The sequence below is a fragment of the Streptosporangium sp. NPDC049376 genome, from assembly GCF_044466505.1.
Taxonomy (GTDB): Bacteria; Actinomycetota; Actinomycetes; order Streptosporangiales; family Streptosporangiaceae; genus Streptosporangium.
In genome coordinates this window covers 57,301-509,773 of record NZ_JBITMT010000001.1, presented here as the reverse complement: position 1 = coordinate 509,773, position 452,473 = coordinate 57,301, and the positions used below count along the sequence as shown (strand labels likewise).

Genomic DNA, 452,473 nt, shown 5'->3' with positions numbered 1-452,473 from the left:
ACGAGGTCGGGACGCTCCAGCCGGTCGCCGAGGTGGCGGCGGCGTGCGCGGAGGCGGGCGTGCCGCTGCTGGTCGACGCCGCGCAGACCGCGGGCCGGATGCCGCCGCCCGGCGGCTGGTCGGTGCTGACGGCCAGCGCGCACAAGTGGGGCGGCCCCGCGGGGGTCGGTGTGCTTGCGGTCCGCAAGGGCACCCGCTGGCGCAGCCCACTGCCCGAGGACGAGCGTGAGCGGCGCAGGGTCCCCGGGTTCGAGAACGTGCCCGCGATCGTGGCCGCCGCCGCCGCGCTGCGCGCCGTGGCCGCCGAATCCGCCAGGGAGTCGGCGCGCCTGTCCGCGCTGGTCGACCGGATCAGGGCCGAGGTCCCCCGGCTCGTCCCGGACGTCGAGGTGATCGGCGACCCGGTCTCCCGGGCACCGCATATCATCACCTTTTCCTGTCTTTACGTCGAAGGTGAAGCGTTACTGACAGAATTGGACAAGGCAGGGTTCGCCGTATCATCTGGCAGCTCCTGCACGGCCAGTACGCTTCGTCCGTCGCATGTTTTGGAGGCCATGGGCGTGCTTACGCACGGGAACGTACGGGTATCGCTGCCCCAGGGCGCGTCCGCGACGGATGTCGACCGTTTCCTCACCGTCCTGCCGGACGCGGTGAGGAGGATTCGTGAGGACGCGGGAGTCAAGTCGTGACCAAGATGTGGGGAGTGAGCGCTCCATGACGTCCATCCAGGCGGCTGAGGCGGAGGCGGGCCAGCCTCCCGCGCTGACCATCGACGCGCTGGGCAAGAAATGCCCGATTCCCATCATCATGCTCGCCGAGCAGATCAACTACGTGCCGCGCAACGCGATCGTCTCGGTCCTGGCCGACGATCCCGCCGCCTTCACCGACATCCCGGCCTGGTGCAGGCTGAAGTCGCACCACCACGTGGCGAGCTACGAGCTTCCCGACGGAGGCTGGGCCATCCACGTGCGGCGCAACTACTGACCGGCCCCTCCCGGCGCGCGGGAGGGGCGGTGCGCGACCTCAGGCGTGGTGGCACCGTACGAAACGGCCCGCCTCCTCGGCGGCCTCGGCGCCGTAGGCGGCGGCGAGGCGCTTGAGGAACTCCTCCTGGCCGAGTTCGTACTCCTGGCCGCCGACACGCTCAAGGACGTGGGTCGCGGTGAGGTTGCCGAGCTGGCCGCAGCGCTCCAGCGACAGGCCCCAGGCCAGGGCCGACAGGAATCCGGCCCGGAAGGCGTCGCCGACGCCGGTCGGGTCGGCCTTGCCGTTCTCCGGGGCGGGCGAGACGTGCAGGGACGGCTCGCCCTTGCGGTCGATCACCACGCCCTTGGGGCCGAGCGTGGTGACGCGGACGCCGACCCGCTCCAGGATCTCCTCGTCCGACCAGCCGGTCTTCTGCTCGATCAGGCCGCGCTCGTAGTCGTTGCCGAACAGGTAGGCGGCGCCGTCCACGAGCCTCCTGATGTCCTCACCGGGCATGCGCGCGAGCTGCTGGGAGGGGTCGGCGGCGAACGGGATGCCCCGATCCCGGGCCTCGTCGGTGTGCCTGAGCATCGCCTCGGGGTCGTTGGGGCTGATCAGGACGAGATCGAGGCCGCCGAGCCGTTCGGCGATGGGGCCCAGCTCGATGAGCCTGGCCTCGGCCATCGCGCCGGTGTAGAACGAGGCGATCTGGTTGTGGTCGTCATCGGTCGTGCACAGGAACCGGGCCGTGTGGTGGACCTCGGAGGTGTGCACGGAGTCGCAGTCGACACCGTGCCGTTCGAGCCAGGAGCGGTAGTCGGCGAAGTCCGTGCCGACCGCGCCGACCAGGACGGGCCGCAGCCCCAGGCTGCCCATGCCGAAGGCGATGTTGGCCGCGCAGCCTCCGCGGCGGACCTGCAGGTCGTCCACGAGGAACGACAGGGAGACCCGGTCGAGCTGGTCGGCGATGAGCTGGTCGCCGAAGCGCCCCGGGAAGGTCATCAGGTGGTCGGTCGCGATGGAGCCGGTGACGGCGATGCGCACGGGGTCATTCTCCTCGTTGTCAGCATCTTCTGGATGGACGGGGTTTGGAGCCCCGCAAGAATACGTGACCACATGGACGCACGGCGGCCCCGCGAGGTGAGAGATCTCACCCCGCGGGGCCGCCGTATGTCACTTGCCGCGGACTGTCCGCGTGCGTCCGTTAGTTGAACGAGTCGCCGCAGGCACAGGAACCGGTGGCGTTCGGGTTGTCGATCGTGAAGCCCTGCTTCTCGATCGTGTCGACGAAGTCGATGGTCGCGCCACCGAGGTACGGCGCGCTCATCCGATCGGTGACAACGCTGACACCGTCGAAGTCCGAGACGACGTCGCCGTCCATCGAACGGTCGTCGAAGAAGAGCTGGTAGCGCAGGCCCGAGCAGCCACCGGGCTGCACGGCCACGCGCAGCTTGAGGCCTTCCTCGCCCTGCTGCTCCAGCAGGCTCTTGACCTTGGCCGCGGCCGCGTCACTGAGGACCAGGCCCTGCGTCTTGGTCTCGCTGCTCTCAACCGACATGTGGTGACTCCCGCGTCTGCGTCAGCCGCCCGGACGGGTCGGCTGTCTGTGTGTGACGTCCTTCTTAGACGCTACCAACACGTGCAGACCGCTACACATTCCTGGGGCTTCGGCCCTTCCCCACCCCGGAATAAAACCCCCGGAGGCGTGTGTCATCATTAGTCGTCAGTTCGACGATAAGGGGGTGTGGTCGTGACGACCACCGAGACCGGCCTTCCGCTTTTCGTCCTCGGCAGGGGGACAGACCCGCACAGCGAGCGCGGTGTCGACTGTCCCGGGGAGCTGCCGACCGCCTCGGACCCGGCGCTCGTCGAGCGTGCCAGGCGGGCCAAGGCGGCGCTCGGGGAGCGGGTCTTCGTCCTCGGCCACCACTACCAGCGTGACGAGGTCATCCAGTTCGCCGACGTGACCGGCGACTCCTTCAAACTGGCCCGCGACGCCGCGGCCAGGCCGCAGGCCGAGTACATCGTCTTCTGCGGCGTGCACTTCATGGCCGAGTCCGCCGACATCCTCACCAACGACGACCAGAAGGTCGTGCTGCCCGACATGGCCGCCGGGTGCTCGATGGCGGACATGGCCACCTTCGACCAGGTCGAGGAGTGCTGGGAGGCGTTGCAGGACGCCGGGATCGCCGAGACGACCGTCCCGGTCACCTACATGAACTCAAGCGCCGACATCAAGGCCTTCTGCGGGCGCAACGGCGGCGCCGTGTGCACCTCCTCCAACGCCAGGCGCGCCCTCGAATGGGCCTTCTCCCGTGGGGAGAAGGTGCTGTTCCTGCCCGACCAGCACCTGGGGCGCAACACCGCGGTGCTGGAGATGGGCCTGTCCCTCGACGACTGCGTCGTCTACAACCCGCACCGGCCCAACGGCGGCCTGACCGCCGAGCAGCTCCAGAACGCCAAGATGATCCTGTGGAAGGGGCACTGCTCGGTCCACGGCCGTTTCACCGCCGAGTGCGTCGACGAGGTGCGTGAGCGCATCCCCGGCGTCAACGTGCTGGTCCACCCCGAGTGCAGGCACGAGGTCGTCACCAAGGCCGATTACGTCGGATCGACCGAGTACATCATCAACAGGCTGAAGGAGGCCCCCGCCGGGTCGTCCTGGGCGGTCGGCACCGAGCTGAACCTGGTCAAGCGGCTGGGGCAGATGTTCCCCGACAAGAACGTGACGTTCCTCGACAAGACCGTCTGCTACTGCTCGACGATGAACCGGATCGACCTGCCGCACCTGGTGTGGGCGCTGGAGTCGCTGGCGGCGGGCCAGACGGTCAACCAGATCACCGTGGACCCGGAGACCACCCGCTGGGCCAAGGTCGCCCTGGACCGCATGCTCGCCCTGCCCTGACCCTCTTTCGCCGGGGCCCCCGCTGTGGGGCCCCGGGCGGGGCTCAGCGGGGCTCAGTCGAGCCCGTAGACCACCCTGACGCTGACGGAGACGGTCTGCTGGCCGGGGCTGACGGAGGCCTTCTCCGCGGCGAACCCCGCCCCGTAGGACACCGGCCTGGGCGGGGTGACGTTCTCCTCGGCGATCGCCACGACCCGGCCCAGCCGGCGGCCCGCCAGCCTCGCGTACTGCTCGGCGCGGGCCCTGGCGTCGGCGAAGGCCAGGTCGCGTGCCGCCCCGAGCGCGCCACGGCTGTCGGAGACCTCGAAGGACAGGCCGTTCAGGCGCACCTCCTCACCCACGGCCACCGCGGCCTCGATGACCCTGTCGGCGCTCTCCAGGTCACGCACCACGGCCTCGACGCCCTGGGCCGCCCGGTAGGCGGAGACCTTGGGGTAGGTCTCGTACTCGGGCCCCAGGGACAACTCGTTCGTGCGCAGGTCCTCGGCGGCGACGCCCACCCCCCTCAGCGCCGTGGTCAGCCTGGCCGCGGCGGCCCTGGCCTCGGCGAAGGCCTGGCTCGCGCTCGCGTGGCGCACCTCGACACCGGTGTTCAGGCGCATGACGTCGGGAGCCGAGGAGACGCTGCCCTCCCCCACGACCGTCACCTGGTCTCGGTTCTCCTCCATGACCGTCCTCCCGGTGTCGAAAGCGGTGCCGAAAGCGGTGTCTGCGGACGCGGCCCCGCCGAGCGGCCCCGCGGTGACGAACACCGCGGCGGCCACGGCGGCCCCCGCGGCCGTGATGTGAGACAACTTGATCATAGGCTCATGGCACCACGGCGGAGCGGTGGCGCCGGGGAGAAGCCCGGCGCCGTCCGCCGTGTCTTGCGGAGACTTGGGGATCGGGCCGTCAGTCGGCGCGGGTGAAGCGCATGTACTGCTTCTTGTACTCCTCGGCGTTGGTCGTGGTGGCCAGGACCCGCTTGACGCGTCCCTCGAAGTCGATCACCACGGCCTCGTAGCCGCTCCCCTTGCGCCGCCAGCCCGCGATGTGCGTGTCGTCGTACCAGCCGATGAGCCGGTCGGTCTCGAACGGGACCCGGTGCTGGGCGTCCGCGTCGGCGACGGTGGACCAGACGCAGACCTTCTTGTCGTCCTGCTTGCAGTAGGTCATGATCAACGTGCCCGAGGGGGAGACGTCGTCGCCCTCGACGGTGAGCGGGGTGCCCACGTCGAGCAGGGTCTGCAGGACCGTGCCCTGCAGGTCGTAGAAGCGGATGCGCTTGGTCTTGCCGGTGAGCGCCCAGGTGCCGACCGCCTTGCCGTCCCCCCGCCAGAAGTAGCTCCACTTCCCGGCGTCCTTCTCCTTGACCCGGACGGTCCTGACCTTCTTCTTGGCTATGTCGATGATCGCGTAGCCGTACTCCTTGCTGGTCTTGCCCGCCGACTCGTACAGCGTCACCAGGCCACGGGTGCCGTCCGGGGACCACTGGGGGACGGTCGCGTAGACCGGCGTCTTGGCGATCCTGAGCGGCGTCACGGAGTTGTCGCTCCGGTCGACGAGGGAGACGACGGCGTAGTTGCCCGAGTCGTACTGCCTGTCGACCCCCAGTGCCTTGGTGCCCTCGGTGTTGACCACGTACTGGAAGTACTTGTCGTTCTTGCTGAAGGCGCCGGCCCGGGAACGCGTGTAGAGGGTCTTGTCCCAGTCGAGGCTGTAGGCGGTGAGCTTGATCGGGTCGTCCGGGTTCTCGTGGAGCGTGATCGAACTGCCCGGCAGCTTGATCTTGTTCGTCTGCCGCGGCGGGTCGGCGACCGTGGGGTCCTGCGTCGGCGGCGCGTCGCTCCGGTCCGGCTTCACCGGGTCACCGGTCTCCGCGACGTCGATCACGCCCGTCTCGCTGCCCGTCTCCGGCTCCCCGTTCACCAGCGTCAGCGCGAGGCCGCCCCCGGCCAGCAGGACGACGAGGCCCGCCGCGAGCGCGATCCAGACCCCCCGCCGCCCCTTGTTCCCGTACGGCGCCGCCCCGTGGGGCGGGTAGCCCGGCGCGGGCGACTGCGGGTAACCGGGCCCGGGAACCGGGTAGGACGGCCGTCCCGCCGGGACCGTTCCCAGCGCGCCGGGCCCCGTCTGGTCGGGGCGGCCGTAGAACGGAGCCTGCGGGTAGGCCTCCTGGACGGGCGGTCCGGGCTGCTGGTGGTGCTGCTGGGGGAACTGGGGCTGCTGAGGGGGCGCCTGGCCGTACCCGCCGGGGCCCGTCCGCTGGGCGGCGGCGGCCGACCCCTCGGCGAGGATGCCCCCGGGCGCCGCCGGTGCCGCGGTGCCTGGGACGGTTCCCGCCGCGGTGCCCGGCATGCCGCCCGGTACGGTGCCCGCGTGACCGAGCAGCCGCAGCAGGGCGTCCCCCGCGCTCGGCCGTACGGCGGGGTCCTTGGCCAGGCACTGGCCGACCAGTTCGCGCAGCGCCGGGTCGGCGATGGCCCGCAGGTCGGGCTCAAGGTTCATGATGCGGTTGAAGATCGCGGGCAGGCTGTCCGTGCCGAACGGAGGACTGCCGGTGGCCGCGAAGACCATCGTGCATCCCCAGGCGAACATGTCCGCGGGCGACCCCGCCGTCTCCCCGGCGAGTTGCTCGGGCGTCATGTAGGAGGGGGTGCCGATCGCCGTGGCGGTCAGCGTCGAGGTCCGGTCCAGCGCCTTGGCGATGCCGAAGTCGATCACCCGGGGCCCGTCGGGGGCCAGCAGCACGTTGGACGGCTTGAAGTCCCGGTGCACGATCCCCGCCTGGTGGATCGCGACGAGCGCGGTCACCGTGCCGATCGCCAGGCGGTGCAGCGCCGAGCCCTCACGCGGCCCCTCGGCGGCCACGACCTCCGCCAGCGTCGGGCCGTCGATGTACTCGCTGACGATGTAGGGGCGGTTACGGTCCATCCCGGTGTCGATGACCGCGGCGGTGCAGAACGGCGCGACCCGTCTGGCCGTGCTGACCTCGCGGACGAAGCGCTCCATCGCCTCGACGTCCTGTGCCAGATCGGCCCGCAGCAGTTTGACCGCGACCTGGGCACCCGTCGGGGAGACGCCGAGGTAGACCGTTCCCTGCCCGCCCTCGCCGAGCCGCGCGGTGAGCCGGTACTCCCGGACCTGCTCGGGATCTCCAGACCGCAAGGACGCAAGGTCCGGCATACCTACCCTCCCTTTAGGGGCCTTTTAGGCTCCATTGTGACGGCAAATAGTCACGGTCAGTGCATCAGTGCCCGGCCACGGGAGGTGTGTCGCGCGGGACGTCGAGTGTCCTGACCGCCTCGGCGACCGCCTCCGGCCGGTCGAGCTGTACCTCGTGCCCGCTGTCCGCCAGCGGGACCAGCCGGGCGCCGAGCAGCCGGGCCAGGTCGCGGTGGCAGGCGTCGCCGGATCCCGCGCTGAGCACGACGACCGGGACCGGGGGCAGGGGGCGGGCGCGGCGTAGTTCGTCGAGCTCCGCGGCCATCTCCGGGTAGGCGAGCCACTCGGCCAGTGCCGCGGCCAGCACCCGGCCCCTGCCGTACACGAGCCCGGCCTCCTCGTGCGGCCCCATGAGGAGGCGGTGCGCCGGAGGCAGGACCAGACGGGCGAGCGCGGTCGCGCCGAACGTCCCGCCCAACGCGGGCAGTGCCCTCTGCACGGCACCGCGCACGGCCCCCCGTGCGGCCCCCTGTGCGGCCCGTGTCCCGTCCCCGTGCCCGGCCGGCCGTTCGCAGCTCGGATCGACCAGGACCAGGCCCGCGACCCCGCCGGGGTTGAGTCTGGCGAAGGCCTCGGCGTGGAAGGCCGCGACGGAGTGACCGACCACGATCGGCCTGCGCGCCAGCGCGGCGATCCGTCCCGCCTCCTCGGCCAGGGACGGCGGCCCCGGGTGGCCCGAGCTGAGCCCGAGGCCGGGACGGTCGAAACGGATCACCAGGTGGTCGGAGCGAAGGTCCTCGGCGACCCGGTCCCAGTGGAACCACGCCCCGGCCATTCCCGCGCAGATCACCACCGGCGGCGTTCCCGTCCCCTGGAGCAGGACGTGCGACCTCTGCGGGACCACGCGTGTCCTGTCGCGCCACAGCGCGGCCCCGGCCAGCAGCAGCCAGAGCGCCACGACCCCGACCTGCAGACGCTGGGCGAGACCGACGGGGACACCGGGCACGCCTTCCTCCGTCTCGGCGACCAGGGTGAGTGTCCACGCCGTCGCGGCGGCCATCAGAACGGCCAGTACGGCACCGCCGTACCCCAGCGGGAGCAGGCGGCGGCGCCGCAGCGCGCTCACCGGCAGCGCGACGAGGCTGAGCCCGGCCCCCGCGAGGGCCAGGGAGCTGACCGCCGCGTGGACGGTGTGGGAGACGGACAGACGGCCCGCCGCCTCCGCCGCGGCACACGAGGGGTCGCTCAGCACCGCGCAGTCCAGCGGGAAGACACCCGCGTCCAGCACCGTCATCGTCCCGAACAGCGCCAGGCCGAGCCAGCCGGCCGCGCCCGCCCCACCGGGACGCTCGTCGGGCGCCAGGGCGACCCCCGCCAGACAGGCGGCCCCGGCCAGCACGTCGGCGCAGCGCACCAGCCACGACCACGGCTGGTCCACGGCGGCCAGTTCGCTGAGATAGGAGAGGGAACGGTCCACCCGCGGGTTGAGGAACTGCAGCGGCGCCCAGGCCGTGTAACACAGGCCCGCCAGGAGGAACGCCAGGGCGGCGGCCTTCGTCACACCTCGCCTGGAGCGCACCGGTCACAGCCCGGGGGCGCCCCAGAGGGGGAACCAGCGGCCGAGGTCGGGCTCGATCTTCAGCTCCCCGGCGAGCGCGCCGCGCACCTGAAGCTCCAGCGGGTTGTCCCTGCGCTGGCCGGGCATCGGCGCGAACGGGTAGAAGGTGCCCCGTTTGTAGAGGTAGACCAACGCGATCCCCCCTCCCGGGGAGGCCGAGCCGGTGAAGGTGACCAGCGAGCAGAGCAGGGACGGGCCGAAGCCCGCCACCTCCAGGGAGGAGTTGACCGCGTGCAGGTCGGTGACCAGGCCGCCGAGCGCGCCGGGGTCGCGGCGCACCACCAGCCAGGTGTAGCCGTAGGAGTCCCTGACCTCCTCGACCGGCGGTCCCTCGCCTGTGGCGAGCAGTTCCACGACGTCGTGTTCCAGCGCGCTGAACGCCCCGCCCTCCGCGGGGCGGAAGCAGACGGACCCCACCCCGTTCGGCTCAAGGCCGGTCGCGGCCTGCAGGGTCACCGCGGCCGAGGGCAGCGCGAACAGCGCGTCCAGGTCGGGCTTGACGGGGTCGGTACGGCCGAGCAGCGCGTCCCACCATCTGGCCACCGGCTCACCCCCCCTGGCCGAGCTGGCCGGAGATCCTCCGCAGCTGCTCAAGACGCCGGTCGAGCGGGGGGTGGGTGGCCAGCAGCGAGGCCAGGGAGGCTCCCGCGCGACCCGCGAGCGCGGGGACGAAGAAGAACGCGTTGAACGGCTCCGCCTCGCGCAGGTCCCTGGTCGGGATACGGGCCATGTCACCGGAGACCTTGACCAGCGCGCTGGCCAGGGCCGACGGCCGCTGGGTCAGCAGCGCCCCCGCGCGGTCGGCGGCCAGCTCGCGGTAGCGCGACAGGGCACGGGTGAGCAGGAAGCTGACCGCGTAGACCAGGACGGAGACCAGCATCACGATCAGGCCGATCGGCGGCCCGTTCTGGTTGTCCCTGCGCCCACCGAGACCGCTGTAGAGCGCGACCCTGGTCATCAGCCCGGCGACGATGCCCAGGAACGAGGCGATCGTCATCACCGCGACGTCACGGTGGGCCACGTGGGACATCTCGTGGGCGAGCACGCCTTCGAGCTCGGCGCGGTCCAGGCGCCGCAGCAGGCCCGTGGTCGCGCAGACCACGGCGTTCTTCTGGTTGCGGCCGGTGGCGAACGCGTTCGGGACGTCCGAGTCGGCGATCGCCACCCGCGGCTTGGGCATGTCGGCCATGGCGCAGAGCCGGTCGATCACGCCGTGCAGCTCCGGCGCCTCCTGGGGGCCGACGACACGCCCGTGCATCGCGAACAACGCGATGCGGTCGGACATGAAGTACTGCACCAGGAGCATGGCACCCGCGATGAGCAGCACCACGACGGCTTGGACGCCCAGCGCCACCAGTACGCCGACGAACACGACGTAGAGCAGGCCCAGCAGGAACATGGTCAGGACCATGCGGTTGGTCAGGCCCCGGTCCGGGGCGAACCGGGTATGTGCCATATGCCCAAACTATCCGGGAATCAGGCCCTCATCACCGAGCATCTCCCGCACTTCGTCCATGGAAGCGTCTGCCGGAGGCAAAATCAGCTCGGACGGCTCCAGACTGTCGTCGGGAAGCGCCTTGCCGACGTGGCGGACCTTGTCGAGCAGGTCGTGCAGCCTGCTCCGGAAGGCGGCCTCGTCCTCGGCGGCGATGGCGGCCTCAAGCTCGCCGTCGAGGGTGTTGAGAACGTCGAGGTCGGCCTCGTCGATGGCGATCTGCCCCTCGCCCATGATTCGTACGATCACAGCCCCTCCCCCGGCTGGCGGAACTGCTGGGTGCCCTGGGGCTGCTGCTGCGGCTGCTGGTGAGGCTGCTGCTGGTAGCCCTGCTGGGACGGGCCCTGCTCGATCGCGCTCTTCGGTGCGGGGCCCTGGCCGAGCTCGGCCTTCATCCGGGCGATCTCCAGCTCCACGTCGTGCCCGCCGCCCATGCGGTCGAGCTCGGCCTGGATGTCGTCGCCGCGCTGGCCGCTGAAGTCGTCGAGCGCGCCGCTGGCGAGCAGTTCGTCGATGGCGCCCGCGCGGGCCTGCATCGAGGCGGTCTTGTCCTCGGCCCGCTGGATCGCCAGGCCGACGTCGCCCATCTCCTCGGAGATGCCGGAGAAGGCCTCGTTGATGCGGGTCTGCGCCTCGGCGGCGGTGTAGGTCGCCTTGATCGTCTCCTTGCGCGTACGGAAGGAGTCGACCTTGGCCTGCAGGCGGTGCGAGGCGGTGGTGAGCTTCTCCTCCTCGCCCTGGAGGTTGTCGTGCTGCACCCGGAGCTCGGCGATCTGGGTCTGCAGGCTCGACCGGCGGGTCAGCGCCTCACGGGCCAGGTCCTCACGGCCGACCCCCAGCGCCTTACGGCCCTGCTCCTCAAGCTTGCGTGCCTGAGCCTCGATCTGGTTGATCTGCAGTTCCACCCGCTTGCGCGAGGTGGCGACATCGGCCACACCACGGCGCACCTTCTGCAACAACTCCAACTGACGCTGGTAGGAGTAGTCGAGGGTCTCGCGCGGATCCTCCATCTTGTCCAAGGCGTTGTTCGCCTTGGACTTGAAGATCATTGAAAGTCTCTTCATCACGCTCATGCGCGTCGGCCGTCCCCTTCTTCAAATGCGCTTCGGGTCACCCCAGTGATTCCAGCCCCCCAAGCTAAGCACCGGAGCCACCTAGGTTCACCCTACGCATAACGCACGAGGGCGTCACTAAGTTGCACTCCCGGTAGGCTGACGATGTGTTCCGACGTACCCAGACCACCGCGGACGACTCCCCCGTCTCCGTCAACGATCCTAAGCCTGCGGGCAAGGGGCGTCCCACACCCAAGCGCCGCGACGCCGAGGGGCGCCGCCGTCAGCCGGTGAACGCCCCCCAGAACCGCAAGGAGGCCTACCGGCAGCTCCGTGAGCGCCAGGCCACCGAGCGCGTCAAGGCCCGCGAGGGCATGCTGCGTGGCGACGAGCGATACTTCCCCGCGCGTGACCGGGGCCCGGCCCGCAAGTTCGCCCGGGACTGGGTCGACTCCCGGCGCCTGCCCAGTCAGTACTTCCTGCCCTTCTCCCTGTTCATCCTGCTGGTGACCTGGGTTCCCTTCCCCGAGCAGATCCGCGGCCAGATCTACGTCGCCGTCATCACGATCGGCTGGCCGCTCATGATGATCGGCGTGCTGATGACCTCGATCTGGGTGGGCTGGAAGATCAAGCGGCTGGCCGAGGAGAAGTTCCCCTCGGACAACCTCAAGGGCATCGGCTTCTACGCCGCGATGCGCGCGCTGCAGATCCGCAAGCTGCGCTTCCCGCCGCCGACCCTCCTGCCCGGCGGCAAGCCGGTCCCGCCCAAGAAGTAGAACGCGGAACGGGCCCCGTCCACACGGACCGGGGCCCGTGGCATGTCACGGCATGTCACGGATCGGCGTACTCGGCCTCGGCTCCGGCGTCGACGATCTCCCAGTCCAGCGCGCCACCGGCCGCCCTCGGCCTCCAGTAACCGATCCTCCCGCCGGTCTCCAGCGCGTCGGCGGTCGCCTTCAGCAGCGCGTAGTAGGACCTCAGGCGAACCCCGCCCGGCGTGAAGCCGATCGGCTCGTCCTCGCACTTTCCTCCCACGTCGCGCGCGACCGAGTCGATGAGCAGATGGCAACCGGTGCCGTCCGCGGTGAACGGGATCATCCGCCCGTCCCACCACTCCGACCTCTCTCCGATCTCCTCACCCGTGTATCCGTCGACGCCGTCGACCTGGCACAGCGTCCGCCAGGTGTCGCGGATCCCTCTGACGTCCAGCGGGCTCTCCCCCATCAGGAGAGGCGCCCCGCCGTTGTGCCGCAGCAGGGAGGCGCGCAGGTCGTCGGGCAGGCGCAGGCCCATCTGAGCCTCGGCGACGGCGATGGTCCCGGACCTGGCGGGGGCGCTGAGCGCGCGGTAGGTCCGCGGGGTGTTGGCCCTCAGCCACCTCTCTATCCTGTTCCACTGCCGGTCGACCGCCCTGGTCACCCTGGGGCTGACCGGCCTGCGGTGCGGGGTACGCGCCGCCGGGTCGCAGTCGGCGTCCGGGACGGCCGGCGCGGGCGTCTCCAGGATCTCCGTCACCGGCGCCGCGGCCCTCTGGCAGACCGTCTCCCCCGCGCACGGCTCCCCCGCGTGCCTCCTGCCGGAGAAGACCGCGTCGTCCAGGACCTGGGCGCCCACGGCCAGCAGGCCCAGCGCGCACGCGGCCGCGGCCCAGCGGGTCAGCATGCGCCTGGCGGCCCCGTCGAGCGGCGTGCGCGGTACGGCCTGCCGGGTGAGGAAGGCGGGAGGCCTGGTGACGGTCGCGTACCCCTTGAGGATCTCGGCGTTCGGCGTGCCGAGGATCGGGGCGGGAGGCCACGCCCTCGGTTCGGGGGCCGCCCACACGCCGGGGGCCGCGGCGGTCTCGGCGCGGGACGGTTCGGGAAGGCCCTCCTGACGCCGGACCGCCGGAGGACGGCGCAGGCGCAGGACCGCCACGACGACCGCCGTCACCACGGCGGCCACCAGTGCGAGCCGTACCCATCTAGAAGTGATCAACCGCGACACGCCGGGCAGAGTATCCCGAATCCCTCTGTTCTATGACGCCTACTAGGGTCAGGGCATGGAATTCCGTCACCTCGGCCGTAGCGGCCTCAAGGTCAGTGAGATCAGCTACGGCAACTGGATCACCCATGGCTCCCAGGTCGAGGAGGACGCCGCCAAGGAGTGCGTGCGGGCGGCCCTCGACGAGGGGATCACCACCTTCGACACCGCGGACGTCTACGCGGGCACCAAGGCAGAGGAGGTGCTCGGCCGGGCGCTGAAGGGTGTGCGCCGCGAGTCCCTGGAGATCTTCACCAAGGTCTACTGGCCGACCGGAAGCGGCCCCAACGACCGCGGCCTGTCGCGCAAGCACATCACCGAGTCGATCCACGGCTCGCTGCGCCGCCTGCAGACCGACTACGTGGACCTCTACCAGGCCCACCGGTTCGACTACGAGACTCCGCTCGAAGAGACCCTCAAGACCTTCGACGACCTCGTACGGCAGGGCAAGGTCCTCTACGTCGGCGTCAGCGAGTGGACCGCGGACCAGATCGCCGCGGCGCTGCGGATCGCCGACGACATGGGCTTCGACCGCCTGGTCTCCAACCAGCCGCAGTACTCGATGCTGTGGCGGGTCATCGAGGCCGAGGTCGTGCCGCTGTGCGAGAAGGAGGGCCTCGGCCAGGTCGTCTGGTCCCCGATCGCCCAGGGCGTGCTCACCGGCAAGTATCTCCCGGGTCAGCCCCCGCCCGCCGGATCCAGGGCCACCGACCCCACCGGAGGCGGCTTCATCTCCCGGATGATGGACGACGACCTGCTCACCCGGGTCCAGCAGCTCAAGCCGATCGCCTCCGACCTCGGCCTGACCATGGCCCAGCTCGCGGTCGCGTGGGTGCTGCAGAACCCGAACGTGTCCTCGGCGATCGTCGGCGCGACCAGGCCCGAGCAGGTCCGCGACAACGTCGGGGCCTCCGGGGTCAAGCTGGGTGAGGACGTGCTCGCCAGGATCGACGAGATCATCGGCGCCGTGGCCGAACGCGACCCGGCCAAGACCGTGAGCCCGCAGAAGCGCCCCTAGCTCACCCCTCTCCCGTGGCCCCGGCAGGAGCCACGGGAGAGCACGGCTCACTCGGGGCGCAGCGACATGTTCGCGTACTCGACCCGGCCGTCCTCAAGGAGCGTGACGCTCTCGACACCCGCGTCGAGCAGCTCACGCCAGCTCTCGCCGAGCCACGACTCCGCGTCCGCCTGGCTGGGGAACGCGTCGGACGGCGTGACCCCCTCGGTCACCTCGCCGCCGTTCGCGTCTTCGTAACGCCAGTGCCACGTCATGCCACGCGCTCCTTCTCAGAGGTCCGGCTGTGCCTTCCGGTGTCTTCCCGACGTCTTTCCGGCGGCTCAGCGAACCCTACATCGCCCGAGGCCGCCCCGGGGGTTGGCCGTACGCTGGGCCCGTGAAGGTCCTGTTCTCCGGTACGGCGGGCGCCGAGGGATGGCCGGTTCCCGGATGCGGATGCGCCTCGTGCTCCCGCCTCTCCCCCGGCGACCGGCGCCCCGCCGAGATCCTCCTCGACGGAGCGGTACGGCTCCCGCACGACCTGTCCGGCGGCCCCCTCCCGGCGGGGCACCGGGTCTTCGCCGACCCGGGCGGCCTGCTGCTCACCTGCCCCGGCGGCCACCGCGTCCTGTACGCCGTCCCGCCCCATGTCCGGTCCTTGGACGGTCCCGCCGGGCGGGCGTGCGACCTGGTGCTGGTCGACGTGCTCGACCGGCCCGAGCTGCTCGGCGGCCTGCGCCGCCGGGGCCTGGTCACCGACGCGACCCACGTGGTCGCCGCACACCTGGACCACCGGGTGCCCTCCGAGGCGGAGCTGTCCAGGCGGACCGCGCTGTGGGGCGTGCGGACCGTACCCGACGGGACGGTCCTCGACCTGGACGAGCCCGCGCCCGCCCCCTGCGCACCTCCCCGGCGGACGCTGCTGCTCGGCGGGTCCCGCTCGGGCAAGTCGGCCGAGGCGGAGCTGAGGCTGGCGGCCGAACCCGAGGTCCGCTACGTGGCGACCGGCCCGAGCGGCGACGGGGACGACGAGTGGGCCCGCCGGGTCAGGGCGCACCGGGAACGCAGGCCCGCCCGCTGGGAGACGGTCGAGAGCACCGACCTGGCCGGGCTGCTGCGTGACTCACCGGTTCCGCTGCTCGTCGACGGGCTCGGGACCTGGGTCGCCGCGGTCTTCGACGAGTGCGGGGCCTGGTCCGGTGATCACGGCCTTCCCGCGGTCGAGGCCCGCTTCGACGAGCTGGTCGAGGCCTGGCGGCGGGTCCGCCGCCGGGTGGTCGCGGTCTCCGACGAGGTCGGGCTCGGCGTGGTGCCCGCGACGGCGAGCGGCCGGATGTTCCGCGACGCCCTCGGCGCGCTGAACCGACGGCTGGCCGCCGAGTCCGAGGACGTCGCCCTGGTCGTCGCGGGCCGCCCGATGCCCCTGCCCGTCTGATGAGGACCGCCTGATGAGGACCGACGACCGTGCCCGGTGACCCGCCGCCGGAGGGGCGGCCCTCGACGTTCGCCGACGGCCTGCGCCTGGCGGCCGGGACGCTGAGCGTCCTGCCCGCCGGGATCGGGGTCGTCGACCGCCGGGCCGGGGGCGTCGCGATGACGGTCGCCCCCTTCGCCGGGGCGCTGCTCGGCGGTGCCTGCGCGGCCGTGCTCGCCGTGGCGGTGTGGCTCGGCCTGGCTCCCCCGCTCGCCTCGGCGCTGGCCGTCGCGGCCCTGGCGCTGCTCACCCGGGGCCTGCACCTGGACGGGCTGGCCGACCTGGCCGACGGGCTGGGCAGCGCCAAACCCGCCGAACAGGCGCTCGACATCATGAAAAAATCCGACATCGGGCCGTTCGGTGTGGTGACGCTGGTCCTCACCCTGCTGATCCAGGTGACGGCTCTGGCGCAGGTGACGGCCTCGGGAACGGGCCCCGCCGCGCTGGTGACCGCGTGCGCCACGGGCAGACTCGCCCTCACCTGGGCCTGCCGTTCCGGAGTGCCCGCCGCCCGCCCCGGCGGACTCGGCAGCCTGGTGGCCGGCACCGTACGGCCCGGCCCCGCGCTCACGGTGACGGCGCTGACGCTCCTGGGAGCCGCCCTGGCCGGTCCGCGAGCCGTCCTCGCCGTCCTGGTGGGCCTGTTGGCGGCCTGGGCCCTGCGGCGGCGGGCCGTACGACGGCTCGGCGGCGTCACCGGGGACGTGCTCGGCGCGCTCGTCGAGACCGCGACCGCCGCGGCGCTCGTGGTGTGCGCGACGGGCGGCTGACTCAGTTCGGCGCCGGTACGGCGGGCCGCACCGGGGCGCGGGTGAACAGCAGGAGCGAGAGCACGGCCACCAGCGCCGAACCCACCAGGCCGGTGATCCCGGCGACGACCAGGTTCGGCGGGTGCGCCGCGTCGGCGACCAGCAGGATCAGGGTTCCGGAGGCGTTCAGGGCGCCGTGGCCGACGGCGGCGGGCCAGACGCTGCCCGAGCGAAGGCGCAGCCAGCCGAGCAGGGCGCCGAAGGCGACGCAGAACACCACGAAGAAGGGGGCCGCCCAGGCGCCGAGTTCCGGGTAGTTGTAGCCGCGCAGGGTGAGCGGGGCGTGCCAGGCCCCCCAGATCACCCCGGAGACCAGGATCGCCCGCCAGGTGCCCAGCGGCATCAGCCTCGGCAGCAGCCACCCCCGCCAGCCCCACTCCTCGCCGAAGGCCGGAATGACGTTGACCAGCGGCGCGAGGAAGACCGCGAGCGCGATCTGGACGGCGACCAGCGCCTCCGGCGACGACGGCAGGGGCCGTCCCGGGGCAGCCTGCTCCAGGCCCTGCCTGAACAGGCTGAACCCGTCGAGATCGAGACCGAACAGCCCCAGGGCGGCGCTGAGCACGATCGCCACGACCACGAGCAGCGGCACGCCGAACCAGGCCAGCGCGAAGAGAGCCGCCGTACGGCCCCGCCGCTCCCCCAGCGTCAGGCCGGTGCGCCCGGCCCACTCACGCCAGGTGGTGCCCGGCTCGCCCCGGTGCCTGCCGTACATCCGGACGGCCAGGACGCCGAGCGTGGGGGTGAACATCATCACGGCGGCCGTCACCACCAGCGACGGGGAGCCGAGCGGGGAACCGGTCAGCCAGACCGGCAGGGCGAAAAGCCAGGACAGGCCGAACGTGACGATCAGGAACAACCACAGATCCGTGGAACGACGGGGCATGACACCACTTCCTTGGAGGGTTCGCAGACGTGTCCCGCGAGTCAGTGGGCGGCTTCGGCGACGTAGGCGTTCAGCAGGGCGGCGCCGTGGCTCGCGTCGTCGACGGAGACCGCGAACTCGCCCCCGGTGACGCGCCGGATGACCAGGCACTCGCCACCGCGCAGCATGAACGTGACCCGGCCCGTGCCGGGCAGGCCCCGTATCCCCCAGCCGCCGACCTCGGCCGGGCTGCGCGTCTCGACCCAGGCGGACTCGATCCTGTCGATGGGCGTACGGCGCGCGAGGCCGCCGAACGGGCCGAGGCCGACGCGCAGGCCGTTCTCGTCGACCCGGACACGGGTCGAGCAGGTGGCCAGCCCGAGCAGCGCCGCCAGGGACAGCCCGGCCAGGGCGACCAGGCCGGGCCCGGACAGCAGCCCGATCACGGCGAGCCCCGCGCAGACCAGGGCTCCGGCCAGGGCCACCAGGGAAAGCCCGACCAGCCAGCCGTTGCTCGCGCGGCTCACCCAGACCGAGCGCCGCCCAGGACGCAGTCGCACGGCCGGCAGGGCGTCCGGGTCACGGCGCGGGTCGGGACCGCCCCTGCCCAGCGCCCCCGCCAGCACGCCGGCCGCGAGCGCGGCGAAGACGACCACGGCCACCTGCCAAGGGGGCAACCCGGCCTGGCGCCAGTCGGCGACGTCGAGGTTGGCGGCGACGGTCGAGACCTGCACGCCGATGGCCAGCACGGCCCAGCCGAACAGGAAGCCCGACCAGCTCGCACGCCCGAGGCGGGTGTCGAGCGCCGGTCCCCACAGGGCGAGGGCGGTCAGGACGACCCAGGCGACCCCCCACAGGGCCAGGCCCGCCCACAGGGAGGCGGTGAAGGAGAGGTGCCCGTCCGGGGTGCCCGCGCCGCTCCAGTGGGTGGCGAGCGGGTCGGGCAGACGGTCCCGCAGGGCGAGCGGGACGCCGGCGACGGCGGCGGTGACGAGGGTGCCCCAGCCGAGGGCGAGGGCGGCGCGGCCCTTGGAGGTCATCGCGCCTCCTTCCGTAGAGACGAGCGGGTCGGGAGCCGTGGCGCGAGGGGTCATGTCAGCTCCCTGATGATGTGGATCACTTCCTCGGGGCCGTAGCCGTACCGGTCGGCCTCGGCGAGCAGTTCACGCGCCGCCTCCGCCAGCACGGCCCTGGCGTCCGGCCTGCTGAGCACGCTGACCCCCCGGCCCCTGCGGAACTCCAGCAGCCCCTCGTCCCGCAGGTCGCGCAGCGCGCGCAGCACGGTGTTGGCGTTGATGCCCAGCGCGTCCGCCAGATCCCGGGCGGGCGGCAGCCGGTCGCCCGGCCGGTAGGAGCCATCCGCGATGGCGCGGCGGACCGCCCCCGCGACCTGGTCGTGCAGCGGCCGCGGATCGTTGAGGTCCAAAGAGAGCAACATAGTGATAGCGACACTAGCACCATCGCCCGAATGGTGCTAATTCGAGTAGCTTCATCGCCGTCCAGTCAATTCATAGGACGAACCCTCGTTTATGCGTACGGCGCAAGCACGGCTAGCATCGGGCGCGTGACCACTGTGCGGGTGAATTCAACTGACAACGTCGTCTCGTTCGAAACCGATGCGCTGGTCGTCGGCGTCCACTCCGGTGAGGACGGTCCCCGTCTCGCCCCCGGCGCCGAGGGACTGGACGATGCGCTGAACGGCAAGCTGGCCGCGACACTCGACGCCATAGGCGTCAAGGGCAGATCCGGCGAGGTCGCCAAGGTTCCGACCTTCGGCGCGCTGGCCGCCCCGCTCCTGGTGGTCGTCGGCCTCGGCGACGCCCCCGCCGACGGTGCGGGCTACGACGCCGAGGCGCTGCGCCGTACGGCCGGCGTGGCCGTACGCGCCCTGGCGGGCACGGCCCGCGTCGCGCTCGCCCTGCCCGCGGCGGACGCCCGGCAGGTCGGAGCTCTCGCGCTGGGCGGCCTGCTCGGCGCCTACTCCTTCACCAAGTACCGCACCGACGGCGAGCAGCCCGCCCCGGTCGGGGAGCTGACCGTGCTGAGCGGCGCCGAGGACGCCCAGGCGGCGGTCGAGCGGGCCGTCACCGTCTCGGAGTCGGTCTCTCTCGTGCGCGACCTGGTCAACACCCCGCCCTCCGACCTGTGGCCCGCCCGCTTCGCCGAGATCGCCGAGCAGACCGGCTCCGCGGCAGGCCTCTCGGTCGAGGTGCTGGACGAGAAGGCCCTCAAGGAGGGCGGCTACGGCGGCATCGTGGCCGTCGGCCAGGGCTCGGCCAACCCGCCCCGCCTGGTCCGCCTCGCCTACAGCCACCCCGAGGCCGCCAAGACGGTCGCGTTCGTCGGCAAGGGCATCACCTTCGACTCCGGCGGCCTGTCGCTCAAGCCGTCGGCCTCGATGGACTGGATGAAGTCAGACATGGGCGGCGCGGGCGCGGTCTTCGGCGCGCTCGTCGCCATCGCCAAGCTGGGCCTCAAGGTCAACGCCGTCGGCTACCTCTGCCTGGCGGAGAACATGCCCAGCGGCACCGCCCAGCGCCCCTCCGACGTGTTCACCAGCTTCGCGGGCAAGACCGTCGAGGTGCTCGACACCGACGCCGAGGGCCGCCTGGTGCTGATCGACGGCATCGCCAGGGCCGCGCAGGACTCCCCCGACGTGATCGTGGACGTCGCCACCCTCACCGGCGCGCAGCTCGTCGCGCTCGGCTGGCGCACCTCCGGGGTCATGTCCAACGACGACGCGCTGCGCGAGGAGGTCGTCGAGGTCGCGGGCGAGCAGGGCGAGGGCGCCTGGGGCATGCCCCTGCCCGAGGAACTCCGCAAGGGTCTCGACTCCCCTGTGGCCGACATCGCCAACCTGCACCCCGAGCGCTGGGGCGGCATGCTGACCGCGGCGATCTTCCTGCGGGAGTTCGTGCCCGACGGCGTCCGCTGGGCCCACATCGACATGGCGGGCCCCGCCTTCAACAAGGGCGAGGCGCACGGCTACACCCCCAAGGGCGGCACCGGTGCGATCACCCGCACCCTCGTCGGCCTCGCGGAGCGTTACGCGGGCTGACCCGTGCGGGTCACGAGCGGCACAGACAGATGAAAAGATGCGGTTGCCGAGGCCAGGCCACGGGCGGCAGAGCCAGGGGCGGGCAGCGGCGCGGCGGCGAACCGAGCGCCCCGGGACACGGCCGCGGACACCGACGGGTGTCCGCGGCCCCCGGGACACGGAGCGGGCGCGACCGCGAGAAGGTATTTCGATCCGACAAGGAGCTTTCCTGTGGCTGATGGCAGCGGCCCGTACGACATCGTCGTCCTGGGGGGCGGTAGCGGTGGGTACGCCTGCGCTCTGCGGGCGGCCGAGCTTGGCAAGACGGTCGTCCTCATCGAGAAGGACAAGATCGGCGGCACGTGCCTGCACCGGGGTTGCATCCCCACCAAGGCCCTCCTGCACTCGGCGGAGGTGGCCGACGAGACGCGGGAGAGCGAGACCTACGGCGTCAAGGCCCGCTTCGAGGGCATCGACGTGCCCGCGGTCCACGCATTCAAGGACAAGATCGTCACGCGTGCCTGGAAGGGCGTGCAGGGCCTGCTGAAGAGCAAGGGCATCACGATCGTCGAGGGTGAGGGCCGCCTGGTCGGCCCGAACCGGATCGCCGTCGGCTCCGACGTCTACGAGGGCCGCAACGTCGTGCTGGCGACGGGCTCCGCGCCCAGGTCGCTGCCCGGCCTTGAGATCGACGGTGAGCGGATCATCACCAGCGAGCACGCGCTCAAGCTCGACCGGGTGCCCGCCTCGGTGATCGTCCTTGGCGGTGGCGTCATCGGCGTCGAGTTCGCCAGCGTCTGGCGTTCCTTCGGCGCCGAGGTGACGATCGTCGAGGGCCTGCCGCACCTGCTTCCCCTTGAGGAGGAGTCCAGCTCCAAGCTGCTGGAGCGCGCCTTCCGCCGCAGGGGCATCAAGCAGGAGCTCGGCGTCTTCTTCGAAGGTGTCAAGACCACCGACACCGGTGTCGTCGTCACCCTCGCCAACGGCAAGACCCTTGAGGCCGAGCTCCTGCTCGTCGCCGTCGGCCGTGGCGCCGTCGTGACGGGCATGGGCTTCGAGGAGGCGGGCGTCGCCGTCGAGCGGGGCACCGTCGTGGTGAACGAGTACTGCCAGACCAGTGTCCCCGGCGTCTACGCCGTCGGAGACCTGATCCCCACCCTGCAGCTGGCCCACGCGGGCTTCGCCGAGGGCATCCTGGTCGCCGAGCACATCGCCGGGCTCAACCCGGTGCCGATCGACTACGCCGGTGTCCCCAGGATCACCTACTCCGACCCCGAGGTCGCCTCGGTCGGCATCACCTCCGCCCAGGCCAGGGAGCGGGGTCACGAGATCGTCGAGTTCACCTACGACCTCGCGGGCAACCCCAAGAGCCAGATCCTGCAGACGCAGGGCGCTGTCAAGATCATCTCGGAGAAGGACGGGCCCGTTCTCGGCGTGCACATGGTCGGCCGCCGTATAGGCGAGCTCGTGACCGAGGGTCAGCTGATCTACAACTGGGAGGCGCTGCCCGCCGAGGTCGCGCAGCTCATCCACGCGCATCCGACCCAGTCCGAAGCCGTCGGTGAGGCGATGCTGGCCCTGGCCGGCAAGCCTCTGCACGTTCACAGCTAGTTCGAAGCCCTCACTCGGAACACGAGAGAAGTCATCATGCCGAAGTCCGTACAGATGCCCCAGCTCGGCGAGAGCGTAACCGAGGGCACCGTCACCCGCTGGCTGAAGAAGGAGGGCGAGCGCGTCGAGGCCGACGAGCCGCTCCTGGAGGTCTCGACCGACAAGGTCGACACCGAGATCCCCTCCCCGGCCGCGGGCATCCTCACCAAGATCGTTGTCGGCGAGGACGAGACCGTCGAGGTCGGCGCCGAGCTGGCGATCATCGACGAGAACGCCACCGAGGGCGCCGTGCAGACCGAGGCGCCCGCCCCGGCCCCGGCCCCCGAGCCCGAGCCTGCTCCGGCGCCCGCCCCGGCTCAGCCGATCTCCTCGATCCCGCAGCCCGCGCCCGTCGCGGCCCCGGCTCCCGCCCCGGCCCCGGCTCCCGCGCCTGCCCCCGCTCCTGCTCCGCAGGCCGCTCCGGCTCCGCAGGCTCCCGCCCCGGCCGCCGAGCCGGTCTCCGGTGAGAGCCCGTACGTCACCCCGCTGGTCCGCAAGCTCGCCGGCGAGCACAACGTCGACCTGGAGACGCTGACCGGCACCGGTGTCGGCGGTCGCATCCGCAAGCAGGACGTGCTTGAGGCGGCCCGCAGCCAGCGTGAGCGCGCCGCCGCGGCCCAGGCCCAGGCCGTTCCGGCCCCGCAGGCCCCCGCCCCGCAGGCCGCCGCCCCCGCTCAGGCGCCCGCCGCCGCCCCGGCCCCCGAGCCGGTCGCGGTGGACACCACGCTGCGTGGCCGTACCGAGAAGATGTCGCGGCTGCGGCAGACCATCGCCAAGCGCATGGTCGAGTCGCTGCAGGTCTCGGCCCAGCTCACCACCGTGGTCGAGGTCGACGTCACCAAGGTCGCCCAGCTGCGCGACCGCGCGAAGGCGGAGTTCCAGCGGCGCGAGGGCGTCAAGCTCTCGTTCATGCCGTTCTTCGCGCTGGCCACGATCGAGGCGCTCAAGCAGCACCCCAAGCTCAACGCCACGATCAACAGCGAGACCAACGAGGTCACCTACTTCGACGCCGAGCACCTGGCCTTCGCGACGGACACCGAGCGCGGCCTGATCGTCCCGGTGATCAAGGACGCGGGCGACCTCAACATCGCCGGCCTCGCCCGTAAGATCGCCGACCTGGCCGAGCGCACCCGCACCAACAAGGTGAGCCCCGACGAGCTCGGCGGCGGCACGTTCACGCTGACCAACACCGGCAGCCGTGGCGCGCTGTTCGACACGCCGATCCTCAACCAGCCGCAGGTCGGCATGCTGGGCACCGGCGCGGTCGTCAAGCGGCCCGTCGTCCTGGACACCCCCGAGGGCGAGGTCATCGCCGTCCGCTCGATGGTGTACCTCGCGCTCAGCTACGACCACCGCCTGGTCGACGGCGCCGACGCCGCCCGCTTCCTGACGACGATCAAGCGTCGTCTTGAGGAGGGCCGCTTCGAGAACCAGCTGGGCCTCAACGTCTAGCCTCCGCTTCGCGTTTCCGGGCCGGTCCGCGTTCTCGCGGGCCGGCCCGGCCTTTTTCCTCCCCCGGAGAGACATCTGCGTCCGCGGACCGCCCGGTTCCCGAAAACCTCGGGGGAGGTTGTTTAGATTGAACGACATGACGATCATCGTGACCGGCTCCTCCGGCCTGCTCGGCTCGGCCCTGACCGAGGCCCTGCGGGCCGAGGGCGCGCGGGTGGTCCGACTGGTACGGCGTGAGCCTCACGGGCCTGATGAGGCGTTCTGGAACCCGGCGGAGGGGATCCTGGACCCGGCGGCCGTCAACGGGGCGCGGGCCGTGGTGCACCTGGCCGGGGCGGGTATCGGCGACCGGCGGTGGAACGCCGACGTCAAGCGTGAGATCGCCCGCAGCCGCATCGAGGGCACCAGAACCCTGGTCAACGCGCTGACCAGGGCGGACGCCAGGCCCGAGGCGCTGCTCTCCGGTTCCGCGATCGGTTTCTACGGCGACACCGGCGACAGGGAGGTCGACGAGACCTCCCCGCCTGGCGAGGGGTTCCTGGCCCGGGAGGTGGTCGTGCCCTGGGAGGCGGAGACCGAACCCGCGCGGCAGGCTGGCATCCGGGTCGCGTTGCTGCGCACCGGCCTGGTGCTGAGCCGCGAGGGCGGCATGCTGCCCAGGATCCTGCCGATCTTCAAGATGGGGCTGGGCGCGCCGCTCGGGTCCGGCCGCCAGTACTGGTCGTGGATCACGGCCGACGACTGGGTCGGGGCCGTGCTGCGCGTCATGCGCGACCCCGGCCTCTCCGGGCCGGTGAACCTGACCGCGCCGCACCCGGTCACCAACGCGGAGTTCACCAAGACGCTCGCCCAGGCCGTACGGCGGCCCGCCATGCCACTGGCCGTACCGGGGTTCGCGCTGCGTGCCGTCGTCGGCGGGTTCGCCGAGGAGGGGGTGCTCACCGGGCAGCGGGTGATCCCCCGGCGCCTGACCGAGGTGGGGCACACGTTCCGGCATATCCGTCTCGGCGACGCACTGTCCGCCGTACTCTAGGGTCCCTGTTTCCACCACATCAGCTGGGAGATCACCTATGGGCAGGTCCGGGCAGTCTCACATCCTCGCCATCGGGGGCGGTTCCTTCCGCGCCTCACGACGGCAAGGGGTCATTGAGGCGAGCGCCCTGCTGCGGTACGCCCTCGACCTGACCGGCCAGGACCGGCCAAGACTCGGTCTGCTCGCCACCGCGACGGGTGACGACTCCCAGTGGTTGCTGAGCATGTACGGCGCGTTCCGGGCCTGGGACGTCGAGATCAGCCACCTGACCGTCTTCCCGATGCCCAACGTCGACGATCCGCGCGAGTGGATGCTGAGCCAGGACGTCATCTACGTCAGCGGCGGCAGCGTTGCCAACCTCGCGGCGCTGTGGCGGCTGCACGGCCTCGACGAGGCCTTCGAGGAGGCGTGGCGGGCGGGTGTGGTGCTGGCCGGGCAGAGCGCGGGGGCGCTGTGCTGGCACGTGGGCGGCAACACCGACTCCTTCGGGCCCGAGCTGCGGGTGTGGGCCGACGGCCTCGGGCTGCTGCCGTACTCGTGCGGCGTGCACTACAACTCCGAGCCGCAGCGTCGTGCGCTGCTGCACGAGTCGGTCGCCTCCGGTGAGCTGCCCGGTGGTTACGCCGCCGACGAGGGGGTGGCGCTGCACTACGTCGGCACCGAGTTCATCCAGGCCGTGAGCGTCGACCCGAAGGGTTACGCCTACCGGATCGAGCACGACGGGCAGGGCGGGGTCAAGGAGTTCCGCATCGAGCCTCGGCTTCTCACGACTTGAGCATGAGCGGGTCAACTACTCTTTAAGCGTGACTGAGCTGGCGATCGTTCGTCTTGGCGTTGACTTCCCCTATGAGCAGGCTTGGGATCTTCAGCGGCGCATTCACGCCCGGCGCGTGGCCGACGAGATTCCCGACACCTGTCTTCTCCTCGAACACGCTCCGGTCTACACGGCCGGCAAGCGCACCGCCGCGCACGAGCGGCCGACGGACGGCACCCCGGTCATCGACGTCGACCGGGGAGGCCGCATCACCTGGCACGGTCCAGGCCAGCTCGTCGGTTATCCGATCATCAAGCTCGGTGACCGGCTGGACGTCACCGCATACATGGGACTGCTGGAGGAGACCCTCATCCGGGTCTGCGCCGACTTCGGCGTGCAGGCGGGGCGGGTCGGGGGGCGCAGCGGCGTCTGGGCCGCCGGAGACCCCTCCCACGGCCTCCCCGACCGCCAGCTCGGCGCGATCGGCATCCGCGTCACCCGGGGGGTGACGATGCACGGCTTCGCGCTCAACTGCTCCAACGACCCGAGCTGGTACAACCGCATCGTCCCGTGCGGCATCAGCGACGCCGGGGTCTCCTCGCTGTCAGCGGAGACGGGCCGCAGGATCGTGGTCGACGAGGTCACGCCGTACGCCGAGAAACGCCTGGTGGAAGCCCTGGACGCCCAGGCCTTCGACCTCCCGGAGGAAGACCTCTTCCGCCGCTGATCCCCGGGAGCCCTCGACGCCCCACCCAGGGGTTCGCCCGAGCCTTCCCCACCAAGCATGAGAACCGTCTCCTCCCGCTTCCGCGAGAAGCATCGGCTTGTGCCTTACCGGTGCCGTGCGCGGAGAGTGTCCGGCTTGGGCGCGTCGGTGCTTGGACCGAGGAACGCAGGAGCGCAGCGACGAGGGAAAGCGTCGGCTCGAAGCGCCCGGACTCGCGACGCCGCCAGGCGGAGCAAAGAGACACGGCTTGGGCGCGTCGGTGTCTGGACTGAGGAGTAAGGGAGCGCAGCGGACGAACGACGAGGGAAGACACCGACGCGCCCAAGCCCGCGACGCCGCCAGGCGTCGCAAAGGGACAGGGACACAACCCCGCGCGCGGCTCCCTTCCCGCTGGACATAAGCTGAACGATGTGACCGTTGCTCCTGAAGGCCGAAAGCTCCTCCGCCTGGAGGTGCGCAACAGCCAGACCCCCATCGAGCGTAAGCCCCCGTGGATCAAGACCCGGCTGAAGACCGGGCCGGAATACACCGAGCTCAAGTCACTGGTGAAACGCGAGGGGCTGCACACGGTTTGCGAGGAGGCAGGCTGTCCCAACATCTACGAGTGCTGGGAGGACCGGGAGGCCACCTTCCTGATCGGTGGCGACCAGTGCACCCGGCGCTGTGACTTCTGCCAGATCGACACCGGCAAACCCGCCGAGTACGACACCGACGAGCCTCGCAGGGTGGCCGAGTCGGTTCAGCAGATGGGCCTGCGGTACGCCACGGTGACCGGGGTGGCCCGTGACGACCTGCCGGACGGCGGTGCCTGGCTGTACGCCGAGACCGCGCGGCAGATCCACGCGCTGCTGCCGGGGTGCGGTGTCGAGCTGCTGGTGCCGGACTTCAACGGCGACCGGGGGCAGCTTGAGGAGGTCTTCTCCGCCAAGCCCGAGGTCTTCGCGCACAACATCGAGACCGTGCCGCGGATCTTCAAGCGGATCCGTCCCGCGTTCCGTTACGAGCGTTCCCTCGAAGTGATCACCAGGGGTCGTGAGGCCGGTCTGGTGACCAAGTCCAACCTGATCCTCGGCATGGGCGAGGAGCGGGAGGAGGTCGTGCAGGCCATGCGTGACCTGCACGAGGCCGGTTGTGACCTGCTGACCATCACTCAGTATCTCCGCCCGACCCCCCGCCACCACCCGGTGGACCGCTGGGTCAAGCCCCAGGAGTTCGTCGAGCTCCAGAAGGAGGCCGAGGAGATCGGCTTCGCCGGGGTCATGTCGGGTCCGCTGGTCCGCTCCTCCTACCGGGCGGGCCGTCTGTACCAGCAGGCCATCGAGGCCCGCAGGTACGCCTGACCGTCGTCGTCCGCGGGGCCCGGTGATCCTTCCCGGTCATCGGGGCTCCCGTGGGACGGCAGGTCACGTTTTCATTTCTTGACCCCGGAATTTGTATCCTCAAGTCATGGCGAAGAAGCCCGAAGACCAAGAGCGCCCGGGGCGCATCAAGCAGCTCCGTATGATCGCGGGGATCATCAAGCAGGCGAACCCGAAGGGTATGCCGATCGTCTACGCGTCAGCGCTCGGCACGTTCGCGCTGTGCGTCGTGATCGGCCTGGTCACGGGCTCGATCTGGTATCTGATCTTCATCGGATTGATGCTGTCGCTGACCGTCGGCCTGGTGGTCTTCGGCCAGCTCGCCCAGCGCGCGCAGTACTCCATGTTGCACGGCCAGCCCGGCGCGGCCGCCGCGATCCTGCAGGGCATGCGTGGCACGTGGGAGGTCGCTCCCGCCGTCGCGGTCAACCGTGATCAGGACATCGTGCACCGCGTGGTCGGTTTTCCCGGTGTGATCCTCGTCTCCGAGGGGCCGGGTTCCCGGGTGCAGAAGATGCTGGTCGCGGAGAAGAAGCGTGTCCAGCGTGTCGCCCTGGACGTCCCCGTCTACGACATCCAGTCCGGTGACGGCGAGGGTCAGGTGCCCATCGCCAAGCTGCAGCGGCACCTGATGAAGCTGCCGAGGAACCTCAAGAAGCCCGCGGTCTACGAGGTCAACAACAGGCTCAAGGCCCTGCCGCAGACGCTGCCGATGCCCAAGGGCCCGCTGCCGCGCGGTGCGAAGATGCCCCGCCCCAAGATGCGCTGATGGACGTGGCGGGGATCGACCGGCGCCGGGTGGGCGCCGAGGAAACCTCGCGGGCCAACCGCGGCTGGTGGGACGGCGCCGCGGACGAGTACCAGGCCGAGCACGGCGGTTTCCTGCGTGACTGCGGGTTCGTCTGGTGCCCGGAGGGTCTGGACGAGGCCGACGCCCGGCTGCTGGGCGACGTCGCGGGCAGGGACGTGCTGGAGATCGGCTGTGGCGCGGGCCAGTGCGGGCGGTGGCTGACCGGGCAGGGGGCGCGGGTCGTCGCCTTCGACCTGTCGTTCCGGCAGCTTCAGCACTCTCACCGGATCGATCTGGACAGTGGTTCCGGGCTGCCGGTCGTCCAGGCCGACGCCGAGGCGCTGCCGTTCGCCGGTGAGTCGTTCGACCTCGCCTGTTCGGCCTTCGGCGCCCTGCCGTTCGTGGCCGATCCCGGTGCCGTCCTGTCCGAGGTCCGCCGGGTGCTGCGTCCGGGGGGCCTCCTGGTCTTCTCGGTGAGTCATCCGATCCGCTGGGCCTTCCCCGACGATCCGGGCCCCGCCGGACTGACCTCCGACCGGTCCTACTTCGACCGCTCGCCGTACGTGGAGGTCGGTGCGGACGGGAAGGCCTCCTACGTCGAGCATCACCGTACGATGGCCGACTGGGTGGGGCACATCGTCGCCTCCGGCCTGGTGCTGCGCGGGCTGACCGAGCCGGAGTGGCCGGTCGGTCACGAGCGTGAGTGGGGAGGCTGGAGCCCGCTGCGTGGCCGTCTGCTGCCGGGGACGGCCATCTTCACCTGCGTGCGGCCGTAACTCACATACGGACGACCACGGTCGCGGCGGCGCGGTCGTGCAGGCCCCGCTGGTCGCGGTCCCAGATCAGGGCGGGTACGGCCAGGCACAGCAGCACGGTTCGCACGAGGATCGAGGGGAACGGGGCGCGCCCGCCGTTGAGCGCGGCGATCCTGATGCCGGTCAGGCGCATGCCGAAGGTCATGCCCATGGTGCCCGCGAGCAGGAGGTATTCGGCGGCGAGCACCGCGACCGGAACCCAGCTCTGGTGGGTCGGGTCGATCCGCAGGAGTCCCTGGGTGATGGCCCAGGTGCAGATCAGCCAGTCGATCACCAGGGCGCCGATCCTGCGCCCGAATCCGGCGACCGATCCGCTGCCCTCCTGGGGCAGTCCGAGCCTTTCCCCCGGGTAGCCCAGGTCGACTCCGGCGGATCTGACGCCGCCGAGCCAGGTCTGGGTCCAACGGGGCTGCTGCCTGCTGTTCATGGTTCAACGGTATCCGCCCCCGTGGTCGCCCTCGAACTCCCCCAAACGACCGCATCGGCCATGCGATCGGTACATCATGGTCATGATCTTTTTCGCCCTCCCCTCCCGGAGCACCCCCAATGACTGACAACGACGACATCAACCGGCGCTTCGAGGCCCTGACCTCGCAGATCGAGCGCAAGGAGCGGCGGAGGATGGAGAAGGCGTGGTCTCACCTGCCGCGTTACAGGCGTCGCCGCAGACGGCGGATCACCTTACTCGCGGCGTTCGTCCTCGTCGTGGCCGCCGGGCTGGTCGCCGTCTACCGGCCCGGGTGGGTCGCCCCGGTGGGCGAGGCCCTCTCCGCCCGTTTCCTTCAGGCGCGGGAGAACCACGGTGGCCCGGTTCCCGAGGAGACCGAGCCCGTCCCCGTCACCCCCGAGCCGGTCTCCCCGTTCGAGGGGTCTCCCGCCAAGGACTACGCCGAGGGTGTCAAGGGACTGACGTCGCCGAAGGCCCGGGCGACGGGCGGCCTGAGCCGCAAGGACGTCGCCACCGCCTTGAAGAGCGCCCGGGACATGCTCGCGGCGACCCATCTCGACCGTAAGACTCTCGCGGGTGGCAGGCCGACGGCGCTGGCGAGGCTCCTCCCTGCGGAGCAGCGCGAGTGGTTCCTGAAGGACCTGGACAACAGGAAGCCGAAGAAGGGTCACTTCAACACCAGATACTGGGTCACCAGCCTGGCTCCCAAGGCCGCCGAACTGGCCACCGACGTGATCAAGGTCAACGGGCGGACGAAGTACGCCTCGTTCCATGAGGATGGCCGCACCGGGGCGAAGATCACCGTGAACTATCTGTTCGTCTACGCCGTACGACGGCCGGGGGAGACCGGGCAGGGTGAGCGGATCATCGTGCACAGCGTCGGCGAGGTGATCGCCTACCGGGAGAACGGCCGGCTGGTGGTGTGGCCCGTCAAGTGGAACGGCGGGGCCGTCACGGGTGCCCGCTGCGACGTCGACGACGGCTTCGTCCACCCGTATTACGAGGACTCCGTCCCCGACAAGGAGCTCTCCAAGGCCACCGGCGCCCCGGTCGACCCCTACGAGCTCGACCGGGAACCGCGCGAGGAGGAGTGCACGCTCGCCTCCCGCACGTGAAAAGTCCGGCAAAGGAAGCGTTCATCCGCCCGGTACGGCCGCATTCCAGGACTAACGTGGGGCGATTCTCCTTAACACGGGTGAAACAAATGAGACACGGGGCGGTAACGGCTCAAGCCTACTTTCGAGCTGAAAGCTCGTCCCCCTTGGGAGGTTCGCGTGTTCAACTCCGCCGACGACGTCCTCAAGTTCATCAAGGACGAGGGGGTGCAGTTCGTCGATGTCAGGTTCACGGACCTGCCCGGGACGACTCACCACTTCACATTCCCCACGGAGAACTTCGGGGCGAACGTCTTCACCGACGGCCTCATGTTCGACGGCTCCTCGATCCGCGGCTTCCAGGCCATCCACGAGTCGGACATGCTGTTGCTGCCCGACCCCTCGACGGCCGTGCTCGACCCCTTCCGCCGGCACAAGACGCTCAACATCAACTTCTTCGTGCACGACCCGCTGACGGGTGAGGCCTACAGTCGCGACCCGCGCAACGTCGCCCGCAAGGCGGAGGAGTATCTCAAGGGGACCGGCATCGCCGACACGGTCTTCTTCGGCCCGGAGGCCGAGTTCTACATCTTCGACGACGTCCGCTTCGAGACCAGCGCGCACGCCAGCTACTACCACATCGACTCCATCGAGGGCGCCTGGAACACCGGCAAGGCCCAGGAGGGCGGCAACCTCGGCTACAAGCCGCGTTACAAGGGCGGCTACTTCCCGGTCCCGCCGATGGACCACTTCACCGACCTGCGTTCGGAGATGGTGCGCCGCCTCATCGAGGCGGGCATCCCGGTGGAGATGCAGCACCACGAGGTCGGCACCGCCGGGCAGGCCGAGATCGACTTCCGGTTCAACACGCTGCTCAAGGCCGCCGACACGATGATGCTCTACAAGTACATCGTCAAGAGCACGGCCATCGAGTACGGCCACACCGTCACCTTCATGCCCAAGCCGATCTTCGGCGACAACGGTTCCGGCATGCACTGCCACCAGTCGCTCTGGAAGGACGGCGCGCCGCTGTTCTACGACGAGGTCGGCTACGCGGGCCTGTCGGACACCGCCCGTTACTACATCGGCGGCCTGCTCAGGCACGCCCCGTCGCTGCTGGCCTTCACCAACCCGACGGTGAACTCCTACCACCGTCTGGTCCCCGGCTACGAGGCTCCGGTCAACCTGGTCTACTCCCAGCGCAACCGCTCGGCGTGCATCCGCATCCCGATCACGGGGTCCAACCCGAAGGCCAAGCGCATCGAGTTCCGGGTGCCCGACCCGTCCTGCAACCCGTACTTCGCCTTCGCCGCGCAGCTCATGGCCGGGATCGACGGCATCCGCAACAAGATCGAGCCGGTGGAGCCGGTGGACAAGGACCTCTACGAGCTTCCTCCGGAGGAGGCCCGCAGCATTCCGCAGGTTCCCGGTTCGCTCAGTGAGGTGCTCGACGCGCTGGAGGCCGACCACGACTACCTTCTCGAAGGCGGTGTGTTCACCCCGGACCTGATCGAGACCTGGATCTCCTACAAGCGTGAGAACGAGATCGACCCCATCCGCCTGCGTCCCCACCCCCACGAGTTCGAGCTTTACTACGATGTGTAGATAAGTGCCATGACCTGCGAAAACGCTGCTGTTTAAGGTCGCCGGGCGGCCTTTCACAGGTGTTCCTCCCCGCACGGCGGGGAGGAACGTGTCATGCCCGCATGATCCGGGCGTGCAGGGCGTCGGGGTCGGGCACCAGGTCGCGGGCGGCCAGCCACGCGGCGGCGCACGCCGCGTCGCCCGCCGTCGTCACCGGGGTGTTCCAGCGCCGGGTCAGCCGGTCCCGTACGGCGTGGCCGAGCGGACCGTTTCCGGTCAGCACGCTGCCCGCCAGGACGATCGGGCCGGTGTCCCCCGGCGCGCGTACCTTGGCGACGGTGTCGACCAGGTGGACGGCCGCCCGCGTGATCAGGTTCGTGGCGGTGGTGTCCCCGGCTTCGGCCGCGGCGGTGACGAGTGGCGCCAGCTCGGCGAGTGCCAGGGGCGCGCGGGCATGGACCGCCCGTATCACCTCGTTCACCCGATCGGGGCCGGGTGGTGTCCCCACGGCTCCCAGCAGCCGTTCGACCACGGCCTCCGCCAGTGTTCCGTACGGGGGCGCGCCGTGGCGCAGGGTGTCGAGCACGCTGCCGACCGCCTGTCGGCCGAGCCAGAACCCGGAGCCGGTGTCGCCGAGCAGCCAGCCGTAGCCGTCGGAGACGGCCGTGACCGACCGGTCCGCGATGTGCGCGGCGATCGCCCCCGTCCCTGAGATCAGCACCGTTCCCGAGGGGGCCGCGGTTCCGGCGCTGAAAGCGATCTCGACGTCTCCCACCACGTGGGGTGAGACACCGAGTCCCAGCGCGGCCCAGAGTTCGGTCAGGTCATCGGGAGAGGCGGAGGATCCGGCCACACCGGCGACCGCCGCGCGCACCGACGCCGGATCGTGGGCGCCCAGCGCCTGACGCACCGCCGAGGCGAGGTTCGAGCGGGCTACGGCCGCTCCGTGCGCGGTGGGGTTGCCGCCCCCGGAGCGGCCGTAGCCGACGGGGTCTCCATGGAGGGTGCGAACCGCACAGCGGGACGACGTGCCGCCCGCGTCGATGCCGAGAACCAGGTCCATGGCTCGACATCCTGGGGCTTGACGCGACCTTGGGGCGGTACCGACTCTCACCGACGTCCGCCCGAGGTGAAAGTCCGTCGGATCCAGGCGGAACCGAACCGCTCGCCCGAGGCGTTTCGCCGCTCCCGAAGGCCGTCGCGTCGAGAGAAACCGATCCATTGCCGGGCGGCGGCCTGACCGTCCGAGCCTGATGCGCACGGCTCTCCACCGGCCAGGGCATCCGCCTCGCCCGGTTCGTCTGTTCCCGCGACGCCTCGCGGATTCCGCTGCCACATGCCGCCGGGTGTCGCGTAGAGTGCGATCTTGTCGTGCGCGCTTCGCCGTATTCGCGGCGGTTGCCGGGGTTCGCTCAATCAGGGGGACACGGTGTTCCGGTGGATGACCAGGACGGCCACGCCGGTGCCGTCCGATCCCGAGACCCGTGCGCGCGCGCACGGCAGCCGGATGCTCGCCGAGGCCCGTGAGGAGCTCAACCGGGCCGACGCCAAGGCACAGGTGCTGCTGGGTGTCGCGGGGGTGGGCATCGGCGCGGTCGCCGGCGGCCTGCTCGCGGGGAACTGGTCACCGCTGAGGCTGCACACGGCCCTGCAGTGGCTGTGGTGGGCGGGGGCGGGGTGCGCGTTGGCCGCCCTGTTCTGCCTGGCGAAAGCGGTGTACCCGCGCATCACCAGACGACCCCTCGGCATCAACTACTTCGGGGACGTCCGGCGCTACCGTTCCGCCGAGGAGATCGCCAAGGCGTTGCGCGACCGTACCGACGGCGACCTGATCGAACTGGCCGAGCAGATCAGGGCGGTCAGCGTGATCGTCCTGAGAAAGTATCTGCTCATCCGCTGGGGCTTCTGGCTGCTGCTGGCCTCCGTCGGGGCGACGGTCGGCTCCGCGGTTCTCCAGCTCGCCTTCTGACAGGTTCGTGCGACTGCCAAAGGAGCGCGTCCGACATACGCGTCGCGCCAACGGCTTCAACGGGTGGATCACTCGGACAGAAGTGGCGGTACCGTAACGGAATGCCCCGGAAGCAGCCTGACGACCGCGATGGGCGGGAACGCCGGAGGGCCTCTCCACGATGGCCGATGCTCGCGATCGTGCTCGTGGGGACCCTGCTGGTCTGCGGGGGGTCGGTGCCGGTTCTGCCCGCCCTGTTGAAGCGGGTGACCACCATCGCCTACGCGATCAAGGCCGGGCAGGAACAGCCCGGCTGGCGGGGTGGGCGGATCCCGTACTCCTGGGGCGGCGGCCACGACGAGGTTCCCGGGCCCTCCTTCGGCACCTGTACGGGCTACCGGGGATCGATCAGGCCGTGCCCGGCGACGACCACGCGGGGGCTCGACTGCTCGGGACTCGTCAGGTGGGTCTACTCGCTCGCCTACGGCGGGGACGTGCTCGGGCCCGGCAACACCGACGACCACATCCGGCGGCTGAGCAGGATTCCCGCTTCCGCGGCGCGCCCCGGTGACCTGGTGTTCTACGGCAGGCTCGGTGACCGGGTGAAGACCCACCACGTGGGCGTCTACGTCGGCGACGGCAAGATGATCAACGCGCTGCGAACCGGGACGAGGATCAGGATCGACCCGATCACCACCGTCAAGGATTTCGCCGGATATTTCCGCTATATGTAGAAATGCTCGCTCAAGCTCAAAGCTCCAGCAGGGCCGGGGCCAGCTCGCGCCACTGCCGGACGGGCAGGCCCTCCCCCGCCGACAGGACCTGGACGCAGACGTGGTCCGCGCCCGCGTCGAGATGCTCACGCACCCGTCCGGCGATGTCCCCGGCGTCCCCCCACGCCACCAGGGCCTCGACCAGCCGGTCACTGCCGCCCCCGGCCAGGTCGTCCTCCCCGAAGCCGAGCCGTTCGAGGTTCTCGACCTGGTGGCGCGCCTGGCCGTACCCGGCGACGAAGCCGCGGGCGATCTCGCGGGCGCACTCGGGCCGGTCGAGGACGACCGTCTGCTCGACCGCGAGCAGCGCTCCCGGCCCCATGACCTGCCTGGCTCTGGCGGTGTGCTCGACCGGCACGAAGTAGGTGTGGGCACCTCGGGTGCGTTCGGCGGCGAGTTTGAGCATCCCGGGGCCGAGGGCGGCCAGGGCGCGGGGCGAGGGCTCGGCCGGCGCCGGGCTCTGCAGGGGCACCTGGTCCATCGCGTCCAGGTAGGCCCGCATGGTGGGCACAGGACGGCCGTGGTGCGGCAGGAGACCGGCGGGCTGGTCAACGGTGCGGTGCCCGCCGAGGCCCAGCAGGAAGCGGTCCGGGAAGGCCTCGGCGAGGGTGCGCTCCGCCGCGGCCATGGCGATCGGGTCCCGGAGGAAGACGTTGGCGATGCCGGTGGCGACGGCCAGCCGCCCGGTCGCCCCGAGCAGCAGCGCCGCCTGGGTGAGCGCCTCCCTGCCGAAGGCCTCACCGAACCAGATCGCGCCGTAGCCCAGCTCGTCCAGCTCGGCCGCGGCCTCCCGCACCTCGGTCGCGGGCCTGCCGTCGAAGGCGAAGGTCCACACGCCGATACGCCCGAGATCCACACTCATGGGTCGCGCTCCCCCGAAGGATTTTTACCGGATGCACTCTCCGGTTCACCCAACCATACGGAGGCACCCTCCATTTATCAACTCGAACGGCTGCCGCGGATGCCGGTGAGCCTGCGCAGGATGTCCCACCAGAAGGAGGCTCCGAACAGCAGGGCGAACACCGTGATCAGATAACCGGGCCAGTGGCCGATCGTGGTCAGACGGCTCCACCAGGCGCCGGCGTCGAAGGTGAAGGAGGGACCGGAGTCGCCCGCGGGGATCGTCACGCTCATCACCGCGTGGTCGAAGATCTTGACCAGCGCCGGAGAGCTGAAGACCTCGGTCACACAGGAGTACGGCTCGACGGACCCCGCGACGGCGCACCTGTCCCTCAGGGAGTCCTTCAGCTCGGCCGTGCTCTCCCCGCCGCCCGCGATGGCCGCGACCGCGGCCCGGTAGGCGTTGTCCCGCAGCAGGGTCTTGCCGTACTCCAGCGAGTCCATGCTGAACAGCAGGGTCAGCGCCACGGCCAGGGTGAAGACCACCCACTTGACGTAACGACGGTAGAGCCGCGACAGCCGCTGCATCTCCCCGTCGAACCAGTCCTCCACACCCTTGCGGAACCTGCCCATGTCGCGCTGGGCACCCTCCCAGACACCCCTCAGATGTCCGGCGAGCGGGCTGCGTACGGCCTCCAGCTTGGCGATCAGCCCCTCGACGCCCTCCTTCTCCGCGGCGACCAGTTCGAGCAGCGCCCAGGCGAACCGCTCGGGCGGGATGTCGGCGATGCTGGTCCTGGCGCCCTCGGGACGGTCGATCTCCTGCAGGCGTTCGTAGAGCCGCTTGGTCATGTCGACCGCGGGCGCGGGCGCCTCCGTGGCGAGCACCACCTCGGGATCGACCGGCACGGGCTCCACCACCGGCGGCGCGGGCTCGGGATCGTGCACGGGCCTCGGATCGTGCCTGGAGAAGGGGAGCCGCGCGAAGACGTCGAGGACCTTCGACGGAATCCACGAGACGCCCTTGCCCCGCCCGCCGTCGAGCGTGTCACGAAGATAGGCCCACAGGAACTTGCTGCGGATGCCGAGCAGTCTCACGATGGCCTCGTTGACACCGCTCACCAGGAGCGACAGCAGCAGGAAGGCCAGCACCAGGCCGATGGCCAGGTCAACGTATACCGATATCACAGTAGATCACCCGCACCGTTGATACACGTCCGTCCCTGGAGGCGCAACAACATCACCGGAAACCGGTAAAACGCTCACTCGCCGTAGAACACGCGTTCCATGACCAGACGGGCGCGGCGGGTGACCCGGCGGTAGTCCTCGACGAGGTCCCCGCTGTCGTCGGGCGGATAGCCGAGAGTACGGGAGATGAGGGCGCGTTCACGGACGTCGACCGGGATGGAGTCCGCGGCCCTGCCCCTGACCAGCATGATCGCGTCCCGGACGCGGGAGGCGAGCCGCCATGCCCCGGCGAGCGCGGCCTCGTCCGCCTCGGAGAGCAGCCCTTCGGCGAGCGCGGCGCGCAGCGTCTCCAGGGTCCGGGTGGTCCGCAGCGACGGCAGCGGCCCCGCGTGGCGCAGCTGCAGCAGCTGCGCGACCCACTCGACGTCCGACAGGCCTCCCCTGCCCAGTTTGGTGTGCAGGGCGGGATCGGCTCCCCGGGGCAGCCGTTCCGCCTCCATCCTGGCCTTCAGTTTGCGGATCTGCAGCACCGCCGCGTCGGGGATGCCCCCTGCCGGATAGCGCACCGGGTCGGCCAGGGCGAGGAACTCCGCGCCGAGCGCGGCGTCCCCGGCGGAGAGGCGGGCGCGCAGCAGCGCCTGGGACTCCCAGGGGGACGACCAGCGCCCGTAGTAGGCGGCGTAGGAGGCCAGTGTGCGCACCAGCGGCCCCTGACGGCCCTCGGGACGCAGGTCGGGGTCGATGAGCAGCGGCGGGTCGGGGGCGGGCAGCGCCAGCAGGCGGCGCAGCTCGTTGGCGACCGCGAAGGCCGCCTCCGTCGCCTCCCGCTCCGCCGCCCCCTCCAGGGGCGAGTGCACGAACATCACGTCGGCGTCGCTGCCGTAGGAACATTCGAGGCCGCCGAGACGGCCCATCGCGATCACCGCGAACCTGGTGGGGAGCGGGGTTCGCCGCTCCATCTCGACCTTGCCGATCGCGGCGTCGAGCGCGGCCTGGACGGTCACGTCGTTCAGCGCCGACAACGCCTGCCCCACCCGCTCCACGTCGAGGAGCCCCGACAGGTCGGCGGCGGCCGTACGGACGAGTTCCCTGCGCCGCAGCCCGCGGGCGGCGGCGACCGCGCTCTCCGCCTCACCCGGGTAGCGCCCGACGGTGGCCCGCGCCTCGGCCAGCAGCGCCTCCGGGGACCGGGGGGCCAGGTCGGCGTCCGAGCCGAACATCGCGACCGCCTCCGGGGCGTGCAGCAGCAGGCCCGTCACGTAGCGGCTGGTGCCCAGCAGCCTGGCCAGGCGTGAGGCGACGGCGGTCTCGTCGCGCAGCAGCCGCAGGTACCACGGGGTCGCGCCGAGCCTGTCGGAGACCTGGCGGAAGCCGAGCAGGCCCGCGTCCGGGTCGGGAGCGTCGGCGAACCAGCCGAGCATGACCGGCAGCAGGGTCCGCTGGATCGCGGCCCGCCGGGAGACCCCGCTGGTCAGCGCGCTGATGTGGCGCAGCGCCCCGGCCGGGTCCGCGTAGCCGAGCGCCTCAAGACGGGCCTGCGCCGCGGAGGCCGAGAGCCGGTCCTCCGACTCGGGCAGCCGGGCCACGGCCTGCAGCAACGGCCGGTAGAACAGCTTCTCGTGCAGGCGCCTGACCTCCATCGCGTGCCGCCGCCACCGGACGGTGAACTCCCCGACCGGATCGACGGTCATGCCCAGCCCGCGCCCGAGCCGCCGCAGGTCGCCCTCCCCCTCCGGCACCACGTGGGTACGGCGCAGCCGGTAGAGCTGGATCAGGTGCTCGACCCGGCGCAGGAAGGTGTAGGCCTCGGCCAGCGCCCTGGCGTCGTCCCTGCCGACGTAGCCTCCCCTGGACAGCGCGGCCAGCGCGGGGAGCGTGGCGCGGCGGCGCAGCAGCGGGTCGAGGCGGCCGTGGACGAGCTGCAGCAGCTGCACCGCGAACTCGATGTCGCGCAGCCCGCCGGGCCCGAGCTTGATCTGACGATCCGCCTCGTCACCGCGCACGTGGGCCTCGACCCTGCGGCGCATCGCCTGCACGTCCTCGACGAACCGGTCCCTGGTGGCCGCCTGCCAGACCATCTCGTTCGTCATCGAGACGTACTGCTCGCCCAGTTCGAGGTCTCCCGCGACGGGGCGGGCCTTCAGCAGCGCCTGGAACTCCCACGTCTTGGCCCAGCGGCGGTAGTAGGCGCGGTGGCTGGCGAGGGTGCGCACCAGCGGCCCGGACCTGCCCTCCGGACGCAGCGCGGCGTCCACCTCCCACAGCGCCCCCTCGGGGGTGCCCGCCGAGCAGACGTGCATCATGCCCTGGGCCAGGCGGGTGGCCAGCCGGATGGCCTCGGTCTCCTCCGCGCCCTGGCGGGGTTCGGCCACGAAGACGACGTCCACGTCGCTGATGTAGTTGAGCTCCCGCGCCCCGCACTTGCCCATGCCGATGACGGCGAGCCGTACGGTTCCCGGGTCGGCGTGTTCGGCCCGGGCCACGGCCAGCGCCGCCTCAAGCGCGGCTCCCGCCAGGTCGGACAGCTCGGCGGCGACCTCCGCGAGCGAGGCCTGGCCCAGGACGTCACGGGCGGCCAGGCACAGCAGGCGGGCCCGGTAGGCGACCCGCAGCGCGACCAGGGTCTCGGTGCCGGTGGCCGCCGCCCTGGGTTCGGGGTCCGCCGGGTCGGCGCCGACCGCCCGCAGCAGGCAGGCGCGGAGTTCGGGTGCGGCGGGACGCCTCAGGTCCCGCGCGCCGTCCAGCAGGTGCCGGTGTTCCGGGTGCCTGACCACGTGGTCGCCGAGCGCGGCGCTGACCCCGAAGACGCCCAGCAGGCGCGCCCGCAGGACGGGGTCGGCGGTGAGCGCCTCGACGGCCTCCTCGTCCCGTTCGGCCAGCCGGTTGAGCGAGGTCAGCGCCAGGTCGGGGTCGGCGGTCGCCACGAGGGAGTCGAGCAGCGGGTCGAGCAGGCCCGCCTCGCGCGCCGCCCGCGTGCCCAGTTCGCCGAACAGCCGGTCCGCCCTGGCCGCGTCGGCGAAACCGAGCCTGGCCATCCGTCCCGCGGTCGTCTCCATCCGGGGCACGGCGCTCACCCTCCCTCGTCCACGGTCACCGGGCACGGGTGTGGCCTTCCCCGATCACCGCCCCGTCATCCCCGCCCGGTACGGCCGCGCCGATCAGCCGGCGGCGTCCGTGCCTTCCCCGGCGGACTCCACGACGGCCGCGAAACGCCGGGCGAAGGTCCGCCAGGTTCGGGTCAGGTCCTCCTCGGCCGCCTTGACCCCCGCGTTGAGCTCCTCGACCGAGTGGCCGAGCCCGGTCAGGTGGTCGGCGGAGTGGCCGGTCCAGTCGGTGAAGACCTCGACGTCCGCCTCCGGGTGGAACTGCACCCCCCAGGCCCTCTCGCCCAGGCGGTAGGCCTGGTTGGGGTAGGGGTCGCCGACGGCGAGCGGCACGGCTCCCTCGGGCAGCCGGGTCACCGCGTCACCGTGGTACTGCACGGCGGGCACCGGGCCGAACCCGGTGAACAGGGGATCGTCGACGGCGGCGGGGAGGGGGACGACCTCGGTGACGCCGACCTCAAGGCCGTGCTCACCGCGTTCGACGGAGCCGCCGCAGGCGAGCGCCATCAGCTGGGCGCCCAGGCAGACTCCCAGGGTCGGCACGCCGTTCTCGACGGAGGACCTGATCAGGGCGCGGGTCTCGGGCAGCCAGGGGAAGCGCTCGTCCTCCCAGGCCGCCGCCGTCCCGCCGAGCACGATCAGGCCGTCCCGCGCCCGCCGCGGGATCGGCTCTCCAAGGTGGGGGCGGACGACCTCGCACTCGGCGCCGCTGTCGGCCAGCCATCCGGCGAAGGCGCCCAGGCCCGCTCCGGCTTCGTTCTCGACGACGGTGATTCTCATGCCGCAATTATCGGCGAAAGCCGTACCAGACCCCATATCGGTCTTCAATGGGATACGGGGGGTGCGGCCCCCGGTCCCGTACGACCTCAGGCGGAGGTGATCCAGACGGCCTTGGCGGCGGCGACCAGGGTGCCGTCGACCTCGTAGACGGCGCTCTCGCCGAAGAGCTTGCGGCCTTCGCGGCCCGTGGCGCGGGCGACGACGGAGTAGGTGCCGCCGGGGTAGACGCGCCGCTCGACCTTGGCGGTCAGCCTGCCGAGCAGGGCCGACTCACCGGGTCCGAAGTGGGCCCAGCCGGTAGCGCAGTCGAGGGCAGCCCAGACGAGCGCGTCGGGGACGACGCCGTCCTCGTCGGTGACGGTCATCGGCACCCGCCAGCCCGCGGCGACCAGCTCGCCGCCGGACACGGCGCCGGGGAAGATCCGCAGGCCGTCCCCCGGGTCGCGCAGGCCGCAGACGAAGCAGCCGGGGAAGGGGTGGCCGGTGATCCCGGCGAAACCGCTCTCAGCGCGGGCGGCCTCGTTGAAGGGCACGAAGTCGGGGGCGTTGAGCCGCTCGGCGACCGGGATGGCCTCGACGAGCAGGGTCTCCCCGTCGGTGAGGGTCGCGCTGTTGGCCAGGTGCCGCAGGGAGAGCTCGGTCTCCAGCGGTGTGGGGGCATGCAGTGTGACCTCGACGGCCGAGTCGTGCCGGGCGCCGTGCGACGCCTGGGAGACCGTACCCGCGATCCATCCGCCGTTCGCTGAGCCCTCGGGCCCACGGAAACGCGCCGGGACGGTCACCACGGTCTGCAGCTCGGCAGCCGTTGTCATACGGCACCTCCTAATCGCCCTTTACGGCGATTTGTCCTCGAAAATCCCTATAAATGGACCGACTGATTTTACCGGAGCCGCCACGGGACCGGCGAACCAGGTGACGGTGACGAGCGGATCAACGGCGCCTTGCCACCCGCCGTCCTGAGGGGAACCGCGGGGGGCGCGTCCTTGCCGACGAGTCTTTCGGGGACGGCCCGCCGGTCGTCGCCGCGAAACCTCGCCCGGCCCGCGCCCCGCGGACCGGCCGGTCGCGGGCACGCCGAAGCAGCCCGCATGATCGGGGGTCACAGGGTACGGGCGCCGGAACCGCCCGCGCGCTTGAACCCTACCGCGCCCGGGACGCCCCCGCGTGAGGCAGGTGGGGTACGGCCCCCTGCCGCGCCCCGGAGACCGTCACAGCACCGGAAGGTAGCGGCCGAGTTCGAACTCGGTGACCTGGCGGCGGTACTCGCTCCACTCGGCGCGCTTGTTGCGCAGGAAGTAGTCGAAGACGTGCTCGCCCAGGGTCTCGGCGACCAGTTCGCTGCGCTCCATCACGGCGATGGCCTCGTCGAGCGACTGCGGCAGCGGCTGGATGCCCAGCGCCCGGCGCTCGGCCGAGGTCAGCGCCCAGACGTCGTCCTCGGCGCCGGGAGGCATCTCATATCCCTGCTCGATGCCCTTCAGGCCCGCCGCGAGGATCACCGCGAAGGCGAGGTAGGGGTTGCAGGCCGAGTCGAGCGAGCGGAACTCGATGCGGGTCGAGCCGCTCTTGTGGGGCTTGTACATCGGCACCCTGACCAGGGCGGAGCGGTTGTTGTGCCCCCAGGAGATGTAGCTCGGCGCCTCGCCGCCCGCCCCGGCGATGGCCTCGGCGCCGCCCCACAGCCGCTTGTAGGAGTTGACCCACTGGTTGCAGACGGCGGTGATCTCGGCGGCGTGTGCGAGCAGCCCGCCGATGAAGGACCGGCCGACCTTGGAGAGCTGGTAGTCGGCCCCCGGCTCGTAGAAGGCGTTGCGGTCTCCCTCGAACAGCGACATGTGGGTGTGCATACCGGAGCCGGGGTGCTCGGTGAACGGCTTGGGCATGAAGCTCGCCCAGATGCCCTGCTCCAGCGCGACCTCCTTCATGACCAGCCGGAAGGTCATGATGTTGTCGGCCGTGGTGAGCGCGTCGGCGTAGCGCAGGTCGATCTCCTGCTGACCGGGGGCGCCCTCGTGGTGACTGTACTCGACCGAGATGCCCATCGACTCCAGCATCATGATCGCGCTGCGCCGGAAGTCGTGTCCCGAGCTGTGCGGGGTGTGGTCGAAGTAGCCGCCGTCGTCGATCGGCTCTGGCCGCCTGCCCGCCTCCGGCCTGTCCTTCAGCAGGAAGAACTCGACCTCGGGATGGGTGTAGAAGCTGAAGCCCATGTCGGAGGCCTTCGCCAGGGTCCGCTTGAGCACCCAGCGTGGGTCGGCGTGCGACGGCGAGCCGTCCGGCATGAGGATGTCGCAGAACATCCTGGCCACACCGGGTGTCTCGCTGCGCCAGGGCAGGATCTGGAAGGTCGAGGGGTCGGGCTTGGCGAGCATGTCCGACTCGTAGACGCGGGCGAAGCCCTCGATCGCCGAGCCGTCGAAGCCGATGCCCTCCGCGAAGGCCCCCTCAAGCTCGGCGGGGGCGATGGCGACCGACTTCAGGAACCCGAGCACGTCGGTGAACCACAACCGGATGAACCGGATGTCGCGCTCCTCAAGGGTACGGAGAACGAACTCCTGCTGGCGGTCCAAAGCCTCTCTCCTCCACTGCCGAGGCCGACACGGTGCACGTCTGCGGGCACACGCCTGGCCTTCTACCAGTCTGCCCGCTCAGTGTTTCGGACACGTTACGGAGAAGGCGGCGAGACGCCGTTTCGCCCCTTTCCTGCCCTTCCTGTGTCACCCGTTGTGTCCCTTCGTGTCCCCGCCCCCGCCGTACGGCCCCGCGGAGGCGGCGAGAGGTCGCCGCGAGAGCGGGACACGCCCGGCGCGAGAGGTACTGGAACCTGCGGTGACCAGGCGAAACAATGCGGGCCACCGGCCCGCGCGCACCGGCGGGCCGGGATCGGGGGCACCGTACGGCCGATCATCCGAACGGCCGTCCCGATGGCCCGCGGCGGCCGCGCCACGGCGAGGTGGGACACCCCGGGCCGTGACGGTCTCCCGGCTCCGCCCTCCGGCGGCCCTGCCCTCGCACACCACGTCCCGCCGACGTCCTTCTGGGGGAGAACGATGCGTACCCGGCTCAACGCGCCACGGGGGGCGGTCCCGCCCGGAGTCCCGCTCAGAGAACGGCTGGCGGCGCTGTCCGCGCCCTGCCCCATGCACCCGTCCGCGCACCGGATCGAGGCGGCGGTCATCGACTGGGCGCGCAGGACCGGCCTGGACGCCGACCCCGCGGAGGAGGTCCACCGGCTGGCCGGGCGGGCGTTCGCCCGGCACGACACCGGCACGGCCACGCTGTTCGCCCGCTGGCTGACCCTGCTGACCCGGCTGCGCCGCCAACCCGCGGCTCTTCCCGGGGTGCTCGCGGTCGCCGGGGGCGGCGAGCCGGGGCACGCTCCGGTCGAACGGGCCTTCGCCGACCTGTGGGGGGCCTGCGCTCCCGGGATGAGCCGGAGGTGGCGCGAGCGGTTCGTCTCGGGGCTCGCCGTACCGGCCGGGGCGGGGTTCGGGCGGCAGCTGCTGGACCTGGCCGAACCGTGTCTCGGGGTCGAGGTGCCCGCCACGCTCCAGGAGAGCCGCCGATGGCGCGCGGCGACCGAGGCGGGCGGTGACGTGGTGACCTGGTGTGACGCCCTGCTGACTGGCCGCCTGCCGGTCGTGGCCGCCCCGTCCTCCCCGCCCGTTCCTCCGGTTCCCGCCGCACGGGCTGAGGCCTTCCCGCAGGGCGCCCAGGCCCGGGCGGTCGACCGCGTGGTCGAGCGCATGGAGGAGTTGTGGGCCGCCGCCCGCGTCCTGCCCCCGCTCGTCGGACGCCACGGCCTCGGCCTGGACGCCTCCCGTGAGGTGATCCAGGTGGCCTGTGCCTTCTTGACGATTCCAAGGGCTTACCTGGAGGGACTTCTGGAATCCCGTCGCTATCGTCACCTAGAGTAACCGCCTGTGTCCCACAAGTAACGTGGAGGTGTAGGATGAGCACAGAGCTTCTCAAGAGCAGGTTGGATCATGCCTTCGGGCAACTGGACGCCGATGGCAACGGGCGGGTCGAGCGTGACGACCTACTCGGCCTGGGTGCCCTGATCCTGGTCGGTTTCGGCGAGTCGCCGACCTCGGCCGCAGGCAGCAAACTGGTCGACGGGTTCGAGTCGGTCTGGCGAGCCCTCTCCGGTGAGGTCGGCGACGGCGCCATCTCCCCGGAGGAGTTCAGAACCGGCATGTCCTCGGTCCTCTCCGAGGACGCGCGGTTCGACGCGGTGCTCCGCCCCGCCGCGGAGGCGGTCGCGGAGATGTGCGACACCGACGGCGACGGTGTCGTCGAGGCAGCCGAGCTCCGGCTTCTGCTGAGCGCGTTCGGCGCCCCGTGCGGTGAGGCGGAAACCGCCTTCGAGCGGCTGGAGCACGAGCGCGGGGTCTCGGTCGGCGAGCTGGTCGAGGCGACCAGGGCCTACTACACGCTCCCCTCCCGGCCCGGCGGTTCACTGTAGTGTCCGTCATCGACACGGCGACCAGGACCGGTGGACGGGCCTCCTCGGTCGCCGCGGCTCTGCTGCTGCCCCTCGTCGACCGGGTTCCGGTCATGGCCGCCCCGTGCCGCATGCACGCCTCGATCGACCGGATCACGGCCTCACTGGCGGACTGGACCCGCGAGATCGGGCTTGAGACTCCCGTGCTCGCGCGCTTCGACCGGATGGCGGGCCGCGCCTTCGCCGGGTTCGGCACCGATTCGACACTCCTGTTCGCCAAATGGCTGACCTGGCTGTTCCACTTCGACGACGAGTGGGACGAGAAACCCGCCGGGCGGGCGGCCGGGATCGTGGAGGCCACCTTCTCCCGTCTGGTCCGCCACACCGCGGAGGCCGTTCACGGTGAGACGCAGGCGGCCAGAACGGCCATGACGGCGTCGCTCACCGCCGCACGGCCGAGGCCTTCGGCACCGGTCATGACGCGGATCCCGTCCCCGCTCCCGGTCAGGACGCCGAGGCCGGAGGGGGTCTCCCCGGTCGAGGCGGCCTTCCGCGACCTGTGGGGAGCGACCGCCCCCAGGATGAGCCGCCGCTGGCGGGAACGTTTCGCCCACGGGCTGGCGGCCCAGGGAGTGGCGTGCCGTACCGAGGCGGAGAACCGGTGCGCGGGGCGGGTGCCCTCGATCACGGAGTACCCCGTGCTGCGCAGGGGAACGGTCGGCCCCTACCTGTTCGACCTGGTCGAACCGTGCCTGGGGGTCGAGGTCCCGGCCGAGCTGCGGGAGTGCCGGACCTGGCGGACGCTGGTCGACGCCTGCAACGACGTCACCGCCTGGTGCAACGACGTCGCCTCGCACCACAAGGAGCGGGCCAACGGTGACGTGCACAACTACGTGATGGTCGCCGCGCACGCCTTCGGCCTGTCCGACGCCGAGGCCGTGGCCTGGGTGAACGACCGGATCGCCGAGCGCTCCGAGGACCTGCGGGCCGCCGCGCGCCGGCTGCCCGGACTGTTCGACGAGTTCGGGCTCACACCCGTCGAGGCGAGGAACGCCAGCAAGGTCGCCTGCGCCTTCCTCATCGCGCCCAGGGCCCAGCTCGAATGGCTCCTTGAGTCAGAGAGATACGACGTCACGGCGTGAGGTTCGCGCCGCCCTCGCCCGCGTCCGCACCCGCGTGGCGAAAGGCGGCCTTCCCCTCACCCGGCGCGCCGGGGCGTGAAGGTGAGGTTCTCACGTTGATCATTGGTTGATTCTTTTGTGGTTCGTGCCGGTTAAGGTCCTTTTGAGCACGACATGGAAGGGCCGAGGCGATGCGCGGGCTGAGCCGGGTTTTCCCGACGGTGACGCCCGTCAGGGCGCGGATCTCGGCGGTACTGATCGCCGCCGTCTCCGTGGCCATGGAATGGGGCAACATCTGGGTGACGGCGCAACTGCCGCAGCCCTCCTACACGCCACTGCCGTTCGCGCCCGAGGACGTCACAGGCAGTGCCTTCCCGATCTTCGGGGCGCTGCTGGTGTTCCAGCGGCCCCGGCTGATGATCGGCTGGCTGCTGTGCCTGGGCGGGCTGTGCTCGGCGCTGAACAGCCTGACGACGAACCTCGCGCTGCTGAACGCTGTCGGGCACCTCGGCCTTCCCGAGCAGATCTGGACGGTCGCCGGTGTGAGCGGGAAGCTCACGATCCTGCAGCTGGGTGTGCTGCTGCCGCTGCTGTACCCGGACGGGCGTCTGCCCTCCCGCCGCTGGCGGCCGCTGATCTGGTTCACCGTCGTCGTGCTGACCGTCGACACGCTGCGCGCCGAGTTCCTGATCCCTCAGACACGGGACCGTTCCACCTTCCCCTGGCAGGCCCATCTGCTGATGGAGTACCTCGGCAACGTGGCGATGGTCCTGGCCTTCGTCTCGCTGGCCGTACGGTTCCGGCGGGCGGGGCTGGAGGAGCGCAGGCAGATCCTGTGGCCGCTGCTGGCGATGGCCACCGTGATCATCCCCTGGGTGGTCGGCAACCCCCTGTGGTGGCTGACCTCGTTCACGGTCCTGCTCATCCCCGCCGCGATCACCTTCTCCGTGCTGCGCCACCGGCTCTACGGCATCGACACACTGGTCACCCGGACGCTGGTCGGCGCGGGACTGGTCGGTGTGATCGGCGGCGTCTACATGGCGGCGGGCGCGGCCTCCAGCCTGTTCCTGTCCGACGTCTACCCGGTCGGCGGACTGCTCGCCGCGCTCTGCGCCGGGGCGTTCTTCCATCCGCTGCGCCGTCTGCTGCAACGCGGCGCGGACAACCTGCTCTACGGCAGCAGGGGCGACCCGGTGGCGCTGGCCGAGGGGCTACGGCGGCGCCTGCAGCGTGTCGATCCCGCCGGCGGGCTGGTCGCCGCGCTGGAGGTGCTCCGGGAGGGCCTGGCGGTGACCGGGGTCGCGGTGCGCTTCCCGGGCGGCGGGCCCGCGGAGGTGACGGTCGGCGAACTGCGGGAGGTGGTGCGCGACGTCGAGCTGGTCTGGCACGGCGGGCACGTCGGCGACCTGCTGATCGGACCGCCCGGGGCCAGGCGGCTGCCCGCCGCGCACAACGGACGGGTGATCGCCGCGCTCACGCCGTACGTGGCCGACGCCGCCCACGCGGTCAGGCTGGTCGGCGCGCTGCGGCGCTCCCGCGAGCGGATCGTCGCCACCCGGGAGGAGGAGCGCCGCCGCCTGCGGCGGGACCTGCACGACGGGCTCGGCCAGTCGCTCAGCGGGATGGCCATGTCCATCACCATGGCCAGGCATTCACTGCGCACCTTCCCCGAGACCGCCGAACGCGTGCTCAGCGACCTTCGCTCCGGCATGGACGCGGTGACCAGCGACATCAGGCACCTGGTCTACGGCCTGCGCCCGCCCGCCCTGGACGACCTCGGGCTCGCCGGGGCCGTCAGGCAGATGGCGGGCCCCGGAGTCGAGGTGAGCGGGGAACCGGCCGGGCTGCCCGCCGCGGTCGAGGTCGCCGCCTACCGGATCGTCCAGGAGGCGCTCACCAACGTCACCAGGCACGCCGGGGCCCAGGTGGTGCGGGTCGTCCTCGAACGGGTCGCACCGGACCGGGACGGGCAAGAGCACCTGAACGTCAGGGTGAGCGACGACGGCATCGGCCTGCCCGCGAGCAGGCGCTCCGGGGTCGGGCTCTCGTCGATGCGGGAGAGGGCCGCCGAACTCGGCGGCACCTGCGTGATCACCTCACCGCCGGAGGGCGGGACGGTGGTCGAGGCGGTGCTCCCGTTGAGCGCGAACGCGGAGACCTGATCTTTGGTGATTTCTCACAGGATGCGAACGATGGTGGGTATTACCGTATGACGTTAGCCCTGCTAGCCCTACGCTTACCCTGCGATGCTGATATTTCGTGCTCTCGGACCGTTCCAGGCTCGCCACGGCGACACGGTGATCGATCTAGGCGGCCAACGCCAGATGGCCGTGCTGGCCCGCCTCCTCGTCGCGGGCGGTCGCGCCGTGCCCGTAAGCATGCTCATCGACGAGCTCTGGCCGGGCGAACCCCCCACGCAGGCCCTGTCAACCGTACAGGGATACGTCTCGCGGCTGCGGCGCGCCCTCGAACCGGGCCGCGCCCCCAGGGAGGAGGCGGAGGTGCTGGTCTCGGCGCCGCCGGGGTACGCGCTGCGCGCCGACGCCCAGCAGGTGGACGCCTGGATGTTCGAGGACGCCGTCAAGACCGAGGGCGACCCCGCGACGGTGTGGAAACGGCTGGGAGAGGCTCTGTCGCTGTGGCGGGGACCGGCGCTGGCCGAGTTCTCCGACCTGCCCTGGGCGATGACCGAGGCGGGCCGCCTTGAGGAACTGCGGCTGATCGCGTTCGAACGCCGCGCGGACGCGGGGCTGGCGCTCGGCCGCTCCGGCGCGCTGGTCGCCGACCTGGAGGCGCACGTCTCGGCGCACCCGCTGCGGGAGGAGGCCTGGCGGCTGCTGGCGCTCGCGCTCTACCGGGGCGGCAGGCAGGGCGACGCCCTGGGAGCGCTCCGGCGCGCCAGGACGACGCTCCGCGAGGAGCTCGGCCTCGATCTCGGCGCGACCTTGCAACGGCTCGAATCGGACATGCTCTCGCAGGCCGCCCACCTGGACCCGCACGGGGACGCGCCGTCCGTCAGGGAGACCGTCACCGTACGGCCCGCCGCCCCCACGCTGCGCGTGGTCGTGGCCGACGACCAGGCCCTGGTCCGCACGGGTCTGCGCGTCGTGCTCGACAGCGAGCCCGGTTTCCACCTCGTCGGTGAGGCGGAGAACGGCGAACAGGCCATCACGGTCGTCCGTGAGACCCACCCGGACCTGGTGCTGATGGACATCCAGATGCCCCGTCTCGACGGCCTGACCGCCGCGCGGCGCATCCTGTCCGACGAGGCCCCGCCGAAGGTGATCATGATGACCACGTTCGGCACGGACGACAACCTCTACGCGGCGCTGCGGGCCGGGGTGAGCGGGTTCGTGCTCAAGACCTCCGCGCCGGAGCAGCTCATCAGCGCGATGCGTGCCGCGCAGGCCGGTGACGCGCTGATCGACCCCGCCGTCACGACCCGCCTGATCGCGGGCTTCGCCGGGCGGGCCAACCCCTCGGCTCCCCCCGGCCTCGCCGGTCTCGGCGACGCCGACCTCGACCTGATGAAACTGATCGCCAGGGGGCTCACCAACCGGCAGATCGCGGCGACCCTGGCCGTCCAGGAACGGTCGGTCGCCCAGTCGGTGGCCAGGCTCCTCGACCACCTGGGACTGTTCGACCGCGCCCAGCTCGTCGTCGCCGCATACGAGTCGGGCCTGGTCAACCCGGGTGACGTGGGCAGGTGACGATGCCGGTCGAGACACCTCCCGGCCGCCCCCCCGACGTCCCCGGAGCGGCCCCCGCCGTGGACGTGCCCGGGCGGGCGGCGCGGGGGCGGCGGGCGATCTCCCGGCCGCGCCTGGTGGTCATCGCACTCTCGGCCGCCGCCTCCGCACTGACGGTGGCCGCGCTGGTGGTCACCTGGGACCTGCCGTCCGAGTGGGGCGTCGGGCTGCTCGTCTCCCCCGACCTGTCGTGTGCCCTGACCTTCCCGCTGGTCGGCGCCTTCCTGCTGGCCCACCGGTCCCGCCCGCCCGCGGCGTGGCTGATGTGCGTAGGCGGGATCGCCTGCGCCGTCAACGTCCTGGGCACCGCCCTGATGCTGCGCTCGGGGGCCCAGGGCGACCTGATGGCGGCCGGGACATACCGCTACGCCGCCGGGATCGGCTGGGCCGTCGGCGGGCTGACGCTGGCGGTCCTGCTGCCGCTCTACTCCCCCGACGGCAGGCTGCCCTCCCGTCGCTGGCGTCCTGTCGTGGTCCTGACGGGCGTGGTGATGGCCGTCGAGGCGTTCCGCCTGGTCGTACGGCCCACACCGCCCCTGGACGGCTACCCGCTGCCCGCCCGGCTGCCCAACCCGCTGGCGATCGAGGCGCTGAGGCCGTACAACGCGGCGCTGCAGAACGTCATGCTGGGGATGATCATGGGCATGGCGGTGCTGGCGATGCTCTCCCTGGTACTGCGCCTGCGCCGGGCCGACCCGGTGATGCGCCGCCAGATCGCCTGGCCGCTGGGCGCGTTCGCCGTCTACATCGTCTGCATGCTCGCCGGGAAGGACTGGGTCCTGACGGCCACCGTGTGGACCGGGCTGATCCCGATCGCCATCACCTTCTCCGTGCTGCGCCACCGCCTGTACGGCATCGACACCGTGATCAGCCGTGCCTTCGTGGCCGCCGGGCTGATCGCCGCGGTCAGCGTGGTCTACTTCGGGGCCGGGGCCATCGCCGGGTTCGCCCTGTCCGGCTACGACCGGATCGGCGGCCTAGCCGCCGCCCTGCTCGCCGGGGTGTTCTTCCACCCGCTGCGCGGGATGCTCAGGCGCTGGGCCGACCGTCTCATGTACGGCACGCACGGAGATCCGGCGGCCCTGGCCGCCCGGCTGACCAGGGAGGTCGGCCAGGCCGAGCCCGCCAACGCGCTGGCCGCCGTGGCCGCGGCCGTCAAGGACGGCCTGAGCGTCACCGGTGTGGCGGTCGAGGCGCGGGCCCCGGGAAGCAGGAGGGTCGAGATCGGCCTGCTGGGACCCGCCCCCCGCGTGGTACCGCTGGTCTGGCACGGCGAGCCCGTCGGACGGCTGCTGCTGGGCGCGCCCGGCCCCCGCAGGTTCGCCGCGGCCCACAACGACCGGCTGATCGCCGTGGTCACGCCGTACGTGGCGGACGTGGTGCACGCCGTGACGATGACCGCCGACCTGCGGCGCTCCCGCGAGCGCATCCTCACCGCCCGTGAGGAGGAGCGCAGGCGCCTGCGGCGGGACCTGCACGACGGGCTCGGCCACGCGCTGACCGACATGGCGATGTCGATCAACATGGCCAGGATCAGCCTGCGCTCCGCCCCGGCCTCGGCCGACCGGCTTCTGGCCGAGTTGCGCGAGGGCATGGACACGGTCGGTCAGGAGATCAGGGAGCTGGTCTACGGCCTGCGCCCGCCGACCCTCGACGAGCTCGGCCTGGCCGGGGCCGTACGGGCGCTGGCCGCCGACGGCGGGCCCGAGGTGGCCGTGGAGACCGAGGGCGACCTGTCCGACCTGCCCGCGGCCACCGAGGTCGCCGCCTACCGGATCGCGCAGGAGGGGCTCACCAACGTCCGCAAGCACGCGGGCGCCAGCTCCGCCGTGGTCTCGCTGCGCCGGGGCGAGTCGCTGGTCGTCCGCGTCCAGGACGACGGAGGCGGGCTGCCCGAGGGGCGCCGTGCGGGCGTCGGCCTGCTGTCGATGCGTGAGCGCGCCGCGGAGCTGGGCGGGACGTGCGTGATCGGCGCCGCGCCGGGAGGCGGTACGGTCGTCGAGGCCGTGCTGCCGATCTCCGCCGCCTGAGTGTGAACTTTCCGGTGCTCCCGCGTGTCTGACATGGCGTTGCTGAAATTATCCGAGGAGTTTCGCGTGAAGCACCTGGCCCTGGCCGTCGGCGCCGTACTCGCCGCGTCCACCGTCGTGTCCGTCGCCGCCGTCCCCGCCCCCGCCCGGGCCGCCACCACTCCGGGGGCCGTCTTCTTCGGCTACAAGGGCGCGGGGGTCGAGGTGGTCACCCAGCAGGGGGGCCTGAGTAAGCTGGCCGTCGGCGGCTCCTCCTTCGCCGGGCAGTTCGCCGCGGCGCCCGGCGGCGGGAAGGTCGCCTGGATCGACGGCAAGGGGCGCCTGCACGTCAAGAGCGCGGCCGGCGACAAGGTGGTCGCCACGAACGCCGCCTACGTGGGGCCGTGCCTGACCCCCGCCTGGAGCGCGGACGGCAAGCGGATCGCCTACGTGACCAGGGGCGGTTCGGACAAGGCGACCGTCGCGCTGGTCGGCGCCGGCGGCGGCAGGCCGGTGATCGCGGGCAAGACCGCGGGTGTGTGCCACCTGGCCTGGTCGGCCGACGGCAGGACGCTCGCCGGATACGCCGGGAACACCGACGGCGTCTACCTGCTGAACACCGTCTCGCACGTCTCGACCAGGGTCCCCGGGATCCGGCTCGCCAACCACGTCGACGGTCTGTCCCCCAACGGCGACCGGGTCGTGGTGAACACGATCGGCAAGAACGCCCCCGGCGGGGACGGCTCCTGGCCGCTGTCCTACACCCCGTCGCTCTACGACACCAGGACCGGCAGGAAGATCCCCATCCCGGTGCGGGGCACGCTGATCGGCGCCAGGTTCCTGACCGACGGCACCCTCGTGGTCCGGGTCAAGGGCAAGAGCGCCAACACCTGGGTCGTGCTCGACCCCGACACCTACAAGGTGAGCCAGCGCGTGGGCGAGATCCCGCAGGCCAAGAACCTCGGCCTGCTCAGCGTCATCGGCTGACCCACCCGTACGGCCCCCGCCGCGCCGGAGGGCGAGGCCCCAATAGGGTGGGACACGTGGCTCAACTGCGCATCGCCCTTGCCCAGACCAACCCCGAGGTCGGCGACCTGGCGGCCAACGCCGACAGGATCGTCGAGTGGACCAGGCGCGCCACCGAGCGTGGCGCGCATCTGACGGTCTTCACCGAGATGTCCCTGGTCGGATACCCGGTCGAGGACCTGGTGCTGCGGGCGTCCTTCGTCGACGCCTCGCTCGCCGCCGTCGAGGCCCTCGCGACGCGGCTGGCCGAGGAGGGGCTCGGCGAGATGCCGGTCGTGGTCGGCTACGTGGACCGGGCGAACCTCTCCCCGAGGCTCGGCCTGCCGAAGGGGGCCCCGCTGGACGCCGCGGCCCTCATCCACCGGGGCCGGGTCGTGGTCAGGACCGCCAAGCACCACCTGCCCAACTACGGGGTCTTCGACGAGTACCGCTACTTCGTGCGCGGTGACCGGCTGCCGATCTTCCGGCTGCACGGGGTGGACGTGGCCATCGCCGTCTGTGAGGACCTGTGGCAGGAGGGCGGGCCGGTCGCCGTGGTCGCCGAGGCGGGCGCCGGGCTGCTGATCACGCCGAACGCCTCGCCGTACGAGCGGGAGAAGGACGACGTGCGGCTTGAGCTCGTCGCGCGGCGGGCCAGGGAGGCGGGCTGCGCCCTCCTCTACGTCAACCAGGTCGGCGGCCAGGACGAGCTGGTCTTCGACGGTGACTCGCTGGTCGTCTCGGCCTCGGGTGAGCTGGTCGCGCGGGGCGCGAAGTTCGCCGAGGAGCTGCTGGTCGTCGATCTCGACCTGCCCGAGGCGCGGTTCGGCGGCCTGGGGACCTTCGAGACCGAGGCGGGCGACGGGACGGTCATCACGGTCGAGCGGATCGAGCTGTCCGCCCGCTCGCTCGAACCGTACGAGCCTCTGGCGCCCTCGGTCGCCGAGCCCATGGAGGACACCGCGGAGGTCTACTCGGCACTGGTTCTCGCGGTGCGCGACTACGTGCGCAAGAACGGCTTCCAGTCGGTCATCCTCGGCCTGTCCGGGGGGATCGACTCGGCGCTGACCGCGACGATCGCCTCGGACGCGATCGGCCCCGAGCGGGTGCACGCGGTGCTGATGCCCTCCCGCTACTCCTCGGACCACTCCCTGAGCGACGCCAGGGAGCTGGTCGAACGGCAGGGCATCAACTCCAGGGTCGTCCCGATCTCCGGTGTGGTCGACGCCTTCGAGAAGGAGATCGAGCTGTCCGGGCTGGCCGCGGAGAACCTCCAGGCCAGGGTGCGCGGCATGATCCTGATGGGCCTGTCCAACCAGCACGGTCACCTGGTGCTGACGACCGGCAACAAGAGCGAGCTCGCGGTCGGATACTCCACCCTCTACGGCGACTCCGCCGGTGGCTTCGCGCCCATCAAGGACGTGCTCAAGACCCTGGTCTGGGAGCTGTCGCGCTGGCGGAACGCCCAGGCGGGCAGGTCGGGCGAGTTCCTGTACGGCTTCGCGCGCCCGCCCATCCCGGAGAACTCCATCGAGAAGGAGCCGAGCGCGGAGCTGCGCCCCGGCCAGCGTGACACCGACTCCCTGCCCGAGTACGACGTGCTCGACCCCCTCCTGCACGACTACGTCGAGGAGGACATGGGATCGGCCGAGCTGGTCGCCGCCGGTCACGACCCCGCTCTGGTCGCCAGGATCATCCGCCTGGTCGACCTGGCCGAGTACAAGCGCCGCCAGTATCCCCCGGGCCCCAAGATCACGGCCAAGAACTTCGGCCGCGACCGTCGTCTGCCGATCACCAACCGCTGGCGCGAGACTCCCCTCTGACCTGCCTGAACGAATCCGGTGGGGCCGTGCATGAGCTTTGCGGGGTGGGTATCACCGCAGGGAGGGTCACCGGCGGCCGGGGAGAGGGCTGAGATCGGCCGCGGTGGTCCGGCGGGCGGCAAGCGGGCGCCGTCGACTCCCCTCCACCCGTCCGCCCGCGCTCGGCGGCCCGCCGGAATCCAGGAGACAGGGGGAGATCAGATGAAGGCAAAGGTAGGTGACAGGCTCGTCGTCGAGGGCACCCGGCACGGGGAGACCCGGCGGATCGGTGTGGTCGTGGGGCTTGTCCACGAGGACGGCTCCCCGCCCTACATGGTGCACTGGGAGCACGACGAGCACGAGACCATGGTGTTCCCCGGCCCGGACGCCCACGTGGTCTCCGAGGACCGGAAGGAGACCCCGCTCACCACCTCGTGACGTGAGGCGGGTCGTTCGCCGTCGTCCCGGCCCGGGGCGGCGGCGAACTCGTTTCCGCATCCCGGGCAGCAACTCTTTACGGCATAAGCTATTCTTGCGCCCATCAACTCCTTACGGCGTACGGAATTCCCGCCGCCGCTGCAAGAACCGGAGAGACGCCCATGCCCACGGTGACCCTGCACGACGCGAGTCCCATCGAGGTGGAGATCCACGGCGAGGGACCCGTCCTGCTGCTGCCCGTCAACCCCCTCCCTGCCGAGGGGCCCCAGGCCGAGGCGATGCGCGCCTGGGGCACGGACCCCGCACTCGGCCGCTCCCTCATCGAGGGCCTGCGCGACGCCTTCACGGTGGTCGCCTTCGACTACGAGAACCATGTCCTGGCCAACCCCAAGCCCGGCACCCTGACCCCCGCCAACGTCGCCCGCGACCTGCTCGCCGTCGCCGACGCCGCAGGGGCCGACCGCTTCGCCTACTACGGCTACTCCTGGCTGGCGTTGAGCGGACTCCAGCTCGCGCTCAGGACCGACCGGCTGTCCGCCCTGGTCATGGGTGGTTTCCCGCCACTCGGCGGGCCGTACGCGGAGATGCTGCGGGTGACCACGGCGACCCACGAGATGGCGCTCGCCGGGGCCTCGAAAAAAGCCGTGGAAAAAGCCACCGGAGAGGCCGCCGAGAAGCCCTCCGGGCCGCCGGAGAAGGACGACTGGTCGTCGGTCGAGGTGACGTTGTCGCCGGACCAGACCAGGCAGTTCGTCACGCTGTACGAGGAACTGCGGGGGTTCGACGACCTGGCCGCCCAGGCCCGGATCACCTGCCCCAGGCTCTGTTTCGTCGGATCGGCCGACGACATCGAGTACGGCGAGCGCTGGGGCGGGGTGCGTGTGGGCATCGCGAGCGCGGTCGTCGGGCGGCGGGCCGAGATCGAGGCCCTCGGCTGGGACGTGACGGTCCTGGACGGCCTCGACCACATGGGGGCCATGCAGCCTCCCACGGTCCTGCCCCTGGTGCGCCCGTGGCTGCGGGCACGGATCGGCGCCCTGCCCGCCGGGTGAGGCCTGAGCGGTGAGGCGGGGATCAGCGAGGGGACATGCCGACGAGCAGATGGTCGATGACCCGCTCGGCGGTCCCCTCGGGAAGATCCTCCTGATCGGGGCCGAAGCCCCTGACGTACCAGACCACGGTCCCGATCAGCGAGGCGATGGAGACCGGCACGTCGAGGTCGGCCCTCAGCTCGCCGGTCGCGATGCCACGCTGCAGCAGCGCGGTCAGCACGGCCCTGCGCGGCGCGATGGTCGCCTGGTGGATGCGCTGCACGAGGCGGGGATGCCGTTCGGTCTCGTTCATCGCGATGTTCATCACGCACCGCGACCGCGCGTTGCGCGCCTCCTGCAGGAAGACCTCGGCGCAGGCGACCAGGTCCTCGCGCAGCGACCTGCCCGCCAGCGCGGGCAGTGGCGCCTTGAGGGCGGCGAGGGCGTCGACGAGCAGATCTTCCTTGTTGGACCATCGGCGGTAGATCGTCGTCTTGCCGACGCCCGCGCGGGCGGCGATCGCCTCGATCGACAGCTCACCGAGGCCGCTGCTCTCGCTGATCAGATCGAGGGTCGCCTCAATGATCGCCTTCTCTGCCCTGGCGCTGCGGGGGCGGCCCGCGGGACGGGCCGCCTGAGTCTCATCCGTCGTGGTCATCGTATGTCCACATTACCTACACGCCGGCCGGTTCCTTATCGAGATCGTGCTGTTCCGCGACCGTCACCGGGGCGTTCTTTCCCGGCAGCCACCTGAGCACCACCAGAGCGCCGAGGAGCGCGATGGCGGCGGAGACCAGCGAGGTGACGTGCATGCCGTCGAGGAAGGCGTGCTTGGCGGGCTCTATCAGCGCGGCACCGCGCTCGCCGAGGGCCTTGGCCGCGCCGATCGTGGCCGTCAGGGACTCACCCGCCACGTGCTGGAGCTCGGCGGGCAGACCGGTCAGGCTGGGGGCGATCTCGTCGCGGTAGGTCGCCGAGAGCAGCGAGCCGAGCAGGGCGACGCCGAGCGCGCCCGCGACCTGGCGGATGGTGTTGCTCATGGCCGAGCCGACGCCCGCCTTCTCCCTGGGCAGCGCCTCCATGATCGTGGTGGTCGCGGGCGGCATGATGTTGGCCATCGCCGCGCCCTGGACGAAGAAGACGATCTCGATCAGCAGGACGGGGGTGTTCTGGTCCATCAGCGCGTACGAACCGAGGGCCGCGGCCACCACGACCATGCTCACGGTCGCGCTCACCTTGCTGCCGAAGCGCCTGACCATCTGCTGGCTGAGCGGGGCGAAGATGATCTGCGCCGCGGCGAACGGGATCATCAGCGCGCCCGACTCCATCGGGGTGAAGCCGAGGACGATCTGCAGGTAGAAGATCAGGAAGAACATCGCGCCCATCATCGCGAAGAACACGATGCCGATCATGCCGACCGCGGTGGAGAAACGGACGTTGGAGAAGTAGCGGACGTCGAAGGCCGGGTGGTCGATGCGGCGCTCGTACCAGACGAAAGCCGCGAGCACGGCCACACCGAGGATCGTCGGGACCAGCACCTCGGCGCTGGCGACCGTGGCCAGCTCACCGCCCCTGATGATGCCGTAGGTGATCGCCACGAGGCCGATGATGGACAGCAGCACGCCGACCGGGTCGAGCCTGGAGGGCTTGGGGTCACGCGACTCGGGCACGACGAGGGCGATGAGCACCATGCTGACCAGCACGATCGGCAGGTTGACCAGGAAGACCGAACCCCACCAGAAGTGCTCGATGAGCAGACCGCCGGTGATCGGGCCGATCGCCACGGCGATGCCGACGCCTCCCGCCCAGACGCCGATCGCCTTGCCGCGTTCCTGCGGGGGGAAGACGTTGGAGATGATCGCGAGGGTGGCCGGCATGATCGCGGCGCCCCCGACGCCCATGAAGGCGCGCGCGACGATCAGCTGGGTCGGGTCCTGGGCGTAGGCGCTGGCCAGCGACGCCAGGCCGAAGAGCACCATGCCGATGAACAGCATGCGCTTACGGCCGGTACGGTCGCCGATCACACCGAAGGTGAACAGCAGACCGGCGAAGACGAGCGTGTAGGAGTTGATCGCCCACTCAAGCTGGCTCTGCGTGGCCCCCAGACCCTCCTGAGGGTCGGCGATCGTCTTCAGCGCGACGTTGAGGATCGTGTTGTCCAGCACGACCGCCAGGAGGCTGAAGACCAGCACCCCCAGGATCTGCCACCGTCTCGGGTGGCCGGTTTGGTGTTCCATGGATGCCCCGTTTCGATACACAAAAGTTTCGAAACAGTACCGTATCGGTAGATCATACGATACGCAACCGTTGCGTTTCGTATTTGCCGGATATTTCCGGCAGATTCACGTGGAAACCGGCACAGATTCCTCAACCCGGACACCGGTTCGTCGCCAGAACGGCAAGGCGAGCAGCACCATCGCCACCCCCACGAGGCCCGCCACGGCGAAGGCCCAGCCCGGCCCCCAGGAGTCGATGAGCGCCCCGCCCATCGGCGCCGACACGGCGCCGCCGATCAGCAGTGCCGTACCGTGCAGGCCCATCGCCTCACCGCGCGCCCCCGCGGGAACCCAGCGGCTCAAGGTATCGACCGTGGCCGACAATCCCGGCGCACACAGCACCCCGGCCGGGACGAGCGCCACCATCAGCCAGCGCCAGTCGTCGCCGACCAGCCCGACGGGAATGGTGAGCGCGCCCATGGCGCCGATCAGCAGCAGCGGGGAGAAACCTCGCGGCAGGCCACCGTACACGAAGCCACCGAGCAGGGAGTAAGCGCACCAGACGCCGATCGCCAGGCCCGTCCAGGCGGTGTCGCCCGCCTGCTTCATGACCGCGACCAGCGAGAGCTCGGTCGTGGTGAGCACGAAGGTCGCGGCGCACACGGTGCCGAGCAGGCCGACGAACGCCGGGGTCAGCCAGGCTCGCCTGGACACCCGCTCCCCGGCCTCAGCCATCTCCCGCGCCTCCTCCGCCGAGCGGACGGGCGGGTTCAGCGCGAACAACGTCGCACCCGCCCCGACGAGCCCGACACCGACCACGCACATCGTCCACGTGCTGCCGATCAGGGTGACGCCGAGGACGCCGAGCGCGGGGCCCGTCATGTAGGACAGTTCGATGATCATCGAGTCGAGGGAGAAGCCGAGCCTGCGCTGTTCGAGAGGGACCATCGCCGCGACGCACTGCCTGATCACGCTGAACAGCGGCAGGCTGAGCAGCCCGGCCAGCACCGTCGCGGCCAGCAGCGCGGGGAACGGCAGCGCCCAGGCCGTCGCCCAGAACGCCAGCTGCGCCAGCGAGGTCACCAGGATCACGGGCCGCAGCCCCCTGCGGTCGATGAACCGCCCCGCGAGCGGCGAGCCGACGGCCGTGCCGACGGCGCTCGCCATCGCGGCCAGTCCCGCCTGGGCGAATCCGAGACCCAGCCCGTTGACCACGTGCAGGGTCAGGGTGATCCCGGTCGCGGTCGCCGGAATCCGGGCGACCATCCCCACCAGCAACAACGACCGCACACCGGGAACGGACAGCAGACGACGGTAAGGCTCCAATGCCATTTGATTGCTTACCTCCCCACGTATTGTGTCGTATGGCACTGACACGCTCCGCACCGGATTACGGTCGGGGCCGGGGGTGTTTATCAAGACGTCCGCGTGCAATCATCGGAAGCAGTCCGGGGACGTCACAGGGACGCCTCGAGACTTCACTGGAGGCTTTCCATGCCCTCTTCTGTGTCTTCGTCCATGCCCTCCTCCGGGCCCTCCACGGCCGGCCAGCCGACCGCCCTCTACGGCGGCAAGGCCGGGCGAAGGGTCACCGTCCGCGACATCGCCGCGGCCAAGGAACGGGGCGAGAGGTGGCCGATGGTCACCGCCTACGACGCCATGACGGCGAGGGTCTTCGACGAGGCAGGCATCCCGGTGCTGCTCGTCGGCGACTCGGCCGCCATGGTCGTCTACGGCCACGACTCCACGTTGCCGGTCTCGGTCGACGAGCTCCTCCCGCTCACCTCGGCCGTGGTGCGCGGCTCCTCCCGCGCGATGGTGGTCGCCGACCTGCCGTTCGGCTCCTACCAGGCCTCTCCCCAGCAGGCGCTGGAGACGGCCGCCCGCTTCATGAAGGAGGCCGGCGCCCACGCGATCAAGCTCGAAGGCGGGCGCCGGGTCCTCCCCCAGGTCGAGACCCTGGTCTCGGCGGGCATCCCGGTGATGGCCCACCTGGGCCTGACCCCGCAGTCGGTCAACGCCTTCGGCGGCTACCGGGTGCAGGGGCGCGGCCAGTCGGGTGACGAGCTGATGGCCGACGCCAAGGACCTGGAGTACGCCGGGGCCTTCGCCGTGGTCCTGGAGTGCGTCCCCGGCGACCTCGCCGAGCGGGTCACCGCCTCCCTGTCGATCCCGACGGTCGGCATCGGCGCCGGTCCCGCGACCGACGCCCAGGTCCTCGTCTGGCAGGACCTGATGGGGCTGACCCCCAACCCGCCGAAGTTCGTCAAGCGGTACGCCGACCTCGCGGGCGAGATGGACCGGGCGGTACGCGCCTTCGCCGACGAGGTGACCGGCGGCGCCTTCCCCACCGTCGAGCACAGCTACCGCTGAACCACCGCTGACCCACCGCTGAACCACTGTGTACGGCCCGGTGTTCGCCGGGCCGTACACCCCTCAGCGGATCGTCATGAGAGCGCCTGGGAGAAGTCGTCCCACAGGTCCTCGATGTGCTCGATGCCGACCGCGACCCGGACCGTGCCCTCGCCGATCCCGTGCCGGGCCAGTTCCTCCGGCGTCAGCGACCGGTGCGAGGTGGTCGCCGGGTGCAGGACGAGGGTCTCGACGCCGCCGAGTGACGGGGCCAGCAGCGCCAGCCGTACCGAGCTCATGAACTTCTCGCCCGCCGCCCGCCCGCCGACGAGGTCGAAGGAGAAGACCCCGCCGAAGTCGGGCAGCAGCTTCCTGGCCAGGGCGTGCGAGGGGTGGGAGGGCAGGCCGGGCCAGTGCACCGCGACGACCGCGGGGTGGTTGTCCAGGCGCAGGGCCAGCTCCCGGGTGTTGGCGCAGTGGCGTTCCATGCGCAGCGGCAGCGTCTGCATGCCGCGCAGGGTGAGCCAGGCCGCGAACGGGTCGGCGGTTGCGCCCAGTTCGACCGCGAAGTGCCACACCTTGCGGTACAGCTCCTCCGAGGCGAAGACCGCGACGCCGCCGAGCACGTCGGTGTGCCCGCTCAGGTACTTGGTCGTCGAGTGGACCACGATGTCGGCCCCGTGCTCGATCGGACGGCACAGCACCGGTGAGGCGAAGGTGTTGTCCACCACGGAGACCAGCCCCGCCTCACGGGCGGCGGCGCACATCCCCGGCAGGTCGGCCACCTGGGTCACCGGGTTGGCGATGGTCTCCAGATAGACCAGCCTGCTCTCCGGCCGTACGGCGGCGCGCAACGCCTGCGGGTCGTCCTCCGAGACGTAGGAGACCTCGATGCCGAAGCGCGAGGCCAGGTCGTTGAGCATCGCCGCGGTGCCGCCGTACAGGGGCTTCTGCGCGATCAGGTGGTCGCCGGGCTTGAGCAGCCCGAGCAGCACCGAGTTGATCGCCCCCATGCCCGAGGCGGTCGCGACCGCCCCGACGCCGCCTTCCAGCCCGGCGACGGCCTCCTCTAGGGAGCGGACGGTCGGGTTGGACAGCCTGCCGTACACGAAGGCCCCGTCGGGACGGTTCATCCCGTCGGCGAAGACGGCCGGGTCCTCAAAGGAGAAGCCCGAGGTCTGGTAGATCGGCACGGCGATGGGGCGGCTGCCGTTCAGCGACGGCCTGGGCAGGTGGACGGTGCGCGTCTCCGGGCGAAGTTCAGTCATGTGTCAAGGATGTCCACCACGCCGTGGACCTAGTCGAGGAGGGTCCGAGGACTTTGCCCTGATGCGCCAGACATGTGAATTCCTCACTGCCGCGGCGGCAGCCGGAACCGCATGCTTTGAGCTGTGACAGCGATTCAGGTGGACGGGCTCAGGAAGAGCTACGGGGACTTCACGGCCGTCAGGGACGTCTCGTTCGATGTGGCGCAGGGAGAGATCTTCGCCCTGCTCGGGCGCAACGGCGCCGGGAAGACCACCACGGTCGAGGTGCTGGCCGGGTTCCAGGAGGCCGACGAGGGCACGGTCCGGGTGCTCGGCCTCGACCCGGTCAAGGACCGGGTCAAGATGCGCCGCAGCAGCGGCATCATGCTCCAGGAGGCGGGGTTCTTCCCCGACCTGACCGTGGCGCAGACGGTGGACGCCTGGCGGGACTTCGTGGCCGCCCCGAGGCCCAGGGACGAGGCGCTCGGGCTGGCGGGGCTCGACGCGAAGGCGGGCACCAGGGTGCGCCAGCTCTCCGGCGGGGAGAAGCGCCGTCTCGACCTCGCTCTGGCCATTCTGAGCAGGCCGGACGTGCTCTTCCTCGACGAGCCGACCACCGGGATGGATCCGAGGGCCCGCCGGGACACCTGGGAGATCATCCTGGAGCTGGCCGGGCAGGGCACGACCATCCTGCTCACCACGCACTACCTGGAGGAGGCGCAGCGCCTGGCCTCCAGCATGGTGATCATGGACCGTGGGACGGTCGTCGCGGGCGGCGGGATGGCCGAGACCCTGGCCGCCCAGACGGGCCGGGTCGCCTTCGAGCTGCCCCCCTCGACCCGCCTGGAGGACCTGCCCGTCCCCGGCGCGACGGCGGAGGGCGACCTCGCCGTCTACCGCGTCCCCGACCCCGACCTCACCGCCCACGCCCTGCTGAACTGGGCGGCCGGTCACGGCCTGCGCCTGCGCGGCTTCGAGGTCCGTACGGCGACGCTCGAAGACCTGTTCCTCGACCTCGCGACCGGCGAGAAGACCGACGAGACGAAGAAGAAGAAGAAGAAGGAGGTGGTGTGACCGTGTCCGCACGCGACCTGGCGGTCGTCACCCGCTTCGACGGCCGCCTGTTCTGGCGGGACCGTACGGCGCTGAGCACGTCCGTGGCGTTGTTCCTCCTGCTCGGCACCGGGATGCCGCTGCTGATGGACCGGCTGGGGGCCGGCAGCCAGGAGCTCCTGGTCAACATGCACCTGGGGATGCTGACCACGGTCCTCGTCATCTCGACGTTCCAGCAGACCACGGTCACCCTGTGCGTCCGGCGCGACCAGCTCCTGCTCAAGCGCCTGCGGGCCACCGGCCTCAGCGACCGCGACATCCTCGGCGGAGAGATCGCCAACCTCGTCCTGCAGAGCACGGCGCTGACCGTGCTGGTCTCGGTCGCGCTGTACGGGCTGACGAGCCTGCCGGTGCCGCGTGACCCGCTGCTGTACCTGTTCGCCGTGGTCGCGGGCGCCCTCGTGCTGTGCCTGCTGGGCGCGGCCTTCACCGTGGCCGTGCCGCGCAGCGAGCTGGCCGCCCCGATGGCGATGCCGTTCTTCCTGCTGGCGGGACTCGGCGCGGGCGGCTTCGGCCCCATCATGCAGGTGCTGCCCGGCTGGGTGGGCACGGTCCTCGGCCTGTTGCCGACCGACGCCATCGTGGACATGGCCCGCACCGCCTACGCGGCGCACGGCAGCCTGGGCGGCGACCTGCGGGCGGCCGCCGTACCGACGCTGAAGCTGGCGGTCTGGGCGGCGATCGGGGCGCTCGTCATCGTCCGCAGGTTCCGCTGGGAGAGCAGGAAATCGTAGGTTGGTAGGTTCCTGACATGCGGATCACCCCCCAGCACGTGGCCGTGGGCACCGTCTACGTCATCGCCGTCGGCTTCACCCTGGTCATCTTCTCTCTGGTCACGACCCCCCTGGAGGCCGTGATCCTGACGGTGGCCGCCCTCGCCTTCCTGGTTCCGCATCACCTGGTGGTACGGCGGGCACTGCGGGGGCGGGAGCCGCGCGGCGTGCCGGTCGCCCTGATCGTCGAGATCGCCGTCACCTACGGGACGATCCCGGTGCTGTTCTCGCTCTCGCCCTTCCTCGGCTACAACTGGGCGTCGAGCATGCAGACGATCCTGGCCTCCGCGGTGCTCCTCAGGCTGCGGCTCGGAGCGGCGATCCCCGTGATGGCCGTGATCGGGGTGATCGACCTGGGGATGGGGTTCGTCGTCTCCGGCGGCAGCGTGCCGCTCGCCCTGTACAACCTGGTCACCGTCGTCGTGACGAGCGGGGTGACCTACGGGGCGGTGCGGCTGGCCGTCGTCAGCGAGCAGCTCGCCAAGGCCAGGACGGAGCTGGCCGAGGCCGCGGTGCTGCGGGAACGGCTGCGGATCTCCCGTGACCTGCACGACGGCCTGGGCAGCAGCCTGACCGCCATCGCCCTCAAGGGCGACCTCGCCCACCGGCTCGTGGACGCCGACCCCGGGGCGGCCAAGACGGAGCTGGCCGAGCTGGCGGCCGTGGCCAGGGACGCCGCGCAGGAGGTGCGGCAGGTGGCCAGGGGATACCGGGAGATGTCACTGGCGCAGGAGGTCCACCGGGCGGTCGCGCTGCTTGAGGCCTCCGGCGTGAGCTGCCGGACCGACCTGGCCGAACTGGCGGTCCCCCGCCCGGTGGACGAGGCCCTCGCCTGGGCCGTGCGCGAGGGGGTCACCAACGTCGTACGGCACAGCCAGGCCACGACCTGTTCGATCAGCACCTCGGCGGACGAGGGCGCGGTGCGCCTTGAACTGGTCAACGACCGCGCCCGCAGAGGGGCCGGGCGCGGCAACGGGCTGACCGGCCTGCGGGAGCGGGCGGAGGGACTCGGCGGCTCGGTCAGCGCAGGCCGGACCGAGGGCGGCGGGTTCCGGCTCGCGATGGAGGTGCCCGCGTGATCAGGGTGCTGCTGGCCGAGGACATGCACATGATCAGGGCGGCGCTGGTCGCGCTGCTGCGGCTCGAACCGGACATCGAGGTGGTCGCCGAGGTCACCGGGGGCGACGAGATCGTGCCCGCCGCGCTGCGGACCCGTCCTGACGTCGCGGTGCTGGACATCGAGCTTCCCGTCGTCGACGGCATCACCGCCTCCGTCGAGTTGCGGGAACGGCTGCCCGGCTGCCGGGTGCTCGTCCTCACCGCGATGGGTCAGCCGGGGCAGGTGCGCAGGGCGCTGGCCGAGGGCATCGAGGCGTTCCTGGTCAAGGACGCCCCCGGCGACCGGCTGGCGGACGCGATCCGCCGGACCGCCCAGGGCCTGCGGGTACTCGACCCCGAACTGGTCGCCACCGCCCTCGCCTACGGCGCCAGCCCGCTGACCCCGCGGGAGACGACCGTGCTGAGGGAGGCCGCGCTCGGCGCCCCCGCCGAGGAGATCGCCGCGAGGCTGCACCTGTCGGCGGGGACGGTCCGCAACTATCTGACCGGGGCGATCGCCAAGACCGGCGCCAGGAACAAGGTCGAGGCCATCAGGATCGCCCAGGACGTCGGCTGGATCTGAAGCCTGTCCGTGGATCTCCACGCCTGCCGCGGTCGCCCGGGGGCGCCCCCGGGCGACAGGACCCGGCCGGTGACGAGACTCAGACGTCGGTGACGCGCAACCCGGCGTGGGCCTTGTAGCGGCGGTTGATCGAGATGAGGTTGGCGGTCAGCGCCTCGATCTGGTGCGCGTTGCGCAGGCGGCCGCCGTACACGCCGCGCACACCGTTGATCCGGGAGGCCAGCGCCTGCACGGTGTCGGTCGCCTCGCGGTCGTCACCCAGGACGAGCACGTCCAGGTCGATCTCCTCGACCTCCGGGTCGAGCAGCAGGACGGCGGAGACGTGGTGGAAGGCGGCGACGACCCGGCTGTCGGGGAGCACGGCGGCGGCCTGCTGGGCGGCGCTGCCCTCCTCCACGGGCAGCGCGTAGGCCCCCTGCTTGTCGAAGCCGAGCGGGTTGACGCAGTCGACGACGATCTTCCCCGCCAGCTCGGCGCGCAGGGACTCAAGGGTGGAACGGTGGCCGTCCCAGGGGATGGCCACGATCACCACGTCGGCCTGGGCCGCCACGGTCGCGTTGTCCGCGCCGCTCACCTGGCCGCCGAGACCCGCCGCGGCCTCCTGGGCGCGTTCGGCGCTGCGCGAGCCGATCAGCACCGGATTGCCCGCCAGGGCGAACCGCCTGGCCAGTCCCTTGCCCTGGTCACCGGTGCCGCCAAGGATTCCGATGGAGATGCCGCTCACGTCTGGAAGATCGGTGCTCACTGGTCGCTCCCCGCTCACTGTCTGCCCTCACGGCAGCCCTGCCCGGCGTTGTCTGTCCAGATCATGCCAGGGTCGTGTTCCTCGGGCCGTACCGGGGCGACGGGGGGCACCATGGAGGGATGGACTCTCGGTCAGCGGAAATCCTACGTGAGATCCTTTCCTCCTCCGGCTGGGTCGAGCGCACCCGCGAGTTCGGTCTCACGCTGCGCGCGACGCGCTCACCCGGCGGACTGCTGGTCGTCGGCACGCCCGGCGAGGAGCCCTGGCACCTGGCCGCGCACCTGGGTGACGAGGCCAGGCTCGCCGGGCTTCCCCAGCTCGCTCCGACCCTGGTGCGCTGGGCCCCCGCCCCCGACGCCCCCGAGCACCTGCGTGTGGGGCTCGACCGGATCGAGCGGGCGAGGCGGGGCGAGACGCTGTTCGTCGTGGCCGAGGAGCGGGCCCCGGCGCCCCTGCTCGAACGGGTCAGCGACGCCCGGCGTGTCGGGGCGACCGTCCTGGCGCTCGACGGCGGCGACCCCGAACTTGAGGGCCTCGCCCACGACGCGCTGGCCGTCACCGAGCGGGCACCGCTCTCCTTCGACGGCGCCCAGCACCTCATCAGCCTGGCCGCGGGTGAGACCGGGAGACGGCCCGGCCTGCGCGACAGGCTGGCCAGGCTGCTCGAACGGGTCAGCGGCCCCCGGGTCCCCTCCTACTGACCGCCCCTGCCTGTCCACCGTCCGTGCCCCAGGTGAAGCGCCGTCGTCGCGGCGTCCCGTAGCGCTTGCCGACCCGGGCGCCGAGAGCCTGCGCCGCCTCCCTGAGCGCGGCGATGACCACCGCCTGCACCGGTCCCGGCTCTCCCGAGCGGGCACGGCTGATCCGGGTCACGACGCTGAGACTGCGGGCTCCCACGTTGGAGATGCCGGTCACCACGACCTCCCCCGCGGGGACCTCCAGCAGGGCCAGCGAGGGGACGATCGCCACCCCGTGCCCCGCCGCGACCATGGAGAGGGTGGGCGGGAACTCCTCGATGACGTGCGCCCTGCGCGGGGTGAACCCGTGCAGGGCCGCCAGCCGTTCGAGCGCCTGCCCGCAGGCCTGGTCGGCCGGTCCGGCGATCCACGGCATCCCGCCCAGGTCCGTGACGGCACGGGGGATCTCCGCCCAGCCGGGAGGCGCCACGATGCGGTACTCGTCCACGTAGAGCGGGTGCGAGACGAGCGCGGAGTGCGTGGGGACGGGCTCGTCGGCGTCCTGCTCGGTGATGGCCAGGTCGATCCCGCCGAGCCTGAGCTCCCGCAGGGCGGGCGCGCCGTACAGCTCGTGGACGCGGGGGGCGACCTGGGGGTGGCGCTCGGCGAGGGTGACCAGGGCGGGCAGCACCAGGTGCCGGATGACCGTGGGGAAGGCGGCGATCGAGACGGGACCGGCCAGCAGTTCGGTGAAGCGGGTCAGCTCCCGCCTGGCCTCGCTGAGCTCCTCCTCGATCCGCCCGGCGTATCCGGCCAGCACCCGGCCCGCGGGGGTGAGGGCGACCCGGCGCTGCGAACGGTCGATGAGCGCGAGACCGACCTCCCGTTCGAGCTGGGCGAGTTGCTGGGAGACCGCGGAGGCGGTCAGGTGCAGTGCCTCGGCCGCCCGCATGACGCCGCCGCGGACCGCCACCTCGTGGAGCACCAGCAGCCGCCGCGGATCGATTTCCATGCAGCTCAGCTTACGCTCCTGTTTAGAAGACTTTATTTGCGCTTCAACAAGGGAGGCCGGGACCATGGAGGCATGAGCACCCTCCCCACCGGGGCGTGATCCTGTGCCCCTCCTCGTCGACGTCCTCGGCTGGTCCGGCGCCGCCGTCATGCTGTACGGCTACGCCATGGTGTCCTCGTCCCGGATGGCCGGGGACGGCCTGCCGTACCAGGTGATCAACCTCGCCGGATCGGCCGCCCTGATGGTCAACGCGGCCTGGCACTCCGCGTGGCCCTCGGCGATCCTCAACGTCGTCTGGGCCGCGATCGGGCTGACCGCCGTGCTCAGAAACGCCCGGAACGACAGAAAGACGATGGGTCTCCCATGACACGGCTGATCGAGCTGAGCCACCGCATCACCGACGGCATGCTCACCTACCCGGGCGTCCCCGGACCCCGGCTCGGTGTGCACCTGAGCAGGGAGGCCTCACGCGAGGTCTACGCCCCGGGCACCGAGTTCCACATCGGCACCGTCGAGCTGGCCGCCAACACCGGCACCTACCTCGACACCCCCTACCACCGTTACCCGGACGGCCCCGACCTGTCGGGGGTGCCGCTGGAGGCGGTCGCCGACCTTCCCGGACTGGTCGTCAGGGCCGAGGGGGAACGGTCCGTCGGAGCCGACCGGTTCACCGGTCTTGAGGTGCGCGGCAGGGCCGTGCTCGTCCACACCGGCTGGGACCGGCACTTCGGCACCGAGGCCTACTTCCACGGCCACCCCTACCTCGAACCGGAGGCGGCGCGGTGGCTGCAGGAGCAGGGGGCGGCCCTCGTCGGGATCGACTCGCTGAACATCGACGACACCCCGCCGAGGGGCGAGCGCCCGGCTCACACGCTTCTGCTCGGCGCGGGCGTCCCGATCGTCGAGCACATGACCGGCCTGTCCGCGCTTCCCGACACCGGGTTCCGCCTCCACGCCGCTCCCCCGATGGTCGTGGGCCTGGGCACCTTCCCGGTCCGCGCCTACGCCGTCGTCGAGGAGCGGTAGCGTCCGCTCAGTCGTCGTCCCAGGCCTTGTCCTGCGCGCGCCAGGACTCGTTGCGCTCGGCCGCGGTCTTCAGGGCGTTGGCCGCGGCCTCCCGGGTCTCGTAGGGACCCATGCGGTCCTTGTTCGGGCAGCCCTCGTCGGGCTCGACCGCCATGTGCGTGAGACAGAACCACCATCGATCGCTCATACGATCAATCCTGCCCAGTGAGAACCGCAACTAGACTGGGGGACCATGACGACACTGCTCCAGCCCGGGCGGATCTCGCCCACCCGAAAGGTTCCCGCCCACATCGAACGGCCGGAGTACGTAGGGAAGAAATCCCCCAAGACCGGGGAGCCCGATGTCAAGACCCCCGAGATCATCGAGCGGATGCGGGTCGCGGGCAAGCTGGCCGCCCAGGCGCTCGAAGAGGTCGGCAGGCACGTGGCGCCCGGCGTCACGACCGACGAGCTCGACCGGATCGGCCACGAGTTCCTCTGCGACCACGGCGCCTACCCCAGCACTCTCGGCTACCGCGGCTACCCCAAGTCGCTGTGCACCTCGATCAACGAGGTGATCTGCCACGGCATCCCCGACGACACCGTGCTGCGCGACGGCGACATCGTCAACGTCGACATCACCGCGTTCATCGGCGGCGTGCACGGCGACACCGACGCGACCTTCCTGGTCGGCGAGGTCGACGAGGAGTCCCGGCTGCTGGTCGAGCGCACCCGCGAGGCGACCAACCGGGCCATCAAGGCCGTCGCCCCCGGACGCCAGCTCAACGTGGCGGGCCGTGTGATCGAGGCCTACGCCAAGCGGTTCGGCTACGGCGTGGTGCGCGACTTCACCGGGCACGGCATCGGCACGACCTTCCACTCCGGGCTGATCGTCCCGCACTACGACGACCCGTCGCTGGCGGTCACCCTCGAACCCGGCATGACGTTCACCATCGAGCCCATGCTGACGCTCGGCACGATCGACTACGAGATCTGGCCCGACGGGTGGACCGCGGTGACCCGGGACCGTAAGCGGACCGCCCAGTTCGAGCACACCATCCTGGTCACCGAGAGCGGCCACGAGATCCTCACGCTTCCCTGACGGCCGCGCCCGGCGTCTCCCGGGCGGCCCGCTCAGCGTCCCAGGCGTCCGATGGGAACGGTCCCGGTGACGGTGGTTCCCCCGCCCGGGACGCCCTTGACGCTGAGCGTCCCGCCGACGCCGGCGAAGTGCCCGCGCATGGCGGCGACCCCCCTGCCTACGGCGGAGCCGTACACTCCGGCCCCGTTGTCGCTGACCGTCATGCGCAGGCCCGACTGTCCCAGGGTCACCGCGACGGAGACGACGTCGGCCCCGCTGTGCCGCAGGACGTTGGACAACGCCTCCTCAAGGGTGGCCAGGAGGGCGCCGGTGACCTCGGCCGGCACGTCGCGGGCGGGCAGCGCCCAGATCTCGACGGTGACGTCGTTGTCGCGCGCCCACCCGGTCAGGTGTTCCTCAAGGGCCCGGGCAAGGGTTCGGTCCGCGTGCATGCTCAGTTCCTTGGCCACTGCTCACCCCTTCCGCCGCGTACGGCGGTCACCGGCCTCCCTGTCCGGACACGTGGACCCCCGTATGTGTCCGGGTACGGCGCGTGGCGATCGGTGTGCCGTCGCGGTGGTGCTGATCCCCGTTTTCTCCAGGTTACTTGCCGGAGCCGCCAATGGCCTTGGTGGACAGGATCACCTGACGTCCGGGCGACCGGACTCGGCCGCCGTGAGGCATATCGCGGAGCGGGCCGTGGAGACGGCCGCGGTTCACTGGGAGCTGTCGCGCTGGTTGAGCTTGGCCAGATAGTCGTTGTAGGCGTCGAGCTGCGCGTCGCCGGTACCCCCGGTGCGGGCCGCGGCCGCGTCGGCCCTGCGGTCGGCTCTGCGGGCCTTGCGGTCGTCGTCGCGCCACCACTGGAAGGCCAGCGCGATCAGCACGATCAGCGTCGGGATCTCCCCGAAGCCCCAGGCGATGGCGCCGCCGGTCTGCTGGTCGGCCACCGAGGAGGCGCCCCACGTACGGCCGAGCTGGTCGTACCACTCGGCGGCGATGACCGTCCCCATGCTCATCAGCGCGATACCGAAGAACGCGTGGAACGGCATCGTGACGAACAGGACGATCAGCCGGGCCACGTGGGGCAGCGTGTGGGGTGAGGGATCGACCCCGATGATCACCCAGAAGAACAGGCAGCCGCTCAGCAGGAAGTGCGCCGTCATGGCCATGTGGCCGAGGTGCTCCTCCATCGCGGCGGTGAACAGCGGGGTGAAGTACAGCGCGTAGGTCGAGACCACGAAGATCGCGGTGGCGATCGCCGGATGGGTGACGAACCGGACGAACCTACTGTGCAGGATCGTGGTCAGCCACTCGCGGGGACCCCGGTCGCCCCTGCGGGCGGCGGGCTTGAGGGCCCGCAGCGCCAGCGTGACGGGAGCCCCGAGGACGAGGAAGATCGGCACCAGCATGGCCAGCGTCATGTGCTCGGCCATGTGCGCGCTGAACAGCACCTTGGCGTAGCGGGCGACCCCGGTCTGGGTGGCCAGGACCAGGATCAGCAGGCCGACGAACCAGGCGGCCGTACGGCCCGCGGGCCAGTGGTCGCCGCGCCTGGACAGCCGTACGACCCCGGCCAGGTAGAAGCCGCCGAGCAGGGCGATCATGGTGCCGGTGAACAGGTCGAACCACCACAGCGACGCCAGGTTCGCCACCGAGATCTCCGGCGGCAGGGGGTAGCCGAGCAGGTCGACGACCGGGTCGGTCCGCAGGACCTCCTCGGGCGGGGCGGTGCGGGCGAGCACGACGGCCACGCCGACGGTCGCGAACATGATGAGCAGTTCGACGGAGGCGAACCGGGCGAACACCCTGGGCGTCCCCGCGGAGAGCTGCGGCAGCGTGTGCTTCCTGTGCCACCAGCCGAACACGCCGAGCACCGCGAACGCCGCGGTCTTGGCCAGCAGCATCAGGCCGTAGGCGGAGGTGAACAGCTCCTCGACCGAGGTGAGCCTGGCCACCGTGCTGAACAGGCCGGACAGGCCGACGGCGACGAAGCACCACAGTGCCAGCGTGGAGAAGCGCGTGGCCGCGGTCTCCAGGAGCGGCTGCCGCCGCAGCGCGTGCAAGCACAGCACCGCCAGGCCGCCGACCCACAGGGCCAGGGCGAGCAGGTGCGCGGCCACCCCGGTGGTCGCGAGGTCATGGTTGGGGGCCGAGGAGGAGTGCCCGGTCAGCGCCGGGGGCAGCAGCGTGGCCATGGCCAGCACCAGCAGCCCTCCGCAGGCCCCCACGGTGATCGTCCCCCGGGCGAACAGCGCGATCGCTATCGAGAACAGCACCACGAGGGTGAGCGCGATGCCCTGGGAGATCTGGCTGGCGTAGCTGGTCAGCTCGTCGCCGCCGAGCACGTCGGCGACGGGGACCCTGAGCGCCTCGGACAGGCTGAAGATCATCGTCGCGGCGGCCGAGGCCGCCCAGGCGAGCGCGAGCCACGAGGCGCCCTTGACGTAGGCGAGGGCCGGCTTGCCGAGCAGTCCCTTGTCGCTGGGCAGGAAGACCGTCGCGGCCAGCAGCACGCCGACGGTGAGCACCCCCGACACGTCCATCAGCATCTTCGACAGCGGCAGGCCCCAGCGGGTGAACGCGCCCTCGTCCGGCAGACCGGGGATGACGCGCGGGGTCGCGGCGCCTCCGGCGATCATGGCGATCACCAGTGCGACGACGGCGACAGCCGCGCTCGCGAGGGCGATCCTGACGACCTTCCCGTTGTCCGCCGTCTCCTCCACGGCGGGCACGGCCCGCTCCCGCCTGCTCATGACCGCCTCTTCCCGCGCAGGCTGAACATCAGCCCGATGCCGATTCCGACGAGACCGCCGACGACGATCCACACCCAGCCGGGGATGCCCCTCGAAGGTTCCTGCGCCGCCTGGGCGACGGGGGCGGCCTCCTGTGACGAGGGAGCGGCCTCGGCGGCCGGCGCGGCACTCGGCTCGGTGCCGGGGTCGGCGGCCGGGGCGCTCCGCGAGGGAGACGGATCACCGGAGCCGCTCAGCGTGAAGGGGATCTCCCCGTCGATCGGGTGCCCGTCCGAGGAGACCACCTGGTAGGCGATGACGTACTCCCCGGGCGGCAGGCCCGGCTTGAGCCGCTGGGTGACGACCGGCCCGTCGATGACGGGCTTGCCCTCCTGGTAGGCGGCGCCTTCCTTGGCGTGCACCACGACGATCGGGAAGTTGACCTTGGAGGTGAAGGTCAGCTTCACCCGGTCCAGGCCGTCCACCGTGGCGCCCTTGGCGGGGTCGCTGCTCTTCAGCGAGTCGTGCGCCAGGGCGGGTGAGGCGAGAGCCGTACCGAGGAGGAGAGCGGCCAGGAGCGTGAGGGCTGCCGCGGCAGGGGAAGTCTTCATGGCACCCCCAAGGCTACCGACGCCCTCATGCGGTCCCTACCTCCGTGTCTGCACGCGCCGGCGACCCGCCTCTGCGGCCGTCCGTAAAACGTCCGAGGCCATGCCCGGCAATCCCCGGGCATGGCCTTTCGGATGTCACCTTTTCCATTCCGCTCCGCCGAACCCGTGAGCCCGGCGGAACGGAGCGGTTCCTACAGCCCCACGCAGGCCAGCGCCCTCTTGTAGGCGTCCACGCTGCGGACGGGCTCGTCGATGCGCTCCAGGACCCGCGCCGCCGTCAGCCAGGCGTGGGCGGTGTAGCGGGTCGCGGGCAGCTTGTCGAGCGCCTCGGCCGCGGCCTGCAGCTCGTGCAGGGCCCGCTGCTGACCGTCCAGCTCGGCGGAGGTCTGGCCGTGCAGCAGGCGTGCCTCCATCTGCAGCGGCCTGGGCATCCCGTCGAGCATGTCGCAGACGGCCTTGATGTGCTCTCCGGCCCGCTGGGGGTTGGCGAGCAGCAGCTCGGCGCGGGCGAGGTTCATCGCGCAGCGCATCTTGTCCATGGGGTTGGCCGAGCTCTCCGAGAGCTCCTTCTCGACCTTGGCCAGCAGCTCACGCCAGGCGCCCGCCTGCATGGGCCGTACGGTCAGCATGACCTGGGCGTAGTCGTTGCGGAGACGGGCCAGTCTGCGGGGGTCGCCGTACTCGGACTGGATGGCCAGGGCGCGCTCGACGTGGGTGACGGCCTCGTCGCCGCGCCCGCTCTCGACCGCGACGATGGCCGCGCCCCAGTGCGCCAGGGTGAGCGCCTGCGGGGTGCCGAGGACCTCGGCCGCGGCGAGCACCTCGGCGGAGAACTGCCTGGCCCGCAGCAGGTCGCCCCGCTCGACGTAGGCGGCCAGCAGCTGGCCGCCCAGTCTCATCAGGCCGTCGGTCCAGGCGGGCCTGACCGCGCCGCCGAGGATCTCCTCGACGACGTTCACCGCCTGGGCCAGGTCTCCCTGCTCGCGGTAGCAGCGCGACAGGGCGACGGCCACGGCGATGTGGCGTTCGGGGCTCATCGTGGCGGGGTCGTTCTCGCGCAGGCCGTTGAGCAGGGCGATCGCGCCGTCGAGGTCGCCGCAGGCCTCCGTGGCCAGGGCCAGGCCGTACTCGGCGTCCTGTCTGTGCTGGGGCAGGCCCGCCAGGCCGCTGTCGGCGAGAAGCTCGGCGTAACGCGTGCGCGCCTCGCCGACCTCGCCGTTCTCCATGGCCAGCCGGGCGTAGCCGAGGCCCAGCTCGATCTCCTGCATCTGCTCGGCGGTCACGCCGTTGATCAGGTAGGTGAGGGAGCAGTCGAGCTTCTCGGCCAGCAGCTCAAGGACCGCCGGAGTGGGCGTACGCTTGCCGCTCTCGATCAGCGACACATAACTGTCGGATAGTTCCGGATGGGCGAGTTGCGCCTGGGAAAGACCACGTTGACGTCGGACGGTCTTGATGCGTTGCCCCACCAAGTCTTGACCAGCCACGTTACCCCTTGAAAGATATCGTTCGAGCAGCAGAACCCACGACAGGAGCCTCCCCCGTGCGCCGACGCCTCGCTTTGTCTGCCCTCGCCGTCCTATTTACGGCCACATTTGCAGCCATGAGCAATGCTACGACTGCAAGTGCTGATTCGTCTTCCCCCTCGCAGAGCACCAGTCAGTATTCTTTGCAGCTCAACCAGGAGAACAAGACGAGCTGGAGCTATCCCGACTAGCAGCGGGTCAGCCCGCCTGTAAAGCCGGTACCAGACCGGCACGGCCCGTCACCGTGGAGAGATCCCGACCGGTGAGCATCGCGATCCGGCGGATACGGCGGCGGGCCGTTCCGGTTCCCGGAAGGGGAACGCCCGGCCGAGGCCCCGTCGGATGTCGCGCGGCGAAGGAACGCTCCAGAGCCTGGAATCGGTGCGCCGATCCTAACCCACCCGAACCCCCCTGCACAGGGCGAATCATCTCCGCACGTCACCTTCCTCCCATCCCCGCTTCCCGCCCGGACCGTACCGCTCCACGATGGAATGGAACGGTCCAGGCCGTAGCCCCTGACATCGCGCCGGAACCGCGGGGGTAGGAACCCGATCGTCCTTCAGGGCGATGGGAGGCTCATGGACCGGTTCTTCGAACTGTCGGCGCGTGGTTCGACGGTCGGCCGCGAGGTCAGGAGTGGGATCACCACCTTCATGGCCATGGCCTACATCATCCTGCTCAACCCGATCATCCTGGGCGGGGCGACGGACGTCACCGGCGCGAAGCTGACGATCACGCAGCTGACCACCTCGACGGTCCTCGCGGCGGCGGTGAGCACGCTGCTGATGGGAGTGGTCGGCAACGCCCCCTTCGGCCTGGCGGCCGGGCTCGGGCTGAACGCCGTCGTCGCCTACCAGGCCGCCCCGCACATGACCTGGGCCCAGGCGATGGGTCTGGTCGTACTGGAGGGCCTGGTCATCGTGCTCCTCGCGGTCTCCGGGTTGCGCAGGCTCATCATGAACTCCATCCCGCTGGCCCTGAAGCACGCGATCAGCGTGGGCATCGGAATGTTCATCGCGCTGATCGGGCTGGTCGATGCCGGGTTCGTGGCACGCGGCACGGGAACGCCGGTGCAGCTGGGCAGGACGGGACACCTGACGGGCTGGCCGGTCACGGTCTTCTGCTTCGGCCTGCTGCTGATGATCGTGCTCTACGTGCGCAGGACCAGGGGCGCCATCCTGATCGGCATCGCGATCACCGCCGTGCTGGCGATCGTCGTCAACTCCGTCGCCAGGATCGACCCGGCGAGCTGGGGCGTCGTGGTGCCCCGGGTGCCCGAGGGCGTGGTCGCGGCGCCGGACTTCGGACTGGTCGGGCAGTTCGACCTCTTCGGTGGCTTCTCCCAGGCGGGGCCGGTGACCGCGACGGTCGTGCTGTTCACTCTGGTCCTGTCCGGGTTCTTCGACGCGATGGGCACGATCATCGGGGTGAGCGACGAGGCGGGACTGGTCGACGAGCAGGGCCGGGTGCCCCGCCTCGGCGCGATCCTGACCGTGGACGGCGTGGCCGGGGCCGTCGGCGGCCTGTCCAGCGCCTCGGCCAACACGGTGTTCGTCGAGTCGGCGGCCGGGGTCGGCGAGGGCGCGAAGACCGGCCTGGCGGCGCTGGTGACCGGCGCCCTGTTCACGCTGAGCCTGTTCTTCACCCCGATCGCCTCCGTCGTGCCCGCCGCGGCGGCGGCCCCGGCGCTGGTGCTCGTCGGCGCGCTGATGATGACCCAGGCCAGGAACATCCCCTGGGAGGACCTGACGCTGGCCGTACCGGCGTTCCTGACGATCGCGCTGATGCCCTTCACCTACAGCATCACCAACGGCGTGGGCGCCGGGGTGATCTCCTACACGGTCGTCCAGGCGGCCGTCGGGCGGGCCGGGCGGATTCCGTGGCTGCTGTGGGCGGTCACCCTGGTCTTCGCCCTCTACTTCGCGATAGAGGCCGTCCAGGGATTGCTCTAGCGGGCCTGGAGGTATCCCTCCTCACAGGCCACGCCGTCGCCGTCCTTGTCGGGGTACCAGTGGTACTCCTTGTGGGTCTCCTTGAAGTAGGGGCCGCGTCCCGCCCTGGCCACGCTCGCGCAGTCCGGATAGCGGGGATCGGTCCCCCGCGCCCCGGCGGCGGGCGCGGCGGCTCCCGTCGTGGGCCCCGTCGTGGGCCCGGTGGTGGTTCCCGTGGTGGCGGCCGGGGTCTGTGGTGCCTGACCGGTGGGCGCGTTCGTGGCCGGTGGGGTGATGGGCGCCGTCGTGGGAGGCGTCGTGGTTCCCGGGGTCGCCGAGGGCTGCGCGTTCGCGGCACCGAGCAGCCGGGCGACCATGGCGTCGGCCTGTTCCTTGGTGAAGGAGCCCGCGATGCTCAGACTGTCCTCGGTGATCACCTGGGCGACCCTGGGGGCCGCGACCACCCGTTCCCCGACGACGATCGCCATCTGCTGCGTGACCGTCTCCTGGGTCAGGTCGTTGATCTGGTCGCGGAAGGTGGGCGCGAACACGATCTTCACCGAGTAGGAGCCGCCCCGGTCCTGGACCGCCTCGATCCTGCGCACCGCGTCCACGCTGACCCCGGCGGCCAGTGTGTAGCAGACCTGCCCGAGGTCGTCGGGCCTGGCGTCGGGGTCGGTGCACGGCCCCTGCTGGGCGCCCGTCACCGGCGCGAAGTGGATGGGTACGGCCAGCCGCCGGGGCGGCGTCGCGCCCAGCGGCAGGTCGGGGTTGCGGGTCATCAGCACCGCGAGGGTACCGAGCACGCCCGCGGTCAGCACGACGATGACCAGGGCGACGACCAGGGCGATCGTGGTGATCCTGGTGGCGCGGGGCGGCTGCGGGGCGTATCCGGCCGCTCGGGGGTCGCGGGGGTCCCGTGGGTCGCGGGGCCCTCCGGGGGGCGTGGGACGGCCTCGGCCGCCCGGCGGGCCGGACCTGTCCCCGCTCCCGCGCCCCGGTCCCGTCGGGTCAGGCCGGACGCCCTGGTGACGGCCCTGGTGATGGCCGTGACGGGCGGGTGGAGGCCCCTGCGGCACCGGCGGGTCGTCCGTGCCGCCAGGACCGGTGCGCATCTCCATCGTCTTCGTCCCCGTATCGTCGCGTCCCTCGCGAACGAGCCTACCGATCACTCAAAATCCCCGGTAATCGGACGGTCAATCGGGCATCCAGAAAGATGACGACTTCCGCAGTTTGACAGCGTGTTATCAACGATGAGCGATTCATTGCACCTTGCGCGTAGTGCCCTCTTTCTCGGGAACGCAGAGTGAAGGTGACATAGGTGCACGAATCTGGAGGAGCCGTGAAGATCGCTGTTCCCCGCGAGGTCAAGAACCACGAGTACCGTGTGGCCCTGACCCCAGCCGGCGCCCAGGAGCTGGTCCGGCATGGTCATCAGGTGTTCATCGAGAAGGACGCCGGAGCGGGGTCGTCGATTCCCGACTCCGACTTCCAGAGCGTCGGCGCCGTCATCATCGACTCGGCCGACGACGTGTGGGCCGAGGGGGACCTCGTCCTGAAGGTCAAGGAGCCCGTCGCCGAGGAGTACCACCGGATGAGCAAGGGGCAGGTGCTCTTCACCTACCTGCACCTGGCCGCCTCCGAGGCCTGCACCCGGGCCATGCTGGAGTCCGGGGTCACCGGCATCGCCTACGAGACCGTGCAGAACGCCAACGGCTCCCTGCCGCTGCTCGCCCCGATGTCCGAGGTCGCCGGGCGTCTCGCCCCCCAGGTCGGGGCCTACCACCTGATGCGGCCCGAGGGCGGCCGCGGGGTGCTGATGGGCGGCGTCTCCGGTGTGCACGCCGCGAGCGTGGTCGTGATCGGTGCCGGGGTCTCCGGCATGAACGCTGCGGTGATCGCGCTCGGCATGCAGGCCGAGGTGGTCCTGCTGGACAAGAACATCGACAGGCTCCGCCAGGCCGACGTCATCTACCAGGGCCACTGCCAGACGGTCGCCTCCAACAGCTTCGAGGTCGAGCGCGCGGTCCTCAACGCCGACCTGGTCATCGGCGCGGTGCTGGTGCCGGGCGCCAAGGCCCCGAAACTGGTCAGCAACGAACTGGTCTCACGGATGAGGCCGGGCTCGGTCCTGGTGGACATCGCCATCGACCAGGGCGGCTGCTTCGAGGACTCCCGGCCGACGACCCACGCCGACCCGACCTACCGGGTGCACGACTCGATCTTCTACTGCGTGGCCAACATGCCGGGCGCCGTCCCGCACACCTCGACCTACGCGCTGACCAACGTGACCCTGCCCTACGTCCTGGCCATCGCCGACCTCGGCTGGCGCCAGGCGCTGCGCGAGGACCCCGTGCTGGCTCCCGGCCTCAACACACACGCGGGGCACCTGACCAACCAGCCGGTGGCCGAGGCCCACGGCCTGGAGGCGGTTCCGCTGGAGCGGGTACTCCGATAGTCCGGTGGTTCAGGACCACCCCCGGCACGCCGTGCGGGGCTGTTCGGCGCCCTGTCAGCCCCGCCGTCCCGGAAACCGGCACCGCGTTACCCCCTCCCAAAGCAGTCAATCTGTGAACCATTTCACATTGCACAAATGCTTGACCGACCCGCCCATTCATCGGACAATGCGCTCACATAAAGTAATGGTTTCCATACGGAAATGCTTTCCAAGCCATTCACGGAAACGTCACAGAAATGGCACGGCCGGTGACACTCCGCCCATCCGTCAAACGGGCAGAGAAAACAGCAGGAAGTGATACCCCAAAAGGGCGGAACAGCCCGAACCGGCGGGCCGAAAAGCTGGAAAAACGCGACCGGTTCGAACAGGCGGGTCGCACCCCGGGGAGGGCGGGAGCCCGTCATGACACAGAAAGGCCGTGCTCGCCACGCGGGACGCCCCGGGAGGCGAGCGAATATTCGCAGCTCACGACCCCCGGCCAGACCGGACGAAGGCCTCCTGCGGGCCCCCGGCGGCCCCGGGGCTCACGTCCGCCCAGGTTACCCGACAGGAGAGTCGGGAATTCGAAACCAAATCCTTCCAAATCAATGAATAACCGGCCTCCCGGAATTGCAATTGCCATTCCTCGGCAAGGATCTATTGTTTTGCCGATAAGCGGCGGTTAGCGTGAACAACGTGCCGCCCCGGAGACCACTCCGGCCGCATATTAATCTCTCACGCGCGGAACCGGCGGCCGGAGGAAGGGTCTGCGACATGCTTAACAAATTGGGAGTTCTGGGGGACCGGCTGCTGAGCCGGTTCGTGCCCGCGTCGAGCGCGGCCGCGAGCTGCCCCTGTGGCTCCTACCCCTACACGGGGCCGTGTCTCTACGAGATTCCCTGCGGAGGTGGCCTGACCAAGCTGTGCCTCTGCGAGGACAGCGCCCGCCGTATCACGTGCAGCGTCTGCTCCTAGTCCCCGCCTAAACGACCAATGGCACTCGTCACCCTGGGCTGCCAGGTGCTCGTGGCGAGCACTTTCGCCGTAGCGGCGATCAGCAAACGGCCCGGTAAGGCGTTTGCCGAATTCACGAGATCGACCGGCCTGCTGTTGCCTCCCCGCGTGGGCAGGTGGCGGCGGCCGGTCGCCCTCGGAGTGTTCGTCGCCGAACCGGCCGTCGTCGTCCTGACCCTCCTTCCCGCAACCGCCGCGGTGGGATTCGCCCTCGCCACCGTGACGACCACCGGGTTCACGATCGCGATCGCCGCGGCGCTGCGCCGGGGTGAACGCGCCCCGTGCCGCTGTTTCGGGGCCGGAGGCACACCGCTGGGACCGGTGCACCTGGCGCGCAACCTCATCCTGATCGTGGTGGCGGTGGCCGGCCTGCTGACGGCCCTGCTCTCCCCCGCCGGGCCGACGGAGCCGGCCCTCGCCGTGGTCACGGTGATCGCCGCCCTCACCGTCGCGTCCCTGGTGATCCGCCTGGACGATCTGGTCGCCCTGTTCGCCCCGTCTCCGTACCACCCGAACAAATCGAAGTGAAGAAAGCAGTGGACATGTTTGTTGCCGCAGCCGTGATTCTCTGTGTCGTCGTCACCGTCTTGAATCTCGTCCTCACGCTGGGCGTGATCCGCCGGCTACGGGACCACACAGAACGTCTCGACGGCCTGACCCATCCGAAGTCCATGATCGAGCCGATCACCGGTCCCGGGACCCGCCCCGGTCCCTTCACCGCCCGCACCGTGGACGCCGAGGCGGTCACCGGGGCACAGCTGGCCGGTGGGCTGGTGGGGTTCTTCTCCCCGACCTGCGACGCGTGCCACGAGTGGCTTCCCAGGTTCGCCGCGGCGGCGCGGGCGCTGCCCGAGGGCCGTCGGCAGGCGCTGGCCGTGATCGTGACGCCGACGGACGAGGTCGCCGCCGACATGGTGTCGCAGCTCCGGGAGAACGTCATGGTCGTCATCGAACGGGATCGCGGGCCGCTGGCCGCCGCCTTCAAGACCTCCGCCTACCCCGCCATGTGCCGTCTCGGCGCGGACGGCGCGGTGACCCACACCGGGCGAGGTGCCGTGGCCGTACCGGCGGAGATGTGAGGCAGGCCGGAGCGACGGCCGGGCTCACCCCCAGAGCGGCGTTCGGCCACACCCTCATGGCGGCGCGGCTGACGCTGGCGGCCGCTCCGGGGGTGCTGGGCGTGTTGGTGCTGCTCTCGGCCGCCGCGGGGCTCGCGCCGGTGGTGGTCGCCTGGCTCACCCGGCTGACGTTGGACGGCCTGGTCGGCGGCGTCTCCGGAACGGCCCTGGTCTGGGCCGCCGTGGCGCTCGCTCTCGCGGGGGTCTGCGCCGTGGTCGTGCCACGGCTGTCCCAGTACACCGAGGCCGAGGTGGGGAGGCGGGTGCGGACGGTCGCGGTCGACCGGCTCTACACCGCGATGAACGACCGGTTGCGGGGGCTGGCGACCCTGGAGAACCCGGACTTCCACAATCGGATCAGCCTGGCGCAGCAGGCGGGCAGCACCGGCCCCGTGCACCTGCTGAACAGCGCCACCGGCATCGGAAGGAGTCTGCTGACCCTGACCGGTTTCCTGGTCACCCTGCTGTTGATCAACCCCTGGCTGGTGCTGGCCGTCTCGGTCACCGCGATCCCCACCACGCGGGCGGAGGTCCTGCTGGGCCGGCGCCGGGTGGGGGCGATGTGGCGGACCGGCTACGCCGAGCGGCGGCAGTACTTCTACGCGAACCTGCTCAGCTCCCCGCGGGAGGCCAAGGAGGTCCGTCTCTTCGGGCTGGGGGACTTCTTCAGGAACCGGATGCTCTCCGAGCTGCGCTCGACCAACGCCGTCAACCGCGCCCTGGACCGGCGCGAGCTGGGAGTGCAGATTCTCCTGGCCCTCCTGGGGGCCGGAGTCGCGGGCGGCGGGCTGATCTGGGCCGTCCTGGCCTGCCGGGCCGGACGACTCACCGTGGGTGACGTGACGGTGCTCGTGGCCGCGGTCGCCGGGGTCCAGAGCTCCCTGTCCGCGATCATCAGTCAGCTGGGAGCCTCCTACCAGGCGCTGCTCATGCTGGACCACTACCACGTGGCGACCACGGTCGAACCCGACCTGCCGGTCCCGGCCTCTCCCCGCCCGGTACCGGCGCTGACGGGAGGGGTCGAGTTCCGGGACGTCTGGTTCCGCTACGGTCCCGACCAGCCGTGGGTGCTGCGTGGTGTGAACCTCACCATTCCCGCGGGCCGGGCCACCGCGCTGGTCGGGCTGAACGGCGCGGGCAAGAGCACACTGGTGAAGCTGCTCTGCAGGCTCTACGACCCCACCCGCGGCCAGGTCCGCTGGGACGGAGTCGACCTGCGGGACACCGACCCCGCCCAGCTGCGGGAACGGATCGGCACGGTGTTCCAGGACTACGTGGAGTACGAGCTCTCCGCGGCGGAGAACATCGGCCTCGGTGACCTCGCCCGGCTGGAGGACCGAGATCGGATCGAGGCCGCCGCGCGGCGCGCCGGGGTGCACGAGGTGCTGGCCGCGCTGCCGAACGGCTACGACACCATGCTGACCCGGATGTTCCTGGCAGGGATCGACGAGGAGCATCCCGAGATGGGCATGCTGCTGTCCGGCGGGCAGGGGCAGCGGCTGGCGCTTGCGAGGGCGCTGCTTCGGGACGACCGGGACATGCTCGTCCTCGACGAGCCCAGCTCCGGTCTCGACGCGGAGGCCGAGGCCGAGGTTCACGCCCGGCTCCGCGAGCACCGCGGCGGCCGTACCAGCCTGCTGATCTCCCATCGCCTCAACACGGTCCGCGACGCGGACCAGATCGCGGTCCTCTCCGACGGGGAGATCATCGAGTGCGGCGACCACGCCCGGCTCGTCGCCGAGGGCGGCGTCTACTCCCGGCTCTTCTCCCTGCAGGCCCGCGGCTACGAGACGACGCTCACATGATCCAGACCGCGCTGGCCCTTGTCGCGCTGGCCTGCCTCGCGGGCTGGCTGAACCGGCTTCGCCGGGGATACCTGGTGGTCACGGTGCGGGGCCCCAGCATGACGCCCACCTACCGTCACGGCGACCGGCTACTGGTACGGCGCCGCCGGGGAGGCCGGATCCGGGCGGGTGAGGTGGCCGTCGTCGACCTGCCTGAGTGGATACGGCCCGTTCCCGGAGAGCTGGGTCCCCGGGAGGCACTGCGCGCCCGGCGGGTCATCAAACGGGTCGCGGCGATCCCCGGAGATCCGGTGCCCTTTCCCTTCGAAGGGGCCGGGGCGGTGGTCCCCCCGGCCAGTCTGGTGCTCCTGGGAGACAATCCCGACGGCAGCGGAGACTCGCGACAGTACGGTTACGTACCCGCCGACGCCGTGGTGGGAGTGGTCCTGCGCCCCCTGAGAGACCGCTCGTGACCCTCGGCGCCCGCGTGGCGGAGGGCGGCGAGGTCGCCGCCCTCCCTGTCGTCAGGAGGCGCTTGAGGAGGGAGCGGGCGTGGCGTCGGGAATGGGGTTCTGCGACGCGGGCTTGTCGACGCTGTTCGGACCCTCGCAGGAGGCGCCGAGCTCGGGGGTCTCAGGACTGTTCTTGTACTTCGCGACGAACTTGGCCAGTCGCGGATCGTCCGCGCTGTCGAGCTGCAGCTGCTTGTTCCAGGAGCTCAGCACGACGGGCTTGGGGAGACCCGGGTAGGGGCTGAGCAGCATGTAGTCGCTCGATGCGGCCTTCTTCAACGTCTCGACCTGGTCCTTGGGAAGGTCGGGCCGATAGGTGATCCACACGGCGCCGTGCTCCAGGGAGTGCACGGCGTTCTCGTTGTTCACGGGCTCGTCGTAGATGCCACAGCGCTGCCATACGGAGTTGTGCTCCCCGCCCATCGGGGGGTTCTCCGCATATTTGATCTTGGTTTCCTTGTGCGATCCGCCCGCGTATTTGGCGCTTGTCACCGAATCCAGTGAGGTCTGCGCCCGCTCGTTGACGAGGTAGAAGCCGACCACTCCGACGAGCAGCAGAACGACCAGGCCTCCGGCCCCCCACATGATGATCCCGGCACGGCGCTCACGGCGCTTCTGCTGTTCACGCATCTGGTTGAGACGCTCACGTCTCGACCGTGCCTCTTCCTTGATCATCAATCCTCCAGGGGGCAAACCATGTCCGAGTCACCTTATGCGCTACCTACGTATAGCGGGAATAAGTACCGCACTCCCTCCCCACAGCTGGTAACCGGTAGGCTGACTAGGCGATGGAGACCCCCGTAGAACGCCCCAGATCACGTCGGCCGTGGACGATCCTTGCGATAGTCATCGTTTTCGCGCTCGTCGGCTCCGTGCTGTTCCTGGGGGGTAGGCAGTCCCCCACCGACTCCTCTGCCGAAGCCGGCTATGCCCGTGACATGGCCACGCACCACTCGCAGGCCGTCGAGATGGCCTTCATCATGCGGGACGACACGACGAACGATCCCCTGCGGGTGCTCACCTACGACATCATCGTCACGCAGACCGCCCAGCGCGGGATGTTCGGCGGCTGGCTCCAGCAGTGGGGGCTCAACCAGTCGACCGAGCGCCCGCCGATGGCCTGGATGTCCGGTCACGGCCACGGCGTAACGGCGGCGGCCCCGGGTGCGATGCCCGGTATGGCCAGCCAGGAGGAGCTCAAGAGGCTCCGCGAGGCCACGGGCAAGGAGCAGGAGATCCTCTTCCTTCAGCTCATGATCCGCCACCACGAGGGCGGCGTGCAGATGAGCGAGGGGCTGCTGAAACTGTCGGACCGCGACGAGGTGGCCACCCTGGCGCGGCACATCGTCGCGGGCCAGACGGGAGAGATCAAGCTGATGACCGACATGCTGGCCCAGCGCGGGGCCAGGCCACTGCCCTCGATCCTCTAGCTCTCCCCGGTCGTTCCCGGGCCCACCCCCTGTACGGCGTCCGCCTCGACGAGGTCGGCGCGCCCCTGCGCCGCCCGTTCCCCCGGCCAGGGCAGCATTGAGCAACCTGGCCGGAGGAGATAGAACAGAAATGGTGAACGACGAACCGGAGAACCGCCTGGAGGTGAGCATCTCCGCCGAGGTCGAGGCCGGGCAGTACGCCAACTTCGCATCGGTGTGGCACACCGAGGATGGCTTCGTCCTGGACTTCGCGGTGATCACCAGGCCGCCCCAGCTCGCCAACGACCCCTCGTCGGGCCAGCACTTCGTCAGTGTGCCGACCAGGATCGTCAGCCGGATCCGCATCCCCCCGAGCCAGGTGTTCGAACTCATGAAGGCTCTGGAACAGCAGCTGACCGCATACGAGAAGGAGACGGGCAGGAAGTCCTGACCCGTCCCCGCGCGGCTCTCCCCCCGGCGTCAGCCGTACGGGACCGGGCCGCGTGTCCTCACGCCTGCGCGCGCATCTCCTCGGCCACGGCGGCGGCGAAGGCGTCCACATCCGCCTCCGTGGTGTCGAAGGCGGTCATCCAGCGGACCTCCCCGGCGGCCTCGTTCCAGGTGTAGAAGCGGAAGCGCTTCTGCAGCCGCTGCGTCACCTCAGCGGGCAGGACCGCGAAGACGGCGTTGGCCTGCACGGGCCTGGGCACCTCGACCCCGGGGATCTCCCGTACGGCGTCGGCCAGTCTGCGGGCCATGGCGTTGGCGTTGCGCGCGTTGCGCAGCCACAGGTCACCGGCGAGCAGCGCCTCGAACTGCACCGAGACGAATCTCATCTTGGAGGCGAGCTGCATCGCGCTCTTGCGCAGGTAGCGCAGCCCCCTGACGGCGTCGGGGTTGAGGACCACGATCGCCTCGCCGAACATCAGCCCGGCCTTGGTGCCGCCGAAGGACAGCACGTCCACCCCGGCGTCCGTGGTGAAGGCGCGCAGCGGCACCCCGAGCGCGGCGGCCGCGTTGGCCGCGCGGGCGCCGTCGAGGTGGACGAGCATGCCGAGCTGGTGGGCGTGCTCGCAGATCGCCCTGACCTCGTCGGGGGTGTAGAGGGTGCCCAGCTCCGTCGCCTGGGTGATCGAGACGACCCTGGGCTGGGCGCGGTGCTCGTCGCCGAAACCCCAGGCCTGGGTGTCGACCAGCTCGGGGGTGAGCTTGCCGTCCGGGGTGGCGACGGTGAGCAGCTTGAGGCCGGCCGACCGTTCCGGGGCCCCGCCCTCGTCGGTGTGGATGTGCGCGGACTCCGCGCAGACGACCGCCTCCCAGGGGGCGGTCATCGCGCGCAGCGCGACCACGTTGGCCCCGGTGCCGTTGAAGACCGGCCACGCCTGTGCCAGGGGGCCGAAGTGGCCGCGGAAGACCTCCTGGAGGGCCTCGGTGTAGACGTCCTCGCCGTAGGAGATCTGGTGCCCCTCGTTGGCCAGGGCGAGGGCCTGGAGGATCTCCGGGTGCACTCCGGCGTAGTTGTCGCTGGCGAATCCCTTGACCAGCGGGTCGTGTCTGCGGATGGCGTCTGTCACTTCTTCCCCTTGGTCGGGCGGCCGCCTTTCGGTGTCCGGCCGCCCGCGTCGTTCTCGCCGTCCCGCCTCACGGGGCCAGGACGATCCTTTCGCCGTTCCTGTCGGTGTCCCACAGGCCGTCGATCGCCTCGGCGAGGTCGTCGACGTCGGTGAACCCGGGGAAGGTCCGCTCGGGGGCGGCCTCCCGCATGGCCTGGTTCACCAGGGCCTTGACGACCAGGACGTTCGCCGTCGAGCCCGAGCCCTCAAGGGCGTCGGCGAAGGCCAGGGTCCAGGCCTCGGCCGCGGCCTTGGCGGCGCCGTAGGCGGCGTTGCCCTGGGTCGGCCGTTCGGCGGCCAGCGCGGAGACGATGGCGAACCTGCCCCGTCCGCTCGCCCTCAGCAGCGGCTCGAAGGCGAGGGTGACGTGCTGCAGGGTGCGGACCAGCAGGTCGTGCAGCAGGTCCCAGTCCTCAAGCCTGGTCTCGGCGAAGGTCTTCGAGCCGCGCCAGCCGCCGACCAGGTGCACGACGCCGTCCAGCCGGCCGTGCTCGGCCTGGACGTCGGCGGCCAGCCGCCTGACCGCCTCGGCGTCGAGCAGGTCGACCGGGAGGGTGCCCTCCGCGCCTGACCTGTCGACACCGATGACGGTGTGTCCCTTGTCCGTGAAGCGGCGTACGACCGCCCTGCCCGCGGGCCCGGCCGCGCCCGTCACCAGAATGATCATGCCCGGATTCCCCTCGTGGACTCGACGACATCGCCGAGCTTACGGCGCAGGGCCTCGTAGAACATGCTCAGGGGGAACTCGTCGGGCAGCACCGCGTCCACCACGGCCTTGGGGAAGCCCTCGACCGGCAGCGCGTCCACCCCCCGGTGCCAGACGGAGGCCGGGTGCGGCTCCACGTAGGCGGCGACGAGCTGGTGGGCGGCCAGCCAGTGGGCGAGCTTGGAGCGGTCGATTCCGTCCCGGTAGAGCTTCTCCACCTCGCCCCGCAGGTCGGCGACGCCGTCGGCGACCCGGTCCCAGGCGACGCTGAGCCGGTTGTCCGTCCACCTGACGATGTCGTTGCGGTGCAGGTAGGCGAAGAGCAGCTGCCCGCCGAGACCGTCGTAGTTGCGGATCCGGTCACCGGTGATCGGGAAGCGGAACAGCCGGTCGAACAGGATGGCGATCTGGACGTAGCGGGCGTGCGGGACGCCCTCCCGCTCCAGCTTCACGGCCTCGCCGAACGCGGTCAGGTCGCAGCGCAGCTCCTCAAGGGAGTAGAGCCAGTACGGCATGCGCTGCTTGATCATGAACGGGTCGAACGGCAGGTCGCCGTGGCTGTGCGTGCGGTCGTGGATCAGGTCCCAGAGCACGAAGGTGTCCTGGGCCAGTTCCTGCGAGGCGACCAGCCGCGCCGCGTCCGGCGGCAGCGCGAGTTTGAGCGTCTCGGCGGCGGCCCCGCTGACCGCGCGGAAGCGAGCGGCCTCCCGGTCGCAGAAGATGCCGCCCCAGGTGAAACGGGCCGGGGTCTGGCGCACCGCGACGGTCTCGGGGAACAGGACGGCGGAGTTGGTGTCGTAGCCGGAGGTGAAGTCCTCGAAGGCGATCGGCACGAAGAGCGGGTTGTCGTAGCGCTCGTTCTCCAGGTTCGCCAGCCACTCGGGCCAGACCGTGCGGATCAGCACGGCCTCCAGGTGGCGGCGGACGCTTCCGTTCTGGGTGTACATCGGGAAGACGACCAGGTGTTCGAGGCCGTCGATCCGCTGGGTGTCGGGGTGGAAGGCGTCGAGGGAGTCCAGGAAGTCGGGGACGCCCAGGCCCTGCTCGACCCACTTGCGCAGGTCGGCGACCACCGCGGTGAGGTAGGCCTCGTCGTGGGGGAAGCACGGGGCGAGCCGTGCGACGTGTTCGACGATCTCGGCGATCAGCTCGACCGCCCTGTCCCGGTCGCCCTCGACGGAGCCGTCCTTGGCCTGCAGCGGCTGGAGCGCCTCGACGGCCGCCTTGAGTGCCTGGAAGGACTCGCGGACCACGGAGACTTCCTGGACCTCCTGGATCTCCCGGCGCCCGGCGGGGACGGGCACCCGGGCGGCCCAGGTGACGAGGTTGCCCCAGAGCACGGCGTGGTCGTAGTCGCCGATCGAGTCGTCACCGAACAGGTCGGAGTCGGCGACGACCACGACCCTGCCCTCGCCGTGCCGTACGGCCAGCGCCAGGGGCGCGTCGGCGGGGTCGGCGGTCCGCGAGGTCCGGAACAGCACGTTCGCGTGCTCGGGGCCGGTCAGGACACCCGCCCGGTAGAAGCACGCCCTGCGCGCCCCGGCCAGCGGGTCCTCCCGCTGCGAGGGGTCGCCGGGGACGCCGAGGACCCAGGAGGCCACGCCGTTGTGGGAGTTCCCGGGGTCCTGGACGGTGGTGTGCTCGACGGTGACGCCGAAGCGGCCGAGCAGTTCGGCGAGGTTGCTGCCGTACTTCTCCTGCTCGCACTCGGCGAGCACGACCAGGCCGCCTCCGGCCGTGACGTGGTCCTCGATCGCGTCGAGTTCCTCGACCGGCAGGACGGGGCTGCCCAGGCCCGTGGTGCGCTCCCAGCGGTCGGCGGAGGGGTGGGCGATCACGAGAACGTCCTGCCCGGCGAGGAGGGCCGGGGTGATCGGTCCGCCGGTGTGCGCGGCCACGGTGTGCCCGAGGCGGCGCAGCGTCTCGGCGGCGCGGGCGTAGCTGTTGTCGTCGGGATGCCCCGGATTCATCGTTTCGGCCACGTCCCTGCGGATGGTCCATGACTCGTTGTGTGCCTCGTCGAAGAGCACCCGTGGGAACGCTCGCACGATAAATCCTCCCTCAGATGTGAGCCAACGACGGAAAATATACACAAGATGCCCGAATATTGACACACCTCTTACGGCAGGAGCGGTGTGGATCACCCGGGCAAGGGCACGGCAACGCCCCCGGGGAGGAGGTTTCGGACGGACCAATACACGTGGCCGTACGGGATGGGGGGCGGGCCCGACGCGGCGGGCCCGCCCCGGGAGGTCACCTAGCGGCGAAGTAGTCCGCCACGACCCTGGTGTGCAGCGGGAAGGCCAGCTCGCGTGGGCCGTCGATCGTCAGCCACTCCGTCGTCTCATCGGTCGGCACGACCGGCGGGAGCGCGGCGGAGGAGGTCTCCGGCCCCATGGCGAAGATCAGCACGGTGCCGTCGGGGGCGCTGAGCACGTCGAGGAGCCGGACGTCGTCCGCGCCGACGACGACCCCCGTCTCCTCGCGGAGCTCCCTGACCGCCGCCTGCTGCCAGGACTCCCCCACGTCGACGAAGCCGCCCGGCAGGGCGAGGCCGCCCCGGTGCGGTTCGACGCCGCGGCGGATCACCAGCACACCGTCGTCGACGGGCAGCAGCATCACGGCGACCGGCAGCGGGTTGAGGTAGGCGGTGTTGCCGCAGAAGGAGCAGGTGCGCGGCCACGCCTGGTCGAGGGCGTATGCACTGCCACAGAAGGAGCAGTGCGAGTTCCTGGTCATCACGCCGCGAGACTACGGCTCACAACCGCTTCAGCGGCCCGTGCCTTTCCAGCCAGTTCCGGTAGGCGGGAGCCCGTTGCGACTCCGTCCAGTAGGTGGTGGTCAGCGCCCGCACCAGGGCGTCGGCGTGCGCGGTGATCGGCCCGGGAGCGGTCCATCCGATGAGGTGCCGGAAGCGCAGGGGCGAGCCGGCCAGCGGGCGGATCGCGATGCCCTCCCTGGCCGGGACGGTCGCCTGGAACAGGCTGACGCAGCGCCCCTCCGCGACCAGGTCGACCCCGACCTCCAGGTTGACGCCGTAGGCCACGCGCGGGGCGAAGCCGTGCGCGGCGCAGGTGTTCCAGAAGTACTCCCTGGGCCCCGACTCAAGCGGGGTCGGCAGCGCCCAGTCCTCCTCGGCGAGGTCGCGCAGCTCGACCTCCTCGTGCCCGGCCAGCGGGTGGCCCGCGGGCAGGCCGACGAAGAGCGGCTCCACCGCGATGGCGGTGTACACCGCGCCGGGCGGCGCGCAGAGCCGGTGGTCCGGATAGTCGTCGAGGGTCGCCAGCTCGATCCGCTCCGATTCGAGCAGGCCGGGCAACGTGTCGATCGTCTGCTCGGTGAGCAGCCTGATCTCCGCGCCGGGCAGCAGCCTGCGGAGGGTCTTGGCCAGGTAGATCCGCAGCCGGGTCGGGGCGCAGCCGACCCGGATCGGCGCCGTCTCCACCTGCGGGGGCGCGTAACGCCTGGCCGTCCGCTCCAACTCGTCGACGGCCGAGACCAGGGAGCGGGAGCGGACGAGCAGCCACTCGCCGAGCATGGTCGGGCGGGCACCCTCGGGGCCCCTGTCGAACAGGGGGTCGCCGAACATCTGCTCGATACGGCGCAGCTGAGCGGTGAGCGCGGGCTGGGACATCTTCAGGGTCACGGCCGCCCTGGAGATGCTCCCGCTGTCCGCGATCGCACACAGCACCCTCAGATGACGAACCTGGAGATCCACGCATCGAGAGTAAAAGCAAAGAAGCTTTCCAGTAAGACCTAATCGGCGAAGAGCCCGGGGCACGCGCGGTTGACACCCTCCCGCTCCGCGCCCCATCATGAACATACGTTCATGAACGTTCGTTCATATCAGTTCGGGAGGAAGCATGGGCTCCGTCGTCAACGTCCACCAGTCCGAGGCCTGGAACGGCTACGAGGGCAACCACTGGGCCGACCACCAGGACCGCTACGACGCCGTGAACGACGCCTTCAACGAACCCCTGCTCGCGGCGGCGGCCGTCGGGGAGCGGGACACGGTGCTGGACGTCGGCTGCGGCAACGGGCGGGTGACCAGGCTGGCCGCCCTGCTGGCCCGGCACGGCCACGCGACCGGCCTCGACCTGTCGGCCCCCATGCTCGCGCGGGCCCGCGCGAGCGCGGACGCCGAGGGCGTCGCCAACGTGACCTTCGAGCGGGGCGACGCCCAGGTCCACCCGCTGCCCTCCGGCCGGTTCGACGTGGCGACGAGCCGGTTCGGGATCATGTTCTTCGCCGACCCTGTCGCCGCGTTCGCCAACATCGGCCGCGCGCTGCGCCCCGGCGGGCGCCTGGCCATGCTGTCGCTGCGGAACCTGGACGACCAGGACCTGGGCCGCGTCCTCGCCGCGATGACCCCGCACCTGCCACGTCGCCCCGCCACGACAGAACCCGGCGGGCCCGGCCCCGAGTCACTGGCCGACCCCGTCCGCGTCCACGAGGTGCTCACCGCCGCGGGCTTCGAGAACGTGGCCGCGACCCCCGTGGACGCTCCCCAGACATGGGGGGCGGACACCGAGGACGCGGCGGCCTTCCTGGGAGCCTGGGGTCCCATCCGTTTCATGCTCGGCCAGGTCGATCAGGAGTCGGCCTCCCGCGCCCTCGACGCCCTCACCGAGGCGATGCGCCCCTTCGAACGGGCCGGTGCCGTACGGCTGCGCGGCGCCGCCTGGCTGATCACCGCCACCCGGCCGTGACCCACCCGGCTCACTAGGATGCGGGGTGATGTCACCGAGAAAAGCGGCCGCCCTGCGTGACGGCACCGACGGCCTGAGCCTGCGCGAACACCTCGTCGCCACCGCCGGACGGCTCATCGCCGAACGCGGCACCACCGGACTCACCGTCCGCGACATCGCCCGTGCGGCACGGGTCGCGGACGGCGTGCTGTACAACCACTTCGAGGGCAAGGAGGAGTTGCTGGCGCTGGCGCTGCACGCCCACGTCCGCTCGGTCGAGCGCGACCTCGGCCCGCTGCCCGCCAGGCCGGGTGAGGGCACCGTCGCCGGCAACCTGCGCGCCTGCCTCACCTACGGTCTCGCCCTGCACAAGGCCTTCCTGCCCGCCTTCGCGGGCCTGCTCCCCCAGCCCGAGGTGCTCGCCCGCTTCGACGCGCTGCCCAACCCCCTCGGCGAGGGCAGGGGGCTGCAGGCGATGCTCGCCGGCTATCTGCGCGCGGAACGCGACCTCGGCCGCCTGACCCCCTCGGCCGACCCCGAGGCCGCCGCCACGCTACTCGTCGGCGTCTGCCACGAACTGGTCCTCCCCCGCCTCCTGCGCGGTGCCCCCGTCCCCGCCGACGTTCCCCCCGCCACGGCCGACGCCCTGATAGCCACCCTGATGAACGGCCTCGCATGCACGTCGTGAACGAGGCCAGGAGCGGCGCCCCGGCCCTTCCTCCGCTCCCTCCGGCCGGCAACACCGGCTCGGGCAACGCGGGATATGTCATCCGGGCACGTTCCGGACAGGTGAGCGACGGAGGCGGGAACCAGGGCCCCTGTCTGCCGGGCAGCGCTCCGACCTGTTTCTAAGGAACGGCGTCGCGGGATGATACGCCGCCGGGTGGAGAGTGGGTCCCTCCCCCGGCGGACGACCCGGCGGCGGGGACGGGCCTACCTTCCTTGCATTGGTTCCGCACAGCAAGGCACAGCAAGGAATTCCCGATGTTCAAGGACTCAGCCGACTTCAGGCGTATCGCGTCCGGCACACTGCTGATCGTCGCGCCCCTCCTGCAGACGATCGCCGTCATCATCGACCCCGGCACCTGGGGCGACGACCGGGAGGCCGTCAGCTACGGCGACAACCCGGCCCTGGCCCAGGCCCAGTCGGCTCTGTACCACTGGTCCTACCTGCTCATGGCCCTGGCCGCCATCGCCCTGTTGCATGTGATGCGCCGCAGGGCCGTGCTCTTCGGCCACGTCGTGGGCCCACTCACCGCGCTCGGCTACATCAACCTGTCGGGCATGCTCATGATCGATCCGGTGGAGTGGTGGCTGGGGCAGCGCAACACCCCCGAGCAGGCCGCCAAGATCCTCGACGAGATGCTGAACCTGCCCGGCGTCGTCTTCGGCTTCCAGATGCCCTGGCTCTTCTTCGCCATCTTCGGCATGCCGGTCCTGCTCGCCGGCGTGTGGCGGGCCGGGTTCGCGCACTGGTGGGTGCCGCTCGTCGTCGCGATCGGTTACGGCACCTCCCTGGTCGTTCCGTACGGCCCCGCCTCGGTCGCGCTGTGGGGCGCCAGCGCGGTCGCGATCGGCTCACTCGGCGTCAAGATGCTCAGGATGAGCCGCACGGAGTGGGTCTCCCACTACCCCACGGACGCGCCCGGCCGTACCACGCCCGACTCGTACGCGAACACCACGGCCTGAGCCCGATCCCGCAGATGAAGCTTCATGAGCACCCGCGCGACGTGCGTCTTGACCGTGGCCTCACCGACGAAGAGCTCCCCGGCGATCTCGGCGTTGGTCATGCCTCTGGCCAGGAAGCGCAGCACCTCAAGTTCGCGCGGGGTCAGCTCGGCCAGCTGCGGCGGGGGCGCCGGGTCGTGGCGGCCCGCGAAGGAGGCGATGACCCGGGTGGTGACCGCCGGATCGAGCAGCGCGTCACCGCCGACGACGACCCGGATGGCCTCGACGAGCTGCTCGGGGGGCGAGACCTTCAGCAGGAACCCGCTGGTCCCGGCGCGCAGCGCGGCGTAGAGGTTCTCGTCGGTGTCGAAGGTGGTCAGCATCACCACCTTCGGCGGGGCGGGCTGGCCGAGGAGCTGCCGGGCCGCGGTGAGGCCGTCCATGCGCGGCATGGAGATGTCCATCAGCACGATGTCAGGCCGGGTACGGCGGGCGACGGAGACGGCTTCGAGCCCGTCCGCCGCCTCCCCGACGACCTCCATGCCCGCCTCGCTCTCCACGACGAGCTTCAGCCCGGCGCGGACCATGGCCTGGTCGTCGGCGATCACGACACGAATGCTCGTCTCAGTTGATCCGTTCATCGGCGAACACCTCCTGGTGGGAGATAGGCAGGGATGCGTGGACACGGAAACCGCCCTCCGGGCGGGGGCCCGCTTCGAAGCGGCCGCCGAAGAGCGCGGCGCGCTCGCGCATGCCGACGAGGCCGTTGCCCGTCGACAGCTCGGACGGGGCTCCGCCGCCGCCGTCCAGGACCTCAAGTTCGATGTGGTCACCGTGGTAGGTGATGGTGATCGTGATCTCGGACTCGCCGCCGTGCTTGACCGCGTTGGTCAGGGCCTCCTGCGCGATGCGGTAGGCCGACAGGTCGAGGCCGGGGGGCAGCCGTACCGGATCGCCGACGACGTCGAGGCTGATCCGCAACCCGGAGGAGGCCAGCGAGGTGACCGTGCCGGCCAGCAGGTCGAGTCCCGGCTGCGGGATGGCCTCGTCGAGCGGCATGCGCAGCGCGCCGAGCATGACGCGCAGTTCGTCCACCGCCTCCCGGCCCATCCGCTCGATGCCGAGCAGCATGTCCTCGTGCGGGCTTCCCATCCGGCGCATCACCCCGGCCTGCATGACCATCATGCTGACGCTGTGGGCGACCACGTCGTGCAGCTCGCGGGCGATGCGGGTGCGTTCCTGGGCGACGGCCTCGGCGGCCTGGCGTTCCCTGTCACGTTCCAGTTGTACGGCGTGGGCGGCCAGACGGTGCGCCCTGGTGGCGTAGGCGCGCACGGCCAGGCCGGTGAGGTAGGCGGCGCCGAAGACGACGGTGAGGAAGATGACCTCGTCGAAGGGCAGCAGGCGGTGGTCGACGGCACCGGAGTCGAAGACCAGGATGCCGGTCACGGCCCAGGCCAGGCCCGGCTTGACGGGCAGCTCGGCGGCGACCGTGTGGAAGACGATCAGCAGGGAGGCCAGCTGCCAGGTCTGGCAGCCTTCGTAGCCCTGCCGGTGCCAGGCGTACTGGGCGAGGATCATCAGGATGAAGACCGCGACCGGCGCCTTGCGCCGGAACCACACCAGTACCCCGGTGACGAGCGCCTGACCGATCCACCACAGTTCGGGGGTCTCCGCCGCGCCGTGGTCGGCGGCGACGGTGAAGGCCTCCAGCGTGCCGAGTGCGATGACGGCCAGGCCGATCAGCAGATCAGCCCTGGGCACCGTGCGGAGGTGCCGGGCGAGGAAAGCGGCGCCGGAGCGTCGCAGGAGGGGAGAGGGAACCGCCATGCGGGGAGACTAATCCCTTCCGCCCTCCGCGCATACAGGACAAAACGCCCAGGCAAGTGGCTTACAAGTGGGCCACAAGTCAGGAGGTCCCGAAGGACACGCTCCGCACGAACCGATTGGCCAGCGAGCCGTCACAGGTGCCAGGCGCGCAGAAGTAAATCATGAGGGCGGGTTTGCCCGGTCGTTCCACGGCCCATCCGGTGAAGTCCAGTCTGCCACCGCGCTGCGGGTCGGTGATCGAGCCTTCGAGCCGTACGGCCGGCTTGCCGCCCACCAGCACCTGGACGACCTCGGAGGAGACGTTGACCGTGCCCGGCAGCGAGGACTGCAGGGTCTCCTGGAGCTGCTGGGCCCCGCTCCGCGGGTCGAGGGTGTCGAGGGTCTGCGCGTAGATCCCGGTCGCCTCCGCCGGGGAGGCCTTGATGATCTCGTTGACCGCCGCCCAGTCGGCGGTGACCGGCGTGCCGAACAGCGCGTCGAACTCCCCGGCCTTCGGGGAGGCGACCACGAACACGTCGGCGTGCTCGCGGGGGGACCAGCTCGGCGGATGCTCGAAGGCGACCGGCACCGCGGACGATCCCGCGTACGGCGTCCACTCGCCACCGCCCCTCAGGACCGTGGCGAGCACCGCGACCAGCGCGACGACGGCCGCCACGGCGACGCCCGCGCCGACGACGATCCCCCGCCTCTTCCCGCGTTTGCGCGGGGAGGCCTTCCGCGAGGCTTCCGGCGCGGGCCTCCTCGTGGGTGCCTCCGGCTCGGCCTGGGAGGTCCGGGAGGCCTGAAGGTCCTGGGGGGCCGCCTCCGCGAGCCGGTAGGACTGGCCGCTGATCGCGTCCCGCAGTTCGGTGACGAACCGCGTGCAGGTGTCGTAGCGCTGCTCGGGTGACTTGGCCAGCGCCCGCGCCATGACGCCGTCCACCTCCATCGGCAGCTCGGGCCGCAGCGAGCTGAGCGGGGTCGGCGTCTCGGCCAGATGCGCCCACAGCAGCGCGATCTCGTTGTCCCGCCGGAACGGCAGCCGCCCGGCCAGCGCCTCGTAGACCACGCACGCCAGGCCGTACTGGTCGCAGCGTCCGTCGACGCGCTCCTTGTTGATCTGCTCGGGGGACATGTAGCGGGGCGTGCCGATGAACTGGTCGGCCTGGGTCAGCCCGGAGAGCGAGGTGAGGTGCTTGGTGATGCCGAAGTCGGTGAGGTAGGCGTGGTCGCCCTCGGTGTGGCCCGCGATCAGGATGTTGGCCGGTTTGACGTCGCGGTGGATGAGGTCATGCGCGTGCGCGGTGTCCAGCGCCGCCGCCACCTGGGCGAAGATCCTGTTGGCCTGGCCGACCGGCATCAGCCCCCGGTCGTAGAACAGGCGCCGCAGGTCGGGGCCGTCCACGTAGCGCATCGCGATGTAGAGCGTGCCGTCCTCGGCCGCATCGGCCTCGTAGACCGGGATGATGTTGGGGTGGTCGATGCTCGCGACCGTCCGCGACTCCAGCACGAAGCGCTGGCGGAAGCGCTCGTCCTCGCCCAGCAGCGGGTTGAGGACCTTCAGCGCCACCTTGCGGTTCAGCCGGGAGTCGATGGCGAGGTAGACCACCGCCATGCCGCCCTTGCCGATCAGGTCCTCGACGCGGTATCCGGCCACCTCCTGACCGATCAGGGCTCTGTCGTTCTGGGCCATCACGCCTCCGTGGGGTGGCCGCAGTAGCCACAGAAGCGGTGCGCGGGCCCCAGCCGCATCCCGCAGGCGGTGCAGTACTTCTGTTTGACGGTGACGGCGTCCGGCCTGGTCTCGGTCTCCCTGGTGCCGGGCCCGCCGCCCGGGTCCCGCGCGACCAGCACGGGAGTGCCCGGCGCGGTGGTCGTCCTGGGCAGCGCGGGGAAGGAACGGCCGACCACGACGGTGACGTCGGCCGTCTCGTCCGGCGCCCCGTGCCTGGCCGACTGTGCCTCGGGGCGGGGTACCGGCCGAGGTCCGGGAGACGGTGGCGCGTTCCGTACCGGCTCCTCCTCGGCCTCCTCCTCTTCGTTCCCCCTCCGGCGCCACAGCAGGAAGGCCCCGGCCAGTACGGTCAGCACCAGCCCGCCTCCCGCGACGAGGAAGGGCCACAGGGGAGGCCCGGCGGCGCTGTCACCGGCGGCGGCCGCGGCCCGTCTGGCCCCCTCGTCCTCGGCGGTCCCGCGTTTCTGCTGGGACGTCTTCAGGTGCGCCGCCGCCAGGACGTGCCCCGGGTAGAGGTCGAGGACACGCTGGAAGGCGGGGACCGCGTCACCGTAGTAGTGGGTGTGGAAGCGGGTCAGCGCCTGCTCGAAGGCCGCGTCGATCGGCCCTCTCCTGGGAATGACCCTGGCCTCGGCCAGGGCCTTGGTGACCTCCCGGACCCCGATCATGCGGCCGTCCTCGCCTCCTCCGACGAGCAGGCCGACGACCTCCCCCTTCTTGTCCTCGATCACCGGGCCGCCGCGCAGGCCCCGGTCGACGAGCGCCCCCAGTTTGCGTGGCTCGTCCACCTTGTTCTCCGGGTCCCGGAACCCTCTGCCGCCCTCGCCCGCGCCTCCGGCGCTCAGGTGGGCGATGTCCACGGTCTCCGGCAGGCCCGCCGCGGGCCGTCTGGTGAATCCGGCGACCGCGACCGGCCAGGATTCCTTGTCCGGCACCTGGGCCGCGAGCGGCGCCGTCGGCAGGCCCGCGCTGGCGTCCGCTCGTCCGACCGGCACGAGCACGGCGGGACTGTCCGGCTTGTCCCCCACACGGGTGATCTCGGCCTTGAAGCCCTCGTCGTCCGGCCGGGAGATGTTGGGGAAGACACGGATCTCGGTGGTGACGTCGACGATGCAGGTGGCCGTCGGCAGCTTCGGCGGGTAGCACTCCTGCAGGTGGTGGTTGAGCAGTTTGTCCTTCAGGGTGTGCCGCTTGAAGTCGTCAGGGATCTTGACCTTGTGGTGCTCGGCGAAGATCTTGTTGGCGGCGTGGACCGCCACGTCCTTGTCCGTCCTGACCACCCTGGTGAGGGTGACGACGGCGCCCTCGGGGTTGACCACGGTGCCGGTGCCCTCACCGATCGGCACGTCGTAGGAGCGTTCGACGTGAACCAGTTCGCCGATGTGGTCGAGCAGGGTGATGTCGACGCGTGCCTTGGCCTCGACCCTGACGACCGCCGGGGTCACCAGGTCGGTGATGCCACTCGGATGTTCGTGCGCGAACGCGGGGACCGTCGCGGCGGCCACGGGGACGACGACGCCGAGGAGCGCGAGAGCCAAGACGAATCGCCGCATAGCCACTCCATAGGGGGGATTAGGACAAGCGTGGCAACCGTAGTGCAGAAGTCAATAGAACATCACCCGGATAAGTATTCAGTAGACAAACAATCACCGTTCGACCAGGACACATCCCACCAGACCCCGAAAACAGCGCCTAGATCAACTACCAATCCCTACATTTCGGACAGCCCTGAAGATGGTTCCCGAGCCGCCTGGCCGTTCCTGCCCATCCAGTCACGGGCGCCCTGCCGTACGGCGGCGTGCACCGCGCGGGCGACGCGGGCGCCCCAGGTCGAGCGCGGGCCGCCGAACAGCTCGGCCCGCCCCTCTTCCCGTACGGCGACGCAGACCGCGTCCGAGGCGGTGCCCGTACCCGGGAAGCCCTCCTCGGCCAGCGCCTGGGACTTGGCCTCGGTGACCGTCATGACGGCGTTGACCAGGGCGGCGTCGGTCATCGCCACCGGGACGGCGACGACGATGTTGATCGTCCCCGGCAGGTACATCGGCGCCAGCTCGGGGTCGGGGGTTCCCTCGGGGGCCGCCGCCCAGGTCGGCACGCGCAGGCCGACGGTCGCCGCGACCTCGACTCCCCCGTCTGCGGCCGTGGTGAACCGGTCCACGGCCGCCGCGGTCAGCATGCCGACCCCGGGCCCCGGCGGGGCCATCTCCAGCAGGTGCGCCACCGGGTCCATCCGCGAGTAGCCCCCGGCCACCTGGGCGTTGAGCACCCACCCGACCGGCCCGATGCCGCCGCCCAGCATCGCCGAGGAGATCGCCCGCCAGCCGGGGCCGCACTCCCACAGCAGCGAGGCCAGCCTGGCCCCGTCCTCCTCACGACGGCTCAGTCCGAGTCTCACGGACGCTCCAGGTGGACCTGTGGTCTGCCGCCCGCGTCGGCCACCACACGGACCCGGGCGTCGAAGTGCTCACCGATCAGCTCCTCGGTGAGGACGTGCGCGGGAGTGCCCGCCGCTGCGGCCCCACCGCCGGCGACCAGCGTCATCGTGTCGGCGTACTGCCCGGCGACGCTCAGGTCGTGCAGCGTCGTGACCACGGTCAGGCCGTCGGCCAGCCTGAGCCGGTCGAGGAGTTCGAGGACCTGCTGCTGGTGCCCCAGGTCCAGGGCCGTGGTCGGCTCGTCGAGCAGCAGCACCGACGCCCGCTGGGTCAGCGCCCTGGCGAGCACGACCCGCTGGCGCTCCCCGCCCGACAGGTGGCCGAGCGCGCGGGCGGCCAGCGGGGACAGGTCGAGCCGGTCGAGCACCGAGGCGGTCACCTCCCGGTCCTCCCGGCTCTCCCTGCCCAGGTGCGGGATGTACGGCGTGCGGCCGAGCATCGCGTAGTCGAAGACCGTCATGTCCCCGGGGAGCGCCGGGGTCTGCGGGGCGTAGGCCAGCAGTCGCGCCCGTTCCCTCGGCTTGAGCCCGCGCACCGGCGCGCCGTCCACGAGCACCTCACCCGAGTGGGGCAGCAGCCCGGCCAACGCCCTGAGCAGGGTGGACTTGCCCGCGCCGTTGGCCCCGATGACGGCGAGCCACTCCCCCGCGCCCGCCCGCAGGTCCACACCGGACAGCACGGCCCGCCCGCCGAGGACGACGCCGAGCCCCCTGGCCTCGACGCGGCTCATGTCTCCACCCGCCGGGTGAGGCGGAGCACGGCCACGAAGAACGGCGCCCCCGCGAAGGCGGTGACCACCCCGATGGGCAGCTCGGCCGGGGCGATCACGGTCCTGGCGGCCAGGTCGGCCAGGACCAGGAAGACGGCCCCGCCGACCAGGGACAACGGCAGCACCACCCGGTAGGACCCCCCGGCCAGGCGACGGACCACATGTGGGACGACGATGCCGACGAAGCCGATGAGCCCGCTGACCGCCACGGCGGAGGCGGTGGCCAGCGAGGCGGTCAGCAGCACCACGAGCCTGACCCTGGCGACGTTCACGCCGAGGCTGGCCGCCTCGTCGTCGCCGACCGACAGTACGTCGAGCAGCCTGCCGTACAGCAGCATGACCACGACGGAGACCGCCGCGTACGGCAGGATCAGCCTGACCTGCTCCCAACCGCCGCCGACGTTGCCGAGGATCCAGCCGTAGACGCGCTGGAGCTCCTCCACGTCGAGCTGCTGGAGGAACGTCTGGACCGCGGTGAGGAAGGAGGTCACGGCGACCCCGGCCAGGACCAGCGTCGCGGTGCCGCCGCCCCTCCCCGCGACGTTGCCCAGCGCGTAGGCGAGCAGGACACCGCCGATCGCCCCGGCGAACGCCGCGCCGGGCACCAGGAGCGTGTCCCCCTCGCCGGTCGTGAACACGATCACCGCCGTCGTCGTCAGGCCCGCCCCGGCGGCGGCCCCCAGCAGGTAGGGGTCGGCCAGTGGATTGCGGAACACACCCTGGTATCCGGCGCCCGCACAGGCCAGCAGTCCGCCGACGATCGCGGCGAGCAGGACCCTGGGCAGCCTGAGTTCCAGCAGCAACGCCCGCTCGACCGGCGCGAGCCCGGAGTCGGCGGAGACGAACGGCAGCCAGTCGAGCAACTGCAGCGCGGCGCCGCGCGGCGCGATGTCCGCCGCGCCGACCAGCAGGGCGGCGAGCATGCTCGCCAGCAGCAGCAGGCAGGCCGCCAGTGTGACGAACGGGCGCGGTCCCGCGGTCCGGTGGGGAAGCCGCTTGCCCGCCGTCCGGAGAAGGCCGGGGGCCACCTCGGGCGAGGACGAGCCCGTTGAGGGACGGGAGAGATCGGTCACCTAACTGGTCGCGGTCTTCCGGACGGCCTCGCCGACCTGCTTGACGAGGTCGACGACGCGGGGACCCCAGCGGGAGGCGAGGTCGTCGTCGAGGGCGACGACCCGGTCCTTCTTGATCGCCGAGAGCCCGGACCAGCCGGGACGCTTGGCGAGGGTCTCCCGTGACTGGCCGCAGCACTTGGTGTCGGCGAGGAAGACGATGTCCGGGTCGGCCTTGACGACGAACTCGGCGGAGAGCTTGGGGTAGCCGCCCGCCGCGTCGGGGGCCTTGTCCGCGATGTTGGTCAGCCCGAACAGCCCGTAGATCTGGCCGATGAAGGTGGTCGAGGTCGCCGAGTACGGCGTGCTGTCCAGTTCGTGGTAGTAGGTCAGTTTCTTGTCCTTGGGAGCCTCGGCGGCGAGGGCCTCGATCTGCTTCCTCATGCCGTCGGCGACCTCCTCGGCCCGGTCCACGTTGCCGGTGGCCAGGCCCAGGTCGGTGATCTGGTCGTAGGCGTCGTCGAGTTTGGCCGCCGCGGGCTCGACCAGCACGGGGACGCCGAGCGCGCCCAGCTTGCCGACGACGCCGTCGATGTCGTTGGCGAGCACGACCAGGTCGGGCTTCTTGGCGACGATCGCCTCGACGTTCGGCTTGAACCCGGACAAGGTGGTCTTCGGCGCCTGCGCGGGGTGGTTCGACTGGTCGTCCACCGCGACGACCTGGGGGCCGGCGCCGACGGCGAAGAGGTTCTCGGTCGCGGTCGGCGACAGCGAGACGATGCGCTCCGGGCGCTTCTGGACGACGACCGGGCCGTTGCCCGCCTGAACGGTGACGGGGAAGGCCGCCCCCTGCGGCGACTGCGCCGTCGTCGCGGACGGGTCGGCCGTGCTCCCGGTGTTTCCGGCGCCTTCGGTGTTCCCGGCGCATCCGGACAGGGCAAGCACACCGGACAGCGCGCCGACGAGGGCGATACGTACGGGCCTCACTCGGGGGGGATCCTTTCGGTCATCGGAACAGGAGAGACCCGTGAAGGGACGGGGTCACCCTTTCCACGAGGGCAGACAGCGTCGGCACAGCGGAAGGCGACCTGGCTCGATCAGGGAGAACGCTCCCCTGACCATGACAGTTGCGGGACAGCGCCGGGCTCGCACCGGACTTCGCTACACGCTGTGCAACAAACCAACGCTATCAATCCCCCCGATCCTCTCCTCCGTCAAGCCCGCCCTCCCAACCTCCGCGAACCCGGTGCCGTGCGTGAGGGGTGTCGGCTTGGGCGCGTCGGTGTCTGGACTGAGGAACGCAGGAGCGAAGCGACGGAGTGACGAGGGAAGACGCCGACGCGCCCAAGCCCGCGACGCCGCCAGGCGGAGCAAAGAGACACAGCTTGGACGCGTCGGTGCTTGGACCGAGGAGCGAAGGAGCGCAGCGGATGAGTGACGAGGGAAGACACCGACCCGAAGCGCCCGAGCCCGCGACGCCGCCAGGCGGAGCAAAGAGACACAGTCAAGCCTGGTCCTCCAGCTCCCGTTCGGCCTCGGCGATCACCTCCTGGAGGCGTAGGCCGTGTGCCGCGTCAAGGGGATGGCCGCCGCCGCGGGCGACGGTCTCGGCGAACTCGGAGAGCATGACGGTGAACGAGTCGGAGCCGAGGCGGTTCCCGTCGAGGTGCTCGCTGCCGAGCCTGCCGTACACGTCGACCCTGGAGGGCGGCGTCTCGCCGGGGACGCTCATGCACAGCGACGCCTCGCTGACCGCGCCCGTCTCGTGTTCGAGCAGCAGGCCGACCCAGCCGCGCGGGTTGCCGTGGGCGCGCACGCCGGTGATCCGGCCGAGCGCGGCGTCCAACATGTCGATCATGTGCGGGCCGATGTCGAGGATCGCGCCTCGTTCGAGTCGCCAGGGGGTGGCGAAGTCACCGCCCAGCATGGAGCCGGAGACGCTGACCGCGTTGCCGCCGAAGGGCTCGATGGCCGAGACCCTGGCCAGGAAGGCCCTGGTCGCCGCGGAGTAACGCCAGGTCAGGACCATCTGGGAGGGCACGCCTGCCTCGGCGACCGCCTCGGCGAGCCGTCTGGCCCCGTCGAGGTCGGCGGCGAGTGGCTTCTCCAGCAGCAGCGCCTTGCCCGCCCGCGCGGCGAGCACCCCCAGCTCGGCCTGTACGGCGGGCGGCACGGAGAAGGCGACCGCCTCGCAGTTGTCGAACAGTTCCTCGATCCGCTCGTAGACCGGGACCCCGAACCGGGCCGCGGCCTCGGGGCGCCGCGCCCACACACCGACCAGGCGCGTGTCCGGTCCGGCCGCGAGAACCGGTGCGTGCACCATCTCCGCCCACGGCCCCGCGCCCACCAAACCCACAGATATCGTCACGGCCCCAGCTTCTCACGACCCCTTCCGCCGGTCGCGCGCTCATCAGGGACCCACCCCACCAGAACCAGGAGGCCGTACCGGCATGATGGATCACATATGGACGAGATGATTCTGCTGCGGCACGGTGAGACCGAGTGGAGCAGGGACGGGCGTCACACGGGACGTACCGACCTGCCGCTGACCCCCAGAGGTGAGGAGCAGGCGCGGGCGCTCGCGCCGCTGGTCGGGGGCAGGTCCTTCGGGCTGACCCTGGTCAGCCCCGCGTCGCGGGCCCGCCGTACGGCGGAGCTGGCCGGACTGACGGATTACGAGGTCGACCCGGACCTGTGGGAGTGGGACTACGGCGGCTACGAGGGCATCACGACCGTGGACATCCGGCGCACGCGCCCCGGCTGGTACCTGTGGCGTGACGGGGTCGTCCCCGGGGACGCCGAGCATCCCGGTGAGAGCGCGCAGGAGGTCGCGGAGCGCGCCGACCGGGTGATCTCCCGGGCCCGCGCCGCGGACGGCACGGTCGCCGTGGTGGCGCACGGTCACCTGCTGCGGGTGCTGTGCGCCCGCTGGCTGGGACTTCCCGCGCGGGACGGCCGCCTGTTCCGCCTGGACACCGGGACCTACTCCCGGCTGGGCTTCGAACACGGCGAACCGGTGGCGCTCACCTGGAACGCCCCCGTCTGAGAGCCGGGCCGCGGTCCGCGGCCCGTCAACCACATCAGCACTTCCTGGTGGCCCTCGCGGGCCTCCTCGCAGTGCCTCCATCTCCAGTGGCAGGGCTGGTCGCGTACTCCGGTGACCCATGTGCGGTAGGACACCGGAGTGGTCGCACCGTCGCCTGTGGCCTGCGAGGCGACACCATATGTGCGGATCACGACGCGACCGCCTGGTGCGAACAGCACGTCGTCGGCCACGGGATACAGGGTCATCCGGTCGAGCATGGCTTGAGCCCCCATTCGCTGTTGGCTCACACTCTTCCCCGCCGACCCGCTCCCCGGGTTACGTCATCGACACGGCGAGGTTAACCACTCGCCCCGATGTGAAAACGGCGTTACACCGTAAGGCTGTCGAACTCCCCGTCTTTCACCCCGAGCACCAGCGCACGGATCTCGTCGCGGGTGTAAATCAGTGCCGGACCCCCGGGAAAGCGGGAGTTCCGGACCGCGATACTGCCGTCGGGCAGTTCCGCCAGCTCGACGCAGTTGCCCGTCGAGTTGCTGTGACGACTCTTACGCCAACTCGCCCCGGCCAGGTCCGTGGCGGGCATGCCGTTGTAGGTGTGGTTCATTTAGATCTCTCTGAGAAGGTCGCCGAGGATCTCGGCGGTGCCCCCAGGCGTGGTGCTTTCCACGCACAGCTGCTCCATGGCCGTGAGGTATGGATCAATGTCCTCACGTTTGTCCAGGTAGAGGGCACCCCAGAGCTGCTCGACATAAACGACGTCCGACAGGTCGGACTCGGGAAACCGCAAGATGCTGAACGCACCACCCTCGGCCGCGTGCATGCCGAAGCGGAAGGGCATCACCTGGATGGTGATGTTGGTCAGCGCGGCCACCTCCAGCAGGTGCTGGAGCTGTTCGCGCATGATCTCCCGTCCTCCGATAGGGCGCTTCAGGGCCGCCTCGTCGATGACGGCCCACAGGCGGGGGCCGTCCTTCTTCGTCAGGCGCTCCTGACGCTGCATGCGCATATGCACACGACGCTCGATCTCCGCCTCCGGCACGTCCGGGTAGCCCAACCGGATCACGGTGCGCGCGTAGGCCGCCGTCTGCAGCAGGCCGGGAACGAACTGCACCTCGTAGGTGCGGATCACGTTCGCCGCCTCCTCCAGCCCCACGTAGGTGGTGAACCAGTTCGGCAGGAGATCGCCGTACTTGTGCCACCAGCCGGGGGTGTTCGCCTCGCGGACCATCTCCAGCAGGCCGCGCCGTTCTGCGTCGTCGAGCACGCCGTACAGGGTGAGCAGGTCTTCCACGTCTCGTGTCTTGAAACCGACGCGACCCAGTTCCATCCGGCTGATCTTGGACTCCGAGGCCCGGATGTGGAATCCGGCCACCTCACGGGGAAGCCCCTTCTCCTCACGCAGGCGACGCAGGCTTGCGCCGAGCATGATGCGCCGAACGGTGGAACCGGTACCGGGCGGGTCCATGGACACGTGGTTGCTCCTCGCTCGCTTTCCTGATCGACAGTCTGTCACTTCGCGGCCCAAGATTTCCCAGCCGCGGACAAGATCCCCTTTCTGTCCGATTGCCGATTTCATGGGTAACCGTAGCGGTTGCACGCACCTTATGCACGTGCATTCGCTCTTGCACCTGCACGGGAGTTTGCACCATGATGATCGCTGTGCAGTCCGCCCACACCGCGCTCTCCCGGACCTCCTGGACGGCGCTCGACTGGTGGCCCCCCGTCGGCTGGTGGCCCGATACGGCACGCGATCTCCTCTCCGGATCAGCGGCCATGGCGAGCGCCACCTTCGTGCTTCCCCCGCAGGCGGAGTCGGTGCACTCCGCCCGCAGCTTCGCCACGGGGACACTCACCGGCTGGAAGCTCACCGACCTGGTCGAGAACATGGAGCTCATCGTCTCCGAACTGGCCACCAACGCCTTCAGACACGGCCTGCGCCTGGCCGAGTCACGCGCCAAGGAACCCATCAGGCTCTCGTTGCTACGCCGGGGAGGTCTGGTCACCTGCGCGCTCAACGACCCGGGATCGGGTTTTCCCGCGCTGCGCGATCCGTCACCCCTGGACATCGGCGGGCTCGGACTGCACATCGTCGAGTCGCTGAGCGTGCGCTGGGGCTGGGCTCCCCTGGCCCCCTACGGCAAGATCGTCTGGGCCGTCCTCGGCTGACGCCCCCGTCGTACCCCCGCCAAGACCATCCCGGACGGCGCCGCCTCTTCCCTCATTGGCGCCGGCCGGTCCCGGGCCCGTGACGCACCCCCGCGAGCGGCCCCGGGACCGGCCAAACCCGTGCCGATCCCGGCCTCCCGCCCGTCGCCGATCCACCGCCGGCCCGACGGTGACCTGGCGGTGACCATGTGCTGACCTGGCGGTGACACGGTGAACATCCTGTGAACCTGTCGCATTCTGCGCGGTGCGTCCCCTGGCGACGCCCTCTGCATTACCGTGGATGTTCATGGCTCACGGAGAGTCCCCGTGTGAGATTCCTGCAGAGAGCTGCGAGATGGACGATCACCTGCTCGGCTGGTTGAAGACCCTCGACGAAGAACGGCTCACCCGAATCCTGGCCAACCGGCCGGACGCCATCGCCGCACCGTGGCCGCGGCGCCTCGACACCCTGGCGCAGCGGCTGGGCAACGGATCCGCGATCTCCGCGGTCATGCGCGCTCTTCCACTGCCCTCCTTCGAGGTCGCGCAGGCGGCCCTGGCCCTGGGCGACCGCGTCGACCTTGAGACACTGGCCGGGTTCATGGGTGTCTCGGAGGCCGAGACCGCCCCCTGGATCGACCTGCTGTCCGACCACGCCCTGGCCTGGCCCGACGACGAGGGACGCATCCGGCTCGCCGGGGGCCTGGCCCGTTGCTGGACGGCCCCATGTGGCCTCGGCGAATCGCTGGCCCACTACCTGAACTCGTGGACCGTCAGCGCCGACGCCCTGCGCGCGCTGGCCAGGGCCCTCGGCCTGCCCAACGGCCAGAAGCGCCAGACGGTCATCAAGATCATCGAGGTGCTCTCCGACCCGGGCCGCCTCGCCGCCCTGCTGGAACGGGCTCCCGAGGGAGCCAGGAGACTGCTCGACGAGTTCGCCTGGGATGGCCCGTCCCGTGGCGTCGACGGCGGCCGGTTCGTGGTCCCCGGCTCCCCGGAGAAGTGGGCGGGCGACCACGGCCTGCTCTTCCGGCCGAGCTGGAACACCGCCGAGATGCCCAGGGAGGTGGCGCTCGCGCTGCGCGGGGCCGACTACCACCCCCCGTTCACCCCCGTCCCGCCCGACCTGGCGACCGTCCCCGTCGACCCCGAGGCCGTCGACCACCTGATGACCCTGGCGGCGCCCCACGTGGTCGAACGCTGTGCCGCGATGCTGGAGAACACCGCGAAGATCCCGTTGCCGCTGCTGAAGGCGGGCGGGGTCGGCGTGCGCGAGGTGCGCAGGCTGGCCAAGGACATCGGCTGCGACGAGGACGAGACCCGGCTGCTGCTGGAGATCTGCGCGGTCGCCCGGCTGCTGGCCTGGGACGACACGGCGGGTGGCCTGGTGCCGACCGAGAAGTTCGACCGCTGGCGGCTGGACGACGCGGCGGCCAGGCTCCGGGTGCTGCTCGCCGCCTGGTGGCGCATGGAACGCTCATCGCTGCGCCGGATCGACGGCAGATACGGCACGGTGCTCGGCGACGACCCCGCGGGGGTCATGGTCGCCCGCGCCAGACGGGCGGTGCTGGGCGTGCTGGCCCGCCTGCCCGCCAGTACGGCGTGCGCCGACCAGGCCGGGCTCGTCGAGGCGGCCCACTGGCACGCCCCGCTGCTCGAACGCCCGCTGCTGGGCGAGTGCGCCCCCGCCGCACTTGAGGAGGCCAGGATGCTCGGCCTGGTCGCCTACGACACGATCACCGACCTGGGGCGCGCGCTGGCCGCGTTGCAGACGGCCGGTGACGAGAACGACGACTCGGTGCCGCTCGTCGAGAACGACCCGCTCCTGGTCGAGTGCTCGATCAGGGCCCTGGCCAGCGTACGGCGCAGCGCGCTGTTCGGCGCCGACCTGACCGCCGTGGTGACGGGTCCCCCCTCCGCCGAACTGGCCGAACTGCTCGACCGGACCGCCGACCGCGAGTCCAGGGGCGCCGCCTCCGTGTGGCGCTTCAGCCCGGCGAGCATACGGCGGGCGATGGACGCCGGATGTTCCGCCGACGACCTGCTGGCCGATCTCGCCGAGGTCGGCACGGTGCCGCAGCCGCTCGACTATCTCGTGCGCGACATCGCCAGGCGGCACGGCGAGGTCACCGTGACCACGGTCGCCTGCATCGTCCAGGCCTCCGACCCGGTGCTGCTGGCCGAGATCGCCGGTCACCGGCGGCTGGGCAGGCTGGGGCTCAGGCTGCTCGCGCCGACCGTGCTCGCCAGCTCCGTGCCCGCGGCCAAGACCCTGGCCGCGCTGCGGGAGAACGGTTACGCCCCGGTCCCGGTCGAGGACACCGGGGAGATCACCGTCCGCCGTGCCCGGATCGAGGAGCCCCAGGGCGGGCGGCTGATCCTGCTGCCCGGGGGGCGGGTGGCCGAGTTCGAGCAACCGCCCTACCCGGTCCTCGACACCCCGCCGGACCCGGGTGAGCACGCCAGACGGCTGCTGGCCACCGGGGACGGCGCCCGGGGCAACGGCAGGACGTGGGCGGTGATCGGCCGCATGGCCTCCCGCCTGCCCACCGCCCAGCAGTCGCTGCTCGGTTTCGTGGTCGACCGGGGCGTGCGGGCCGCGATCACGCTGGCCGACGGACTGACCGCGACCATCAGCCACGGTGAGCTGCGCGGCGGGACACTGGACGCCTGGTGCGAGGAGGCCGGCGACTATCTGGAGTTCCCGCTCGCCGACATCGTCGAGGTCCGCGGCACCTACGTCTGACACCGCTTCTCCGACAGTCCAGGGCGAATCGGGCATCTGCACGTTCGCCTGCACGTTCGGCTGCACGATTCTCACCCCGTGACGAGCGCGCGCACGGCCTTTCTGGCGCGCGCCGGGCCGTACTCGGCGACCAGGGCCGTCATGTGCTCGGCGGCCAGCGGCGCGAGCAGGGCGTGGGCCAGGGGGTCGGCGTCGCAGCCGGGACGGGCCTCGGCGAGCAGGATCGCCACGTGCCGGTGCCAGAACCGGTAGGCGCCGATGCGGTAGCGGGCGCCGGGACTCGCGGTCTCCGACATCCTGACCAGGTCGAGGTGGGCCAGCAGATAGTCGAGGTAGGCCTCGACGAACGCGGCCAGCCGTTCGGCGGCCTGCGCGCCGGGCCCGAGGGGTGCGGGACCGGCCAGGATCGCCTCCTGCAGTTCGCGTTCCCGTTCGTCGAGGAGCGCGACGGCCAGGCCCGACCTGTCGCCGAACCTGCGGAACAGCGTCCCCTTGCCCACGCCCGCCTCGGCCGCGACCGCGTCCATCGAGACGCCGTCCACACCTCGTTCGCGGAACAGCCGCGCCGCGGCGGCCAGCACCTTCGTACGGTTGCGCGCGGCGTCGGCGCGTTCCCTTGGCGGCTCGCCCATCAGCACGCGCAGCGGCTCGGTTGACGAAGCGGACTGCGGTCCGTTAAGTTCTCTCCCGTTCACACAAACGGACTATAGTCCATTTATCCTTCGGGAGGCCGGTCATGACCCAGTTGATCACCCGCGACGAGCTGAGGACCGCGATCGAGGCGGGCTCCGTAATCGTCCTGGACACCCTCGGCGGCGAGTACTACGCGCAGCAGCACCTGCCGGGGGCGATCGCCCTGGTCGAGAGCGAGGTCGCCGAGCGCGCCGCCGGGCTGCTCCCCGACAAGGACGCCGCCATCGTCACCTACTGCTCCAACCCTTCCTGCGGCAACAGCGAGGCGGTGGCCAGGCGACTGACCGCGCTCGGCTACACCCACGTCCGCAAGTACCGCGAGGGCATCCAGGACTGGGCCGAGGCGGGCCTGCCCATCGAGTCCGGCCTGCCCGCCTGACACCCACGTCGGCCGGATCCCCTGCCTCGCCGAGGACCCGGCCGACGTCCTACCCCTCCAGGGCGACCCTGCGGGCCAGGCCGAGGGGGAGGCCGCCGGAACCCGCCAGCCTGTCGTGGAAGGCGCGCAGGTCACCCCGTCCCGCGGCCAGGTAGTCGTCCCGGATGCGGTCGATCTCCAGGGCGCCCGTCAGGTAGGACGGCGCCTGGGTGGGCCAGGCGCAGTAGCGGTCCACCTCGCCCTTGGCGGTCCCCGGGGTGAGCGTGGACCTCGTCGTCATGAACTCCTCGGCCTCCTCGACGGTCATGTCACCGCAGTGCAGCGAGGTGTCCACGATGATGCGGGCCGCCCTGAAGAGCCGGAAGTCCAGATGGGCGAGCTCCTGGGCCGCCGTGGTGAAGTAGCCCTGCTCCCGCATGACCTTCTCCACGTACAGGCCCCAGCCCTCGACGAAGTACGGCGTGCGGAACAGCTTGCGGACCCGGCGGGGGCTGCCCGCCACCCAGGACAGGTGCCAGTGGTGACCGGGGTAGGCCTCGTGGACGGCGATGGAGGGCATCTGCGCCCTGGCGTTCGTGCGCAGCCGCTGGCGGACCTGCTCCCCGGTGAAGGAGTCGGGGGTGAAGGGCACGAAGAAGTGCCCGATCCGGGAGGTGGACAGCGGCGGGGGCTGCAGATAGGAGGCGACGGCGAGGATGGGCCGCTGGAACTCCGGAGAGGGCACGACGCGGCACTCCTCCCCCTCCGCGAACGTCACCAGGCCGCGTTCGCGCACGAACCGCCTGGCCCGCTCGGTCTCGGCCTCGTACTCGGCCCGCATGTCCTCAAGGGTCGGCGCGTGGTCGTCCTGGAGCGCGGTGACGGCCGCGTGCCAGTCTTCGGTGCCGCCGGGCAGCCGAAGCGCGACCTCCCGCATCTGCGCGTCCAGTTCCTCGTAGGCCTCCTGGCCGCGCTTGAGCAGTTCGGCCGCGCCGTACCCCAGTGTCTCCCGCTCGTACAGCAGCCTGGAGTACAGCTCCTCCCCCATCCGCCAGGTGCCGCCCGCCCGGAAGCCCTCAAGGAAGACGACCAGGTCGTCGAAGGCCGCGGCGGCGGGCTCCGCCGCCTCGGCCAGGCGGGCGCGCAGCCGTTCGTCCTCGACCAGGCCGGGGACCGTCACGGTGAGGAAGTTACGCGCGGTGCGCGCCTGACCGAGCCCCCGCCTGACCAGCAGCTCGGAGGCCAGCGCCGGGTCGAGGTTGGCCCGGCAGGCGGCCAGGACGCCGGGGACCTCGGCCAGCCGGGCCACCGCCGCCTCGACCAGCTCGGCCTCGGGCGCCAGGCGCTGCAGGAACGGGCTGAACATCGAGCCGAAGACCGTGCCCACGTAGACCGCGGGGTCACGCCGCCAGGTCGGCCAGTCCTCGTACGCCAGGGCGCCCCGCAGCGTCGAGACGACGAGTTCGCGGTCGATCTCCTCCTCGAACCCCTCCCCCTGGGGGGCGCCGGCGAGGCGTTCGAGCCAGCGCCGGGACTCGCCCTCCCTGGCCAGGAAGCCCGCCTCGGAGAGGTCGCCGAGGGTCCGGTCGTAGCCCTCGGCCCCCAGCAGGGTGGCCTGGACGGGGTTGCTCTCCAGGTGCCAGGCGACGAAGTCGTTCACGAGCTCAGAGGACGTCATAGCGGAAAATCCTACTTTCGGCCCCTCGGGGAACTTCAAGGCTCGCCTGGGCCCTGCGCCTGACGGGTCCGCCGGATCACCGGTGGCCCGGGGGCGCCGTTCCCATAAGCTTCTACTGTGGGTGACCCGAAATTCGAGATTCAGATGCTCCACGACCGTGTCATGGTCAAGATCGAGCAGGAGTCAGAGGAGCGCCGCAGCACCGCGGGCATCGTCATTCCCGCGACGGTGAAGATGGCCAACCGGCTGGTCTGGGGTGAGGTCTGCGGCGCGGGGGCGAACGCCCGTTCCGTCAAGGTCGGCGACAAGGTCCTGTTCAACCCCGAGGAGCAGTACGAGGTCGAGGTGCACGGGCAGCTCTATCTCGTCATGCGCGAGCGTGACCTGCACGCCATCGCCACTCCGCAGACCGACAACGGCACCGGCCTGTACCTCTGAGCCATCAGGCGCGCCGCGCCGCCAGGACTCGCCGGACGGCGCCCATGCGTCCCGGGACGGTCCCGTACGGCCGGGCACCGCGAGGCGGCGCCCGGCGGAGCGGTCAGCTACGGGTGTAGCTCAGATAGATCTTCCTGTTCCAGTCGCGCGCCGAGACGTCGGCCAGGACCCGCAGGCCCTTGCCCTTGACGTCCACGACCACGACCTTGTAGACGCCGGAGCCGGGCAGGACGGCCACGAAGCTGCGCTCGTCCCACCAGCCGAGCAGGGCCTTCGGCTTGACGCCCTTCACCTTGACCGCGATCTTGCCCGAGCTGCGGTCCCAGACGCAGACGTCCTCGGCGTAGCTCGCCGGGCACCAGGTCATCAGCCCCTTGCCTGAGGGGGAGAAGACGTCCTCTCCTCCGCCCGGGGCGCCGGTCTTGGCCAGGGTGCGCCTGGCCGTGCCGTCCTGGCCGTAGAAGCGGACGCCACCCTGGTGGGCGGCGACCAGCTGGGCGTTGTCCGGGGTCCAGCGGAACGTGGCGGCGGGGTCGACCCCGGAGACGGTCACGGTGCGGGCGGTCTTCGCGGCCACGTCGACGATCACGAACCCGGTCGTCGTCCAGCCTCCGGCCGCCTTGCGCTGGACGGTCAGGACCACCTTGCGGCCGTCGCGGGACCAGTGGGCGAAGTGGGCGACGAACGGCTTCTGCACCGTCTGGATCTTGACGGCCTTCTCCGAGACCAGGTCGGCCAGCAGCACCGAGTCGTGCCCCGAGCTGTAGGAGCTGGGCACCGCGAGCGCCTTGGTCCCGCCCGGCGCCACCGTGATCTCCTGGTACCCCTTCTGCTTGGCGAACGCCTCACCTCTGCGCAGGTAGGCGAGATTGCCGAGGGTGTAGGAGGAAACCGTTAGCGGGTCCGCGGAGCTCTCCCTGACGGTCACCCCGGTGTCGGGAAGGGTGACGTCCGCCGGCAGGGCGGCGTGGGCCGCGGACGGGGCGAGCACGGTCAGGCAGGCCGCGATGACAGCGCCACCGAGCGTTTTGTTGATTCCAGGAGTCACAGGCACGGGCGCAGCCTAGGGCGGGAGCTACTCATAGTTTGTGATCTATACCGAATCGGTTTCCCTGACAAGGGCGGCCTTCGGGAACGGACTGCTGGGATTCGCCCAAAGAGGACCGAGAAGGGGATGGTTGGGGGTGATTCCAATGGGGAACGGGAGAAATCGGAGACACGCGGGCCGGGCGGGGCTGATCGTCGCCATCCCCCGTCCGGCCGGGCGTGTACCGCGAGCGCGACCGGAGGTCAGCGGCTCAGGAAGGCGCGCGCCTCGGCGATCAGGTCGATGTGGAGGCTGAGCCTCAGACCGTAGTAGACGATCACCGTCGCGGTCGCGGCGGCGGCCAGGACCACCAGGATCTTGACCGTCCAGCCCTGGCGCCCGAGCCAGGCGGTCCAGGCGGCCAGCGTCCGCCTGCCGAACTGCAGCAGGCGGTGCGCCCAGTGGAACTCCGTCGCCAGCACGGCCAGGCCCGCGAAGACGACCAGCCAGCCGGGCCCGGGGAAGGGCACCATGATGAGGCCGGCGACGACCAGCACCGATCCGATGACCCCGATGACGATCTTGAGGGTGAGGCGGCCGGTTCTGGTGGACCTGACACCGTCGAGCCAGCCGTGAATGCCCGAACGCCGGGCCGCCTCGTCCTTCAGGACGTCGGCGTCTCCGGTCTCGGACGGACGCCCGGAGGCGTCACGTTCGTCATGCATCCCGTTGGAAGTGGCCACTCGATCCCCTGGACGTTGGTTTCGTCAAAGAATAGGCGCCTTCGAGTGGATCGCGCTCAATCCTCAGCCCTTGAGCTCGGCGACGATCAGCGTGTTGCCGTCAGGATCGGCCAGGTGCAGCGAACGACTCTCGGCGTCCTCCCGCTCGTTCCACACCCGCACGCCGTACTCATCCAGACGCCGGGAGAGGCGGCCGAGGTCGGTGGTGTAGAGCACGAGCGACGGCCTGCCGCCGGATGCCCGCTCCCGGCCTGCGGCGGGCATGAGCCACACCCCGACCGGCTCCTGCCCCGGCAGCCCGACGTGCAGGTAGCGGTAGCCGTCGTCGGTCCGGTCGTGGAGCACGGCGAAGCCAAGGACGTCGCGGTAGAAGGAGAGCGCCACGTCGAGGTCGCCGACGGGCAGGACCATCCGGCCGACGGCGGAGAGCGGGGTTTCCGGTGAGGTCGCGATCACGGGAGGGACCCTAGCCGGGGTGACCGACGTTTTCCGGCCGCGACCGGGCGTTACGCGCCCTTGGGGATGACGAGACCTCGAAACAGCCCCGACAAGTCAAAGGTAAAAACCCTGGTGAATTGGGTGATTTTAGCCCCAAAAGTGGGTTAATGTCCGTCCATGTCTGAGGCTCCCCTTGTCAAGACCGTCAGTGTGAGGACCGTGAGCGGCCCCTGCGCCGTGTCCGCCATCACCGGTTCGGTCCTGCCCCGCGAGCGCCTTCGTGCCGACCTGCGTTGGGCGGCGGGTGTCCCGTCCGACCCGCACCGCTGGCTGGACGAGGAGGACGCGGCCTCCGTGGAACTGCGCGAACTGCGCAGGTCCGACGGGCTCGGCCTGGTGGTCGAGCTCAGTTCCATCGGAACCGGTCGCGACGCCGCGACCCTGTCCAGGATCTCGGCGTGCAGCCGGGTGTCCGTGATCGCCGGAACCGGCTTCTTCGCCGGGCCGTTCAGCCCGCCGTGGGCGTTGACCGCCGACGTGGACACGCTCACCGCCCACCTGATGGACGAGATCGACAACGGCCTCGACGGGACCAGTTCCCGTCCCGGGGTGATCGGCGAGATCGGCTCCTGGGACGAGGAGCCGACCCCCGCCGAGGAGCGGTTCGCGGTCGCCGCCGCCAGGGCCTCCCTGGCCTCCGGCCTGCCCCTCGCCGTCTCCGAGCGCGGTGGCCTGCCCCTGCTGGAGATCCTCCTGTCCGAGGGGGTCCCCGCGCACCGGATCAGCGTCGCCGACGCGGGCACCGACCCCATGACCGCGCACAAGGTCGTCGAGTCGGGCGGTTACGTCTGTCTCACCTCCATGGGCGGCGACCGGCTGCGGGACGCCCTCGACCTCATCGAGGACGGCTACGCCTCCAGGCTGCTGCTCAGCAGCGGCCTGTCCAGGGTCTCCGAGATCGAGCGGTACGGCGGCGCCGGCTACAGCCACCTGTTCCGCACCCTCCTGCCCAGGCTCCGCGAGGCGGGCATCGGTGAGGGCGCCATCCGCATGATCACCCATGACAACCCCCTCCGCTGGCTGACCTGCACGACATAGGCCATGTCGATCAAGGTCGCGAACGCGCCCGTCAACTTCGGGATCAACCGGGCAGGGGGCGGTACACCGAGCCCCGACCTCCTGCTCGACGGGCTGGCTGAGGCCGGTTACGAGGGAATCGACTCGGGGCCGATCGGCTACCTGGGCACCGGCGGCGGACTGCTCGACCGGCTGGCCAGGACCGGGATGGGCCTGGCGGGCGGCCAGGTGGACCTGCGTTACGACGACGAGGACGCCTTCGCCGCCGGACTGGCCGGGCTGTACACGGCGCTGGCGATCTTCGCGAGCGTTCCGGTGGCCGACCCGCGCTTCGCCCCCCGCCTGACCCTGGCCTGTCCGCCGCACCGCAGGCGGTTCGCCCAGGGTGTCGCCCCCGGCCTGCCCGGCGAGGCGTGGGCCGACTTCGCCTCACGGGTGCAGGAGGCCGCCGACCGCTGCCGGGACCGCGGTCTCGAACCCGTCTTCCACCACCACCTGGGCACTCTCGTGGAGACCCCCGAGGAGGTCGAGAGGCTGCTCGACCTCACCGACGTCTCGATCTGCCTGGACACCGGCCACTTCTGGCTCGCCGGAGGTGACCCCGTGACCGCGCTGCGGCTGTGGGGCGACCGGATCAGGCAGGTCCACCTGAAGGACGCCAGCAGGCGGGCCCGTGACCGGGCGCGGGCCACGGGCGGCGACCTGGCCGCGGTCATCGCGGGCGACGCCTTCCCCCCGCTCGGGGCGGGCGAGGTCGACCTCGCGGGTGTCCTGCGCGAGCTGCGCGACTACGAGGGCTGGCTGGTCGTCGAGCAGGACGCGCCCGGCCCCGGCCAGGACGTCGGGCGCGCCATGGCCGACCAGCGCGCCAACCGGCTCTGGCTGAGCGCGCACGGCCTCTGAGGACGGTCCTCAGGCGACCCCGGCCTTCGGCGGGTCGCAGTCCACCGGGCACTCCCGTGGGCGCAGCATCAGCCGTGAGCCGGGGCCGCCGGCCGCCGCCTTGTCGTCGGGGTTGATCAGCGCGCAGCGGTCGAGGGACAGGCAGCCGCAGCCGATGCAGTCGGTCAGACCGTCCCTGAGCAACTGCAGCTGCCTGATGCGGTCGTCCAGCTCGCTCTGCCAGGCCGCCGAGAGCCTGGCCCAGTCGTCGCGGGTCGGGGTGCGCTCGTCCGGCAGAGCCGACAACGCGTCCTGGATCGTCCTCAGCGGGATGCCGACCCGCTGCGAGACCCGGATGAAGGCGATCCTGCGCAGCGTGTCACGGCTGAAACGGCGCTGGTTGCCGGCCGTACGGCGGCTGCTGATCAGGCCTCTGGCCTCGTAGAAGTGAAGGGCGGAGACGGCGACCCCGCTGCGCGAGGCGAGCTGGCCGACGGTGAGCTCCATATTCGCGGACACATTCCACTCTAACGCGACCTTCACCTTGATTGAGGTTGCGCGCTGGAATCACGACCTTTCCCCATCCGGCGTGGATCGTCCTCCCGGGGGCTCGAACCGGCCGGGGATGCGCGACACAGGCGGACACTCCCCGCGACCGCGACAATGGGGACATGACGAGAGCACTGGTGCTTGGCGGCGGAGGAATCGCGGGAATCGCGTGGGAGGCGGGCATCGTGACCGGCCTGCGGCGGGCGGGCCTTGACCTGGGTGAGGCCGATCTCGTGATCGGCACGTCCGCCGGATCGGTCGTGGGGACCCTCATGACCACCGGCGTCGACCTGGAGGAGGCGGTCGTCGCGCAGGCGGAGGCCGAGCCCGCCGCGTCCCCGCAGGTCGACCCCGAGGCGGTGATGACCGTCTTCGGCCTGCTCCACGACTCCTCCCTCGACCCGGAGGAGGCCAGGCGGCGGGTCGGCGCGCTCGCCCTCGGCACCGGGGACACCGGGGCCAGGACCGAGGAGATCGGCAGGCGGCTGCCCGTGCAGGAGTGGCCGGAGCGCCGGCTGCTGGTCACCGCGGTCGACACCGCGACCGGCGGGTTCGTGGTCTGGGACCGTCACTCGGGTGTCCCGCTGCCCTCGGCCGTCGCGTCGAGTTGCGCCGTGCCGTGCGTGTTCCCGCCCGTGGAGATCGGCGGGCGCCACTACATGGACGGCGGAGTCCGCTCGGTGACCAACGCCGACCTGGCCGCGGGCAGCTCCGCGGTGGTCGTCGTCGAGCCGCTGGCGCATCTGGAGACCAGGGAGCGCTTCGAGGCGGAGGTCACCACGCTCGGGGACGCGGCGGTCGCCCACGTGGCGCCCGACCAGGCGGCGATCTCCGTCTTCGGGATCGACATCCTCAACCCCACCCTGTGGCGGCCGGCCTTCGCCGCGGGCCTCGCCCAGGCCCCCGACGTCGCCGAGGTCGTGGCCAAGGTCTGGCGGTTCTGACCGTACGGCCCGGCGGGCGCGGACCCGTCGGGGAGGTCAGCGCTCGACGCTCCAGTCGTGACGGCCGATGGCGTAGGACCCGCCGTCGGCCGTCAGCCAGCCCGCCTTGGTGAGGGTCTCGACGCTGTGCCGTACGGCCTGCTCCGGCAGGCCGGTGGCGTGGACGATCTCCTCGACGTTCGCGGTCCTGGTGTCGACCGCGAGCACGGCCACCGCCTCGTAGACGCGGGTGTCGGTCGTGGACAGCGCCTGGACGTCCGCCTGTCGTTCCTCGCTCATGCTCCGCTCTCCTTCCCGGATCGGCTTACGGCCCCAGGACCTTGTCTCACCCCTTTCGGGCGTGTTACTCCGGGTGATCCCCGAAAGCCTTTCCACGGCCCCCTGTGGCCCCCTGTGGGCCCCCTGCGGGCCTTCCAGGAGCCCTGGCCGGGACCCGCGGCGTCGTGTACGGCCTACGCCCCGGTCCGTATGGCGACGGAGATATTCATGTTCGTGTTTCTCTGGTGTGATCTATCGACACTTCGCCCGATGCGTGCATAAACGTCCCATTGCGAGTAACGTGCGGATGACAGGGCTCTCGGAGCAGGTCTTCCCCGGTGGGACCGCGTGGATCGGCTCCCGTTGTCACGGGCCTCCACCTGCCCCGTCCCGCCTGCGCCGCGCCTCTCGGCATTCCTTGTTCCCTTCCATTGGAGCGCTTTCACGAAATTGAGTCAGATTTCGTGACACGGTTTGCATTGCGGCCATAACGTCTTAGCCTTACCTTCCCGGTATGGATCTCGAGCTCCGACACCTCAGGATCGTGCGCGCGGTCGCAGAGGCCGGGAGCGTCACCAAAGCTGCCAGCCATCTCGGGCTGGCACAGCCCGCGCTGACCGCGCAGCTCAAACGGATTGAGCGAGTGCTCGGGGGAGCTCTTTTCGAACGCGACCACAACGGTGCGCGGCCCACACCTCTCGGGGAACTGGTGTTGTCCAGGGCGATGGTCTTGTTGCCGGCCGCCAGGGAACTCCAGGAGGAGGCGGTCCGCTTCGCCAACGCCACCGGTGACATCCCCCGTTACCGGCTGGGAGCCACCAACGGTCCCATTCTCGGCGGGCTGGTCGACCGGCTCGCCAGGGCGTGGCCGTCGACACCGGTCAGCACGTACACGTCGTGGTCGGCCAGGGAGCTGACCACGATGGTGATGCTCGGCCGGATCGACTTCGCGCTCATCGGCGCCTGCGGGGAGAGCGCCCCGCCGGTCGAGGGACCGGTGGTGTGGCTGACCGTGGGCATGGACCCGGTCTTCGTCCTGCTCAACGAGGACCATCCCCTCGTGGATCGGAAGGAGGTGACACTGGCCGAACTGGCAGGCGAGAGCTGGGCGGTCACCCCGGGTGACAGTTGCTTCGGGGACTGCTTCGCCACGGCGTGCGCCCGCGCGGGCTTCACGCCGCAGACCATCTACGAGACGGACGTGGCGACATGCATGCACCTGGCCAAGGTCGGCCGCGCGGTCGTGCTGTGCCAGGCGACCTTCCAGCCGACACCGGGAGTGGCGCTGGTACCGCTTGTGGACGCGCCGCTGCGGTGGCGGCAACTGCTCGGCTGGCATCCGGAAGGCCCGGGTGCGCGAGCCGCCGCCTCGATCGTCGAGCACGCCAAGGCGGCCCACGCCGACGCGGTACGGCAGAGCGTCCGCTACGCCGCGTGGCTCGCCGACAACCCGCGTTTCGGCACCTCTCCGTGACGCGACGATGAGACATCCGGCGCGGAGCCCGCGGAGAACCCGTACCCCCCGCGTTCACCACCCGCCCGGCCAGAACGGCCGGGTCCCGACCCCCCGTCCCCGAACGCCGCCGCCCCTTTCCGAAGGGACGGCGGCGTCCTGACGTTCCGGCCCCGGCCGGGGCCCGGTGCGGCGGAGCGGGAACGTCGAGAACAATGGACGGGTGAGTGAGCTTCTTACGCTGAGCGAGGGCGCGGTGCTGACGCACCTGGCCACCAGGGCCGAGCTGACGGACGGCACGCTGCGGGCCGTGGACGACCTGCGGCTGTGGGCCCGTCTCGCCGACGGCGACGGGCTGCCGCTCGCGGGGGGCGGCACGGTGCGCACCGTGGTCGAGGCCGGCGAGCCGTACCTCACCGGGCCTGAGGGCTGGCTCTCGGCGGTGCGGCCGGAGGAGGTGGTCGCGCTGCGCCTGCGCGGGGGCGGGTTCGAGCTGTCCACCACGACGCTGGCCGGGTTCTCCGCCGAGCGGGCGGTCCGGGTCGCCGAGGAGTTCGCCCAGCGGGCCTTCGAGGCGCTGCGCGCCTTCGCCGAGGGGCTTGAGCCGAGTCCCGGGGTCTCGATCGACGTCGCGGTCCTCGGTCTGCTGGCCAAGGACCCCGAGACGTTCGCCGATCCGCTGCCGCCGCTCGCCCCGCTGCTGAACGGCGCCTCGCTGGAGGTCCGGGGCGGCCGGGTCGGCATCGTGGGCGCGCCGTGGGAGCCGGACTCCGTCGCCGACCTCGCCCCGCTCGACGTCGTCAGGCTGGCCCTGGTGCGCAGCGCGCTGCGCACCTACGGGGAGGGCGCCGACCTGTCGCGGGCGCTGACCTACCTGGGCCGCTCGGCGGCGGTGCTCACCAGGATCGCCGACGAGGTCGAGCGGGAGCCGCTGCCCGCGCGGCTCGTCGAGGCCCTGCCGCGCACCGACCCCGCGGCGCTGCTGCTGGCCGCCAGGTCGGCCGAGGGTGAGGGCCGCTCGTTCGAGGCGTCCGGGATCATCGCCGAGGTGCTGGCGCTGTCGCCGGGGCTGGCTCCCGCCGAGCGGGACGCGGCCGAGTACGCCGCGTGCCGTACCGACCCGGGTGATCCGCTGCCCGCGCGGGCAGCGCACCTGTTCCGCGGCCTGCTGGCCTACGGAGACCGCCCGGCCAGGCGCCGCCTGATCGACGACCTGGTCGGGTTGAGCGTCCGGGTCGCCGAGCCCGCCCTGGCCGACCTGGCGCTGTTCGAGAACGACGTCGTCGGCGAGTTCCTCGACGCGCGGGGCGAGTGGCTGCGCGAGGACGAGGTCCGGCTGCTCGATTCGTGGCGCGGGACGCCGCTGCGCCTGTGGGAGGTGCTGGGTGTCCACGACGACCGGATCACCCTGCGCGACGCGGCGGACGAGGCCGGGCGGCCGGTCACGCTGGCCGACGAGCTGCTGCCCTCCCAGGCGCGTCCGGGCGACCTGATGCTGACCAGGCTGCTGGACGACGGGACCGGGCCGCACGTGTTCGGCCATCCCTTCAAGGTGGACCCGGCCCGCCGGGAGGAGATGCTCGCCCTGCTCACCGACCCGGTCGACCCCTACGCGATCGCGGCCTTCTTCCGGCGCGCCGCCCGTCCCGCGCCGCCCCGGTGACCCCGGCCGGGACCGCCCGCCGGGGTGTCAGCCGCCGTTCTGCGGGACGATCGGGCCCTCGCTCGCCTGGACCAGGACGAACCCCTGCCCCTGGAAGGCGAGCTGGACCGCCTCGCCGCTGCCGCGCCCGATGAGCGCCGAGGCCTTGAAGGTGCGGTTGACGCCGACGCGCAGACCCGTGCTCCAGCACACCGCGGACTGGCTGTCGGCGTAGGTGGGCATACGGGAGGCGTCGAGCAGGACCGGAGCCCCGTGCGCGGTCACGGCCACCCACCCGGTGCCCTGGACGGTGGTGTTGAACAGACCGCCGGTGGCGATGCCCGCGCCCTGCACCCGCTGGATGTCCCAGGTGAGCTGCGGATCGAAGGCCAGCAGGTTCCTGCCGTTGACGGTGATCGCCTCATTCTCCAGGTAGAACAGGTGGACGTCGTCGGCGTTGTCGGCCAGGAAGAGCAGGCCCTGGCCCCGCACGCGCATCAGGGGCGCGCCCTCCCCGGTGACCATCTTCTTCAGCAGGCGGCCCACGCCGCCGCCCTCGTAGTCGAAGTCCATCTGCCCCTGGAAGGCGACCATCGACCCCTGCCGGGCCAGAACCTCCCCGTTCAGGTGCACCCGCAGCATCTTGGCGTTCTGCAGGGCGAAGTGACCGGGAACCTGCCCCTGGTCGAGGTTTCCGAAGAACGAGCTACGCACAGGCGATGCCTCTCGGTGTCGGGGGATTCACACCGGAATGACGCGTGGGACGACAGAGGAGTTCCCCCCGAGCCCAAAATGCCCAACCATCAGGCGAATCACCGAAAAATCACTACATCTGGTCGTTACGCTACCGCCTCGTGAGCGAGTCCGGACGGGCGGGTGGCGAAGACCGGCCATCGGCCCGTCCCGCCGGGCCCGTCCTGCCGTGACGGTGGGCGACCCGCCCCCTGTCGACAGGACCGGAATTGCGATTAATGATCGTAAATAATCGCGACTGCCGCCGGGGCAGCGCATGTCCAAGGAGATGACGTGACCGCCGAGATCGCGGGCTGGCTGTTCCACACCATCAGGCGCGAGGTCGCCGGAGCCGAAGCCCTCGCCGCGGAGACCGACCTCGTCGCCACCCTCGGGGAGAGGACCCTCGGCCCGGGAAGCGGCCGAGGGTTCATCGACCACATCCGCTCGAACAGCGAGGCGAAGATCAGGATCGTCGAGATGTTCACCAGGAACCGGGCCGTCCTCGACGGGCTCGAAGGCCGCATCCGCGAGGGCGAGAGCCTCACCGCGGGTGAGGCGCACGCCCTGGCCGTCGCCGCCATCCGCGACGAGGTGCTCACCGAGGCGCTCACCGAGACGGCGTACGGCTACCGCCTGCGTCCCGGCTGGAAGGAGGAGTGGAAGCCCTGACCGGGGCCCCGGCCGCCCGTCAGGTGAACGCGTAGCACTCGACCTCGGCGCGGCGGTAGGTCAACCCCTTGGCGACCGAGTCCCGCACGCACGCCCGCTCGGCGGGGCTCAGCCGCAGCCTGCCGCACACGGAGACCCCGGAGTACTCACGGCAGTCCAGGTCCGGGTTCTCCTCGCCGCCCGCCCGGTAGTCCTGCCTGACCGTGTCCCGGCACTCGGCCCTGCGCCGCGCCGTCGCGGCGTAGGAGCACTGGTTGAGGAGCGTCTCGTACTGTGACCGGCTCACCGGTGTCCTGCCGTTGTCCTTCGGCAGCGCCCGCGCCGCGGTCCCGGTGCCGGTCCCGGTGACGACGAGCCCGACCGTGGTGACCATGACAAGAGCCGTGACGGCGATGATGCGTTTCATGGCGCCCCCCTGTGACCAGTCATGACATCCCTCTGTGACCAGCTCTCAATCCACAGTAACGGGCGCATGGCAAAGAACACTTCCGGGGCGTGAGACACCGGCTGGGGCCGCCGTGAACCGCCGTCCGGTCAGCCGGCTCCGACGGCTCCGGCGGCCCTGCCGCTCCCGGTGACGGCGTTCCTCGGGGAGCGCCTCCCCCGGCCGCCGACGACGACCAGGATCGAGGCCAGGACGAGCGGCCCCATCACGATCAGGTCGGTCGCCGAGCCGCCGAACCGCGCGCCCTCCTTCCCCAGCAACATGCCGACCAGCAGGAACAGGACCATGTTGTTGCCCGCGTGCGCCAGGCTCGACGGCCAGATGCTGCCGCTGCGCTGGCGGAGCCAGCCGAGAAGGATCTCCTGGAACTGGAAGGAGACGGTCCAGATCAGCAGCCCGGCCACGACGTCGGCGTACTCGACGTACCCGAGGAAGGCCAGGGGGTAGTGCCAGGCGCCCCAGATGAGGCCGGTCACGACGGAGGCCAGCACCGGGCGGCCGGGAAAAAGGCGCAGCCGCAGGTAGCCGGTCCAGCCGAACTCCTCCCCCCAGTAGAGGGGGGACAGCAGGGGGATCAGGCCGACCAGCAGCAGCAGGAAGGCCCACCCCGGCAGGCCGGGAAGCACGTCGTCGAACGACGCCAGGCTCGGGTCGGCCAGTCCCGTGGCCGCGGCGATCCCGGCGGACATGACCACCAGCGCGGGCGGGCCGAACCAGGCGGCCAGGTAGTAGGGCCAGGCACTTCGCAGCCGGAGCGCCAGGCCCGCGTCGCCGAACCCCTCCCCTGTCACCCAGCGGCGTACGACGAACGCCGCGATCGCCGGGACGAAGGCCATCGACAACTGCGCCAGCGGGTCTGCCAGGGACATCCCCAGCAGCAGCCGTACGGCGAACATCCCCGCCCAGGAGACCCCGAAGGTGATGAGCAGGTAGGCGAGCACGCCCCTGTCCTTCCACGCCACCGCCGTTCCGCCTTTCTCTCGTTTCCGTTCACATCCGGGACCGTCCCGGACGCCGCGTCAGCACATCACCCGCCCCGAGCCACGGTCACTACGCCGGAACACCCGATCCGGGGGTGGCCGGCCGTACCCGGGAACTACCGCCAGACGGATGGGACGGGACGAGCGGGCGGGCTAGCGTGGGGCGCGTGCCGTCCCGAGAACCGAGAACCCCGCTTGAGGCGGTCACCGACCGCCGTTTCCTGGCCACGGGCTGGCCGTGGCGCTCCGCGGGCTACCTGCTGACCGGGATCCCGCTGACGGCGGGGGCCGTGCTGGCGCTGGGGGCGCTCGCGTGGCCGTGGGGCCTGGTGCTGCTGCGGCAGGCGCGCGGGCGGCCGCTGTCCCCCGGCTCCGCCGTCGCGCTCATCCTGCTCGGCGCCGGGCTCGTGGCCCTCTGGCCGGTCGTGGCGACCGCCCTGGCCAGGGTCGAACGGCTGCGCACACGCATGGTCGGCTCCCCGCCGCTGGTCTCCGGGCACCGCGCGCCGCCCGCGCCGGGGGCGTGGCCGTGGCTGCGGACCCGTTACACCGAGGCGGCGACCTGGCGCGAGCTGGGTTACGCCCTCCTGCTCGCCACGGCCGGGCCCGTGGTCTACGCCGTCGTGCTGCTGCTGGCGCTGCTGACGGTCTCGTTCCTGACCGCCCCCTTCCTGGTGGCCGGGGAGATGGACCCGGTCTCCCTGGGCTTCACCGAGGTCGGCGGCCTCGGTGAGGCGCTGCCGTACGCGTTGGCCGGCCTGCTGCTGCTGCCGCTGCTGCCCTACCCGATCGCGGTGCTCGCGGGCGCGCAGGCGGCCCTCGCGCGGGCGCTGCTCCAGGGCGGCCCCGGCGAACGGCTGCGCGCCCAGCTGGTACAGGTCTCACGCTCCCGCGCGCGGCTGGTCGACGCCTTCGAGGCCGAACGGCGGCGCATCGAGCGCGACCTGCACGACGGCGCCCAGCAACGGCTCGTCGGCCTCACCCTGCAGATCGGCATGGCCAGGCTCGACGTCCCGCCCGGCTCCCCCGCCGCCGAGGCCATGGCGCAGGCCCACGGCCAGGCGAAACAGTTCATGGCCGAGCTGCGGGAGCTCATCCACGGCATCCACCCCCGGGTACTGTCCGGCCAGGGGCTCGCCGCCGCCTTCGACGAACTCGCCGACCGCTGCCCGGTGCCGGTGACCGTCCGCGCCGACCTGCCGGAACGGCTGCCCGCCCACGTCGAGGGGACGGCCTACTTCGTGGCGGCGGAGGCGCTGACCAACATCGCCAGGCACAGCGGCGCCACGCGCGCCGCCCTCACCGCGAGCGCGCCGGGCGGCCTCCTCGTGGTCGAGATCTCCGACGACGGCCGGGGCGGGGCGGACCCACAGGAGGGAACCGGTCTGACCGGCCTGGCGGACCGGGTCTCCGTCGCCGGCGGCAGAATGCTGATGTCCAGCCCGCCCGGCGGACCGACCCTGCTACGTGTGGAGATCCCTTGCGGTCAGAACGACCCGTCCGAGTAGTCGTCGCCGAGGACGCCGTGCTCCTGCGGGAGGGGCTCGCCGGGCTGCTCGCCAGGTTCGGCTTCGAGGTCGTCGCCGGGGTCGGCGACGCCGAGGCGCTCGTGGCCGCCGTCGCCGAGCACTCCCCCGACCTGGTGGTGACCGACATCCGGATGCCTCCCGGCTTCACCGACGAGGGGCTGCGCGCCGCCGTCGAGCTGCGCCGCGCCCGCCCCGGGCTGGCGGTGGTCGCGCTCAGCCAGTACGTCGAGCAGAGTTACGCCTACGAGCTCATCGACTCCGGGGAGGGCAGGGGGATCGGCTACCTGCTGAAGGACCGGATCGTCGACGTCGAGGAGTTCGCCGCCGTACTGCGCCAGGTGGCCGACGGCGGCACCGTGGTCGACCCGTACGTCGTGCGCAGGCTGTTGCGCCGCCACCACGACCCGCTCTCGGCACTGTCCGAGCGTGAGCGCGAGGTCCTGGCGCTCGTCGCGGAGGGCCACTCGAACACCGCGATCGCCAGGATGATGTCCATCTCGGAGACGGGCGTGGGCAAACATGTCGGCAACATCCTCGCCAAGCTCTCACTCCCGCCGGACGAGGGGACCAACCGCAGGGTCCTCGCGGTGCTGGCCTACCTCAGGAGCCAGGAGGACCACCCGGGAACCTGAGCACCACGGACAGGGCCGGTAGCGTTGCGGGGACGGGTTCCACCGGAGGGGGAGAGTTGGACGACCACGAGTGGCTGCGGCTCGCGTGTGACCTGGCCGGGCTCTGCCCGCCCTCCTCGACCGCCTTCTCGGTCGGCGCCGTGGTGGTCGGCGCGGACGGCGTGGAGATCGCCAGGGGGCACTCCCGGGAGACCGGCCCCCACCTGCACGCCGAGGAGGTCGCGCTCTCCAGGGTCTCCCCCGGTGACCCCCGGTTGCCCGGCGCGACCGTCTACAGCAGCCTGGAGCCGTGCAGCGTGCGCCACTCCCGCCCGGTGCCCTGCAGCACGCTGATCATCGGCAGCGGGGTGCGGCGGGTCGTGCTGGCCTGGCGGGAGCCCCTGCTGTTCGTCGACTGCCGCGGCGCCGAGGAACTCACCGCGGCGGGCGTCACGGTGCTGGAGATCCCGGGGCTGGCCGAGGCCGCGCGCAGGCCGAACGCGCACCTCCTGGCGTCCTGAGGACGGGCGAGCCGTACGGCCTGCGAGGGGTCGCGGGGTCAGGCCAGGCAGCGCAGGGCGGCTCTGACCTTGCGGTCGATCGGGTAGTCGTCGGGGAGCCTGCCGACGGTCGCCTCGACGAAGATCGGTACGGGCAGCTGGGTGGCCGTGTCGTAGGCGTACACCCAGATCCGTTCCGCGGTCGGCTCGACCTGGGCCTGCGAGCCCTGCTCGGCGAGCACGAAGACCGCGACCCTGGCCCGCCACCAGGCCCGGTCGTCGGCCTCCTCCTCCGAGACGGGCGCCCCGACGTCGTCGGCGTGGGTGGCGTACTCGGAGTCGTAGTGGAAGGTCTGCAGCCCGACGGGGTACGGCCCGGCCAGGGTCGGCAGCGACGCCTCCCGGCCGAGTGCCCGCATGCGCGCGCGGGTCTCGCCGTTGGCCTCGCGCCACTCCTGGAGCACCTCCTCGACGGGCAGGTCCCTGCGGCGGCGCACGCACCAGTCGTTGAAGGCGTTGAACCCGCCCTCGACCCCCTCGCGCCTGAGCATCGCCGAGAACCCGTCGAGGTCGTCGTCGAGGCAGGCGTGGTTGTACAGCTCCTCCCCCGCCAGGTGCCCGAGGACGTCGCGCACCGACCAGCCCGCCGCGCGGGAGGGGCGGTTCCAGCCCTCCTCGTCGAGCCCGGAGAAGTACCGGTCGAGACGGGCCGCCTCGGTGTCGAAGATGTCGAAGGGGTCGAGATCCGGCAGGGGATCCTTGGGTGATGAGCTCATGTCATGAGCGATACCCCGCCCGGCGCGAGGGGCAACAGGCGGCATCACCGCAGGTCAGCACCTGTGATGATGCCTGTGGTCACGCCGCTCACGGCCGGGTGCCCGGTTCCGTGCCAGGGCTTCGGACCCCGTCGCGACCCGGACCGCGCCGCCGGGCCCGTGGGGTTCGGCGCCCTCAGCCGGACGCTCCCCGATCCGGCCCTCGGCGGTGACACGGCCCGGCTCGCCGACGCTCCGGTCGCGGGCCCGATGGCGTGGTCTACGACCGGGGAGCCGGGGAGGTGAGGTGGGCGAGACCGGCTCGGGCCAGTTCGTCGCGCAGGTGCGCCGCCGACTTCGGCAGCCCCGGCCCGCCGCCGAGGTCGTAGGCGGTCAGGAAGCTGCTCAGGCACATGTGGAAGACCGTCAGCAGGGCCGCCTCCGGGTCTTCGTGCCTGATCTCGTCCTCGTGGCGCAGCACCGCCAGCCTGAAGGAGGCGAACATGCGCTCACGGGCGCGGAGTTTGCGCGCCCTGAGCGGCTCGTCGTCCGTCGAGTGCTCGGCGAGGGGGTGCACGGCCTGGGAGGCGACGTCCTCGGACAGGCAGGTGACGAACGCGAGCACCACGTCCGCCAGGGTCGTCTCGGCCCGCCCCAGCCGTTCGGTGAGGTCGTCCTCAAGGCGGGTGAGGATCATGTCCCCGACCGCCCGCATCAGGCCCTGCTTGCCGTCGAAGCGGCCGTAGATCCCGCCGATGGAGATGCCCGAGGCCTCGGAGACCGCGGCCATCGTGAAGCCGTCGACGCCGTCGCGTGCCAGCACCGTTCTGGCGGCGTCGAGGATCTGCAGGGCGGAGCGGCGGCTGCGGCGCTGCTGGGGCTCCTCAAGCAGACCCTCGTGCAGGCCGGGCAGCCAGCTGCCCCCCGCGTGGTCCTCGGGGCCGCCCTTCCCGGGGGCGGTCGCCGGGCCTCCCGACATGCCATTCCCTCCGCCCAGCGTGGACGCGCGAGGGGCCCCGTCAGTGCTGCCGTCAGTGCTGCCGACGGTGTCGCCGTCAGCGGTGCCGTCGCCCCTCGGTCCGGTTGTCAGCGCGTTCCCACCGTAGCAGTATCCGAAGATCCGTTCTGATGTGCGCCGCGTACCCCCCGCGGCGGGGGGACGACGCCGCGCCCGCAGACCTCGAATCCCACGGTGCGCAGCTGGGTGAGCACCCGCTCGTCGGGCCTCCAGCCGCGCCCGTCACGACCCTCGGCGACGTTGAGGGCCGCGCCGAGGGGGGTGGGCCAGCCCCGCAGCGCGTGCACGATGGTGCGCAGTGCCTGCAGCGTCGTGACGGCCGCCTGCCAGCCGTACGCGGTGGTGACGCAGCCGACCGCGCGGCCCGTCAGGTAGGGACGGGCGTCGTCCCTGAGGTCCTCGGCGTAGTCGAGGGCGTTCTTGACCAGACCGGAGACCGACCCGTGGTAGCCGGGAGAGCAGACGATCACACCGTCCGCCGAGCGCAGCGCCTCGACCAGGCGCCTCCCCGGGCCTCCCGGTGGGCGCGCCGGGTCGTACATCGGCAGGCCGGACAGGTAGTCGGCGCCGAACAGCTCGGTCCTGGCCCCGGCGGAGGCCGCGGCGTCGAGGGCGAGGCGCAGGGCGTTCTCGCTGCTTGAGGAGGCGCGTGTCGTGCCCCCGAGTCCGACGACGAAGGGCTGCATTCCACTGTCTCCTCTGTGGGGAGGGGGTTCGGCCGGTCGTGCGGCGGGGACCCGGACCGACGACATCGGTCAATCCGAATCAGTATTCTTTTTCGAGTATCCGGCGCTCTCCTCGCTCCGTCAATACCGCGCAACCGACAGCCCGGGCACTTCGGTCAAGCCTTGACTTAGAATCCGAATACGGATTTTACTTAATTCGAAGCGCGGGTACGGCTCTCGCGCGGCAGGTCCGGCGGACGGTCGCCTCGACGTCCGGTCCGGACCCCACCGGGCGGCGCGGCCCGGCCGGTTGACGGACGTCCCGGCGCGGCGGTGCGCGCAGGTCGAAGGCCCGGGTTCCAGCTGCTCGTCGGGTACACGACCGCAAGACGGGAGAGGTCATGACTTTTCAGGAAAACGGGGCGACTTCCGCTATGAATGGTGAGGACACCGTCAGACAACGGATAACCGACCTCACCCGCAGAGCCGCGCTCCTGCGCAAGGAGCTGCCGGAGAGCGCCGCCGAGGTGGACGCGGCCAACGTCGACACCACGTTCGCAATGCGGCGGATCTGGGAGGAGGGCCTGTTCGCCTTCTGCCTGCCCCACAGGTTCGGCGGGATCAACGACGCCAGGCCCGAGCTGTACACCGAGGACTTCTTCAGGATCGCCCTGGACATCATGGCGGGCGACTCCTCGGCCGGGATGAACTTCGTGGTCCAGGCGCTCGTGACCTTCGAGATCTTCCGGGAGGGCAACACGCTGCCCGAGTCGACGAAGGTGGAGATGGCCCGCCTGATCCGCGACGAGGGCGTCAGGCTCTGCGCCTCGAACTCCGAGGCGGGGGCGCCGGGACCCGTGACGGCCAGGCGCGTCGAGGGCGGTCTCGTCGTCAACGGCACGAAGGCGTTCAACACCAACAGCGGCGGGGGCGGGTGGGCCTCCGTCGGCCTCACCCTTGAGGGAAGGAGGGGCCGCTACAACGCGCTGCTCCCCCTCGACCAGCCGGGCGTGACCATGAAGCACGACTGGGACACCATGGGCCAGCGGGGCACCCACAGCCAGACCGTCGTCTACGACGAGGTGTTCGTCCCCGACGGCTACCACTTCAACGGCAACGGCGCCTCCCCGTCCTTCCTGTCCTACGTCTTCCTGATGCACGCGGCGATCATGCTCGGGCCCGGTCTCGGCGCGTTCGACGCCGCCCTCGACTACGTGCGCAAGCTGGACCGTCCGAGCTTCCCCGAGTTCGAGAGCGCGACGGAGGACGTCCTCGTCCGCCGCCGTATCGGCGGTTGCGCGGTCGACCTGCGCGCCGCCCGCGCCTTCCTCCTGGACACCGCCCGCAGGATCGAGCGGTGCGACCTCGACGAGGATCCGACGGAACTGTTCGTGGAGGCGTTCGGCGTCAAGGTCGCCTGCATCCGGGCGGCGCTGAGCGTGACCCAGGAGATCTTCGATCTCACGGGCGCGCGCAGCACGGCCAACAAGTACCGCTTCGACCGTTTCTGGCGTAACGCCCGCACCTTCGCCACCCACGACCCGACCGACGCCAAGGAAGTCTGGATCGGCGACTGGTACCTCACCGGCAAGGAACCGCCGATGGCGGCGATGCTGCGAGTCTGAGCCCGCAGGCCGTACCGCCGTGCTCTGTGAACTATGTTTGGCGGGAGCGAACAAGGCGGAGGAGGAGAGCCGGTGGCCGTGCCGGAGCACCAGGGCGACGCGAGAGCGGGGGTCCACGGCGACGTCGGCGCCAGGATGCGGCGCTTCCGCAAGGAGCGCGGCCTGACGCTGCGCGGGCTCGCCGCCGCCTCCGGTCTCTCGATCGGGTTCCTGTCCCAGGTCGAACGGGGCATCTCCGCCATCGGCCTGACCGCCCTGAACGGCGTCGCGGCGGCGCTCGGCCGCAGCGTCGGGGACTTCTTCGGCGAGGAGCCCCGGCAGGAGGAGCCGCAGGCCCCGCAGCCGCCCGGCCACTTCACCCTGACCCGGGCGCAGGCCGGGGCCACCGAGTACATCTCGGGACAGCAGACCTACCGCATGCTCTCCGCCCGTGGCCGGAACCTCGTCCTCGAACCGCTGCTGGTGCGCATCGCCCCCGGCGGGCGGCGCGAGGACGCCTACGGCCACCCGGGTGAGGAGTTCGCCTTCGTGCTGGAGGGCGAGCTGATCTACGAGGTCGACGGCGTCGAGCACCGCCTGTACCCGGGTGACAGCGTGCACCTGAGGTCCGCGGTCCCGCACAGCATGTACAACGACACCGACCGGGTCACCACCGTGGTCTCGGTGGTCACCCCCCGGCTCTTCTGAACCGCTACATCGCCGTCCTGGCCGACCACAGCTCGGGGAAGACCTCCCGGCGCAGGCTGCGCTCAAGCCAGCTCAGCCCGCTCGAACCGCCCGAGCCCGGCTTGGCCCCCATGGACCTGCGCACCGCCATGAGGTGACGGTAACGCCAGTCGGAGAAGCGCTCGGACAGGTCGGTGAGCGCCTCGCCCAGGGCCCACAGCTCATCGCCCGGCCCCCGCTCGGCGTAGACCCTGACCCAGGCCGCCTCGACCAGCGGGCTGGGGACGTACTCCGCGGTGAGGTCGTGCCGCACGGGGATGTCGAAGCCCCTCCTGGCCAGCAGGGCCAGCGTGCTGTCGTAGAGGCTCGGGGCCCGCAGGGCGTCGAGCAGCTCCTGGTGGACCTTCGGGTCCCGGCGGTGCGGGCGGATCAGCGACTCCGACTTGTTGCCCAGCAGGAACTCCAGGTGCCGGTACATCGCCGACTGGAATCCCGAGGCCTCGCCGAGCTCGTCGCGGAAGGAGTTGAACTGGGCGGGGGTCATCCAGCCGAGTGCCGTCCAGGCCGCGTTGAGCGCCTCGAAGTGGCGCACGCTCCTGACGATCACCGTGGTGGCCCCGGTCACGTCGTCCTCGTCGAGCAGCCCCCTGGCCAGGGTCCACTCCGCGCGCAGCAGGCCGAAGTAGAGCTCCATGACCTGGGTGGTCACCAGGAACGCCAGTTCCTCGGGCACGTCGGTGACCGTCCGCTGCAGGCCGTGCAGGACCTCGGTGCCGACGTACTCGTCGTAGGGGGTCCGTGCCGTGAACTCCAGTGTGGGCGCGCCCGCGTTGGCCGCCGCCCGGTCGGCGCGCCCGCGTTTGTCCATCACCCCGACCCGGCCTGCCCCCGGGCCTCTGGTGCGCCTCGTCGTCATGTGGCCTCCTTCGTTCAGCTATATGTTCACGCTTGCTGAACGTTCCTGAAATCAGGACTGTGAGGTGATTAGCGCCTTTCGCCTTATGCACCGAAGGTTATCGGCGGATTGGGTTTCGACATGACGGAACGTGACTCCCTCGTGCTCAACCGGCCACGACACGCGGGGAACGGTCGAGCAGCGCAAGCACCGCGCCGCCGAGCAGATCGACGCCGCCGTCGTCGGTGAGGCCGTGCGGGGTGCCGAACTCCACGCGCCGCACCCCGGCGTCGATGAGCGCCTGCGCCTGCGCGGCGACGTGCTCGGGATCGCCGGAGAAGGCGAACAGGTCGAGCAGGTCGCCGGGGATCAGCCGCCCGGCCTCCTCGTGCCGTCCGGCGTCGACCAGTTCCTTGACCCGGGCCAGCAGGTCGGCGGGGACGTTCGCGGTCGGGTCGAGGTCCGCGACGACCGCGAGGTACATGGCGACCTCGGTGCGGGCCCTGGCCCTGGCCGCCGCCCCGTCCCGGTCGACGACGGTCACCGCGCCGAACACCAGCCCGACGTCGGCGGGGTCGCGCCCCGTCTCCGCCGCGCCGCGCGCGACCCGTTCGCGCATCACCGGGACCATCGCCGGGTTGGCACTGCCGCCGACCTTCAGCTCGTCGGCGATCCGCCCGGCCAGGGCGGCCCCCTTCGGCCCCCACGCGCCCAGCAGCAGGGGCGGGCGTGGCCTGTGCACGGCGTAGCGCAGCGCGGTGCCCGGGGCCAGGCGGAACATCTCCCCCTCGAACCCCTCCCGGTCGCCCGCGAGCAGCAGGTGGACCACCTTCACCGCCTCGTCGAGCGCGGTCAGCGGTCTGGGCTGGGCGATGCCGACGGCACCGAGCCAGGTGCCCCTGGCCAGTCCCAGGTAGGCCCGGCCGTGCGAGGCCAGGTCGAGCGCCGCCACCTGCCCCGCGATCTCGTACGGCGCCGCCGAGTAGGGGTTGAGGCAGGCCGGGCCGAGCCGTACCCGGCGGGTGGCGGCGGCCATCTCAAGCAGCGGGAAGATCGGGGGCTGGTACATCAGGTCGCCGAACACGCTCAGTACGTCGAAGCCGTGCTCCTCCGCGCGGCGGGCGAGCCTGGCGTAGTCGCCCGCCCTCTTGTCGCTCTGCAGGCCGAGGCCGATCTCGGCGACGGTCATGGGGGCTCCTTCAGGTCAGGTCGGCGGAGTTCATCCTGCGGCGGCCGGTGCGCTCGACCCGCATCACCAGCCGTTCCTCGGGGTCGGGGCAGGCGAACAGGGAGTCCTGGGCCAGCCAGTCCCCCGAGGCGAGGTCACGCTGCTTGGCCGCGAGGAAGGGCAGCACCGAGGCGAGCGCGTACACGCAGAAGTGCCCTCCGTCGGGCAGCCGCAGGTGCGCGCTGTTCTCCAGGGTGAAACAGTCGCCGACCTCCATCCCGCAGACGGACCTGCCCTCGATGCGGTCGACCACGACCCGCAGGTCGTAGAGCTCCATGTCGCCGTCTTCCGTGTTCTCCACGGGGTTCTCCACGGTGACGTCTCCTTTCAGGGCCTCAGGGTCCGAGCAGTTCGGCGTGGTGGTGGACGATGAGCCACGTGTCACCGGTACGGCGCAGCACGTCGGTCACCCTGCTGTACTCGGCGGGGGCGCCCGGCGGTTCGGCGACGAGCACGTAGCGGGCGACGCCGGTGTCCCCCCACACGTCGATCCGTCTGTCCTGCGCGCGCAGCCCGTCGAGGACGGGCCGGGCGCCCGATTGGTCCCTTTCTTCACGATATGCATCCAGCTCGGCGCGGGTGCGCAGCGGCCCCGGCAGATGGGTCTCCCAGACGGTGACCTCGGCGTGCAGATGGGCGTCGAAGCGCGCCCGGTCGCCCCGCAGGAACGCCTCGTACATGTCGTCGATGCCCGTCGAGATCGCCTCGACGTCGGCGCTCGCGGTCCCGGACGCGCTCTCAGACATGGTTCGCCTCTCCGGCCCGGTCGTCGCGGACGACCCGGCCTCCCTTCATCACCCAGCGGATCGTGCGGAAGGCCGATGCCGAGTCCAGCGGGTCGGCGTCCATGGCGACGAGGTCGGCGTAGCGGCCCTCCTCGACGGTGCCGATGTCCTGCGCGGCGCCGAGCCAGCGGGCGGGGCCCAGCGTGGCCGCGTGCAGCGCGCGGGCCGGGCCGAGGCCGCCCTCCGACATGTGCTCAAGCTCCCGCACCGTCGCGTTGGTGCCCTCGAAGTCCCAGAAGGGCGGCATGTCGCTGCCCAGCAGCATCTCGACGCCCGCCTCCAGGGCCATGGCGTAGCTCTCCAGGTGGCGCGGGCCGGCCCCCAGGGAGCGGCACTGCATCCACTCGGGCACGCCGAGTTCGTCGAAGAACTCCTCGCACCTGGTGACGATGAGGGTCGGCACCAGGGCGGTGCCGCGCGCCGCCATCGCCGCCGCGACCTCCGGAGTGAGCTGGTAGCCGTGTTCGACGCAGTCGAGGCCGAGTTCCACGGCCTCGGCGATCACCGGGGCGGGGCCGGCGTGCGCGGTGACCTTGCGCCCCCAGGCGTGGGCGGTGGCGAGCACCGCGGCCATCTCGTCGGAGAACAGCTGCGGGGTGTCGATGCGCTCGTGCTCCCCGGCGATCCCGCCGGAGATCATCACCTTGATCAGGTCGGCGCCCGCCCTGAGCTGCGTGCGGACGCCACGCCTGAACCCGTCGGCGCCGTCGCACTCCAGGGTGTCCGAGCCCTCGTGGCCGTGTCCGCCGGTGCAGACCAGCGCCTGCCCCGCGGTGAAGATGCGCGGTCCCGTCGCGGTGCCCGCCTCGATGGCGCGGCGCAGGGCGAAGTCGGCGTGGTCCTTCTCCGCCACGCACCGCACGGTGGTGACGCCGCAGCGCAGGGTGCGCCGGGCCCCGTCGGCCATGTGCAGGGCCAGTTCGTGGGGGTTGAGGTTCTTGACGCCCTCCCCGGCGCCGCCGGGCAGCGACAGCGAGAAGTGGGTGTGCATGTTGACCAGGCCCGGCGTGAGGTGGGCGCCGTCCAGGTCGATCACCCTCGCCCCCTCGGCGTGGGGCAGGACCTCCTCCCGGGGGCCGGTGAGCACGATGCGCTCTCCCCTGACCAGCACGGCCGCGTCGGTGAGCACTCGCGCGCCCTCGGCGGTCGTGCCGTCCGCCCTGCTGTCGACCACGGTGCAGTTGACGATGACGAGGTCGCCCATCGGCCGTCCTTTCCGTCGCCGGGCCTTCCTGGCCACGGCCCGTCCGTTCTATCAGGCATAAGTTTCATGAACAAGGGATGGCATGTCGTTCACGGGTAAAGCCCGATCCGAGGTGAGCCTTGCCGGACGACGTTCACCGTTTTTCACACGGGCGTTACGCCCCTCCGACGCTTGACGCCGCGTGTGGCGGGCAGGGCCGATAGGGCGGGATTCACCACCGGAGGAGGCCGGACATGGGCAAGCGGCAACGGATCGTCGTGGTGGGAGGGGGCTTCGCGGGCTTCAGCGCGGCCCGGACCCTCTCCCGGATGGCGCGCGGCGCGATCGAGATCGTCCTGATCAACCCGACCGACTACTTCCTCTATCTCCCGCTGCTGCCGGAGGTCGCGGCCGGGATCCTCGACCCACGCAAGATCGCGATTCCCCTGACGAGCGTCTGCCCCGGGGTACGGCACCTGCTCGCCTCGGTCGAGACGATCGACGTGGCGGGCAGGCGGGTGCGGTGCGTCGACCCCGAGGGGCGAAGCCGTGAGATCGGCTACGACCGCCTGGTGCTCTCGGTCGGCAGCGTCAACAAGCTGCTGCCCGTTCCCGGGGTGGCCGAGCACGCCCACGGTTTCCGCAGCCTCGCCGAGGCCCTCTACCTGCGTGACCATCTCATCCGGCAGATCGAGCTCGCCGACGCCTCCGACGACCGGGAGGAGCGCCGGGCGCGGTGCACGTTCGTCGTCGTCGGCGCCGGATACACCGGGACCGAGGTCGCCGCCCAGGGGCAGTTGCTGGCCCTGGACACCTGGCGGCGCCGCCCCGGCCTGCGAGAACAGCCGGTCCGCTGGATCCTGGCCGACCTCGCCCCGCGCATCCTGCCCGACCTGGACGAGCGGCTCTCCCGGGTCGCCCACCGCACCCTGGCCGAACGCGGCGTCGAGATCCGCACCGGCACCAGCGTGGCCGAGGCGACCTCGGACGGGGTCAGGCTCTCCGACGGGGAGTTCGTGCCGACCCGCTCGCTGATCTGGTGCGTCGGCGTCCGGCCGGACCCGCTGGTCGAGTCGCTCGGGCTGCCGACGGAGCGGGGCAGGTTGCTGGTCGACGAGTATCTCGGCGTCCCCGGCCATCCCGAGATCCTCGCCTGCGGGGACGCGGCGGCCGTACCCGATCTGACCAGGCCGGGCGAGTACACCGCGATGACCGCCCAGCACGCCGTACGGCAGGGCGCGCGGGCCGCGCTCAACCTGGCCGCCTCCTACGGCAGGGCGGAGCGGGAGCCGTACCGGCACCACGACCTCGGGTTCGTCGTCGATCTCGGCGGGGTCAAGGCCGCCGCCGACCCACTGGGGGTGCCCCTTTCCGGGCTGCCCGCAAAGGTGGTCACCAGGGGGTATCACCTGCTGGCGATCCCCGGGGGCAGGACGCGCATCGCGGGCGACTGGCTGCTGGACGCGCTGCTGCCGCGCCAGACGGTCCAGCTCGACCTGGTACGCGGACAGCAGGTCCCGCTGGACTCCGCCTCACCGCTTCCCACGCTCTCCGGGCAGCGGCCGAGGGAACACGTCCGATAGCCGGTTCCGGGAGGGGGTTCACGGTCGGCCGAAACTACTGTGCCGTCGGCCCTTGACTCATCTTCCCAGGCAAGTATCTTCCTATTTAGGAAACTTTCCTAAAGGAAAGGCCCGATCGGCGCTTCCGACACTCCAAGTCCCCCCGCGGAGGAAGAAGACGTGAAAGCCAGAACATGGGCGATCGCTCCCCTGAAGCCCGCCGGGCGGATCTCCTCCATCACGAACTCCAGCACGGCCGTCTCCGTCGGCGCGCCCGCGCGCTGACCCTCCAGCCTCCGTTCCCTGGTGTGTGCCACCCCAGGAGAGCGGACACCGGAGCACACGCTCCGGCCGCCACGCGGGCGGCTCCGCCGTACCCGCGAATCACCCCCCACCTCTCCACCCCCTCGGAGGAAACGCTCTTGAAACCCCGTATCCGGGCACTGTCCCTGTCCGCGGCGACCCTGCTCACCGGCGCGCTCCTGATCGGCGGGGCCTCCGGCGCCAGCGCGGCCCCCGAGAGCTGCAACGTCTCCACCTCGGGGTCCTACGCCTCCAGCTACTGCGCCTCGGGCACCGGTCAGCACCGGGTCGGCGTCACCGTCCTGCACGCCAACCCCTCCGTCGGTTACGTCTACAGCGTGGGGCCGTGGGTCTCCGCGGGCGCCACCTCGACGGCCTACCTCCCGCCGGGGACCATCGTCTCTCTCAGGACCGAGAAGCGCTGACCCGCTGTCCGTACGGCTGACGCACCCCCTGGACCATCACGATCCCGCCAGCCGGGACACCACATAGAGAAAGGGACGGCCACCCACGGCCGCCCGGCACCCGCCGGACGGCCACCGGGTGGCCGTTCTGTCGCCCTAGGCGTCCTCGTCCGCCAGCCAGAGGTCGGGACCGAAGACCTCGTAGTGGACGTCACGCGCCGCCACCCCGGCGTGGATGAGCTGGGTACGCGCCCGGCGCATGAAGGGCAGCGGCCCGCACAGGTAGGCGACCGCGCCCTCGGGCACCTCGACTCCGGCCAGGTCCATCAGCCCGGTCCTGGCCCCCTCCGGTGCCCCGTCCTCGTACCACAGGAGGCTCTCGGCGCGGGACAGCGACCCGAGGTGCTCGGCCGTCTCCTCGCGCAGCGCGTGGTTGGCCGGGGAGCGGTCGGCGTGCAGCAGCATGATCTGACGCTCGGAACCGGTCTCGGCCAGGTGCCCCAGCATCGCGGCGATCGGGGTGCACCCGATGCCCGCCGAGGCGAGCACGAGCGGGCGGTCGCCGTCCTCAAGCGTGACCTCCCCGAACGGCGCGGACAGCGTCAGCTCGTCACCGGCTCGCACCGTCTCGTGCAGCAGACCGGACACCTCGCCCGCGGGCGAGCCGTCACCGCGCACCCGCTTGACCGTGATCCGCCGCAGGCCGTCCCGCCCACCGGACAGGGTGTACTGACGGAGCTGACGGACGCCGTCCGGCATCAGCACCCGGACGCTGACGTACTGTCCCGGCCGCGCGGGCGGCACCGGCTCCCCGTCGAGCGGCCTCAGCAGGAAGGAGGCCACGTCGGGTGTCTCCTCGCGGCGTTCGACGACGCTCCAGCGCCGCCAGGTCCTCTCCCCCTCGCCGGCTCCGGCCTCGGCGTACAGGCGTGCCTCCATGGCGATCAACGCGCCCGCCATCAACCAGTAGACCTCGTCCCACGCCTGCGCGACCTCGGGGGTCACCGCGTCGCCGAGCACGTCGGCGATCGCCCCGAAGAGGTATTTGTGCACGATGACGTACTGGTCCTGGGTCACCCCGACCGCGGCGTGCTTGTGCGCGATCCTGGCGAGCAGCCGGTCGGGGCGCTCGTCGGGGTGGTCGAGCAGCGCGGTCGCGAAGGAGGCGATGGACCCGGCCAGTGCCCTTCGCTGCTCACCGCTGGCCTGGTTGCCGCGGTTGAAAAGACCGTCGAGCAACTCGGGACGGTCGGCGAACATCGTGGCGTAGAACCGCGTGGTGATCGCGTCGAGCGAGGCTCCGATGACGGGAAGCGTGGCGCGGACGGTCTCGGCGGACTCCGGGGAAAGCACGTGGCCTCCAGGGGAGGGGATGGGAGAGAACGGGAGGAAGTTAAATATTCATCTGACATGCAAATTAAAGCCCGTGATCTCCACCGGCCACCGGGGCCGAAAGCCATCTCCTCTAGGGACGAAGGTCCCCCTCCCGCCCTTCCTGCCCCGGACCCCGTCCGAGCAGGACGAGCGCGGGGCCGGTCGGGGAGGCCACCAGGGACTCGACGGTGATCCGGTCGAGCGAGGCGAAGAACGCCTCCCTGGCCTCGGCCAGCGCCGTACGGAGCCTGCACGCCGCCCGCAGCGGGCACGGCGGGTCGTCCTCGCATCCGGCCAGGTCTCCCCCGCTCTCCAGCGCGCGGGCGATGCCGCCGATCGAGGCGTCCCGGCCCGCGCCGGTGAGCCGGAGCCCGCCTCCGCGTCCCCGCCTGGTCTCGACCAGGCCGAGCTCGACCAGGCGCGCCACCGCCTTCGCCGCGTGTGAGTACGGCACCGCCAGCCCCAGCGCGACCGTACGGGTGGTGAGCAGGTCCTCTTCCCGTGCCACGGCCAACCGCATCACGATACGAAGTGATATGTCGGTGAAGGCGGTCAGGCGCATGTCCTCACCGTAGGCCTTCGGGAGGCCTGCGGACCCGTTCCCCGGACACGACCGGGGAACGGCGGGGACGGGGGAGAATCGGGGTGTGGAACGCACCAGAGGCCGCATTCCCGGACGCACCGGATGCTGAGGCTGGACCGGCTGGTCAACGTGCTCGGCGGGTACGGCGCCCGGCTGTGCTGCGCCCCTGCCTCCCGGGACGTCGAACTGCGCAGTGTGGTCGTGCACGACCCGACCGACGCCCGTCCCGCGACGGGTGAGGTGTTCCTGGCCGTCGGCGTGGACTCGGCGGCCGAGGCGGTCCGCCTGGCGCGGGCGGCGCGCGCCGTCGCGATGCTGGTGCGGGTGAGCCCGCCGCTCGACGAGGCCGTGCTCGCCGAGGCCGTGGGCGCCGGCATCGCCGTGCTGCTGGTCGAGCCCGAGGTCTCCTGGAGCCAGCTGTCCGGGGTGGTCTACGGCCTGGTGCTCGAAGGGCGCGAGACCGACGCCGGGCGGGGGCCCACCGACCTGTTCGCCTTCGCCGACACCCTCGCCGACGAGGTCGGCTCCGCGGTGACGATCGAGGACCAGATGTCCCGCGTCCTGGCCTACTCGGGCTCGCAGCAGACCGCGGACCCGGCCCGGCTTGAGACCATCCTGGGCAGGCGGGTGCCGGATGCCGTACGACGGCTGTTCGAGGGCAAGGGGGTCTTCGCGCACCTGGCGACCTCCGACGAGCCCCTGTTCGTCGGCCCCTCCCCCGAGCACGGCCTCAGGGGCCGCATGGTGGTCGCCGTGCGGGCGGGGCGTGAGCTGCTGGGGTCGATCTGGGTCGAGTGCGAACGGCCCCTGCCGGAACGGCACAGGACGGTCCTCGGTGACGGGGCCCGGGCGGTGGCGCTGCACCTGCTGCGCTCCCGGGTCAGCGCCGACCTGGAGCGCCAGGTGGAGTCCGACCTGGTCATCCGCCTGCTGGAGGGTACGGCCGACGCCCACGCGGTGATCACCAGGCTCGGCCTGCCGAGGGGACGGTTCCGGGTGATCGCGCTCCAGGCGCACATCGCCGAGGAGCGGCACGCCGCGGTGCTGCTGGCGTTCGAGCGGGCCACCACCGGTTTCGGCTGGTCACGGCCCGGGCGCAGCACGCTGTTCGGCAACACCCTGTACACGCTGCTGCCCTGCGGCAACGACGTGACCCCCGCCCTGGACTGGCTGGCCGCGATGGTGCGGGTGCTGCCCCGGCAGGTCACCGTGCTCGCGGGCGTCGGCGGCGCCGCGGACCCGGCGCAGCTGCCCTCCTGCAGGCAGGAGGCCGACGAGAGCCTCGCCCTGCGGGCGGCCCGGCCCGGCGGCGGCGTCGCGGTCGTCTACGACGAGTCGTGGGATGAGATCCTGCTGCAGCGGCTACGGGCCGCGGCCTCGGCGGGGCGCGTCCCCTCCCGGGGCCCCGTCGCCGACCTGACCAGGCACGACGCCGAGCACGGCACCCGCCACATCGCGACGCTGCGCGCCTGGCTTGAGGCGCAGGGGGACCTGGCCGCCGCCGCCGAACGTCTCGGCGTGCACCCGAACACGGTGAGATACCGGCTCAGGAGGATGGCCGAGATCACCGATCTGCGGCTCGACGTGCCGGAGAAGCGGCTGGCGATGATCATCGCCCTGGCCGTCGGCCGCCCCTGATCTTCGGTCTTTGTCGTTGTCCGTCAAACCTCCCCGATCCACTTGTCCGCGGCATACAGTTCATTTCCCCTCTGTTCCGACGATGCTCGAATGGTAGGAACCCCTCAAGAAGCGAAAGAAGTGGTCATGGGTGTCGACGGTGGGCCGCGCTCGGTCGTGGTGATCGGTGCCGGTGTGGTGGGCCTGTCCACCGCGTGGTTCCTGCGGGAGCACGGGGTCGAGGTCACCGTGGTCGACCGCGACGGCGTCGCGGCGGGCGCCTCGTGGGGCAACGCGGGCTGGCTCTCCCCCGGTCTGGCGATCCCGTTGAACGAGCCCGGCGTCCTGAAGTACGGCCTGCGCTCCCTGCTCGACCCCGGCGCGCCGCTGCACGTGCCCGCCACCCCCGACGTCAGGCTGTGGACCTTCCTCACCCGGTTCGCGGCGAACTGCACCTGGAGGTCGTGGAACCGCGCCGTTCGCGCCAACCTCGCCTTCAACGAGGAGTGCCTCGCGGCGTTCGACACCCTGACCTCCAACGGTGTCGAGGCCCCGACCATCAAGGCCCCCATCACCGCGGCCTTCGAGAACGTACGGCAGGCCACCGGCCTGCTGCACGAGCTCAGGCGTATCGACGGCTCCGGCCTGAAGATCGACTACACCGCGCTCGACGGCGACGCCCTGCGCGAGCAGATGCCGCAGCTGTCCTCCAAGGTGCGGGCGGGCATCCGGCTCGACGACCAGCGTTACGTCGACCCGGGACGGTTCACCCACTCGCTGGCCGAGTCGGTCGTCGCCAAGGGCGCCGTCATCCGCTCCGGCTTCCGGGTGACCGGGGTGCACGAGGAGGCGGGCGGCCTGGCCGTACGGTCGGGGGCCGGGGAGACGGTCGTCGCGGACGCCGTTGTCCTGGCGACCGGCGCCTGGCTGAACGATCTCGGCGCCGCCTGGGGGGTCCGGGTCCCGGTGCGCGCGGGACGCGGCTACTCCTTCACCGTCCCCACCGACAAGCCCGTCCCCGGGCCGGTCTACCTGCCCGCCGTCCGGGTGGCGTGCACGCCGTACCAGGACAAGCTGCGGGTCGCGGGGACGATGGAGTTCCGTGACGCGGACGCCCCGCTCGACCGGGCACGCATCGACGCGATCATCGCCTCGGCCAAGCCGCTGCTGTCCGGCGTCTCGTGGGACGGGCTCACCGACGCGTGGGTCGGCCCGCGTCCCGTCACCCCCGACGGCCGTCCCCTCGTCGGGGCGACGAACGCGCCCGGCAGGTTCGTCGCGGGCGGGCACGGCATGTGGGGGCTCACCCACGGCCCGGTCACCGGGCGCCTGCTCGCCGAGCAGATCGTCACGGGCAGGCAGCCCGCCGCCCTGCGGGACTTCGACCCTGTCCGCTGAAGGTCCGCTGAAGGGTCCGCTGCAGGACCCACTCCGTGAGGCCCGGTGGATCCGGGCCTCACGGAGTGGTCGTCAGGCCAGGGTGACCGTGACCGGCAGGGTCTTGATGCCGTTGACGAAGTTCGAGCGGACGCGGCGCGACTCGCCGGCCGGCCTGATGTCGGAGATCCGGGGCAGCAGTTCCTCGAACATGACCCGCATCTCCAGCCTGGCGAGCGCGTTGCCCAGGCAGAAGTGCGGGCTGCCCTTGCCGAAGGTGATGTGGTCGTTGTCGGCGCGGGTGACGTCGAACCGGTAGGGGTCGTCGAAGACCCGCTCGTCCCGGTTACCCGAGGCGAACCACATGACGACCTTGTCCCCCTCGCGAATCCGCCTGCCGTGCATCTCCACCTCACGCGTGGCCGTACGGCGGAAGTGGTAGACCGGGGAGGCCCAGCGCAGGAACTCCTCGACGGCGCCCGGCATCAGCGACGGGTCCCGGCGGAGCCGCTCGGCCTCGCCCGGGTTGTCGATCAGCGCGCGCATGGAGTGCGTGATCGCGTGCCTGGTGGTCTCGTTGCCCGCGACCACCAGCAGCAGGAAGTAGTTGTCGAAGTCGCGCTCCGACAGCGGGACCCCGTCCGCGGTCGGCTCGTTGACGAGCTTGCTGACCAGGTCGGTGCCGTCGCCGCCCCGGCGCTTGCGGGCCAGCTCCCGGCCGTACTCGAAGACCTCAAGGGAGGCGGGGCTGCGGAAGGGCAGGTCGCGGTACTTCTCGCTCTCCTGGCTGTGCAGCAGCACGTCGGCGTAGTCGGGATCGGTGTTGCCGATGATGCGGTTGCCCCAGTCGATGAGTTGCTGGGTGTCGTCCTCGGGGACGTCGAGCATCTTGGCGAGCACGTTGATCGGGAAGTCCGCCGAGACCTCCTTCACGAAGTCGAAGGTGCCCTTGGCCAGGGCGGCGTCCAGGGTCCTGGCGGTCAGGCCACGCAGGAACACCTCGTATCCGGCGATCGCGCGGGGCGTGAACTGGCGCTGCAGGATCCGGCGGAGCACGCCGTGCCGGGGGCCGTCGGTCTCCAGCAGGGAGCGCCGGATGGTCGCCTGGCGCTCGTCCACCTCTTCGAGGTTGGTGAACTTCGTCGAAGTGAAGGTCTCGGCGTCGCGGTCGACGGCCACGATGTCGGCGTGCCGGGTCACCGACCAGAAGCCGCTGCCGTACTCGCCCTCGTCCTGCCAGTGCACCGGCGCCTCGGCCCTGAGCACGTCGAACATGCGCCAGGGGGTGTCGCCGTCCAGGAACTTGTCGTTGTCCGCCAGGTCGACCTCGTCGAGGCGCATGGATCTCCTCCGGATGGTGTTCGGATGACGTCCCGTCACTCCTGGACGGGGTCGGTTTCGAGCAGGTAGTAGGGACCGGCGCCGAGCAGGTAGCTGTCGAGCTCGGCGCCGGTCGGGAAGCTGTTGAGGACGGCGGCGTCCCGCTCCCCCGGATGGCCGGCGGCGCCTTCCACGGAATCCATGCTCATGGTGTCTCCCTCGACTCGCCTCATTTGGCCTCGAACCATATGTTCGACGTCAGTCCCGAAAAGGACGCAAAGGCCAGGAAAAAACCACCTCTGAGCGGACTTTTCGCAGCTCAGGATGGATCGTACGGGTCCGAACAAGTATAGGTCACCCTTGCCGGAGCCCCGATCCCCCGATCGGCGCCGCCGCACACGGCCGTCAGTCCCGCACGGGCGCCCCCTGCCCGATCCGCGCGTAGGCCCGCGGATCGGCGGACCTCAGGTAGGCGCCGTAGACCAGGCCGACGACGCCGACCAGCACCACGACTGCGGGCAGCGCCCAGTTGAGCGCCGAGTCCGGCGGGGTGCCGAGCAGGGCGGAGAAGTTGGTGAACGCGACGTACAGGACGGCGAACAGCGCCAGCCCGGCCAGCACCGGGGCGATCGCCACGTTCCAGGCGCTCTCCCCCCGTCGTTCCCTGCGGAAGAAGCCGACGACCGCGACCGAGGTGGCGACCAGCAGCAGGATCACGCCCAGCGCGCCGAGGTTGGTGAACCAGTTGAACAGCGTGCCCATCGGGTCCCCGCCGAACAGGCCGAAGGCGAGCACGACGACGGCCGCGAAGACGGTCTGGCTGACCGACCCCATGTACGGCGAGCCGTGCCTGGGGTGCGACAGTCCCAGCTTCTGCGGCAGCACGCCCTCACGGCCGAGCGCGAAGAAGTACCGCGCGACCGCGTTGTGGAAGGAGAGCGTGGCGGCGAACACCGCCGTGATCAGGAAGACCTGGCCGAGGGTCGAGAAGGCCGGGCCGAGCGCCCGTTCACCGAGCACGAAGACCAGTTCGGGGCCGTGTTCGCGGGAGGCGGCGATGACGTCGCCCGGCCCGGCCCCCATCGCGGTCGCCCAGGCGGTGAAGGCGTAGAAGACACCGATCACGGCGACGGCGATGTAGGTGGCCCGGCTGACGGTCCTGCGCGGGTCCCGGCACTCCTCGCTGTAGATCGCCCCGGACTCGAAACCCATGAAGGCCGCCATCGTCCACAGGAACGCGGCGCCGACCGCTCCCGTGGTCAGCGCGCTCCAGCCGAACGGCTCCAGCGACAGCCCCTGTGGGGCGGTGGAGATCTGGGAGATGTCGAAGACCAGGACGAGCAGGCCCTCGCACACCAGCAGGACGGCGAGCACCCTGGCGTTGAGGTCGATCCTGCGGTAGCCGAGGAGGGCGATGACCGCCAGGAAGACGAGCGAGACGATCCACCAGGGCACCTCGACACCCAGGGTGCCGGAGAGGAATCCCGAGGTGCTGAAGCCGAGCAGGCCGTACAGCCCGACCTGCATGGCGTTGTAGGCCACCAGCGCCACGAAGGCGGCGCCGACACCGGGGACACGGCCGAGGCCGTGGGTGATGTAGGCGTAGAAGGCGCCCGCGTTGGAGATGTGACGGCTCATCGCGGCGTATCCCGCCGAGAAGAGGGCGAGCACGGCGGCCAGGATGAGGAACATCAACGGCACGCCGAGCACACCGGTGGTCGCGAAGTTCTGTGGGGTTCCACCCGCCGCGACGGTCAGCGGGGAGGACGCGGCGACCACGAAGAACACGATGTCCGGCACGCCGATCCGTCGGCGTGACAGCGTGGCCGGGGTGGCTGCCGATTCGTTGACGGCCATGGCGACCCTCCATTGGGACAGAACAGAAGCATGGGGCGGCACGGAGACATGTTTCGTTCGTACCCGTACGAACCACGTGGCCGGGATCGTATGTGCTCAAATGAAGTTGACGCAAGAGCCCATTCCCACGGATCGAAAATCCGGCCCGCATGTCGTCGGTGAAACCAGGGCGAACGGCGGAACCTCCCCCAACCCATCCCGCCGACCTGCGAGTTCACCGACATACCACGAAAAATCGCGACATTGTTCGAGCGATTCGTTTGACTCCAAACGAACTGTCACCGGCCTTGACCGTCACCATTGGCAGGTCCTAGTTTGTTTGGAGTCAAACGGTTAGGAGAAGCGGATGGCCACTGTCGCCGGTATCCCCGTCCGCAACGACCACCGGATCGGCGGCGAGCGGGTCGGTGCCCGCCCGACGGCGGGGACGGTGTGGGCGAGCCACCTCTCCATGCGGGGTCTCAAGGCGCCGATCGGCGGAGCCCGGGGCCTGCCGTGCGGGCGGTTTCCCGGCGCCGCACCGACCCCTGTCCCTCCCCGTATCACCAGGAGTAGTGAAATGAAGGTCATCGTCGACATGGGCGTCTGCAAGGACCACGGGCAGTGCGTCTTCTCCGCGCCCGAGGTCTTCCGGCTCGACGAGAACGGCCGGCTGGCCTACGAGCCCGACGTGGACGAGGCGCTGCGCGACGCCGTCGAGGAGGCCGCCGACGTGTGCCCGCTGCAGGCCATCACGGTCGAGGGGTGACGGTGGCAGCGAGCCGGATCGTGATCGCGGGCGCCTCCATGGGCGGCCTGCGAGCGGCGGAACGACTGCGGGCGGGCGGTTTCACCGGGGAGATCGTCGCGGTCGGCGACGAGCGGCACCTGCCGTACAACCGGCCGCCGCTGTCGAAGGAGGCGCTGGCCTCGGAGGTCACGCACGAGGCGGTCGCCTTCAGGCTCCGCCCGGCGGTGGCCGACGTGATATGGCGGCTCGGCGTCCCGATCGCCTCGGCCGACCTGGCCGCGCGCGCCGTACGGCTCGCCGACGGCACCGAGATCGGCTACGACGGGCTGGTGGTGGCGACCGGGATGCGTCCGAGGCGGCTGCCCGTACCCGGCCCCGAGGGGCGGCACGTGGTGCGGACGCTTGAGGACGCGGCGGCGCTGCGCGCGCGGCTGCTGCCGGGGACCAGGGTGCTGGTCGTCGGAGCCGGGTTCATCGGCTGTGAGGTCGCGGCGACCGCCCGCGTGCTCGGCTGCCGGGTCACCGTGGTCGCCCCCGAGACCGAGCCGATGCTCCGCCCGCTCGGCGCCGGGTTGGGGGCCGCGCTCCGGCGCCGTCACGAGGAGGAGGGGGTGCGGTTCCTGCTGGGCCGTACGGTCAGGCGCTTCCTCGGGGAGGGTTCCCCCGCGGGGGCCGAGTTGTCCGACGGGACCGTGGCCGAGGCCGACGTGGTCGTCGAGGCGGTCGGCTCCACGGCCAACACCGAGTGGCTCGGGGGCAACGGCCTGGACCTGTCCGACGGTGTGCTCTGTGACAACGCGCTGCGGGTCGAGGGCCGTCCCGGCGTGGTCGCGGTCGGCGACGTGGCGCGCTTCCCCAACCCCCGCTACGACGACGTCGCCCGGCGGGTCGAGCACTGGAGCGTTCCTACGGACACGGCCAAGCGCGCGGTGCCGACCCTGCTGGCCGACCTCGGGCAGGCCGGGCACGATCCGGCCCCGTTCACGCCGCTGCCGACCTTCTGGAGCGACCAGTACGACCTGCGCATCCAGTCCTTCGGCGCCCCGGGGCTCGGCGGCGACGACATCCGGGTGCTGGAAGGCGATCTCGGCGGGGAGGTCGCGGTCGGTTACCACGACGGCGGCGGACTCGTCGGTGTGGTCATGATCGGCCTGCCCTCGGCCCTGGCCCGCTACCGCGCCGAGCTGATGCGGGCGCCCGCGGCGGTCTGACCCCGCGTCCCGCGGGACGCTCACCCGTGCGTCGGCACCGCTGTGCGGCCGTGCCTTCCGGAGGCCGGGAACACACGGATGCCCGGCGGGGCACGGCTGGCGCCGGGCGGCGTGACGTTGTTCAGTGAGGGCATGAGCGCGGGCAGGGGCCGGGTCGCCGTCGTCGTGATGACGCCGGGCGGTACCCGGCCGCCCGTGGACGGCGACGTCTCATGGAGGCCTCAATGAGTGACACCCCCGTCCTGGCCGACTCCGTCAGGATCACCGACGACGCGGTGGAGATCCTCGACCGGCGCGTCTACCCGTTCGAGGTGCGCTGGGTGCGCTGCACGACCAGCGAGGAGGTCGCGACGGCCATCGAACGGATGGTCACGCAGAGCTCGGGACCGTTGTTCGCGGCGACCGCCGGACTCGTCCTGGCCGCCCGCGAGGCCCGGCGGGAACCGCCCGAGGAGGCCGTCGCCCACCTGCGCCGGGCGGGTGCCAGGCTCATCGCGACGCGGCCGACGAACAACCACATCCGCGACGCCGTGCAGGGAGTGCTCGGGGTGGTGCTCGACGGGCCGGAGGCGGCCTCGGGCACGGAGCTGGTCGAGGCGGTCACCCGGGCCGCCCACGCGCACGACGCCGCCTACCGGGAGCGCAGCGCCGCCCTGGGCCGTCACGCGGCGAGCCTGCTCGGTGACGGCGCGCGGGTGCTCACCCACTGCTGGGCCGACGCCTTCCTCATCGCGACCGTGCGGGCGGCGCGGTCCGCGGGCAAGCACCTGGAGTTCGTCTGCACCGAGACCCGCCCCTACCTGCAGGGGGCCAGGCTCACCGCGGCCACGCTCGTCGAGATGGGCTACCGGCCGACCCTGATCACCGACGGGATGGTCGCGGCCGCGCTGGCCGACGGGCTCGCCGACGTGACGCTGACCGCGGCCGACCGGGTCACGCTCGACGGTCACGTGGTCAACAAGGTCGGCACACTGGGGGTCGCCCTGGCCGCGAACGCCTTCGGCGTGCCGTACCACGCGCTGATCGACGCGCCGGACCCGCAGGCGCGCACGATCGACGACGTCGTGATCGAACGGCGTGACGGCGACGAGGTGCTGCACGTGCTGGGGCGGCGCACCGCGGCGGAGGGGGTCGTCGGCTACTACCCGGCCTTCGACGCCACCCCGCCGCGCCTGGTGACCAGAATCGTGACCGAGCACGGCGTCTACGAGCCGTCCCGTGTCCGCGACCACTTCGCCGTTTCCGGCCGCACCGAGGAGAGCTGATGGTTCACGGCATCGAAACCGACGCCCCGTCGCACGCCCCCGACCTCGTGGAGGTGCTCGCCCGATGACCGGATGGACCGTGCTCGACATCGAGGGGACGACGAGTTCCACCGAGTCCGTACACGTGGGGCTCTACGCCTTCGCCAGGCCCAGGCTCGGGCCGTGGATCGAGGCGAACCGGGACGACCCCGAGGTCCGTGCCGCCGTCGAGGAGATCGGCGGCGCCACGACCGAGGAGGTCGTGAAGGTGCTGCACGACTGGATGGACCACGACGTCAAGGCGACGCCGTTGAAGACGCTGCAGGGGCGGATCTGGGCGGAGGGGTTCGCGGCGGGCGAGCTGACCGCGCACTTCTTCCCCGACGTGGCCCCGGCCCTGCGCGCCTGGCACGCCGAGGGGAGGCGTCTGGCGGTCTTCTCCTCCGGCTCGGTCTCCGCCCAGCGCCCGTGGTTCGCGCACACCGGGGACGGGGACCTGTCCGTCCTCATCGAGGGGTGGTTCGACACGGTGAACGCGGGGCCGAAACGGGAGGCGTCGTCCTACCGGCGCATCGCCGCCGAACTCGGCGGGACGGACCTGCTCTTCCTGTCCGACGTGCCCGCCGAACTGGACGCGGCCGCCACCGCGGGCTGGCGGACCACGGGCCTGCGCCGTCCTGGCGAGCCAAGTGAGAACGCCGACTTCGGCCCGCACCCGGTCGTGGCGTCCTTCGGGGAGCTGAGTTCCGGGGAGCCGGGCTTCGGGGGGCCGCGATGAGCGCCGGGCGGGACTTCCGTACGGCGGAGCTGGTCCTCGGGGCCGGTGCCCGGCTGGCGGCCGAGTCGGCGCGTTTCGCCGGGCTCGGCTGGATGCGCGGCACCTCGGGCAACCTCTCCGAGGTCGTCAGCCGTGACCCGCTGCGGCTGGCGGTCACCGCCAGCGGCCTGGACAAGGGTGAGCTGACCGCCGCCGACGTCTCGGTCGTCGGCCCCTCGGGTGAGATGGTGCCGGTCGAGGGCGTCGAACCGCGCAGGCCCTCGGCCGAGGCGGGCCTGCACGCTCGGGTCGCGGCGCTGACCGGCGCGGGCGCGGTCGTGCACGTCCACACCGTCAACGCCGTCGTCGCCGGGCACCACTGGCCCGCAGGCGTGCCGCTGCGCGACATCGAGATGCTCAAGGGCATCGGACGGCTGGCGCACGACGACGAGGTGGTCGTCCCGGTGATCGCCAACAGCCAGGACATGGCCGAGCTCGGAGACCGTTTCGAGGAGGCCCACGACGCGGCCGTCCCGGCGGTGATCGTGGCCCGGCACGGCCTGTACGCCTGGGGCCGGGACCTGACGCACGCCAGGCACGTCACCGAGTGCGTCGAGTGGCTGCTCGCCTACGCCGTCGCCGTACGCTGAGGCACCGCGCCGGCCCTCGGCGTACGGGGCCTGCGGCCGTGACACGGCGCGGCACGGGCGGAGGCCGTCGCCCTACCCGGCCGGTCGCCCCGCGCGGATAACCGCTGGCCGCGTGCCGACCCTGCGTGGCAGGGTGTGACGGTGCCCGACCTGACCGGACTGCCGCGTTCCGTCGCCGAGGCCGTCGCCGCCGAGCGTGACGGCGGACGGCTGCGTTACCTGTTCTTCTGGGGTCACCGGCCGCCGCGCGGGGGCGGCGCCGGTGCCGGATGCCTCAGCCAGTGGTGGCGGGCGCCCTTCCCTGCGGAGAACGCCTTCGGCGGCGGCGAGCACCTCTTCCCCTCGGCGGAGCACCACATGATGGCGCACAAGGCGTGGCTGTTCGGCGACGACGAGACGGCGGCGGCGATCCTCACGGCCACGCACCCCGGCGAGGCCAAACGACTCGGCCGCGAGGTCCGCGGCTTCGACGAGGCCGTGTGGGCGGAGCACCGGTACGCGACCGTCGTGCGCGGCAACACCGCCAAGTTCGGCGCGCACCCGGAGCTGGGGGACTTCCTGCTCGGCACCCGGGACCGGGTTCTGGTCGAGGCCAGTCCCGTCGACCCGATCTGGGGCATCGGACTGACCGCCGACGACGAACGCGCCGCCTCCCCGGCCACCTGGCGGGGTCTGAACCTGCTCGGCTTCGCCCTCATGGACGTCCGCGACGTCCTTGCGGGAACCCGCTGAGGGCGAGTCCGTGAAAGCGATCCGGTGGATCGGGTGAGAAGGGGTGACCGCCGACCGCGTTGGAAACGGGAGACCTTCGTGACCTCGATCTCATGGGCCGTCCGTACGGGGAGCCCCGAGGCCGTGCCTCACTCCCTCGACGAGGCCGAGTGGTTCGGCGCGATCTTCGACGCCCACTTCGCCGAGATCCACCGCTACGCCGCCCAGCGGCTGGGCGACGACGTCGCGGAGGACATCGTCTCGGAGACCTTCCTCACGGCGTTCCGCAAACGGTCGCGTTACGACCCGTCCCGCGCCGGGGTCCGCGCCTGGCTGTACGGCATCGCGACCAACCTCATCGGCAGGCAGCGCCGCGTCGAGGTGCGCACGCTGCGCGCGCTCGGCCGGCACGGCCCCGCCCCCGACGCCCCCGGGCACGAGGATCGCGTCGCGGCGCGGGTCAGCGCGGAGAGCCTGCGGCCGAGTCTCGCCGCCGCCGTCGCCGAACTCCACCAGCGTGACCGCGACGTGCTGCTCCTGGTCGCCCTCGCCGACCTCAGCCACGAGGAGGTCGCGGCGGCCCTGGGCATCCCCTACGGAACCGTGGGATCACGCCTGAACCGGGCCAGGCGGAAGCTGCGCGCCGTCCTGGGTGAGACCAATCCGATGCTCGACCCCGAGGAGACCCGCCGTGGATGAGCTGGAGACGCTCCGCGAGCTGTACGGCGAGCCACGGCCCGACCCGATCCTCAAGGCCAAAGTGCGCCAGGCCCTGGACGCCGAGGCCAGGCGGCCACGCCTGAGGTTCGTCAAGGGGATCACCGGGGTGCTCGCCGCCACGGCGACGGTGGGCACGGTGGTGGCCACGGCGGTGGCGGTGGCGGTCGTGGTCACGGGGGCCACGACCGCCGGACCGGGGCGGGCGCCCTCCTCGGCGGCGTCGCCGTACGTCACGGAGAGCGCGACCGGCTCCGGGCGGTCGATCCTGCTGGCCGCCGCGGTGACCGCCGAGGCGGACGTCGCCGCCGACGGCCCATACTGGCACGTCAGCAAGCTGAACCGGCGGACCTACCCGGAGTCGTTCGGCGACGAGGGCGACCGTTACCGGGTCGTCGAGTCACGGCTCACCGAGCAGTGGGTCGCCGAGGACGGCGACGGGATCTGGGTCGGGACCCGCTCCCTGGGCGCGCGTCCGGCGGGCGAGGCCGACGAGGAGGCCTGGCGTCGTGACGGCTCCCCCGCCACGTGGCCGGTGCCCGGCGGGACGTTGTCCGCCGCACCCGACCGGGGCCGGCTCAGGGCCGTGACCGACGGGACGGCGTTCAGCATGGCGGGAAAGCCGATGACCCTCGAACAGATCAGGGCGCTGCCCACCGACCCCGGCGCCCTGCGGGAACAGGTCGCCGAACTGGTCAGGGACGCGCCGGGCGGCTCTCTCGACGGCGTCGTCGCGGACGCGCTCAGCGGCCTGCTGTGGAGCAAGCCGTCGCCGCCGAAGGTGCGCGCCGCCGCCTACCGGGCGCTCGCCGACCTGCCCGAGGTGCGTTATCTCGGTGAGACGAAGGACGAACGGGGCAGAGCCGGGGCGGCCTTCTCCTTCACCCTGCAGACCGCAGGCGCCACACGGCTCCCGGTGGCCGTGCGGCGGACCCTCGTCATCGACCCCGTCTCCTCACAGGTGCTGTCCTCGACCGTGACCGGCAAGCCGGGCAACGGGGACGACCAGGTCGAGGTGGTCCTTGAGGCGGGCTGGACGACCGGAAGACCGGCCGTCCCCGCCCTCCCGGTCAGCTGAGACAGGCGGGCTCGGTCGCCAGGTCGCGGAGCAGGTCGGCGAAGGCGAGCGCCTGCTCGGCCGTCATGCGGGGCTCGGGGCCGACGTAGAAGACCACGATGTCGCCGTTGAGCGACGTCGTGGCGGTGAACGGAAGCGTTGGGGAGATAACCATGATGCTCCGCATTCTTGCCTGCCCCACCGACAGTTCGCACATGGTTTACGCCCGCGGAGCCCGGCGGAGGCCGTGACGGGAGAGGGCGGCGCCCCACCGGCCGAAGCCCCGTCGGGCGGTGGGGACGCCGTCCGTACGGCGCGGTCCTCACGCCAGGCCCGCGATGTCCTCCGCCCAGTGGCAGGCCACGCGGTGCCCCGGAACGACCTCCCTGACCTGCGGGACCTCCTCAGCGCAGCGGGTCTGCCTGCGGAAGGGGCAGCGGGTGTGGAAGGGGCAGCCGCTCGGCGGGGCGGCCGGGCTCGGCAGGTCCCCGCTGAGGATGATCCGCTCCCGCCGCGCCTCGGCCACCGGGTCGGGCAGCGGGACCGCCGACATCAGCGACACGGTGTAGGGGTGCAGCGGGCGTTCGAACAGCTCCCCCGAGTCCGCCTCCTCGACCAGCCTGCCGAGGTACATCACACCGACCGTGTCGCTCATGTGCCGCACCACGGCCAGGTCGTGGGCGATCAGCAGCGTCGTCAGCGACAGCGTCCGCTTGACCTCCTGGAGCAGGTTGACGATCTGCGCCTGGACCGAGACGTCGAGCGCGGAGACCGGTTCGTCGGCGATCAGCAGGTCGGGTTCGAGGATGATCGCCCTGGCGATGCCGACCCGCTGGCGCTGGCCGCCGGAGAACTCGTGCGGGTAGCGGTGCTCGGCCGTGCGTGGCAGCCCGACCTGGTCCAGCGTGTTCAGCACCTTGGCGCGCCGCTCCCCGCGCCCGCCGGGCACGCCGTGCACACGCAGCGACAGCTCCAGGATGTCGCCGACGCTCTGGCGCGGGTTGAGGCTGGCCATCGGATCCTGGAAGACCATCTGCATCCGGCGGCGCATCGGGCGCAGCGCGCGTTCCCGCATCCCGGCCAGGTCGACGCCGTCGAAGAGCACGCTGCCCGAGGCGACCGGTTCGAGGCGCAGCAGCGCGCGGCCGAGGCTTGACTTGCCGCAGCCCGACTCCCCGACCAGCCCGTACGTCCGCCCCTTCGGCAGGTCCAGGCTGACCCCGTCCACGGCGCGGACGTACTCGACGGGGCGGTTGGTGACCGCGGCGCGCCTGGCCGGGTAGCGCACCCGCAGGTCGCTGATCCGCACCAGCGGCTCGGGGCTCTCCCCCTCGGCGGGAGCGGCGGACTCCCGCGCCGTGACAGCGGCGGAGACGGGGACGGGGGCGTCGCCCGCCGGGTGGACGCACCGGAACCGGTGGCCGGGAGAGTCTTCGGTCATGGGCAGGCCGGGGACCATGCAGGCCTCGTCGGCCACCGCGCACCGGGACGCGAACGAGCACCCCGACTCCCAGGGCAGCCGGTCGAACGGCGAGCCGGGGATCGGGGTGAGCGGCGTGTCCCGCGGGGAGTCGAGGGCCGGGATCGAGGCGAGCAGGCCACGGGTGTAGCGGTGCATGGGCCTGCGGAACAACTCCTCCGCCGAGGCCGTCTCGACGACCCGCCCGCCGTACATCACGCTGACCCGGTCTGCCAGGCCCGCGACGACGCCCAGGTCGTGGGTGATCATCAGCAGGGCCGCGCCGTGGTCCCGGGCCAGCCTGGCCAGCAGTTCGAGGACCTGGGCCTGGATCGTGACGTCGAGCGCCGTGGTCGGCTCGTCGGCGATGAGCAGCTTGGGGCCGCACGCGATCGCTGTGGCGATCATGACGCGCTGGCGCATGCCGCCGGAGAGCTGGTGCGGGTACTGCCGCATCCTGCGGCGCGGGTCGGGGATGCCGACCTCGCGCAGCAGCTCCTCCGCGCGGGCCCCGGCCGCCGCCTTCGACAGGTCGGTGTGCCGCAGCAGGACCTCGGTGATCTGCACGCCGATCGGCACGACCGGGTTGAGCGAGGTCATCGGGTCCTGGAAGACCATCGCCAGGTCACGGCCGCGCCTGGCCGACAGCTGCCGGTCGTTCAGCGTGGTCAGGTCCTCGCCGTCGAACACGATCTCGCCCTCGACCCGCGCCGAGGCGGGCAGCAGCCCGAGCAGCGCCAGCGCGGTCGCGGACTTGCCGCAGCCGGACTCGCCGACCAGCGCCACGACCTCCCCGGCCTCGACGGTGAGGCTGACGCCGTCCACGGCGGCGATCGCGGGCTGGGCGGAGGCGAACCGTACCCGGAGGTTCCGTACGTCGAGCAGGGACATGGTCACCTCGTGGTCTTCGGGTCGAGGACTTCGCGCAGGGCCTCACCGACGAGGGTGAAGCCGAGCGCCGTGACGGCGATGCAGGCGCCGGGCAGCAGCGCCAGATGGGGGGCGCTCTCCAGCCTGGCCTGTGCCTTGACCAGCATGCGGCCCCACTCGGCGACCGTCGGGTCGGCCTGCCCGAGGCCGAGGAACGACAGCGCGGCCACCTCGATCGTCGCCGTCGCCAGGACGAGGGTGGCCTGCACGATCACCGGACCGACCGAGTTGGGCAGCATCTGGCCGAACACGATCCGGCTCGTCGGCACGCCCACCGAACGGGCCGCGACCACGTAGTCCAGGCCTCGCTGGGCCAGCATCGACCCTCTGAGCAGGCGGGCGAAGACCGGCACCTGCGCCGCCGCGATGGCGATCATCACGGCGACCGGACTGCGGCCCATCACGGCGGCGACGCTCACCGCCAGCAGCAGCGCGGGGATCGACAGCATCACGTCGGTCACCCGCATCGCCAGCGTGTCGACCCAGCCGCCGAGCCCTCCGGCGAGCAGGCCGACCAGCGCCCCGACGAGCAGGCCGAGCCCGGTCGCGGTGACACCGATCACCAGCGACTGCCGCGCGCCGTACACGAGCTGGGTGAACAGGTCGGAGCCGAAGCTGTCGAGGCCGAGCAGGTGGCCGGGGCCCGGCCCCGGCACCGACGACGGGGTGATCCTCCCCGCCCACTCGGCGCTGCCCGGCTCGTACGGCGTCAGCAGCGGCGCGGCGAGCGCGATCACCGTGAACAACAACACGATGACGCCTCCGGCGACCGCGGACCTGCGTCGGAGCAGGCGGCGCAGCGCGACCCCCCACGTCCCGCCGGCCCGCGCCGGGACGGCTGCGGCGGTCGGGGCGCTCATCGCTGCCTCGCCCTGGGGTCGATGACCGCGTACGACACGTCGACCAGCAGGTTGACGATCGCGTAGATGACCGCGATGAACAGCACGAATCCTTGGAGCACCGGATAGTCCAGATGGTTGACGGCGGTGAACAGGAACTCCCCGACCCCGTTGAGCGCGAACACCGTCTCGGTGAGCACCGCCCCGGCCAGCAGGGCACCGGCCTGCAGGCCGATCGTGGTGGAGACGGGCAGCAGCGCGTTGCGCATGACGTGCCTGCGCCGGATCACGGCCCGGGTCAGGCCCTTGGCGCGCGCGGTGCGGACGAAGTCCTCGTTCATCACTTCCAGCACCGAGGCCCTGGTGATCCGCACGATGATCGCCAGCGGGATCGCCCCGAGGGCCATCGCGGGCAGGATCAGGTGGCGCAGAGCGTCCCAGGCGGCGTCCCACTCCCCGGTCAGCACCCCGTCCAGCACGTACAGGCCGGTCGGGTGGGTCGCGTCGAGCCTGACGTCCTGGCGTCCCGCCGTCGGCAGCCAGCCGAGCCGGATCGCGAAGACGTACTTCAGGAGGTAGGCCAGGAAGAACACCGGGACCACGACCCCCAGCAGGGACGCCCCGACGGACAGGTGGTCCAGCGGACCGCCCCTGCGGCGGGCGGCGAGGTAGCCGAGCGGGATGCCGGCCACGACCGCGAGGCCGAGCCCGGCGACCGCCAGCTCGACGGTCGCCGGGAAACGCTCAAGGAAGCTGTCCACCACGCTCTGGCCCGTCCTGATGGAGGAACCGAGGTCGCCCCGCGCGAGCCGCCCGAGGAAGAGCAGGAACTGCTCGGGAAGCGACCGGTCGAACCCGTACAGGTGGTTGACCCGGTCGATCCCCTCCTGGGTGGCCCGCTCGCCGAGCAGTGCCCGCGCCGGGTCCCCGGGCAGCAGCCGCAGCCACACGAACAGCAGCAGGCTGAGGCCCAACAGCACCGGCACGACCAGGGCCAGGCGCCGGGCGACGAAGGCGATCATGTCGTCTGTTCCCTAGCCCTTGATCTGGAGGTTGTTCCACACCTCGGCCGCGAGCGGGCTGGTGACGTAACCGGAGATCCTGGGCGAGAGCGCGAGCGAGGGGACCGGGTGGGCCACCGGGATGCCCGGCAGCAGGTCCATGAGCTCCTTGCTCACCGTGGCGTACTTCTCGCCCTGCTCGGTGAGGTTGCGCGCGCTGCGCGCCGCGGCGACCGACTCGAACAGCTTCTTGTCCTCGAAGCCCCACTCGACGGTCTTGCGGCCGAAGAAGATGCCGAGGAAGGTGTCGGCGCTGTTCATGATGCCCGTCCCGCCGAGGAGGTACAGGCCGTGGTCGGTCTTGGCCTTGATCCTCTCCAGGTACTCGGGACTCCACTTCTCCGGTACGGCGTTGACCTTCAGCCCGACGGCCTCAAGCTGGGTGCGGATCGCCACGAAGGTGTCCTCCGGACTCGGCATGTACGGCCTCGACGTACCGGTCGGGTAGTTGAAGGTGACCGTCTTGCCGACCGCGCCCGCCTCTTCGAGGAGCTTCTTCGCCTTGGCCGGGTCGTGGTCGTAGGTGGCGACGCTGTCGGCGTAGCCGTTGACCGGCGGCGGGATGAACTGCTCGGCGGGCTTGGTTCCCGCGGGCAGCGTCTGGGAGACGATCGCCTGCTTGTCCAGGGCGTGGGCGATCGCCTTGCGGACCCTGATGTCGGCCAGCAGCGGGTCGGCCTGGTTCATGCCGAGGTAGAGGATGTTGAGCGGTTCCCTGGGCAGGACCTGGAAGCCCGCGCCGGACAGCCCCTGCACGTCCGCGGGCGCGACCAGGTCGTAGCCGTCGATCTCACCGCTCTGCAGCGCCTGCAGCCGGGCGGTGCCGTCCGGGATGATCCGTACGACGATCTTGTCGATCTTCGGCTTCCCGCCCCAGTAGCCGGGGTTGGCGCGCAGCGTCAGCCGCTGTCCCTTCTCCCATGACTCGAACAGGTACGGTCCCGTGCCGGTGGGGTGGGCGGATGAGTACTCGTTGCGCCGGACGTCGCCGGAGGCGCCGGGGTCGTCGGCCTTGTACTGCTTCAGGGCGGCCGGGCTCTGCATGGCGAACGACGAGATGGCCAGCGCGGGGATGAGGCTGCCGTAGGGGCGGGTCAGCGTGATGGTGACCGCGTCGCCCTCGGCGGCGCAGCTCTTGTAGATGCTCTTGGTGAGCGCCGGGTTGTCGCTGGTCTTGAAGCCGGCGAAGACCAGTTGGTACAGGTTGCTGATGTTCTCGGCCTGCAAAGGACCGTTCCAGTTGTACCAGCGCTCGAAGTTGAAGCAGACGGCCTCGGCGTCGAAGGGTGTGCCGTCGGAGAACTTCACACCCTTGCGGAGCTGGAAGGTGTAGTTCAGGCCGTCGTCGGTCTGCGACCAGGAGGTCGCCAGGCCCGGCGCGGGCTCGGCCGTGCCGGGCTTGATCGACACCAGACCTTCGAAGATCTGGTTGGCGACCCGTGTGCTCTCGCTGTCGGCGACGAACGCCGGGTCCAGCGCGACCGGCTCTGAGGCGGCGGCGAAGACGAACGTCCCCGCCTTGTCGCCGCCCGCGGCCGTCTTCTGCGTGCCGCGTTCGCTGGAACAGGAGGTGATCGCCAGCGCGAGACCGGTGGCACCGGCGACTGCGATCAGGCGTCGGATGCGCGTGGTGGTTGGGCTCACGGGTCGGCCTTTCTTCAAAACAGATGGTTGGAGCTTGTCCCCCGACGGGTGCGCTCGCGCGCGGGTCAGCCCACGGCGGGCTCGGTGTCGATCTCTCCGACCCGCAGCTCGTCCGGGTTCTGGGGCAGGTCGGCGACGGCGGCGCGCACGCCCTCCGTGCCCAGCCTGTTCACCAGGTCGAGCGCGCCGAGGTTGGCCTTGAGCTGTCCGACGCTGCTGGCTCCGAAGAGCACCGAGGCCGTACGCGGGTGGGTGAGGGCGAAGGCGATCGCGAGCTGCGCGGCGGTCGCGCCCAACGCCTCCGCCCGTGCGGCGAACGCGTCGCGGACCTTCTCGGCGTGCCTGGTCATGCCCGTGGGGCCGAGCGGGCGCTCGCTGCCGGCGGCGCGCCGCCCCGCCAGCACACCGACGGCCAGCACGTTCGTCGTCTGGATGACCAGGTCCCAGCGCTCCATGACCTCGGCCAGCTCACTGTCCTCGCCCATCTTCCTGGCTATGGCCGAGTACGGCAGCTGCAGCACGCTGGGCAGCGGCATGCCCTCCTGGTGCGCGTAGGCGCAGGCCTCGTCGATCTCGGCGGGGGTCGCGTGGTTGATGCCCCAGTACCTGGTCAGCCCTGCCTCCACCAGCCCGGCCATCTGACGGACGATGTCCTTCATGTCCACGACGGTCTGGAAGTAGTAGGCCGTGTCCGGGTTGTAGATGACGCAGTCGGCCGCGTCCACCCTGGCCCGGGGCAGGGACTCCGCGAGCTGGTCGCGGAAGGAGGGGCGCGGCCCGCCGTACCAGAGCTTCTCGGTGTGGAAGTAGTCCTCCCTGGCGATGCCCGCCGCGTCCCGCGCCGCCGCGAACCGCATGTCGGTCTCGGAGACCGGATCGTCCGGCCGGGCGGCCGAGGTGTAGTGGCCCACGTCGAACCACGTCACCCCCGCGTTCCTCGCGGTCGTCAGGAACTCGACGATGTCCTCGTGACGCATCCGGTCGTAGGTGTGGTAGGAGCCGATGCTCAGCGCGGACACCTTGGGACCGTTAACGCCCAGGGAGTGATACCTCATCATGCGGCGGTGTCTCCGTACTCTCGGTTGGGTTCGACCAGCGTGGGCAGCGCCGCAAAATTTGTCAATAGATTGACCGTCAATACATTGGCAGTCATCATGATGGTTGAATGTCCTGATCGTTCCCACCACCCAGACAAGCGGAGCCGTGCCGTTGCCCAGTGACCGCGCACCGAACGCCGAGACCGCGCCCGACGCCGTGGAGGACACCACCATGTGGTCCCTGATCGGCCAGGCGGTCGAGTCCGTCCCCCCGCAGATCCCCGGGGTCGACGACGAGGCCATGCGGCTGTGCATGACGCTGCACTGCGCGACGAGCCTCGTGTTCTACGACCTGTCCGCCACCCTCAGGCGCGCCGACGCCGTCGCCGCCCCCACGCTCAAACTGCTGCTGATCCTCTACATGTACGGGGAGATGGAGTCCCGGGACCTGATCAGGCTCTCCGGGATGAGCAGGGCCGCGGCCTCCGCCCTGCTCGACAGGATCGTCGGCCAGGAGATGATCGAGCGCCGCCTGTCGGAACGCGACCGCAGGACCCACGTCGTCACCCTGTCGGAGAAGGGCAGGACCGCCTTCGTCGAGGCGTTCACCGTGTACAACGCCAGGGAGCGTTACTGGGCGGAGACGCTGACCCGCGCCGAGCGCGACCAGCTCATCGGTCTTATCGGCAAACTGGTCAACGCCCGCCTCGACGACGGCAACCTCCGCCGCAGGCAGTGACACCCCACCGGCGGGAACCTCGGGGGTCTTGAAGCCTCGGGGTCCTCGGGACTTTGGGATCTTGGAGCCCCGAGGGTCCCGAAGCCTGGAGGCCTGGGCCCTGAGAGCCCTGGAGTCCTTGGGGTGCCTGGGGTCCTCCGAGGCCTGGGGTCCTCGGAGACCCTGGAGCACGACATGATCACGACGTGTCCGTGCGGGATCACCGCTCCCTACGATCATGATCTATGACAACTCGCCGTGTTTTGACGGTCTCCGCCGGAGTCCTGGCTCTGCTGTTCTCCACCCCGGTCGCCGCGGGCGCGTACCCCGTCGTCGGCGCGCCCGAGCTGACCCAGAACCCGCTCTACACGGTGCCCGCCCTGCCCTCGATCTCCTGCAAGGCGGTCAAGGGCACCACCAAGGCCTCAACGACGGCCTACCTCAAGAAGGTCGTCGGTTGCCTGAACACCGCCTGGGGCAAGCGGGTGAAGGACTTCGTCCCGGCCGAGGTGACGATCAAGGACACCTACGAGCACAGCCCCTGCTACACCGGCATCAAGGTGTCCGGCTCCCTCGCCGCCGGCTGCAACCGCTCCGTCGAGGTGCAACTGCGCTCCGACTGGATCAAGGCCAAGTCCGAACTGCCCGTCCTCGTCGGGGTCGCCCGCGCCTACGCCGGGTTCGTCCAGACGCAGACGGGCATCAGCGAGGCCTGGTGGGCACTGCGCTACGACGGCGAGGAGGCCGAGATGAACGAGCAGACCCACCGCTTCTACCAGCAGGCCGACTGCCTGGCCGGAGTGTCCGTCAGGAGCCTCGGCCGTACGGCCCGCGACTGGGGGCGTCTGCTCTCCGCAGGAACGCCCAAGGAGTACGGCAGGTTCATCCCCAGGTGGTACGGCAAGCCCGCCAACCGTCTCGCCTGGTTCAAGACCGGCTACGGATCGGGGAAGCCCGGCGCCTGCAACACCTGGAAGGCTCCCTCCCCCAAGGTCGCCTGACCTCCGAGCGGCGCGTCCCCTGGGACGCGCCGCACCCGGGGAACGTCAGAGGCCGCCATCAGGGAAGGGGTGAAATATCGGTATGTTGCTCCACAACGCCTCCCCCACCGCGGTCAGCGCCCACCACACACCCCCCGCCACCAGCAATCCGAGCAACACCGCCACCACGACCAACCGCCCAAGAGAACCCCAGGACCCCATACCGACTAAGACTCCGGCACAGGGCACGGAGTTCGACGCTTCCGGGAGATCACGGCCTTCCCAGCAGAAGCCGTTCGACGTCTCAAGAAGCCTGGGACCGAGAGCGGCCGGACAGTCGTCATCTGAGTCGATCAGCAGTAGGATCCCTCCCGCACCGGTGAGCTGGTAGGACGCCTGGAGGACCGCGTTCTCGACCCCGCCACGGGCGACAAGTCCGCTGCGGGGGACACGGCGGGGCGGAGAGATCCGTACCTCCCAGCGCGAAAGCGCCCCGGCGATCCTGCGAAGCAGGACAGGAAGCGCGGACACCTCACCGTCGCCCTCCACGATGGAGGCGATCGTGACCGGGCCGCTCATGCGCCTGTCTCCGGCCGGAGCTGACCGTCGCGCAACGGTTCGCCAAGGGTGGCGTGCCCTCTTCGAGAAGGGCGCGGCTGACCCCGTCGATCTCGCCGACCACGGTCACCCCGTTCCCCATCGCCACGACCCGGACGGAGGCCGGATCGATGCCGTCCCGGTCGAGCAGTTCGGCGCTCTGAGTAGCGATCACGACCTGGACGAACTCACTCGCCTCCGTCAACGCGTCGAACAACGCCCCCGCCGCGGCGGGGTGGAGCGCGGTCTCCGGTTCCTCGCGGCCACCAGTTCCGCCTGCCCGTCGAGTACGGCCGGCTGGAACAACGCGGCCGGCACACCGGCCGCGTGCAGGATCCCCACGGAGATGGCCTCCGGCCCGAACGGCCGCTCCGCGTCCCGGGTACGGAGTTCCACGGCCGAGTACTTGTCGACGAGCCGCTCGTCCACGCCCAGCGCCTCCGGGACCATCGCGCCGAGATAGTCGTCGATTCGGGCCTTGAACACGGGATACCGGAACGCCGGCTCTCCCGGCGTCGGCCCGATGTGCTTTCCCGAGTAGCCGACCCTCCCGGTTCGCCGGCTCGGATGGAACCGCCGCATCTGGTCGACGTCCCACCGTACCCGCGGACCACCCGGCTCCGCCGTACCATCCGCCGGGACACAGCCTGGCTCCCGCGGCTCGGATGTCACGGCCATCCGCTTTCCGGCCAGAGGCCATGGCCGAGACGACGCGAAAGCACGTCAAGCAGGCCTCGGCGGGCAAGGTTGTCCGTTCACACCTACGAACCGGGAAGTTCGCCTGGTTTGCCCACAATGCCTTTGGCGAGTTCGGCGGTGGCGTAGAAGCTGCCCGCCGGGAAGGCGATCTCACCGTTGATGAGTTCGTCCCGTACGTAGTCCACCCGCGTGCCGAGAAACTCGTACGTCGTGGCGTCAAGGACGAGGTACGACCTGGAGATCACCTGACCGTCCGTGTCGTGCTCGGTGCCGACTCCCGGGGCGCCCCGCTCGTAGGCGATCCCGATGCCCGCCCTGCCCGCCGCGTCGCGCACGCCGGAGTCCACCCGCACACCCGGGATCCTGGCGAGGGCCCGGAAGATCGCCCCACGCAGCCTGGGCGGCACCGGCACCTCCTGGTCGAGGTAGACCGACAGCACCCGGAAGGCCCGCGCGTCCGGGGGCTCGCCGGTGTCCCACCTGGGCTTGGTCTCCCAATGCCGGTCACCCCTGACATGTGCCAGCAGCCGGTCGGGGTCGGTGGGCAGTCCGGCCAGCCTGGCCGCGTACTCACGCGGGGTCAGGTCGTCGTCGTCCGGGTCCGGCGTGGAGCCGAACTGCTCCAGTGGTCCCCGCCCCCACCGTACGGCCCGCCGCGTGCCGTCGTAACGGATCCAGGACTCCTGCGTCTCGGGCGCCGCGTCGTTCGGCTGTTTGACCATGTTCTTCCGGTACAGCCACTGGTCGGCGCGTGGTTCCGGGGTGAGCGCGCGCCGTTCGGACACCTGGGCGGCCCGTACCAGCACGACCGCCGCGTTCATGGGCCTCGTCTCGACGGCGACCGAGGGGCGTGCTTCCTGAGGCGGCGGGACGGCGCCGTTCACCACCACCGCGACGGCCACCGCACCGGCCGCCGCACTGACCGTCACGAGCAGGGACGGTACGAGCCGGAACCGGCGGCGAGGCCTCAGCACGCGGGCGCGCAGGGCGTTCAGCCGGTCCGCGCCGGGCTCGGGCGCGTCCGCTCGCATGCCGTTCAGCAACTTCAGGTCATCCACGGGTGTCCTCCTCAACGACGGCTGACGGATCGGCACCCAGCGCCGCACGGGTCTTCCTCCTGGCTCGGTGCAGCCGCGAACGCACCGTGCCGACGGGTACGCCGAGCGCCAACGCCACCTCCTGGTAACTGAAGTCGGCCCAGGCCACCATCAACAGCACCTCGCGGTCCTGCGGTGAGAGCACCGCGAGCGCCTCGGCCAGCTCCCGGTGTGCCGCCGAGGCCGAGACGCGAGCCTCCACCCGGTCCGCGTAGCTCTCCGCCACCGTGTCCGTCCCGGTCCTGGCCAGCGCCCGGTACGCCCTGACCTCGGCGCGGCGGTGTTTACCGATGAGGTTGGCGGCGATCCCGTACAGCCACGGGCGGGCGTCGCGGTGGGCGGTGTCGTAACGCCCAAGCCTGCGGAAGGCCGCGAGGAAGGTGTCGGCCACGACGTCGTCGGCCAGCGACTCGCCCAGCCTGCGGGTCACGTATCGATGGAGCGCGGGAGCGTGCCTGTCGAACAACACGGAGAACGCTGCGGGATCACGCCGGGCGCGGGCGATCACCTCCGCGTCGTCCGGTTCGGTTTGGGCGATCAAACGTGGGCTCCGTTCGTGAGAACTGGTCACCCTCCTTCACCCGATCCCGGGCTCCGGGTTCTCGCCCGCTCTCAATGACGAGAGGCCGCCCCCCGGGTTCCCGTTGGACGGCCCCTCATCATGGCCGGTCACGCGTGCTCCGGTGTCCGGAGGTCAGGGGGAGGTGAGCAGGGTCAGTCCGTACCGCCGCAGGATCTCGTTGATGGGCACGTAGTAGGAACGGCCTCCCGCGCTGCAGTTGCCGGAGAAGCCGAGCAGGATTCCCTGCAGCTGGCCGTTCGCGTAGAGGGGAGATCCCGGCGGGGTGCCGGGCTCGAAGCAGATGCTGGTCACGAGCAGGCCGGTCACCGTTCCCTGGGGCAGGCTCAGCGAGGCGTTCCTGCCGAGCAGGGTGCCGCACCGCCACCCGGTCGTACCGCCGAAGCCGCAGACCTGGGAGCCGACGGGAACCGGGGTGCTGCCACGAACCGGCAGGTCACGACCGCCGGGGACTCTGAGTACGCCGACCGGTTCCCAGGCGGAGGTCACGCTGACCCAGGCGCTGGAGGGGATGGGGTGGGTCGAGGCACGGATGGTCCCCACGACCGCCCCGTTCGCCGCACGCACGGTCTCGCCCGGAGAGCCGCAGGTCCCGGAGGTGACGAACCCGCCGGGAACGGCCGCTCCGACCGTGCAGCGGCCGTTGGTCCCGAAGGAGTCGCCGACGTAGATGGGGGTGCCCGTCTCGGCGAAGGCCACTCCAGGAGTGGACAGAAGAAGGCCGAAGATCAACAGAAGAGATATCCGTCGCATCATGAACTGACGGTAATTTTCACAAAGACAACTGCCAATAGTCATCCCTCCTGATCCGTCACATATCGCCGTCCCACACCACGGCGAGGACACGGGTATCCACGCGAACCGTCCGAGGCCGTCCGGTCTCGGACCCCGCCGCTCCCGTTCTCACGAGAGAGCCGGAAGGCCAGGTCAGGGATCGCCGATCCGGCCCCGCGGAGAAAACCGTTCAGCAGGCCGGGTCATTCGAGCCGGCCCTTGACCATCCCGACGATTTCGTGGGCGGCGAAGTCAAAACGGATTGTCAGAAACGACAAGGCGTCACCGCAGGGCGTTCTCGGCCTGGTGAAGGCACAGAAAGCGCTTGCCTGACTCCTCCTGGTCCGTATTGTCCATTTAGGACAATTTCATACCGGAAGTGGCTTTGCCGTTGAAACCGGAGGAAGCACACATGAGAAGTCGATTTACGGCCATGTCCGCCACCGCCTTGCTCACCGCGTCGCTGCTGGTGGGCACCGCGTCCCCCGCCCACGCCACCCTGACGGGCTGCACCACCTGGCAGGAGGGGTACGTCGTCCACAGCAAGTGCACGGGCGGCACAGGCACACAAGCGGTTTACGTGAGCGGCGTGCACGTGAACCCCGCGGTGGGATGGGTCGCCATGACCGGCCCCCGGGTGGGGGTGGGCGAGGTGTCCTCGGTCAACTTCCCGGGCACGGTGTGGTACCGAAGCACCACCCTGTACGACTGATGCGACCCCGAGCGGCATAGATCTCTGCGGAGGACCGGCACAACCGGAAGGTCGGCGAAGCCCCTGGCCGTGGAACACCAGGCCAGGGGCTCTTTCCCGGTGGTCGTGAGAGGCAGGAGAGGTGGACTCGAACCCACGGTCCGGAGACCATGAGGCACCCGCGCCCCTGTGACACGGCGTGCCGTCTGCCCCTGGGTTTGCGGTTGGCGACCTGCTTCCCGCGCTCAAGGACGACCGCCTCCATACCGTGCCGCCGGATCTTCCTGGAGGAGTGGCCCTTGTCGCCCGGCACACGATCCGGGCGGGTGCGGGGCCGGTCGACGCGGCGCAGCCGGAAGGCGGCCGCGACCGCGTCGAAGACGGTGCCGTCGGCGATGTCACCGCCGGTCAGGTGGGGCCTGGTGGTCAGTCCTCCGCGGGAGCGTCCGAGGGCTTGTCGTCTTTGCGATTGTTCCGCGTCTTCCCCCTCTCTGGCTCCGACGGCGTGCTGGTGAGGCAGGCGATGGTCGATCCGATGCCGCCCTTGACCTGCGGTTCTTCCAGTCCCCTGGCCCAGGCGCCGTCCTCGTCCCAGCGCTTGAATCGTTCGTAACGGATCTGCCAGGGACCGTAGCGCTCCGGGATGTCTTCACCAGGGGCTCCGGTGCGTAGCCGCGCAGGATCCCGTTGACGACCTCACGGTAGGTCACGCCAGGGGGCGTCTCCCCTGGCGTCCGTCGCGGCCAGCGGGAGCTCGATCCGTTGCCAGGCCCTGTCGGTCAGCTCACCCCGTCGCACCACGGACGATCACCCAGCCGCGTCCGAGGCGATCGTTTACAGGCATTGCCTAGAGTTGGTGGCCGACGCCACCTCTGCCCCGGAGGCACGATGAGTGTGAATGAGCGGCCGACCGGTTCCCGCCCGGCCTGGCGGGACGTACGTGGCTACATGAACGGTCGCCGCCACGACCTCGTTCGCGTCGCCGGCCGATTCCATGACGGCTACCGGCGGGTGGGGGCGACGCCCCTGCTGACCCGTGAGGACTGGCTGCTGAACGAGCCGCTCCCCCTCGACCGGGTCACCCTGAAGTGGAGCGATCAGGCTTCTTCCCCGGTGGTGACGGGCGAGGAGCCGGAAGCCCGTCCGGCCCTTCCTGAGGACAGCGCGAACTACTCCGAGGCCATCGCCCGTCACGACAGACCCGCCCTGTTCGAGAACCGGCCGTGCTACCGGTTGCTTGACGTGTCGTGGCCGACGTTGAGCTTCACCGGCGGTTCCTACTTCGACGGTGTCAACGTCGGGGAGACCGCGGCGCACGAACTGGCGTCGGCCCGGCTTCTCCATGAAGAACGGCTCCCTTTCCGGTCCCTCGTCGGAGACCCCACCGACCTGAGTAGACGTGTCGTGCTCCCCGCCGTCTCAATGCTGACCTTGCGGCAGGACCGGACCGGAGACATGACATTCGTCCTGCACTGGCGCGACCCCGCCAAGGTCGCGCACGCGGGTGGCCTCTACCAGGTCATGCCGGTGGGCGTCTTCCAGCCGATCAGCGCCGCGTCGTCCAGCCAGGACTTCGACCTCTGGAAAGGCATGGCGCGGGAGTACAGCGAGGAGTTCCTGGGGCGCTCCGAGGTGTACGGCGAGGCCTTCTCCTACGGGTCCTGGCCCTTCTACCGGCGGATGGAGCAGGCGAAGGCCGACGGCCGCCTCCGCTCCTTCGTCCTTGGCCTGGGGATCGACCCGCTGACGTTCGCGGCGGACATCCTGGCCGTCACCGTGATCGAGGCGGAGGTGTTCGACGAGCTCTTCGAGGACATCGTCAACGACAACGACGAGGGGCGGGTCGTCGAGGTCGCCGGCATCCCGTTCCAGGCCGACCAGGTGAGCCGATACGTCCACCACGAGCCGATGCAGGCCGCGGGCGCGGCCGTACTGGACCTCGCCTGGCAGCACCGGCAGAACCTCACGCCATAAACCGGGCCACCGTGTGAACTGACGGCTTCCTAGAAACTCCGGCACGTATTGCACGACCGAGAACCCTGGCAGGGAAACACCACGTCAGAGGCGCTTTCCTGATGGTCGCAAGAGGTAGGGCGGGCGGGACTCGAACCCGCGACCCAGGGATTATGAGTCCCCTGCTCTAACCGGCTGAGCTACCGCCCCTCGCGCACGCCGTACTGCCGCATTCAACCAAAGGTCGGCGCCGTTCGCACATCGGCCGAGCGGGACGGGGCCAAGATGTGACCTTGAACGGCGACGCCGGGTTTCGGTGGAGTCGCTACCCTACGGGGGGACCTTGTTGGAGGATGTTCGATCATGCGCGTTGTTGAGGCTTTTCGTGAGACCTTCCAGGCGGAGCCCGAGGGGGTGTGGCATGCCCCGGGGCGGGTGAACCTCATCGGTGAGCACACCGACTACAACGACGGGTTCGTACTGCCGTTCGCCGTCCCGTGGGGGGTCACCGCGGCGGTCTCCCCCAGACGGGACGACCTCATCAGGCTCCGCTCGCTGCAGGCCGACGGGGTCGTGACCCTCGGGAGTCCGGACGAGGCCGAGGGGTGGGCGCGTTACGTCGCGGGGGTGTTCTGGGCGCTGCGCGAGGCCGGGCATCCGGTGCGGGGGGCGGACCTGGTCGTCGACGGGAACGTGCCACAGGGCGCGGGGCTCTCGTCGAGCGCGGCGCTGGAGGTGGCCGTCTGCGTGGCCCTCAACGACCTGTACGGCCTCGGCCTGGAGGGGATGCGGGTGGCGCTGGCCGCGCGGCGGGCGGAGAACGACTTCGTCGGCATGCCGTGCGGGATCATGGACCAGGCCGCCTCCGCGCTCGCGCAGGAGGGCCGGGCGCTGTTCATGGACTGCCGGAGCCTGGCCATCAGGAACGTCCCCTTCGACCCTGCCGGGCACGGCCTGCGGCTGCTGATCGTCAACACCGGGGTGCGTCACGCGCTGGCCGACGGCCAGTACGCCCGCCGCCGCCAGGAGTGTGAGAACGCCGCCAAGCGCCTCGGGGTGGCCTCCCTGCGCGACGTCACGGATCTGGCGGGCGCGCTCGGCAGGCTCGACGGCGACGAACGCAGGCGGGTCCAGCACGTCGTGACGGAGAACCACCGGGTCGAGGCGCTGATCGGGTTGCTGAGGGCCGGGGCGGTGCGGGAGATCGGCGCGCTGCTGAACGCCTCCCACCTGTCGTTGCGCGACCAGTTCCAGGTCTCGTGCCCGGAGCTGGACGTGGCCGTCGAGGCGTCGGTCAGGGGCGGGGCCAGGGGTGCCAGGATGACCGGTGGCGGCTTCGGCGGCTCGGTCATCGCACTGGTCCCCGACGAGCGGGTGGAGGCCGTACGGGAGTCGGTGAGCGCCGCCTACGCCGAGCGCGGCTGGGCCGCCCCCGGGATCCACCCGGCGGTCCCGTCGGCGGGTGCCCGCCGCCTGGCCTGAGGACGACCGGTCCGGGAACCGGAACGGCGCTCTCGAAGCGTCCCAAAACCCCGCGGACATCAAAAGACGACACGGCCGCCTCCGAGAACATAAGCAAGACGGCCACCCGAGAAACGCCAGAAAACGACGTGGGCACCTGAGAACCACGACAGCGACCAGGAAGCGAGACGGCCGCCGGTAGACCGACGAAGGACAGCCGGTGGACCGACGGAGGACAACGTGGCGCTTCGAGAACGCGACAGCGCCGAAACGTCTCAGGAGGTGGTCGCGAGTTTGGGCACCGCGCCGAGCAGCTCCCTCGTGTAGTCGTGCCTGGGCAGGAAGAACACCTCGTCCACGTGCCCGTCCTCGACGACCCGTCCCTCGCGCATGACCACGACCCGGTCGCTGATGTGGTGGACGACCCCCAGGTCGTGCGAGATGAAGATCAGGGCGGTCCCGTCGGCCGCCTGGATCTCGCCGAGCAGGTCGAGCACCTGGGCCTGTACGGAGACGTCCAGCGCGGAGACCGGTTCGTCGCAGACGAGCACCCGTGGCCGGGGGGCCAGGGCTCTGGCGATGGCGACCCGCTGCCGCTGGCCGCCGGACAGCGCCCGAGGGTGACGTCCCGCGATGTCCGCGGGCAGCCCGACCCGTTCGAGCAGTTCGGCGACCCCGGCGGCGCGTTCCCGTCCCGGCCCGCCGAGAGGCTCGGCGACGAGACGGCCGACGGTGTAGCGGGGGTCGAAGGAGTCCAGCGGGTTCTGCGAGATCACCTGGATGACGGAGCGGCGGGGGCGGCGTTCCCGTTCGGACAGCTCCGACCAGGGGGAGCCGTCCAGCCGTACCCGCCCGGCGACGGGCCTCATCAGGCCCATCACGAGCCGGGCGACGGTCGTCTTGCCCGACCCCGACTCCCCCACGACACCGACGGTCTCTCCCGCGTGGACCTCGAAGGAGACGTCGTCGACCACCCGGCGGGAGCCGTACTCGGCCGACAGGCCTCTGACCTCGACGACCGGTGAGCCGTGGTCGACCTTCCGTTCCGGCAGCGGGGTGCGCAGCGGGACGCCGCCGGTGGCGATGGCCGACAGGCGGGTTCCCCTTGAGGCGGCGGACGGTACGGCGGCCAGCAGCAGTCTGGTGTAGTCCCGCTCCGGGGCGGAGAGCACCCGGCCGGTCGGTCCCTCCTCGACGACCACGCCGTCCTTCATGACGAGCACCCGGTCGGCGATGGAGGAGACGACTGCCAGGTCGTGGCTGATCATCAGCAGCGCGGTGCCCTCGGCCCTGCGCGCGGCCAGCAGGCGCAGGATCTGGGCCTGTACGGTGACGTCGAGGGCGGTGGTCGGCTCGTCCGCGATGAGCAGCGGCGGGCCCGCCGCGATGGCCGAGGCGATCAGCGCTCGCTGGCGCAGCCCGCCGGACAGCTGGTGGGGGTACTGCCCGGCCCGCAGCCCAGGTTCCGGGACGCCGACCGCGTCGAGCAGTTCGAGCACCCTTTCCTTACGGCCCGCCCGGGGCACGACGTCGTGGGCGGCGAGCACCTCGGCGATCTCGGCTCCGACGGTGCGCAGCGGGTCGAGGGAGACGAGGGCGTCCTGGAGTACGAGCCCGGCGAAGCGCCCGCGCAGCCTGCGCCAGTCACGTGGCCCGAACCGGCGGGCGTCCCTTCCCCTGACGTCGAACCTTCCCGCCGTCACGGTCGCGCCCTGTCCGGTCAGCCCGACCAGGGTCCTGGCGGTCACGCTCTTGCCCGATCCGGACTCCCCCACGATCGCCACGCACTCGCCTTCGGCGATCGACAGGTTCACTCCCCTGACGGCCTCGACCCCCGCCCTGGGGAAGGTCACACGCAGGTCCTCGATCTCGATGAGGTTCACGGGAGTCTCCCCTCGAAACGGCGTTGGAGGCGTCGTCCGACCACGGTCAGGCTGACGACGGTCAGCGTGACGGACAGGCCGGGGAAGAGCACGGTCCACCAGGCCACACGCAGGTAGTTGCGTGCCTCGGCCAGCATCGAGCCCCATTCGGGGTCGGGTGGCTGCGGGCCCATGCCGAGGAAGCTGAGTCCCGAGGTGGCGATGATGGCGGTGCCCATGCCGATGGTGGCGAGTACCGGCAGCGGCCCCAGGATGTTGGGCAGCACGTGTCGTGCGACCAGGACCGGCCGGCGCAGTCCGAGGGTGACGGCCTGTTCCACGTAGCCGGAGCGGCGCACGACGAAGGTCTGCCCTCTGATGACGCGGGCGTAGTTGGGCAGCTGGACCAGTCCGATCGCGATGATCACGTTGCCCGCGCCGGGGCCGGTGACGCTGATGACGAGCATGGCGAGCAGCAGTTCGGGGAAGCTGGCCAGCACGTCGAACAGCCGGCTGAGCGGCTCGTCGACGTAGCGGGGGGACAGCCCGGCCAGCGCGCCGAGGACGGTGCCCAGGACGGTGGCGAACAGGATGGCCGCGGCGCCGATGCCGAGCGAGTACCCCGCGCCGTGGACGACCCGGGAGAACACGTCACGGCCGAGGTGGTCGGTGCCGAACCAGTGCGGCGCGCTCGGCGGGGCGAGCGCGTGCAGTGGGTCGGCGGCCAGCGGGTCGGCGTCGCTCAGCAGGCCCGGGGCCAGGGCGGCGACCGCGACGACGGCGAGGATGAGCAGTGAGACCGCCTGTCCGGGGCGCACGCCGTACCGGCGTGGGACGACGGCGGGAACCGGCCCGTCGCCGGTCAGCGGCGGCGCCGTGGCCTGTTCCCTGTCGGAGACGGTCATCGGCCCTTCCTCAACCGGGGGTCGATCACGAGGTAGGCGAGGTCCACGAGGGTGCTGACCGTCACGTAGACCGCGGCGGCCAGCATGATGACCGCCATGACCACCGGCATGTCCTTGCCGGTGACCGCGACGAGGGTGATCTGGCCCAGGCCGGGCCTGCCGAAGACGGCCTCGACGACGATCGCCCCACCGAGCAGGACGCCGACGAACCAGCCGGTGAGGGTCACGGCGGGCAGCAGCGCGTGCCGCAGGGCGTGCCTGGCGACGAGTCGCCACTCGGTGATGCCGCGCGAGCGGGCGGTCACCGCGAACGGTTCCTCAAGCGCCCGTTCCAGGCCTTCGCGCAGCACCTGGCCGAGTGTTCCGGCGATCTGCAGGCCGAGGGCCAGGGCGGGCAGCACGAGGGAGGCGAAGCCGCGGTCGCCGGAGACGGGGAACCAGCCGAGGGTGAAGGAGAAGACGGCCAGGAGCAGGAGACCGGCCAGGAACGGCGGGACCGAGGCGGCGGTCAGCTCGGAGAGTCCGGCGAGCCCGCCGGCCCAGGAGCGGCGCCCCGCGGTGGTCAGCGCGAGTACCAGGGCGATCGCGACGCCGAAGGCCGCCGCGGTGAGCGCGAGCCTGACGGTCGGCCAGACCTGCGAGGACAGGATCTCGGCGACGTCGCGCTGCAGGACGTAGGAGCGGCCGAGGTCGCCGTGCAGCAGCCGCAGCAGGTAGTCGGCGTACTGCTGCGGGACGGGGCGGTCGAGCCCCCATTCGGCGACGATCGCGGCCCGCCGCTGCGGGGTGTCGAGGCCGTCGGCGATGAGGACGTCCACGGTGTCGCCGGGGACGAGCAACAGCGCGGCGTAGGCCGCGGTGGCGGCGACCCAGAGCACGACGAGTCCTGCTCCGAGCCGCCTGACCACCGGGCCGGTCCACCCGGCGGCGGCCAGCCCCCGCCGCCGGGTGAGTGTGAGGGTGCTCACGTGCCTGTCCGGACGTCGTAAGCACTGTTGGGGGTGCCGGAGACCGGCTCGAAGGTGATCCCGGTGACCCCGGCGCCGTAGGCGACCTGGTCCGCCGGGACGTAGAGCGGCAGCAGCAGCGCCTCCTCCGCGACGACGGTCCGCTGTGCCCTCGCGTAGAGCTCCTTGCGTCTGGCCTGGTCGGAGGTGGTCGAGGCCTCGGCGAGCAGCTTGTCCAGGTCCGCGTCCTCGAAGTGGGTGCGGTTGATCGCGGCGCCCTTCGGCAGGATCAGGTTGAGCGCGGCCCCCGCGTCGGTGTCGCCGCGCGAGTTCTGGAACAGTTCGTACTGGTCGTCCTCCAGGGCCTTCTGCTGGGTGCCCTGGTCGACCACCTTGGGCTGGAAGTCGATGCCCGCGCTCTGTTTGACCGCGGCCTGTACGGCCTGCGCGAGGACGTCGCGGCGGTCCCTGACGTAGGGGGCCGACTCGACGGATCGGACGGTCAGCCGCTTGCCGTCCTTGACCCGGAAGCCCTCGGCGTCGCGTTCGGTCCAGCCCGCCTCGTCGAGCAGTTCGTTGGCCCGTCGCGTGTCGTTGCCGTAGGTGTTCTCCAGGGAGGCGTCGTAGAACTGCGGGCTGCCCTGGCCGACGATGCTCCAGGCTCGCCTGGCCGTGCCCTGGTAGACCGAGTTGAGCACGGTGTCCACGTCCACGGCGTCCCTGAAGGCCTCTCGCACCCGTTTGTCGTCGAAGGGCGGGTGCGAGACGTTGAAGTAGTAGGAGAACGCGCTGCCCGAGTTGAGGCTGGTCTCCACCCTCACGCCGGGGTCGGCCTTGAGCAGGCCGAGTTCGGTGGCGGGCACTCCCTCGATCACCTGGACCTGTCCCGAGGTGAGCGCGCCGACCCGGACCGCCGCCTCCGGCAGGAACCGGTAGGTGATCTCCGCCAGGTAGGCGGGTCCCTGGTGCGCGGCGTTGGGCGGTGCCCAGTTGTAGGCGGGGTTGCGCCGGTAGTGGGCCTCCTGGCCGGGGGTGAACCGGTCGAGGATGAACGGTCCCGTGCCGACGAGGTCGGGACCGCCCGCCTTGAGGTCCTTGGCGTTCCTCAGCGACTTCGGGGAGACCTGTCCGGCGTACGGCGAGGCCAGGAAGTCCAGGAACAGGGCGTCGGGCGCCTTGAGTGTGATCTTCAGCGTGTAGGGGTCCGTCACCTCGGCCGAGGAGTACTCACGCAGCTGGATGCCGGCGACGGCGGGGTTGTACCCGGGCGCGACGAGCTGGTCGAGGTTGGCCTTGACCGAGGCCGCGTCGAACTTCTCCCCGTCGTGGAAGGTCACGTCCCTTCTGAGCTTGAAGGTGTAGGTGAGGCCGTCCTTGGAGACCTCCCACGAGGTGGCCAGCCACGGCAGGAACTCACCGTCCCTGCCCCTGGCGACGAGCGCGTCGAACTGGTTGTGCACCAGCAGCCTGGCCTTGTTCTGGCCCCACTGCTGGGGGTTGAACGTGATGGGCTGCGTCTCGATCGCCCACACCAGCGAGTCCCCCTCGGTGCCGCCGCCTGAGGCCGGGTTCGCGGCCCCGGTCTCGGTTCCGCACGCGGCGAGCGTCAGCATCCCGGCCAGAGCCAGGACGCCCCGTTGCGCTTTCACTTACCTTCTCCTCGGGGAGTCGTGCGCCGCCTCAGGCGACATGTCTGATCTCGGTGGTGACGGCCTCGGACAGCACGATCCGGGCCAGGGCGTCGGCGTGGCGGAAGAGCGGGGCGTCGAGGCCGGGTCTGGCGAAGCCGCCGGTGACCCGTCCGCCGACGACCCAGGGGCCGAAGGCGAACCTGCGGGGGTGCGGGGTGTCGAGGCGGTCGAGCAGGCGGCGGTCGGCGGGCCGTACCCTCAGCAGGCCCGACGACTCGTCGATCTCGCCGCGGTCGCGCAGCGCGGAGATCAGCGGGTCGGTCGAGCGGCTCACGCTGGGTGCGGGCAGCCTGGCCTCGACGAGGGACCTGGCGGTGACGGCGCCGGGCAGGGTGGGGCTCTGCGCGACCCATCGCCCGCCGCGGTGCTCGACCCTGACGTCGGCGCCGAGGAAGGTGACCACGCCCGCCCTGGCCAGGGCCTTGAGCTCCTCAAGCCGGGGGCCGGGCGGGCCGCTGGCGACGTAGCTGAAGAAGCCCTCGAACCACCGGTCGGAGATTCCCCGTTCGGCGAGGACGCCGTTGACGGACAGTAATCCGAGGATCAGGGCGTGGTCGGCACTGTACGCGGAGTCGGAGCGTCGTTGCAGGTCGGCGGCCATGTAGCCGTCCATCCACCGCCGCAGTCCCGCCTGGTCGCCGAAGCGGATCCGCTCCAGCGGCCGGTCGAGCCGGTCCAGGTCGAGCCGGTCGGCGTGCCGGGGTACGGCCTTGCGGATCAGCAGCCGCATCCCGGGGCTGCGCCATTCCTCTGCGGCGAACCGTTCGGCGAACTCCGGCCAACCGGTCCTGACCCGTTTCGGATGGCTGTTGAGGAGTTCGTGGTAGTAGGCGAAGGCGAGTTCCTTGGCGGCCAGGGGCCACACGTCCCGCCGGAAGTTCCACGGCCCCTCCCCCAGCGCCCCCGCCGTCAGGAAGCGCGGCGCGGGCGGCCGGAGCCCCTGGAAGCGGTAGGCGGTCTTGGCGTGGTATGGCACACCGCGCCGAGACCCCACGTGCAGCAGCGGTTCCCGCCCGCTGGGCAGGTAGACGAGCTCCCCGTCGTGTTCCCTGACGAACCGGCCGCCCCTTCCTGAGGTGAGCAGCACCATCAGGTCGACGAAGGCCAGTCCCAGGCCGCGCACGATCACCGGTTCACCGGCGGGCAGCCGGTCCAGGCCGAGGTCGAGGTCCGCGGTGTAGCCGGTCGGCAGGTAGCGCAGGCCGCTCTCCCTTGCCAGGGCCGTCAGCCCGCGTTCCTCCGCCGCCGGGGTGACGTCGCCGTGTCCCTGCGCGAGGATCACGGCGCCCACCTCAAGGGTCGTCCCGTCCTCAAGCAGTACGGCCTGGCCTCCCGGGACGTCGGTCAGGTCGAGTGCCCGGGTCCGGTGCACGTGCACCCGGACACCGCGGGGGGCGGTGTCCACGGCTCGCCGGAAGGCGTGGGTGAGGTAGGCGTTCTGCACGGGCCGGGGGACGAAGCGTCCGGGGTCGCAGCCGAGCCACTCGGCCAGCGAGGGGCCGGGGCGGATCGGGCCGACGCACCGGACGGACTCGTCGGTGAAGAGCGTCACGTCGGCGGCGGCGGAGTTCATCCAGAGCAGGTCGGGTTGCCGCTCGCGCCAGACCCTGCCGCCGCCCGGCGGGTAGGGGTCGATCACGTGGACGTCGAGCGACGGCCAGCTGAGCAGTTCGGCGGCGTTGGCGCAGATCCGCTCGACCAGGCAGGTGCCGGTCGGCCCGGCGCCGACGATCGCGATGGAGGCGCTCACGCCGACCACTCCCCTCTCGTACGGTCCGTCACAGCGCTGCTCTTCGATGGGGCAGGTCCCAGTCGGGGGTGGCGGGCTCGACCGGCACCCGCCACGGGTCGGTCTCCCCCGTGGGGGAGGCGAGCACGGTGAGGTCGGTGTTCTCGCGGAAGGCGGGGTGCTGGTAGAGGTCCCTGGCGTAGTCCCACAGGTTGGGGAAGGCGGTCAGCGGGCGCTCGCTGATCCTGGCCGACGGGTTGTCGCTCACGTCGAACCTGACCAGGGTGGGCCAGAGCCGTACGTCGGACTCGGTGACGGCGGAGCCGAACAGGAACCTGCGGCCGGCGAGCCTGGCGTCGAGTTCGTCGAGGAAGCCGATCACGGCCTTCCTCGCCCGGTGGTACTCCGGTTCGGTCGTGGCGGCGGAGACCCGGCCCGCGGCGGTGTTGGCGTACTCGTAGATGCGCGCGTTGAGCGCGTCGATCTCGGTCCGCAGTTCCTCGGGGTAGAGGTCGGCCTCGGGGTCGCCGCCGAAGCGTGTGCCCAGGTCGATGGTGATGTCCGGGAAGTTGTTGCTGACGATGCGCCCCCCGTGCCGGTCCCACAGCACCGGCACGGAGACGTGTCCGTCGAATCCGGGTTCGGTCGCCTCGTAGGCCTGCCTGAGGGTCGCGAAGCCGTTGACCGGGTCGGCGCCGCGCCGCTCGCGGAACGCCCACCCCCTGCCGTCCCGCTCGTCGTCCACGTAGGACAGCGAGACGACGTCCTGCAGCCCTTTGAGGGAACGCACGATCGCCGTACGCTGCGCGTAGGGGCAGACCGCCGCAACGTAGAGGTGGTAGCGCCCGGCCTCGGCGGGGAACTCCCCGGTGCCGTCGTCGGTGATCCGTCCCTGGAAGGGGTAGCGGGGGCCGGGCCTGCCACCGGGCCGGTAGCGGCCGTGGGTGTCCAGGTCCACTGGGCTGGCGTAGTTGAGTGTGATCTCGGACATGTGACACTCCCAGGGCATGCCTCGGTGACCCGTGCGGGTCCGCGCTTGCGGCACGCCGACCGTGCCACCCGGTCCTCCCCGGGGGCACCCCGCCGCGGTGCGAGGGTTGCCGGTCAGCGAGCCGGGGCTTTGCACTGACACTCTTAACCTAGTTAGACGGTAGGAAATACATAGATCTCTGTCAACCCTTAAAGTCGGGGGATGTCTCATGAGATCGTCCGCGTGGTCTACCGCAAGTACGACGGCTCGCTGCACTGGAACCACCCGGCCCTGCTCCTCGGCGAGGACGAACACGGCGTGTGGGTCGGCTGCCCGCCCGGCAGCAGCGGCAGGCGGGGGCAGGAGCCGCCCGTCGTCTGGGACGAGCCGTTCGTGATCCTCTTCCCCCGTGACGCCTGGTGGACGGCCACCTTCAACGCGGCGCCGTACAAGGCCGAGATCTACTGTGACGTCTCGACCGTGCCGCGCTGGGACGGCGACGAGGTGACCATGGTCGACCTCGACCTCGACGTGATCCGCATGCGCAAGGACGGCCGGGTGCTCCTGGACGACGAGGACGAGTTCGAGGAGCACCAGGTCCGCTACGCCTACCCCAGGGAGATCGTGGAGGGCGCCCGCGCCTCGGCCGCCGCGCTGATGGAGGCCGTCACCGCCAGGACGGCCCCCTTCGCCTCACCTCCGCACTGGCTCTCCCTGGTCTCCGGGAACCGCTGAGAAGGACGTCACCGCCCCGGGCTCCACCGGCCCGCCGACCGCTCCCTGGAGTCGGGGTGGGTGACGAAGTTCGGCGAGAGCCGCTCCTGGTCGTAGTACCGGTGGAAGACCGGGGTCGCGGCCCCCGAGATGGGCGGGACGATCCAGCTCCAGTCGGCCGGGCAGATCCTGCCCGCGCTCTCCTCCCGCGCCACGTGCGTCAGGAAGCGCCTGGACTCGGCGTGGTGGTCGGTTATGGTGACCCCCGCCCTGTCGAAGGAGTACAGGACCGCCACGTTCAGCTCGACCAGCGCGTGGTCGCGCCACAGCGAACGCTCGTTACGGGTGTCCAGGCCGAGCCGCGCGGCGACCAGGGGCACCAGGTTGTAGCGGTCGGGGTCCGCGAGATTGCGCGCCCCGATCTCGGTCCCCATGTACCAGCCGTTGAACGGCGCGGCCCGGTAGCAGACCCCGCCGATCTCCAGGCACATGTTCGAGATCGCCGGTACGGCGTGCCAGCGCAGCCCCAGCCGCTCGAACCACGGATAGGCCGGGTGGGACAGCGGCACCTCTAGCACCGCGTCCCCGGGGATCGTGGACAGCACAGGCGGCCCGTCGCCCATCGAGACCGCCAGGGGAAGCACGTCGAAGGGCGTGCCCCGGCCGCCCGGCCAGCCGAGTTTACGGGCCATCGTGGTGAACCCGGCGTTGCGCGGATCGCCGACGACCGAACCGTCGTCCATCGCGTACCCCGCGTAACGGATGAGCTGCTCGTTCCAGATCCTCGGCCCCGGCGCCCCCGGCCGGTCCTGGGCGAAGATCGTGATCATCGGCCGGATCCGGCCGTCGGAGACGGCCTCACGGAGATGGTCGACGCACTCGACGGCGACCCCCTCGACCGTGTTCACCCGGCGCCGGTCGCGTACCCGCAGTGACTTCCAGTACAACCGCCCGATACACCTGTCGCTGTTGCGCCAGGCCACCCGGGCGCCGAAGACGAGTTCCTTCGGCGTGTGGGTGTAGGTCCCCGTCGCGGCGATCTCGGCGCGCACCTCGCGCAGCCTGGGCTTCACAGGGCCCGCGTCCGGGTTCTCCTCGTGGAACAGCGTCAGGAACTCCTCGGCGGCCGTCACGTCCACCGGCGGGGCCACCGGTTGGGAAGGCGGCTGCCACGGCGCCCTCCCGTCGTCCCGGTGGGCCCCCGCATAGCCCTGCGCGCGTGCTCCCTGTTCCCTCGCCGGCGTCTGGCGCCGGGGTTTCGGCCAAGTCGGCACAGAAAAACCACCTGTATACGTCTAACGGGTACGGCATGCCGTTCCGGGCGGCACGGTTCCCTCGGCGTGATGTCCCGCGTGATGTCTCCGGCCCGGCGGTGATCCCACTGCGGTACGGCGCCCACGACCCGGTCACCGAGTGCGAGCGGAAGGACACGAGGCGATGCGCCCCCTATTTTCCGTGATTCACCGGGATTTGTCCGCGAAATAGGACACGAAACGGCGAAGGCCCCGGGAGCTGTGCTCCCGGGGCCTTCCTGATGGCTCCCGCGATAGGACTCGAACCTATAACCTGCCGGTTAACAGCCGGCTGCTCTGCCGATTGAGCTACACGGGATCGTGCTTCGCGCTGTTCGGACCTGGGGTTTTCCCCCGCTCCTTGCGGCGCAGGAATAGATTAGCGCACTCCGGGAGTGTGTGTCGCATCGATGCTCCGGGGTAGGGCCGAGACAACTCACGATCCGCGGGTAGGGTCCCGCCCAGGACGCTTGTGGAGGTGGAGATGCGTTACCGACTGATGTTCGGTGTAGGCCTCGCGGTCGGCTACATCCTTGGGAGCCGCGCAGGCCGGGAGCGCTATGAGCAGCTCAAGCGGATGGCGCGCCGGGTCTCGGACAACCCCGCCGTCCAGGAGGCCGCGGGGCTGGTCGGCGCCCAGGTTTCCAGGGCCACCGACGTGGCCAGGACGAAGGTGAGTGACGTGGCCAGGGACAAACTGCCGTTCCTGCAGCCGCGCGACGGCAGGGGGCCGGAAGAGCACGACGAAACGGGCACCGGATGGCCACGGGAGGAGAAGGCCGTCACCCCCCACTGATCCCGCCGCCCGCGCGGGTCACGGCGCCCACCGGACCCGCGCGGGCTCCTTTCGCGTTCCGTACCGAGAAAAGCCGGTCGTGGGACGCCCTCAGACGCCGAAACTGCGGCGCGTCTCCTCCAGGGCCTGCTCGGCGAGAGCGCGCAGACCGGGGTCCTGCGGGTCCATCCCGGCGTCGAAGACGAACTCCCAGATCATCTGGTCGTCGTCGGTCCTCCTCGCCACCAGCCGCACTCCCCCTCTGGCGTCCAGCGGGGCGTACTGACTGACCACGATCGAGGCCATGACCCGCTCCCGCACGGCCTCCGGCACCCGCCCCGGCTCGGGCAGCGGCGCCCGGAGCGTCCGACCCTCCGTGGTGACGACCGTCAGCCCCTCCTCGTCCCACACCCCCCGGTCGATCCGGAACCACGACAGCCTGGTCTCGCCCAGATAGAGCGCCTTGTCGGTCGCGACCACGTAGCCTTCGGGCCCCTCGGCGTAGGTGAGCACCCGGTCGGTCGGCGCCACGGCCGCGCGGACCCCCGCGGGCGTCCGATTGAAGAGCTTCATCCCTCCACGTTATCGGCGAGCAGATCGAGGGTGAGCGCGGCGGACCAGGAGAAGTCCCTGCTGCCCCTGCCGCTGCCGTCGAAGGGGTCGAAGCACTCCCTGAAGCCCGCCTGCCGTACTAGGCGCAGGGTGCAGACGCCGAGCAGCCGCGCCAGGCCGTCCAGCCCGTGCACGGCCGCCGCCCGCCGCAGCAGCCAGTTGGTGTTCACCCAGGACGGCCCTCGCCAGTAGCGCGACCGGTCGAACTGGGTGGCGCGGATCTCACAGCTGGGCACGGGATATCCGGCGGCCCCCATGAACCGGGCCGATTCGAGCACCCCGACCAGCTTGGCCACCCGGTCGGCGGGCAGGCCGGGGTCGAGCATCGGCCCGAAGGCGCCCACGGTGCACATCGGGCTGAGCCGTCCCGAGCGCAGGTCGAGGGCGTGGAAGGCCTCACCGCCCCAGAGCCGTTCGAGCAGCCCGGCGCGGATCCGCTCGGCCGCCTCCCGGTGCGGCGCGGGATCGGCCCCGGCCAGCGGGGCCAGCTCGGCGAGCGCCTGGCAGGAGGCCAGCCAGATCCCGTTGAACAGCGGGTCCTCGACCGCGAAGGGATGCTCCGCGCGCAGGTAGGCCGGGTCATAGCCGGAGTCGCGGTAACGCTGGGCCAGCCAGACGTAGCGGTCGGGGAACGGTTCCTCCCCGTGGGCGCCGGAGGCCTGGGTCACGGCGTCCAGCGGGGCGTCCCACACCGGGCTGTCGTCCATCCCCGACTCCCAGGGGTGGACGATCGCGGCCAGTCCTCCCCCTCCCAGGTCCCTGGCCGTGGCGAGGTAGTCGTGCTGGGCCACAAGCATGGGGTACAGCCTGCGGACCAGGCCGCGCGCCTCCTCGCGGTTCCTCGCGTGCCGCCACATCCACCAGGTGGCCAGGGCGTGCAGGGGCGGCTGGGTCAGCCCGGAGGTCGGCACCCCGTTGGGGGCGGCGGGATGCTCCCCGGACCGCCAGACGGAGGGGCCGGGGAAGTAGGCGTCGGCGAGACCCCGGTTGAAGACGATGTGGGGCACCATCCCGGTGTGCCACTGCCCGGCCAGGAGGCTGAGCAGTTCCGTGCCCGCCCGGCGGGTGTCGCAGCGGGAGACGCCGATCGCGACGAAGGTCGAGTCCCAGTTCCACTGGTGCGGATAGAGGCCGGGCGCGGGCACGGTCACGGCGCCCGCGCGATTGGCGTCGAGTACGGACCACGCCTCGCGTCCGAGTGCGACATCGTCCACCGCTGTCCGCCCCTCCATTCGCCCAGTCTGGGCCAGTATTCGCCGGGAGAACAGCCCTTCGCCCCTTCTGCATGCTTCTGGCATGTCTCTACCCGACCGTCCACGCGTCCCCGAGGACCGTTTCCCATCGGCCTGTCCTATCGGCCATTCGGCGTACGACACACATCTATCGGGCAGAAGACTAAAAAGGGGTCATTTATGGATATAAAGCGGAAAATCATGATCGGGAGGTTGTCTTTGGCGGTCACCGGCGCCGCAGGCGTGCTCTCCCCGGCGTTCCTCCAGCCGTCGTCCGCCCTCGCCGACGTCTCCCCTTCCGGAACACCAGGGACACCGGGGGCACCGGCGGTACCGGAAGCACCCGGGACGCCCGGGATGTCGGGGACGCCCGGCACCGGACGCGCGACCACCCCGCCCGGCGAGGCGCCACACAGCGGCCAGAACGGCCGGGACGGCCAGGATGGACGAGAGGGCCGGGGCGGGGGCGGTGACGGCGGCTCAGGGGGCTCAGGAGGCGCCGGAGGCCAGGGCGGCGCGGGGGGAACCGGCGGGGACGGGATGGGGGAGACAGAGGGGACGGTGGCCCCTGAAGGCCCCTGAAAGGCCACCGAAAGGACGCTGAGACCGGGTTCGGCTCAGCCCGCGATCACCGCGGCCAGATTGGACAACGGCTCGGCCAGTGCGTTGAGCCCGTCGGAGAGCTCCTTGATCTGCTCCTTCGACAGGTCGTTGTAGGCGGCGAACCCGTCGCCCCTGGCGTGCTTGGCGAGCAGGGCCCGCATGTCGGCGAACTCGGTGTCCAGGGTGGCCGAGAGCTTGGGGTCACGCCGGAACACCATCGGCCGCAGCAGCCGGTAGACCTCGAAGGCGCCGTCCACGTTGGCCTTGAAGTCCCACAGGTCGGTGTGCGAGAAGGTCTCCTCCTCACCGGTCACCTTGCCGATCGCCACCTCGTCGAGCAGTTCCTTCGCCCCCGCCGCCATGGAGGCCACGGTGATCTCCGCCTGCGGCAGCAGTGCCCTGAGCCTGCTGAGATCGGCCAGCAGGGTGTCGCCGTACGCGGCCTCCCTGCTGAGGGTCTGCGGTGCCCGCCACAGCGCCTTCTCCAGCCGGTGCCAGCCCGTCCACTCCTCGCCCTGGCTGAGGTCGGCCTCCCGCGAGTCCACCCTGGTGTCGATCTCGGGGAAGGCCCCCACGACCGGCTCGACGCTCTCCCAGCCGACCCTGCTCGGCGCGTAGAGGGCCTTCGCCTTCTCCACGTCGCCCTTCTTGACCGCGTTGACGAACTTGGCGGTCTTGGCGATGGCGTCGTAGATCCGCTTCTCCGCGTAGGTCCGGTACTCCCCGACCACGCGCGCGGCCTCCAGCACCTCCTGGCCGGCGTGTTCGCCCGGCGGCGCGGCGGCGGGAACGGCCGGGACGACCGGGGCGCCGCCGGTGCCGGTGCCGGCCGTGCCGCACGCGGTCAGGACGAGGGCGAGCAGGCCGCAGGCCGCGGCCGGACGAAGGACAACGGACATGGACGGCTCCCCGAAGATCTTTCCCGAAGCATCCATAATCCTGTAACCGCACGTCACAGCCTCGGCGACGTGCCGAAGCACCCGGCGATCCTCATCAGGAACGGCAGGGAGGAACCCCTCGAACCCGCTCGTTTCCCGGCAAAGGATCAACGCCTCACGAGGTACGGCGGAGGCCCCCGGAACGGGTTCCCCGGGGGCCTCCGCCGTACGGGACGTTCAGTCCAGGTAGTCGCGCAACATCTGGGCGCGGGTCGGGTGACGCAGCTTCGCCAGCGTCTTCGACTCGATCTGCCGGATGCGCTCCCGCGTCACGCCGAACTCCCTGCCGACCTCCTCCAGCGTCCTGGGGTGCCCGTCCGCCAGGCCGAAGCGCAGCTGGATGATGCGCTGCTCCCGTTCGGACAGCGTCGCGAGAATGTCGTCGAGCTGGTCCTGGAGCATGATGAAGGCCGCGGCCTCCATCGGCACGACGGCGTCGGCGTCCTCGATGAAGTCGCCGAGGTCGGAGTCCTCCTCGCCGATGGGCGACTGCAGTGAGACCGGTTCCTGCGCGATGCGCTGGATCTCGATCACACGCTCGATCGGCAGGTCCATCTCCAGCGCGATCTCCTCGGGCGCGGGCTCCCGGCCGAGGTCCTGGTGGAGCTGGCGCTGAACACGGACCAGTTTGTTGATGGTCTCGACCATGTGCACCGGAATGCGAATGGTGCGCGCCTGGTCGGCGATGGCCCGTGTGATCGCCTGGCGAATCCACCACGTGGCGTACGTGGAGAACTTGTATCCCTTGGTGTAGTCGAATTTCTCGACCGCTCTGATGAGCCCGAGGTTGCCCTCCTGGATGAGGTCCAGGAACAACATCCCGCGCCCGACGTACCTTTTGGCGATCGAGACGACAAGCCGCAGATTGGCCTCGATCAACCGTTGCTTGGCCCGTGTGCCCTCCCACACGAGCTCCCTGAACTCGGGGAAGGACATTCTTGAGACGAGATTGGTCAGCTTGTCCTCGGCGAACAGTCCCGCCTCGATGGACTTGGCGAGCTCCACCTCCTCCTCCGCCGTGAGCAGGGGCACCCGGCCGATCTCCCGCAGGTAGATGCGGACCAGATCGCTGGTCGGGGCTCTCTTACCGACATCCTCCTCATCGGACCGGACGGCGTCCTCGTCGCCCTGTGGTTCGAGGACCTCCACTCCGTGTTCGGCGAGCATGCGCACGACGCGTTCAAGCGCGTCCGACGGCAGCTCGGATTTGTCGAGGGCGGCGGCTACGTCATCGACCGTGACGCTTCCGCGCTCTCTTCCCTTCGCGACGAGGTCGGCCACCTGGTCTACCGATGGCGGCCCACTTGGCAGCACCGATGCACCCACGGGAGACAGTCTGCTGTATTCGGTCCCCTAAATGGCAGACCTATTTTTGTCACCGAAGGTAAGGCGGCGATCATTATCGAACCGAGACCTTATTGGGGTTTGGTCGAATCGCCGTATGGAAATCAAAGCACATTACGTGATCAGCTGCCCGAGGCACGATCCTTCAGCACCCGGCGCTGCTGTTCGAGCGCGACGAGCTCGGCGAACAGCCGGTTGAACCCCTCCTGCTCCTCGACGGGATTGGTCCGCTGCATCTGCGACTTGAGCTGCTCGACGGCTCGCTCGACCGAGATCAGTTCGAGCGCGGTGAGCATCCCCGAGGCGTATCTCTCCTCGTCGTCCAGGTCGACGCGCAGCCCCTCGACCGCGAGCCGGGTGACCAGCGGGCGCAGCGCCTCGGTGGCCAGGCCGAGCAGCCGGTCGACCCACTCCCGCCCGCCGGGGCCCGCCGTGGCCGTACCGCCCGCCTCCAGGATCAGCTTGTGCAGGGCGACGTGCTCGGGCAACGTGAACGCCTCGGCGCCGATCGTGTCGTAACCGGGCCCCAGCAACGCGGGCCGCTGCACGGCCAGCTTCAGCACCTCGGCCTCGGTCCGCACCGCGGGGTCGGTCAGCTCGGCGACCTTGCGCGGCCCGGCGGGCCGTTGCGGGCGCTGCGGCGCCCCCTGGGCGGCGACGGAGATCTCGGCGATGCGGTCCACGACGAACTGCTCGTTGTTGAAGCCCAGCCAGCGGTCGAGGTCGACGGCGTACAGCTGGCGCAGCGCCCTGTCCTTGATGCCGGCCACGATCGGGGCCGCGGCGTCCAGCGCGGACAGCCTCCCCTCGTTCGTGCTCACGTCGTGGCGGAGGATCACGCTGCGGATGGCGAAGGCGAACAGCGGCTCCCGGCTGGCGACCAGGTCGCGGACAGCGGCCTCGCCACGGGTGACGCGCAGGTCGCACGGGTCGAGCCCGTCGCCCTGGACCGCGACGAAGGTCTGCGTGACGAACTTCTGCTCGTCGGCGAAGGCCCGCAGCGCCGCCTTCTGCCCCGCGGCGTCGCCGTCGAAGGTGAAGATCACCTCGCCCTGCGAGCCCGACTGGTCGAGCAGCAGCCGCCGCAGCACCTTGATGTGCTCCTGGCCGAAGGCGGTGCCGCAGGTGGCGACCGCCGTCGGCACCCCCGACAGGTGGCAGGCCATCACGTCGGTGTATCCCTCGACGATCACCGCCTGGGACCGCTTGGAGATCTCCCGTTTGGCCAGGTCGACGCCGTAGAGGACCTCACTCTTCTTGTAGAGCGGGCTCTCGGGGGTGTTGAGGTATTTCGGGCCGTCCTCGGCGTCGTTCAGCTTGCGGGCGCCGAATCCGATGACGTCGCCGGTGATGTCGCGGATCGGCCAGACGAGCCTGCCGCGGAAGCGGTCCATCGGCCCTCGCCGTCCCTCCTTCGCCAGGCCGCCCTTGATCAGCTCCGCGGCGGTGAAGCCCCTGGCCATCAGGTGCCGGGAGAGGGCCTCCCACTCGGCGGGCGCGTAACCGACCCCGAAGTGCTCCGCGTCGGCCCGCTCGAACCCGCGCTCGGACAGGAACCTGCGCCCGGCCGCGGCCTCCGGGGACGAGAGCCGCTCGGCGTAGAACTCCGCCGCCGCCCGATGCGCCTCGATGAGGCGGCTGCGTTCCCCCTGCTCGCGCCCAGGCACGTAGCCGCCCTGCTCGTAGCGCAGCTGGATGCCGGCCCGGTTGGCCAGCCGTTCGACGGCCTCGCCGAACGACAGGTGCTCAAGACGGCGGACGAAGGTGATGACGTCGCCGCCCTCGGCGCAGCCGAAGCAGTACCAGTAGCCGCGGGCGGGGGTGACGTTGAAGGAGGGACTCTTCTCGTCGTGGAAGGGACACAGTCCCTTCATGTTGCCGCCGCCCGCGTTGCGGAGCTGGATGTGCTCACCCACGATGTCCGCGATCGGCGAGCGCTCCCGCACGAGCGCGATGTCCTCGTCACTGATCCGGCCTGCCACGCCGTGAGTCTAGTGCGGTCCTCCGACATCCCGGGGCGCCCTGGAGCGGCCTCGGCTGGGACGCCGACTTTCCCGAACAGGTCGTGACCAAACGGAAGGTCGGCTACAAAGGTAAAGGCTGGTTATCGATAACGTTAGCCTGGTGGAGATCATGCGATCGGGGCACATAGCTCGACTGAGTGTGACGGTGGGCGTTCTGCTCGCCACCGGGGCCTGCGCGTCCCCGGGAGGGGTCGCGGGTGTCAGCACCCTTCCCCCCGCGGCGGAGGTCGCGGCCACGGGGCCGGGCAAGGTCACGGCGACGATTCCCACCCCGTCCCCGACGCCCGCCGCGCAGGCGAGCGTGACCCGGCCGGCGGGCGACGACCCGGTGCGGGTCCCACCGCCGAAGCTGTCGAACTTCAGCTACGTCTTCCCGGTCAAGGACTGCAGGGTGAGCTACGAGAGCAGGCTTCTCGTGCTGCCGAAGACCACGATCTGGACCGGGAAGGGCTGCTCGTTCGTCTCCCCGGTGAACGGGGTGGTCGACGAGGTCAACGCCAAGAACCGGTGGAAGCCCTCGACCGACCGGGGCCCCGACCGGGAGGGCCGTTTCGTCACGGTCATCGGCGACGACGGCGTGCGCTACCTCGGCGGCCACCTGGACAGGATCACCCCGGGGATCAAGCCCGGCGTCAGGGTCTCCGCGGGTCAGGTCCTCGGCCAGGTCGGCAACTCGGGCAACGCCCGCTCGACCGCGAGCAACCTCTACTTCGCGATCTCCTGGAAGACCGACCACTCCCTCTGGTGGGTACGGCGCGGCATGGTCCCGCCGTGGAACTACCTGGACGCCTGGCTGGACGGCAACCGCACGCTCTCGCCCGCCGAGGAGTCGCGGGCCGTGATGAACCGGGTCGGCGCCTCCCCCAAGTGCTCGACCCTGTGCGCCGCCAAGCCCGGTTCGACGGACAAGCCGGAGAAGCCGTCCCCGACGCCCGAAGAGAAGATTCCCCTGGGCAACTGACCCCGTTCCTGCGGATCCTCTCCGCCGGGGACGGGGTTTCCGGCGCCTTTCACCGTTCGCACGGCCGGCGCGGACCGCAAGAGCCGCGCCGGGATATCACGGTTTCCATGAGTACGGCGACCCGCCGGGGCCTTCCGGCATTCAGGAACGGCCTTCCATTGAGCGGAATGACCCCTGTGACCGGCTCATTCACCGCGCCGCCGACCGATTGATCATCACCCTCATCCCCAAATCCGAAAAATCACTCTAATAAATAAATATCATCTTTTCGGCCACCCAAAAGCGACACCTTGACAGACAGGTAACTTTTGCTACGTTCTCCGAAAAGAACAAATGTGGCGGACCTTTGGGAGCAAGATCAAATGACGACAGATTTCCCAATTTCTCGCACTTGTCCTTTTTCTCCGCCGGACGAGTACGAACGGCTCCGCGAACAGGCCCCACTCGTCAGAGCCAGGATCGCCAGAGGCGAGGTCTGGCTGGTGACCCGGCACGCCGAGGCGCAGCAGGTGCTCAGCGATCCCACGGTCAGCACCGATCCGGCGTCCCCCGGCCATCCGATGCCCGCGATGCGGCCCGACGACCCCTCCGAGGAGGAGCTGGAGATCCGCAGGAGGTTCCAGGCCGGCCAGTTCATCGACATGGATCCGCCGGAGCACAGTCTCTACCGGCGAATGCTGATCCCCGAGTTCACCGTGCGACGGGTCAAGGAGATGCGCCCGGCCATCCAGGAGGCCACCGACCTGCTCATCGACGACATGCTGAAGGCGGGCTCTCCGGCCGACCTCGTCGACGCCTTCGGCTTCGCCCTGCCGTCCATGGTGACCTGCGCGCTCCTCGGCGTCCCCTACGCCGACCGCGACTTCTTCCGGGCCAGGACCCGCAAGATGATGGACACCGGCGTCGGCTCCTCCGCCGACGGGATCGCCGCCGCCATCGAGGTCTGGCACTACCTCGACAAGCTGATCACCGAGGCGGAGAGCGAGCCGGGCGACGACCTCATCGGACGCCTGGTCACCGCGCGGCGGGAGACCGGCGAGCTGACCCACGACGCCATGGTCGGCATGGTCTTCCTGCTGCTCATCGCCGGGCACGAGACGACCGCGAACATGATCCCGCTGGGCGTGCACACCCTGCTGCGTCACCCGGACCAGCTCGCCGCCCTGCGCGCCGACCCCACCGGCTGGCCCCTGGCCGTCGAGGAGTTGCTGCGCTACCACTCGATCGTCGACTGGGTGGGTTTCGACCGGGTCGCCACCCGGGACATGGAGATCGGGGGCCAGGCCGTACGGGCCGGGGAGGGCATGTTCGTGCTCGGCGCATCGGCCAACCGCGACCCCCGGGTCTTCGACCGGCCCGACGACTTCGACATCCGCCGGGGCGCCCGCAACCACCTGGCCTTCGGCTACGGCGTCCACCAGTGCCTCGGCCAGAACCTCGCCCGCGCCGAACTGGAGATCGCCTACCGCGCCCTCTTCGACCGCCTTCCCGCTCTCCACGTCATCGGAGACGACGACGACCTGCCCTTCAACTACGACGGGGTGGTCTTCGGCACCCGCGCCTTCCCCGTGAGCTGGTAACCCGTACGGGGCGGCCTCGGGAACGCCGTTCAGGCACCGGTTCGCTCCAGCCACTCCTTGGCCGCGGCCGGTTCGGCGGGCACCTCACGCCGCAGCCACCGGGTGATGTCGGCACGTTCGTCCCCGGTACGGGTCATCCGGTGACTGGTCAGGGGTCCGGGGGTTCGGGCCCTGAACCTGAGTCATCCTCCTGGCGAACCCGCCGGACGGCTCCGATCCTGTCGTCGATGACGGCGCAGGCGCGAGGGTCCGGAACCTCTCCCGCCGCCCGGCGGACGAGAGCGCGGGCCTCACCGTATGCCAACGCGGTGTCCTGCGGCATGTGCGCGAAGATACGCGATCAACGGACCCCGGAGCCGTCCTCGTCCCCCGGCCGTCCCGGTCGGGGAGCCACGGCGTGGGAGGTTCCGGGCCTCGACGGCGGTCACCGGAAACCGCCTTTACAAAGTATGGTGAGCACGTTCCGGGGAGGGTTCTCTTCCCGGTCTGACGAGCGCCTCTCCCAGGCCCGCTCCACCGGTCTCATCCGGATGAGATCCGGGCGCGCGCCTTCCCGGCCTGTGGGTCCGTTTCGGTCCACAGGCCGGGTTACAGGCCGGGCTTCCGCGTTCGCCCTGTCAGCAGGGTGCCGCCGCGTAGAGGGTCCCCGCCTGGGTGGTGATGCGGGAGGCGGCGTCGGCCCAGGTGGTGCCCAGGGGGTTGAGGGTCAGCACCACCATGATCTTCCGGTCGTTCGCACAGAGGGTCCCGGAGGTGTGCATCGCGGGGCTGGCCAGGTCGACGCTCGCCGTACGGGCGGACGGGCTCCGCGTACCGGCCGCCACCGGGCACCGCGGGTCCTCGTCGAAGGCGGACCAGCCCTGCTTGACGGCCCAGGGGGCGGAGACGGCGCTCGGGATGCCGAAGTACTGGTCCCAGCCGTCGTCCGCGCACCGGGTGGCCTGGCGCAGGTGTCCCATGATGAGGTTCCTGAAGGACGGGTCCGCTCTCTCCAGGATGTAGCGGTAGATCTTCACCACGTCGGCGGCGCTGATCTCGGTGTAGCCCCACATCCCCCGGTCGGCCGGTGGCGCCGTGTCGGTCAGGCCGATCTTGGTCACCATCCGGCTCACGATCGTCTCCCAGCCGCCACGCTCCCACAGGGCGCTCGCGGCGTTGTCCTTACTCGAACGCAGCATGCTCTGCAGCAGCTGGGCGTCGGCGGTGGGCACCGCCGTACCCGGGCCGAGGGTTTCGAGGTAGTCGAGGGCGATGAGCAGTTTCACCAGCGAGGCGGAGCGGAACCTCTTGTGCTCCTCGCTGCGCACGGACGTGCCGGTGACGCGGTCGTAGACCATGTAGGCGGTCGAGCGATCGGCGGGCAGCGACGGGCACTGGGCGAGCCTGGCGTCGTCCGGGTCCAGTGAGGTGTTCAGGTAGAGCGCGGGCACGAAGCCGTAGCCGTGCCGCTCCGGGTTGCTCACCACCCGGTCTCCCTGGGTGTAGTACCACACGTTGTTGCCACCGCCGTGCTGCTGGCCGCGCGTCCAGCACAGGAACCAGCTCTGGGCGGTGTCCATGACCCCCACCTGCGGCGACGAGCCGTCCGGGGTGGCGTGGACCGGGGCTCCCGTCTGGTTACCGCAGACGGAGTCCTCGGTGAACGTGTTCGGGAAGATTCCGCCGCCATGGCTGACACCCGTACGGTGCTGACACACCTGGGCCTGCGCGGCGGAGGTGGGTAACAGGGCCAGGGCTGTGGCGACGAGCACACCGACGAGCAGCCCGCTGAAGACTCGCATGGGTTCCCCTCACTGGTTGAAGGGCGTCGCGTCCCGTGCGCGTCACCGGAACGCGCGCCCGTCCCCGATGGGTTCACGTAATCATGACCGGGAAACCCCGACAATCCTTGATCCAGCCATAAACCACAGGTTTCCCGACATATCGGAACGCCAGCCGCGAACGAGTGCCGCAACCCCTCTTGGACCTTTCGTGAATTTCGTCGGACTTTGTGGCGTTTGCCGGTCGGGTAGGTAGCCGATGGACCCCGGCACCGTACCGCCGACCGGGCCTGACCCGGCGAACAGGAGATCCACATGCCCCTGCACAAGGTCACCTCCTGGGACGACGTGTACACCTCGCCGCTGAGCGAACGGCCGCTGCCGAAACGCCGCCTTCCCGACTCCCCCGCCGAACCACGCGCGGTCTACGACCTCGTCAGTTCGGAACTCCTGCTCGACGGGAACTCCGCGCAGAACCTGGCGACGTTCTGCACCACCTGGAGCGACGAGGAGACCCATCGTCTGATGGATCTCTGCCTCGGCAAGAACATGATCGACAAGGACGAGTACCCGCAGACGGCCGAGATCGAGTCCCGGTGCGTGCACATCCTGGCCGACCTGTGGAACTCCCCCGACGGCATGGGCACGATGGGCTGCTCGACGACCGGGTCGAGTGAGGCGGCGATGCTCGGGGGGCTGGCGCTCAAGTGGAGATGGCGCCGTCGCCGCCAGGAGGACGGCAAGCCGGCCGACCGCCCCAACCTGGTCTGCGGCCCGGTGCAGGTCTGCTGGGAGAAGTTCGCCCGCTACTTCGACGTCGAGCTGCGGCAGGTGCCGCTCGAACGTGACGCGACCGGTCTGCGCCCGCACCAGCTACGCGACTACGTCGACGAGAACACGATCGGCGTCGTGGCGATCCTCGGCGTCACCTACACCTGCGACTTCGAACCGGTCGCCGGCATCGCCGGGGAACTCGACGCGATCCACACCGAGACGGGCCTGGACGTGCCGATCCACGTGGACGCCGCCAGCGGCGGGTTCGTCGCCCCGTTCGTCCAGCCCGACCTGCCGTGGGACTTCCGGCTCGAACGGGTCGCCTCCATCAACGCCTCCGGCCACAAGTACGGCCTGGCGCCGCTCGGCGTCGGATGGATCGTGTGGCGCTCCGCCGACCTGCTGCCGAAGGACCTGATCTTCGACGTCAGCTATCTGGGCGGTGAGATGCCGACGTTCGCCCTCAACTTCTCCCGTCCCGGCGGCGAGATCGTCGCCCAGTACTACACGATGCTGCGGCTGGGCCGGGAGGGATACCGCAGGGTCCAGCAGGCGTGCCTGGACACCGCGCGGTTCCTGGCCGACCGGATCGCCAAGATGGGGCCGTTCGAACTGCTCTACGACGGCCGGGGCGCCCTGCCCGCGGTCTCCTACACCCTGGCCGACCCCGACCCCGGCTTCACCCTCTACGACCTGTCCGAACAGCTGCGCGCCAGGGGCTGGCAGGTTCCCTCGTACCCGCTGCCGCCCGACCGGCAGGAGACGGTCGTCCAGCGGGTGCTGATCAGGCACGGCATCGGCCGTGACGAGGCCTCCCTGCTCGCCGAGGACATCCGGCGCTGCCTGGACCGGCTCCACCGGGGCGGCGAGGCGGAGCACAGGCCGGGGTTCCACCACTGAACCACGGGCCGGGACTCAGCCGCCGGACAGGCGCCGGTGCCAGGTGAGCGCGGAGGTGTCGGTGAGCGAGGCGATCTGGTCGACGACCACCCGCAGCCGCCCGGCGTCGGTCTCCGCCCTGGTGAAGGCGGGACGCAGCGCGGGCTCCAGGGTGAGCGGCGCGCCGAGCATGATCAGGTGGGCGAGATCACGGACGATCTCACGCTGCCTGGCCTGGTTGGCGCTGTGCGCGTCGCTGGTCATCACGTAGTGCGCGGTCAGCCCCTTCAGCAGGGCGCATTCGAGGCGGGTGCGCCGGGGGACGACCAGGTTGGCGCCGTGGCGCCCCGCGGCCTCGCCGTACGCCTCGCGGGTCGCCTCCTGCGCGGAGCGGCACAGGTGGCCGATGAGGGAGCTGGTGAGCGCCTTGGTCGCGACGAGGTCGGCGAGTGTGCCGTCGAAGTGCCGGGGCCACAGCGGCAGGGCGAACAGCCCGCCGAGGACGTCGTCGAGCTCCGCGGGCTCGGCGTCGGGAGCGTACCAGGCACGGGTCGTCGCGCAGACGCCCCCGCGCTCCGCCGGGTCGCGCAGCACCTGCGGTATGACGGCGCCGGAGTGCAGGGCGTCCTCCAGGTCGTGCACCGAGTAGGCGACGTCGTCGGCCCAGTCCATGATCTGGGCCTCGAAGCTGACGCTGCCCTCGGGGGCGCCCCGCCTGATCCACTCGAAGACCGCCATGTCCTCGGGGTAGGCGCAGTACTTGGGACTTCGCTCCCTGGTCCAGGGATACTTGGTCGCGGCGTCCAGGCAGGCTCGGGTGAGGTTGAGCCCGGCGCTGCGGCCGTCCTCGGTGAGGACCTTGGCCTCAAGACGGGTCAGCAGGCGCAGGCTCTGCGCGTTCCCCTCGAACCCGCCGCACCCGGCGGCCAGTTCGTTGAGGGCGGTCTCCCCGTTGTGCCCGAACGGCGGATGCCCCAGGTCGTGGGCCAGGCACGCGGTCTCGACCAGGTCGGGGTCCCTGCGCAGGGCCTGGCCCATCTCCCTGCCGATCTGCGCGCACTCCAGGGAGTGGGTCAGCCGGGTGCGCGGGATGTGCTGCCCGCTGCCGAGCGTCTCCGCCGGTCCGACCACCTGGGTCTTGGCGGCGAGCCTGCGCAGCCCCGCACTGTGCAGCACCCGCGCCCGATCGCGTTCGAACGGGCTTCGTTCGGGGTTGCCGGGCGGTTCCGGCACCCATCTGGCCTGGTCATGCTCGTCATAAGCGTGCATAAGTGCAGTGATTTTATCCAGGAAAGGTGCCACCTATGCGAAACGTCGTGGAAACACCTGGTGACTCCTGGAAACCCCGGCCTCCTCCAGGGAGGCCGGGGCGCACGATCCGTCAGCGGGTGTCCGAACCCGTGCTCACCAGGGCCGCGCGGCCCGCCTCAAGACGGGCGACGGGGATGCGGAACGGCGAGCAGGACACGTAGTCGAGCCCCACCTGGTGGCAGAAGTGGATGGAGTCCGGGTCGCCGCCGTGCTCGCCGCAGATGCCGAGCTTGAGGTCGGGCCTGGTCGCGCGTCCCTCCTCCGCCGCGATCCGCACGAGCCTGCCGACTCCGTCGCGGTCCAGCGACTCGAACGGCGAGACGCCGAAGACGCCGAGCTCCAGGTACTTGGAGAAGAACGCCGCCTCCACGTCGTCCCGGGAGAAGGCCCAGGTCATCTGGGTCAGGTCGTTGGTGCCGAAGGAGAAGAACTCCGCGGCCTCGGCGATCTGCGCCGCGGTCAGCGCCGCCCTGGGCACCTCGATCATCGTGCCGACCAGCGCCTCGACACCGACCTCGGCCAGGATCCGCCGCGCCTCGTCCCTGACGTGCTCCAGCTCCTGGACCGCGCCGACCAGCGGGATCATGATCTCGGCGCGGGCGCCCTCCACGGCCTTGGCGGCCTCGGCGATCGCCCTGACCTGCATGGCGAACAGGCCGGGGATGACCAGGCCGAGCCGTACACCGCGCAGGCCGAGCATGGGGTTCTGCTCGTGCAGGCGCTTGACGGCGGCCAGCACCCTGCGGTCCTTCTCCTCGGCCTGGTCCCCGGCGAGGGCCACCTTGACCGACAGCTCGGTGTAGTCGGGCAGGAACTCGTGCAGCGGCGGGTCGATCAGCCGGATCGTGACGGGCAGGCCCGCCATCGCCTGGAAGATCTCCACGAAGTCCGCCTTCTGCAGCGGTTCGAGGGCCGCCAGCGCCCGGTCACGCTCCTCCTCCGAGGAGGCCAGGACGAGGTCCTCGACCAGCTGCCTGCGGTCCCCGAGGAACATGTGCTCGGTACGGCACAGCCCGATGCCCTCGGCTCCGAACCTGCGGGCACGGGAGGCGTCCTCGGCGTTGTCGGCGTTGGCCCGCACCTTCAGCCGCCTGGCGGCGTCGGCGTGGGTCATGATGCGGTGCACCGCCGCGACCAGCTCGTCGTCCTGGTCGGTCGCGCCCTCGAAGTACTCGACGACCGGGGAGGGGACGACGGGCACCTCGCCGAGGTAGACCGCGCCGCTCGACCCGTCGATGGAGATGACGTCCCCCTCGGAGACCACGACGCCGCCGGGGGCGGTGAACCTGCGCTCCTTGGTGGAGACCTCAAGCTCCTCCGCGCCGCACACGCAGGTCTTGCCCATGCCCCGGGCGACGACCGCGGCGTGGGAGGTCTTGCCTCCCCGGCTGGTGAGCACGCCCTGGGCGGCGATCATGCCCGCCAGGTCGTCGGGGTTGGTCTCGCGGCGGACCAGGATGACGGCCTCTCCCGCCGCGGCCAGCTCGACGGCCCGCGCGGAGGAGAAGACGGCCTTGCCGACGGCGGCGCCGGGCGAGGCGTTCATCCCGGTGGTGATCCTGGCGCTCTTCGCGTCGCCGTCGAAGCGCGGGAACATCAGCTGGGCCAGCTGGGCGCCGTTCACCCGGGTCACGGCCTCGTCAAGGTCGATCAGGCCCTGGTCGACCAGCTGTACGGCGATGCGGAAGGCCGCCCCCGCCGTCCGCTTGCCCACCCGGGTCTGCAGCATCCACAGCTTGCCGCGCTCGACCGTGAACTCGATGTCGCACAGGTCGCGGTAGTGGTTCTCCAGCGTCTCCATGATCTTCATGAGCTCGTCGTAGACGGACTTGTCGATGCGCTCCAGATCCTGCAGCGGCATGGTGTTGCGGATGCCCGCGACCACGTCCTCACCCTGGGCGTTCTGCAGGTAGTCGCCGTAGACGCCCTGGTGGCCGCTGCCGGGGTCGCGGGTGAAGGCGACGCCGGTGCCCGAGTCCATGCCGCAGTTGCCGAACACCATCGAGCACACGTTGACGGCCGTGCCCAGGTCGGCGGGGATGCGCTCCTGACGGCGGTAGAGGACGGCGCGCGGGGCGTTCCACGACTCGAAAACCGCCATCACGGCCATGCGCATCTGCTCGTGTGGGTCGGCGGGGAAGTCCTGGCCGGTCTGCTCGCGGACGATGCCCTTGTAGGTCTCGACCAGGCGCTGGAAGTCGGCGGCCTCAAGCTCCAGGTCGTCACGGCCGTTCTTGAGCTCCTCCAGGGCCTCGTCGAACAGTTCACCGTCGATGCCCTGGACGGTCTTGCCGAACATCTGGATGAGGCGCCGGTAGGAGTCCCAGGCGAAACGCTCATTGCCCCCCGCCTGCTTGACCAGGCCGTGCACGGACTGGTCGTTGAGCCCGATGTTCAGGACGGTCTCCATCATGCCCGGCATGGAGAACTTGGCCCCGGAGCGCACGCTGACCAGCAGGGGGTCGTCGGCCTGGCCGAGACGCCTGCCCATCCGGCCCTCCAGCGCGGCCAGGTGCCGGGAGATCTCCTCCTCCAGCCCCTCGGGGAGCCCGCCGTCCTCAAGGAAACGGCGGCACGCGTCGGTGGTGATGGTGAAGCCGGGGGGCACCGGCAACCCGAGATTGGTCATCTCGGCCAGATTGGCCCCCTTACCGCCGAGCAGATCCTTGAGATCTTTGTTGCCCTCGGTGAAGTCGTAAACGTACTTGGGCACGGTTGCTCCTTCTGCGACTTCAAATGACGTGTGGTCCCGCCTTGGTTGGACTCTACCGACGCAGAAGAAGACGAAACGCCACCCACCCCACGAAAGAGCGTTTGCCCAGGTAGAAGGCTACATGGCGGTCTAATCCAATTTAAATGAGCAGCAAAGCCGCAGTGATATGGACCACCCCAAGAATTGGTATAAACCAATTGGTATAAACCAATTGTCTCAGCATTCAAACGCGTTCACGGAGGGTTCAACCCATGCTGTATGGGGTACGGAACGGCCTTCCCGCGCATCCGATGTAACGCGCGTCACACACGCTCCCGGGGTCACACGGGAAACGACCGGGTCCCGATTGTCGAAGATCTCCTGGCTCACCCCGGCTTCGCATGGGATTGTCACCTTTGTGATGAGTAGTGGCGAAGCGAGGAACGACCACCCCTGGGCCAGGCCGGACAGCCGCGAGGAGGAACGACAGACGGCCAGGCCGCCGTGGGAGGCGGGACGGCCCGGCTGGGCGGCCCGCGCCGGGGAGCAGGCCGGCCCTCCGAAGCGGGCCGTGCGGACGGGACGCCGTACGAGAAGGGTCCTCGCCTGGGTCCTGACGGGAACGCTCGCGCTGGCCGCCCTGCTCGCCGGCCTGGCCGTTCTCGTGCCGCGTCTGCTGTCACGCCCCGGGCCGGGCGTCCTGGCCTCCTCAGGCCCGGCCTCCGCCGAACGGTCACAGGAGCCCGGCGCCGTCACCTACATCGACGACGTCCGGCTCGGCACCTGCGTCAACGAGGTCTCCGACAGCACGACCTCCGACAAGAACAGCGGAATCCTGCCCCTGGTGAGCTGTTCGGCACCGCACGACGGCGAGGTGCTGGCCAGGTTCCTGTTACCCCCCGGGATCTGGCCGGGCGAGGCGAAGGTGCGGGAGACGGCCGCGCGGGGGTGCCGGGGACGGCTTGAGCCGCTCTTCGAGAACAGTCCCGCCGGAGACCGGCTGGCCACGCTGGCCTTCGTCCCGTTACGGGAGGAGTGGCCGGAGGACCGGCTCGTGGTCTGCGTCGCCGTGCATCAGGGGGTCGCGCCTCTGGTCGGGCCGGTCGTCCCGGGCGGCTCCGGGCCTCATGACGCCGACCCCCCGCGGACACAGACGGCCCCCGCTCCCGTGGTCGCCGGGGCGGGGGCCGGGTGGGTCAGTCGTTGAGGTGCTGACGGAGGTAGGCGTCGACCTTGTCGAGGGCCACGCGCTCCTGGGTCATCGAGTCGCGCTCGCGGATGGTCACCGCGTGGTCCTCAAGGGTGTCGAAGTCGACCGTGACGCAGAACGGCGTGCCGATCTCGTCCTGACGACGGTAGCGACGGCCGATGGCGCCCGCGTCGTCGAACTCGACGTTCCACCGGCGGCGCAGCTGGGCGGCCAGGTCCTTCGCCTTCGGCGACAGGTCGGCGTTGCGCGACAGCGGCAGCACCGCGACCTTGACCGGCGCGAGGCGGTGGTCGAGCCGCATGACCGTGCGCTTCTCCATGACGCCCTTGGCGTTGGGCGCCTCGTCCTCGGTGTAGGCGTCGATCAGGAAGGTGAGCGTGGCGCGGTCGACACCGGCGGCGGGCTCGATCACGTAGGGGACGTAGCGCTCGCCGGTCTCCTGCTCGAAGAAGCTCAGGTCCGTGCCGGAGGCCTTGCCGTGGGCCGTCAGGTCGAAGTCGGTGCGGTTGGCGATGCCCTCCAGCTCACCCCACTCGCCACCGGTGAAGTTGAAGCGGTACTCGATGTCGACGGTCCGCTTGGAGTAGTGGGAGAGCTTCTCCTTGGGGTGCTCGTACAGACGCAGGTTCTCCGGGGTGATGCCCAGGTCGGTGTACCAGCGGAAACGCTCGTCGATCCAGTACTGGTGCCACTCCTCGTCGCTGCCCGGCTTGACGAAGAACTCCATCTCCATCTGCTCGAACTCGCGGGTGCGGAAGATGAAGTTGCCGGGAGTGATCTCGTTGCGGAACGACTTGCCGATCTGGCCGATGCCGAACGGGATCTTCCTGCGCGCCGACTGCTGCACGTTGAGGTAGTTGATGAAGATGCCCTGCGCGGTCTCCGGGCGCAGGTAGGCCAGGCCGGACTCGTCCTCGACGGCGCCGAGGTAGGTCTTCAGCAGGCCGCTGAACTGCTTGGGCTGGGTGAAGGCGCCCTTGTTGCCGCAGTTGGGGCAGGTGATGTCGGCCAGGCCCTCGGCGGGCTGCTTGCCGTGCTTGTCGGCGTAGGCCTCCTCAAGGTGGTCGGCCCGGTAGCGCTTGTGGCACGACTGGCACTCGGTCAGCGGGTCGGTGAAGGTCTCCACGTGGCCGCTGGCCTGCCACACCTCGCGGGCGAGGATCACGCAGGAGTCAAGACCGACGACGTCGTCGCGGCCCTGCACCATGGTCTTCCACCACTGCCGCTTCACGTTGTTCTTGAGCTCCACCCCCAGTGGGCCGTAGTCCCAGGAGGCCCGGAGGCCACCGTAGATCTCGCTGGAGGGGTAGACGAGCCCACGTCGCTTGGCGAGGCTGACGATGGTGTCCATGATGTCCGTACGGCGTGCCATAAGGGAAAATCTCCATCCGGCTGGAGGTCGGCGAGGAATTGGTCGAGACCCCAGCTTAGGGGAGCCGCACCTGCGCCAGACGCGCATTGCCCCCACGCCGCCCGTGCGGCGGGTCCTACGGACGTTCGGCGTCCTCGAAGGCGCTGGGCTCGTTGAGCATCAGGGGCATCAGCGGGTACATCGCCATCCTGGCCGCGCCGAGCGCGCGCCGGTAGAACCCCGCCCCCTCCCACTCGCTGACCAGCGCCCACAACTCGGGCTCGTCCACCGACCTGACCACGCGCCCGCGCACGTATCCCGGCTGCCCCGCCAGGGTGTCGACGATGTCGTGCGCCTGGGCGAGGAACTCCCCGGTACGGCCTGCGGGCACCGAGTAGCGGATGAGAGCGAGCATCCGCCCAGAATGCCAGAGCCCGGCCCGCCGCCGCGCACCGGTGCGGGAGCTGCCGCCGGGAGGGGTCACGGCGTTAGGCTCGGGCCGTGGCCGAAAAACGCCGTGAGCGCCCCGCACACCCGATGGCCAGGCCCCGCCCCACCCGGGGCGCGGCGAGAGGCCCCCGTCCGCTGCCGCCCGGCGAGCAGTTCTTCACGCCCGGAGCCACGGGGCTGCGGCGCGAGGTCGAACGGCGCAGCGCGGCCCCGCTCGTCTTCCTCTTCCAGCTTCCCCGCTGGATCCTGCCGGTGGTCCTGGTGGCGTTGCTGCTGGCCGGGTTCGCCGTGCCGTCCTTCCTCGGCGGGATCGCGGTGCTGCCGGTGATCGGGTTCGTCGGCTGGCTGGCCTACATGTCGTGGCCCTCGCTCGGCGTCAGGGGGCGTGTCCTGCGCGTCGCCCTGCTGACCTTCCTGCTCCTGCTGGTCGCCGACAGATTCGGGGCGTTCTAGACGATTTTGACAACCATTTTCATTTACGCGCATACTGGTGAGCATGATGTCCGGCTCCTCCCGACGTATGCACATGCGCACAGCAAGTCTGCTCGCCGCTCTCACCGCCGTCCTCACCGTCACCACCGCCTGCGGCTCCGGCCAGGCAGGACCGGCCGGAGCACAGGGAGGCAAGACCGACATCACCGCGGCCATGTACCCCCTGCAGTGGCTGGCGGAGCGGATCGGCGGCCCCGACGCCACCGTCACCACCCTGACCAAACCCGGAGTCGAACCGCACGACCTCGAACTGTCCCCCGCCCAGGTCGCCGGCATCGAGGCGACCGGTCTCGTCGTCTACGTCAAGGACGTGCAGCCCGCGGTGGACGAGGCCGTCGAACAGCACGCGGCCGGGCGGGGCCTCGACGTCGCCTCCCTGGTCAAGACCATCCCCTCCTCGGCCGGGGAGCAGGGCGAGGGTGAGACGGGCGACGCCGCCCACGACCCGCACGTCTGGCTCGACCCCTCCCGGATGGCCGTGATCGCCACCAAGCTCGGCGACAGGCTCGCCGAGGCCGACCCGGCCCACGCCAAGGGCTACCGGGACCGGGCCGCCGCGACCGTCGCCGACCTCACCACCCTGGACGGTGAGATGTCACGGGGCCTGAGCGGGTGCTCCTCGACGGCGATCGTCACCAGTCACGCCGCGTTCGGCTACCTCGCCGACCGCTACAAGCTCCGCCAGATCGGGATCAACGGCATCGACCCGGAGGCCGAGCCCTCCCCCGCCCGGCTCGCCGAGGTGGCGAAAGTGGCCAAGCAGGAGAAAGTGACTACGATTTTCAGTGAGGCCCTCGTCAGCCCGAAGGTCGCCGAGGTCCTCTCCACGGAGATCGGCGCCAAGACGGCCGTCCTGGACCCGGTCGAAAGCCAGCCGGCGAACGGCGACTACCTGTCCGCCATGCGCCAGAACCTCAGTGCGCTCCAGACGGCGCTCGGCTGCTCGTAAAGGCGACACGTGACATCCATCGAAACGGTTTTCAGCATGAGCGGCGGCCAGGTCAGCCTGGACCGCCGCCCGGTGCTCCGGGGCGTCGACCTGACCATCGGAGCCGGTGAGGTGGTGGCCGTGCTGGGCGCGAACGGCTCGGGCAAGTCCACCCTCATCCGCGCCCTGCTCGGCCTCGTCCCCCTGTCCGGCGGCACCACCCTGCTGTACGGCACGCCGCCCGCCCGGTTCAGGCAGTGGTGGCGGATCGGGTACGTGCCCCAGCGGCTCTCGGTCGGCGGCGGCGTGCCCACCACCATCCGCGAGGTCGTCGCCTCCGGCAGGATCGCCAGGCAGCGGCGCCTGCGCCTGACCGGCGCCGCCGACAAAGAGGCGACCTCCAGGGCGCTACAGGCCGTCGGCATGGCCGACAGGGCGGGCGACCCGGTCCAGGCGCTGTCCGGCGGGCAGCAGCAGCGGGTGCTCATCGCCCGCGCCCTGGCGGGCGAGCCCGACACCTTCGTCATGGACGAGCCGACCGCGGGCGTCGACGCCCAGAGCCAGCAGCTGCTGGCCGACACCCTGACCTCCCTGGTCGCCCAGGGCAAGACGGTCCTGCTCGTCGCCCACGAACTCGGCCCGCTCGAACCGCTCATCACCCGGGCCGTCGTGCTCAGGAACGGATTCGTGTGCCACGACGGCGCGCCGCCCCACGCGGTCGGCGCGCACGCGCTGCCCGGCCACGACCACGTCCACCCGCATGAGGCGGGCAAACCGCTGAGCTCGCTCGACTGGAGACCGACGTCGTGATGGACCTTCTGCAGTACGAGTTCATGCAGCGGGCACTGATCGCCGCGCTGCTGGTCGGCCTCGCCGCCCCGGCCATCGGCACCTTCATCGTGCAGCGCAGGCTGGCCCTGCTCGGCGACGGCATCGGGCACGTCGCCCTCACCGGTGTCGCGCTCGGCTTCCTGACCGGCACCGCCCCCGTGCTGACCGCCGTCGTGGTCTCGGTGCTCGGCGCGGTGGCCATCGAGCTGGTCCGTGAGCGCGGCAGGACAGGCGGCGACGTGGCGCTCGCCCTGCTGTTCTACGGCGGCATCGCCGGAGGCGTGCTGCTCATCTCACTCGCCCCGGGAGGCAGCAACTCCAGCCTGCTGTACTACCTGTTCGGCTCGATCAGCAGCGTCAGCGTCGAGGACGTCTGGGTGATCGCCCTGCTCGCGGTCGCCGTCCTGGGCGTCGTCGTCTTCTTCGGCCGCGAGCTGTACGTGCTCTGCCAGGACGAGGAGGTCGCCAGGACGTCGGGCCTGCCGGTGCGTTTCCTGAGCCTGCTGATCGCCGTCACCGCGGCGCTGACCGTGGTCATCGCGATGCGCGTGGTCGGCCTGCTCCTGGTCAGCGCCCTGATGGTGGTCCCGGTCGCCACCAGCCAGCAACTCACCCGGGGCTTCAGGAGCACGATGCTGTTGTCCATGGTCTTCGGGATGGTTTCCACGGTCAGCGGGCTTACTTCCTCCTTTTATGTCAAGGTGCCATCGGGCGCCATCATTGTTGTCATAGCGCTCGGAGGGTTCGTCCTGGCCCTCGCGCTCGGTAGATTCGTACGCCGAAGCCGACCACAGGAGTCCAATCCATGAGCAGCAGACGCGATGCCGTCCATGACGTCCTCCGCCACAGCGAGGGCTTCCGAAGCGCGCAGGACGTCTACGCCGAGATGCGCGCCGAGGGCGCCAAGATAGGCCTGACGACCGTCTACCGGGCGTTGCAGGCCCTGGCCGACAGCGGCCACGTCGACATGCTCAGGACCGACGACGGTGAGTCCGTCTACCGCGCCTGCGCCAGCGGCGACCACCACCACCACCTCGTCTGCCGCCGCTGCGGCAGGACCGTCGAGGTCGCCGGGCCCGCGGTCGAGCGCTGGGCCGAGACGGTCGGGGCCGAGCACGGCTTCACCGACGTCACGCACACGGTCGAGGTCTTCGGCACCTGTGCCTCCTGCTCGACCGCCGCCAGGACGCACGCGGCGGTGAGTCACTCCTGACGACCGCCCCGGCCACGGCGTGGCTGACGTACCGTGAAAAGCCCCTCACGCCCGCGTTACGGGGGATAATCATCCGAGACGGCGAGTCGCCGGACGCGCCCTCCCACGCCGAAACCGCCATCCTCAGGAGTCAACATGCCATTCGGACATGACATGGTGCACTCACTCGCGACCGTGGTCGACCTCATCAACACCTCCCCCGCCACCGGAGGCCCCGACAGGCTGACCGACCTGCGGGAGCTCGGTGAGTTCGTGGAGCGCCACCAGGTCAGCGGTGTCGGTGAGCTCTGCTCCTCCGACCTGAACCAGGTGCGCGCGGCACGCGAGGCCTTCCACAAGGTCTTCACCGCCCCCGACCAGGCGACGGCGGTCATCCGGCTGAACACGCTGCTGAGCGGGACCCGCATCACCCCGCGGCTGACCGAGCATGACGGACACCCCCTGCACGTCCACTACTTCGCCCCCGGCGCCTCCGTCGGCGAACACCTGTCGGCCGACCTGGGGGTCGCGCTGGCCCACCTGCTCGTCGAAGGCGAGTGGGAACGGCTGCGCACCTGCTCCGCGCCCGACTGCGACAACGTCTTCGTGGACGAGTCACGCAACCGCTCCCGCGTGTACTGCGACAGCCGCACCTGCGGGAACCGGATGCATGTGGCGGCCTACCGGGCGCGCCGGCGGGCGTAGTTTTTTGCGACGCCTTCGGCGTCGCGGGCTTGGGCGCCTCCGGGTCGGTGCTTTCCCTCGTCACTGCGTCGCTGCGCTCCTGCGTTCCTCAGTCCAAGCACCGACGCGCCCAAGCCGAAACTCCTCACACTTGGGGCCGGTAAGGCACAAACCCGAACCCTTCACATGTGGCACCGGGGAAATTCGGGCCGGAGCTCTTCGCGGTCGGCGCCGGGTAGGTCCGGGGCGGAATTTCCGGGCGGCACTCTCCGGAATTACCCATTGACCAGGTAGGCAATAGGGGTAGTTTGGGTGTGGCGTTGCCGTGAAAACCGACAGGAGAGTTCATGAGTGTCACCGACGAGCTTCTCGCCAACGCGGAGCGTTATGCCGCGGCGTTCGACAAGGGAGACCTGCCGTTGCCTCCGGCGCGCCGTGTCGCCGTGCTGGCCTGCATGGACGCCAGGCTGAACCCCTACGGCCTGCTGGGGCTCACCGAGGGCGACGCGCACGTCATCCGCAACGCGGGCGGTGTGGTGACCGCGGACGAGCGGCGCAGCCTGGCCATCAGCCAGCGCCTGCTCGGCACGCGGGAGATCATCCTCATCCACCACACCGACTGCGGCATGCTCACCTTCACCGACGACGAGTTCAAGCGGCAGATCCAGGCCGAGGTCGGGACGAAGCCCGACTGGGCGCCCGAGGCCTTCCCCGACCTGGAGGAGGACGTCCTGCAGTCCGTCAACCGGATCAAGAACGACCCGTTCATCCCGCACACCGACTCGGTCCGCGGCTTCGTCTACGAGGTCGAGACGGGACGGCTGCGCGAGGTCAAGGCCTGACAGGACCGGGTCGCCCGCCCCTGACCCGGAAGGGGGCGGCCCCGGAACGCCGGTCTCAGGGGAGTGGGGCCTGCGCCACGGGGTTCGGCACGGCTCCGCCGTACCTTCTGTCACGCTTGGCGAACAGCTCGCACGCCTCCCAGAGGTCGCGACGGTCGAAGTCGGGCCACAGGCGGTTCAGGAAGACCATCTCCGCGTAGGCCATCTGCCAGATCAGGTAGTTGGAGGTGCGCTGCTCGCCGGAGGAACGCACGAACAGGTCGACGTCGGGGATGTCCGGCTCGTCGAGATATCTGGCGAAGGTCTCTTCTTTGACCTTGCCCGGCTTGACCCTGCCCGCGGCGATGTCCTCCGCCAGGCGCAGCGCCGCGTCCACGATCTCAGCCCGGCCCCCGTAGTTGACGCAGAACTGCAGGGTCAGCGTCGAGTTGCCCTCGGTCATCCGCTCGGCGTCCTGCAACTCCTTGATGACGCTCTTCCAGAGCCGTCCCGGACGACCCGCCCAGCGCACCCGCACCCCCATCGCGTTGAGCTCGTCCCTGCGGCGGCGGATCACGTCGCGGTTGAAGCCCATCAGGAACCGGATCTCGTCCGGCGAGCGCTTCCAGTTCTCCGTGGAGAAGGCGTAGGCGGACAGGTAGGGGATGCCCAGCTCGATCGCGCCCTCGATCACGTCGAACAGCGACGACTCACCGGCCTTGTGCCCCTCGGTGCGCGGCAGGCCGCGCTGCTTGGCCCACCTGCCGTTGCCGTCCATCACGATCGCCACGTGCCGGGGCACGAGGTCGCGGGGGATGGGCGGCGGGGTCGCTCCGGACGGATGAGGCACCGGGGGACGGACGTTCACGTGGCGGGTTCCCTTTCTGCGCGCTCCCGCTCCACATGCCGGAGCGAGCGTATGCCGTGTTCGAGGTGCCATTGAAGGTAGGCGGCGACCAGGCCGCTGCACTCGGTGCGGTGCCTGCTCTCCGAGGCGTCCGCGCTCCGCCAGTCGCCCTTGAGCAGGGCGACCATCAACGCGATGGTCTCCCCCGCCGGTACGGCGGCGCCCGCCGGGCGGCAGGCCCCGCACACCACGCCCCCGGCCACGATGGCGAACGCCCTGACCGAGGTCGTCCTGCACCGGGCGCACTCCTCCAGGGCGGGAGCGTAGCCCGCGACGGCCAGTGAGCGCAGGAAGTAGGCGTCGAGCACGAGCCTGGCCTCGTGCTCTCCGGAGCCCAGCGTGCGCAGGCCCCCGACCAGCAGCAGGAACTGCCGCAGGGCCGGTTCCTTCTCCGCCATGATCAGCCGGTCGGCGGTCTCCAGCATCGCGCTACCCGCCGTGTAGCGCGGATAGTCGGCCACGAAGGCCTCGCCGTACGGGCGGATGGTCTCGGCCTGGGTGATCACGTCGAGCGTGCGGCCGGTGTGGAGCTGGAGGTCCACGTGGGTGAAGGGCTCAAGGCGGGCGCCGAAGCGCGACATGGTCCGCCGCACACCCTTGGCGACGCCCCGGATCTTTCCGGTTCGCCTGGTCAGGACGGTGACGATGCGGTCTGCCTCGCCCAGCTTGTGCGTGCGCAGCACGATGCCCTCGTCACGGTACAGGCTCACCGGATCAGTCTAGATGGCACGGCGGCATGCCGGTCCAACCATGATCAACGGGAACGGAAGGATCACGAGTGCGTGTTGTTCACCTAAAACTCATTAAACTTTGGCCCCTGGCGAGTTCCCCATGCCATGTTTCACCCCATCCCTGTACGAAAGGGTGCCATGCCCCGCGTGGTCCTGCTGGGTTCTTCACCCGGCACCTCAACCGCTTTCGGCCAGCCGACGCCGCCCGCCGCGCTGACCCTGCCCGCGCTCCCCGGCTCCCCCACGGTGATCGGCAAGCTGCACGGACAGATCGCCTCCCTTGATCCCGCGCCGGTGACGATCGTCCGTTCCGGCGAGGCCGCGGTCCACCGGGGTCTTCCCGGCCGCCTCGTCGAGACCGCGAATCTCGCGGACGACCTGCGCGCCGTCGCCGACGCGGTCGAGGACGCGACGGAGAACCTGCTCATCCTCCCCGCGAACTCGCTGATCCACGACGAGCTGATCTACCAGATCACCAAGTCGAAACGCGGCGCGCTCGCTCTGATCACCAAGGAGCCCCGTGAGGAGGACGAGAACGGCGACTTCATCGTCCCCGACGTCCCGATCGACGAGGCGCTGCCGGAGATCGGCGACCGGAGCCTGGAGGGCCTGCCGGTCAGGGTGCGGGCGAGCAAGTCCCGGGTGATCTCGGTCGGCTCCGCCTTCCACGCGGTGACCCGTCCGAACTCCGTCCTGCTCGGCCCGCTGCACCTGCACCACAAACACGCGGCCACGCTGGCCGAGGCGGCCCGTGAGCTGGCCGACATGGCCCACCTGTTCGGCCCCGAGGACGACCTGGTCCAGCTCCTCGTCCTCGGCCTGGTACGGCGTGGCGTCTCGGTCGGCATCCGGGGCAGGCGCGACCTGTTCTTCCGCCGGCTGAACACCCCGGAGGAGGCCGTGCAGGCGGTCGCCGAGATGGCGGGGTTCGACGAGGACAGAGCCCGCCTGAACAACGCGGTCAAGGGCGCCGACGGCTTCTTCACCACCTACTTCGTCAGCACCTACTCGCGCTTCATCGCCCGCTGGGCGGCCAGGCGCGGGCTCACCCCGAACCAGGTCACACTGATCTCGATCGCGCTCGGCGTCGCGTCCGCGGCGTGTTTCGCGACCGGCGCGCGGCCCGGCATGATCGCGGGTGCCATCCTGATCTACTTCGCGTTCGTCTTCGACTGCGTGGACGGCCAGGTCGCGCGTTACGCCCGCAAGTTCGGCGTGCTCGGCGCCTGGCTCGACGCCACCTTCGACCGGTTCAAGGAGTACGTGGTCTTCGCCGGGCTCGCGATCGGCGCGGCCGTCTCCGGGGTCGGCGACGTGTGGACGCTGGCGCTGACCGCGATCGCCCTGCAGTCCGTCAAGCACCTGCTCGACTTCTCCTTCGGCGCGGCCAACCGGCGCAGGCCTCCCGCCCCGCTGCCCTCGATGCCGCTGTCGATCAGCCCGGACACCGAGCTGCGCGCGGCGCTGGAGCAGCGCAAGATCGCCCGTAGCGGCGGCATCCGCGGCCTGCTGAAGATGTGGAGCAAGGCCGGCAGGAACAGGGCCGTCTACTGGGCCCGCAAAATGGTCGTCTTCCCGATCGGCGAGCGCTTCGCCGCCATCGCGCTCGTCAGCGCCTTCTTCGACGCCAGGATCACCTTCATCACCCTGATCATCTGGGGCGGCGTCGCCACCGCCTACACGCTCACCGGACGCCTGATGAGGTCGCTCGCATGATCACCCAGCCGCAGACAACCCCCGCCCCCGACCCCTATCTGGAGCGGCTGCGCGTCCAGACCGCCCGGCTGCTCGCCTACCGCGACGACGGCCCGCTCGTCGCCGCGCTGCGCGGCCGGATCGGGCCCGGGCTGCCCCCGGTGCCCGGGGCGCTCGCCGCGCTCGTGGTGATCGTCGCGGTCGCGGTCGCCGGGGTGCTGACCCAGGGGCCGATCCTGCTCCTGCCCGCCCTGGTCATGCTGGTCCTGGTGCTGCCGACGGCCGCCCGTGACCACCTGGGCAAGCTCGACTGGCTGGTTCCCCCGCTGATCAGGGCGGCCGAGTTCCTGACGATCATCCTCGTCGGCCTGGCCGCCGACGTGCCCAAGTGGCTGCTGTTCGTGCTGCTCTACGTGGTCGGCTACCACACCTACGACACGGTCTACCGGACGCGGCAGAGCATCTGGCCGCCCGACTGGGTGTTCAAGGCCGGTCTCGGCTGGGAGCTGCGGCTGCTGGCGATCGGCGCGGGTGCCGCGTTCGGCGCCGCCACCTGGGTCGTCGCCGTGCTCACGCTGTACCTCGGCGTGCTGTTCGCCGTGGAGAGCGTGACGAGCTGGGTGCGTCTGGACAAGGCCTCCGCGCTGGCCCAGGCCTCCGACGACCTTGAGGCCTCCCCTGAGGAGGCCCTTGAGCAGACGACGGGCGAGGCCGAACCCGCCTGATCCCGCTTCTCCAGCGAGGGCCGCGACGCGCGTCGCGGCCCTCGTGCTGTGTTAGAAAGCAGCGTGGAACTGGACCGGTTGGATCGTGACATCATCGGGGCTCTCGTCGAGGACGCCCGCGCAACCTATGCCGAGATCGGGCAGCGGGTGGGCCTGTCCGCCTCGGCGGTCAAGCGCCGGGTCGACCGGTTGCGCGAGGTGGGGGCGATCACCGGGTTCACCGCCAGGGTCGAGCCCACGGCGCTCGGCTGGACCACCGAGGCCTATGTCGAACTGTTCTGCGCGGGCAAGACCTCGCCGTCGGAGATCGGGGTCGCCGTCACCCGGCATCCCGAGGTCGTCTCGGCGTGCACCATCACCGGTGAGGCGGACGCGCTGCTGCACATCAGGGCCACCGACGTGCGCCATGTGGAGCAGGTGATCGAGCGCATCGCCGCCGAGCCCTTCGTGGTCCGTACGAAGAGTTCCATCGTGCTCTCCCGGCTGATCGACGCCCCTCTGCTGACATCGCGCAACGAATCGCCGTTCCTCGCCTGAATCACGCAAGAGACCTGCGGCAACGCGCAAGATCAGGCTATTGGCCCCGAATATGCCCCGTTTCTAGGCTGGTGCCGTCTCCCACCACAACATCCTTTACGGGGTTCTCAATGACGAGGCGCTACCTCATGTGTCGGCCCGACCACTTCGCCGTCGAGTACGCGATCAACCCGTGGATGGACCCGGAGGCGGGCGCGGACCGTGAGGTCGCGATCCGCCAGTGGGAGGGGCTCAGGGGCGTCTACGAGGAGCTCGGCCACCGGGTCAGCCTGATCGACCCGGTGGAGGGCCTGCCCGACATGGTCTTCGCCGCCAACGGCGCCCTGGTCGTGGGCGGCCGGGTGTACGGCGCGCGTTTCACGCATCCCGAGCGGGCCGCGGAGGGCCCCGCCTATCTGGAGTGGTTCACCTCCAACGGCTACACCGCCGCGCGTGAGGCCGAGTTCACCAACGAGGGTGAGGGCGACTTCCTCACCCTCGACCATCTGGTGCTCGCGGGGACCGGGTTCCGCACGGAGGTGGCGGCGCACGGGGAGGCGCAGGAGTTCCTCGGCCGCCCGGTGGTCTCGCTGCGGCTGGTCGATCCCCGCTTCTACCACCTCGACACCGCGCTCTTCCCGCTGAACGGGCACAACGTGGCGTACTTCCCCGAGGCCTTCTCCCCGGGGAGCCAGGAGGTGCTCAGGAACCTGTTCCCCGACGCCGTCGTCGCCACCGAGGACGACGCCGTGGTGCTCGGCCTCAACGCGGTCAGCGACGGCACCCACGTGGTGATCAACGCCGAGGCGACCGGCCTGCAGCTGGAACTCAAGCGGCGCGGCTTCGAGGTCGTGCCGGTCGAGCTGGCCGAACTGCGCAAGGCGGGCGGAGGACCCAAGTGCTGCACCCTGGAAATTCGGGGATAAAGCAGACAGAAGGCAACAAAAGGCAAGGAACGGCGAACGGACCGATGACGAGCACAGAAGAGTTCATCGAGCTCAGCGAGCGCCGCAGCGCGCACAACTACCACCCCCTCCCCGTCGTGATCCACGAGGCTCAGGGCGCCTGGGTCACCGACGTCGAGGGCAGGCGCTACCTGGACTGCCTGTCCGGCTACTCCTCACTGAACTTCGGCCACGGCAACCCGAGGATCATCGAAGCGGCCCAGGAGCAGCTGGCCAGGCTCACCCTGACCAGCCGTGCCTTCTTCCACGACCAGTTCGCCGCCTTCGCCGCCGGTCTCGGCGACCTCACCGGCAAGGACATGGTCCTGCCGATGAACACCGGCGCGGAGGCCGTGGAGACCGCGATCAAGGTGGCCCGCAAGTGGGGCTACGAGGTCAAGGGCGTGCCGGACGGCCAGGCCGAGATCATCGTGATGGAGGACAACTTCCACGGCCGTACCACCACGATCGTCAGCTTCTCCACCGACCCCGACGCCCACGACGGCTTCGGCCCGTACACCCCCGGCTTCAGGATCGTGAAGTACGGCTCGATCGAGGCGATCCGCGAGGCCGTGGGCCCCAACACGGTCGCGGTGCTGCTCGAACCCATCCAGGGGGAGGCGGGCGTGCTCGTCCCGCCGGACGGCTACCTCACCCAGGTCCGCGAGCTCTGCTCGGCGGAGAACATCCTGATGATCGCCGACGAGATCCAGTCGGGGCTCGGCCGTACCGGTGAGACCTTCGCCTGTGAGCACGAGGGCGTCGTGCCCGACGTCTACGTGCTGGGCAAGGCCCTGGGCGGCGGTGTCGTCCCGGTCTCGGCGATCACCGCCGACCAGGACGTGCTCGGCGTCATCAAGCCCGGCCAGCACGGCTCGACCTTCGGCGGCAACCCGCTGGCCTGCGCGGTCGCGAACGCGGTCGTCGAGATGCTCCGCACCGGCGAGTACCAGGCGCGGGCCAGGGAACTCGGCGCGGTGCTGCACGAGAGGCTGCGCGCCCTCGTCGGCCGGGGCGTGGTCACCGTACGTGGCCGTGGCCTGTGGGCGGGCGTCGACATCGACCCCTCCCTGGCCACCGGCAGGCAGGTCTCCGAGGCGCTGATGCGCCTGGGGGTGCTGGCCAAGGACACCCATGGCTCGACGATCCGTCTCGCCCCGCCCATCGTCGTCTCCGAGGAGGACCTCCTGTGGGCCGTCGACCGGCTCGCCGAGGCCCTGACGGAGTTCGCGAAGTAGGAGATCACCGGCCTCGGTTACGTTCCAGGCGATCTAGGCTGGAGTGGACATCACGCCGCCGCCGTGGAAGCCGCCGTACGGGCCGCCCCGGCGGACGCGGCGCGGGCGGTGACTCGGGGGGGTCGGCAGGTGGCGGCGTCGGGTGGGCTTGGTCGGCGTTCTCTCCTGACCGGGCCGGGCCCCGGCGTCAGGCCGCCCCTGCGCGCGCGGCTCACCGGCCCCGCGGGGCTTCTCATGGTCGCGATCTCCGTCGCGGCCATGCTCGCCGTCTCCCTGCTCGGGCCGTCCGCGGCGGTTCCCGAGTTGGGCGCCGGTGCGCCGCCCTGGTCCCTGCGCCTGGACCCGCCGCAGACGCCGGTGATCCAGCTCGGCTGGGTGGCCCTGCTCATCGGGGGCCTGGGGACGTGCGCCGCGCTGTACGCGCTGCGCCGCGGGTGGCTCCCCGTGCGGGGCCTGTTCGCGGCCGGCACGCCGCTCGTCGTCGTCCTCCTGACGCTCGTACCGCCCGCCGGGTCGACGGACGTGCTCAACTACGCGGTCTACGGACGGATCGCCGCCCTGGGACACGACCCGTACGTGACTCCTCCGGCCTGGCTGCACGGGATCGGCGACCCGGTCGGCGACCTGACCCCGCTCGCCTGGCGGAACACCCCCTCGGTTTACGGCCCGCTGGCCACCTGGGCGCAGCTCGCGGCCTCCCGGCTCGGCGGAGACTCCATGGCGGCGACCGTTTTCGCCTTCAAGGTCATCCTCGCCCTGGCGTTCCTGCTGTCGGCGGTCATGCTCGACCGGCTCGCCGGTCCGGAACGCGACCGGCGAGTCAGGGCGCACCTGCTGTGGAGCCTCAACCCGCTGATGCTGTGGCACGTGGTGCTCGGCGGCCACATGGACGGTCTGGGCGCGTTCCTGCTGGTGGCCGCCCTGTTCGCGCTGCGCAGGCCGGGGATGGGCTCCGGCCTGGTCTCCGGGGCGCTGCTGGGCGCCGCGGCGGCCGTCAAGGCGCCGTTCGTGCTGGCCGGGGCCGGGCTCGCCTGGGCCGCCCGCCACCGGGCGGGACCGTTCCTGACCCTGGGGATGGGCGCGTTCACCGCGCTGGTCACGCTGTACGCGACGCAGGGTCCCGAGGCGCTGGCGAACGTGGCGGGCAAGGTCGGCGACCGTTCGCTGGCCGACCCGTGGCAGGTGCTCGTCAAGAACCTGGGGCCCGAGGCCGTGGAGCTCGAAGGGCGGCTCGCCCTGGGCGCGGCGTTGATCGCCGCGCTCCTGCTGTGCTGGCGGCTGCCGCAGGGTCCGCCCGGCCTGCCCGCCGTACGGCCCGCGCTGGCGTGGTGCCTGGGCTGGCTGCTCACCTCGCCGGTGCAGCACCCCTGGTACGACGCGATGCTGTTCCCGCTGCTCGCCCTGATGCCCGCCTCCCGGCTCGACGGGCCGTTGCTCGTCAGGGGCGTCGTCACCGGGCTGGTCTACCTGCCGGGCGCGACCGCCCTGCTGCGGTTGCAGCCGACACCGTTGACCCGGTGGATCGCCGAGGTCTACCGGCCGTGGATCGCCCCGCTGGTCTCGGACGCCGTCATCCTGTACGTCGTTGTGCTCGCCCTGGCCGGTGCCCTGGGCCTGCGTGCCCTGCCCGTGGTACGGCGGGCCGCCGTACCCGAACGGGAGCCGGTCCACACCGGGTGAGCCGTCAGGTGAGGCGCACGGTGGTGATCTCGGAGACGTCGTCCCCGGAGATGGTCGCGGTGTCCCAGCGGGCCGAGGGCGGCGTGGTGTCCAGGGACAGGGTGGCCAGCGCGTTGGAGAACCACGGACCGTTGGTCACCCGCCAGGCGAACGGCGGCCTGGGAATGCGCGCCAGGCGTGCGAGCCAGCCGCCGACCAGGGTGGCCAGGCCGAACTGCGCGACGATGTTGGCCAGTCTGAGCGTACGGCTCAGCGGGTTGCGGATCGGCGAGCAGACGAGCTGGTGGACGGGCAGCCCGTCCACCTTGGCCACGTAGGAGTAGTGCACGTCACCGGAGAGCAGGATGACCGGTTTGCCGACCTTCGCCAGCAGCCGGGACAGGTCCTCGAAGGAACGGCGGAAGGCCGCCCAGTGTTCGAGGTCGAAGGCCTGGCGCAGGGCCTCCGACCAGCGGGCGACCGATCTTCCCCAGGCTCCCTGGGCGAGGGCCTCGTTCCAGTTCTGGACGTGGTGGATGCCCGCGGGCAGCAGGAACGGCACCGAGGTGCCGATCACGAAGCGCTCCGCGCCGTCCCTGTCGAGCTGCTCGACGAGCCACTCCCACTCGACCGGGTCGATCATGCGCCGGTCTCCGGGGGTGAGCTGCCTGGCGCAGCGGGAGTCGAGCATGATCAGACGGGTGTCGCCGAGGTCGCGGCAGTAGCTCCACCTGCTGTCCACCGGGACCTCGTAGGCGTGCTCGGCGAAGGCGTCGAGCAGCTTTCCCCCGTCGCCCTCGGCCGCGCGCAGCTCGCGGAACAGCCCGTCGGCGGCGCGCTCGGCCGGTGACATGTTGCCCAGGTGCTGGTAGATCCAGTAGGCGCCGAGGCCGGAGACCACCCGCCTGTGCCACCAGGGGACCCCGGCCATCTTCTCCCGCCAGTCGGCGGAGGTGTTGAAGTCGTCCCGCAGGTCGTGGTCGTCGAAGATCATCGCGGTGGGCACGGATGAGAGGATCCAGCGGATCTCCGGATCGGTCCAGGCGATCCGGTACAGCTCGGCGTACTCCTCGAAGTCGGCGATCTCGGTCCTGGGCTCGCTGTCCCTGCGCGCGGCGATGAACTTGAGCATCTCGGCGGACGGCTCGTCGGCGTAGACCTGGTCACCGAGCAGCAGGAGCAGGTCGGGCCACTCCCCTGGGGGCCTGCCGGCCAGGACGCGGGCGTAGGCGCGCAGCACGTCCACGCCGTGGGAGAGGGTGTGCGGGGCGTCGTGCGGCACACTGGTCCGGCACGAGCCGAACATCACCCTTTTCGGGCCGCCCGGATCCAGGAACCGGATGTGACCGGCCGGGCGGCCGGGCGGCGGCCACACGACCTCCCCGTCGAGACGGACCCGGTAGTCCCCCTCGCCCTCGACGTCCACGACGGCGTAGTGGTGGCCGTGGACGGAGAAGGTCGGCGAACTCGCCCGGGCCCCGTCCGCCTCGACGGTCACCTCGCACGGCACGCTGGTCTCGACCCAGATCGAGGCGCTCGTCGCGTCCACATGACGCAGCAGCGGACCGACCACAAGTTCCGGCACGTTCATCCCCTCAGGCCATCGCGGAACGGTTGGTTCCCGCCGTTTCGAGGTGTGCCTCTGCCCGGCGGACCGTTCGGATAACGACTGTCCCATCCCATTGGGGAAACGCACAAAAAACGGCCATCAGTCCGCAACATATCCATCATGACATGGCAAAGAACCCATAAATAGTGTGATCACCACAAACCATCAAGAGTGGAGCAATGGCGCTCCGCTCACCGCATGGAGGCCTGACCCTCATGACCCTCATGGTGCCGTCAAAGACGCCGGCGACCGCCCTCACCGACCACGATCCCCTCGAAGCCGCCCTGCGCCGTCTCGACGAGACGGCGCTCCTGCTCGGGCTGGACGACGGCCTGCGCGCGATGCTCGCCTCCCCCCGCCGCTCCCTGACCGTCTCGGTACCGGTCCGCCGCGAGGACGGCCGGATGGACGTCGTCCAGGGCTTCCGGGTGCAGCACAGCACCGTCCTCGGCCCGGCCAGGGGCGGCACGCGCTTCGCGCCCTCAGCAGGCCTCCAGGAGGTCACCGCGCTGGCCATGGTCACGACCTGGAAGCACGCGCTCGCGGGCGTGCCGTACGGCGGGGCCAGGGGAGGTGTCCGCGTCGACCCCGCGAGGCTGGACGCCCGGGAGCTGGAGCGGGTGACCAGGCGATACGTCAACGAGATCATGACGATCGCCGGTTCCGACGGGGAGGTCCCCACGCCCGACCCGGACGCCGACGAGCGGATCGCCGCCTGGATGGCCGACGGCCGTTCGGCACCCGGCACAACGGTCGGCACAGTGACCGGCACGGTGACCGGCACAGCGGCCGGCGAGGCCGTGGCGGCAGCCGTGCTGGGGGTCCTGGGAGAAGGCGTCCGTACGGTCGCGGTGCACGGCCCGGGCGAAACCGCCCGGCTGGCCGCGTTGCGCCTGGCCGAGGAGGGCTTCCGGGTGGTCACGCCCTCCGGCGGTGAGCCTCTCGGGCTCGGGGTGGACGCGCTCGTCCTGGCCGCCCCGGTCACCGCGGATCTGGCCCGCGACGTCAGGGCCTCTGTCGTGGTCGAGGCGGCCGACGGCCTGCTGTCCCCCGGGGCCGACGCGGTCCTCGCCGAGGCGGGGACCGTCGTGGTCCCCGACGTCCTGACGGGTGCGGGCGAAGTGCTCGCCGCCCGCCCCGACCTGGCCCGGCGGTGCTTCGACACGGTCGCGGCGACGGCCGCCGAGCGCGGGATCACCCTGCGTCAGGCCGCCTGGGCCGTCGCCGTCGGGCGGGTCTCCCGAGCGCACGGGGCACGGCTCCAAGACCCCCTGCCGTAAGCCTTCCGTGTCCCGCCCCGAGGCAGGGCGAAGGCCCGGTCCCCCTCGGGGCCGGGCCGTGAGACCTCCCGCCGCCCTCGGGGCGGCGGGGGAACGCTCAGGAGCGCAGCGCGGGAACGGCGGTGCCGTCTCGCTCGGCGAGCCTGCCCGCAGGCCGCTCGGCGAGCCGGTCCGACGGCCGCTCCGCGGGGGCCTCGTTCAGGGCCCTGACCAGTCGTTCGAGCTCGCTCATGAGTTGTTCGGTGCGTTCGGTGCCGTAGGCGGCCTCGATCTCCCTGTGGTGCTCCGCGATCGATCCCTCGACGCGGTTGAGCAGTTCGGCGCCACGGTCGGCGAGGAACACCGCGACCTTGCGGCGGTCGGCGGGGTCGTGACCGCGATAGACGAACGCGCGGTCGATGAGCCGGTCGATCGCCTTGGTGAGCGTCGGATGCGGCATCAGAACCGTCTCGGCCAGATCCCCCATCGAGTGACCACAATCGTCGGCGAGGGCACGAAGTATGCGCCACTGCTCGACGCTGACGTCCTCAGCGGTGAGCGCGGCGGCGAGACCCCGGTTGACACTACGCTCAGCTCGGCTGAGCAGGTAGGCCAGCGAGGATCCCAGCCCGGTCGTCACCATGTGAAGCTCCCGTCTGTATCCCGGGTGAGTAACGGGCCTCCCATACCCGTCCTTTCAGGAGGATACTCTGCAATGTGGCAGAAGCCATCACACCCGTGATCGAACCCCTGGAAGCTCAGCTCCTCCAAGGGGTCGCCCTACGTGTCGGGCTCGTGGTTCCCATCTCCGGGGTCCTCGGGCTTGTAGGTCCATGCGCGATCAACTGCGCCGTCCTCGCCTCCGACGAGGTGAACCTCACAGGCGGCATTCTCGGCAGACCGGTCGAGCTGGTCCTCATCGACGGAGGGAGACCCGCGGAGGAGGTGGCCGCCGAGGTCGGGGAACTGGCGCGCGGCAAGGTGATCGACGCGGTCGTCGGCACCTGTGGCAGTGACGTCCGGATCTCGATCGTGCGGGCGCTCGCCGGGCGCCTGCCGTTCGTCTACGCCCCTCCCTACGAGGGAGGCGGCCACTCCCCCGGCGTCTACTTCCTCGGGGAGACACCGGAACGGCAGCTCAAGCCGGGGCTCGACTGGCTGATCGAGCTGCGGCGGGCCAAGCGGTGGTTCCTGCTGGGCAACGACTACATCTGGCCGCGCCTGGTTCACGGGGCCACCCGGCGCTACCTCGCCTCGCGCGGGGCGTCGGTGGTCGGCGAACGCTACGTCCCGTACGGCAAGCCCGACCTGAGCAGGATTCTGGACCACCTGGTGGCCAGCAGGCCGGATGCCGTGCTTCTCAGTCTGATCGGCAGTGACCTGGTCGACTTCAACCGCGCCTTCACCGCGGCAGGCCTCGGCTTCCCCCGTCTCTGCGGGGCGCTGGAGGAGCACGGCCTGCTCGGCATCGGCGGCGACGACACCGGCGAGCTATACGGCGCTATGGGGTATTTCTCCAGTCTCGTCACCGATGACAGCTTGAGTCTGGGAGAGCGTTACACTCGCCGTTTCGGATCAAATGCGCCGTTGCTCAACGGGCACGGCCAGGGCTGCTATGAGGCGGTGCTGATGCTCGCGGCACTCGCGAGACGCGCGGGAACCCTCCACGTGCCCGCGCTTGACGAGGTCGCCGACGGCACCTCGATCATCACCGCGCGGGGACGCCTGACCCTCCAGGACCACGGGGTACGGCGTGGCGCCCACATCGGCAGAGCGGACGGTCTCGATTTCGACATCGTTCGATAAAAAGTTGCCTCTGCAAACTTTTCCTTTTCAAGGATTCGTCCTAAAGTGACGCTTGCAACATCTCTTTTAGGAGTAGTTCCATGACTACTGACCCCTCCCTGGAACAGTTCGGTTACCGGCAGGAGCTCCGAAGGACGCTGAGCTTCAACGACCTGCTGATCTACGGACTGATCTTCATGGTCCCGATCGCGCCCTTCGGGATCTTCGGAAGCGTCTTCCAGGCGTCCGGTGGCATGGTCGCACTCGCGTACATCATCGGTATGGTCGCCATGGCCTTCACCGCGTTCTCCTACGCGCAGATGGCCAAGGCCTTCCCGATGGCCGGTTCGGTCTACACCTACGCGGGCCGGGGAATCGTCGGTCCCGTCGGATTCATCGCCGGCTGGGCGATGCTGCTCGACTACGTGCTGGTGCCCGCGCTGCTGTACCTCATCGCCAGCCTGGCGATGGCGTCGTTCGTACCGCTGCCGGTATGGGCCTGGCTGCTGGTGTTCGTCGTCCTCAACACGGTCGTCAACTACACCGGCATCCAGATGACCGCGCGGATCACGAGGTACATGCTGATCGCCGAGCTCGTCGTGCTCGCGATCTTCATCGTCATCGGTCTGTTCGCGCTCCTTCAGGGCAAGGCGCAGACCGGCGCGTTGACTCCGTTGTTCAACCCCGACACCTTCTCCTGGCCGCTGGCCTTCGGTGCGGTCTCCGTCGCGGTGCTCTCCTTCCTCGGTTTCGACGGTATCTCCATGCTGGCCGAGGAGAGCAAGGTCGACAGCGCCAAGATCGGCCGCTCGATGATCGCCGCCCTGGGCCTGGCCGGTGCCCTGTTCATCGTGCAGACCTGGATCGGCGCGCTGCTCACCCCCAACCGCAGCCAGCTGCTGAGCGGTGGCGACCCCAACGGCACCGCCTTCTACGACATGGCCGAGTTCGCCGGTGGCCACTGGCTGAGCATCCTGACCGCGATCTCCACCGCCATCGCCTGGGGCTTCGCCAACTCCCTGGTCGCCCAGGCCGCCACCTCGCGTCTGCTGTACGCCATGGCCCGTGACCGCCAGCTGCCCGCCTTCCTCTCCAAGATCCACCCCAAGACCAAGGTGCCGGTCAACGCCACCATCCTGGTGGCTCTGGTCTCCCTGGCGGTCGGCATCTTCCTGGCCAACCGCGAGGACGGCGTCGCCCTGATCAGCGGCCTGGTGAACTTCGGCGCGATGACCGCCTTCCTGGCGCTGCACCTGTCGGTGATCGTGCACTACTTCTTCAAGAAGCGCAGCCGTGACCTGTGGCGGCACCTGCTCGCCCCGCTGATCGGCTTCGGCATCCTGGTCTACGTGGTGATCAACGCCAGCATCGCCGCGCAGGTCGTGGGCATCGTCTGGCTCGCCATCGGCCTGCTGGTGCTCGCCACCTTCTTCGCCTACGGCCGCCGCCCCCTGCTGGCCGCCCTCGGCGAGTCGCACGACGCCCCCCTGAAGTAGGTCCCCCGCGACGTCGCCGCACACCCCCCGCGTCACGCCCCCTTCCGATTCACACAAGGACAGTAGATGCACGAGATCTTTCTTGAGGTGGAGGAGGGTTCCACCTGTGCCCTCCCCGGTTCGGTGACGCGCCTCAGCCAGGCGGGTGTGCGGTGAACGTCGTCTCCTACCGTCCCTCCCCCGAGGAACTCAGCTACACCTTCGGCGGCAGGCCCGCCGTCGGCACGGTCAAGCCCGGCACGATCCTTGAGCTCTACACCGAGGACTGCTTCGGCGGCCGGGTCCGCTCCGTCGACGACCTGCCCTCGCAGGTCTGCGAGTTCCCCTACCTGAACCCGGTGACCGGCCCCTTCCACGTCGAGGGCGCCGAGCCCGGAGACACGCTGGCGCTGCACTTCGTCTCCATCGAGCCCGCCAGAGACTGGGCCGTGTCGGCGACGTTCCCGCACTTCGGGGCGCTGACCGGCACGCACACCACCGCCATGCTGACCCCGCCGCTCGACGAGGTCGTCTGGCGTTACGACATCGACGTGGCCGCGGGTGTGGCGCGTTACCACGCCCGCAACAGCGACTTCACCGTGGACCTGCCGCTCGACCCGATGCACGGCACGGTCGGCGTCGCGCCCGGCGCGTCCGAGGCCCGGATGACCATCACCCCGGACGCCCACGGCGGCAACATGGACACCCCGGAGCTGCGTGCCGGGGTGACCGTCTACCTCGGCGTCAACGTGCCGGGCGGCCTGTTCGCCGTCGGCGACGGGCACGCCCGCCAGGGCCACGGCGAGGTGTGCGGCACGGCCATCGAGTCGGCGATGAACACCGTGGTCGCAGTCGAGCTGATCAAGGGCGTCACCACCCCGTGGCCGCGCCTGGAGGACGACCACAGCCTGATGTCGACCGGTTCGGCCCGTCCGCTTGAGGACGCCTACCGGATCAGTCAGCACGACCTGGTCACCTGGACCTCGGAGGTCACCGGCCTGGAGACGCTGGACGCCTACCAGCTGGTCAGCCAGATCGGCGAGGCTCCGGTCGGCAACGTCTGCGACAGCAACTACACGATGGTCGCCAAGCTCCCCAAGGCCTACCTCGGCGGGGGCGGCGTCTACGAGTCGGCCCACGAGCGTCTGCGCGACCTGGGCCGGCAGTACCTCGCCCAGCGCTGACGGCGCGGGCCCGCGGGGAAGAGACGTCCCGCGCCGCGTACCGCCGGGGTACGGGGCGCGGGGCCTCCCGGAAAAGACCGGAAAAAACCGGAGAACGCCACGGGGCCGGTCCTCTCGGATCTGAGAGGACCGGCCCCGTCGTCGTTCCGCCCCGGCTCAGCCCGCGCCCGGGACCGTGACGTTCTTCTCCTTGAAGCCGAAGCCGCTGCCGGTGGCCTGCCGCTGCAGTTCGCCGAAGACGTCCTTGCTCGCGTCGAGGTCCTTCTCGGTCGCCGTCCCGCCCTTCAGTTTGCTGGTCAGGGCGGCGAAGCTGTTGGTCACGCTCTGCACCGCGTGGCACAGCGCCGGGTTGGCCTCGGCGAACCTCTTGGCCACCTTGAGCTCGTGGAGGGCGAACAGCCCGGCTATGGCGGCCTTGACGAAGGTGCGCTTGCGCTTGTCCGCACCCTCCTTGAACCCGCCTGCCCGCAGCGGCTTGTAGATGTAGCGGTGGAAGGCGCCCAGCGCGAGCCCGGCGTGCAGGGCGAAGCGTGTCTTGGCGAACCGCTTGGTGTTGCCCGTCGTCGGGCAGGGTGAGTTGTCGCCGGAGACCGTCGGCGACGGCGCGACCCCCGCCCCCTGCGCGCCGACCGGCCCGTTGGCCTGCCCGCCCGCCGCCGGCGCCCCGGCCGCCGGAGCCTTACTCGCCGGAGGCGCCATGGCCGAGGGTGCGCCGGTGCCGCAGCCGCCGAGCAACATCACCGCCAGGAACACCGCGGTCAGCGCGGCGCCCGATCGAGCACTCCGCTCAGTCACTTCTCCCCCTCGCTGGAAATCCGTGACGTCACGGCCGGTTTCCGCATGGGGGGATCATGGATGCCCGGCAACCGCCACAGACAGGATGAGACGGCTTTTCACCGCCCATGGCATCGTCTCCCACCTTCGGCCAGAAAACCGGCATCGACACACCCAGGGGACGACTCACCCCACGCAGGCGGCCACGATCTCCTCGCACAGGGCGTGGGTGGCCAGGGCGTCCCGCGCGTCCACCGGCGTGCCGGCGCGGACCGCGCCGAGGAACTCCAGGCAGGAGCGTTCGATGCCACGCTGGCGGGAGACGGGGGTCCAGTCTCCGCGCCGGGTCAGGGTCTCCGCGCCGGCGTGGTCGATCACGTCGGCGAGATTGACCACCCGCCGCTTGACTCCCCCGCCCATCACCTCGACCGTCTCCTCGGCGGCGCCGCTCACCCTGCTCATGATCCCGAAGGCCGTGAAGCCGTCCCCGGACAGTTCGAGCGTCACGTGTTCGAGCAGGCCGTCCCTGACCCTGGTCCTGATCCCGGTGTGGTCGACCCGTCCGGGCACCAGGAACCTGAGGGTGTCCACGACGTGGATGAAGTCGTCGAGGACGACCACCCGGGGGTCCTCGGCGAGGTCGGCCCGGTTCTTCTGCATCACGACCAGCTGGCGGGGCAGGCCGAGCAGGTCCGTGTACGGCGGCGCCCAGCGGCGGTTGAACCCCACGAAGAGCGAAACCCCCCGGTCGCGCGCGAGCCGTACCAGGCGCTCGGACTCGGCCAGCGTGTAGGCGATCGGCTTGTCCAGGTAGACGTGCACCCCGGCCTCGATCAGCGGTTCGGCGATCTCCACATGGGCCTCGGTCGCCGCGTGCACGAAGGCCGCCTCGACCCCGGCGTCGATCACCTCGCCGACCGAGGTGAGGCGGCCTCCGATCCGGTGGGCGTCGCCGAGGCGGTCGAGGGTGGCGCGGTCACGGGTGCACAGGTGCAGGTCGAGGCCGGGGAGCGCGGTCAGCACCGGAAGGTAGGCCTTGCGCGCGATGTCCCCGAGGCCGATCATGGCGATCTTCATGCTCAGAGCGTACGGCTCACGCCGCCCTGGCCGGCCGGTCGCGCCACCAGGCGATCGTCGCGGCCAGCGCCTCGTCCATCGGGGTCGGCGTCACGCCGAAGGTCGTCTGGAAGTCGGCCGAGTCCATGACGAAGGGCCGGACGAACTGGTAGCGCAGTTCCTCAAGCTCGGCGAGCATGGGGGACACGAGCCCTCCTGCGCGGATCATCCAGTGGGGCATGGACCTGACGCCGGGGTTCCTGACGCCCGCGATCTCGCACATCCGCTCGGCGACCTGGCGCGCCGTGATCGGCTCCGTCGTCGGGACGTGCCAGGCGCGGCCCCAGGAGCGGTCGTCGGTGGCGGCCGTCACCAGGGCGGCGGCCACGTCGGGCACGTAGGTCCAGCTGTGCGGCTGGTCGGGGTCGCCGATCATACGCACCGTCTTCCCGCCGAGCAGCCGAGGCACCAGCCGTTCCCCCAGGTGTGACTGGTCGAGGCAGCCGGGTCCGAAGTAGTCCGAACCCCGCACCTCGGTCACCCGGACCTGGCCCGCCCGGTGGGCCTCCAGCGCCTGCCGCCACATCCGCGCCCTGATCTCCCCCTTGGCGCTGGGCGGGGTGAGCGGGTCGTCCTCCCGCATGGGCCGTCCGGGAGCGGCGTAGACGTAGAGGTTGCCGAGGATGACGTATCCCGCCCCGCTCTCCCGTGCCGCGCAGAGCAACGACTCCGCCAGCGGCGGCCAGTCCTGCGCCCAGCGGTGATAGGGCGGGTTGACGCAGTTGTAGAGGGCGTCGGCGCCCCTGGCCAGGCCGGTCATCCGCCTCCCGTCGGCCGCGTCGGCGGCGACCCGGGTGACGCCCGGCAGGTCGGGACCCGATCCCGAGCGGCTGACGAGGACGACCTCGTGTCCCTGCCCGGCCAGGAGTCCGGCGACCTGCGAGCCGACCTGTCCGGCTCCCGCGACGACGTGCTTGCCCATGTCCGTTCCCTTTCCCTCGTTGTGCGCGGTCACTGGTTCCACACCAGCCGCAGCACGGCGTTGACGACGTAGACGGCGGCGAAGACGGCGCCGGGGGCCACGCGGCCCGCCATGACCAGCGCCGCGGCGCCGCCACCGAACCACAGGACCTCAAGGGCCACCCTGGCGAACCCGGTGAGCGGAATCATCGCGCCGTTGGCGGCGCCGAAGACCGCCCAGACCGCAATGAACAGGGCGGGCGCGCCGAGTCCGAGCAGCAGCCGCAGCGGCCAGTTCGACCCCACGGTGAAGCCCCAGTAGGCGGTCGAACCGAGAACGCCCAGTTCAAGCAGGAACATGACGAGGAGGTTGACGTTCTTGGCCAGGGACAGCATCGGGGGACTCCTTGCAGATTGCCATTCCGTTTCGAGAGCAATGCTCTCTCAGATCGGTCGCGCCGGTCAAGAGCAGTGCTCTCTTTTTCTTGCATCGCTCTGATATGGTCCGGACATGAGCTCAAGCCGCACGGCGCGCGAACGTGTCCGCGCCGAACTGACCAGGGAGATCACCGACATCGCACGAGGCCAGCTGGCCACGGATGGGGCGACGGGCCTGTCACTGCGCGCCGTCGCCCGGGAGATGGGGATGGTCTCCTCCGCGATCTACCGCTACTTCCCGTCCCGGGACGACCTGCTCACGGCTCTGATCATCGACGGCTACAACGCCCTCGGAGAGGCCGTGGAGCGGGCGGACGCCGCCGTCCCGCGCGAGGACCACACCGGCCGGTGGCTGGCGGTCTGCCACGCCGTACGGGACTGGGCGCTGGCCCACCCGCACGAGTACGCGCTGCTGTACGGCTCGCCGGTGCCCGGTTACAAGGCGCCGGTCGACACCGTCGCCGCGGCGATCCGCGACACCGTGGTCTACGGGCGGATCGTCTCCGACGCCCACGGCGCCGGGGTCCTGAACCCGCCGGGCGGCCTTCCCGCCCCGCCCGCGTCCTTCGGCGACGACGCGGGCCGGGTGCGGGACGTCATCCCCGAGGTCCCCGACGACGTCATCTCCCGCGCCCTGCTCGCCTGGACCGGGCTGTTCGGCTGGGTCAGCTTCGAGATCTTCGGCCAGTTCAACAACGCGGTCCTGGACCCCGCGACGGCCTTCGAACACACCATGCGCTGCCACGCGGCCCTACTCGGACTGCCCGTCTGAGTCACCGGCCGGTGAGCAGTGTCCGATACTCGTCGGGCAGGCCCGCCATGACGTCGAGGAAGCCCCGCTCCGTGGTGGCCTCGCGCAGCGTGGTGAAGACGGCCCTGGCGTGCCCCCGCACGTCCTGACCGTCCGCCCGCTGCCGCTCGGCCACCCGCAGCACGAAGTCCTCAAGCGGCATCCGCACGCTCTCCGCGCGTCCCTCCGCCGCCCCCCGCTTGAGCGGCTCGTGCAGCGGCACGGCCAGTTCGCCGATCAGGTTCTCCGCCCTGCCCTCGGCGACGCACTCGGCGAGCGTCTCCAGCACCGCCTCGGTCGCGCGGTGGGCGTCGGCGGCCTCAAGCCCGGCGCGGCTCGCGACCCTGGCGAGAAACTCCTCCGCGGGCATCACCCGGACGCCGCGCCGCCGGGCCTCGGCCACCAGGGAGTCGAAGTCCTCCGGCAGGCAGGCGGCCACGCCGTCGATCGCCCCGGGCGCGGTCACCTCGCCGAGCAGCCAGAAGACCTCCCGCGCGTGCCGCGCCGCCACCTCGACGTCGACCCCCTCACGCTCGGCGACCCGGCGCAGGAACTCGTCCACGTCGAAGGGCTCGGGAGCCCTGCCGGTGCGCATCCACGCGCGCACCCGCTCCGGTAACCGCCCGAGCAGCCCCTCGCCGACCGAGAGCCGCTCACCCAGCGTCCCGAGTGTCGCGCGCACCGCGCGTTCGGCCTCGTCCTCGCCCAGACCGGCGTACCGCCTCAGGGTGCCGATGAACTCCTCGTACTCCACGGCTCACTCCTCCCCCGGCTCCTCCGGCCCCTCCTATGGTCAGCTACCCCGAATCCCGAATCGGCCACCAACCGCCCCGGTCAACTCGGCGTAGAGGGGGAACGCCCCTCCTCCCGACCCCGCGGTACGGCCCGCGCGACCCCCGGGGAGGGCGGCGGATGCGCACTATGCGGAACTTTGCGTCCTACCTATTGACGCAAGAATTCAAATTCCTGTTAATTGTCGTCAATCCCGCGACGGCGACCTCCTGTGGAGCCCGTCCGCGGTGTCACCGTCCACCCCGGGGCCGGTCTCTTGTCGTTTCGTGCTCGTTTTTTCCGTCATGCAAGGAAGTGAAAGAATGCCGAGAAACCGCCTCACGTCATCCCTTTTCTCAATGGCGGTCGCCGGCGTGCTGGCCGCCGTTCCCCTGGCCTCCCCCGCCTCGGCCTCCACCGCCTCCGCCGCGCCCATCTGCGCGAGTGATTGGGATTCCGCCAAGGGCTACGCCGGTGGCCTGACCGCCTCCTACCAGGGCCACAACTGGCGGGCGAAGTGGTGGACGCGCGGCAACACCCCCGGCGGACCGTCGGGCATCTGGACCGACCAGGGCGCCTGTGAGGCGAGCGAGGGCAACTTCGTCGTCACCGAGGCGCAGTTCAACGAGATGTTCCCCAAGCGCAACCCCTTCTACACCTACAACGGCCTGGTCACGGCACTGAGCGCCTACCCCGCATTCGCGGGCACCGGCGGTGACACGGTCAAGAAGCAGGAGGCCGCGGCCTTCCTGGCCAACATCAACCACGAGACCGGCGGCCTGGTCCACATCGTCGAGGTGAACACCGCCAACTACCCCCACTACTGCGACACCGACCAGCCCTTCGGCTGCCCCGCGGGCATCTCCTCCTACTACGGCCGGGGCCCGATCCAGCTGAGCTGGAACTTCAACTACAAGGCCGCCGGCGACGCCCTGGGCATCGACCTGCTCAACAACCCCAACCTGGTGCAGACCGAGGCCTCCGTCGCCTGGATGACCGGCATCTGGTACTGGATGACCCAGAACGGCCCCGGCACGATGACCCCGCACAACGCCATGGTCAACGGCGCCGGATTCGGTGAGACGATCCGCAGCATCAACGGCCGCCTGGAGTGCGACGGCGGCAACCCCAGGCAGGTGCAGAGCCGCATCGACGCCTACAAGCGCTTCGCCGCGATCCTCGGGGTCGACCCGGGTGACAAACTGAGCTGCTAGCGGTCACGACGGGCGGGGGCGCGCACCCCCGCCTGTGAGGGCCGCCCGGACAGGCGTCCGGGCGGCCCTCACAACCATGTCACTCCTGGATCAGGCAGATCAGGTAGTGGCCGGGCAGACCCTCCTTGGCCCCGACGACCACCTTGGTGGGGTGGCTGTACCGGCAGGCGGCGACCGGGTCACCCGACCCCTTGTAGACGAGCCGCCCATTCCTGTCGGTGGAGTAACACCTGATGGAGCCGTACTCGTAGAAGCCCAGTTCTGAGCCGTAGCTGACCTTCGCGGCGCAGTACTCACCGGTGTTCATGGGCCCCTGCCCCTGCTCGACGACGGCGGCCTGCGCGGGGGCGGCCACCGACAACGCCGCCGAGGCGGCCAGCACGGCACCGGAGAGCAAAGTGAGAACACGTCGGGACATAGCTGTCTCCAATCAGAAAGGAAATGGCTGGTGTTTCCCGTTCTCCGCTGATCCCGAAGGACCGCCGGAAAGACTTCAGACCTCGACCAGGCAGATCAGGTAGTGGGACGGCAGGCCTTCCTTGACACCGACGATCACCCGGCCCGGGTTGCTCGACCGGCAGGCGTCGTAGGCGTTTCCCGTCCCCAGGTAGGCGAACCGCCCCCCGACGTAGCCGTAGCAGTTGAGGGAGCCGCGTTCGTAGAGACCGACGACGGAGCGGGAGTCGATCCGGGCGATGCAGTACTCACCCGTGGTGATCGGGCTCTCGCCGCGCTCGACGACGGCGGCCTGTGCGGGGGCGGCGACCGTGAGCGCCGCCGAGGCGGCCAGCACGGCACCGGAAAGCAACGTGAGAACACGTCCAGGCATGACTGTCTCCATAGGGAAAAGGCCTTCGGCTTTTCGTTCCCAGCTGTGCCGATATTCCCGCAGGACCATTTGACCTCAACGGTCCGCCACCGATAGCGGGACTCGCGTCGACGACAGAGCATCTAGACGAAGTATTGGATAGGAAACTTTCCTACGCAATACCATGGGGCCCGCCAAATTCCCGGTTCTGCGAGGTCCTCATAGCCCTCGGCGGTAAACAGCGCTTCACCCGCAAAGCGGGAAGGGACCCGCCCCCGCAGGCCCCTTCCCGGGTCAACCTTGGAAACGCCGTCCGGCTTACAGGTCCGGCAGCCAGGAGCCGTGGAAACCCGCCGGGACGCGGCGGGGAAGCCGGACCGAGGCGACGAACTCCAGATCCGCCGCGTCCAGGACGAGCAGCCGGGAGCCCTCCCCCGAGTGGTCGGTGACGATCGACATCAGCCAGCCGCCGTCCTCGGCCGCCGTGTCCGCCGCGGGCACGAAGATCGCCTCACCGGGGCGCCCCTCGGTGTCCCTGACCAGGGTCGCACCGGTCTCGGTGTCGTACTTCACGACCGCGTCGTCGGAGACGGTGTACAGCAGGCGGCTGTCACGGCCCAGCAGGTCCTCGTTGAACGTGGGGAACTCCACCGCGCGGTCGTCGCGCTGTTCCTCGGTCACCCCGCCGGTCGCCGGGTCGAGCACCCAGCGGTGCAGCACCGCTCCCCCGGTCTCGGCCGCGGGGTTGGCGGCGCCGCCGATCCTGCCCCAGATGGAGGTGAAGGACTCACGCGTGTAGCGGATCGCGTCGAGCACCACCCGCCCCGAGGCGTCCTCACGGGCGTTGCCCACGTGGAAGACGTAGCACGGGTCGACGTCGAACCACGTCACCTTCCCCGCGCGGTCCATCACGCCGATCCTGGCCCCGTAGGAGTCGCTCCACTGGAACGGCAGGCTCTTCCCGATCAGTTCCATGTCGAAGACGACCGGCAGGTCGAGCCAGATCACATGGTTCTCGGTGATCGCGAAGTCGTGGATCATCGTCGGCCCGGGCACCTCGACCTCACGGCTCTCCACCAGTTCCCCGGCCGCCGACAGGCGGTGGTAGGTCAGGTAGGGCGGCATGAAGCCGTACCCGAAGAAGTGCAGCTCACCGGTCACCGGGTCCAGCTTGGGGTGGGCGGTCATCCCCGTGGTCAGCCGCCCGCCGAAGTCGCACGGCCCGACCGTGTCGAGTTCGGGCGTCATCTCGTACGGGAAGCCGCTCTCGACCAGCGCGAGGATCCTGTCCGCGTGCCGGATGACCGAGGTGTTGGCGCTGACGGCGGTCCTGTCGAGGCCGTCCGGGCCGAGGAGCCTGGCGCCCTCGGTGAAGGAGCGGGTACGGACCCAGCGGTTGCGGTACCACTCCGCGCGGCCGTCGCGCAGCCTGACACCGTGGATCATGCCCGCCCCGGCGAACCAGTGCCCCGAGTCCTGGCCGGGCAGCGGGTTGGGCCCGTTGCGGAGGTAACGGCCCGTCAGCTCGGGAGGCAGGGTGCCGGTGACCGGCAGGTCGAAGGCGCCGATCTCGTCGGGGACCGGGGCGAGGTCACCGCTGAGGTAGGCGGGGGTTCCGGAGATCCCGGGAGTGGTGGTCACGTTCTGCTCCAGATGACTCGGTGGGAATCGCGAGGACGGTCAGGCCGCCTGGCCCCGGAACCGGGCCGCGGCGATCTTGGGATAACGGGCGGTGAAGACCATGGGCACCACGAAGGTGACGATCTTGACGGCGATGACGGCGGTGGTGGCGTGCGGAGCGACGCTCAGCAGGACGGCCAGCAGCACCGCGGCGACGACGAAGGCGGCACCCCACACCGCGGTGATGACCGCGTTGACCCGGTAGAACTGGGGAGTCCGCCAGATCTCCTCAGGGGCCATGCTCCTGGCGATGCCGAGGGTGAAGGGCTTGCGGACGGCCAGCGACCCCCAGGCGGTGAGCGCCAGCCAGGCGTTGACGAGGGCCGGGCCGTACGGGATGAGCGAGGAGGAGGGACTGGCGAAGGAGACGGCCGCGCTCAGGACGAAGAAGATCGCAGCACTGGTCTCGATCACCATCTGGTCCCAGTCCTTGCCGGAACGGCGGTCCACGACGATGAGCCCGAGCGCGATCACCAGCCCGGCCAGGGCCCCCCAACGCCACTCGTCACCGGTGGCGATCACGGCGTAGACGATCCACGGGAGGAACCCAAGGAAACTGCGGACCATGACTTGCTCTCTTCGCGCTCGACATTCCTGTGCAGACAGGTCAAAGGTAGAACTTCCTGTAATGACATGTCAACACAGGAATGTAGGATCGAGGCATGAGCCTCCGACACGCACTGCTCGGCCTGCTGAGCCAGGGACCCGCGAGCGGCTACGACCTGCTGAAGACCTTCGACATCTCCCTCGCCAACGTGTGGCCCGCCACGCAGAGCCAGGTCTACGCCGAGCTCGGCCGTCTGGCGAGCACAGGCCTGGTCGAGGTGACCTCGGAAGGCCCGCGGGGCCGCAAGGAGTACGCCGTCACCGAGGCGGGGCGCGCCGAGCTGCGGCGCTGGCTGACGGAGACCGACCCCGGCCCCCTGGCCAGGCGCAGCGAGATGCTCCTGCGTGTCTTCTTCCTCGGCGAGGTCTCCCACGAACAGGCCGGCGCCTACCTGCGACGGCAGGCGGAACTCGGTGAGGAGCGAATCGGCAAACTGGCCCCCCTGCGGGAGATGATCAGCGCGATGGACGACGGCCTGTCGGTGTACGGCAGGCTCGCGCTCGAATGGGGGATGCGCTTCAGTGCCATGCAGCGGGACTGGGCGCTGTGGGCGGAGCAGGAGATCGAACGGCTGCCCGGTGACCGGGGCTGCGAGCGGAGGCCGGAACCCGGAGCCGGGCAGGAGACGGACCGGACATGACTCGGCCGCGCCACGGGCGGATCTCGCCGTGGACGCGGCCAGGTTGAGGACACCGGGAACAACGGGGGCGCGACCGCCCGATCGGCGGCCTCCCGGGTGCGCCGCCCGGCGGATCACGCCGGGCGGGCGTCCTTCTTCGAACGGGAAACCCCGGGACAGAGGTCCTAACGACCGGCGCGGTTGACCGCGGAGATGATGGCCTTCAGGGACGCGGTCGTGGTGTTGGCGTCGATGCCGACACCCCACAGGGCCTGTCCATCGACCTCACACTCGATGTAGGAGGCCGCCTTGGCGTCGGTTCCCGCGCTCATCGCGTGCTCGGCGTAGTCCAGGACACGGACCTGGACCCCGATCCCGCTCAGGGCGTCGCAGAAGGCCGAGATGGGGCCGTTGCCGACGCCCTCGACCTCACGGATCTCACCGTCGACGCGCAGGTCGGCACCGATGGCGTCCTTGTCGTCCCCCCTGGAGACCGTACGGTGGGCCAGCAGGCCCAGGCGCCCCCACGGGCTGGCCGGGTTGGGGAGGTACTCGTCGGTGAAGACCTCCCACATCTGGGCCGGGCTCACCTCTCCCCCCATCTCGTCGGTACGGCCCTGCACGACGCGGGAGAACTCGATCTGCAGGCGGCGCGGCAGGTCCAGATGGTGGTCGGCCTTCATGATGTAGGCGACCCCGCCCTTGCCCGACTGGCTGTTGACCCGGATGACCGCCTCGTAGGTCCGGCCGATGTCCTTGGGGTCGATCGGCAGGTACGGCACCGCCCAGGTGAAGTCGTCCACCGGCACGCCCGCGGCGGCGGCGTCGCGCTCCATGTGCTCCAGGCCCTTCTTGATGGCGTCCTGGTGGGAGCCGGAGAAGGCGGTGTAGACCAGCTCGCCGCCCCAGGGGTGGCGCGGGTGGACAGGCAGCTGGTTGCAGTACTCGGTGACCCGGCGGACCTCGTCGATGTCGGAGAAGTCGATCTGCGGGTCAACGCCCTGCGAGAACAGGTTCATGCCCAGCGTGACCAGGCACACGTTGCCGGTGCGCTCGCCGTTGCCGAACAAGCAGCCCTCGATGCGGTCGGCCCCGGCCATGTAGCCCAGCTCGGCGGCGGCCACGGCGGTGCCCCGGTCGTTGTGCGGGTGCAGCGACAGCACGATCGAGTCGCGGTAGGCCAGGTTGCGGTGCATCCACTCGATCTGGTCGGCGTAGACGTTCGGCGTGGCCATCTCCACCGTCGCGGGCAGGTTGACGATGACCTTGCGCTCCGGGGTCGGCTGCCAGACGTCGTTGACGGCGTTGCAGACCTCGACGGCGTACTCCAGCTCGGTCCCGGTGAAGGACTCGGGCGAGTACTGGAAGTAGATCTCGGTGCCCTCCAGCTCGGCGGCGAGCTTCTTGCACAGCTTGGCGCCCTCGACCGCGATCGCGGTGATGCCCTCCCTGTCCTGGCCGAAGACGACCCTGCGCTGCAGCGTCGAGGTCGAGTTGTACAGGTGGACGATGGCCTGCTTGGCGCCGCGCAGCGACTCGAAGGTCCGCTCGATCAGCTCGGCCCTGGCCTGGGTGAGGACCTGGATCACCACGTCGTCGGGGATCCGGCCCTCTTCGATGATCTGCCGGACGAAGTCGAAGTCGGTCTGCGAGGCGGAGGGGAAGCCGACCTCGATCTCCTTGTAGCCCATTCCCACCAGCAGCTCGAACATCTTGAGCTTGCGGTGGGAGTCCATCGGGTCGATCAGCGCCTGGTTGCCGTCACGCAGGTCCACGGCGCACCACTGGGGGGCGCGCTCGATGACCTTCCCCGGCCAGGTGCGGTCGTCCAGTCGTACGGCGTCGAAGGGCTGATAGCGCGCGAAGGGCATGGAACTGGGCTGCTGCTGCGGATACATGAGGCTCCTCGGCTGGAAAGACGATCACGGCCGACACGCATGGCTCGCTCCGCGACGAGGGAGCCGGCCTGTTACAGGCCCTCGTCGCGGCAGCTAAGAAGCAGCCCGCGCAGCATGCCTAGCACGTTAGCAGACGGTTGCGAATACCTGAGACGCGGTCTCACATCGCGGGACGTGTGGGGCGTGAGCGGCGCGTGTGCCGTGCCCGTCCCCTGGGCGGCGCCCGGCGGGAGGCCCGCGGAGGGTCGCGGGTTACAGTGGCGTTACCGTGGCGCTGCTGTCGACGACAGGGGGATCGACCATGAAGGACGACGACATCCTCGCCCACATCCACGAGCTGATCGCGGAGGAACACGGCCTGCGGCGGCGGCTGGCCTCCGGCGGCATCTCCTCACACGAGGAGAACAACCGGATCAGGGAGCTTGAGGAGGCGCTCGACCAGGCGTGGGACCTGCTCAGGCAGCGCAGGGCGCACAGGGAGTTCGGCGAGGACCCCGACTCGGCGGCGCCGCGCCCGGTGCGGGAGGTCGAGGAGTACCGCCAGTAGCGCGGACCGGCCCGAGGGTCCTCAGCCGAGTGGCCTTCCCTGGCAGCGGGAGTCGACGGGGAGCATGGGCCGGGACGGGGCGATCCAGGAGGCCATGTTCTGCTCCACGTACCAGCCGTACAGGTTGACCTGGGTCCTGGGCACCTCGCCCGGATCGGGGCACAGCACCCTGGACTTGAGCTCGTCGTTGCGGACGAAGCTCACGGCGCCCTCCCGCCCGAGGACGGTGAACATCCGGTCGTCGCCCGCGACCAGGTAGCCGACGAGCACCCGGGGCTTGCCCTCCTCCTCGATCTGCAGCGCGGTCAGCGGCAGGATCGGCGCCCGCATCACGACCACCCCGATCAGGAACGGCGCGAAGACCGCGATGGCGATGGCGATGCCGTGGGTGAGCGTCCGCGCGGCGATCAGGGGGACGGGCCCGGTGAGCAGCACCGAGACCCCCGGCGGAAGCGTCAGCAGGATCGCGGTCGGCACGTCGTGGATGGTGAAGGCCGTGACGATCGCGGGCCACAGCACCACGTAGGACAGCAGCGCGATCATCAGCGGCAGCGCGTAGCAGAAGGCGGTGCGCAACCCCTCGTGGTGCGGGAACCGGTCGCGGACCGTGAGACCCGCCGCGGCCAGCGCCAGCATCACCAGCGTCGGCAGGAAGCGCAGCTGCCAGGAGAACAGGCCGACCACGACGGCCAGGACGACCACCCAGCTGGGAAGCCGCTGCGCGGTGCGCACCAGCCACGAGGAACGGCGCGCGCTGATCCAGTAGAGGGTGCCCAGCACCCTGCCGCCCAGGATGAGCGCGGGCAGCACCCACACGCTCGTGAGCAGGACGGCGGTCAGCATGCCCAGTGGACTGATGCTCTGCACGAGGAGGAGCAGCGTCTGGGTGTCCTGCCTGCTGGCGTACCACAGCCGCAGCACCAGCAGGACGACGGGGAAGACCGGCAGCAGCGCGAGCAGCCATTCCTGGTTCCTCGGCGTGGCCATGACTCGCCGGGGGCGTTTCACCGGGAGAGACACTCCTGGGCCGCGGCCAGGCCCCGCTCCCACGGCCACCTGCGGATCGGCGGGGGAAGTACACACGGCTGCTCGGACTGGGCCACGTTGACGTCGCGGCTGGCGGCGAGCATCGGTTCGATGTTGTCCTTGTAGGCGTCCTCCCAGCCGTGGTTCTGCGGGTCGGCGTAGGACCGGTAGAGGGCGAGGTTGACCAGGTCGCGCAGCGCGGCGTTCGGGCCCGCGTTGACCGCCCACATCTCGGTCTTCTCCAGCGCGATGTCGTGGTGGACCAGCTCTCCGGCCGACTCCTTGACGAACCCCGCCAGGATGGCCGCGTCGGTCGTCACCGCGTCGTACTCCCCGTTCTTCAGTCCCTCGATGCAGTCGCTGATCCGGTTCTTCGCGGTGACGTCCGCCCTGGTCGCCCGCTCCAGTTCGACCTCCGAGGTAGAGGTGCCGAGCGTGCAGACCTTCTTGCCCCTCAACTGCCCCAGCGAGGTGACCTTCCCCTCGTAGTCGGACCTGGTCACCACGGACTGCTCGGTGTAGAGGTAGGGGGTGGAGAAGCCGACTGAGGGGTCCCTCTGCCGCTCGGGCGTCACGCTGAAGGTGGCGACCACGAGGTCGACCCTGACGAACAGGCCGTCCTTGTCACGAGCCTGCATACGGGCCCTGTCCTCGGTCTCGATGGCCATGAAGGCGACCCTGTCCTTCGGATAGCCCAGATCCGCGGCGATCATGTACGCGATGTCGATGTCGAAGCCCCTGAAGACGCGTGCGCCGCTCCTGTCCTGCAGCGCGATGCCCGGGGTGTCGTCCTTGACGCCGATCCGCAGGGTCTCCTTGCCGAACAGGCCCGCCTTCTCCCGCAGCTCGGCCTCCGTCGGCGGTCCGTTGACCCACAGGACCGAGGCGCCGACCACGACGGCCGCCAGGACCAGCGCGATCCAGGCGGTCAGCCGGAAGCGCCGCACCCTGCGCCCTCTGCCCGTCGAGCCGCCGAGCTCCGGCGGGACGGGCTGGGGAACGTAGCGCTCCGTGGCGGGGGGCGGTTCCTCGAACGGCTCGGGCGTCCCGGGCGGTTCGGGCTCCGCCGGCCGTTCCGGCTCGGGCCGATCGGGCTCGGGCTCGGGTGGCTCCTGCCCCCGCGCGGGTTTCTCGGTCACTGCGCCCTTGACCTCCTCTTTACCCCGAAGGCTACGCCGGGGTTCCCGGATTCAGGAGGGCCTTCACCAAGACGAGATCGAACGGAGTACCGGGAAAACACCGGCGAAAACCTCCGGCAATGCCCCCCGGTTTCAGGAAGGCCCGCCGACCGGTCAGGATCACCGAATCAGTGGTCCCGAAAAAACACCACAAGACCAGGTCATCGGCCGTGGAAAACCCTTTTTGGCTCTCCCGGCCGCCCTTTCGCCCGCAGGCGTTTCCGACGGCGTCCGGCGCACGGCGAAACCCGGGAGAGGCCCGCGGGCCGGGAAAACCGGCCGTACTCCGGACCGTGAAGAAGACGCTCAGTCGTAGAAGCCGAGGCGGCGCAGCTGTTTGGGGTCGCGCTGCCAGTCCTTGGCGACGCTGATGCGCAGGTCGAGGTAGACCCGGCTGCCGAGCAACGCCTCGATCTGCTTACGGGCCCGGCTGCCGACCTCCTTCAGGCGCGTCCCCTTGTGTCCGATCACGATGGCCTTCTGCGACGGGCGCTCGACGAACATGTGCGCGTAGATGTCGAGCAGGTCGTCACGGCCCTCACGGGGCAGCATCTCGTCGACGACGACCGCGATCGAGTGCGGCAGCTCGTCCCTGACCCCCTCAAGCGCGGCCTCCCGGATCAGCTCGCCCACGAGCACCTGCTCCGGCTCGTCGGTGAGCTGCCCCCCCTCGTACAGCGGCGGGCTCTCGGGAAGCCGGTCGATCAGCACGTCCGCGACCACGTCCAGCTGCTCGCCCGACGCCGCGGAGACCGGGACGATCTCCGCGAACTCGGCGAGCTGGGAGACCGCGAGCAGCTGGGCGGCGATCTGCTCGCGGGTGGCCAGGTCGCACTTGGTCACCACGGCGACGACCGGGGTCTTCCTGACGGCGGCGAGCTTCTCGGCGATGAACCGGTCTCCCTTGCCGACGGGCTCGTTGGCGGGCACACAGAAGCCGATCACGTCGACCTCGGTGAGGGTGGACAGCACCAGGCTGTCCAGCCGCTCGCCCAGCAGCGTCCTGGGCCGGTGCAGGCCGGGGGTGTCCACGATGACGAGCTGGGCGTCGGGCCGGTGCACGATGCCCCTGATGGCCCTGCGAGTGGTCTGCGGCTTGGAGGAGGTGATCGCCACCTTCGTGCCGACCAACGCGTTCATCAGCGTGGATTTGCCGACATTGGGCCTGCCGACGAAGCAGGCGAAACCGGCACGGAAATCAGCAGCTGAGGAACTCACGCCAACCATTGTCCCCGATGGAACGGTCAGCTCTGACGCAGCGTTCCGTCGGGACCGGCGACCAGGAGCCGTTCCCCGCCCAGATCGCGGACCACGAGCACGTCCGCCTCCGCCGGGCCGTCCGCCGCCGTGACCAGAGCCGCCGCCTCCAGGGCCTCGGCCCCGCTGGAGACGGCCATCGCCACGGCCACCTGGAGCGCCGACAACCGCAGTGACGGCAGCGCCACGTTGGTCGCCGAGTAGGTCCGTCCCGTCTCGTCGCGTACGGCCGCCCCCTCGGCCGCGCCGTTACGGGCGCGGATGGAGCGGGCCAGCACGATGATCTTGTTGTCCTCTGGGTCGAGGGTCGTGTCACTCACGGCACAAGGGTATTCAGCCCCGGGAGGCGAGGCACGACCGGCCCGCGCGCCCGGCGGGACCGTTCACGAGGCCGCGCCGCCGACGAGCGACCGGGTGAGCTGCCCGGTACGGCCCGCGTCGACGCCTGCGACGCCGGTGTGCACCAGGGAGACCAGGGTGTCTCCCGTGAGGGCGAAGACGACGTGCATCTCGTAGGGGTAGCCGTTGAGCCTGCCCCGCAGCCGCCTGGCCTGGACCTCGGCCCCGGTGTCGCCCAGCCGCAACCGGGAGACCCGGAGCACGGTTCCTCTGCCCGCCAGGGAGTTCCTGGCCACCCGGCAGCCGTCCAGTGCCCGGGTCAGCTCCGCGAAGCGCAGTTCGGCGTCCTGCCCGGCGTAGGAGGCCATGCTGACCCCCGCCAGCTCGCCCAGCCTGTCGCCCGGGTAGGTCGCGGCCACCCGTGCTCCGCCGGGACCGGCTCCTGCGCCTGCTGCCGTGTCGAGCAGGAGTCTGCAGTCCTGGTTGACCGCCCTGAACGGCGGCACCCACCCGTCGCGTGGCTTGGCGGAGAAGCCGTCGGGAAGGTGCGACGCTCCTTCCCGCAGCAGTCCCCGCAGCCTTGTGAGCTCGGCCCGGGAGTCGCCCCCCGCTGGGGCGTCCCGCGCCGCCCCGCCACCGCACGCGGCCGCCCCCACGGCCAGCGCTCCGCAGATAGTGACCGCAATAACAACCTGAATCCCCCGCGTCATGACTCATCCCCCGATGTCACATGCGAGATGTCTTGTCCCCGCCGATCCGCTTTCTTCCCTGTCACCAAAAGCGGCAATCGCCAAGAAACGCCTAAGGGTGCCCTCAACCACCCCATGCGGTTGAGAACACCCTTCAGCGAGCGACGAGAGGCTGTCTGCCGGAGCCTCTCGTGCCTTTCCCCCGTGTTTTTCGTTCCGGCCCCGCGAACCCCTCACGGTGCCGGCCCCCATCGGCTCCGCGTGAGCGGCGCCGTGAGAACACAGTGCCCGGCCCCGGTTGCAGGACGCTTGCGACCCGCTTGAAAGCCGCTTTCCGCGGGGTCAGTCGTGTCCCGCCGAGGCCTCCACGGAGCCGGGCTCGGCGGGGGCGACCCGCCGGACGAGGACCGTGCCGATCCGGTTGCGACGGCCCGCGAGGCTCTCGGCCGTCAGGCTGAGCCCCTCAACCACGGCCTCCGAGCCCGCGATCGGCACCCGGCCGAGGGCGTGCGCCAGCAGGCCGCCCACGGTCTCGACGTCGTCCACCTCAAGTTCGACGTCGAACAGGTCGGCCAGGTCACCCACGGGCAGCCGGGCGGTCACCCGCACGGAGCCGTCGTCCAGTGACTCGATCCTGGGCGCCTCCTGGTCGTACTCGTCGGTTATCTCGCCGACGATCTCCTCCAGGATGTCCTCGATGGTGACCAGACCGGCCGTCCCGCCGTACTCGTCGATGACGATGGCCTGGTGGATCTGGCGGGCCTGCATCTCGCGCAGGAGCTCGTCGATCGGCTTGCTCTCCGGCACGTAGGAGGCCGGGCGCATGATCGTGTCGATCTGCTCCGAGCGGCTCTGCTCCCCGGTCTCCTGCAGGCGGCGCACGACGTCCTTGAGGTAGGCGATCCCGATGACGTCGTCCTCGTTCTCCCCGACGACGGGGATGCGGGAGAAACCGCTGCGCAGGGCGAGCGAAAGCGCCTGGTTCAGGGTCTTGGCGCGCTCGATGAAGACCATGTCGGTACGGGGCACCATGACCTCGCGCACCAGGGTGTCGCCGAGCTCGAAGACCGAGTGGATCATCTCCCGCTCGTCCGGCTCGATGACCCTGCGCTCCTCGGCCAGGTCGACCAGGTCGCGCAGCTCGGCCTCTGAGGTGAACGGCCCCTCCCTGAAGCCCTTGCCGGGCGTCACGGCGTTGCCGATCAGGATGAGCAGCTTGGGCAGGGGACCGAAGATCCTGGTCAGGCCGTACACGAGAGGGGCGCTGGCCAGGGCGATCGGTTCGGCGTGCTGACGGCCGAGGGTGCGCGGGGAGACCCCGACGATCACGTAGCTGATCACGATCATGACGGCCGCCGCGGCGGCGTACGCCCCGCCCTCGTCGCCGAGCAGATCGATGAAGAGCAGCGTGGCGATCACCGTGGCGACCAGTTCGCAGCTCAGGCGCAGCAGGAGCAGCAGGTTGAGGTAGCGCGGCGGGTCGGCGACGATCGCCTGCAGGCGCTTCGCGCCCCGGCGGCCCTCACGCACGAACTCCTCGGCCCGCACCCGCGAGATGCGGGTGAGAGCCGTCTCCGCACTGGCGATCAGGCCGCCGACCACGACGAGGACGACGGCCGAGAGCAACCACCCGTTGGCGAAGTTCACCGCTGGGGGCGCACCTTCCGCCACGATTCGAGAAGCTCGCCCTGCAGGCCGAACATCTCCTTGTGCTCCTCGGGCTCGGCGTGGTCGTAACCGAGCAGGTGGAGGATGCCGTGCGTGCACAGCAGCTCAAGCTCGGCCTCCGTGCTGTGCCCCGCCTCGGCGGCCTGCTTGGCCGCCACCTGCGGGCACAGCACCACATCGCCCAGGAGCGCCGGGTCGGCCGGGGCGTCGCCCTCCTGGCGGGCGCCGCTGCCGGGACCGGGACGCAGCTCGTCCATCGGGAAGGCGAGCACGTCCGTCGGCCCGGGCTCGCCCATCCACTGCTCGTGCAGCACCGACATGGCCTCCTCGTCCACGACGAGGATGGACAGCTCGGCGAGCGGGTTGATGTCCATCCGCTCCAGCACGTGCCCGGCCAGCGAGACGATGAGCCCCTCGTCGATCTCGACGCCGGACTCGTTGTTGACCTCGATGCTCATCGGTCGCTCACCGTTCTTCCCCTGGGACGCTTCACCACGCCCTTGATCGGCTGCGGCTCGTCACGTCGCAGCTCGTCGTAACGCCCGTAGGCGTCGACGATGTCGCTGACCAGCCTGTGCCGTACGACGTCGGAGCTGGTCAGACGGCTGAAGTGGATGTCGGGGATGCCGTCGAGGATCTCCTGGACCACCTTCAGGCCGCTCTGCGTGCCGCCGGGCAGGTCGACCTGGGTGACGTCACCCGTGACGACGATCTTCGAGTTGAACCCCAGACGCGTCAGGAACATCTTCATCTGCTCGGGCGAGGTGTTCTGCGCCTCGTCGAGGATGATGAAGGCGTCGTTGAGCGTACGGCCGCGCATGTAGGCCAGCGGGGCGACCTCGATCGTGCCCGCGGCCATCAGCCGGGGGATCGAGTCGGGGTCGACCATGTCGTGCAGCGCGTCGTAGAGCGGGCGCAGGTAGGGGTCGATCTTCTCGTAGAGCGTGCCGGGCAGGAAGCCGAGCCGTTCGCCCGCCTCGACCGCCGGACGGGTGAGGATGATCCGGTTGACCTTCTTCTCCTGCAGCGCCCTGACCGCCTTGGCCATCGCCAGGTAGGTCTTGCCGGTGCCGGCGGGGCCGATGCCGAAGACGATGGTGTGCCGGTCGATCGCGTCGACGTAGCGCTTCTGGTTCACCGTCTTGGGACGGATCGTCCGGCCCCGCGAGGAGATGATGTCGAGGGAGAGCACCTCCGCCGGGCGGTCCGAGCTCATGCGCAGCATCGCGATGCTGCGCTCGACCGCGTCGGGTGTGAGTTCCGCGCCCCCTCGGACGAGTTCGGCCAGCTCCTCGAACAGGCGCACCACGACGCTGCTCTCCTCGGGGCTGCCGGTGATGGTGATCTCGTTGCCCCGGACGTGGATGTCGGCTCGGAAGGCGCCCTCGACGACCCGTAGCAGCTCGTCACGCGAGCCCAGCAGGCTCACCATCGAATGGTCGTCCGGAATCACCACCTTTGCCTGGGTCCTACTGGGGCCCTTGGCCTTGGGCTGGGACGTTCTGCTGGAATCGTTTGTCTCGGACATAGGCGGGCCTTTCGGCCTGTTCGCCTCCAGATATCGGGTTCAGACTTCCCCGCCATCGTATCCGTGTTCGACCCGATCGCGCTTTCCCGTTTTCACCCGGGCGGCCAGGTCAGGCCGCGTCCGCCGAGCACGTGCCCGTGTACGTGGAAAACGGTCTGTCCCGCCCCGGGACCGGTGTTGAACACGATGCGGTATCCGGGCTCCGCGACCCCCTCCTGCTCGGCCACCGTGTGCGCCGTCCTGAGCACCTCGTCGGCGAGCCCGTGGTCGGCCGCGGCCAGCGCCGCCGCGTCCTGGTAGTGGTCCTTGGGAACCACCAGGACATGGGTCGGCGCCTGGGGGTTGACGTCTCTGAAGGCCAGGGTCCGCTCGGTCTCGTGGACGACGTCCGCGGGAATCTCCCCGGCCACGATCCTGCAGAACAGGCAGTCGGCTTCACTCACCATGCGGGCACCCTATCCCCCTGCCGTCCCGTGAGGCCCCTTCCCCACTCCCCGCGCCGTTGTCAATCGGTGATGGCACATCGTCAGCGAACAAAGATCCGCCCAGCTAAGGTAAGTGTGCAAAACTTCAACAACGACAGCCCATGCGATTAGCACGATGTGGCCGCCTGGCGAGGACACGACTGGGTCATGCCCCCTAATGAACCGGCAGAGCGTAAACCCTCTGGGAAGGCCGAGCGTCCCACTGATGTGACCACCGAGACCCTCGTGGCCGACAGGTCGCTGGGGGCGGTGCCCGTCGGTTGGGACGCCGACATGGCCGTGACCGCGCTCTACAGCGCGCACTATCGGTCTCTTGTGCGTCTCGCAGTTTTGCTCGTCCGCGACATGGCAACCGCGGAGGAAGTCGTGCAGGACGCGTTCGTCGCCATCCACGGCGCCTGGCGCCGCCTGCGTGACACCGACAAGGCACTCGCCTACCTGCGCCAATCGGTCGTCAACAGATCACGCTCCGTGCTGCGGCACCGGGCGGTCGTTGAGAAGTACGCCCCGAAGGGCCTGCCCGACGCGCCGAGCGCCGAGAACGGCGCCATCGGCGAACTGGAGAGGTCCGCCGTCATCGAGGCGCTTCGCGGCCTGCCCGCCCGGCAGCGGGAGGCCCTGGTCCTGCGGTACTACGGTGACCTGTCGGAAGCGCAGATCGCCCACGCGATGGGCATCAGCAAAGGCGCGGTCAAGAGTCACACGGCTCGCGGCATGGCCGCCCTACGAACCTCACTGGAGCAACTGTCATGACCGACTCCCCCGACGACGAGTACGGCGAGCTTCTCCGCCGTGCCCTGAGCGCGGAGGCGAACTCGGTCGTTCCCTCCCCGGACGGTCTGGAGATCATCCGCGCCCGCATAGAGCGACGCGGGCTCCGCGGGCTGATGTGGTGGCGCGCCGGAGCCTCCGTCGCCGGGGCCGTCCTCGTCGCGGCGGCGGTCGTGGTGGTCGTGCCGCAGTTCCGTCACGACACGAAGCAGGTCCACAGCAACGAGGTCAACTTCACCGTGCCGACGAGCCCGGAGATGTCCGCGACGTCGCGGCCTCCGCTGCGGACCGCCGGGCCGTCCCCCGCCCCGGCCAGGCCCGGCGTCACGCCTTCCGCGCCTCCGGTGGCCTCGAAGTCGGGGACGCCGAGCCCGAAGCCGTCGGCGAAGCCGTCCAGGACTCCCAAGCCGTCACCGTCGCCGACCTGCGGGACGACCTCTCCCGGCACCACGGTCGAACCCGAGGAGACGCAGAAGGGGTGTGGGGAGCCGACCGAGACCCCGGCCCCGCCGGAGCCCTCGGAGACGGGTGGCCCCTCCGAGGCTCCCTGCGCGGCCGGCGAGTGCCCTCAGGACCCCCAGCGGACCCCGGTGCAGACGGACTCCTCTCCCGCCCCCGCGGCCCGTCCCTGAGGCGTTCGCGCCCCGGCGAGCCCCGTCACCAGCGGCCGGTACGGGCCTGTAGCACTGCCGCGGCGACGACGCCCGCCGTCGAGGTGCGCAGCACCGTGGGCCCGAGCAGCGCGGCCACCGCCCCCGCCTCACGGAAGGCGGCGATCTCCTCCTCGGTGACGCCGCCCTCGGGACCGACGACCACGACGATGTCTCCGATGTCGCCGTCGTCCCCTGCGGGCAGGGGAAGGGTGGACAGCGGCGTGGCGGCCTCCTCGTGCAGCACGACGCCGAGCGCGGCCTCCGCCAGCAGGGCGGCGACCCGGGAGGTCGTCGCGGGTTCGGTCACCTCGGGCAGCAGGAAGCGCCGGGACTGCTTGCCCGCCTCCCGCGCGGTCGAGCGCCAGCGGGCCAGGGACTTGGCCGCGCGCTCGCCCTTCCACTGGGTGACGCACCTGGCGGCGGACCAGGGGACGATCACGTCGACCCCGGCCTCGGTCATCATCTCGACGGCCAGCTCTCCCCTGTCGCCCTTGGGCAGGCCCTGCACGACGACCAGGCGGGGGCGCGGCGGCACGACCTCGTAGCGGCGCAGCACCTCCACCCGGAGCGAGTCCTTGCCCGCGTCGAGCACGACGCACTCGGCGACCGCCCCCGCGCCGTCGGTGAGGTCGAGCCGCTCCCCCGCCCGCAGCCGCCGTACGGCAGCCGCGTGGCGGCCCTCGGGGCCGCCGAAGACGAACTCCCGCCGGGCCAGGTCACCCGGCTCCGCCAGGAAGACCGGAACCGTCATCGACCCTCACAGGCCCCGCGGGCGCCCGCCGGATCAGCGGCCATTGAAGGCGTCCCGCAGGCGGGAGAAGAAGCCCTGCTGGCCGGGGGCGAACTTGCCGGGCGGGCGTTCCTCGCCGCGGAGCCTGGCCAGCTCGCGCAGGAGCTCCTCCTGAGCCTGGTCGAGACGGGCGGGAGTCTCGACGTTGACGTGGATCAGCAGGTCTCCCCTGCCGGTCTCGTTGAGGCGCTGGATGCCCTTGCCGTACAGCGGGATGGTCTGCCCGGACTGGGTGCCGGGGCGGACGTCCAGCTCCTCGGCGCCGTCGAGTGTCTCCAGCGTCAGGATCGTGCCGAGCGCGGCGGCGGTCATCGGGATCTGCACGGTGCAGTGCAGGTCGTCGCCGCGGCGCTCGAACGTCTCGTGGGGGCGCTCGACGATCTCCAGGAACAGGTCACCGGGCGGGCCGCCGCCGGGACCGATCTCGCCCTCGCCGGCGAGCTGGATGTGGGTGCCGTCCTCGACGCCCGCGGGGATGCGGACCTTGATGGTCCGCCGGGTGCGGACCCGGCCGTCGCCGGAGCACTCCTGGCAGGGGTTGCGGATGATCGAACCGAACCCGCCGCACTGCGGGCAGGGACGGGAGGTCATGACCTGGCCGAGGAAGGACCGGGTGACCTGGGAGACCTCGCCGCGCCCGTGGCAGACGTCACAGGTGTCGGGGTGGGTGCCCGCCGCCGCGCCGGAGCCGGTGCAGACCTCGCACAGGATCGCGGTGTCGACCACCAGCTCGCGGGTCGTGCCGAAGGCCGCCTCCCGCAGGTCGAGCTCGACCCTGATGGTGGCGTTGCGGCCCCTGCGGGCCCGCGAGCGGGGACCGCGCCCCGCGCCGCCGCCCGCCGCGCCGAAGAAGGCGTCCATGATGTCGCTGAAGGGGAAGCCGGCGCCGAAGCCTCCGGCGCCCGCGCCGCCCGAGGAGAACGGGTCGGCGCCCATGTCGTACATCTGACGCTTGTTGGGGTCGGACAGCACCTCGTAGGCCTGGGTGATGTCCTTGAACCGCTCCTGGGTCTCAGGGTCGGGGTTCACATCGGGATGCAGCTCCCTGGCCAGGCGGCGGTAGGCCTTCTTGATCTCCTCCGCGCTGGCGTCGCGCCGCACCCCCAGGGTGCCGTAGTAGTCACTCTTAGTAGCCACTTAGTTGACCTCTTAGGATGCAGCCAGGATCTGGCTGACGTAGCGTGCCACCGCGCGCACCGCGCCCATCGTGACCGGGTAGTCCATACGTGTCGGACCCAGCACACCGAGCCGGGCCAGTTGCTTGCCACCCGAACCGTATCCGGCGGCGACGATGGATGTGCCCTGGAGACCCGTGTAGGGGTTCTCCGAGCCGATGCGCACCGTCAGCGCCGACAGGTCCGAGGTCTCACCGAGCAGGCGCATGAGCACCACCTGCTCCTCCAGGGCCTCCAGCACGTCGCGGAGCCCGACGGTGAAGTCGGCCCCCGCGAGATTGGCGGCCCCGGCGAAAACGATCTTCTCATCATGCCGGTCCACAAGGGACTCAAGCAGGACCGAAAGGATGGTGGCCGCGACGGGCCTGTCCTCGGCGGGCAGCCGTTCTGGCAGGTCGGCGACCATGTCGGGAACACTGGCCAGCCCGCAGCCGTCCAGGCAGGCGTTGAGCACCGCGCGCAGGTGCGCCACGCGGTTGTCGTCGATGACCTCCTGCAGCTCCACCACGCGCTGCTCGACCCGCCCGGTGTTGGTGATGAGCACGAACATCAGGCGGTGCTCGTTCAGCGGGACCAGCTCGACGTGGCGGACCTTGGAGTTGGAGATCGTGGGGTACTGGACCACGGCGACCTGACGGGTCAGCTGGGCCAGCAGCCGTACCGTGCGCATCACGACGTCGTCGAGGTCGACGGCGCCCGCGAGGAAGCTCTCGATGGCCCTCCTCTCCGCGCCGGACAGCGGCTTCACCTGGGAGAGGCGGTCGACGAACAGCCGGTAGCCCTTGTCCGTCGGCACCCGGCCCGCGCTGGTGTGGGGCTGGGCGATGTAGCCCTGCTCCTCCAGCACCGCCATGTCGTTGCGGATGGTCGCGGGGGACACACCCAGGTTGTGACGCTCCGCGAGAGCCTTCGAGCCGACCGGCTCATTGGTGGACACGTAGTCCTCGACGATGGCGCGTAGGACCGCCAGCTTGCGGTCGTCAACCAACGTGCTCACCTCCTACCTGCGCTCGGACGGGAAACGCCAGGTCTGGCACTCGGTGTTCCCGAGTGCCAAGTGTACGGCTCCAGCCCGGGGGGTGCGATAACACGGCACCAGGATGGGCGGGAGCGGGTCCTGGAGCAAGCCATTGTCAAGTCAGCTGCTATCGCTATCCAAGTGGTAAGGGCCACAATTAGGTATATGTCCAATGATTTCGGATCTCCTTCGGGTTACGGCACCCCCCAGCAGCCGTACGGCCAGCCCCACCAGCAGCAACAGCAGTACCAGCAGGGCGGCCCCTCCTTCGGCTACCCGCCCCCGGGATACGGCGCCCCCCAGGGCCCGCCGCCGAAGGTGAAGCCCAGCGTCGGCTGGATCGTCGGCGTGTGGCTGCTCTTCGTGCTGAGCGTGATCATTGGCTTCGTCGGTTTCGCGGGCGGTCTCTTCAACGCGGTCACCGAAGCCGCCCCGACCTCCTCCTTCGGCCCCGACCAGAAGACGACCGTCAGCATCGACCCGGCGAACAAGCCCGCCATCTACGTCGCCGCGGCCAAGGGCACGAACTTCGAGTGCCAGATCGAGGGCGCCCCGGGAACCGTCAAGCTCCAGCGGCCGAGCTTCCAGCAGACCGTCACCGCCGACGGGCAGCTGTGGGAGCTCGCCCTGCGGATCGGGGTGGACAAGGCGGGCGACTACCCGATCACCTGCACCACCTCGGGCGGGGTCGACGCCAAGTTCGGCGTGGGCAAGGAGATCGTGGCCGACTCGGTGATCGGCGGCACGCTGATGCTGTTCGGCGTGCCGGGGATCGGGTTCCTGCTGGCCGTCATCGTGACGATCGTCGTGCTGGTCAAGCGCAGCGGCGCCCGCAAGCGCCAGGCCGCGGCCGCGGCGGCCCAGTGGGGACAGCCCGGAGCCTACGGCAGGTGATGCCCGCTCTTTGCTACCGTCCCACGTGATCCCCTGCGAGAGGTGGCTGACGGCCGGTGATGTACGAGCGTGACGTGCTGGCGGGAAACTGGCGTCGTCCCCTCAAGGGGAAGATCCCCCAGGTCCCCGCCGAGCCCGACCTGGTCGTCGAGGACGCCGAGAGCGGCTTCTGCGGCGCCGTGGTCGCCTGCGACAAGGAGGCCGTCACCCTGGAGGACCGCTTCGGGCGGCGGCGCCTGTTCCCGCTCGACCCGGCCGCGTTCCTCCTCGAAGGCAGGACGGTGACCCTGGTACGGCCCGCCGCCGCGTCTCCGGGCTCCCGGGGACCCCAGGGGCCACGGCGCAGCGCCTCCGGCTCCATCGCGGTCGAGGGCCTGCGGGCCCGGGTCGCCAGGGAGAGCCGGATCTACGTGGAGGGCGTGCACGACGCCGCGCTGGTCGAGAAGGTCTGGGGACACGACCTGCGCGTCGAGGGCGTCGTGGTCGAGTACCTTGAGGGCGTCGACCACCTCCCCGAGATCGTCGCGGAGTTCGGGCCCGGCCCTGAGCGTCGTCTCGGTGTGCTCGTCGACCATCTGGTCGCCGGGTCCAAGGAGAGCCGGATAGCGGCCGAGGTCTCCTCGCCCCACGTGCTGGTCGCCGGGCACCCGTTCGTGGACGTCTGGCAGGCCGTCAAACCGTCGGCGCTGAGGATCGCCGCCTGGCCCCGGGTGCCGCGCGGCCTGCCGTGGAAGGAGGGCGTCATCGCCGCCCTCGGATGGGGCGTCGATCCCGCGGAGGCCTGGCGCCGCATCCTCGGATCGGTCACCACCTACGCCGATCTCGAACCGGAGCTCCTCGGCCCGGTCGAGCGGCTGATCGACTTCGTGACCGACCCCGCCCAGGACGACTGACCCACCCCATCGAGGAGATGGCCATGAGCGACAATCCCGAGCGGTTCCCGCACGAGGAGCACCCCCGGCCGGGGTACGGAGCGTGGCCCGGCCCTCAGCCCGGCCCCCCTCCAGGCCCTCCCCCCGGGTCCTACCCCGGGCCTCCTCCCGGGCAGGGATACCAGGGGTACCCGCCCCAGGGAGGCTGGCCGTACGGTCACCAGGGGTACGGTGTGCCCGGTTACGGCGGTTACGGCGGGCAGGGCCCGCGTCCGGGCACCGACGACACGACCATGGCGATGCTCGCCCACCTGCTGGGCCTGCTGACCTCGTTCGTCGGTCCGCTGGTGCTCTACCTCGCCAAGCGGGACGAGGCCCCCTACGTGCGGGCCCAGGCGGCCGAGGCGCTGAACTTCCAGCTCACCCTGATGATCGCCTATCTGGTCTCCTGGGTGCTGGCCTTCGTGCTGATCGGCTTCCTGCTGATGCCGCTGGTCTGGATCGGCTCACTCATCCTGATGATCATCGCCGCCGTCGCGGCCAACCGCGGAGAGAGCTACCGTTACCCGCTGAACATCCGGTTCGTGAGCTGAGTCCCGTACCGGTCAGGTCAGGTCGCGCACCAGGGCGTCGGCCAGCAGGCGGCCCCGCAGCGTGAGCACCGCCCGCCCGGTCTTGAACGGCTCCACTTCGAGCAGGCCGTCCGCCAGGGCTCTGGCGACGACCCTCGGCCTGTCCAGCTCGCGAAGCGGGAAGCCCGCGGAGAGTCTCAGCTCCAGCATCAGGCGCTCGACCGCCCTGTCCTGCGAGGTGAGCACCTCGCGGGCGTGCGCGGGCGAGGCACCGGAGGTCAGGCGCTGGGCGTAGGCCGCCGGATGCTTGACGTTCCACCACCGGGTGCCCCCGACGTGGCTGTGCGCTCCGGGACCGACCCCCCACCAGTCGCCGCCGGTCCAGTACAGCAGGTTGTGCCTGCAGCGCGCCGCCTCCGAGGTGGCCCAGTTGGACACCTCGTACCACTCGAACCCGGCCTCGGCGAGCATGCCGTCGGCGATGAGATAGCGGTCGGCGGCCACGTCGTCGTCCGGCATCGGCAGCTCGCCTCGCCGGATCCTGGCCGCCAGCCTGGTGCCGTCCTCCACGATCAGCGAGTAGGCCGACACATGATCGGGCCCCGCCTCGATCGCGGCGGCCAGGGAGGCCCGCCAGTCGTCGTCGCTCTCCCCCGGCGTGCTGTAGATCAGATCCAGGTTGACGTGCTCGAACCCCGCCGCACGGGCCTCCGCGACGGCCTGGGCCGGGCGGCCGGGGGTGTGCGCCCGTTCGAGGACCCGCAGCACGTGCTCGCGGGCGCTCTGCATGCCGAAGCTCATCCGGGTGAACCCGCCGTCGCGCAGCTCCTCAAGGTAGGCCGGGCCGACCGACTCGGGATTGGCCTCGGTGGTCACCTCGGCGCCCGGCGCGAGGCCGAACTCCTCCCCGATCACCTTCAGGATCGCGACCAGGTCGGCCGCGGGCAGCAGGGTGGGGGTGCCCCCGCCGAAGAAGACGGTCTGGACCGGCAGGTCGGCCTCGCCGAGGTTGGCGCGTGCTCGCCGTACCTCCCTGATCGCGGTGCGCGCGTAGTCCTCGCGGGAGGCGCCGGGGCCCAGCTCCGAGGCGGTGTAGGTGTTGAAGTCGCAGTAGCCGCACCGGGTCACGCAGAAGGGGACGTGGACGTAGAAGCCGAAGGGCCGCTCCCCCAGGCCGTGGAGCGCGCTCTCCGGCAGGTCACCCGAGGGGGGTACCGGATCGCCGTCGGGAAGTGTGGATGGCACGTGACCAAGTCTGCCGCCCCGGACGCGGTGCCCGGTACGCCGGATCCGGCCAGACCGTTGACGGGTAGATCGCCCAGGTCTACGATCCGGGAAAACTTAAAGGAAAGTTTCCTATAAGTTCCACCCCCCAAGGCCCCCCAGGCAACGTGGAGAAGCCCGTGCAGAGACTCCTCCGGAACACGCTCGCCGCGGCCCTGGCCGCCGGTCTCGCGGCCACCGCCGCCCCGGCGCCCGCCCAGGCCCAGACCAACACCGGCCACGGTGACCGCTTCAAGCGGGTCGCCTACTTCATCCAGTGGGGCGTCTACGGACGCAACTACCACGTCAAGGACATGGAGACCAGCGGCGCGGCGGCGAAACTGACCCACATCAACTACGCCTTCGGGTCCGTCAGCGCCGAGGGTACGTGCGTCTCCTCGGACGCCTGGGCCGACTGGCAGCGACCGGTACCCGCCGAGCAGAGCGTGGACGGCGTCGCCGACGCCCCAGGCCAGGCCCTGAACGGCAACCTGAACCAGCTCAAGAAGCTCAAGGCCAAGCACCCCGGCCTCAAGGCGCTGATCTCCCTCGGCGGCTGGAGCGGCTCGAAGTACTTCTCCGACGCCGTCCTCACCGAGGAGAGCCGCGCCAAGCTGGCCGCCTCCTGCATCGACCTGTGGCTTCGCGGCAACCTGCCCGACACCGCGGCCGGCACCGGGGCGGGCGTGTTCGACGGCATCGACCTCGACTGGGAGTGGCCCGGCAGCGAGGGCAACGAGGGCAACGTCGTCAGGCCCGAGGACAAGCACAACTTCACGTTGTTCACCACCGAGCTGCGCCGCCAGCTCAACCAGTACGACCGGCGCAGTGAGCTGACGGCCTTCCTGCCCGCGGGCGGACCGAAGATCGACGCGGGCTTCGAGGTCCGCGACGTCTTCAAGAACCTCACCTTCGCCACCATCCAGGGCTACGACCTGCGCGGCTCGTGGGACCCGATCACCGGTCACAACGGCAACCTGTTCACCGACCGGCGCGACCCCAACACGGTGAAGTACAGCGTCGAGCAGACCGTGCGCGACTACCTGAACCGCGGCGCCTCGGCGAAGAAGATCGTGGTCGGCATCCCGGCGTACGGCCAGGGCTGGACCGGTGTGACCGCGGGCGGCAACGGCCTGTTCAAGCCCGCGACCGGCCCCGCGCAGGGCACCTGGGCGGCGGGCACCGACGACTACAAGAACCTGGTCAAGAAGCCCGGAAAGCGCTACCGCGACGTGCTGACCGGCGCCAACTGGCTCTACGACGGCAACGAGTTCTGGTCCTACGACGACCCGGCCACGGTGCTCCAGAAGGCGGCCTACATCCGCCTGCGGGGCCTGGGCGGCTCGATGATGTGGTCCATCGACCAGGACGACGACAAGGCGTCCCTCACCTCGGCGCTCTACAAGGTCCTGCGCTGAGTCTCCCCTGAGACCGGGCGGGGCCGGCGATCCTGGGTCATCGGCCGCCCCGCCCGCACCACCCCGCGACGCCCCCGTCCGCGCTCCTCGCGGGCGGGGGCGTCGCATCTCACTTCTTCGGCTTGTCCGCCGAGGAGGACTCGGTGGACAGCGCGGCGACGAAGGCCTCCTGGGGGACCTCGACACGGCCGACCATCTTCATCCGCTTCTTGCCCTCCTTCTGCTTCTCCAGCAGCTTGCGCTTACGGGAGATGTCGCCGCCGTAGCACTTGGCGAGCACGTCCTTGCGGATGGCGCGGATGTTCTCCCTGGCGATGACCCGGGCGCCGATGGCGGCCTGGATCGGCACCTCGAACTGCTGCCTCGGGATGAGCTCGCGAAGCTTCTTGGCCATCTCGACGCCGTAGGAGTAGGCCTTGTCCTTGTGGACGATGGCGCTGAAGGCGTCGACCGCCTCGCCCTGGAGCAGGATGTCGACCTTGACCAGCTCGGACTCCTGCTCGCCGGAGGGCTCGTAGTCGAGCGAGGCGTAGCCGCGCGTGCGGGACTTGAGCTGGTCGAAGAAGTCGAAGATGATCTCGCCGAGCGGCATGGTGTAACGGATCTCGACCCGGTCCTCGGACAGGTAGTCCATGCCCTGCAGATTGCCTCTGCGGTTCTGGCACAGCTCCATGATGGCGCCGATGAACTCGGAGGGGACCAGCACGGTCGCCTTGACCATCGGCTCGAAGACCTTGTCCACCTTGCCCGTGGGGAACTCCGAGGGGTTGGTGACCGTGAACTCCTTGGCGTCCTCCATGATCACCCGGTAGATCACGTTGGGCGCGGTGGAGATGAGGGAGAGGTTGAACTCCCGCTCAAGACGCTCCCTGACGATCTCCATGTGGAGCAGGCCGAGGAAGCCGCAGCGGAAGCCGAAGCCGAGCGCCGCCGAGGTCTCCGGCTCGTAGACCAGGGCCGCGTCGTTGAGCTGCAGCTTGTCCAGGGCCTCGCGGAGCTCGGGGTAGTCGTCGCCGTCGATCGGGTAGAGGCCGGAGAACACCATCGGCTTGGGGTGCTCGTAACCGCTGAGCGGCTTCGCGGCGGGCTGCGCGCCCGAGGTGACGGTGTCACCCACCCGCGACTGGCGCACGTCCTTCACGCCGGTGATCAGGTAGCCCACCTCACCGACGCCGAGGCCCTTGTCCGCGATCTTGGGCTCGGGGGAGATGACGCCGATCTCCAGGGTCTCGTGGGTGGCGCCGCTGGACATCATCAGGATGCGCTCACGCTTGCCCAGGTGGCCGTCCATGACCCGGACGTAGGTGACCACGCCGCGGTAGGTGTCGTAGACGGAGTCGAAGATCAGCGCGCGGGCGGGGGCGGCGGCCTCGCCGACCGGGGCGGGGACCCGCTCGACGACGTGGTCGAGCAGCTCCCTGACGCCGACGCCGGTCTTGCCGGACACCTTCAGGACGTCCTCGGGCTCGCAGCCGATGAGGTGGGCGATCTCCGCGGCGTACTTCTCCGGCTGGGCGGCCGGGAGGTCGATCTTGTTGAGCACCGGGATGATCGTCATGTCGTTGTTCATGGCCAGGTAGAGGTTGGCCAGCGTCTGCGCCTCGATGCCCTGCGCGGCGTCGACCAGCAGGATCGCGCCCTCGCACGCCTGCAGGGAGCGGGAGACCTCGTAGGTGAAGTCGACGTGCCCGGGGGTGTCGATCATGTTGAGGACGTAGTCGGCGCCGTCGACCTGCCACGGCAGCCTGACCGCCTGTGACTTGATCGTGATGCCGCGCTCGCGCTCGATGTCCATCCGGTCGAGATACTGGGCGCGCATGGAGCGGTCGTCGACCACGCCGGTGATCTGCAACATGCGGTCGGCAAGCGTTGACTTGCCATGGTCGATGTGCGCGATGATGCAGAAGTTGCGGATCACCGCGGGATCGGTCTGGCCAGGCTGAATGCGCACCGGTGTCCGTTTCGACGGGATTGACGACGATCTACGGCTGGCATACCAGCCGTTCTCCATGGTGACATGTCCGGGTGATTACCCGGACCAGAGCACGACGCGGCCTGCGCCTTCTCGTGGCGGTCGCGGCCGTGCTCCTTGTGCTGCCCGGGGTGGCAGCGGCCACCCTCACGATCCAGTTTACCGGGACGCCCGCCCCGTGGGCGAAGAGCACGGGCCATGACGCCCTGTGGCTCGGTCACATGTGGGTGGACGGCCGCAAGGACGCCGCCGACGTCAAGGCCCTGGCCGTACGGCTGCGCGGCACCGGGATCAAGGACCTGTACGTCCATTCGGGCCCGTTCGGCCTCGACGGCGCGCTTTCCCCCGAGAAGTACTCCGGGGCCGCCGCCTTCCTCAAGGAGATCCACGCGCGGCTTCCCGGCGTCCGGGTCTCGGCGTGGCTGGGGCAGAAGGTGAACGGCCGCCTCAGCCTCGGCGACGCGGCCGCGCGCCAGCGGGTGCTCGACGGCGCCCGCGCGGTCATGGCCGTGGGCTACGACGGCGTGCACTACGACTTCGAACCGGTCGGAGACGGCGACGCCGGCTTCCTCGACCTGCTCGACCGGACCCGCCAGATCGTCGGCAAGGACCTGCTCTCCGTCTCGACGCCCCAGATCGAGCCGTTCCCGCTCACCCGGCCCCTCGCGCGTCTGGCCATCGGCCACGACAAGTACTGGTCCCCGGACTACTTCAGGGATGTGGCCTCCCGTACCGACCAGGTGGCCATCATGACCTACGACTCCTACTACCCCTCCACGATCCTCTACGGCGGCCACGTCGTACGGCAGGGCACCCTGGCGCTCGGCCTCGTGCCGGACGACAAGACGGTGCTGATCGGCGCACCCGCCTACCACGACCACGGCGTGGTCTGGGGGGACGCGGCGGAGAGCGTCGCGACGGCGGCCGAGGGCGCCAGACTGGCGCTGACCTCGCACGGGACCCGCCGGGAGCTGTTCGGGCTGGCGCTCTATGTGGACTTCGCCGCCACGCCCGAGGACTGGAAGGAGTATGAGGACTCCTGGTTCAACCCCTGACGCCACCGAAGCCCTCCTTCCAGACCGGCGGCCCCCTGACGGCTCTCCGGCGGCGATGCGCGCACGCGGCCGGAGGCGGACACGGTAAGCTGGGTGAACACTCCTACGCCCAGGTTGTCGATTTGAGCGACCACCCGGGTGATTGGTAGCCTATTCAACTGCGTGTGGCGCGCCCTCTCTGCCCGCGCGCCCCACTCCGACGACATTCACCGAGGCTTCTTCGTGGCGAACATCAAGTCCCAGATCAAGCGCAACCGGCAGAACGAGAAGGCCCGGCTGCGTAACAAGGCTGTCAAGTCTTCCCTGAAGACGGCCGTCCGCAAGTTCCGCGAGGCCGCCGACCAGGGCAACGTCGACGAGGCCGTCGTGCTCATGCGCGCCGCTTCCCGCCAGCTGGACAAGGCCGCCAGCAAGGGCGTCATCCACAAGAACCAGGCTGCCAACCGCAAGTCGGCGATCGCCCAGCGCGCCGCCGCCCTCGCGGCCGCCAAGTAATCCAGGGTTCTTCGGAACGCCGCGCCCTACGGGGCGCGGCGTTCTTGTTTTGTTCCCTTTGGGCGGCTCGGAGGGGTTCGCGCGATCACATAGCTTGATGTCGATTAACTCAATGCTAAGTTAATCGACGTCGAGGCTTCTGAAGGAGATCCCGTGCCCTCCCCCCGTGCCGCCCTGGTGGCCGTCACCGCACTCGCCCCGGCGGTCTGGGGCACGACCTACGTCGTGACCACCGTGCTGCTCCCTCCGGAGCGCCCGCTGTTCACCGCCCTGATGCGCGCGCTCCCCGCCGGGCTGCTCCTGGTGGCCGTGACACGCACGCTGCCCCGCGGCGACTGGTGGTGGCGAGCGGCGGTGCTCGGCGGGCTCAACATCGGCCTGTTCTTCCCGCTGCTGTTCCTGTCCGCCTACCGGCTGCCCGGCGGGGTCGCGGCCGTCCTCGGCTCCATCCAGCCGCTCATCGTCGCCGGGCTCACCCGCGCCGTACTCCGCGAGACCGTCTCGCTCCACCGTGTCGCCGCCGCGATCGCGGCCACCGTGGGCGTCTCCCTCGTGGTGCTGAGGGCCAACGCCGCCCTCGACGTCACGGGAGTCGCCGCGGGTCTGCTCGGCGCGACCGGCATGGCCGCCGGGGTCGTCCTCACCCGTGCGTGGGGCAAACCACCCGGCGTCGGCGACCTGACCCTCACCGGCTGGCAGCTCACCGCGGGCGGCCTCATGATCGCCCCGGTCGCCTTCGCCGTCGAGGGGCCGCCTCCCACGCTGGACGGCGCCGCCGTCGCCGGCTACGCCTGGCTGGGCCTCGTCGGTACGGCCGCCGCCTACAGTCTGTGGTTTCGCGGGGTCGGCCGTCTGGCGCCCCCGCAGGTCTCCCTGCTGGGCACCCTCAGCCCGCTCACCGCCGCCCTGGCCGGTTGGATCGTCTTGAACCAGTCGCTGAGCCCGCTCCAGCTGACCGGTTTCTTCCTGGCGCTGGCCGCGACGGTCGCGGGCCAGCTCCCGGCGTTCCGCCGCGCCCGCCTCTCCTCGACCCCCGACGCGGGCTAACGGCCGGTACGGCTGGCGACGACGATCTGCACCATGTGCTCAAGCGCGTAGGCGGGATCGGCGCCGCCACCCTTGACCTGTTCGTCGGCCGTCGCGGTCGCCTGAAGGGCGCGGGCGATCCCCTCAGGACCCCAGCCGTTCAGCTGCCGCTGTACCCGGTCGACCTTCCAGGGAGGCATGCCGAGGTGACTGGCGAGCTGCCCGCCACGCATGTTGCGCGGCGCCCCGCCGACCTTCGCCAGCGAACGCAGGCCTCCGGCGAGCGCGCTCACCAGCAGAACGGGCGCCGTGCCGGTGGCCAGCGCCCAGCGCAACTGCTCAAGGGCGTCACCCAGGCGCCCCTCGACGGCGGAGTCCGCGACGGTGAATCCGCTGACCTCGGCCCGCCCCCGGTGATAGCGGGCGACGGCCGCCTCGTCGATGGTCTTGCCCGGCGTGTCGAAGGCGAGCTGGTTGCAGGCTGCGGCGAGTTCCCGCAGATCGTTCCCCACCGCGTCGAGCAGCGCGGCCGCCGCGTCGCCGCCGATGGTGCGCCCCGCCCGCCTCAGCTCCGCCTTGACGAAGGCGAGCCGTTCCGCCGGCTTGGTGACCTTGGCCACGGTGACCACGTGGGCACCGGCCTTCTTGACGCCGTCGACCAGTGCCTTGCCCTTGACCCCGCCGGGGTGGACCAGGACCAGCACGGTGTCCTCAGACGGGTTCGCGGTGTAGGAGACGATCTCCGCGATCACCTCCTTGACGAGGTCCTGCGCGGAGCGGATCACCACCACCGACCTGTCGCCGAACAGTGACGGCGAGGTCAGCTGGGTCAGCTCCCCCGGCTGTACCTTCCCGCCGACCAGGTCGTGGACCTCGGCCCCCGCGTCGGACGCCCGCGCCGCGGCGACCACCTCGCCGACCGCGCGGTCCGCGAGGAGTTCCTCGTCTCCGACTACCAGGGTCACCGGTGCTGGGTTGGTCGCCGCCATGTCCAGCAGCATGCCACGTGCGGCCAGTCGATTGACGCGCTCCCCGGCATGAGTGCCGGAGATTCGGCCTGTGCCACGTGTGCGGCGCCTCGGCCCCCTCTCCGGCGACCCGCGCCGCCCGAGGCGAACAAACCCGAGTATCGATCGACAAGCGATTCGCAACCGATCCGCAGGCGACGTACGGCACACTCCAGGTGAACAGAGGAGAGATTCCCAATGAATTCCACCGTCAGCCGTCACACCTGTCCGCACTGCGGCACGGCCCTCGACGAGGGGCCGATCATGTATCGCTGCTCCCCCTGCGGCCGTTCCCTCTACGCCGCCGACATCGACACCGAGTTCCACCGTCCCCTTGAGACCGCGGTCCCGGTCTGACCCGGAGACCCGGCGGGCTCAACGGTAGGCGGACAGGCCGTCCGCCAGTTCTTCCTCGTCCTCGTCCCGGAAGGCGGACAGGGCCTGCTGCAGGGCGAAGGTCCGGCCGATCACGGTGACACGGGCCGCCGTGTCACCGGACCAGCCGCCGAGGGCGAACACCCGTCTCAGGAAGGCCCCGCCGTGACCGGCGCCGATCGCCGCCAGGTCCTCGGCCTGGTCTCCGATCGTGACCTCGTCCCAGTCGACCACCCCGCCGAGCCGGGGCCGTCCATCGACGATCTCCCACAGGACGTTCTCCACACCGAGGTCGCCGTGCACCAGCGCGTCGGTGAGATGCGGAAGGTCGTCGAGGGCCACGAGTTCCCGGTCTGCCCGCCGCCTCCCGTCCTGCGACATGAGCCCGAACAGCTCACTCCTGACATCCTGCGCGAAACACCGCCAGCGGTCCCGGGGCGCCGTCAGGGCGGCCCGCGCCCTCTCGTCCGAACCCGCCCCGGCCAGTGAGGCCAGCAGCGTGACGTACCGTGCCGCCACGGCCTCGGCCACGGCGGGGTCTTTGAGCGTGTTCACCTCGAGCGGAGCCCCGGGAACACGGCTGAGGACGAGAAAGGGCCATCCGTCCACGTCTCCGGTGCCGTGTCCGAGAAGCGCGTCCCCGGCGTCACCCCCGGGGGCCGATCGCCCGTCCGTGTACCGGGTGCCGTGTTCGAACAGGGGCGAGGGCGTGGCGAACCCGAGGTCGAGTTCCGCGAGCAGCCGCAGCACCTCCACGCGCCGGGGCAGCCGGGAGGCCGCCGCCCTGGTGCGCGGCAGGCACACGACCCGGTCCGCGCCGACGATCACCCGGTGGAACTGCCCTTCGTGAACGACAAGGTCCTCAGGCGCGTCCGGTAGCGGCCAGGCCGGAAGACCGTCGTTTCCCGTCGTCATGGGAATCGGGCCACGTAGCGGCGCTGCCAGGGCGTCTCGACGGCCCCTGCGGCGTAGTGCTCACGAACGTAGGCGACCGCCTCCGGGGCCGGAACCCCGTCCAGCACCGCGACACAGGCCAGAGCCGTGCCCGTACGGCCACGCCCACCGCCGCAGGCGACCTCGACCCGCTCACTTCCGGCACGTTCCCAGACCTCGCGCAGCGCCTCGACGGCCTCCGTCCGGTCGGACGGAAGCCAGAAGTCGGGCCAGCGGAGCCAGCGGTGCTCCCAGCTGACGGCGGGAGGCCGTCGTCCCAGAAGGTAGAGCGCGAAGACGGGTCTTTCCCCCTCGGGAAGCGGGTACCGAAGGCCCCGGCCCCGGACGAGCCGCCCCGACGGCAGTCTCATCACCCCCGGTGCCGTGGCGTCCCATGTTTTGATCATGAAGCAAAGCCTAACTCTCCGCCGGGCACGTCGATCGGCGTCCATGGACACCGAGAGCACTCAAGCCGCCCAAGACGCCGGGCCGCCCGACGGCGTCCAGGCCGTCCCAGGGCGGCCGAGGCCTCGGGGAACGTCCCAGAGCACCGGGATTCCTCGAAGACGTCGGCATCCGCCCGAAGGCGCCCGACTCCTCCGGGAGTATCCGGGCCGAAGGTCGTCCAGAGACGTCACCTCTCTCTGACGACGGCCAGTCCCGCCTCCCGTGCGACCACGGTCAGCGTGCCTGACAGGTCCGTCCGATAGACCCGCATACCGAGCGCCAGCAGCCCGGTGACGGTGGAGGGAGCCGGGTGGCCGTAGTCGTTGCCCGCACCCACGCTGATCAGTGCCGCGCGAGCACCGGTGGCCGCGAGAAAGCCGGGGTCATATCTCGCCGAACCATGGTGGGGGACCTTGAGGATGTCAGCCCGCGGCAGGCCTCTCCTGAGCAGCTCGGCCTGCGCCTCGGTCTCGACGTCCCCGCTGAGCAACGCGGTACCGGCCGCCCAGCGCACGTGCAGCACGACGCTGGCGTTGTTTATGGTCGTGCCCTCCCCTCCCCCTGGCGGGGACGTCCCGTCCCACGGTGCGAGGACCGTGAGCTCCGAGGGGCCGAAGCGCCACCGCGTCCCCGGCTGCACCGTCCACTCGGCGACTCCCCGGCGGGTCAGGTCCGCGCTCAGCCGGACGCTCTCGCGCTCGGCCACATCGCGCGGGGTGACCACGACCGCTCCGACCGGCCGGCCGCGGAAGACCCCGTCCAGGCCGCCGACGTGGTCGAAGTGCGGGTGGGTGAGGACGACGAGCGGGACCTGCCTGACCCCCATGGACCTCAGGCAGCGGTCCATCCGCACGGGATCCGGCCCCGTGTCGACCACCACGGCGCGACCGGGACCCGCGGCGACCAGCAGCGCGTCACCCTGGCCCACATCGCACGCGACCAGCAGCCAGCCTCCGGAGGAACGACGGGTCACGACCGATCCGGCCACGACGACGGCGAGGAGCACCCCGACGGCCACCGCGGCGACCACCCGGCGTGACCACCGGCGCCGCAGCGCCAGCACGGCGAGCGACGCGGCCACCAGCAGCGCGGCCAGTCCGGCGAGGCCACCGGGCCATGGGAACACCGCCAGGGGAAGGCCCGCCGCGCGTTCCGCCACACCGACGATCCACCCGGTGGCCAGACCCGCGGGGCGGGCCAGTAACCGCGCGGCGCCCATGTGCAGCGGCGCGGTCAGCGAGGCGGCGAACCCGAGCAGCGTCGCGGGTGCCACGGCGGGCCCCGCGAGCAGGTTCGCGGGGACGGCGACCGGGGCGATCTGCCCTGACATCAGGACCAGCACCGGGGTGACCGCTGCCTGTGCCGCCGCGGGCACGGCGACCGCCTCCGCGGCCCAGCGGGGCAGTCGCCCGGCGAGCCGGTCCCGCCAGCGCGGCGCGAGCACCAGGATGCCGCCGGTCGCGAAGACCGACAGGGCGAAGCCGTAGGAGCGCGCGAGGCCGGGGTCGAAGAGGATCAGCCCCAGAACGGTCACCGACAGGGCCGCGAAGCCGTCGCGTGCGCGGCCCGTACCGAGTGCCAGGGCGGTGACGCCGCCCATGAGCAGCGCACGGAGCACACTGGGCGAAGGCCGGGCGACGACGGCGAAGAAGACCATGGCGAGAACGGCGAGCGCCGCCCTGAGCGGAAGACGCAGGCCCATGATCCTGGCCAGCGCGACGGCCGCCCCGGCCACGACTGCGAGGTTGGCCCCGGACACGGCCGTCAGATGGCTGAGGCCGGCCTGCTTGAAGTCGGCCTTCACCTGTTCGTCCATCTGGGACATGTCACCGACGACCAGTGCGGGCAGCAGGCCGCGCTGGCCCTGAGGAAGCACCGCGGAGGCCTCACGCAACCCCGCACGGAGCGCTCCGGCGACGCGCTGGACCCACGACGGCCCGCTCAGCACCCGGGGCGGCCCCCGCACCAGCACCACCGCGGCGAGCAGTTCTCCGGGCTCCGCGGGCCCGAACCGCCCTTGTACGGCTACGCGCTGGCTGGGCAACAGGGAACGCCACTCCTCTCCCGTGGCCAGCAAGATGACCGAGGCTCGCAGCCTCACCGCACCTCCCGGTTCTCCCGCCGTGCCGGACGTCTGCCTGACCACCTCGACACGTGCGGGCACCACGAAGCCGCTCCTGCGGGAGAGGCCGCCACGCTGGGCGCGTTCCCGGGGGTCGTCCGTCACCACCGCCTCGAACGTCGCCGAGACCCGCCGCCGGGCCAGCTCGGCCACCGGCCCCGTATCGGCCGCGTGCACGTGGAAGGCGACCACACCGGCTGCTGCCGCCACGCACACCAGCACGGCGAGTGCCACCCCACGCCAGGCCGTACGGCCCCGGGCGCGGATCGCCACCGCCGTCAGGAGCGCGCCGCCGAGGGCGGTCAGAGCCGCGCAGGCCCCGATGGACGCGGGGCAGCCCACGAGCACGAGAGCGGCCATCCACGAGGCGAGGGCGGGCAGGACCAGATGCAGGGTGTGCGCCCGCGCGGGTGTGTCCTGGCCTGTGTCCTGACCGAGGTTCGCGGCCTGCCCGGTCAACCAGGTCATACGTGGACCCTGTCCTTCAGGTCGGCGTACTTCCGATCGCCGATGCCGCTGATCTCGCGTAGTTGCTCGACCCCCCGGAAACCCCCGTGGCCGTCGCGGTACTCGACGATGCGCTGGGCCAGCACCTCACCGACCCCGGGTAGCTGTTCCAGTTGCTGCGGGGTCGCGGAGTTGAGGTCGAGGACGACGGCCGCCGGGTCGGCGGGGACGGGCGCGATCGCGCCGACGGCCCCCGGAGCCCTGGGCGCTCCGACGACGATCTGCTCTCCGTCGACCAGCCTGCGCGCGAGGTTGAGGGAGCCCGAGGAAGCGCCTCCGCGCACGCCTCCCACAGCCCGGAGCGCGTCGGTGACGCGGGAGCCGCCGGGCAGGGTGACCACTCCTGGGCGACGGACCTTGCCGGTGACATGAACGGTGACCTCGGGGACCCCCGGAGGGCCGGTCCCGGCCCGGACCGCCGTCGTGAGCGGTGCGGAGGGCGGACGGGACACCGTTTCCTGAGAGGCCGGGGACGGACCGGCGATCGGTGTGGGCGGCGCGAGGGGCTCCGACTCCGGCCGGGACAGCCACAGGTGGACGCCCGCGACCGCGGCGGCGACGATCGCGACGAGCACGAGGGCTCGCAGCCCGGAACGGCTGAGCCCGAGCACCGGCCCCTGGGCTGCGACGGCCGTACGGAGGGCCTCGAAGGAGGGTGGGAACGGCGGCACCGGGGCCGACCGCAACCAGTTCGCAGGACCGCCTCCGCCCCTGGGACCGCCGTCCGGAGCGGCTTCGCCGTCTCCGCCCGCGGAAGGCGGGTCGTCCCCGAAGGCCACCCCGGCGTATGACGGCCCCGTCCCGCCCCCGGCTTCGGGGAACAGGGCCTCACGGCTCCCGGGACGCCCCGCAAGCGAGGGGAAGGTGGCCGGTTCGCGAGGGCCCGAGACCGTCAGAAGCCGTAGCCGTGCCCCTGCCGTGAACCGCTCGGTGGCCTGATCTGTTGTCCGCACGCCCAGGACGGTACGGCGGCGCCGTGGCCCCTCCGGCCACCGAACGCGGTTCTGGGGAAAACCCCACGTCTCACGAACCGCCTGTGGAAAACCCTTGAGTCGCGCGACGCCGTCCCCCCGTGGGGGTCTACGGGGGGGAGCACGGGAAACACGCCCCATGGGAAGAGGCGCGGGAGGTCACCGGTGACCCCGGCCGCCCGGCAGGTGCCGGGGGCCGGGGGAAGACCTACTGGACGGGGGTGCCGCCGCGTCAGACCCGGCGCGGCTTGAGGCCGAACGCCCAGGCGAAGGCACCCTCGTGGTCGGCGTCCCACTGGACGATGTCGGCCAGTCTGCCGGGGGCGAGGACGCCGCGGTCGGGGACGCCGAGCACGGTCGCGCCACCGAGCGTCGCCGCGCGCAGCGCGTCGTTGACGCTCATCCCGAAGGCCGCCACCGCGAGACTGATGACCAGGGCCATCGAGGTGATCCCGCAGTGCCCGGGGTTGTGGTCGCTGCCGAGCGCGACGGTGACGCCCTGGGCGAGCATGCGCCTGACCGGCGGCAGACTGCCGCGCTGGAGCGCGGTTCCCGGGCAGACCACGGCGGGGACACCGTAGCGGGACAGGATCGAGATGTCCTCGTCGGAGGTGTGGTGCAGCAGGTCGGCCGAGGCGCAGCCGAGTTCGGCGGCGAGCTGGACCGCGCCGCGACGGCTGTAGGCCCCGGCGTGCACGCGCGGCAGCAGACCGACGTTGCGGCCGGACGCCAGGACCCAGCGGGCCTCGTCGGTGGTGAAGTGCCCCTCGTCGCAGTAGACGTCGACGCTGTCGGCACCGGCCGCCGCCGCGTCGGCGCACCAGGCGCCCACCGCTTCGACGTAGTCACGCTGACGGCCGAAGTACTCCGGCGGGACGACGTGCGCGGCGAGGAAGGTGACGTGCACGCGCGGCATCATCGGTTCCTTCTCAAGCTCGCGCAGCAGCCGCACGTCGGCGAGCTCGCCGTCGCGGGTGAGGTGGTAACCGGTCTTGGCCTCGACGGTCGTGGTGCCGGCGAGCAGCCACTCGCGCAGGCGTTCGCGGACGCCGTTGCACAGGGTCCAGGGGTCGGTGCCGCGGGTCACCGTGACGGTCGAGCCGATGCCGCCGCCGGCCGCGGTGATCGCCGAGGAGCTGGAGCCGCCGGAGCGCATGGCCATCTCGGCGTAGCGGTTGCCCGCGTACACCGGGTGGGTGTGGGCGTCGATCAAGCCGGGTGTGACCAGCGCACCGCCAAGGTTCTCGACGTGGTCGACGTCGACGATGTCGTCGACCACCCCGGGAACGCTCTGTGGCAGGTCCGCGGCTCGCCCGACCCAGGCGATCCGGTCGTTGTGCACCAGGATCGCGGCATTGCTGCACACATCGTTACCGGTCCAGAGCCGGCCGATGTTGGTCAGAAGGCGGACCGTCATCGCATCACAGCCTTGCACGCAGGGAAGGACATCGGGAGGGACGCCGTTTCCGGAGACGGCAAACCGGCCTGGCGGACGCGGAGCGTCATGCCTGCTGGGTTCGCTGTGAGTCCGGACGACATCGGGGGTCTCCTGCTCTCATCCGCATATCGTTGTGCGGCGACAGTATCGCCGAGATCATGATCAGGCGATTTCAGTTCAGTTACGTTATTTCACAAGTGAGCTCGCTGTACAGGCTAATTGGGAAGAACCACCGCTTCACCGTGGCCACACCCGAACCACCGGCTGCACGGCCCCGTGCGACCTGAACGCATCTGCGCAGCTCAAGCCACTTCTCATCCATCCGTAACAGCGGTCACCGAGGCAACTTGCACCCCAGCTCTCCGCTGGATTTGCCTTATGGTAGCAATCCAAACCTTGCCCGACCACTGTCGCCTTTGGGGCTTTTGTACGATTTTCAGAGACCAATAGTGCACCCCACAAAGCCCCATCAAGGCAAGCTTTTCCATTGAAATAGGACAAGCCATCTATCTAGGCTGTTGGAACCAGGTCTCGGTATCACACCTCTCGAACGTCCGCGAGTCACGCACCGGCGCGAAGCCCCTCGCCGGACCGGCGGACCATGCCGGGGGAACCTCTGCCCGGCTTCCAAAACGGACATGCCATGTAGCCTTTCGTGCGAGCCGTCTGTCAGCCGTACGCATGGGAGTCATCTTGTCCGTCTCCGCAGACGCCGGTCGGCGTCGCATAGAACAGCTGCTGCAGGACAACGAGGAGGACGTTCTCCGGCGCTGGCAGGAAATAGCGGGTTCCTCCTCGGCGGGCAACGTGGACCGTGCCGCCCTGAGGGGACAGCTGCACGAGTTGCTCCAGGCGCTACGGCGGTCACTCGGTGAGGAGGGCGGCTCCAGCGACCTGCACGGCCTGCTCGCCGAGCTGTCCCGCAGCCGCGCCCGCCAGGGCTTCACGCCCTCGGAGACCGCCGTCGTGGTGTTCGGCCTGAAGGAGGCGGTCTACGAGAGCGTGGAGGCGGACGGTTCCCCCGAGGCCCTGCGGGGGTTCATCTGGTTCTCCCGGCTCATCGACGACCTGGGGCTGTTCACCATAGAGAACTACGCCGCCGCCAGGGAGAAGGTGATCGTCGACCAGGCGGAGCAGCTCCTCGAACTGTCCACCCCGGTGGTCAAGCTCTGGGAGGGCATCGTCGCGGTGCCGCTGGTCGGCACGCTCGACTCGGCCAGGACCCAGGTGGTGATGGAGAAGCTGCTGCAGACGCTGGTCGACACCGGCTCCGAACACGCCGTCATCGACATCACCGGTGTGCCCGCGGTGGACACCCAGGTCGCCCAGCACCTCCTCAAGACCGTGGTCGCGGCGCGGTTGATGGGCGCGGAGTGTGTGATCTCCGGCATCCGCCCGCAGATCGCCCACACCATCGTCACCCTGGGCATCGAGTTCGGTGACATCGTGACCAAGGCCTCCCTCGCCGACGCCCTGGCGCACGCGCTGCGGCGCAGTGGCGTGGAGTTCGCCAGCAGGAAGACCCGCGTCGCCGTACGGACCGAGGAGGGATGATGGACCGCGTCCCCATCCTCAAGCTCGGAGACATCCTGATCGTCTCCATCCAGATCGACCTGCAGGACCAGGGCGTCCTGGCCCTGCAGGAGGACCTGGCCGACAAGGTCGTCGCGACGGGGGCCCGAGGAGTGATCATCGACATCACCGCCGTCGAGATCGTCGACTCGTTCATCGGGCGCATGCTGGCGACCATCGCGGCGATCTCCCGCATGCTCGACGCCGAGACGGTGGTCGTCGGGATGCGTCCCGCGGTGGCGATCACCCTCGTGGAGCTCGGGCTTTCCCTCGGTGGCGTGCGCACCGCGCTGAACCTTGAGAAGGGTGTCGCGCTGCTGAACCATCTCGAAGGCGCCCAGATCGCCACGGCTGCCCGGTGACCACCCCCGCAGAACTGCCCGTCAACGGCAACAGCGACGTCGTCCTGGTACGCCAGCACGTCAGGACCGTGGCCGTGGACGTGGGGTTGTCCCTCGTCGACCAGACCAAGGTCGTGACCGCGGCCAGCGAGCTGGCCCGCAACGCGCTGGTCTACGCGGGCGGCGGCCGGGTCCGCGTCGAGATCGTGCACAACGGTCTACGCAAGGGGCTGCGCCTGACCTTCAGCGACGAGGGTCCCGGCATTCCGGACATCGAGCAGGCCCTCACCGACGGATGGACCACCGGCGGCGGCCTCGGGCTCGGGCTCAGCGGCTCCCGCAGGCTGGTCGACGAGTTCGACCTGAAGTCGGCTCCAGGAGAGGGCACGCTCATCACGGTGACGAAATGGGCGAGGTGATCGTCTCCCAAGACGACGTGTGGGCCAGGGCCGAGGACGCCAGCGCCATCGGTTCCCTGCGCCGCGCCGCGGTCGTGCTCGCCGAGAACCGGGGGTTCGACGAGGAGGACACCGGACGGGTCGCCGTGGCTGTGAGCGAGGCGGCCTCCAACCTGGTCAAGCACGCGGTCGAGGGCACCATGCTGATCCGTCCCCACCCCGAGCTCGGCTCGGCGGTCGAGGTCGTCGCCGTGGACCGGGGGCCGGGGATGCGCGACGTCGCCCGCGCCCTGCGCGACGGCTACTCGACGGCGGGAACCCTCGGCATCGGCATGGGCGGCATCGCGCGGATGGCCACCGGCTACGAGGTTCACTCGGTACCGGGACGGGGCACTGTGCTCGGCATGTACTTCACCGCACGTCAGAGCCCCAAGCCTGCCTGCCGGGTCAGCGGCGTGACGCGCCCGATCGGCGAGGAGAGCGTCTGCGGTGACGCGTTCGCGGCCTCGGACTCGGGCACCTCGGTGACCGTGATGCTCTGCGACGGCCTCGGCCACGGCCCCGCCGCCGCCCACGCCTCGCGGAAGGCCGTACGGCTGTTCACGGAACACGCCGCCCTGGCGCCCGGGGACATCCTGGAACGCCTCCACCGGGGGCTCGGCCAGACCAGGGGCGGCGCCGTCGCCGTCGCCCGCGTCGACCGGGTCACGGGCACGGTCGGCTTCGCGGGCCTGGGCAACGTCTCCGCCTGGATCGCGGGCCACGACGGCAGGCAGGGCATGATCTCGGTGCCGGGGATCGCGGGCCACCAGGCCAGGACCCTGCGCCAGTACGAGTACACCGCGCCGCCGCACAGCGTGGTCGTGCTCCACTCGGACGGCCTGTCCGACCGCTGGGACATCTCCGCCTACCCGGGGCTCGCCACCCGGGCCCCCTCGGTGGTCGCCGCCACGCTGCTGAGGGACGCGGGCACGCGCAGGGACGACGCCTGCGTGGTGGCCGTGAGGCCCGCTCTGTGAACCGCGGGGGCTCGGTACCCGACGGCGAGGAGCTGATCAGCGTCCCCGTCCGCGACGAGCGGGACGTGTTCGCCATGCGCAAGCTCGGCCGCGACGTCGCCGAGGCCGTGGGCCTTGAGACCCAGGACCAGATCCGCATGGCCACGGCGCTGAGTGAGATCGGCCGCGAGGTGCTGGGCGAGACGACGGAGACGTTCGCCACCTTCCTTCTGGGGCAGGACAGCCTGGTCGTCAGGATCGGCCTGCCCGAGCAGGCCGCCGTCCAGACGGCGGACGGTGTGACGCTGGCGGGGCGTCTCGTCGACGCGATCGAGCTGAGTCCCGCCAGGGGAACGATAAGCATGCTCAAACGGCTTCCTCCGGGCCGGCCGAGGCCGTCGGTCGAGGAGATACGCGCCAGGCTCGCGAAGCTGACCCCCACGACCGCCCTGGACGAGCTGCGCCAGCAGAACCACGAGCTGGCCGCGACCCTGGAGGAGGTCATCCAGCTCAACGCCGAGCTGCAGGAGACCAACCAGGGTGTGCTCGCGCTGTACAACCAGCTCTCCGAGGAGCTTGAGGAGACCAACCGCGGCGTCGTCGCGCTCTACGCCGAGCTGGATGAGAAGTCCGCCCAGCTCAGGGAGGCGAGCACCGCCAAGGACCGGTTCTGGGCCACGGTCAGCCACGAACTGCGCACCCCGCTCAACTCGATCATCGGCCTGGTACGGCTCCTGGTCGGCCCCGGCGGGGAGCCGCTGGCCGACGAGCAGCTCCACCAGATCCAGCTCATCGGCTCCTCGGCGGAGACGCTCCTCAACCTGGTGAGCGAGCTGCTCGACATGGCCAAGGCGCAGGCGGGACGGCTGGACCCGCAACCGTCCCAGGTGGACCTGGTCGCCCTGGCCGAACGGCTGCGCATGTCACTGCGCCCGACCGGCGGCAACCGGGTGCGCCTGACGACGCGGATCGCGCACGACGCGCGGGAGATGCTCGTCGACGAGACGATGCTCACCCGGGTGCTGCGCAACCTGCTGTCCAACGCGCTGAAGTTCACCGAGGAGGGCGAGGTCACGCTCGACGTGAGCTTCGACGCCGCGACCCACGAGGTCGTCCTGCTGGTCACCGACACCGGGATCGGCGTTCCCGAGGAGCACCAGGAGCGTGTCTTCGAGGAGTTCTACCAGGTGCCGGGGCCGATCCAGGTCAGGACGAAGGGCACCGGGCTCGGCCTGCCGTACGCCCGCAGGCTGGCCGAGGCGATGGGCGGCACGCTCAGGCTGTCCAGTGTGGCGGGTGCGGGGACGACGGTCACGCTCAGGCTGCCCAGCCGCGACGACGCAATGCCCTCCGTCGGGCGGGTGCTCGTCGCCGACGACGACGCGGAGTTCCGCGCGACCGTACGGCGGATGCTCTCCGGGGTCGCCGCGCACGTCGACGAGGCCGCCGACGGCCTGGTGGCGTTGGAGACGATGGCGGCGAACCCGCCGGACATCGCCCTGGTCGACCTTCTCATGCCCAGGCTGGACGGCGGGGCCCTGCTGCAGCGGATGGCGCGGGACGAGCGGCTGCGGCGGGTGCCGGTCGTCGTGGTCACCGCGGCGGGCTCGCACCAGTACCCGCAGGAGGCGAGCGCGGTCGTCCCCAAGCAGGGTCTGCGCAGGGACAGCCTGCTCGCGGCCCTGCGCCACGCCCTGGAGCAGGCGGAGGCACGGTGAACCAGGCGCAGGCGAGGGTGCTCGTCGTCGACGACACCCCGACCAAGCTGTACATCCTGTCGAGCTGGCTGCGGCGCGCGGGACACGAGGTACTGCAGGCGACGGGCGGCGTCGAGGCGCTCGCCAAGGTCAGGGAGCTTCGGCCCGACCTGGTCGTCCTCGACGTACGGCTGCCCGACATCAGCGGGCACGAGGTGTGCGAGCAGATCAAGGCCGATCCGGTGACCGCCTCGATCCCGGTCGTCCAGATCTCCGGGGCGGCGATCACCCCGGCCGACCGGGCGCACGGGCTCGAACGGGGGGCGGACGCCTATCTGGCCGAGCCGGTCGAACCCGACGAGTTCGCCGCGACGGTCGAGGCGACGCTGCGCTACTACCGAGCCAGGCAGCGGGCCGAGCGGATCGCCGAACGGCTGGCCGCGCTCACCGAGGTCACCCTCGCGATGAACTCGGCGGACACCTTCGACGAACTCCTCGTCACGGCCGTCGAGGGCACCTCAAGGATCCTCGGCAGGCAGGCGGGCGCTCTGGCGTTGCCGCCCGACGGGCGCGTCCGCAGATACACCGCGCTGCCTCCTGGCTGCGCCGTCTCCCGGAACGTGACCGCGACGACCCTGCCCGCGCTGGACGCCATGTCGCTGGGCAACGCGGCGGGAACCCGGGTCTTCACCGTCCTGGCGAGCGACTGGCTGCGGCTGATCCCCGACGCGGACCTCAAGGGCGACGTGCGGGGGGTGCTCTGCCGTACGAAGGGGGGCAGGCCGCCGGTCTTCCTCGGCGTCGAGGCGACGCCGGAGCTGGGCCAGGACGAGTCGAACGTCCTGCGGCAGCTCGGCCAGGCGCTGGCCCTGGCGCTCGACGCGCTGCGCGCCTACGCCGAGGAGCACGCGATAGCCCTCACCCTGCAGCGCAGCCTGCTGCCCGCCAGGATTCCCGAGGTGCCCGGTCTGGAGATCAGCTGGCGTTACCAGCCCGCGGTGGACAACGTGGAGGTCGGCGGCGACTTCTACGAGGTCCTGCGGCTCGGTGAACGCGTGCTCATCGCGATCGGGGACGTCCAGGGGCACTCCCTGCTGGCCGCGACGGTCATGGCGGAGCTGCGTCACGCGCTGCGGGCCTCGCTCATCGGCACCGTCGACCTGGGCGCGTCCATGGGACTGCTCAACGACGTGCTACGGCGTTATCACCCGGGCATGACCGCGACCGTGTGCCTGACGCTGATCGACCCGGCGACCGGGTGCATGGAGGTCGCCAACGCGGGCCACATCCCCCCGTTGCTCATCGGTGACGGCCGGGCCCGCTACGACCGCCTGGGCAATCTCCTGCTCGGCGTGGCCGAGGAGACCTACCGGGTCGACCGGCTGGTCGTTCCCGAGGGCGGGGCGGTGCTGATGTTCACCGACGGCCTGGTCGAGGACCGCGACAAGCTCCTCGACGAGAGCCTGGAGATCGTACGGCAGCTGGCGGACACGGTCGAGGACGACCTCGAACTGTTCTGCGAACGGCTGATCAGGCGGTTCGGCGCCCGGGAGGACGACGTGGCGCTGGTGGTCTTCCGGCGCGGCACGGAGTGAGAGAGCCCCGCCCCGCCGGGGAACGGCGGGACGGGGCTCAGGGTCTCTCTCAGACGGTCTCGACCGGCTTGGCGGTCCGCTCCAGCTCGGCGAAGAGCGAGGGCAGGACCCTGGCGTGCAGGATCGTGCCGTCACCGGTGTGCTCGATGCCCAGCACCTCGCCCTCCTTGTGCGCCCTGGAGATCAGGTCTCCCCGCTGGTACGGCACCAGCAGTCTGACCTCCTGGTCGAAACGGGGCATCTCCCGCTCGATCAGCGCCATCAGCTCGTCGATCCCGGCGCCGGTGCGGGCCGAGACCACGACGATGGGCTTCTCCCTGGCCTCCAGCTGGGCCAGCACCACGGGGTCGGCGACGTCGGCCTTGTTGACGACGACGATCTCCGGGATGTCGCGGGCGCCCTCGATCTCGGAGACCACCTCCCGCACGGCCGCCAGCTGCGACTCCGGGTCGGGGTGCGAGCCGTCGACCACGTGCAGGATCAGGTCGGCGTCGCCGATCTCCTCAAGCGTCGAGCGGAAGGCCTCGACCAGCTGGTGCGGCAGGTGCCGGACGAACCCGACGGTGTCGGCCAGCGTGAACAGCCTGCCGTCCGGCGTGTGCGCCCTGCGGACCGTCGGGTCCAGCGTGGCGAACAGGGCGTCCTCGACCAGCACACCGGCGCTGGTGAGCCGGTTCAGCAGCGAGGACTTGCCCGCGTTGGTGTATCCGGCGATGGCCACCGCGGGCACCTCGCGCGACAGCCTCCGCGCCCGCTTGGTCTCTCTGGCGGTGGTCATCTCCGCGATCTGACGGCGCAGTTTGGCCATCCGCTCGCGGATGCGCCTGCGGTCCAGTTCGATCTTGGTCTCACCGGGGCCTCGGCCGCCGATGCCGACGCCGCCCGCGGCGCGTCCGCCGACCTGGCGGGACAGGTTGCCACCCCAGCCTCGCAGGCGCGGCAGCAGGTAGTTGAGCTGGGCCAGCTCGACCTGCGCCTTGCCCTCGCGGCTCTTGGCGTGCTGGGCGAAGATGTCGAGGATCAGCATGGTCCGGTCGATGACCTTGACCTTGACGACCTCCTCAAGCTGACGGAGCTGGCCGGGGCTCAGCTCTCCGTCGCACACCACGGTGTCGGCTCCGGTCGCCGCGACGATGTCGGCGAGTTCCTGCGCCTTGCCCGAGCCGATGTAGGTGGCGGTGTCGGGCTTCTGGCGGCGCTGGATCAGCCCTTCCAGGACCTCCGACCCGGCGGTCTCGGCCAGGAGCTTCAGCTCCAGGAGGGAGTTCTCGGCGTCGGCCGCCGTGCCCGAGGTCCAGACGCCGACCAGGACGACTCGTTCAAGTCGCAGCCGGCGGTACTCGACCTCGGTGACGTCCTCAAGCTCCGTCGAGAGCCCCGCGACCCTGCGCAGTGCCTGGCGCTCTGCCAGGTCCATCTCGCCGATCTCCGGCAGGTCGTCGAATCGGTCGATCTCCAGCGGCTCACGAATGTCTATGTTGTCGCTCCGTTCAGGTGCGTGGTTCGTATGCGTCATCTCCTGGGAGAACGCCCGAACCTCGGTGTCTCTTCCCATGATGGTGCCACGCGGACGGCCGGGTATTCATCCCGTTATCCGGTGTGGCTCACACGGGCAGCACCTTGGCGTCCCCGGCGCCGGTCCGCACCGAGACGCCGTTGGGCGAGGCCGGGTCGTTGGTGACCTTGACGACCTCCTCGCCGACCCCGGTGTCCGCCGTGACGTTGTAGCTGCCCTGCGGCAGCCGTACGGTCGCGTCGCCGGTGCCGGTCTCGACCTCCACGCGGCCGGGGGCCGTGGCGAACCTGACCCTGACCTCACCCGCCCCGGTGGTCGCGACGAGGCTCTTTCCTCCCAGATCGTTGCCCTCGATGCCGCCTGCGCCCGCGCTCGCGTTCACCTCGCCGGTCAGTGAGCGCATCGTGATGTCGCCCGCGGTCGACTCCAGGGTGACGGCGAGCCCCTTGGGGATGTCGATCCGGTAGTCGACCGAGCAGTTCGAGGAGCCCGGGCAGTCGTAGCGCAGGGTGAGCGTGCCGCCCGCGACGGGGTGCTCGGTCTTCGGGATGTTCCTGTCGTCCCCGCCCCAGTGGCGGGTCTCGGTCACCCGGACCTCCCGCTGCCCGCTCTCGGAGATCACGATGTCCCCCACCTCCGCGTACGCCTCAAGGGCGGTGACGCCGCCACCGACGGTGTAGGTGGCGACGGACTGCTTCCGGTCGCCGAAGTCGACGTTCAGCCTGCAGCCGGACAGCAGCAGGACCGCCCCGGCGAGCGCCCCCGCGGCGACCAGGTTCTTCCTCTTGGACAGCATCTCCGACCTTCCTCGTTCACCCCTGTTCGGGACATGTCCAACTCTTCCGGGAGGACGGCCCGCTCTCCATCGGGGAAGCCCCCGACAAGTCCCTCCGGGGACCCCGGTCTTTGCCCCCTGGGTGACCATCGAGTAGCGTCTATTCCACAATTCAGAAGTGTTTTTCCACTCTATGGAAAGGATGCTCATGGACGGCGTTGAGATCCACGGCCCGTCGGCGGACCGGTTCGACGAGATCCTCACGCCGGAGGCGCTGGCCTTCACGGCCACACTCCAGCGAGAGTTCGGCGCCAGGCGCCTTGAGCTGCTGGGCGCCCGCCAGGCGCGCCAGGCGGAGCTGTCCGCGGGCGGCACCCTCGGCTTCCTGCCGGAGACGCGGCACGTGCGCGAGTCCGAGTGGCGGGTCGCCCCGCCCGCACCCGGCCTTGAGGACCGCAGGGTGGAGATCACCGGCCCCGTCGACCGCAAGATGACGATCAACGCGCTGAACTCGGGGGCCAAGGTCTGGCTGGCGGACTTCGAGGACGCCAACGCCCCCACCTGGGAGAACACGGTCAACGGCCAGCTCAACCTGCGTGACGCGCTCGACAGGACCATCGACTTCTCCGCCGGCGGCAAGGACTACGCGCTCAGGCCCGACGAGGAACTCGCGACGATCGTGGTCCGCCCGCGTGGCTGGCACCTGGAGGAGAAACACCTCACCCTCGACGGTGAGCCGTTCTCCGGCTCGCTGGTCGACTTCGGCCTGTACTTCTTCCACTCGGCGCGGCGGCAGATCGACAAGGGCAGGGGCCCCTACTTCTACCTGCCGAAGATGGAGTCGCACCAGGAGGCCCGCCTCTGGAACGACGTCTTCGTCAGGGCCCAGGAGCTGCTCGGCATCCCGCGGGGCACGATCCGCGCGACCGTCCTGATCGAGACCTACCCGGCCGCCTTCGAGATGGAGGAGATCCTCTACGAGCTGCGCGAGCACTCCGCGGGGCTCAACGCGGGCCGCTGGGACTACCTGTTCAGCGTGATCAAGAAGTTCCGCACCCGGGGCAGGGAGTTCCTGCTGCCCGAGCGCAACGCGGTGACCATGACCGCCCCCTTCATGCGCGCCTACACCGAGCTGCTCGTGAGCACCTGCCACCGGCGCGGCGCCCACGCCATCGGCGGCATGGCCGCGTTCATCCCCTCCCGCCGTGACCCCGAGGTCAACAAGGTCGCGCTGGAGAAGGTCACCGCGGACAAGACCCGTGAGTCGGGCGACGGGTTCGACGGCTCGTGGGTGGCCCACCCCGACCTGGTCCCGGTCTGCCGCGAGGTCTTCGACTCCGTCCTCGGCGAGCGGCCCAACCAGCTCGACCGGCTGCGCGAGGACGTCTCGGTCTCGGCCGCCGACCTGCTCGCGGTCTCCAAGACCCCGGGTGAGATCACCGAGGCCGGGTTGCGCAACAACGTCGACGTGGCGCTGCGCTACCTCGCGGCCTGGATGGGCGGCCAGGGCGCGGTGGCCATCCACAACCTGATGGAGGACGCGGCGACCGCGGAGATCTCCCGTTCCCAGGTCTGGCAGTGGATCCACAACGACATCCGGCTCGCCGACACCGGCGCCCAGGTGACACGGGAACTCGTCGAGCGGATCATCAAGGAGGAGCTCGCCGGGATCGCCGCGCAGCCCGGCTACGACGCCGAGCGCTACGCCCAGGCGACCGCCCTGTTCAAGGAGGTCGCCCTCGACGACGACTTCGCCGAGTTCCTGACGCTGCCCGCCTACGCCCGCATGCCCTGAGGCGATCGCGACCGCGGGGCCCGGGACCGGCGGGCCCCGCAGGGGAAGGGAGGCGCGATGCCGGAGAAGACCCTCGACGAACCGGTCCGGCGGTTCCTGGAGATCCTCGGCCCCGGCTCGGTGATCACCGATCCCGTACGGCTGCGCACCTACGAGTGCGACGGCCTGACCCACCATCGCGCGAGTCCCGGCGTCGTCGTGCTGCCGGAGACCGCCGAGCAGGTCGCGGCCGTGGTGCGGGTCTGCGTCCGCCACGGCGTGCCGTTCGTGGCCAGGGGCGCGGGGACCGGCCTGTCCGGCGGGGCGTTGCCGAGGACGGACGGGGTGCTCGTCGTCACCTCCAGGATGCGGCGGATCCTGTCGGTCGACCTGCCGAACCGGCGTGCCGTCGTCGAGCCCGGGGTCACCAACCTGGCGATCACCGAGGCGGTCCGCGACCTGGGTTACTACTACGCGCCCGACCCCTCAAGCCAGCAGGTCTGCTCCATCGGCGGCAACGTCGCGGAGAACTCCGGCGGCGCCCACTGCCTGAAGTACGGCTTCACGGTCAACCACGTGCTCGCCCTGGAGGTCGTCACCCCGGACGGCGACATCGTCGAGCTGTCGAGCACCGATCCCGGCTACGACCTGCTGGGTGCCTTCGTCGGCTCGGAGGGCACGCTGGGCGTCACCACCAAGGTCACCGTCCGGCTGACACGGGCCCCGCAGGCCGTGACGACGCTGCTGGCGGCCTTCGACGACGTCGAGGGAGGCGGCCGGGCGGTCTCGGCGATCATCGGCGGCGGCATCCTGCCCGCGGCGATCGAGATGATGGACGCCCTGGCGATCGAGGCCGCGGAGGCGGCGGTCGCCTGCGCCTACCCCGAGGGCGCCGGGGCCGTGCTCATCGTCGAACTGGACGGCCCCGCCCCCGAGGTCGCGCACCAGTTCGCCGAGGTGCGGCGGATCTGTGAGGAGAACGGTGCCTTCGAGCTGCGCACGGCGGCGGACCCGGCGGAGCGGGCGGCCGTCTGGAAGGGCCGCAAGTCGGCCTTCGCGGCGGTCGGCCGGATCAGCCCGGCCTACATCGTGCAGGACGGGGTGGTGCCCAGGACCGCGCTGCCGGAGGTGCTGGCTGCCATCGACCGCATCTCCCTGGAGCACGGCATCCGGGTGGCCAACGTCTTCCACGCCGGGGACGGCAACCTGCATCCGCTGGTGCTGTTCGACGACGGTGAGCCCGGGGCGGCCGAGCGTGCCGAGCTGGTCTCCGGCAGGATTCTCGACCTCTGCGTCGAGCATGGCGGCTCGATCACCGGGGAGCACGGCGTAGGCGTCGACAAGTCCCGATATATGACGAAAATGTTCTCTGACGAGGATCTCGCGACCATGCAGCTGGTGCGTTGTGCCTTCGACCCGGCGGGCCTGTCGAACCCGGGAAAGATCTTCCCGACCCCACGGCTGTGCGGCGAGGTCCCCGGGGTGCGCAAAGGCGCGCACCCGCTGGTCGAGTCCGGCCAGGCGGAGCAGTTCTGATGACGGCCCCGTTCGAGGCGCTGCGCGGAACGGGCGTGACGGTCCGGCCCGCGGAGCCCGGGGACGCCGTCGCCGGGGTCATGCCCCGCTGGGTCGCGCTGCCGAGGACCACCGCCGAGGTCTCCGCGCTGATGCGGGTCTCGGCCGGGCACGACCTCGCCGTCGTCCCCGCCGGGGACGGCACGAAGCTGGCCTGGGGGAACCCTCCCGAGCGTTGCGACCTGCTGCTCCGCACCGGCCGTCTGACCCTCGACGGTGAGACGACCGTCGAGCACTCCCCCGGCGACCTGGTCGTCAGGGTCTGCGCCGGCCTCCCCCTCGGCGCGCTGGCCTCCTTCCCCGGCGTCGCCCAGGAACTTGCCCTGGACAACCCGCTCGGCGCGGGAACCGTCGGCGGCACGCTCGCCACCGGCGTCGCGGGCCCCCGAAGGTTCAGGTACGGCACCGCCCGCGACCTGCTGATCGGCGTCACCGTGGTCCTGGCCGACGGCACGGCCGCGACCTCCGGCGGCCGGGTCGTCAAGAACGTCGCGGGCTACGACCTCGGCAAGCTCCTGTGCGGCTCCTACGGCACGCTCGGGGTCGTCACCGAGGCCGTCTTCCGCCTCCATCCGTCCCCGCCGGAGCGCCGCTGGATCACCGTCTGGCTCGGCCGGGAGCCGGACCCGTTCACGGCCCTCGACGGGCTCGTGGCCGACCTGACCGCCTCGCAGGCCGAACCCTGCGCCGTCGAGGTCGACTGGCCGGGAGACGGGGACGGGCCGCTCGTCACGGCCCTCGTCGAGGGGACGGCGGCCGGGGAGCGGGCGACGGCCGTACGGGAACTGGCGCGCGGACGTCCTGCGTGGACCGGGAACGGCGCGCCCGGCTGGTGGAACACCCTGCCCGGTGACCCCGGCGGGGCGCTGTGCGAGCTGCGCCTGCCTCCCGCCGAGGTCGGCCGGGCGCTGCGGGCGGTCACGACGTGTGAGCCGTCCGCCCGGATCCGGGGCTCGGCCGCCTCGGGGGTCCTGTGGGCCGCCCCACCGCCGGAGGCGCTCCCGGCGTTCGTCCCGGCCGTACGCGACCGGCTCGGCGTGCTCGGCGGCCACCTGGTCGTCCTCGCCGCGCCGTACGGACGGGACGAGGGGATCGACAGGTGGGGGCCGAGCGGCGCGCTGCCGTTGATGCGGCGGGTCAAGGAGCGGTTCGACCCGGACCGGAGGATGTCCCCCGGCCGGTTCGTCGGAGGGATCTGAGATGGACCCTGAGCTGATCGGCGACTGCGTGCACTGCGGGTTCTGCCTGCCGACGTGCCCGACCTACGTGCTGTGGGGCGAGGAGATGGACTCCCCTCGTGGCCGGATCCACCTCATGGGCCAGCACGTGGAGGGCACGCCCCTGACCCCGGAGATGGCCGGGCACTTCGACGCCTGCCTCGGGTGCATGGCGTGCGTGACGGCCTGCCCGTCCGGGGTGAGGTACGACCGGCTGATCGAACAGACCAGGGCCGAGGTCGAACGGGTCCACCGCAGGCCGCTCCAGGATCGGGTGCTGCGTGCCCTGGTCTTCCGGCTGTTCCCCTATCCCCGGCGGCTGCGGGCGATGCGGCTGCCGCTGCGGCTCACCGCGGGCGTGCGCCGCAGGCTCGCCCCGAGGCTGGGGCGGATCAGTCCGGCCCTGGCCGCGATGGCCGAGCTGGCGCCCCCGGTCCCCGCCCGGGTACGGCTGCCGCACAGGGTCAGGCCGATCGGGCCGCGCAGGGCCACGGTCGGCATGCTCACCGGTTGTGTCCAGGGCGCCTTCTTCCCCCAGGTCAACGCGGCCACCGCCAGGGTGCTGGCGATGGAGGGCTGCGAGGTGGTGATCCCGCCCGCGCAGGGCTGCTGCGGGGCCCTGTCCCTGCACTCGGGACGGCCGGAACAGGCCGGACGGCTCGCGGATCGGACGATGGCGGCCTTCGAGCGCGCGGGAGTGGACACGGTCGTGGTCAACGCCGCGGGCTGCGGATCGACCATGAAGGAGTACGGCGACCTGCTCGGGCCGGAACGGGCCGGGGCCGTCAGGGTCGTGGATCTGTCGGAGTACCTCGCCGAGCTCGGCCCCGTGGCCCGGCGGCACCCGCTGCCGCTGACCGTGGCCTATCACGACGCCTGTCATCTGGCGCACGCCCAGGGAATCCGTGCCCAGCCCAGGGCGCTGCTGTCGGCCGTGCCCGGGCTCAGGCTGGTGGAGATCGCCGAATCGTCCATCTGCTGTGGTTCCGCGGGGACCTACAATCTCCTGCAGCCCGAGGCCGCGCGCGACCTCGGCGACCGCAAGGCGGAACGGGTGCTGGCCACCGGCGCCGACCTGCTGGTCTCGGCCAACCCCGGCTGCACCCTGCAGATCACCTCGGCCGTCCGCCGCCGCGGCATGGACCCGATCCCTGTCGCGCACGTCGCCCAGGTGCTTGACGCCTCCCTGCGCGGACTGGACCGGGCGTGGTGAACGCGGGAACAAGGAACAGGAACGGACCGCATGGACAAAACGGATATGAGCGACGCACGACACGGAGCCGCCGCCCCGGCCTCCCCGGGCGGCACCGTGCAGTCGGTCGACCGGGCGCTCGACGTGCTTGAGGCGCTCGCCGAACGGGGTGGGGAGGCCGGGCTCTCCGAGATCGCGGCCGGGACCGGCCTGCCGTACGGGACGATCCACCGGTTGCTGCGCACCCTGCTGGCGCGCGGTTACGTACGTCAGGAGTCCGACCGCCGCTACGCGCTCGGCGGTGCCCTGGTACGGCTCGGCGGGGTCGCCGAGCGCATGGTCGCGACGCTGGCGCAGCCGTATCTCACGAGGATGGTCGAACTGTCCGGTGAGACGGCCAACCTGGCGGTGCTCGAAGGTGACTTCGTCGTCTACGTCGCCCAGGTGCCCTCTCCCCGGAGGCTGCGGATGTTCGCCGAGGTCGGCAGGCGGGTGCTGCCGCACAGCACGGCGGTGGGGAAGGTCCTGATGGCCGACCGCGCCGACGACGAGGTGGCGGCGCTGGTCGGGCGCACCGGCATGCCCAGGCGCACCGCCAACACGGTCGTCGACCTGCCCGGCATGCTGGAGGAGCTGCGGCGGGTGCGTGAGCGGGGCTACGCCATGGACCTGGGCGAGGAGGAGCTCGGCGTGCACTGCCTGGCCGTCGGGGTGCGCGACGGCTCGCGCACGGTCGCCGCGATGTCGATCTCCGGCCCGGCCGGGCGGATCGAGGCGCTCGACCGGGAGGAGCTCGCGGAGGGCATGCGGGGGATCGCCCGCGACTTCGGCACCGCGCTGGGCGCGTGACCCCGCCGGTTACCGGGCGGGCGGGGTGATGTTGAGGTTGCTGCCCTGGGGGACCGGGACCACCGAGACCTGGCCCTTCTGGATGGCCTGCCAGAGCACGGCGCCCTGCGGCCCCAGGACCTTGACGAGGTCCTTGATGGACTCCATCTCGGTGCGGACCTTCGCGTTGCGCTGCGCCTGGGCGATGTTCTCGGTCTTGGCGGCCTGCTCGTCGGCCAGGGCGTTCACCAGCGCCTCGGGCGGCTCGGGCTTCTGGATGGTCAGGGAGATGTCACCGCACTGGCCGCTGCCGGTGTAGTTGGGGTTGCAGAAGTAGTCGGCGCCGCCCGTCTCCTCGATGAACTGCCTGGCCAGCACACCGACCCTGGCCTCCCAGGCCTGCTTCACCTTCGGGTCGTTGAACAGCCCCCGCCACTCGAACTCCTGGGAGGCGGCGTCCATCGCACGGTCGAGCGGCACCCGCATGTACAGGTTGAGCATCCGCCCCCAGCCCTCGGACTGGCCGTCCTCGTAGTAGGCGCGGAACTTCAGCCCGATCTTCTCGTGGAAGCGCTGCAGCGTCTTGCACTCGGTGTTGAGCGTGAACGTCGCGACCCCGGACACCGTCATCTCGACGTTGTCCTTGGACACGACGGACAACGGCTTGGACTCGGCGTCCTTGGCCTCGGAGAAGTCGAAGGTCCGCTGCCCGAACGGGTAGGAGTAGGGGGTGTCGCCGGGGCCGAGCAGCGTCGCGCCGCTCGATGGGTTGATACAACGCTCGAACTTGATCGGCTCGAAGAGGCCGCCGGCGTAGTGCAGGACCATCTCGTCGGGCTGGGTGCTCACCCGCGAACAGCCGCTGAGGATCACCGCGCACACCACCAGCAGGGGCACCGCGATCAGGTAGATCCGCAGCGACCTCCGTTTGCCGACCGGTCCCTTAGTGCCCATCGCCCATCCTTTACGTCCGCCTTATATCCATTTGTCAAAGGCGGATCCTATTACCGTCACATCACGAGCGAGCGACGTGACCGGATGCGACCGTGGGCGGCCGTCAGCAGGAGTTGAGGATCTTCCGCATGGCGTCCTTCTCCGCGGACGTCACCCACAGACCGTACTTGGCCTTCACCTGGATCTGGCGTGAGACATAGGCGCACCGGTAGGCGCCGCGCGGCGGGAGCCAGGTGGCCGCGTCACCGGCGCCCTTCTGACTGTTCAGCGGCCCGTCGACGGCCAGCAGGTTCAGCGGGTCGTTGGCCAGTTCCTTGCGCTTGCCCTCCGGCCACTGCTGCGCGCCCTTCTGCCAGGCGTCGGCCAGCGCGACCACATGGTCGATCTGCACCGCGGAACTGGTCTTCTGGCCGCGCTCGAACCTGATGGTCTTGCCGCTGTAGGGGTCGTCGAGGACCCCGGTCAGCACGATGCAGTCGTGAGTGCCCGACTTGAAGGTCTCGTCCTTCAGGTCGCGCTTGAGGATGTCGTTGCGGGTGTCACAGCCGTTGTGGTCGACGTCGGACCAGGCGGGGCCGAACTCCCCGCGGTCGAAACCGGTCATCGGGGCACGCCCCTTGACCTGCAGCCTGTCCAGCTCGCCGAGGGCCTCGGCGGCGGACTTCCCCTGGACGGCCGACGACCCCCCGCCCGCCTGCCCGGTGAGACCGCATCCCGCCAGAGTGAACGCGACCGCCGCGGCGACCGCTCCCCGACCAAGCGCCGACCGCAGCATGGCACCCCTTATGACGAATTACGACTTCAGCGATGACGAAGCGGCCAACTACCCGCATCCACCGTCATCAATCATAAGGTCACACGCCGTAACCCTCATTACCTGTTTCAGGACGCGATGGTAAGTAACCCCTCAGACGCGACCGTAGGAGTCCTCAAGCCGCTCGATGTCGTCCTCGTCGAAGTATCCGAAGGCGATCTCCAGGATCCGGGTCGCCTTGCCCGACGAGCTGAGCCGGTGGGTCTGCCCCGCCCTGATGAGCACCCGGTCGCCGACGGCGGGCTCGATCCGCTCACCGTCGATCTCGAACACCGCGCCGGGGTCGAGGGCGACCCAGAGCTCGTCACGGTGCTCGTGCCGCTGCAGGCTGAGCCGCTGCCCCGGCGCCACTTCGATGATCTTCACCGTGGACGTCTCGTTGAGTGTGTACCGTTCGAAAGCACCCCACGGGCGCTCGTCCCGGATCACCGCGCCGAGCCGGTCGATGTCCTGCAAGATGCCTCCATCCACTCACCTGAGTACAGGAACTGTGACATGTCCACGTAACGAGCGCGCATGTTCCATGAAACTGGATGCTTAACTCAGGTGAGACGATTACCTCACGTTACGAGAATTCACCGGGATCACCGCACTCGCCACGCGGAACCCGCCGCCACGGCCTCGCGACCCACGGGCAGGGAGCACGTACCCGCCCGGAGGAGATGGCTCCGGGCGGGCACGGATAAGGGCACGGCTACAGGCCGTACTCCTTGACGATGCGCTCGTGCCGCTCGACCTCGACGTCGACGGCCTTGGCGAGGTCGAGCCAGGCCAGCGGATGCACCCAGCGCTCGGTGGCGTCGTCGAGCACCGCGTCGAGCTCGACCGGCGTGACGTCCGGCGGGATCGCGATCCAGCCGAAGACGCCGGGCAGCCGCTCGCCGGAGGTCGGGTGCGCGACCGTGTAGCTGTCGTCGCTGTAGACCCACATCGGCCAGCCGCGCTCGGCCATGACCTCGTTGAACTCGGTCCAGTCGGCCTCGCTCGGAGCAGCGCCGTCGAAGAACCAGCTGGTGTACCCACCCGGGCGGAGCATGCTGACCGCGGCGAACGGCGGGATGAAGCCCTCCTGCTCCTCCTGGCTCTCCGGGATCGGCTCCAGCAGCTGCGGGTCGAAGACGACCAGGTCACCGGCGTTGTAGTCCATGCCGGTCGGCTGCGGGATGGCCAGCCTGGCCGTGGCGGGGCCGGTGCGCAGGCTGATGACCACGCGCTGGCTGCCGTCGGGAGCGGGCAGGACGATGCGCACCAGGCCCATCTCCTCCTCGATCGGCCCCTCCGTCGACTGCAGCGGCATGCCGAGCTTGGTGGTGCCCGCGCGGACGGTCTCCCAGTCCTCGGCGGCCGTGGCCATGGTGATCATCCGCCAGATGTCCTCCGGCTCGATCTCCTCCGAGTCGAGCGCGTCACGCAGGATCGCGGCGCCCTTGGCGTTGTCGCCGCTCTGCTGCACGGCGGCGGCCCACAGACGGCTCGCCTCGATGCCCGCGCCCGCGGCGACGGCGGCCTCGCCCTCGGCGGCGGCCTGCTCCCAGCGCTCCCGCGCGCGGTGCAGACGGCCCAGGGACAGGTGACGCTGAGCCTCGGGAAGCCGCTGCGCCATCTGTTCGAGACGCTCGTCCTGACGGGCCTCGATCAGCAGACCGGTGAGGTAGGAGACGTCCTGCTGGTCGGCGGTCTCGATGTCGCCCGACTCGACCAGCATGGTCCAGTAGATGTCGGCGCCTCTGGCCGGGTAGCCGAGGAAGCCCAGCGTGGTGGTGTGCCTGCGGGTGGCGGGCAGGTCACGGCCGGAGAGCGGGGCCAGCCAGCCGACCCAGCGCTCGGGGTCGGCGTTGAAGCCGTCGGCCGCGTCGAAGTACTCGACCAGCTCAGCCTCGGGACCCGGCGCCTCCGGCTCGACGACCGCGTCCGCGGCGGTGCGCAGCGCGGCGATCCGCTCGGCGATGCTCCCGGCGGCGTCCCCGGCGGACTTCAGCTCGCCCACCGCGGACTCGGCGATGTCGGCCAGCTGCCTGGCCTGCCAGACGCTCTGCCTGCTCACCGCCAGGTCCCCGGCGACCAGCGCCAGCTCGACCCGCGTGCGGTAGCCGCCCATCATGGCGAAGTAGTCGATCCACTGCTTGAGCACCCGGCCGAGCTGCCAGGTGTTGGTGATCTTCGCGAATCCGGCGAGCTCACGGATGGCCCGCGCCCACTCGGCCCAGACCCGCGGGTGGTCGCCGACCACGTCCAGGTCGGGCAGCGCGTCGACGGACTCCTGCGGCTTGCCGAGCACGGCGAGCACGAGCGAGCGCAGCACGCCCTCGCGGTGCTCCTTGGCCACGGGGTCGTCGGGCTTGAACCCGGTCGCCGCGTCGAGCGCGGTGAGCGCGTCCTGGGCGCGCCCCGCGGCCAGCAGGGCGCGGGCGGAGGCGGCACCGAGCTCCCAGCTCGCCTGCCTGTCGGCGGCGCCGAGCCTGCCGACCGCGGACTCGGCGTAGGTGACCGCCTCCTCGGCGCGGCCCGCGTCCAGCAGAGCCGAGACGTACTGCTCCGCGACGGAGGAGAAGGCCAGCGAGTCCGGCTCGACCCCGAGGGCGCCGAGGGCGGCCAGCCGCTCGTCGGCGTAGCCGGGACCGTCGGTGTTCGCCTGGGTGAGGGCCAGCGCCGTCACGGCCCCGGGCGCTCCGGGGCAGTCACGGATGTCCTCCCGCTGGGCGAGTTCGACCAGCGTCTCGGCGTCGGCGAGGGCGACGGCCCCCTGGGCGCGGTCGCCGACGCGGCCGATCAGGTGCCAGTAGCGGGCGTAGAACTCCAGCCAGGGCAGCCCCAGGTTCTGCGCCTGCTGTGCGATGGCCGGCGCGAGCACGTCGAGCTGCGCGTACCGGCCCTCCAGCGCCTGCGCGGGCACGTCGCCGATCGCCATGGCCAGGCCGGTGTTCCCGGCTTCGTGCAGTTGCCGCTGGGTGTCGCCCACCCAGGCCCAGATGTCCACGTCCATGGGACGTCAGTCTGCCAGGTCGGCGACCATGCCCCAAACGACTGCGCCATCCCGATTGGCCATGTGATTCACCCGGTTCGGCGGAGTTCGCCGCGCCGGGCCGTGAGAGCGCTCCCGCGAGCTCACAGGTTCAGCTCCCCCGAGGCGACCATCACGGCGGGCCCGGCCAGATAGCTGGTGTCCTCTTCGAGGGTGACGGTCACCGTGCCGCCGAGCACCTCGACCGCCCAGGTGCCCGTGCTCTCCCCTGCCAGCCGGGCCGCGGCGACGGCCGAGGCGACGGCGCCGGTCCCGCAGGAACGCGTCTCGCCGGAGCCCCGCTCGAAGACCCGCATCACCACGCGGCGCTCCCCGACCGGGTTGAGCAGCTCGATGTTCACCCCCTCGGGGAACACGGCGGGGTCGAAGCCGGGCTGACGGGACAGGTCGAGCTGGGCGACCGGGTCGCCGATGACACATGCCAGGTGGGGGTTGCCCATGTCGACGTGGAGCCCCTCGTAGCGCTTTCCCGAGACGGTCGTCGCGCTCTCGCCGAACGTCTTCGGCCGCCCCATCTCCACGGTCACGTCGCCGGTCTCGGCCAGCCGTACGCGCTTGACGCCTCCCCTGGTGGCGACCCCGAACTCGCCGGCGTCCGCCAGGCACGAGTCGACCAGGTAGCGGGCGAAGACCCGCACACCGTTGCCGCACATCTGCGCGACGCTGCCGTCGGCGTTGCGGTAGTCCATGAACCACTCGGCCCGGCCCGCCTGGTCGGCGACCTCTGGGCTGAGCTTGGTGGGCATCACGTGCAGCACTCCGTCCGCCCCGATCCCCGCGCGCCGGTCGCACACCGCGGCGACGAACGCCGCGGAGAGCTCCAGCTCGCCGTCGAGGTCGGGGATGATCACGAAGTCGTTCTCTGTGCCGTGGCCCTTGACGAATCGCATGTTCCAACTCTATCGGCGCCCTACCGGGGTATCAGCGCGAGCGCCCTGCCCAGCAGATCGGGCTCCTGCTGGGGCAGCCAGAGCACCCGCGGGTCGCGCCGGAACCACGACTCCTGACGGCGGACGAACCTGCGGGTGGCCCGGATCGTCTCCTGTTTCGCCTGCTCCTCGGTCCACTCGCCGTCCAGGAAGCGCAGAACCTGGGCGTAGCCGAGCGCGCGGCTGGCCGTACGGCCCTCGGCGAGGCCGTGCGCGGCCAGCCGTCCGACCTCCTCCACCAGCCCGGCCTCCCACATCCGCTCGACCCGTACGGCGACCCGCTCGTCGAGGACCTCCCTGGGCACCTCGACCCCCAGCTGGACGCTGTGGTAGATCGCGTCGTAGGAGGGCATGGTGGCCGAGAACGGTCTCCCGGACAGTTCGATGACCTCCAGCGCGCGGACGATCCTGCGGCCGTTTCCCGGCAGGATCGCCCCGGCGGCCTTCGGGTCGAGCTCGCGGAGCCGTTCGTACAGGGGAGCGGTTCCCACGCGTTCGAGCTCGGCCTCCAGCCTGGCGCGGATGCCGGGATCGGTGCCGGGGAACTCCAGGTCGTCGAGCGCGGCCCGCACGTAGAGTCCCGACCCCCCGGCCAGGATGGGCACGACCCCCCTGGCAAGCATGTCGTCGATCAGCGGCCTGGCCAGCGCCTGGTACTCCGCGACGCTCGCGGTCCTGGTCACCTCCCAGATGTCGAGCAGGTGGTGCGGAACCCCGCGCCGTTCCCCGAGGGTCAGCTTGGCCGTCCCGATGTCCATTCCCCGGTAGAACTGCATGGAGTCGGTGTTGATCACCTCACCTCCCAGTTCGAGGGCGAGGTCGACGGCGAGGTCGGACTTGCCCGCGGCGGTGGGACCCACGACGGCGATGACTGGTAGCTGGCGCACGGTGATAAGTGTGTCAACTCCCTGGGTATGCATGGGATGACGATGATTCGTCACATCGGATCGGGGGATTCACCCATGTCGATCTTCGACAAGGTCAAGAGCATGCTCGGCGACCACAGCGCCAAGGCCGAGGAACTCGCCAAGCAGGGCGTGGACCAGGCGGCGCGGATGGCCAAGGAGAAGACGGGCGGCAAGTACGACCGGCACATCGACACCGCGGCCGCCAAGGCGAAGGAGATGGCCGACAGAATCGACGAACCGGACGGCACACCACGGCCTCCCGGGCAGGACGCCTCCCCGGGGTACCCGGGTCAGGGCCGCTCCGACGAGGGCAGGACCGACCCGCCCGCCGTCTGACGGGTTCCAGGCTCGGTGGGCGCGGAGGTGAGAGGGCCTTTCAGTCCCAGTCGAGGGTCGGCTGCAGATAGCCCTCAAGGGTGAGCAGCCAGCGCTTGGACTCCACGCCCTCTCCCCCGCTGAACCCGCCGAGCCCGTTTCCCGCGACCACCCGGTGGCAGGGGACGATGATCGGGATGGGGTTGGCCCCCATGATCGACCCGATGGCCCTCGCCGGGACACCCGTGCCACTGCGCGTGGCCAGCTCGCCGTACGTCACGGCTCTGCCGTAGCCGACCGTCTCGTACAGCGTGCCGAGCACCCTGCGCTGGACGGGCGAGGTCAGCCGCCAGTCGACGGGGACGCGGAAGGTCCGCAGTCTGCCCGCGTAGTACTCGGCGAGCTCGCCGAGCACCGCAGCCGTCCTGTCCTGGTCGTCGGCCTCGGCCAGGCCGAGGCCCGCCAGCATGCGTGCCCTGAGGTTCCCGCTACGGTGGGTCCAGCCGACCCCGGCGACCCCGTCCTCGGTGACGGCGGCGAGCATCTCCCCCAGGGGCGTCTGGACCGTCCCGAACGCCACGGTTGCCGCCATGTGTCCCCCTTGTTAGTGCGTCCCCGATCCCCGTCGACCGCGGCAGGTAACGGCATTCTTCATGAAAGAGCGCCGCATGGAGCCGTATTCCCCACCGATGATCGCGATCAACAGGCCCTAGCATCGGCTCGTGTCCCATCGCGAACTCGTCGTCCTCGGCACCTCAAGCGCGGTTCCCACCCGGCACCGCAACCACAACGGCTACCTCCTGCGCTGGGACGGCCAGGGCTTCCTGTTCGACCCCGGGGAGGGCACCCAGCGTCAGATGCTGTACGCGGGAGTCGGCTCGCACGACGTCACCTGGATCTGCGTCACGCACTTCCACGGTGACCACTGCCTGGGGGTCCCCGGCATCGTCCAGCGCATCGCCAGGGACGGGGTCGCCCACCGGGTCTCGGCGGTCTTCCCCGCGAGCGGGGAGGTCTACTGGCGGCGCCTGCGTCACGCCACCGCCTTCGCCGACACCTCGGTCATCGCCGAACACCCCGTCTCCGGGGACGAGACGCGCCTCGACGCGGGGCCGGTGACCCTCACCGCCCGCCCGCTGTCCCATCCCGTGGACTCCTACGGCTACCGTCTCGACGAGCCGGACGGCCACCGGATGGTTCCCGAACTGCTGGCCGCGCGAGGTCTTCACGGCCCCGCGATCGGGGAGTTGCAGCGCACGGGCACGGTCGTCGCCCCCGACGGCACGACGGTCGGGCTCGCGGAGTGCTCAAGGCCACGCCCCGGTCAGAGCGCCGCCTTCGTGATGGACACCCGGCTGTGCGACGGGGTGTTCGCCCTCGCGGAGAGGGTCGACCTGCTGGTGGTCGAGTCCACGTTCCTCTCCGGGGAGGCCGCGCTCGCCTCCCGTTACGGCCATCTGACCGCGGAGCAGGCCGGCCTGGTCGCCGCCGAGTCCGGGGTGCGCCGTCTCGTCCTGACGCACCTGTCGGAACGCTACGGAGCCGGCGACGAGCCCCGCTTCCTCGACGAGGCCCGGCGTCACTTCGGCGGCGACGTCGTCCTGGCACACGACCTGGAACGGATCGCCGTGCCCCACCGCGTCGTGGGCTGACGACCCCTCAGGGGGCCGTGGAGGCCCTGGACGCGAGGGCGGCGACGAAGTAGCCGACCCCGTAGGGGGCGTCGGCGTACAGGACCCTCCCGTCGAGGCGACCGCCCGCCCCCGCCAGGACCCGTAGCGCGGCCCTGCCCTGGACCCACAGTTCCTCGGCCTGTCCCCGGTCGAGCTCCGGCACCTCGCCCCGCCCCAGCGCCTCGACGATCTCCGCGTCGTACGGCAGCGCCCGCGGGTCCAGATATCCCGGTGACTTCTCGGTCAGCCGGGCGGAGCCGTCGGCCATGACCAGCAGCGCGACCCTGTCGTGCTCCTCGGCCAGCCGCGCCCCCAGCCGTGCGCACTCCTCCTCGGAGGCGTCGAACGGCACGGCGTGGAAGGCGGTCGCGGCCATCCCCTCCCGGTCGAGCAGCCACCGGCCCGCCGTCAGGGAGAGCGGCAGCACGGGCTGCCCGGCGCCGACCAGGACGTCGGCCCCCCAGGGGGCCAGGCTTCCCGCGGCGTGCGGGCCGTACGCCCCGGCGCGGGTCGCGCCGCCGACCACCAGGACCGCCTCGGGCCCGGCCTCGCGCAGGCCGCCGACCGCGACCGCGCAGGCGTCCCTCAGCCCGTCGAGCTCGGTGGCGGCCTCACCGGCCAGCTCGGGGAACAGCAACGGAGGATGCGGGCAGACCGCCGCGGCGACAAGCACCTTGTCAGAGTAACGGAGCGCTTTGACCGTCCCGCACTCCTCCGGTCTCGGAGACAACACTGCGGTTCTCACATTTTCCCGATTTTTCACGCTGTTGCTTTGTATAGGGTGCGCAAAATGGATCGATCCATATTTGCCGTTTCGCCCGCGCCGGGTTTCCACGCCCATCGGGAAGCCTGTCCGGGGAAAGAGCCGGAAATACCTGTTCTCCAGGGAAAACACGCACAGGACCTCTGGGTGGCGCGCCAAACTGGACGGAACACGAAACGTCCCCCAGTCTCCGACGGCCCCCGAACGCTCCGGGCTCCTGCGGCCCTCAGGGTTCCCGGGCTCTTCGGCCCTCAGGAAGGAAGTGCGGCTTGTCATACTCCGGGAGGGCGCCGTACGCGTGGCCGTACGCCCTGGCGAGCGTGGTCGTGGCCGCCGGGGTGGCGGGGATCAGCGTCGCGATCGTCACCGGCTCGCCCGAGCCGCCCGTCCCCGGGCCGGACCCCGGCCTCACCCGGGTCGTCACGCGGACGCCGGTGGCCGCGCCGTACCCTCCGCCGCTTCCCCCTGGGCCCGCGGCCGTGCTCGTGCCGCCGGTGGCCCGTAAGACGGGACACCGGGCGGAGCGCCTGCCCGCGCACCTGCCCGCGCGTCCGCACCTGCGGCCGCCCGCGCATCCGCAGGGGCGCACCGTGTGGGGTCGTACGCACCCGGCTCCGCGTCAGCTCCCGCGGCACCCGAAGGTCAAGAAACCGATCAGACGGCCCGAGGCCCCCGCGAGGAAGCCCAGGCGGCAGAGCTTCTGCGACATGCTTGACGGCATCCGCCGCGCCTACTGCGACGCCGTGCTCGACGGCCTTGAGGGCCGCTGAACGGCGTTCAGGAACGGACGGAGCAGCCGGAGTCCTGGACCATGGGGGCGGCGGGACGGCCGATCGACGGCATGCCGAGCATGACGCCGGAGCCACCGGTCGCCGCAGCGCCCTGCCTGGCCTGCCAGGCGTCCCCCGCGCGGGTACGGCGCAGTTCGAGAGCGGGCCCGTCGGCCACCAGGTGGTGCGGCGCGGCGTAGGTGACCTCGACGCGGACCATGTCACCGGGCCTGGGCGTCTCGTCCCCCGGGGTGAAGTGGACCAGACGGTTGTCGGGGGCGCGGCCGGACAGGCGGTTGGTCGCCTCGTCCTTGCGGCCCTCGCCCTCGGCGACCAGCACCTCCAGCGTCCGGCCGACCTGCTTGCGGTTCTCCTCCCAGGAGATCTCGTTCTGCAGGGCCACGAGACGCTCGTAGCGCTCCTGCACGACCTCCTTGGGCACCTGCCCGTCCATGGTCGCCGCGGGCGTGCCCGGACGGATGGAGTACTGGAAGGTGAAGGCGTTGGCGAAGCGGGAACGGCGCACGACCTCCAGGGTCTCCTGGAAGTCCTCCTCGGTCTCGCCGGGGAAGCCGACGATGATGTCGGTGGAGATGGCCGCGTCGGGCATGGCGGCGCGGACCCGCTCGATGATGCCCAGGTAGCGCTCGGCCCGGTAGGAGCGGCGCATGGCCTTCAGGACCCGGTCGGAGCCGGACTGCAGGGGCATGTGGAGCTGGTGCATCACGTTGGGCGTCTCGGCCATGGCCGCGATGACGTCGTCGGTGAACGCGGCCGGGTGCGGGCTGGTGAAACGGACCCGCTCCAGGCCCTCGATGTCGCCACAGGCCCTCAGGAGCTTGCCGAAGGCCAGCTTGTCGCCGAACTCGACGCCGTAGGTGTTGACGTTCTGACCGAGCAGGGTGATCTCCAGCACCCCCTGGCCGACGAGGGTCCGCACCTCGCTGAGGACGTCGCCGGGACGGCGGTCCTTCTCCTTGCCGCGCAGCGAGGGCACGATGCAGAAGGTGCAGGTGTTGTTGCACCCGACGGAGATCGAGACCCAGGCGGCGTAGGCCGACTCGCGCTTGGTCGGCAGCGTGCTCGGGAAGGTCTCCAGCGACTCCTTGATCTCGACCTGCGCCTCCTGCTGGACGCGCGCCCGCTCAAGCAGCACCGGCAGCGAGCCGATGTTGTGCGTGCCGAAGACCACGTCGACCCAGGGCGCCCTGCGGACGATCTCCCCCTGGTCCTTCTGCGCCAGGCAGCCACCGACGGCGATCTGCATGCCGGGGTTGCCGACCTTCGAGGGGCGCAGGTGCCCGAGGTTGCCGTAGAGCCGGTTGTCGGCGTTCTCTCGCACGGCGCAGGTGTTGAACACGACCACGTCGGCGACCTGCCCCTCGGGCACGGGGACGTAGCCCGCGTCCTCAAGAAGGCCGGAAAGGCGCTCGGAGTCGTGCACGTTCATCTGGCACCCGTAGGTACGAACCTCGTACGTGCGGGCGCTCTCCACGGTGGCAGTCATCTCAAGACAAGGGTAGGCGCTCCGCCGACCCCAAGGTACGGCCCGAGCCGCCCCGCCTCCCCATGGGCACCGCGCCGGGGATCACCGGGCAGGATCCCGCCGAACCACTCGAACAGCCCTTTATGCCTGTGGATCTCATCGAGATATGACAGAAAACAACAAATCTTTACCCGGAGTAAGGGGGATGTGATCTGATCGGTACCTCAGGGTTAGCCCGAGGTGCCGATCACGGATTTACGTTGTGTTTCATGACGGAGAACGGGGAAGCGACTCCTCTGGTCGTCCTCACGAACGTGAACAAGCATTTCGGCAACCTGCACGTCCTGCGTGACATCGACCTGACGATCTCCAGGGGGGAGGTCGTCGTGGTCATCGGCCCCTCGGGAGGCGGGAAGTCGACCCTGTGCCGGACGATCAACAGGCTGGAGACCGTCGACGACGGCACGGTCACCTTCGACGGGCGCCCGCTCCCCGCGGAGGGCAGGGCGCTGGCCATGCTCAGGGCCGAGGTCGGCATGGTGTTCCAGTCCTTCAACCTGTTCGCGCACAAGACGATCCTGGAGAACGTCACCCTCGGCCCGGTCAAGGTGCGCCGCCTGGGCAAGGCCGAGGCCCGCGCGCTGGGCATGGAGCTGCTGGAGCGGGTCGGCATCGGCGCCCAGGCGGCGAAGTACCCCGCCCAGCTCTCCGGCGGCCAGCAGCAGCGCGTGGCCATCGCCCGCGCCCTGGCCATGAACCCCAAGATGATCCTGTTCGACGAGCCGACCTCGGCGCTGGACCCGGAGATGGTCCAGGAGGTCCTCGACGTCATGATCGGCCTGGCCGCCGACGGCATGACGATGATGGTCGTCACCCACGAGATGGGGTTCGCCCGCCGCGCGGCCGACCGGGTGGTGTTCATGGCCGAGGGCCGCATCGTCGAGGAGAGCACTCCCGAGGAGTTCTTCACCTCCGCCAGGACCGACCGGGCCAGGGACTTCCTCTCCAAGATCCTTACGCACTAGGGCCGCCGGTATCTCTCAAGGGAAGACGAGGTAGCAGGATGCGTGTACAGCGTGCCGGAACCGTGTTGGTCGCGGTGGCCGCCATGGTGGCCGGGCTCACCGCGTGCGGTGGCGGCAGCGGCGGCGGCAAGTTCGTCGTGGGCATCAAGTTCGACCAGCCCGGGCTCGGCCAGAAACAGCCGGACGGCTCGTTCAAGGGCTTCGACGTGGACGTGGCGAGATACGTCGCCAAGCAGCTCGGCTACCGGGACGACCAGATCGAGTTCAAGGAGGCCATCTCGGCCAACCGGGAGCCGTTCATCCAGCAGGGCCAGGTCAACATCGTCGCCGCGACCTACTCGATCGCCGACGACCGCAAGAAGAAGATCTCCTTCGCCGGGCCGTACCTCGTCACCGGGCAGGACATCCTGACCCGCGCCGACGACACGACGATCAACGGTGAGGAGGACCTGAGGAACAAGAAGGTGTGCGGCGCCCAGGGTTCCTCCTCACCCAAGCGCCTGGTCGACAAGTTCGGCGAGGCGTGGAAGAGCCAGTACCTCACCGAGCAGCAGGGCTACGGCGCCTGCCTGCCGCTGCTGGAGAACAAGCAGGTGGACGCGATCTCCACCGACGCGACGATCCTGGCCGGGTTCGCCGCCCGGTCGCCGGGCAAGTTCCGCCTCGTCGGCAAGCCCTTCTCCGAGGAGAAGTACGGCATCGGCCTGAAGCTGGAGGACAAGGACACCCGCGAGAAGATCAACAAGGCTCTGGAGAAGATGTTCGCCGACGGAAGCTGGAAGAAGGCCGTGGACGCCAACTTCGGTGAGTTCGGTAAGTTCTTCACCACGCCGCCGACCATCGAGCGCTACTGACCCGTCCCCGGGCCGGGGCGCGTCCCGGCCCGGGTTCCCTGGAGGGAACGAGTGCAGGCACTCCTCGACGAATTCCCGGCCATTCTGAGCGCCTTCTGGCTGACGATACGGCTCACGCTCGCCAGCGGGGCCGCGGCCCTGGTTCTCGGGACGATCCTGGCCGCGATGCGGGTCAGCCCGCTGCCCGTGCTGCGCGGCATCGGCACGGTCTACGTCAACACCCTGCGGAACACGCCGCTGACCCTGGTGATCGTCTTCTGCGGGCTCGGCCTGGGCCTGGTGCTGGACATCTCGTTCTCCACGAGCCTGTCCACGAACTACCTCTGGCTGTCGATCATCGGGCTGTCCGCCTACACGGCCGCGTTCGTCTGCGAGGCGATCAGGTCCGGGATCAACACCGTGCCGGTCGGCCAGGCCGAGGCGGCCCGCGCCATCGGCCTGACCTTCTCCCAGAACCTCAGGCTGATCGTGCTGCCCCAGGCGCTGCGCGCGGTGGTCGCCCCGCTGGGCAGCATCCTGATCGCGCTGACCAAGAACACCACGATCGCCGCGGCCATCGGCGTGACCGAGGCCTCGCTGACGATGAAGACACTCTTCGAGGCACACGGTGACTCGGTCGTCCCGATCTTCTTCGGGTTCGCCCTCGGCTTCCTGGTCCTGACCCTGCCGACCGGGCTGCTGTTCACCTGGCTGTCCAGGCGGCTGGCGGTGGTCCGGTGAACGCGCCCTCGGCCGACGTCCTCTACGACGCCCCCGGGCCACGCGCCCGGACGCGCAACACCGTGCTCACGGTGCTGGTCGTCGTGGCGGCGCTGCTGGCCGCCTATCTGATGGTGGCCAAGCTGGGTGAGAAGAACCAGCTCGACCCGGCCCTGTGGACGCCGTTCCTGCGGGGCGACGTGTGGCTCAACCTGATCGTGCCCGGCCTGCTGAACACCCTGAGCGCGGCACTGGTCGCCTCACTGATCGCGGTGCCGTTCGGGTTCGTCCTGGGCATCGGGCGGCTGTCCGACCACGCCGTGATCCGCGTCCCCGCGGGTGTGGTGGTGGAGTTCTTCAGGGCGATCCCGCTGCTCATCATGATCTTCGCGGTGATGTACGGCGGGAGCGCGGTCTTCGGGCTGACCGTGACCCCGTTCGCCGCCGTGGTCGTCGGCCTGGTCCTGTACAACGGGTCGGTGCTGGCGGAGATCGTGCGGGCGGGCATCCAGGCCGTGCCGCGCGGCCAGTCGGAGGCGGCCTACGCCGTCGGCCTGCGCAAGGGCCAGGTCATGCGGATGATCCTGCTGCCGCAGGCGGTCACGGCCATGATGCCGGCGATCGTCTCTCAGCTCGTGGTGCTCCTGAAGGACACCGCGCTGGGGTTCATCGTCTCCTTCGAGGACCTGTTGAACGCGGGGGCGCGTGTGCTGCCGTCCAACTTCAACAACCTCATCCCCTCCGTGATCGTCATCGCGATCGTCTACATCATCATCAACCTGGCCGTCGGCGCCGTCGCCACCTGGCTGGAGAGACGCAGCCGCCGAAGCCGCAGGACCACGGCCGCTCCGGTCGAACCCCCCGGGGCGATCGTGGTGTCCGGAACGACCCCCGGCGTCTCCGCGGTCGACTGACGGAGTCCGGGACAAGCTGATCATCACTGTTTGGGAGGCTGCATCAGGTGAGCATGGGAAACGAATTTCCGCACGCCGCGAGGGATGAGGACCATACCGGCGACACGGGACGGGTTATCGGGCAGGATGGCGCCATGTCCCCCGAGCAGGTCGTCCGGCCGTATGCCACCTGGCCCTCTCCCATCTCGACCACGGGTGTCGCCCGGTCGGGGCTGCGCCTGGGGTTCCCGACGGTGTCGGGAACCCAGATGTGGTGGACCGAGGACCGCCCCCTTGAGGGCGGCCGCACCACGATCGTGCGGCAGGAGGCCGACGGCACACGCACGCAGCTCCTGGCGGCTCCGTGGAACGCCAGGACCCGCGTCCACGAGTACGGCGGGCGGCCGTACGCCCTGGTCCCCGGCGGGGGGCTGGTGTTCGCCAACTTCGCCGACCAGCGCCTCTACCTTCTGTCCCCCGGCTCCGAGCCCGAGCCCCTCACGCCGGAACCCGAGCACGAGTGCGGCCTGCGCTACGCCGAGATGACCGTCCACGAAGGGCGGATCCTGTGCGTGCGCGAGCGGCACGACGCCGAAGGACGGGTGAGCCGCTCGATCGTCTCCGTCCCGCTGGACGGCGGGGCCGAGACGCGCGAGCTCGTCGGCGGGAGCGACTTCTACGCCTTCCCCGCCCTGTCGCCCGACGGCGAACACCTGGCCTACGTCTGCTGGGACCACCCCCGCATGCCGTGGAACGGTACCGAGATACGGGTCACCCGGCTCTCCGACGGCCTGACCAGGACGGTGGCCGGAGGCCTTGAGGAGTCGGTCCTGGCCCCCTCCTGGCGCGACGACCTGAGCCTTTACTTCATCTCCGACCGCTCCGGCTGGTGGAACCTCTACCTGAGCGGCGTCGGCGGCGCCCCCGCGCGGGCGCTCCACCCCCTCCAGGAGGAGTGCGCAGGACCGCTGTGGCAGCTCGGCGGAGCACCCTACGCTCCGCTGGCCGACGGGCGGATCGTCCTGCTGCACGGCCGGGGAGACCTGCGCCTGGGCGTGCTCGACCCCGAGGACGGCACACTGACCGACCTCGAAACCCCCTACGACGGCTGGCACCCGTCCCTGTCGTGCGACGGGCGGGCGGTGGCCGCGATCGCCTACGGCCCGGCGATTCCCCGCGCCGTCGTCCGGCTCGACCCCGCGACGGGGAGCGCCGAGGAGTTCCGGCGCGACGCCACCGAGCTGCCCGACCCCGCCTACCTGCCCGTTCCCCGGGCCGTCGAGTTCGACGGCAAAGCCGGGCGCCGGGTGCACGCGATCGTCTACCCGCCCGTCAGCCCCGAGGCCAGGGGCGAGGGGCCCGCGCCGTACGTGGTGTTCGTGCACGGCGGTCCGACCGCGCACAGCATCAGCGCGCTCGACCTGGAGAAGGCCTTCTTCACCAGCAGGGGCATCGGCGTGCTCGACCTCAACTACGGCGGCTCCACCGGGTACGGCCGCGCCTACCGCGACCTGCTGCACGAGCAGTGGGGGATCGTCGACGTCGAGGACGCGGTCTCCGCGGCCGAGTGGCTGGCGGCCGAGGGGCTCGCCGACTCACGGCGGATCGCGATCAGGGGCGGCAGCGCGGGCGGCTGGACGGTCATGGCCGCCTGCTGCGCCTCCGACGCGTTCGCGGGCGGCGTCTCCTACTACGGGGTGAGCGCGCTCGCCTCGTTCGTGACCACCACCCACGACTTCGAGTCCCGCTACATCGACTGGCTGATCGGTGCGGACCCCGCGCTGTACGGCCCCCGCGAACCGCTGGGCATGGTCTCCAAGGTGACCTGCCCGATGCTCCTGCTGCAGGGATTGTCCGACCCGGTGGTGCCTCCGGAGCAGTCTCAGGCCTTCGCCGACGCCCTGGCCGAGCGCGGTATCCCGTGCACCTACCTCACCTTCGAGGGAGAGTCACACGGCTTCCGCCGCGCCGAGACCCGAAGCACGGCCCTGGCCACCGAGCTGGCCTTCTACCAGCAGATCTTCCACTCCTGACGGCTCCGGCACACCGGGTGACCCCGCGCCTGGACGACCCCTATCGGGCGAACTCCGTGGCGCGGGACTCCCGGACCACGGTGATGCGGATCTGACCGGGGTAGGTCAGCTCCTCCTCGACCTGCTTGGCCACATCCCGGGCGATCACCTGGGCCTGGATGTCGTCGATCGCGTCGGGTTTGACCATGACCCTGATCTCTCGGCCCGCCTGCATGGCGAAGACCTTCTCGACGCCGTCGTAGGAGGTGGCGATCTCCTCCAGCCGCTCAAGGCGCTTGACGTACGCTTCGAGGGACTCCCGCCTGGCCCCCGGCCTGCCACCGCTGATCGCGTCCGCGGCCTGGGTGAGCACGGCCTCGACGGTCCTGACCTCGACCTCGTTGTGGTGGGCCTCGATCGCGTGGACCACGTCCTCGTGCTCGCCGTACCGTCTGGCGATCTCGGCGCCGATGAGCGCGTGGCTGCCCTCCACCTCGTGGGTGAGCGCCTTGCCGATGTCGTGCAGGAGTGTGCAGCGCTTGAGCAGCAGAGGGTCGAGCCGGAGTTCGGCCGCCATGATCCCGGCGATGTGGGCGGACTCGACCAGGTGGCCGAGCACGTTCTGCCCGTAGGAGGTGCGGTAGCGGAGCTGGCCGAGGAGGGTGACGAGTTCGGGGTGCATCTCGGTGATGCCGAGCTCGACCAGCGCGTCCTCACCGGCGCGCACGCACAGGTCCTGGACCTCGGCCCTGCTGCGCTCGTGGGCCTCCTCGATGCGCTGCGGATGGATGCGCCCGTCGAGGACGAGCTTCTCCAGCGTCAGCCTGGCGGTCTCTCTGCGGACCGGGTCGAAGCACGACAGCAGGACCGCCTCGGGGGTGTCGTCGATGATCAGATTGACCCCGGTGGTCGACTCGAAGGCACGGATGTTGCGGCCCTCACGACCGATGATGCGGCCCTTCATCTCGTCGCCGGGCAGGTGCAGGACGCTGACGACGGACTCGGCGGTCTGCTCGGTGGCCACCCGCTGGACCGCCAGCGTCACGATCTTGGTGGCGCGCTTCTCCCCCTCTTTGCGGGCCTGGCCCTCGATCTCTCTGACGATCAGGGCTGCCTCACGTTTGGCCTGGTTCTCGATCTCTTTGACCAGTTCGGTCTTGGCCTGCTCGCCGGTGAGCCCGGCCACCCGCTCCAGGACGGCCCTGCGTTCCTGGGCGGCCCGGTCGAGGTCCTCGCGGCGGTCGGCGAGCTCGGTCTCCGTCTCGGCCAGTTTGCGAGCCCGCTCGGCCTGGCGCCTGGCCTCCTCGTCGAGCCGCTGCTCCCGTTCGGCGAGCCGCTTCTCCCTGCGTTCGAGGTCGGAGCGGAACTCCTTGAGCTCCTGCTTCAGGAGCCTGCTCTCGGCCTCCGCCTCCTTGCGCAGCCCTGCGGCGGCCTCCACGGCGGCCTCCGACCTGCGTAGAAGGTCTCCGGCGTCGTTCTCCGCCTTGGCGCGAATCTCGGCGGCCTCCTGCCTGGCCACCTCAAGTTCGGTCTGGATCTCCTCAAGCTGCTCGGGTGAGGGACCGCTCGGCCGTCCCAGTGCTCCGCCGGTACGGCGTAGCAACACGATCAGCGCGGCTATCATCGCCACGGCGAGAACCGCGACCGCGACCGTCAAAGTGACGACCACAACCGAATTCATGCGCGCCCCGCCCTCCTCGCGTTGCCAATAGCAAGACACGAGGCGTCACACGCACGGCACGGAAAGTCCACATGGTGGTATCACCAGGACATATGTCGATCCGGGAGCGACGCCGCATCAGCCCATCCCACCGGCTCTGTCGCCTGCCCGCATCCATGAAGCTTGTTCGTCCGCAATTTACCGTTATGACAATCCGCGCTGCGCGGAGTAACTCCTCACTGCCGTCGAGGTTAAGCGTCAAAGAGGTAACGGGCAAGCAAAGGCGCACCGGGAAACACTCGAACGTGAAGCGACCCCCCTTTCCCCCGTACGGCACGGCCGCAGGACGCACCGGCTCGCCGGCCGCTCAGGTTTCGCCGACGGCGACGACACCCGTCAGGACCGGGGCGGCGGCCGTACGAAATGGGAAGGGGCGCCTGGGGCCACCGGCTCCCGGGTCAATCCTCTGAATAGTCGTGTTCGTCCATGGAAGAGGGTGAGGAGGGGAAATTGTCCGCCTCCTCGCTCTCCAAAGCCTCACGGATCACCCGGAAGGCCAGCCCGGGGCCGTAGCCCTTTCTGGCGAGCATGCCCGCCAGCCTGCGGGTCCTGACCGCGGGATCCAGACCACGGGTCGAGGACAGCCTGCGCGTGACCAGGGCGCGCGCCGTCTCGGCCTCCCGCTCGGGGTCGAGCCGTTCGACCGCGTCCTTGACGATGTCCTCGTCGACCCCTCGGTGGCGCAGCTCCGAGGCGAGCGCCTTCCTGGCCAGCCCCCGCCCCGTGTGACGGGAGCTCACCCACGCCTCGGCGAACGCCTCGTCGTCGATGAGACCGACCTCGGAGAAACGCTCCAGCACCGCCTCGGCGGCCTCCTGCGGCACCTCGCGCCGCTGGAGCGCCTCGGCGAGCTGAGCCCGGGTGCGTGGCGCCATGGTCAGCAGCCGCAGGCAGATCGCCCGCGCCACCGCCTGCGGATCGGCGTCGGGCCCCCGGGCCGCCACCGACCCCTCGGCCGGACCGTCGGGCAGGAGACCGTCCCCCTCCCCCGCGCGCCCGGCGCGCCTCCCCCGGGCACGCGTGCCCCGGGAGGAGCCCTGGCCGCGCCGGTCCCGCCGGGTGTCCTCCGAGTCGGGCCAGGCACCCCAGTCTCGCGGCCCGGCCTCACCGGCCGGACCGGAATCAGGTCCCGTCGTCATCGGTCAGCCCGGATCAGGCGTCGCCCGGCTTGGGGGTCGAGGCCTTGGAGCCACGGCCGGAGGAGGCGGCGGGGGCCGGAGCGGCGGGCGGCGGGGTGGCCGGGCTGTCCAGGCGGGGGCCGATGCCGAGCTTCTCCTTGATCTTCTTCTCGATCTCGTTGGCGATGTCGGGGTGGTTCTTCAGGAAGTTACGGGCGTTCTCCTTACCCTGGCCGAGCTGGTCGCCCTCGTAGGTGTACCAAGCACCGGACTTGCGGACGAAGCCGTGCTCGACACCCATGTCGATCAGGCCGCCCTCGCGGGAGATGCCGACGCCGTAGAGGATGTCGAAGTCGGCCACGCGGAAGGGCGGAGCCATCTTGTTCTTGACGACCTTCACCCGGGTGCGGTTGCCGACCGCCTCGGTGCCGTCCTTCAGCGTCTCGATGCGGCGGATGTCGAGACGGACCGAGGCGTAGAACTTCAGCGCCTTTCCACCGGTCGTGGTCTCGGGCGAGCCGAACATGACGCCGATCTTCTCGCGGAGCTGGTTGATGAAGATCGCGGTGGTGCCGGTGTTGTTGAGCGCGCCCGCGACCTTGCGCAGCGCCTGGGACATCAGGCGGGCCTGGAGGCCGACGTGGCTGTCGCCCATCTCGCCCTCGATCTCGGCCTTCGGCACCAGGGCCGCGACCGAGTCGATGACCAGCAGGTCGATGGCGCCGGAACGGATCAGCATGTCGGCGATCTCGAGCGCCTGCTCACCGGTGTCGGGCTGGGAGACCAGCAGCGCGTCGGTGTCGACGCCGAGCTTCTTGGCGTACTCGGGGTCGAGGGCGTGCTCGGCGTCGATGAAGGCCGCGATGCCGCCGGCCCGCTGGGCGTTGGCCACGGCGTGCAGGGCGACCGTGGTCTTACCGGAGGACTCGGGACCGTAGACCTCGATGATGCGGCCCCTCGGGAAACCGCCGATGCCGAGGGCGACGTCGAGCGCGATGGAACTGGTCGGGATCACCTCGATGGGCGCACGTGCCTCGTCACCGAGTCGCATGACGGAGCCCTTGCCGAACTGCCGCTCGATCTGGGCGAGGGCGGTCTCAAGCGCCTTCTCGCGGTCGTTAGCTGCCATGGGAGCCCCCCTGGAGGGTCGCGGGTTGGATCGGTTGCCAGAAAGCTACGGGGTGCCACCGACATTTTCCGGAGAGCACGCCGAGGAGCGTCAGCGCGTCCAATATAGCCGAACGACTGTTCGAGCGAGGCCGGACGACAGCGCATGTTCCGGGGCGTGCGGGACGACCCACCCCATCCGGAAGGCGATATTTCCGAGAATTCCCCCATGCCTGTTGTCAGGGGGCTGACCTGGGGCGATCCTGGGGGCAGCCGACTCTGAGGTGCCGACGTGACCAGCACGTTCAGCCAGCAACGCCTGACCTACCTTGGGTCCCTGTCCGCCGAGCTGTCGCGGCAGGGGCTGGCCAGCCGCATGGTCGGCGGGGACGACCCGGTGCTGTGGGTGTGGCATCCGGAGAGCCTGAGACAGACGATCGTCTTCGCCACCCCGGCCGGAGACGGATGGCTCTTCCTGTGGTCCCCCGACGGCCGGGAGAAGGCAGGGAACCCCCGCGGGACCGCGGAGTCCCTCGACCGGCTGTTGAGCGCCCCCGACCCCGGCCCCTGATCCGCGCACGGCGAAACGCCGCCGCCCGGGGGGCCGGGGAACCTACGGGTGACGCACGCCGACCGTCCCGCGCGGGCCGGACGCCCTTACCTCCGTCGCCCTCCGCCGTGGCGTACGTCGTCCGGCCCGCGCCCGCCCGGTCTGCCTGCCGGTTACGGCGGTGACGACCGCGCGCTCCGGCGGATAGGGATCGGCGGGTTTCCAGTCCCGGCCGTCACGGGTGTCCGCGCCGAAACGCGGCACAACCACGGCCAGGAACACGGCCGCGGCCAGGAAAAAGAGAAAATTGGTCATTTTCCAGTCCACTTCCATTGCCCACTGCGTCCATTCTTGGCACCCTTGGCACAAGTGGCCAGATCCAGTAGAGGGAAAAATGGACCGCATTTCCACCGAGCGTGACATCGTCGCGCTCCTCGGTGACTGGGCGTCGGGCCGAGGCCCTCTCTATCGCAAGCTCGCGGACGCGCTGGCGCAGGCCGTCGAGGACGGCCTGCTCCTCCCCGACGACCGGCTGCCCTCCGAGCGCGGGCTGGCCGACGCGCTCCAGGTGAGCAGGGCGACCGTGGTCGCGGCCTACCAGGAGCTGCGGGGCGCGGGCCTGCTGTCAAGCCGGCAGGGAAGCGGCACCAGGATCGCCTCGGACGTCAAGGTGCGCAGGCCGACCGCCGACGGGCGGGTGCCCGGTGGCACCGCGATGACCATCTTCCAGCGGCTGATCGACGGCCCCGGCGAGCTGATCTCCGTCGCGGTCGCGGCGGGCGGGGCTGCGCCCGAGCTGGCCGTCGCGCTGCGCGAGCTGGTCCGCGACGACCTGGACGACCTGCTTTCCGGGCCCGGCTACCACCCCTCCGGGCTTCCTGAACTGCGTGAGGCGATCGCGGGTTACCTGACGAGGAACGGCCTGCCGACCGCGCACGACGAGATCGTGGTGACGACGGGCGCGCACCAGGGCCTGGTCCTGGTGACCGAGCTGTACGTCAGCCAGGGGGCGACGGTGCTGGTCGAGTCGCCCAACTGGCCCGGTTGCCTGGACGTGTTCCGCTCCGCCGGGGCGCGCCTGGTGACCGTACCGCTCGACGAGGAGGGGCCTGAGATCCACACGCTCGGCGCCATGTTGCGGGAGCGCAAACCCTCGCTCCTCTATCTCATGCCGACCTACCACAACCCGACCGGGGTGCTCATGTCGGCGGCGCGCAGGCGCAGGATCGCGGAACTGGCCGCCGAGCACGAGGTGCCCGTCCTTGAGGACAACGCCTACATGACCTACCACGCGGAACCGGGGGCCGTACCCGCGCCGCTCGCGGCCTACGCGCCGCACGGCACGGAGATGCTCTCGCTCGGCTCGCTCGCCAAGGCCGTCTGGGGCGGCCTGCGCATCGGGTGGGTCCGCGGGCCCGCCGAGATCGTGCAGCGGCTCTCCCGGCGCAAGGTCCTCGCCGACATCGGCAGCCCGGTGATCGACCAGGCTCTCGCGGCCAGGCTGATGCCCCGCCTCGACCGGATCCTCGCCGAACGGGCCAAGGAGCTCGGCCTGCAGCTCGACCACATCGACGCCCTGCTGCGGGACCGGCTGCCGAGCTGGCGCTGGCGGCGCCCCGACGGCGGCGGCGCCCTGTGGGTCGAGCTGCCCGGTGTCGACGCCATGGCCTTCGCCCAGGTCGCCGTACGGCACGGCGTCGACGTGGTGCCCGGAGCCGTGATGGACCCGGACGGCGGGCACACCAACCACATCAGGCTGCCCTTCACCTTCTCCCCCGAGATCCTCGACGAACTCGTCCACCGGCTCGCCCGTGCCTGGTCGGAGATCGCCAGGCACGGGCCCGCGCCCGCCGTACAGGTCGTGGTCTGAGACGGCTAGGGGTTCGCGGCCTGGCGTCTGCGCATCAGGCCGTAGATCATGATCCGCATGACCGGCCGTTCCCGGTCGTCGAGGAACTCCCCGCGCTGCTGGAGGATCCCGCAGTCGGGCCTGGACAGGGAGGCCGCGAGCCCGACGACCGTCACCCGGCCGGTCAGGACGTCCCCCGGTCTGACCGGCCGCAGCCAGCGCAGCTCGTCCACGCCCGGGGAGACCTCCGCCTCGGCGTGCAGCAGTACCCCCTCCGTGTAGAGCCTCATGAACGTCGCCGTCACGTGCCAGCCGCTGGCGATGAGGTCCTCGTGGTCGAGGTGACGGGGCTGCGGATCGTACGCCTGGGCGAACCGTACGATCTCCTCGTGGGTGATCTTCTGGCTGCCCAGCTCGAAGACGTCCCCGACGTGGAAGTCCTCAAAGGCGCGCGGCATCGGCGGCCCCTTCCCTTCCCGCCGCGAGCCTGTCCGCCAGGCGGGGGAACAGGGCCAGGGCGTTGTCCAGGAAGGGGATGTCCCCGGCGTCCGCCAGGTGACGCAGGGTCCCGGAGACGACCGCGTCCCGCATGAACGGGAAGTCCGTGCCGAACAGGACGTTCTCCCTGCCGGTCACCTCGGCCAGGCAGGCCAGTGTCGCGGGCGAGGCCGCCTGGGCCGTCTCGTAGTACAGCCGCCGCAGTTCTCCCGCCACGTCCAGCCCGCCCGCCCCCGGCAGTACCCAGGTCGCCGCCAGTTCCAGCCGCCAGGCCAGGAACGGCACCGTGCCGCCCGCGTGGGCCAGGACGAACCGGATGTCGCGGCAGCGGCCGAGGGTGCCGCCGAAGAGCAGGTCGGCGACCGCCCGCGTGGTGTCCATGACGAAGTCGACCAGCGGCGGCGGGACCTTGGCGGCGAACCCGGGCCCGCCGGCGCAGTCGCACCGGTAGGCCGGGTTCGGGTGGACGAAGACCACGGCCCCGCGCCGGTCGAGTTCGTCGAAGACCGGGGCGAACGCCGGATCGCCCAGGTAACGGCCGTCGGCCAGGCTCGCGCTCATGACGACCCCGTCGAGGCCGAGCACGTCGAGCGCGTACTCGATCTCCGCCAGGGTCGTCTCGACGTCGGGCATGGGCAGGACGGCCAGGGCGCCGAACCTGCCGGGGAAGTCGCGCACCAGCTCGGCCGACCACTCGTTCGCCTGCCGTACCAGGGAGGCGGCGCCCTGGCCGAGCGCGGCGTCCGGCAGCAGGATCGACAGGATCGCCGCCCGGACGTCGTTGGCGTCCATCACCCTGAGGGAGTCCTCGACCGTCCACTCGGGGAGGGGGACGCCCGGTGCCATGTGCGTCACCCCTCTCCGGCGCAGCTCGGCGATCAGCGGCGGGTGGTAGCTGTGGTGGTGCACGTCGATCCAGCCGCCGCCCATCTCAGGTCGTCGCGATCTTCGGCAGCCGGCTCAGCGCCTCGTCCAGCTGGGCCTGGGGGATCGCGTAGTCCTCAAGCTGGCCCGCCAGGTAGGCGTCGAAGGCGCCCAGGTCGAAGTGGCCGTGCCCGGACAGACCGAACAGGATCGTGCGCTCGCTCCCCTCCTCCTTGGCCGCGAGCGCCTCCTGCACGGCGCCGCGCAGCGCGTGCGACGACTCGGGCGCCATGATGAACCCCTCGCTCCTGGCGAACCGCACGGCCTCGGCGAACACCTCGTTCTGCTCGTAGGCGCGGGCCTCGATGTAGCCCTGCTCGTGCAGCGCGCACAGGGTCGGGGCGTCCCCGTGGAAGCGCAGGCCGCCCGCGTGGATGGGCGCGGGCATGAAGTCGTGGCCGACGGTGCGCATGGGCAGCAGCGGCCCGAGCCCGGCCGAGTCGGGGTAGTCGTAGGTGTAGGCGCCCCGGGTGAGCGTCGGGCAGGCGGTCGGCTCGGCCGCGATGAACCTGGTGCCCGGCCGTTCCCCGGAGAGCCGGTCGGCCATGAAGGGGAAGACCAGCCCGGAGAAGTTGGAGCCCCCGCCGACGCACCCGACCACGACGTCGGGGTAGTCGCCCGCCATCTCCAGCTGGCGCTTGGCCTCAAGACCGATGACGGTCTGGTGCAGCACCACGTGGTTCATGGCCGAGCCGAGCGCGAACTTCGTGTCGTCGTGGGCCAGGGCGTCCTCGACGGCCTCGCTGATGGCGATGCCCAGGCTGCCGGGCGAGTCGGGGTCCTTGGCCAGGATGTCGCGGCCCGCCTGGGTGCGGCTGGTCGGGGAGGGGAACACCTCGGCGCCCCAGGTGTGCATGAGCGAGCGGCGGTAGGGCTTCTGCTCGTAGGAGGCGCGCACCATGTAGACCGTGACGGCGACGCCGAACAGGCTGCCCGCGAAGGACAGCGCCGAGCCCCACTGTCCCGCGCCGGTCTCCGTCGTCAGCCGCCGCACGCCCTCGTTGGCGTTGTAGTAGACCTGCGGGATCGCGGTGTTGGGCTTGTGCGATCCCGCGGGCGAGACGCCCTCGTACTTGAAGTAGATCTTCGCCGGGGTGTCCAGCGCCTTCTCCAGGCGGTCGGCCCGCACCAGGGGACTCGGCCGCCACATCCGGTAGATGTCCCGCACCTGCTCGGGGATGTCGATCCAGCGCTCCGGGGAGAACTCCTGCTCGATCACCGCCTGCGGCAGCAGCGGCGCGAGGTCCTCAGGGCGCAGCGGCTCGTGCGTGACGGGGTTGAGGTACGGCGGCAGCGGGGCGGGCAGGTCGGGCAGGATGTTGTACCACTGCTGGGGCAGGTCGTTCTCCGCCAGGATGAACTTCTTCACGGATCTCCCGGTCCTTCCGTTCGGAACTGCGGCTAGAACTGCGGCGCCGCGCTGGGGGCGCGCAGCGTGCCGAGGTGCTTGTGCCAGAGATGATCAGGATTCTCCTCGACCTGGCGGGTGATCTCTCGCATTTTGGTCAAAGCCACCGGCTCGCCGCCGTCGTAGACGTCTCCCTGGAGCATCTTCAGCACGTCGAGGCGGTATCTCGGGTCGGCGACGAAGGCCGTGAACAGGATGTTGAGCCGGTAGTAGATGGAGATGAACTCGTACCAGTTGCTCACGGCGTTGCGTAGTTTGCCCTCGTAGTTCGCGAAGGAGGGCTTGGTGAAGTCACCCCGCTCCGCCGCCGCGAGAATGTCGTAGGAGGCGATCCTGGCGCTGTTCATGGCCACGCTGACGCCGCTGGAGAAGATCGGGTCGACGAAGCGGGCCGCGTCGCCGATCATCAGCCAGCCGTCGCCGCAGATCTCCCGCATGGCGTAGCTGTAGTCGCCCTCCGGCTTGAACGGCTTGACCTGCTTGCTCGCGCGCAGCGCCTCGGCCAGCTCGGGGCGGCTCTCCACGCACCTCCAGAAGAAGGTCTCCCAGTCGGATCCGGCCTCGCTGAAGTGCTTCTTCTGCGTGACGACCCCGATGCTGGTGATCGTCTCGGTGATGGGGATCTGCCACACCCAGGTGTCGGTGATGGGCAGGAAGTGGACGAAGATGTAGTCGCTCTGCTCCTTGTCGACCGACAGCGCGCCGCGGTCGAGCCCGTCGAACCAGGTGTGGATCGCGTACTGGTTGAACACCGGGTCGGAGACCTTGAGTTTGAGCTGCCTGCCGAGGAAGGTGTTGCGCCCGCTGGCGTCGATCACCATCCTCGCCCGCACGTCCGTCTCCCTGCGGCCCATGCTGAAGACCAGCTTGGGCTCGGGCTCGGAGAAGTCGACCCGGCGCACCCGGATGCCCTCGTAGACCTTGGCGCCGAGCGACTCGGCGTGCTGCAGCAGGATCAGGTCGAACCGCCCGCGGTCCACGTGGTAGGTGTAGTCCTGGTTGACCCCGGCCTGGTCACGCTCGCTGAAGTCGATCTCGGCCGTCCCGAACCCGTGGGAGACCTCGAAGCCCAGGGTGGGGATCTTCGCGTCGATCGCCGAGGTCCAGGCGGCGCCGTACTTCCTGGGGAAGCCCGCGGCCTCGATCTTCGGCAGCGCGCCGATGTCGGACAGCACGGGGGTGGTCGCGGGGATCAGGGACTCCCCCACGTGCTCGCGCGGGAAGATCGCGCCCTCGAACACGCCGCAGGACAGCCCGGCCTGCGACAGGTAGGAGGCCATCGTGGATCCCGCGGGACCGCCTCCGATGATCGCGATGTCGAAGTCAACGTCAGACATGATTGGCCTTCCCCTCGTGGACACGTTCACGGGCACACCGGTACACGTTCACTCGCTGCCGAGCCGTACGACGAGACCGCTGATGCTCCGCAGGTCCTTGAAGTTCCCGCCGACCATCTCCTCCATGGGAATCTCGATCCCGTACTGTTCCCTGATGAATCCGACGAGCCGGGTGGTCGTGAGCGAATTGAGAATTCCCCATTCGAGCAACGGGGTCTCCGGCTCGATCTCCACGTCCGAGGTGTCAAGGATTCTCTCCTGCAGGTATTTGCGGAGTACGTCGGAGACCTCCGACTCGTTCATTCGCAGCTCCCGTCTCATGGGTGACCCATCGGGCGATCACACCGCCGTGGCCGTCGCTCCGGGCACGACCACCGGCATGAGACTACGAAGCGGTGCTCTGACTGTCCTCCTGACAAATATTGAACTTCACCTCTCCCCGGCCACCCTGAGGACAGGTGGACTCCTCATTTGGTAGGGGGGTGGAAAGGACGAGTGGGCAGACTTGTTCCCCACGTTTTCCCGTTTCCTGGGCAGAAGCTTCCGCTGGAATGATGAGGACAGCGGAAAGCGGCCGATCCTAAGCTTCCGAGCGTGGATTTCGCCTGGGATTCCGACCAGCGGGAGCGATACGAGCTGGTCCGGGAAAAGACACGTACATGGCCGGTGACCGAGAACGGGTTCCTCACCCGTGAGGACTGGGGGCGGTGCGCGGCGCTGGGCCTGACGGGCCTGTCCGTGCCCGCCGGGTACGGCGGCGGCGGACTCGGCTTCCTGGACACGGCGCTGACCGTGGAGGCGTTCGGCCGGGGCTGCCAGGACATGGGGCTGGTCTTCGCCACCATGGCGCACCTGTTCGCCTGCGCGATGCCCATCGCCGAGCACGGCGACGCGGAGCTGCGTGCGGCGACGCTCCCCGGCCTGTGCTCCGGCGAACTGGTCGGCGCCAACGCGATCACCGAGGACGAGGCGGGCTCGGACGTCACCGCGATGACGACGCGCGCGGTCCGCGACGGCGACGACTACGTCATCACCGGGGTCAAGTCCTTCGTGAGCAACGCGCCGATCGCGGACGTCTTCACGGTCTACGCCTCGACCGACCCGGCCTTCGGGCACATGGGGGTCAGCGCGTTCGCCGTGTCACGCGGCACGCCGGGACTGACCGTCGGTGAGCCGTTCCGCAAGGTGGGGCTGGAGAGCGTCCCCGCCGCGCGGGTCCGGCTCGACGGGTGCCGTGTCCCGGCGGACGCCATGCTCGGTGTGCGGGGGCAGGGGGCGGCGATCTTCCAGTCCTCGATGCGCTGGGAGCGCACCTGCCTGTTCGCCGGCTACCTGGGCCTGACCGAACGGCTGCTCGACGCGGTCGTCGAGCACTCCGGGGAGCGCAGGCAGTTCGGCCGCCGTGTCTCCGACAACCAGGCGGTCTCGCACCGTATCGCGCGGCTGCGGCTGCGCCTTGAGGCGGCACGGCTGCTGCTGTGGCGGGCCTGCTGGCGGCTCGACCGGGGCGAGCGCGCCGTACTCGACGTCGCGATGGCCAAGCTCGCGGTCAGCGAGGGCGCGGTGCAGGCCGGTCTCGACGCCGTGCAGATCTTCGGCGGGGCGGGCATCCGCGGCGAGGCGGGGGTGGAGCGCGCGCTGCGGGACGCGCTGCCCTCGACCGTCTTCTCCGGCACCACGGAGATCCAGCTCGAACAGATCGTCAAGGAGCTGGGGCTGTGAGACTGCACGAACTCGTCCGCCGGAGCGCCCGCCGCGCCCCGCAGGCGCTCGCCGTCGCCGGGCCGGACGCCGCCCTGACCTACGGCGAGCTGGACGCCGAGGCCGACCGCCTGGCGCACGCGCTGGCCGCGACCGGCGTACGGCGGGGCGACCGGGTGGCGCTCTGGCTCGACAAGTCGGCGCGGGCCGTGGTCGCGACCCAGGCGGTGCTGCGTCTGGGGGCCGCCTACGTGCCCGTCGATCCGCTCAGCCCGGTCGAGCGGGCCGTCCACCTGGTGCGGGACTGCGCGCCGCGCGCCGTGGTCACCTCCCCCGAGCGCCTGCGGACGCTGGAGCTCAACGGCGTGGACGTCCCGGCGCCCGGCCCGGGACCCGAGGGCACCCCGCCGCCGCTGCCGGAGCCGGACGGGACTGCCGACGACCTGGCCTACATCCTGTACACCTCGGGCTCGACCGGCGTGCCGAAGGGCGTCTGCCTGTCGCACCGCAACGCGCTGGCCTTCGTCGGCTGGGCCGCCGCCGAGCTCGGGGCCGTCCCCGCCGACCGCTTCGCCAACCACGCCCCCTTCCACTTCGACCTGTCGGTGCTGGACCTGTACGTCGCCTTCCACGCGGGGGCCTCGGTGCACCTGATCCCGCAGGAGACGGCCTACGCCCCGCGCCTGCTGGTCGACTTCCTGCTGGGCCGGCGGATCACCGTGTGGTACTCGGTGCCCTCGGCGCTGATCCTGATGGCCCGCGACGGCGGGCTGCTCGACGCGCGCCCCTCGGCGCTGCGCGCGCTGCTGTTCGCCGGCGAGCCGTACCCGGTGACGCATCTGCGCAGGCTCCGTGAGCACCTGCCCGGGGTGCGCATGCTCAACCTGTACGGACCGACGGAGACCAACGTGTGCACCTTCCACGAGGTCGGCGAGGTGGCCGGGGACAGGACCACGCCGGTCCCCATCGGGCGGGCCTGTTCCGGTGACCGGGTGTGGGCGGTCAGGCAGGACGGGGGCGTGGCAGGTCCCGGCGAGGAGGGTGAGCTGGTCGTCGACGGGCCGACGGTGATGCTGGGGTACTGGGGCTCCGCGCCGCAGGCCGGGCCGTACGCGACGGGTGACCTGGTGCTGCTGCAGGACGACGGCGACTACCGCTTCCTCGGCAGGCGTGACGGACAGGTCAAGATCCGGGGGTACCGGGTCGAGATCGGCGAGATCGAGGCGGTGTTGCAGGCCCATCCCGCCGTCGGCGACGCGGCGGTCGTGCTGACCGGCAGCGGCATCGACGCCAGGCTGGTCGCCTACCTGGTGCCCTCTGGGGCCGAGCGCCCGAACCTGCTGGAGATCAAGCGCCACTGCGCGGCCTCGCTGCCCCGGCACATGATCGTCGACGCCGTCCGGCACGTCGACGAGCTGCCCAGGACACCGAACGGCAAGATCCACCGCCGTCTGCTCACCTCGGAGGCACGATGACGCCGACGCCCACGGGCACGGTCGAGCTCGATCCCCGCCCGTCGGGGACCCCCGTCTCACGCCGCGGGGCGGGCGCCGCCGTCTACGCCCTGACCGCGATCCTGCCCGCGCTGGCGGCCGTGGGCCTGCTGGTGATGCTGGGGACCTCGGCGGGCACGGCGCGGCCGGTGCCCTCCGCCTCCGGTCCCGTCGAACACAGCGTCCAGCTGTTCGCCGCGATAGCCGTGGTCATCCTGGCCGCCAGGCTCTTCGGACGGCTGGCCAGGGGCGTGGGGCAGCCGCCCGTCGTCGGGGAGATCTTCGCCGGGCTCTGCCTCGGGCCCTCGGTGCTCGGCGCGCTGCTGCCCGGCGTGAGCGCCTGGCTCTTCCCCGCCGAGGTGCGTCCCGTCCTGCAGGGCCTGGCCGACCTTGGGCTGATCGCCCTGATGTTCGTGGTCGGCCAGGAGACGAGGCAGACCTCCTTCCGCGGTCAGGGCGGGGCCGCCGTGACGATCGCCCACGCGGGCATCGCGGGTCCCTTCCTCGGCGGCGCGCTCCTGGCGAGCCTGCTGTATCGCGACTGGGCCGGGCCTCAGGCCAGCCCGGTGGTCTTCGCGATGTTCCTCGGCTCCGCCCTGTCGATCACCGCCTTCCCGGTGCTCGCCCGCATCCTGGTCGAACGGGACATGTTCCGTACCCCGCTGGGCAGGCTGAGCATGTTGTGCGCGGCGATCGCCGACGTGGTCGCCTGGTGCCTGATCGCCGTGATGACCGCGGTCGCGGGCCGGGACACCCCGGTCAGGGCGGCGCTCACCGTGACGCTGGTGCTCGCCTACGGCGTCGTGATGACCTGGCTGGTCCGTCCCTGGCTGGCCAGGATTCTCACCGCGCTTGAGGACCGGCCGGAGATACGCCTGCTGGTGCTGCTGGCGGGCCTGCTCGCCTCCTCCGCGGTGACCTCGGCGATCGGGATTCACGCCATCTTCGGCGCGTTCCTGTACGGCCTGTGCTGTCCCTCCGGATCCCTGTCCCGGCTGACCGAGCGGATCAACTCCGTCTCGGGGCTTCTGCTGCTGCCGTTCTTCTTCGTGGGCACGGGGCTGCGCACGGACGTCTGGCGCAGCGGGCTCGACGCCTCACTGCTCGGCGTGACCGTGCTCGTCGTGGCGGTCTCGATGCTGGGCAAGCTGGCCGGTCCGATGCTGATGGCCCGCTCGACCGGGCTGAGCTGGCCCGACTCGGCCTCGCTCGGAGTGCTTCTCAACGCCAGGGGCCTGACGGAGCTGGTGGTGCTCAACCTCGGGCTCGCCCTGGGGATGCTCAGCGAACGGCTGTTCGTCGTGCTGGTGGTCATGGCGCTGGTGACGACCGCCGCGACGGCCCCGTTACTCTCGCTGCTCGACCGGCTGACGGCCCGCCGTCGAGATGGAGGGGCCCGTCGGCTGTAGCCCGATCAGCAGGCCCACGACGACGAGGGCGGCCCCGGCGAACTCCGGCCAGCCGGGGTGGCCCGTCCCCAGGACGACGGCGGCGACGATCGTGCCCAGCGGCAGGAAGCCGGAGAACAGGCCGGCCCGTTCCGCGCCGAGCCGGGGCAGCGCGTCGTACCAGCAGAAGAACGCGAAGGCGGTGACCACGACGGCGAGGTAGGCCAGCGCCCCCGCCTCCGAGGACGTGGGCGTCCGCAGCATCCGCGGTCCGTCGACGACGGCCCCGGCGATCAGCAGCAGCGGCACGGAGGCGGCGGCCGAGTAGGCGGCGACCCTGACGGCGCCGAGTTTCGGCAGGAGCGGGATCGCCAGCAGTGAGAAGCCGACCTCCCCGCCGAGCGCGCCGAGCGCGAGCAGCACCCCGACGAGCGTCGCGCCGCCCAGGCCGATCGTGACGGCCGCCCCCGTGGCGACCACGACCGCAGCGACCACGACGTGCGGGGTCGGCCTCCTGCCCTCCATGAGCGGTGTGGCGACCGCGAAGACGATGGGGACGGTGGCCACGATCGTGCCGACCATCGCCGGGTCGGCGTAGCGGGTCGACTCGACCACGAACACGTTGAACGCCGCCAGCCCGACCAGGGCCAGGGCGGCGACGAGAAGGATCTCGCGGCGGGTCAGCCTGACCGGTGGCAGCCGCCTGGCTTTGACGACGGCGAACAGCAGGACCGCGCCGACGGCGTAGCGCACCGCCTGCCCGCCGTACACGGGATAGCCGTGGAGCGCGGGAGAGACCCCCGTCAGTGTGCCGACGCAGAACATCGCGGTCGCCGCACCGATCATGCCGCGCCGCCTGTCGGCCTTGTCTCGTATGAACGTCACGGGGTGTCATCGTGGCAAGCGGCATGATCTCGCGAAAGTGCCAATGGGCGGGCAAGTGGACTGACCTCCCGTTACGCGTTGGCCGCCCGGCTGCGTTCCTCCTGCGGATACCTCCTGCGGGACAGGTGGACGGGGTTCTCCCCGACCTTCATCAGGCCCGTCTCGTAGGCGTAGATCACCGCGCCCGCCCTGTTGCGCAGGTGTTTCTTGTGCAGCACGTTCTGGACGTGGGACTTGACGGTGCTCTCGCTGAGTGACAGGTCCCTGGAGATCTCCGCGTTGGTGTAGCCACGGGCCAGCAGGCGCAGCACGTCCAGTTCCCTGCTGGTCATGTCGGTCACCGGCGGCGTCCTGGGCGATCCCGTCGCGGCGGTCCTGACGGTCCGCTGACACGCCTCGGGGGCCAGGAAGGAGTATCCGGCGGACAGCATCCTGATCGCGGCACGCAGTTCCTCGGCCGAGGCGTTGGTGAACAGCAGACCTCCCACCTCGGGCTCGGCCATGTCGAGGGAGCGGGCGTCCCAGGCGTCGACGAGCGCGAGGAAGCGAGGGGTCTCGCCGGGGAGCTCCGCCACGATCTTCCTGGTCGCCTCGACGGAGTCGGCGCAGTCGCTGAGCGGTCCCATCACGACGACCTCGGGGCACAGGTCGCGGATGCTGCGGATGGTGTCCGTCGAGTCGGTCGTCTCACCGGTCACCGCCATGTCTCCGGTCTCGTCGAGGATCTCCCTCAGTCCGATCCGGAGAAGTGTGCGGCTCTCGGCCAGAAGGACCGTCTTCTTCTGGGTGGCATTCTTCATCGTCACCGTATCTGGCCTGGGAAATCGCGGTTTCGGCGGCTCTCGTCCTGCGTGCCTGAGGGCACGGCCCGCGCACGGGCCGTCAGGAGATCGCGAAGGTTCCAGATCACGAGGTACGGCCGCCGCACGCGGAGGCCGCGCGCGTGTGTCGGCCGGGGCGCCCTCCCGGCGGGCCCGTCCCTGACGGGCGGACCATGGGTCATGGGGCGGGTCGGCTCGCGGTCGACAAGAGACACAGCGGACAGACCCCCACTATCCGGATACGCATACCTCGGGTATACAACAGTGCGATCGCAATGTATCTACCAATTTTTGTGACTTAACCCTCGCTATTTGCGACCGGAACGATATTCGGCCAGGTGGCGGCCTTACGAGAAAAGTCGATCAACACGAGGAACCATACGAAGTTCGGCATGGCCGGCGAGGCCCGCTCACCCGTGTGATGGGCGGGACGATCACGAAGCGCTTATTTACCCAGCTAGTTGACACGTCCCGGAAAATTTCCGGCGACCGGCCCGTCCGCCCGGGGAACACGCTTCAAGATCGGCGCAGGGAAAGGGGCGGCCATATCCGGCGGCGTTTCGCGCGAAACCCACGGCCCGGGAACGAAGGCGCCCCGGAGGCCGGGGCGGGGTCCTCAGCGCAGGCGGGGGGCGACGTCGATCACCCCGCACACCGCCCGCCAGACGTCCTTGGCCGCGAAACCGTCGGCGAGCGCCTGGTCCACCGTCCTGCCGCCCAGCTCGGCCAGGATGTAGTCGCGAGCCCACGACTCGGCGTAGGCGTCACCGAAGTGCAGTTTCATCCGGTCCCAGAAATCCGACAGGCGCATCCCCCAAGTATGACCCCGGCCACGGGTGCCGGACGCCATGGATCGAGGAGCCCCGCCGCGGCGCGCGCCCGCCCCCTGCCCCACGAGAGAAATCCGATTTCACGGAGGCGACGACCGAACATTCATCACGAGCCGTGATGAAGCCATCACCCTCCGAACGGGAAAGGGCCACCCGCCGCACGGGCGACATGGCGCCATATACAAAAACGCTTTCGGCACTCCTTTATGGATGTTCGGATCCTGATCGAATCGCGAGGACGGAGAGGCTAGCGCAGCGCTTTCTCGATCGCGGCGAGGGTCGCGTCGTCCAGCATCTCCCCGTGCCCGCCGACGAAGTAGCGCTCCACCATCTCGAACACCACCGTCTCGCTCCCGGCGACCTTCTCCGCGACGTACCCGGGCCCCGCCTTGGCGGGCGCGTCACTGCGCAGATAGGTCAGGTCCGCGAAGTACGGCGTGATCCACGGCAGCGAGTTACGGGTGAACGAGTCACCGACGAGCAGGGTCCTCGGCTCGTACAGCGGCGCCCCGGAGGAGGCGTTGGCCGTGCTGAAGGAGGTGGGCAGCTGCGTGTCGTCCTGCTTGGTCCGCCGTACCCCCTGCCTGACCAGGGACCACCTGTCGATGATCTCCTCGCGTGGCGTGCCCAGCATCGGCCCGAGGTCGCCGACCCTGGGCTCCTGCCCGACCTTGACCAGGCTCGTTCCCCGCGCCAGCCGGGGGTCGAGCGTCTGGGCCAGTGTCGTGCCGTACAGTCCGCACGAACGCTCGTTCCAGTGGCTGTCGGTCCGCCAGTAGGTCGGCGCGCCGGTCTCCACGCGCAGTCGTTGGAGCGGGCCCCGCAGGTCCATGTAACCGGGCGGGCGGGCCGCCTCAAGCGCCGCCCAGAACTCCTCCTTGCGCCTCTGCAGGCATCCCTGGCCGAGGAAGCGCTCCGGGAGCTCGTCGGGATAGGCGGTGGTCTTGTCCGGCGCGACGGTGAGCACGAACCTCCTGCCCGATCTCCGCACGATCTCGGCCAGCCTTCGCGTCCGCTCCAGGGTCTCGGCGACGCTCCAGCGCGGCCCGCACGCCTCGATCACGTCGTCCCCGAAGTAGAGCCAGCCGTTACGGCCCTCGATCGCCCGGGGATAGGTCGGTTTCCTGCCGGTGTTGTACGACGGGAGCTGGCCGAACACGCCCTCCGACAGGGCGGCGTTGCCACGGATGGCGTACTGCCGCAGCGGCAGGTGGGCCACCGCCCAGGACTCGGCCTTCGGGATGAGGTCCCAGCCCTCCGACAGTGAGGGGAACTCCGGCAGTCTCCGGTTCTCGATCTCGACGGCCCGGTCTCCCAGGGCGAAGGCCAGCGCGGGACCGAAGAAGAACAGCCCCGCCGCCAGCAGCGTCGGCAGCCGCCCCCGGAGGCGACGGGGCCGGGTCCCCGAGGTCGCCGGTTCGGTCTCGACTGCGGTCATCGACGGCCTCTCTCTCAGAACTGGTAGTACAGGAACGGGCTGAAGGTGCCCGCGGCGACCAGGACGGCGGAGTAGGGGGCGGCCACCCACGTCACCACGGCGCGCGCCGCCACCGCCGTACGGCCCCGCCCCGCCTCGACCAGGCGGCCGAGTGTGAACGAGGCCGGCAGCAGCACCACGCCCAGCGCCAGCGCGAGGGTGAGCGTCCGCTGGTGGTTGAGCGCGAAGGCCGTGAACTCGTCCAGGCCGCCGGGCCGCCAGCCGAACATCGCCTGGAGGACGTCGACCGCCCCGGTCATCGTCTCCGCCCGGAAGAACACCCAGCCGACCACGACCAGCAGGAAGGTCACGGCACGACGCAGCGCCGCGGTCGTGACGGTGCCCGGCGGGCGGTCCCAGCCCAGCAGCCGCTCGGCGACCAGCAGGCCTCCGTGGTACAGACCCCAGACGAGGAATGTCCAGTTGGCGCCGTGCCAGAAGCCGCAGAGCACGAAGATGACCAGCAGGTTGCGGTAGGTGACCAGGGTGCCCCGGCGGTTGCCGCCGAGCGGGATGTAGACGTAGTCGCGGAACCAGCGGGACAGGGACATGTGCCAGCGCCGCCAGAAGTCCGTCACCGAGTACGCCGAGTACGGCCGGTCGAAGTTCTCCGGAAGCCGGAAGCCCAGCATCATGCCCAGGCCGATGGCCATGTCGGAGTATCCGGAGAAGTCGAAGTAGATCTGGAGCGTGTAGGCCACGGCCCCCAGCCAGGCGGTCGGGGTGGTGATCTGGCCTCCGGCGTGAGCGAACGCGGCGTCCGCGACCGGGGCGATCGTGTCGGCGACGATCACCTTCTTGGCCAGCCCGAGGGCGAACCGGGGGAAGCCCGCGGCGAAGTCGGCGTACCGGTCACGCCGGGTGTCGGAGAGCTGCTCGGAGATCTCGTGGTACCGGACGATCGGCCCGGCGATGAGCTGGGGGAACATCGCGATGTAGGTGACGAACCGCACCGGGCTCCGCTGGGCTGGCCTGCTGCGCCGGTAGACGTCCACCACGTAGGACAGGTGGTGGAAGGTGAAGAACGATATGCCGATCGGCAGGGCGAGGCTCACGATCGGGCTGTGCCCCAGTCCCAGGGCGCTCGACAGGGCGTCGATCTGGCGGCTGGCGAACCCGGCGTACTTCCACACCCCCAGGATCGTGAGATCCCACACGATCGTCGTGACCAGCAGGCCCCTGCGTGTCCGCGGACGTTCCCTGAGCCGCTCCGAGTCCAGGGCGAGGCCCATGGCGTAGTTCACGGCGATCACCGACAGCAGCAACGCCGTGTACGGCCCCGCCCCCCAGGTGTAGAAGACCAGGCTGACCACCGCGACGAGGGAGTTGCGCCAGTGCGAGGGGAACACCCAGTAGGCCAGCAGCGTGACCGGCATGAAGAACCACAGGAACAAGGAGGAGGAGAACGACATCGGTGTCCCGGAGAGAAGGATGAGGGGGCCGGGCTGGGCCTTTCGGGAAACGTGCGCGGCCAGGTGCGGGACCTTGGACTCCGCGGTCGCCTGCGCGGTCAGGCGGACGGGAAACCGGAACGAGATCCGCATATGTCACGGGAATCCATGGGACGCGCTCGACCATGGTTTCCCCTTCGGCGGTTTCCGGCGCGCGAAAGGACCGGCCAAGGACCTTCGGCGGCGATTCAGTTCACCCTATCCGCGCTTTTGGTCATGACATGACCGAATGACAGAGCGCACGCCATGCTACCGAAGACCGCGTTCTTCCGAGATACGCATTCCTCCAGATCAACGCGACGGCCGTACTATCCGGGCGTTTCTCCGGACTTCACACCGGGAGCGTGGAAACGAGGACGCGTCACGCGAAAACTCCTCTCAGTGCGGCCTTTCCGAACCGAAGACGGGAGAGCAGGCGGTTTCCCGTGTTTCACGGCATTCCCAGGGCCGCGACCGTCCGGTGTCCGACGGGGGCGCCGATCCACGACCTGTCAGGGCGCGGGGGCCTTCCCACCCGGGAAGGCCCCCGTCACAGGACGTGTGAGCCGTACATCTCGCCGAGGGGGTCGGCGAGCAGTTCCAGGCGGGTGCCGTCGGGGTCCCGGAAGTAGATGGAGGCGCCGCTCTCGATCTGGTGCGGCACCCCGGCGGCCTCCAGCTTGCCGCGCAGTCGTTCCCAGGTGGCCGGATCGACGGACAGGGCGATGTGGTGCAGGCCGCCGAGCACCTCCCGGTAGGGGCCGACGTCCAGGCCGGGAAAATCGAAGAAGGCCAGCAGGTTGCCGTTTCCCACGTCGAAGAAGAAGTGGTTCGAGCCTCGGTAGTCGCGGTTCTCGACGATCTCGGTGAGGGGGAACTCCAGCAGGTCCTGGTAGAAGGCGATCGTGGTCTCGACGTCCGAACAGAGCAGCGCGACGTGGTGCAGGCCTCTGACGCTGCTCGGCGGACGGTGATCCCTGAGGTGCTCCGCCCTGATTCGTTCACGTGCCGCCTCGATGGCGGGGTGGTCGATGCTCATCGCGCACGCTCACCGGCTTGGTTGCTCACCTGGGATCTATCTCCGTCTTGATGGTGGATGAACCTTTTCTGACTCATGCCCCACTTCCGGGCTCCGACTGGCATCACAAATTTGGATAAAAGCTATTAAGGACGACTTATTGTGATCTTTCCCCCTATCAGTGGGGTGAGGGAGTGGGACGGATTCTGTCGGTGGCGCCGTGCACTATGGAGCGGTGGCCGGGCCGTCCGGCCGGGACGAGACGAGGGGGCGATCTCACGTGCGTGAGGCGGACACCGATCCCACGGACGGGGCGCTCAGTCTCTTCACCCCCGTGACCAGGCAGTGGTTCACCGGAGCCTTCTCCGCCCCGACCGCCGCGCAGGAGGGCGCGTGGGCGTCCATCGCCCGGGGCGACGACACTCTCGTGGTCGCGCCGACGGGGTCGGGCAAGACCCTGGCCGCGTTCCTGTGGTCACTCGACCGGTTGGCGGCGCGGGCGGAGGAACGGACGGAGGAGGAGCCCTCCCGGCGGTGCCGGGTGCTCTACGTGTCCCCGCTCAAGGCGCTGGCGGTCGACGTCGAGCGCAACCTCAGGGCACCGCTGGCCGGGTTGCGGCAGACCGCCCGGCGGCTCGGGCTCCCGGTGCCGGAGATCTCGGTGGCGATCCGCTCGGGCGACACCTCCGCCGAGGAGCGCAGACGTTTCGCCGCCAAACCGTCCGACATCCTCATCACCACCCCGGAGTCGCTGTTCCTGCTGCTGACCAGCAAGGCCCGTGAGGCGCTGCGCGGCGTCGAGACCGTCATCCTCGACGAGGTGCACGCGGTCGCGGCGACCAAGCGCGGCGCGCACCTGGCCCTCAGCCTCGAACGGCTCGACGCCCTGCTCGCCCGCCGCGCCCAGCGCGTCGGGCTGTCGGCGACGGTGCGCCCGGTGAGCGAGGTCGCCACCTTCCTCGGCGGCGGGAGGCCCGCCGTGGTGGTCCAGCCGCCCTCGGACAAGGTGATCGAGGTCGAGGTCGTCGTCCCCGTCGAGGACATGACCGAGCTCGACGCCCCGGTACGGCCGGCCGACCCCGCCGACGAGGAGCGGTGGCCGGCCGGTCCCGCGCCCAGACGCTCCATCTGGCCACACGTCGAGGAGCGGTTGTTCGACCTGATCGGGCGGCACCGCTCGACGATCGTGTTCGCCAACTCGCGGCGGCTGGCCGAACGGCTGTGCACCCGCCTCAACGAGCTGGCCTGGCAGCACGGGGCGGGCTCCCAGCCGGAGCCGGGGGCCGGGGAGCCCGCCCACTGGGCCGAGGGCTTCCCCACTCCCCCCGGCGCCCCCGCGCCCCCGGCCTCCCTGGCGACCCCGGCGGCGATGATGGCGCAGGCCGGGGCCTCGAAGGGGGCCCTCCCTGAGATCGTGCGGGCCCACCACGGCTCGGTCTCCAAGCAGGAGCGTTCCCAGATCGAGGAGGCTCTGAAGTCGGGGCGGCTGCCCGCGGTGGTGGCGACCTCCAGCCTGGAGCTCGGCATCGACATGGGCTCGGTCGACCTGGTCGCCTGCGTCGAGTCGCCGCCGAGCGTGGCCAGCGGCCTGCAGCGCATCGGCAGGGCCGGTCACCAGGTCGGGGCCGTCTCCCGTGGCGTGATCTTCCCCAAATACCGGGGCGACCTGGTCCAGACGGCCGTGGTCGCCGAGCGGATGCGCGACGGGCGGATCGAGGAGCTGCGCTACCCGCGTAACCCGCTCGACGTGCTGGCCCAGCAGATCGTGGCGATGACGGCGCTCGACGACTGGACGGTCGACGAGCTGGAGACGGTGGTACGGCGTGCCGCGCCGTACCACGGACTGCCCCGCAGCGCGCTTGAGGCGACGCTCGACATGCTCGCCGGGCGTTACCCCAGCGAGGAGTTCGCCGAGCTGCGGCCGCGTGTCGTGTGGGACCGGGTCACGGGCACGCTGAGCGGGCGCCCCGGCTCCCAGCGGCTGGCGGTGACCAACGGGGGCACGATCCCGGACCGGGGGCTGTTCGGCGTGTTCCTCGCCGGGGAGAAGTCCTCCCGGGTGGGCGAGCTGGACGAGGAGATGGTCTACGAGTCCCGCGCCGGGGACGTGTTCGTGCTGGGCGCGACCTCGTGGCGGATCGAGGACATCACGGCCGACCGGGTCCTGGTCTCCCCCGCCCCGGGCCGGCCGGGCAAGCTGCCCTTCTGGCACGGTGACAGCGCGGGCCGCCCTGCCGAGCTGGGCAGGGCGATCGGCGAGTTCCTGCGTGAGATGTCCGCCGCGGGCGCGGGCTCGGGCGGCGGGAAGACCACGGAGTCGTCCGCCTCCGGCGGCCCGGACCCGACCGATACGACGCCGAGGCGGCGGAGGCCGGGGCGGGGTCCGGAGGGGGACGGCGACGCGGCGCGCGAGGCCGCCCTGTCCCGCATCCGGGCGGCCGGGCTCGACGAGCTCGCCGCCGCGAACCTGCTGTCCTACCTGGCCGAGCAGCGGGAGGCGACCGGCTACGTGCCGGACGACCGGACGTTGCTGGTCGAGCGGTTCCACGACGAGCTCGGCGACTGGCGGGTCGTGGTGCACTCGCCGTACGGCGCCAGGGTGCACGCGCCGTGGGCCCTGGCGATCGGGCGACGGCTGCGGGAGCGCTACGGCACCGACGTCCAGGCGGTGCACTCCGACGACGGCATCGTGCTGCGCGTTCCCGACACGCTCTCCGGGCCTCCCTCGGACATCGCGGTCTTCGACCCCGACGAGATCGAACGGATCGTCACCGAGGAGCTCGGCGGTTCGGCGCTGTTCGCGGCGCGTTTCCGCGAGTGCGCGGGCCGGTCGCTGCTGCTGCCCAAGCGCACGCCTGGCAGGCGCACCCCGCTGTGGCAGCAGCGGCAGCGGGCCTCGCACCTGCTCGACGTCGCCGGAAGATACGCCTCCTTCCCCGTGGTGCTTGAGACGATGCGCGAGTGCCTGCAGGACGTGTTCGACGTCCCCGGGCTGGCCGGGCTCATGCGCGACGTCGCGGCCAGGCGGGTGCGGCTGGTCGAGGTCGAGACCGGGCAGGCGTCGCCGTTCGCGGCGTCGCTGATGTTCAACTACGTGGGCGCGTTCATGTACGAGGGGGACGCCCCGCTGGCGGAGCGCCGGGCCCAGGCGCTCGCCCTCGACACGAGCCTGCTGGCCGAGTTGCTCGGCCAGGCCGACCTGCGTGAGCTGCTCGACCCCGACGTGATCGCCGACACCGAGCGGGAGCTCGCACGGCTCGACCGGCCGTTGCGCGACGCCGAGGACCTGGCCGACCTGCTCCGCTCGCACGGCCCGCTGGTCGCGGCGGATGTGAGCCTGCGTGAGGGCGACCCGGCCTGGCTCGGCGCGCTTGAGACCGCCAGGCGGGCGATCAGGGTGCGGATCGCCGGGCAGGAGCAGTGGGCGGCGATCGAGGACGCCGCCCGGCTGCGTGACGCGCTCGGCGCGCCGTTGCCCGTCGGGGTGCCGCACGTGTTCCTCGAACCGGTCGAGGACCCCCTCGGCGACCTCGTCTCCAGGCACGCCCGTACGCGCGGGCCGTTCTCGGCGGACACCGCCGCCGCGAGGTTCGGTCTCGGGCCCGCCGTCGTCACCGACGCGCTGCGCCGCCTGGCCGTCCACGGCAGGGTGGTGAACGGGGAGTTCAGGCCTGGGGGCCGGGGTGAGGAGTGGTGCGACGGCGGGGTGCTTCGGACCCTGCGCCGCAGGTCGCTGGCCAGGCTCCGCAAGGAGGTCGAGCCGGTTCCCCCGGAGGCCCTGGCCGCCTTCTCCCCCGCCTGGCACGGCATCACCGGCGGTCAGCAGCGGGGCAGGCCGCCCATCGACGCACTGGCCGGGACCATCGAGCAGTTGCAGGGGGCGGCGGTGCCCGCCTCCGCGCTGGAGACGCTGATCCTGCCCTCGCGGGTGCCCGGATACGACCCCTCGATGCTCGACGAGCTGACCTCCTCCGGCGAGGTCGTCTGGGCGGGTCAGGGGTCGCTGCCCGGTGGAGACGGCTGGGTCGCGCTGTACTTCGCCGACACCGCCCCGCTGCTGATGCCCGATCCGGTGGAGATCACCATGACACCGGTGCACGAGCGGGTGCTCGACGTCCTGAACGGCGGGGGCGCGTTGTTCTTCCGCGACCTGTCCGGCCGGGTCGGCTCCCTGATGCCGGGCGCGGTCCCGGACGACGGCGCGCTCGCCGCCGCGCTGTGGGACCTGGTGTGGGCGGGGCGGATCACCGGTGACACGCTCGCGCCGCTGCGCGCCACGCTCGGCACCGGGCGTCCCGCCCACCGCAGGGCGCCTTCGCGCAGCAGGCGCGCGGTGCTTCCCAGCCGGAGCGGCCCGCCGACCGTCGGAGGGCGCTGGTGGTCGTTGCCCGTCCCGTCGCAGGACGCGACCCAGCGCGCGCACGCCCAGGCGGAGGTCCTGCTGGAACGGCACGGCGTGGTGACCCGTGGCGCGGTCGCCGCCGAGCGGCTGCCCGGTGGGTTCGCCGCGGTCTATCCCGTGCTGCGCGCCTTCGAGGAGAGCGGCCGGTGCCGCAGGGGTTACTTCGTCGAGGGGCTCGGCGGGGCGCAGTTCGCGCTGGCCGGCGCGGTCGACCGGATGCGCGCGACCTCGGCGCCGCCCGTCTCCCCATCCGCCGTCCCGCCCGCCACCCCGCTCGACGATCCGGCCGCCGAGGGGTCCTCGGACCCGTGGCGGACCGGCCCGCCGGTCATGGACCCCGGGGGTGAGAGCGAGTGGGGCGGCGGGTCCTGGGGAGCTCGGGGCGGAGGGCCGCGGGGTGCGATGTCACAGGGTGCGGTGCCGCGGGGTGAGACCTCGCGACGGGCGGTCGTGCTGGCGGCGACCGACCCGGCCAACCCGTACGGCGCCGCCCTGCCGTGGCCCGCGCACCCGGGAGAGGTGTCCCACAAACCGGGCAGGAAGGCGGGTTCCCTGGTGGTGCTGGTCGACGGGCACCTGGTTCTCTATGTGGAACGCGGCGGCAGGACCCTGCTGTCCTTCGCCGACGGCGACGTCCTGCAGCCCGCGGTCGACGCCCTCGCGCTGGCCGTACGCGACGGGGCGCTGGGCAAACTGACCGTCGAACGGGCCGACGGCACCGCCATCAACGACTCCCCGCTGGGTGCCGCCCTCGAATCCGCCGGATTCCACCCGACCCCCAGGGGGTTGCGTCTGCGCGCCTGACCCGGCGCCGTCCCGTGCGGTGGAGTGCATATGGCGCGGATCGCGTCCACCCCCGGAGGTCCGAGAGGCACTCTGAGGCGTCACGGACGAAGGTGTGGGTCATGGGCCGTCGTGGCCTTCACCGGGAACGGTTCGGGGGCGGCGTTCGGTGAGGGCGAGGCTCAACGCCAGGCAGAGCAGCGGGACGGCGGGCAGCCAGTACCTGCTGTCGTAGGCGGTGACGGCCACCGGGCCCACGATGAGGGCGAACGCCATGGACAACGGCAACACCCCGGCCGGTGCGGCTCTCCTGCCCGTCTCCGAACCCTGCACCTTCGAACCCCGGGTCTCCGAACTCCGGGTCTCCGAATCTTGAGCCTCCGGATCCCGGGTGCCCGAGCCCGGGGCGTCCGAGCTCTGGGCGAACCGGCTTTCGGCACCCTGGCTTTCGGCGCTCCGGGTTCGAACGCCCTGGGTTCGAACGCCCTGGGTTCCGACGCCTCGGATCCGGGCTCGCCAGGTTCGGGCGCTCCGGGCTCGGGTGTTCGGGATGAGACGGGCCGCGCAGGCCAAGAGGGCTCCCGCCGCGAGGGCGCCGAACAGCGGTCCGGGCAGGAAGCCGAAGGACTGGTAGGCACGCATCACCCCCGCCGCGGGCTCGACGACCCGGGTCTCCGGCCGTCCGCGCCCGTAGGCCAGCAGGTCGGCCCTGATGCCTCCACCGGGGATCCTGACCCCGTCGGGCAGCGGGCCTTCGGCGTTGGGGAGGACGTAACGGTTGTAGACGACCGGCACCGCACCCGGCACCGGTCCTCTTCGCCAGTTCAGCGTCCTGCGCAGGTCCTCACCGACCACCCGGAGATAGTCCAGCGGCTGGGCGATGACGGCGCGCCGGGCCAGGCCTCCCGCCAGGGCGTCGATCCTCGGCTGGAACAGGTCCGCGCGGGTGACGACGGGGTGGCCGGGCACCCGGCGCAGGGGCGACCAGTCCGACCAGATGAAGTACGGCGAGGCCGGGCGCGAGCCGACCGGCTGGGACGGGCACAGGACGGCCTCCTCCTGCGGCGGCCTGATCCTCCGGCAGTCGGCGAACGGCATGGTCCTGGCCCACAGCCACACGCCGTTGCCCCCGTTGAGCGCGGGGGTGCCGTGCCAGGCGCCGTACCACGCGGCGTAGCCGCCGAGCGGGACCGCGACCGCGACCAGCGCCGTGAGCAGGGCTCGGGCGCCCGCGCGGGCGACCAGGAGGTAGGCGGCGAGCAGCGGGAGCAGCACGAGCCCGATCGAGCGGGTGAGCGCCGCGACGGCCAGCAGCAGCCCGGCCGTGGCCGCGCGGCCGGGGGTGACCCCGGGCGTCCAGAGCACGACCGCGACGGCGGCGACCACCAGGAACGTGAAGGGGACGTCGCTCAGGATCGTGTGCTCGAAGAAGATCTGGTAGGCGTCGAGAAGGACGGGGGTGGCTGCGAGCACCGCCCACCCCGCCCGTGCCCCGCCCGCCCTGCGGCGGACGAGCGCGTAGATCGTCGTCCCGGTCGCCAGCCCCATCAGATGCTGGAGGATCGCGACGGCGGCGAAGCTGTGCAGCGGTCGCAGGAGCCACAGCAGCAGGGAGTAGCCGCTGGGACGGACCTCGTAGGGCTGTGGCCGTTCGGCGACGCCCACGTAGTCGAAGGAGTCCTCGAACCACACGACCGGCGAGTAGCCCATGACGGTGAGAACACGCAGCGCCGCCGCGACCAGCAGGACGGCCAGGAAGAGCCGGTGCCGCCTGGGCGAAGGGACCTGTGGGCGAACGCGGACATTCTTCCGTTCCGGACTGACAGCCTTCATGATCGCTTTTATATATTGACGTAAGGGTATTCGTGATCTTTTGTGGGGTACATGCATCCCAGAAAAGCGATCTAGGGATTTTTCCCCCGAGCCACCGCCGCCACCCCGTGGCTTTTAATACGTATTTTCGGGATATATCCCAGAAAGTCTGGTTACCCAGGAACCCCCGGGAGCCCCGAAGAACGGCTGAACGGCGTCGCTCCGTTGAGCGACGCCGTTCAGGCGGTACGGCCCCCACGCCCCCGCGGGGTCGTACCGCTCGGCCGTGTCCTGCTGACGGCTCCCTTCGGGCTCACGCCGTCAGGCGGCTGACACGGCCGCGGACGGCGGTGTTGGGCCCGCCGCATCCCTCATGGGCGAGCCGTCCGCCGCCCCCTGCGGCGCCGGTGCCGTGTTCGGGCGCGCGATGGAGCCACGCGCTCGCCGGGCCTCGGCGACCGGCGCCCCGCCCGTCCGTCCCGCCACTCGCCGCGACCTGCGCGGCCGTACCGGCATGGCTGTACCGGTACGTCGAGCGGGACGGTCACCTCCGGCACCGGACGGCGCTCACCGTCATCCCCCGGCGAGCACCCCCGGAGCTCAGGAAACCGTACGAACCCCCGTGAAACGCATGATCCCCTCCTGCCCCGCGCACGGACCGGACGGGAGGCACCCCCGTTCGAGCCGCGCAGAACAAGCATCGCGAACGGCAAAATCAACCACAATCATTAAAATGATCCTTAAAAGGTGCGCACTCCCGGGATCGGGACAAAAATATGGCTTCAGCGGGACGGGACATCCACCGCGGAAGCACCGAAAGGGGAGCACCCTATGCAGGGGTTTTCCGAACTCCGCCTCGGGCGCCTGGACGAGGTCAAGGTTTCGGTCGTGCTCCATCCCGGGGCCACGCTGCTGTCGCTGACGGCCGGGACCCTGGGGGGCCGTCCACACGGCGTCCCACGGCACTGGCAGAAGGCGGTCATGTCCGCCGCCCCGCGCAACGCGGCCGAGGTGCTGCGCCCGCTGTTCGCCCCGTCCTTCTCGGTCATCCCCGACTGCGTCAGCCCGGCGGTCTCGATGTCGGAACCCGACGCCGACACCCATCTGGAGCGGCTGGCCGACCTCTCCCCCGACACCCTGCTCGCCGAACTCGAAACGGAGTTCCAGCCTGCCGTCCCCGCCCAGTGGCGGCCCGTCGTCGAACGCCCCGGCGCGTGGATCCACGCCTACTCGCACCTCATGCGCGTGCTGTGGCAGGAGTTCAGGCCGGTCTGGCGCCGGGCGGACAGCCTGCTCAAGCGGGAGCGGGAGCGGATCGGGGCCGCCACGGTCACCGACCGCCTTGAGACGGTCATGGGCAACCTCAGCCCGCGTTTCCACTTCTCCGGCACCACGCTCGGCCTTCCCGACCAGCAGGCCAAGCGGTTCGACCTGGCCGGACGCCGGCTCGCCCTGGTGCCGATCGTGTCGGGCAACGGCGCGAGCATCTTCGCCTTCGACGATCCCGGGATGGTGTGGATCGGCTACCCGCTGCCCGCGCTGGGGGTGCTGTGGGACGACGGCGACCAGAAGGACGCCCCGCCCGACTCCCTGGCCCTCACCCTGGGGCAGGCCCGCGCCGCCATCCTGCGGGCCGCCGGGGCCTCGCTCACCATGAGCGAGGTCGCCTCCCTGCTGCGCTCGACCCCCGCCGCGGCGACCTACCACTGCGCCCAGCTTGAGGCCGCGGGACTGCTGGACCGCGAGCGACACGGCCGCCACGTGCGCGTCAGGGCGACCGCGAAGGGCGAGGCGCTGGTCGCCCTGCTCGCCTGAGCCGTACACGCCGGGCCGTACGCGCCGGGCCTTACGCGCCGGGACAGGACACGCCGGGACGAGACACACGGGGATGACTCCTCGCCGGAGGTGGGTATCCCACATGGGCCCGTACAACCTCCAGAAAGGCCGGCCCCGTGATCCAGGAACATCGTTACGTCGTGGTCGGCGCCGGGCCCGCGGGGTTGCAGATCGGCTACTTCCTGCAGGAACGGGGCGCCGACTACGTGATCGTCGAGCGGGAGCGGTCCGCGGGTGACTTCTTCGCCCGCTTTCCCCGGCACCGGCGGCTGATCTCGATCAACAGGGCCCGGGACTGGTCCGACGATCCGGAGCTCAGGCTGCGCTGGGACTGGAACTCGCTGTTGAGCGACGATCCGTCCCTGCTGTTCCCCGCCTACAGCGACGACTACTTCCCCTCCCCCGACGATCTGCGGCGCTATCTCGCCGACTTCCACGCCACCCACGACCTGCGGGTCGCCTTCGGCACCGGGATCAGCCGGGTGACCTGCAAGGAGGAGGGGTTCCGGCTCGAAACGGAGGGTGGCGGCCAGTTCCAGGCCGAGTGCCTGATCTGGGCCTGCGGATGGGGCGGGCCGTACGTTCCCGACATCCCCGGCATCGAGCACGCCGAGGGGTATGAGGACATGACGGTCGATCCCGAGTCGTTCCTCGGCAAACGGGTGCTGATCCTGGGCAAGGGCAACGCGGCCTTCGAGACGGCGCACGCGCTGCGCGACCACGCCTCGGCGATCCATCTGGCCAGCCCGAGACCGGTCAGGCTCGCCTGGAACTCCCGGCATCCGGGGGACGTGCGCGGCTGTCACGGCACGCTACTCGACAGCCACCACTTCAGCTCGCTGCACGCGCTACTCGACTGCTCGGTCGAGCGGATCTCCTTCGACGGCGCGGTCTACACCGCCGACGTCGTCCACAACCACGCGGGCGGCGGCCCGGAGAGGCTGGAGTACGACGCGGTGCTGCGCTGCACCGGCTTCCGGATGGACACCGAGGTGTTCGCCGACGAGCTGCGGACCCTCCCCGGCGGGAGGCTGCCCGCGCTCACCTCCGACTGGGAGTCTGCCGGTCTCCCCGGGCTCTACGTGGCGGGCACCATGATGCAGGCCCGGGACGCCAGGCGGGGTTCCTCGGCGTTCATCTACGGCTTCCGCTACAACCTGCGCACGCTCAGCCGCCTGCTCGCCGAGCGCTACGACGGGGTACGGCTGCCGCGCACCCCCGTCCCCCGGCCCGCGCTGACCGGGGCGGTCCTCGACCGGGTCAACCGCAGTTCGGCCCTGTGGGCGCAGGCGGGCTACCTGGTCGACGCCCTGGTGATCACCGAGCACGGCATCGAGTGCTACGAGGAGCTTCCCGAGGACTACGCCGTCGAGCGCTTCGGAGATCTGGTGACCGTCGGCCTGTGGCAGAGCAGGGAGCCCGGCCCCGACGACCTGGAGGCCGTCGCGCTGGGGGCCGAGCGGCTCCCGCTGCCCGAGGGGGTGACCCGTGGCGCCGGAGGCGGGGCCATCCATCCGGCGGTGCGGGTCTTCAGGAACGGCGTGCTGACCGGCGAGCTGCACCTGCCCGACAGCGTGGCCGCCCGGTGGCGGGACCCGGAGCGGCACGTGGCGCCGCTCGACCGCTTCTTCGACCGGCTGCTGCCCCGGTGAACGCACCCGTGTGAGCCCGTACGGCGTGCTCAGGCGGGCTGGAGCCGTCTGACGACGGCCTCGGCGACCCCTCTGGCGCTGCCGGGGTTCTGGCCGGTGATCAGCCGGTCGTCCTCGACGACGTGGGCCTCGAACGGCCTGCCGGCGACGCTGTAGTGGGCCCCGAGCCTCTTCAGCTCCTCCTGGAGGCTGTAGGGGACGGCGTCGTCGCGGCCGGCCGCCTCCTCCTCCGGCCAGGAGAAGCCGGTGACGTCCCTGTCCCTGACCAGCGGCTCCCCGTTCGAGAGCGTGACGTTCAGCAGCCCGCAGGGGCCGTGGCAGACGGCCGAGACCACGCGTCCGCTCTCGTGGAACCTGGCGACCAGCGACTCCAGGTCGTCACTGCGCGGGAAGTCGAACATGACCCCGTGCCCGCCGGTGAGATAGATCGCGTCGTAGTCCTCGACGTCGACGTCGGCCACCTTCCTGGTGTCGTCGAGGAGGTTCATGAACCTCCTGTCCCGATAGCGCCGTTCCGTGCCCAGTTCCGCCAGCACGTCGTGGGCCAGGCTCTCCGGGTCGATCGGGATCATGCCGCCGGACGGGCTCGCGATGTCCAGGGAGAACCCGGCCCGCTCGGCGTGGTCCCAGAAGTGCGTCAGCTCCCCCAGCCACAGGCCCGTCCGCATGCCCGCCTTCTCGTACTCGCCGACGTTGGTGACGACGACCAGGATTCTCTTCGTCGCTGACATGTCCGCTCCTTCGCGCGGGAACCCCTCCGTTCCGCCGGGTTACCCGCACCAAAACCCCACAAACCGCCCAGGGTCAGCGGAGGAGCAGATCGACCACGCCCGCGGTGCCCTCGTCGCCGTGGCCGTCGGCCAGGCGGCGTTCCATCAGGGTCGTGAACGGGGTGATCAGTTCGGCGCTGATCCCCTGCTCCTCGGCCGTCCGCAGCATCGTCGCGTTGCCCTCGACCATCATGGCGAGGTTGGAGGTCACGTTCCTGGTGTAGTCGCCGCTCTCCAGATGGTCGGCGATGCCGTAGGTGTAGGAGGTCATGGCGGTGAGCCAGGCCACCAGCGTGGGGGCGAACTCCTTCGGCGAGATGTCCTTCTCCCGGCGCAGCAGGGCGAAGGCGTGCGTGACCCCGGCGAACATCCCGGTCATCGCGCTCAGCAGCGCCACGTCCTGCAGCGCGGCGTACCCGGCGTCCTCCCCGGCGTGAACGGGCCGTGCCGGTACGGCCAGCGTGTCCCGGTGCTCGTCGAAGAGGTCGCGGGAACCGCTGTAGAGGATGAAGGCCCCCGACTCCGGGGCGCCGATCATCGGGGGGACCGCCATGACGCCGCCGTCCAGGAAACGGGCGCCGCGTTCGGCGGCCCAGGCGGCGCGGGCGCGTCCCTGCCCGGGGGTGCCGGTGGTGAGGTTGACCAGGTCCTTGCCCGTCAGGTCGGCGCCGTCCAGGGCCTCCCCGACCGAGGCGTCGTCGAGCAGGCAGGTCACCACGAGGCGGTTGGCGGCCACCGCCTCCGCCGCGCTCCCTGCGATCCGCGCGCCCCGCCCGGCGAGCGCCTCGGCCCTGCCCGGGGTACGGTTCCAGACGGTCAGCCGGTGACCGGCGGTCAGCCAGGCCTGGGCCAGCGCGGTGCCCATGGCGCCGAGGCCGAGCAGAGTGAGTCCGGAAGTGTTGTCGTTCATGCCTACTAGGCTGGATCCCGGTCCCCGGAACGATCAAGTACGCACTTCGAAGTGGGTGCTTACCCCGGGGTGAGTGAGCAGGCAGGAGGGCTGGAGATGGCGACCGTACCCAGGCCGGGGGCGTACGTCTGCGGGATCGACGCGGCGATGGACGTGATCGGCGGCAAGTGGAAGGTCCTGATCCTCTGGGCGCTCGACGAACGGCCGTGCCGCTTCGGCGAGTTGCGCAGGCTGGTGCCGGGGGTGACCGAGAAGGTGCTCGCCTCCCACCTGCGCGAGCTTGAGGGGGACGGCATCGTGCACCGTGAGGTGTACGCCGAGGTGCCGCCCAGGGTCGAGTACTCCTTGACCCCGCTGGGCGCCTCGCTCAACGCGGCGCTGGGCCCGCTGGGCGCCTGGGGCAGGGAGCACCTGCTCGGCGGTGCGGAGGAGAGCGCCGAGCGGGCCTCCTGACCAGGCGGCCACGCCGTACGGCCCGGCCCCCACAGGAACCGGGGCGGGCCGTACGGGAGGGAGACGTCAGGGGTTCAGGCGGTGCAGGTCACGGGGGAACAGCGTCGCGCGGCGGACGTTGTCGGCGCCGGTCAGCCTGGCGGTCCACCGTTCGAGCCCCAGGGCGAACCCGCCGTGCGGCGGCATGCCGTGCCGGAAGGCCGACAGATACCCCTCGTACGGCTCGGCGGACTCGCCCTTGGCGGCCAGGACGGCGAGATAGTCCTCGTACCGGTGCAGGCGCTGGCCTCCGGTGACCAGTTCGAGGCCCCGAAAGAGCAGGTCGAAGCTGTTGGAGTACTCCGGCCTGCCCGGCTCGGGATGGGTGTAGAACGGCCGCTTGGCCATCGGGTAGCCGGAGACGAACAGGAACTCGCTGCCGTGCTCGTTCAGCGCCCACTCCGACAGCCAGCGCTCGTGGGCCGGGGCGAGGTCCGGCTCTCCTCTGGGGTCCTCGGCTGTGTGGGCGGCGATGAGCTCCTGCGCCTCGGCGAAGTGGATCTCCGGGATGCGCTCGGGCACCTTGGGCAGCGCGACGTCCAGCAGCGCGCACTCCTCGCCCGCCTGACGCGCGACGGCCTCCGTCATGCCCGCCAGCACCTCGCGCAGCACCGCCATCACGTCCCGGTGGTCGGTGACGAACCCGAGTTCTGCGTCCAGCGAGGTGTACTGGGCCAGGTGCCGCGCGGTGTCGTGCGGCTCGGCCCGGAAGACCGGGCCGGTCTCGTAGACCCGTTCGAAGACCCCGACCATGGCCTGCTTGAAGAACTGCGGAGACTGCGCCAGGTAGGCGGGGGTGCCGAACCAGTCGATCGCGAAGACGTTGGCGCCCGACTCGGTCGCCGAGGCCACCACCTTCGGCGTGTGGATCTCGGTGAAGCCGAGACCGTCGAGCGCCGCCCTGAAGCCCGCGACCGAGGCGGCCGAGATGACGTGCGGCGCGCGCAGCGCCGGGTGGCGCAGCGTGACCGGGGCGTGGTCGAGGATGGTCGGCAGTGTCGCGGGCACCCCGGGCCGGTAGAGGTCGAACGGCGGGGCCTCGGCGGGCCCCGACAGGGCGACGACCTCCGGGGAGGTCAGCTCGACCCCTCCGGGAGCCTGCGGGTTGGCGGTCACGGTCCCGGTGACGCTCAGGACCGTCTCCTCGGGGTGGCCGTCGGCCTCGGCCATGGCCTCGGGGCCGGTGAAGACGGCCTGGGCCAGGCCTGACCGGTCCCGCAGGATGAGGAAGACCACCGATTTCAGGGTCCGTCCCCGGTGCAGCCAGCCCTGGACGGTGACCCGGTCGCCGATTCGCCGTGGAAGCTCGGCGGCCAGGGTACGAGTGGATGTGGAGATCATCACAAACCTCAACTCAGTGAGTGGTGATCCCTTGGGAGTGCGGGCGAGAAGGGAACTCGCGGTGCCACCGCACTTTCGCCGCCGTCACGACGGCCTCGACGGCCCGATCACGGGGGCCGGCCGGCGGGGCATTGGGCGCGCACGCCGTTTCTCCCCGCACTCGGGAGGGTCTTCACCCCCGGGGACAGGTCCGCCTTCGCAGCTTCCGGCGGCTCTCTCCGACCTGTCCGTGCCCGGGGACTACTCGTCTCCGTCAACGCGTTGCCGGAAGGTTACGTTCGCTCCGCCGCCCACCGCAACCGCACGCGCCGCCGGGCCCCGCTCATGGCGGGAGGACACGCCCTAGTCTGTGGGCGTGCCGGAATCACCGATCTTGACGAACCCCCTCCAACGCCAGCCGCACCCGGCCGGGATCGTCGGCGCCCGCAACTGGAGCGTCGACCTGCGAAAACAGCGGTCCGAGCGCACCGGGAGCCGTCCGACCACCCGCGCCCTCTCCTGCCTTCCCGGCGGCGTCGCACCCGGCACGACCTCAGGACCGTGGGCCTGGGCCGGCCCTTCCGGCGTGACCGAAACCGCCCCGGGCTCGTGACCGTGGAGGCGACCCTGACCGCGTGTGACGTGCGGGTGGACCTGGGCGGGCAGGCGGTGCTGCGCGGAGTCGGCCTGACGGCGGGCCCCGGGGAGATCGTGGCCGTCATCGGGGAGAACGGCGCGGGCAAGTCGACGCTGCTGCGCTGCCTGGCCGGACTGGAGATCCCGGCGGACGGCCGGGTCCTGGTGCTGGGCGAACCTCCGGCGGACACCGCGGGATTCTGGCGCGAGGTGGCGCTGGCCGGCGACGAGCCCGCCTGGTATCCGGGGCTGAGTGTCCGGGAGCACCTGGAGCTGGTGGCGACCGTACACGGTGGCGGGCGGATGGACACCGGGACGGCCCTCGCCGCGTTCGATCTTGAGGGCCGCGCCGACCTGCACCCCCTGACCCTGTCGACCGGGCAGCGCCAGCGGGTCTCACTGGCCGCGACACTGGTCAGGCCGAGCCGCCTGCTGCTGCTCGACGAGCCGGAACGCGGCCTTGACGCCGCCTTCCGCGACCGCCTGGCGGACCTCCTGCGTGAGTACGCCGCGCGGGGCGGCGCCGTCGTCATGGCCACCCACGACCTCGCCCTCGCCGAGGCCTGCGGCGCCCGCCTGGTCAGGCTGGAGGCGGCGCGATGAGACGCTGGCAGGACCGGTACACGACGTTGTTCGGCGTCGCCATGGCGCTCGCGGTCCTCGGCAGGCCGGTCGCCTCCGTGCTGGGGAACCTCGTCCACCCGGCCGATCCCCGGCAGGTGGGAGCCGGGCTGGCGCTGGTCACCGTGGCCTACGCGGGCTACCTGGCCGTCGTCAGGGCGGCCGGGCCGGTGGTGCTCGGCGCCGCCGACGCCTCCTGGCGCCTGCTCTCCCCGCTGCCGCGCCGTACCGTCCTGGGCGGGACGGCGCGGACGTTGCTCGTGATCTCGATCCTGGGCGGGCTGGTGCTGGGCACGACGCTGGTCGCCGTGCTCGGCGCCCCCGACCTGCTCCCCCTGCGGCTGGCGGCCGCGCTGGTGATCGGCCTCGGCGCCGGGCTCGGCGGCATGGCGATAGGGGTCCTCGGTCAGGCCTTCCCCACCTGGGACGCCTGGTTGCAGGCCCTGATCGCCCTCACCGTGGCGGTGGCCGTACTGATGGCCGTGTCCGGTCCGGGGCCCGGCCGGGTGGCGGCCGCTCTCCCCGCCGGGGTGGTCGGCGCGGTCGCCTGCTGTACGGCGGCGGTGGCCGCGTTCCTGGTACGGCGGGCCTGGACGGCGCTCGACCGTGTCCCCGCCCGCGCGATCCTGGCCGCCTCCGCCCGGTCGGGAAGGGTGGCCCAGGCGACCGTGACCCTGGACCCGGGCGCGCTGACCTGGTCGGTCGAGGACAACCACTGGCGGGGCCGGGCGCTGCGTTCGCGCCGCTGGCCGGTGCCGGGCGCCTGGGCGCTGGCCTGGCAGGAGGCCCGCCGCGCCGGACGCCGTCCGGTACGGCTCGCGGTGCTGGCCGGTGCCGCCGCGCTGCCCGCCCTGGCCGTGACCGCCGGGTTGTCCCAGGTGGCCGTCGCGCTGACGGCCATGGGCACGCTCGCCGCGGCGGTCTCCGTCACCTCCGGTGCCCGCCGTGACGGTGACAATCCCGCCCTGCTGCGGGCGCTCGCCGTCGGTCCCCGTACCGCGCTGGCCGTACGGGCCCTGCCGCCCGCCCTGTTCGGCGCCTGCTGGCTGGGGGCGGCCCTGGCCGGGCTGAGCGTCTCGGGTGCCCTCGGCACGGGCGCGTGGTGGCCGCTGCTCGGTCCGGCCTGCGGCCCCGTCCTGGCGATCGCGGCGCTGCGGATGGCCAGGAGGCGCCCGATCGACCACTCCATGCCGGTCATCGACACTCCGGGCGGCGCGATTCCCACGGGGCCGCTGCTGTGGGGGCTGACCGGCGTCGACCTCGCCCTGCCCGGTTGCGCGCCCGCCCTGCTGGCCCTGGCCGTACGGCCCGCCGACCCGCTGCCCTTCCTGGTGGCGCAGACACTGACCGGCCTGGCGCTTCTGGGCGGCTACGTCGCGCTGTCTGCAGGCGGTTCCCGGAGGCGGCCCACCCGGAACGGGCGCGCACCGGCGGCGGGTTCGTCCTCGCCCAACCGGAGACCCTGATGGCCGCGCCGCTCCTGGTCGAGCGCCTGTGACGCGGGACTCCGCCTTCTCCTGGCGGTTCGTGGCGCCGTTGTTCACCGGATCGACGATCAACGCGGTCAACACCTCCCTCATCGCGACCGCGCTGGTTCCGGTCGCCGCCGCCGTGCGCGTCCCGGTCGGGCGGACCGCGGTGCTGGTCTCCGCGCTCTATCTGGCGGGCGCCATCGCCCAGCCGACCGGCGGGAAGCTCGCCGAGGAGTTCGGGGCCCGCCGTGTCTTCCTGACCGGCCTGCTGATCGTCCTGGCGGGCGGCGTCGTCGGCGGGACGGGGCGGAGTCTGACCGCCCTGGTCGTGGCCAGGACCCTGATCGGTGTGGGCAGCTCGGCCGTCTACCCCTCGGCGATGCTGCTCGTCCGGCGCCGCGCGGAGGCGGCGGGCCTGACCGCGCCGCCCGGTGGCGTGCTCGGCGGCCTGATGCTCGCCGGTTCCGCCACCGCGGCCCTCGGTCTTCCCATCGGCGGCGTCCTGGCCGACGCCTGGGGCTGGCGGACCACGTTCCTGGTCAACCTGCCCGTGGCGCTCGCGGCCCTGGTCATGGCCCTGCTGTGGATTCCCGCCGACCCGCCGGTCGAGGGGCCGGTGACGCCCCGGCAGCTCGCGGCCCGCGTCGACGTGGCGGGCATCGCCGGGTTCGGCGGGGCGATGGCCGCCCTGCTGGTCTTCCTGATGGAGTTGCCGCGTCCCAACTGGACCGCCCTCTGCCTGGCCGTACTGCTCGGTGCCGGGCTCGTGTGGTGGGAACTGCGGGCGAGCCGTCCCTTCATCGACATGCGCCTGCTGCGCGCCAATCCGGCGCTCACCCGCACCTACCTGCGCTGGGCCGTGGCGTCGCTGTGCGTCTACACCGTCCTGTACGGCCTCACCCAGTGGTTGCAGGCCGAACGCGGCGTCTCCTCAAAGGAGGCGGGCCTGCTCCTGCTGCCCATGAGCGCGCTTCCCGTCCTGATCGTGCAGCCCATCTCACGGCGCAACCTCGTCCGCGCCCCGCTCCTCGTCTCGGCGTTCTGCTGCCTGGCCGCCTCGATCGGGGTCCTCTCGCTGACCAGGGACACCCCGATCCTCTGGGTCGTCGGCATCACGCTCGCCGTCGGGGTCACCCTGGCCGCGACCTCAAGCGCCAACCAGACCACCCTGTACGCCCAGGCTCCGGCCGCCCAGCTCGGCACCGCCTCGGGGCTGCTGCGCACCTCCGGATTCCTCGGTTCGATCGCCTCTACCGCGCTGATCTCCCTCGCCTTCCACACCCAGGTGAACGACGACCGCCTGCACGTCCTCGCCCTGATCATGGTCGCCGCCTCGGTGGCCGGGCTGGCCCTGGTGCTCACGGACCGCGGGCTCACGACCCGGGCCGACATGTGACCGTGACTGAAAACCCTTTGTTCCCGGTACGGCGTGCCTGGAAGCATCACGGCCCATGAGCCTTATCGACATCGACGAGATCCCGACCGGCCCGGTGCCCGTACCCGACGTCATCGCGACACTCGCCGGTGACGACGACATCACCCCGGTGTGGCGCAACGAGCTCGGCGGCCTGACGTTCCGGCTCGACGACGGGCGTGGCGGCGTCAGATACGCCAAGTGGATCGCCGTCGGCACCCCGGAGATCGACCTGGCCGCCGAGGCGGAACGCCTGACCTGGGCGCGACACTGGGTGAACGTCCCTCAGGTCCTCGAACACGGCGACGACGCCGACGGCTCCTGGCTGGTCACGGCGGCGCTCGTCGGCCGTTCCGCGGTGGATGACCGCTGGCGTGACGGCCCGGAGGCCTCCGCGGCCGCGGCGGCCGCGATCGGCCGGGGACTGCGCGTCCTCCACGACGCCCTGCCCGTCGCGGAGTGCCCGTTCGACTGGAGCGTCGAGCGGCGGCTCGCCCGCGCCGACGAGCGCGTCGCCGACGGTGAGGGGCCGCAGGCCTGGTCCCCCGAACACCGCCATCTCGGCCTCGCCGAAGCCCGGGCGATCATCGGTGACCCTCCGCCGATCGACCGGCTGGTCGTCTGCCACGGGGACGCCTGCGCCCCCAACACCCTGGTGCACGACGACGGCACGTTCGCCGCGCACGTCGACCTCGGCTCGCTCGGGGTGGCCGACCGGTGGGCCGACCTCGCGGTCGCGGCCTGGAGCACCGAGTGGAACCACGGCCCCGGCTACGACCACCTGGTGTACGAGGCCTACGGCGTCTCCCCTGACGAGGAGCGCATCGCGTACTACCGCCTGCTGTGGGACCTGGCCTGACCCCTGATGGCGACACGTGAGGGGGCCGTCACGGAAAAGGGCCTTCCTTTCATCGATCCAACGTTGGCAGTAAACCAGCGAAAAATGGCATTTTCCCGACCTATATCGCTCTCCTGCTTCTGATTTGATCGGTGATGAGGTAATCGCCCAAGGATGGAGTGCACGTGTCAGCTATCAAACGCGTCCTGGCAGCGCTGACCCTTGTCGTCGCGGCCCTCGCGGGCCTTGTCAGTCCAGCCGGGGCGGATGTCGCGAGCGTGAAGGGCGTACCGACCGCGGCGAAGGACATAATCCCCTGGCCTGTGGTCAGCCCCGCCCCGGAGGTCTGGGACACGAAGTCCGACTGGAGCCAGCAGCAGGCCACCGACTGGGTCAACAGTTGCGGGCCGGAAAGGCTCTGCACCTGGATCAGGTACAACGCCGGCAACGGCGACAGGTACGTTCTGTTCCGGTTCTACACCTGCGCGGAGTACGCACTGACGAGGTGGGGTGGCACGACGCCCTATTTCAACAACCAGAACGTCCGTGTGGAGCTCCGCGACCAGCAGCACAACCCCATCAGGTACTTCGAGCCCGGAGCCAAGTTCATCACGAACTGGGACCCGGTCTGGTTCATCAAGCTCTGCTGACCCCGGATCGTGCCCGGCCGGACCGGACCCGGTACGGATCCACCGGCGCGTGTACGGCGTGAGCCGCCCGACACAGGACCCCAAACGGAACCCCCGGCCACCGGGGGTTCCGTCATTCTCAGGAAAAAGGCCTCTTTTTCCGCCACGGCCTTTATGGGGGATCGCTCAGCTCGTTGGCCAGGGTGAAACAGCGGAAACGAAATTCTCCTCGCCTTTCGAGCGTCAAGCGCCCGTCCAGAGATTCCGCGTACGACCGGGCGTGAGACCGACTCCCGTTCAATTCCGGAGAAGCGGGAACCCACGGATTCCCGGTAGCGAGCTCCACGGAAGACATAAGAGCCCTTCGGGGCACACCGGACCGTCACTCACGGGACACGGGTGACCATTGACGACTACGGAGAGTTATCGAACGAAGAAACAGTAGCCCCAGGTTCACGGGAGGTGCCTCCTATGAGGCGACAGATCACCAAAGCCGCCGTCTCCACCGCATGCGCCGTCGCGATGCTCGCCGGCGCGGCGCTTCCGGCCTACGCCGCGACAGGTCGCTTCGTCTACCGGCTTCAGGCCGGGCGGCCCAACCTTCTGGTCAATCCACAGAGCCTCAGGTGCATCGGCCTGTCCGCGTTCGGGCAAACCGTCCTGCTCGTGTCCAACGGCACCGACGAGGTCGCGAACATGTACGTCAACCGCAACTGCACGGGAGCACCCATCCCCGTCGCCCCCGGGGAGCGGCGGGACTTCGACGAGCCCATCTCGGCGGTGATGTTCGTCCCCCGCTGACACCCGGGAAGCGGGTAGGTCATCCCGCCAGGGCCGTCAGGCGGTTGCTGAAGCGGGTGAGCATGGTGGTCTGGGAGGTCTCGGGGAACAGGCGGCCGACCGTCGGCGGGATGCGCCAGTTCGCGGGACTGCGCCTGGCAAGCCGGGAGACCAGCGAGACCTTCGGGTAGCGGGCCCGCTCGTAGGCGCGCAGCCGTACCGGAAGGTCTCCACCCTTGGCGAGTTCGCGGCCGAGCACCCACACGTCCTCAAGGGTCTGGTTGGCGCCCTGACCCAGGGTCGGCGGCATGGTGTGGGCGGCGTCGCCGATCAGGGTGACGCGGCCCTGCCCCCAGACGGTCCGGACCTTGTTCCAGTGGTGGCCGAAGAACCCGAGGTCCTCCTCCCGCGCGGCGGCCAGCACCTCGGGGACGGGTGAGGCCCAGTGCCCGAAGCGACGCCTCAACTCGGCCAGCGGTTCCGCGGGCCGTGGGTCGGAGGGCGACCAGCGCACGTCGAACCACCACTGCAGCAGCCCGTCGCCCCCGGGAATCAACCCGCACGCCCCCTCCTTCCCGGTGATCATCAGGTGGAGGTTGGTGTGGGTGAGGTCGATGTCGATCGGGCTGAGCGCCTGCCAGGTGCCGAAGGTCGCCGTACGGACGACCTCCTCGCCCCAGAGCTGCCGCCGTACCGCCGAGTGATGGCCGTCGGCCCCGATGAGCAGGTCTCCGGTGGCGGTCGTGCCGTCGTCGAAGGTCACGGTGACCTCCTCGTCGTCCTGCGTCACGCTCTGGAAGCCCGTCCCGTAGCGGACAAGTCCCTCGGGCAGCCCTTCGGCGAGACGGTCCAGCAGGATGTTCCGGGAGACCGACTTGTTCTCGAACCCGAACCGGGCGGCGGTGTGGACCAGGTCCATGGTGGTGCGCAACCGGCCACCGGAGGTGAGCGCGTCGATCCTGTCGATGCGCCCTCCCACACCGTCCAGGCTGACACCGAGATCGTTCAGTACGGCGACGCCGTTGCTGAACATGGTCAATCCCGCCCCGCCCGTCCGCCTGGCGGCGGCCCGCTCGAAAACCCGCACCCGATGACCGGCGGCCAGCAGGTGACGCGCCACGGCCAGACCGCCCACGCCGGCACCAACGACAAGGATGTCCATATTTCCTCCAAATCGGAGTATCTCCGATATGAAGATATACCAAGCTGGAGTAGGTTGGCTGAGTGGCCCACAAACATCCGGAAGAGGACATCTACCGCGAGTTCCTGATCGCGGTCGTGCAGCACAACGAGGCGGTGGCCAACCGGCTCGGCCTGCAACCGGCCGACGTCGCCGCCGTCATCCTGCTGGAGATGCGCGGCCCCCTCGCCGTCGGAGCCATCGCCGAGGAGCTCGGCCTGCCGTCGGCCTCGACGACCCGGCTGATCGACCGCCTGGAGAAGGCGGGTTACGTACGGCGGGTGCGCGGCGAACGCGACCGCCGTACGGTCACCGTGGAACTGCTCGAAGACGGCCTGGGCGACTACGAGGCCACCCGCGACTCCGCGAGACGCCACCTGGACGCCATCGGCGCGCACTACACACCGGAACAGATCCCCCTGCTGCTGGGCCTGCTGACCCACATAGGCCACGCCTACCGAACCGCTACCCGAGAACTCCGCCGGTCCTCGTCCTGACCCAAAGTGGCAATTACTTTCGGTCGTCCATGGAGACCGACTGACGGTAGGACAGCTCGTAGAGGTGTCCCGGCTTGATGATCACGCTTACCTCCACCGGTCGTTCGTCGGCGGAGTACACCGTGCGGAACTGCCGGAGAACGGGAACCCCCTGCGGGATGTCGAGGGCCTCCGCCTCCTCGGTCGTCGGCGGACGAACCGACAGGCGGTCCACGAACTCACGCTCCGGGTAACCGAGGTCGTGCAGGACCTGCGGTGCGCCTCCCCGGATTTTGCCCCGTCCCGCCAAAGGAGTCCCCGCGGCCAGGCTGACCGGGTAGTAGGACCAGGACAGCTCTACCGGCTCGTCCTGACGAAGTGTCAGCCGGCGCCGCAGCACGGCTCGTTCCTCACCGAGAACGGCGGCGACATCGGCGGGTGCCGTGACCTCGGCGACATCGAGCAGTTTGTATTTGACTCCTCGTTCCGCCGGATCGAAGTACGCGGCGGCGTTCACCGTGAACTGGTGACGATCACGCACGAACACCCCCTTGCCCGTCTCACTGACGAGGTACCCCTCCGCCTTGAGAATGCGCCAGGCGGTCTGCACGGCGGTCGTCGAGACGCCACGCTTGGCGGCCAGCGCCGGAATGGACGGAAGCTGTGCACCAGGTGGAATCTGCCCGGCCATGATCTGAGCACGAAGGTCGGCGGCGATCCGCTCGGACTGGTCTCGGGTATCGGGCTTCACAGCTTCCCTCCGTTGGGATCTCTACAGGAGCGATGAGATCGGCATCGGCGCAAGCGCCCTCGTCCGACAGATCAAGTCACGTCCCCTCATGAGGACGATGAGCTCATCCCCTCACTACGACGCGCATGCGTGCATCTGCGGCCGCCACACAGGTACTTCTCGCACCTTATCGACAAGGAGGCAATGTCTCCACTCTCGAATCTCCTTGTTGCCTTGACGTCAAGGACGTATCATCCTGGCAGGACGAAGGCATGATCCTCCCGACCAGGAAGCTCCCTATGTCCAGCTTTCATATGCCTGTCGAGATTCAGCGAGAACCAGAACTCCACCGAACAACAGCGCCCGGACGCAGCTCGCAGAAAGATCAGTCGCGAACGAACGCACCAGCCCGAGCACCCCCTTGCGGCCTCGAACAACTTGGCCACACCTGCGGGCATCGGCTCGCATCAAGAAGTCCTGTGAGGTCTCGCCTCAGGGACCGGGAAACCAGCACCCGACAACAAGGAGTACCGGCATGGAGAACGTCAACGAGGAGCACGTGCCCCGCGTGTTCGCGCTGGTTCAGGAAGGCTGGGAGGGCGAACAGGCCGAGGTGGTGGCCTACGGGCTGACGTTGCCCTGTGGGCAGGCGGCGACCATCGGGGCCGACGGCCGTGGGCACGGGTTGTGGAACAGCGCGCAGAGCGCCGCCAGGCGGCTGCACTCCGACCTCGTCTGGTTCGGTGACGAGGGCGGGTGAGACGGGCGCGGCGGGGTGGGTGTCCCGGCAAGGGGGTCCGGGGAGAGCCTCACCCCGCCGTGCCTGTCTTCGCCCCGGTGCGGACGGAGCGGGGACGAGTGCGGGTACCCCACACCGCGTCGTCCTCGCCGTCCGCCGGGGCTTCTCCCCGCCGGGCGCTCGGCGGGGAGGACCCGTCGGCCGGTTCCCAGTGGGGAGGTACTTCCGCTGGGAACCGACCGGCGGGAGTCCGGTCGACGACCCGGGTTCCCCGGCACGTGCTCAGAAGTCACGCACCGGAAGGTCGTGTACCGCAGCGGAACACGCCCGAACCCGGTCGAAAAACATCAGAAGAGCAGGAAAGGCATCAGAAGAACAGAGGGTCACACTCCGGTTGGCTGCTTCTTGGCGGTGATGGGGACGACCTCGGCGAGCGACTCCTGGCGCCGCTGGACGGTCTGGAAACCGACCAGGTCGTCGGGGAGCGCGTCCGGCACCTCCTCGTCGAACCTGGCCAGTGTCTTGATCCGCAGTCCGGCCACCGCGATGGCGGCGATGGCGAAGGCGAACAGGACGTACATCAGGCCGACGCCGCGTCCCGGGCCGGTGCCGATCACGGCGCCGAAGGTGTCGGCGAGCGCGCCGCCCGGCATCATCAGCGGGTCGAAGATCGCGCTGCCGTACGGCGCGACCAGGCCGAAGCCGATGGGCAGCGTGGACCACGCGATGAGGGTGTTCAGCGCGATGACCCGGCCGTGGAAGCGCTGCGGCACCTTGACCTGGATGATCGTGGCGTAGACGCCGTTGAGCATGGTCAGCCAGAACGACATCCCGAAGACACCGATGGAGACGATGACGAGGTCGCGCTGGAAGCCGACGACCAGGCAGAAGACCGACAGGATGAGGGTGGAGAGCATCACGCCGCGCAGCCTCTGCCGCCTGGGGCCACCCCAGATCGTCATGGCCAGGCCCGCGATGAAGACGCCCAGGCCGCCGAAGAAGGAGACCCGGCCGACGTCCTCAAGGGTGGCGAAGCCCAGCACCAGCGGGGAGATGAGCAGGAACAGCGGGGACAGGAAGACGTTGAGGAAGGCGAAGAAGAACAGCATCGCGCGGAAGCCCTTGACGCCCCAGGAGAACTTCCAGCCCTCGACCATCTCGGCGAGGAGGGTCTCCCTGCGCTTCCAGGCCATGGTCTTGGGGAAGCGGACGAACAGCAGGACCCCGATGGCGAAGACGTAGGAGGCGACGTCGAGGGCGAGGATGCCCTCCAGGCCGATCACCGCCATCAGGCCGACGGCGACCAGCGGGACGATCAGCTGGGCGGTACCGGTGATCATCTGTACGACGCCGTTGGCGTGACCGAGGAAGCGCTTGGGGACCAGCTGTGGGATCGCCGAGTTGTAGGCGAGGCGTTGGAAGGTGAGCGCGACCGACAGCACCACGAGCAGCGGATATATCTGCCAGACGTCCAGATTGCCGGTCCACAGCAGCACGCCCATGATCAGCTGGGTGCTGAAGGCCCCGATGTCACCGGCGAGCATGATCTTTCGCCGGTCGTAGCGGTCGACGAGGGTGCCCGCGAGCGGGGCGACCAGCATGCCGGGCACCAGCGCCAGCACCGAGAACAGGGCGAACCTGACGAGTGAGCCGGTGTGGATGTAGATCCACAGCGGGATGGCGAACTCGGTCAGGGAAGATCCGACGATCGAGATGAGCTGGCCCGCCGCCACCGCGGCGAAGCGCCGCATGCTCGGCTTCGGCCCGGTCCTCGGCCCGCTCTCCGGTACGGCCTGGCCGTCCGAGGCGGGAGCCGGGGCGCCCTCCGAGCGGTTGGAGACGCCTTCGAGCCACCAGGTGGAGCGTGCCGTACGGCGCAGCTCCTCGGTCTCGCCGGAGGCGATGGCCTTGTGGGTGCCGGTGAGGATGACCGACAGTTCCTCGGCGCGGTACTTGAGGAAGAAGTGGCCCGCCTCGTCGAGCACGACCGCCGCGGTCGAGTCGGTCAGCAGGTGCCACTCGCGGAAGCGTTCCTGGTAGAACTCGGTCGCCGGGTCGCGTTCGCCCGCCACGGAGATGATCGGCGCCTTGAGCGGCTCGACCCCCTCCTCGAACAGGCGGGTGAAGTAGCGTTCGGCCTCCCTGGTGCCCTTGCGCCGGTTGTCGATGACCAGCTTGAGCTCCTCGCGGCCGAGGTCCTCGACGTCGAGACCGGCGGCCTGCAGGGCGTTGGCCCAGACCTGGTCACTGCGGAGCTTGTCGGTCAGGTTCGCCATCCACGCCAGCGCCGACTGCGGCCTGGCGAAGGGGAAGACGCCACCGAGGTAGATGGCGTCGACCTGGCGGCCGGCCGCCTCAAGGCGCCTGGCGATCTCCACGGTCAGCATGACGCCGAGACCGCAGTGGCCGTAGAGCGTCAGCGGGCCCTTGATCCCCTTGAGGATCTCCTCGACACAGCCCTCGGCGACCTCGGCCACCGGGCGGGTCTCCTCGATCAGGCCCATCTCCTGGCCGGGTACCGCGACCGCGTGCAGCGCCCACTTCTTGGGCATCGCGTCGGCCAGCGGCTGGTAGATGGCCGCGCTGCCGCCGCCGTACGGCACACAGACGAGGTTGGAGGTCGTGGCCCTGGCGGGGGTGAGGCGGTGCAGCAGCAGCCGGGGGCCGCTCTCGCCCGCCTCGACGACCTCGGCCAGTTCGCGCACGGTCCGGTACTTGAACAGGTCCAGGATGCTGACCTGGCGCCCGCCTGCGGGGAGAGCCTTCCGCAGGCGGGCCACCACCTGTGCGGCGAGCAGCGAATGTCCGCCCAGGTCGAAGAAGTCGTCCAGCACGCCGACCTGGACCAGGCCGAGCACCGCGGCCCACACCGAGGCGATCGCCTCTTCGATCGGTGTCGCCGGCGGGACGAAACCCGCCTCCTGATCGGGGCGTTCCTCGTCGGGTTCGGGCAGCCTGGCCCGGTCGACCTTGCCGTGCGACTTCAGCGGCAGCTCGTCCAGCCAGACGAAGCGTGCCGGGATCATGTATTCGGGGAGCCGCTCGCCGAGTGAGGCGCGCAGTTCGCCGACGGTCGTCTTCTCTCCCACGAGGTAGGCGACGAGACGGTCCTCGCGCAGGTCCACCACGGCGTGGGCGACACCGGGCTGGTCGGTGAGGACGGACTCGATCTCCGACAGTTCGACGCGGTAGCCGCGGACCTTGACCTGCAGGTCACGGCGGCCGAGGAAGCACAGGTCCCCCGAGGGCAGCCAGCGGCCCAGGTCGCCCGTCTTGTACATGCGGGCGCCGGGCTCGCCGTACGGGTCGGGCAGGAAACGGTCGGCGGTCAGGCCGGGCTGACCGAGGTAGCCGCGGGCGAGCCGGTCGCCGCCGAGGTAGATCTCACCGGTCATGCCGGGCGGGACGAGCCGCAGGTGCTCGTCGAGCACGTAGACCCTGGCGCCGGGCAGCGGCCTGCCGATGGGCAGGTTCAGCGCGCGTTCGGCCTCGTCGGTGACGGCGTGGGTGGAGATGCCGACCGTCGCTTCGGTCGGGCCGTAGTGGTTGACGACCCTGGTGTGCTCGGTCAGCTCGCGGGCCCAGCTCCACTTGGAGGCCTCGCCGCCGAGGACGAGCAGCTTGCGCGGCAGCAGCTCGGCGGGGTTCACGTCGGGATCGGCGAGCAGCGACGCGAGGTGGGAGGGGGTCATCTTGATGTAGTCGGTACGGCCGAGCTGCTCGGCCAGGTCCTCGACCGGCGCCTGCGGGTCGACCAGGTGCAGTTCGCCACCGGTCATCAGCGACAGGTAGAAGATCGTCACACCGAAGTCGAACGACAGCGACTGCAGCAGGGTGTAGACGCCCGCGGGCTCGACGGCGAAGCGTTCCCTGACCCCGGCCAGGTAGTTCAGCACCTGCCGGTGCTGCACGCCGACGCCCTTGGGGCGCCCGGTGGTGCCGGAGGTGTAGATGACGTAGGCCAGGTTGCCCGGGATGACACCGGGGTCGTCGAACGCGGTCTCCTCAAGCGCCTCGGCGTCGAGCAGGACGAGCCGGGGGCCGGCGACCAGGTCGGCCAGGTCCGTGGTGGTGATCACCACGGCGGCCCCGGAGTCCTCAAGCATGTAGGCGAGGCGGTCGCGGGGCTGCTTGGGGTCCAGGGGCACGTAGGCGCCGCCGGACTTCAGCACGCCGAGCAGGGCGGCGGCCACGTCCGCGGACTGGTCGAGCAGCACCCCGACCCTGCTGTCCGGGCCGATGCCGTGCCGGTTGCGCAGGAGCGCGGCGATCCGGCCGGAGCGCTCGTCGAGCTGGGCGTAGGTGTAGGTGTCGTCCTCGTGGGTCACCGCAGGGGCGTCGGGGGTGAGCCCGGCCTGCGCGGTGACGATCTCGTGGAGCAGGTCGTGACCGGTCGGCACGAGGTCGGTGCTCGACCCGAAGCCCAGGACGAGTTCCCGCTCCTGCTCCGACAGCAGCGACAACTCGCCGACCCGGGTGTCCGGGGAGTCGACGATGGAGCTCAGCAGGGTGATGAAGCGGGAGCCGAGCAGTTCGACGGTCTCCGGGTCGAACAGCGCCGTGTTGTAGGTGAAGTTGCCGACCAGGCCGTCGGGGCTCTCGAAGAGGTAGAGGGCCAGGTCGTAGCGGGTGGTCCTGACGGGCATGGAGACGTAGGAGATACGCCCGTCCTCCTCGCCCGCCTTGTAGTTCTGCAGCGCGAAGGTGACCTGCACCAGGGGTGACCTGCTGACGTCGCGGACGACGTTGAGCTCGTTGACGAGCTGGTCGAACGGCAGTTCCTGGTGGGCGAAGGCGTCGAGCGCGGTCTCCTTGGTGCGGGCCAGGAAGTCGGTGAAGGCCGGGTCGTCGGCCAGGTCGGCGCGGAGCACCAGCGTGTTGACGAACATGCCGACGACGTCGTCCAGCTCGGGCAGGCCCCGCCCGGCGACCGGGGAGCCGACCGCGAAGTCCGTCTGTCCGGAGTAGCGCGCCAGCAGCACCTGGAAGGCCGCCATCAACGTCATGTACGGCGTCGCGCCGGAGGACTTGGCCAGTTCGGTCAGGCGCGCGGTGAGGTCGGCGTCGACGGCGAAGTCGAGGGAGGCGCCCTCGTAGCCCTGCTCGGCGGGGCGCGGCCGGTCGGTCGGCAGTTCGATGGCGGGCAGCCCGGCGAGCTTCTCGCGCCAGTGGTCGACCTCGCGGCGGTGGTCGCGTCCGCGCTGCCAGAGGGCGTAGTCGCCGTAGCCGACCTGGGCGGGCTTGAGGGTCTTGCCGTCGTGCAGGGCGAGCAGCTCACGGATGATGAGGTCCACGGACCAGCCGTCGACGACGGTGTGGTGGGCGGCCAGCAGCAGGACGTGGTCGTCGGGGGCGAGCCGTACCAGGAGGGTCCGCAGCAGCGGCCCGGTCTCCAGGTCGAACGGCGTCGCGACCTCGTCGTCGAGGAGTTCGACGGCGGCGTCCAGGTCGGCGGCCTCGGTGACGCGCAGTTCGGCGGGGCGGGGGCCGTCGACGACCAGTTCCGGCGTGCCGTCCTCGGTGGTGAGGAAGCGCATCCGCAGCGCCTCGTGGCGGACGACGATCTCGTCGAGGGCGCGGCGCAGCGCCTCCTCGTCGAGTTCGCCGCGCAGGCGCACCGCGACGGGAACGGTGTAGGTGGTGGTCCCCGGCCGGTACTGCTCAAGGAACCACAGGCGTTCCTGGGCGTGGGACAGGGGTGGGGTGACTGAGGGGTCCCGGGCCGTGATGGTCCGGGACTCCTCCCGGCGCCGGAGCCGCTGGGCGAGCAGTGCCCTTTTGGCGTCCGACAGCGTTGTCTCGGTCATTGCAGCTCCGTCCGGAGGGCGGCCAGGAAGTGTGCGGCGTCCCGGCCGTTGATCAGTCGGTGGTCGTAGGCGAGGCCGATGTTGGCGACGGTCCTCGTCGTCACCGCGCCGTCCTCCCCGAGGACGAGTTCCGGTTGTGGCGAGGTGATCGCGAGCGCACAGACCGTCCCCGGGAAGACAAGGGGGACCGCGAGGACGACGTCGGCGTCGGTGTGGAGGGTGACGGCGATGTTGGCGCCGGTGAGGTCCCTCTCCTTGAAGTCGCCTTCGGCCGCCGCCAGGCGGTAGCGCATCAGCGTGTCGGCGATCTCCTTGAGCGTCCCGGTCTCGCGGACCACCGGGACGTAGAGCCCCTCCCCCATGTCGAAGGTGACGCCGACGCGCGGGGCGTCGGAGAGCCTGGCGCCGTCGCCTTCCACCGCGGCGAAGAACAGCGGGAACTCGGGGTGCAGGGCGGCCACGGCCCGCACGAACAGTTCGGTGAGCCCGACCGGCCTGCGGACCTGCCTGCTGAGGTCCTTGGTGCGCTCCAGGGCGGGGCCGACGTCGAACTTCACGACGGTGTAGGCGGCCGGGATCGTGCTGTGCGAGGTGGTGACGGCCCTGGCGACGGCCCGTTGCACCCGGGAGAGGGTGTGCCGCGCGGCCTCGTCGAGCTCCTCGGGTACGGCCTGCGGGGCGGGCGGTTCCTGGGTGAGGCCGGCGAGGCGTTCCACGTCGGCGCGGCGGATGACGCCGAGGCCGAGGGAGGCGATCTGCTCCGGGGTGATGCCGAGTTCTGCGATGAGGGCGCGGGCGGGGTCGGTGATGACGGGGTCGCGCGGCGCCGGGGCGTCGACGGGAGCGCTGCTGGGGACACTGACGGGAACGGCCGTCGAGGCGGCTGCCGGAACAGCCGCCGGGGCGACCGTGACAACCGCGGGGGCCGCCACGACAGGCGCCGGGACGGCGTCGGGAACGACCTCGGCGGGCGGGGCCTGGGGTTCCTCGGTGATCCTGGCCAGCAGCGTACCGGGGGTGACCCAGGTGTTGAGCGCGGCGCCGTGGTGCAGGTAGCCGGACTCCTCGGCCTCCAGCTCGTCGGCCGCCTTCGAGGTCTCCAGGACCACGACGGGCTCGCCGGCCCTGACCGGCTTGCCGTCCTCGACGAGCCACGCCACGACGAGGTACTCGCTGTCGTTGTTGTTGAGCTTGGGGACGCGGATGTCAGCCACGCAGGGCCTCTCGTACGGCGTGGTGGATCGTGGACTCCCCGGCCAGGACCTCGCTCTCCAGGTGGGCAGCGGTGGGGATGACGCTGTCCCGCGAGTGGACGAGGCGGACGGGGCCGCGCAGGCGGTCCCACACGCGCTCGTGCAGGAGGTGCGCGACCTCGCTGCCCCAGGTGCCGCCCGCCGTGCTCTCCTCGGCGACGAGGACGACGCCGCCCACGTACGGCAGCAGCGCCTCGACGTCCAGCGGGTAGAGGCGGGAGGGGACGAGCAGGCGGCAGGAGATCTCGTCCTGGAGCAGCAGGGTCCGCATCGCGGCCAGTGCCCGGTGCGCCATGCCGCCCGGTGCGATGATCACGCAGTCGGGTCTGCCGTCGGCCTCGGCGATGGCCAGTTCGCCGTCGCGGCGTACCGGGAACATCGGGTCGGTCTGGCCCATCTGCCGGGTGTAGAGAACCTTGTCCTCGAAGAACAGGCAGGGTTCGCCGCGTCCCAGCATCGAGGCGAGGGCCTCACGGTTGTCGTGGAAGGGCGACATCTCGTACAGCGACAGGCCGGGCATGCCGATGAAGTGCTTCTGCATGCTCTGGCTGTGCGTGGGGCCGTACCCCCTGCCGCCGCCGGTGGGGCAGCGCACGATCATCCGCAGTGGCAGGCGGCTGCCGTACATGGAGACCGACTTGCTGGCGAAGTTGCAGATCTGGTCGAAGGCGAGCGCGACGAAGTCACCGAACATGATCTCCGCGACGGCCGTGTTGCCGGTGAGGGCCAGGCCCGCGGCGACGCCGGTCAGGGCGCCCTCGCTGATCGGGGTGCCGATCACCCGTCCCGGGAAGCGCATCGAGAGACCCTTGGTGATCTTGAAGGCTCCGCCGTAGGGGTCGAGGATGTCCTCACCGATCACGTAGGCGGTGGGGTCGTCGTCGAGCAGCCCGTGCAGGGCCTCGTTGAGGTTCTCCCCGACTCTCACGACGTCCCCCGAGAAGACGACGCCTCCCAGCGGGAGGGCGGACGCGCGGCGATCTCCTCCGCGATGGCCTCGACCTGGGCCCTGACCGTTCCGTCGAGCCGGTGGAACTGGTCGGGGTGGTCGTTGGCGTAGCGGACGTACCAGTCGTTGTCCTTGGCCGCCTGCACGGCGTCTGCCGGGCGGATGTCGTCGCCCTTGCTGTGCGGGCCGAGCCGGTGGGTGGCGAACTCGACGATCAGGGGCCTGCCCGCCCGCACCGCGGCGACCGGCGCCTCAAGGGAGGCCCTGATCTCGTTGACGTCGGTGGAGACGACCAGGTGGTGGGTGATGCCGAAGGCCGCCGCCCTGCTCGCCACGCTCCCGGCCATCTGCGCCGTGGTCGGGGTGGACTGGGCGATGCCGTTGTTCTCCACGACGACCATCAGCGGCAGCCGCCAGAGGGCGGCGAGGTTCAGCGCCTCGTAGACGGCGCCCTCCCCCCAGGTGCCGTCGCCGATGTAGACGCAGGCGAGCGTGCCCGGTTCGGCGCGCTTGAGGTGCAGGGCGACACCCGCGGCGACGGGCATGCTCTCGCCCTGGACGCCGGTGGACATGTAGCGGTCGCGGTGGATGTGCTGGCTGCCGCCGACTCCCCCGCAGACCGCGCCCTGCCTGCCCATGATCTCGGCGAGCAGGCCGTGCGGGTCGCGGAACCTGGCCAGGTAGTGGCCGTGGCCCCGGTGGTTGCTGAAGACGTGGTCGTGTTCGCCGAGCAGCGGGGTCAGCGAGACGGGGACGTACTCCTGCCCGAGGCAGGTGTGGGTCGTGCCGTTCAGGTCACCCTTGCCGTACAGCTCCAAGAGCTTCAGTTCGAAGTGCCTGACCAGGAGCAGCAGTTCCAGGTCGTCGTCGCCGAGGCGCGACAGCCTGAGCCGGTCGAGGGTCTCAGTCATCTCCGAGGGACTCCACGATCCCCGAGATGGTCGGGTTGTCGAAGAAGTCGTCAAGGGAGACCTCGACGTCGAGCCGCTTGCGCATCCGGGCGATGATCTGGGTGATGGTCAGCGAGTGGCCGCCCAGGTCGAAGATGTCGTCGTTTTCGTCGATCGGCGAGATGCCCAGGACTTCTTCCCAGATCTCGCGTACCTGGTCGGTCAGGGTGGTGACGGAACCCATCTCTTCTCCAGAGTGTCGTTCAGTAGCGTGTTGATCGTTTTTTCGGGGGCGGAGGTGGCGCGTTCCAGAAGAAGACGCAGGTCGTCGGCCACTTTTCGGGCGTCCGAAACCACCTCTGGGTCATAGCGAAGGCTGACCGTGAGCCCACCGGGGCCGTCGACGCACTGCAGGTGCAGCGCGCCTCTCACCGCGTGGTTGAAGACCGTCCACTCGACCGAGGCGTCGAGACCGGTGAAGACCGGGTCGGCGTCGCGGCGGGTGCGGTAGCTGACGGAGACGGGAACCAGCGCGGCGTGCGGCCGGATGCGGGGCATCGCGCGGACCAGCGGAACCTGACGGAACCGGTAGACCTCGCGCAGCCCCGCGCGTAGTGCGGTCGCGAAGGACCCGAAGTCCTCCTCGACGGAGGGTTCCGAGGAGACAGGCAGTTCGTTGACGAACAGGCCGATGTGGCCCGCCGCCTCCTTCGGCCGGGTGGACAGGTCGACGGCGGTCGTCACCCGGTCGTTGCCGTATCCCCTGAGCAGGACGTGCAGGGCGGCCAGCAACGTCTCGAAGCGGGTCAGCCCGGGGACCGCCGAGGGGGCGGCGGTGAAGCTCAGCTCCCGCCCCTCGCCGGCGCGCCGGGAGCGCAGCGTCCGCCCGAGCAGCACGGTCTCGCCCTGCTCCCGCCAGCGGGACTTCCAGAAGTCCCGCGCCTCGGGCAGCAGGGCGGCGACCCGCTCCCGCTCCAGGGCGCCGTGGTCGAGGGACGCCAGCGGAGTGAGCGGTTCCCCGTTGTACAGGGCCGCCAGGTCACCGGCCAGCACGTCCTTGGAGTGGCCGTCGAAGACCAGGTGGTGGGCGACGAAGACGAGCACGTGACGGCCCGGCCCCGTCTCCAGGAGGGTGAACCTGGCCAGCGGCCCCTTCTCCAGGTCGAAGCCGCGCAGGATCTCCTCCCGTACCGCGGCCTCCACACCCTCGGTCACCCGCAGGCGGCGCACCGGGACGTCAGCGCCGGGGACGAGCCGCAGCCCGCCCTCGGCCTCGGCGGCCACCTGGCCGAGCATGGGGTGGCGTTCGACGAGCGCGGCGCACGCCGCGAGCAGCGCGTCCGCGTCGAGGTCGCCGTCCAGGCCGATCAGCAACGGCATGTGGTAGGCGGTGCCCGCGCCGACGAGCTGCTCGGTCACCCACATCCCCTGCTGGGTGAACGTGACCTCGTGCCCGGCGTTCACGGCACCCGCTCCATGCTCGCGCGCAGGGCGCGCTTGTCGACCTTGCCGCCGTTGTTGCGCGGCAGGGCGTCGAGGGTGGTCACGTGCGCGGGCAGCTCGTGCGGGGCCAGCCTGTCCTTGAGGAAGACGCGCAGCTCCTCGGGGGCGAGCGGGACCTTGGTGGCCATCGCGACGGCGACGACGGTGCCGAGCACGGGGTGCGGCACGCCGAAGGCGGCGGCCTCGACCACGGCGGGGTGCTGGTAGACGGCCTCCTCGACGTGGATCGTGGAGACCTTGTAGGCGCCGGACTTCACGACGTCGCCCTCGCGGTCGACGAGATAGAGGTAGCCCTCGGCGTCGATACGGCCCAGGTCGCCCATCCGTACCCAGCCGTCGCGGAAGGTGGAGCTGTCCGGGTCGCCGTAGTAGGAACGCGGGGCGGCCGGGGAGCGCATCCACACCTCGCCGGTCTCGCCCGGCGGCAGCGGGTGGCCGTCGGCGGTGGCGATCCTGACCCGGCCCCCGGCGATGGCGCGGCCGACGCTGCCCGGCCGCTCGGGGTCGAACATCATGACCGTCTGCGCGGGGGCGGCCTCGGTCGAGGTGTAGTAGTTGGTGATCGTCGCGTTGGGGAAGGCGGCGGTGAGCGCCTCGGCGACGGCGGAGGGCAGCGGCGCGGCGGCCGAGCCGAGCAGCAGCACGCTGGACAGGTCGTGGCGGTCGCCGATCCCGGCGTTGAGCAGTTCGATGGCCATCGCGGGCACCAGGAAGACGGTGCCCGCCCGGTAGGACTCGATCAGCGTCGCGAAGCGGCCCGGGGTGAAGCGCGGCAGCGTCACCACGGCGGGGTGGGCGTCGAGGGCGTTGATCAGCATGGCCTGGCCGGCGTTCGTGCCGATCGGGAAGGCGTGCACCAGGTGGCGCGAGTGCGCGAAGGGGCGTCGCTTCGCGCCGCAGCCGTACGCCAGGTTGGCGTGGGTGGCCGAGACACCCTTGGGACGGCCCGTCGTGCCGGAGGTGTAGAGGATCTGCGCGAGGTCTCCGGGCGCGGGATCGGCGATCTCATAGGACGTTTCCGCACGCAGCTCGTCGGGGGTCGCGCTCCAGCCGACTCCGGGCGCGTCGAGGCCCGCGGCGTGGACGGCGCCGCTCGCCCCGCAGTGCTCCAGCATGAAGCGCAGGTCGGCGGGGGCCAGGCGGTCGGAGAGCGGCACGGCGACCGCTCCGGCCGCGAGCACGCCGCAGAAGGCGGCCGCGTAGTCCGCCCAGTCCGCGTTCCCGAAGACGAGACCGACCCTGTCGCCCCTGCTCACACCCCGGGCTACCAGGCCGTTCGCGATCACGGTCGCCCTCTGGTGCCACTGGAGATAGGTGAGCGGCGCTGAGCCGTGCACGATCAACGCGACCCCGTCCGGGTCGCCTGCGGCCCGGTCTCTGAGCAACTGGGGAACGGTCAGGTTCACCAAGTGAACCTCCCACAAAAGATCGGATGTATGAACCCGGCGCATAAAGAGCGCCCGAGGTCTCTACAGGAAAGAATCTTTACTATTGTAAAACGAGCGCCAGTCTTACATGATCGCCACGGCCACGCAAGCCCTTTGGGAAGGTTGTCAGGATAGGCCTGGATCCCCCAGAGATGGCGGGCCTTGCGAAGCTGGGGAAGAGGTGTAACACTAACGACCCAGACCTAACTGAAAGGTTTCTTTCCAGAAAGAAGCCCTTCGTCTTCTGTGCTCAACTCGGCAAATATGCGCGGAGCGGGCTTTCGCATACCCATTTACGAGGCGTGCTCATGTGCGTGCGATCCCGCGGCCGCCGAAGGAGCTCTGCGTGCTTCAGCCAGAGACCATTTCCCCCGGCCAGCCCTGGACGGAGTATCCGCTGTCGTACGGCCAGCAGCGGTTATGGTTTCTTCACCGCCTCGACTCCGGCGACTCAACCTACAACACATCCTATGTTTACAGGTTGAAAGGTCGACTTGACACCGCCGCCCTCGAAGCCTCGTTCACCGCGGTCGCGGCCCGGCACGAAAGCCTGCGCACCCGTTTCCGCGAGGTGGCCGGGGAACCGGTCGCGGTCGTCGAGCCCCCGGCTCCGATCGTCGTCGAGCGGCTGACCGCGGCGGACGAGGAACAGGCGCGCACGCTGGTCTCCACGGTCACCAACACCTCCTTCGACCTGGCCGCCGCGCCGCCGTTCCGGGTGGCGCTGATCGAGCTCGGCCCGCTCGAACACGTGCTCTGCGTCGTCCTGCACCACATCAACGGCGACGGCTGGTCGCTGAACGTGCTGTGCTCGGAGGTCGCCGCCCACTACGCGGGCGGCGGCGTCGCCGACCTGCCGGCCCTCCCCCTGCAGTACGGCGAGCACGCCCGCGCGCAGCGCGCCGCCGAGGACACCGAGCTTCGCTGGTGGGTCGAGCACCTGACCGGGGTCTCGCCCCTCGACCTGCCCGCCGACCGGCCCCGTCCCGCCCAGCGCAGCGGTGAGGGCGGAGAGGTGCACTTCCAGATCGGCGGGGAACTGGCCGCCGGGATCGCGGAACTGGCCAGGCGCTCGCGCTGCACGCCGTACATGGTGCTGCTGTCCGCCTACCAGGTGCTGCTGGCCAGGCACACGGGACAGGACGACTTCTGCGTCGGCACACCGTCCGCGGGGCGGGACAGCACCGACCTGGAGACCATGATCGGTTTCCTGTCGACCACCCTGGCGCTGCGGTGCGACCTGTCCGGCGACCCCTCCTTCGCCGACCTGCTCAAGCGCACCCGCAAGGTCGTGCTCAACGCGCTCTCCCGCCAGGACGTGCCCTTCGAACGGCTCGTCGCCGAACTGGACGTCGAACGGGACCTCAGCCGCACCCCGCTGTTCCAGACCCTGTTCGCCTTCCACACCCACGGCGAGACCGGCGACCCGTTGCCCGGTCTCGACGCCGAACCCTTCCCGCACGGCTGGACCAGGGCCAGGGTCGACCTGTCCATGGACCTCACCCCCACCCCCGACGGCCACGTGCTCGGCACCGTGCTCTACAGCACGGACCTGTTCGAACAGCGGACCGCCGAACGGATGGTCGCCAGGTTCGTCAGGCTGCTTGAGGCGGCGGTCGCCGCCCCGGAGACGCCGATCGGCTCGCTGCCCATGCTGCCCGAGGCCGAGCTGGCCCTGCTGGGCGAGTGGAACGAGACCTCGGCGGAGCTGCCCGAGGTGACCCTGGTCGACCTCGTGCTCGACCAGGCCGCCGCCTCCCCCGGCGCCGTGGCCGTCTGCACGCTGACCTACGCCGAGCTGACCGCCCGCGCCGCCGACCTGGCCGGGCGGCTGGCCGCCGCGGGCATCGGGCGGGACTCGCTCGTCGCCGTCCGGATGGAACGCGGGACGGACATGGTCGTCGCGCTGCTCGGCGTGGCGATGAGCGGTGCGGCCTACCTGCCCGTCGACCCCGAGTACCCGCAGGCCCGTGTCTCCTACGTCATCGAAGACTCCGGCGCCGCCCTGGTCCTGACGAGCCTGGACGACCTGCCGCCCGCGCAGGCGGTTGCGCCCGCACGGCCCCGTCCCCGCGACACCGCCTACGTGCTCTACACCTCGGGCTCGACCGGGCGGCCGAAGGGCGTCGTCGTGCCCCACCGGGCGCTGACCAACTTCCTGCTCGCCATGCGGACGCTGGTCGGCTCGACGTCGCGGGACGTGTGGCTCGCGCTGACCTCCCTGTCGTTCGACATCTCCGCCCTTGAGCTGTACCTCCCGCTGGTGACCGGCGGCAGGATCGTCGTCGCCGACGCCGAAACCGCCCGCGACGGCGCCGCGCTCGCCCGCCTCGTCCAGGACGAGGGCGTCACCCACGTGCAGGCGACGCCGTCCGGCTGGCGGGTGCTGCTCAGCGGGGACCTGCCGAGGGTGACCGCGCTGACCGGCGGTGAGCCGCTCGCGCCCCAGCTGGCCAGGGAACTGCGGCCCAGGGTCGAAAGGCTCGTCAACGTCTACGGCCCGACCGAGACCACGATCTGGTCCACGGCCTGGGAGGTCCCCGAGGAGCCCGGCGAGATCGTCATCGGCGGCCCGATCGCCAACACCGTCGTGCACGTGCTGGACCCGGCGGGCTCACCCGCCCCGATCGGCGTGCCCGGCGAGCTGCTCATCGGCGGCGACGGGGTGGCCACCGGCTACCTCGGCCGCCCCGCGCTGACCGCAGAGCGGTTCGTGCCCGGCCCCGGCGGCTCACGTGTCTACCGCACCGGGGACCTGGCCCGCTGGCGAGGAGACGGCACCCTTGAGTTCCTCGGCCGCACCGACAACCAGGTCAAGCTGCGCGGCCACCGCATCGAGCTCGGCGAGATCGAGGCGGTCCTCGACACCTGCCCCGGCGTCGCGCAGGCCGTCGTCGCGGTGCGCGGCGAACGGCTCGCCGCCTTCGTCGTGCCCGTCGAACCGGGCGCCCCCGGACTCCTCGACGCCGTCAGGGAGCACGCGGGCGGGCAGCTGCCCGCCTACATGGTGCCCGGCGTGCTCGTCGAGGTCGCCGCGCTCCCGCTCACCCCCAACGGGAAGATCGACCGCAAGGCGCTGCCCGACGTCGAGGCGGCTCCGCGGACGGGCGCGACCGCGCCCCGCACCCCCGCGGAACGGCTGGTCGCCCAGGTCTTCTCCGAGGTGCTCGACGTGCCCTCGGTCGGGGCGCACGACGACTTCTTCTCCCTCGGCGGCCACTCGCTGCTGGCGACCATGGTCACCTCGCGGCTGGCCGTACTGTCCGGGATCGAGGTTCCGGTCAGGGAGGTCTTCCTGCGGCCCGGCGTCGCCGCGCTGGCCGAACTGCTCACCGGCGCCGAGCCCGCGCGTGACGGGCGGGACGACGAGGGGCCCCGGCCGCGGCCGGAGGGAGCCGGTCAGCCGCTGTCCTTCGGCCAGGAACGGCTCTGGTTCCTCAACCGGCTCGACCCGGACGACGCCTCCTACAACATGTGCCTGGTCAGGCGGCTGCGGGGACCGCTCGACAGGACGGCCCTGGCCAGGGCGTTCGAAGGTGTCGCCGCCAGGCACGAGAGCCTGCGCACCCGCTTCCCCGAGGTGGACGGGGCGCCCTCGGCCGTCGTCGACCCGCCGGGCCCAGTGCCCGTCGAGGAGATCTCCGCCGCCGGGGAGGCCGAGGCGCTCGACCTCGTCGCGGGCCTGACCAACCGGCCCTTCGCCGACCTGGCCGCCCGGCCGCCGCTGCGGGCCGTCCTCATCGAGATCGGCGAGGACGACCACGTGCTGTGCGTGGTGATCCACCACATCCTCGGCGACGGCTGGTCACTCAACCTCATCTTCGAGGAGCTGGGTCACCTCTACTCGGGGGGCGCCGAACTGCCCCCGGTGCCGCTGCAGTTCGGCGACGTCGCCCACTGGCAGCGGGAGCGCGACACCTCGGCGCTGCTCGACCACTGGCGCGAACGGCTCGCCGACCCCACCCCGCTCGACCTGCCGCTGGACCGGCCGCGCACCGCCGCCGGCACCAGGGACGGCGACGTGGTCGAGGTCAGGCTGACCGCGGCGCAGGCCCGTGAGCTGGCGCTGCTCGGCAGGCGGCACGGCGCGACCATGTTCATGGTGCTGCTGGCCGCCTACCAGGTGCTGCTGGCCAGGCACACCGGCCAGGACGACGTCCTGATCGGCACCGCCACCGCGGGCAGGGACCGGGTCCAGCTCGAACCCGTCGTCGGCTACCTCAGCGACACGCTGGTGCTGCGCGGCGACCTGTCCGGCGACCCCGCCTTCACCGAACTGCTCGAACGCACCCAGATCGGCGTCCTGGACGCCTTCTCCCACCAGGGTGTCCCCTTCGAGGAACTGGTCACGGCGCTGCGGGCCGAACGCGACCTCACCCGCACCCCGCTGTTCCAGACGATGTTCATCCTGCACACCCAGGACGGCGGGCAGGACGGCGGCGCCTTCGCCGGGCTGACCGCGTCGGCGTTCGAGCACGGCATGCGCCAGGCCAAGCTCGAACTCGCCCTTGAGGCCTGGCAGGACGAGCACGAACTGCTGCTCACTCTGGTCTACGACACCGCGCTGTTCGACCGGGCGACGGTCGAGGCGCTGGGCGCGCGGCTGCGGCTGCTGCTCACCGCGCTGCCCGGCGCCGCGGACGAGCGGATCTCCGCGCTGCCGCTGCGCACCGAGGAGGACGAGGCGCTGCTGGCCCGGCTGGGTGAGGGACCCGCCCTGCCCGCGACGCCCTCCGTCCCCGAACTGGTCGCGGCGGCCGTACGGGAGCGGCCGGACGCCGTCGCGGTCGGCTGCGGGACGCGCGCGCTGACCTACGCCGAGCTTGACGCCAGGGCCGGTGAGCTGGCCGGGCTGCTGCGCTCGCGGGGCGTCACCCCCGGGGACGTGGTCGGCGTACGGCTCGGCAGGACCCCGGACACGATCGCCGCGCTGCTGGCCGTCTGGCGCGCCGGGGCCGCCTACCTGCCGCTCGACCCCGACTACCCGGCCGAACGGCTCGCCTTCCTCATCGAGGACAGCGGGGCGTCCTTCGTGCTCGACACGGTTCCCGAGTCCGTGCCGCAGGCGCTCCAGGCCGGCCCGGTGCCGGACGGCGCCGCCGCCTACGTGATCTACACCTCCGGTTCGACCGGCACCCCCAAGGGCGTGGTGGTCGGGCACGACGGGCTCGCCGCGCGGGTGGCGTGGATGCGCCAGGCGTACGGCCTGCACCCCGGTGACCGGGTGGTGCAGTTCGCCTCACTGAGTTTCGACACGCACGCCGAGGAGATCTACCCGGCTCTGGCCGCGGGGGCGCGTGTCGAACTGCTTCCCGACGGCGGCGTCACCCTGCCCGACCACCTGGCCGGGGTCACGGTCCTCGACCTGCCGACGGCCTACTGGCACGCGCTGGTCGACCAGATCGACGACGTCCCGTGGCCGGACACGTTGCGGCTGGTCATCCTGGGCGGCGAGCAGGTGCACGAGGCCGCGGTCGCCCGCTGGCGGGAGCGCTTCGGCGACCGGGTGCGGCTGGTCAACACCTACGGCCCGACCGAGGCGACGATCATCGCGACCACGGCCGAGCTGGACGGCTCCCCGGGACGCCCGCCCATCGGCACGCCCGTCGGCGGCACCCGCGTCCTGGTCCTGGACCGGAACGGTCAGCCGGTGCCGCCGGGTGTGCCCGGTGAGCTGTGCGTCACCGGGGCGGGCGTCGCCCAGGGCTATCTGGGCAGGCCCGCGCTGACCGCAGAGCGGTTCGTGCCCGGCCCCGGCGGCTCACGTGTCTACCGCACCGGCGACCGGGTGCGCTGGCGCAACGACGGGCGGCTGGAGTTCCTCGGCCGCGACGACGACCAGGTCAAGGTCAGGGGCTTCCGCGTCGAGCTCGGCGAGGTCGAGGCGCGGCTGCTGGCCTGCCCCGGAGTCGGCCAGGCGGCCGTCGCCGTGCGGGACGGGATCCTGGTCGGCTACACCGTCGGCGCCCCCGAGGGGGAGGATCTCGCCAGACTGCTCGGGGCGACGCTGCCCGCCTACATGGTGCCCTCCCTGTGGGTGCGGCTCGACGCGCTGCCGCTCAACCGCAACGGCAAGATCGACCGTGCCGCGCTGCCCGCGCCGCAGGCGGCCCCCAGGGAGCGGGTCGCCCCGCGCGGCGACGCCGAGCAGCTGGTCGCCGACGTGTTCGGCGAGGTGCTGGGGATCGAGGACGTCGGCGCCTTCGACGACTTCTTCGCCCTCGGCGGGCACTCGCTGCTCGCCACCCGCGTCATCGCCAGGATCCGCGCCCTCGTCGAGATCGACGTGCCGATCCGCGTGCTGTTCGCGCGCGGCACCGTGGCCGGGCTCGCCGCCTCGATCGAGGAGATGCTGATCGCCGAGCTGGCGGAACTGTCCGACGACGAGGCCGAGGGTCTCGTGCAGACCTCCCAAGGAAACGGGGAAGCGTGATGAGTCACCACGTCGTGGTCAACCACGAGGAGCAGTACTCGATCTGGCCCGACGGCAGACGGCTGCCGGACGGCTGGCGTCTTGAGGGCTTCTCCGGCCCCAAGGAGGAGTGCCTGGCCCACATCGACCAGGTGTGGACCGACCTGCGCCCGCTCAGCGCAAGGAAGTCCTGACATGTCCGACGAGTGGATCTGGGTCTCGCTGGACGACGTCCGTGGCCGTCATCTGAGGAGGAGCGTCAATGGTTAGGGAACGGCTGGCCGCGATGGTGGCCTCGGCGTCGGACGGCGCCGTCACCGCCGAGGAGGCGCTGAACGCCACGGTCCCGCTGTCCGCCCTGGGGGTCACCTCCCTGGCCCAGATGCGGCTGATCGACGCGGTCGAGACGGAGTTCGGCATCGAGATCGACCTGTCCGGCGACGGCCTCGACCTGCTGGACGACCTGGGGGCGCTCGAACGCCACATCGCGCAGGCCGGAGACTCCGGCCCCTGAGGCACCCCTGGCAGAGCGGTCGGGAGGCGTTTTTCGAACGGGGGAGAGAAAACATGGACATCCGGTTCTCGGGGAGCCGATCGGGTACGGCTCCGCTGACCTGGGGACAGCGGGCCATCTGGGACGCGATCAGGAAGACGGCACCGGACGACCACTACTTCAACTTCGGCCGCGTGCTCGCGGTGCCGAGACGGGCCAGGCCGCTCACCGTGGCGCGGGCCGCGGAGGTCCTGGGCGTCCTGGTCGAACGGCACGAGTCGCTGCGGACGAGGCTGAGCGCCGGGTTGAGCACAGGGCTTGAGACGTCCGTGGGGACGGGGCCAGGGGCGGCCCCCTCCCCACGGGTACCGGCGCAGACCGGCGGGCAGGACGGGGGCGCCGAACCGGCGCAGGTCCTCGGGACCGCCGGGAGCATCCCGCTGACCGTCTCCCGTGACGATCCGGAACGGCTGATGGAGGAGCTGTCCGCGACACCGTTCGACTACGCCGGCGAGTGGCCGCTCAGAGTCGGGCTGGTGGTCGCCGAGGACGAAACGGTGACCCACATCGTGCTCGTCTTCTGCCACCTGGCCGCGGACGGGCTCGGCGCCGAGGTCGCGATCACCGACCTGCGGCTGCTGCTGTTGCGCGGGGCCGTACCGGGACCGACGCCGCCCTCCCCGCTCGACCTGGCCCGCTGGCAGCGCTCCGAGCCCGGCCTGCGGGTCGCCCGCCTCGCCGCCGAGCACTGGGAGCGGGAGTACCGGCGCATCCCGCCGACCATGTTCGACCGCCGGGTCGCCGCCCCCGAGGGGCCGCCGATCTGGCGCGCGCACCTGGTCTCCAGGGCGCTCGACCTGGCCGTGCAACGGATCGCGGCCGTGTACGGCACCAGCACCTCGACCGTGCTGCTGGCCGCCTCCAGCGTGCTGGTCTGCGCGGTGACCGGGCACGAGGTGTGCGCGATGCTGCCCATCGTCGGCAACCGCTTCCGCCAGGACGCCGCGCAGGCCGTCACCACCCTCTCCCAGGAGGGCCTGTTCGTGCTCGACGTGGGCGGGCGCTCCTTCGCCGAGGTGCTCAGGGCCGCCAAGCCCGCGGCGCTGCGCGCCTACCGCTCCGCCTACCACGACCCCGGGGACAGGGACCGGCTGACCGAACGGGTCAGCCGCGAACGGGGCACCCGGGTCCACCCCTACTGCTGCTTCAACGACATGCGCTTCATCGACCGGGTCGACGCCTCCCACGACGAGCGGACCGTACGGCTGGCGATGGAGGAGACCACGCTGACCTGGCCGCTCAGCCAGGACCAGCTCAACTGCCGCTTCTGCCTGCACGTGACCGGGGAGGGCGGCGGCCTGGGTGTCTCGCTGACCGCCGACACCCGTTACCTGCCGAAGGAGGCCATGGAACGCTACCTGCGCGACCTGGAGTCGCTGCTGGTCGAGGCGGCCTTCCACGAGACGCTGGAGCCGGTCGGATGACGGTCTACGCCTACGCCGAGTCCACCTCGTGCGTCCAGGAGGGGTCGCTGCGCTTCCACCTGACCCGCACCTCACGCGCCCCGGCGCGCGGTTCGGTCACGGTCGAGGACGTCGCCGCCGACCGGCCGGTGCTCCAGGCGAGGTTCGACGGTCCCGTCTGGACGCTCGACGTCCCCGGCGACTGGCCCAGCTCGCTCTACCGCGCGGTCTTCACCTCGGAGGAGGACTCCTCCGACGGGCTCTCCGACGTCTACTTCGTCGTCAGGGCGGCCAGGCCCTCCTCCCGGGTCCTGCTGTCGATCCCGTTCCCGACCTGGCAGGCCTACAACCGGGCGGGCATCCCCGGGGAGTCGATCTACTGGACCGAGGAGCCGACCCGCGCCGCGAAGGTCTCCTTCACCCGGCCCGGCGGAGGGCCGCCGCCCGAGCGCTGGGAGGAGGGCATGCTCCGCTGGCTCGGCCCGGCGGGCTACGACGTCGACTACTGCTCGGGGCTCGACCTGCACGACGGCGCCGAACTGCTGGCCGGTTACCGGCTGCTGGTCGTCAACGGTCACGACGAGTACTGGACGGCCGGGATGCGCGACAACGTCGAGGCGTTCGTCGCCCGCGGCGGCAACCTCGCGGTGTTCTCCGGCAACACCTGCTGGTGGCAGTTCCGTCTTGAGGACGACGGCCGGACCATGGTCTGCTACCGCGACGCGGCCATGGACCCGATGGCCACGGTCGAACCGGGCCTGACCACGGTCGAGTGGTCGAGCGCCCCGGTGAACCGGCCGGAGAACACGCTGACCGGCGTCAGCTTCAGACGCGGCGCCGGGACGTGGGGGCCGTACATGCGGCTGATGCACGAGGAGTCCTACACGGTCAGGTTCCCCGAGCACTGGGTGTTCGAGGGGACCGGGCTCGGCGAGGGCGACAAGTTCGGCCAGGGCGCCATCGGCTACGAGACCGACGCCTGCGACTTCGTCGAGGTGGACGGTGTCCCGCTGGCGACCGGCAGGGACGGCACCCCGCCCTCCTTCGTCATCCTCGCCACCGCCGACCTGCGCCACTGGCACCGCTACGGCCAGGGCGGCATGGCGACCATGGGCGTCTTCGGCCTCGGCGCCGGGACGGTGTTCACCGCCTCGACCGTGAACTGGGGCAACGCCCTGCACGACCCCATGGTCGACCGGATCACCCGCAACGTGCTCGACCGCCTGTCGGAGCCCGTCGGCGGCTGGCAGATCGTCGGCGGCGCCGGTTCGCTGCGCGCGCTGACGGTCTTCGGCTCCCGCCTGTACGGCGTCGCCCCCGACGGCTCACTGCTCGTGCGTGACGTCTCGGCCCAGAACCTGCGCTGGCGGCACGCGGGAACCGCCCCCGGGGTCGTCGCCATGGCCACCCCCAGGGAGGCGACCACCGCGCATCCCATCGGCCTGTACGGCCTCACCGCGGACGGGCGGCTCGTCTTCGACGACCAGGAGGACGGCTGGACGACCCTCGCCGAGGCGCCGGCCGAGCCGGTCGGCCTGGGCATGGTGAACGGGGAGTTCTTCGCGGTGAACGCCGAGGGGCTGTGGAAGCTGCGCCCGGAGACCTCCGACTGGGTCCTGGCGGGCCCCTCCGGCGGCGCCGTGAGCCTCACCGCGATGAACGGCCGCCTCTACATCGCCGACGCCGAGGGCAGGATCCGCACCCGCCCGCCGGTCGTCGGCCCCGCCGGGTGGGAGGACCTGTGCGACGCGGGCGGCTGCACCGTCCTGACGGCGCACGCGGGCCTGCTGATCGGCACCGGCCCCGACCGCCCGCTGTTCTGGCGCACCCCCCTGCCCGACCGCTGACCCGCCCCTGTCACCTGGTGGAACCTCCGGCAGGGGCGAGAGCCGGGTAGTCCTTGAGCTCGACGGACCTGGCGAACCTGTCGGTCGCCTTCAGCATCACCCGGAGCAGGAGGCTCCGCTTGAACATCCAGTTGCGCATGGTGATGCGCAGCGGCGAGGGCGGGGCGAGGAAGGGGCCCGCACTGCTCTGCCCGGTCACCGTGGCGTAGCGGTGCATGATCTCCTCATACCTCGCGAACGCGGTCACGTGGTCGCCGTCCGCCTCGGCCAGTTCCCCGGCCAGCACGTGGGCGCCGACGATCGCCAGGCCGCTGCCGAAGCCGCCCAGGGTGTTGCCGTAGGCGGCGTCGCCGAGCAGCACGACCCGCCCCTTCGCATAGTGGTCCATCCTCACCTTGCTGATCGAGTCGAGGTAGACCTCCTCTGCGTCGCGCAGCCTGGCCATCAGCTCCGGGACCTTCCAGCCCATGCCCCGGTAGGCGTCGATCAGCAGGCGCTTCTGCTGTTCGGCGTCGTAGCGGTCGTAGTCGAGCCGCTCGGAGGCGAAGACGAAGAACGCGGGAGCCTTGGGGCCGCCGAGCGCGGCCATCCTGCCCGGCTCGTTGTACATCGCGGGCGGGTGGTCGAGGCCCAGGTCGGCCAGCGCGTAGTAGTGGCCGGTGAAGTTCACGTAGCCGGACTCGGGGCCGAAGGCCAGGCGCCGCACGTTGGAGTGGATGCCGTCGGCGCCGACGACCAGGTCGAAGGTGCGCGGCGCGCCGCGCTCGAAGGTGACGTGCACGCCGCCCGCCGTCTCGGTCAGCGAGGTGATGGAGTCGCCGAAGACGTACTCGCAGCTCCGCCTGGTCCGCTCGTACAGCAGGGCGGCCAGGTCGCCGCGGCGGATCTCGATGTCGCCGCCGGTGAACGCCCCGGGTATGACCGCCAGGCGCCTGCCGTCCGCGTCGACGACCTCCTGGTCGGTTCCGCCCGTCTGGCGCCGCCGTACCTCGTCGAGGACGCCCATGCGTTCGAGCACGGTGAGGTGGGTCGCCCCCTTGAAGTCGACGGCCTGGCCGCCGAGCCGGAGGGCGGGCGCCTTCTCCACGACGGTGACGGTGCAGCCCATGCGGCCGAGCCAGAGGGCGAGGGCGGGCCCGGCGACGCTCGCGCCGGAGATGAGGACCGTGGTGTTCTTCATGTGAGGAGCTTCGGCGCGGGCGCTGACAGCCCGCCGACACCGCGTTGACAGTCACCCGTCCCACGCGCCGGGCGCTGTCAGCACCTCCTGCCGGGCCTCCTCCTGGCTCATGGCGGCGCCTCGGGCGAACGCCTCGGCGAAGGCCTCGGCGCCGATGAGGTCGCGGGCGGCTCCGGCGGTCCCGGCGACATCGCGGTCTCCGGCGACGGCCATGCCGCGCAGCGCGACCGCCGTGCCGAGCAGCGCCGCCGCCTGCCGCCCCGCCCCGTCGAGCAGCACGGCCCCCGCCAGCCCCTCGGCGACGTCGGCGAGGTCGGCGGCCATCGGGGACCCGTGGACCACGGCGAGTGCCCGGCGGTGCATAAGACGGGCCTGTTCCCGGTCTCCCCCGGCCTCGGCCAGCCTGCCGAGCGCCACCAGCACGCGGGCCTGTGTCCCCTCGATGCCGAAGTCGCCGTCCTGCGAGGCGTCGAGGGCGAGACCGAGCAGGCGTTCCGCCTCGGCGAGGTCACCGTCGTGCCTGGCGATCTCCGCCAGTCCCAGGTGGACCGTGGCCGCCGCGCCCGGCCTGCCGGTGGTGCGGGCCAGTTCCCCGGCGCGCCGGTAGTCGGCGACGGCCGCGGCGGTCTCGCCCTGGCGCACCAGTCCTTCGGCCCTGCGCGTCAGCACGTCGGCGGTCTCCTCGGCGGCGCCGAGCCGTTCGAACAGCTCCAGGGCCCGGGCCCACATGTCATGGGCGCGCGCCCACTCGCCGCGCCCGGCCGCGATCAGGGCCAGCCCGTCCAGCGCCTGGGCCGTCCCCCACCGCTCCCCGATGGCGTCGAAGTGGGTCAGCGTCTCCTGAAGTCCCCGTTCCGCCGAGACCGGGTCGCCCCACAGCATCGCGAGCAACGAGACGCTCAGCCTCTCCAGGGCCCGCAGCCAGGGGTCGGACCCCGCCAGCGTGCGCAGGTCGGCCTTGGGCGGGGGCCCGGCGGCCATGCCCCACAGCGCGACGGTGAAGGGGTGGCGCAGCCGCTCAAGCCCGGCCACGGTCGCCTCCGCCCGCCGCCAGTGCTCGGGCAGCGCCCGGGGTACGGCGTGCACCACGCACATGACGTACTCCTCCTCGAACCCCTCCGCGGGCTCGGGGGCCGTTTCGAGGAGTTCGGCGGCGATCTCCCCGACCTGGCCGCGCCGCCCGCTCAGCCACCAGTAGGCCGCGAGCGCGGTGACCAGCCGCAGCGCCGTCCGCCTGCCGTCCTCGTCGCCCGTCTTCGCCGCGGCCACGGACCTGCGCAGCGCGGCCGTCAGGTTGCCGTGGTCGGCCGACAGCCTGGCCAGCCACGTCAGCTGCTCGGCCCCGCGCAGGTGCGGGTCCGCGCGCCGGGCCAGGGCGAGGAAGTGGCGGGCGTGGGCGCGGTCCATCCGCTCCCGCTCCCCGGCCTCGGCCAGCCGTTCCGCGCAGAACAGCCGGATCGTGTCGAGCATCCGGTAGCGGTCGCCGTCGGTCTCGACCAGCGACCTGTCCACCAGGTCGGCCAGCAGGCCCGCGGCGTCCTCGACGTCGCAGACCGCCTCGACCGCCTCCAGGCAGGCGCCCGCGGAGAAGACGGCCAGCCGCCTGGCCAGCACCCGCTCGCCGGGGGTGAGCAGGTCCCAGCTCCACTCGACGACCGCGCGCAGGGTCCGGTGCCGGGCGGCGGCCGTACGGTCGCCCCTGGACAGCAGCCGGAAGCGGCCGTGCTCGGCCAGCCGGACGGCGATCTCCTCGACGGTGAAGGAGCGCAGCCTCGCCGCCGCCAGTTCGACCGCGAGCGGCAGCCCGTCCAGCGCCGCGCAGATCCCGGCGACCGCCGCCACGTTGCCCTCGTCCGTCTCGAACCCGGGCCGTACGGCCGCCGCCCGGTCGGCGAACAGCCGGACGACGGGGTAGGCCGCGGCCTGCGCGGGGGTGGCGTCAGGGGGCGGGACGGCAAGCGGCGCCAGCGGCACGAGCGTCTCGCCGGTGATGCCCAGGGGTTCGCGGCCGGTGGCCAGGATCGACAGCCCGGGGCAGGCGCCGAGCAGTTCGCGGACCAGGGTCGCGGCGGCCTCGACCACGTGCTCGCAGTTGTCGAGGATCAGCAGCAGCTCCCGCCCGGTCAGGGCCGAGGCCAGGTGCGCCACCGGGTCGGGGGCGTGGAGCGAGTGCAGGCCCGTCTCACGCAGCCCGAGGGCGCCGAGCACCGTCTGGGCCACCTGGGGGGCCGTGACGGTCATTGTGACGGCCGGCGCCCGGCCGCCCTGCGGGGCCGGGTCGGCGAGCGGGGACAGGTCGACGAAGCACACCTCACCCTGGGTGCCCCGAGCGTCCCGGGTGCGCCCGGCCGCCTCGACCGCCAGCCGGGACTTGCCCGTGCCGCCGGGGCCGACGATCGTGACCAGCCGGTGCCCGCGTAGCGAGGCGAGCCGTTCCAGCTCCTTCTCCCGCCCGACGAAGCCGGTCAGCTGCACGGGCAGGCCGTTCCCCCTGGGCGGGGCCGGGCGTTCGGCGCGCAGGACGGCCAGGTGGATCGCGGCCAGTTCGGGTGAGGGGTCGGCGCCGAGTTCCCCGGCCAGCAGTCTCCGTGTCTCCTCGAAGACCTCAAGCGCCTCCGCCTGGCGTCCCGCGGCGCTCAGCGCGCGCATCAGCTGGCCCCTGGGGCGTTCCCGCAGCGGGTTGGCGGCCGTCAGCCGCCGCAGTTCGGCCACCGGGTCGGCCTCGGGGAGCACGAGTTCGGCCTCGGCGAGGTCCTCGGCCGCGGTAAGCCTCAGCTCCTCAAGACGCGCCACCTGCGCCTCGCCGAAGGGCAGGTCCTGCAGGGCGGGCCCCCGCCACAGGCCGAGCGCCTCACGCAGGACGTCCGCGGCGGCGGCGTGACGGCCGGAGGTCAGCAGCAGCCGCCCCTGGCGGGCGAGCCGTTCGAAGCGGTGGACGTCGACGTCCTCGGGGTCGGCCGCCAGCCGGTAGCCGGTCCCGTGGAACTCGACCAGTTCGGCGGGCAGGACCCGGCGGAGCCTGGACACCTGGGCCTGCACCGCGTTGGCGGCGCCCGAGGGAGGGGCGTCGCCGTACTGGCCGTCGATCAGGCGCTCGACGGTCACCACCCGGCCCGGTTCCAGCAGGAGCATCACGAGCAGGGCGCGCGGTCTCGGCCCGGGTACGGCGATCGCCTCACCGGCCGGGGAGCGCACGTCCAGAGGGCCGAGGATGCCGAACCGCATGGGGTCGATTGTCCCCGGCTCTCAGAGGGCGCGGGGACCGTAGAGGGCAGAGGGGGCTCCGGTGGTCATGGCCCAGTAGCGGTCGCCGTAGGACCAGTGCCACCACTCGGTGGGGTAGTTGACCAGGCCCGCCGCGTCGAGGGCGGCTCCCATGAGCTCGCGGTTGCGGCGCGCCTGCGGGGAGATGCCGGGGGCGGCGGTGTAGCAGGCGCCCTCGCTCTGCTCGGGGGTGGCGTTGAGCGGGCTGCCCATGTCGACCTCGACGCCGTCCTCGGTGCACAGGGTCAGGTCGACGGCCGCGCCCGCGGTGTGCGGGGCGACCTCGACCGGTGAGACGTAGCGGCTGGCCGCCGAAACGATCTCCTCGGGCGACATTTCCGGAAATGTCGCCCGGAGTTCCGCCGAGTACTCGTCGAAGATCTGCTGCTGCGTCGACGGCGGCCGGTATCCCTCGACGATCAGCAGCCGGTACCCCTCGGGGAGGTGCCGCTGCGCCTCCTCAAGCCTGGCCACCAGCCCCTGCCTGAGGTGGGCGAAGGCCCCGTCACGGTCGGCCATCCGCCCGTCGACCCGCAGCCGCCCCCGGACGTCGACCAGCCGCTCCCCGGACTCCTCGACCGGAATCGCGGCCACCCGGGGATCGGAGATCAGAACGATGTCGTGCATAGCCGCAATTGTCACACCGTCTCGGAGAAGACCTGCTCCCGGGCCTGGTTCAGGGCCGAGACCAGGGCCCCGCGTAACACGGAGTTGCCCATGACCTCCGAGACGACGACCCTGGGCTGGCTCGGGCAGACCCTGGCCACCGCCTCCTCGACCCTGGCCGCGAGCACCTTCCCGCCCGCCCTGCCGATGTCGCCGCTGAGCACGATCAGCCCGGGGTCGAGCACCACGGCCACCGCGGCGACACCGACCGCCAGACGCCCGGCCAGCTCGTCCAGGAAGCCTCCGGAGTCGTTCGTGACGGCCTGGCTGACGTGGTCGGCCAGCGACTTCCCCCGGATGCCGTGCGCGTCCGCCAGGCTGGCCAGGGCGTCGCCGCCGACCAGTCGCTGGAACGAGCCCGACTGGGGTTCGGTCACCTCGGTCGGCAGCGGCTCCCCGGGCACGGGCAGCCAGCCGATCTCACCCGCGCCGCCGGTGAAGCCGCGGTGCAGGCGCCCGCCGAGCATGACCCCGAGTCCCTGGCCGACGCCCGCCCAGACGAGCACGAAGTCCTCGACGTCCAGGGCCGCGCCGCAGAAGCGCTCGGCGAGCGCCGCCAGGTTCACGTCGTTCTCTATGGTCACCGAGACGTTGAGGTCCCGGCGCAGCTGGGCGAGCACGCCCTCGTGCCAGGAGGGCAGGTCGAAGGAGAAGCGGACGTCGCCGGTGCGGGGGTCGACGACGCCCCTGGTCCCGATCACGAAGGCGCGCAGCCGGTCCATGCCGATGCCCGCCGACTCGCACGCCTTCTGCACGGCGCCGCGCACCAGGCGTACCGGATCGTTATGACCGCTGGGGTCGACGCAGACCTCGGCGACCGTCTCGCCGGTTATGTCGGCCACTCCCGCGCTGATCCGGTCGGGCAGCACGTCGAGTCCCGCGACGTACGCGCAAGAGGGAACGACGCCGTAGAGCGCCGCGTTCGGCCCCCGCCCGCCCGCCTGCTCCCCGACCATGGCGACGAGCCTGCGTTCCTCCAGTCTGGCGAGCAACTGACCGGCGGTCACCTTGGAGAGACCGGTGAGTTCTCCCAGCTCAGCCCGGGTGAGAGGCCCACTGGACAGCAGGAGCTCCAGGGCTGCGCGGTCATTGAGCTGACGCAGCAGCCGAGGGGTTCCCGGACGTCTGGACAAGATCGGCTTCCCCCCGTCACGATCCGCTAACGATCGTTTCTTTTAAGAAAGTTTCTTGTTAGTTTAGCCCTAGTCAGCCCGCAGGCAAGAGCGACCGAGCCGCGGGTTACGACAACTCCGATCACTGATCGTGAGTAAGAGGGTCGCGGGGACCCAAGCCAAAAAGCAGCTGAGCGCCTACCCCGTCGAAAGCCGGAAAGGGAGAACTCAAGTGAAGTTCGCGAGAATCGCCACCACGACGGCAACCACCGCCGCCCTCGCCCTGGGCCTTGCCGCGTGCGGCAGCAGTAGCGAGCCCACCACCTCGAACAGCGCTGGTGCGTCCGAGGCGCCTTCCGCCGCCTCCGGCCCCAAGTTCGCCGGCCAGACCCTGACCGTCTGGCGCCTGGGCGCTCCGGACGAAGTGCAGAACAAGCTCATGGCCGACATGAACGCCAAGTTCAAGGAGGTCACCGGCGCCGACGTCAACCTCCAGTGGGTGCCGTGGCCGGACGCCCAGGCCAAGTGGACCGCCGCTCTCGCCGGCGGTGAGGGCCCCGACGTCACCGAGTTCGGCAACGACCAGGTGGCGGCGTGGGTCGCGCAGGACGCGCTGGCCGACATCACCGACCTCGCCAAGAGCAACCCCGACTTCCAGCAGATCCCGCAGAACCTGTGGGGCTACGAGACGGTCGACGGCAAGATCTACGCCGCGCCGTGGGGTGGTGGCACCCGGGCCGTCCTCTACCGCAAGGACTGGTTCAAGGAGCTGGGCATCGAGGTTCCCAAGAACTGGGACGACCTCGTCGCCGCCGCCAAGAAGATCGTGGAGAAGAAGGGCAAGGACGTCGACGGCTTCGCCTTCAACGGCGGCTCCGACGCCAACATGTCGCTCTCGCCGTTCGTGTGGTCCGCGGGCGGCGACTTCGCCGCCTTCGAGGGCGGCAAGTGGGTCGGCAAGCTGACCGAGCCCGGCTTCAAGGAGGGCTTCCAGTACTACACCGACCTGGTCGTCAAGCACGGCGCGTCGCGTAAGTCGGCCCTGAGCCAGAACTCGATCGACATCCGCACCCGCTTCGCCAACAACAAGGTCGGCATGTTCGTGACCGGTGGCTGGGACATCACCACCATCAAGGAGCAGAGCAAGAACAAGGTCGGCGACGACCAGATGGCGTTCTTCTCCCTGCCGGCCAAGGACGGCAGCGGCCCGGCGCCCGCCTTCCAGGGTGGCAACGACATCGCCATCTGGAAGGACACCAAGAACCAGGAGCTCGCCGCCGAGTACCTGAAGGTCGCCGCGGGCAAGGAGTTCGGCACCCGCTACGCCAAGGAAGGCGGCCTGCTGCCGCTGTACCCGGAGGCGCTGGCCGAGTTCGCCTCCGACCCGCTGCAGGCGCCGTTCGCGGAGACCTTCAAGGTCGCCAAGGGCTTCCCGAACGACACCAACTGGGCCGAGGCCAACGACACCAAGGCCGTTCTGCAGAACGCGGCCCGTTCGGTCATCGAGGGCAAGAAGAACATTGACACCGCCCTGGCCGACGCCAACAAGGAACTCGAAGAGATCCTGAACCAGTAATCATGGCCAACACCTCAACCATCGCCCGGGACGGGGGCTCCTCCCCCGTCCCGGCGCGGGGGCGCAGAGGCACGAAGCCCCCGCGCGGCTCCAGAGGACTGCCCGAAGGGGTGGTCCCTTACGCGCTGCTCATCCCCGGTCTGGTGGTCATCGCCGGACTGCTGCTCTACCCGCTGTACCAGATGGTCGTCATGTCCTTCCAGGACGTGGGACTGCGGCAGATCCGGGGTGTGCCCGCCAAGTCCGTCGGGTTCGACAACTATCTGAAGCTGTTCGAGTCGGAGCTGTTCTGGACCTCGCTCCGCAACACCGTCGTGTTCGCCGTCGTCACGGTCGCCTGCACGCTGGGACTGGGCACCCTGGTCGGCCTGCTGCTGAACAAGCTCGGCAGGAAGATGTCGACCTTCCTGGTCATCGGCATCATGGCCGCCTGGGCGACCCCGGCGATCGCCAGTGCCATCATCTGGCGCTGGCTCTTCGACGCCGAGTCCGGCGTCATCAACTGGGCGCTCAACGCGCTGCCCGACTGGCTGTCCAACCTCCTGTTCGGCAGGGCCGACTGGACGGGTGAGCCGTGGCTCAACGACCCGGTGACCATCTACCTGGTGCTCATCCTGGTCGTGGTCTGGGCCGGCTTCCCCTTCATCGCCGTCTCGGTGCTCGCGGGCCTGCGCAGCATCGCCGCCGAACTGTACGAGGCGGCCAAGGTCGACGGGGCCTCCGCCTGGCGCATCTTCTGGAAGATCACCTTCCCGCTGCTCAAGCCGGTCTTCTCCGTGCTGACCGTGCTGTCGGTCATCTGGGACTTCAAGGTCTTCACCCAGTTGTTCGTGCTGGCGGGCGGAACCTCCAACCGTGACGCCTTCAACCTGTCGCTGTACGCCTTCACCCAGGCGTTCAGCTCCCCGCCCAAGATGGGCCTGGGCGCGGCGATCGCGGTGGTGCTGACGCTGATCCTGCTCATCATCACCTTCTTCTACGTCCGCCAGATCGTGAAGACGGAGGACGTGCGATGACTCCCAAGACCAGGAAGCTGCTCGGCAAGATCGGCCTCAACACCGCGGCCGTCCTGGTGTTCCTGTTCGCGGTGTTCCCCGTCTACTGGATGATCTCCACCGCGTTCAAGAGCAACGAGGAGATCTTCACGACGCGGTTCATCCCCTTCCCGACGGACCCGACCATCGAGCACGTCGAGAGGGTCTTCAGCGAGGGCGTCGCCGGCCACTCGATCTGGCGCTACATGCTCAACAGCGCCATCGTCGCGATCGGCACCGTCCTCATCGGCGCCGTCTTCTCCCTGCTGTCGGCGACCGCCGTGGCCCGCTTCAGGTTCCGCGGGCGCACCTCGTTCCTGATCCTGCTGCTCATCGTGCAGATGGTCCCGGCCGAGGCCCTGCTCATCCCGCTGTTCCTGATGGTCAGGCGAGCCGGTCTCTACGACCAGCTGATCGGCCTCATCGTGGTGAACGTCGCGCTGACGCTGCCGTTCGGCATCTGGATGCTGCGCACCTTCGTCGCCGCGGTGCCCAGGTCTCTTGAGGAGGCCGCCTGGATCGACGGCGCGAGCCGCTTCACGACCTTCTGGAAGGTGCTCTTCCCCCTGGTGGCCCCCGGTCTCGTGGCCACGAGCATCTTCACGTTCATCACCGCGTGGAACGAGTTCGTGTTCGCGCTGACCCTCATCAGCGATCAGGGCAGTTACACCATGCCCGTGGCACTGCGCTACTTCGTCAGCCAGCGATCGGTCGACTGGGGCGGAATCATGGCCGCCTCGACCCTGATGACGATCCCGGTGATCATCTTCTTTCTCCTGGTGCAACGGCGAATGGTCTCCGGCCTCGTCGCCGGCGCTGTCAAGGGCTAACCCCGCGGTGCTGGTACGGCCACGCCCCCACAAGGAGCTGGCCGTACCAGCCCTGTCCTCGTTTGTCCCCTACTCACCTCAGGTAAGGAGCATCTACCGCCATGTCTGAGCTCATCGCGGCTCCCAGCGATCAGGTACTGCGACGTCTCGCAGCCGGAACGCTGCTCGTCGCGTTCCAGGGCACCACCGCCCCCGACTGGGTTCTCCACGACCTGGAGAACGGTCTCGGCGGGGTCACCCTGTTCGGCTTCAACGTCGCCGACCCCGCCCAGCTCTCGGCGCTCACCTCCCGCCTGCGCGATGCCGGTGACCCCGTCATCTCACTCGACGAGGAGGGGGGCGACGTCACCCGGCTCGCCTACCACGTGGGCAGCCCCTACCCGGGCAACGCCGCCCTCGGCGCCGTCGACGACGTCGAACTGACCCGGCGTGTCTACCGCTCCATCGGCGACGACCTCGCCCGCTGCGGTATCAACCTGGACATGGCCCCGTCCGCCGACGTCAACACCGCCGACGACAACCCCGTCATCGGCACCCGATCCTTCGGGTCGGACACCGCCCTGGTCTCCCGGCACACCGTCGCGGCCGTGCACGGTCTGCAGTCGGCCCGCGTGGCCGCCTGCGTCAAGCACTTCCCCGGCCACGGCGCGACCAGGCAGGACTCCCACCTGGAGATCCCGCTCGTCGACGCCTCGGCCGAGTTGCTGCGCGAGCGCGAGCTCGTGCCCTTCCGCGCCGCGATCGAGGCCGGGACCATGTCCATCATGACCGCGCACGTCCGGGTGCCCTCGGTGACCGGCACCGAGCCCGCCACCCTGTCGGCCGCCGCCCTGGGCGGTCTGCTGCGCGGTGAGCTCGGTTACGACGGCGTGATCGTCACCGACGCCCTCGACATGCACGCCATCACCGAGAGCGTCGGCCTGGCCGGCGGCGCGGTGCTCTCCCTCGCCGCGGGGGCGGACCTGCTCTGCCTCGGCCCGCTGCCCACCCAGCAGGACGTCCGCGCGATCGTCGACGAGATCGTCGCCGCCGTGCTCGACGGACGGCTGCCCGCCGAGCGGCTGGAGGCCTCCGCCGCGCGCGTGGCCAAGCTGCGTTCCTGGTTCGGCTCGTCCCAGCCGGAGCGCGCCGAGGAGAGCATGATCGGCCTCACCGCCGCCCGCCGCGCCGTGACCCTCACCGGCTCCACCTCCCCGCTGGTCGACCCGCTGGTGGTCGAGATGGAGACCCCCCCGACCATCGCCGTCGGCGACGTGCCGTGGGGTTTCGCCCCGCTGATGCCGCAGGCCGAGGTCGTCCGGGTCAAGCCGGAGGAGGCGGACGTGCCGAACATCCTGGAGCGTGCCAGCGGCCGTTCCCTGGTCGTCGTGGTCAAGGACGCCCACCGCTACGAGATCAGCCAGTCGGTTGTCTCCGCGGTGCTGGCCGCCCGTCCCGACACGACGGTCGTTGAGATGGGGCTGCCGATCTGGCGTCCCAAGGGGGCTACCTACCTCGCCACGTACGGCGCCGCCCGCGCCAACGCCCAGGCCGCCGCCGAGCTGCTGAGCATCTGAGCCTCGCGGCCCCTCACCCGGGTCTGCGCCCGCCCCCCGGTACGTCACGCTTCGGGACGGACCCCTCGTCCCGAAGCGTCACGAACTCCGCGTTACGGCACCCTGACGGTGAACCCGTGCAGGCTGGCCGCCTCCTCCACCTCCGCGCGCAGCGCCGCGGGCGGCCGGTCGCCGAAGCGCTCCAGATAGGCCGCGAGCTGTTCCCGGTCCTCACGCAGGAACGCGAAGTCCGTCGCCACCATGTGCCTGATCACCAGCATCGGGACCGGGCTGCCCAACGGCAGGAAGTCCGGGTTCCACAGCCCCGCCTTCGGCGGCGGCCCCGGGTAGAACTCCCCGACCATCAGCCCCTCCCTGACGTAGCGCGGCTTGAGCAGCCGCTGCGCGGCGTCGATCGTCCGCGCCGCCTCCGCCTCCGGCAGGTCGGGGAAGAGCACCAGGATCGTGCGGTACTGCGGGGAGGTCCCCGGCGGGGAGACCAGCGCGCGGAACCAGTCGCGGTAGCCGTCCAAAGCCTCGGCCACCGCGTCGCCGTCCGGCGTCCCCGGCTGCACCGCCAGGTAGAAGACCCCCCGGTCGAGCGAGGTCTGGGCGTAGGGGCAGACGGGTCCCTTCCTGCCCAGGTCGGGGTGGGGCCGGCACAGGTACTCCCTGGCCCACACGACGGTCTCCTTGAGCGGCACGCCGTACCCGCGGACCAGTTCGTGCTCGCCGTCCAGGTCGGAGAGCTCGATGAGCGCGCGCGTGGGGTCTGCCGGATCGGTCAGCATCGCCGTCCGCCCCTCCCCCGTCGCACGGCGAACGCGAGCGTGGCCGCCAGCACCGCCCCGAGCGCGGCACTCCCGGCCTTCAGCGACGCGTCCTGGCGCCTGGCGCGGGCCAGCGCGTCGGCGTAGGGGATCGTGGTGTGCGAGACCATCGTGTACAGCGGCACCCATCTGCCGGGCAGCAGCCTGGCCAGCAGCAGGTCGGCCTTCTTGCGGGCCAGGTGGAGCGGGGAGCGGAGCCGGTCGCGCAGCTCGACGAAGTTCTGCTTTGACAGCTCGTCCAGCACGTCGGTGTGCGGTTTGCGCAACCGCTGGTAGGCGGCGAAGGCCGCGCCCAGGTCGTCCGGATGGTCGCCGAGACACCGGTCCAGGACCGTGCAGTCCTCAAGCGCCGAGTTCATGCCCTGGCCGTAGAAGGGGTAGACCGCGTGGCAGGCGTCGCCGATCAGCGCCACCTTGTCCCTGTGGTGCCAGTGCGAGGTGCGGACCGAGACCAGGTGCCCGACCGGATGCTCGGCGTACTCCTTGGCGAGGTACGGCATGAGCTCCCGGGTGTCCGGGAAGCGCGCGGCCAGGAACGTCTCGGGGTCGGTGATCTCGCCGAACCGCTCGAAGGGCAGGAAGAGGGTCCCGGTCAGCGAGTTGTCGCGGTTGGGGTGGGCGACGATGAGGGCGTCCTCCCCCGGCCAGACGTGCAGCGCCTCAAGCCTGGTCCTGGCCGAGCCGTCGTCGGCCGCGGGGATGGTCAGCTCCTTGTAGCCCCATTCCAGGAACTCCAGGTGGAGGTCGGCCCGCAGCCCGTGCTGCATCCGGGCCCGCACCCGGGAGAACGCGCCGTCGGCGCCGATCACCGCGTCCGCGGCCGCGCCGACCTCCTCCCCCTCGGGCCCGACGAGCCGTACGGCCGCCGCCTCGCGGTCGAGGTCGACCAGCCGGTGCCCGAAGTGGAAGCGCACCCCCGGCTGGGCCTCGGCGTGGTCGACCAGGGTGGTGATGAGGTCGCGGCGCAGCACCGAGTGGAGGATCTCGCCCTCGTGCGCGCCGTACGGCTGGAAGGGGAGCGCGCCGCCGGGCAGGTGGATGGCCCTGCCGCGCATCGGCACGATGAGCGGCCGCAGCCTCTCCATCAGGCCGATGTCGTCGAGCGCCTTGATGCCCCTGGCCGACAGGCCGAGGTTGATCGACCTGCTCTCGTCCTCGTCGAGGAGCCGGGGGTCGGGACGCCGTTCGTAGACGTCGACCTGGAAACCCCGCCGTACGAGGTAGCAGGCCAGGAGCGTGCCCGCGGGCCCCGCTCCGATGATGAGGATCCGGCGTTTCATCGTCCCTCCCCTGTCGTCCGTACGGCGCCGGCCAGACGGGCGACGAGCAGTTCGTCGGGGCCGTCGAGGCCGCGACGTTCCAGGTGTTCGAACCCCGCCTCGGCCAGCCATCCGGCCACGTCCGCGAAGGAGTGGAGGCGGCCGCCCTGGGTGACGGCGAGGTTGAGGCTGAAGGAGCGCAGGAAGGCCTCGGCGACCGGGGAGGTCCCCTCCGGCAGGTCGGCGAAGGTCTCCAGGACGAGCAGCGTGCCGCCGGGCCGCAGCGCGGCGGCGACCCTGCCGAGCAGCGCGCGGTTGGCCGCCGCGTCGAAGCCGTGGCAGACGTTGAACAGCAGCGCGGTGTCGTAGCCGGTGCCGAGGTCGGCCGTGGTCACGTCGCCGGGGACGAGGGTGACACGGTCGCCGAGTCCCGCCTCCTCGACCCGGGTCCTGCCGCCCTCGATCGCGCCGGGCAGGTCCACGACCGTCGCGGTCAGGCGCGGGTGGACCTGGCAGAGGGCGACGCTGTGGCGGGCGTGGCCGCCGCCGACGTCGAGCAGCCGCTCCCCCGGGTCGGGCGCGGTCTCGGCGATGAGGGGGGCCATGCCCGCGGCCATCCCGTCCAGCATGGTCTGGAAGTCGCGCAACGTGCGCGGGCGGCCCTCAAGCCAGGTGTAGAAGTCGGCCTGTGGCCTGCCGGTCCTGACGGTCTCCTCAAGGCCGTCCCACAGCTCGCCCAGCAGGTCGTGCCAGAAGGCCAGCGCCGGGGCGTAGCTCCACGGGTCGCGCCGGTCGAGGGAGTTCGCCGTCATCGGGCTGTTGGCGTAGGTTCCCCGCGCCCCCCTGTCGAGGTAGCCGAAGCCGACGAGACCGTCCAGCAGGACGGGCAGTGTGCCGGGGTCCGTACCCGTCCTGGCCGCCAGTTCGGCGGCGGACGACGGCCCGGCCGTGAGCGCCTCGAAGATCCCTAATCGCTGGGCGGCCCCGGCGGCGCGGAAGGCCATCGCCCCGATCAGGTCGAGGTGTGGTCCCGGTGCCTGGTAGCGGAGTTCCTCGGGGTCGAGGTAGAGCGGCATCGCTATCTCCTTGCGCGACTTACATGATTTGCATGATTTGCACGGTTCACGTGGCTTCCTTGCTCTTCTCCGCGCATGACTTCTCCGCGCGTGGCTCCTCGCTGAGCACACGACGCCTGTCGGATCACACGGTCTGGGCGGCCCGCGTGGGGTCGGGCTCCGGACGCGCGTCCGGAAGCTCGGCCTCGACCCCGCGCAGGCGGGGCTGAAGGTAGAGCAGCGGGGCCAGGACCAGCAGGCCCAGGCCGGAGATGAGGAAGACGGCCGCCACCCCCCGGCCGGGGCCGGTGCCGATCACGCCGCCGAGGACTCCCGCCAGCGCCCCTCCGGGAGCCATCGCGGGTTCCAGGACGCGGTCGGCGAGGGGGCCCGCGGCCAGGTAGGCGAGCACCGTCGCCGTCTGGGTGAGGGTCCGCACGGTGCTGAGCACCCGGCCGAGCGCGGCGGGTTCCGTCTTGGCCTGCACCACGGTCATCGCCGTGCCCTGCACGAACGGCAGCGTGAACAGGAAGGCGGGCGCCACGACCGCGATCAGCCACGGCGAGGGCGCGAGGCTGTGCAGGGCCAGCAGCACCCCGCCGAGCGCCGTGAACAGCACGACGCCCCGCACCCTGCGCCGGGGCCCGCCCCAGGCGCTCAGCACCAGTCCCCCGGCGAAGACGCCCGCGCCTCCGGCGAACATCAGCGCGCCCAGCACGGCCGGGGAGCCGAACGACAGGATGAGCGGCTGGACCAGCACTCCCGCGGCGCCGAAGAGCAGGTTGTGCGCGGCCAGCAACGCGACCAGCAGGAGCAGTCCCGGCCTGGCCCGCAGGTGACGCCAGCCGAAGGCCAGGTCACCGCGGAGCGGCTCCGGGGCGGTGACCGCGCCGGGCCGGGTCACCTCGGGCGGCAGCCGTACGGCGAACATGACGGCCATGGTGACCAGGAAGGTCGCCAGGTCGGCCACCACGACGCCGGTGATCCCCACCGTCACCAGCAGCGTGCCCGCCAGCAGCGGGGCCGCGATGTTGACCGCGTCGGCGACCTGCATCAGGCCGTTGGCGCGGCCCAGGTGCCTGCTCGGCATGATCAGCGGCATCATCGAGTGGTAGGCGGCCATGTGGAAGGTGCCGAAGACGGCCCCCGCCGCGGTGACCACGTAGACGTGCCAGACCTGCAGCGAGCCGGTGGCCAGCAGCACGGCCGGCGCCACGGTCACCACGGCCGCCCCGGCGTCCGCCGCCATCAGCAGCCGCCTGCGGTCGAGCCGGTCGGCCGCCGTGCCCGCGAGCTGCGAGAGCAGCACCTCGGGCAGCACCGCGCAGAGCATGATCAGCGTGAACTGGGTCGCCGATCCGGTGCGCTGGTACACCCAGACCCCGAGCACGAACCCGGTCAGGCTCGAACCGATGATCGACAGCAGCTGCGCGGCCCAGATGACGGCGAACCTGCGCACGCCGTCGTCCACACCGGCGTCCACACCGTCAGTCACGGCGGCCCCCCACGAGCACTCCTGAGGCCACGTAGTGGTCCAGGTAACGGCCGAGCAGCGCCGCGTCGGCGGGCGGGCAGACCAGCCCGGCGGGCGCGAGCATCTCCTCGGTCGCCGAGCAGTCGAAGGAGGGACCGGCCTGCCCGCCGTACTCGGCGATGAAGGCCGGATAGAGGGCGATGGGCAGGTCGTCGCCGACCGCGACGCGGTCACGGGCGAGCCTGCGCCACTCCTCGCTCGGCATGAGCCGTACGGGGAAGCCGCGCTCGGCCAGTCCCTCCGCCAGCACGGCGGGGCGCAGCAGGCCGGGGTTGTGGTGGTGGAAGTCGCCGACGGCCCCGCTCAGCGCCAGGTGGACGATCGCCGCCGCGACGTGGTCGACCGGCGCCATGTCCAGCCGTTCCCCTTCGGGCACCGAGCCGAGGCGCGCGCAGGTCTCGAAGAACCGGCCGAGGAAGTCGTCCGGCGCGGCCGTGCCCGTCCCGCTGTCGGCGGAGATCCTGGCGGGCCGGTGGACGGAGACCGGCAGCCCGGCGTGGCGCGCCAGCCCGGCGATCCGGTCGGCGACCCACTTGCTCCGGTCGTAGCCGAGGGTGAGCGGCTCCGGGTCGGGCAGCGGGTCCTTCTCCCTGACCGTGCGCTCGCCGGGGGTCAGGTGGACGCCGAGGGTCGAGACCAGGTGGACCGGGACGGTCCTGCCGCCGCTCGTGGCCAGGCGCAGCACCTCGACGAGGCCGTCCACGTTGGCCGCCCGCAGTCTCCGGTACGGCCAGGCGAAGTTGACCACGGCCCCGTTGTGCACGATGAGGTCGGCCGTCCCGGCCAGTTCCGCGAAGCGCCCGCCGGGCAGGCCGAGGCCGGGGACGCCGAGGTCACCGGGCTCGGCGACGATCCGCCCGGCCAGGTCCTCCTCCCACAACCCGTAGCGTTCCAGGCCCGCGCGCAGCCGTTCCTCCGGCTCGCTCCCCCTGACCAGGCAGTGCACGGTCGCCTCGGTACGGCGCAGCAGTTCGGCCAGCAGGTGGGCGCCGAGGAAGCCGGTCGCGCCGGTGAGCAGCACCCGCCGGGGCGGCCCCGTGACGACCGGCCCGCCGGGGACGACATCCGGCGGCAGGACCGCCTCCGCCCGCAGGTCCACGGTCTCGGCGGGCCCGCCGTCCACGATTCCGGCCAGGTCGGCCAGGTCGGAGGCGGTGAACACCTCGCTCATCGGCACCGTGGCCCCGAGCCTGGCCGAGATCCCGGAGACGACCCGGGGCACGAGCAGCGAGGTGCCGCCCAGGTCGAAGAAGTTGTCCCCGCGTCCCGGCTCTCCGCCGAGCAGCCCCGCCCAGATCGCGGCGAGCTCCCGTTCCGTGCCCTCCCTCGGCGCCTCGTACGGCGGCGCGGAGCGCGTGTCCGGTTCCGGAAGCGCCCGGTGGTCGATCTTGCCGTGCGGGGTGAGCGGCAGCGCGGGCAGCATGACGACGACCCCGGGCAGCATGGAGCCGGGCAGCCTGGAGGCCAGGAAGGCCCGCAGCCGCGCCAGGCCGACCGGTTCCCCGACGAGGTAGGCGACCAGCCGCCCCTCTCTCGCGACGACGACGGCCTCGCGGACCCCTGGGTGGGCCAGGCAGGCGGCCTCGACCTCACCGGGCTCGATCCTGACGCCGTTGACCTTGACCTGCCGGTCGGTCCTGCCGAGGAACTCCAGGTCGCCGCCGGGCAGCCATCTGGCCAGGTCCCCGGTGGCGTACATCCTGGCCCCCGCCCGGGGCGAGAACGGGTCGGGCAGGAAACGCTCGGCGGTCAGGCCGGGGCGGCCGAGGTAGCCGTGGGCCAGGCACTCCCCGCCGATGTGCACCTCGCCGGGCACACCCGTCGGGGCCGGGTTGCCGTGCCGGTCGAGCACGTAGACGCGGGTGTGCGCCAGCGCCGTGCCGATCGGCAGGTGAGGGGCGTTCACCTCGGCGCCGTCCGTCGTGCGGTAGGAGGTGGCGCAGACGGTCGCCTCGGTCGGCCCGTAGTGGTTGTGGAAGGCGACCCGCCCCCCGGTCAGCCCCGCCCAGGTCCGCAGCCGTGCGACCGGGACGCTCTCGCCGCCGACCATCATCGTGGTGAGCGGCCCGCGCAGCCGCAGGCCCGCCCGGTCCAGCTCCTCGACCCACTGCTGCCACAGGGCGCAGGCGGTGTCGACCATGGTGACCGAGAGGTCGTCGCACAGTTCGGCGAGGCCGGGCCCGGTCAGCGAGGCGGGGTCGGGGTGCAGCACCAGGGCGGCGCCGCTGATCAGCGCGGGGAAGACGTCCCCGGCCGAGGCGTCGAAGCTGAGCGGCGGGACCACGAGCACCCGTTCCCCCGGCCCGAATCCGTGCAGGTCGCGGAAGGACCTGGCCAGGTGGGACAGGGTCCGGTGCCCGACGACCACCCCCTTGGGGCTCCCGGTCGAACCGGAGGTGTAGATCACGTAGGCGGCCTGGTCCGGGTGCCTGGGCACGGGCCTGCCCCTGACCGGCTCCCTGGTCGGCTCCTTGGCCGGCTCTCTGGCCGGCGCGACCCGGGAGGTCCAGGCGGCGAGGTCGGCGCGGGTGACGACCGGCCCCCCGGTGAGCCCGGTGAACCCGGCGAACCCGGCCTCGTCCGCGATCACCGCGGCCACGCCCGCGTCCCGCAGCAGCGCGGTCAGCCGTTCCACGGGCTGGGCCGGGTCCAGCGGCACGTACGCGGCCCCCGCCTTGAGGACGCCGAGCAGCGCGACGATCGCCTCGGGGCTCGCGGTCAGGGCGAGCCCGACCCTCGGTTCGACCGGCCCCGAATCCAGCAGGGGACGCAACCCGGCGGCGACGGCGTCGGCGGCCCGGTCGAGGTCGCCGTAGGTGAGCGTCGCTTCCGCGGTGACGACGGCGGGCGCCTCCGGGGTGCGGGCGGCCTGCCTGGCGACCAGGTGGTCCAGCAGGAGGGCGCCCTCCTCCCAGGCCAGTTCCTCGGGAGGCTCGCCGAGCAGGGCCGCACGTTCGGCCTCCGGCAGGATCTCCAGCTCGGACAACCGGCCGCCCGGGGTCGCGGTGACGGAGCCGAGCAGCGTCTCCAGGTGCACGGCCATCCGTTCGACGCTCGCCCGGTCGTACAGGGCCGTGCTGTAGTCGAACATGAGCTGCAGGTGCTCGGGGTAGACGACCACGTTCAGCGACAGGTCGAACTTGGCCGAGACCAGCCCGGACAGCACCGGCTCGACGCGCAGCCCGTCGAGTTCGAGGGAGCCGGCCTCGGGGTTGCCGAGTGTCAGCAACGTCTGGACCAGCGGGGTCCTGGCCGGGTCCCCGCCCAGCCGCAGCTCGGCGACCAGCCGCTCGAACGGCACCGCGGCGTGGCCGTACATGGTGAAGGCGCGGCGCCGTACGCGTTTGAGGAGGTCGCGGAAGGCCGGGTCGCCCCCGAGGTCGGCGCGCAGGGCCAGGGTGTTGACGAAGAGCCCGAAGACCTCCTCGTCCTCCTCCCGGTCACGCCCGGCGACGGGGGTGCCGACGCAGAAGTCCTCCTGGCCGCTGTAGCGGGACAGCAGGACCTGGTATGCGGCCAGCAGCACCATGAACGGGGTGCACCGCTCGGTCCTGGCCAGCTCGGTGACGCGCCGCCACAGCCCGATCGGGACCCGGTGGATCACCAGGTCCCCCTCGGTCGTCCGTACGGCGGGGCGGGGCCTGTCGGTCGGCAGTTCGAGCGCCGGGACGCCGTCGAGCTCCCTCGCCGGGCTCGTGACGTCGGCCGGGCGTTCGCGCCGCTCCCGCACGTGGTCGGAGTAGCCTCGCCGTGGCGGTGCCAGCGGTGACGGCCGTCCCGAGGCGAAGGCCGAGTAGAGAGCGGCCAGTTCGGGATAGAGGATCTGCTCGATCGACCAGGCGTCCCCGGCGATGTGGTGCACGACCAGGTGGAGGATGTGCTCCTCGGGGCCGACCCGGGCCAGGGCCGCGCGCAGCAGCGGCCCCGAGGCCAGGTCGAAGGGCCGGTTGCTGAGTTCGGCGAGGGTCTCCGGGGACGGCTCGCCCACCGGGGTGAGGTGTTCGACGACCACGGGTTCCGGGTCGAGCACCCTGGCCTCCGGGACGCCCTCCCGGTCGGGGAAGACGGTGCGCAGCGCCTCGTGCCTGGCGACGATCTCACTCAGCGCCCGTTCCAGGGCCCCGGTGTCGAGCGGCCCGGTCAGCCTCTCGCAGACGACCATGTTGTTGGCCCCGTCGCCGGGGGAGAGCCGGTCGAGGAACCACATGCGTTCCTGCGCGGGAGACAGCCCCGGCGCGGGGAAGAGCTCTCGTGCGGAGGGAAGCGCGTTCACGCCTGCTCTCCCCGCAGCCGGGTGACCTCCTCGGCCATGCCGGCGACGGTGGGATTGTCGAAGAAGACGTCCAGGGAGACCTCGACGCCGAGTCTGCGACGGGTCCTGGCGATGATCTGGGTGATGGTCAGCGAGTGGCCGCCGAGATCGTAGAGGTCCTCGTCGGGACCGATGTCGTCGACACGGAGCACCTCCTGCCAGATCTCGCGTATCTGGGCGGTCACCGGGTCCTCCAGGCCTAAGGGATCGGTTTCCTTGGCCGGGGAGAACAGGTCGGTCACGGGGACTCCTCATCTGGTTCGGTTTTGACCGGCTCTTGTGGCCCGGATCCCGCGAGGACGGGCACGTTCCGTGGCTCGTCCTGGGACGCGGCCCGAGGACATGACGGCGGTGGGAGGCGACGGTGCGGAGGGACCGGCGCGATTAGCCGGGTGTGCGGCATCCGGTCCGTCTCCCTCATGGGTGACTTGTCTTCGGGCGGGCGACACGGGCATGGGACCGCCAGGAAACCTTTAATTAGTAAAGTTTCCTGTCTATTAACGCAATCCGAATGCTACACATGTGGTACGTCTGAAACAAGCAAAAGACGATGTTGAAAAAACGGAGGCGTTATGAGCGTTCGCGGGGGCCTGAGTGGCGCGAGTCCCGAGCTGGCCAGGCTTGCGGACACCGTGCTGCAGCCGGGCTTCGTGGGGACCGAGGTGCCCGACTGGCTGCGCAGACGGCTCGCCGACGGGCTCGGCGGGGTCGCGCTCTACTCCAGGAACCTCGTGGACGGCCCCCAGATCAGAGCCCTGACGGCCGCCCTGCGCGCGGAGAACCCGGACGTGGTGATCGCCACCGACGAGGAGGGCGGGGACGTCACCCGGCTTGAGGCCCTCACCGGCAGTTCCCGTCCCGGCAACCTCGCCCTCGGCGCGGTGGACGACCCCGAGCTGACCGAGCGGGTTGCCCGCGAGATCGGCGCCGACCTGGCGCGGGCGGGTGTCACCCTCAACTACGCCCCCGTGATCGACGTCAACTCCGACCTGGACAACCCCGTCGTCGGCACCCGCGCCTTCGGCTCCGACCCGTGGCTGGTCGCCAGGCACGCCGCGGCGTGGGTCACCGGCCTGCAGGCCGCCGGGGTCGCCGCCTGCGCCAAGCACTTCCCCGGGCACGGCGCGACCGCCGTCGACTCCCACAACGACCTGCCGACGGTCTCCTACTCGGTCGAGGAACTCGCCGCGACCACGCTTCCGCCGTACCGGACCGCCATCGAGGCGGGAGTGCGGGCCGTGATGACCGGTCACCTGCTGGTGCCCGCCTACGACGCCGAACTCCCGGCGACGCTGAGCCACCGGCTGCTGGTCGGGCTCCTGCGGGAGGAACTCGGCTTCGACGGCCTGATCGTGACCGACGCCGTCGAGATGCCCTCGGTCGCCGAGCGCTACGGCGTGACCGGCGCCGCGGTGCGCGCCCTGGCCGCGGGTGCCGACGCCATCTGTGTCGGCGGCGAACGCAAGGGCGCGGGCGTCGTCGGTTTCATGCGCAACGCCATCATGGCCGCGGTGATCGACGGCACGCTTCCCGAGGAGCGCCTGGCCGAGGCCGCGGAGCGGGTGCGCCGCCTGGCCGCGTGGTCGGCCGAACAGCGCCGGGCGACCTGGGTCACCGGAGGCACCGAAGCCGACCCCTCCGGCCTCGCCGCGGCCAGGCGCGCCCTGCGGGTCCGCGGTGAGGGGTTCCCTCTCGTCACGGCCCCGCAGGTGGTCGAGTTCGTCTCCGAGACCAACATCGCCATCGACCGGGTCACCCCGTGGGGCGTGGCCGCGCCGCTGGCCGCGCTGCTCCCCGGCACCGACGGCGTACGGCTCGGCCCCGAGGACCCGCTCCCGGTGCCCGCCGAGGGACGCCCCCTGGTGGTCGTGGTACGCGACGCGCACCGTCACACCTGGGTCTCGGCCGGCCTCGACACCCTGCTGGCCGGACGGCCCGACGCGATCGTGGTCGAGATGGGCCTGCCCGGCCCGCTGACGCCGGGGGGCACGCACATCACCACCCACGGCGCGACGACCGCCTCGGGCCAGGCCGTGGCCGAGCTGCTCACGGGCAGGACCGCCGTGACGGACCTGACCCCGGCCTGAGCGCGCGGGCCGTACGGAACCCTGTGAGCCCGCCGCGAGTCCGGCGTGAGTTCACCGCGAACATCACGCCGGACTCGCGGCGGACTCGCTTTCGAGGGCCCACAGAAGTTCGTGCTGCAGCGGCCCCGGCATCGCGACGAACTCCCCGTACTCGCAGGCCAGGGGCGCGATCTGCGAGGCGTAGGACAGGACGGCGCGCCGTTTGAGCGCCCACTCCCGCTCGTCGAGCCGTACCGGCGGCTCGGGACGCAGCCGGTGCCGCCCGGCCAGCGTCAGCACCGGCTGCCGCTCCGCCAGGGCCCGCGCGGCCTCCGGAGTGCCCCACTCGCGGACCGCCGAGGCGTAAGGCAGGTCCGCGTAGGCCAGGACCTCCCCCGCCCCGAGCCCGCTCAGCGCGTCGAGCGCCCGGTCACGGACGGTCTCGTGGTCGGCGTTGCCGATGCCCATCGGGACCAGCACCCGGGTGTCCGGTGTGACGCCGGCGGTCAGGAAGTCCGCCAGCCCGTCCAGTCTCAGCGCCTGCGCGGGCACGTCGGGATAGTCGAGCGCCACCTGCTCGGCGCCGAGGACCTCACACGCCCTGGCGTCCTCCGCCAGCCGTTCACGGGCCGTCTCCTCCGCGGAGGCGAACCCGCACAGCCGGTCCCAGGACGACTCCCGCTCCGCCGCGGCGCCGCCGAGCACCGTGACGATCACCGAGGGCCCCTCGCTCCTGGCGAGGACTCCCGCGACCGACATGGCCGCGTCGTCGAAGTGCGGGGAGACCACGATCGTCCGCCAGCTCATCACACCTGTCCGTTCCTGGTCAGCACGAGTCCCCGGCTGCCCCGCTTACGCAGGTAGGCCAGGTCGTCGCAGACGAACTCAAGGGTCGGCGGGGCCAGTTCGACCCGTTCGGCCACCCGCCAGACCGACTGTTCCCTGAGCCAGGGCCAGACCACGTCGTTGAGCCGTTCGGTCTCCAGCGCCAGCAGGATTCGGTCGGTCGGCAGGGCGTCCAGCAGCGTCAGGTCCTGGTCGTAGTAGAGCATCTCGATCAGCAGGTAGGCCGCCGCGGGCCGGGAGCGCCCGGCGGCCAGCTCCTCCAGGCTCTCCGCGGAGAGCTCGGCCCCCAGGTCCCGTTCCCCCAGCCTGGCCAGGAAGGAGGCGTTCGGCTCGGTCGCCTGGACGGCGTACCCCTTGCCGACCAGCCTGCGGGTCAGCTCACCCTGGCAGGCCCCCACCTCGACCAGCGGCCCGTCGTCCGGCGAGCACCACCGGCCGATCCAGGCCGCCGTGGCGTCCAGCCGGTCCGCCTCGTACGGCGAGCGCCCGAACTCCCACGGGTCGTCGGCGACGGCCGCGTCCTCCCCCAGGCTGGAGATGAGGGCGTAGAGCCGGTTCGCCCGCTCGGTGTCGACGGTGAAGAAGCGTTCGACCACCGGCACCCGGTCGGTGGTGACGAGCCGGTCGGGCACACGGCTGCGCAGCAGCTCCCCCGCGTGCCGGTTGATGAAGTCGATCTTCGCGGCGGCCTCGGCTCCGGTGAGCCCCGCCACCTGGCCGGGAACCGTCTGCAGGAACAGGTTGTCCCCCACCGAGTACGTCACGGCCCGGCCCGCCAGCGCCCTGGAGACGATCCAGCCGAACCTGGCCCTGCGGATGCGGTGGTCGGCCGGGGAGTGGGTCCAGACCTCCCCCGTCGCCTCACCCAGCAGGCCCGCGACCTCCTCGGGTCCCGGCAGGGCCGCGGTGTTGCCCCCCGGCTCGACGAACGGCGCGAGCAGTTCCAGGCGTTCCCGCAGCGACAGGCCACCGGGGAGGGTCACCCGGGTGCCGGGGCGCCCGATGACGACCCCGATGTCGTCCTCCGCGTGCCGTCTCAGGACGGACAGGAACTCAAGTGCCACGTCCTCGGCATGCAGCACGGCGATGACGGCTGTCATAGTGCTTCGCTCCCCGATCACGGAAGAATGTCAGTTTTATGACATTTCCGCGCCAGCATAGACGATCTTCCTCACACCGCAACGGGCGATCAAGAAGAAACCGGCAAGTCGGGAAAATGGCACGTTCCATTACGCGCGGGGGGTGCTCCGGCATCCCGGAACACCCCCCGCGCGCGGCTCAGGAGGCGAAGATCTCCTCGCGTGCCTGGTCGAGTGCGGCCAGGACGGCCCCGCGCAGAACCGGGTTCCCGATCACCTGACTGGGCACGACCTGCGGGCGGACCGGGCAGATCCTGGCGACCGCCTCCTCGATCCTGGAGGTGAGCACGGCTCCGCCCGCCTGGCTGATCTCCCCGGCGAGCACCACGAGCCCGGGGTCGAGCACCACGCACACCGAGGCCACGCCCAGCGCCAGACGCCCGGCGATCTCGTCGAGCAGGGGTTCCCCCCGCTCTCCCGCCCCGACCGCGGCGGCCACGCACTCGGTCGCGCTCTCGCCGCTGAAGCCGTAGGTCGCGGCGAGTTCCATCACCGCCTCCGCGCTGACCAGCGACTGCAGACCACCCGCCAGCGAGGGCAGCCGTCCGGGCACCGCCCGGATGTCCTCGGCCAGCGGCACGCCGGGTACCGGCAGGTAGCCGATCTCACCCGCGCTGCCGGACAGGCCCCGGTGCAGCCTGCCGCCGAGCACGACGCCGAGACCGATGCCGCGGCCGACCCACAGCAGCACGAAGTCGTCGGCCCCGTGCGCCGCACCACGGGCGCGCTCGGCGACCGCGACGAGGTTGACGTCGTTCTCGATCCTGACGTCGCGCCGCAGGTCACGGGCGAGCGCCTCGTGGATTCCCTCGTGCCAGCCGGGCAGGTCGAAGGAGAAACGCACGTCCCCGGTCCTGGGGTCGACGACGCCCGGGGTGCCGATCACGACCGCCCTCAGCTTGGACAGGGCGACCTTCGCCGACCGGCACGCCTTGACGACCGCGCTGTGCACCAGCGCCACCGGGTCGTCGTGCCCGTTCGGCGCGACCGTCACCTCGGCCACGATGTCCCCGTGGATATCCGCGATGGCGGTGGTCACGAATTCCGGGCCCACATCCAGACCCGCCACATAAGCGGAGGAGGGAATGATGCCGTAAAGCGCGGCATTTGGCCCTCTTCCTCCCGCCTGCTCCCCTGCCACCTCGACCAGACCGCGCTCCTCAAGGCGCGCGAGCGTCTGGGACGCCGTCACCTTGGAAAGGCCGGTGAGCTCTCCGATCTGGCCCCGCGTCAGCGGTCCCGAATCCAGCAACAGCTCCAGGGCGGCCCGGTCGTTGATCTCCCTCAGCAGCCTGGGCACGCCAGGACGTCGCTCCATACGCATGCTCTCTTGTTCGCCGTTTCCCCGTCGCAATTACATTCAGGTAAGAATAGCGGTTCTATTCATTAATAAAGCTTCCTGATAGTTTAGCCCCGAAGGGGGGTGCGGGGAGGCCAGGAGGGCCTCTTCCGGCATGTCCTTCCCCCTCCTTCCCCGGACTTACCCGCCTCCACCGCCCCCTCACAGCACGGGATCGCCGTGAAATCAGGGCTTGCGACGCCCGCCCGTCGCGTGGAACACTCCGGGAAACGGGAAATGGTAAAGATTCTTTTCAGTAAGACTCTTGCGGCGTGTGGCGAGGCAGGTCTCGACATGGAAACCGTCATCAGGATCTCGGCCTGCTACGCGGGACGACCGACCCGGCACGGCCCCGTCACGATGGGCCAGGCGAACATGGCCCGCTGCGTGCTGCGTGACCCCCCTCTGCACATGAACTTCCGTGAGACCACGCCCCTTCCCCACAGGACGACCCTGGCCTCCGTCGTCGAGGCGATCGGGCTGCTGCTGGCCAGGCACGAGAGTCTGCGGGCCACGATCCGCGGGGACACCCAGCTGGTCTCCGGGTCCGGCACCCTGCCCGTCGAGGTCCACGTCGTCGAGGACGAGGCGGAGCCGGACGCCGTCGACCGGCTGGCCGAGGAGGTCGGCCTGCGCCTGCAGGGCGCCCGGTTCGACGTGGAGAACGAGCTGCCGATCCGGGTCGCGGTGATCACCGAGGGGGACGTCCCCCTCAGGATGGTCTTCGTGCTGACGCACACCTCGGTCGACGAGGTCGGCCTGGCCACCGTGATGCGCGACTGGGAACGGCTGATCAGAGGCGAGGCCGTGCCCGAGCCGTGCCCGACCCAGCCGCTCGACCTGGCCCTGGAGGAGAAGGCCCCGCCCACCCGGCTGCGCACCGCCGCCGCCCTGCGGCACTGGGGCACCCAGCTCGGCCGGGTGCCCCAGTCGATGTTCGCCGTCGACGAGACCGCCGACCCCGAGGCGCTCCGGCCCCGGCTGCGGGTCCGCTCCACCGTCGCGGCCGAGGCGCTCGGCGCCGTGGCGCGCCGTACGGGAGCCAGCAGGTCCGTGGTCACCCTCGCCGCGCTCGGGACGCTGATCGGGGCGCGGACCGTCCAGCGGACCTGCGTGATCGCCTCGCTGACCAGCAACAGGATCCGCCCCGAGGTGCGTGACTACGTCGGCCCGATCGCCCAGGACGCGCTGATCACCGCCGATCTGGAGGTCCCCACCTTCGACGAGGCCGTCCGCCGCTTCCGCACCGCCTCCCTCACCGGCTACCAGCACACCAGGTTCGACTCGATCGCGCTCTGGAACCTGATCGGGGCCGTCAACACCGAGCGGGGGATCGACTTCGCCCGTGACTGCGTCTTCAGCGACATGAGCGGGGTCGCCCTGGCCGAGCGGGAGCCTCCCCCGGCGGAGGACATCGAGTGCCGGTGGCTGCCCGAGGCCTCCTTCCCCGCGCACCTGGCGCTGTGGACCAACCGCCTTGAGGACGAGGTCGACCTGACGTTCTGGATCGACCCCCGCGTCATGTCCCGCGCCGAGGCGGAGAGCTTCGGCACCGGCCTGGTCAGACTGCTGATCGAGGCGGCGGGGCGGGTGGTCCCGCTGCCGGAGGTGGCGGACCTGTGCGGGGTCCCGCCCGTCGAGTACGGCCCGGGCTGGGTCCACACCGACTCGTGCTGGGTGAACCTGGAGGCCGTGGAACGGCTGGTCGACGCGGCCCTCGGAGATCGCCCACACCTGGTGACCCACGACGCGGACGGACGTCTGACCTGCCATGTCTCCGGAGGAACCCCCCAGGAGGCCCACGCCGCGTGCATGGCCCTGCTCCCGGGACGCACCTCCGCGATCGCCCCTCACCACTACGTGATCCACCAGCCCGCGCCGGCGGAGGCGTGGCTGCGAGCCCCTGTCGTCACCGAAGGCTGCGGACGTGAGTTCGTTTTTTCCGCCACCTCGCGCGTAAGCAGTCAATAGCAGGCGGGATAATCGATTACATGCGTCTATCCGCTCGTGTCGACTATGCCCTACGTGCCGCCGCCGAACTCGCCGCTGCGGGTGACGGACCTACCACCGTGGGTGAGCTGGCCAAGGAGCAGGACATGCCGCCCAAATACCTAGAGAACATCCTCCTGCAGATGCGGCGAGCCGGTCTGGTCCGGGGTCAGAGAGGGCCCGAGGGCGGCTACGTGCTGGCTCGCGCCGCCTCTGAGATCACCCTGGCGGACGTGATCCGCGCCGTTGACGGGCCGCTGGCCAACGTGCGGGGCGAGCGCCCCGAGCACGTCGGCTACCGGGGCCCCGCCGAGGCGCTGCAGCAGGTCTGGATCGCGCTGCGGGCCAGTGAACGGGCCATCCTGGAGGAGGTCACGCTCGACAGCGTGGCCACCGGTGTGCTCCCCGAACGGGTCCGCCAGCTCGCCGCCGACCCCTCGGCGTGGGACTGAGTCGCCGGCACCGGCCGGGGCACCATCCGGGAGACCGCCGTGCCCGAGGGTGACGTCGTCCACCTCACCGCGAAACGGCTCGGCCTCGCGCTCGACGGACGGGTGCTCACCCGCTCCGACTTCCGCGTGCCCGCCCACGCGACCGCGGATCTGACCGGCCGGGCCGTCCTGGAGACCCGGTCCCGGGGCAAGCACCTGCTCACCCGGGTCGAGGGCGGTCTGACCGTGCACACCCATCTGCGGATGGAGGGAAGCTGGCGGATCTCCAGACCGGGACGGGGCACGCCCCCGGGAGACGTCGTGCGCCTGCTGCTGGCCAACGAGGAGTGGCAGGCCACAGGCGTACGGCTGGGCATGGTCGATCTGCTGCCCACCGGGCACGAGGCGAGAGTCGTCGGGCATCTCGGCCCCGACCTGCTCGGGGCGGACTGGGATCCGGGCGAGGCCGTACGGCGGCTGTCCGCCGTCCCGGAGACGACGATCGGAGAGGCGCTGCTGGATCAGCGCAACCTTGCGGGAATCGGGACCATCTACCGGGCCGAGACGCTGTTCCTGGCCGGTCTGTGGCCGTGGCGGCCCGTCGGCGCGGTCGAGGACCTGGACAAGGTGGTGAGAATCGCGCAGCGGCTACTGCACGCGAACAGGGAGCGTCCCAACAGGGTGACGACAGGAGACGCACGCCCCGGCCGGGACACCTGGGTCTACGGCAGGGCCGGACGGGCCTGCCTGCGCTGTGGGGACCGGATCAGTCGCGGTGAGATGGGGAGAGGGCCGCAGGAACGGCTGATCGTCTGGTGTCGTCACTGCCAGCCGGAACGAGTGACCGGTTAGGCAGCGACCATGTCGTTGACTTCGGGAAAGACGGAATCCGGAAGAGCGCCGGAGACCACGGTCTCGGCGATCGGCAGGCGTTCACGCTCGGGCACGTCACCGGCGAGCACCGGGGCGTGCTGAAGCTCGGCCAGCGCGAACTGGTCTGAGACCTCACGCAGCACCTGTGAGAGCGGCACACCGAGGGCACCGCAGATCGACGCGAGCAATTCGGAGGAGGCCTCCTTCTGGCCACGCTCCACCTCGGACAGATATCCGAGAGAAACACGAGCCAGTGTGGACACCTCACGCAAGGTGCGACTCTGCCGCACCCGCAGCCGCCGCAGCACGTCACCGAGCAGCTGACGCAGCAGGACCATCTGTCGCTCCCTCCCCGGCGCGGGCGCCTTCACGACACTCCGCGCGATCGGTTCGTGCCGCCCGTTCTTCGAACGCGACCCTTCGTACATACTCCTCGCCGTCATCATCGCTTGACCTTTACCTCACTCACAGCTCCACCGTACCTGTATCCACCAACCCTGCGGCAGACCGTGGTGAGCATGTTCGCTGGGGACGTAACGCGGTAATCACCCGGAATGTTCCCCCAAGTTCGACTCCAGCACACCTAAAAGCAGGTCTACGGCCTCCTTGACTGTCGATTGGCGAATTTCCTCACGGGCGCCTGCGAGGTGGAGATCCCGGTGCCATACCCGCCCATCAGGACCACTAACAGCCAGGTGCACGGTGCCGACCGGTTTGCCGTCCTGCGGCTCGGGACCGGCGACACCGGTCACGGCCAGGCCGTACGAGGCGCCGGTGAGTTCACGGACGCCCTCGGCCATCGCGGCCGCGACGTCCGGATGGACCGCCCCCTCCCGGTCGAGCAGGTCGGCGGGAACGCCGAGCAACCGGTGCTTGAGCTCGGTCGCGTAGGACAGCACACCCCCGACGAAGGCCGTCGAGGCCCCCGGAGGGGCGGTGAGGACCGCGCCGATCAGCCCCGCGGTCATCGACTCGGCGACCGCGACCGTCTCCCCTCTGCGGATGAGAAGGGACAGCACGCTGGTCGCGGCGAGCAGACGGTGACTCATTCGCCCCGCGCCTTCCTGGCCACCTGCCGCAGCCTGACCGCGCGGATCACGTAGTCGAGGCCGGTGCCCACCGTCACGACGACGGCCGCGCCCATGACGACCAGACGGACCGGCTCGGGGACCCCGGGCCACATGTAGGAGACGATCGCGGCGATCTGCAGGACGGTCTTGACCTTGCCCCCGTAGCTGGCGGGGATCACACCGTGCCTGATGACCGCGAATCGCATCAGGGTGATGCCGAGCTCCCTGCCGAGGATCACGATCGTGACCCACCAGGGCAGCTCGTCGAGCAGCGAGAGACTGATGAGCGCCGCGCCGATCAGCGCCTTGTCCGCGATCGGGTCGGCGATCTTGCCGAAGTCGGTGATCAGGCCGTAACGCCGGGCCAGCTCGCCGTCGAGCAGGTCCGTCAGCGAGGCGACCAGGAAGACCACCAGCGCGGTGACCCGCCAGCCCGCGCCGGGCAGGAACAGGCAGGCCGCGAAGAAGGGGACCATCGCCAGACGTATCACCGTCACGACATTGGCGATGTTCCACGCGCTCACCTTCGGGCGCGTGGTCGCCGGCGTCGTGCCGGTACCGGTCTCTGGCGAATTGGTCATACGGTCCCCCGGCCCGGTGGCGCGCTCACGGCGCGGCCTTGATGCGGGCGATCAGGTCCACTCCCTCTGAGTCGACCACGACGGCCCTGACGATCTGCCCGGGCACCAGGCCGATGCCCTGGACCGTGACGGACCCGTCCACCTCGGGGCCCTGGTGCGCCGCGCGTCCCTCGTAGCCGCCGTCGCCGAGATCCTCCTCGATGAGGATGTCGACCTCGGTGCCGATGCGCTCCTCGGCCCGCTGGGCCATGAGCTCGTCGGCCAGCTCGGTCAGTGTGGCCACCCGTGCGTCGATGACCTCCTGCTCCAGCTTGCCCGGCAGCGAGGCCGCCTCGGTGCCCTCCTCGTCGGAGTAGCCGAAGACGCCGATCACGTCGAGCCTGGCCAGCTCAAGAAAGGAGACGAGCTCGCCGAACTCCTCCTCGGTCTCGCCGGGGAAGCCCACGATGAAGTTGGAGCGGACTCCGGCCTCGGGAGCCTTGGCCCTGATCATCTCCAGCAGGTCGAGGAAGCGCCTCGGGTCACCGAAACGGCGCATCCGCCGCAGCACGGAGCCGCTGGCGTGCTGGAAGGACAGGTCGAAGTAGGGGGCGATGCCCTCGGTCGAGGAGATCACCTCCAGCAGGCCGGGACGTAGCTCGGCGGGCTGCAGGTAGCTGACCCGCACCCGCTCGACGCCCTCGACGGCCGCCAGGGAGGGCAGCAGCTTCTCCAGCGCCCGCAGGTCGCCCAGGTCCTTGCCGTAGGAGGTGGAGTTCTCGCTGACCAGCACGAGCTCCTTGACGCCCTCACCCGCCAGCCACGCGGCCTCACCGATGAGCTCGGCGGGATCACGTGAGACGTAGGCGCCGCGGAAGGCGGGGATGGCGCAGAACGTGCAGCGCCTGTCGCACCCGGAGGCCAGCTTCAGCGAGGCGACGGGGCCGTCCCCCAGGCGCTTGCGCAGCGGCCTGGGGCCGCTGGCCGGGGCCAGCCCCTCGGGCAGCTCTCCATGGCCGGGGATGTTGGTCTTGGGGGCCGAGGCGCGCTCGACCGGGGAGATCGGCAGCAGGGTCCTGCGGTCACGCGGACTGTGCGGGACGAGCGACTTGCCGGCGAGCACGTCGTCGAGACGTGCGCCGATCTGGGTGTAGTCGTCGAAGGAGATGACGGCCGCGGCCTCGGGCAGGGCGTCGGCGAGCTGGTCACCGTACCTTTCGGCCATGCAGCCCGCGGCGACCACCTTGGCCCCGGAGTCGGCCGCGGCGAGCAGGGTGTCGATGGAGTCCTTTTTCGCTGAGTCGATGAAGCCGCAGGTGTTGACGACGATGACCTCGGGGTCGTCGTCGCCCACCTGCCAACCGGCAGCCTCAAGACGCGCGGCGAGCTCTTCTGAGTCGACCTCGTTGCGCGCGCAGCCCAGCGTGATCAGCGATGCGGTTCGGCGGGATGACATGGTGGACACTACGGTATCGGGAGTTGACGGCCACCGATGCACCTCCCCCGTTCCCAGATGGCCCCGGGTCAGCTCGGTGTGGAGTCCCGCAGGCCGTAGGAGCGGTTGACGACCTGCCCACGGCGCCCGGGAGCGCCGAGGTTCTTGCCGTTGAGCTGCAACGAGACAGCCCCGCCGTCGCTGAAAGTGACCTTCATCCCTTTCTCCGCCCGCCAGACGGAGGTTTTACCCGCCTCCAGCGTGCCGGAGAAGAGTTTTTTGCCACTGACGTCCTTCACGTCGAGCCACGAGGAGCGCTTCGCGCTGATCTTGAGGACCACGGGCCCGCTCACCGTGCCCGCGGCCAGCGAGTTGGGCCTGCGTGTCGGCCCGGGCGTGTCGAACGCCCTGCCCGCCTCGGAGTGCGCGGGCACGGCGGGCCGCACCTCGGCCGTCGGCGTCTCCCCCCGCCCGCCCATGGTCTTGACCACGCCGAAGACCACCACGATGGCCAGCGCGACACCCATGGCCATGGTCCAGTTGGGCGAGCGGCTCTCACGGATCTTGATGGGCGTGTCGGCCTGGAACACGCTGGCGGCCCTGACCGGCAGCGGCACGCCCCCGTGCAGCTCGTCGTACTCGTGCACCACGGCCTCCGGATCGAGCCCGAGGGCCTTGGCCATGTTCCGGACGTGGCCCCGCGCGTAGAAGTCCCCTCCGCACTGGGAGAAGTCGTCACGCTCGATCGCGTGGATCAACGCCTCACGAATGCGCGTGTGCGCGCTCAGCTCCGCCACGGTCAGCCCCGCCGACCGGCGCGCCTGCGCCAAACCACTACCAATGCTCATAGCCGCACGCCCCCAAAGCACCCGACGCTGCGTAGTGAGTCCTATTCAACCAGTAATCGGGCTGCTCCCGTACGTCGGGGGCGTCATTGACCCCGCAGGTCGGCCAGGAGCCCGGGCAGTTCGTCGGGCTTGACCATGACCTCGCGTGCCTTGGAGCCCTCGCTCGGCCCCACGACGTTCCTGCTCTCCAGCAGGTCCATCAGACGGCCCGCCTTGGCGAAGCCGACCCGCAGCTTGCGCTGGAGCATCGAGGTCGAGCCGAACTGGGTGGTCACGATCAGCTCCGCGGCCTGGACCAGCAGGTCGAGGTCGTCGCCGATGTCCTCGTCGATCTCCTTCTTGGCGGTCGCCGAGGCGGCCACGTCGTCGCGGTACTCGACCTGCATCTGCTCCTTGCAGTGCGCGACGACGTCGCCGATCTCCTTCTCCGAGATGAAGGCGTTCTGCAGCCGCATCGGCTTGCTCGCGCCCATCGGCAGGAACAGCGCGTCGCCCTGCCCGACCAGCTTCTCGGCGCCCGGCTGGTCCAGGATGACGCGCGAGTCGGCCAGCGAGGAGGTGGCGAAGGCCAGTCTGGAGGGCACGTTGGCCTTGATCAGGCCGGTTACCACGTCCACGCTCGGCCGCTGGGTCGCGATGACCAGGTGGATGCCCGCGGCGCGGGCGAGCTGGGTGATGCGGACGATGGAGTCCTCGACGTCGCGCGGGGCGACCATCATCAGGTCGGCCAGCTCGTCCACGATCACCAGGAGGTACGGGTAGGGCTGGTAGACACGCTCGCTGCCCGGCGGCGGCACGAGCTTGCCCGTGCGCACCGCCTTGTTGAAGTCGTCGACGTGCCGGAAACCACTGGCGGCCAGGTCGTCGTAGCGGCGGTCCATCTCACCCACCACCCACTCCAGGGCCTCGGCCGCCTTCTTGGGGTTGGTGATGATCGGCGTGATCAGGTGCGGGATGCCCTCGTAGACACTCAGCTCGACCCGTTTGGGGTCGACCAGCACCATCCGCACCTCGTCGGGCGTGGCGCGCATCAGGATCGAGGAGATCAGGCCGTTGACGCAGACCGACTTGCCCGCGCCGGTCGCGCCCGCGATGAGCAGGTGCGGCATCTTGGCGAGGTTGGCCACGATGGTGCGGCCCTCGACGTCCTTGCCCAGGCCGACGATCATCGGGTGGTGGTCGGCCTGGGCCACCTGCGAGCGCAGGATGTCGCCGAGGGAGACCAGGTCCTTGTCGGTGTTGGGGATCTCCACGCCGATCGCCGACTTGCCGGGGATGGGCGACAGGATGCGTACGTCGGCGGACTTGACGGCGTAGGCGATGTTCCTGGTGAGGGCGGTCACCTTCTCGACCTTGACCGCGGGGCCCAGCTCGATCTCGTAGCGCGTCACCGTCGGCCCCCGGGTGAACCCGATCACCTGGGCGTCGATGGAGAACTGCTCCATCACGCTGGTCAGCGCGTTGACCACGACGGTGTTGGCCTTGGTCTGCGGTTTGGGAGCGCTGCCCGGGCGCAGGAGCTGGATGTCCGGCAGCGTGTAGGGGCCCGCCTGCGGCGACAGGACGAGCTGCTCGACCTTGCGCGGCGCCGGGGTCGGGGCAGGCGGCTCCGGCCTGGTGGCGGCGACGGCCTCCTCCTCCGGCTGCTCCTCGGTGAGCCCGGGGACGATCTCCGGGGAGTGGTCCTGCCCGGTCCCCGCCCGCGTCTCGGTGACGACCGGCGTGTCGTACGGCTTGACGGTCTCGCCGCCCTCACGCTCCTCGGCGGGACGCTTGCGCGCGGGCTTCCTGGCGGGCCTGGCCTTGGGGGGCGCCTCCCGGTCGAAGAGCATGTGCCTGATCTCGGCCAGCCGCTCGGGGACCCGGTGGACCGGTGTCGCGGTGATCACCAGGACGCCGAACCCGGACAGGATCAGCAGCAGCGGGATCGTCACGAAGGCAGGCAGGATGCTCGCGGGCGGCGCAGAGACGATGAAGCCGACCATGCCTCCGGCGTCCGAGACCTTGTCCATCCCGTCGGTTGGTCCTCCCGACGGATACGGCGTGTCGTGCACCACGTGCACGACGCCGAGCAGGCCGATCATGAGGGCCGACCACCCGATGCCCATCCGGCCCGTGTCGGCGTTCTGGTCGGGGTGGCGCAGCAGCCGCCAGGCCAGCAGCGCGAGCAGGATGGGGATCAGCCAGGCCAGAGACCCGAAGGTCCCGCGCATCACCCCGTTGACCACCTGGGAGACCGTGCCCGTCGTGTCCCGCCAGAGGATGGCGGCCAGCGCGACGGCCCCGGAGAACACCGCCAGGCCGAGCCCGTCACGGCGGTGCACCGGGTCGAGCTCCCTGGCGTTCTGCCCGAGGGCGCGCGCCGCGGTGCCGATGCCGCCCGCCAGCAGCATCCAGACCCCCATGAACAGCTTGCCGATCATGGTGAACACCCAGCCGAGCGGGTCGTGCTGGGGGCCCGGGGGTCTTCTGGAACGCGGGGCGGGCTTCGCCCGGGTGGTGGCGGCCCGCCTGACGGGAGCCGTGCGGGGCGCGGAGGACCCGGACCGGCCCGACCCCTTGGCGGGAGTCTTGCCTGAGGCGCCTTTAGACGTACCGGTGGCCATGCTAGCGAGGCTATCGAGCGACACCGTCGATCACGCGCAGGCTCGCCGGTACCAGCCTCACCATACGGAACAAAAGCCCCATGGATCCGCCCCCACCGACATGCCGTACGGCCCGCCTGAGCTGGCCGTACGGCGGAGACGGGTCAGACCTCGATCACCACGGGGACGATCATCGGGCGGCGGCGGTAGGTGTCGCTCACCCAGCGCCCGACGGTCCTGCGGACCACCCTGCGGACCTGCTGGATGTCCACGACGCCGTCGGCGGCGTTCTCCTCGATCGCCCTCTCGATCTGCGGGAGGACCTCCGTGAGCCGGTCGGGGTCGATGCCCGACCCCCGGGCGTGGATCTCCGGCCCTCCGGTCAGCTTGCCCGTGCCGGTGTCGACCACCACGACGATGGAGATGAAGCCCTCCTCGCCCAGGATGCGACGGTCCTTGAGGGCGAAGTCGGTGACGTCGCCGACCGAGGTGCCGTCCACGTAGACGTAGCCCGCGGGGACCGCTCCCACGATCCGCGCGCGGCCGTCGAGCAGATCGACCACGACGCCGTCCTCGGCGATCACGATGTGGTCGTCGGGAACCCCGGTCAGCGCGGCGAGCTTGGCGTGCGCCCGCAGGTGACGCCATTCTCCGTGCACCGGCATGAAGTTCGACGGCCTGGTCAGGTTGAGCACGTAGAGCAGTTCGCCCGCGGCGGCGTGCCCGGAGACGTGCACCTTGGCGTTGCCCTTGTGCACCACGCGGGCGCCCCAGCGGCTCAGCCCGTTGATCACCTTGTTGACGGCGGTCTCGTTGCCCGGGACCAGGGAGGAGGCCAGCAGGACGGTGTCGCCCTCGGCCACCCTGATCGGGTGGTCGCGGTTGGCCATGCGCGACAGCGCCGCCATCGGCTCGCCCTGGGATCCGGTACAGATCAGCACGACGTCCTCTGGAGGCCGGCCCTCGATCTCCTTGGCGTCGACGATGACGTCGGACGACACCCTCAGGTAGCCCAGGTCCCTGGCGACGCCCATGTTGCGGACCATGGAGCGGCCGACCAGCGCGACCTTGCGGCCGTGCTTCTCCGCGGAGTCGATGACCTGCTGGACGCGGTGGATGTGGGAGGCGAAGCTCGCCACGATCACCCGCTTCTCCGCGGTGCGGATCACCTCGTCGATGACCGGGCCGATCTCCCGCTCGCTGGTGACGAAGCCCGGGACCTCCGCGTTCGTCGAGTCCGACATCAGCAGGTCGACGCCCTCGGCGCCGAGCCTGGCGAACCCGCCGAGGTCGGTCAGCCGCCCGTCGCTGGGCAGCTGGTCCATCCGGAAGTCACCGGTGTGCAGCACGATGCCCGCGGGCGTCCTGATCGCCACGGCCAGCGCGTCCGGGATCGAGTGGTTGACCGCGAAGAACTCGGTCTCGAACGGCCCGAACACGCGCCGCTCGCCCTCGACGACCTCGACCTTGACCGGCTGGATGCGGTGCTCGGTGAGCTTGGCCTCGATCAGCGCCAGCGTCAGCTTCGAGCCGACGATCGGGATGTCACGCCGCTCCCGCAGCAGGTACGGCACGGCACCGATGTGGTCCTCGTGCGCGTGCGTCAGCACCAGCGCCTCGACGTCGTCGAGGCGGTCCCTGATGTACTCGAAGTCGGGCAGGATCAGGTCGACGCCGGGCTGGTCGGGCTCGGGGAACAGCACCCCGCAGTCGACGATCAGCAGACGGCCGTCGTACTCGAAGACCGCCATGTTGCGGCCGATCTCGCCCAGGCCGCCCAGCGCGACGATGCGCAGCGCGCCTTCGGGAAGCTCGGGAGGCGGCCCGAGCTCCGGGTGGGGATGACTCATCCGGCCACGCCTCTCTGGTAGGTGGAGGCGGCCCTCTCCGCCGGCGGGACTGCTCCCTCGCCGAGCACTCCGGTCACCGGCCGGCCACTGTGTCCTCTGTCACTCAAACTTCCGTTTCTCCCCTCTGCGGCCGTCACCGGCCGCCGCGTTCCTTCTCATGACACATCTCCGTCGGGCAGCTTCACGCCACCCGCGATCAAGTCTTCTCTCAGCCGCGCGACCTGCTCCGCCGTGGCGTCGGCCAACGGTGCCCGCACCGGTCCCGCGGAGCGCCCCATCAGGGTCAGCGCCGCCTTCGTCATGATCGCACCGCCCGCCCGCGTCATGACGCCCTCGACCACCGGCAGGATCGCACGGTGTACGGCGAGCGCTCCCGCGACGTCGCCGGAGCGGTACAGGCTCATCATCGTGGCGATCTCGGCGCCCACGACGTGCCCGATGACACTGACGCATCCCGCGGCTCCGACCGAGATCCACGGCAGGTTGAGCGTGTCGTCGCCGGAGTAGAAGGCGAGGTCGGTCGCCGCCATCACCTGGGACCCGGCGAACAGGTCGGCCTTGGCGTCCTTGACCGCGACGATCCGCTCGTGCGCGGCCAGCCGCAGCAGGGTGGCGGTCTCGATGGGCACGCCGCTGCGGCCCGGGATGTCATAGAGCATGACCGGCAGGCCGGTGGCGTCGGCCACGGCGGTGAAGTGCCGGTAGAGCCCCTCCTGCGGGGGCTTGCTGTAGTAGGGCGTCACCACCAGGAGACCGTGGGCCCCGGCGCGCTCGGCGGCCGTGGCCAGCTCGACGCTGTGGCGGGTGTCGTTGGTGCCCGCCCCCGCCACGACCGTGGCGCGGTCGCCGACCTCCTCGACGACGGCGCGCAGGATGCGCTCCTTCTCCTCGTCCGTGGTCGTCGGGGACTCACCCGTGGTGCCGCTCACGATGATGCCGTCGTTGCGCTGTTCGTCCACCAGGTAGGCGGCAAGGCGCCGCACTCCCTCGTAGTCGACCGAGCCGTCCGCGGTGAACGGTGTGACCATCGCGGTCAGCATGCGGCCGAAGGGGGCGTCAGAGGTTCCAGTTGGCGCTGCCATAGACCGAACGCTACCCGGAACCACGCAAACGGTAGACCCCGCCACCCCGCCTAAGCCCTCTTCCCCCTTCCCTGCCTCGTCAACCCCCGCATGGCCCCGCTTCCTTCTCCCGGAAACCCCCCGTTGAAGCCCCCACCGCCCCCGAACTCCAAACAAACCACCAAACAAGACAAACCGCCCAAAAGCCCCCTCCGCCAGCCGGAAACGCCCCGAACATCACCACCCCAGAAGGCAGAAATTCTCTCCAAGCCCTCCCCCGGCGCCCCACCCGAGGGCCTCCCTGCCCAAGCCCCCCGGCGCTCCACGTGAGGAGTGCCGACCTGGGCCGTCGATGCTTGGACCAAGGAGCGCAGTGACGCAGAGACGAGGGAGGACACCGGCCCGAAGCGCCCAAGCCCGCGACGCCGCCGGGCGGAACAAGGGGGCGCAGCCCGTGCTTTACCGGTGCCGTGTGTGAGGAGTGTCGGCTTGGGCGCGTCGGCGCTTGGACTGAGGAACGCAGGAGCGCAGCGACGGAGTGACGAGGGAAAGCGCCGACTCGGGGCGCCCAAGCCCGCGACGCCGCCAGGCGGAGCAAAGGGACACAACCCGCGACGCCGAAGGCGGAGCAAAGAGACACAGAGGCCGCCGATATGTGCTCGGGGGTACACACATCGACGGCCTCTGTAGGTGAATCGAGGCTCCTTACGCGGGCGTTACACAGTCTCTGAGAGATTTTCACGCGCTCTCCGGGAGGCCGCAAAGTTGGAACTCCAAATCGCCGCCATTACCGTGAGTTGTCCACCGAATACGTCAGGATGGGGCGACGCTGTCGAACCCAGGGATGAACACGTGGCAAGCTCCGATCCGGTCTACCTGCGCGTCGTCGCCGATATCCGCCGCCAGATCGTCGACGGCTCCCTTCCCCCCGGCGCGCCGATCCCCTCCCGCGCCCAGCTGACCAGAAAGTACGGCGTGGGCGAGACTGCCGCCCGTCACGCGCTGCGGGTGCTCGCCGCCGAGGGGCTGATCATCGGCCGGGTCGGCTCCGGCCACTACGTGAGGGCCAGGCCGGTGCTGCTGCCGCTGCACCGCTGGCGCTTCCACGATCACCACGCCCCCTTCGGCGCGGACATCCAGTCGCAGGGCACCCGCGCCACCTGGGAGTGGCGGGCCGAGCACACCGAGGCCCCGCCCGGCATCGCCCAGCGACTGCGCCTGGACGAGTCGGCCCCCGTGACCCGTGTCCGCTACGTCTTCCGCGGCGACGGCAGGCCGGTTCAGCTGGCCACCTCCTATGAGCCGACCGGGTTCGGCGAGCCCGCGGCCGAGGAGAACCCCCGGGGTCTGATATCGAGGCTCTCCTCCTTCGGCGTCAAGGTCACCGAGATCGTCGAACAGGTCTACACGCGTGTGCCCCAGCCCGCCGAGAGCGACGTCCTCGCCCTGCCCGCGGGGGTCCACGTCCTGCATGTGGAGCGCACCCACTGGGCGGGCGACCGTCCGGTGGAGACCAGCGACATCGTCATCCCCGGCGACCGTTTCCGCCTGATCTACAACCACCCCCTGTGATGAGCCGCGTCCGCCGGGTCCGGCGCGGGCCCGGCGGATGCTCAGGAGGCCGTTCCCACGACCTTCGTCTCCGCTTCGGCGCTCCCGCCCGCGCCCGTGACGGCGGGTGCTCCGAACCAGGTGGACAGGGCCGCCCCGAGCGGGACCGGGCTCGGGTGCCCCTCGTCAGCCGCCCAGGCGACGAATCCGTCGGGCCTGACGAGCAGTCCGGCGAGCTGCGGCCTTTCCACGATCGCGCTCCCGACGACCTCGACACGGTCGCGGTAGCCGTACGCCGAGGCGGCGAGTTCCCCTGACGGGTCGAGCAGCAGCGCGCGGCCGGTGTGCATGTGGTCGGCGAGCCTGGAACCGTCGGCCAGCTCCAGGTCGGGGGCGCTCCTGCCGAGCAGCGGGTGGTCACCGGGGATGTCGTAGCGCTGCCAGACCCCGGAGAGCTGCTTGACGAGGTAGGTGGTTCCGTCCACGGTCTCCGCGAGGTTGGTGACCACCGCGCGCAACGCCCTGGCGTGGCGGTCGGGACGCATCACCGCGATCTGGGCGCGGGTCCATTCGAGCACCCAGGCGCCGATCGAGTGACGTTCCGCGGTGTAGGTGTCGAGCAGGTCCTGGGGGGCGTCACCGCGCACGGTCGCGGCGAGTTTCCAGCCGAGGTTCATCGCGTCGCCGAGACCGAGGTTGAGCCCCTGGCCGCCGAAGGGTGAGTGGACGTGGGCGGCGTCCCCGGCGAGCAGCACCCGCCCTTTCCGGTAGGTGCTCGCCTGCCTGGCGTTGTCGGTGAACCGGGTCGCGGTCTTGATGCCGGTCACGACGACGGGCGCCCCGGTGACCCGCCTGATCGAGTCCTGCAGTTCCTCGGTGGTGACGGGGGCGTCCCGGTCCTTGGGCACGCCGCCGAACTCCACGGTCAGGATCCGGCCGGGCATGGGACCGTAGGCGTAGACGCCGGTCGGAGTCGCGTTCCAGCCCAGCCGCAGTTCCTCCGTGCCCTCCATCGCGGCCATGGCCTGGTGGGCGGTGATCTCGGGGTCGGTGCCGGGGAAGTCGAAACCCGCGAGCTTGCGCACCAGGCTCCTTCCCCCGTCGCAGCCGACCAGCCAGCCGCCGCGGATCGTGCCCTCGGTGGTGGTGACGGTCACCCCGTCCTCGTCGGCCTCGAAGCCGGTCAGCTCGACTCCCTTGCGTACCTCGATCCCGAGTTCGGCGGCGCGTTCGGCCAGAATCCACTCAAGCTGCTGCTGGCCGACCAGCTTGACGTTGTCGCCGGGGCCGTTCCCGCCCAGGTCGGGGTCGGTGGGGTCGAGCAGGTCCCCCCTGAGCACGATCCCCGCGAAGTGCCCCGCGAACTTCGGCCCGCCCTGGGGCCTGCCCTTGGGGGCGTTCCCCCTCATGAAGGCGGCGAGGTTCTCCTCCTCCGCCGCGCGGAGCGCGGGAAGCAGGCCGCGCCGGTGGAGCGCCTCGACACCGGGCGTGTTGAGCGAACCCGCCTTGACGGTCTGGTCGATCTCGGTCAGCCGTTCGATCACCACGACCGAGACGCCTCCGACCGCCAGCTCACAGGCCAGCATCAGCCCGACAGGGCCGCCTCCGGCCACCACGACGTCGTACGACACACCACACCTCCACGAAAATTCTTACCGCCACTAGAAAGTTACTACGACTAAAAACTTTTATCAACTATAGTCAGCGCATGAGCAGCGAGCCAGGACTCCGCGAGCGGAAGAAGCAGCGGACACGCCAGACGATCTCGGACATCGCCTCCGGGCTCTTCCTCAGGCGCGGGTTCGACAACGTCACGGTCGCCGAGGTGGCCGAGGCGGCGGGCGTCTCGGCGAAGACGGTCTTCAACTACTTCCCGCGCAAGGAGGACCTCTTCCTCGACCGGTTCCCCGAGGCCGCCGAGCTGATCACCAGGGCCATCAGGGAACGTCCCGAGGGTGAGGAGCCGCTGACCGCGCTACGGCGCCTGCAGCGGGAGCTCCTGCGGGACAATCACCCCTTCGGCGCGTTCACCGACGGCTACCGGTTCTTCTGGCAGGTCGTGATCGACTCCCCGTCGCTACAGGCGCGGGCCAGGGAACGGGCGGCCGAGTTCGAGGAGTTGCTCGGCTCACTGCTGGCCGAGGCCGCGGGGGCGCCTTCCGACGACCCATGGTCACGGGTCTCCGCGGCGATGATCGTCTCGGCCTACCGCACGGTCTACGTCACCACCGTGGACAAGGTCTTCGCCGGCGAGCCCATCCAGAAGGTGGTCGAGGAACACGCCGCCCTGCTCGATCGCGTCTTCGACTGCCTCGAACGAGCCCTGGCCCCCTCCTGACGACCGCTACCGCTCGCCGACGTGCTCCAGCGGCTCCGAGGGCGGGTCGTCCAGCTCCCGCACGACGTAGGTGACCTCGGCTCCGATGGCCAGGGCGTAACGCCTGATCGTGGACAGGTGAGGGTCACCGCCGAGGCGCTCGAAGTCGGAGACCGCGGGCTGGGTGCGGCGCATGCGCTCGGCGACCTGAGCCTGGGTGAGGCCCCGCGCCCTGCGCAACCTGACGAGTTCCTCGATGAGCCGCACGTCGCGCTCGGCGGCCCGCAGTTCGCGCCGCGTCTCAGGAGCCTCGGGATCGATCCCGAGCAGCTCGGCGATGTGCGGGTCGATCACGATCAGGCCTCCTTGTATCGGCTACACCTTATGTCCTGGCGTACCCGAAAGGCCCGCGCCTCCCATGATGCATCGCGCTCCCCCATCCCGTGCGCCCCGTTTTCGGCACGGCCGTACGGCATGTGCGCCTGACCTTTTCCCGGACGGGGACCGAAACCGGCCTCGGAGGAATCCGCCGCCGCGGGACGACGCATACTGCTGACCGATAACGAAAAATCCCGCCTTTTCTCCGACCCGCGGGAATTCCACGTATTCACTTTCTTGACACCTCGCTTCCTCACCTAAGATGCTGACGGGGAAGCCCACAGCCGACAGCCATGGTTCGGTGATGAATAATAATTCTGCGGTGGAATGTCCCGCTTGGTGCGACGGTAACCACGGCAACCGCGACGCTCTCACAACGACCCATCGCACGACTGTCTGGAAGGGCCTGCACCTCACGATCACGGCCAGCCAGACCGTGCGCCCCCACTCACCCGGCGAGCAGGACGGCCCCTCGATCCTGCTGACGATCCCCTACGCCGGCACCAAGCCCGCCGTACGGCTCTCGCCCGGCGCGGCCAGGGCGCTGGCCGCGATCATCGAGAAGTCCGACGGACGGGGCGGCACCGAGTATCTCGTGGCGGAGTTACGGCACGCGGCGGATCTCCTGGCTCCCATGGAAACCCACTGAGAGTCACCGGCCGGGCAGCTTGGCCGCCAGGATGTTCAGTTTGTTGACCGCGGGAGGCTTGGCGAACAGGCGCGAGGCCTGGTCCTCAAGCGCCTTGGCGATCTGGCCCGACAGATGGGCCTCCCTGCCCGCCTCGTCGGCGAAGGCGTCGAACACGGCGAAGGTCGTCGGTCCCAGGCGGATGGAGAACCACACCGGTGTCCCCTCCTCCATCTCGGCGAGCGCGATCGCCTCCTTGAGGAAGCTCTCGACCTCGTCCTCTTTGCCGGGCTTGGCGTCGATCAGCACGAACAGCCCCAGGGTGACCATTTATCCTCCCGCCGGTCCAGCGAAGGTTTCGCCGTCTCCCCCCAGCGTCTCCACCCCATGACCACGGCTACACCGTGTGATCACCCGGGACCTCTAAAATCACGCCCGGCCGGTCCCGTCACTCCTGCGCGCGGGCCCGCAGAACCTCAAGCGCCCGGTCGGCGTGGGACAGCATGCTGGTCTCGCTGTGGATCACTTCGAGCAGGCGACGGTCGACGTCGATGACGAAGGTCATCCTGCGGGTGAGAAACGGCCCGACCGCGAAGTTACGGCGTGCGCCGAGCTTGCGGGCCACGGTCCCGTCGGGGTCGGACAGCAGGGGAAAGCCCAGGTCGTAGGTGTCGGCGAACTTCTTCTGCCGGGTGACGGCGTCGCGGCTGATGCCGACCGGGTTCGCGCCGACCTCCTCGAACTCCTCCGCCAGGTCGCGGAAGTGGCAGCTCTCCGCGGTGCACCCCGTGGTCATGGCCGCGGGGTAGAAGAACAGCACCACCGGCCCCTTGGCCACCAGATCAACGAGCCGCCGTGCCGTACCGGTCTCGTCGAGGAGCTCGAAGTCCTCGACCACGTCCCCGACCTTGGGGCTTCCAGCCATGACCGTCCTCCATCTGTCGCCGAAGGGCCTGCGTCGCCCGCCCGCCCGTGACCGTGGGGGAACCACCCCCTGCCCGCGGGCACCGGTCTCGCTGACCGTATAACCGCTCCTCCCGTGCCGGGAAGAGACGGTGGGAACAATGTTGCCCTCCGGAACAGTGAACGGCCCCCACGAACGACGCCGGGGGAAACGGATCACTTTCCGATCGGCAGGCGTCAGGCGTTTTCCCCCGTCCTTTCAGCATGCACGGCACCCGTCCGGAACATCGCAATCCGAGAATGGCCACATTCCCCAACAAAGCACCACGATAATTCGGGGAATTCCTCAGGAGCGCGCCCGCTGGCTCACCGCGACGCACACGAGCACGGCCAGTGCCGCGGCGACCGTCACCGGGTCGAACGGCTCGCCGAGCAGGAGCCAGGCCCACAGCAGGGTGAGCAGCGGCTGGGCGAGCTGGGTCTGCCCGGCCCTGGCGATGCCGCCCTTGGCCAGGCCCGCGTACCAGGGGATGAAACCGAGGAACATCGAGATCAGCCCGACGTAGGCGAACCCGGCCAGCGAGACCGCGCTCGGCCGCACCTGCGTGGTCAGCGCCAGCGCGACCGTCAGGGGGACCGTGAGCGGGGCCGCGACGACGAGGGCGTAGGAGATCACCCGCCAGCCGGGGGTCCGCCTGGCCAGGCGCCCTCCCTCGGTGTAGCCGACGGCGGCCGACAGCAGCGCCCCGACCAGCAGCAGGTCGGCGCCGGTGACGTGGCCGCCGCCTCTGCCGACGGTGAAGACCGTGATCGACAGGGCGCCGAGCGCGCAGGCGGCCCAGAACAGCGGCCTCGGCCGTTCCCCGCCCCGCACGACGGCGCAGACGGCGGTCGCGGCGGGCAGCAGGCCGACCACGACGGCGGCGTGGGAGGTGTCGGCTCCGGCGTCCAGGGCCAGCCCGCTGAGAATCGGGAAGCCGAAGACCACCCCGGCGGCGATGACCAGGTACGACCACAGGTGCTCTCTGGGCGGCAGTAAGGGCGCCCTGGCCACCAGCAGGAACACGACCGCCGCGACGACGGCGACCACGGCGCGCCCGATCGCGACGAGGTAGGGGTCGAACCCCTCCATCGCGAAAACCGTGCCGGGGAATGAGCCGGAGAAGGTCAGCACCCCCAGCCCCGCGAGCAGGGTCCCGCGCCACGAGGCGCCTCCCTCCGCCGGCGCCGGGGCCTCCCGGCCGACCGCTATCGGGCTGGCGAGCGTAGCGCTACTCTTGTCTCTCATGAATGACGATAGCAGTATCGTCCGATTGGCCGCCATCCTCAGGGAGGAGGCCGGGCGGTTGCGGCCGGGCGACAGGCTGCCGTCGAGCCGCGAACTGATGCGGGTCCACGGTGTGAGTCCGGTGACCGTCTCCAGGGCGCTCAGCAGGCTCGCCACCGAGGGCCGGGTGATCGTCAGGCCGGGCAGCGGGACCTACGTGGCCCCCGCGCAGGCGCGGGTGGAGAACGCCCCCGACCTGTCCTGGCAGACGGTCGCGCTCGGCGACCGGGTGGTCGACGACACCGACGTGGTCGAGTTGCTCACCCCGCCACCCGAGGGCGTCGTCCCGCTCACCGGGGGCTACCTCAACCCGTCGATCCGCCCCGCGCGGGCCCTGTCGGCGGCCGGGGCACGGGCGATGCGACGTCCCGGCGTCTGGGAGGTGCCGCCGCTGGGCGGCCTGCCCGAGCTGCGCGGGTGGTTCGCCTGCGAACTGGGCGGCGACGTGACCGCCGCCGACGTCCTCGTGGTCAGCGGCGGGCAGGCCGCCCTCACCCACGCGCTGCGCGCTCTGGCCGCCCCCGGCACACCCCTGCTGGTCGAGACACCCACCTACCCGGGGGCGCTCGCCGCGGCGCGGGCCGCCGGGCTGCGGGCGACGGCCGTACCGATGGACGGGGACGGGGTGCGGCCCGACCTGCTGGCCGAGGCGTTCGCCGTCACGGGCGCGCGGGTCTTCCTGTGTCAGCCGACGCTGCACAACCCGACCGGCGCGACGCTCCCCCTCGACCGGCGCAGGCAGGTGCTCGCGGTCGCGCGGGCCGCCGGGGCGTTCGTCGTCGAGGACGACTACGCCAGATACTTCGCGACCTCCCCGGTCCCGCCGCCGCTGGCCGCGCTCGACGAGCACGGGACCGTGGTGCACATCAACTCGCTCACCAAGGTCCTGTCCCCCAACATGCGCGTGGCGGGCCTCGTCGCCAGGGGACCCGCGGCACGGCGGCTGCGGGCGAGCCAGATCGTCGAGTCGTTCTTCGTCGCCAGGCCGCTGCAGGAGACCGCTCTGGAGTTCGTCGGCTCACCGGCCTGGCGCCGCCACCTGGACACGCTGGAGAGCGAGCTGACGGCCCGCAGGAACGCCCTGGCGGGCGCGCTCGCCGCCTTCGCCCCGGCCGCGGAGATCCACCTCCTCCCCCGTGGCGGCCTGCACCTGTGGGTACGGCTCCCGCGTCATCTGGACGAGGAGGCCGTCGTCGAGCGGGCCAGGCGGGCGGGCGTCCTGGTGAGCCCGGGACGCATCTACTACCCGGCCGAGCCACCCGGCCCCCGGATCAGGGTCAGCCACTCGGCGGCGGCGCACACGACGGAGCTGACCGAGGGGGTCAGGCGGCTGGCGACGGCGGTCGAGGAGGTCTGAGCGCCCCCGCCCGTGCCCGCCGAGACGAGAGCCGACACCATTGAAATCATTATGCAGGCGTCGAGGAGAGAAAAACCTCCTATTGACATACAGTGGTTTCAACAGCGGTTCGAAGAGGTGACTGACCATGGGCAACGCCGCCGACCTGGTGTGCGACTTCGTGAACACCTACGACGTCGAGAGCGCGACCGACTCGATCCCGTCCCCCGCCGCGCTGACCGCCTGGCTCGGCAGGCGCGAGTTGATCGGGCCCGCCGACACGGCGGACGAGACCGACGTGAGCGCCGCCGTGGACCTGCGCGAGTCCCTGCGCTCCGCGCTGCGGCACAACCACGACCGCGACCAGGAGGCGGCCCCGCCCAGATCGTTCCCCGATCTCGCGCTGCGGGTCGTTCTGACCGAGGCGGGGCCGGTCCTCGAACCGGCCGCCTCCGGCGTCCCCGGCGGGCTCGCCAGGATCGCGGCGGCCGTGATGGAGGCTCACGCCGAGGGCATGTGGCCCAGGTTGAAGGTCTGCACGGAGAGCACCTGTCAGTGGGCCTTCGTCGACTCCTCAAAGAACCGCTCGCGCTCGTGGTGTTCCATGAAGGTGTGCGGCAACCGCACCAAGACTCGGGCATATCGGGCACGGCGCCAGACCGAGACGCAGCCGCGTCATCTCTGAGTCTGATTCCCCGATACGGTGTAGGGGCTGCCTCACGGTTCCACCCGCCTGATGCCCGCTCGCGTGGCACGAGACCCGCGAGGCGGCGTGTCATGGGCGACGGCAGACGGCAGAGAGGGAGCGGGCCGAATGGCAGACGTAGGCGTGCGGGCGGCTCGGCACGATGATGTCGCCGCGGTGGCGAGCACCCAGATTCGCGCCTGGAGATACGGCTACCGGGACTTCCTTCCCGAGGGGCCGCTTGAGCAGATGACCGGCACGGCGGCCGAGGACCTCTGGCGACGGCAGTGGGACGAGGCGATCGTCTCCCCGCCCAGCAGACGGCACCGGGTGCTCGTGGCGGTCGAGAAGGTCGTCCTGGACACCGACGCGTTCCCCGCGCTCGGTCCCGGCGGCATCGCGGCCGCGGCGGCGGCCCTGGGTCCCGAGCGTGTCGTCGGGCTGGCCTCGCACGCCCCGGCGGAGGACCCCGACCTCGATCCGACCACGACCGGGGAGCTGCTGACCTTCCTGGTCGACCCCGACCACATACGGCGCGGCCACGGCAGCCGCCTGCTGAACGCCACGGTCGACCACTTCAGGGAGGACGGCTACCGCACCATCGTGACGTGGGCGTTCGCCGACAACCACGCGGTGCTCGGCTTCCTTGAGTCGGCCGGCTGGGGCGAGGACGGCGCCGAACGGGTGCTGCACATCGGTCGCTCCGTGCGGATGGTCCGCCTGGCCACCGACATCAGCTGACCTTCGAGAGGACGTTCGCAGCCATGGCCACCCCGAGCCAGTGGATCGCCGGAGCCCGCCCGCGCACCCTGCCCGCCGCCGTCGTCCCGGTCGCCGTCGGCACCGGCGTCGCCTTCGGCTACGACGGCGCGGTGTGGTGGCGGGCCCTGCTCGCCCTGTTCGTCGGGCTCGCCCTGCAGATCGGCGTGAACTACGCCAACGACTACAGCGACGGTGTGCGCGGCACCGACGACGGCAGGGTCGGCCCAATGCGGCTGGTCGGCTCGGGAGCGGCCACCCCTCGCGAGGTGCTCTTCGCGGCCTTCGGCTGCTTCCTGGCCGCCTCGGTCGCCGGGCTGGCCCTGGTCGTGGTGACCCGCGCGTGGTGGCTTGTCCTGATCGGCGCGCTGTCGATCGCGGCGGCCTGGTTCTACACCGGGGGCTCGCGGCCGTACGGCTACCGCGCGATGGGCGAGATCTCGGTGTTCGTGTTCTTCGGCCTGTTCGCGGTCTCGGGCACCACGTTCGTCCAGACCGAGTCACTGCCGTGGACCGCGGTCGCCGCCGCGGTCCCCGTCGGCCTGCTGGCCTGCGCGCTGCTGGTGGTCAACAACCTGCGCGACATCGCGACCGACGGCCCCGCGGGCAAGCGCACCCTGGCCGTCGTGCTCGGCGACGGCCGTACCCGCACGCTCTACTCCGTGTGCCTGGTGCTGCCGCTGGTCCTCGCGCTGGCGCTGGTCCCCTGGCAGCCGTTCGCCGCGCTCACCCTGCTCGCCGCCCCGTTGGCCGTCGCCCCCGTCAGGGCGGTCGCCCAGGGTGCCACCGGCCGGGCGCTGATCGCGACGCTGCAGCAGACCGGCCGTTTCCAGCTCGTCTTCGGCCTGCTGTTCACCGCGGGCCTGGCCCTGCACGCCCTGTAGGACTCCCCTCCCGCCCGGCGATCACCTTGGAGACCGGTACAGTCCGGACCCCCTGACCTCGTGTTCTCCGACAACGGGAGCACGCCGCGTGCCCTGGTTCACTGAAGGTGAATGTCCAAGGCACCAGGTGGAGGCGTAGTGGCCGTCGAGCAACGCGGGATCGAGCTGGTCTCGCCGTCCGAGAGGTACGGCAGGCCACGTGACCTGCTGTTCCTGTGGACCGGGACCACCATGGGAGTCTTCACCCTGGTCTACGGGACCGTCGTCGTCTCCCTCGGGCTCAGCTTTCCGCAGGCCGTGCTGGCCATCGTGATCGGCAACCTGCTGTCCTTCCCGCTGGTCGGCCTGACCAGTCTCCAGGGACCGGCCGTCGGGACCTCGACGATGGCGGTCTCCCGCGCCGCGTTCGGCCCCAAGGGCGCCCGGGTGCTCAGCTTCTTCGGCTGGATCAACATGGTCGGCTTCGAGGCGGGCGGCATGGTGCTGATCACCTTCGCCTCGCTGGCCCTGCTCGACCAGGCCGGGATCGCCTCCCAGAGCGCGGCCCTGAAGGTCGGCGTGATCGTCGTCGCGGCGCTGATCCAGCTCGTCCTGCCGCTCGTCGGGCACGCCGCCGTCATGAAGGCCCAGAAGTACTTCACCTGGGTGTTCGTCGCGATGTTCGCCGTCATGGCCGTTCTCGTCGGCCCGAAGGTGCAGGCCACCGCCGGGGGCGGGGCCGACTTCGCCACGTTCACCGTCGCGGTCGCACTGGTCATGTCGTGCGGCGGCCTGTCCTGGGCCCCGCTGGGCAGCGACTACTCGCGCTACCTGCCCGCCTCCTCCAGCAGGAAGGCCGTCTTCGGTTACGCCGCGCTCGGCGGGCTGGTGCCGTACGTGCTGCTGATGACGCTCGGCGCGGCCGTCGCCACCGTGGTCAAGGACGCGGGCGACCCCGTCTCCGGGCTGCCCGGCGCGCTGCCCTCCTGGTTCGTCGTGCCCTACCTGCTGCTGGCGATCGTCACGCTGTTCGCGGTGAACACCACCGACCTCTACTCCTCCGGCCTGAACCTGCAGGCCTCGGGGATCAGGCTGAACCGTTCGGCCGCGGTCGTGCTCGACCTGGTGATCTGCGTGGCCATCACCTGTGTGGCGGTGTTCTCCGACTCCTTCAACACGATGCTCAACACCTTCCTCGGGCTGCTGATCCTCTGGCTGGCCCCGTGGGCCGGCGTCTATCTGACCGACTGGCTGCGGCGCAGGGGTTCCTACGACGCCGAGGGCCTGTTCGCCGAGGCCGGGCCGTACCACGGGCGTGGGGGCGTCCGCTGGAACGGGATCATCGCGCAGGCCGCGGGCATGGTCGCGGCGGCGCTGTGGATCAACTCGGCGGCCTTCACCGGACCGCTCTCCCAGGCGACCGGCGGCTCCGACCTGAGCATCTTCGCGGGCGTGGCCGTGGCCGGTCTGGTCTACGCCGTGCTGGAACGCCGCCCCGCCCCCGTCCCCGTCCCCGCCTGACCCGCAGAAAGGCCGCAGCGAAATGCCCGACCGCGCCCTGCTCGACGTCGCGTACGGACGACGTCCCGCCGACACGATCATCACCAACGGTGTCCTGGTCAACGTGCTGACCGGCGAGACCTATCCCGCGGAGATCGGGATCAGCGGCTCCCGGATCGCCCTGGTCGGTCCCGACCTGCCCCGTGGCCCCGAGACGAAGATCATCGATGCCCGGGGCGGCCATCTCGTCCCCGGCCTGATCGACGGCCACCTGCACATCGAGTGCAGCAAGCTCTCCGTGACCGGTTTCGCCGACCTGGTGGTCCCCTACGGCACGACCAGCGTCGTCTCCGGCCTGGACCAGATCCTGGTGGCCGAGGGCCTGCCCGGGGTCCGGAGCTGCCTGGACGAGGCCGCGGCCACCGGCATGCGCGTGTGGTGGGGGGCACCCGCCAAGGCCCCCTACACCGTTCCCGAGTCGACCGTCGGGCACACCTTCGGCCCCGCCGAGCACCGGCTGGCCCACGAGTGGCCCGAGTGCGTCGGCATCTGGGAGACCGTGCAGGAGTTCGTCGAGCACGGCGACGAGGCCGTCATGGAGGCCCTCGACCTGGCCGAACGGCACCGGCTCCCGGTCTTCGGCTGCGCCCCGATGTCCGACACACGCCGGATCAGCGGCCTGGCCGCGGCCGGAATCCGCCTGGACCACGAGTCGTACTCGGCGCAGGAGACACTGGAGAAGCTCCGCCTGGGTATCTACGCCATCGTGCGTGAGTCCAGCGTCGCCCACTTCCTGCAGGAGAACATCCAGGTGGTCTCCCAGGTCGGCGCGCGCCGGGTGGCCTTCTGCACCGACGACGTGCACGCCGCCGACGTGCTCGCCGCCGGGCACATGGACAAGCTGGTCCGGATGGCCGTCAAGGCGGGCGTCGACCCGGTGACGGCGATCCAGATGGCCACGATCAACTGCGCGGAGATGTACCGGATCGACCACCTGGTCGGCAGCATCGCCCCGGGACGCTTCGCCGACGTGCTGATCGTGGACGACCTGGCCGACTTCCAGGTGCGTGAGGTCGTGACCGGTGGCAGGCTCGTGGCCAGGGACAACGCCATGATCACGCCCACGGCGCCGCCCGCCCGCCCGCCGGTGCGGCCCTTCCCCGTCGCCGAGCTGACCGCGGACGACATCGTGCTGCGCGCCCCCGAAGGGGCCGCCTCGGTCACCGCGCTGGCCATGCGGATGAGCCCCGAGCAGGTCTTCGTCCGCAAGCGGCACGACGTCACGCTCCCCGTGACCGGCGGCGTCGTCGAACCGTCCGTCGAGCACGACGCGCTCTACATCACGGTCGTCGAGCGGTACGGCAAGACCGCCAACCGGCCGGTCGCCCTGGTCAACGGCTTCGGCATCACCAGGGGCGCCATCGCCACCAGCGCCGCCCCCGACGACAACAACATCATCTGCGTCGGCGCCTCCCGCTCCGACATGGCCCTGGCGGTCAACGAGGTCGTCCGGGCGGGCGGCGGCCAGGCCGTCGTCGTGGACGGCGAGGTCCTGCGGCTGCTGCCGCTGCCGGTCGGCGGCATCGTCTCCGACCTGCCCGCGCGGGAGATGGCCGAGGCGGAGAGCGAGCTGGACGATCTGGCCCGCGAACTGGGCTGCGCGCTGCCCTCACCGATGATGTATCTCTTCTTCCTGTCGATCACCGCGATCCCCGACTACGCCATCACCGATCTCGGCCTGGTGGACTGCGTCGAACTCAAGGTCGTCGACCCGATCCTCTCCTGGAGCTAGAGCATGACCGACTTCATCGCGGGGCTGCCCAAGTGCGAGCTCCACCTGCACATCGAGGGCACCCTCGAACCCGAGCTCAAGTTCGCGCTCGCCGAGCGCAACGGCATCGAGTTGCCCTACTCCTCGGTCGAGGACATCAGGGCCGCCTACTCCTTCGACGACCTTCCCTCCTTCCTCAAGATCTACTACGAGGGCATGGAGGTGCTGCGCACCGAGCCCGACTTCTACGACCTGGCCATGGCCTACCTGCGCAAGGCCGCCTCGCAGAACGTCCGCTACGCGGAGATCTTCTTCGACCCGCAGGCCCACACCTCGCGCGGTGTGCCCTTCGACCTCGTGATCCGCGGCCTGCGCCGCGCGCTGATCGACGCCGAGCGGCAGCTCGGGATCAGGGCGCAGCTCATCATGTGCTTCCTGCGCGACTTCCAGGCCGAGTACGCCATGGCGACGCTGCTGGAGTCGCTGCCCTACCGGGAGTGGATCGTGGGTGTCGGCCTCGACTCCGACGAGAAGGGCAACCCCCCGGTCAAGTTCAAGGCCGTCTACGAGCGGGCCAGGCAGGAGGGCTACCTGCTGACCATGCACTGCGACGTCGACCAGGAGAACTCGGTCGAGCACATCCGCCAGGCCGTCGAGGAGATCGGCGTGGACCGCGTCGACCACGGCGTCAACGTCCTTGAGGACCCGGCGCTGGTCGAGACGCTCCGCGAGCGGGGGCTCGGGCTGACCGTGTGCCCGATCTCCAACGGCTACGTGACGGACTCGACGAAGGCCGACGCCATCCGCAGGATGCTCGACCTCGGCCTGCGCGTCACGGTCAACTCCGACGACCCGGCCTACTTCGCCGGTTACGTCCAGGAGAACCTGGCCGTCCTGGCCGAGGAGCTCTCGCTGACCGAGGAGGACCTCGTCCAGCTCGAACGCAATGCCTTCGAGATCACCTGGCTGCCCCGCCATCTGAAGGACGCCTACCTCGCCGAGCTGGACGCCTACGCCGCCCGCTGAACCAACCCGCTGGAGGCCGCCGCCCGAGTCCGGGCGGCGGCCTCCAGTCGTCTCACGGGGTCACCGGGACGTTCGTCAGGCCGTTGCCGCCCGTCACCGTGTTGCTCGCGTGGACCGTCGTCTCACAGCCGGGGGCATGGTTGGTGACGTTGATCGCCAGCCGCCGGTCACCGGTCGCGCCCGTCAGGTCCGAGACGTTGTCGCGGAAGACGGTGCCGCAGCCCCATCCGGGCCGCTGGGTGTGGGTCTCGTACCCGTTGTTGGTGGTGTTCCTGCCCACGTTGCCCTGGACGAGGACGTCGTTGCCCTTCACGTCGACCCAGGAGTCGTCGTAGTTGGCGCCGGTGAGCCCGCCGCCGTCGAAGGTGTTGCCGACGATCCTGGCGCCCGTCGTGCCCTCCTTGATGTCGACGTTCTCACCGCCGACGTCCGGACCGATCGTGTTGCCGGCGATCTCGATGCGGTCGCTGTTGTCGGACAGGGTGTTGGCCGTGCCCACGTACACGCCCTCCCCCATGCCCCGGCCGTCGTTACCGGTGTCGTAGATGGTGGAGTTCCTGATGACGCCGTCGGTGCTGGAGTTGCGGAAGTGCACTCCCTCCATGTCGAGGTCGTGCACGGTGACGCCGTCGATGACGACGCCCTTCGCCGCGTCGATCATGATCCCTTTCTGGCCGCCGGTTATGGTGACGCCGGTGACGGTCCAGTAGGAGGCTCCGTTGAGGTGCAGGCCGTAGCCGCCGCCCGCGGTGAGGACCGCCCCGGAGGAGCCGGTGACCGTGATGCGGGCGTCGGGCCTGGCGGCCACGGTGGCCTTGAAGTTGCCCGTGTATCTCCCGTCGGCGAGCCGGATCGTGTCACCGGGCAGGGCCGTGCTCAGCGCCGTCTTGAGCCCCGAGGCCGTTGACACCGCGACAACCCGGCCGCCCCCGGGAGACGGCGTGGGCGACCCTGTGGGGGACGCTGTGGGGGACGCTGTGGGGGACGCTGTAGGGGACACAGTGGGGGACGCTGTGGGGGACGGGGAGGCCGTGGGCGACGGCGAGGGAGTGGCCGTGGCGGCGGTTATCTCGACGGCGGAGACCGTGGCGTGGTTGGCTCCGCCGTTCGCGCTGAACTGCAGGTTCAACCGGCCGTCGGTGACCGCGACGGTGAAGGAGCGGTCGCACGCCGTGAGCCTGCCGCAGTTCGCGTAGACGTCGAAGGCGCCGAGTGCGGTCACCCCCTCGGCCCTGACGTCGAAGCGGCGCTGCCCCGCCGCCGTGGCCCAGTCCTCCACCATCTTCAGGGTGACCCGGTAGGTGCCGTTGGGCAGGTCGAGGGCGTAGCCAGCTCCGCCGCCGAAGGCGTTGTAGGTCTGGTACAGCGCGTCGTCGACGGTGCCCTCGATGGGAGAGGGGATCCGGCCGCCGCCGTAACGGATGTCGTATCCCCGGTCGGCCTCCCAGAGGTTTCCCGAGGAGTCGGTGAGGCCGGGCCCGTTGGCGTCGATCCGGATCGGGAGGACGACCGTGGCGTCCGCCTGGACGGCGGCTCCCAGCGGGATCAGCAGGGTTCCCACGACGGCCAGAGCCCCGATGAGTCGGTGTCTCATGTGGTCTTTCACGTCCTTCAGGCTGAAAGGGGGGTGGATGAGGACGCATTGCGATGCGGACACAGGGTAACCCCGGTGAGGTCCGTGGGATCAGCGCATCCGCAGGGCCAGCAGGAAGTCCACCCGCTCGTCCAGGGAGGTCAGCGACCTGCCGGTGAGCTCCTCGATGCGCTTGAGCCGGTAGCGCAGCGTGTTGACGTGGACGTGGAGCCGGTCGGCGGTCGCCGCCCACGCGCCCGACTCCTCAAGGAAGGTCTCCAGCGTCTCCAGCAGGTCCGTCTGGTGGGCCGCGTCGTACTCCTCAAGCGGGCCGAGCAGCCGGGTCCTGAACGAGCGCCGCAGCTCCCCGGGGATGGCGGCGATCAGGGAGCGGTGGGAGCTGACGTCGGCCCCGGTGATCGCCGAGACCCGGCCCTCACCCAGCTCGGCCAGCGTGCGGGCGTGCCTGGCCTCCTCGATCAGGCCGCTCAGCGTGGCCGGGCCGTTGGTCACGCTGCTGACGCCGATCGTGATCCTGGCATCGCCGAGCCCGGCCTCAAGCGTGGCCGCCCCGGCCAGCAGGTGCGCGGTCAGCTCGTCCGCGGTATTGCCCGCCAGCGGCACCAGCGCCACGGCGTGCCGGTCCGCGGCGGTCGCCACGCCGGGCGCCAGCGGGCGCAGCAGCTCGTCGAGCACCGCGACCCCCACCTCGTCCGCCCGGTCGATCCCCTCCACTGCCAGCGCGACGGCCAGCAGGCCGTGCTCGGTCTCGATGTGCAGGGTGTGCAGCCGGGAGACCACCCCGGGCAGGTTCGCGTCGCCGGAGGCCAGCAGGTCCAGCAGCTGGTCGAGGACCCGGCGCTCGATGCGGTGGGCCGCCTCAAGGCGGGAGCGTTCGAGCGCCACCAGCGCGGCCAGCTCGACGACCAGGTCCTCGTGCTCACCGCCCGCCCGCACCTGCTCACCCGCGTAGGCCAGGAACCAGTTGGCGATCCGGTGCGGGGCCCCCTTGCTGACCGGGAAGACCGACAGCACGGTGCCGTCCGGCTGCGGTGCCGTACCGGGCAGGAAACGGGCGGACAGGAACGCCTGCGCCAGCCGCCCACCGGCCCCCTCGGGCAGCGGCTGCGAGCCGACGACCACCCGGCCCGTCGCCGAGAGCACCCAGCAGGGCACATCCAACTCCCCGGCGACCGTGGTGACGACCTTGCTCAGGCTGCCGCCGTCGACGAGCGTGCTGGCCAGCCTCCTGCGCGGGCCGTACGGCCTGCTGGGGGCGGCGGCGCCGTACTCCTCGATCAGGGCACGCAGCACGTACTCGGTGAGCGCGCCGAAGGAGACCTCGACGCCGAGGGCCAGCAGCGGCAGCCCCGCCTCGGCGCAGGCGTCGACGAGGTCGGCGGGAGGCACCTTGAGGGCGGTGCCCGAGCAGAGCGCGGCGACCCTGGCCTCGACCAGGGCGGCCACGAACCGCCTGACGGAGCCGGGCCCGTCATGCCAGGTCAGCTCGGTGAGGACCAGTTCCGCGGGCTTGAGGAAGCGGCCCGGATCGATGAGGTCGGTGGTCGTGACGCCACGGACCCTGCGGTCGAGCAGGTCGTGACCGGTGAGGACCTTCAGCCCCAGGTGATCGACCTGGCACAGGTCCCGCAGGCGCATACCTGTAGGTTAACCGCCGCTCAGATCGGCCACGACTCCCGCCGCCACGCGGCGTCCCAGAACAGCCACTCGTAGCGCGCGGTGGTCAGCGCGTGCTCGCACAGTCGCGCCCGGTCGGCCTCGGGCAGCGTCGCGGCGACCTCGTCGAGCAGGTCGAGCACCCCGGCGACGGTCTCCTGGTAGTGCTCGCCGCCGTAGGTCTCGATCCACCAGGCGTAGAGCGGATCCGGCGAAGACTGCTTCAACAGCGCCTCACCGACCCTGGCGTAGATCCAGTAGCAGGGCACGATCGCGCCCAGCGCCTCGGGGAAGGTCCCGAGGTGACAGACGCGCAGCAGGTAGGAGGCGTAGCCGACGGTCGTCGGGGCGGCCCCCGCCCGGCGCGCCTCGTCCCGGTCGAGACCGAAGGCGGTCAGCAGTTCGACGTGCAGGCTGTGCTCGACCTCGACCGTACGCGCGCAGTCGGCGGCGAAACGCTGCACCGCCGCCGGATCGGCCGCCTTGACCCCGCACGCCGCCAGCGCCCGCGCGTAGTCGGGCAGGAAGTGGGTCTCCTGCACCACGAAGTGCCGGAAGACCTCGCGCGGGAGTGTCCCGTCGGTCAGCCCGGTGAGGAAGGGATGAGCCAGGATGCGTCCGTAGACACCGTCGACCACCCGCCACAGCTCATCGCGAAACCGGCTCACACCAGCGATGCTATCCGCCCGGCCCGGCGAGGGCGTGCCACCGTCACAGAGGTCCGCCCGGCACGGCGCGCCCTCACAGGAGCCTGCGCATCACGACCCGGGGCGCCAGCTCGATGCCCAGTTCCCGTTCGTGGGCCACCAGGGCTGCCAGCTCCGGCCCCCACTCCTCCTGTCCCAGTACGGCGAAGCCCCGCCGGGCGTACCACGGCGCGTTCCACGGCACGTCCCTGAAGGTCGTCAGCGTCACCGCGGCCGCCCCCTCGGCGAGCGCGTGCTCGCAGACGGCTTCGAGAAGGCTCCCGCCGGCGCCCCGCCGCCCGTGGGCCGGATGGACCGCCAGCTGGTCCAGGTGGACCTGGCCGTCCACCCAGCCGATCATCGCGAACCCGAACGGCGGGTCTCCGGCGACCAGCACCCGTGCCGGGTCACCGGCCTCCTCGACCATCGTGGTCCCCGGCGGGAAGGTGATGCCGACCTGGGCGAACACCCCGTCGGCCGCGATCTCGACCTCGGCCAGGCCCGGCAGTTCGGCGGCGCTCGCCCATCGGACGTCCGTCATCCGGCTAGAGGTCCAGAAGGTGTTCGAGGCCGACGGTGAGGCCCGGCGTCTCACCGACCCGGCGCACGCCGAGCAGCACACCCGGGGTGAAGGAGGCGCGGTTCATCGTGTCGTGGCGGATGGTGAGGATCTCGCCGTCACCGCCGAGGATCACCTCCTGGTGGGCGATCAGCCCGGCCAGCCGTACCGCGTGGACGTGGACGCCGTCCACGTCGGCTCCGCGGGCGCCGTCGAGCTCCGCGCTGGTGGCGTCGGGCATCGACCCCATCCCGGCCTTGCGACGCGCCTCGGCGATCAGCTCCGCCGTACGGCGGGCCGTGCCCGAGGGGGCGTCCGCCTTGTTGGGGTGGTGCAGCTCGACGATCTCGGCGGAGTCGAAGTAGCGGGCCGCCTGCTGGGCGAAGCGCATCATCAGGACGGCCGCGATGCCGAAGTTGGGGGCGATCAGCACGTTCACGCCGGGGTTGTCGTCGAGCAGGCCGCGCACCCGGGCCAGACGCTCGGCGTCGAACCCGGTGGTGCCGACCACGGCGTGGATGCCGTGGGAGACGCACCAGGCCAGATTGTCCATGACGACGGCCGGGTGGGTGAAGTCGACCACCACCTGGGCGCCCTCAAGCTCCTCGATGGGGTCGTCCTTGTCGACGGCCGCGACGAGTTCCAGATCGTCGGCCGCCTCGACGGCCTTGCACACTTCGATGCCCACGCGCCCTCTGGCGCCGAGAACTCCTACCCTGATCACCCGGTCAGCCTATCTCCACCGGTGTGACCGGCCGTCGCGCAGGGCGGCCGGTCACACCGGTGGAAGCTCAGACCAGGAGCGAGGAGAAGTCCCTGCCTGCGTAGGGCCCGACGACCGCCAGGGTCATCGGACGCCGCAGGATCTCCTGGGCCACGGCCTGGATGTCGTCGAGGGTGACGGCCTCGATGCGGCCGAGCACCTCGTCGACGGACATCAGGCGGTCGTGCACCAGCTCGCTCTTGCCCAGCCTGGACATTCGCGACCCGGTGTCCTCAAGGCCGAGCACGAGGCCGCCGCGCATCTGCCCCTTGCCGAGGACGAGTTCCTCCTCGGTGATGCCGTGCGCGACCACCTGCGCCACCTCGGCCTGCGCCACCTTGAGGACCTCGTCGATCTTGGGCGGCAGGCAGCCGACGTAGACACCGAACTGACCGGTGTCGGCGTAGGCGGAGGTGTAGCTGTAGGCGGAGTAGGCCAGGCCCCGCTTCTCCCTGATCTCCTGGAACAGCCGCGACGACATGCCGCCGCCGAGCACGGCGTTGAGCACGCCCAGAGCGAAGCGGCGCTCGTCGTTGCGGGCCAGGGCCGCGGTGCCCAGCACGAGGTTCGCCTGCTCCGTCGTCCGGTCAAGGACCGTGACGCCGGAACGGTAGGGGACCTCCGCGCCGCCCACGCGGGGCGGGGCGTGCCACTCCTCACCGCCGAGCGCGCCCGCCCGCTCGTAGGCGGCCGCGACCAGTTCGACGACGTACTCGTGGCTGACGTTGCCCGCGACCGCGACGACCGTGTGCGAGGGCAGGTAGTAGCGGTGGTAGTACTCCGCGATCCGGTCACGCGACAGCGCCTTGATCGACTCGACCGTCCCGAGGATCGGGCGGCCGACGGGCGTGTCGCCGTACAGGGCGGCGGAGAACTGCTCGTGCACCACGTCCGAGGGATCGTCGTCGTGCATGGCGATCTCCTCCAGGATCACACCACGCTCGGCCTCGACGTCCTCCGGGGTGATGAGCGAGGAGGTGATCACGTCGGCGAGGACGTCCACCGCCAGCGGCAGGTCCTCGTCGAGGACCCGCGCGTAGTAGCAGGTGTACTCCTTGGCGGTGAAGGCGTTGATCTCACCGCCGATGCCCTCGATCGCCGCGGAGATCTCCAGGGCGTCCCGCGTTGGGGTTCCCTTGAACAGCAGGTGCTCAAGGAAGTGGGAGGCCCCCGTGTGCTCGGGGGCCTCGTCCCTCGATCCGATGCCGACCCACATGCCGACCGCGACGGAACGCACGGTCGGCATGGACTCGGTCACCACCCGGAGCCCACCGGGGAGGACGGTGCGCCGCACGACCCCGGCACCGTCTTTGCCGGGGTGCAGAGTGGTGGTCGTCACGAGTTGCGGTCTTCCCCTCCACGGCTCGCACCGCTGCTGCGGGTGCGGGTACGGCGGCGCGGGGCGGCGTCCTCGCGGGGCCTGTCCTCGGCGGGCGCCGGGGACTCGTCCCCGTCGGCTCCGGACTCGGCCTTGGCCGCGGCCTCCTTCTCGATGACCTCGACCGGGACCAGGGAGAGCTTGCCGCGCGAGTCGATCTCGGCGATCTCCACCTGGATCTTCTCCCCGACGTTCATGACGTCCTCGACGTTCTCGATGCGCTTGCCGCCGTGCAGCTTGCGGATCTGGGAGACGTGCAGAAGACCGTCCTTGCCCGGCATGAGGGAGATGAAGGCGCCGAAGGCGGCGATCTTGACGACCGTGCCCAGGTAGCGCTCGCCGACCTCCGGCATGTGCGGGTTGGCGATGGCGTTGATCGCCGACCTGGCCGCCTCGGCGGACGGGCCGTCGGTGGCGCCGATGTAGATGGTTCCGTCGTCCTCGATCGTGATCTCGGCGCCGGTGTCGTCCTGGATCTGGTTGATCATCTTGCCCTTCGGGCCGATGACCTCGCCGATCTTGTCGACCGGGACCTTGATCGTGATGATGCGCGGAGCGGTGGCGTTCATCTCCGCCGGGGAGTCGATCGCCTCCTGCATCACGTCGATGATGGCCAGACGGGCGCCCTTGGCCTGCTTCAGCGCCGCGCCCAGGACCGAGGCGGGGATGCCGTCGAGCTTGGTGTCGAGCTGCAGGGCCGTGATGACGTCCTTGGTGCCGGCGACCTTGAAGTCCATGTCGCCCATGGCGTCCTCGGCACCGAGGATGTCGGTCAGCGTGACGTACTGGTCGCCCTCGTTGATCAGGCCCATCGCGATGCCCGCGACGATGCCCTTGAGCGGGACACCCGCGTCGAGCAGCGACATGGTCGAGGCGCAGACCGAACCCATGGAGGTCGAACCGTTGGAGCCGAGCGCCTCGGAGACCTGACGGATCGCGTAGGGGAACTCCTCGCGGGTCGGCAGGACCGGCAGCAGCGCCCGCTCGGCGAGCGCGCCGTGGCCGATCTCGCGGCGCTTGGGAGAACCGACGCGGCCCGTCTCACCCGTGGAGTAGGGCGGGAAGTTGTAGTTGTGCATGTAGCGCTTGGTGCGCTCCGGGTTGAGCGTGTCGATCATCTGCTCCATGCGGAGCATGTTGAGGGTGGTGATGCCCAGGATCTGGGTCTCACCGCGCTCGAACAGGGCCGAACCGTGCACCCGGGGCACGACGTGGACCTCGGCGCTGAGCTGCCGGATGTCCTTGACGCCGCGGCCGTCGATGCGGACGCCCTCGGCGATGACCCGCTCGCGCATGAGCTTCTTGGTCAGCGACCGGAACGCCGGGCCGATCTCCTTCTCGCGGCCCTCGAAGTCGGGGGCGACCTTCTCCAGGGCCAGCGCCTTGACCCGGTCGAGCTCGACCTCGCGCTCCTGCTTGCCCGCGATGGTCAGCGCGGCGGCCAGCTCGCTCCTGACCGCGTTGGTCACGGCCTCCAGGACGTCGTCCTGGTAGTCGAGGAAGACGGGGTACTCGCTGACCTCCTTGGCCGCCACCTTGGCGATCTTGGCCTGGGCCTCGCAGAGCACCTTGATGAACGGCTTGGAGGCGTCGAGGCCCTGCGCCACGGTCTCCTCGGTCGGCGCGACGGCGCCCTCCGCGACGAGCTTGAGCGTGTCACGGGTGGACTCGGCCTCGACCATCATGATGGCGACGTCGCCGTCGTCGAGGACCCGGCCCGCGACGACCATGTCGAAGGTGGCGTTCTCCAGCTCGGAGTGGGTGGGGAAGGCCACCCACTGGCCCTCGATCAGCGCCACCCGCACGCCGCCGATCGGCCCGGAGAAGGGCAGCCCGGCGAGCTGGGTGGACAGGGACGCGGCGTTGATCGCGACCACGTCGTAGAGGTGGTTGGGGTCGAGCGCCATGACGGTGGCGACCACCTGGACCTCGTTGCGCAGACCCTTGACGAACGACGGGCGCAGCGGCCGGTCGATCAGACGGCAGGTGAGGATGGCGTCCTCGGAGGGACGGCCCTCACGCCGGAAGAACGAGCCGGGGATGCGGCCCGCGGCGTACATCCGCTCCTCGACGTCGACCGTGAGCGGGAAGAAGTCGAAGTTCTCCTTGGGCGACTTGGACGCCGTGGTCGCGGACAGGACCATCGTCTCCTCGTCGAGGTAGACGACGGCGGAGCCTGCCGCCTGGCGCGCGAGCCTGCCGGTCTCGAACCGGATGGTACGCGTGCCGAAGGAGCCGTTGTCGATTACGGCTTCACTGCTGTGGACACCCTCCACGGGGACCTCCTTTGATCGGTCGCCCGCGTCCCCCAGGCACGCGTCTCGCGCCTGGGTCGTCTTTTCCTGCCGGCTCCCCGTAGGTGCAGCGCCGGTCTTCGATTGAAGCGCCCGGTTCCGTACGGCTGATGCCATGATGACCGGGGGCCACTACCGAGGACCGGCCCTCCGACGCCGTGGGGCGCGCTTGCTGTGCGGACGCGGGGCACTGTCTCGGCTATTCAGTTTGCTCACACCGGGGGTGTCTTTACGGCGCGACGCGCCGACACCCCCCATATGAGATGAAGGGAGCGGCGCGAGCGCCGCTCCCCGGTGAACCTATCGGCGCAGGCCGAGCCGCTCGATGAGCGAGCGGTAACGCTCGATGTCCTTGTTCTGCAGGTACTTCAGCAGCCGACGGCGACGGCCGACGAGCAGCAGCAGGCCGCGGCGGCTGTGGTGGTCGTGCTTGTGCAGCTTCAGGTGCTCGGTGAGCTCGCTGATGCGCTTGCTCAGCAGCGCGATCTGCACCTCGGGGGAGCCGGTGTCGGCCTCACCCTTGGCGTACTCTCCGATGATCTGCTTCTTGGCGGCGGTGTCGAGCGACACGTCTCTCCTCGGACTCTGCGGGCACGCGGGTATACAGGTGCCCGAACGACCGTGCGTGCCTACAGTCGCCGTGGCGGGCCAGCGCCGGGGTGCGATACCACCGGTTACAGAGCTGACACGCCAGATTACCACCGGGCCGGACGGACGCGCACATCCCACGCGCCCGGCGGGACACCGGAGCCTTTACGGCGTTTCGCGGGTGATGCGGCGGGCCTCGTCCACGTCGGCGCGCATCTGCTCGATGAGCGCCTCGACCGAGTCGAACCTGAGGTTGGCGCGCAGCCGCCGCCCGAAGTCGACGGCCACGTGGGCGCCGTAGAGATCGAGGTCGTCACGGTCGAGCGCGTAGGCCTCGACCGTGCGCGGCACCCCCTCGAAGGTGGGGTTGGTGCCCACGGAGATCGCGGCGGGCCAGCGCTCCCCGCCGTAGACGGCGGGCAGGTTGCCGTTGGAGACCCCCTGCAACCAGCCCGCGTAGACGCCGTCGGCGGGGATCGCGGTGTGCTCGGGCGACTCGACGTTCGCCGTCGGGAAGCCGAGCTGCCTGCCTCGCTGGTAGCCGCGCACGACCACTCCCTCGACCCGGTGCGGACGGCCGAGCGCGACGGCCACGGCCTCCATGTCGCCCGCGGCGAGCCGTTCGCGGATGAGGGTGGAGGAGATCGCCTCCCCGTTGCTCACCAGCGGGACCGCCTCCGCGACGAAGTCGTACTTCTCACCGAGGGTCTGCAGCGTCTCGACGTCGCCCGAGGCCTTGTGACCGAAACGGAAGTTCTCCCCGACCACGACACCCGCCGCGTGCAGCCGGTCGACCAGCACGGTCTGCACGAACTCGTCCGGGCTCATGTGGGAGAAGTCGAGTGTGAACGGCAGCACGCAGACCGCGTCGACACCGAGACCGGCGAGCAGCTCGGTGCGGTGCCTGCCCGTCGTCAGCCTCGGGGGATGCGTGCCGGGGCGCACGACCTCCTCGGGATGCGGGTCGAAGGTCACCACCACCGAGGGAAGGCCGAGCCTCCCCGCCAGCGCCACGGCGCGGGCGACCATCTGCTGGTGCCCCAGGTGAACCCCGTCGAAGACGCCGATCGTGACGACGGACCTGCCCCAGTCTTCGGGCACGTCGTCCAATCCGTGCCAGGCTCGCACCGTGACCTCTTCCCGTTGTAGCGGATCGATCCCTAAAGCCTGCCATGCCGCCCCGGCTTCGCTCCAATCGGGGAGCCCGGTGGAGCGAACAGAAGATCCTTTTACCGGCCGCCGGGTCGTGTGATGCGGGAACAGGCCCTGGACCCGGCGTGTGCCCGGCCGCGGAGCGTGACTCCTGGGGTGTGGACCATGATCTCCTCGAAGCCCGGGCCGGTCGCGGTCGCGTCCGGGTGAGCCCGCGGGGATCAGGGCACGAAGACCGCCAACGACCTGGTCAGCCTCCCCCGCTCCTCGACCAGGGCCAGCAGCGTGCCGTCCGGCCCGAAGACCCCGATCGGCCCGTCGCCCAGCCCCGCCGCGGGCAGCCTGCCGCCGTGCGCGACGAGACCGGCCTCCTGCTCGGTCACGTCACGACGTGGGAAGGCCGCCGCGACCGCCTCCGCCATCGGCAGGATGACGCAGTCGGCCGCGAGCCGTTCGATCGTGCGGGCCGCCGACAGGTCGTACGGCCCGACCCGGGTGCGCCGCAGGGCGGTCAGGTGACCGCCGACGCCGAGCGCGGTCCCCAGGTCGCGGGCGAGTGCCCTGATGTAGGTGCCGCTGGAACAGGTCACGGAGACGTCCACGTCGAGCAGGTCCCCCTCACGCCGGATATCGAGGATCTCGAAGGCGGAGACGGTGACCGGCCGGGCCTCCAGTTCGACCTCCTCGCCCGCCCGCGCCCGCTTGTAGGCCCGTTCGCCGTTCACCTTGATGGCGCTGACCTGCGGTGGGACCTGCATGATGCGCCCGGTGAGGGCCGCGACGCCCTTGCCGACCTCCTCGGCGGCGATCCCGGCGGCCGAGGCCGAGGCGACGATCTCCCCCTCGGCGTCGTCGGTGTTGGTCGACTGACCGAGCCTGATCGTGCCGTCGTAGCCCTTCTCGGTCAGCGCCAGGTGCCCGAGCAGCCTGGTCGCCTTCTCCACCCCGATCACCAGCACCCCGGTCGCCATCGGATCGAGGGTGCCCGCGTGCCCGACCTTCCTGGTGCCCGCGACGCCGCGCATCTTGCCGACCACGTCGTGCGAGGTCCACCCGGCGGGCTTGTCCACGATGATCAGTCCGCTCGGCGGCGGGGTGCGCTTGACGCGAGCCGTGCTCATGGGAGTCCTCATCAGGAGAAGAGCTGTGTGCGAAGAGGCCGCGCCGGCGGCACGGCCCGGGAACTACAGGAGGGCGCGCAGGCTCTCCATGGTCTGCTCGACCGGCAGGTGGGAGGTGAACCCGGCCGCCCGCGCGTGCCCGCCCCCGCCGAGCGCGGCGCAGACCCGCGCGACGTCGACGGCCCCCTTCGAACGGGTCGAGACCTGCCAGGCCCCGTCGTCGTCCTCCTTGAGGATCACGGCCACGTCGGCCTCGTCGGTCCGCCTGACCACGTCGATGATCCCCTCGACCTCGTCGTAGGGCAGGTCCTGGACGGCCCGGTCCTGCCTGGTGACGAACGTCCAGACCAGCCCCGGCCCCGTCGAGGGTTCGAGCACCGCCCGGTCGAGCGCGGCGCCGAGCACCCGGAGATAGCCGAACGGCGAGCGGTCCCACAGCTCCCTGGCGATCTTCTCGGGGTTCAGGCCGGTGGCCAGCAGCCTGGCGGCCATGGCGTGCGCCCGCGGCGTGGTCGAGGAGTGCCTGAACGATCCGGTGTCGGTGACCAGCCCGGCGTACAGACAGGTCGCCACCTGCCTGCCGATCGGCAGGCCAAGCCGTACGAGCAGCTCCTCGGCGAGCACGGCGGTCGCCGCCGCCTCGGGATCGACCAGGTTGAGCGTGCCGAACCCGGTGTTGGAGGCGTGGTGGTCGACCACGACCAGTTCCCTGGCCTTGCCCGCGTTGGCGGCCAGCGTGCCGAGCCGGTCGGCGACGGGGACGTCGAACGTCATCATCAGCTCGGGCACCGCCGGGTAGGCCGCCGGCTCGACCAGCAACTCCTGGCCGGGCAGGAAGCGCAGCAGCCGGGGAACCCGGAACCTGCGCTCCCCGAAGGAGGCCGTGACCCGCTTGCCCTCCGCGCGCAGCGCCATGCCGACGGCGAGCATCGAACCGAGCGCGTCCGCGTCGGGCGAGATGTGGCAGGCCAGCGCCACCTCTCCCGCGGCCGAGACAAGCTCGACGGCCCGGTCCCAGTCGCGCTCCGGCACCGGGTCGCTCTCACGCGGATCGGAGGTCACGTCGCGGGGCGTCCCGCCTGCTCGGCCGGCTCGTCCTCGTCCTCCTCGGAAAGGTCGCTCTCCTCGGCGGGCTTGCGGTACGGATCCGCCTCCCCCGCGTGCCGTGCTCCGGCGGCCTGCTTGGCGATCTCGGCGTCCCTGACCTTCGCCTCGGCGAACAGCCCGTCCAGGTGGCGGGCGCTGTCAGGGAGCGGGTCGTGGGTGAACGTCAGCGTCGGCGTGTGACGCAGACCGGTCTGACGCCCGACCTCGGACCGGATGAGCCCCTTGGCGCTCTCCAGGGCGGCCGCCGAGTCAGCCCGCTCCGCCTCGGAGCCGAACACGGTGTAGAACACCGTGGCCTCGCTCAGGTCGTTGGTGATCCGAGCGTCGGTGACGGTCACGAAGCCCAGCCTCGGGTCCTTGATCCGACGCTCCAGCATCTCCGCGACCACCTGCTGGATGCGGTCGGCGATCTTACGTGCGCGTGCGGCGTCCATATTCGCTCCCCCCTTCTCACAGTAACGACCGGGCACGACAACTCCGCGACCGGTCGCTCCGTGCTAGTCCTCGTCCTCGTTGTAGAGCCGTTGTCTCGCCGACAACAGCTCGATCTCCGGGTGGAAGGCGATCAGTCGCTCGCAGTCGTCCAGCACCGCACCGCAGTTGGACGCGGTCGCGGAAACGACGGCGATCCCGATCTCGGTACGGCGGTGCAGATCCAGATGTCCGGTCTCCGCGACGGCCACACCCGGGAACCGTCGCTGCACCTCGGCGATGATGGGACGCACCACGGAGCGCTTCTGCTTCAGCGAACGGACGTCGCCGAGCAGGATGTCCAGTGTCAGGGCACCTACATACATTGGTCAGTCACCAGCCGCGGCTCTGACGCACGCCGTCCGGCCCGGGGCCGCCGCGGCTCCGGGAGCCGCCCACACTGTGGGCGGCTCCCTCGGCCGTTACGGTGCCCGTGCCGGACCGGTGGCGTCAGACGCGCGGCTTCTCCCGCATCTCGAACGTCTCGATGACGTCGTCGATCTTGATGTCGTTGTAGCCGACACCGATACCGCACTCGTAGCCCTCACGGACCTCGGTCGCGTCGTCCTTGAACCGGCGCAGCGAGCTGACCGTGAGGTTGTCGGAGATGACGACACCGCCACGGATGATCCGCGCCTTGCTGTTCCGGACGATCGTGCCCGAACGGACCAGCGCACCGGCGATGTTGCCGATCTTCGGCACCTTGAAGACCTCGCGGACTTCGGCGGTGCCCATCTGGACCTCTTCGTACTCGGGCTTGAGCATGCCCTTCAGGGCCGCCTCGATCTCCTCGATCGCCTGGTAGATGACCGAGTAGTAGCGGATGTCGACGCCCTCGCGCTCGGCCAGGTCGCGTGCCCGGACCTCCGGGCGCACGTTGAAACCGATGATGACGGCGTTGTCGTCCGCGACCGCCAGGTTGACGTCGTACTCGGTGATCGCACCGACGGCGCGGTGGAGCACCCGCAGGCGGACCTCGTCGCCGACGTCGATCTTGAGCAGCGCGTCCTCAAGGGCCTCGACCGAACCGGAGACGTCACCCTTGATGATGAGCTTGAGCTCGTCGACCTGGCCCTTCTCCATCTCGCTGAAGAGCTCTTCGAGCGTACGGCGGCGGCCGGACCTGGCCATGTCCGCGATGCGCTTGCGAGCCGCCCGCTGCTGGGCGATCTGCCGGGCCATCCGGTCGTCGGTGACGACGATGAAGTTGTCACCGGCCCCCGGCACCGCGGTCAGACCGAGCACCTGGACCGGACGAGACGGGTCGGCCTCGTCGATCAGCTTGCCGTTGTCGGCGACCATCGCCCGGACGCGGCCGAAGGCCTCGCCACAGACGATCGAGTCACCGACGCGGAGCGTGCCGCGCTGGACCAGCACGGTCGCGACCGGGCCGCGGCCCTTGTCGAGGTGCGCCTCGATGGCGACGCCCTGGGCGTCCATCGTCGGGTTGGCCCGCAGGTCGAGCTCGGCGTCCGCGGTGAGCAGGATGGCCTCAAGCAGCTCGTCGATGCCGGTCCCGTTCTTGGCGGAGATGTTGACGAACATCGTGGTGCCGCCGTACTCCTCGGCGACCAGGCCGTACTCGGTGAGCTGGGCCCTGACCTTGTTGGGGTCGGCGCCCTCCTTGTCCACCTTGTTGACCGCGACCACGATCGGCACGTCGGCCGCCTGGGCGTGGTTCAGAGCCTCGATCGTCTGCGGCTTCACACCGTCGTCCGCCGCGACGACCAGGACGGCGATGTCGGTCACCTTGGCACCACGGGCACGCATGGCGGTGAACGCCTCGTGACCCGGGGTGTCGATGAAGGTGATCCTCCGGTCCTCGCCCTCGTGCTCGGTGGAGATCTGGTAGGCACCGATGTGCTGGGTGATGCCACCGGCCTCCCGCGCGACCTCGTTGGTGTGCCGGATCGCGTCGAGCAGCTTGGTCTTACCGTGGTCGACGTGACCCATGACGGTCACCACCGGCGGACGCGCGACCAGGTCGCCCTCGTCGCCCTCGTCCTCGCCGAACTCGATGTCGAAGGACTCAAGAAGCTCGCGGTCCTCCTCCTCCGGGCTGACGACGAGCAGGTTGTAGTCCAGCTCGGCGGCCAGCAGCTGCAGCGTCTCCTCGTTGACCGACTGCGTGGCGGTCACCATCTCGCCGAGGTGCAGCATGATCTGCACCAGGGACGCCGGGTTCGCGCCGATCTTGTCGGCGAAGTCCGCCAGGGAGGCGCCACGCGACAGACGGATCGTCTGACCGCCACCACGGGGAGCCTGCACGCCGCCGATCGCCGGGGCCTGCATGTTGTCGAACTCCTGGCGCCTCTGGCGCTTGGACTTGCGACCACGGGTCGGACGTCCGCCGGGACGGCCGAAGGCGCCCGCCGTACCGCCGCCACGGCCACGGCCACCGCCGCCACCGGGACGACCGGCGAAGCCGCCGCCACCGCCACCACCGGGACCACCGGTTCCGGTGCCGGGACGACCCGCGCCACCGCCGCCACCGGGACGACCGGCGAAGCCGCCGCCACCGGGACGACCACCGCCGCCACCGGGACGACCGGCACCGCCGGGACGGCCGCCGCCGGGAGCACCGGGACGCCCGCCGCCGGCGGGAGCCGGACGGCCCTGGGGCATCATCATCGGGCTGGGCCGGGGACCGCCGGGACGCGGACCACCCGCGCCCGCGCCGCCACCGGGACGGGGGCCACCCGAGGGAGGCCCGGGACGCGGACCGCCGGGACCGGCCTGACCCGCGCGCGGAGCGCCGGGACGAGGCCCGCCGTCACGCTGACCCTGCTGCTCGCGGGGCCCGCGGTCCTCACGCGGACCGCCGGGACGCGGACCCCTTTCGGGGCCGCCGCCCTCACGACCGGGACGCGGCGGACGGGCCTGGCCCATGCCGCTGGCGTTCGAGGAGAACGGGTTGTTGCCGGGGCGCGGCCCCGGACGCGGGCCGGGACGCGGGCCCGGCTTGGGGCCGCCCGCAGCGGGGGCACCCTGACCGGGACGAGCGCCCTGGCCGCCACCGGGACCGCCGGAAGGACGGCCCTCGGTACGGGGGGCGGGTCCCGGACGCGGACCCGGACGCGGACCCGGCTTGGGGCCGGGGGCGGCGGGACGGGGTGCCTCGAACCTCGGCGGCTGGACCGGCGAGGGCGGCTGCTGAGGCTGCGCCTGCTGCTGAGGCTGTGCCTGCTGGGGCTGGGGAACCGGCGGGGCCTGAGGCGCGGGGGCCGCGGGACGTGCCGCGGCGGGACCCGGCCTGGGGCCCGGCTTGGGAACCGGTCCCGGCTTGGGAATCGATGCCGGCGACGGAGCGCCGTTTCCGGCCTGGCCTCCGGCCGGCCGGGGTGCCGCCTGCGGCGGCCTGGGCGACCTGTTGCCGCCCCTGTCGGACGAACCCTTGGGGGGACCGCCCAAAGCTTCCGTGAGCCTGCGGACTACCGGTGCTTCGATAGTCGAGGACGCCGAACGCACGAACTCGCCCATCTCCTGGAGCTTGGCCATGACGACCTTGCTCTCCACACCGAACTCCTTGGCGAGCTCGTATACCCGGACCTTCGCCACTGCACTCCCTTACTCGGCCCGGGAGGCTGTGCCGCCGGACCGTCGTTACGTAGACGTACTCATCGCCGCATGCTCATCAGGCGCTCATAGCTATCTGACCAGCCCATCAACTCGGCGTCCTACATGACAGTTGGCAACCATTTCACCCGTTCCTTTCGGAGTGGAGCCCTTCCAGGTGTTCTCGCACTCGCGAGACGTCAAGCGGGGCCGCGGCACGAAACGCGCGCGGAAACGCTCGGCGACGCTCGGCGAGATCGAGACAGCTCAGGGAGGGATGCAGTGAAGCACCACGCCCTTGGAGCCGTCGTCGCAGATCAGGGACGATGACGCCCTCGACCACCACCAGGCGGAGCAGCTCGGAGGAAACCGTGCGAACCCGACAGCCCACACAGGTTCTCAGTGGGGCCGCCCGGTCACCATATTCCAGCTTACCGTGTGGACGCATCTGCGGAACCGGCCGCATCCCCCGCTTGTGTATCGGGACGGATGTCGATGCGCCATCCGGTCAGGCGATTGGCCAGCCGGGCGTTCTGCCCCTCCTTGCCGATGGCGAGGGAGAGCTGGTAGTCGGGAACGATCACACGGGCCGCGCGCCCCTCGGGGTCGATCACCTCGACGTGGGAGACACGGGCAGGCGAGAGGGCGTTGCCCACGAACTCCGCCGGGTCCTCCGACCAGTCGATGATGTCGATCTTCTCGCCGTGCAGCTCGGCCATGACGTTGCGCACGCGCGAACCCATCGGGCCGATGCAGGCGCCCTTGGCGTTGACGCCGGGGCGCCGGGAACGGACCGCGATCTTGGTGCGGTGACCCGCCTCGCGGGCGATCGCCGCGATCTCGACCGTACCGTCGGCGATCTCCGGAACCTCCAGGGCGAAAAGCTTCTTCACCAGCCCGGGGTGGGTCCGCGACAGCGTCACCGACGGCCCCTTGTGGCCCTTCTTGACCTGGACCACGTAGCAGCGGATGCGCTCGCCGTGGACGTACTCCTCGCCGGGCACCTGCTCGTTGTGCGGCAGCACCGCCTCGATCTTGCCGAGGTCGACCAGGACGACCCTGGGGTCCTTGCCCTGCTGGATGACGCCCGCGACGAGCTCACCCTCACGGCTGGCGAACTCGCCGAAGTTGATCTCGTCCTCGGCGTCCCTCAGCTGCTGGAGGATGACCTGCTTGGCGGTGGTCGCGGCGATGCGGCTGAAGTTGCCCGGGGTGTCGTCGAACTCCCTGAGCACCTCCCCACTCTCGTCGTCGAGCTCCGCGGCGAAGATGGTCACGTGCCCTGACTGCCTGTCGAGCTCGGCACGGGCCTTGGCCGCGGCCCCCTCGCTCCGGAAGTACGCGATCAGCAGTGCGTCCTCGATCGCCTTGACGACCAGGTCGAAGGAGATGTCCTTCTCCCGCTCCAGGCTGCGCAGGACGCTCATGTCGATGTCCACGAGGCTCCCCCTTAGCCTTCGTCGCCGTCTTCGCCGTCGTCTTCGGCGTCGTCAAACCGGCGGAATTCCACCTGCACCCGTCCTCGGGCCAGGTCCTGATAGTCGATGCGGCGGGTCACGCCGTCGACGTCGATCTCTACGCCGGTGTCGTCCGTGGCGACGATCCGGCCCTCAACCAGCGTGCCGTCCCGCAGGTCGGCCTTGACCAGCCTGCGCACCGCGCGGCGCCAGTGACGCGGCTCGGTGAGCGGCCGGTCGACCCCGGGAGAGGAGACCTCAAGCACGTACGGCGTCGCGCCCATCGCGTCACCGTCGTCCAGCGCCGTGGAGACGGCGAGGCTGACCTCGGCGACGTCGTCCAGGCTCACGCCGCCGTCACGGTCGACGATGACACGCAGCAGACGCCGCTTGCCCGCCGGTGTGACCGTGACGTCCTCCAGGTCGAGCCCGAAGGAGCAGGCGACAGGTTCCAGCAGCTTCATCAGGCGGTCGCGGGATGTGGCGCTGCCCATGCCGACCTCCCATTGTCACGATCTAAGCGGGCGGACCTCGCCCTTGCGGTTCACCAGCCTATCCACACCGGGGCGTGGAAAGAGCGCCACTCGGTGTGGCGAAGCCGTCCGAGAAGCGCGGTGATTGTGATTCCAAGCCCGTACGATGCTAGATGCGTCAGCAGCCACATCCATAACCGGAGGTCGTCCGTGCGTTCCGTCTCCCGGCGCTCCCTGCTGCGGGGCGGCGCTCTCGGAGTGGCCGCCGTGACCGTGGCCGGATGCGCCACCGGCAGGCCCGTGTCCTCACCCTCGCCCACCGCCGAGCAGCCGGACCCGGAGATCATGCTGATCAGGCAGCTCATCGCGGGCAAGGAGCGGACGATCGCGCTCTACTCCTCGGCCGCCTCCGACAGGCTGACGCCCTTCAGACGACGGCACGAGGCCCACCTCGCCGAGCTCCGCCGCCGGCTGCCCCGCGAGAGCGCGCCGGTCTCTCCCTCCTCCTCGGGGGCCCCGGCGACTCCGGCCGCCTCGGCGTCCCCGGGAGCCTCGGAAACCGCCGGGCCGGGCTCCAGGAAGGCGGTCTCCGTCAGGAGCCTGCGTGACATGGAGCGTGAGTCGGCGGCCCTGCGGCCACGTCAGCTCGACGGGGTCTCCCCCGCGCTGGCCCAGTTGATCGCCTCCATGGGCGCCTGTGAGGCCGCGCACGCCCTGGCCCTTTCGAGGCCGCTGTGAGAGGCCAGGACCTTGAGACGGCCCTGGCCGCCGAGCACGCGGCCGTCTACGCCTACGGGGTCATCGGCGCCAGGACCACCGGCTCCCTGCGCGCGACCGCGACCGCCGCCTTCAACGCGCACCGCGCCCGCAGGGACCAGCTGCGCGCTTTGATCACGGCGTCCGGTGGCGTCCCGGTCGAGCCCGACCCCGCCTACCGGCTTCCGGTCACCCCCTCGACGCCCGCCCAGGCCGTCGAGCTCGCCACGCTGGTCGAGCGGGGCGTCACGGCCGCCTACCTGGAGCTCACCGCCTCCTCCGACACCGCCGTCCGGCGGATGGCCGCGCTGGCCATGCAGGAGTGCGTCACCCGCTCCTACGGACTGCGCCCGGAGATCGAGACCTTCCCCGGCATGCCCGCCGCCCCGGCCCCGGCCCCGACCGTCTCGGGCACCCCCGGCGCGCCGTCCTCCTCCGTCCCGCCGTCCTAGACACCCGCCCCCGTACGGCACGGCCTCGCGGGCACGCCGAAGAGGCGGGCCACCCCACGGGTGACCCGCCTCGTCCAAGCCTTCCGGTCAGGCGCCGCAGACCGCCAGAACACGTTCGACGGCCTCGTCGACGGGGATCTCCTCCTTGACGCCTCCGGCGCGGTCACGCAGCTCGGCGACCCCCTGGGAGAGCCCGCGGCCGATGATCAGGATCGTCGGCATGCCGAGCAGTTCGGCGTCCTTGAACTTGACGCCGGGGGAGACGGAGGGGCGGTCGTCGAGCAGCACGCGCAGGCCCCGGGCGTCGAGTTCCTCGGCGATCCTGGTGGCGACCTCGATCTGGTCCTCCTTGCCGGTGCCCACGATGTGGACGTCGGCGGGGGCGACCTCGCGGGGCCAGACCAGGCCCAGCTCGTCGTGCCGCTGCTCGACCAGTACGGCCACGGCCCTGGAGACGCCGATTCCGTAGGAACCCATGGTGACGCGGATCGGCTTGCCGTCGGGGCCGAGGGCGTCGAGCTTGGCGGCGTCCGCGTACTTGCGGCCGAGCTGGAAGATGTGGCCGATCTCGATGCCCCGGTCGATGGACAGGCCTGCCCCGCAGACGGGACAGGAGTCGCCCTCACGGACCTCGGCGGCCTCGATGGTGCCGTCGGGAACGAAGTCACGCCCGGCGACCACGTCGACCGCGTGCTTGCCCGGCTCGTTCGCACCGGTCACCCAGGATGTGCCCTCGACCACGCGGGGGTCGACGAGGTAGCGGATGCCGAGGTCCTTGAGCACCTGGGGGCCGATGTAGCCGCGGACCAGGCCGGGGTGCTTGGCGAAGTCCTCGCCCTCGAAGATGGCGGGCTCGCCGGGGGCCAGGGCGGCCTCAAGACGCTTGAAGTCGACCTCGCGGTCCCCGGGGACGCCGACGACCAGCGTCTCCACCTTGTCCGAACCGGGCGTGACGACCTTGACCACGATGTTCTTGAGCGTCTGCGCGGCGGTGACGCCCAGACCGTGGTGCTCGTTGACGTAGGCGACCAGCGACTCGATGGTCGGCGTGTCCGGGGTGTCCAGCACCCGCTGCGCGGGCCGTTCCCCGGAGATCGCGGCGGGTGCGGGCGTGGTGACGGCCTCGGCGTTCGCGGCGTAGCCGCAGTGGTGGCAGGCCACGAAGGTGTCCTCACCGGTCTCGGCCGGGGCGAGGAACTCCTCCGAGGCCGAGCCGCCCATGGCGCCCGAGGTGGCGAAACAGATCTTGTAGGTGATGCCGAGCCGGTCGAAGGTCCTGATGTAGGTCTCACGGTGCTGCTCGTAGGAGCGCTTGAGACCGTCGTCGTCCAGGTCGAAGGAGTAGGAGTCCTTCATGACGAACTCCCTGCCGCGCAGGATGCCTGCCCGGGGACGGGCCTCGTCGCGGTACTTCGTCTGGATCTGGTACAGCGTCACCGGATAGTCCTTGTAGGAGGAGTACTCCCCCTTCACCATGTCGGTGAACATCTCCTCATGGGTGGGGCCGAGCAGGTAGTCGGCGCCCTTGCGGTCCTTGAGACGGAAGAGCGTGTCGCCGTACTCCGTCCAGCGGCCGGTGGCCTCGTAGTACTCCCGGGGCAGCAGGGCGGGGAAGAGGACCTCCTGGCCGCCCATCCGGTCCATCTCCTCGCGCACGATGCGCGTGACGTTCTCCAGGACTCTCTTGCCGAGCGGCAGCCAGGAGTAGACGCCGGGTGCGACACGACGAACATAACCGGCGCGGACGAGCAGTTTGTGGCTCGGGACCTCCGCGTCTGCCGGGTCGTCCCTCAGGGTTCGAAGAAACAACGACGACATGCGCAGCAGCACGGCTACTCCTAGCTAGCAGGGATCGATGAACCACAGGCTATCTATTCGTGTCCCCTTGCGCCGCCTGCTGTGTCTCCTTGCGCCGCCTTCGGCGTCGCGGGCTTGGGCGCCCCGAGTCGATGCTTTCCCTCGTCGCTGTGTCTCCTTGCGCCGCCTTCGGCGTCGCGGGCTTGGGCGCCCCGAGTCGGCGCTTTCCCTCGTCACTCCGTCGCTGCGCTCCCGCGTTCCTCAGTCCAAGCGCCGACGCGCCCAAGCCGAAACCCCTCCCACACGGCGCCGGTAAAGCACAAGGTCAAACCCTCACTCTGGGCGTCGGAGAGCTCGATCGACTCAATCGGCCCCAAGCGTGAGGAGTTTCGGCTTGGGCCTTACCGGTGCCGTGCGTGAGGGGTTTCGGCTTGGGCGCGTCGGTGTCTGGACTGAGGAGTGAGGGAGCGCAGCGGACGAACGACGAGGGAAGACACCGACTCAGGGCGCCCAAGCCCGCGCCGCCGCAGGCGGCGCAAAAAGGCAGGGCACAACTACATACCGATCGCGAACACGAACGCCGCTGAGAGGACGGTCAGGGCCACCACGGCGCAGCGGCCCAGGGAGCGGCCCCTGCGTAGTGCCAGGAGCAGTCCGATCACGAACACGGCCACGAGGAGGGTGTCCCAGGGCCAGAATCCCCGGATGTACTCGGGGCCGCCCCGGAGGGTTTTGTCGAGCCCGTCGATCGCGACGATTCCAACGAGCGCGCCGCAGGCCAGGTCGCCCCACACGTCACGTCGTCCGCTGAAGTAGGCGAGCACTCCGAAGGTCGCGAGGGTGGCGACGGTGAGGTTCACCGTCGGGCCGTTGCTGCCGAGGACCATTCCCGGCCCTCTGGCGGTGAAGTTGAGCAGGTTCGCGCCCGACTCGAAGATCGTGGCGGCCAGCAGTGCGATGAGGGGGCCGAAGCTCGCCAGCGCGCTGGTCAGGGCGGCCCAGCCGAATCCCGCGGCGGTGCGCCCCACGATCACGACGAACAGGACGTACGCATACGGCTCGTAGAGCGAGTGGATCAGTTGTGGCCCGTAGGAGAGCAGCGCTCCGGCCGCGCCGAGGATCATGCCGACCAGGAGGGAGAGCACCATGTGCAGAAGGATTGCCCGCTCCTGCCGGTCTCCGGCGAGGTAGTCGTATTCGAGCGTATGGTCCGATCCCGCCAAGGTCAGTGATCCCCCGATCGCATTGCCCCCATAACCATGCAAAGCATATCTGACCTGCAAGAATGACCCAAATACCCCAAGAGATGGTCAAGAGGAGCGCCGGGAACCCGGCCCGCGCAACGGCCGCGTCACCCTGGCCGCCCGGCGCCGTGGTGGGACAGAATCACCCTCAGGGGCGGTCACCGCTTGGGAGGCGACATGGCACCGGAGAACAGGCCGTTGAGGGTCGCGGTCGTCGGCTCGGGACCGGCCGGTCTCTACACGGCGGAGGCCCTGACGAGGCAGGCCCCCGGAGCCGTCGAGGTGGACGTGCTCGAACGGCTGCCGACGCCGTACGGACTGGTGCGCTACGGCGTCGCCCCGGACCACACCTCGATCAAGTCGATCGCCGACTACCTGCGACGGGTCCTCGAACTGCCGAACGTCCGCTTCCTCGGCGGTGTGGAACTCGGCCGGGACGTCTCGGTCGCCGACCTGCTGGCCTGCTACGACGCCGTGGTCTACTGCACCGGTGCGCCGGTTGACCGGCGGATGGGCGTGCCGGGCGAGGACCTGCCGGGAAGCGCGGCGGCCACGGACTTCGTGAACTGGTACTGCGGCCATCCCGAGGTGCCGGCCGACCGGTTCACCCTCGACAGTCCCGAGGTCGCGGTGGTCGGCGTCGGCAACGTCGCGGTGGACGTGGTGCGTGTCCTGGCCAAGTCCGCGCGGGAGCTGCGCGCCACGGACGTGCCCGAGGAGGTGCTCGCCCGCCTGGCGGCCAGCCGGGTGCGGGTCATCCACATGATCGGCCGCCGGGGGCCGGAGCACGCCAAGTTCACCCTGAAGGAGCTGCGGGAGCTCGGCGAGCTGACGAACGCGGACGTGCACGTGCGTCCGGACGAGTCGGCGGCCGACCTGTCCCGGGCTTCGCGCCAGGTCAGGGGGAACGTCGAGGTGCTGCGCGGCTGGGCGGCCCGCACCCCCGCCGGTCGTCCCCGGCGGCTTGAGGTCCGCTTCTGGATGCGGCCCGTGGAGATCGTCGGCCGGGACCGGGTCGAGGGGCTCAGGCTCGAACGGACCAGGCGGACCGAGGACGGGATCGTCGGGACGGGTGAGTTCGAGACCCTTCCCGTCGGGATGGTGCTGCGCTCGGTCGGCTACCGCAGCCTCCCGCTGCCCGGCGTGCCCTTCTCCGAGCGGACCTCGACCGTGCCGAACGAGGCCGGCCGGGTCCGTGACCGCGAGTACGTCGCGGGCTGGCTCAAGCGCGGCCCGACCGGTGTGATCGGCACCAACAAGTCCGACGCCGCGGAGACCGTCCGCACGCTCCTGGCCGATCTCGCCGGCCGTGCGCCCGTGCCGCGCGGCGGCCTGGACGCCCTGCTCGCCTCACGGGGCGTCTCCCCCGTCACCTACGACCGCTGGCTGGCCATCGAGGCCGCGGAGATCGCCCTGGCCAGGACGCTGGGCCGGGGCGAACGCGTCAAACTCCTGGGCCTGGACGCCATGCTCGACGCCGGCGGCCGGTGACCTCACCCGGCTCGGCGGGCCCTCCCCGGCGCGTGGGCCGCGACGAGGAGGGCGGCGTCAGTCGATCAGGGCCCGCCACTCACGGACCCTGCGCGCCTCGACCGGGTGCGCCCACGAGGCCCGTACGGCACCTCCGACGTGGAAGGCGCGCACGCCGTATTCGAGCAACGCCGGGACGTGTGTGGGCTTGAGCCCGCCACCGGCCATGATCAGTGGCCCGTCCCCCGCCTCGCAGCGGGTCTTGAGCACCCGCAGGCCGTCCCCGACGCCGCTGGGCGCGCCCGAGGTGAGCACGGTCGCGAGGTTGGGCAGCAGCCGTACGGCCCGCCACCCCGCCTGGACGTCGGCCGCGTGGTCGACGGCCCGGTGGAAGGTCCAGGGCAGCGGGGCGACGGCGTGGATGAGCGCCTCGGTCGCGGCGAGGTCGACCGTCCCCGCCTGGTCGAGGAAGCCGAAGACGAACCCGGCCGCGCCCGCCTCCGCGAGGGCCTTGGCGTCACGCCGCAGGCTCTCCAGAGTCTCGGGCCCGGCCAGGAAGGAGGCCTCGCCGCGCAGCATCACCATCTGCGGCAGCGCGCACTCCTTGGAGATCGCCGCGACCGTCTCCACCGCCGGGGTGAGCCCGTCGGACGCGATGTCGGCGACGACCTCAAGACGGTCGGCACCGCCCTCCTCAGCCGCGACGGCGTCGCGGACGTCGAGCGCGATCACCTCAAGCAAGGAACCGGTCATGGGGTGAGGCTATCGGATGACTTTGTCCTGGGATCGCCGTGGTTCAGACATGTTCGGCGAGGGAGGAGTCGTGGCTGCTCACAAGCGGTCCACGGCGTCCGCCGAGCCCGCGCCGGTCGGTGAACGGCAGCGCCGTACCGAGGCCGCCGCGTACGCCTCCGGGCCGCTGGAACAGCGCTCCCGAGGCGCGGTGCGGGAGGTCCACGGTGCGCAGGTGGGTGAAGCGCTGACCCCGGTAGTAGTCCTGAAGCCTCATGTTGTCCTTGGAGCAGTCGAGCCTGAGCCAGCGCCCTCCGGCGGCCACCACCCGCAGGCCCGCCCAGTCGAGCAGGGCCCGCCCCAGACCGAGACCGGAGCAGGAGCGGGCGACCGACAGCTTGTGGACGTACAACGCGGCGCCGGGGAGGTCCTCCGCCCGCCAGAACTCGGGGTCGGCGTTGCCGTCGAGGGCGATGGTGGCCACCACGCCCCGCTCGCCCTCCACCAGATACATGTCACCCGTCTCGATCAGCGGGGCTATGCGCGCGGCGGGGAAGCCTCCGGCGGGCCACTGCCGTACGCCTCTGCCGTTCAGCCAGTCGGCGGTCTCCGCCAGGAGGGTGAGGACCTCCCCGAGGTCGGCGGCGGTCGCGGTGCGCAGCGCGAGCGGACGCGCGGTGACGGTACCGACGGTGTTGGAGTGCATGATTGATCCCTTCGTTGCACAGGGTGCGTGAAGAGGCACGGAGAGTAACCGTTCGATGACGCACGGTGTCCATGCCGGCCCAGGCGAATGCCTAGGGGTCCAGGGAGGGCGGGGGCAGCGGCCCGCGCCCTGCCGCCTTGGGCGGGCGGCCCGGCAGGCGCCCGCGGCGCGGGCGTGCTGGGAGCCGGCCCGGCCGGGCGGTCACGGAGATGTCAGCGGCTTTCCAGCTCGTACCTGATCAGGTGCTTGTCCGCGGGGAGCACGGAGACGGCGACCCGGACGGGGGTGTCGCCCTCGTCGTAGCCGACCCTGATGTAGACGACGACCGGCGTGCCCGACTGGAGCTGCAGGCGGTGGGTCTCCGAGGTGTTCGGCATCCTGGCCCAGATGTCGTCGACCATGCGGACCTGACGGTGGCCCAGCTCGGTCAGCACCCTGTTGGCGCCGCGCGTGATGTCGCCGGGACGGGCGATCTCGGAGTCGGCGACCAGGGACAGCGGGAAGTAGGAGTCGTTGGTGTTGTACGGCTGGCCGTCGACGAAACGCAGCCTGCGGCGGACCACGGCGAACTCGTCGTCGGCCAGTTCCAGCCTGCTGGCGATCTCCTCGGCGGGCTGCACGATCGCGACCTCGATGTGCTGGCTCGGCACGCGCCCCTCCTGGGAGACCGCCCAGGCGAAGGCCTCCTTGGTCTCCTCCGGCTGCGGCTGGAGCTCCCGCTGGGGGTGGATGAGCAGCGGCCTGCGCTCCCTGACGACGGTTCCCCTGCGGGGGGTGCGGGTGATCAGGCCCTCGTTGACCAGCTCTCCGAGGGCGAGCCGTACGGTGTTGCGGCTCACCTGGTGGATGCCCATGAGCTCGACCTCGGTCGGCAGCTGATCGCCCGGCCGGAGCGCACCGGAGTAGATGGCCCTCCGGAGTTCGGAGGCCACCAGCTGATACAGCGTTGACCGCGGCATTAAGTCCCCTTTGTGCCAACAAAACTAGACGATTTGGTTTTACCGGGGAACAGCCTCTTGACCCAACCTCTCGTTACCCGCATCATCCAATCGTTGGTACAAATCCATCGAAAGGTCGGCAAGGGGGTGAACGCCGGTGCCATCGGTCCGCGTGGGCGCGCCACGCCCGTCCCGGCGCGACCTCGGCGGTCCGACGCGCCTACTGCGCTGCGCGTCGCCCCGCCACGGATTCCCCCACACCTACCAGAGCGATGGGGACGGCACACGAGCGCTTTCGGTACCGACAGATCTGACCCTTTGGTGGAGAAATAGGTTTTTTGTCCGAAATGAGAAAGGCGGCATCCGCCCTCTCTTCCGGCGCCACCAGGGTCCGGTCTTCGGCGACACCCCCTCCGGGGAGGCGCGGGTTCCTCAGGTCCGCGTCTCCCCTGTCACCGGCCCCCGGCGCGGGTAACCGGTTCGAGGACCCCAACCCTCGCCGGGGTCCTCGCATCGCCGCGCCGGGCAGGAGCGCGTCCTGGCGGGTCCCCCACGCCCGCCAGGACGCGTCTCCGCTCTCCCGCCCGTCCGGCGGCTCCGGCGACTAAGATCACCCCATGCGGTCGGGGCGGAAAGTCGGGCTGCTCCTGGGGCGTCCCCAGATCTTCGACGTGACGCTGGTCGTGCTCCTCTTCCTGCCCTCGCTGATCGTCCTGCCCTTCACCCTGCTGGACGACGATCCGGACACGGCCATGAGGGCGGGGCTGTTCCTGCTCGCCGTCCCGCCCCTTCTGGCGCGGCGCCGCCACCCGGTCCCGGTCGCCGTCGTGATCGCGGCGCTCGACATCGCGGGGCGCCTGACGATCACTCCTCCCGGTGACGGCCGCCTACGCCGTCACGTCCTCCGCGTCCCTCACGGCGGGCCCCCAGTCCTCCGGCGCGTTCGCCTTCGGTGCTCTCTCTTCCCGCTGGTCCTCACCGGCGCCGGTCTGCTGGCGCGATCGAGGGCGGAGACACGACCGCTCAAGGAGAGCATCCGGACCGAGGAGGCGGTGCAGGCCGAACGCCGCCGCATCGCCCGTGAGCTGCACGACGTCGTCGCCCACCACATCACCGTGGTCAGCGCGCTGGTCGGCGGAGCCAGGGTGACCCTGCCCACGGAGCCGCCCGAGGCCACGCAGGCGCTGCTGGCCGCCGAGCAGAACGCCAGGCAGGCCCTCACCGAGATGCGGCACCTGCTGAAAGTGCTACGGGCCGACGGCTCCGGAGGCGACGACGGGCCCGTGACCGTCCCGCCCTCCCCCGGCGGCTTCGGCCTGGTGGGGATGGCCGAGCGGGTCGCGCTGTGCGGGAGAAGCCTGGACGCCGGACCGGGACCGGCGGGCGGCTTCCGGGTCCACGCGAGGCTGCCGCTGTGATCACCGTGCTGCTGGCCGACGACCACACCCTGGTCAGGACCGGATACCGGCTCATGCTGAACGCCCAGCCGGGCATCACCGTGGTCGGCGAGGCCGCCGACGGCCTGGAGGCCGTGGCGCCGCGTCTGCTCCTCGGCCTCATCCGCACCCACGTCAGAGGCGCCCCGTCCCAGGCACCCGCCCGGATCCGGGGCCGGACCCCTCTCGACGGGCTCACCGCGAGGGAGCTGGAGGTGCTGACGCTCATCGGCGGGGGCCGCTCGAACGCCGAGATCGCCGACGCGCTCGCGATCTCACCGAACACCGTGAAGAACCACGTGACGGCGTTGTTCGCCAAGATCGGCGCACGGGACCAGGCGCAGGCCGTGATCGTCGCCTACGAACGGGGCCTGGTCAGACCAGGAGAGTAGGACCCGGCTCCCGGTCCGGGCCGCCGCGGACGGTCCCGTGGCAGGAGGAAACGCCCGCCCCCTCCGGAGAGCCTTGGGGCATGACAGCGATACGGGCCATCGGCCTCACCAAGGAGTGCGGCGGAACCACGGCCGTCGCGGGCCTGTCCTTCGACGTCAGACCCGGTCTGGTGACCGGTTTCCTGGGGGGCCGAACGGAGCGGGCAAGTCAACCACGATGCGCATGACCCTCGGCCTCGACCGGCCGACCTCGGGGACGGTGACGGTCGGCGGGGTGCCGTACGGCGAGCTCAGGCACCCGCTGCGCAAGGTCGGCGCGCTGCTGGACGCCAAGGCCGTGCACGGCGGGCGCAGCGCCCGCGACCACCTGCTGGCCATCGCGCGGAGCAACGCGATCCCCGCCTCCCGGGTCGGGGAGGTGCTGGAGACGGTCGGGCTCGGCGCGGTGGCCGGGCGGCGGATCGGAGGGTTCTCGCTGGGCATGTCGCAGCGGCTCGGGATCGCCGCGGCGCTGCTGGGAGACCCGGAGATCCTGCTGTTCGACGAGCCGGTCAACGGGCTCGACCCCGACGGGATCCTGTGGATCCGCACGCTGATGCGTGACCTGGCCGCCGAGGGGCGCACCGTCTTCGTCTCCAGCCACCTCATGAGCGAGATGGCCCAGACCGCCGACCGTCTCGTCGTCATCGGCAGGGGGAGGCTGATCGCCGACGCCGGGATGGAGGAGTTCATCGGGCGCAGCTCGCAGGGGTACGTCCGGGTGCGCTCGCCGTACCTGGCGGAGGTGGCCGGGTTGCTGCCCGGTGCCGAGACGCACGGGGACCACCTGCGCGTCACCGGGCGCTCTCCCCTTGAGGTCGGGACCGTCGTCGCCGCGCGGGGGCTGGCGGTCGAGGAACTGACCCTCGTCAGGCCGACCCTGGAGGCCGCCTACATGGAACTGACCAAGGACAGTCTGGAGTACTCCTCATGATCGACGTGATGCGGTCCGAGTGGACCAAGGTGCGCTCGGTGCGCTCGACCGTGTGGACCCTGGGCGCCGTGACGGCGCTGATGGTCGCGCTCGGCGCGGCCGGGGCGCTGGTCGCCGTGAGCGCCGGGGGCGGCGGGCGCCTGTCCGACCCCGGTCTCCGTCAGCCTGATGGGCATCATGCTCGCGGCGCCGGTGACGGCGACGCTGGGGGTGATCGTCGTCTGCGGCGAGTACCGCACGGGCTCGATCCGCGCCTCCCTGGTCGCGGTGCCGGACAGGCTGAGGTTCCTGGCCGCCAAGACCGCCGTGCGCACCGGGGTCACGTTCGTCGTGGGCGTCGTCGCCTCCTTCGCCGCCTTCCTCGCCGGTCAGGCCGTGTTCGCCGGGCGGGCGGCGGCGGTCTCCCTGGCCGATCCCGGCGTGTTGCGGGCCATCGTCGGCGCCGGGCTCTACCTGGCCGCGGGCGGGCTGCTCGGGCTGGCGCTCGGCACGTTGATCAGGCACACCCCGGGCGCGATCGTGACGGCCTGCGCACTGCTCATGGTGCTGCCGACGCTGGTCGCGTTCGTGCCCGGCGAGCTGGGCAGGAGGCTGGTGGAGCTCACCCCCTCGAACGCGGGCAGCCGGATCGCCCTGGTCAGTCCCGTCGGGATGGGGCCCTGGACCGGCTTCGCCGTCTACCTGGCCTGGATCGCGCTCCCGCTCGTCGTCGCCGTTCCCCTGTTCAGGCACCGTGACGCCTGAACAGGCCGGCACGCGAAACGGGCTGTCCTCGCGGCGTCGCAGGTCGCGGGGACAGCCCGTTCTGATGGGGATTACCCCCGATCGATTACTTCAGGCCCGCGTCCACGGCGTTGGTCAGGGTGCCGGGGTCACCGGACATCTCCCAGATCATCACGCCGAGCAGGTTCTTGCTGCGGAGCCATGCGGTCTTCTTCGCGATCGTCCACGTGTCGTCGAAGGTCCACCACTGGCCGCCGTTGCCGGTGTAGCAGTAGGTCGCGACCGACTGCTCGTCGTGCTTGATGGTGCACCCGGGGACGCTGGCCAGCAGGTTGCTGTATCCACGGGTACCGGCCTCGTCCTGGAACTGGCCGGGCGCGGCGCCGGTCGCCGACTGCCACTCACCGGACTTGCCGCCGTCGGCGACCCCCTGCCAGCCACGCCCGTAGTAGGCGAGACCGATGGCGATCTTGCGGGGGTTCACCCCGGCCTGCAGGTAGGCGTTGACGGCGTTCTCCACGCTGAAGTGGAAGTTGTACGGGTCGTCGTTGTCGGCGTACAGGTTGGCCTGGTGGCCGGCGACGTTGGGCTCCCACGAGTTGTCGCTGCCCGATCCGTGGAAGTCGTAGCCCTGGACGTTGAAGATGTCCAGCGACTTGGCGACCTCGGCGAGCTCCCAGCCGGCCTCGATCTTGGCGGGGTCGGCGGGGGTGAAGGCGGTCAGCTGGTAGCGCTTACCGGTCTCGACGGTCAGGGCGTCGAGCTGCTTGCGGAACTCGGCGATCAGCAGGGTGTTGTTCTGCTTGTCGTTGGCGCCGATGTGGTTGCCCGGGTGGCCCTCCGCGCCCGGCCACTCCCAGTCGAGGTCGATGCCGTCGAAGATCCCGGCAGCGCTGCCCGGGCCGCCGGCGGCGTTGTAGGTGGGCAGGTTGCCCTTGATGTAGGTGTCGATGCAGGAGGAGACGAACTTCTTCCTGGCGGCGTCGGTGGCGGCCACGTCCGAGAAGTACTTGGAGTAGGTCCAGCCGCCGAGCGAGATCAGGATCTTCAGGTTCGGGTACTTCGCCTTGAGCTTCTTGAGCTGGTTGAAGTTGCCGCGCAGCTTCTCCCAGCCGGTGTCGCCGACACCGTCGACCGACTGACCGGCGCTCATCGGCCTGGCGTAGTCGGCGTCCGCGTCGCCGGAGCCGTCACCCTGGTTCGGGTCCTGCGGGTTGCCGCTGGTGCCCTTGGTCACACCCTGCAGACAGGTCAGGTTGACCGGGTCGATGTTGCCGAAGGCGTAGTTGAGGTGGGTCAGCTTCGCCGCGACGCCGGTGGTGTCGAGGTTGCGGACGAAGTACTGACGGCCGTAGATGCCCCACTGCACGAAGTAGCCGACCCGGGCGTAGCCACTGCCGATGATGTCGTCGGTGGTGACCTTCACCGCGTTGCTGGCGTCGGAGACGTTGTCGTAGGTGTCGCGGGCCTTGACCGTGAAGGTGTACTCGGTGGACGGCGAGAGGCCGGTCACCGTGGTCGAGGTCGAGGTCGAGGTGGTCAGCAGGGTCGAGCCGCTGTAGATCTCGTAGTTCGCGACCTCCTTGTTGTCCGTGGAGGCACCCCAGGTGAGGTTCACGGTCGAGGAGGACTTGCCGGTGCTGCGCAGGTTGGTGGGCGCGGTGGGCGGCTGGGTGTCGTCACCGGCGTTGTTGGTCGTGACCTTCAGCGGAGGAGTGGCCGCGGAGAGCGTGCCCTTCCTGTCCTTGGTCTTGACGGTGAAGGTGTACTCGGTGTTCGGGGTCAGGCCCGAGACGGTCGCGGTCGTCCCGGTGACCGTGGCCGCCACGTCGCTGCCCTTGTAGACCTGGTAGCCGACGATGGGCAGGCTGCCCTGGGTGGCCGCGTCCCAGGCCAGGGTCACGGTCTTGGTGGTCTTGACCGGCGAGCGCAGGTTGCCGGGGACGCCGGGCGGGGTGTCGGCGGCGCCGTCACACCTGACGTCGTTGATCCGGCAGTTGTCCGGCTCGGCGGAGGCGCTGCTGAGCGTGAAGGTCGGGCTGTAGGGCTCGGTCGAGCCGTGGGCCGCGACGTTGGTGTTGTAGTGGGCCGGGCTCAGCGTGACCGAACGGCCGCTCTGGCTGATCGAGCCGTTGTCGGCGGAGCTGGCGGTGACACCGGCGGGCAGGTCGAAGGTGATCGTCCAGCCGTTGAGCGCGGCGTCGGTGTTGTTGTTGACCACGAACTTGCCACGCGACCCGCTGGCCGAGTAGGTCGCGGTGACGGGCGCGTCCGGCGGGGGCGGGTCGCCGCTGCCGTCACAGTTGGCGTTGTTGATGGTGCACTTGGTCGGCTGGACGGCCGAGCTGAGCGTGAAGGTCGGGCTGTAGGGCTCGGTGTTGCCGTTCGCCTTCACGGTGTTGATGTAGAAGGCGGGGGTCAGCTTCACCTTGGTGCCAGTCTGCGAGATGGTCGCATTCTGGGCACCGCTCGCCGTCACCCCGGAGGGGAGTTCGAAAGTGATCGACCAACCGGTCACAGCGGTGCTGTTGGGGTTGCTCACCACGAACTTGCCCTGGTTGCCGGTGAGGGTGAAGGCGGCTGTCAGGCGAGCGGCTGCGTGGGCGGGGATCGACAATGCGGCCATCGCGGCCGCCATGGCGAACACCACCAGCACAGAAGCTAATCGGCGCATGTTGATGCTCTTTCCTTTAGGAAAGTTTCCTAATAATTATGCGGATCGTAACCCTGACCCCCGGGCTCTACAAGACCCAAAATGGTTGTAAAAACGGCGGGAGGCCGCCCCGGCCCTGGGCGGCCTCCCTTATGAAAACCGTTCTCGGAAAATGGAACGCTCCCGTACGACTCAGCGGTCCGCGCGGGTCCGCCCACCGTCCTCCCCGCCCTCGGAAACGGTTTCCGGCTCGGCCTTGGAAAGGGTTTCGGACAACGGCCGTCCCCTTCTCGGCATCACCAGCACGGCCGGCACGCCGAGCACCACGACGACCGTCATCGCCAGGAAGACGTGGTGCACGGCGAAGGCCAGGGCCGAACGGGCGGCCTGCGCCCCTGGACCGTCCAGCGCGGCGGCGACGTCGTCGACCGAGCCGACGGAACCGGACGACAGCAGGGACAGGCTCGCGACCGCCGCGAAGACCGCCGTGCCCACCGCGCTTCCCGCGCTGCGGAAGAACACCACCCCGCCCGTGACGACGCCACGCCGTTCCCAGCCGACCACGGACTGCGCGCCGACGAGGCAGGAGACCGAGACCAGGCCGAGCCCGGCGCCGTTGACGAACGCGCACAGGCCCGCGTAGACGAGCGGCGAGGCCGGGCCCAGCAGCGTGAACATCACCGCCGAGACGACGACGAGCACCATCCCGGCCAGGGCCGTGGCGCGGAAGCCGTACCTCAGGTAGAGGCGGTCGGCCAGTCCTGCGGCCAGCGGCCAGCCGATGGACTGCGTGGCGAGTGCGAACCCGGCGGCGACCGCGCCGACCCCGAGCACTCCCTGGGCGTAGGTGGGCAGGTAGAGGGCGGGGGCGATCAGCACCACGCCGACGAGCGCGCTGCCGAGGAACGAGCCGAGCAGCATCCGGTCACGCCAGACCCACGGCGGCACGACCGGCTCGGCCGCGTGCCGCTCCCAGCGCAGGAAGGCCGCGAGCAACGCCAGACCGGGCGCGATCAGCCACCAGACGGTCTCCTGGAGCCCGATCATCACGGTGACGACGCCCGCCGCGAGCAGGGCGGTGCCGAACAGGTCGAGGCGGTGCGGACGGCGTTCGACCGACTCGCGCAGGAACACGGTGACCATGGCCAGCGCGGCCACCCCGATCGGGAGGTTCAGCAGGAAGACCCAGCGCCACAGCCCGAACTCCGACAGCAGGCCGCCCAGTGCCGGGCCGAGCAGCGCGGAGCCTCCCCACACCGTGGACATCAGCGCCGAGATGCGTCCCCGCTGGGCCAGTGGGTAGAGGTCGCCCGCGATCGTCTGGGTGATCGGCAGGATCGCTCCCGCCCCGACCCCCTGCACCGCCCGCGCCACGATGAGGACGGGCATGCTCCAGGCCACACCCGCCAGCAGCGACCCGGCCAGGAAGGTCGCCGCGCCCACGAGCAGCATGGGTTTGCGGCCGTAGACGTCGGCGAGCCCGCCGTAGATCGGGGTGCACACCGCCTGGGCCAGCATGTAGACCGCGATGACCCAGGGGAAGAGGGAGAAGGCCCCCAGGTCACGCACGATCGCCGGGACCGCGGTGGCCACGATCGTGGCGTCCATCGCGGCCAGGGCCGTGCTGAGCATGAGCCCGGCCACCACCGGTCCCCGTCGTGTCACAGCCGCGTCACCGTCTCTCCCCGCGAGGACACCGTGGTCGGAGTCCTCTCTCCCCAACAGACGCGGGCGAACGCCTCATTCCATGGCATGTCCCCTTGTTTCCCCGGACATCCCTTCCGCCGGGAAGCCGCCGCTGTGACGGCCCTGTGACGTCTTCGCCTGGCGGAGCCGGGCGGTGGGCCCTAACGTGCGCACCATGACCACAGATGGGCGCTCGGCGCACATTCTCGATGTCCTGATCACCGAGTTCGGCGAGTCGATCAGGCGTGACCCCCCGGCCTTCCGGCGCAAGTTCAGGAAGATGGCCGCCTCCCCGTTCGCCTTCTACCGCGGCAGCGCCTGCCTGTTCTACGCGGACATGGCCGGTTCCTTCGCCGACACGGCCTTCCTCGACGACCAGACGAGCCGGGTGTGGATACACGGCGACCTGCACGCGGAGAACTTCGGCACCTACATGAACGCCTCCGGCGTCCTGGTCTTCAACGTCAACGACTTCGACGAGGCCTACGTCGGCCCCTACATCTGGGACCTCAAGCGGTTCGTGGCCAGCGTCGCGCTCATCGGCTACGCCAAGGCGCTGTCGGACGAGGTGATCACCGACCTGGTCTCGGGGTTCGCCAAGGCCTACCTCACCGAGCTGACCGGCATCTCCGAGGGCGGGGACGAGGCGATCGGCTCACTGACGCTGGAGACGACCACCGGTGTGCTGCACCGGGTGCTCCAGGTCGCCCGGCTCAACACCCGGGTCGCGCTGCTCGACGTCGAGACCACGATCGACAACTTCGAGCGCAGGTTCGCCATCATGGACGGCCGTTATCCGGTCGACGAGGAGACCAGGCACGCCGTCGAGGCCGCCTTCGCGGAGTACCTCACCACGCTCCCCTCGTCGGTCCCCGCGGTCGAGCACAGGATCAAGGACTTCGCGCTCCGCATGGGCGTCGGCATCGGCTCGGCGGGCCTGCCGTCCTACAACATGCTCCTTGAGGGCCACACCCAGGCCCTGGAGAACGACGTCATCCTCTACATGAAGCAGGCCCAGGTCCCGGCCGTCGCCCGGTACATCACCGACGAGAAGGTACGCGGCTACTTCAGGCACCAGGGGCACCGTACGGCGGAGT

414 protein-coding genes, 2 tRNA genes, 2 pseudogenes and 2 riboswitches (2 of these 420 running past the window's edge) are annotated in these 452,473 nt (G+C 70.8%); of the genes and pseudogenes, 190 read left to right on the top strand and 228 right to left on the bottom strand.

Going from position 1 to position 452,473, the window contains the following annotated elements; all coding sequences use genetic code 11:
• Both ACIBVQ_RS02320 and ACIBVQ_RS02315 read left to right on the top strand, forming a co-directional pair.
• Positions 1–689 carry the 3' portion of a cysteine desulfurase family protein gene (locus ACIBVQ_RS02320; protein WP_399175101.1) on the top strand. 448 nt of this gene lie to the left of the window's left edge, so the window shows 689 of its 1,137 coding nt (coding positions 449–1,137); its start codon lies beyond the left edge, outside the window; its stop codon occupies positions 687–689.
• A 25-nt stretch (positions 690–714) separates the two neighbouring features.
• Complete coding sequence (locus ACIBVQ_RS02315; protein ID WP_352008836.1) at positions 715–984, top strand: sulfurtransferase TusA family protein; 270 nt, start codon at positions 715–717, stop codon at positions 982–984.
• A 39-nt stretch (positions 985–1,023) separates the two neighbouring features.
• Here the strand turns inward: ACIBVQ_RS02315 and ACIBVQ_RS02310 are convergent, their stop codons facing one another.
• Positions 1,024–2,010 carry a carbohydrate kinase family protein gene (locus tag ACIBVQ_RS02310; protein WP_352008835.1) on the bottom strand — a complete coding sequence of 329 codons (987 nt, stop codon included), beginning with the start codon at positions 2,008–2,010 and terminating at the stop codon, positions 1,024–1,026.
• Positions 2,011–2,170: 160 nt separating this feature from the next.
• On the bottom strand, positions 2,171–2,524 hold the full coding sequence (gene erpA / locus ACIBVQ_RS02305) for an iron-sulfur cluster insertion protein ErpA (protein WP_352008834.1): 354 nt from the start codon (positions 2,522–2,524) through the stop codon (positions 2,171–2,173).
• A 192-nt stretch (positions 2,525–2,716) separates the two neighbouring features.
• Between erpA and nadA the strand changes: the two genes are divergently transcribed.
• The gene (nadA, locus tag ACIBVQ_RS02300) at positions 2,717–3,871 is read left to right on the top strand and encodes a quinolinate synthase NadA (RefSeq protein WP_352008833.1); all 1,155 of its coding nucleotides are present in this window, start codon (positions 2,717–2,719) and stop codon (positions 3,869–3,871) included.
• Positions 3,872–3,924: 53 nt separating this feature from the next.
• Here the strand turns inward: nadA and ACIBVQ_RS02295 are convergent, their stop codons facing one another.
• From ACIBVQ_RS02295 to ACIBVQ_RS02265, 7 genes are all read right to left on the bottom strand, one after another.
• Positions 3,925–4,674 (bottom strand): SIMPL domain-containing protein, encoded by a 750-nt coding sequence (locus ACIBVQ_RS02295; RefSeq protein ID WP_362910536.1) that lies wholly within the window; start codon positions 4,672–4,674, stop codon positions 3,925–3,927.
• Between the two features lie 88 nt (positions 4,675–4,762).
• Positions 4,763–7,018 carry a serine/threonine protein kinase gene (locus ACIBVQ_RS02290; RefSeq protein WP_399175097.1) on the bottom strand — a complete coding sequence of 752 codons (2,256 nt, stop codon included), beginning with the start codon at positions 7,016–7,018 and terminating at the stop codon, positions 4,763–4,765.
• A gap of 82 nt (positions 7,019–7,100) precedes the next feature.
• Entirely contained in the window at positions 7,101–8,576 is a 1,476-nt protein-coding gene (locus tag ACIBVQ_RS02285) for an alpha/beta fold hydrolase (protein WP_399175095.1), read from the bottom strand.
• A gap of 21 nt (positions 8,577–8,597) precedes the next feature.
• Positions 8,598–9,176: a hypothetical protein gene (locus tag ACIBVQ_RS02280; RefSeq protein ID WP_362910542.1), complete on the bottom strand. Its 579-nt coding sequence runs from the start codon at positions 9,174–9,176 to the stop codon at positions 8,598–8,600.
• Between the two features lie 4 nt (positions 9,177–9,180).
• Positions 9,181–10,089: a zinc metalloprotease HtpX gene (htpX, locus tag ACIBVQ_RS02275; RefSeq protein ID WP_399175093.1), complete on the bottom strand. Its 909-nt coding sequence runs from the start codon at positions 10,087–10,089 to the stop codon at positions 9,181–9,183.
• 9 nt (positions 10,090–10,098) lie between these two features.
• Entirely contained in the window at positions 10,099–10,377 is a 279-nt protein-coding gene (locus tag ACIBVQ_RS02270; protein WP_352008827.1) for a hypothetical protein, read from the bottom strand.
• Positions 10,374–11,177 carry a PspA/IM30 family protein gene (locus ACIBVQ_RS02265; protein WP_386190060.1) on the bottom strand — a complete coding sequence of 268 codons (804 nt, stop codon included), beginning with the start codon at positions 11,175–11,177 and terminating at the stop codon, positions 10,374–10,376. The genes ACIBVQ_RS02270 and ACIBVQ_RS02265 overlap by 4 nt, the downstream gene beginning before the upstream one ends.
• Before the next feature lie 170 nt (positions 11,178–11,347).
• On the opposite strand from ACIBVQ_RS02265, the gene ACIBVQ_RS02260 reads away from it, so the two are divergent.
• Positions 11,348–11,956: a DUF3043 domain-containing protein gene (locus ACIBVQ_RS02260; protein ID WP_352008825.1), complete on the top strand. Its 609-nt coding sequence runs from the start codon at positions 11,348–11,350 to the stop codon at positions 11,954–11,956.
• A 55-nt stretch (positions 11,957–12,011) separates the two neighbouring features.
• Here the strand turns inward: ACIBVQ_RS02260 and ACIBVQ_RS02255 are convergent, their stop codons facing one another.
• Positions 12,012–13,154 carry an SMI1/KNR4 family protein gene (locus ACIBVQ_RS02255; RefSeq protein ID WP_399175091.1) on the bottom strand — a complete coding sequence of 381 codons (1,143 nt, stop codon included), beginning with the start codon at positions 13,152–13,154 and terminating at the stop codon, positions 12,012–12,014.
• Positions 13,155–13,218: 64 nt separating this feature from the next.
• On the opposite strand from ACIBVQ_RS02255, the gene ACIBVQ_RS02250 reads away from it, so the two are divergent.
• Positions 13,219–14,217 (top strand): aldo/keto reductase family protein, encoded by a 999-nt coding sequence (locus ACIBVQ_RS02250; protein WP_386190043.1) that lies wholly within the window; start codon positions 13,219–13,221, stop codon positions 14,215–14,217.
• 47 nt (positions 14,218–14,264) lie between these two features.
• On the opposite strand, the gene ACIBVQ_RS02245 is transcribed toward ACIBVQ_RS02250, so the two are convergent.
• Complete coding sequence (locus tag ACIBVQ_RS02245; RefSeq protein ID WP_352008822.1) at positions 14,265–14,471, bottom strand: hypothetical protein; 207 nt, start codon at positions 14,469–14,471, stop codon at positions 14,265–14,267.
• A gap of 122 nt (positions 14,472–14,593) precedes the next feature.
• On the opposite strand from ACIBVQ_RS02245, the gene ACIBVQ_RS02240 reads away from it, so the two are divergent.
• Together ACIBVQ_RS02240 and ACIBVQ_RS02235 are read left to right on the top strand one after the other, a co-directional pair.
• Positions 14,594–15,631, top strand: coding sequence for a bifunctional adenosylcobinamide kinase/adenosylcobinamide-phosphate guanylyltransferase (locus ACIBVQ_RS02240; RefSeq protein ID WP_399175087.1), 1,038 nt, complete (start codon positions 14,594–14,596; stop codon positions 15,629–15,631).
• Between the two features lie 29 nt (positions 15,632–15,660).
• Positions 15,661–16,440, top strand: a complete 780-nt coding sequence (locus ACIBVQ_RS02235; protein ID WP_399175085.1) for an adenosylcobinamide-GDP ribazoletransferase — start codon at positions 15,661–15,663, stop codon at positions 16,438–16,440.
• A gap of 1 nt (position 16,441) precedes the next feature.
• On the opposite strand, the gene ACIBVQ_RS02230 is transcribed toward ACIBVQ_RS02235, so the two are convergent.
• Genes ACIBVQ_RS02230 through ACIBVQ_RS02220 form a run of 3 tightly spaced genes read right to left on the bottom strand, consistent with a single transcriptional unit; the run spans position 16,442 to position 18,782 of the window.
• Positions 16,442–17,365: a lysostaphin resistance A-like protein gene (locus tag ACIBVQ_RS02230; RefSeq protein WP_399175083.1), complete on the bottom strand. Its 924-nt coding sequence runs from the start codon at positions 17,363–17,365 to the stop codon at positions 16,442–16,444.
• A gap of 41 nt (positions 17,366–17,406) precedes the next feature.
• Positions 17,407–18,384, bottom strand: a complete 978-nt coding sequence (locus ACIBVQ_RS02225; protein WP_362910553.1) for a DUF1648 domain-containing protein — start codon at positions 18,382–18,384, stop codon at positions 17,407–17,409.
• 50 nt (positions 18,385–18,434) lie between these two features.
• A complete protein-coding gene (locus ACIBVQ_RS02220) occupies positions 18,435–18,782 on the bottom strand; it encodes a GntR family transcriptional regulator (protein ID WP_362775255.1) in 348 nt (115 codons plus the stop codon).
• A 126-nt stretch (positions 18,783–18,908) separates the two neighbouring features.
• On the opposite strand from ACIBVQ_RS02220, the gene ACIBVQ_RS02215 reads away from it, so the two are divergent.
• From ACIBVQ_RS02215 to ACIBVQ_RS02175, 9 genes are all read left to right on the top strand, one after another.
• The gene (locus ACIBVQ_RS02215) at positions 18,909–20,402 is read left to right on the top strand and encodes a leucyl aminopeptidase (RefSeq protein WP_386190048.1); all 1,494 of its coding nucleotides are present in this window, start codon (positions 18,909–18,911) and stop codon (positions 20,400–20,402) included.
• Between the two features lie 210 nt (positions 20,403–20,612).
• Positions 20,613–21,992 (top strand): dihydrolipoyl dehydrogenase, encoded by a 1,380-nt coding sequence (gene lpdA, locus ACIBVQ_RS02210; RefSeq protein WP_352008815.1) that lies wholly within the window; start codon positions 20,613–20,615, stop codon positions 21,990–21,992.
• A gap of 36 nt (positions 21,993–22,028) precedes the next feature.
• Positions 22,029–23,483, top strand: coding sequence for a 2-oxoglutarate dehydrogenase, E2 component, dihydrolipoamide succinyltransferase (gene sucB, locus ACIBVQ_RS02205; protein WP_399175080.1), 1,455 nt, complete (start codon positions 22,029–22,031; stop codon positions 23,481–23,483).
• A gap of 136 nt (positions 23,484–23,619) precedes the next feature.
• Positions 23,620–24,516, top strand: a complete 897-nt coding sequence (locus ACIBVQ_RS02200) for a TIGR01777 family oxidoreductase (RefSeq protein ID WP_399175078.1) — start codon at positions 23,620–23,622, stop codon at positions 24,514–24,516.
• A gap of 37 nt (positions 24,517–24,553) precedes the next feature.
• Positions 24,554–25,291: a peptidase E gene (locus ACIBVQ_RS02195; RefSeq protein WP_352008812.1), complete on the top strand. Its 738-nt coding sequence runs from the start codon at positions 24,554–24,556 to the stop codon at positions 25,289–25,291.
• A 28-nt stretch (positions 25,292–25,319) separates the two neighbouring features.
• Complete coding sequence (lipB, locus tag ACIBVQ_RS02190) at positions 25,320–25,997, top strand: lipoyl(octanoyl) transferase LipB (protein WP_399175076.1); 678 nt, start codon at positions 25,320–25,322, stop codon at positions 25,995–25,997.
• 410 nt (positions 25,998–26,407) lie between these two features.
• A complete protein-coding gene (lipA, locus tag ACIBVQ_RS02185; protein ID WP_352008810.1) occupies positions 26,408–27,337 on the top strand; it encodes a lipoyl synthase in 930 nt (309 codons plus the stop codon).
• 106 nt (positions 27,338–27,443) lie between these two features.
• A complete protein-coding gene (locus ACIBVQ_RS02180; RefSeq protein WP_352008809.1) occupies positions 27,444–28,124 on the top strand; it encodes a DUF4191 domain-containing protein in 681 nt (226 codons plus the stop codon).
• Positions 28,124–28,921: a class I SAM-dependent methyltransferase gene (locus tag ACIBVQ_RS02175; RefSeq protein ID WP_352008808.1), complete on the top strand. Its 798-nt coding sequence runs from the start codon at positions 28,124–28,126 to the stop codon at positions 28,919–28,921. The genes ACIBVQ_RS02180 and ACIBVQ_RS02175 overlap by 1 nt, the downstream gene beginning before the upstream one ends.
• Position 28,922: 1 nt before the next feature.
• Here the strand turns inward: ACIBVQ_RS02175 and ACIBVQ_RS02170 are convergent, their stop codons facing one another.
• Positions 28,923–29,387: an RDD family protein gene (locus ACIBVQ_RS02170; protein ID WP_352008807.1), complete on the bottom strand. Its 465-nt coding sequence runs from the start codon at positions 29,385–29,387 to the stop codon at positions 28,923–28,925.
• A 119-nt stretch (positions 29,388–29,506) separates the two neighbouring features.
• Here ACIBVQ_RS02170 and ACIBVQ_RS02165 point away from each other — a divergent pair, with 119 nt between their 5' ends.
• Complete coding sequence (locus ACIBVQ_RS02165) at positions 29,507–30,523, top strand: hypothetical protein (protein ID WP_399175072.1); 1,017 nt, start codon at positions 29,507–29,509, stop codon at positions 30,521–30,523.
• A 159-nt stretch (positions 30,524–30,682) separates the two neighbouring features.
• A complete protein-coding gene (gene glnA / locus ACIBVQ_RS02160; protein ID WP_352008805.1) occupies positions 30,683–32,107 on the top strand; it encodes a type I glutamate--ammonia ligase in 1,425 nt (474 codons plus the stop codon).
• A gap of 91 nt (positions 32,108–32,198) precedes the next feature.
• Here glnA (ACIBVQ_RS02160) and ACIBVQ_RS02155 read toward each other — a convergent pair whose 3' ends face one another.
• On the bottom strand, positions 32,199–33,149 hold the full coding sequence (locus tag ACIBVQ_RS02155; RefSeq protein WP_399175069.1) for an N-acetylglucosamine kinase: 951 nt from the start codon (positions 33,147–33,149) through the stop codon (positions 32,199–32,201).
• 378 nt (positions 33,150–33,527) lie between these two features.
• On the opposite strand from ACIBVQ_RS02155, the gene ACIBVQ_RS02150 reads away from it, so the two are divergent.
• Positions 33,528–34,055 (top strand): Pycsar system effector family protein, encoded by a 528-nt coding sequence (locus ACIBVQ_RS02150; protein ID WP_399175067.1) that lies wholly within the window; start codon positions 33,528–33,530, stop codon positions 34,053–34,055.
• A gap of 101 nt (positions 34,056–34,156) precedes the next feature.
• Positions 34,157–34,768, top strand: coding sequence for a C40 family peptidase (locus tag ACIBVQ_RS02145; RefSeq protein WP_362775231.1), 612 nt, complete (start codon positions 34,157–34,159; stop codon positions 34,766–34,768).
• Between the two features lie 16 nt (positions 34,769–34,784).
• On the opposite strand, the gene ACIBVQ_RS02140 is transcribed toward ACIBVQ_RS02145, so the two are convergent.
• The 6 genes from ACIBVQ_RS02140 to glnA (ACIBVQ_RS02115) all read right to left on the bottom strand — a co-directional run bounded on the left by ACIBVQ_RS02140 (position 34,785) and on the right by glnA (ACIBVQ_RS02115) (position 43,289).
• Positions 34,785–35,669, bottom strand: a complete 885-nt coding sequence (locus tag ACIBVQ_RS02140) for a TIGR03620 family F420-dependent LLM class oxidoreductase (RefSeq protein ID WP_399175065.1) — start codon at positions 35,667–35,669, stop codon at positions 34,785–34,787.
• A gap of 77 nt (positions 35,670–35,746) precedes the next feature.
• On the bottom strand, positions 35,747–36,835 hold the full coding sequence (locus ACIBVQ_RS02135) for a hypothetical protein (protein WP_352008800.1): 1,089 nt from the start codon (positions 36,833–36,835) through the stop codon (positions 35,747–35,749).
• A 74-nt stretch (positions 36,836–36,909) separates the two neighbouring features.
• A complete protein-coding gene (locus ACIBVQ_RS02130) occupies positions 36,910–39,891 on the bottom strand; it encodes a bifunctional [glutamine synthetase] adenylyltransferase/[glutamine synthetase]-adenylyl-L-tyrosine phosphorylase (protein WP_399175815.1) in 2,982 nt (993 codons plus the stop codon).
• A gap of 102 nt (positions 39,892–39,993) precedes the next feature.
• Positions 39,994–40,719 carry a type 1 glutamine amidotransferase gene (locus tag ACIBVQ_RS02125; RefSeq protein ID WP_399175063.1) on the bottom strand — a complete coding sequence of 242 codons (726 nt, stop codon included), beginning with the start codon at positions 40,717–40,719 and terminating at the stop codon, positions 39,994–39,996.
• Positions 40,720–40,805: 86 nt separating this feature from the next.
• Entirely contained in the window at positions 40,806–41,531 is a 726-nt protein-coding gene (locus ACIBVQ_RS02120) for a hotdog fold domain-containing protein (protein WP_352008798.1), read from the bottom strand.
• Positions 41,532–41,927: 396 nt separating this feature from the next.
• The gene (gene glnA / locus ACIBVQ_RS02115; RefSeq protein WP_352008797.1) at positions 41,928–43,289 is read right to left on the bottom strand and encodes a type I glutamate--ammonia ligase; all 1,362 of its coding nucleotides are present in this window, start codon (positions 43,287–43,289) and stop codon (positions 41,928–41,930) included.
• A gap of 480 nt (positions 43,290–43,769) precedes the next feature.
• On the opposite strand from glnA (ACIBVQ_RS02115), the gene ACIBVQ_RS02110 reads away from it, so the two are divergent.
• The 10 genes from ACIBVQ_RS02110 (at position 43,770) to ACIBVQ_RS02065 (ending at position 56,339) form a co-directional block, all read left to right on the top strand.
• Positions 43,770–44,636: a hypothetical protein gene (locus tag ACIBVQ_RS02110; RefSeq protein ID WP_399175060.1), complete on the top strand. Its 867-nt coding sequence runs from the start codon at positions 43,770–43,772 to the stop codon at positions 44,634–44,636.
• A 35-nt stretch (positions 44,637–44,671) separates the two neighbouring features.
• Positions 44,672–45,184 (top strand): hypothetical protein, encoded by a 513-nt coding sequence (locus ACIBVQ_RS02105; RefSeq protein WP_352008795.1) that lies wholly within the window; start codon positions 44,672–44,674, stop codon positions 45,182–45,184.
• The gene (locus ACIBVQ_RS02100; protein ID WP_399175058.1) at positions 45,184–46,305 is read left to right on the top strand and encodes a terpene synthase family protein; all 1,122 of its coding nucleotides are present in this window, start codon (positions 45,184–45,186) and stop codon (positions 46,303–46,305) included. Before ACIBVQ_RS02105 ends, ACIBVQ_RS02100 begins: the two co-directional genes overlap by 1 nt.
• A gap of 170 nt (positions 46,306–46,475) precedes the next feature.
• Positions 46,476–48,446 carry a sensor histidine kinase gene (locus ACIBVQ_RS02095; RefSeq protein ID WP_399175056.1) on the top strand — a complete coding sequence of 657 codons (1,971 nt, stop codon included), beginning with the start codon at positions 46,476–46,478 and terminating at the stop codon, positions 48,444–48,446.
• 135 nt (positions 48,447–48,581) lie between these two features.
• Positions 48,582–49,994, top strand: a complete 1,413-nt coding sequence (locus tag ACIBVQ_RS02090; protein ID WP_399175054.1) for a BTAD domain-containing putative transcriptional regulator — start codon at positions 48,582–48,584, stop codon at positions 49,992–49,994.
• Between the two features lie 2 nt (positions 49,995–49,996).
• A complete protein-coding gene (locus tag ACIBVQ_RS02085; RefSeq protein WP_399175052.1) occupies positions 49,997–52,063 on the top strand; it encodes a histidine kinase in 2,067 nt (688 codons plus the stop codon).
• A gap of 66 nt (positions 52,064–52,129) precedes the next feature.
• Positions 52,130–53,029, top strand: a complete 900-nt coding sequence (locus ACIBVQ_RS02080) for a hypothetical protein (RefSeq protein ID WP_352008790.1) — start codon at positions 52,130–52,132, stop codon at positions 53,027–53,029.
• 56 nt (positions 53,030–53,085) lie between these two features.
• Positions 53,086–54,870 carry an NAD+ synthase gene (locus ACIBVQ_RS02075; RefSeq protein ID WP_352008789.1) on the top strand — a complete coding sequence of 595 codons (1,785 nt, stop codon included), beginning with the start codon at positions 53,086–53,088 and terminating at the stop codon, positions 54,868–54,870.
• Positions 54,871–55,071: 201 nt separating this feature from the next.
• Positions 55,072–55,287, top strand: coding sequence for a DUF1918 domain-containing protein (locus tag ACIBVQ_RS02070; protein WP_352008788.1), 216 nt, complete (start codon positions 55,072–55,074; stop codon positions 55,285–55,287).
• 161 nt (positions 55,288–55,448) lie between these two features.
• Complete coding sequence (locus ACIBVQ_RS02065) at positions 55,449–56,339, top strand: alpha/beta fold hydrolase (RefSeq protein ID WP_399175050.1); 891 nt, start codon at positions 55,449–55,451, stop codon at positions 56,337–56,339.
• A gap of 22 nt (positions 56,340–56,361) precedes the next feature.
• On the opposite strand, the gene ACIBVQ_RS02060 is transcribed toward ACIBVQ_RS02065, so the two are convergent.
• The 3 genes from ACIBVQ_RS02060 to ACIBVQ_RS02050 all read right to left on the bottom strand — a co-directional run bounded on the left by ACIBVQ_RS02060 (position 56,362) and on the right by ACIBVQ_RS02050 (position 59,866).
• The gene (locus ACIBVQ_RS02060; protein WP_352008786.1) at positions 56,362–56,976 is read right to left on the bottom strand and encodes a TetR/AcrR family transcriptional regulator; all 615 of its coding nucleotides are present in this window, start codon (positions 56,974–56,976) and stop codon (positions 56,362–56,364) included.
• 16 nt (positions 56,977–56,992) lie between these two features.
• Positions 56,993–58,555 (bottom strand): MFS transporter, encoded by a 1,563-nt coding sequence (locus ACIBVQ_RS02055; protein WP_362910579.1) that lies wholly within the window; start codon positions 58,553–58,555, stop codon positions 56,993–56,995.
• A 105-nt stretch (positions 58,556–58,660) separates the two neighbouring features.
• Positions 58,661–59,866, bottom strand: a complete 1,206-nt coding sequence (locus ACIBVQ_RS02050; RefSeq protein WP_362775195.1) for an MFS transporter — start codon at positions 59,864–59,866, stop codon at positions 58,661–58,663.
• 186 nt (positions 59,867–60,052) lie between these two features.
• Here ACIBVQ_RS02050 and panB point away from each other — a divergent pair, with 186 nt between their 5' ends.
• Positions 60,053–60,907, top strand: coding sequence for a 3-methyl-2-oxobutanoate hydroxymethyltransferase (panB, locus tag ACIBVQ_RS02045; RefSeq protein ID WP_362775335.1), 855 nt, complete (start codon positions 60,053–60,055; stop codon positions 60,905–60,907).
• 74 nt (positions 60,908–60,981) lie between these two features.
• Here the strand turns inward: panB and ACIBVQ_RS02040 are convergent, their stop codons facing one another.
• A complete protein-coding gene (locus ACIBVQ_RS02040; protein ID WP_399175047.1) occupies positions 60,982–62,154 on the bottom strand; it encodes a trans-sulfuration enzyme family protein in 1,173 nt (390 codons plus the stop codon).
• 123 nt (positions 62,155–62,277) lie between these two features.
• Between ACIBVQ_RS02040 and ACIBVQ_RS02035 the strand changes: the two genes are divergently transcribed.
• The 4 genes from ACIBVQ_RS02035 to ACIBVQ_RS02020 are packed head-to-tail and all read left to right on the top strand — an operon-like array spanning position 62,278 to position 65,700.
• Positions 62,278–63,207, top strand: a complete 930-nt coding sequence (locus tag ACIBVQ_RS02035; protein WP_399175045.1) for an ATP-binding cassette domain-containing protein — start codon at positions 62,278–62,280, stop codon at positions 63,205–63,207.
• Positions 63,204–63,980 (top strand): ABC transporter permease, encoded by a 777-nt coding sequence (locus ACIBVQ_RS02030; RefSeq protein ID WP_399175043.1) that lies wholly within the window; start codon positions 63,204–63,206, stop codon positions 63,978–63,980. Before ACIBVQ_RS02035 ends, ACIBVQ_RS02030 begins: the two co-directional genes overlap by 4 nt.
• 17 nt (positions 63,981–63,997) lie before the next feature.
• The gene (locus ACIBVQ_RS02025; protein WP_362910589.1) at positions 63,998–65,098 is read left to right on the top strand and encodes a sensor histidine kinase; all 1,101 of its coding nucleotides are present in this window, start codon (positions 63,998–64,000) and stop codon (positions 65,096–65,098) included.
• Complete coding sequence (locus tag ACIBVQ_RS02020) at positions 65,095–65,700, top strand: response regulator transcription factor (protein ID WP_352008779.1); 606 nt, start codon at positions 65,095–65,097, stop codon at positions 65,698–65,700. The genes ACIBVQ_RS02025 and ACIBVQ_RS02020 overlap by 4 nt, the downstream gene beginning before the upstream one ends.
• Positions 65,701–65,779: 79 nt before the next feature.
• On the opposite strand, the gene npdG is transcribed toward ACIBVQ_RS02020, so the two are convergent.
• Positions 65,780–66,445, bottom strand: a complete 666-nt coding sequence (gene npdG / locus ACIBVQ_RS02015) for an NADPH-dependent F420 reductase (RefSeq protein WP_352008778.1) — start codon at positions 66,443–66,445, stop codon at positions 65,780–65,782.
• 119 nt (positions 66,446–66,564) lie between these two features.
• On the opposite strand from npdG, the gene ACIBVQ_RS02010 reads away from it, so the two are divergent.
• The gene (locus tag ACIBVQ_RS02010; RefSeq protein ID WP_352008777.1) at positions 66,565–67,146 is read left to right on the top strand and encodes a hypothetical protein; all 582 of its coding nucleotides are present in this window, start codon (positions 66,565–66,567) and stop codon (positions 67,144–67,146) included.
• On the opposite strand, the gene ACIBVQ_RS02005 is transcribed toward ACIBVQ_RS02010, so the two are convergent.
• Positions 67,118–68,134, bottom strand: a complete 1,017-nt coding sequence (locus tag ACIBVQ_RS02005; RefSeq protein WP_399175041.1) for a LysR family transcriptional regulator — start codon at positions 68,132–68,134, stop codon at positions 67,118–67,120. The genes ACIBVQ_RS02010 and ACIBVQ_RS02005 overlap by 29 nt on opposite strands.
• 103 nt (positions 68,135–68,237) lie before the next feature.
• On the opposite strand from ACIBVQ_RS02005, the gene ACIBVQ_RS02000 reads away from it, so the two are divergent.
• Both ACIBVQ_RS02000 and ACIBVQ_RS01995 read left to right on the top strand, forming a co-directional pair.
• Positions 68,238–68,501, top strand: a complete 264-nt coding sequence (locus tag ACIBVQ_RS02000; protein ID WP_362910599.1) for a hypothetical protein — start codon at positions 68,238–68,240, stop codon at positions 68,499–68,501.
• Entirely contained in the window at positions 68,498–69,160 is a 663-nt protein-coding gene (locus tag ACIBVQ_RS01995) for a cyclase family protein (protein ID WP_399175039.1), read from the top strand. The genes ACIBVQ_RS02000 and ACIBVQ_RS01995 overlap by 4 nt, the downstream gene beginning before the upstream one ends.
• A gap of 7 nt (positions 69,161–69,167) precedes the next feature.
• Here ACIBVQ_RS01995 and ACIBVQ_RS01990 read toward each other — a convergent pair whose 3' ends face one another.
• The gene (locus ACIBVQ_RS01990) at positions 69,168–69,347 is read right to left on the bottom strand and encodes a hypothetical protein (protein ID WP_352008773.1); all 180 of its coding nucleotides are present in this window, start codon (positions 69,345–69,347) and stop codon (positions 69,168–69,170) included.
• A 45-nt stretch (positions 69,348–69,392) separates the two neighbouring features.
• Here ACIBVQ_RS01990 and map point away from each other — a divergent pair, with 45 nt between their 5' ends.
• On the top strand, positions 69,393–70,241 hold the full coding sequence (gene map, locus ACIBVQ_RS01985; protein ID WP_352008772.1) for a type I methionyl aminopeptidase: 849 nt from the start codon (positions 69,393–69,395) through the stop codon (positions 70,239–70,241).
• Between the two features lie 32 nt (positions 70,242–70,273).
• Here map and ACIBVQ_RS01980 read toward each other — a convergent pair whose 3' ends face one another.
• From ACIBVQ_RS01980 to ACIBVQ_RS01965, 4 genes are all read right to left on the bottom strand, one after another.
• On the bottom strand, positions 70,274–70,672 hold the full coding sequence (locus ACIBVQ_RS01980; protein WP_362910603.1) for an ATP-binding protein: 399 nt from the start codon (positions 70,670–70,672) through the stop codon (positions 70,274–70,276).
• A 264-nt stretch (positions 70,673–70,936) separates the two neighbouring features.
• Complete coding sequence (locus ACIBVQ_RS01975; RefSeq protein WP_362910605.1) at positions 70,937–72,976, bottom strand: cytochrome c oxidase assembly protein; 2,040 nt, start codon at positions 72,974–72,976, stop codon at positions 70,937–70,939.
• Entirely contained in the window at positions 72,973–73,566 is a 594-nt protein-coding gene (locus tag ACIBVQ_RS01970; protein ID WP_352008769.1) for a copper resistance CopC family protein, read from the bottom strand. The genes ACIBVQ_RS01975 and ACIBVQ_RS01970 overlap by 4 nt, the downstream gene beginning before the upstream one ends.
• Positions 73,567–73,757: 191 nt before the next feature.
• The gene (locus ACIBVQ_RS01965) at positions 73,758–75,032 is read right to left on the bottom strand and encodes a helix-turn-helix domain-containing protein (RefSeq protein ID WP_352008768.1); all 1,275 of its coding nucleotides are present in this window, start codon (positions 75,030–75,032) and stop codon (positions 73,758–73,760) included.
• A 635-nt stretch (positions 75,033–75,667) separates the two neighbouring features.
• On the opposite strand from ACIBVQ_RS01965, the gene ACIBVQ_RS01960 reads away from it, so the two are divergent.
• The gene (locus ACIBVQ_RS01960; RefSeq protein ID WP_399175035.1) at positions 75,668–77,041 is read left to right on the top strand and encodes an NCS2 family permease; all 1,374 of its coding nucleotides are present in this window, start codon (positions 75,668–75,670) and stop codon (positions 77,039–77,041) included.
• Here ACIBVQ_RS01960 and ACIBVQ_RS01955 read toward each other — a convergent pair.
• Complete coding sequence (locus ACIBVQ_RS01955; protein WP_399175033.1) at positions 77,038–78,135, bottom strand: SecDF P1 head subdomain-containing protein; 1,098 nt, start codon at positions 78,133–78,135, stop codon at positions 77,038–77,040. The genes ACIBVQ_RS01960 and ACIBVQ_RS01955 overlap by 4 nt on opposite strands.
• Before the next feature lie 227 nt (positions 78,136–78,362).
• Here ACIBVQ_RS01955 and ald point away from each other — a divergent pair, with 227 nt between their 5' ends.
• The 6 genes from ald to ACIBVQ_RS01925 all read left to right on the top strand — a co-directional run bounded on the left by ald (position 78,363) and on the right by ACIBVQ_RS01925 (position 83,846).
• Positions 78,363–79,478 (top strand): alanine dehydrogenase, encoded by a 1,116-nt coding sequence (gene ald, locus ACIBVQ_RS01950; protein WP_386190255.1) that lies wholly within the window; start codon positions 78,363–78,365, stop codon positions 79,476–79,478.
• Between the two features lie 753 nt (positions 79,479–80,231).
• Positions 80,232–80,432 (top strand): hypothetical protein, encoded by a 201-nt coding sequence (locus ACIBVQ_RS01945; RefSeq protein WP_399175031.1) that lies wholly within the window; start codon positions 80,232–80,234, stop codon positions 80,430–80,432.
• Between the two features lie 18 nt (positions 80,433–80,450).
• Complete coding sequence (locus ACIBVQ_RS01940) at positions 80,451–80,999, top strand: MauE/DoxX family redox-associated membrane protein (RefSeq protein ID WP_399175029.1); 549 nt, start codon at positions 80,451–80,453, stop codon at positions 80,997–80,999.
• A 59-nt stretch (positions 81,000–81,058) separates the two neighbouring features.
• Positions 81,059–81,550: a hypothetical protein gene (locus ACIBVQ_RS01935; RefSeq protein ID WP_362910614.1), complete on the top strand. Its 492-nt coding sequence runs from the start codon at positions 81,059–81,061 to the stop codon at positions 81,548–81,550.
• Positions 81,547–83,394, top strand: a complete 1,848-nt coding sequence (locus tag ACIBVQ_RS01930; protein WP_399175027.1) for an ABC transporter ATP-binding protein — start codon at positions 81,547–81,549, stop codon at positions 83,392–83,394. Before ACIBVQ_RS01935 ends, ACIBVQ_RS01930 begins: the two co-directional genes overlap by 4 nt.
• Positions 83,391–83,846, top strand: a complete 456-nt coding sequence (locus tag ACIBVQ_RS01925; protein WP_362910618.1) for a S26 family signal peptidase — start codon at positions 83,391–83,393, stop codon at positions 83,844–83,846. Before ACIBVQ_RS01930 ends, ACIBVQ_RS01925 begins: the two co-directional genes overlap by 4 nt.
• A gap of 51 nt (positions 83,847–83,897) precedes the next feature.
• Here the strand turns inward: ACIBVQ_RS01925 and ACIBVQ_RS01920 are convergent, their stop codons facing one another.
• Positions 83,898–84,560: a DUF3105 domain-containing protein gene (locus tag ACIBVQ_RS01920; protein ID WP_352008759.1), complete on the bottom strand. Its 663-nt coding sequence runs from the start codon at positions 84,558–84,560 to the stop codon at positions 83,898–83,900.
• 113 nt (positions 84,561–84,673) lie between these two features.
• Here ACIBVQ_RS01920 and ACIBVQ_RS01915 point away from each other — a divergent pair, with 113 nt between their 5' ends.
• Both ACIBVQ_RS01915 and ACIBVQ_RS01910 read left to right on the top strand, forming a co-directional pair.
• Positions 84,674–85,315: a DUF305 domain-containing protein gene (locus ACIBVQ_RS01915; protein ID WP_386190252.1), complete on the top strand. Its 642-nt coding sequence runs from the start codon at positions 84,674–84,676 to the stop codon at positions 85,313–85,315.
• 130 nt (positions 85,316–85,445) lie between these two features.
• Positions 85,446–85,745: a DUF3467 domain-containing protein gene (locus ACIBVQ_RS01910; RefSeq protein WP_352008757.1), complete on the top strand. Its 300-nt coding sequence runs from the start codon at positions 85,446–85,448 to the stop codon at positions 85,743–85,745.
• Between the two features lie 58 nt (positions 85,746–85,803).
• Here the strand turns inward: ACIBVQ_RS01910 and ACIBVQ_RS01905 are convergent, their stop codons facing one another.
• From ACIBVQ_RS01905 to ACIBVQ_RS01885, 5 genes are all read right to left on the bottom strand, one after another.
• The gene (locus ACIBVQ_RS01905) at positions 85,804–86,868 is read right to left on the bottom strand and encodes a low specificity L-threonine aldolase (protein WP_362775146.1); all 1,065 of its coding nucleotides are present in this window, start codon (positions 86,866–86,868) and stop codon (positions 85,804–85,806) included.
• A gap of 67 nt (positions 86,869–86,935) precedes the next feature.
• Positions 86,936–87,574: an SDR family oxidoreductase gene (locus ACIBVQ_RS01900; protein WP_352008755.1), complete on the bottom strand. Its 639-nt coding sequence runs from the start codon at positions 87,572–87,574 to the stop codon at positions 86,936–86,938.
• Positions 87,571–89,661, bottom strand: coding sequence for a DUF6421 family protein (locus ACIBVQ_RS01895; protein ID WP_399175023.1), 2,091 nt, complete (start codon positions 89,659–89,661; stop codon positions 87,571–87,573). The genes ACIBVQ_RS01900 and ACIBVQ_RS01895 overlap by 4 nt, the downstream gene beginning before the upstream one ends.
• A gap of 205 nt (positions 89,662–89,866) precedes the next feature.
• A complete protein-coding gene (locus ACIBVQ_RS01890) occupies positions 89,867–90,352 on the bottom strand; it encodes an NUDIX domain-containing protein (RefSeq protein WP_352009448.1) in 486 nt (161 codons plus the stop codon).
• Positions 90,353–90,371: 19 nt separating this feature from the next.
• Positions 90,372–91,331: a LysR family transcriptional regulator gene (locus ACIBVQ_RS01885; RefSeq protein ID WP_362910625.1), complete on the bottom strand. Its 960-nt coding sequence runs from the start codon at positions 91,329–91,331 to the stop codon at positions 90,372–90,374.
• Between the two features lie 145 nt (positions 91,332–91,476).
• On the opposite strand from ACIBVQ_RS01885, the gene ACIBVQ_RS01880 reads away from it, so the two are divergent.
• The 3 genes from ACIBVQ_RS01880 (at position 91,477) to ACIBVQ_RS01870 (ending at position 93,990) form a co-directional block, all read left to right on the top strand.
• Entirely contained in the window at positions 91,477–92,322 is an 846-nt protein-coding gene (locus tag ACIBVQ_RS01880; protein WP_399175021.1) for a class I SAM-dependent methyltransferase, read from the top strand.
• Between the two features lie 28 nt (positions 92,323–92,350).
• Complete coding sequence (locus ACIBVQ_RS01875; RefSeq protein WP_399175019.1) at positions 92,351–92,989, top strand: TetR/AcrR family transcriptional regulator; 639 nt, start codon at positions 92,351–92,353, stop codon at positions 92,987–92,989.
• A gap of 296 nt (positions 92,990–93,285) precedes the next feature.
• Positions 93,286–93,990 (top strand): hypothetical protein, encoded by a 705-nt coding sequence (locus ACIBVQ_RS01870; protein ID WP_399175017.1) that lies wholly within the window; start codon positions 93,286–93,288, stop codon positions 93,988–93,990.
• Here the strand turns inward: ACIBVQ_RS01870 and ACIBVQ_RS01865 are convergent.
• The 9 genes from ACIBVQ_RS01865 to ACIBVQ_RS01825 all read right to left on the bottom strand — a co-directional run bounded on the left by ACIBVQ_RS01865 (position 93,930) and on the right by ACIBVQ_RS01825 (position 104,137).
• Positions 93,930–94,610: a response regulator transcription factor gene (locus tag ACIBVQ_RS01865; RefSeq protein WP_352008749.1), complete on the bottom strand. Its 681-nt coding sequence runs from the start codon at positions 94,608–94,610 to the stop codon at positions 93,930–93,932. The two genes, ACIBVQ_RS01870 and ACIBVQ_RS01865, sit on opposite strands and share 61 nt — an antisense overlap.
• Complete coding sequence (locus ACIBVQ_RS01860; protein ID WP_399175015.1) at positions 94,594–95,799, bottom strand: sensor histidine kinase; 1,206 nt, start codon at positions 95,797–95,799, stop codon at positions 94,594–94,596. The genes ACIBVQ_RS01865 and ACIBVQ_RS01860 overlap by 17 nt, the downstream gene beginning before the upstream one ends.
• Before the next feature lie 79 nt (positions 95,800–95,878).
• Positions 95,879–97,471, bottom strand: coding sequence for a serine/threonine-protein kinase (locus ACIBVQ_RS01855; RefSeq protein WP_399175013.1), 1,593 nt, complete (start codon positions 97,469–97,471; stop codon positions 95,879–95,881).
• The gene (locus tag ACIBVQ_RS01850; protein ID WP_399175011.1) at positions 97,471–99,066 is read right to left on the bottom strand and encodes a zinc ribbon domain-containing protein; all 1,596 of its coding nucleotides are present in this window, start codon (positions 99,064–99,066) and stop codon (positions 97,471–97,473) included. The genes ACIBVQ_RS01855 and ACIBVQ_RS01850 overlap by 1 nt, the downstream gene beginning before the upstream one ends.
• 158 nt (positions 99,067–99,224) lie before the next feature.
• Positions 99,225–99,908 (bottom strand): adenosylcobinamide amidohydrolase, encoded by a 684-nt coding sequence (locus ACIBVQ_RS01845; protein ID WP_362775123.1) that lies wholly within the window; start codon positions 99,906–99,908, stop codon positions 99,225–99,227.
• Positions 99,905–100,678, bottom strand: a complete 774-nt coding sequence (locus tag ACIBVQ_RS01840; RefSeq protein WP_362775120.1) for an ABC transporter ATP-binding protein — start codon at positions 100,676–100,678, stop codon at positions 99,905–99,907. The genes ACIBVQ_RS01845 and ACIBVQ_RS01840 overlap by 4 nt, the downstream gene beginning before the upstream one ends.
• Positions 100,675–101,640 carry a FecCD family ABC transporter permease gene (locus tag ACIBVQ_RS01835; protein ID WP_399175813.1) on the bottom strand — a complete coding sequence of 322 codons (966 nt, stop codon included), beginning with the start codon at positions 101,638–101,640 and terminating at the stop codon, positions 100,675–100,677. Before ACIBVQ_RS01835 ends, ACIBVQ_RS01840 begins: the two co-directional genes overlap by 4 nt.
• Positions 101,641–101,790: 150 nt before the next feature.
• Positions 101,791–102,756 carry an ABC transporter substrate-binding protein gene (locus tag ACIBVQ_RS01830; RefSeq protein ID WP_362910638.1) on the bottom strand — a complete coding sequence of 322 codons (966 nt, stop codon included), beginning with the start codon at positions 102,754–102,756 and terminating at the stop codon, positions 101,791–101,793.
• 121 nt (positions 102,757–102,877) lie between these two features.
• A riboswitch (cobalamin riboswitch) is annotated at positions 102,878–102,931 on the bottom strand.
• Positions 102,932–103,273: 342 nt separating this feature from the next.
• Positions 103,274–104,137 carry a Gfo/Idh/MocA family protein gene (locus ACIBVQ_RS01825; RefSeq protein ID WP_399175008.1) on the bottom strand — a complete coding sequence of 288 codons (864 nt, stop codon included), beginning with the start codon at positions 104,135–104,137 and terminating at the stop codon, positions 103,274–103,276.
• 96 nt (positions 104,138–104,233) lie between these two features.
• On the opposite strand from ACIBVQ_RS01825, the gene ACIBVQ_RS01820 reads away from it, so the two are divergent.
• Positions 104,234–104,815 (top strand): histidine phosphatase family protein, encoded by a 582-nt coding sequence (locus tag ACIBVQ_RS01820; RefSeq protein ID WP_352008741.1) that lies wholly within the window; start codon positions 104,234–104,236, stop codon positions 104,813–104,815.
• A gap of 367 nt (positions 104,816–105,182) precedes the next feature.
• Here ACIBVQ_RS01820 and ACIBVQ_RS01815 read toward each other — a convergent pair whose 3' ends face one another.
• Positions 105,183–105,419 (bottom strand): DUF397 domain-containing protein, encoded by a 237-nt coding sequence (locus ACIBVQ_RS01815; protein ID WP_184715044.1) that lies wholly within the window; start codon positions 105,417–105,419, stop codon positions 105,183–105,185.
• Positions 105,420–106,241 carry a helix-turn-helix transcriptional regulator gene (locus ACIBVQ_RS01810; RefSeq protein WP_352009446.1) on the bottom strand — a complete coding sequence of 274 codons (822 nt, stop codon included), beginning with the start codon at positions 106,239–106,241 and terminating at the stop codon, positions 105,420–105,422. It abuts the gene before it with no gap.
• A 221-nt stretch (positions 106,242–106,462) separates the two neighbouring features.
• On the opposite strand from ACIBVQ_RS01810, the gene ACIBVQ_RS01805 reads away from it, so the two are divergent.
• Together ACIBVQ_RS01805 and ACIBVQ_RS01800 are read left to right on the top strand one after the other, a co-directional pair.
• Positions 106,463–106,981: an ATP-binding protein gene (locus ACIBVQ_RS01805; protein WP_352008740.1), complete on the top strand. Its 519-nt coding sequence runs from the start codon at positions 106,463–106,465 to the stop codon at positions 106,979–106,981.
• Between the two features lie 334 nt (positions 106,982–107,315).
• Positions 107,316–109,706 (top strand): helicase-associated domain-containing protein, encoded by a 2,391-nt coding sequence (locus ACIBVQ_RS01800; RefSeq protein WP_399175005.1) that lies wholly within the window; start codon positions 107,316–107,318, stop codon positions 109,704–109,706.
• A 71-nt stretch (positions 109,707–109,777) separates the two neighbouring features.
• Here ACIBVQ_RS01800 and ACIBVQ_RS01795 read toward each other — a convergent pair whose 3' ends face one another.
• On the bottom strand, positions 109,778–110,338 hold the full coding sequence (locus ACIBVQ_RS01795; RefSeq protein ID WP_362910644.1) for a helix-turn-helix domain-containing protein: 561 nt from the start codon (positions 110,336–110,338) through the stop codon (positions 109,778–109,780).
• A gap of 104 nt (positions 110,339–110,442) precedes the next feature.
• On the opposite strand from ACIBVQ_RS01795, the gene ACIBVQ_RS01790 reads away from it, so the two are divergent.
• Complete coding sequence (locus ACIBVQ_RS01790) at positions 110,443–110,778, top strand: rhodanese-like domain-containing protein (protein ID WP_352008738.1); 336 nt, start codon at positions 110,443–110,445, stop codon at positions 110,776–110,778.
• Between the two features lie 49 nt (positions 110,779–110,827).
• Here ACIBVQ_RS01790 and ACIBVQ_RS01785 read toward each other — a convergent pair whose 3' ends face one another.
• Positions 110,828–112,435, bottom strand: a complete 1,608-nt coding sequence (locus ACIBVQ_RS01785; RefSeq protein ID WP_399175003.1) for a DUF885 domain-containing protein — start codon at positions 112,433–112,435, stop codon at positions 110,828–110,830.
• A gap of 117 nt (positions 112,436–112,552) precedes the next feature.
• On the opposite strand from ACIBVQ_RS01785, the gene ACIBVQ_RS01780 reads away from it, so the two are divergent.
• Positions 112,553–112,873 carry a co-chaperone GroES gene (locus ACIBVQ_RS01780; protein WP_352008736.1) on the top strand — a complete coding sequence of 107 codons (321 nt, stop codon included), beginning with the start codon at positions 112,553–112,555 and terminating at the stop codon, positions 112,871–112,873.
• 103 nt (positions 112,874–112,976) lie between these two features.
• Here the strand turns inward: ACIBVQ_RS01780 and ACIBVQ_RS01775 are convergent, their stop codons facing one another.
• The 3 genes from ACIBVQ_RS01775 to ACIBVQ_RS01765 form a co-directional block, all read right to left on the bottom strand.
• A complete protein-coding gene (locus tag ACIBVQ_RS01775; RefSeq protein ID WP_352008735.1) occupies positions 112,977–113,927 on the bottom strand; it encodes a hypothetical protein in 951 nt (316 codons plus the stop codon).
• A 236-nt stretch (positions 113,928–114,163) separates the two neighbouring features.
• The gene (locus tag ACIBVQ_RS01770; protein ID WP_362910649.1) at positions 114,164–114,625 is read right to left on the bottom strand and encodes a TIGR02611 family protein; all 462 of its coding nucleotides are present in this window, start codon (positions 114,623–114,625) and stop codon (positions 114,164–114,166) included.
• Positions 114,626–114,706: 81 nt separating this feature from the next.
• A complete protein-coding gene (locus ACIBVQ_RS01765; RefSeq protein WP_399175000.1) occupies positions 114,707–115,099 on the bottom strand; it encodes a VOC family protein in 393 nt (130 codons plus the stop codon).
• A 159-nt stretch (positions 115,100–115,258) separates the two neighbouring features.
• Here ACIBVQ_RS01765 and ACIBVQ_RS01760 point away from each other — a divergent pair, with 159 nt between their 5' ends.
• The gene (locus ACIBVQ_RS01760) at positions 115,259–116,179 is read left to right on the top strand and encodes an aryldialkylphosphatase (protein ID WP_399174998.1); all 921 of its coding nucleotides are present in this window, start codon (positions 115,259–115,261) and stop codon (positions 116,177–116,179) included.
• A gap of 3 nt (positions 116,180–116,182) precedes the next feature.
• A complete protein-coding gene (locus ACIBVQ_RS01755; RefSeq protein ID WP_386190238.1) occupies positions 116,183–117,061 on the top strand; it encodes a sugar phosphate isomerase/epimerase family protein in 879 nt (292 codons plus the stop codon).
• A 9-nt stretch (positions 117,062–117,070) separates the two neighbouring features.
• On the opposite strand, the gene soxR is transcribed toward ACIBVQ_RS01755, so the two are convergent.
• A complete protein-coding gene (gene soxR, locus ACIBVQ_RS01750) occupies positions 117,071–117,547 on the bottom strand; it encodes a redox-sensitive transcriptional activator SoxR (protein ID WP_352009444.1) in 477 nt (158 codons plus the stop codon).
• A 164-nt stretch (positions 117,548–117,711) separates the two neighbouring features.
• Between soxR and ACIBVQ_RS01745 the strand changes: the two genes are divergently transcribed.
• Positions 117,712–118,533, top strand: a complete 822-nt coding sequence (locus ACIBVQ_RS01745; protein WP_386190237.1) for a patatin-like phospholipase family protein — start codon at positions 117,712–117,714, stop codon at positions 118,531–118,533.
• 36 nt (positions 118,534–118,569) lie between these two features.
• Here the strand turns inward: ACIBVQ_RS01745 and ACIBVQ_RS01740 are convergent, their stop codons facing one another.
• Positions 118,570–118,812, bottom strand: a complete 243-nt coding sequence (locus ACIBVQ_RS01740; RefSeq protein ID WP_386190236.1) for a hypothetical protein — start codon at positions 118,810–118,812, stop codon at positions 118,570–118,572.
• A gap of 493 nt (positions 118,813–119,305) precedes the next feature.
• Between ACIBVQ_RS01740 and ACIBVQ_RS01735 the strand changes: the two genes are divergently transcribed.
• Both ACIBVQ_RS01735 and ACIBVQ_RS01730 read left to right on the top strand, forming a co-directional pair.
• A complete protein-coding gene (locus ACIBVQ_RS01735; RefSeq protein WP_352008728.1) occupies positions 119,306–120,265 on the top strand; it encodes a LysR family transcriptional regulator in 960 nt (319 codons plus the stop codon).
• A gap of 202 nt (positions 120,266–120,467) precedes the next feature.
• Positions 120,468–121,907 carry a hypothetical protein gene (locus ACIBVQ_RS01730; protein ID WP_399174994.1) on the top strand — a complete coding sequence of 480 codons (1,440 nt, stop codon included), beginning with the start codon at positions 120,468–120,470 and terminating at the stop codon, positions 121,905–121,907.
• Positions 121,908–121,934: 27 nt separating this feature from the next.
• Here ACIBVQ_RS01730 and ACIBVQ_RS01725 read toward each other — a convergent pair whose 3' ends face one another.
• Positions 121,935–122,600, bottom strand: a complete 666-nt coding sequence (locus ACIBVQ_RS01725) for an AIM24 family protein (RefSeq protein WP_352008726.1) — start codon at positions 122,598–122,600, stop codon at positions 121,935–121,937.
• 312 nt (positions 122,601–122,912) lie between these two features.
• On the opposite strand from ACIBVQ_RS01725, the gene ACIBVQ_RS01720 reads away from it, so the two are divergent.
• Positions 122,913–123,290 (top strand): hypothetical protein, encoded by a 378-nt coding sequence (locus tag ACIBVQ_RS01720; protein WP_352008725.1) that lies wholly within the window; start codon positions 122,913–122,915, stop codon positions 123,288–123,290.
• Positions 123,291–123,309: 19 nt separating this feature from the next.
• On the opposite strand, the gene ACIBVQ_RS01715 is transcribed toward ACIBVQ_RS01720, so the two are convergent.
• Complete coding sequence (locus ACIBVQ_RS01715) at positions 123,310–123,696, bottom strand: hypothetical protein (RefSeq protein WP_352008724.1); 387 nt, start codon at positions 123,694–123,696, stop codon at positions 123,310–123,312.
• A gap of 128 nt (positions 123,697–123,824) precedes the next feature.
• The gene (locus ACIBVQ_RS01710; RefSeq protein ID WP_352008723.1) at positions 123,825–124,697 is read right to left on the bottom strand and encodes a CPBP family intramembrane glutamic endopeptidase; all 873 of its coding nucleotides are present in this window, start codon (positions 124,695–124,697) and stop codon (positions 123,825–123,827) included.
• Between the two features lie 185 nt (positions 124,698–124,882).
• Between ACIBVQ_RS01710 and ACIBVQ_RS01705 the strand changes: the two genes are divergently transcribed.
• Genes ACIBVQ_RS01705 through ACIBVQ_RS01695 form a run of 3 tightly spaced genes read left to right on the top strand, consistent with a single transcriptional unit; the run spans position 124,883 to position 127,376 of the window.
• Entirely contained in the window at positions 124,883–126,223 is a 1,341-nt protein-coding gene (locus ACIBVQ_RS01705) for a sensor histidine kinase (RefSeq protein ID WP_399174991.1), read from the top strand.
• The gene (locus ACIBVQ_RS01700) at positions 126,196–126,876 is read left to right on the top strand and encodes a response regulator transcription factor (protein ID WP_352008721.1); all 681 of its coding nucleotides are present in this window, start codon (positions 126,196–126,198) and stop codon (positions 126,874–126,876) included. The genes ACIBVQ_RS01705 and ACIBVQ_RS01700 overlap by 28 nt, the downstream gene beginning before the upstream one ends.
• A gap of 56 nt (positions 126,877–126,932) precedes the next feature.
• Positions 126,933–127,376, top strand: coding sequence for a dCMP deaminase (locus ACIBVQ_RS01695; RefSeq protein WP_352008720.1), 444 nt, complete (start codon positions 126,933–126,935; stop codon positions 127,374–127,376).
• Between the two features lie 38 nt (positions 127,377–127,414).
• On the opposite strand, the gene ACIBVQ_RS01690 is transcribed toward ACIBVQ_RS01695, so the two are convergent.
• The 3 genes from ACIBVQ_RS01690 to ACIBVQ_RS01680 form a co-directional block, all read right to left on the bottom strand.
• Positions 127,415–128,131 (bottom strand): maleylpyruvate isomerase family mycothiol-dependent enzyme, encoded by a 717-nt coding sequence (locus tag ACIBVQ_RS01690; protein WP_362910665.1) that lies wholly within the window; start codon positions 128,129–128,131, stop codon positions 127,415–127,417.
• Between the two features lie 259 nt (positions 128,132–128,390).
• The gene (locus ACIBVQ_RS01685; protein WP_352008718.1) at positions 128,391–129,089 is read right to left on the bottom strand and encodes a TetR/AcrR family transcriptional regulator; all 699 of its coding nucleotides are present in this window, start codon (positions 129,087–129,089) and stop codon (positions 128,391–128,393) included.
• A 107-nt stretch (positions 129,090–129,196) separates the two neighbouring features.
• Positions 129,197–129,814 (bottom strand): NADPH-dependent FMN reductase, encoded by a 618-nt coding sequence (locus ACIBVQ_RS01680; RefSeq protein ID WP_386190232.1) that lies wholly within the window; start codon positions 129,812–129,814, stop codon positions 129,197–129,199.
• Between the two features lie 413 nt (positions 129,815–130,227).
• On the opposite strand from ACIBVQ_RS01680, the gene ACIBVQ_RS01675 reads away from it, so the two are divergent.
• Together ACIBVQ_RS01675 and ACIBVQ_RS01670 are read left to right on the top strand one after the other, a co-directional pair.
• Positions 130,228–131,418 (top strand): acyl-CoA dehydrogenase family protein, encoded by a 1,191-nt coding sequence (locus tag ACIBVQ_RS01675; RefSeq protein WP_399174988.1) that lies wholly within the window; start codon positions 130,228–130,230, stop codon positions 131,416–131,418.
• 72 nt (positions 131,419–131,490) lie between these two features.
• On the top strand, positions 131,491–132,105 hold the full coding sequence (locus ACIBVQ_RS01670; RefSeq protein ID WP_352008715.1) for a cupin domain-containing protein: 615 nt from the start codon (positions 131,491–131,493) through the stop codon (positions 132,103–132,105).
• 4 nt (positions 132,106–132,109) lie between these two features.
• Here the strand turns inward: ACIBVQ_RS01670 and ACIBVQ_RS01665 are convergent, their stop codons facing one another.
• The 5 genes from ACIBVQ_RS01665 to ACIBVQ_RS01645 form a co-directional block, all read right to left on the bottom strand.
• On the bottom strand, positions 132,110–133,000 hold the full coding sequence (locus ACIBVQ_RS01665) for a tryptophan 2,3-dioxygenase family protein (protein ID WP_362775068.1): 891 nt from the start codon (positions 132,998–133,000) through the stop codon (positions 132,110–132,112).
• Positions 133,001–133,145: 145 nt separating this feature from the next.
• Positions 133,146–134,168, bottom strand: a complete 1,023-nt coding sequence (locus ACIBVQ_RS01660; protein ID WP_399174985.1) for an LLM class flavin-dependent oxidoreductase — start codon at positions 134,166–134,168, stop codon at positions 133,146–133,148.
• 10 nt (positions 134,169–134,178) lie between these two features.
• The gene (locus tag ACIBVQ_RS01655; protein WP_352008712.1) at positions 134,179–134,508 is read right to left on the bottom strand and encodes a TIGR04076 family protein; all 330 of its coding nucleotides are present in this window, start codon (positions 134,506–134,508) and stop codon (positions 134,179–134,181) included.
• Positions 134,509–134,542: 34 nt separating this feature from the next.
• Positions 134,543–134,953 carry a DUF4440 domain-containing protein gene (locus tag ACIBVQ_RS01650; protein WP_352008711.1) on the bottom strand — a complete coding sequence of 137 codons (411 nt, stop codon included), beginning with the start codon at positions 134,951–134,953 and terminating at the stop codon, positions 134,543–134,545.
• Positions 134,946–136,196 carry an amidohydrolase family protein gene (locus ACIBVQ_RS01645; RefSeq protein WP_399174983.1) on the bottom strand — a complete coding sequence of 417 codons (1,251 nt, stop codon included), beginning with the start codon at positions 136,194–136,196 and terminating at the stop codon, positions 134,946–134,948. The genes ACIBVQ_RS01650 and ACIBVQ_RS01645 overlap by 8 nt, the downstream gene beginning before the upstream one ends.
• 233 nt (positions 136,197–136,429) lie before the next feature.
• Between ACIBVQ_RS01645 and ACIBVQ_RS01640 the strand changes: the two genes are divergently transcribed.
• Both ACIBVQ_RS01640 and ACIBVQ_RS01635 read left to right on the top strand, forming a co-directional pair.
• Positions 136,430–137,758, top strand: coding sequence for an NAD(P)/FAD-dependent oxidoreductase (locus tag ACIBVQ_RS01640; protein ID WP_399174981.1), 1,329 nt, complete (start codon positions 136,430–136,432; stop codon positions 137,756–137,758).
• A 401-nt stretch (positions 137,759–138,159) separates the two neighbouring features.
• Positions 138,160–138,465, top strand: a complete 306-nt coding sequence (locus ACIBVQ_RS01635) for a hypothetical protein (RefSeq protein WP_362910680.1) — start codon at positions 138,160–138,162, stop codon at positions 138,463–138,465.
• A 135-nt stretch (positions 138,466–138,600) separates the two neighbouring features.
• On the opposite strand, the gene ACIBVQ_RS01630 is transcribed toward ACIBVQ_RS01635, so the two are convergent.
• Both ACIBVQ_RS01630 and ACIBVQ_RS01625 read right to left on the bottom strand, forming a co-directional pair.
• Positions 138,601–139,797 carry a globin domain-containing protein gene (locus tag ACIBVQ_RS01630; protein WP_399174979.1) on the bottom strand — a complete coding sequence of 399 codons (1,197 nt, stop codon included), beginning with the start codon at positions 139,795–139,797 and terminating at the stop codon, positions 138,601–138,603.
• A gap of 112 nt (positions 139,798–139,909) precedes the next feature.
• On the bottom strand, positions 139,910–140,380 hold the full coding sequence (locus ACIBVQ_RS01625) for an Rrf2 family transcriptional regulator (protein WP_352008706.1): 471 nt from the start codon (positions 140,378–140,380) through the stop codon (positions 139,910–139,912).
• 123 nt (positions 140,381–140,503) lie between these two features.
• Here ACIBVQ_RS01625 and ACIBVQ_RS01620 point away from each other — a divergent pair, with 123 nt between their 5' ends.
• Both ACIBVQ_RS01620 and ACIBVQ_RS01615 read left to right on the top strand, forming a co-directional pair.
• On the top strand, positions 140,504–142,039 hold the full coding sequence (locus ACIBVQ_RS01620) for a PucR family transcriptional regulator (RefSeq protein ID WP_399174977.1): 1,536 nt from the start codon (positions 140,504–140,506) through the stop codon (positions 142,037–142,039).
• Between the two features lie 126 nt (positions 142,040–142,165).
• Positions 142,166–143,416 carry an FAD-dependent oxidoreductase gene (locus tag ACIBVQ_RS01615; protein ID WP_352008704.1) on the top strand — a complete coding sequence of 417 codons (1,251 nt, stop codon included), beginning with the start codon at positions 142,166–142,168 and terminating at the stop codon, positions 143,414–143,416.
• Between the two features lie 72 nt (positions 143,417–143,488).
• On the opposite strand, the gene ACIBVQ_RS01610 is transcribed toward ACIBVQ_RS01615, so the two are convergent.
• The 3 genes from ACIBVQ_RS01610 to ACIBVQ_RS01600 all read right to left on the bottom strand — a co-directional run bounded on the left by ACIBVQ_RS01610 (position 143,489) and on the right by ACIBVQ_RS01600 (position 146,572).
• Positions 143,489–144,736 carry a cytochrome P450 gene (locus ACIBVQ_RS01610; protein ID WP_352008703.1) on the bottom strand — a complete coding sequence of 416 codons (1,248 nt, stop codon included), beginning with the start codon at positions 144,734–144,736 and terminating at the stop codon, positions 143,489–143,491.
• Positions 144,737–144,771: 35 nt separating this feature from the next.
• A complete protein-coding gene (locus tag ACIBVQ_RS01605; protein WP_352008702.1) occupies positions 144,772–144,918 on the bottom strand; it encodes a hypothetical protein in 147 nt (48 codons plus the stop codon).
• 202 nt (positions 144,919–145,120) lie between these two features.
• Entirely contained in the window at positions 145,121–146,572 is a 1,452-nt protein-coding gene (locus ACIBVQ_RS01600; RefSeq protein WP_386190227.1) for an APC family permease, read from the bottom strand.
• Between the two features lie 346 nt (positions 146,573–146,918).
• On the opposite strand from ACIBVQ_RS01600, the gene ACIBVQ_RS01595 reads away from it, so the two are divergent.
• From ACIBVQ_RS01595 to ACIBVQ_RS01560, 8 genes are all read left to right on the top strand, one after another.
• The gene (locus tag ACIBVQ_RS01595) at positions 146,919–147,320 is read left to right on the top strand and encodes a ferredoxin (RefSeq protein ID WP_399174974.1); all 402 of its coding nucleotides are present in this window, start codon (positions 146,919–146,921) and stop codon (positions 147,318–147,320) included.
• A complete protein-coding gene (locus ACIBVQ_RS01590) occupies positions 147,317–148,513 on the top strand; it encodes an NAD(P)/FAD-dependent oxidoreductase (RefSeq protein ID WP_399174972.1) in 1,197 nt (398 codons plus the stop codon). The genes ACIBVQ_RS01595 and ACIBVQ_RS01590 overlap by 4 nt, the downstream gene beginning before the upstream one ends.
• A gap of 224 nt (positions 148,514–148,737) precedes the next feature.
• Positions 148,738–149,778 (top strand): s-methyl-5-thioribose-1-phosphate isomerase, encoded by a 1,041-nt coding sequence (locus tag ACIBVQ_RS01585; protein ID WP_362910695.1) that lies wholly within the window; start codon positions 148,738–148,740, stop codon positions 149,776–149,778.
• A gap of 64 nt (positions 149,779–149,842) precedes the next feature.
• Positions 149,843–150,535, top strand: coding sequence for an acireductone synthase (gene mtnC, locus ACIBVQ_RS01580; protein ID WP_386190223.1), 693 nt, complete (start codon positions 149,843–149,845; stop codon positions 150,533–150,535).
• Entirely contained in the window at positions 150,532–151,164 is a 633-nt protein-coding gene (mtnB, locus tag ACIBVQ_RS01575) for a methylthioribulose 1-phosphate dehydratase (RefSeq protein ID WP_399174969.1), read from the top strand. Before mtnC ends, mtnB begins: the two co-directional genes overlap by 4 nt.
• A gap of 135 nt (positions 151,165–151,299) precedes the next feature.
• Positions 151,300–151,896: an NADAR family protein gene (locus ACIBVQ_RS01570; protein WP_362910699.1), complete on the top strand. Its 597-nt coding sequence runs from the start codon at positions 151,300–151,302 to the stop codon at positions 151,894–151,896.
• A 78-nt stretch (positions 151,897–151,974) separates the two neighbouring features.
• On the top strand, positions 151,975–152,574 hold the full coding sequence (locus ACIBVQ_RS01565) for an RNA polymerase sigma factor (protein WP_352008694.1): 600 nt from the start codon (positions 151,975–151,977) through the stop codon (positions 152,572–152,574).
• Positions 152,567–153,670: a CU044_5270 family protein gene (locus tag ACIBVQ_RS01560; RefSeq protein WP_399174966.1), complete on the top strand. Its 1,104-nt coding sequence runs from the start codon at positions 152,567–152,569 to the stop codon at positions 153,668–153,670. Before ACIBVQ_RS01565 ends, ACIBVQ_RS01560 begins: the two co-directional genes overlap by 8 nt.
• Here the strand turns inward: ACIBVQ_RS01560 and ACIBVQ_RS01555 are convergent.
• The 6 genes from ACIBVQ_RS01555 to ACIBVQ_RS01530 all read right to left on the bottom strand — a co-directional run bounded on the left by ACIBVQ_RS01555 (position 153,663) and on the right by ACIBVQ_RS01530 (position 160,640).
• Positions 153,663–153,824 (bottom strand): hypothetical protein, encoded by a 162-nt coding sequence (locus ACIBVQ_RS01555; RefSeq protein WP_352008692.1) that lies wholly within the window; start codon positions 153,822–153,824, stop codon positions 153,663–153,665. The two genes, ACIBVQ_RS01560 and ACIBVQ_RS01555, sit on opposite strands and share 8 nt — an antisense overlap.
• A 147-nt stretch (positions 153,825–153,971) precedes the next feature.
• Positions 153,972–155,999 carry a dipeptide ABC transporter ATP-binding protein gene (locus ACIBVQ_RS01550; protein WP_386190219.1) on the bottom strand — a complete coding sequence of 676 codons (2,028 nt, stop codon included), beginning with the start codon at positions 155,997–155,999 and terminating at the stop codon, positions 153,972–153,974.
• 2 nt (positions 156,000–156,001) lie between these two features.
• Positions 156,002–156,898 carry an ABC transporter permease gene (locus tag ACIBVQ_RS01545; RefSeq protein WP_352008690.1) on the bottom strand — a complete coding sequence of 299 codons (897 nt, stop codon included), beginning with the start codon at positions 156,896–156,898 and terminating at the stop codon, positions 156,002–156,004.
• The gene (locus tag ACIBVQ_RS01540) at positions 156,895–157,899 is read right to left on the bottom strand and encodes an ABC transporter permease (RefSeq protein ID WP_352008689.1); all 1,005 of its coding nucleotides are present in this window, start codon (positions 157,897–157,899) and stop codon (positions 156,895–156,897) included. Before ACIBVQ_RS01540 ends, ACIBVQ_RS01545 begins: the two co-directional genes overlap by 4 nt.
• A 12-nt stretch (positions 157,900–157,911) precedes the next feature.
• Complete coding sequence (locus ACIBVQ_RS01535; protein ID WP_352008688.1) at positions 157,912–159,582, bottom strand: ABC transporter substrate-binding protein; 1,671 nt, start codon at positions 159,580–159,582, stop codon at positions 157,912–157,914.
• A 65-nt stretch (positions 159,583–159,647) separates the two neighbouring features.
• A complete protein-coding gene (locus tag ACIBVQ_RS01530) occupies positions 159,648–160,640 on the bottom strand; it encodes an aldo/keto reductase (protein ID WP_362775018.1) in 993 nt (330 codons plus the stop codon).
• 151 nt (positions 160,641–160,791) lie between these two features.
• Between ACIBVQ_RS01530 and ACIBVQ_RS01525 the strand changes: the two genes are divergently transcribed.
• Both ACIBVQ_RS01525 and ACIBVQ_RS01520 read left to right on the top strand, forming a co-directional pair.
• Entirely contained in the window at positions 160,792–161,358 is a 567-nt protein-coding gene (locus ACIBVQ_RS01525) for a MarR family winged helix-turn-helix transcriptional regulator (protein WP_399174962.1), read from the top strand.
• 224 nt (positions 161,359–161,582) lie between these two features.
• Positions 161,583–162,338 carry a hypothetical protein gene (locus ACIBVQ_RS01520; RefSeq protein ID WP_399174960.1) on the top strand — a complete coding sequence of 252 codons (756 nt, stop codon included), beginning with the start codon at positions 161,583–161,585 and terminating at the stop codon, positions 162,336–162,338.
• Between the two features lie 45 nt (positions 162,339–162,383).
• Here the strand turns inward: ACIBVQ_RS01520 and ACIBVQ_RS01515 are convergent, their stop codons facing one another.
• Entirely contained in the window at positions 162,384–162,896 is a 513-nt protein-coding gene (locus ACIBVQ_RS01515; protein ID WP_399174958.1) for a hypothetical protein, read from the bottom strand.
• Between the two features lie 53 nt (positions 162,897–162,949).
• On the opposite strand from ACIBVQ_RS01515, the gene ACIBVQ_RS01510 reads away from it, so the two are divergent.
• Positions 162,950–163,078, top strand: coding sequence for a hypothetical protein (locus tag ACIBVQ_RS01510; protein WP_399174957.1), 129 nt, complete (start codon positions 162,950–162,952; stop codon positions 163,076–163,078).
• Positions 163,079–163,115: 37 nt separating this feature from the next.
• On the opposite strand, the gene ACIBVQ_RS01505 is transcribed toward ACIBVQ_RS01510, so the two are convergent.
• The 4 genes from ACIBVQ_RS01505 to ACIBVQ_RS01490 form a co-directional block, all read right to left on the bottom strand.
• Positions 163,116–163,400, bottom strand: coding sequence for a hypothetical protein (locus ACIBVQ_RS01505; protein WP_399174955.1), 285 nt, complete (start codon positions 163,398–163,400; stop codon positions 163,116–163,118).
• Positions 163,401–163,675: 275 nt separating this feature from the next.
• Entirely contained in the window at positions 163,676–164,671 is a 996-nt protein-coding gene (locus ACIBVQ_RS01500) for a CU044_5270 family protein (RefSeq protein WP_399174953.1), read from the bottom strand.
• Positions 164,664–165,251 carry an RNA polymerase sigma factor gene (locus ACIBVQ_RS01495; RefSeq protein WP_386190214.1) on the bottom strand — a complete coding sequence of 196 codons (588 nt, stop codon included), beginning with the start codon at positions 165,249–165,251 and terminating at the stop codon, positions 164,664–164,666. Before ACIBVQ_RS01495 ends, ACIBVQ_RS01500 begins: the two co-directional genes overlap by 8 nt.
• A gap of 153 nt (positions 165,252–165,404) precedes the next feature.
• A complete protein-coding gene (locus ACIBVQ_RS01490) occupies positions 165,405–166,046 on the bottom strand; it encodes a S1 family peptidase (protein WP_399174950.1) in 642 nt (213 codons plus the stop codon).
• A gap of 430 nt (positions 166,047–166,476) precedes the next feature.
• On the opposite strand from ACIBVQ_RS01490, the gene ACIBVQ_RS01485 reads away from it, so the two are divergent.
• Entirely contained in the window at positions 166,477–166,776 is a 300-nt protein-coding gene (locus ACIBVQ_RS01485) for a hypothetical protein (protein WP_352008679.1), read from the top strand.
• Between the two features lie 405 nt (positions 166,777–167,181).
• On the opposite strand, the pseudogene ACIBVQ_RS01480 reads toward ACIBVQ_RS01485, so the two are convergent.
• Positions 167,182–167,418 (bottom strand): annotated as a pseudogene (locus ACIBVQ_RS01480) (transposase); the annotation flags it as partial.
• Between the two features lie 225 nt (positions 167,419–167,643).
• On the opposite strand from ACIBVQ_RS01480, the gene ACIBVQ_RS01475 reads away from it, so the two are divergent.
• A complete protein-coding gene (locus ACIBVQ_RS01475; protein ID WP_399174948.1) occupies positions 167,644–168,729 on the top strand; it encodes a hypothetical protein in 1,086 nt (361 codons plus the stop codon).
• A gap of 115 nt (positions 168,730–168,844) precedes the next feature.
• Here the strand turns inward: ACIBVQ_RS01475 and ACIBVQ_RS01470 are convergent.
• Positions 168,845–168,918 (bottom strand) — tRNA-Ile (locus ACIBVQ_RS01470).
• A 153-nt stretch (positions 168,919–169,071) separates the two neighbouring features.
• Between ACIBVQ_RS01470 and galK the strand changes: the two genes are divergently transcribed.
• Positions 169,072–170,190 carry a galactokinase gene (gene galK / locus ACIBVQ_RS01465; RefSeq protein WP_399174946.1) on the top strand — a complete coding sequence of 373 codons (1,119 nt, stop codon included), beginning with the start codon at positions 169,072–169,074 and terminating at the stop codon, positions 170,188–170,190.
• A gap of 254 nt (positions 170,191–170,444) precedes the next feature.
• Here the strand turns inward: galK and ACIBVQ_RS01460 are convergent, their stop codons facing one another.
• Genes ACIBVQ_RS01460 through ACIBVQ_RS01435 form a run of 6 tightly spaced genes read right to left on the bottom strand, consistent with a single transcriptional unit; the run spans position 170,445 to position 178,294 of the window.
• On the bottom strand, positions 170,445–172,052 hold the full coding sequence (locus ACIBVQ_RS01460; protein ID WP_399174944.1) for a dipeptide ABC transporter ATP-binding protein: 1,608 nt from the start codon (positions 172,050–172,052) through the stop codon (positions 170,445–170,447).
• Positions 172,049–172,936, bottom strand: coding sequence for an ABC transporter permease (locus ACIBVQ_RS01455; protein WP_399174942.1), 888 nt, complete (start codon positions 172,934–172,936; stop codon positions 172,049–172,051). The genes ACIBVQ_RS01460 and ACIBVQ_RS01455 overlap by 4 nt, the downstream gene beginning before the upstream one ends.
• Positions 172,933–173,904, bottom strand: coding sequence for an ABC transporter permease (locus ACIBVQ_RS01450; protein ID WP_352008667.1), 972 nt, complete (start codon positions 173,902–173,904; stop codon positions 172,933–172,935). Before ACIBVQ_RS01450 ends, ACIBVQ_RS01455 begins: the two co-directional genes overlap by 4 nt.
• Positions 173,901–175,532: an ABC transporter substrate-binding protein gene (locus tag ACIBVQ_RS01445; RefSeq protein WP_399174939.1), complete on the bottom strand. Its 1,632-nt coding sequence runs from the start codon at positions 175,530–175,532 to the stop codon at positions 173,901–173,903. Before ACIBVQ_RS01445 ends, ACIBVQ_RS01450 begins: the two co-directional genes overlap by 4 nt.
• Positions 175,533–175,563: 31 nt before the next feature.
• Positions 175,564–177,324 (bottom strand): FAD/NAD(P)-binding protein, encoded by a 1,761-nt coding sequence (locus ACIBVQ_RS01440; protein WP_362910735.1) that lies wholly within the window; start codon positions 177,322–177,324, stop codon positions 175,564–175,566.
• Positions 177,325–177,352: 28 nt separating this feature from the next.
• On the bottom strand, positions 177,353–178,294 hold the full coding sequence (locus tag ACIBVQ_RS01435) for a glutathione S-transferase C-terminal domain-containing protein (RefSeq protein WP_399174937.1): 942 nt from the start codon (positions 178,292–178,294) through the stop codon (positions 177,353–177,355).
• Positions 178,295–178,330: 36 nt separating this feature from the next.
• A riboswitch (SAM riboswitch) is annotated at positions 178,331–178,443 on the bottom strand.
• Positions 178,444–178,495: 52 nt separating this feature from the next.
• Between ACIBVQ_RS01435 and ACIBVQ_RS01430 the strand changes: the two genes are divergently transcribed.
• Positions 178,496–179,008 carry a DUF402 domain-containing protein gene (locus ACIBVQ_RS01430; RefSeq protein WP_352008663.1) on the top strand — a complete coding sequence of 171 codons (513 nt, stop codon included), beginning with the start codon at positions 178,496–178,498 and terminating at the stop codon, positions 179,006–179,008.
• Positions 179,009–179,016: 8 nt separating this feature from the next.
• Here the strand turns inward: ACIBVQ_RS01430 and ACIBVQ_RS01425 are convergent, their stop codons facing one another.
• Positions 179,017–180,126, bottom strand: coding sequence for a nitric oxide synthase oxygenase (locus ACIBVQ_RS01425; protein WP_386190201.1), 1,110 nt, complete (start codon positions 180,124–180,126; stop codon positions 179,017–179,019).
• Positions 180,127–180,522: 396 nt separating this feature from the next.
• Positions 180,523–180,598, bottom strand: a tRNA-Asn gene (locus ACIBVQ_RS01420).
• A 165-nt stretch (positions 180,599–180,763) separates the two neighbouring features.
• Between ACIBVQ_RS01420 and ACIBVQ_RS01415 the strand changes: the two genes are divergently transcribed.
• Positions 180,764–181,075, top strand: a complete 312-nt coding sequence (locus ACIBVQ_RS01415; protein WP_352008661.1) for a YtxH domain-containing protein — start codon at positions 180,764–180,766, stop codon at positions 181,073–181,075.
• A 90-nt stretch (positions 181,076–181,165) separates the two neighbouring features.
• Here the strand turns inward: ACIBVQ_RS01415 and ACIBVQ_RS01410 are convergent, their stop codons facing one another.
• From ACIBVQ_RS01410 to dnaG, 5 genes are all read right to left on the bottom strand, one after another.
• The gene (locus ACIBVQ_RS01410) at positions 181,166–181,627 is read right to left on the bottom strand and encodes a hypothetical protein (protein ID WP_399174934.1); all 462 of its coding nucleotides are present in this window, start codon (positions 181,625–181,627) and stop codon (positions 181,166–181,168) included.
• Positions 181,624–182,898: an MGH1-like glycoside hydrolase domain-containing protein gene (locus ACIBVQ_RS01405; protein ID WP_399174932.1), complete on the bottom strand. Its 1,275-nt coding sequence runs from the start codon at positions 182,896–182,898 to the stop codon at positions 181,624–181,626. Before ACIBVQ_RS01405 ends, ACIBVQ_RS01410 begins: the two co-directional genes overlap by 4 nt.
• A gap of 617 nt (positions 182,899–183,515) precedes the next feature.
• Positions 183,516–184,400, bottom strand: coding sequence for an iron uptake system protein EfeO (gene efeO, locus ACIBVQ_RS01400; protein ID WP_399174930.1), 885 nt, complete (start codon positions 184,398–184,400; stop codon positions 183,516–183,518).
• Between the two features lie 216 nt (positions 184,401–184,616).
• Positions 184,617–185,720 (bottom strand): RNA polymerase sigma factor RpoD, encoded by a 1,104-nt coding sequence (rpoD, locus tag ACIBVQ_RS01395; RefSeq protein WP_352008657.1) that lies wholly within the window; start codon positions 185,718–185,720, stop codon positions 184,617–184,619.
• A 185-nt stretch (positions 185,721–185,905) separates the two neighbouring features.
• Positions 185,906–187,765 (bottom strand): DNA primase, encoded by a 1,860-nt coding sequence (gene dnaG / locus ACIBVQ_RS01390; protein WP_352008656.1) that lies wholly within the window; start codon positions 187,763–187,765, stop codon positions 185,906–185,908.
• A gap of 151 nt (positions 187,766–187,916) precedes the next feature.
• Between dnaG and ACIBVQ_RS01385 the strand changes: the two genes are divergently transcribed.
• Positions 187,917–188,768, top strand: a complete 852-nt coding sequence (locus tag ACIBVQ_RS01385) for a peptidoglycan DD-metalloendopeptidase family protein (RefSeq protein WP_386190273.1) — start codon at positions 187,917–187,919, stop codon at positions 188,766–188,768.
• A 482-nt stretch (positions 188,769–189,250) separates the two neighbouring features.
• Positions 189,251–190,348: a cytochrome P450 gene (locus ACIBVQ_RS01380; RefSeq protein ID WP_399174927.1), complete on the top strand. Its 1,098-nt coding sequence runs from the start codon at positions 189,251–189,253 to the stop codon at positions 190,346–190,348.
• Between the two features lie 617 nt (positions 190,349–190,965).
• Here ACIBVQ_RS01380 and ACIBVQ_RS01375 read toward each other — a convergent pair.
• Positions 190,966–192,129, bottom strand: coding sequence for a hypothetical protein (locus ACIBVQ_RS01375; protein WP_362910745.1), 1,164 nt, complete (start codon positions 192,127–192,129; stop codon positions 190,966–190,968).
• A gap of 294 nt (positions 192,130–192,423) precedes the next feature.
• Between ACIBVQ_RS01375 and ACIBVQ_RS01370 the strand changes: the two genes are divergently transcribed.
• On the top strand, positions 192,424–193,782 hold the full coding sequence (locus tag ACIBVQ_RS01370; protein WP_399174925.1) for a glutamate decarboxylase: 1,359 nt from the start codon (positions 192,424–192,426) through the stop codon (positions 193,780–193,782).
• A 15-nt stretch (positions 193,783–193,797) separates the two neighbouring features.
• On the opposite strand, the gene ACIBVQ_RS01365 is transcribed toward ACIBVQ_RS01370, so the two are convergent.
• Both ACIBVQ_RS01365 and ppdK read right to left on the bottom strand, forming a co-directional pair.
• The gene (locus ACIBVQ_RS01365) at positions 193,798–195,030 is read right to left on the bottom strand and encodes a deoxyguanosinetriphosphate triphosphohydrolase (protein WP_399174923.1); all 1,233 of its coding nucleotides are present in this window, start codon (positions 195,028–195,030) and stop codon (positions 193,798–193,800) included.
• 112 nt (positions 195,031–195,142) lie between these two features.
• Positions 195,143–197,785: a pyruvate, phosphate dikinase gene (ppdK, locus tag ACIBVQ_RS01360; protein ID WP_352008650.1), complete on the bottom strand. Its 2,643-nt coding sequence runs from the start codon at positions 197,783–197,785 to the stop codon at positions 195,143–195,145.
• A 400-nt stretch (positions 197,786–198,185) separates the two neighbouring features.
• Here ppdK and ACIBVQ_RS01355 point away from each other — a divergent pair, with 400 nt between their 5' ends.
• Positions 198,186–198,971, top strand: coding sequence for a hypothetical protein (locus ACIBVQ_RS01355; RefSeq protein WP_399174921.1), 786 nt, complete (start codon positions 198,186–198,188; stop codon positions 198,969–198,971).
• On the opposite strand, the gene ACIBVQ_RS01350 is transcribed toward ACIBVQ_RS01355, so the two are convergent.
• The gene (locus ACIBVQ_RS01350) at positions 198,961–200,346 is read right to left on the bottom strand and encodes a glycine--tRNA ligase (protein ID WP_352008648.1); all 1,386 of its coding nucleotides are present in this window, start codon (positions 200,344–200,346) and stop codon (positions 198,961–198,963) included. The two genes, ACIBVQ_RS01355 and ACIBVQ_RS01350, sit on opposite strands and share 11 nt — an antisense overlap.
• Before the next feature lie 115 nt (positions 200,347–200,461).
• On the bottom strand, positions 200,462–200,740 hold the full coding sequence (locus tag ACIBVQ_RS01345) for an antibiotic biosynthesis monooxygenase family protein (RefSeq protein WP_352008647.1): 279 nt from the start codon (positions 200,738–200,740) through the stop codon (positions 200,462–200,464).
• Positions 200,741–200,826: 86 nt separating this feature from the next.
• On the opposite strand from ACIBVQ_RS01345, the gene ACIBVQ_RS01340 reads away from it, so the two are divergent.
• The 7 genes from ACIBVQ_RS01340 (at position 200,827) to ACIBVQ_RS01310 (ending at position 205,744) form a co-directional block, all read left to right on the top strand.
• Positions 200,827–201,228 carry a DUF6703 family protein gene (locus ACIBVQ_RS01340; RefSeq protein ID WP_352008646.1) on the top strand — a complete coding sequence of 134 codons (402 nt, stop codon included), beginning with the start codon at positions 200,827–200,829 and terminating at the stop codon, positions 201,226–201,228.
• A 73-nt stretch (positions 201,229–201,301) separates the two neighbouring features.
• A complete protein-coding gene (locus ACIBVQ_RS01335; RefSeq protein ID WP_399174919.1) occupies positions 201,302–202,216 on the top strand; it encodes a metal ABC transporter substrate-binding protein in 915 nt (304 codons plus the stop codon).
• Between the two features lie 36 nt (positions 202,217–202,252).
• Positions 202,253–203,005: a metal ABC transporter ATP-binding protein gene (locus tag ACIBVQ_RS01330; protein WP_362910998.1), complete on the top strand. Its 753-nt coding sequence runs from the start codon at positions 202,253–202,255 to the stop codon at positions 203,003–203,005.
• Positions 203,002–203,835 (top strand): metal ABC transporter permease, encoded by an 834-nt coding sequence (locus ACIBVQ_RS01325; RefSeq protein WP_352008644.1) that lies wholly within the window; start codon positions 203,002–203,004, stop codon positions 203,833–203,835. Before ACIBVQ_RS01330 ends, ACIBVQ_RS01325 begins: the two co-directional genes overlap by 4 nt.
• The gene (locus tag ACIBVQ_RS01320; RefSeq protein WP_352008643.1) at positions 203,832–204,239 is read left to right on the top strand and encodes a transcriptional repressor; all 408 of its coding nucleotides are present in this window, start codon (positions 203,832–203,834) and stop codon (positions 204,237–204,239) included. Before ACIBVQ_RS01325 ends, ACIBVQ_RS01320 begins: the two co-directional genes overlap by 4 nt.
• Before the next feature lie 135 nt (positions 204,240–204,374).
• Positions 204,375–204,923 (top strand): CGNR zinc finger domain-containing protein, encoded by a 549-nt coding sequence (locus ACIBVQ_RS01315; protein ID WP_352008642.1) that lies wholly within the window; start codon positions 204,375–204,377, stop codon positions 204,921–204,923.
• A gap of 326 nt (positions 204,924–205,249) precedes the next feature.
• Positions 205,250–205,744 (top strand): beta-class carbonic anhydrase, encoded by a 495-nt coding sequence (locus ACIBVQ_RS01310; RefSeq protein WP_390043600.1) that lies wholly within the window; start codon positions 205,250–205,252, stop codon positions 205,742–205,744.
• A gap of 55 nt (positions 205,745–205,799) precedes the next feature.
• Here ACIBVQ_RS01310 and ACIBVQ_RS01305 read toward each other — a convergent pair whose 3' ends face one another.
• Positions 205,800–206,591: an isoprenyl transferase gene (locus ACIBVQ_RS01305; protein ID WP_352008638.1), complete on the bottom strand. Its 792-nt coding sequence runs from the start codon at positions 206,589–206,591 to the stop codon at positions 205,800–205,802.
• The gene (recO, locus tag ACIBVQ_RS01300) at positions 206,588–207,340 is read right to left on the bottom strand and encodes a DNA repair protein RecO (RefSeq protein WP_352008637.1); all 753 of its coding nucleotides are present in this window, start codon (positions 207,338–207,340) and stop codon (positions 206,588–206,590) included. The genes ACIBVQ_RS01305 and recO overlap by 4 nt, the downstream gene beginning before the upstream one ends.
• Positions 207,341–207,499: 159 nt before the next feature.
• Between recO and ACIBVQ_RS01295 the strand changes: the two genes are divergently transcribed.
• The 6 genes from ACIBVQ_RS01295 (at position 207,500) to mptB (ending at position 214,159) form a co-directional block, all read left to right on the top strand.
• Complete coding sequence (locus ACIBVQ_RS01295) at positions 207,500–209,077, top strand: CDP-alcohol phosphatidyltransferase family protein (RefSeq protein ID WP_352008636.1); 1,578 nt, start codon at positions 207,500–207,502, stop codon at positions 209,075–209,077.
• Positions 209,074–209,781 carry a DUF5941 domain-containing protein gene (locus ACIBVQ_RS01290; RefSeq protein ID WP_352008635.1) on the top strand — a complete coding sequence of 236 codons (708 nt, stop codon included), beginning with the start codon at positions 209,074–209,076 and terminating at the stop codon, positions 209,779–209,781. Before ACIBVQ_RS01295 ends, ACIBVQ_RS01290 begins: the two co-directional genes overlap by 4 nt.
• Positions 209,782–209,844: 63 nt before the next feature.
• Positions 209,845–210,318: an Lrp/AsnC family transcriptional regulator gene (locus ACIBVQ_RS01285; protein WP_352008634.1), complete on the top strand. Its 474-nt coding sequence runs from the start codon at positions 209,845–209,847 to the stop codon at positions 210,316–210,318.
• 110 nt (positions 210,319–210,428) lie between these two features.
• Positions 210,429–211,223: a dimethylargininase gene (ddaH, locus tag ACIBVQ_RS01280; protein ID WP_399174913.1), complete on the top strand. Its 795-nt coding sequence runs from the start codon at positions 210,429–210,431 to the stop codon at positions 211,221–211,223.
• Positions 211,224–211,267: 44 nt separating this feature from the next.
• A complete protein-coding gene (gene rocD / locus ACIBVQ_RS01275; protein ID WP_352008632.1) occupies positions 211,268–212,479 on the top strand; it encodes an ornithine--oxo-acid transaminase in 1,212 nt (403 codons plus the stop codon).
• Positions 212,480–212,713: 234 nt separating this feature from the next.
• On the top strand, positions 212,714–214,159 hold the full coding sequence (gene mptB, locus ACIBVQ_RS01270) for a polyprenol phosphomannose-dependent alpha 1,6 mannosyltransferase MptB (protein ID WP_362774695.1): 1,446 nt from the start codon (positions 212,714–212,716) through the stop codon (positions 214,157–214,159).
• Between the two features lie 4 nt (positions 214,160–214,163).
• Here the strand turns inward: mptB and ACIBVQ_RS01265 are convergent, their stop codons facing one another.
• Positions 214,164–215,723 carry an alkaline phosphatase D family protein gene (locus ACIBVQ_RS01265; RefSeq protein WP_386190186.1) on the bottom strand — a complete coding sequence of 520 codons (1,560 nt, stop codon included), beginning with the start codon at positions 215,721–215,723 and terminating at the stop codon, positions 214,164–214,166.
• 239 nt (positions 215,724–215,962) lie between these two features.
• On the opposite strand from ACIBVQ_RS01265, the gene ACIBVQ_RS01260 reads away from it, so the two are divergent.
• A complete protein-coding gene (locus tag ACIBVQ_RS01260) occupies positions 215,963–217,027 on the top strand; it encodes a Glu/Leu/Phe/Val dehydrogenase (RefSeq protein WP_399174910.1) in 1,065 nt (354 codons plus the stop codon).
• Between the two features lie 97 nt (positions 217,028–217,124).
• Here ACIBVQ_RS01260 and ACIBVQ_RS01255 read toward each other — a convergent pair whose 3' ends face one another.
• Entirely contained in the window at positions 217,125–217,649 is a 525-nt protein-coding gene (locus ACIBVQ_RS01255; RefSeq protein WP_399174908.1) for a MarR family winged helix-turn-helix transcriptional regulator, read from the bottom strand.
• A gap of 74 nt (positions 217,650–217,723) precedes the next feature.
• Between ACIBVQ_RS01255 and ACIBVQ_RS01250 the strand changes: the two genes are divergently transcribed.
• The 3 genes from ACIBVQ_RS01250 to ACIBVQ_RS01240 all read left to right on the top strand — a co-directional run bounded on the left by ACIBVQ_RS01250 (position 217,724) and on the right by ACIBVQ_RS01240 (position 221,450).
• Positions 217,724–218,812: a substrate-binding domain-containing protein gene (locus ACIBVQ_RS01250; protein ID WP_362774684.1), complete on the top strand. Its 1,089-nt coding sequence runs from the start codon at positions 217,724–217,726 to the stop codon at positions 218,810–218,812.
• Between the two features lie 80 nt (positions 218,813–218,892).
• Positions 218,893–220,287 carry an APC family permease gene (locus ACIBVQ_RS01245; RefSeq protein ID WP_386190183.1) on the top strand — a complete coding sequence of 465 codons (1,395 nt, stop codon included), beginning with the start codon at positions 218,893–218,895 and terminating at the stop codon, positions 220,285–220,287.
• A 152-nt stretch (positions 220,288–220,439) separates the two neighbouring features.
• On the top strand, positions 220,440–221,450 hold the full coding sequence (locus ACIBVQ_RS01240; protein ID WP_362774681.1) for an acetamidase/formamidase family protein: 1,011 nt from the start codon (positions 220,440–220,442) through the stop codon (positions 221,448–221,450).
• Positions 221,451–221,606: 156 nt separating this feature from the next.
• Here the strand turns inward: ACIBVQ_RS01240 and ACIBVQ_RS01235 are convergent, their stop codons facing one another.
• The 4 genes from ACIBVQ_RS01235 to ACIBVQ_RS01220 form a co-directional block, all read right to left on the bottom strand.
• Complete coding sequence (locus tag ACIBVQ_RS01235) at positions 221,607–222,245, bottom strand: hypothetical protein (RefSeq protein WP_362774678.1); 639 nt, start codon at positions 222,243–222,245, stop codon at positions 221,607–221,609.
• A 165-nt stretch (positions 222,246–222,410) separates the two neighbouring features.
• Positions 222,411–223,301 (bottom strand): Gfo/Idh/MocA family oxidoreductase, encoded by an 891-nt coding sequence (locus ACIBVQ_RS01230; protein WP_362910771.1) that lies wholly within the window; start codon positions 223,299–223,301, stop codon positions 222,411–222,413.
• Between the two features lie 16 nt (positions 223,302–223,317).
• Positions 223,318–224,262 carry an NAD-dependent epimerase/dehydratase family protein gene (locus ACIBVQ_RS01225; protein ID WP_352008622.1) on the bottom strand — a complete coding sequence of 315 codons (945 nt, stop codon included), beginning with the start codon at positions 224,260–224,262 and terminating at the stop codon, positions 223,318–223,320.
• Positions 224,263–224,291: 29 nt separating this feature from the next.
• A complete protein-coding gene (locus ACIBVQ_RS01220; protein WP_399174905.1) occupies positions 224,292–224,636 on the bottom strand; it encodes a YrdB family protein in 345 nt (114 codons plus the stop codon).
• Positions 224,637–224,751: 115 nt separating this feature from the next.
• Between ACIBVQ_RS01220 and ACIBVQ_RS01215 the strand changes: the two genes are divergently transcribed.
• On the top strand, positions 224,752–225,450 hold the full coding sequence (locus ACIBVQ_RS01215) for a TetR/AcrR family transcriptional regulator (protein ID WP_352008620.1): 699 nt from the start codon (positions 224,752–224,754) through the stop codon (positions 225,448–225,450).
• 1 nt (position 225,451) lies between these two features.
• On the opposite strand, the gene ACIBVQ_RS01210 is transcribed toward ACIBVQ_RS01215, so the two are convergent.
• On the bottom strand, positions 225,452–226,222 hold the full coding sequence (locus ACIBVQ_RS01210) for a DUF2267 domain-containing protein (protein WP_352008619.1): 771 nt from the start codon (positions 226,220–226,222) through the stop codon (positions 225,452–225,454).
• Between the two features lie 376 nt (positions 226,223–226,598).
• Between ACIBVQ_RS01210 and ACIBVQ_RS01205 the strand changes: the two genes are divergently transcribed.
• Positions 226,599–227,453 carry a glycoside hydrolase family 19 protein gene (locus ACIBVQ_RS01205; protein WP_352008618.1) on the top strand — a complete coding sequence of 285 codons (855 nt, stop codon included), beginning with the start codon at positions 226,599–226,601 and terminating at the stop codon, positions 227,451–227,453.
• A gap of 79 nt (positions 227,454–227,532) precedes the next feature.
• Here the strand turns inward: ACIBVQ_RS01205 and ACIBVQ_RS01200 are convergent, their stop codons facing one another.
• The 4 genes from ACIBVQ_RS01200 to ACIBVQ_RS01185 form a co-directional block, all read right to left on the bottom strand.
• Positions 227,533–227,871 carry a hypothetical protein gene (locus ACIBVQ_RS01200; RefSeq protein WP_352008617.1) on the bottom strand — a complete coding sequence of 113 codons (339 nt, stop codon included), beginning with the start codon at positions 227,869–227,871 and terminating at the stop codon, positions 227,533–227,535.
• A 75-nt stretch (positions 227,872–227,946) separates the two neighbouring features.
• The gene (locus tag ACIBVQ_RS01195) at positions 227,947–228,282 is read right to left on the bottom strand and encodes a hypothetical protein (protein ID WP_399174902.1); all 336 of its coding nucleotides are present in this window, start codon (positions 228,280–228,282) and stop codon (positions 227,947–227,949) included.
• A 297-nt stretch (positions 228,283–228,579) separates the two neighbouring features.
• Positions 228,580–229,902 (bottom strand): carotenoid oxygenase family protein, encoded by a 1,323-nt coding sequence (locus tag ACIBVQ_RS01190; protein WP_399174901.1) that lies wholly within the window; start codon positions 229,900–229,902, stop codon positions 228,580–228,582.
• A 39-nt stretch (positions 229,903–229,941) separates the two neighbouring features.
• Positions 229,942–230,508, bottom strand: coding sequence for a hypothetical protein (locus ACIBVQ_RS01185; protein WP_399174897.1), 567 nt, complete (start codon positions 230,506–230,508; stop codon positions 229,942–229,944).
• 95 nt (positions 230,509–230,603) lie between these two features.
• Here ACIBVQ_RS01185 and ACIBVQ_RS01180 point away from each other — a divergent pair, with 95 nt between their 5' ends.
• Positions 230,604–231,188, top strand: a complete 585-nt coding sequence (locus ACIBVQ_RS01180) for a PadR family transcriptional regulator (RefSeq protein WP_399174896.1) — start codon at positions 230,604–230,606, stop codon at positions 231,186–231,188.
• A gap of 164 nt (positions 231,189–231,352) precedes the next feature.
• Here the strand turns inward: ACIBVQ_RS01180 and leuA are convergent, their stop codons facing one another.
• Positions 231,353–233,065 carry a 2-isopropylmalate synthase gene (gene leuA / locus ACIBVQ_RS01175; RefSeq protein WP_352008612.1) on the bottom strand — a complete coding sequence of 571 codons (1,713 nt, stop codon included), beginning with the start codon at positions 233,063–233,065 and terminating at the stop codon, positions 231,353–231,355.
• A 301-nt stretch (positions 233,066–233,366) separates the two neighbouring features.
• Here leuA and ACIBVQ_RS01170 point away from each other — a divergent pair, with 301 nt between their 5' ends.
• Positions 233,367–233,612 carry a DUF2630 family protein gene (locus ACIBVQ_RS01170; RefSeq protein ID WP_352008611.1) on the top strand — a complete coding sequence of 82 codons (246 nt, stop codon included), beginning with the start codon at positions 233,367–233,369 and terminating at the stop codon, positions 233,610–233,612.
• 21 nt (positions 233,613–233,633) lie between these two features.
• Here ACIBVQ_RS01170 and ACIBVQ_RS01165 read toward each other — a convergent pair whose 3' ends face one another.
• The 9 genes from ACIBVQ_RS01165 to ACIBVQ_RS01125 form a co-directional block, all read right to left on the bottom strand.
• Entirely contained in the window at positions 233,634–234,599 is a 966-nt protein-coding gene (locus ACIBVQ_RS01165) for a hypothetical protein (protein ID WP_362774653.1), read from the bottom strand.
• A 17-nt stretch (positions 234,600–234,616) separates the two neighbouring features.
• Positions 234,617–235,777: a transporter substrate-binding domain-containing protein gene (locus ACIBVQ_RS01160; RefSeq protein WP_362774650.1), complete on the bottom strand. Its 1,161-nt coding sequence runs from the start codon at positions 235,775–235,777 to the stop codon at positions 234,617–234,619.
• A 345-nt stretch (positions 235,778–236,122) separates the two neighbouring features.
• Positions 236,123–237,043, bottom strand: coding sequence for a GTPase Era (gene era, locus ACIBVQ_RS01155; RefSeq protein WP_352008608.1), 921 nt, complete (start codon positions 237,041–237,043; stop codon positions 236,123–236,125).
• Between the two features lie 17 nt (positions 237,044–237,060).
• On the bottom strand, positions 237,061–237,393 hold the full coding sequence (locus ACIBVQ_RS01150) for a cytidine deaminase (RefSeq protein ID WP_362774646.1): 333 nt from the start codon (positions 237,391–237,393) through the stop codon (positions 237,061–237,063).
• A gap of 63 nt (positions 237,394–237,456) precedes the next feature.
• Entirely contained in the window at positions 237,457–238,122 is a 666-nt protein-coding gene (locus ACIBVQ_RS01145) for a hypothetical protein (RefSeq protein ID WP_399174892.1), read from the bottom strand.
• A gap of 321 nt (positions 238,123–238,443) precedes the next feature.
• The gene (locus ACIBVQ_RS01140) at positions 238,444–239,748 is read right to left on the bottom strand and encodes a hemolysin family protein (protein ID WP_362910781.1); all 1,305 of its coding nucleotides are present in this window, start codon (positions 239,746–239,748) and stop codon (positions 238,444–238,446) included.
• Positions 239,745–240,227 (bottom strand): rRNA maturation RNase YbeY, encoded by a 483-nt coding sequence (gene ybeY, locus ACIBVQ_RS01135; protein WP_352008604.1) that lies wholly within the window; start codon positions 240,225–240,227, stop codon positions 239,745–239,747. Before ybeY ends, ACIBVQ_RS01140 begins: the two co-directional genes overlap by 4 nt.
• Entirely contained in the window at positions 240,224–241,297 is a 1,074-nt protein-coding gene (locus tag ACIBVQ_RS01130) for a PhoH family protein (RefSeq protein WP_352008603.1), read from the bottom strand. The genes ybeY and ACIBVQ_RS01130 overlap by 4 nt, the downstream gene beginning before the upstream one ends.
• A 92-nt stretch (positions 241,298–241,389) precedes the next feature.
• Positions 241,390–241,740, bottom strand: a complete 351-nt coding sequence (locus ACIBVQ_RS01125) for a histidine triad nucleotide-binding protein (protein ID WP_352009441.1) — start codon at positions 241,738–241,740, stop codon at positions 241,390–241,392.
• A 315-nt stretch (positions 241,741–242,055) separates the two neighbouring features.
• Between ACIBVQ_RS01125 and ACIBVQ_RS01120 the strand changes: the two genes are divergently transcribed.
• Positions 242,056–242,535 (top strand): SigE family RNA polymerase sigma factor, encoded by a 480-nt coding sequence (locus tag ACIBVQ_RS01120; RefSeq protein ID WP_184719763.1) that lies wholly within the window; start codon positions 242,056–242,058, stop codon positions 242,533–242,535.
• Complete coding sequence (locus ACIBVQ_RS01115) at positions 242,532–243,185, top strand: hypothetical protein (RefSeq protein ID WP_399174889.1); 654 nt, start codon at positions 242,532–242,534, stop codon at positions 243,183–243,185. Before ACIBVQ_RS01120 ends, ACIBVQ_RS01115 begins: the two co-directional genes overlap by 4 nt.
• A 25-nt stretch (positions 243,186–243,210) precedes the next feature.
• Here the strand turns inward: ACIBVQ_RS01115 and ACIBVQ_RS01110 are convergent, their stop codons facing one another.
• The 3 genes from ACIBVQ_RS01110 to hrcA are packed head-to-tail and all read right to left on the bottom strand — an operon-like array spanning position 243,211 to position 246,159.
• Positions 243,211–243,957: a 16S rRNA (uracil(1498)-N(3))-methyltransferase gene (locus ACIBVQ_RS01110; RefSeq protein WP_399174887.1), complete on the bottom strand. Its 747-nt coding sequence runs from the start codon at positions 243,955–243,957 to the stop codon at positions 243,211–243,213.
• 33 nt (positions 243,958–243,990) lie between these two features.
• A complete protein-coding gene (gene dnaJ / locus ACIBVQ_RS01105; RefSeq protein WP_352008600.1) occupies positions 243,991–245,133 on the bottom strand; it encodes a molecular chaperone DnaJ in 1,143 nt (380 codons plus the stop codon).
• Between the two features lie 12 nt (positions 245,134–245,145).
• The gene (gene hrcA / locus ACIBVQ_RS01100) at positions 245,146–246,159 is read right to left on the bottom strand and encodes a heat-inducible transcriptional repressor HrcA (protein WP_352009440.1); all 1,014 of its coding nucleotides are present in this window, start codon (positions 246,157–246,159) and stop codon (positions 245,146–245,148) included.
• 195 nt (positions 246,160–246,354) lie between these two features.
• On the opposite strand from hrcA, the gene ACIBVQ_RS01095 reads away from it, so the two are divergent.
• Genes ACIBVQ_RS01095 through ACIBVQ_RS01085 form a run of 3 tightly spaced genes read left to right on the top strand, consistent with a single transcriptional unit; the run spans position 246,355 to position 248,548 of the window.
• Entirely contained in the window at positions 246,355–247,083 is a 729-nt protein-coding gene (locus ACIBVQ_RS01095; protein ID WP_399174885.1) for a hypothetical protein, read from the top strand.
• A gap of 59 nt (positions 247,084–247,142) precedes the next feature.
• Positions 247,143–247,976, top strand: a complete 834-nt coding sequence (locus ACIBVQ_RS01090; protein ID WP_399175809.1) for a DUF3097 domain-containing protein — start codon at positions 247,143–247,145, stop codon at positions 247,974–247,976.
• Between the two features lie 23 nt (positions 247,977–247,999).
• Positions 248,000–248,548 (top strand): DUF4870 domain-containing protein, encoded by a 549-nt coding sequence (locus tag ACIBVQ_RS01085; protein ID WP_399174883.1) that lies wholly within the window; start codon positions 248,000–248,002, stop codon positions 248,546–248,548.
• Between the two features lie 12 nt (positions 248,549–248,560).
• Here the strand turns inward: ACIBVQ_RS01085 and hemW are convergent, their stop codons facing one another.
• Positions 248,561–249,772 carry a radical SAM family heme chaperone HemW gene (gene hemW, locus ACIBVQ_RS01080; protein ID WP_399174881.1) on the bottom strand — a complete coding sequence of 404 codons (1,212 nt, stop codon included), beginning with the start codon at positions 249,770–249,772 and terminating at the stop codon, positions 248,561–248,563.
• Positions 249,773–249,930: 158 nt separating this feature from the next.
• On the opposite strand from hemW, the gene ACIBVQ_RS01075 reads away from it, so the two are divergent.
• A complete protein-coding gene (locus ACIBVQ_RS01075; RefSeq protein ID WP_352008596.1) occupies positions 249,931–251,208 on the top strand; it encodes a glycoside hydrolase family 18 protein in 1,278 nt (425 codons plus the stop codon).
• A gap of 109 nt (positions 251,209–251,317) precedes the next feature.
• Here ACIBVQ_RS01075 and lepA read toward each other — a convergent pair whose 3' ends face one another.
• Positions 251,318–253,159, bottom strand: coding sequence for a translation elongation factor 4 (gene lepA, locus ACIBVQ_RS01070; protein WP_352008595.1), 1,842 nt, complete (start codon positions 253,157–253,159; stop codon positions 251,318–251,320).
• Positions 253,160–253,233: 74 nt separating this feature from the next.
• Here lepA and ACIBVQ_RS01065 point away from each other — a divergent pair, with 74 nt between their 5' ends.
• The 3 genes from ACIBVQ_RS01065 to ACIBVQ_RS01055 all read left to right on the top strand — a co-directional run bounded on the left by ACIBVQ_RS01065 (position 253,234) and on the right by ACIBVQ_RS01055 (position 255,777).
• Positions 253,234–254,235: a hypothetical protein gene (locus ACIBVQ_RS01065; protein WP_362910793.1), complete on the top strand. Its 1,002-nt coding sequence runs from the start codon at positions 253,234–253,236 to the stop codon at positions 254,233–254,235.
• Between the two features lie 222 nt (positions 254,236–254,457).
• A complete protein-coding gene (gene rpsT / locus ACIBVQ_RS01060) occupies positions 254,458–254,730 on the top strand; it encodes a 30S ribosomal protein S20 (protein ID WP_352008593.1) in 273 nt (90 codons plus the stop codon).
• A gap of 153 nt (positions 254,731–254,883) precedes the next feature.
• Positions 254,884–255,777, top strand: coding sequence for an EamA family transporter (locus ACIBVQ_RS01055; RefSeq protein WP_386190170.1), 894 nt, complete (start codon positions 254,884–254,886; stop codon positions 255,775–255,777).
• Here ACIBVQ_RS01055 and holA read toward each other — a convergent pair.
• Complete coding sequence (holA, locus tag ACIBVQ_RS01050) at positions 255,774–256,745, bottom strand: DNA polymerase III subunit delta (protein WP_399174878.1); 972 nt, start codon at positions 256,743–256,745, stop codon at positions 255,774–255,776. The two genes, ACIBVQ_RS01055 and holA, sit on opposite strands and share 4 nt — an antisense overlap.
• 216 nt (positions 256,746–256,961) lie before the next feature.
• On the opposite strand from holA, the gene ACIBVQ_RS01045 reads away from it, so the two are divergent.
• Positions 256,962–257,120: a hypothetical protein gene (locus ACIBVQ_RS01045; protein WP_352008590.1), complete on the top strand. Its 159-nt coding sequence runs from the start codon at positions 256,962–256,964 to the stop codon at positions 257,118–257,120.
• Positions 257,121–257,138: 18 nt separating this feature from the next.
• Here the strand turns inward: ACIBVQ_RS01045 and ACIBVQ_RS01040 are convergent, their stop codons facing one another.
• From ACIBVQ_RS01040 to hutI, 5 genes are all read right to left on the bottom strand, one after another.
• Entirely contained in the window at positions 257,139–258,053 is a 915-nt protein-coding gene (locus ACIBVQ_RS01040) for a phosphotransferase family protein (RefSeq protein ID WP_399174876.1), read from the bottom strand.
• The gene (locus tag ACIBVQ_RS01035) at positions 258,050–258,478 is read right to left on the bottom strand and encodes a protein-tyrosine phosphatase family protein (protein ID WP_399174874.1); all 429 of its coding nucleotides are present in this window, start codon (positions 258,476–258,478) and stop codon (positions 258,050–258,052) included. Before ACIBVQ_RS01035 ends, ACIBVQ_RS01040 begins: the two co-directional genes overlap by 4 nt.
• A 227-nt stretch (positions 258,479–258,705) precedes the next feature.
• Positions 258,706–261,108, bottom strand: coding sequence for a ComEC/Rec2 family competence protein (locus tag ACIBVQ_RS01030; protein ID WP_399174872.1), 2,403 nt, complete (start codon positions 261,106–261,108; stop codon positions 258,706–258,708).
• Complete coding sequence (locus ACIBVQ_RS01025) at positions 261,105–262,100, bottom strand: helix-hairpin-helix domain-containing protein (protein WP_399174870.1); 996 nt, start codon at positions 262,098–262,100, stop codon at positions 261,105–261,107. The genes ACIBVQ_RS01030 and ACIBVQ_RS01025 overlap by 4 nt, the downstream gene beginning before the upstream one ends.
• Before the next feature lie 250 nt (positions 262,101–262,350).
• Positions 262,351–263,535, bottom strand: a complete 1,185-nt coding sequence (hutI, locus tag ACIBVQ_RS01020; protein ID WP_399174868.1) for an imidazolonepropionase — start codon at positions 263,533–263,535, stop codon at positions 262,351–262,353.
• 714 nt (positions 263,536–264,249) lie between these two features.
• Here hutI and ACIBVQ_RS01015 point away from each other — a divergent pair.
• The 6 genes from ACIBVQ_RS01015 to ACIBVQ_RS00990 are packed head-to-tail and all read left to right on the top strand — an operon-like array spanning position 264,250 to position 270,157.
• A complete protein-coding gene (locus tag ACIBVQ_RS01015) occupies positions 264,250–265,110 on the top strand; it encodes an STAS domain-containing protein (RefSeq protein WP_386190164.1) in 861 nt (286 codons plus the stop codon).
• Entirely contained in the window at positions 265,110–265,490 is a 381-nt protein-coding gene (locus tag ACIBVQ_RS01010) for an STAS domain-containing protein (protein ID WP_352008583.1), read from the top strand. Before ACIBVQ_RS01015 ends, ACIBVQ_RS01010 begins: the two co-directional genes overlap by 1 nt.
• On the top strand, positions 265,487–265,888 hold the full coding sequence (locus ACIBVQ_RS01005) for an anti-sigma regulatory factor (RefSeq protein WP_352008582.1): 402 nt from the start codon (positions 265,487–265,489) through the stop codon (positions 265,886–265,888). The genes ACIBVQ_RS01010 and ACIBVQ_RS01005 overlap by 4 nt, the downstream gene beginning before the upstream one ends.
• Entirely contained in the window at positions 265,876–266,886 is a 1,011-nt protein-coding gene (locus tag ACIBVQ_RS01000) for an ATP-binding SpoIIE family protein phosphatase (protein WP_352008581.1), read from the top strand. Before ACIBVQ_RS01005 ends, ACIBVQ_RS01000 begins: the two co-directional genes overlap by 13 nt.
• Positions 266,883–268,583: a hybrid sensor histidine kinase/response regulator gene (locus ACIBVQ_RS00995; protein WP_399174865.1), complete on the top strand. Its 1,701-nt coding sequence runs from the start codon at positions 266,883–266,885 to the stop codon at positions 268,581–268,583. Before ACIBVQ_RS01000 ends, ACIBVQ_RS00995 begins: the two co-directional genes overlap by 4 nt.
• Positions 268,580–270,157, top strand: a complete 1,578-nt coding sequence (locus ACIBVQ_RS00990) for a fused response regulator/phosphatase (protein WP_362910815.1) — start codon at positions 268,580–268,582, stop codon at positions 270,155–270,157. Before ACIBVQ_RS00995 ends, ACIBVQ_RS00990 begins: the two co-directional genes overlap by 4 nt.
• A 49-nt stretch (positions 270,158–270,206) precedes the next feature.
• On the opposite strand, the gene hflX is transcribed toward ACIBVQ_RS00990, so the two are convergent.
• Positions 270,207–271,673: a GTPase HflX gene (hflX, locus tag ACIBVQ_RS00985; protein ID WP_399174863.1), complete on the bottom strand. Its 1,467-nt coding sequence runs from the start codon at positions 271,671–271,673 to the stop codon at positions 270,207–270,209.
• An 88-nt stretch (positions 271,674–271,761) separates the two neighbouring features.
• Positions 271,762–272,469 (bottom strand): DUF4097 family beta strand repeat-containing protein, encoded by a 708-nt coding sequence (locus ACIBVQ_RS00980; RefSeq protein WP_399174861.1) that lies wholly within the window; start codon positions 272,467–272,469, stop codon positions 271,762–271,764.
• Positions 272,470–272,656: 187 nt separating this feature from the next.
• Here ACIBVQ_RS00980 and aceB point away from each other — a divergent pair, with 187 nt between their 5' ends.
• Genes aceB through ACIBVQ_RS00955 form a run of 5 tightly spaced genes read left to right on the top strand, consistent with a single transcriptional unit; the run spans position 272,657 to position 279,055 of the window.
• Positions 272,657–274,243, top strand: a complete 1,587-nt coding sequence (aceB, locus tag ACIBVQ_RS00975; protein WP_399174859.1) for a malate synthase A — start codon at positions 272,657–272,659, stop codon at positions 274,241–274,243.
• Positions 274,244–274,300: 57 nt separating this feature from the next.
• Positions 274,301–275,758, top strand: a complete 1,458-nt coding sequence (locus tag ACIBVQ_RS00970) for an FAD-linked oxidase C-terminal domain-containing protein (RefSeq protein WP_399174858.1) — start codon at positions 274,301–274,303, stop codon at positions 275,756–275,758.
• A complete protein-coding gene (locus ACIBVQ_RS00965; protein ID WP_399174856.1) occupies positions 275,758–276,996 on the top strand; it encodes an FAD-binding oxidoreductase in 1,239 nt (412 codons plus the stop codon). The genes ACIBVQ_RS00970 and ACIBVQ_RS00965 overlap by 1 nt, the downstream gene beginning before the upstream one ends.
• 1 nt (position 276,997) lies before the next feature.
• On the top strand, positions 276,998–278,227 hold the full coding sequence (locus tag ACIBVQ_RS00960) for a (Fe-S)-binding protein (RefSeq protein ID WP_399174854.1): 1,230 nt from the start codon (positions 276,998–277,000) through the stop codon (positions 278,225–278,227).
• A 45-nt stretch (positions 278,228–278,272) separates the two neighbouring features.
• Complete coding sequence (locus ACIBVQ_RS00955) at positions 278,273–279,055, top strand: IclR family transcriptional regulator (protein ID WP_352008573.1); 783 nt, start codon at positions 278,273–278,275, stop codon at positions 279,053–279,055.
• Between the two features lie 9 nt (positions 279,056–279,064).
• Here the strand turns inward: ACIBVQ_RS00955 and ACIBVQ_RS00950 are convergent, their stop codons facing one another.
• The 6 genes from ACIBVQ_RS00950 to miaA all read right to left on the bottom strand — a co-directional run bounded on the left by ACIBVQ_RS00950 (position 279,065) and on the right by miaA (position 285,640).
• Positions 279,065–279,988, bottom strand: coding sequence for an SPFH domain-containing protein (locus ACIBVQ_RS00950; RefSeq protein ID WP_352008572.1), 924 nt, complete (start codon positions 279,986–279,988; stop codon positions 279,065–279,067).
• 103 nt (positions 279,989–280,091) lie between these two features.
• On the bottom strand, positions 280,092–280,763 hold the full coding sequence (locus tag ACIBVQ_RS00945) for an HNH endonuclease family protein (RefSeq protein ID WP_399174851.1): 672 nt from the start codon (positions 280,761–280,763) through the stop codon (positions 280,092–280,094).
• 132 nt (positions 280,764–280,895) lie between these two features.
• Positions 280,896–281,258, bottom strand: a complete 363-nt coding sequence (locus tag ACIBVQ_RS00940; protein ID WP_352008570.1) for a phosphomannose isomerase type II C-terminal cupin domain — start codon at positions 281,256–281,258, stop codon at positions 280,896–280,898.
• Between the two features lie 238 nt (positions 281,259–281,496).
• Complete coding sequence (locus tag ACIBVQ_RS00935; protein ID WP_362910829.1) at positions 281,497–283,785, bottom strand: tetratricopeptide repeat protein; 2,289 nt, start codon at positions 283,783–283,785, stop codon at positions 281,497–281,499.
• Between the two features lie 122 nt (positions 283,786–283,907).
• On the bottom strand, positions 283,908–284,714 hold the full coding sequence (gene dapF, locus ACIBVQ_RS00930; RefSeq protein ID WP_399174849.1) for a diaminopimelate epimerase: 807 nt from the start codon (positions 284,712–284,714) through the stop codon (positions 283,908–283,910).
• Positions 284,715–284,734: 20 nt separating this feature from the next.
• Positions 284,735–285,640 carry a tRNA (adenosine(37)-N6)-dimethylallyltransferase MiaA gene (gene miaA / locus ACIBVQ_RS00925; RefSeq protein WP_399174847.1) on the bottom strand — a complete coding sequence of 302 codons (906 nt, stop codon included), beginning with the start codon at positions 285,638–285,640 and terminating at the stop codon, positions 284,735–284,737.
• A gap of 75 nt (positions 285,641–285,715) precedes the next feature.
• Here miaA and ACIBVQ_RS00920 point away from each other — a divergent pair, with 75 nt between their 5' ends.
• Positions 285,716–285,997 (top strand): antitoxin, encoded by a 282-nt coding sequence (locus tag ACIBVQ_RS00920; RefSeq protein ID WP_399174845.1) that lies wholly within the window; start codon positions 285,716–285,718, stop codon positions 285,995–285,997.
• 40 nt (positions 285,998–286,037) lie between these two features.
• Here the strand turns inward: ACIBVQ_RS00920 and ACIBVQ_RS00915 are convergent, their stop codons facing one another.
• Positions 286,038–286,568, bottom strand: coding sequence for a methylated-DNA--[protein]-cysteine S-methyltransferase (locus ACIBVQ_RS00915; protein WP_362910834.1), 531 nt, complete (start codon positions 286,566–286,568; stop codon positions 286,038–286,040).
• A gap of 130 nt (positions 286,569–286,698) precedes the next feature.
• Here ACIBVQ_RS00915 and ACIBVQ_RS00910 point away from each other — a divergent pair, with 130 nt between their 5' ends.
• Positions 286,699–287,628 carry a ribonuclease Z gene (locus tag ACIBVQ_RS00910; RefSeq protein WP_399174843.1) on the top strand — a complete coding sequence of 310 codons (930 nt, stop codon included), beginning with the start codon at positions 286,699–286,701 and terminating at the stop codon, positions 287,626–287,628.
• A 7-nt stretch (positions 287,629–287,635) separates the two neighbouring features.
• On the opposite strand, the gene ACIBVQ_RS00905 is transcribed toward ACIBVQ_RS00910, so the two are convergent.
• Positions 287,636–288,322 carry a hypothetical protein gene (locus tag ACIBVQ_RS00905; RefSeq protein ID WP_399174841.1) on the bottom strand — a complete coding sequence of 229 codons (687 nt, stop codon included), beginning with the start codon at positions 288,320–288,322 and terminating at the stop codon, positions 287,636–287,638.
• Positions 288,323–288,681: 359 nt separating this feature from the next.
• On the opposite strand from ACIBVQ_RS00905, the gene ACIBVQ_RS00900 reads away from it, so the two are divergent.
• Entirely contained in the window at positions 288,682–289,182 is a 501-nt protein-coding gene (locus ACIBVQ_RS00900; protein WP_362774562.1) for a hypothetical protein, read from the top strand.
• A gap of 7 nt (positions 289,183–289,189) precedes the next feature.
• On the opposite strand, the gene miaB is transcribed toward ACIBVQ_RS00900, so the two are convergent.
• The gene (gene miaB, locus ACIBVQ_RS00895; RefSeq protein WP_399174839.1) at positions 289,190–290,689 is read right to left on the bottom strand and encodes a tRNA (N6-isopentenyl adenosine(37)-C2)-methylthiotransferase MiaB; all 1,500 of its coding nucleotides are present in this window, start codon (positions 290,687–290,689) and stop codon (positions 289,190–289,192) included.
• Positions 290,690–290,937: 248 nt separating this feature from the next.
• On the opposite strand from miaB, the gene ACIBVQ_RS00890 reads away from it, so the two are divergent.
• From ACIBVQ_RS00890 to ACIBVQ_RS00870, 5 genes are all read left to right on the top strand, one after another.
• The gene (locus tag ACIBVQ_RS00890; RefSeq protein WP_352008560.1) at positions 290,938–291,693 is read left to right on the top strand and encodes an amino acid ABC transporter ATP-binding protein; all 756 of its coding nucleotides are present in this window, start codon (positions 290,938–290,940) and stop codon (positions 291,691–291,693) included.
• A gap of 38 nt (positions 291,694–291,731) precedes the next feature.
• Positions 291,732–292,547, top strand: a complete 816-nt coding sequence (locus ACIBVQ_RS00885) for a glutamate ABC transporter substrate-binding protein (protein ID WP_399174836.1) — start codon at positions 291,732–291,734, stop codon at positions 292,545–292,547.
• A 51-nt stretch (positions 292,548–292,598) separates the two neighbouring features.
• The gene (locus ACIBVQ_RS00880) at positions 292,599–293,267 is read left to right on the top strand and encodes an amino acid ABC transporter permease (protein WP_352008558.1); all 669 of its coding nucleotides are present in this window, start codon (positions 292,599–292,601) and stop codon (positions 293,265–293,267) included.
• A complete protein-coding gene (locus ACIBVQ_RS00875) occupies positions 293,264–294,160 on the top strand; it encodes an amino acid ABC transporter permease (RefSeq protein WP_399174834.1) in 897 nt (298 codons plus the stop codon). The genes ACIBVQ_RS00880 and ACIBVQ_RS00875 overlap by 4 nt, the downstream gene beginning before the upstream one ends.
• Positions 294,161–294,294: 134 nt before the next feature.
• Positions 294,295–296,172, top strand: coding sequence for a S9 family peptidase (locus tag ACIBVQ_RS00870; protein WP_399174832.1), 1,878 nt, complete (start codon positions 294,295–294,297; stop codon positions 296,170–296,172).
• 40 nt (positions 296,173–296,212) lie between these two features.
• Here ACIBVQ_RS00870 and rny read toward each other — a convergent pair whose 3' ends face one another.
• The 3 genes from rny to recA all read right to left on the bottom strand — a co-directional run bounded on the left by rny (position 296,213) and on the right by recA (position 300,118).
• Complete coding sequence (gene rny / locus ACIBVQ_RS00865) at positions 296,213–297,832, bottom strand: ribonuclease Y (RefSeq protein WP_352008555.1); 1,620 nt, start codon at positions 297,830–297,832, stop codon at positions 296,213–296,215.
• Between the two features lie 437 nt (positions 297,833–298,269).
• Entirely contained in the window at positions 298,270–299,010 is a 741-nt protein-coding gene (recX, locus tag ACIBVQ_RS00860) for a recombination regulator RecX (protein WP_399174829.1), read from the bottom strand.
• Between the two features lie 13 nt (positions 299,011–299,023).
• On the bottom strand, positions 299,024–300,118 hold the full coding sequence (gene recA, locus ACIBVQ_RS00855) for a recombinase RecA (protein ID WP_352008553.1): 1,095 nt from the start codon (positions 300,116–300,118) through the stop codon (positions 299,024–299,026).
• A 270-nt stretch (positions 300,119–300,388) separates the two neighbouring features.
• Here recA and ACIBVQ_RS00850 point away from each other — a divergent pair, with 270 nt between their 5' ends.
• Positions 300,389–300,667: a hypothetical protein gene (locus ACIBVQ_RS00850; RefSeq protein WP_386190152.1), complete on the top strand. Its 279-nt coding sequence runs from the start codon at positions 300,389–300,391 to the stop codon at positions 300,665–300,667.
• A gap of 42 nt (positions 300,668–300,709) precedes the next feature.
• Here the strand turns inward: ACIBVQ_RS00850 and ACIBVQ_RS00845 are convergent, their stop codons facing one another.
• Positions 300,710–300,961 (bottom strand): hypothetical protein, encoded by a 252-nt coding sequence (locus ACIBVQ_RS00845; protein WP_352008551.1) that lies wholly within the window; start codon positions 300,959–300,961, stop codon positions 300,710–300,712.
• 79 nt (positions 300,962–301,040) lie between these two features.
• Between ACIBVQ_RS00845 and ACIBVQ_RS00840 the strand changes: the two genes are divergently transcribed.
• The gene (locus ACIBVQ_RS00840) at positions 301,041–302,516 is read left to right on the top strand and encodes a PLP-dependent aminotransferase family protein (protein ID WP_399174826.1); all 1,476 of its coding nucleotides are present in this window, start codon (positions 301,041–301,043) and stop codon (positions 302,514–302,516) included.
• 5 nt (positions 302,517–302,521) lie between these two features.
• Here ACIBVQ_RS00840 and ACIBVQ_RS00835 read toward each other — a convergent pair whose 3' ends face one another.
• The 5 genes from ACIBVQ_RS00835 to ACIBVQ_RS00815 are packed head-to-tail and all read right to left on the bottom strand — an operon-like array spanning position 302,522 to position 306,965.
• A complete protein-coding gene (locus ACIBVQ_RS00835) occupies positions 302,522–302,953 on the bottom strand; it encodes a MaoC/PaaZ C-terminal domain-containing protein (protein ID WP_362910846.1) in 432 nt (143 codons plus the stop codon).
• Positions 302,937–303,923: an amidohydrolase family protein gene (locus ACIBVQ_RS00830; protein WP_362774541.1), complete on the bottom strand. Its 987-nt coding sequence runs from the start codon at positions 303,921–303,923 to the stop codon at positions 302,937–302,939. Before ACIBVQ_RS00830 ends, ACIBVQ_RS00835 begins: the two co-directional genes overlap by 17 nt.
• Before the next feature lies 1 nt (position 303,924).
• Entirely contained in the window at positions 303,925–305,286 is a 1,362-nt protein-coding gene (locus tag ACIBVQ_RS00825) for a TrpB-like pyridoxal phosphate-dependent enzyme (protein WP_362774538.1), read from the bottom strand.
• Positions 305,287–305,318: 32 nt separating this feature from the next.
• Complete coding sequence (locus ACIBVQ_RS00820) at positions 305,319–306,662, bottom strand: NAD(P)/FAD-dependent oxidoreductase (RefSeq protein ID WP_352008546.1); 1,344 nt, start codon at positions 306,660–306,662, stop codon at positions 305,319–305,321.
• 48 nt (positions 306,663–306,710) lie between these two features.
• Entirely contained in the window at positions 306,711–306,965 is a 255-nt protein-coding gene (locus ACIBVQ_RS00815) for an acyl carrier protein (protein ID WP_352008545.1), read from the bottom strand.
• 291 nt (positions 306,966–307,256) lie between these two features.
• Between ACIBVQ_RS00815 and ACIBVQ_RS00810 the strand changes: the two genes are divergently transcribed.
• From ACIBVQ_RS00810 to ACIBVQ_RS00800, 3 genes are read left to right on the top strand one after another with little or no spacing between them, the layout of a single operon-like run.
• Positions 307,257–308,384: an acyl-CoA dehydrogenase family protein gene (locus tag ACIBVQ_RS00810; protein ID WP_399174822.1), complete on the top strand. Its 1,128-nt coding sequence runs from the start codon at positions 307,257–307,259 to the stop codon at positions 308,382–308,384.
• The gene (locus ACIBVQ_RS00805; protein ID WP_362910850.1) at positions 308,381–309,838 is read left to right on the top strand and encodes an amino acid adenylation domain-containing protein; all 1,458 of its coding nucleotides are present in this window, start codon (positions 308,381–308,383) and stop codon (positions 309,836–309,838) included. The genes ACIBVQ_RS00810 and ACIBVQ_RS00805 overlap by 4 nt, the downstream gene beginning before the upstream one ends.
• Positions 309,835–311,265, top strand: a complete 1,431-nt coding sequence (locus tag ACIBVQ_RS00800) for a cation:proton antiporter (protein ID WP_399174820.1) — start codon at positions 309,835–309,837, stop codon at positions 311,263–311,265. Before ACIBVQ_RS00805 ends, ACIBVQ_RS00800 begins: the two co-directional genes overlap by 4 nt.
• Here ACIBVQ_RS00800 and ACIBVQ_RS00795 read toward each other — a convergent pair.
• The 6 genes from ACIBVQ_RS00795 to ACIBVQ_RS00770 all read right to left on the bottom strand — a co-directional run bounded on the left by ACIBVQ_RS00795 (position 311,203) and on the right by ACIBVQ_RS00770 (position 317,726).
• Entirely contained in the window at positions 311,203–312,129 is a 927-nt protein-coding gene (locus tag ACIBVQ_RS00795; RefSeq protein WP_386190149.1) for a DMT family transporter, read from the bottom strand. The two genes, ACIBVQ_RS00800 and ACIBVQ_RS00795, sit on opposite strands and share 63 nt — an antisense overlap.
• Positions 312,130–312,200: 71 nt before the next feature.
• Positions 312,201–312,929, bottom strand: coding sequence for a response regulator transcription factor (locus tag ACIBVQ_RS00790; protein WP_352008540.1), 729 nt, complete (start codon positions 312,927–312,929; stop codon positions 312,201–312,203).
• Between the two features lie 637 nt (positions 312,930–313,566).
• The gene (locus ACIBVQ_RS00785) at positions 313,567–313,761 is read right to left on the bottom strand and encodes a DUF3046 domain-containing protein (protein ID WP_352008539.1); all 195 of its coding nucleotides are present in this window, start codon (positions 313,759–313,761) and stop codon (positions 313,567–313,569) included.
• A 266-nt stretch (positions 313,762–314,027) separates the two neighbouring features.
• Positions 314,028–315,218 (bottom strand): hypothetical protein, encoded by a 1,191-nt coding sequence (locus ACIBVQ_RS00780; RefSeq protein ID WP_399174817.1) that lies wholly within the window; start codon positions 315,216–315,218, stop codon positions 314,028–314,030.
• Positions 315,219–315,232: 14 nt separating this feature from the next.
• On the bottom strand, positions 315,233–316,801 hold the full coding sequence (locus ACIBVQ_RS00775) for an MBOAT family O-acyltransferase (RefSeq protein ID WP_399174815.1): 1,569 nt from the start codon (positions 316,799–316,801) through the stop codon (positions 315,233–315,235).
• Positions 316,802–317,237: 436 nt separating this feature from the next.
• Complete coding sequence (locus ACIBVQ_RS00770) at positions 317,238–317,726, bottom strand: VOC family protein (RefSeq protein ID WP_352008536.1); 489 nt, start codon at positions 317,724–317,726, stop codon at positions 317,238–317,240.
• A 259-nt stretch (positions 317,727–317,985) separates the two neighbouring features.
• Here ACIBVQ_RS00770 and ACIBVQ_RS00765 point away from each other — a divergent pair, with 259 nt between their 5' ends.
• Complete coding sequence (locus ACIBVQ_RS00765; RefSeq protein ID WP_399174812.1) at positions 317,986–322,911, top strand: ATP-dependent helicase; 4,926 nt, start codon at positions 317,986–317,988, stop codon at positions 322,909–322,911.
• 99 nt (positions 322,912–323,010) lie between these two features.
• Here ACIBVQ_RS00765 and ACIBVQ_RS00760 read toward each other — a convergent pair whose 3' ends face one another.
• On the bottom strand, positions 323,011–324,723 hold the full coding sequence (locus ACIBVQ_RS00760; protein ID WP_399174810.1) for a hypothetical protein: 1,713 nt from the start codon (positions 324,721–324,723) through the stop codon (positions 323,011–323,013).
• 810 nt (positions 324,724–325,533) lie between these two features.
• Between ACIBVQ_RS00760 and ACIBVQ_RS00755 the strand changes: the two genes are divergently transcribed.
• Positions 325,534–326,517 carry a hypothetical protein gene (locus ACIBVQ_RS00755; protein WP_352008533.1) on the top strand — a complete coding sequence of 328 codons (984 nt, stop codon included), beginning with the start codon at positions 325,534–325,536 and terminating at the stop codon, positions 326,515–326,517.
• Positions 326,518–326,654: 137 nt separating this feature from the next.
• Positions 326,655–328,190 (top strand): NAD(P)-binding domain-containing protein, encoded by a 1,536-nt coding sequence (locus ACIBVQ_RS00750; protein ID WP_399174808.1) that lies wholly within the window; start codon positions 326,655–326,657, stop codon positions 328,188–328,190.
• Positions 328,191–328,219: 29 nt separating this feature from the next.
• Here ACIBVQ_RS00750 and ACIBVQ_RS00745 read toward each other — a convergent pair whose 3' ends face one another.
• Together ACIBVQ_RS00745 and ACIBVQ_RS00740 are read right to left on the bottom strand one after the other, a co-directional pair.
• The gene (locus ACIBVQ_RS00745; protein ID WP_386190145.1) at positions 328,220–328,921 is read right to left on the bottom strand and encodes a type 1 glutamine amidotransferase domain-containing protein; all 702 of its coding nucleotides are present in this window, start codon (positions 328,919–328,921) and stop codon (positions 328,220–328,222) included.
• Positions 328,922–328,994: 73 nt separating this feature from the next.
• Positions 328,995–329,870, bottom strand: coding sequence for an NAD(P)-dependent oxidoreductase (locus ACIBVQ_RS00740; protein ID WP_399174806.1), 876 nt, complete (start codon positions 329,868–329,870; stop codon positions 328,995–328,997).
• Positions 329,871–329,966: 96 nt separating this feature from the next.
• Between ACIBVQ_RS00740 and ACIBVQ_RS00735 the strand changes: the two genes are divergently transcribed.
• The gene (locus tag ACIBVQ_RS00735; RefSeq protein WP_362774507.1) at positions 329,967–330,323 is read left to right on the top strand and encodes a helix-turn-helix domain-containing protein; all 357 of its coding nucleotides are present in this window, start codon (positions 329,967–329,969) and stop codon (positions 330,321–330,323) included.
• Between the two features lie 66 nt (positions 330,324–330,389).
• Here the strand turns inward: ACIBVQ_RS00735 and aspS are convergent, their stop codons facing one another.
• Positions 330,390–331,703: an aspartate--tRNA(Asn) ligase gene (gene aspS / locus ACIBVQ_RS00730; RefSeq protein WP_399174804.1), complete on the bottom strand. Its 1,314-nt coding sequence runs from the start codon at positions 331,701–331,703 to the stop codon at positions 330,390–330,392.
• Between the two features lie 373 nt (positions 331,704–332,076).
• Between aspS and ACIBVQ_RS00725 the strand changes: the two genes are divergently transcribed.
• The 7 genes from ACIBVQ_RS00725 to ACIBVQ_RS00695 all read left to right on the top strand — a co-directional run bounded on the left by ACIBVQ_RS00725 (position 332,077) and on the right by ACIBVQ_RS00695 (position 338,093).
• Complete coding sequence (locus tag ACIBVQ_RS00725; RefSeq protein ID WP_399174801.1) at positions 332,077–332,295, top strand: hypothetical protein; 219 nt, start codon at positions 332,077–332,079, stop codon at positions 332,293–332,295.
• Positions 332,296–332,297: 2 nt separating this feature from the next.
• The gene (ccmA, locus tag ACIBVQ_RS00720; protein WP_399174799.1) at positions 332,298–332,921 is read left to right on the top strand and encodes a heme ABC exporter ATP-binding protein CcmA; all 624 of its coding nucleotides are present in this window, start codon (positions 332,298–332,300) and stop codon (positions 332,919–332,921) included.
• Positions 332,918–334,405, top strand: coding sequence for a DUF6297 family protein (locus ACIBVQ_RS00715; protein ID WP_399174797.1), 1,488 nt, complete (start codon positions 332,918–332,920; stop codon positions 334,403–334,405). The genes ccmA and ACIBVQ_RS00715 overlap by 4 nt, the downstream gene beginning before the upstream one ends.
• 28 nt (positions 334,406–334,433) lie before the next feature.
• Entirely contained in the window at positions 334,434–335,807 is a 1,374-nt protein-coding gene (locus tag ACIBVQ_RS00710) for an MFS transporter (RefSeq protein ID WP_399174795.1), read from the top strand.
• 55 nt (positions 335,808–335,862) lie between these two features.
• The gene (locus ACIBVQ_RS00705; RefSeq protein WP_399174793.1) at positions 335,863–336,684 is read left to right on the top strand and encodes an aminoglycoside 3'-phosphotransferase; all 822 of its coding nucleotides are present in this window, start codon (positions 335,863–335,865) and stop codon (positions 336,682–336,684) included.
• Positions 336,685–336,848: 164 nt separating this feature from the next.
• Entirely contained in the window at positions 336,849–337,313 is a 465-nt protein-coding gene (locus ACIBVQ_RS00700) for a hypothetical protein (protein ID WP_399174790.1), read from the top strand.
• A gap of 450 nt (positions 337,314–337,763) precedes the next feature.
• Positions 337,764–338,093, top strand: coding sequence for a hypothetical protein (locus tag ACIBVQ_RS00695; protein ID WP_352008522.1), 330 nt, complete (start codon positions 337,764–337,766; stop codon positions 338,091–338,093).
• A 19-nt stretch (positions 338,094–338,112) separates the two neighbouring features.
• On the opposite strand, the gene ACIBVQ_RS00690 is transcribed toward ACIBVQ_RS00695, so the two are convergent.
• Positions 338,113–339,234, bottom strand: a complete 1,122-nt coding sequence (locus tag ACIBVQ_RS00690) for an FAD-dependent oxidoreductase (RefSeq protein ID WP_399174789.1) — start codon at positions 339,232–339,234, stop codon at positions 338,113–338,115.
• Between the two features lie 62 nt (positions 339,235–339,296).
• Between ACIBVQ_RS00690 and ACIBVQ_RS00685 the strand changes: the two genes are divergently transcribed.
• Complete coding sequence (locus tag ACIBVQ_RS00685) at positions 339,297–339,749, top strand: MarR family transcriptional regulator (RefSeq protein WP_362910882.1); 453 nt, start codon at positions 339,297–339,299, stop codon at positions 339,747–339,749.
• A 13-nt stretch (positions 339,750–339,762) separates the two neighbouring features.
• Here ACIBVQ_RS00685 and ACIBVQ_RS00680 read toward each other — a convergent pair whose 3' ends face one another.
• Positions 339,763–340,479 carry a GntR family transcriptional regulator gene (locus ACIBVQ_RS00680; RefSeq protein WP_399174786.1) on the bottom strand — a complete coding sequence of 239 codons (717 nt, stop codon included), beginning with the start codon at positions 340,477–340,479 and terminating at the stop codon, positions 339,763–339,765.
• A gap of 514 nt (positions 340,480–340,993) precedes the next feature.
• On the opposite strand from ACIBVQ_RS00680, the gene ACIBVQ_RS00675 reads away from it, so the two are divergent.
• Positions 340,994–341,218 carry a hypothetical protein gene (locus ACIBVQ_RS00675; protein WP_352008516.1) on the top strand — a complete coding sequence of 75 codons (225 nt, stop codon included), beginning with the start codon at positions 340,994–340,996 and terminating at the stop codon, positions 341,216–341,218.
• Positions 341,219–341,580: 362 nt separating this feature from the next.
• Here the strand turns inward: ACIBVQ_RS00675 and ACIBVQ_RS00670 are convergent, their stop codons facing one another.
• The 7 genes from ACIBVQ_RS00670 to ACIBVQ_RS00640 are packed head-to-tail and all read right to left on the bottom strand — an operon-like array spanning position 341,581 to position 353,005.
• The gene (locus ACIBVQ_RS00670; RefSeq protein WP_399174784.1) at positions 341,581–347,004 is read right to left on the bottom strand and encodes an amino acid adenylation domain-containing protein; all 5,424 of its coding nucleotides are present in this window, start codon (positions 347,002–347,004) and stop codon (positions 341,581–341,583) included.
• Positions 347,001–348,218 (bottom strand): 2-oxo acid dehydrogenase subunit E2, encoded by a 1,218-nt coding sequence (locus ACIBVQ_RS00665; RefSeq protein WP_399174782.1) that lies wholly within the window; start codon positions 348,216–348,218, stop codon positions 347,001–347,003. Before ACIBVQ_RS00665 ends, ACIBVQ_RS00670 begins: the two co-directional genes overlap by 4 nt.
• Entirely contained in the window at positions 348,211–349,185 is a 975-nt protein-coding gene (locus ACIBVQ_RS00660; RefSeq protein WP_399174780.1) for an alpha-ketoacid dehydrogenase subunit beta, read from the bottom strand. Before ACIBVQ_RS00660 ends, ACIBVQ_RS00665 begins: the two co-directional genes overlap by 8 nt.
• Positions 349,182–350,117, bottom strand: a complete 936-nt coding sequence (locus tag ACIBVQ_RS00655; RefSeq protein ID WP_352008512.1) for a thiamine pyrophosphate-dependent dehydrogenase E1 component subunit alpha — start codon at positions 350,115–350,117, stop codon at positions 349,182–349,184. Before ACIBVQ_RS00655 ends, ACIBVQ_RS00660 begins: the two co-directional genes overlap by 4 nt.
• The gene (locus ACIBVQ_RS00650; protein WP_352008511.1) at positions 350,110–350,340 is read right to left on the bottom strand and encodes a phosphopantetheine-binding protein; all 231 of its coding nucleotides are present in this window, start codon (positions 350,338–350,340) and stop codon (positions 350,110–350,112) included. The genes ACIBVQ_RS00655 and ACIBVQ_RS00650 overlap by 8 nt, the downstream gene beginning before the upstream one ends.
• Positions 350,319–351,560: a condensation domain-containing protein gene (locus ACIBVQ_RS00645; RefSeq protein WP_399174777.1), complete on the bottom strand. Its 1,242-nt coding sequence runs from the start codon at positions 351,558–351,560 to the stop codon at positions 350,319–350,321. Before ACIBVQ_RS00645 ends, ACIBVQ_RS00650 begins: the two co-directional genes overlap by 22 nt.
• Positions 351,557–353,005 (bottom strand): class I adenylate-forming enzyme family protein, encoded by a 1,449-nt coding sequence (locus ACIBVQ_RS00640; RefSeq protein ID WP_399174775.1) that lies wholly within the window; start codon positions 353,003–353,005, stop codon positions 351,557–351,559. Before ACIBVQ_RS00640 ends, ACIBVQ_RS00645 begins: the two co-directional genes overlap by 4 nt.
• Positions 353,006–353,336: 331 nt before the next feature.
• On the opposite strand from ACIBVQ_RS00640, the gene ACIBVQ_RS00635 reads away from it, so the two are divergent.
• The 5 genes from ACIBVQ_RS00635 (at position 353,337) to ACIBVQ_RS00615 (ending at position 363,241) form a co-directional block, all read left to right on the top strand.
• Positions 353,337–359,459, top strand: coding sequence for an amino acid adenylation domain-containing protein (locus ACIBVQ_RS00635; protein ID WP_399174773.1), 6,123 nt, complete (start codon positions 353,337–353,339; stop codon positions 359,457–359,459).
• Positions 359,459–359,632 (top strand): MbtH family protein, encoded by a 174-nt coding sequence (locus tag ACIBVQ_RS00630; protein ID WP_352008507.1) that lies wholly within the window; start codon positions 359,459–359,461, stop codon positions 359,630–359,632. The genes ACIBVQ_RS00635 and ACIBVQ_RS00630 overlap by 1 nt, the downstream gene beginning before the upstream one ends.
• 68 nt (positions 359,633–359,700) lie before the next feature.
• Positions 359,701–359,952 carry an acyl carrier protein gene (locus ACIBVQ_RS00625; RefSeq protein ID WP_352008506.1) on the top strand — a complete coding sequence of 84 codons (252 nt, stop codon included), beginning with the start codon at positions 359,701–359,703 and terminating at the stop codon, positions 359,950–359,952.
• A 53-nt stretch (positions 359,953–360,005) separates the two neighbouring features.
• The gene (locus tag ACIBVQ_RS00620; RefSeq protein ID WP_399174771.1) at positions 360,006–361,415 is read left to right on the top strand and encodes a hypothetical protein; all 1,410 of its coding nucleotides are present in this window, start codon (positions 360,006–360,008) and stop codon (positions 361,413–361,415) included.
• Positions 361,412–363,241 carry a N,N-dimethylformamidase beta subunit family domain-containing protein gene (locus ACIBVQ_RS00615; RefSeq protein ID WP_352008504.1) on the top strand — a complete coding sequence of 610 codons (1,830 nt, stop codon included), beginning with the start codon at positions 361,412–361,414 and terminating at the stop codon, positions 363,239–363,241. The genes ACIBVQ_RS00620 and ACIBVQ_RS00615 overlap by 4 nt, the downstream gene beginning before the upstream one ends.
• A 10-nt stretch (positions 363,242–363,251) precedes the next feature.
• On the opposite strand, the gene ACIBVQ_RS00610 is transcribed toward ACIBVQ_RS00615, so the two are convergent.
• Genes ACIBVQ_RS00610 through ACIBVQ_RS00595 form a run of 4 tightly spaced genes read right to left on the bottom strand, consistent with a single transcriptional unit; the run spans position 363,252 to position 369,484 of the window.
• The gene (locus ACIBVQ_RS00610; protein ID WP_399174768.1) at positions 363,252–364,421 is read right to left on the bottom strand and encodes an FAD-dependent monooxygenase; all 1,170 of its coding nucleotides are present in this window, start codon (positions 364,419–364,421) and stop codon (positions 363,252–363,254) included.
• Positions 364,422–364,472: 51 nt separating this feature from the next.
• Entirely contained in the window at positions 364,473–367,646 is a 3,174-nt protein-coding gene (locus ACIBVQ_RS00605) for a BTAD domain-containing putative transcriptional regulator (RefSeq protein WP_399174766.1), read from the bottom strand.
• Between the two features lie 21 nt (positions 367,647–367,667).
• Complete coding sequence (locus ACIBVQ_RS00600) at positions 367,668–368,312, bottom strand: M15 family metallopeptidase (protein ID WP_352008501.1); 645 nt, start codon at positions 368,310–368,312, stop codon at positions 367,668–367,670.
• Between the two features lie 11 nt (positions 368,313–368,323).
• Positions 368,324–369,484: an ROK family protein gene (locus ACIBVQ_RS00595; protein WP_399174764.1), complete on the bottom strand. Its 1,161-nt coding sequence runs from the start codon at positions 369,482–369,484 to the stop codon at positions 368,324–368,326.
• A 211-nt stretch (positions 369,485–369,695) separates the two neighbouring features.
• Here ACIBVQ_RS00595 and ACIBVQ_RS00590 point away from each other — a divergent pair, with 211 nt between their 5' ends.
• The 4 genes from ACIBVQ_RS00590 to ACIBVQ_RS00575 all read left to right on the top strand — a co-directional run bounded on the left by ACIBVQ_RS00590 (position 369,696) and on the right by ACIBVQ_RS00575 (position 374,459).
• Positions 369,696–371,039 (top strand): extracellular solute-binding protein, encoded by a 1,344-nt coding sequence (locus tag ACIBVQ_RS00590; RefSeq protein WP_352008499.1) that lies wholly within the window; start codon positions 369,696–369,698, stop codon positions 371,037–371,039.
• A 2-nt stretch (positions 371,040–371,041) separates the two neighbouring features.
• Complete coding sequence (locus tag ACIBVQ_RS00585) at positions 371,042–372,055, top strand: sugar ABC transporter permease (protein ID WP_352008498.1); 1,014 nt, start codon at positions 371,042–371,044, stop codon at positions 372,053–372,055.
• Positions 372,052–372,903, top strand: a complete 852-nt coding sequence (locus tag ACIBVQ_RS00580; protein WP_352008497.1) for a carbohydrate ABC transporter permease — start codon at positions 372,052–372,054, stop codon at positions 372,901–372,903. The genes ACIBVQ_RS00585 and ACIBVQ_RS00580 overlap by 4 nt, the downstream gene beginning before the upstream one ends.
• A 101-nt stretch (positions 372,904–373,004) precedes the next feature.
• Complete coding sequence (locus ACIBVQ_RS00575; RefSeq protein ID WP_352008496.1) at positions 373,005–374,459, top strand: glycoside hydrolase family 3 N-terminal domain-containing protein; 1,455 nt, start codon at positions 373,005–373,007, stop codon at positions 374,457–374,459.
• Positions 374,460–374,551: 92 nt separating this feature from the next.
• Here the strand turns inward: ACIBVQ_RS00575 and ACIBVQ_RS00570 are convergent, their stop codons facing one another.
• The 6 genes from ACIBVQ_RS00570 to ACIBVQ_RS00545 form a co-directional block, all read right to left on the bottom strand.
• On the bottom strand, positions 374,552–375,229 hold the full coding sequence (locus tag ACIBVQ_RS00570; protein WP_399174760.1) for a DUF6875 domain-containing protein: 678 nt from the start codon (positions 375,227–375,229) through the stop codon (positions 374,552–374,554).
• On the bottom strand, positions 375,223–376,548 hold the full coding sequence (locus ACIBVQ_RS00565) for an NAD(P)/FAD-dependent oxidoreductase (RefSeq protein WP_362774417.1): 1,326 nt from the start codon (positions 376,546–376,548) through the stop codon (positions 375,223–375,225). The genes ACIBVQ_RS00570 and ACIBVQ_RS00565 overlap by 7 nt, the downstream gene beginning before the upstream one ends.
• Positions 376,545–377,603, bottom strand: a complete 1,059-nt coding sequence (locus tag ACIBVQ_RS00560; protein WP_399174758.1) for a methyltransferase — start codon at positions 377,601–377,603, stop codon at positions 376,545–376,547. The genes ACIBVQ_RS00565 and ACIBVQ_RS00560 overlap by 4 nt, the downstream gene beginning before the upstream one ends.
• A gap of 124 nt (positions 377,604–377,727) precedes the next feature.
• Positions 377,728–379,077 carry an MFS transporter gene (locus ACIBVQ_RS00555; RefSeq protein WP_399174756.1) on the bottom strand — a complete coding sequence of 450 codons (1,350 nt, stop codon included), beginning with the start codon at positions 379,075–379,077 and terminating at the stop codon, positions 377,728–377,730.
• Entirely contained in the window at positions 379,070–383,389 is a 4,320-nt protein-coding gene (locus tag ACIBVQ_RS00550) for an amino acid adenylation domain-containing protein (protein ID WP_399174754.1), read from the bottom strand. Before ACIBVQ_RS00550 ends, ACIBVQ_RS00555 begins: the two co-directional genes overlap by 8 nt.
• Positions 383,386–383,670: a phosphopantetheine-binding protein gene (locus tag ACIBVQ_RS00545; RefSeq protein ID WP_362774405.1), complete on the bottom strand. Its 285-nt coding sequence runs from the start codon at positions 383,668–383,670 to the stop codon at positions 383,386–383,388. Before ACIBVQ_RS00545 ends, ACIBVQ_RS00550 begins: the two co-directional genes overlap by 4 nt.
• Positions 383,671–384,000: 330 nt before the next feature.
• On the opposite strand from ACIBVQ_RS00545, the gene ACIBVQ_RS00540 reads away from it, so the two are divergent.
• Entirely contained in the window at positions 384,001–385,515 is a 1,515-nt protein-coding gene (locus ACIBVQ_RS00540) for a glycoside hydrolase family 3 N-terminal domain-containing protein (RefSeq protein WP_362774402.1), read from the top strand.
• 63 nt (positions 385,516–385,578) lie between these two features.
• Here ACIBVQ_RS00540 and ACIBVQ_RS00535 read toward each other — a convergent pair whose 3' ends face one another.
• The 3 genes from ACIBVQ_RS00535 to ACIBVQ_RS00525 all read right to left on the bottom strand — a co-directional run bounded on the left by ACIBVQ_RS00535 (position 385,579) and on the right by ACIBVQ_RS00525 (position 388,797).
• Positions 385,579–386,301: a PIG-L deacetylase family protein gene (locus ACIBVQ_RS00535; protein WP_399174752.1), complete on the bottom strand. Its 723-nt coding sequence runs from the start codon at positions 386,299–386,301 to the stop codon at positions 385,579–385,581.
• A complete protein-coding gene (locus ACIBVQ_RS00530) occupies positions 386,301–387,440 on the bottom strand; it encodes a hypothetical protein (protein WP_399174750.1) in 1,140 nt (379 codons plus the stop codon). The genes ACIBVQ_RS00535 and ACIBVQ_RS00530 overlap by 1 nt, the downstream gene beginning before the upstream one ends.
• A gap of 178 nt (positions 387,441–387,618) precedes the next feature.
• On the bottom strand, positions 387,619–388,797 hold the full coding sequence (locus tag ACIBVQ_RS00525) for an ROK family transcriptional regulator (RefSeq protein ID WP_352008486.1): 1,179 nt from the start codon (positions 388,795–388,797) through the stop codon (positions 387,619–387,621).
• A 315-nt stretch (positions 388,798–389,112) separates the two neighbouring features.
• On the opposite strand from ACIBVQ_RS00525, the gene ACIBVQ_RS00520 reads away from it, so the two are divergent.
• Genes ACIBVQ_RS00520 through ACIBVQ_RS00510 form a run of 3 tightly spaced genes read left to right on the top strand, consistent with a single transcriptional unit; the run spans position 389,113 to position 392,090 of the window.
• Positions 389,113–390,789, top strand: coding sequence for a condensation domain-containing protein (locus tag ACIBVQ_RS00520; RefSeq protein WP_399174748.1), 1,677 nt, complete (start codon positions 389,113–389,115; stop codon positions 390,787–390,789).
• Between the two features lie 20 nt (positions 390,790–390,809).
• A complete protein-coding gene (locus tag ACIBVQ_RS00515) occupies positions 390,810–391,259 on the top strand; it encodes an Rrf2 family transcriptional regulator (protein WP_184719254.1) in 450 nt (149 codons plus the stop codon).
• 39 nt (positions 391,260–391,298) lie between these two features.
• Positions 391,299–392,090, top strand: a complete 792-nt coding sequence (locus ACIBVQ_RS00510; RefSeq protein ID WP_399174746.1) for a DNA-formamidopyrimidine glycosylase family protein — start codon at positions 391,299–391,301, stop codon at positions 392,088–392,090.
• Here the strand turns inward: ACIBVQ_RS00510 and ACIBVQ_RS00505 are convergent.
• From ACIBVQ_RS00505 to dapA, 8 genes are all read right to left on the bottom strand, one after another.
• Positions 392,087–392,449 carry a helix-turn-helix transcriptional regulator gene (locus ACIBVQ_RS00505; protein WP_352008483.1) on the bottom strand — a complete coding sequence of 121 codons (363 nt, stop codon included), beginning with the start codon at positions 392,447–392,449 and terminating at the stop codon, positions 392,087–392,089. The genes ACIBVQ_RS00510 and ACIBVQ_RS00505 overlap by 4 nt on opposite strands.
• Positions 392,450–392,656: 207 nt before the next feature.
• The gene (locus tag ACIBVQ_RS00500; RefSeq protein ID WP_352008482.1) at positions 392,657–393,160 is read right to left on the bottom strand and encodes a nicotinamide-nucleotide amidohydrolase family protein; all 504 of its coding nucleotides are present in this window, start codon (positions 393,158–393,160) and stop codon (positions 392,657–392,659) included.
• Positions 393,157–393,762, bottom strand: coding sequence for a CDP-diacylglycerol--glycerol-3-phosphate 3-phosphatidyltransferase (pgsA, locus tag ACIBVQ_RS00495; RefSeq protein ID WP_352008481.1), 606 nt, complete (start codon positions 393,760–393,762; stop codon positions 393,157–393,159). The genes ACIBVQ_RS00500 and pgsA overlap by 4 nt, the downstream gene beginning before the upstream one ends.
• A 25-nt stretch (positions 393,763–393,787) precedes the next feature.
• Positions 393,788–395,197: a 30S ribosomal protein S12 methylthiotransferase RimO gene (gene rimO, locus ACIBVQ_RS00490; protein WP_352008480.1), complete on the bottom strand. Its 1,410-nt coding sequence runs from the start codon at positions 395,195–395,197 to the stop codon at positions 393,788–393,790.
• 68 nt (positions 395,198–395,265) lie between these two features.
• Entirely contained in the window at positions 395,266–396,024 is a 759-nt protein-coding gene (locus ACIBVQ_RS00485; protein ID WP_352008479.1) for a RodZ domain-containing protein, read from the bottom strand.
• Positions 396,025–396,107: 83 nt separating this feature from the next.
• Positions 396,108–398,630 carry a DNA translocase FtsK gene (locus ACIBVQ_RS00480; protein ID WP_399174742.1) on the bottom strand — a complete coding sequence of 841 codons (2,523 nt, stop codon included), beginning with the start codon at positions 398,628–398,630 and terminating at the stop codon, positions 396,108–396,110.
• Between the two features lie 143 nt (positions 398,631–398,773).
• Positions 398,774–400,459 (bottom strand): ribonuclease J, encoded by a 1,686-nt coding sequence (locus ACIBVQ_RS00475; RefSeq protein WP_352008477.1) that lies wholly within the window; start codon positions 400,457–400,459, stop codon positions 398,774–398,776.
• A gap of 155 nt (positions 400,460–400,614) precedes the next feature.
• Positions 400,615–401,541, bottom strand: a complete 927-nt coding sequence (gene dapA / locus ACIBVQ_RS00470) for a 4-hydroxy-tetrahydrodipicolinate synthase (protein ID WP_352008476.1) — start codon at positions 401,539–401,541, stop codon at positions 400,615–400,617.
• Positions 401,542–402,372: 831 nt separating this feature from the next.
• On the opposite strand from dapA, the gene ACIBVQ_RS00465 reads away from it, so the two are divergent.
• Positions 402,373–403,092, top strand: coding sequence for a GntR family transcriptional regulator (locus ACIBVQ_RS00465; protein ID WP_352008475.1), 720 nt, complete (start codon positions 402,373–402,375; stop codon positions 403,090–403,092).
• Positions 403,093–403,133: 41 nt separating this feature from the next.
• Here ACIBVQ_RS00465 and ACIBVQ_RS00460 read toward each other — a convergent pair whose 3' ends face one another.
• On the bottom strand, positions 403,134–404,702 hold the full coding sequence (locus ACIBVQ_RS00460; RefSeq protein ID WP_399174739.1) for an FAD-dependent monooxygenase: 1,569 nt from the start codon (positions 404,700–404,702) through the stop codon (positions 403,134–403,136).
• A gap of 77 nt (positions 404,703–404,779) precedes the next feature.
• Between ACIBVQ_RS00460 and ACIBVQ_RS00455 the strand changes: the two genes are divergently transcribed.
• Entirely contained in the window at positions 404,780–405,409 is a 630-nt protein-coding gene (locus ACIBVQ_RS00455) for a TetR/AcrR family transcriptional regulator (protein WP_352008473.1), read from the top strand.
• A gap of 6 nt (positions 405,410–405,415) precedes the next feature.
• Here ACIBVQ_RS00455 and ACIBVQ_RS00450 read toward each other — a convergent pair whose 3' ends face one another.
• Positions 405,416–405,742, bottom strand: coding sequence for a helix-turn-helix transcriptional regulator (locus ACIBVQ_RS00450; RefSeq protein ID WP_362910933.1), 327 nt, complete (start codon positions 405,740–405,742; stop codon positions 405,416–405,418).
• Between the two features lie 346 nt (positions 405,743–406,088).
• Between ACIBVQ_RS00450 and ACIBVQ_RS00445 the strand changes: the two genes are divergently transcribed.
• Positions 406,089–406,415: a hypothetical protein gene (locus ACIBVQ_RS00445; RefSeq protein WP_362910935.1), complete on the top strand. Its 327-nt coding sequence runs from the start codon at positions 406,089–406,091 to the stop codon at positions 406,413–406,415.
• Between the two features lie 3 nt (positions 406,416–406,418).
• Here the strand turns inward: ACIBVQ_RS00445 and ACIBVQ_RS00440 are convergent, their stop codons facing one another.
• The 3 genes from ACIBVQ_RS00440 to ACIBVQ_RS00430 all read right to left on the bottom strand — a co-directional run bounded on the left by ACIBVQ_RS00440 (position 406,419) and on the right by ACIBVQ_RS00430 (position 408,585).
• Positions 406,419–406,724 (bottom strand): putative quinol monooxygenase, encoded by a 306-nt coding sequence (locus tag ACIBVQ_RS00440; RefSeq protein WP_399174736.1) that lies wholly within the window; start codon positions 406,722–406,724, stop codon positions 406,419–406,421.
• A 118-nt stretch (positions 406,725–406,842) separates the two neighbouring features.
• Positions 406,843–407,319: a peroxiredoxin gene (locus tag ACIBVQ_RS00435; protein WP_399174734.1), complete on the bottom strand. Its 477-nt coding sequence runs from the start codon at positions 407,317–407,319 to the stop codon at positions 406,843–406,845.
• 324 nt (positions 407,320–407,643) lie between these two features.
• The gene (locus ACIBVQ_RS00430) at positions 407,644–408,585 is read right to left on the bottom strand and encodes a DMT family transporter (protein WP_399174732.1); all 942 of its coding nucleotides are present in this window, start codon (positions 408,583–408,585) and stop codon (positions 407,644–407,646) included.
• A 16-nt stretch (positions 408,586–408,601) separates the two neighbouring features.
• On the opposite strand from ACIBVQ_RS00430, the gene ACIBVQ_RS00425 reads away from it, so the two are divergent.
• From ACIBVQ_RS00425 to ACIBVQ_RS00395, 7 genes are all read left to right on the top strand, one after another.
• Positions 408,602–409,981: a PLP-dependent aminotransferase family protein gene (locus ACIBVQ_RS00425; protein WP_399175807.1), complete on the top strand. Its 1,380-nt coding sequence runs from the start codon at positions 408,602–408,604 to the stop codon at positions 409,979–409,981.
• A gap of 127 nt (positions 409,982–410,108) precedes the next feature.
• Entirely contained in the window at positions 410,109–410,645 is a 537-nt protein-coding gene (locus ACIBVQ_RS00420) for a CGNR zinc finger domain-containing protein (RefSeq protein ID WP_399174730.1), read from the top strand.
• A gap of 129 nt (positions 410,646–410,774) precedes the next feature.
• On the top strand, positions 410,775–411,386 hold the full coding sequence (locus ACIBVQ_RS00415) for a GNAT family N-acetyltransferase (RefSeq protein ID WP_352008466.1): 612 nt from the start codon (positions 410,775–410,777) through the stop codon (positions 411,384–411,386).
• A 23-nt stretch (positions 411,387–411,409) separates the two neighbouring features.
• Positions 411,410–412,288: a 1,4-dihydroxy-2-naphthoate polyprenyltransferase gene (locus ACIBVQ_RS00410; RefSeq protein ID WP_352008465.1), complete on the top strand. Its 879-nt coding sequence runs from the start codon at positions 411,410–411,412 to the stop codon at positions 412,286–412,288.
• 138 nt (positions 412,289–412,426) lie between these two features.
• Positions 412,427–413,788: a cytosine permease gene (locus tag ACIBVQ_RS00405; RefSeq protein WP_352008464.1), complete on the top strand. Its 1,362-nt coding sequence runs from the start codon at positions 412,427–412,429 to the stop codon at positions 413,786–413,788.
• A gap of 22 nt (positions 413,789–413,810) precedes the next feature.
• Positions 413,811–415,559: an adenine deaminase C-terminal domain-containing protein gene (locus tag ACIBVQ_RS00400; protein ID WP_399174727.1), complete on the top strand. Its 1,749-nt coding sequence runs from the start codon at positions 413,811–413,813 to the stop codon at positions 415,557–415,559.
• 3 nt (positions 415,560–415,562) lie between these two features.
• A complete protein-coding gene (locus ACIBVQ_RS00395) occupies positions 415,563–416,564 on the top strand; it encodes an adenosine deaminase (RefSeq protein WP_352008462.1) in 1,002 nt (333 codons plus the stop codon).
• A gap of 52 nt (positions 416,565–416,616) precedes the next feature.
• Here ACIBVQ_RS00395 and ACIBVQ_RS00390 read toward each other — a convergent pair whose 3' ends face one another.
• The 17 genes from ACIBVQ_RS00390 to rimP all read right to left on the bottom strand — a co-directional run bounded on the left by ACIBVQ_RS00390 (position 416,617) and on the right by rimP (position 435,439).
• A complete protein-coding gene (locus ACIBVQ_RS00390; protein WP_399174725.1) occupies positions 416,617–418,158 on the bottom strand; it encodes a malectin domain-containing carbohydrate-binding protein in 1,542 nt (513 codons plus the stop codon).
• A gap of 90 nt (positions 418,159–418,248) precedes the next feature.
• Complete coding sequence (locus ACIBVQ_RS00385; RefSeq protein WP_399174723.1) at positions 418,249–419,796, bottom strand: PucR family transcriptional regulator; 1,548 nt, start codon at positions 419,794–419,796, stop codon at positions 418,249–418,251.
• 20 nt (positions 419,797–419,816) lie between these two features.
• The gene (gene tenA / locus ACIBVQ_RS00380) at positions 419,817–420,482 is read right to left on the bottom strand and encodes a thiaminase II (protein ID WP_352008459.1); all 666 of its coding nucleotides are present in this window, start codon (positions 420,480–420,482) and stop codon (positions 419,817–419,819) included.
• A gap of 73 nt (positions 420,483–420,555) precedes the next feature.
• Positions 420,556–421,041, bottom strand: a complete 486-nt coding sequence (locus ACIBVQ_RS00375; RefSeq protein ID WP_352008458.1) for a GNAT family N-acetyltransferase — start codon at positions 421,039–421,041, stop codon at positions 420,556–420,558.
• A gap of 4 nt (positions 421,042–421,045) precedes the next feature.
• Complete coding sequence (dapB, locus tag ACIBVQ_RS00370; protein ID WP_352008457.1) at positions 421,046–421,783, bottom strand: 4-hydroxy-tetrahydrodipicolinate reductase; 738 nt, start codon at positions 421,781–421,783, stop codon at positions 421,046–421,048.
• A 67-nt stretch (positions 421,784–421,850) separates the two neighbouring features.
• On the bottom strand, positions 421,851–423,161 hold the full coding sequence (locus tag ACIBVQ_RS00365) for a M16 family metallopeptidase (RefSeq protein ID WP_386190108.1): 1,311 nt from the start codon (positions 423,159–423,161) through the stop codon (positions 421,851–421,853).
• Complete coding sequence (locus ACIBVQ_RS00360; protein WP_352008455.1) at positions 423,158–425,476, bottom strand: polyribonucleotide nucleotidyltransferase; 2,319 nt, start codon at positions 425,474–425,476, stop codon at positions 423,158–423,160. Before ACIBVQ_RS00360 ends, ACIBVQ_RS00365 begins: the two co-directional genes overlap by 4 nt.
• 318 nt (positions 425,477–425,794) lie before the next feature.
• The gene (gene rpsO / locus ACIBVQ_RS00355; protein WP_352008454.1) at positions 425,795–426,064 is read right to left on the bottom strand and encodes a 30S ribosomal protein S15; all 270 of its coding nucleotides are present in this window, start codon (positions 426,062–426,064) and stop codon (positions 425,795–425,797) included.
• Between the two features lie 183 nt (positions 426,065–426,247).
• On the bottom strand, positions 426,248–427,210 hold the full coding sequence (locus tag ACIBVQ_RS00350) for a bifunctional riboflavin kinase/FAD synthetase (protein ID WP_352008453.1): 963 nt from the start codon (positions 427,208–427,210) through the stop codon (positions 426,248–426,250).
• 245 nt (positions 427,211–427,455) lie between these two features.
• Entirely contained in the window at positions 427,456–428,355 is a 900-nt protein-coding gene (truB, locus tag ACIBVQ_RS00345; RefSeq protein WP_352008452.1) for a tRNA pseudouridine(55) synthase TruB, read from the bottom strand.
• 63 nt (positions 428,356–428,418) lie between these two features.
• The gene (locus ACIBVQ_RS00340) at positions 428,419–429,417 is read right to left on the bottom strand and encodes a bifunctional oligoribonuclease/PAP phosphatase NrnA (protein ID WP_399174719.1); all 999 of its coding nucleotides are present in this window, start codon (positions 429,415–429,417) and stop codon (positions 428,419–428,421) included.
• Positions 429,414–429,896, bottom strand: coding sequence for a 30S ribosome-binding factor RbfA (gene rbfA, locus ACIBVQ_RS00335; protein ID WP_352008450.1), 483 nt, complete (start codon positions 429,894–429,896; stop codon positions 429,414–429,416). The genes ACIBVQ_RS00340 and rbfA overlap by 4 nt, the downstream gene beginning before the upstream one ends.
• A gap of 63 nt (positions 429,897–429,959) precedes the next feature.
• Entirely contained in the window at positions 429,960–430,259 is a 300-nt protein-coding gene (locus tag ACIBVQ_RS00330; RefSeq protein ID WP_352008449.1) for a DUF503 domain-containing protein, read from the bottom strand.
• Between the two features lie 124 nt (positions 430,260–430,383).
• Entirely contained in the window at positions 430,384–433,491 is a 3,108-nt protein-coding gene (gene infB / locus ACIBVQ_RS00325; RefSeq protein ID WP_352008448.1) for a translation initiation factor IF-2, read from the bottom strand.
• A 142-nt stretch (positions 433,492–433,633) separates the two neighbouring features.
• Positions 433,634–433,936: a DUF448 domain-containing protein gene (locus ACIBVQ_RS00320; protein ID WP_352009435.1), complete on the bottom strand. Its 303-nt coding sequence runs from the start codon at positions 433,934–433,936 to the stop codon at positions 433,634–433,636.
• Positions 433,920–434,927, bottom strand: a complete 1,008-nt coding sequence (gene nusA, locus ACIBVQ_RS00315) for a transcription termination factor NusA (RefSeq protein ID WP_352002912.1) — start codon at positions 434,925–434,927, stop codon at positions 433,920–433,922. Before nusA ends, ACIBVQ_RS00320 begins: the two co-directional genes overlap by 17 nt.
• 11 nt (positions 434,928–434,938) lie before the next feature.
• Positions 434,939–435,439, bottom strand: a complete 501-nt coding sequence (rimP, locus tag ACIBVQ_RS00310; protein WP_362774331.1) for a ribosome maturation factor RimP — start codon at positions 435,437–435,439, stop codon at positions 434,939–434,941.
• 189 nt (positions 435,440–435,628) lie between these two features.
• Here rimP and ACIBVQ_RS00305 point away from each other — a divergent pair, with 189 nt between their 5' ends.
• The gene (locus ACIBVQ_RS00305) at positions 435,629–436,156 is read left to right on the top strand and encodes a hypothetical protein (protein ID WP_399174715.1); all 528 of its coding nucleotides are present in this window, start codon (positions 435,629–435,631) and stop codon (positions 436,154–436,156) included.
• On the top strand, positions 436,153–436,626 hold the full coding sequence (locus ACIBVQ_RS00300) for a ferritin-like domain-containing protein (RefSeq protein WP_362774325.1): 474 nt from the start codon (positions 436,153–436,155) through the stop codon (positions 436,624–436,626). Before ACIBVQ_RS00305 ends, ACIBVQ_RS00300 begins: the two co-directional genes overlap by 4 nt.
• 87 nt (positions 436,627–436,713) lie before the next feature.
• On the opposite strand, the gene ACIBVQ_RS00295 is transcribed toward ACIBVQ_RS00300, so the two are convergent.
• Positions 436,714–438,456 (bottom strand): proline--tRNA ligase, encoded by a 1,743-nt coding sequence (locus ACIBVQ_RS00295; protein ID WP_399174712.1) that lies wholly within the window; start codon positions 438,454–438,456, stop codon positions 436,714–436,716.
• Positions 438,457–438,977: 521 nt separating this feature from the next.
• Positions 438,978–439,646 (bottom strand): hypothetical protein, encoded by a 669-nt coding sequence (locus tag ACIBVQ_RS00290; RefSeq protein WP_399174710.1) that lies wholly within the window; start codon positions 439,644–439,646, stop codon positions 438,978–438,980.
• A 198-nt stretch (positions 439,647–439,844) separates the two neighbouring features.
• Here ACIBVQ_RS00290 and ACIBVQ_RS00285 point away from each other — a divergent pair, with 198 nt between their 5' ends.
• A complete protein-coding gene (locus ACIBVQ_RS00285) occupies positions 439,845–441,158 on the top strand; it encodes an FAD-dependent oxidoreductase (RefSeq protein ID WP_399174708.1) in 1,314 nt (437 codons plus the stop codon).
• A gap of 57 nt (positions 441,159–441,215) precedes the next feature.
• Here the strand turns inward: ACIBVQ_RS00285 and ACIBVQ_RS00280 are convergent, their stop codons facing one another.
• From ACIBVQ_RS00280 to ACIBVQ_RS00270, 3 genes are all read right to left on the bottom strand, one after another.
• The gene (locus ACIBVQ_RS00280; RefSeq protein ID WP_362783552.1) at positions 441,216–441,890 is read right to left on the bottom strand and encodes a copper homeostasis protein CutC; all 675 of its coding nucleotides are present in this window, start codon (positions 441,888–441,890) and stop codon (positions 441,216–441,218) included.
• Positions 441,891–441,933: 43 nt separating this feature from the next.
• On the bottom strand, positions 441,934–442,575 hold the full coding sequence (locus tag ACIBVQ_RS00275; RefSeq protein ID WP_362910958.1) for a GNAT family N-acetyltransferase: 642 nt from the start codon (positions 442,573–442,575) through the stop codon (positions 441,934–441,936).
• Between the two features lie 212 nt (positions 442,576–442,787).
• Positions 442,788–443,534, bottom strand: a complete 747-nt coding sequence (locus ACIBVQ_RS00270) for a GntR family transcriptional regulator (RefSeq protein WP_352008439.1) — start codon at positions 443,532–443,534, stop codon at positions 442,788–442,790.
• Positions 443,535–444,130: 596 nt separating this feature from the next.
• Between ACIBVQ_RS00270 and ACIBVQ_RS00265 the strand changes: the two genes are divergently transcribed.
• From ACIBVQ_RS00265 to ACIBVQ_RS00250, 4 genes and pseudogenes are all read left to right on the top strand, one after another.
• The gene (locus tag ACIBVQ_RS00265; protein ID WP_399174705.1) at positions 444,131–444,931 is read left to right on the top strand and encodes a sensor histidine kinase; all 801 of its coding nucleotides are present in this window, start codon (positions 444,131–444,133) and stop codon (positions 444,929–444,931) included.
• Positions 444,928–445,341 (top strand): response regulator transcription factor, encoded by a 414-nt coding sequence (locus tag ACIBVQ_RS00260; RefSeq protein WP_399174702.1) that lies wholly within the window; start codon positions 444,928–444,930, stop codon positions 445,339–445,341. Before ACIBVQ_RS00265 ends, ACIBVQ_RS00260 begins: the two co-directional genes overlap by 4 nt.
• 80 nt (positions 445,342–445,421) lie before the next feature.
• A pseudogene (locus ACIBVQ_RS00255) lies at positions 445,422–446,314 on the top strand (ATP-binding cassette domain-containing protein).
• A 168-nt stretch (positions 446,315–446,482) separates the two neighbouring features.
• The gene (locus ACIBVQ_RS00250) at positions 446,483–447,058 is read left to right on the top strand and encodes a hypothetical protein (protein WP_399174700.1); all 576 of its coding nucleotides are present in this window, start codon (positions 446,483–446,485) and stop codon (positions 447,056–447,058) included.
• 85 nt (positions 447,059–447,143) lie between these two features.
• Here the strand turns inward: ACIBVQ_RS00250 and ACIBVQ_RS00245 are convergent, their stop codons facing one another.
• Together ACIBVQ_RS00245 and ACIBVQ_RS00240 are read right to left on the bottom strand one after the other, a co-directional pair.
• The gene (locus tag ACIBVQ_RS00245; protein WP_352008434.1) at positions 447,144–449,711 is read right to left on the bottom strand and encodes a glycosyl hydrolase family 18 protein; all 2,568 of its coding nucleotides are present in this window, start codon (positions 449,709–449,711) and stop codon (positions 447,144–447,146) included.
• A gap of 171 nt (positions 449,712–449,882) precedes the next feature.
• The gene (locus tag ACIBVQ_RS00240; RefSeq protein WP_399174696.1) at positions 449,883–451,355 is read right to left on the bottom strand and encodes an MFS transporter; all 1,473 of its coding nucleotides are present in this window, start codon (positions 451,353–451,355) and stop codon (positions 449,883–449,885) included.
• A 196-nt stretch (positions 451,356–451,551) separates the two neighbouring features.
• Here ACIBVQ_RS00240 and ACIBVQ_RS00235 point away from each other — a divergent pair, with 196 nt between their 5' ends.
• A protein-coding gene (locus tag ACIBVQ_RS00235; RefSeq protein WP_352008432.1) for a DUF2252 domain-containing protein crosses the window boundary here: on the top strand, positions 451,552–452,473 show its 5' portion. It continues 380 nt past the right edge of the window; only the first 922 of its 1,302 coding nucleotides appear in the window; the start codon lies at positions 451,552–451,554; its stop codon lies beyond the right edge, outside the window.

Bases quoted from the DNA above. Each gene is read 5' to 3' on its own strand.
- ACIBVQ_RS00980 (WP_399174861.1), bottom strand. From the start codon at position 272,469: ATGCTGTCCAAGAGGAAGAACCTGGTCGCCGCGGGGGCGCTCGCCGGG.
- ACIBVQ_RS02315 (WP_352008836.1), top strand. From the start codon at position 715: ATGACGTCCATCCAGGCGGCTGAGGCGGAGGCGGGCCAGCCTCCCGCG.
- ACIBVQ_RS01810 (WP_352009446.1), bottom strand. From the start codon at position 106,241: ATGCTCGGCGCAAGCCTGCGTCGCCTGCGTGAGGAGAAGGGGCTTCCC.
- ACIBVQ_RS01640 (WP_399174981.1), top strand. From the start codon at position 136,430: ATGGGCAAGCGGCAACGGATCGTCGTGGTGGGAGGGGGCTTCGCGGGC.
- pgsA (WP_352008481.1), bottom strand. From the start codon at position 393,762: ATGACCAATTCGCCAGAGACCGGTACCGGCACGACGCCGGCGACCACG.
- ACIBVQ_RS02105 (WP_352008795.1), top strand. From the start codon at position 44,672: ATGAGCACAGAGCTTCTCAAGAGCAGGTTGGATCATGCCTTCGGGCAA.
- ACIBVQ_RS02065 (WP_399175050.1), top strand. From the start codon at position 55,449: ATGCCCACGGTGACCCTGCACGACGCGAGTCCCATCGAGGTGGAGATC.
- ACIBVQ_RS00395 (WP_352008462.1), top strand. From the start codon at position 415,563: ATGACCGACTTCATCGCGGGGCTGCCCAAGTGCGAGCTCCACCTGCAC.
- ACIBVQ_RS01485 (WP_352008679.1), top strand. From the start codon at position 166,477: ATGAGAAGTCGATTTACGGCCATGTCCGCCACCGCCTTGCTCACCGCG.
- ACIBVQ_RS00250 (WP_399174700.1), top strand. From the start codon at position 446,483: ATGGGCATCATGCTCGCGGCGCCGGTGACGGCGACGCTGGGGGTGATC.
- ACIBVQ_RS02145 (WP_362775231.1), top strand. From the start codon at position 34,157: ATGCCCCGGAAGCAGCCTGACGACCGCGATGGGCGGGAACGCCGGAGG.
- ACIBVQ_RS00870 (WP_399174832.1), top strand. From the start codon at position 294,295: ATGTCCCCCGAGCAGGTCGTCCGGCCGTATGCCACCTGGCCCTCTCCC.
- ACIBVQ_RS00670 (WP_399174784.1), bottom strand. From the start codon at position 347,004: ATGACCGAGACAACGCTGTCGGACGCCAAAAGGGCACTGCTCGCCCAG.
- ACIBVQ_RS00845 (WP_352008551.1), bottom strand. From the start codon at position 300,961: ATGACCAATTTTCTCTTTTTCCTGGCCGCGGCCGTGTTCCTGGCCGTG.
- hutI (WP_399174868.1), bottom strand. From the start codon at position 263,535: ATGACGGTCCGCCTTCTGACCAACATCGGCCGGCTCTGGACCGGTAAC.
- rbfA (WP_352008450.1), bottom strand. From the start codon at position 429,896: ATGGACGCCGCACGCGCACGTAAGATCGCCGACCGCATCCAGCAGGTG.
- ACIBVQ_RS02225 (WP_362910553.1), bottom strand. From the start codon at position 18,384: ATGACCTCCAAGGGCCGCGCCGCCCTCGCCCTCGGCTGGGGCACCCTC.
- ACIBVQ_RS00890 (WP_352008560.1), top strand. From the start codon at position 290,938: ATGACGGAGAACGGGGAAGCGACTCCTCTGGTCGTCCTCACGAACGTG.
- ACIBVQ_RS01910 (WP_352008757.1), top strand. From the start codon at position 85,446: ATGGTGAACGACGAACCGGAGAACCGCCTGGAGGTGAGCATCTCCGCC.
- ACIBVQ_RS01945 (WP_399175031.1), top strand. From the start codon at position 80,232: ATGCTTAACAAATTGGGAGTTCTGGGGGACCGGCTGCTGAGCCGGTTC.
- era (WP_352008608.1), bottom strand. From the start codon at position 237,043: ATGGTTGGCGTGAGTTCCTCAGCTGCTGATTTCCGTGCCGGTTTCGCC.
- ACIBVQ_RS01455 (WP_399174942.1), bottom strand. From the start codon at position 172,936: ATGACCGTCTCCGACAGGGAACAGGCCACGGCGCCGCCGCTGACCGGC.
- ACIBVQ_RS00480 (WP_399174742.1), bottom strand. From the start codon at position 398,630: ATGGCCACCGGTACGTCTAAAGGCGCCTCAGGCAAGACTCCCGCCAAG.
- ACIBVQ_RS00375 (WP_352008458.1), bottom strand. From the start codon at position 421,041: ATGACGGACGTCCGATGGGCGAGCGCCGCCGAACTGCCGGGCCTGGCC.
- ACIBVQ_RS01245 (WP_386190183.1), top strand. From the start codon at position 218,893: ATGACTACTGACCCCTCCCTGGAACAGTTCGGTTACCGGCAGGAGCTC.
- ACIBVQ_RS01665 (WP_362775068.1), bottom strand. From the start codon at position 133,000: ATGACGACGAGGCGCACCAGAGGCCCGGGGGCAGGCCGGGTCGGGGTG.
- ACIBVQ_RS00745 (WP_386190145.1), bottom strand. From the start codon at position 328,921: ATGTCAGCGACGAAGAGAATCCTGGTCGTCGTCACCAACGTCGGCGAG.
- ACIBVQ_RS01530 (WP_362775018.1), bottom strand. From the start codon at position 160,640: ATGATGAGGTATCACTCCCTGGGCGTTAACGGTCCCAAGGTGTCCGCG.
- ACIBVQ_RS01410 (WP_399174934.1), bottom strand. From the start codon at position 181,627: ATGAAGCTCTTCAATCGGACGCCCGCGGGGGTCCGCGCGGCCGTGGCG.
- ACIBVQ_RS00715 (WP_399174797.1), top strand. From the start codon at position 332,918: ATGAGACGCTGGCAGGACCGGTACACGACGTTGTTCGGCGTCGCCATG.
- ACIBVQ_RS01805 (WP_352008740.1), top strand. From the start codon at position 106,463: ATGATGATCGCTGTGCAGTCCGCCCACACCGCGCTCTCCCGGACCTCC.
- ACIBVQ_RS01215 (WP_352008620.1), top strand. From the start codon at position 224,752: ATGAGCTCAAGCCGCACGGCGCGCGAACGTGTCCGCGCCGAACTGACC.
- galK (WP_399174946.1), top strand. From the start codon at position 169,072: ATGCGCGTTGTTGAGGCTTTTCGTGAGACCTTCCAGGCGGAGCCCGAG.
- panB (WP_362775335.1), top strand. From the start codon at position 60,053: ATGCCCTCCTCCGGGCCCTCCACGGCCGGCCAGCCGACCGCCCTCTAC.
- ACIBVQ_RS01690 (WP_362910665.1), bottom strand. From the start codon at position 128,131: ATGAGCTCATCACCCAAGGATCCCCTGCCGGATCTCGACCCCTTCGAC.
- dapF (WP_399174849.1), bottom strand. From the start codon at position 284,714: ATGCGATTCGTCAAGGGCCACGGCACAGAGAACGACTTCGTGATCATC.
- ACIBVQ_RS01620 (WP_399174977.1), top strand. From the start codon at position 140,504: ATGCTGAGGCTGGACCGGCTGGTCAACGTGCTCGGCGGGTACGGCGCC.
- ACIBVQ_RS01180 (WP_399174896.1), top strand. From the start codon at position 230,604: ATGAGCCTCCGACACGCACTGCTCGGCCTGCTGAGCCAGGGACCCGCG.
- ACIBVQ_RS01415 (WP_352008661.1), top strand. From the start codon at position 180,764: ATGCGTTACCGACTGATGTTCGGTGTAGGCCTCGCGGTCGGCTACATC.
- ACIBVQ_RS00885 (WP_399174836.1), top strand. From the start codon at position 291,732: ATGCGTGTACAGCGTGCCGGAACCGTGTTGGTCGCGGTGGCCGCCATG.
- ACIBVQ_RS02250 (WP_386190043.1), top strand. From the start codon at position 13,219: ATGGAATTCCGTCACCTCGGCCGTAGCGGCCTCAAGGTCAGTGAGATC.
- ACIBVQ_RS01085 (WP_399174883.1), top strand. From the start codon at position 248,000: ATGAGCGACAATCCCGAGCGGTTCCCGCACGAGGAGCACCCCCGGCCG.
- ACIBVQ_RS01795 (WP_362910644.1), bottom strand. From the start codon at position 110,338: ATGGGCGAGCCGCCAAGGGAACGCGCCGACGCCGCGCGCAACCGTACG.
- ACIBVQ_RS02060 (WP_352008786.1), bottom strand. From the start codon at position 56,976: ATGACCACGACGGATGAGACTCAGGCGGCCCGTCCCGCGGGCCGCCCC.
- ACIBVQ_RS00530 (WP_399174750.1), bottom strand. From the start codon at position 387,440: ATGACAGCCGTCATCGCCGTGCTGCATGCCGAGGACGTGGCACTTGAG.
- ybeY (WP_352008604.1), bottom strand. From the start codon at position 240,227: ATGAGCATCGAGGTCAACAACGAGTCCGGCGTCGAGATCGACGAGGGG.
- ACIBVQ_RS01365 (WP_399174923.1), bottom strand. From the start codon at position 195,030: ATGCACGCTTATGACGAGCATGACCAGGCCAGATGGGTGCCGGAACCG.
- ACIBVQ_RS00815 (WP_352008545.1), bottom strand. From the start codon at position 306,965: ATGAACGAGTCGGAGGTCTCCGACGTACTCCGCAAATACCTGCAGGAG.
- dapA (WP_352008476.1), bottom strand. From the start codon at position 401,541: ATGGCAGCGCCAACTGGAACCTCTGACGCCCCCTTCGGCCGCATGCTG.
- ACIBVQ_RS00535 (WP_399174752.1), bottom strand. From the start codon at position 386,301: ATGAGCTGGCGGACGATCGTGGTCTCCCCGCACTTCGACGACGCGGCC.
- map (WP_352008772.1), top strand. From the start codon at position 69,393: ATGACGACACTGCTCCAGCCCGGGCGGATCTCGCCCACCCGAAAGGTT.
- ACIBVQ_RS01430 (WP_352008663.1), top strand. From the start codon at position 178,496: ATGTCTCATGAGATCGTCCGCGTGGTCTACCGCAAGTACGACGGCTCG.
- ACIBVQ_RS02265 (WP_386190060.1), bottom strand. From the start codon at position 11,177: ATGATCTTCAAGTCCAAGGCGAACAACGCCTTGGACAAGATGGAGGAT.
- ACIBVQ_RS02295 (WP_362910536.1), bottom strand. From the start codon at position 4,674: ATGATCAAGTTGTCTCACATCACGGCCGCGGGGGCCGCCGTGGCCGCC.
- ACIBVQ_RS02025 (WP_362910589.1), top strand. From the start codon at position 63,998: ATGCGGATCACCCCCCAGCACGTGGCCGTGGGCACCGTCTACGTCATC.
- ACIBVQ_RS01040 (WP_399174876.1), bottom strand. From the start codon at position 258,053: ATGACGACGGGAAACGACGGTCTTCCGGCCTGGCCGCTACCGGACGCG.
- ACIBVQ_RS01815 (WP_184715044.1), bottom strand. From the start codon at position 105,419: ATGAACCACACCTACAACGGCATGCCCGCCACGGACCTGGCCGGGGCG.
- rimO (WP_352008480.1), bottom strand. From the start codon at position 395,197: ATGTCATCCCGCCGAACCGCATCGCTGATCACGCTGGGCTGCGCGCGC.
- ACIBVQ_RS01890 (WP_352009448.1), bottom strand. From the start codon at position 90,352: ATGACCAGGAACTCGCACTGCTCCTTCTGTGGCAGTGCATACGCCCTC.
- ACIBVQ_RS00515 (WP_184719254.1), top strand. From the start codon at position 390,810: ATGCGTCTATCCGCTCGTGTCGACTATGCCCTACGTGCCGCCGCCGAA.
- ACIBVQ_RS00520 (WP_399174748.1), top strand. From the start codon at position 389,113: ATGGAAACCGTCATCAGGATCTCGGCCTGCTACGCGGGACGACCGACC.
- ACIBVQ_RS01740 (WP_386190236.1), bottom strand. From the start codon at position 118,812: ATGAGCGAGGAACGACAGGCGGACGTCCAGGCGCTGTCCACGACCGAC.
- rimP (WP_362774331.1), bottom strand. From the start codon at position 435,439: ATGGGCAGCGCCACATCCCGCGACCGCCTGATGAAGCTGCTGGAACCT.
- ACIBVQ_RS01490 (WP_399174950.1), bottom strand. From the start codon at position 166,046: ATGATGCGACGGATATCTCTTCTGTTGATCTTCGGCCTTCTTCTGTCC.
- ACIBVQ_RS01955 (WP_399175033.1), bottom strand. From the start codon at position 78,135: ATGCGCACCGGTCCTGGCGGCACGGACGACCCGCCGGTGCCGCAGGGG.
- ACIBVQ_RS01475 (WP_399174948.1), top strand. From the start codon at position 167,644: ATGAGTGTGAATGAGCGGCCGACCGGTTCCCGCCCGGCCTGGCGGGAC.
- ACIBVQ_RS01545 (WP_352008690.1), bottom strand. From the start codon at position 156,898: ATGAGCGCCCCGACCGCCGCAGCCGTCCCGGCGCGGGCCGGCGGGACG.
- erpA (WP_352008834.1), bottom strand. From the start codon at position 2,524: ATGTCGGTTGAGAGCAGCGAGACCAAGACGCAGGGCCTGGTCCTCAGT.
- ACIBVQ_RS02095 (WP_399175056.1), top strand. From the start codon at position 46,476: ATGCGCGGGCTGAGCCGGGTTTTCCCGACGGTGACGCCCGTCAGGGCG.
- ACIBVQ_RS01900 (WP_352008755.1), bottom strand. From the start codon at position 87,574: ATGATCATTCTGGTGACGGGCGCGGCCGGGCCCGCGGGCAGGGCGGTC.
- ACIBVQ_RS00835 (WP_362910846.1), bottom strand. From the start codon at position 302,953: ATGCCGCGCGCCTTTGAGGACTTCCACGTCGGGGACGTCTTCGAGCTG.
- ACIBVQ_RS00950 (WP_352008572.1), bottom strand. From the start codon at position 279,988: ATGGGCACTAAGGGACCGGTCGGCAAACGGAGGTCGCTGCGGATCTAC.
- ACIBVQ_RS01260 (WP_399174910.1), top strand. From the start codon at position 215,963: ATGACCCTCATGGTGCCGTCAAAGACGCCGGCGACCGCCCTCACCGAC.
- ACIBVQ_RS01330 (WP_362910998.1), top strand. From the start codon at position 202,253: ATGAGCGGCGGCCAGGTCAGCCTGGACCGCCGCCCGGTGCTCCGGGGC.
- ACIBVQ_RS00610 (WP_399174768.1), bottom strand. From the start codon at position 364,421: ATGAAGAACACCACGGTCCTCATCTCCGGCGCGAGCGTCGCCGGGCCC.
- ACIBVQ_RS00800 (WP_399174820.1), top strand. From the start codon at position 309,835: ATGACGCCGACGCCCACGGGCACGGTCGAGCTCGATCCCCGCCCGTCG.
- ACIBVQ_RS02150 (WP_399175067.1), top strand. From the start codon at position 33,528: ATGACCAGGACGGCCACGCCGGTGCCGTCCGATCCCGAGACCCGTGCG.
- ACIBVQ_RS00505 (WP_352008483.1), bottom strand. From the start codon at position 392,449: ATGGTCCTGCTGCGTCAGCTGCTCGGTGACGTGCTGCGGCGGCTGCGG.
- ACIBVQ_RS00780 (WP_399174817.1), bottom strand. From the start codon at position 315,218: ATGACCGCAGTCGAGACCGAACCGGCGACCTCGGGGACCCGGCCCCGT.
- ACIBVQ_RS01515 (WP_399174958.1), bottom strand. From the start codon at position 162,896: ATGAGCGGCCCGGTCACGATCGCCTCCATCGTGGAGGGCGACGGTGAG.
- mptB (WP_362774695.1), top strand. From the start codon at position 212,714: ATGGTCGCGATCTCCGTCGCGGCCATGCTCGCCGTCTCCCTGCTCGGG.
- truB (WP_352008452.1), bottom strand. From the start codon at position 428,355: ATGAGCACGGCTCGCGTCAAGCGCACCCCGCCGCCGAGCGGACTGATC.
- ACIBVQ_RS02200 (WP_399175078.1), top strand. From the start codon at position 23,620: ATGACGATCATCGTGACCGGCTCCTCCGGCCTGCTCGGCTCGGCCCTG.
- ACIBVQ_RS00435 (WP_399174734.1), bottom strand. From the start codon at position 407,319: ATGGCTGGAAGCCCCAAGGTCGGGGACGTGGTCGAGGACTTCGAGCTC.
- ACIBVQ_RS01185 (WP_399174897.1), bottom strand. From the start codon at position 230,508: ATGGTCCGCAGTTTCCTTGGGTTCCTCCCGTGGATCGTCTACGCCGTG.
- ACIBVQ_RS01110 (WP_399174887.1), bottom strand. From the start codon at position 243,957: ATGACGGTTCCGGTCTTCCTGGCGGAGCCGGGTGACCTGGCCCGGCGG.
- ACIBVQ_RS01345 (WP_352008647.1), bottom strand. From the start codon at position 200,740: ATGCTCGCTCTCATCCGCTACTCGGTGCCCGCAGGCCGTACCGGGGAG.
- ACIBVQ_RS02010 (WP_352008777.1), top strand. From the start codon at position 66,565: ATGGACTCTCGGTCAGCGGAAATCCTACGTGAGATCCTTTCCTCCTCC.
- ACIBVQ_RS00560 (WP_399174758.1), bottom strand. From the start codon at position 377,603: ATGCCGCTCTACCTCGACCCCGAGGAACTCCGCTACCAGGCACCGGGA.
- ACIBVQ_RS02120 (WP_352008798.1), bottom strand. From the start codon at position 41,531: ATGACAACGGCTGCCGAGCTGCAGACCGTGGTGACCGTCCCGGCGCGT.
- efeO (WP_399174930.1), bottom strand. From the start codon at position 184,400: ATGTCCGTTGTCCTTCGTCCGGCCGCGGCCTGCGGCCTGCTCGCCCTC.
- ACIBVQ_RS01540 (WP_352008689.1), bottom strand. From the start codon at position 157,899: ATGATCGCCTTCGTCGCCCGGCGCCTGGCCCTGGTCGTGCCGGTGCTG.
- ACIBVQ_RS01550 (WP_386190219.1), bottom strand. From the start codon at position 155,999: ATGTCCCTGCTCGACGTACGGAACCTCCGGGTACGGTTCGCCTCCGCC.
- ACIBVQ_RS01035 (WP_399174874.1), bottom strand. From the start codon at position 258,478: ATGATCAAAACATGGGACGCCACGGCACCGGGGGTGATGAGACTGCCG.
- ACIBVQ_RS01760 (WP_399174998.1), top strand. From the start codon at position 115,259: ATGTCTGAGGCTCCCCTTGTCAAGACCGTCAGTGTGAGGACCGTGAGC.
- ACIBVQ_RS01220 (WP_399174905.1), bottom strand. From the start codon at position 224,636: ATGCTGTCCCTGGCCAAGAACGTCAACCTCCTCGTCATGTTCCTGCTT.
- ACIBVQ_RS01095 (WP_399174885.1), top strand. From the start codon at position 246,355: ATGTCCAATGATTTCGGATCTCCTTCGGGTTACGGCACCCCCCAGCAG.
- ACIBVQ_RS02050 (WP_362775195.1), bottom strand. From the start codon at position 59,866: ATGGCATTGGAGCCTTACCGTCGTCTGCTGTCCGTTCCCGGTGTGCGG.
- ACIBVQ_RS00440 (WP_399174736.1), bottom strand. From the start codon at position 406,724: ATGGTCACCCTGGGGCTGTTCGTGCTGATCGACGCCAAGCCCGGCAAA.
- ACIBVQ_RS02130 (WP_399175815.1), bottom strand. From the start codon at position 39,891: ATGGAGACGACCGCGGGACGGATGGCCAGGCTCGGTTTCGCCGACGCG.
- htpX (WP_399175093.1), bottom strand. From the start codon at position 10,089: ATGGCACATACCCGGTTCGCCCCGGACCGGGGCCTGACCAACCGCATG.
- ACIBVQ_RS01970 (WP_352008769.1), bottom strand. From the start codon at position 73,566: ATGAAGACTTCCCCTGCCGCGGCAGCCCTCACGCTCCTGGCCGCTCTC.
- ACIBVQ_RS01875 (WP_399175019.1), top strand. From the start codon at position 92,351: ATGTCACCGAGAAAAGCGGCCGCCCTGCGTGACGGCACCGACGGCCTG.
- ACIBVQ_RS00705 (WP_399174793.1), top strand. From the start codon at position 335,863: ATGAGCCTTATCGACATCGACGAGATCCCGACCGGCCCGGTGCCCGTA.
- ACIBVQ_RS00525 (WP_352008486.1), bottom strand. From the start codon at position 388,797: ATGGAGCGACGTCCTGGCGTGCCCAGGCTGCTGAGGGAGATCAACGAC.
- ACIBVQ_RS00775 (WP_399174815.1), bottom strand. From the start codon at position 316,801: ATGCGGATCTCGTTCCGGTTTCCCGTCCGCCTGACCGCGCAGGCGACC.
- ACIBVQ_RS01790 (WP_352008738.1), top strand. From the start codon at position 110,443: ATGACCCAGTTGATCACCCGCGACGAGCTGAGGACCGCGATCGAGGCG.
- ACIBVQ_RS00945 (WP_399174851.1), bottom strand. From the start codon at position 280,763: ATGCTGCGGTCGGCGCTTGGTCGGGGAGCGGTCGCCGCGGCGGTCGCG.
- ACIBVQ_RS01745 (WP_386190237.1), top strand. From the start codon at position 117,712: ATGACGAGAGCACTGGTGCTTGGCGGCGGAGGAATCGCGGGAATCGCG.
- ACIBVQ_RS01355 (WP_399174921.1), top strand. From the start codon at position 198,186: ATGAGTAGTGGCGAAGCGAGGAACGACCACCCCTGGGCCAGGCCGGAC.
- ACIBVQ_RS01785 (WP_399175003.1), bottom strand. From the start codon at position 112,435: ATGACGTCCTCTGAGCTCGTGAACGACTTCGTCGCCTGGCACCTGGAG.
- ACIBVQ_RS01960 (WP_399175035.1), top strand. From the start codon at position 75,668: ATGGACCGGTTCTTCGAACTGTCGGCGCGTGGTTCGACGGTCGGCCGC.
- ACIBVQ_RS00655 (WP_352008512.1), bottom strand. From the start codon at position 350,117: ATGACTGAGACCCTCGACCGGCTCAGGCTGTCGCGCCTCGGCGACGAC.
- hflX (WP_399174863.1), bottom strand. From the start codon at position 271,673: ATGACGCATACGAACCACGCACCTGAACGGAGCGACAACATAGACATT.
- ACIBVQ_RS02220 (WP_362775255.1), bottom strand. From the start codon at position 18,782: ATGTTGCTCTCTTTGGACCTCAACGATCCGCGGCCGCTGCACGACCAG.
- ACIBVQ_RS00820 (WP_352008546.1), bottom strand. From the start codon at position 306,662: ATGTCTGACGTTGACTTCGACATCGCGATCATCGGAGGCGGTCCCGCG.
- ACIBVQ_RS00630 (WP_352008507.1), top strand. From the start codon at position 359,459: ATGAGTCACCACGTCGTGGTCAACCACGAGGAGCAGTACTCGATCTGG.
- ACIBVQ_RS01520 (WP_399174960.1), top strand. From the start codon at position 161,583: ATGACAACTCGCCGTGTTTTGACGGTCTCCGCCGGAGTCCTGGCTCTG.
- ACIBVQ_RS01045 (WP_352008590.1), top strand. From the start codon at position 256,962: ATGAATTCCACCGTCAGCCGTCACACCTGTCCGCACTGCGGCACGGCC.
- ACIBVQ_RS01975 (WP_362910605.1), bottom strand. From the start codon at position 72,976: ATGAGCAGGCGGGAGCGGGCCGTGCCCGCCGTGGAGGAGACGGCGGAC.
- rocD (WP_352008632.1), top strand. From the start codon at position 211,268: ATGACGAGCACAGAAGAGTTCATCGAGCTCAGCGAGCGCCGCAGCGCG.
- ACIBVQ_RS01800 (WP_399175005.1), top strand. From the start codon at position 107,316: ATGGACGATCACCTGCTCGGCTGGTTGAAGACCCTCGACGAAGAACGG.
- ACIBVQ_RS01385 (WP_386190273.1), top strand. From the start codon at position 187,917: ATGCGATCGGGGCACATAGCTCGACTGAGTGTGACGGTGGGCGTTCTG.
- ACIBVQ_RS01375 (WP_362910745.1), bottom strand. From the start codon at position 192,129: ATGCGAGTCTTCAGCGGGCTGCTCGTCGGTGTGCTCGTCGCCACAGCC.
- ACIBVQ_RS00840 (WP_399174826.1), top strand. From the start codon at position 301,041: ATGGACCGCATTTCCACCGAGCGTGACATCGTCGCGCTCCTCGGTGAC.
- ACIBVQ_RS01940 (WP_399175029.1), top strand. From the start codon at position 80,451: ATGGCACTCGTCACCCTGGGCTGCCAGGTGCTCGTGGCGAGCACTTTC.
- ACIBVQ_RS00920 (WP_399174845.1), top strand. From the start codon at position 285,716: ATGTCGATCTTCGACAAGGTCAAGAGCATGCTCGGCGACCACAGCGCC.
- ACIBVQ_RS00330 (WP_352008449.1), bottom strand. From the start codon at position 430,259: ATGTATGTAGGTGCCCTGACACTGGACATCCTGCTCGGCGACGTCCGT.
- ACIBVQ_RS00540 (WP_362774402.1), top strand. From the start codon at position 384,001: ATGAGCGTTCGCGGGGGCCTGAGTGGCGCGAGTCCCGAGCTGGCCAGG.
- ACIBVQ_RS01980 (WP_362910603.1), bottom strand. From the start codon at position 70,672: ATGCACGCGGACCGAACCCTTGCCCGGGCCCTTGAGGAACACCTGACC.
- ACIBVQ_RS00970 (WP_399174858.1), top strand. From the start codon at position 274,301: ATGCCGGAGAAGACCCTCGACGAACCGGTCCGGCGGTTCCTGGAGATC.
- soxR (WP_352009444.1), bottom strand. From the start codon at position 117,547: ATGGAGCTCACCGTCGGCCAGCTCGCCTCGCGCAGCGGGGTCGCCGTC.
- ACIBVQ_RS01315 (WP_352008642.1), top strand. From the start codon at position 204,375: ATGCCATTCGGACATGACATGGTGCACTCACTCGCGACCGTGGTCGAC.
- ACIBVQ_RS00390 (WP_399174725.1), bottom strand. From the start codon at position 418,158: ATGAGACACCGACTCATCGGGGCTCTGGCCGTCGTGGGAACCCTGCTG.
- ACIBVQ_RS01990 (WP_352008773.1), bottom strand. From the start codon at position 69,347: ATGAGCGATCGATGGTGGTTCTGTCTCACGCACATGGCGGTCGAGCCC.
- ACIBVQ_RS01145 (WP_399174892.1), bottom strand. From the start codon at position 238,122: ATGACGCGGGGGATTCAGGTTGTTATTGCGGTCACTATCTGCGGAGCG.
- ACIBVQ_RS01605 (WP_352008702.1), bottom strand. From the start codon at position 144,918: ATGGATTCCGTGGAAGGCGCCGCCGGCCATCCGGGGGAGCGGGACGCC.
- ACIBVQ_RS00585 (WP_352008498.1), top strand. From the start codon at position 371,042: ATGGCCAACACCTCAACCATCGCCCGGGACGGGGGCTCCTCCCCCGTC.
- ACIBVQ_RS01625 (WP_352008706.1), bottom strand. From the start codon at position 140,380: ATGCGCCTGACCGCCTTCACCGACATATCACTTCGTATCGTGATGCGG.
- ACIBVQ_RS00770 (WP_352008536.1), bottom strand. From the start codon at position 317,726: ATGAGCATCGACCACCCCGCCATCGAGGCGGCACGTGAACGAATCAGG.
- ACIBVQ_RS01650 (WP_352008711.1), bottom strand. From the start codon at position 134,953: ATGTCTGAGAGCGCGTCCGGGACCGCGAGCGCCGACGTCGAGGCGATC.
- holA (WP_399174878.1), bottom strand. From the start codon at position 256,745: ATGGCGGCGACCAACCCAGCACCGGTGACCCTGGTAGTCGGAGACGAG.
- ACIBVQ_RS01995 (WP_399175039.1), top strand. From the start codon at position 68,498: ATGACACGGCTGATCGAGCTGAGCCACCGCATCACCGACGGCATGCTC.
- ACIBVQ_RS01435 (WP_399174937.1), bottom strand. From the start codon at position 178,294: ATGTCCGAGATCACACTCAACTACGCCAGCCCAGTGGACCTGGACACC.
- ACIBVQ_RS00675 (WP_352008516.1), top strand. From the start codon at position 340,994: ATGGAGAACGTCAACGAGGAGCACGTGCCCCGCGTGTTCGCGCTGGTT.
- ACIBVQ_RS01335 (WP_399174919.1), top strand. From the start codon at position 201,302: ATGCGCACAGCAAGTCTGCTCGCCGCTCTCACCGCCGTCCTCACCGTC.
- ACIBVQ_RS01230 (WP_362910771.1), bottom strand. From the start codon at position 223,301: ATGAAGATCGCCATGATCGGCCTCGGGGACATCGCGCGCAAGGCCTAC.
- ACIBVQ_RS00915 (WP_362910834.1), bottom strand. From the start codon at position 286,568: ATGGCGGCAACCGTGGCGTTCGGGACGGTCCAGACGCCCCTGGGGGAG.
- miaB (WP_399174839.1), bottom strand. From the start codon at position 290,689: ATGACTGCCACCGTGGAGAGCGCCCGCACGTACGAGGTTCGTACCTAC.
- ACIBVQ_RS00265 (WP_399174705.1), top strand. From the start codon at position 444,131: ATGCGGTCGGGGCGGAAAGTCGGGCTGCTCCTGGGGCGTCCCCAGATC.
- ACIBVQ_RS01165 (WP_362774653.1), bottom strand. From the start codon at position 234,599: ATGGCCACGCCGAGGAACCAGGAATGGCTGCTCGCGCTGCTGCCGGTC.
- ACIBVQ_RS00790 (WP_352008540.1), bottom strand. From the start codon at position 312,929: ATGAAGAATGCCACCCAGAAGAAGACGGTCCTTCTGGCCGAGAGCCGC.
- ACIBVQ_RS01615 (WP_352008704.1), top strand. From the start codon at position 142,166: ATGGGTGTCGACGGTGGGCCGCGCTCGGTCGTGGTGATCGGTGCCGGT.
- ACIBVQ_RS00615 (WP_352008504.1), top strand. From the start codon at position 361,412: ATGACGGTCTACGCCTACGCCGAGTCCACCTCGTGCGTCCAGGAGGGG.
- ACIBVQ_RS02165 (WP_399175072.1), top strand. From the start codon at position 29,507: ATGACTGACAACGACGACATCAACCGGCGCTTCGAGGCCCTGACCTCG.
- ACIBVQ_RS01405 (WP_399174932.1), bottom strand. From the start codon at position 182,898: ATGGAGGGGCGGACAGCGGTGGACGATGTCGCACTCGGACGCGAGGCG.
- ACIBVQ_RS02155 (WP_399175069.1), bottom strand. From the start codon at position 33,149: ATGGACCTGGTTCTCGGCATCGACGCGGGCGGCACGTCGTCCCGCTGT.
- ACIBVQ_RS00575 (WP_352008496.1), top strand. From the start codon at position 373,005: ATGTCTGAGCTCATCGCGGCTCCCAGCGATCAGGTACTGCGACGTCTC.
- ACIBVQ_RS00600 (WP_352008501.1), bottom strand. From the start codon at position 368,312: ATGCACGACATCGTTCTGATCTCCGATCCCCGGGTGGCCGCGATTCCG.
- ACIBVQ_RS00755 (WP_352008533.1), top strand. From the start codon at position 325,534: ATGCAGGGGTTTTCCGAACTCCGCCTCGGGCGCCTGGACGAGGTCAAG.
- ACIBVQ_RS00650 (WP_352008511.1), bottom strand. From the start codon at position 350,340: ATGGGTTCCGTCACCACCCTGACCGACCAGGTACGCGAGATCTGGGAA.
- ACIBVQ_RS01320 (WP_352008643.1), top strand. From the start codon at position 203,832: ATGAGCAGCAGACGCGATGCCGTCCATGACGTCCTCCGCCACAGCGAG.
- ACIBVQ_RS00415 (WP_352008466.1), top strand. From the start codon at position 410,775: ATGGCAGACGTAGGCGTGCGGGCGGCTCGGCACGATGATGTCGCCGCG.
- ACIBVQ_RS00280 (WP_362783552.1), bottom strand. From the start codon at position 441,890: ATGACCGGTTCCTTGCTTGAGGTGATCGCGCTCGACGTCCGCGACGCC.
- ACIBVQ_RS01170 (WP_352008611.1), top strand. From the start codon at position 233,367: ATGAAGGACGACGACATCCTCGCCCACATCCACGAGCTGATCGCGGAG.
- ACIBVQ_RS00400 (WP_399174727.1), top strand. From the start codon at position 413,811: ATGCCCGACCGCGCCCTGCTCGACGTCGCGTACGGACGACGTCCCGCC.
- ACIBVQ_RS00690 (WP_399174789.1), bottom strand. From the start codon at position 339,234: ATGGACATCCTTGTCGTTGGTGCCGGCGTGGGCGGTCTGGCCGTGGCG.
- ACIBVQ_RS01205 (WP_352008618.1), top strand. From the start codon at position 226,599: ATGGCGGTCGCCGGCGTGCTGGCCGCCGTTCCCCTGGCCTCCCCCGCC.
- ACIBVQ_RS01010 (WP_352008583.1), top strand. From the start codon at position 265,110: ATGGACCGCGTCCCCATCCTCAAGCTCGGAGACATCCTGATCGTCTCC.
- mtnC (WP_386190223.1), top strand. From the start codon at position 149,843: ATGACCGGATGGACCGTGCTCGACATCGAGGGGACGACGAGTTCCACC.
- ACIBVQ_RS02125 (WP_399175063.1), bottom strand. From the start codon at position 40,719: ATGAGAATCACCGTCGTCGAGAACGAAGCCGGAGCGGGCCTGGGCGCC.
- ACIBVQ_RS00385 (WP_399174723.1), bottom strand. From the start codon at position 419,796: ATGCGCCTGCGGGACCTGTGCCAGGTCGATCACCTGGGGCTGAAGGTC.
- ACIBVQ_RS02040 (WP_399175047.1), bottom strand. From the start codon at position 62,154: ATGACTGAACTTCGCCCGGAGACGCGCACCGTCCACCTGCCCAGGCCG.
- ACIBVQ_RS01835 (WP_399175813.1), bottom strand. From the start codon at position 101,640: ATGCTCGCCGCCCTGCTGGTCGGCGCGGCGGACATCGCGCCGCGCGGC.
- ACIBVQ_RS00430 (WP_399174732.1), bottom strand. From the start codon at position 408,585: ATGAGAGACAAGAGTAGCGCTACGCTCGCCAGCCCGATAGCGGTCGGC.
- ACIBVQ_RS01120 (WP_184719763.1), top strand. From the start codon at position 242,056: ATGGCCGTGACCGCGCTCTACAGCGCGCACTATCGGTCTCTTGTGCGT.
- ACIBVQ_RS00570 (WP_399174760.1), bottom strand. From the start codon at position 375,229: ATGCTGACCGATCCGGCAGACCCCACGCGCGCGCTCATCGAGCTCTCC.
- ACIBVQ_RS01645 (WP_399174983.1), bottom strand. From the start codon at position 136,196: ATGGGCGACCTCGTCATCGTCAACTGCACCGTGGTCGACAGCAGGGCG.
- ACIBVQ_RS01225 (WP_352008622.1), bottom strand. From the start codon at position 224,262: ATGGGCAAGCACGTCGTCGCGGGAGCCGGACAGGTCGGCTCGCAGGTC.
- ACIBVQ_RS02140 (WP_399175065.1), bottom strand. From the start codon at position 35,669: ATGAGTGTGGATCTCGGGCGTATCGGCGTGTGGACCTTCGCCTTCGAC.
- ACIBVQ_RS02005 (WP_399175041.1), bottom strand. From the start codon at position 68,134: ATGGAAATCGATCCGCGGCGGCTGCTGGTGCTCCACGAGGTGGCGGTC.
- ACIBVQ_RS00485 (WP_352008479.1), bottom strand. From the start codon at position 396,024: ATGAGCATTGGTAGTGGTTTGGCGCAGGCGCGCCGGTCGGCGGGGCTG.
- aceB (WP_399174859.1), top strand. From the start codon at position 272,657: ATGGACGGCGTTGAGATCCACGGCCCGTCGGCGGACCGGTTCGACGAG.
- ACIBVQ_RS00580 (WP_352008497.1), top strand. From the start codon at position 372,052: ATGACTCCCAAGACCAGGAAGCTGCTCGGCAAGATCGGCCTCAACACC.
- ACIBVQ_RS00475 (WP_352008477.1), bottom strand. From the start codon at position 400,459: ATGAGTCATCCCCACCCGGAGCTCGGGCCGCCTCCCGAGCTTCCCGAA.
- ACIBVQ_RS02085 (WP_399175052.1), top strand. From the start codon at position 49,997: ATGCCGGTCGAGACACCTCCCGGCCGCCCCCCCGACGTCCCCGGAGCG.
- ACIBVQ_RS01290 (WP_352008635.1), top strand. From the start codon at position 209,074: ATGATCACCCAGCCGCAGACAACCCCCGCCCCCGACCCCTATCTGGAG.
- ACIBVQ_RS00695 (WP_352008522.1), top strand. From the start codon at position 337,764: ATGAGGCGACAGATCACCAAAGCCGCCGTCTCCACCGCATGCGCCGTC.
- ACIBVQ_RS00625 (WP_352008506.1), top strand. From the start codon at position 359,701: ATGGTTAGGGAACGGCTGGCCGCGATGGTGGCCTCGGCGTCGGACGGC.
- ACIBVQ_RS00620 (WP_399174771.1), top strand. From the start codon at position 360,006: ATGGACATCCGGTTCTCGGGGAGCCGATCGGGTACGGCTCCGCTGACC.
- ACIBVQ_RS01850 (WP_399175011.1), bottom strand. From the start codon at position 99,066: ATGCGGCGATTCGTCTTGGCTCTCGCGCTCCTCGGCGTCGTCGTCCCC.
- ACIBVQ_RS00785 (WP_352008539.1), bottom strand. From the start codon at position 313,761: ATGCGCCTGTCGGATTTCTGGGACCGGATGAAACTGCACTTCGGTGAC.
- ACIBVQ_RS01855 (WP_399175013.1), bottom strand. From the start codon at position 97,471: ATGGCCCAGAACGACAGAGCCCTGATCGGTCAGGAGGTGGCCGGATAC.
- aspS (WP_399174804.1), bottom strand. From the start codon at position 331,703: ATGATCTCCACATCCACTCGTACCCTGGCCGCCGAGCTTCCACGGCGA.
- ACIBVQ_RS02170 (WP_352008807.1), bottom strand. From the start codon at position 29,387: ATGAACAGCAGGCAGCAGCCCCGTTGGACCCAGACCTGGCTCGGCGGC.
- ACIBVQ_RS01880 (WP_399175021.1), top strand. From the start codon at position 91,477: ATGGGCTCCGTCGTCAACGTCCACCAGTCCGAGGCCTGGAACGGCTAC.
- ACIBVQ_RS00285 (WP_399174708.1), top strand. From the start codon at position 439,845: ATGGCACCGGAGAACAGGCCGTTGAGGGTCGCGGTCGTCGGCTCGGGA.
- ACIBVQ_RS02055 (WP_362910579.1), bottom strand. From the start codon at position 58,555: ATGGAACACCAAACCGGCCACCCGAGACGGTGGCAGATCCTGGGGGTG.
- ACIBVQ_RS00830 (WP_362774541.1), bottom strand. From the start codon at position 303,923: ATGGGCGGCGGCTGGATCGACGTGCACCACCACAGCTACCACCCGCCG.
- ACIBVQ_RS01595 (WP_399174974.1), top strand. From the start codon at position 146,919: ATGGCCACTGTCGCCGGTATCCCCGTCCGCAACGACCACCGGATCGGC.
- ACIBVQ_RS01195 (WP_399174902.1), bottom strand. From the start codon at position 228,282: ATGCCTGGACGTGTTCTCACGTTGCTTTCCGGTGCCGTGCTGGCCGCC.
- ACIBVQ_RS02070 (WP_352008788.1), top strand. From the start codon at position 55,072: ATGAAGGCAAAGGTAGGTGACAGGCTCGTCGTCGAGGGCACCCGGCAC.
- ACIBVQ_RS01675 (WP_399174988.1), top strand. From the start codon at position 130,228: ATGAATGGTGAGGACACCGTCAGACAACGGATAACCGACCTCACCCGC.
- ACIBVQ_RS00245 (WP_352008434.1), bottom strand. From the start codon at position 449,711: ATGCGCCGATTAGCTTCTGTGCTGGTGGTGTTCGCCATGGCGGCCGCG.
- ACIBVQ_RS01090 (WP_399175809.1), top strand. From the start codon at position 247,143: ATGTACGAGCGTGACGTGCTGGCGGGAAACTGGCGTCGTCCCCTCAAG.
- ACIBVQ_RS01350 (WP_352008648.1), bottom strand. From the start codon at position 200,346: ATGGCACGCCGTACGGACATCATGGACACCATCGTCAGCCTCGCCAAG.
- ACIBVQ_RS01555 (WP_352008692.1), bottom strand. From the start codon at position 153,824: ATGGTTATCTCCCCAACGCTTCCGTTCACCGCCACGACGTCGCTCAAC.
- ACIBVQ_RS01770 (WP_362910649.1), bottom strand. From the start codon at position 114,625: ATGCATGACGAACGTGACGCCTCCGGGCGTCCGTCCGAGACCGGAGAC.
- ACIBVQ_RS02180 (WP_352008809.1), top strand. From the start codon at position 27,444: ATGGCGAAGAAGCCCGAAGACCAAGAGCGCCCGGGGCGCATCAAGCAG.
- ACIBVQ_RS00410 (WP_352008465.1), top strand. From the start codon at position 411,410: ATGGCCACCCCGAGCCAGTGGATCGCCGGAGCCCGCCCGCGCACCCTG.
- ACIBVQ_RS01610 (WP_352008703.1), bottom strand. From the start codon at position 144,736: ATGCGCCTCGACGAGGTCGACCTGGCGGACAACGACAAGTTCCTGGAC.
- ACIBVQ_RS01660 (WP_399174985.1), bottom strand. From the start codon at position 134,168: ATGACCGTCGCCGAGATCGGCCTCGGCCTGCAGAGCGACAAGAGGGCG.
- ACIBVQ_RS01600 (WP_386190227.1), bottom strand. From the start codon at position 146,572: ATGGCCGTCAACGAATCGGCAGCCACCCCGGCCACGCTGTCACGCCGA.
- ACIBVQ_RS00955 (WP_352008573.1), top strand. From the start codon at position 278,273: ATGAGCGACGCACGACACGGAGCCGCCGCCCCGGCCTCCCCGGGCGGC.
- ACIBVQ_RS00965 (WP_399174856.1), top strand. From the start codon at position 275,758: ATGACGGCCCCGTTCGAGGCGCTGCGCGGAACGGGCGTGACGGTCCGG.
- ddaH (WP_399174913.1), top strand. From the start codon at position 210,429: ATGACGAGGCGCTACCTCATGTGTCGGCCCGACCACTTCGCCGTCGAG.
- sucB (WP_399175080.1), top strand. From the start codon at position 22,029: ATGCCGAAGTCCGTACAGATGCCCCAGCTCGGCGAGAGCGTAACCGAG.
- mtnB (WP_399174969.1), top strand. From the start codon at position 150,532: ATGAGCGCCGGGCGGGACTTCCGTACGGCGGAGCTGGTCCTCGGGGCC.
- ACIBVQ_RS02175 (WP_352008808.1), top strand. From the start codon at position 28,124: ATGGACGTGGCGGGGATCGACCGGCGCCGGGTGGGCGCCGAGGAAACC.
- ACIBVQ_RS00320 (WP_352009435.1), bottom strand. From the start codon at position 433,936: ATGCGTCCACACGGTAAGCTGGAATATGGTGACCGGGCGGCCCCACTG.
- ACIBVQ_RS00735 (WP_362774507.1), top strand. From the start codon at position 329,967: ATGGCGACCGTACCCAGGCCGGGGGCGTACGTCTGCGGGATCGACGCG.
- ACIBVQ_RS01715 (WP_352008724.1), bottom strand. From the start codon at position 123,696: ATGAAACGCATCATCGCCGTCACGGCTCTTGTCATGGTCACCACGGTC.
- ACIBVQ_RS00960 (WP_399174854.1), top strand. From the start codon at position 276,998: ATGGACCCTGAGCTGATCGGCGACTGCGTGCACTGCGGGTTCTGCCTG.
- ACIBVQ_RS02110 (WP_399175060.1), top strand. From the start codon at position 43,770: ATGCGTACCCGGCTCAACGCGCCACGGGGGGCGGTCCCGCCCGGAGTC.
- ACIBVQ_RS01865 (WP_352008749.1), bottom strand. From the start codon at position 94,610: ATGAACGGATCAACTGAGACGAGCATTCGTGTCGTGATCGCCGACGAC.
- ACIBVQ_RS01820 (WP_352008741.1), top strand. From the start codon at position 104,234: ATGGACGAGATGATTCTGCTGCGGCACGGTGAGACCGAGTGGAGCAGG.
- ACIBVQ_RS00275 (WP_362910958.1), bottom strand. From the start codon at position 442,575: ATGCACTCCAACACCGTCGGTACCGTCACCGCGCGTCCGCTCGCGCTG.
- ACIBVQ_RS01255 (WP_399174908.1), bottom strand. From the start codon at position 217,649: ATGGTGACGACCGGGCTGGGATCCTCGCTGGCCTACCTGCTCAGCCGA.
- ACIBVQ_RS01755 (WP_386190238.1), top strand. From the start codon at position 116,183: ATGTCGATCAAGGTCGCGAACGCGCCCGTCAACTTCGGGATCAACCGG.
- ACIBVQ_RS00565 (WP_362774417.1), bottom strand. From the start codon at position 376,548: ATGAAACGCCGGATCCTCATCATCGGAGCGGGGCCCGCGGGCACGCTC.
- ACIBVQ_RS01000 (WP_352008581.1), top strand. From the start codon at position 265,876: ATGGGCGAGGTGATCGTCTCCCAAGACGACGTGTGGGCCAGGGCCGAG.
- ACIBVQ_RS00760 (WP_399174810.1), bottom strand. From the start codon at position 324,723: ATGAAGGCTGTCAGTCCGGAACGGAAGAATGTCCGCGTTCGCCCACAG.
- ACIBVQ_RS01310 (WP_390043600.1), top strand. From the start codon at position 205,250: ATGAGTGTCACCGACGAGCTTCTCGCCAACGCGGAGCGTTATGCCGCG.
- ACIBVQ_RS01680 (WP_386190232.1), bottom strand. From the start codon at position 129,814: ATGCAGCCCTTCGTCGTCGGACTCGGGGGCACGACACGCGCCTCCTCA.
- rny (WP_352008555.1), bottom strand. From the start codon at position 297,832: ATGAATTCGGTTGTGGTCGTCACTTTGACGGTCGCGGTCGCGGTTCTC.
- ACIBVQ_RS01585 (WP_362910695.1), top strand. From the start codon at position 148,738: ATGAGTGACACCCCCGTCCTGGCCGACTCCGTCAGGATCACCGACGAC.
- ACIBVQ_RS01925 (WP_362910618.1), top strand. From the start codon at position 83,391: ATGATCCAGACCGCGCTGGCCCTTGTCGCGCTGGCCTGCCTCGCGGGC.
- ACIBVQ_RS01030 (WP_399174872.1), bottom strand. From the start codon at position 261,108: ATGACCTGGTTGACCGGGCAGGCCGCGAACCTCGGTCAGGACACAGGC.
- ACIBVQ_RS00270 (WP_352008439.1), bottom strand. From the start codon at position 443,534: ATGCCGCGGTCAACGCTGTATCAGCTGGTGGCCTCCGAACTCCGGAGG.
- leuA (WP_352008612.1), bottom strand. From the start codon at position 233,065: ATGTATCCGCAGCAGCAGCCCAGTTCCATGCCCTTCGCGCGCTATCAG.
- ACIBVQ_RS02245 (WP_352008822.1), bottom strand. From the start codon at position 14,471: ATGACGTGGCACTGGCGTTACGAAGACGCGAACGGCGGCGAGGTGACC.
- ACIBVQ_RS00935 (WP_362910829.1), bottom strand. From the start codon at position 283,785: ATGGACGTGGACATCTGGGCCTGGGTGGGCGACACCCAGCGGCAACTG.
- ACIBVQ_RS01370 (WP_399174925.1), top strand. From the start codon at position 192,424: ATGCCCCTGCACAAGGTCACCTCCTGGGACGACGTGTACACCTCGCCG.
- ACIBVQ_RS01735 (WP_352008728.1), top strand. From the start codon at position 119,306: ATGGATCTCGAGCTCCGACACCTCAGGATCGTGCGCGCGGTCGCAGAG.
- ACIBVQ_RS01840 (WP_362775120.1), bottom strand. From the start codon at position 100,678: ATGAGCCGCGTCGAGGCCAGGGGGCTCGGCGTCGTCCTCGGCGGGCGG.
- ACIBVQ_RS01860 (WP_399175015.1), bottom strand. From the start codon at position 95,799: ATGGCGGTTCCCTCTCCCCTCCTGCGACGCTCCGGCGCCGCTTTCCTC.
- ACIBVQ_RS01200 (WP_352008617.1), bottom strand. From the start codon at position 227,871: ATGTCCCGACGTGTTCTCACTTTGCTCTCCGGTGCCGTGCTGGCCGCC.
- ACIBVQ_RS00605 (WP_399174766.1), bottom strand. From the start codon at position 367,646: ATGCGGTTCGGCATCCTCGGCCCTCTGGACGTGCGCTCCCCGGCCGGT.
- ACIBVQ_RS02195 (WP_352008812.1), top strand. From the start codon at position 24,554: ATGGGCAGGTCCGGGCAGTCTCACATCCTCGCCATCGGGGGCGGTTCC.
- ACIBVQ_RS01130 (WP_352008603.1), bottom strand. From the start codon at position 241,297: ATGTCCGAGACAAACGATTCCAGCAGAACGTCCCAGCCCAAGGCCAAG.
- ACIBVQ_RS00500 (WP_352008482.1), bottom strand. From the start codon at position 393,160: ATGAGTCACCGTCTGCTCGCCGCGACCAGCGTGCTGTCCCTTCTCATC.
- recA (WP_352008553.1), bottom strand. From the start codon at position 300,118: ATGGCAGCTAACGACCGCGAGAAGGCGCTTGAGACCGCCCTCGCCCAG.
- ACIBVQ_RS02230 (WP_399175083.1), bottom strand. From the start codon at position 17,365: ATGCCCCGTCGTTCCACGGATCTGTGGTTGTTCCTGATCGTCACGTTC.
- ACIBVQ_RS01915 (WP_386190252.1), top strand. From the start codon at position 84,674: ATGGAGACCCCCGTAGAACGCCCCAGATCACGTCGGCCGTGGACGATC.
- ACIBVQ_RS00420 (WP_399174730.1), top strand. From the start codon at position 410,109: ATGGGCAACGCCGCCGACCTGGTGTGCGACTTCGTGAACACCTACGAC.
- ACIBVQ_RS01115 (WP_399174889.1), top strand. From the start codon at position 242,532: ATGACCGACTCCCCCGACGACGAGTACGGCGAGCTTCTCCGCCGTGCC.
- ACIBVQ_RS01295 (WP_352008636.1), top strand. From the start codon at position 207,500: ATGCCCCGCGTGGTCCTGCTGGGTTCTTCACCCGGCACCTCAACCGCT.
- ACIBVQ_RS01870 (WP_399175017.1), top strand. From the start codon at position 93,286: ATGTTCAAGGACTCAGCCGACTTCAGGCGTATCGCGTCCGGCACACTG.
- ACIBVQ_RS00740 (WP_399174806.1), bottom strand. From the start codon at position 329,870: ATGAACGACAACACTTCCGGACTCACTCTGCTCGGCCTCGGCGCCATG.
- recX (WP_399174829.1), bottom strand. From the start codon at position 299,010: ATGACGACGGGACCTGATTCCGGTCCGGCCGGTGAGGCCGGGCCGCGA.
- ACIBVQ_RS00455 (WP_352008473.1), top strand. From the start codon at position 404,780: ATGAGCAGCGAGCCAGGACTCCGCGAGCGGAAGAAGCAGCGGACACGC.
- ACIBVQ_RS01685 (WP_352008718.1), bottom strand. From the start codon at position 129,089: ATGTCGGGAGGCCCGGCGACCGCCCCCGGGAAGGGCGGCCCCGAGGAC.
- ACIBVQ_RS01920 (WP_352008759.1), bottom strand. From the start codon at position 84,560: ATGATCAAGGAAGAGGCACGGTCGAGACGTGAGCGTCTCAACCAGATG.